The 349,728-nt window shown below is 42.5% G+C and carries 271 protein-coding genes and 1 tRNA gene (1 of these 272 running past the window's edge); 166 read left to right on the forward strand and 106 right to left on the reverse strand.

The window, feature by feature from the left end; all coding sequences use genetic code 11:
- The 4 genes from AC1XUD_RS05650 to AC1XUD_RS05665 all read left to right on the forward strand — a co-directional run.
- On the forward strand, positions 1 to 1,200 hold the 3' portion of the coding sequence (locus tag AC1XUD_RS05650) for a T9SS type B sorting domain-containing protein (protein ID WP_483359991.1). It extends 1,005 nt beyond the left edge of the window; 1,200 of the gene's 2,205 nt are visible here — the last part of the coding sequence; its start codon lies off the left edge, out of view; its stop codon occupies positions 1,198 to 1,200.
- Between the two features lie 318 nt (positions 1,201 to 1,518).
- Positions 1,519 to 1,944, forward strand: coding sequence for an RrF2 family transcriptional regulator (locus AC1XUD_RS05655; RefSeq protein ID WP_483359992.1), 426 nt, complete (start codon positions 1,519 to 1,521; stop codon positions 1,942 to 1,944).
- 46 nt (positions 1,945 to 1,990) lie between these two features.
- Entirely contained in the window at positions 1,991 to 2,644 is a 654-nt protein-coding gene (locus AC1XUD_RS05660; RefSeq protein ID WP_483359993.1) for an NAD(P)-dependent oxidoreductase, read from the forward strand.
- A gap of 789 nt (positions 2,645 to 3,433) precedes the next feature.
- Positions 3,434 to 4,756, forward strand: coding sequence for a porin (locus AC1XUD_RS05665; RefSeq protein ID WP_483359994.1), 1,323 nt, complete (start codon positions 3,434 to 3,436; stop codon positions 4,754 to 4,756).
- Positions 4,757 to 4,948: 192 nt separating this feature from the next.
- On the opposite strand, the gene AC1XUD_RS05670 is transcribed toward AC1XUD_RS05665, so the two are convergent.
- The 5 genes from AC1XUD_RS05670 to AC1XUD_RS05690 form a co-directional block, all read right to left on the reverse strand.
- Positions 4,949 to 7,069, reverse strand: a complete 2,121-nt coding sequence (locus tag AC1XUD_RS05670) for a Tex family protein (protein WP_483359995.1) — start codon at positions 7,067 to 7,069, stop codon at positions 4,949 to 4,951.
- Between the two features lie 87 nt (positions 7,070 to 7,156).
- The gene (locus AC1XUD_RS05675) at positions 7,157 to 8,383 is read right to left on the reverse strand and encodes an RsmB/NOP family class I SAM-dependent RNA methyltransferase (RefSeq protein ID WP_483359996.1); all 1,227 of its coding nucleotides are present in this window, start codon (positions 8,381 to 8,383) and stop codon (positions 7,157 to 7,159) included.
- A 206-nt stretch (positions 8,384 to 8,589) separates the two neighbouring features.
- Positions 8,590 to 10,107: a DUF1501 domain-containing protein gene (locus tag AC1XUD_RS05680; protein WP_483359997.1), complete on the reverse strand. Its 1,518-nt coding sequence runs from the start codon at positions 10,105 to 10,107 to the stop codon at positions 8,590 to 8,592.
- Positions 10,108 to 10,117: 10 nt separating this feature from the next.
- Positions 10,118 to 11,746, reverse strand: coding sequence for a DUF1800 domain-containing protein (locus AC1XUD_RS05685; RefSeq protein WP_483359998.1), 1,629 nt, complete (start codon positions 11,744 to 11,746; stop codon positions 10,118 to 10,120).
- A 45-nt stretch (positions 11,747 to 11,791) separates the two neighbouring features.
- A complete protein-coding gene (locus tag AC1XUD_RS05690; protein ID WP_483359999.1) occupies positions 11,792 to 12,838 on the reverse strand; it encodes a T9SS type A sorting domain-containing protein in 1,047 nt (348 codons plus the stop codon).
- Between the two features lie 473 nt (positions 12,839 to 13,311).
- On the opposite strand from AC1XUD_RS05690, the gene AC1XUD_RS05695 reads away from it, so the two are divergent.
- From AC1XUD_RS05695 to AC1XUD_RS05710, 4 genes are all read left to right on the forward strand, one after another.
- Positions 13,312 to 13,752, forward strand: coding sequence for a DUF2147 domain-containing protein (locus AC1XUD_RS05695; RefSeq protein ID WP_483360000.1), 441 nt, complete (start codon positions 13,312 to 13,314; stop codon positions 13,750 to 13,752).
- A 258-nt stretch (positions 13,753 to 14,010) separates the two neighbouring features.
- Positions 14,011 to 15,006 carry an LLM class flavin-dependent oxidoreductase gene (locus AC1XUD_RS05700; RefSeq protein ID WP_483360001.1) on the forward strand — a complete coding sequence of 332 codons (996 nt, stop codon included), beginning with the start codon at positions 14,011 to 14,013 and terminating at the stop codon, positions 15,004 to 15,006.
- 67 nt (positions 15,007 to 15,073) lie between these two features.
- Positions 15,074 to 15,400 carry a DMT family transporter gene (locus AC1XUD_RS05705; protein WP_483360002.1) on the forward strand — a complete coding sequence of 109 codons (327 nt, stop codon included), beginning with the start codon at positions 15,074 to 15,076 and terminating at the stop codon, positions 15,398 to 15,400.
- Between the two features lie 154 nt (positions 15,401 to 15,554).
- Positions 15,555 to 16,499 carry a helix-turn-helix transcriptional regulator gene (locus tag AC1XUD_RS05710; RefSeq protein ID WP_483360003.1) on the forward strand — a complete coding sequence of 315 codons (945 nt, stop codon included), beginning with the start codon at positions 15,555 to 15,557 and terminating at the stop codon, positions 16,497 to 16,499.
- 32 nt (positions 16,500 to 16,531) lie between these two features.
- Here AC1XUD_RS05710 and AC1XUD_RS05715 read toward each other — a convergent pair whose 3' ends face one another.
- A complete protein-coding gene (locus tag AC1XUD_RS05715; RefSeq protein WP_483360004.1) occupies positions 16,532 to 16,696 on the reverse strand; it encodes a hypothetical protein in 165 nt (54 codons plus the stop codon).
- A gap of 8 nt (positions 16,697 to 16,704) precedes the next feature.
- Between AC1XUD_RS05715 and AC1XUD_RS05720 the strand changes: the two genes are divergently transcribed.
- The 3 genes from AC1XUD_RS05720 (at position 16,705) to AC1XUD_RS05730 (ending at position 19,352) form a co-directional block, all read left to right on the forward strand.
- Positions 16,705 to 17,232 carry a DinB family protein gene (locus tag AC1XUD_RS05720; protein ID WP_483360005.1) on the forward strand — a complete coding sequence of 176 codons (528 nt, stop codon included), beginning with the start codon at positions 16,705 to 16,707 and terminating at the stop codon, positions 17,230 to 17,232.
- Between the two features lie 187 nt (positions 17,233 to 17,419).
- A complete protein-coding gene (locus tag AC1XUD_RS05725; RefSeq protein ID WP_483360006.1) occupies positions 17,420 to 17,962 on the forward strand; it encodes an NADPH-dependent FMN reductase in 543 nt (180 codons plus the stop codon).
- Positions 17,963 to 18,065: 103 nt separating this feature from the next.
- Positions 18,066 to 19,352: an O-acetylhomoserine aminocarboxypropyltransferase/cysteine synthase family protein gene (locus tag AC1XUD_RS05730; protein WP_483360007.1), complete on the forward strand. Its 1,287-nt coding sequence runs from the start codon at positions 18,066 to 18,068 to the stop codon at positions 19,350 to 19,352.
- 242 nt (positions 19,353 to 19,594) lie between these two features.
- Here AC1XUD_RS05730 and AC1XUD_RS05735 read toward each other — a convergent pair whose 3' ends face one another.
- A complete protein-coding gene (locus AC1XUD_RS05735) occupies positions 19,595 to 21,739 on the reverse strand; it encodes a S9 family peptidase (RefSeq protein ID WP_483360008.1) in 2,145 nt (714 codons plus the stop codon).
- A gap of 768 nt (positions 21,740 to 22,507) precedes the next feature.
- On the opposite strand from AC1XUD_RS05735, the gene polA reads away from it, so the two are divergent.
- From polA to AC1XUD_RS05775, 8 genes are all read left to right on the forward strand, one after another.
- Entirely contained in the window at positions 22,508 to 25,360 is a 2,853-nt protein-coding gene (gene polA, locus AC1XUD_RS05740; RefSeq protein WP_483360009.1) for a DNA polymerase I, read from the forward strand.
- Between the two features lie 472 nt (positions 25,361 to 25,832).
- Complete coding sequence (locus AC1XUD_RS05745) at positions 25,833 to 29,162, forward strand: SusC/RagA family TonB-linked outer membrane protein (protein WP_483360010.1); 3,330 nt, start codon at positions 25,833 to 25,835, stop codon at positions 29,160 to 29,162.
- Between the two features lie 18 nt (positions 29,163 to 29,180).
- On the forward strand, positions 29,181 to 30,647 hold the full coding sequence (locus AC1XUD_RS05750) for a SusD/RagB family nutrient-binding outer membrane lipoprotein (protein ID WP_483360011.1): 1,467 nt from the start codon (positions 29,181 to 29,183) through the stop codon (positions 30,645 to 30,647).
- Between the two features lie 513 nt (positions 30,648 to 31,160).
- Positions 31,161 to 34,511: a SusC/RagA family TonB-linked outer membrane protein gene (locus AC1XUD_RS05755; RefSeq protein WP_483360012.1), complete on the forward strand. Its 3,351-nt coding sequence runs from the start codon at positions 31,161 to 31,163 to the stop codon at positions 34,509 to 34,511.
- Positions 34,512 to 34,529: 18 nt separating this feature from the next.
- Entirely contained in the window at positions 34,530 to 36,113 is a 1,584-nt protein-coding gene (locus AC1XUD_RS05760; RefSeq protein WP_483360013.1) for a SusD/RagB family nutrient-binding outer membrane lipoprotein, read from the forward strand.
- Between the two features lie 279 nt (positions 36,114 to 36,392).
- Positions 36,393 to 38,120: a family 16 glycoside hydrolase gene (locus AC1XUD_RS05765; RefSeq protein ID WP_483360014.1), complete on the forward strand. Its 1,728-nt coding sequence runs from the start codon at positions 36,393 to 36,395 to the stop codon at positions 38,118 to 38,120.
- Positions 38,121 to 38,165: 45 nt separating this feature from the next.
- The gene (locus AC1XUD_RS05770; RefSeq protein ID WP_483360015.1) at positions 38,166 to 40,163 is read left to right on the forward strand and encodes a plastocyanin/azurin family copper-binding protein; all 1,998 of its coding nucleotides are present in this window, start codon (positions 38,166 to 38,168) and stop codon (positions 40,161 to 40,163) included.
- 153 nt (positions 40,164 to 40,316) lie between these two features.
- Positions 40,317 to 40,928 carry an RNA polymerase sigma factor gene (locus tag AC1XUD_RS05775; protein ID WP_483360016.1) on the forward strand — a complete coding sequence of 204 codons (612 nt, stop codon included), beginning with the start codon at positions 40,317 to 40,319 and terminating at the stop codon, positions 40,926 to 40,928.
- A gap of 422 nt (positions 40,929 to 41,350) precedes the next feature.
- On the opposite strand, the gene AC1XUD_RS05780 is transcribed toward AC1XUD_RS05775, so the two are convergent.
- The gene (locus AC1XUD_RS05780; RefSeq protein ID WP_483360017.1) at positions 41,351 to 43,945 is read right to left on the reverse strand and encodes a T9SS type A sorting domain-containing protein; all 2,595 of its coding nucleotides are present in this window, start codon (positions 43,943 to 43,945) and stop codon (positions 41,351 to 41,353) included.
- Between the two features lie 543 nt (positions 43,946 to 44,488).
- Here AC1XUD_RS05780 and AC1XUD_RS05785 point away from each other — a divergent pair.
- From AC1XUD_RS05785 to AC1XUD_RS05820, 8 genes are all read left to right on the forward strand, one after another.
- Positions 44,489 to 45,601, forward strand: coding sequence for a FecR family protein (locus tag AC1XUD_RS05785; protein ID WP_483360018.1), 1,113 nt, complete (start codon positions 44,489 to 44,491; stop codon positions 45,599 to 45,601).
- 170 nt (positions 45,602 to 45,771) lie between these two features.
- Complete coding sequence (locus AC1XUD_RS05790) at positions 45,772 to 49,230, forward strand: SusC/RagA family TonB-linked outer membrane protein (RefSeq protein ID WP_483360019.1); 3,459 nt, start codon at positions 45,772 to 45,774, stop codon at positions 49,228 to 49,230.
- A gap of 18 nt (positions 49,231 to 49,248) precedes the next feature.
- Positions 49,249 to 50,799: a SusD/RagB family nutrient-binding outer membrane lipoprotein gene (locus AC1XUD_RS05795; protein ID WP_483360020.1), complete on the forward strand. Its 1,551-nt coding sequence runs from the start codon at positions 49,249 to 49,251 to the stop codon at positions 50,797 to 50,799.
- Between the two features lie 42 nt (positions 50,800 to 50,841).
- Positions 50,842 to 51,771, forward strand: a complete 930-nt coding sequence (locus tag AC1XUD_RS05800) for an RraA family protein (protein ID WP_483360021.1) — start codon at positions 50,842 to 50,844, stop codon at positions 51,769 to 51,771.
- A 209-nt stretch (positions 51,772 to 51,980) separates the two neighbouring features.
- Positions 51,981 to 53,465, forward strand: a complete 1,485-nt coding sequence (locus AC1XUD_RS05805; RefSeq protein ID WP_483360022.1) for a mandelate racemase/muconate lactonizing enzyme family protein — start codon at positions 51,981 to 51,983, stop codon at positions 53,463 to 53,465.
- A 181-nt stretch (positions 53,466 to 53,646) separates the two neighbouring features.
- Positions 53,647 to 54,204 carry a fasciclin domain-containing protein gene (locus AC1XUD_RS05810; RefSeq protein ID WP_483360023.1) on the forward strand — a complete coding sequence of 186 codons (558 nt, stop codon included), beginning with the start codon at positions 53,647 to 53,649 and terminating at the stop codon, positions 54,202 to 54,204.
- Positions 54,205 to 54,483: 279 nt separating this feature from the next.
- Positions 54,484 to 55,038, forward strand: coding sequence for a dihydrofolate reductase family protein (locus tag AC1XUD_RS05815; RefSeq protein ID WP_483360024.1), 555 nt, complete (start codon positions 54,484 to 54,486; stop codon positions 55,036 to 55,038).
- Positions 55,039 to 55,278: 240 nt separating this feature from the next.
- Positions 55,279 to 58,497 carry a cyclic nucleotide-binding domain-containing protein gene (locus AC1XUD_RS05820; protein WP_483360025.1) on the forward strand — a complete coding sequence of 1,073 codons (3,219 nt, stop codon included), beginning with the start codon at positions 55,279 to 55,281 and terminating at the stop codon, positions 58,495 to 58,497.
- A gap of 384 nt (positions 58,498 to 58,881) precedes the next feature.
- On the opposite strand, the gene AC1XUD_RS05825 is transcribed toward AC1XUD_RS05820, so the two are convergent.
- From AC1XUD_RS05825 to AC1XUD_RS05840, 4 genes are all read right to left on the reverse strand, one after another.
- On the reverse strand, positions 58,882 to 59,463 hold the full coding sequence (locus tag AC1XUD_RS05825; RefSeq protein WP_483360026.1) for an HD domain-containing protein: 582 nt from the start codon (positions 59,461 to 59,463) through the stop codon (positions 58,882 to 58,884).
- Entirely contained in the window at positions 59,460 to 60,506 is a 1,047-nt protein-coding gene (locus AC1XUD_RS05830) for a response regulator (protein WP_483360027.1), read from the reverse strand. The genes AC1XUD_RS05825 and AC1XUD_RS05830 overlap by 4 nt, the downstream gene beginning before the upstream one ends.
- Positions 60,507 to 60,750: 244 nt before the next feature.
- Complete coding sequence (locus AC1XUD_RS05835; protein ID WP_483360028.1) at positions 60,751 to 61,128, reverse strand: response regulator; 378 nt, start codon at positions 61,126 to 61,128, stop codon at positions 60,751 to 60,753.
- 191 nt (positions 61,129 to 61,319) lie between these two features.
- On the reverse strand, positions 61,320 to 62,687 hold the full coding sequence (locus AC1XUD_RS05840) for a sensor histidine kinase (protein WP_483360029.1): 1,368 nt from the start codon (positions 62,685 to 62,687) through the stop codon (positions 61,320 to 61,322).
- A gap of 233 nt (positions 62,688 to 62,920) precedes the next feature.
- Between AC1XUD_RS05840 and AC1XUD_RS05845 the strand changes: the two genes are divergently transcribed.
- The 7 genes from AC1XUD_RS05845 (at position 62,921) to AC1XUD_RS05875 (ending at position 71,482) form a co-directional block, all read left to right on the forward strand.
- On the forward strand, positions 62,921 to 64,186 hold the full coding sequence (locus tag AC1XUD_RS05845) for a TolC family protein (RefSeq protein ID WP_483360030.1): 1,266 nt from the start codon (positions 62,921 to 62,923) through the stop codon (positions 64,184 to 64,186).
- 3 nt (positions 64,187 to 64,189) lie between these two features.
- Positions 64,190 to 65,200, forward strand: coding sequence for an efflux RND transporter periplasmic adaptor subunit (locus AC1XUD_RS05850; RefSeq protein WP_483360031.1), 1,011 nt, complete (start codon positions 64,190 to 64,192; stop codon positions 65,198 to 65,200).
- 42 nt (positions 65,201 to 65,242) lie between these two features.
- Complete coding sequence (locus AC1XUD_RS05855; RefSeq protein ID WP_483360032.1) at positions 65,243 to 65,542, forward strand: DUF190 domain-containing protein; 300 nt, start codon at positions 65,243 to 65,245, stop codon at positions 65,540 to 65,542.
- Positions 65,543 to 68,686: an efflux RND transporter permease subunit gene (locus AC1XUD_RS05860; RefSeq protein ID WP_483360033.1), complete on the forward strand. Its 3,144-nt coding sequence runs from the start codon at positions 65,543 to 65,545 to the stop codon at positions 68,684 to 68,686.
- A gap of 258 nt (positions 68,687 to 68,944) precedes the next feature.
- The gene (locus AC1XUD_RS05865) at positions 68,945 to 70,360 is read left to right on the forward strand and encodes an alpha-L-fucosidase (RefSeq protein WP_483360034.1); all 1,416 of its coding nucleotides are present in this window, start codon (positions 68,945 to 68,947) and stop codon (positions 70,358 to 70,360) included.
- Between the two features lie 111 nt (positions 70,361 to 70,471).
- Entirely contained in the window at positions 70,472 to 70,681 is a 210-nt protein-coding gene (locus tag AC1XUD_RS05870) for a zinc ribbon domain-containing protein YjdM (protein WP_483360035.1), read from the forward strand.
- Between the two features lie 345 nt (positions 70,682 to 71,026).
- On the forward strand, positions 71,027 to 71,482 hold the full coding sequence (locus tag AC1XUD_RS05875; RefSeq protein WP_483360036.1) for an SRPBCC family protein: 456 nt from the start codon (positions 71,027 to 71,029) through the stop codon (positions 71,480 to 71,482).
- Positions 71,483 to 72,078: 596 nt separating this feature from the next.
- On the opposite strand, the gene AC1XUD_RS05880 is transcribed toward AC1XUD_RS05875, so the two are convergent.
- From AC1XUD_RS05880 to hisS, 12 genes are all read right to left on the reverse strand, one after another.
- Complete coding sequence (locus AC1XUD_RS05880) at positions 72,079 to 72,513, reverse strand: MarR family winged helix-turn-helix transcriptional regulator (protein WP_483360037.1); 435 nt, start codon at positions 72,511 to 72,513, stop codon at positions 72,079 to 72,081.
- A 587-nt stretch (positions 72,514 to 73,100) separates the two neighbouring features.
- Positions 73,101 to 74,951: a chloride channel protein gene (locus AC1XUD_RS05885; RefSeq protein WP_483360038.1), complete on the reverse strand. Its 1,851-nt coding sequence runs from the start codon at positions 74,949 to 74,951 to the stop codon at positions 73,101 to 73,103.
- A gap of 489 nt (positions 74,952 to 75,440) precedes the next feature.
- The gene (locus AC1XUD_RS05890) at positions 75,441 to 76,205 is read right to left on the reverse strand and encodes a hypothetical protein (RefSeq protein WP_483360039.1); all 765 of its coding nucleotides are present in this window, start codon (positions 76,203 to 76,205) and stop codon (positions 75,441 to 75,443) included.
- Positions 76,206 to 76,300: 95 nt separating this feature from the next.
- Positions 76,301 to 78,214, reverse strand: a complete 1,914-nt coding sequence (locus AC1XUD_RS05895; RefSeq protein WP_483360040.1) for a response regulator — start codon at positions 78,212 to 78,214, stop codon at positions 76,301 to 76,303.
- Between the two features lie 94 nt (positions 78,215 to 78,308).
- A complete protein-coding gene (locus tag AC1XUD_RS05900) occupies positions 78,309 to 79,130 on the reverse strand; it encodes a CheR family methyltransferase (RefSeq protein WP_483360041.1) in 822 nt (273 codons plus the stop codon).
- 3 nt (positions 79,131 to 79,133) lie between these two features.
- Positions 79,134 to 82,568 carry a response regulator gene (locus tag AC1XUD_RS05905; protein ID WP_483360042.1) on the reverse strand — a complete coding sequence of 1,145 codons (3,435 nt, stop codon included), beginning with the start codon at positions 82,566 to 82,568 and terminating at the stop codon, positions 79,134 to 79,136.
- 315 nt (positions 82,569 to 82,883) lie between these two features.
- Positions 82,884 to 86,195, reverse strand: coding sequence for a UvrD-helicase domain-containing protein (locus tag AC1XUD_RS05910; RefSeq protein ID WP_483360043.1), 3,312 nt, complete (start codon positions 86,193 to 86,195; stop codon positions 82,884 to 82,886).
- A 96-nt stretch (positions 86,196 to 86,291) separates the two neighbouring features.
- On the reverse strand, positions 86,292 to 86,813 hold the full coding sequence (locus AC1XUD_RS05915) for a hypothetical protein (protein ID WP_483360044.1): 522 nt from the start codon (positions 86,811 to 86,813) through the stop codon (positions 86,292 to 86,294).
- Between the two features lie 52 nt (positions 86,814 to 86,865).
- Positions 86,866 to 87,975: a histidinol-phosphate transaminase gene (gene hisC, locus AC1XUD_RS05920; RefSeq protein ID WP_483360045.1), complete on the reverse strand. Its 1,110-nt coding sequence runs from the start codon at positions 87,973 to 87,975 to the stop codon at positions 86,866 to 86,868.
- 34 nt (positions 87,976 to 88,009) lie between these two features.
- The gene (gene hisD, locus AC1XUD_RS05925; RefSeq protein ID WP_483360046.1) at positions 88,010 to 89,272 is read right to left on the reverse strand and encodes a histidinol dehydrogenase; all 1,263 of its coding nucleotides are present in this window, start codon (positions 89,270 to 89,272) and stop codon (positions 88,010 to 88,012) included.
- A 274-nt stretch (positions 89,273 to 89,546) separates the two neighbouring features.
- Positions 89,547 to 90,407 (reverse strand): ATP phosphoribosyltransferase, encoded by an 861-nt coding sequence (gene hisG, locus AC1XUD_RS05930; protein ID WP_483360047.1) that lies wholly within the window; start codon positions 90,405 to 90,407, stop codon positions 89,547 to 89,549.
- 160 nt (positions 90,408 to 90,567) lie between these two features.
- Positions 90,568 to 91,932, reverse strand: a complete 1,365-nt coding sequence (hisS, locus tag AC1XUD_RS05935) for a histidine--tRNA ligase (protein WP_483360048.1) — start codon at positions 91,930 to 91,932, stop codon at positions 90,568 to 90,570.
- Positions 91,933 to 92,172: 240 nt separating this feature from the next.
- Here hisS and AC1XUD_RS05940 point away from each other — a divergent pair, with 240 nt between their 5' ends.
- Positions 92,173 to 92,325 carry a hypothetical protein gene (locus AC1XUD_RS05940; protein ID WP_166444435.1) on the forward strand — a complete coding sequence of 51 codons (153 nt, stop codon included), beginning with the start codon at positions 92,173 to 92,175 and terminating at the stop codon, positions 92,323 to 92,325.
- A gap of 37 nt (positions 92,326 to 92,362) precedes the next feature.
- On the opposite strand, the gene AC1XUD_RS05945 is transcribed toward AC1XUD_RS05940, so the two are convergent.
- Positions 92,363 to 92,686: a hypothetical protein gene (locus AC1XUD_RS05945; protein WP_483360049.1), complete on the reverse strand. Its 324-nt coding sequence runs from the start codon at positions 92,684 to 92,686 to the stop codon at positions 92,363 to 92,365.
- A 112-nt stretch (positions 92,687 to 92,798) separates the two neighbouring features.
- Here AC1XUD_RS05945 and AC1XUD_RS05950 point away from each other — a divergent pair, with 112 nt between their 5' ends.
- The gene (locus AC1XUD_RS05950) at positions 92,799 to 93,572 is read left to right on the forward strand and encodes a methyltransferase domain-containing protein (protein WP_483360050.1); all 774 of its coding nucleotides are present in this window, start codon (positions 92,799 to 92,801) and stop codon (positions 93,570 to 93,572) included.
- Between the two features lie 271 nt (positions 93,573 to 93,843).
- On the opposite strand, the gene AC1XUD_RS05955 is transcribed toward AC1XUD_RS05950, so the two are convergent.
- From AC1XUD_RS05955 to AC1XUD_RS05975, 5 genes are all read right to left on the reverse strand, one after another.
- Positions 93,844 to 94,854: a glycosyltransferase family 2 protein gene (locus AC1XUD_RS05955; RefSeq protein ID WP_483360051.1), complete on the reverse strand. Its 1,011-nt coding sequence runs from the start codon at positions 94,852 to 94,854 to the stop codon at positions 93,844 to 93,846.
- A gap of 120 nt (positions 94,855 to 94,974) precedes the next feature.
- On the reverse strand, positions 94,975 to 96,267 hold the full coding sequence (gene hemL / locus AC1XUD_RS05960; protein WP_483360052.1) for a glutamate-1-semialdehyde 2,1-aminomutase: 1,293 nt from the start codon (positions 96,265 to 96,267) through the stop codon (positions 94,975 to 94,977).
- 45 nt (positions 96,268 to 96,312) lie between these two features.
- The gene (locus AC1XUD_RS05965; protein ID WP_483360053.1) at positions 96,313 to 98,019 is read right to left on the reverse strand and encodes an ABC transporter substrate-binding protein; all 1,707 of its coding nucleotides are present in this window, start codon (positions 98,017 to 98,019) and stop codon (positions 96,313 to 96,315) included.
- A 109-nt stretch (positions 98,020 to 98,128) separates the two neighbouring features.
- Entirely contained in the window at positions 98,129 to 99,937 is a 1,809-nt protein-coding gene (gene yidC, locus AC1XUD_RS05970; protein WP_483360054.1) for a membrane protein insertase YidC, read from the reverse strand.
- A gap of 101 nt (positions 99,938 to 100,038) precedes the next feature.
- Positions 100,039 to 101,685: a CTP synthase gene (locus AC1XUD_RS05975; RefSeq protein WP_483360055.1), complete on the reverse strand. Its 1,647-nt coding sequence runs from the start codon at positions 101,683 to 101,685 to the stop codon at positions 100,039 to 100,041.
- Positions 101,686 to 101,992: 307 nt separating this feature from the next.
- Between AC1XUD_RS05975 and AC1XUD_RS05980 the strand changes: the two genes are divergently transcribed.
- A complete protein-coding gene (locus AC1XUD_RS05980) occupies positions 101,993 to 102,955 on the forward strand; it encodes a PIG-L deacetylase family protein (RefSeq protein ID WP_483360056.1) in 963 nt (320 codons plus the stop codon).
- 93 nt (positions 102,956 to 103,048) lie between these two features.
- Here the strand turns inward: AC1XUD_RS05980 and nspC are convergent, their stop codons facing one another.
- Positions 103,049 to 104,206 carry a carboxynorspermidine decarboxylase gene (nspC, locus tag AC1XUD_RS05985; RefSeq protein ID WP_483360057.1) on the reverse strand — a complete coding sequence of 386 codons (1,158 nt, stop codon included), beginning with the start codon at positions 104,204 to 104,206 and terminating at the stop codon, positions 103,049 to 103,051.
- A 124-nt stretch (positions 104,207 to 104,330) separates the two neighbouring features.
- Between nspC and AC1XUD_RS05990 the strand changes: the two genes are divergently transcribed.
- The 7 genes from AC1XUD_RS05990 to AC1XUD_RS06020 all read left to right on the forward strand — a co-directional run bounded on the left by AC1XUD_RS05990 (position 104,331) and on the right by AC1XUD_RS06020 (position 113,745).
- The gene (locus AC1XUD_RS05990) at positions 104,331 to 104,921 is read left to right on the forward strand and encodes a 3'-5' exonuclease (RefSeq protein ID WP_483360058.1); all 591 of its coding nucleotides are present in this window, start codon (positions 104,331 to 104,333) and stop codon (positions 104,919 to 104,921) included.
- Positions 104,914 to 105,804: a bestrophin family protein gene (locus AC1XUD_RS05995; RefSeq protein ID WP_483360059.1), complete on the forward strand. Its 891-nt coding sequence runs from the start codon at positions 104,914 to 104,916 to the stop codon at positions 105,802 to 105,804. Before AC1XUD_RS05990 ends, AC1XUD_RS05995 begins: the two co-directional genes overlap by 8 nt.
- Positions 105,805 to 106,087: 283 nt before the next feature.
- Complete coding sequence (locus AC1XUD_RS06000) at positions 106,088 to 106,504, forward strand: hypothetical protein (RefSeq protein ID WP_483360060.1); 417 nt, start codon at positions 106,088 to 106,090, stop codon at positions 106,502 to 106,504.
- A gap of 289 nt (positions 106,505 to 106,793) precedes the next feature.
- Positions 106,794 to 107,705: a helix-turn-helix domain-containing protein gene (locus AC1XUD_RS06005; protein ID WP_483360061.1), complete on the forward strand. Its 912-nt coding sequence runs from the start codon at positions 106,794 to 106,796 to the stop codon at positions 107,703 to 107,705.
- A 160-nt stretch (positions 107,706 to 107,865) separates the two neighbouring features.
- Positions 107,866 to 109,245, forward strand: coding sequence for a TolC family protein (locus AC1XUD_RS06010; protein WP_483360062.1), 1,380 nt, complete (start codon positions 107,866 to 107,868; stop codon positions 109,243 to 109,245).
- Between the two features lie 55 nt (positions 109,246 to 109,300).
- A complete protein-coding gene (locus AC1XUD_RS06015) occupies positions 109,301 to 112,567 on the forward strand; it encodes an efflux RND transporter permease subunit (RefSeq protein WP_483360063.1) in 3,267 nt (1,088 codons plus the stop codon).
- A gap of 62 nt (positions 112,568 to 112,629) precedes the next feature.
- Positions 112,630 to 113,745 (forward strand): efflux RND transporter periplasmic adaptor subunit, encoded by a 1,116-nt coding sequence (locus tag AC1XUD_RS06020; RefSeq protein ID WP_483360064.1) that lies wholly within the window; start codon positions 112,630 to 112,632, stop codon positions 113,743 to 113,745.
- Between the two features lie 69 nt (positions 113,746 to 113,814).
- Here the strand turns inward: AC1XUD_RS06020 and AC1XUD_RS06025 are convergent, their stop codons facing one another.
- Both AC1XUD_RS06025 and AC1XUD_RS06030 read right to left on the reverse strand, forming a co-directional pair.
- On the reverse strand, positions 113,815 to 114,453 hold the full coding sequence (locus AC1XUD_RS06025) for a DUF6134 family protein (RefSeq protein ID WP_483360065.1): 639 nt from the start codon (positions 114,451 to 114,453) through the stop codon (positions 113,815 to 113,817).
- Between the two features lie 313 nt (positions 114,454 to 114,766).
- A complete protein-coding gene (locus AC1XUD_RS06030) occupies positions 114,767 to 116,290 on the reverse strand; it encodes a serine hydrolase domain-containing protein (protein WP_483360066.1) in 1,524 nt (507 codons plus the stop codon).
- Between the two features lie 419 nt (positions 116,291 to 116,709).
- On the opposite strand from AC1XUD_RS06030, the gene AC1XUD_RS06035 reads away from it, so the two are divergent.
- The 3 genes from AC1XUD_RS06035 (at position 116,710) to AC1XUD_RS06045 (ending at position 121,533) form a co-directional block, all read left to right on the forward strand.
- A complete protein-coding gene (locus AC1XUD_RS06035) occupies positions 116,710 to 117,873 on the forward strand; it encodes an MFS transporter (protein WP_483360067.1) in 1,164 nt (387 codons plus the stop codon).
- A gap of 74 nt (positions 117,874 to 117,947) precedes the next feature.
- Positions 117,948 to 118,940, forward strand: a complete 993-nt coding sequence (locus AC1XUD_RS06040) for an alpha/beta fold hydrolase (protein WP_483360068.1) — start codon at positions 117,948 to 117,950, stop codon at positions 118,938 to 118,940.
- A gap of 244 nt (positions 118,941 to 119,184) precedes the next feature.
- On the forward strand, positions 119,185 to 121,533 hold the full coding sequence (locus AC1XUD_RS06045; RefSeq protein WP_483360069.1) for an ABC transporter permease: 2,349 nt from the start codon (positions 119,185 to 119,187) through the stop codon (positions 121,531 to 121,533).
- Between the two features lie 100 nt (positions 121,534 to 121,633).
- Here AC1XUD_RS06045 and AC1XUD_RS06050 read toward each other — a convergent pair whose 3' ends face one another.
- Positions 121,634 to 122,554: a sugar phosphate isomerase/epimerase family protein gene (locus AC1XUD_RS06050; RefSeq protein WP_483360070.1), complete on the reverse strand. Its 921-nt coding sequence runs from the start codon at positions 122,552 to 122,554 to the stop codon at positions 121,634 to 121,636.
- A 206-nt stretch (positions 122,555 to 122,760) separates the two neighbouring features.
- Between AC1XUD_RS06050 and AC1XUD_RS06055 the strand changes: the two genes are divergently transcribed.
- The 6 genes from AC1XUD_RS06055 (at position 122,761) to AC1XUD_RS06080 (ending at position 128,907) form a co-directional block, all read left to right on the forward strand.
- Positions 122,761 to 123,453, forward strand: coding sequence for a hypothetical protein (locus AC1XUD_RS06055; protein WP_483360071.1), 693 nt, complete (start codon positions 122,761 to 122,763; stop codon positions 123,451 to 123,453).
- A 5-nt stretch (positions 123,454 to 123,458) separates the two neighbouring features.
- The gene (locus tag AC1XUD_RS06060; RefSeq protein ID WP_483360072.1) at positions 123,459 to 124,475 is read left to right on the forward strand and encodes a hypothetical protein; all 1,017 of its coding nucleotides are present in this window, start codon (positions 123,459 to 123,461) and stop codon (positions 124,473 to 124,475) included.
- A gap of 54 nt (positions 124,476 to 124,529) precedes the next feature.
- Positions 124,530 to 125,534, forward strand: coding sequence for a Ppx/GppA phosphatase family protein (locus AC1XUD_RS06065; protein ID WP_483360073.1), 1,005 nt, complete (start codon positions 124,530 to 124,532; stop codon positions 125,532 to 125,534).
- A 763-nt stretch (positions 125,535 to 126,297) separates the two neighbouring features.
- A complete protein-coding gene (locus tag AC1XUD_RS06070) occupies positions 126,298 to 127,554 on the forward strand; it encodes an MFS transporter (RefSeq protein ID WP_483360074.1) in 1,257 nt (418 codons plus the stop codon).
- Between the two features lie 281 nt (positions 127,555 to 127,835).
- Entirely contained in the window at positions 127,836 to 128,600 is a 765-nt protein-coding gene (locus AC1XUD_RS06075; RefSeq protein WP_483360075.1) for a ParA family protein, read from the forward strand.
- 4 nt (positions 128,601 to 128,604) lie between these two features.
- Positions 128,605 to 128,907, forward strand: a complete 303-nt coding sequence (locus AC1XUD_RS06080) for a hypothetical protein (protein WP_483360076.1) — start codon at positions 128,605 to 128,607, stop codon at positions 128,905 to 128,907.
- Between the two features lie 53 nt (positions 128,908 to 128,960).
- Here AC1XUD_RS06080 and AC1XUD_RS06085 read toward each other — a convergent pair whose 3' ends face one another.
- From AC1XUD_RS06085 to AC1XUD_RS06105, 5 genes are all read right to left on the reverse strand, one after another.
- On the reverse strand, positions 128,961 to 130,766 hold the full coding sequence (locus AC1XUD_RS06085) for a M64 family metallopeptidase (RefSeq protein ID WP_483360077.1): 1,806 nt from the start codon (positions 130,764 to 130,766) through the stop codon (positions 128,961 to 128,963).
- A gap of 5 nt (positions 130,767 to 130,771) precedes the next feature.
- The gene (locus tag AC1XUD_RS06090) at positions 130,772 to 131,254 is read right to left on the reverse strand and encodes a hypothetical protein (RefSeq protein ID WP_483360078.1); all 483 of its coding nucleotides are present in this window, start codon (positions 131,252 to 131,254) and stop codon (positions 130,772 to 130,774) included.
- Positions 131,255 to 131,307: 53 nt separating this feature from the next.
- Positions 131,308 to 132,693, reverse strand: coding sequence for a pyridoxal phosphate-dependent decarboxylase family protein (locus tag AC1XUD_RS06095; protein ID WP_483360079.1), 1,386 nt, complete (start codon positions 132,691 to 132,693; stop codon positions 131,308 to 131,310).
- A gap of 67 nt (positions 132,694 to 132,760) precedes the next feature.
- Positions 132,761 to 133,228: a DUF1572 family protein gene (locus AC1XUD_RS06100; protein WP_483360080.1), complete on the reverse strand. Its 468-nt coding sequence runs from the start codon at positions 133,226 to 133,228 to the stop codon at positions 132,761 to 132,763.
- Positions 133,215 to 134,153 (reverse strand): DMT family transporter, encoded by a 939-nt coding sequence (locus tag AC1XUD_RS06105; protein ID WP_483360081.1) that lies wholly within the window; start codon positions 134,151 to 134,153, stop codon positions 133,215 to 133,217. Before AC1XUD_RS06105 ends, AC1XUD_RS06100 begins: the two co-directional genes overlap by 14 nt.
- Before the next feature lie 95 nt (positions 134,154 to 134,248).
- On the opposite strand from AC1XUD_RS06105, the gene AC1XUD_RS06110 reads away from it, so the two are divergent.
- The 3 genes from AC1XUD_RS06110 to AC1XUD_RS06120 all read left to right on the forward strand — a co-directional run bounded on the left by AC1XUD_RS06110 (position 134,249) and on the right by AC1XUD_RS06120 (position 138,899).
- A complete protein-coding gene (locus tag AC1XUD_RS06110; RefSeq protein WP_483360082.1) occupies positions 134,249 to 135,706 on the forward strand; it encodes an aminotransferase-like domain-containing protein in 1,458 nt (485 codons plus the stop codon).
- A gap of 215 nt (positions 135,707 to 135,921) precedes the next feature.
- Positions 135,922 to 137,910, forward strand: coding sequence for a heavy metal translocating P-type ATPase (locus AC1XUD_RS06115; RefSeq protein ID WP_483360083.1), 1,989 nt, complete (start codon positions 135,922 to 135,924; stop codon positions 137,908 to 137,910).
- Positions 137,911 to 138,131: 221 nt separating this feature from the next.
- Complete coding sequence (locus AC1XUD_RS06120) at positions 138,132 to 138,899, forward strand: 5'-methylthioadenosine/adenosylhomocysteine nucleosidase (RefSeq protein ID WP_483360084.1); 768 nt, start codon at positions 138,132 to 138,134, stop codon at positions 138,897 to 138,899.
- A 9-nt stretch (positions 138,900 to 138,908) separates the two neighbouring features.
- Here the strand turns inward: AC1XUD_RS06120 and AC1XUD_RS06125 are convergent, their stop codons facing one another.
- From AC1XUD_RS06125 to AC1XUD_RS06135, 3 genes are all read right to left on the reverse strand, one after another.
- A complete protein-coding gene (locus AC1XUD_RS06125) occupies positions 138,909 to 140,153 on the reverse strand; it encodes an RNA polymerase sigma factor (RefSeq protein ID WP_483360085.1) in 1,245 nt (414 codons plus the stop codon).
- On the reverse strand, positions 140,146 to 140,496 hold the full coding sequence (locus tag AC1XUD_RS06130; protein ID WP_483360086.1) for a YciI family protein: 351 nt from the start codon (positions 140,494 to 140,496) through the stop codon (positions 140,146 to 140,148). The genes AC1XUD_RS06125 and AC1XUD_RS06130 overlap by 8 nt, the downstream gene beginning before the upstream one ends.
- A gap of 63 nt (positions 140,497 to 140,559) precedes the next feature.
- Positions 140,560 to 141,012, reverse strand: a complete 453-nt coding sequence (locus tag AC1XUD_RS06135) for a hypothetical protein (protein WP_483360087.1) — start codon at positions 141,010 to 141,012, stop codon at positions 140,560 to 140,562.
- Between the two features lie 268 nt (positions 141,013 to 141,280).
- On the opposite strand from AC1XUD_RS06135, the gene AC1XUD_RS06140 reads away from it, so the two are divergent.
- A complete protein-coding gene (locus AC1XUD_RS06140) occupies positions 141,281 to 141,823 on the forward strand; it encodes a pyridoxamine 5'-phosphate oxidase family protein (protein WP_483360088.1) in 543 nt (180 codons plus the stop codon).
- Positions 141,824 to 141,894: 71 nt separating this feature from the next.
- Here the strand turns inward: AC1XUD_RS06140 and AC1XUD_RS06145 are convergent, their stop codons facing one another.
- Positions 141,895 to 142,869: a sugar phosphate isomerase/epimerase family protein gene (locus AC1XUD_RS06145; RefSeq protein WP_483360089.1), complete on the reverse strand. Its 975-nt coding sequence runs from the start codon at positions 142,867 to 142,869 to the stop codon at positions 141,895 to 141,897.
- A 240-nt stretch (positions 142,870 to 143,109) separates the two neighbouring features.
- Between AC1XUD_RS06145 and AC1XUD_RS06150 the strand changes: the two genes are divergently transcribed.
- A complete protein-coding gene (locus AC1XUD_RS06150; protein WP_483360090.1) occupies positions 143,110 to 143,808 on the forward strand; it encodes a 3-keto-disaccharide hydrolase in 699 nt (232 codons plus the stop codon).
- A 74-nt stretch (positions 143,809 to 143,882) separates the two neighbouring features.
- On the opposite strand, the gene AC1XUD_RS06155 is transcribed toward AC1XUD_RS06150, so the two are convergent.
- Together AC1XUD_RS06155 and AC1XUD_RS06160 are read right to left on the reverse strand one after the other, a co-directional pair.
- Positions 143,883 to 146,162 carry a cation:proton antiporter domain-containing protein gene (locus AC1XUD_RS06155; RefSeq protein ID WP_483360091.1) on the reverse strand — a complete coding sequence of 760 codons (2,280 nt, stop codon included), beginning with the start codon at positions 146,160 to 146,162 and terminating at the stop codon, positions 143,883 to 143,885.
- Positions 146,163 to 146,291: 129 nt separating this feature from the next.
- Positions 146,292 to 147,206: a sugar phosphate isomerase/epimerase family protein gene (locus AC1XUD_RS06160; protein WP_483360092.1), complete on the reverse strand. Its 915-nt coding sequence runs from the start codon at positions 147,204 to 147,206 to the stop codon at positions 146,292 to 146,294.
- A 186-nt stretch (positions 147,207 to 147,392) separates the two neighbouring features.
- Here AC1XUD_RS06160 and AC1XUD_RS06165 point away from each other — a divergent pair, with 186 nt between their 5' ends.
- Together AC1XUD_RS06165 and AC1XUD_RS06170 are read left to right on the forward strand one after the other, a co-directional pair.
- A complete protein-coding gene (locus AC1XUD_RS06165) occupies positions 147,393 to 148,118 on the forward strand; it encodes an alpha/beta hydrolase (RefSeq protein ID WP_483360093.1) in 726 nt (241 codons plus the stop codon).
- Between the two features lie 158 nt (positions 148,119 to 148,276).
- Positions 148,277 to 149,077, forward strand: a complete 801-nt coding sequence (locus AC1XUD_RS06170) for a GNAT family N-acetyltransferase (protein ID WP_483360094.1) — start codon at positions 148,277 to 148,279, stop codon at positions 149,075 to 149,077.
- 16 nt (positions 149,078 to 149,093) lie between these two features.
- On the opposite strand, the gene AC1XUD_RS06175 is transcribed toward AC1XUD_RS06170, so the two are convergent.
- Complete coding sequence (locus AC1XUD_RS06175) at positions 149,094 to 149,828, reverse strand: TlpA family protein disulfide reductase (protein WP_483360095.1); 735 nt, start codon at positions 149,826 to 149,828, stop codon at positions 149,094 to 149,096.
- 154 nt (positions 149,829 to 149,982) lie between these two features.
- Between AC1XUD_RS06175 and AC1XUD_RS06180 the strand changes: the two genes are divergently transcribed.
- On the forward strand, positions 149,983 to 150,480 hold the full coding sequence (locus tag AC1XUD_RS06180; protein ID WP_483360096.1) for a GNAT family N-acetyltransferase: 498 nt from the start codon (positions 149,983 to 149,985) through the stop codon (positions 150,478 to 150,480).
- Positions 150,477 to 150,968 carry a signal peptidase II gene (lspA, locus tag AC1XUD_RS06185; protein WP_483360097.1) on the forward strand — a complete coding sequence of 164 codons (492 nt, stop codon included), beginning with the start codon at positions 150,477 to 150,479 and terminating at the stop codon, positions 150,966 to 150,968. The genes AC1XUD_RS06180 and lspA overlap by 4 nt, the downstream gene beginning before the upstream one ends.
- 190 nt (positions 150,969 to 151,158) lie before the next feature.
- Here lspA and AC1XUD_RS06190 read toward each other — a convergent pair whose 3' ends face one another.
- Both AC1XUD_RS06190 and AC1XUD_RS06195 read right to left on the reverse strand, forming a co-directional pair.
- Entirely contained in the window at positions 151,159 to 153,426 is a 2,268-nt protein-coding gene (locus tag AC1XUD_RS06190) for an aconitate hydratase (RefSeq protein ID WP_483360098.1), read from the reverse strand.
- 59 nt (positions 153,427 to 153,485) lie between these two features.
- On the reverse strand, positions 153,486 to 156,254 hold the full coding sequence (locus tag AC1XUD_RS06195) for a bifunctional aconitate hydratase 2/2-methylisocitrate dehydratase (RefSeq protein WP_483360099.1): 2,769 nt from the start codon (positions 156,252 to 156,254) through the stop codon (positions 153,486 to 153,488).
- A 313-nt stretch (positions 156,255 to 156,567) separates the two neighbouring features.
- Between AC1XUD_RS06195 and topA the strand changes: the two genes are divergently transcribed.
- From topA to AC1XUD_RS06210, 3 genes are all read left to right on the forward strand, one after another.
- Positions 156,568 to 158,973 carry a type I DNA topoisomerase gene (topA, locus tag AC1XUD_RS06200; protein ID WP_483360100.1) on the forward strand — a complete coding sequence of 802 codons (2,406 nt, stop codon included), beginning with the start codon at positions 156,568 to 156,570 and terminating at the stop codon, positions 158,971 to 158,973.
- 153 nt (positions 158,974 to 159,126) lie between these two features.
- On the forward strand, positions 159,127 to 159,822 hold the full coding sequence (locus AC1XUD_RS06205; RefSeq protein ID WP_483360101.1) for an SIR2 family NAD-dependent protein deacylase: 696 nt from the start codon (positions 159,127 to 159,129) through the stop codon (positions 159,820 to 159,822).
- Between the two features lie 209 nt (positions 159,823 to 160,031).
- Positions 160,032 to 160,913, forward strand: coding sequence for a bifunctional 5,10-methylenetetrahydrofolate dehydrogenase/5,10-methenyltetrahydrofolate cyclohydrolase (locus tag AC1XUD_RS06210; protein WP_483360102.1), 882 nt, complete (start codon positions 160,032 to 160,034; stop codon positions 160,911 to 160,913).
- A 46-nt stretch (positions 160,914 to 160,959) separates the two neighbouring features.
- On the opposite strand, the gene AC1XUD_RS06215 is transcribed toward AC1XUD_RS06210, so the two are convergent.
- On the reverse strand, positions 160,960 to 162,372 hold the full coding sequence (locus tag AC1XUD_RS06215; RefSeq protein WP_483360103.1) for an aldehyde dehydrogenase family protein: 1,413 nt from the start codon (positions 162,370 to 162,372) through the stop codon (positions 160,960 to 160,962).
- Between the two features lie 136 nt (positions 162,373 to 162,508).
- Between AC1XUD_RS06215 and AC1XUD_RS06220 the strand changes: the two genes are divergently transcribed.
- The gene (locus tag AC1XUD_RS06220) at positions 162,509 to 163,567 is read left to right on the forward strand and encodes a helix-turn-helix domain-containing protein (RefSeq protein WP_483360104.1); all 1,059 of its coding nucleotides are present in this window, start codon (positions 162,509 to 162,511) and stop codon (positions 163,565 to 163,567) included.
- Between the two features lie 125 nt (positions 163,568 to 163,692).
- On the opposite strand, the gene bla is transcribed toward AC1XUD_RS06220, so the two are convergent.
- From bla to AC1XUD_RS06235, 3 genes are read right to left on the reverse strand one after another with little or no spacing between them, the layout of a single operon-like run.
- Positions 163,693 to 164,580 (reverse strand): subclass B3 metallo-beta-lactamase, encoded by an 888-nt coding sequence (gene bla, locus AC1XUD_RS06225; protein WP_483360105.1) that lies wholly within the window; start codon positions 164,578 to 164,580, stop codon positions 163,693 to 163,695.
- A 34-nt stretch (positions 164,581 to 164,614) separates the two neighbouring features.
- Positions 164,615 to 165,385: a hypothetical protein gene (locus AC1XUD_RS06230; protein ID WP_483360106.1), complete on the reverse strand. Its 771-nt coding sequence runs from the start codon at positions 165,383 to 165,385 to the stop codon at positions 164,615 to 164,617.
- The gene (locus tag AC1XUD_RS06235; RefSeq protein WP_483360107.1) at positions 165,378 to 166,445 is read right to left on the reverse strand and encodes an AMP-binding protein; all 1,068 of its coding nucleotides are present in this window, start codon (positions 166,443 to 166,445) and stop codon (positions 165,378 to 165,380) included. The genes AC1XUD_RS06230 and AC1XUD_RS06235 overlap by 8 nt, the downstream gene beginning before the upstream one ends.
- A 171-nt stretch (positions 166,446 to 166,616) precedes the next feature.
- Between AC1XUD_RS06235 and menB the strand changes: the two genes are divergently transcribed.
- The 15 genes from menB to AC1XUD_RS06310 all read left to right on the forward strand — a co-directional run bounded on the left by menB (position 166,617) and on the right by AC1XUD_RS06310 (position 183,321).
- Entirely contained in the window at positions 166,617 to 167,441 is an 825-nt protein-coding gene (gene menB, locus AC1XUD_RS06240; RefSeq protein ID WP_483360108.1) for a 1,4-dihydroxy-2-naphthoyl-CoA synthase, read from the forward strand.
- Between the two features lie 94 nt (positions 167,442 to 167,535).
- Entirely contained in the window at positions 167,536 to 167,943 is a 408-nt protein-coding gene (locus AC1XUD_RS06245) for an EVE domain-containing protein (RefSeq protein WP_483360109.1), read from the forward strand.
- On the forward strand, positions 167,936 to 169,504 hold the full coding sequence (locus AC1XUD_RS06250; protein WP_483360110.1) for a hypothetical protein: 1,569 nt from the start codon (positions 167,936 to 167,938) through the stop codon (positions 169,502 to 169,504). The genes AC1XUD_RS06245 and AC1XUD_RS06250 overlap by 8 nt, the downstream gene beginning before the upstream one ends.
- Positions 169,505 to 169,710: 206 nt before the next feature.
- Complete coding sequence (locus AC1XUD_RS06255; protein ID WP_483360111.1) at positions 169,711 to 170,592, forward strand: class I SAM-dependent methyltransferase; 882 nt, start codon at positions 169,711 to 169,713, stop codon at positions 170,590 to 170,592.
- A gap of 86 nt (positions 170,593 to 170,678) precedes the next feature.
- Positions 170,679 to 171,881 carry a tetratricopeptide repeat protein gene (locus AC1XUD_RS06260; RefSeq protein ID WP_483360112.1) on the forward strand — a complete coding sequence of 401 codons (1,203 nt, stop codon included), beginning with the start codon at positions 170,679 to 170,681 and terminating at the stop codon, positions 171,879 to 171,881.
- A 95-nt stretch (positions 171,882 to 171,976) separates the two neighbouring features.
- Complete coding sequence (gene thrS / locus AC1XUD_RS06265; RefSeq protein WP_483360113.1) at positions 171,977 to 173,917, forward strand: threonine--tRNA ligase; 1,941 nt, start codon at positions 171,977 to 171,979, stop codon at positions 173,915 to 173,917.
- A 100-nt stretch (positions 173,918 to 174,017) separates the two neighbouring features.
- Positions 174,018 to 174,569, forward strand: coding sequence for a translation initiation factor IF-3 (infC, locus tag AC1XUD_RS06270; protein ID WP_483360114.1), 552 nt, complete (start codon positions 174,018 to 174,020; stop codon positions 174,567 to 174,569).
- A 143-nt stretch (positions 174,570 to 174,712) separates the two neighbouring features.
- Entirely contained in the window at positions 174,713 to 174,907 is a 195-nt protein-coding gene (gene rpmI / locus AC1XUD_RS06275) for a 50S ribosomal protein L35 (RefSeq protein WP_483360115.1), read from the forward strand.
- A 110-nt stretch (positions 174,908 to 175,017) separates the two neighbouring features.
- On the forward strand, positions 175,018 to 175,362 hold the full coding sequence (gene rplT, locus AC1XUD_RS06280) for a 50S ribosomal protein L20 (protein WP_483360116.1): 345 nt from the start codon (positions 175,018 to 175,020) through the stop codon (positions 175,360 to 175,362).
- A 102-nt stretch (positions 175,363 to 175,464) separates the two neighbouring features.
- Complete coding sequence (locus AC1XUD_RS06285) at positions 175,465 to 176,073, forward strand: hypothetical protein (RefSeq protein WP_483360117.1); 609 nt, start codon at positions 175,465 to 175,467, stop codon at positions 176,071 to 176,073.
- Positions 176,074 to 176,276: 203 nt separating this feature from the next.
- Positions 176,277 to 178,805 carry a phosphocholine-specific phospholipase C gene (locus tag AC1XUD_RS06290; RefSeq protein ID WP_483360118.1) on the forward strand — a complete coding sequence of 843 codons (2,529 nt, stop codon included), beginning with the start codon at positions 176,277 to 176,279 and terminating at the stop codon, positions 178,803 to 178,805.
- Between the two features lie 229 nt (positions 178,806 to 179,034).
- Positions 179,035 to 180,939, forward strand: coding sequence for a molecular chaperone DnaK (gene dnaK / locus AC1XUD_RS06295; protein WP_483360119.1), 1,905 nt, complete (start codon positions 179,035 to 179,037; stop codon positions 180,937 to 180,939).
- 195 nt (positions 180,940 to 181,134) lie between these two features.
- Positions 181,135 to 181,350 (forward strand): hypothetical protein, encoded by a 216-nt coding sequence (locus AC1XUD_RS06300; protein WP_483360120.1) that lies wholly within the window; start codon positions 181,135 to 181,137, stop codon positions 181,348 to 181,350.
- Positions 181,347 to 182,171: a glucose 1-dehydrogenase gene (locus AC1XUD_RS06305; protein ID WP_483360121.1), complete on the forward strand. Its 825-nt coding sequence runs from the start codon at positions 181,347 to 181,349 to the stop codon at positions 182,169 to 182,171. The genes AC1XUD_RS06300 and AC1XUD_RS06305 overlap by 4 nt, the downstream gene beginning before the upstream one ends.
- Positions 182,172 to 182,487: 316 nt before the next feature.
- The gene (locus tag AC1XUD_RS06310) at positions 182,488 to 183,321 is read left to right on the forward strand and encodes a sensor histidine kinase (RefSeq protein ID WP_483360122.1); all 834 of its coding nucleotides are present in this window, start codon (positions 182,488 to 182,490) and stop codon (positions 183,319 to 183,321) included.
- Here the strand turns inward: AC1XUD_RS06310 and AC1XUD_RS06315 are convergent.
- A complete protein-coding gene (locus tag AC1XUD_RS06315) occupies positions 183,318 to 183,962 on the reverse strand; it encodes a response regulator (RefSeq protein ID WP_483360123.1) in 645 nt (214 codons plus the stop codon). The two genes, AC1XUD_RS06310 and AC1XUD_RS06315, sit on opposite strands and share 4 nt — an antisense overlap.
- A gap of 145 nt (positions 183,963 to 184,107) precedes the next feature.
- On the opposite strand from AC1XUD_RS06315, the gene AC1XUD_RS06320 reads away from it, so the two are divergent.
- The gene (locus tag AC1XUD_RS06320; RefSeq protein WP_483360124.1) at positions 184,108 to 184,494 is read left to right on the forward strand and encodes a VanZ family protein; all 387 of its coding nucleotides are present in this window, start codon (positions 184,108 to 184,110) and stop codon (positions 184,492 to 184,494) included.
- Here AC1XUD_RS06320 and pgi read toward each other — a convergent pair.
- The 6 genes from pgi to AC1XUD_RS06350 all read right to left on the reverse strand — a co-directional run bounded on the left by pgi (position 184,469) and on the right by AC1XUD_RS06350 (position 190,608).
- Positions 184,469 to 186,118: a glucose-6-phosphate isomerase gene (gene pgi / locus AC1XUD_RS06325; protein WP_483360125.1), complete on the reverse strand. Its 1,650-nt coding sequence runs from the start codon at positions 186,116 to 186,118 to the stop codon at positions 184,469 to 184,471. The genes AC1XUD_RS06320 and pgi overlap by 26 nt on opposite strands.
- Positions 186,119 to 186,226: 108 nt before the next feature.
- Positions 186,227 to 187,063, reverse strand: coding sequence for a sugar phosphate isomerase/epimerase family protein (locus AC1XUD_RS06330; RefSeq protein WP_483360126.1), 837 nt, complete (start codon positions 187,061 to 187,063; stop codon positions 186,227 to 186,229).
- Between the two features lie 148 nt (positions 187,064 to 187,211).
- Entirely contained in the window at positions 187,212 to 188,411 is a 1,200-nt protein-coding gene (locus tag AC1XUD_RS06335; protein ID WP_483360127.1) for a DUF5009 domain-containing protein, read from the reverse strand.
- 98 nt (positions 188,412 to 188,509) lie between these two features.
- The gene (locus tag AC1XUD_RS06340) at positions 188,510 to 189,337 is read right to left on the reverse strand and encodes an alpha/beta hydrolase (RefSeq protein WP_483360128.1); all 828 of its coding nucleotides are present in this window, start codon (positions 189,335 to 189,337) and stop codon (positions 188,510 to 188,512) included.
- A gap of 109 nt (positions 189,338 to 189,446) precedes the next feature.
- Positions 189,447 to 190,061: a LysE family translocator gene (locus tag AC1XUD_RS06345; protein WP_483360129.1), complete on the reverse strand. Its 615-nt coding sequence runs from the start codon at positions 190,059 to 190,061 to the stop codon at positions 189,447 to 189,449.
- A gap of 1 nt (position 190,062) precedes the next feature.
- The gene (locus tag AC1XUD_RS06350) at positions 190,063 to 190,608 is read right to left on the reverse strand and encodes an NUDIX domain-containing protein (protein WP_483360130.1); all 546 of its coding nucleotides are present in this window, start codon (positions 190,606 to 190,608) and stop codon (positions 190,063 to 190,065) included.
- A 46-nt stretch (positions 190,609 to 190,654) separates the two neighbouring features.
- Here AC1XUD_RS06350 and AC1XUD_RS06355 point away from each other — a divergent pair, with 46 nt between their 5' ends.
- The gene (locus tag AC1XUD_RS06355) at positions 190,655 to 191,671 is read left to right on the forward strand and encodes a cation diffusion facilitator family transporter (protein WP_483360131.1); all 1,017 of its coding nucleotides are present in this window, start codon (positions 190,655 to 190,657) and stop codon (positions 191,669 to 191,671) included.
- Between the two features lie 40 nt (positions 191,672 to 191,711).
- Positions 191,712 to 192,635, forward strand: coding sequence for a sugar phosphate isomerase/epimerase family protein (locus AC1XUD_RS06360; protein ID WP_483360132.1), 924 nt, complete (start codon positions 191,712 to 191,714; stop codon positions 192,633 to 192,635).
- Positions 192,636 to 192,715: 80 nt separating this feature from the next.
- On the opposite strand, the gene folE is transcribed toward AC1XUD_RS06360, so the two are convergent.
- Complete coding sequence (gene folE / locus AC1XUD_RS06365) at positions 192,716 to 193,405, reverse strand: GTP cyclohydrolase I FolE (protein ID WP_483360133.1); 690 nt, start codon at positions 193,403 to 193,405, stop codon at positions 192,716 to 192,718.
- On the reverse strand, positions 193,365 to 193,781 hold the full coding sequence (locus AC1XUD_RS06370; protein ID WP_483360134.1) for a 6-pyruvoyl trahydropterin synthase family protein: 417 nt from the start codon (positions 193,779 to 193,781) through the stop codon (positions 193,365 to 193,367). The genes folE and AC1XUD_RS06370 overlap by 41 nt, the downstream gene beginning before the upstream one ends.
- Positions 193,782 to 194,065: 284 nt before the next feature.
- Here AC1XUD_RS06370 and AC1XUD_RS06375 point away from each other — a divergent pair, with 284 nt between their 5' ends.
- The 6 genes from AC1XUD_RS06375 (at position 194,066) to AC1XUD_RS06400 (ending at position 200,832) form a co-directional block, all read left to right on the forward strand.
- Positions 194,066 to 195,415 (forward strand): Gfo/Idh/MocA family protein, encoded by a 1,350-nt coding sequence (locus AC1XUD_RS06375; protein WP_483360135.1) that lies wholly within the window; start codon positions 194,066 to 194,068, stop codon positions 195,413 to 195,415.
- Between the two features lie 45 nt (positions 195,416 to 195,460).
- Positions 195,461 to 196,681 carry a sugar MFS transporter gene (locus AC1XUD_RS06380; protein WP_483360136.1) on the forward strand — a complete coding sequence of 407 codons (1,221 nt, stop codon included), beginning with the start codon at positions 195,461 to 195,463 and terminating at the stop codon, positions 196,679 to 196,681.
- Between the two features lie 3 nt (positions 196,682 to 196,684).
- Complete coding sequence (locus AC1XUD_RS06385; protein WP_483360137.1) at positions 196,685 to 197,779, forward strand: GHMP family kinase ATP-binding protein; 1,095 nt, start codon at positions 196,685 to 196,687, stop codon at positions 197,777 to 197,779.
- A gap of 351 nt (positions 197,780 to 198,130) precedes the next feature.
- The gene (ispG, locus tag AC1XUD_RS06390) at positions 198,131 to 200,134 is read left to right on the forward strand and encodes a (E)-4-hydroxy-3-methylbut-2-enyl-diphosphate synthase (protein ID WP_483360138.1); all 2,004 of its coding nucleotides are present in this window, start codon (positions 198,131 to 198,133) and stop codon (positions 200,132 to 200,134) included.
- Positions 200,135 to 200,296: 162 nt separating this feature from the next.
- Positions 200,297 to 200,476, forward strand: coding sequence for a DUF6728 family protein (locus tag AC1XUD_RS06395; protein ID WP_483360139.1), 180 nt, complete (start codon positions 200,297 to 200,299; stop codon positions 200,474 to 200,476).
- Entirely contained in the window at positions 200,473 to 200,832 is a 360-nt protein-coding gene (locus tag AC1XUD_RS06400; protein WP_483360140.1) for an MmcQ/YjbR family DNA-binding protein, read from the forward strand. The genes AC1XUD_RS06395 and AC1XUD_RS06400 overlap by 4 nt, the downstream gene beginning before the upstream one ends.
- An 11-nt stretch (positions 200,833 to 200,843) precedes the next feature.
- On the opposite strand, the gene tnpA is transcribed toward AC1XUD_RS06400, so the two are convergent.
- The gene (gene tnpA / locus AC1XUD_RS06405; protein WP_483360141.1) at positions 200,844 to 201,308 is read right to left on the reverse strand and encodes an IS200/IS605 family transposase; all 465 of its coding nucleotides are present in this window, start codon (positions 201,306 to 201,308) and stop codon (positions 200,844 to 200,846) included.
- 750 nt (positions 201,309 to 202,058) lie between these two features.
- Here tnpA and AC1XUD_RS06410 point away from each other — a divergent pair.
- On the forward strand, positions 202,059 to 202,247 hold the full coding sequence (locus tag AC1XUD_RS06410) for a hypothetical protein (RefSeq protein ID WP_483360142.1): 189 nt from the start codon (positions 202,059 to 202,061) through the stop codon (positions 202,245 to 202,247).
- A gap of 323 nt (positions 202,248 to 202,570) precedes the next feature.
- Here AC1XUD_RS06410 and gldC read toward each other — a convergent pair whose 3' ends face one another.
- Both gldC and AC1XUD_RS06420 read right to left on the reverse strand, forming a co-directional pair.
- A complete protein-coding gene (gldC, locus tag AC1XUD_RS06415) occupies positions 202,571 to 202,915 on the reverse strand; it encodes a gliding motility protein GldC (RefSeq protein WP_483360143.1) in 345 nt (114 codons plus the stop codon).
- Positions 202,916 to 202,978: 63 nt separating this feature from the next.
- Positions 202,979 to 203,710 carry a DUF4197 domain-containing protein gene (locus AC1XUD_RS06420; protein WP_483360261.1) on the reverse strand — a complete coding sequence of 244 codons (732 nt, stop codon included), beginning with the start codon at positions 203,708 to 203,710 and terminating at the stop codon, positions 202,979 to 202,981.
- 110 nt (positions 203,711 to 203,820) lie between these two features.
- On the opposite strand from AC1XUD_RS06420, the gene AC1XUD_RS06425 reads away from it, so the two are divergent.
- The 5 genes from AC1XUD_RS06425 to AC1XUD_RS06445 are packed head-to-tail and all read left to right on the forward strand — an operon-like array spanning position 203,821 to position 209,087.
- Positions 203,821 to 205,095 (forward strand): competence/damage-inducible protein A, encoded by a 1,275-nt coding sequence (locus AC1XUD_RS06425; RefSeq protein ID WP_483360144.1) that lies wholly within the window; start codon positions 203,821 to 203,823, stop codon positions 205,093 to 205,095.
- 33 nt (positions 205,096 to 205,128) lie between these two features.
- Entirely contained in the window at positions 205,129 to 206,505 is a 1,377-nt protein-coding gene (locus AC1XUD_RS06430) for a dihydrolipoamide acetyltransferase family protein (protein WP_483360145.1), read from the forward strand.
- The gene (locus AC1XUD_RS06435; RefSeq protein WP_483360146.1) at positions 206,505 to 207,038 is read left to right on the forward strand and encodes a 5' nucleotidase, NT5C type; all 534 of its coding nucleotides are present in this window, start codon (positions 206,505 to 206,507) and stop codon (positions 207,036 to 207,038) included. The genes AC1XUD_RS06430 and AC1XUD_RS06435 overlap by 1 nt, the downstream gene beginning before the upstream one ends.
- A complete protein-coding gene (locus AC1XUD_RS06440; RefSeq protein ID WP_483360147.1) occupies positions 207,035 to 207,712 on the forward strand; it encodes a response regulator in 678 nt (225 codons plus the stop codon). Before AC1XUD_RS06435 ends, AC1XUD_RS06440 begins: the two co-directional genes overlap by 4 nt.
- 1 nt (position 207,713) lies before the next feature.
- Positions 207,714 to 209,087: a sensor histidine kinase gene (locus AC1XUD_RS06445; RefSeq protein WP_483360148.1), complete on the forward strand. Its 1,374-nt coding sequence runs from the start codon at positions 207,714 to 207,716 to the stop codon at positions 209,085 to 209,087.
- A 267-nt stretch (positions 209,088 to 209,354) separates the two neighbouring features.
- Here AC1XUD_RS06445 and AC1XUD_RS06450 read toward each other — a convergent pair whose 3' ends face one another.
- The 3 genes from AC1XUD_RS06450 to AC1XUD_RS06460 all read right to left on the reverse strand — a co-directional run bounded on the left by AC1XUD_RS06450 (position 209,355) and on the right by AC1XUD_RS06460 (position 211,655).
- Entirely contained in the window at positions 209,355 to 210,101 is a 747-nt protein-coding gene (locus AC1XUD_RS06450) for an acyl-CoA desaturase (protein ID WP_483360149.1), read from the reverse strand.
- 138 nt (positions 210,102 to 210,239) lie between these two features.
- A complete protein-coding gene (locus tag AC1XUD_RS06455) occupies positions 210,240 to 210,845 on the reverse strand; it encodes a DUF4159 domain-containing protein (RefSeq protein ID WP_483360150.1) in 606 nt (201 codons plus the stop codon).
- A 99-nt stretch (positions 210,846 to 210,944) separates the two neighbouring features.
- Entirely contained in the window at positions 210,945 to 211,655 is a 711-nt protein-coding gene (locus AC1XUD_RS06460; protein ID WP_483360151.1) for an RsmE family RNA methyltransferase, read from the reverse strand.
- Between the two features lie 385 nt (positions 211,656 to 212,040).
- On the opposite strand from AC1XUD_RS06460, the gene AC1XUD_RS06465 reads away from it, so the two are divergent.
- A complete protein-coding gene (locus tag AC1XUD_RS06465) occupies positions 212,041 to 213,051 on the forward strand; it encodes a glutamine synthetase beta-grasp domain-containing protein (protein WP_483360152.1) in 1,011 nt (336 codons plus the stop codon).
- A gap of 229 nt (positions 213,052 to 213,280) precedes the next feature.
- Here the strand turns inward: AC1XUD_RS06465 and AC1XUD_RS06470 are convergent, their stop codons facing one another.
- Together AC1XUD_RS06470 and AC1XUD_RS06475 are read right to left on the reverse strand one after the other, a co-directional pair.
- Positions 213,281 to 213,832, reverse strand: a complete 552-nt coding sequence (locus AC1XUD_RS06470) for a hypothetical protein (RefSeq protein ID WP_483360153.1) — start codon at positions 213,830 to 213,832, stop codon at positions 213,281 to 213,283.
- Between the two features lie 37 nt (positions 213,833 to 213,869).
- Complete coding sequence (locus tag AC1XUD_RS06475; protein ID WP_483360154.1) at positions 213,870 to 216,056, reverse strand: glutamine synthetase III family protein; 2,187 nt, start codon at positions 216,054 to 216,056, stop codon at positions 213,870 to 213,872.
- Positions 216,057 to 216,196: 140 nt separating this feature from the next.
- Between AC1XUD_RS06475 and AC1XUD_RS06480 the strand changes: the two genes are divergently transcribed.
- Both AC1XUD_RS06480 and mtaB read left to right on the forward strand, forming a co-directional pair.
- Positions 216,197 to 218,032, forward strand: a complete 1,836-nt coding sequence (locus AC1XUD_RS06480) for an LTA synthase family protein (protein WP_483360155.1) — start codon at positions 216,197 to 216,199, stop codon at positions 218,030 to 218,032.
- Positions 218,033 to 218,069: 37 nt separating this feature from the next.
- Entirely contained in the window at positions 218,070 to 219,389 is a 1,320-nt protein-coding gene (gene mtaB, locus AC1XUD_RS06485; protein WP_483360156.1) for a tRNA (N(6)-L-threonylcarbamoyladenosine(37)-C(2))-methylthiotransferase MtaB, read from the forward strand.
- A 180-nt stretch (positions 219,390 to 219,569) separates the two neighbouring features.
- Here the strand turns inward: mtaB and AC1XUD_RS06490 are convergent, their stop codons facing one another.
- From AC1XUD_RS06490 to AC1XUD_RS06500, 3 genes are all read right to left on the reverse strand, one after another.
- Positions 219,570 to 220,895, reverse strand: coding sequence for an ammonium transporter (locus AC1XUD_RS06490; RefSeq protein ID WP_483360157.1), 1,326 nt, complete (start codon positions 220,893 to 220,895; stop codon positions 219,570 to 219,572).
- Between the two features lie 48 nt (positions 220,896 to 220,943).
- Positions 220,944 to 222,155, reverse strand: coding sequence for a porin (locus tag AC1XUD_RS06495; RefSeq protein ID WP_483360158.1), 1,212 nt, complete (start codon positions 222,153 to 222,155; stop codon positions 220,944 to 220,946).
- Positions 222,156 to 222,504: 349 nt separating this feature from the next.
- Entirely contained in the window at positions 222,505 to 222,852 is a 348-nt protein-coding gene (locus AC1XUD_RS06500) for a 4Fe-4S dicluster domain-containing protein (protein ID WP_483360159.1), read from the reverse strand.
- A 131-nt stretch (positions 222,853 to 222,983) separates the two neighbouring features.
- Here AC1XUD_RS06500 and AC1XUD_RS06505 point away from each other — a divergent pair, with 131 nt between their 5' ends.
- On the forward strand, positions 222,984 to 224,006 hold the full coding sequence (locus AC1XUD_RS06505) for an acyl-CoA reductase (RefSeq protein ID WP_483360160.1): 1,023 nt from the start codon (positions 222,984 to 222,986) through the stop codon (positions 224,004 to 224,006).
- 178 nt (positions 224,007 to 224,184) lie between these two features.
- Here the strand turns inward: AC1XUD_RS06505 and AC1XUD_RS06510 are convergent, their stop codons facing one another.
- Positions 224,185 to 224,946 (reverse strand): alpha/beta hydrolase, encoded by a 762-nt coding sequence (locus AC1XUD_RS06510; RefSeq protein WP_483360161.1) that lies wholly within the window; start codon positions 224,944 to 224,946, stop codon positions 224,185 to 224,187.
- A gap of 227 nt (positions 224,947 to 225,173) precedes the next feature.
- On the opposite strand from AC1XUD_RS06510, the gene AC1XUD_RS06515 reads away from it, so the two are divergent.
- From AC1XUD_RS06515 to AC1XUD_RS06550, 8 genes are all read left to right on the forward strand, one after another.
- Positions 225,174 to 225,881, forward strand: coding sequence for an esterase family protein (locus AC1XUD_RS06515; RefSeq protein ID WP_483360162.1), 708 nt, complete (start codon positions 225,174 to 225,176; stop codon positions 225,879 to 225,881).
- Positions 225,882 to 225,921: 40 nt separating this feature from the next.
- The gene (locus AC1XUD_RS06520; protein ID WP_483360163.1) at positions 225,922 to 227,085 is read left to right on the forward strand and encodes an ATP-grasp domain-containing protein; all 1,164 of its coding nucleotides are present in this window, start codon (positions 225,922 to 225,924) and stop codon (positions 227,083 to 227,085) included.
- A gap of 31 nt (positions 227,086 to 227,116) precedes the next feature.
- Positions 227,117 to 228,217, forward strand: coding sequence for a carboxylate-amine ligase (locus tag AC1XUD_RS06525; RefSeq protein WP_483360164.1), 1,101 nt, complete (start codon positions 227,117 to 227,119; stop codon positions 228,215 to 228,217).
- A 130-nt stretch (positions 228,218 to 228,347) separates the two neighbouring features.
- Positions 228,348 to 229,199 carry a type 1 glutamine amidotransferase gene (locus AC1XUD_RS06530; RefSeq protein WP_483360165.1) on the forward strand — a complete coding sequence of 284 codons (852 nt, stop codon included), beginning with the start codon at positions 228,348 to 228,350 and terminating at the stop codon, positions 229,197 to 229,199.
- A 94-nt stretch (positions 229,200 to 229,293) separates the two neighbouring features.
- Positions 229,294 to 230,427: a hypothetical protein gene (locus AC1XUD_RS06535; protein WP_483360166.1), complete on the forward strand. Its 1,134-nt coding sequence runs from the start codon at positions 229,294 to 229,296 to the stop codon at positions 230,425 to 230,427.
- Positions 230,428 to 230,523: 96 nt separating this feature from the next.
- The gene (locus tag AC1XUD_RS06540) at positions 230,524 to 231,735 is read left to right on the forward strand and encodes an aspartate aminotransferase family protein (protein ID WP_483360167.1); all 1,212 of its coding nucleotides are present in this window, start codon (positions 230,524 to 230,526) and stop codon (positions 231,733 to 231,735) included.
- 5 nt (positions 231,736 to 231,740) lie between these two features.
- Positions 231,741 to 232,619: an aldose 1-epimerase family protein gene (locus AC1XUD_RS06545; RefSeq protein WP_483360168.1), complete on the forward strand. Its 879-nt coding sequence runs from the start codon at positions 231,741 to 231,743 to the stop codon at positions 232,617 to 232,619.
- Between the two features lie 3 nt (positions 232,620 to 232,622).
- Positions 232,623 to 233,510 carry a serine hydrolase gene (locus tag AC1XUD_RS06550; RefSeq protein WP_483360169.1) on the forward strand — a complete coding sequence of 296 codons (888 nt, stop codon included), beginning with the start codon at positions 232,623 to 232,625 and terminating at the stop codon, positions 233,508 to 233,510.
- 79 nt (positions 233,511 to 233,589) lie between these two features.
- On the opposite strand, the gene trxA is transcribed toward AC1XUD_RS06550, so the two are convergent.
- The 4 genes from trxA to AC1XUD_RS06570 form a co-directional block, all read right to left on the reverse strand.
- On the reverse strand, positions 233,590 to 233,922 hold the full coding sequence (gene trxA / locus AC1XUD_RS06555; RefSeq protein ID WP_483360170.1) for a thioredoxin: 333 nt from the start codon (positions 233,920 to 233,922) through the stop codon (positions 233,590 to 233,592).
- A gap of 309 nt (positions 233,923 to 234,231) precedes the next feature.
- Positions 234,232 to 234,627 (reverse strand): hypothetical protein, encoded by a 396-nt coding sequence (locus AC1XUD_RS06560; RefSeq protein ID WP_483360171.1) that lies wholly within the window; start codon positions 234,625 to 234,627, stop codon positions 234,232 to 234,234.
- Between the two features lie 344 nt (positions 234,628 to 234,971).
- Complete coding sequence (gene dnaE / locus AC1XUD_RS06565; protein ID WP_483360172.1) at positions 234,972 to 238,622, reverse strand: DNA polymerase III subunit alpha; 3,651 nt, start codon at positions 238,620 to 238,622, stop codon at positions 234,972 to 234,974.
- A 229-nt stretch (positions 238,623 to 238,851) separates the two neighbouring features.
- Complete coding sequence (locus AC1XUD_RS06570; protein ID WP_483360173.1) at positions 238,852 to 239,523, reverse strand: DUF2461 domain-containing protein; 672 nt, start codon at positions 239,521 to 239,523, stop codon at positions 238,852 to 238,854.
- A gap of 176 nt (positions 239,524 to 239,699) precedes the next feature.
- Here AC1XUD_RS06570 and AC1XUD_RS06575 point away from each other — a divergent pair, with 176 nt between their 5' ends.
- The 6 genes from AC1XUD_RS06575 (at position 239,700) to AC1XUD_RS06600 (ending at position 243,998) form a co-directional block, all read left to right on the forward strand.
- Entirely contained in the window at positions 239,700 to 239,927 is a 228-nt protein-coding gene (locus AC1XUD_RS06575) for a hypothetical protein (RefSeq protein ID WP_483360174.1), read from the forward strand.
- 347 nt (positions 239,928 to 240,274) lie between these two features.
- Positions 240,275 to 241,252 carry a tryptophan--tRNA ligase gene (gene trpS / locus AC1XUD_RS06580; protein WP_483360175.1) on the forward strand — a complete coding sequence of 326 codons (978 nt, stop codon included), beginning with the start codon at positions 240,275 to 240,277 and terminating at the stop codon, positions 241,250 to 241,252.
- Positions 241,249 to 241,815, forward strand: coding sequence for a phosphatase PAP2 family protein (locus tag AC1XUD_RS06585; protein ID WP_483360176.1), 567 nt, complete (start codon positions 241,249 to 241,251; stop codon positions 241,813 to 241,815). The genes trpS and AC1XUD_RS06585 overlap by 4 nt, the downstream gene beginning before the upstream one ends.
- A 47-nt stretch (positions 241,816 to 241,862) precedes the next feature.
- Positions 241,863 to 242,807 carry a ribose-phosphate pyrophosphokinase gene (locus tag AC1XUD_RS06590; protein ID WP_483360177.1) on the forward strand — a complete coding sequence of 315 codons (945 nt, stop codon included), beginning with the start codon at positions 241,863 to 241,865 and terminating at the stop codon, positions 242,805 to 242,807.
- A gap of 40 nt (positions 242,808 to 242,847) precedes the next feature.
- Entirely contained in the window at positions 242,848 to 243,414 is a 567-nt protein-coding gene (locus AC1XUD_RS06595; protein ID WP_483360178.1) for a 50S ribosomal protein L25/general stress protein Ctc, read from the forward strand.
- Between the two features lie 92 nt (positions 243,415 to 243,506).
- Positions 243,507 to 243,998, forward strand: a complete 492-nt coding sequence (locus AC1XUD_RS06600; RefSeq protein WP_483360179.1) for a DUF421 domain-containing protein — start codon at positions 243,507 to 243,509, stop codon at positions 243,996 to 243,998.
- Between the two features lie 4 nt (positions 243,999 to 244,002).
- Here AC1XUD_RS06600 and AC1XUD_RS06605 read toward each other — a convergent pair whose 3' ends face one another.
- On the reverse strand, positions 244,003 to 244,950 hold the full coding sequence (locus tag AC1XUD_RS06605) for a 2-hydroxyacid dehydrogenase (RefSeq protein WP_483360180.1): 948 nt from the start codon (positions 244,948 to 244,950) through the stop codon (positions 244,003 to 244,005).
- 96 nt (positions 244,951 to 245,046) lie between these two features.
- Between AC1XUD_RS06605 and pdxA the strand changes: the two genes are divergently transcribed.
- The 8 genes from pdxA to AC1XUD_RS06645 all read left to right on the forward strand — a co-directional run bounded on the left by pdxA (position 245,047) and on the right by AC1XUD_RS06645 (position 255,546).
- On the forward strand, positions 245,047 to 246,156 hold the full coding sequence (gene pdxA, locus AC1XUD_RS06610; RefSeq protein ID WP_483360181.1) for a 4-hydroxythreonine-4-phosphate dehydrogenase PdxA: 1,110 nt from the start codon (positions 245,047 to 245,049) through the stop codon (positions 246,154 to 246,156).
- A 46-nt stretch (positions 246,157 to 246,202) separates the two neighbouring features.
- A complete protein-coding gene (locus tag AC1XUD_RS06615; protein WP_483360182.1) occupies positions 246,203 to 247,090 on the forward strand; it encodes a YicC/YloC family endoribonuclease in 888 nt (295 codons plus the stop codon).
- Positions 247,091 to 247,126: 36 nt separating this feature from the next.
- Positions 247,127 to 247,756, forward strand: coding sequence for a DNA-3-methyladenine glycosylase (locus tag AC1XUD_RS06620; protein WP_483360183.1), 630 nt, complete (start codon positions 247,127 to 247,129; stop codon positions 247,754 to 247,756).
- A 200-nt stretch (positions 247,757 to 247,956) separates the two neighbouring features.
- On the forward strand, positions 247,957 to 249,705 hold the full coding sequence (locus tag AC1XUD_RS06625; RefSeq protein WP_483360184.1) for a tetratricopeptide repeat-containing sensor histidine kinase: 1,749 nt from the start codon (positions 247,957 to 247,959) through the stop codon (positions 249,703 to 249,705).
- Between the two features lie 192 nt (positions 249,706 to 249,897).
- The gene (locus tag AC1XUD_RS06630) at positions 249,898 to 251,082 is read left to right on the forward strand and encodes a class I SAM-dependent methyltransferase (protein WP_483360185.1); all 1,185 of its coding nucleotides are present in this window, start codon (positions 249,898 to 249,900) and stop codon (positions 251,080 to 251,082) included.
- 154 nt (positions 251,083 to 251,236) lie between these two features.
- On the forward strand, positions 251,237 to 253,480 hold the full coding sequence (locus AC1XUD_RS06635) for an efflux RND transporter permease subunit (RefSeq protein WP_483360186.1): 2,244 nt from the start codon (positions 251,237 to 251,239) through the stop codon (positions 253,478 to 253,480).
- A 154-nt stretch (positions 253,481 to 253,634) separates the two neighbouring features.
- On the forward strand, positions 253,635 to 255,020 hold the full coding sequence (locus AC1XUD_RS06640) for a M28 family peptidase (RefSeq protein WP_483360187.1): 1,386 nt from the start codon (positions 253,635 to 253,637) through the stop codon (positions 255,018 to 255,020).
- An 85-nt stretch (positions 255,021 to 255,105) separates the two neighbouring features.
- A complete protein-coding gene (locus AC1XUD_RS06645) occupies positions 255,106 to 255,546 on the forward strand; it encodes a VOC family protein (protein WP_483360188.1) in 441 nt (146 codons plus the stop codon).
- Positions 255,547 to 255,605: 59 nt separating this feature from the next.
- On the opposite strand, the gene AC1XUD_RS06650 is transcribed toward AC1XUD_RS06645, so the two are convergent.
- The 4 genes from AC1XUD_RS06650 to AC1XUD_RS06665 all read right to left on the reverse strand — a co-directional run bounded on the left by AC1XUD_RS06650 (position 255,606) and on the right by AC1XUD_RS06665 (position 258,634).
- Positions 255,606 to 256,304 (reverse strand): DUF3575 domain-containing protein, encoded by a 699-nt coding sequence (locus AC1XUD_RS06650; RefSeq protein WP_483360189.1) that lies wholly within the window; start codon positions 256,302 to 256,304, stop codon positions 255,606 to 255,608.
- A complete protein-coding gene (locus AC1XUD_RS06655; RefSeq protein WP_483360190.1) occupies positions 256,301 to 257,047 on the reverse strand; it encodes an LVIVD repeat-containing protein in 747 nt (248 codons plus the stop codon). The genes AC1XUD_RS06650 and AC1XUD_RS06655 overlap by 4 nt, the downstream gene beginning before the upstream one ends.
- 40 nt (positions 257,048 to 257,087) lie before the next feature.
- Positions 257,088 to 257,624 (reverse strand): LVIVD repeat-containing protein, encoded by a 537-nt coding sequence (locus tag AC1XUD_RS06660; RefSeq protein WP_483360191.1) that lies wholly within the window; start codon positions 257,622 to 257,624, stop codon positions 257,088 to 257,090.
- 281 nt (positions 257,625 to 257,905) lie between these two features.
- Positions 257,906 to 258,634 (reverse strand): proteasome-type protease, encoded by a 729-nt coding sequence (locus AC1XUD_RS06665; RefSeq protein WP_483360192.1) that lies wholly within the window; start codon positions 258,632 to 258,634, stop codon positions 257,906 to 257,908.
- Positions 258,635 to 258,825: 191 nt separating this feature from the next.
- Between AC1XUD_RS06665 and AC1XUD_RS06670 the strand changes: the two genes are divergently transcribed.
- Complete coding sequence (locus AC1XUD_RS06670) at positions 258,826 to 259,293, forward strand: nuclear transport factor 2 family protein (RefSeq protein ID WP_483360193.1); 468 nt, start codon at positions 258,826 to 258,828, stop codon at positions 259,291 to 259,293.
- Between the two features lie 4 nt (positions 259,294 to 259,297).
- Here AC1XUD_RS06670 and AC1XUD_RS06675 read toward each other — a convergent pair whose 3' ends face one another.
- A complete protein-coding gene (locus AC1XUD_RS06675; RefSeq protein WP_483360194.1) occupies positions 259,298 to 260,191 on the reverse strand; it encodes a diacylglycerol/lipid kinase family protein in 894 nt (297 codons plus the stop codon).
- A 92-nt stretch (positions 260,192 to 260,283) separates the two neighbouring features.
- Here AC1XUD_RS06675 and surE point away from each other — a divergent pair, with 92 nt between their 5' ends.
- The 3 genes from surE to AC1XUD_RS06690 all read left to right on the forward strand — a co-directional run bounded on the left by surE (position 260,284) and on the right by AC1XUD_RS06690 (position 264,880).
- Positions 260,284 to 261,021, forward strand: coding sequence for a 5'/3'-nucleotidase SurE (gene surE, locus AC1XUD_RS06680; protein WP_483360195.1), 738 nt, complete (start codon positions 260,284 to 260,286; stop codon positions 261,019 to 261,021).
- Positions 261,022 to 261,249: 228 nt separating this feature from the next.
- Positions 261,250 to 262,542 carry an MFS transporter gene (locus AC1XUD_RS06685; RefSeq protein ID WP_483360196.1) on the forward strand — a complete coding sequence of 431 codons (1,293 nt, stop codon included), beginning with the start codon at positions 261,250 to 261,252 and terminating at the stop codon, positions 262,540 to 262,542.
- Positions 262,543 to 262,567: 25 nt separating this feature from the next.
- The gene (locus AC1XUD_RS06690) at positions 262,568 to 264,880 is read left to right on the forward strand and encodes a DUF7133 domain-containing protein (RefSeq protein ID WP_483360197.1); all 2,313 of its coding nucleotides are present in this window, start codon (positions 262,568 to 262,570) and stop codon (positions 264,878 to 264,880) included.
- A gap of 54 nt (positions 264,881 to 264,934) precedes the next feature.
- On the opposite strand, the gene AC1XUD_RS06695 is transcribed toward AC1XUD_RS06690, so the two are convergent.
- Complete coding sequence (locus AC1XUD_RS06695) at positions 264,935 to 266,731, reverse strand: DUF1420 family protein (protein ID WP_483360198.1); 1,797 nt, start codon at positions 266,729 to 266,731, stop codon at positions 264,935 to 264,937.
- Between the two features lie 36 nt (positions 266,732 to 266,767).
- Here AC1XUD_RS06695 and AC1XUD_RS06700 point away from each other — a divergent pair, with 36 nt between their 5' ends.
- The 8 genes from AC1XUD_RS06700 to AC1XUD_RS06735 all read left to right on the forward strand — a co-directional run bounded on the left by AC1XUD_RS06700 (position 266,768) and on the right by AC1XUD_RS06735 (position 277,611).
- Positions 266,768 to 268,252, forward strand: coding sequence for a hypothetical protein (locus tag AC1XUD_RS06700; protein WP_483360199.1), 1,485 nt, complete (start codon positions 266,768 to 266,770; stop codon positions 268,250 to 268,252).
- Positions 268,253 to 268,469: 217 nt separating this feature from the next.
- Complete coding sequence (locus AC1XUD_RS06705; RefSeq protein ID WP_483360200.1) at positions 268,470 to 269,648, forward strand: THUMP domain-containing class I SAM-dependent RNA methyltransferase; 1,179 nt, start codon at positions 268,470 to 268,472, stop codon at positions 269,646 to 269,648.
- A gap of 39 nt (positions 269,649 to 269,687) precedes the next feature.
- Positions 269,688 to 270,299, forward strand: a complete 612-nt coding sequence (locus AC1XUD_RS06710) for a hypothetical protein (RefSeq protein ID WP_483360201.1) — start codon at positions 269,688 to 269,690, stop codon at positions 270,297 to 270,299.
- Positions 270,300 to 270,625: 326 nt separating this feature from the next.
- Positions 270,626 to 272,194 (forward strand): sensor histidine kinase, encoded by a 1,569-nt coding sequence (locus tag AC1XUD_RS06715; RefSeq protein WP_483360202.1) that lies wholly within the window; start codon positions 270,626 to 270,628, stop codon positions 272,192 to 272,194.
- Positions 272,195 to 272,218: 24 nt separating this feature from the next.
- Positions 272,219 to 275,809: a response regulator gene (locus tag AC1XUD_RS06720; RefSeq protein WP_483360203.1), complete on the forward strand. Its 3,591-nt coding sequence runs from the start codon at positions 272,219 to 272,221 to the stop codon at positions 275,807 to 275,809.
- A gap of 58 nt (positions 275,810 to 275,867) precedes the next feature.
- Positions 275,868 to 276,233: a response regulator gene (locus AC1XUD_RS06725; protein WP_483360204.1), complete on the forward strand. Its 366-nt coding sequence runs from the start codon at positions 275,868 to 275,870 to the stop codon at positions 276,231 to 276,233.
- Positions 276,234 to 276,241: 8 nt separating this feature from the next.
- Positions 276,242 to 277,051 carry a CheR family methyltransferase gene (locus tag AC1XUD_RS06730; RefSeq protein WP_483360205.1) on the forward strand — a complete coding sequence of 270 codons (810 nt, stop codon included), beginning with the start codon at positions 276,242 to 276,244 and terminating at the stop codon, positions 277,049 to 277,051.
- The gene (locus tag AC1XUD_RS06735) at positions 277,033 to 277,611 is read left to right on the forward strand and encodes a chemotaxis protein CheB (protein WP_483360206.1); all 579 of its coding nucleotides are present in this window, start codon (positions 277,033 to 277,035) and stop codon (positions 277,609 to 277,611) included. Before AC1XUD_RS06730 ends, AC1XUD_RS06735 begins: the two co-directional genes overlap by 19 nt.
- A 1-nt stretch (position 277,612) precedes the next feature.
- On the opposite strand, the gene AC1XUD_RS06740 is transcribed toward AC1XUD_RS06735, so the two are convergent.
- The 3 genes from AC1XUD_RS06740 to AC1XUD_RS06750 all read right to left on the reverse strand — a co-directional run bounded on the left by AC1XUD_RS06740 (position 277,613) and on the right by AC1XUD_RS06750 (position 281,082).
- On the reverse strand, positions 277,613 to 278,887 hold the full coding sequence (locus tag AC1XUD_RS06740) for an NAD(P)/FAD-dependent oxidoreductase (RefSeq protein WP_483360207.1): 1,275 nt from the start codon (positions 278,885 to 278,887) through the stop codon (positions 277,613 to 277,615).
- Positions 278,888 to 279,046: 159 nt separating this feature from the next.
- A complete protein-coding gene (locus tag AC1XUD_RS06745) occupies positions 279,047 to 280,579 on the reverse strand; it encodes an ArnT family glycosyltransferase (protein ID WP_483360208.1) in 1,533 nt (510 codons plus the stop codon).
- 125 nt (positions 280,580 to 280,704) lie between these two features.
- The gene (locus AC1XUD_RS06750; protein ID WP_483360209.1) at positions 280,705 to 281,082 is read right to left on the reverse strand and encodes a hypothetical protein; all 378 of its coding nucleotides are present in this window, start codon (positions 281,080 to 281,082) and stop codon (positions 280,705 to 280,707) included.
- A 205-nt stretch (positions 281,083 to 281,287) separates the two neighbouring features.
- Here AC1XUD_RS06750 and AC1XUD_RS06755 point away from each other — a divergent pair, with 205 nt between their 5' ends.
- The 3 genes from AC1XUD_RS06755 (at position 281,288) to AC1XUD_RS06765 (ending at position 283,409) form a co-directional block, all read left to right on the forward strand.
- Positions 281,288 to 281,773 (forward strand): TlpA family protein disulfide reductase, encoded by a 486-nt coding sequence (locus AC1XUD_RS06755; RefSeq protein ID WP_483360210.1) that lies wholly within the window; start codon positions 281,288 to 281,290, stop codon positions 281,771 to 281,773.
- Positions 281,774 to 281,801: 28 nt separating this feature from the next.
- Positions 281,802 to 282,233 carry an SRPBCC family protein gene (locus tag AC1XUD_RS06760; protein WP_483360211.1) on the forward strand — a complete coding sequence of 144 codons (432 nt, stop codon included), beginning with the start codon at positions 281,802 to 281,804 and terminating at the stop codon, positions 282,231 to 282,233.
- A 252-nt stretch (positions 282,234 to 282,485) separates the two neighbouring features.
- Positions 282,486 to 283,409, forward strand: coding sequence for a S1C family serine protease (locus AC1XUD_RS06765; protein WP_483360212.1), 924 nt, complete (start codon positions 282,486 to 282,488; stop codon positions 283,407 to 283,409).
- 98 nt (positions 283,410 to 283,507) lie between these two features.
- Here AC1XUD_RS06765 and AC1XUD_RS06770 read toward each other — a convergent pair whose 3' ends face one another.
- Complete coding sequence (locus AC1XUD_RS06770) at positions 283,508 to 283,903, reverse strand: DUF2958 domain-containing protein (protein ID WP_483360213.1); 396 nt, start codon at positions 283,901 to 283,903, stop codon at positions 283,508 to 283,510.
- Between the two features lie 190 nt (positions 283,904 to 284,093).
- On the opposite strand from AC1XUD_RS06770, the gene AC1XUD_RS06775 reads away from it, so the two are divergent.
- A complete protein-coding gene (locus tag AC1XUD_RS06775) occupies positions 284,094 to 284,378 on the forward strand; it encodes a hypothetical protein (RefSeq protein WP_483360214.1) in 285 nt (94 codons plus the stop codon).
- A 57-nt stretch (positions 284,379 to 284,435) separates the two neighbouring features.
- On the opposite strand, the gene AC1XUD_RS06780 is transcribed toward AC1XUD_RS06775, so the two are convergent.
- Positions 284,436 to 285,101 carry a class I SAM-dependent methyltransferase gene (locus AC1XUD_RS06780; protein WP_483360215.1) on the reverse strand — a complete coding sequence of 222 codons (666 nt, stop codon included), beginning with the start codon at positions 285,099 to 285,101 and terminating at the stop codon, positions 284,436 to 284,438.
- Between the two features lie 171 nt (positions 285,102 to 285,272).
- Between AC1XUD_RS06780 and AC1XUD_RS06785 the strand changes: the two genes are divergently transcribed.
- Positions 285,273 to 286,898, forward strand: a complete 1,626-nt coding sequence (locus tag AC1XUD_RS06785; protein WP_483360216.1) for a carboxylesterase/lipase family protein — start codon at positions 285,273 to 285,275, stop codon at positions 286,896 to 286,898.
- Positions 286,899 to 287,011: 113 nt separating this feature from the next.
- Here the strand turns inward: AC1XUD_RS06785 and AC1XUD_RS06790 are convergent, their stop codons facing one another.
- Positions 287,012 to 287,848 carry a GNAT family N-acetyltransferase gene (locus tag AC1XUD_RS06790; RefSeq protein ID WP_483360217.1) on the reverse strand — a complete coding sequence of 279 codons (837 nt, stop codon included), beginning with the start codon at positions 287,846 to 287,848 and terminating at the stop codon, positions 287,012 to 287,014.
- Between the two features lie 253 nt (positions 287,849 to 288,101).
- Between AC1XUD_RS06790 and AC1XUD_RS06795 the strand changes: the two genes are divergently transcribed.
- The 3 genes from AC1XUD_RS06795 (at position 288,102) to AC1XUD_RS06805 (ending at position 291,066) form a co-directional block, all read left to right on the forward strand.
- The gene (locus AC1XUD_RS06795; protein WP_483360218.1) at positions 288,102 to 289,121 is read left to right on the forward strand and encodes an SDR family NAD(P)-dependent oxidoreductase; all 1,020 of its coding nucleotides are present in this window, start codon (positions 288,102 to 288,104) and stop codon (positions 289,119 to 289,121) included.
- A gap of 242 nt (positions 289,122 to 289,363) precedes the next feature.
- Positions 289,364 to 290,185: an AraC family transcriptional regulator gene (locus tag AC1XUD_RS06800; protein ID WP_483360219.1), complete on the forward strand. Its 822-nt coding sequence runs from the start codon at positions 289,364 to 289,366 to the stop codon at positions 290,183 to 290,185.
- A 317-nt stretch (positions 290,186 to 290,502) separates the two neighbouring features.
- Positions 290,503 to 291,066: a cupin domain-containing protein gene (locus AC1XUD_RS06805; protein ID WP_483360220.1), complete on the forward strand. Its 564-nt coding sequence runs from the start codon at positions 290,503 to 290,505 to the stop codon at positions 291,064 to 291,066.
- Between the two features lie 54 nt (positions 291,067 to 291,120).
- On the opposite strand, the gene AC1XUD_RS06810 is transcribed toward AC1XUD_RS06805, so the two are convergent.
- The 4 genes from AC1XUD_RS06810 to AC1XUD_RS06825 all read right to left on the reverse strand — a co-directional run bounded on the left by AC1XUD_RS06810 (position 291,121) and on the right by AC1XUD_RS06825 (position 295,369).
- Entirely contained in the window at positions 291,121 to 291,426 is a 306-nt protein-coding gene (locus AC1XUD_RS06810; RefSeq protein ID WP_483360221.1) for a hypothetical protein, read from the reverse strand.
- A 122-nt stretch (positions 291,427 to 291,548) separates the two neighbouring features.
- Entirely contained in the window at positions 291,549 to 293,537 is a 1,989-nt protein-coding gene (locus tag AC1XUD_RS06815; protein ID WP_483360222.1) for a CocE/NonD family hydrolase, read from the reverse strand.
- 142 nt (positions 293,538 to 293,679) lie between these two features.
- Positions 293,680 to 294,633 (reverse strand): bifunctional metallophosphatase/5'-nucleotidase, encoded by a 954-nt coding sequence (locus AC1XUD_RS06820; protein WP_483360223.1) that lies wholly within the window; start codon positions 294,631 to 294,633, stop codon positions 293,680 to 293,682.
- The gene (locus AC1XUD_RS06825) at positions 294,605 to 295,369 is read right to left on the reverse strand and encodes a 5'-nucleotidase C-terminal domain-containing protein (RefSeq protein ID WP_483360224.1); all 765 of its coding nucleotides are present in this window, start codon (positions 295,367 to 295,369) and stop codon (positions 294,605 to 294,607) included. The genes AC1XUD_RS06820 and AC1XUD_RS06825 overlap by 29 nt, the downstream gene beginning before the upstream one ends.
- Before the next feature lie 179 nt (positions 295,370 to 295,548).
- Between AC1XUD_RS06825 and AC1XUD_RS06830 the strand changes: the two genes are divergently transcribed.
- Positions 295,549 to 296,421: a sugar phosphate isomerase/epimerase family protein gene (locus AC1XUD_RS06830; RefSeq protein WP_483360225.1), complete on the forward strand. Its 873-nt coding sequence runs from the start codon at positions 295,549 to 295,551 to the stop codon at positions 296,419 to 296,421.
- Between the two features lie 51 nt (positions 296,422 to 296,472).
- On the opposite strand, the gene AC1XUD_RS06835 is transcribed toward AC1XUD_RS06830, so the two are convergent.
- Both AC1XUD_RS06835 and AC1XUD_RS06840 read right to left on the reverse strand, forming a co-directional pair.
- Entirely contained in the window at positions 296,473 to 297,717 is a 1,245-nt protein-coding gene (locus AC1XUD_RS06835; RefSeq protein WP_483360226.1) for a hypothetical protein, read from the reverse strand.
- Positions 297,718 to 297,950: 233 nt separating this feature from the next.
- Positions 297,951 to 298,196 carry a hypothetical protein gene (locus AC1XUD_RS06840; protein WP_483360227.1) on the reverse strand — a complete coding sequence of 82 codons (246 nt, stop codon included), beginning with the start codon at positions 298,194 to 298,196 and terminating at the stop codon, positions 297,951 to 297,953.
- Positions 298,197 to 298,692: 496 nt separating this feature from the next.
- Between AC1XUD_RS06840 and AC1XUD_RS06845 the strand changes: the two genes are divergently transcribed.
- Positions 298,693 to 299,085: a hypothetical protein gene (locus tag AC1XUD_RS06845; protein WP_483360228.1), complete on the forward strand. Its 393-nt coding sequence runs from the start codon at positions 298,693 to 298,695 to the stop codon at positions 299,083 to 299,085.
- Between the two features lie 40 nt (positions 299,086 to 299,125).
- On the opposite strand, the gene AC1XUD_RS06850 is transcribed toward AC1XUD_RS06845, so the two are convergent.
- Positions 299,126 to 301,312, reverse strand: a complete 2,187-nt coding sequence (locus tag AC1XUD_RS06850) for a M43 family zinc metalloprotease (RefSeq protein ID WP_483360229.1) — start codon at positions 301,310 to 301,312, stop codon at positions 299,126 to 299,128.
- A gap of 235 nt (positions 301,313 to 301,547) precedes the next feature.
- On the opposite strand from AC1XUD_RS06850, the gene dinB reads away from it, so the two are divergent.
- The gene (gene dinB / locus AC1XUD_RS06855) at positions 301,548 to 302,645 is read left to right on the forward strand and encodes a DNA polymerase IV (protein ID WP_483360230.1); all 1,098 of its coding nucleotides are present in this window, start codon (positions 301,548 to 301,550) and stop codon (positions 302,643 to 302,645) included.
- Between the two features lie 7 nt (positions 302,646 to 302,652).
- Here dinB and AC1XUD_RS06860 read toward each other — a convergent pair whose 3' ends face one another.
- Entirely contained in the window at positions 302,653 to 303,834 is a 1,182-nt protein-coding gene (locus tag AC1XUD_RS06860) for a putative sensor domain DACNV-containing protein (RefSeq protein ID WP_483360231.1), read from the reverse strand.
- Between the two features lie 862 nt (positions 303,835 to 304,696).
- On the opposite strand from AC1XUD_RS06860, the gene AC1XUD_RS06865 reads away from it, so the two are divergent.
- The 5 genes from AC1XUD_RS06865 to AC1XUD_RS06885 all read left to right on the forward strand — a co-directional run bounded on the left by AC1XUD_RS06865 (position 304,697) and on the right by AC1XUD_RS06885 (position 310,285).
- Entirely contained in the window at positions 304,697 to 305,680 is a 984-nt protein-coding gene (locus AC1XUD_RS06865; RefSeq protein ID WP_483360232.1) for a glycosyltransferase family 2 protein, read from the forward strand.
- Positions 305,681 to 305,787: 107 nt separating this feature from the next.
- Positions 305,788 to 307,611 (forward strand): ABC transporter ATP-binding protein, encoded by a 1,824-nt coding sequence (locus AC1XUD_RS06870; RefSeq protein ID WP_483360233.1) that lies wholly within the window; start codon positions 305,788 to 305,790, stop codon positions 307,609 to 307,611.
- Between the two features lies 1 nt (position 307,612).
- Complete coding sequence (locus AC1XUD_RS06875; protein ID WP_483360234.1) at positions 307,613 to 308,545, forward strand: glycosyltransferase family 2 protein; 933 nt, start codon at positions 307,613 to 307,615, stop codon at positions 308,543 to 308,545.
- 13 nt (positions 308,546 to 308,558) lie between these two features.
- Complete coding sequence (locus tag AC1XUD_RS06880; RefSeq protein ID WP_483360235.1) at positions 308,559 to 309,521, forward strand: glycosyltransferase family 2 protein; 963 nt, start codon at positions 308,559 to 308,561, stop codon at positions 309,519 to 309,521.
- On the forward strand, positions 309,521 to 310,285 hold the full coding sequence (locus AC1XUD_RS06885; RefSeq protein ID WP_483360236.1) for a glycosyltransferase family 2 protein: 765 nt from the start codon (positions 309,521 to 309,523) through the stop codon (positions 310,283 to 310,285). The genes AC1XUD_RS06880 and AC1XUD_RS06885 overlap by 1 nt, the downstream gene beginning before the upstream one ends.
- Positions 310,286 to 310,295: 10 nt before the next feature.
- On the opposite strand, the gene AC1XUD_RS06890 is transcribed toward AC1XUD_RS06885, so the two are convergent.
- Positions 310,296 to 311,174: a glycosyltransferase gene (locus AC1XUD_RS06890; protein WP_483360237.1), complete on the reverse strand. Its 879-nt coding sequence runs from the start codon at positions 311,172 to 311,174 to the stop codon at positions 310,296 to 310,298.
- Between the two features lie 117 nt (positions 311,175 to 311,291).
- On the opposite strand from AC1XUD_RS06890, the gene AC1XUD_RS06895 reads away from it, so the two are divergent.
- Together AC1XUD_RS06895 and AC1XUD_RS06900 are read left to right on the forward strand one after the other, a co-directional pair.
- A complete protein-coding gene (locus AC1XUD_RS06895) occupies positions 311,292 to 313,247 on the forward strand; it encodes a sialate O-acetylesterase (protein WP_483360238.1) in 1,956 nt (651 codons plus the stop codon).
- 6 nt (positions 313,248 to 313,253) lie between these two features.
- Complete coding sequence (locus AC1XUD_RS06900) at positions 313,254 to 315,374, forward strand: outer membrane protein assembly factor BamB family protein (protein ID WP_483360239.1); 2,121 nt, start codon at positions 313,254 to 313,256, stop codon at positions 315,372 to 315,374.
- A gap of 74 nt (positions 315,375 to 315,448) precedes the next feature.
- On the opposite strand, the gene AC1XUD_RS06905 is transcribed toward AC1XUD_RS06900, so the two are convergent.
- A complete protein-coding gene (locus tag AC1XUD_RS06905; RefSeq protein ID WP_483360240.1) occupies positions 315,449 to 317,125 on the reverse strand; it encodes a T9SS type A sorting domain-containing protein in 1,677 nt (558 codons plus the stop codon).
- Positions 317,126 to 317,412: 287 nt separating this feature from the next.
- On the opposite strand from AC1XUD_RS06905, the gene AC1XUD_RS06910 reads away from it, so the two are divergent.
- The 4 genes from AC1XUD_RS06910 to AC1XUD_RS06925 all read left to right on the forward strand — a co-directional run bounded on the left by AC1XUD_RS06910 (position 317,413) and on the right by AC1XUD_RS06925 (position 324,457).
- A complete protein-coding gene (locus tag AC1XUD_RS06910; RefSeq protein ID WP_483360241.1) occupies positions 317,413 to 318,318 on the forward strand; it encodes an AraC family transcriptional regulator in 906 nt (301 codons plus the stop codon).
- Between the two features lie 160 nt (positions 318,319 to 318,478).
- Entirely contained in the window at positions 318,479 to 319,822 is a 1,344-nt protein-coding gene (locus AC1XUD_RS06915) for a sugar porter family MFS transporter (protein WP_483360242.1), read from the forward strand.
- A gap of 211 nt (positions 319,823 to 320,033) precedes the next feature.
- Complete coding sequence (locus AC1XUD_RS06920; protein ID WP_483360243.1) at positions 320,034 to 323,375, forward strand: tetratricopeptide repeat protein; 3,342 nt, start codon at positions 320,034 to 320,036, stop codon at positions 323,373 to 323,375.
- A 29-nt stretch (positions 323,376 to 323,404) separates the two neighbouring features.
- On the forward strand, positions 323,405 to 324,457 hold the full coding sequence (locus AC1XUD_RS06925; protein WP_483360244.1) for an aldose epimerase family protein: 1,053 nt from the start codon (positions 323,405 to 323,407) through the stop codon (positions 324,455 to 324,457).
- A gap of 55 nt (positions 324,458 to 324,512) precedes the next feature.
- Here AC1XUD_RS06925 and AC1XUD_RS06930 read toward each other — a convergent pair whose 3' ends face one another.
- From AC1XUD_RS06930 to AC1XUD_RS06945, 4 genes are all read right to left on the reverse strand, one after another.
- Complete coding sequence (locus AC1XUD_RS06930; protein WP_483360245.1) at positions 324,513 to 327,827, reverse strand: VCBS repeat-containing protein; 3,315 nt, start codon at positions 327,825 to 327,827, stop codon at positions 324,513 to 324,515.
- Positions 327,828 to 327,867: 40 nt separating this feature from the next.
- Entirely contained in the window at positions 327,868 to 330,072 is a 2,205-nt protein-coding gene (locus tag AC1XUD_RS06935; protein ID WP_483360246.1) for an alpha-galactosidase, read from the reverse strand.
- Between the two features lie 229 nt (positions 330,073 to 330,301).
- Positions 330,302 to 331,882 carry a RagB/SusD family nutrient uptake outer membrane protein gene (locus AC1XUD_RS06940; protein WP_483360247.1) on the reverse strand — a complete coding sequence of 527 codons (1,581 nt, stop codon included), beginning with the start codon at positions 331,880 to 331,882 and terminating at the stop codon, positions 330,302 to 330,304.
- Positions 331,883 to 331,920: 38 nt separating this feature from the next.
- Positions 331,921 to 334,995, reverse strand: a complete 3,075-nt coding sequence (locus tag AC1XUD_RS06945; protein WP_483360248.1) for a SusC/RagA family TonB-linked outer membrane protein — start codon at positions 334,993 to 334,995, stop codon at positions 331,921 to 331,923.
- Positions 334,996 to 335,354: 359 nt separating this feature from the next.
- Here AC1XUD_RS06945 and AC1XUD_RS06950 point away from each other — a divergent pair, with 359 nt between their 5' ends.
- The 4 genes from AC1XUD_RS06950 to AC1XUD_RS06965 all read left to right on the forward strand — a co-directional run bounded on the left by AC1XUD_RS06950 (position 335,355) and on the right by AC1XUD_RS06965 (position 340,242).
- On the forward strand, positions 335,355 to 335,783 hold the full coding sequence (locus AC1XUD_RS06950; RefSeq protein ID WP_483360249.1) for a hypothetical protein: 429 nt from the start codon (positions 335,355 to 335,357) through the stop codon (positions 335,781 to 335,783).
- Between the two features lie 219 nt (positions 335,784 to 336,002).
- Complete coding sequence (locus AC1XUD_RS06955) at positions 336,003 to 336,857, forward strand: esterase-like activity of phytase family protein (protein WP_483360250.1); 855 nt, start codon at positions 336,003 to 336,005, stop codon at positions 336,855 to 336,857.
- 195 nt (positions 336,858 to 337,052) lie between these two features.
- Positions 337,053 to 338,156, forward strand: a complete 1,104-nt coding sequence (locus AC1XUD_RS06960; protein ID WP_483360251.1) for a mannonate dehydratase — start codon at positions 337,053 to 337,055, stop codon at positions 338,154 to 338,156.
- 37 nt (positions 338,157 to 338,193) lie between these two features.
- On the forward strand, positions 338,194 to 340,242 hold the full coding sequence (locus AC1XUD_RS06965) for a beta-L-arabinofuranosidase domain-containing protein (protein WP_483360252.1): 2,049 nt from the start codon (positions 338,194 to 338,196) through the stop codon (positions 340,240 to 340,242).
- A gap of 73 nt (positions 340,243 to 340,315) precedes the next feature.
- Here AC1XUD_RS06965 and AC1XUD_RS06970 read toward each other — a convergent pair whose 3' ends face one another.
- The gene (locus tag AC1XUD_RS06970) at positions 340,316 to 341,218 is read right to left on the reverse strand and encodes a CPBP family intramembrane glutamic endopeptidase (protein WP_483360253.1); all 903 of its coding nucleotides are present in this window, start codon (positions 341,216 to 341,218) and stop codon (positions 340,316 to 340,318) included.
- Positions 341,219 to 341,798: 580 nt separating this feature from the next.
- Here AC1XUD_RS06970 and AC1XUD_RS06975 point away from each other — a divergent pair.
- The 6 genes from AC1XUD_RS06975 (at position 341,799) to AC1XUD_RS07000 (ending at position 348,180) form a co-directional block, all read left to right on the forward strand.
- Complete coding sequence (locus AC1XUD_RS06975) at positions 341,799 to 343,013, forward strand: dipeptidase (protein ID WP_483360254.1); 1,215 nt, start codon at positions 341,799 to 341,801, stop codon at positions 343,011 to 343,013.
- Between the two features lie 130 nt (positions 343,014 to 343,143).
- Entirely contained in the window at positions 343,144 to 345,144 is a 2,001-nt protein-coding gene (glgB, locus tag AC1XUD_RS06980; RefSeq protein ID WP_483360255.1) for a 1,4-alpha-glucan branching protein GlgB, read from the forward strand.
- 118 nt (positions 345,145 to 345,262) lie between these two features.
- Positions 345,263 to 345,955 (forward strand): hypothetical protein, encoded by a 693-nt coding sequence (locus AC1XUD_RS06985; RefSeq protein ID WP_483360256.1) that lies wholly within the window; start codon positions 345,263 to 345,265, stop codon positions 345,953 to 345,955.
- Complete coding sequence (locus tag AC1XUD_RS06990; protein WP_483360257.1) at positions 345,912 to 346,652, forward strand: NUDIX hydrolase; 741 nt, start codon at positions 345,912 to 345,914, stop codon at positions 346,650 to 346,652. Before AC1XUD_RS06985 ends, AC1XUD_RS06990 begins: the two co-directional genes overlap by 44 nt.
- An 86-nt stretch (positions 346,653 to 346,738) precedes the next feature.
- Positions 346,739 to 346,810 (forward strand) — tRNA-Arg (locus AC1XUD_RS06995).
- Positions 346,811 to 347,022: 212 nt separating this feature from the next.
- Positions 347,023 to 348,180, forward strand: a complete 1,158-nt coding sequence (locus AC1XUD_RS07000) for a site-specific integrase (protein ID WP_483360258.1) — start codon at positions 347,023 to 347,025, stop codon at positions 348,178 to 348,180.
- A gap of 52 nt (positions 348,181 to 348,232) precedes the next feature.
- On the opposite strand, the gene AC1XUD_RS07005 is transcribed toward AC1XUD_RS07000, so the two are convergent.
- Positions 348,233 to 349,728, reverse strand: a 1,496-nt coding sequence (locus AC1XUD_RS07005) for a P-loop NTPase fold protein (protein ID WP_483360259.1), incomplete at its 5' end; no start/stop codon positions are given.

Below are 349,728 nucleotides of genomic sequence, written 5' to 3' on the forward strand. Positions count from 1 at the left end.
GATTCGTCGCCAAATCAAACGATCAAGATCAACGGAAAAACTATCAACAGCAGTACCAACTATTTTTCGATACTTCCGGCCGAGTTTACTACCACGACGGGGAATGATACCCTTAAATTTCAAATTTGCCTGGACGACTGTTTCGCAACATATGATAACCGCCCGTTAAGGATAGAATTAATCGCCGAGGACGAAAGTTGTCCGCTCCCACTGACAGATACCTTAACCATATATATCCGACGCCCCGGAGGTAATAATAAACCCCCAACCGTTACAACTTCACTCACGGAAGATTATGTTACCGTGCAGGCTGGCAGCACAATAAACTTTACTGTATACGGAAAAGACGCAGATAATGATCAGGTTGAATTGTCCGCAGAGGGTCAAAGTTTCACACTTTCCTCGAAATCAATGAGTTTCCCAACAATAAACGGAAACAGCGCCGTTCAGCAAAATTTTAAGTGGACTATCCCTTGCGATGCGCGCGTAGGCGATACGCTTGCAGTGGATTTTACTGCCAGTGATCTGAAATGCATAGCCAACGCGTCGTCGACCATAAAAACGGTGTATCTGGTTGTTGACAACTCCCTCAATTCGCGGCCGGACGTCACAACAACTCTGACCACCCAGCCTGTGCAGATTCAGATCGGTATTAATAGCACCATCAGTTTTGATGTGACCGGCACAGACATTGACACAAACGCGATTGTGCTAACTGGAAAAGGGAGAGATTTCGATATGGAAGCATTCGGAATGAACTTCGAAGATAAATCCGGCAAATCAAATGTTAAATCAAAATTCACCTGGGAAGCAGTGTGCAAATACTTGATTGCCAACCCGGAAAAAACATATATTATTGACTTTACTGTTGCTGATAAAAACTGCAAATCTCTCTCCGATGTAACTTCCGTTGAACTGATTCTTTCAGATTCTCCCACAACCGAATTACCCGAATTTCCAAACGTGATTACACCAAATGGAGATGGCAAAAACGACTGTTTCATTCTTGAAGAAATACAATCTGACAACTGCTCACAGCAGTTCCTAAGCTTTACAGTATATAACCGCTGGGGGAAGAAGGTATACCGCTCTAATGTTCGAAGCAACTGGTGCCCTCTTGACATATCCCAAGGGTATTACTACTATGTTATCGAGTTCTCGAACAGAAACTACAAAGGAGGTCTGACAGTATTAAAATAATAGTTAGTATCGTAAGGAATAAACTAATTATTCAATGTGTTAATACTGTACTTATAGTACTAATTATACATTAAATCCAAATCAATATATTAAACTAATAATACATTAATTACTTACTATAAGTATAATCTTATTAATAAATACATTAGTATACTACATATAATAATATCATCCTTATCGTATGTCTTCATTAAACTTCTTGATAATCAGCACATAATATCACCACCTATTCACGCAATACAAAATCTAAAAGAAAAAGTAAGGTAATTCCGAACCAATTTTGCTTGCACTATGTACTGTAATAAAAATTGTTACAGTATGAACACCAATCGGCTTTCTATAGCTATCCATATCCTAACATTACTCGCCCTAGGTAAAAAGGAAGGGAATGGATTTATCTCTTCCGAATACATAGCAGGCAGTATTAATATCAATCCTGCAATCGTGAGAAAGGAGTTGGCCAATCTCAAACTGCATGGTCTAGTTGTCAGCAAGGAAGGAAAATTTGGCGGTAGCATGCTTGCCAGGAATTCATCTACCATTTCGATGGCTGAAATATACAGCGTAGTATTACACAACGATCTCCTGGGAAAAAACATATCTAACCCAAATCCGGATTGCCCCGTGGGAAAACAAATAAACACCCATCTGGAAAACCTGTTCGATGAAACGGAAAAGTTTTTGCTGGCTAGCCTTTCGACAACCACGCTTGGGGAATTTTGCTCTCGTTTCGAGCAGACATAAAACAATAAAACTTAATAAATTCATATTAACCATTTACATCAAATTCATGAAAATTGCACTTATCCGAGCCTCCGGATTTGTCGGCAAGGCGGTACTAGCAGAATTACTGAATCGCGGTCACGAGGTGACTGCCGTTGTAAGAAATCCTGAAAACATCAAGACTACTAGTCCCTTATTAATAGTCAAAAAGGGCAATGTTCTGAACGCCTCGGAAGTATCCGACCTTGTTACAGGCGTAGACGCCGTTGTGAGTACCTATAACCCGGGCTGGACAAACCCTCATATATATTCGGAGTTCCTCGCGGGCTCACTCGCTATTCAGGTAGGTGTAAGGAATTCAGGGGTTAAGAGAGTGCTTTTCGTAGGTGGCGCGGGAAGCCTTGAGGTAGCTCCGGGAGTCCAGTTGATTGACACTCCGAAGTTTCCCGAAGAATATAAACCCGGTGCCGGCGCAGCCAGAGATTACCTGAATATTCTCAAAAAAGAAGACGAACTCGATTGGACATTTCTAAGCCCGGCGATAGAAATGCATCCAGGTACCTCGGGGACCAGAACCGGTGTATATAGTACCGCTTTGGACAACCCAGTGTTTGATGCCAGAGGAAGAAGCATTATCTCAGTTGAAGATCTGGCAGTCGCGATAGTGGACGAACTCGAGCATCCTCAGTTTGTCAAGCAACGATTTACCGTGGCGTATTAAGTACTGTATTATAACACAGTAAATATATTTAATACTAATAAACCTAATATTACATATAATACTTATTTATATAAGTAAATGTAATATTAGGTTTATATACATTAGTCAAATTTTACTTTTTATATTTACAATACTTTGCTAACTTATAATACTTATCAATTACATACATTTAAAAAGTATATACATATCCTATTATTTATCAATGACTTATAGACAGAAATACTTTTGAGAAAATAGTTCAGCCCACCTTAATAACATATTATACTTTCTATACATACTATATTTATATTTGACAAAATACATTTATTGCATACCATAAGAATAATACTTGTCTATAAATATAAAAGGTACTGATGGCTTAAAAGTAAGAACTTGAAAAAGTCGACCTGGCGCCAAGGCTGATTAAGGATAACTTCTCCGATCAGTAAAATACAATTGATGAAAACTGGAAATACCTGTCGATTCCTGTGACAATACCGGGTGACACTATCGCCGTAGACAGATTAACTTCTGAGGCGTCCCCCCAAACCCCGCGGCCATAATTTCAGGCGAAAATCAGTCTGTTAACTTTTGATAAAATATAACTTTTCAAATAAGGATCCCACCTCCCATATTGTAATCATATTATGGAAGATTGAATTTAGGTGCAGTCAGTTTTTAAAAATAAATTTCATCGAATCTTCGAAGTATTGAAATAGTCTTCGGTTCTTTGCACCCGATTTAGCACGCCACTGACACCACTATTGGTTGACAATCAAGCCAATAGACCTAAATAATGAATTAAGCTACATGTTCAGAAGGATACTTTTCTTACTTATTGCTTTTCCCCTATTTCTATCTACAAGTGCCCACGCTCAACGCTTCCTGATGGATCTTGTTGATACGACCAATCAAATGGGAAAAGGGATGCTCTCTATATATGAAAGATATAATAGGGTGAGAATCAGTGGATATATACAGCCGCAATTTCAATATATATCAAAAAAAGGCGCGGAAACTTTTGCAGGACCTAACTTTCCGGAGTTGTCAAACAACCGCTTTATGTTGCGTCGCGGTCGTCTCCGCGTTGACTATGCGCATTTAAATGATAAAGGTGAACCGACATCCTATTTCGTTTTTCAGTTTGACGGAACAGAGCGCGGTGTGGCCATACGCGATTTTTGGGGTCGTTTTTATGAAAATAAATTCAAAATTTTCGCCCTTACGACGGGTATGTTCGCCCGGCCATTCGGATATGAGGTCAACCTTTCGTCCGCCAATCGGGAATCACCAGAGAGAGGTCGGATGTCCCAAACTTTGATGAAGACGGAGCGCGATATCGGCGTGATGCTTACGGCCACGTCGAGAACGATAACAAATGGTCTTTCTCTCTTAAAATTCGATTTTGGGGTTTTTAACGGTCAGGGAATGTCAGGCCCGGCAGACTATGACAGCCACAAAGACGTCATCGGAAGATTGAGCCTCAAGCCGGTTCCTATTCAGGCTTTGGGCGGATCTGTGATTTCGGCTGGGGTTGCAGTCTACAGAGGCGGAATTACCAGCCAGTCGGACGTAATTTATAGGGCTTCGGAGACTTCAGATGGTTACGTCATGCAAAAGGACTCCGCAGCTCTAAATTACAAGAAGTTGATGCCACGAAACTACGCCGGGGCAGATTTTCAAATCCGCTTTCCCAGCGAGCGTTTCACCACAGAACTAAGAGCGGAGTATATTCAGGGAATGCAAACCGCCACGTTTGCTTCTAGCGAAACTCCCGGTACCTACCCCGTTACCAATAGTGGTAAGGCGCCGTTGTACGCCCGAAATTTCAATGGTGCATATTTTTATCTGGTGCAAAACCTGGGAAGTGCTGACAATCAGTTTATTGCCAAATATGACTGGTATGATCCTAACACAAAGGTTGCAGGAAGGGAAATGACTGCCCAAAAAGGATTCAGCCGGGCTGATGTAAAATATAATACCTTAGGACTTGGATTTATCCATCATGCTAACGAATCCCTTAAATTTACGCTCTTCTATGAATTTGTAAAAAATGAAGGCACGTCACTTCCAGATTTTCAGGAAGATGTGTCGGACAATGTACTGTCGTGCCGCGTTCAATATGATTTTTAAGAGGATTAATTATTGCCACTGTTGCGATATGTCGGGCAAGAGAAATTACTAACTTTCAACCGTCTCGATCATCGTTGCCGTGTAAAAGAGATTGTCGTGTTCCAGGGAATAACTATATCATAAAAACTAAAAATCCTGCCTCAATGTGAAGCAGGATTTTTAGTTTTATTAACGCTCTCTATAATTGGCGCCTCAAATACCCTTCATACTTAGCGCAATTCTCTTCCTTGACAGGTCAACCTCCGTGACCTTTACGGTCACGGCCTGCTGCAATTTTACCACCTCGTTCGGGTCTTTGATATAACGGTCCGCCATTTGAGATAAATGAACGAGCCCATCCTGTTTCACTCCCACATCAACAAACGCTCCAAATGCAGTAATGTTTGTAACAATCCCAGGCAATATCATCCCCACTCTCAAATCCTCAGGCTTCCTGACCGACTGATCAAACTCAAACTTTTTCATGGTCGGTCTGGGGTCTCTCGACGGCTTTTCTAATTCTTTCAGGATATCCTGCAAAGTTGGCAAACCTACCTCGCCCGAAACATATTGAGTGGCATTGATCTGTTTTCTTTTATCAGGTTTCTGCATCAGATCGGCAACACTTGCCCCTACATCCTTCGCCATTTTTTCAATAATCTCATATCGTTCAGGATGTACCGCACTGTTATCCAATGGGTTAACTCCATTTTCAATTCTCAAAAAACCTGCTGCCTGCTCGAAAGCTTTGGCCCCGAGTCTCGGAACTTTTAAAAGTTGCTGCCTCGATTTGAAATTTCCATTTTTAGCCCGAAAATCCACGATATTTTGCGCTAAAGCGGGTCCGAGACCTGAGATATACCGCAATAAGTGTTTACTGGCTGTGTTGAGATTTACGCCTACGGAATTAACGCAGCTTTCTACGACTACATCCAAAGCATTTCGCAATGAACTTTGGTCCACATCATGCTGATATTGACCTACTCCGATGGATTTCGGATCAATCTTCACCAGCTCGGCCAACGGATCCATCAACCGACGTCCGATAGAAATCGAACCACGTACGGTCACATCTTTGTCTGGAAACTCCTCGCGCGCCACTTCCGAAGCTGAGTAGATTGAAGCTCCTTGTTCGCTGACCATAAACAATCCGATCTGTTCGGTGAGCTCGAGACCGGTTAAAACCTTTTTTACAAAGTCTTCTGTTTCACGACCGGCTGTTCCATTGCCAACAGCGATCGCTTCAATATGCCATTTGCTGATCAGAGCAGAAAGCTTTTGACTCGCTTCAACGGATTTATCGAAAGGGTATATCACCGTGTCGGCCACCAAACCTCCCTGCATATCCAACACTACTACTTTGCATCCCGTTCTATATCCCGGATCGATCGCCAGCACATTCTTTTGTCCCAACGGTGAAGCAAGCAGAAGCTGTTTCAAGTTGTCACGGAAAATTTGAATCGCGGATAAATCCGCCTTTTCCTTCGACAAATTTGCAAATTCAGTTTCAATCGACGGCTTCAAAAGTCTTTTATAACTGTCTGATATCGCAGCGATTATTTCGTCCTTACACTCAGTCGATCCTCTCACAAAAAGGCCGTCTAATTTTTCAAAAGCCAAATCTTCATCGGGTGATATGTCGACAGACAAAAAGCCTTCCTCTTCGCCGCGGCGCAGTGCCAGCAAGCGGTGGGAAGGAATTTTCGCCAAAGGTTCTGAAAACTCAAAATAATCCTTGTATTTGGCTCCCTCTTCCTCCTTTTTCTTCTTGACTTTGGAAGTTATGATGGCACCTCTTCGAAACAAGTCTCTCACTTTTGTCCGGGCGTCCTGGTTTTCGTTGATCCATTCGGCCATAATATCACGCGCTCCCTGCAAAGCCTCGTCCACTGATGCTACATTTTCATTCAAATAAGATTTTGCCTTGATAGAAGGAACCGGTTCCTTACCGCTGAAAATCCACTGGGCCAGGGGCTCCAAACCTTTCTCAATGGCGATTATAGCCCGCGTCTTCCTTTTCTGTTTATATGGGAGGTATATATCCTCCAATTCGATCAGGCTAAATACGCTTTCAATACTCTTTTTCAGATCCGGTGTTAGTTTTCCTTGCTCTTCAATACTTTTCAGAATACTCTCCCTTCTTTTTTCTACTTCCTGCTGCTTCTGGTATGTTTCTTTGATGGCCCCAATCTGTACCTCGTCGAGGCCGCCTGTTGCCTCCTTTCGATATCGGGATATAAATGGAACCGTTCCCCCTTCATCGAAGAGCTGAATGGTGTTTCTCACAAACTTCTCAGAAACACCGGTTTGATTCGCTATTAAGCTATAATTCATAAATTACTTATAATCAATTACTTAAATATACTTTATTCCGGAAACCTTAAGCCCATAGCACCAATTTCCGGCGCTCTATCTGCCCGTTTATTCCGGAAGTTTTTCTAGGAGTGCCATATAAAATCCGTCGAAATCATCTGTTGCCGGGGAAGTTCTGTGTTCTTTTACCAGCTTCCATGCTTTGCCATTTTCGGCCACAAATCTCTCTACTTGTTTCTCGGACTCGGATGGTAATATACTGCAGGTAGCATATACCATTTTTCCTCCAGGCTTCACCATCAGCGAATACGTGTTTAGGATGTGCCGTTGGACCTCTTTGATCGAGTTCAAAAAGGCCGGTTTCAATTTCCATTTACTATCCGGATGCCTGCGTAAAACTCCCAATCCTGAACATGGAACGTCTAAAAGGAGCCTGTCAGCTGTGCCAACAAACGGAATAATATCTTCGTCGCTATGAATAATCTGGGTTTCAACGCAAGCAGCACCATTTCGTTTTGCTCTCCTTTGGAGCTCAATGAGCTTGACATGCTCAATATCCATAGCGACCACCTTGCCTTTATTTCCAAGCAGAGCGGCGATATGCAGGGTTTTACCACCAGCTCCCGCGCAGGCATCAATAACAGTTTGGCCTGGTTGAATATCCAAAAAAGGCGCAATAAGCTGAGAACCTGCATCCTGCACTTCGAAATACCCCATTTTAAAGCTGTCGCGGGCGAAAACGTTTTGCCTCTTTTTTAAGATAATCGCATCCGGTGCTGAGTCCACGAAAGAGCAGTCATCGCTTCCAAAAACCTCAACTACCTTTTCTTTTGTCGTTTTCAAAGAATTGACCCGCAAAACAAATGGAGCCTGCTTATTGAGTGCATAAAGCTCGTTATTCCAATTGTCTTTCAATTCGCCTTCACCGATTTTATCTAACCAGGCTGGAACAGATTGTGCGATATGTCTTTTGGTCAAACCTTCCTGGTACCGGGCAAGTATATCAGCTACGACCAGTTCTTCGAATTCAGCCCAATCAGGGAGCTCTGACTCTTCCAGATTCAAATGGGTAGGTTTAATGATCCACCAGGTTCCGAACAGATGCCAAAGATCTTTTTTGGTTGCCGTGTCTTGCAGACCATATGAGTATTTAACTAGCTCCCACCACCGGCATATTTCGTAAATATTTTCAGCAATGAAGGCTCTGTCCCGCTTTCCCCATTTTTTGTTGGATTTCAAAAGCTGCTCTACAACCTTGTCTGCCTGCTGATTGGAGATAAAGATGTCTTTAATACCATCTACAACAGCCTCTACAAGTACCTTATGAAGTTTCAATATTTCAAATTTAAAGTAAAATTTCTCATCAAATTTCACTCAAAATTGACACAATCCGAAACTTACGCGAATAAATTTCACGCACATTTCAGTCGCATTGCATATGGCGCAAAAAAAGAGATCCGGTTGGAAAAACGGCGTTAAACCTTTTTTTCCAACCGGATCATAATGAATAAGCTAGTATCTTTTAGCTCATATCTAACGAATTAGCCAGTTACGGTGAGCTTATAGTTACCTAAAAATTTAAGCTCCCCGCCGGCCTCAACCGTGATCTTTTTAACCGTAATATTTTGCCCCACGGTTACCACGTGACCAGCCTTAATAACAATAGTTTCTACTGTCGAAGGCACCCGGCCATTCGACCAGGTATCACGATCAATCCAGGCTCCACTTCCCAAAGAAATCACAGTATCCGAAAACAACGATACTGTACTGAAACCTTTGAGCATGATCGAGTTAGTCGTTGTCTGCGAAACACCAAACCAGCCGTTCAGAATATCATTATATACCCTCCTGAAATCGATTTGCATCTTAATATCTCTGGTCGTAACAGAAGAACTAGGGTTAACCGGAAGAAGATCTGCCACCAAATCAGGATTCGTTCCAATCTCTGACCTTTTTACCCCTGAGCCAAACACAAACATTGGTGAAGCAACTCCGTGGTCAGTTCCTTTGGAGGCGTTTGATGTAGCTCTTCGTCCAAAATCAGAGAATGTCATTCCAACTACTCTATTTGCAGTACCCTGCAACACTAAGTCAGCATGGAATGCAGAGATCGCGTCCGAAAGCTTTTTCAATAAGTTCGCGTGAACCCCTTCTGTTGTAGTCCCTTCCACCTGACCTGCATGAGTATCAAAACCGGGCATCTCCACATAATATACCTTTGATTTAAGCCCACCGTGGATCATTCTGGCTACAATTTTAAGGCTTTCAGAAAGATCGTTAGTGCTCGCTGGATATGTTGCCAAATTTCTACCTTTATCTGCGGCAGCTTTGATTTCTGAGGCATAACCAACAGCGATTGTCTGCTGTTTCCTAACATAGCTGATCATAGCACCAGCGTCGCCGGCAGGCAAATCTGTCCAGTTTGACGTTTGATCACCTATCAGTTGGTAAAACGTAGACGGATCTTTTAATGTGATACCCATCGGCTGTGGCCCAAGTAATGTCGTGGCTCCAATATATCCGATTTGTACAGCCAACGGATCTTCCATTGTTGTGTTTGGATAATTGGTAGGATATCCGGGATAGGTATTTGCCAAAAATCTTCCTGCCCAACCGGATGAAGATGTCTTGTCATAATCCACCGCAGTCATTAAAATATCAGTTGACCTTACGTGCGACTGACTTGGATTCGGATATGAGACAGAGTGAATAATGGACAAGTTTCCGTCATTATACATTTTCTGTAAGCCGGTCATCGAAGGATGTAAACCTGTCTTACTGTTCCCGCTCAATTTCAATACCTTAGCTTCTGGTATCGCAATGTTGGATCGTAGGTTATAATATTCAGAATAAAATTCGATCGGGATCACGGTGTTCAACCCGTCATTACCACCGCCCAGATAAATGATTACCATCACGCGGTCATCATTTAAGGCGGTTGAGTTCATTAACGACTGGACAAGGGCCGAATTTTTGGCCATCGACTTCACACCGAATCCATCTACCATTACCGGTAACATCATGGAAGATGCTGCTGTAAAAAAATCTCTCCTTTTCATAATGTCACCTTTAAAAAACCTGATATTCAGCCATTCTCAACATATACTTCATTACTGTCTGGCACCTTGCGGTAAGACCGTCTCTATACACCCCAATGTTGGTAGTACTTGAGCGCAAGCCCGTCAATTCGAACTCCCATGTCTTCCGGGGAGTGCCCCTCATCATGATCGTATCGATAAGGAAGTTCTTCTTGGTATCGTCAAGTTCAAACGCAAACAGTCCTTTGACCATCGCGTTAAACGCCGTCTCAGCGGTTATCGTGGGAGTAGTTGTGGGGCTATAAAAGTTAGGCTGAAGGACTTTCAGCCACGCAATCCAGTCCACACCAATCTTCGTGGTGTCCTTGATGGGCCAATAAGGAACGGCGAACGCATCCGTACATGCCCCCCTTACACCAAGAGTAGAGCCGTTGATCCAGTTGGTAGAAAAGCCAGTCTGATAATAAGGCACAGACCCAAAAACCGAAGGCTGGTCAAGAAGATTTAATTGCATCCTCTCCATAAATTGATATTGAAACAACATCATGCGCATAAAGGCATTGGAATCTGTTTTCATATCAGGAACTTTTTGATCGAAATGACGCATGGTTCCAATAACAAATTCTGCAGGCCCCTTAATGATGGCTCCGATATTACTTTCATCGTAGAATATATCACTTGACAAAAGTGATCTGATGATAGGCATGATATTGAAGTTCTCCTGCTTGGCAAATCGATCTGCCAAAGGAATAATAACGTTGGTCTCTATTTCGTCGGTGACATTAGGATTGACAAACCACCGATAGATCTTACGAACTATAAATTTGGGACACTCTGGATGCGCCAATAACATGTCAAAAAGCTCTTTGATCTCCTCATCACCGGCCGTATCTCCAGTTCGTCCTTTGATAATTTTGTTATTGTAAGCACTTGAGAAAACCTTGTCGGTGGTGTCGTGATTAGCTATATTAAAAACCGCTTTTGGCTCTCCGACTTTATAATAGTTGGGAACCGTCCATCCGGTCAATACGCGTGCAGCAGTCTTTACGTCAGATTCTACATAATTGTCAACACCTTTGAAATTTTTCTGACCAACAGTAAACAATTCCTGCATTTCTCGGCCATAGTTCTCGTTAGGTTGTTTTTTCGTATTTGTGTTACCATCCAGATACATCAGCATATTTGGATCTTTGGTAATTGCAATCGCAAAATTTTTAAAATTTCCCAATGCGTTCGACCGTATCAGCGTCAGATAATTATACGTCTGACGGTAATCTCCCACCATGTTGTGTGCTGTCACAAAGTGATTTTGCCAAAAAGCAGCCATTTTCTCTAAAATGGAAGGATTTCCCGTCTGCTCGGTCATCAAACCCATCCACCAATACCGGATGAATTCAAAATACTGGTCTTTTCTGGTAACACTCCAGGGTTTGTTAAGAAATTCCTGGCCTACGTCTGATCTTCTGCCATCCATTTCCACTGGTGGTGGTGGCGATTTCCTAAGAGCAGCGTTGTCAATGAGTTTTACAATTGCCGACCAAGCGGTCATTCCTGTAAAGTCGGCTATTTCCTTATTAGTGGGTCCAAACGTTGCGCGCCTTAGTAAGTGCGCAGCCGTTTTAGCCGTTAGCGGCTTCGTATAAGTTGAAAGATATGCCATTTCGTTTTTTTTGCGTGCCTGAAAAAATAGGTAAACTTCAGATTCTTAGTACCCTTTTACAATAATCTTACGATTGAACTCAATTCCACTTTCCAGCACTATCTTCACAATGTATATTCCTCCCTGCAAGTGCTTCAAATTCAATCCTTTTTCTGGGTCTACTTCCGAAGATTCTGAAATAACTGCCCTGCCAGCCAAATCAATAATCTCTAGCTTACTCATTTTCTGACTTACCGGAATTTTCCAGTAGAGACTTGAAACCACCGGATTTGGGTAAAGAATCAGTTCCGGCCCATCAAATTTCTCGCCATTGATAATAATCTTTTTGTTGACTTCCAATCCGTCTACCTCATTCTGAGCTACCACTTCAGCAACGGTTAAAACCGAATCTGACACTGCAGTCTGAGGTGTTGCAGCACCAGCACCGACGGATCCCAATGTGTAAATTTTGTAAGAATCCGGGATGATCTCCGAATTTGTAGTGATAGAACCTGCTGCCAACGATGACGTCACGTCCGTGATGGTTGTAACATCAACCGTAGCCGGCACTATATTCCATTCTCCTGTGCTGTCATTCCAGCCCATAATCCTGAGATTTGACAGGTCGCCTGATGTTAGCGCATCAACGCGGCTCTCCTTATCCCAAATCAGAGATATTTTCGTCGCATTCTTTCCGTCAATATTCCAAAATTCGTAAGAACTTACAGTTCCTACGTCAGCGGCTTTCGACGAAAATTTGAACGACATACTGAATTGAGAGGGAGCCTCCGGACTCTCCCTAAAATAAGTACCTACAACTGAACCATCCGCGTTGGCTGCAAAAGGATGGTATACCCCTTTGTGCCCGACCGGGTAAAGCATCATCCCAGCACCTTTCATACTAACGTATCCGTCGACATACTTACCACCTGTAAATCCAGATGCTTCTGTCAAACTTACCACGCCATATGGAAAAGGCCTTTCCGTAGTTATTAACGCGCTCACCTGTGCGCTACACATTATCGGAGAAATCAGTGATACCGACAATGTGCCTAGTGAAGACATCCCTAATACCTTCACTATAAAACTCTTTCCACACTCTTTTCGTAGCATATTCTCCCAATGTAACTTTTACAATAATATAAGTTTAGTTAGAACTTCTGCTACAAAGTAATATAAAAAACATTTAGCATGCAATCTAATATATTAGGCAATTTTAGATTCTATACGTAGTACAATAATTTATGACAAAAATCCACATAAGCACTTTTGGATAATTTTCCAACTAGTAATAGTATATTTTATAAACTTTTATTTAGCCATTCTACAAACTAATTTTATCTTTTCATCCAACATTCTTGATTTTTGGTCAGATTTATGCGTACCCAATCAGCGTGTAAAATCTAAGAATAATCATATTCTATCAATGATAGAATATTTACCGATGTAATATAACGTATGAAATAGCCTATATTTAAAGTTTTTCTAGATTGTCATATTTTTTAATACTATTTTTGAAAATTGCTACAAACAGAACCAGGCCGTTATCCCCCAATTGAAGTGCTCTACATTTCAAATTCAGTAAAATGACGAAGAAAATTTTTATTTTATTTTTTTGGTGGGCTTTTTCAGGACCAGAATTTTTTCAAAAAAATTTTCCCGATTCGGTGATTGGGAAGTGGGAAAACGAAAATCAGACCCAAAAAATTGAAATCTACAAGCAAGAGGAAAAGTACTTCGGCAAAATAATCTGGTCAAATGACGTGGTTGAAAAGGATGGAAAAGCGCTAAAGACGGACTCAAGAAATCCAAATTCTGCCTTGCGAAGCCAAACCATTTACGATATGATCATCCTTAGTGACTTTGTTTTTACCAATGAAATTTGGGAAAATGGCAAAATGTACGACCCACAAAGTGGCAAATACTACAGTTGCTTGCTCAGAATGAAAGAAGAAATGCTCGAAATAAGAAGTTTTGTGGGCATCCCACTGCTCGGCAGAAGCACCTATTGGAAAAAATCGAACTAAATATACTGCCAAACCTACAGGCATTACCACGCAACCTATTGAATAATCGGCAGTTATTTGCACGTTATTAGATCGTTAGCAACTCTGCAATCGCCTGGCAAATCCAGAGAAACACGCCTCCCTTCATTCATAAAACGTCTCCCAAAGACACGAATCTGACCCTTTACGACTAGCCACTATCCCGACGGTAAGTATCTATCTTTGTGCAAAAAGAATTGAAACCTTTGATCTGCTGTTCCTTTAGTAAATCAGCAATTTATGACAAAGATTAAAATAGGAATACTTGACCAGTCTGTAGTAAGAACAAATTCCACAGCAGCTCTGGCGATTGAAGAGACAATTGCAACGGTCCAATTAGCCGAAAAACTTGGATATAATCGTTTCTGGGTATCGGAGCACCATAATTCTACCTTTATAGCAGGTTCAGCTCCCGAAATACTGATGGTTAAGCTCGCTGGAGTGACGGAGTCGATACGTATTGGATCCGGAGGAATTATGCTCCCCAACCACAGCGCCTTAAAAGTGGCAGAAAATTTCAGGATGCTTGAGACACTATTCCCGAATCGTATCGATCTGGGAATGGGACGGGCTCCTGGGACAGACCGACTCACTTCCTCACTTCTTAATCCTTCGAATGACTTCTCTGAAAAGAGTTATTTACGCCAGCTAGACCATCTTCAACACTTTTTCGAGGATACTGCGGGTACCGATCGGGGATTCATATACGCAGTTCCCCAGAGCGTAACAGTACCTGAGCAATGGATTTTAAGCTCCAGCGGTGGCAGCGCCGGAATTGCAGCACAGTTCGGAATGGGCCTGGCGGTCGCGAAATTTATCAATGGATTTGCGAACTCTGGAATAACCGATCTATACCGACGTAATTTTAAGCCTTCGCCCTATTTACTTGAGCCAAAGGTACTTGTCGCTGCTTTTGTACTCTGTGCCGACACCGAAGAAGAAGCAGCCACGATGCGGAAAATCCAGGATTTTATCCTTCTACAATTCGAAAGAGGGAATTTTGGACCGTTCCCGCCATATGCCGATATCAAGAAGTACAACTTTTCGCCGGGTGAGATGGAACGACTTCAATATAACAGCGGCCGCATTGTTTCAGGAACAAAAGAGAGTGTGAAAGAGCAACTTACGGACATAGCAAACGAGTTTGGGGCTGACGAAATCATGGTGTCTACCATGGGGGAATCTCCGGAAATCCGCAAACGGTCATTTGAACTTGTTGCAGAAGCATTTATTTAAGATTGAGCGAGAGATTTGATTTGCTTCCAAGGTTATTAACTTTGGAAGCAAATCATTTTTATTTAACATGAATTGGATCATATTGGCCATTGCTGGTCTATTCGAGGTCGCTTTCGCATCTTGCCTCGCAAAAGCTAAGGAATCGACGGGATCAACCGCAACTTATTGGTATTTTGGATTTTTAATTTGTCTAACGGTTAGCATGGTTTTGCTCATTCGTGCTACACGAGAGCTACCAATTGGCACCGCATATGCAGTTTGGACAGGCATCGGAGCTGTAGGGACAGTCTTGGTTGGCATCTTCATATTTAAAGAACCTGCTGACTTCTGGAGGTTATTTTTCATTACAACATTAATAGTCTCGATCATTGGATTAAAATTGGTCTCTCATTAACACCTTTATTTGTTAGCCTGTAGCAGAATTGCCACAGATAGGATACACTCGAATTTGACAAACAAGTTTTGTCCTCCTAATGAAAACATAGAATGTTGCGACGCTTCTGTCCACACAATTATTAACTTTTATAAGAGCATATCAACGCTAATTGATGAATCGTTTCGATCGAATAACAGCTATACTTATTCAATTACAGTCACGGAAAATTGTCAAGGCTCAGGACTTGTCCGATCGTTTTGAGGTAAGTCTCCGGACAATCTATAGGGACATCAATTCTCTGGCTGAGGCCGGAGTGCCCATTATCGGCGAGGCGGGCGTAGGTTACTCGATTATGGACGGGTACCGTTTGCCACCGGTAATGTTTACACGTGAGGAAGCCCGCACATTTATGACCGCAGAAAAGCTGATGGAAAAGTTTACCGACCAGTCGGTTCGCTCTCACTACCAATCAGCGATGTTCAAAATCAAATCTGTTCTTAAAACGACGGAAAAATCGATGGTTGAAAACCTTGAAAACCATATCGAAGTTCGTCAGAGCTTTCCGGTTTTCTCCGATACCTCCGGGAACTCTTTGGATGTTCTTTTGAAAAGTATATCCGAAAAAAAGGCTGTTTCAATTCAGTATACAGCGATTAACTCCAATGGACCGACGCACAGAACTGTCGAACCGGTAGGTGTCTTTCATGAGAATAATTACTGGTATACCGTCGCATATTGTCACCTTAGAAACGGATACCGCAATTTTCGGCTCGATCGTATCAACCAAATCGAACTCACAGAAACCTCGTTTAACCTCCAGCATGCTCCATTAAAAGACTTTCTAAACCAAAAGGTGGAAGAGGCCCATAATATGCAGCTTATTGTAATTAAGGTGCAAAAACGGATGGCGAGCTATATCCAGAATCAGAAATACTATTATGGTTTTGTCTCTGAGATAACGGACGGCGATGAAATAGAAATGACGTTTCTTATGGAGTCGCTAGGTATTTTTGCCCGCTGGTACCTGATGCTCGCTCCAAATGCCGAAATAGTTTCTCCGCCGGAATTGAGATCAGAGGTAAGGACAATCATTGAACAAATTTCAAAAAAAATATAGGAGCGGGTTGGGCGATAATTCAACTGTAATTCCTATCCGACATCGATTTTCATTGAATGGTCAGTTCTTTTCAGGAGATGGTCGTCAATTGTGGCCCGGCGCTTCACAAACTGGTTTCTTTCAAGCCAATATTTTTTATTGACTACTGACAAACTGTTGTCATCGTCGTCACTTTCTTTTGTAAAGAACTTAAACACCTGACGCGATGATTTACGAACCAGTTGCTTCACGCAAGACGTCCAGTCTGCACTATCTGATTAATAATTACGCTCAATATAACCTTTGGGCAAACGCAACGATTGTCCACTGGCTAAAATCAAAACCGGTGGAATTGCTGGAAGCTAATCAACCCTCCAGTTTTTCGAGCATCCGTCTCACGTTGCAACATATTCTGGATACCCAGTTATATTGGTTTGCGGTGATCACCAACAGCGAGCCCGAGATGATCGATTGGGCAAATAAAACGATTGATGACGTATTTATGATCTTAATCGATCAGTCAGCGGAGGTCGCCGAAATGATTGAAATGATGTCCGTGGACAAGATACAGTCCGAAACTCAGGTAGTAGACCCATGGTTCGAATGTAATTTCCCTAATTTCGAATATATCATGCATATAGTCAACCACACCACTTATCACCGCGGACAGATCGTTACAATCGGTCGTCAGCTGGGTTTTACGGATGCTCCCATGACAGATTACAATTTTTACAATGTGCGCGGTAAAATTTAACAGTCAATTTAACTGCCTTTATTACAGATACTTACCATATAACTACGAAAAACAATCGCCCTGAGATTTGAATATTCGGTTGTCGACGAATATCTGTGTTAAATGAAGAAATGTCAGGCGGATAAAATGCATTAGAAACTTAACGCACCACTAACCTGTTAAATTTTCAAATCAGAGATTAACAAAAATGTCGACAAACAAAACCATTCAGATACTGGCTATATCAGGGAGCCTAAGAACTGACTCAACAAACCACCTCATACTTCAAACACTTCAGCAACTTGCGCCGCCCGACATAACAATCACGATTTTCGAAGGCCTTGATTGCTTTCCGCATTTCAATCCAGGCGGTGAGCCAAACGAGGTGGTAGCCTCATTTAGAAAAGATGTCGGTGCAAGTGCTGCCGTTATTATCAGCACGCCTGAGTACGCATTCGGCGTTCCGGGCACGTTGAAAAATGCGCTGGATTGGATGGTTTCTTCCGGAGAATTCAATGAAAAGCCGGTTGCCGCAATCAGTGCCTCTCCGCTCTGGTCAGGTGGAGAAAAGGCACTGACTTCCCTCCTGCTGACTCTCCAAGCGCTCGGAACTGTCAGCCCGGCAGCAGTGCATCTTTCAATTCCTCTCATCAAAACCAAGATTTCAAATGGGGTGCTCACAGACCCGGAAACATTATCAAGTCTTTCTGATCTTTTAAAAAATCTGGACGCTAGCATCCTGACGAAGTAGAAATATTCACCATATTTGTAACTATAATTGGCTAATGTATCAATTTAAAAAGCCTATATTTCCGATATACTTTATTGATTGTTTATCCTTAATTCAAGCAAAAATGAAATTCGAAACCTTGCAGCTGCACGCCGGACAGCAACCTGACCCAACCACTAATTCAAGGGCCGTTCCTCTTTACCAAACAACTTCCTATGTATTCAACAATGCAGAGCATGCCGCAAATTTGTTCGCATTAAAAGAATTTGGAAACATCTACACGCGGATCATGAACCCGACAACGGATGTTTTTGAAAAAAGAGTTGCCGCTTTAGAAGGCGGAGTTGCTGCTTTGGCCACCGCATCTGGCCATTCCGCCCAGTTTTTGGCGATCAACAATATTACGACGGTTGGCGACAATTTTGTGACCACTTCATTCCTATACGGTGGATCGTTCAACCAGTTCAAAAACTCATTCAAGAATATCGGCGTGGAAGCCAGATTTGCAGATGGCGATAAAGTCGAAAGTTTTGAAAAGCTGATTGACGACAAAACAAAAGCACTATATCTTGAGACCATAGGCAATCCTGGCTTCAATGTTCCTGATTTTGAAGCATTTGCAGCTTTGGCTAAAAAATACGACCTGCCGTTAATCGTTGACAATACATTCGGTGCTGGTGGCGCCCTCTGCCAGCCGATCAAACACGGAGCACATGTGGTGGTTGAATCGGCTACAAAATGGATCGGAGGTCATGGAACTTCTATCGGTGGTGTTATCGTCGACGCAGGTACTTTCAACTGGGGAAATGGCAAATATCCACAGTTTACATCCCCTTCTCCTTCGTACCACGGGCTCGTTTTCAATGATGTATTCGGAATCGGCGGACCGTTCGGAAATATCCAGTTTATCATCCGCGCCCGTGTCGAAGGTCTGCGCGATTGGGGTCCTTCCCTTTCACCATTTAATTCCTTTTTATTCATTCAAGGACTTGAAACACTTTCTTTAAGAATCGAAAGAACCTGTGAAAACGCGCAAAAACTGGCGGAATGGTTGCAAGCGCATCCTGAGGTTGAGTCGGTAAACTATCCAGGGTTACCAGGTAATCAATACCATGAGCTTGGTAAAAAATATTTGACCAGAGGTTTTGGAGGCGTTCTATCGTTCGTTTTGAAAGGAGACAAAAAACGTGCGGAAGAATTTGTAAACGGACTGGAACTGATCAGTAATCTTGCAAATGTTGGGGATGCAAAAACACTCATCATCCATCCGGCTTCGACGACCCACTCACAACTATCAGAGCAAGAGCAGGTTACAGCTGGGGTTCAACCAACCGGATTGCGTATTTCTGCTGGTTTGGAGCATATAGATGATATCATTGCCGATTTGGAAGGTGCATTTTCTAAAATATAAGGATTAACCGCAAAGGACGCAAGGACAAAAAGTACCTCAAATCCATTGCAGCTATTACCGACATATTTTTGTTTGCCAAGACACTTTAGTAAATATATTTCGATTCAAACATAAAGGACTTCCCAGTGATCAGGAAGTCCTTTATGTTTTATCGCGACTTGAGTACCGAAAAGTAACTCTTAGTGACTCTGGCAAACCCTACTTGTTTCTATTGCGGTTAATAGCCCTTCGCATTAAGTTTGTTATTTGTCTACACCTTCCAACGCAAACATAAAGGCATAGTTGAGGGCAACTTCTTTCAGATAATCAAACCTTCCCGATGCGCCGCCGTGGCCTGTTTCCATATTTGTTTTCAGAAGCAGAACGTGGTTGTCTGTTTTCAGATCCCTCAACCTCGCCACCCATTTCGCTGGTTCAAAATATTGCACCTGGCTATCATGCAAGCCAGTGGTTACAAGCATGTTAGGATATGCTTTAGCCTCCACGTTGTCATATGGAGAATAAGATTTCATATAAAAATACGAGTCCTTGTTTTTGGGATTTCCCCATTCATCAAACTCATTGGTTGTCAAGGGGATACTCTCGTCAAGCATAGTTGTTACGACGTCAACAAACGGAACGTGAGCGAGCACACCATTCCATAAATCAGGACGCAGGTTGGATATGGCCCCCATTAAAAGTCCACCCGCGCTGCCACCTTCTGCATATAAATGGGCGGGGCTCGTGAACTTCTCACTAATCAGATATTCTGCACAGGATATAAAATCGGTAAAAGTGTTCTTCTTTTTAAACAATTTCCCATCCTCATACCACTGACGACCCATTTCCTGGCCCCCGCGTATATGGGCGATCGCATATATAAAACCTCTGTCCAGCAAACTCAGACGGCCAGAGCTAAACGACGCATCCATGCTGTAACCATATGATCCATAAGCATATAATAACAGAGGAGCAGTCCCATCCTTTTTCGTTCCCTTCTTATATACGACCGAAATCGGCACCTTCACGCCATCTGCTGCTGTGGCATATAAGCGCTCTGTTACATATTCCTCTTTATTATATCCTCCCACAACCTCTTGCTGCTTTTTTAGCTCCTTTTTCTGCATCACCATATCATAATCGAAGACGGATGACGGCGTAGTAAGCGAGGTATAGATATAGCGAAGATTTTTGGTATCATATTCTGGATTTGAGCCAGAATGCGCGGAATAAGCCGCTTCGCCAAAATCAACATAGTGCTCGGAGTTATCACTCAAATGTTTGACCCGGAGGTTAATCAAGCCATTCTTTCGTTCAGTGACGACCAGAAAGTCCTTAAAAACGTCAATTCCCTCCAACAGTACATCGTTTCGGTGTGAAATCACTTCTTTCCAGTTCTCAACGCCGGTTTTTCCTAACGGTGTCTCCATTAACCGAAAATTCAGTGCGTCTTTATTCGTTACAATCAAAAATCTATCTCCTTGATGATCAACCTCGTACAACACATCTTTCATACGAGGCTGAAAGACTTCAAACTTGCCTTCCGGCTGATCGGCATCCAAAATCCGATATTCAGAAGACATTGTAGCGGATGAAGCGATCACAATGTACTTCTCCGACTTTGTCTTTCCTACCCCGATATAATTGCTTTGATCCTTTTCATGATATACTACCACATCACTTTTCGGGTCCGAACCAAGCGCATGCCGCTTGATCTTCTCGCTCAGAAGCGTTTTTTTATTCGTTGCAGTATAAAATAGGGTTTTGTTATCATTGCCCCACTCAGAATCGCCGCTGGTTGGAAATATCGCATCCTGATATATCTCGCCCGTAGTGAGGTTTTTTATATGGATCGTATATTGTCTTCGGGATACCGTGTCCAGCCCGAATGCAAGCAAATTGTTGTCAGGACTTATATTGAAACCATTTACTGAATAATATGGGTGGCCTTTCGCCATTTCATCCACATCAAGCAATATCTCTTCCGGAGCATCGAGGGTTCCTTTCTTCCGGCAATATTTGTAGTATTCTTTCCCCTCCTCACTTCTGGTATAATAGTAGTAGCCACCATGAAAAACCGGAACGGATTCGTCTTTCTCCTTAATACGGCCTTTCATTTCGTTGAACAAAGACTTCTGGAAATCGTCAGTGCCAGCCAGCATCTTAGCAGTGTACGCATTTTCTTCTTCCAGGTATTTTACAACTTTTGTACTGTCCGGTCCTTTTGAGAAAAAGTCGGCCATCCAGTAATATTCATCATTTCGTTTATCACCGTGCATCCCGGTTTCATGATCTTTTTTTTCAGCCACCGGCGGTTTCACATCCGGCCATTTGTATGGTTCGTTCACGTCTTTATTTTGCTTACAGGAAAAAATAACAACAACCAAAAGTATCAAAATGATTCTCATATTTCTTATTTGTTTGGATTGTGGTGTAAAGTCTAAAAATAAAATAGCAATATGCCTCCCCTATTTGCTAGCCGATTTCAATATAAAGCAATATACATAATATACATTTGATACTTAATCCCCTTACTTAAAGTATTCACATCTTTTCCTTAAAACACACGATATCAATGCATTACAATTTTGAAAAATATCGCACTTTATTATACTTATATTATGTACTATACATTATATACTATTTAAATGTATGATTCCTTTTAATAGTACTATATCTAATTTAAAGTGAAATATTTTTGAAATTTTATTTACTTTCTTATCTAAATTAATATATGATATGTATTCATGCATCTATATCAAATAGTACATACCATACTTTTTTAAAGCATTAAAAGTCCAATAAGTATAAAAGCAACTGTAACAATTTCCTTAGGTTATACGGGCTGGTTCGCACGTCATCTAGAGTTGACCATTCCCGAAATATTTACATTTCTTTCGTTACCTACCTTCAAATCATCCTTAGTAAAGTTCAGAATCTATTTCGTGGCTGCCATATCCCATAAGGAGTTCAGATGATGCTGGTACCACAATATCACTTTTCATAAGATTAATTCTTTTTAAACTTTCAGATAGTATTATACATATTAACCTATTTATTAATTTATTTTGGTTACGTACTTTTGATATGTATTAAACATTCATAAAAAGCACTCACCAATTCTTCAATCATCAGTACACAACCATTATATTTGGCTTTCGCTAAATTCACTTATAATGGACAAACCAGTTCACAAGCTTTTCCTTCTGGATGCGATGGCATTGATATACCGTGCGCACTTTGCGTTTATCAAGGCCCCACGAATTACATCCAAAGGACTTAATACCAGTGCGGTGTTTGGATTTACCAACGCCTTGCTGGAAGTTTTGCAAAAAGAAAAACCGACACATATCGGCGTTGCCTTCGATACGGCAGCTCCAACATTCAGACATATCCAATATGAAGCATATAAGGCCCAACGTGATGCTCAGCCTGAGGATATCACAGTTGCCATTCCCTATGTAAAAAAGTTGCTCGAAGCAATGTGTATTCCGATTCTTGTATTGGACGGCTACGAGGCCGATGATATTATCGGAACAATCGCAAAAGCCGCCTCACGCGAAAATTTTGAGGTTTACATGATGACGCCCGACAAAGATTATGGGCAATTGGTGGAGCAGCATGTGAAGATATATAAGCCTGCTTCTTTTGGGAAAGGGCCGGAGGTATTAGGTGTTCAGGAAATTCTGGATCGCTGGCAAATCAAACGGATTGACCAGGTGGTTGATATTCTGGGGCTGATGGGTGACGCAGTTGACAATATACCGGGAATACCGGGTGTCGGCGAAAAAACGGCACAAAAATTGATTGAAGAATATGATACTATTGAGAATATCCTCGACCATGCCGATGAAATAAAAGGTAAGCTGGGCGAGAAAGTCCGGGAAAATAAAGACAAAGCGATACTGAGCAAGCAACTGGCGAGAATCGAGCTAAATGTCCCCGTTACATTTGATGCCGAAGACCTGACCGTATGTTCTCCTGACACTGACAAGATCGTTGCACTTTTCGATGAATTAGAGTTTAAAACTTTAAAAGTCAGGATATTAGGAAGCGGAACAACTGCCCCAATAGCAACTCCCAAACAAAAAACTTCAGAAGCGCAGGGTCAGCTGGACTTGTTTGGAGGCGGTGCGAAAGCCAGTACTTCTACGGCGGAAGAAGTTGTGCTCTCAGAAGATGGCACTGAACTTGACATCAGCTACTCGGGACCAAAAAGATCAATTGATAATACTTTTCATAGATATCATACTGTTGACACGGAGGAAACAATGAAGAGTCTGGCTCGCTTCCTGAGTTTACAGACCGCATTTTGTTTTGATACAGAAACGACTTCACTGGATACGCTGGACGCAGAATTGGTAGGATTGTCCTTTGCCTATCTCCCGGGAGAAGCATTTTATATTCCTGTTCCCTCAGATCAGGGAGTGGCTCAGCAGATCGTCAATATTTTCAAAGAAGTTTTTGAAAATGAAGCAATTGAGAAGATTGGACAAAACATCAAATACGATATTCTAGTCCTGAAAAATTATGATATTGATGTAAGAGGTAAGCTTACGGACACGATGTTGGCCCATTATCTGATAGAACCGGATAAACGTCATGGAATGGATTTGCTTTCTGAGCACTATCTCAACTATACACCAGTTTCTATTACCGAATTGATTGGTAAAAAGGGTACTAAGCAGGGTAATATGCGCGACGTGGCGATCCCCGAAATCACACAATATGCAGGAGAAGACGCCGACGTAACGCTACAGTTAAGCCATATATTGATCAAGGAACTGAGCGCCAAAAATGGCACTAAATTGTTCGAGACTGTTGAAATGCCGCTGGTTCAGGTACTTTCGGCGATGGAATATACCGGCGTCAAAATTGATATTAACGCGCTGGCTGAAATGTCCAGGGAATTGGAAAACGATATGCGCTTGACGGAAACGCAGATTTTCGAAACTGCAGGCATGAGTTTCAATATTAGTTCGCCAAAACAACTCGGTGAGGTGCTTTTTGAAAAAATGAAGCTAATCGACAAGCCGAAGAAAACCAAAACCGGCCAGTATGCAACCGGCGAAGATATACTTTCCGAGTTGGAAAATGAGCACGTTATCGCCAGGAAAATATTGGATTTCAGAGAATTGCAAAAATTGAAGTCAACGTACGTTGATGCCTTGCCGACGATGGTCAGTAGCCGGACAGGGAGAATTCATACTTCATATAATCAGGCAGTTGCAGCGACTGGCCGTTTGAGCTCAACCAATCCCAATCTTCAGAATATTCCAATCAGAACGCCAAGAGGACGGGAAATACGGAAAGCATTTATCCCTTCCAATGACGAATTCAGCATCATGTCTGCGGATTACTCGCAGATTGAATTGCGGATCATGGCGGCTGTGAGCGAAGATAAGAGTATGATCGAGGCGTTTAACCAGGGACGTGATATTCATGCAACCACGGCAAGTAAAGTTTTCAAGGTGCCATTGGAAGAAGTCAGCTCGGACATGCGCCGGAAAGCTAAAATGGTCAATTTTGGTATTATTTATGGTATATCGCCGTTCGGCCTTGCGCAGCGTCTGGCCATTCCACGTGGTGAAGCCTCGGAAATTATAAACTCCTATTTTGCAGAATTCCCTTCTGTAAAAAGCTACATGGATCGCGTGATCAATGAGGCTCGGGAACATTTATATGTCGAGACGATTTTGGGACGGCGGCGATACCTCGCCGATATCAATTCCAGAAATCAGACCAACCGGGGATATGCGGAACGAAATGCTATAAATGCGCCAATTCAGGGTTCAGCGGCGGATATGATCAAAGTGGCGATGATCAACATTCACGATTTCATGCAAGCTGAAAAATTAAAATCACGCATGATTCTTCAGGTTCACGATGAATTGGTTTTTGAGGCTCACAAAGATGAAATCCCGCTATTAAAGGAAAAAGTGGACGACCTCATGCGCAACGCAATACCGCTGGCCGTCAAAATGGAAACCGGAATCGGCATTGGAACGAACTGGCTGGAAGCACATTAAGTTTAACCTCTTGCACGATATCAAAAACTCAGTCTTCCCGGGCTGAGTTTTTTTGCTTTATAATTTAACAATTACTTTACAGTAATTTCTAAGACGCCCACCCAACATGAGAGTAATTTGCAACTCTTTAAATCCAACCAGACATAATAACGTTGATTTTCGATTTGAAAAACAAAACAGAACTTAACGAATTCCAAACTGCATTTTTCCTCAAAATATTGACTAACAGAAAATTAGTAACTAATTTACTACACCGGCCTTCGTCAATAATGGCCTGTATGCAAAAATGTATGGTAATACGTTGGTAGCGCGATTCTGTGTCCCAATGTTAAGTTTTTCTTAACCATTTCTCACCTCAAAGACTTCTGCCTATGACGAAATTCAAGCCCTGATTGCCTTAAACGAAACAGCATTCGTAAACTGCTGACATGACTATCTAAAAAATAGTTTACTACTCACTAACCTAAATTTTATGCTAAACTCTATATTATCCAGAAACTCATTTCTGAGTTATCTGCTATGTCCCGGGGTCCTCGTCTGTTCCTCCCTGATTCCCGCGCAAGTCAACGCGTTTCCAACTACGATTTCTGCTCCGTTTGAAAAGGCCATCTCCGGCAAAATAACTGATGAAAACGGAATGGGACTGCCAGGAGTAAGTGTGGTCGTGAAGGGAAGCACCATTGGTACTATATCCGATTCCGAAGGACGATATATCCTGAATATTCCTGACAACGCCAATGCTTTGATTTACTCATATGTTGGGTATATGCCAAAGGAATTGCCGGTTGGCAATTCACTCGTTATTGACGTCCAAATGATTGTTGACGTTCGGAATCTGAATGAGGTGGTCGTTACTGCCCTTGGTATTAAGCAGGAAACCAAGCGATTAGGGTATGCCGTGCAGGAATTGAAAGGAGGCGACCTTGATAAAGCGCGGGAAACCAACTTTGTAAGCGGTCTTGCCGGTAAAGTGGCAGGTGTGCAGGTCATGAGCAGCCCGAGCGGTATCGGCGGTTCTGCAAGAATCACAATCAGAGGAGATAAGTCTCTGGATATCAATAAGAATCAACCATTGTTTGTCATCGACGGGGTTCCAATCACGAACGAACTGACCGGTTCTAGTGGAAATTCGTATCAGGAAATCGATTATGGAAATGGTGCTGCACAGATTAATCCGGATGATGTAGAATCAATGACGGTTTTGAAAGGTGCCAACGCCGCAGCCCTATATGGTTCCCGGGCAGCAAACGGGGTAATCGTTATCACTACCAAATCGGGTAAAAACAGCAAAGGACTGGGCGTGAGTGTAAACGCGGGCCTGACTTTTGAAAACCCTCTGGTATTACCGAAATTTCAAAGAACATATGGTCAGGGAAACAATGGTTTATTCAGTTTTGTGGATGGTAACGGCGGTGGTGTCAGCGACGGTGTGGATGAAAGCTGGGGTCCTAAAATGGACGGCAGCCTGATTGCGCAACACGACTCGCCTACGTCTAACGGGTACAGAGGAGGAGATATCTCACTGATCGACGATGGCGGGCTGGGAACTGCGGCAGATATGGCTGCTCGTGGTACGATCACCCCTACTCCTTTTGTTCCGGGCAATAATCTGAAAGACTTTTACGAAACCGGAATCACTTCCAATACAAATGTTTCGGTAACCGGCGCAAACGAAAAAGGTGATTTCAGACTTTCTTATACACTTTTGGACCAAAAAGGTATTATCCCAAATACGGATCTCAAACGGAATACTTTTTCTCTAAACTCCGGGTATAACCTTTCGCCGAAATTAACGGTAAGGATGTCAGCCAATTATGTGAATTCAGCCAGCGATAACCGGCCCAATTTGACTTACGGAACCGAAAGTATTATCTACTTGCTACATTGCTGGATGGGTCAGCACGTGGATTTGAATAGCCTGAAAGACTACTGGATTCCAGGTATGGAAAACCGTCAGCAGTTTAACTTTAACTATAATTACCACGACAACCCTTACTTCAATTTGTACGAAAACACGAACAGCCAAAGTGCCAATCGTGTATATGGAAATATCGCGGTTAAGTATGCCTTTACAGACTGGCTTAGCTTGCAGGTAAGGGCCGGTACTGACTTCAATAATGATCTGAGAAAGAGACGTCGCGCATTCAGCACGCAGCGCTTTCCATTCGGAAGTTATCGCGAAGAGCGTGTTAAAAACAGCGAGTCTAACTTCGACTTTTTGTTGAGTGCTAACAAAGAATTTAACGAAAAGTATTCGTTCGGATTTAACCTTGGAGGAAACCGTCAGATCAGCAAGATGAACAATCTTTCGGTAACAGCACCTCAGCTTTTGATTCCGGGTATATACAGCTTTAATAACACCAAGGTTGCGTTGGTTAGCTCTATATATGACGGTAATAAAGTGATTAACAGCTTATACGGTTCAGCGCAGTTTGGTTTTAACAACTACTTGTTCCTGGACGTAACAGCCAGAAATGACTGGTCGTCGGCATTGACTTTGCCTGCGGCAGTTGATACCCTCGGCAATACTGTTAATTCTTACTTCTACCCTTCTGTGTCGTTGAGCGGTATTGTCTCGGATATGATCAAATTCCCGGAATGGGTTTCGTTTGGAAAGGTTCGTACCAGTTTGGCGCAGGTTGGTAATGACACCGATCCATACCGCTTTACAGCAGGATATGGCCGCTCTGACCCTTGGGGCGACTATCCGGTTTATACCTCGTCCAACTCTCTGGTTAACTACAATTTGAAACCAGAAATCAGTACATCCTTTGAAATTGGTACGGAATGGCGTTTTTTCAAAAGCCGTGCAGGAGTTGACTTTACGTTTTACAATATCAATACCCGCAATCAGATCCTGCCTTCTGTGCCTGTTTCCATTACATCCGGATATTCCAACCGTATCGTGAATGCAGGAGAAATCAGGAACTATGGGTTTGAGGTGATGTTGAATGGAACACCAGTTCAGGTGGGAGATTTTAAATGGGATATTAATATCAACTGGTCAAGGAATCGCAGTAAAGTGATCGAGTTTGATGGTGATGTTCAAAATTACCAGATGGTGAGCCGTCATGGGGTTTCTATCCAGGCGCGTGTGGGAGAAAGAATGGGCGATATGTATGCGATCGGCTTGAAAAAAGTGGATGACGAAAGCAGCCAATACTACGGTAAGCAGATTTTCAATGACAACGGTCGTTTTGTCGGAACGAGCGATCTGATCAAGGTTGGGAATTACAACGCCGACTGGATGGCTGGAATTCGCAATACTTTCACTTACAAAAATATCAGTCTGAGCGGGTTACTTGACATTCGTCACGGTGGGCAGGTTTTCTCTGAAACATTTGTAGTTGGTTTGGAAGCTGGTCAGTTAATTGAGACAATGGAAGGCCGTGCTAACGGATATGACCTTAGTGTTCAGGGAAATGGTGTGATTGGCGACGGAGTTATTCAGAATGCCGACGGAAGCTATCGCGTGAACGATGTGAAATTGACTGCTCGAGAATATCACCAGTCGAGAACCGGAAACAGGGATATTCCTCAGGGCGGGATTTTCAATGCATCGTACGCAAAACTGCGCGAGGTTCGTCTTGGATATGCCGTTCCAGCCAAATTCCTGAACAAAGCGCGGATCAAAGGTCTGAACGTTTCAATAGTTGGCCGGAACCTTGCCGTTTGGAGCAAAGTGCCGCATATTGATCCCGAAACGTCTTCATTAAGTGGTGGGACCATCATTCCGGGTATTGAGTCTGTGGGGATGCCTACGACGCGTAGCTGGGGTTTCAATGTTGGTTTTAACTTCTAATCTCAAACCGAAAATTGTATGAAAAAGATAAAATTATATATCGCACTTTTAACGGCTGGTCTGTTCTTCCTGCCCGCCTGTACGGACGATTATGTTGAGAAAAATACGGATCCCAATGCGATCACAGATGTAACGGCAGACCTTTTGCTTCCGGGGATTATCCGGACGTCGGTCAATGAAATGGTGGGTCAAAGTTGGGGAATTGGCAATATCGTGATTCAGCATACAGCCAAAATCCAGTTTGTTTCGGAAGACAGATATACCTGGGGCGATCGCGATGGACTTTGGGAAAATATGTACGGCAATATGCGTAACGTGAGGCTGCTCCTGCAACTGAGCGAACAAAATAACGCCAATAATTACAAAGGTGTCACTTTGATTTTGCGCGCATGGATGTATTCGCTACTGACTGACGCATATGGCGATATCCCATATTCTGAGGCTACCGACGGGGTGACTGGTATTTTACAACCCAAATATGACACGCAGGAAACGGTATATAATGGCATTCTTGCCGACCTGAAAACTGCTAATGAAATATTAGGTTCAGGCGAAACCGTGGTTGGTGATTTGATCTATGGGGGTGATGTATCTAAATGGAAAAAACTGGCCAACTCTTTAAGAATCAGATACCTGATGCGTATATCGGACAGAAAAGACGTGAAGGCAGAGATTCAGGCCATCCTGGATAACCCGACAGCGACTCCGATTTTCACCGGGAATGCAGATAATGCTACGCTGACTTATCTGACTTCGGCGCCGAACCAGTTTCCGTTATACACCTCACGGTCAGGCTCTTTTGATGAGTTCCGACTGAGTAAAAATCTGGGTGACAAGCTCACTGCCTTCAACGACCCGAGAATCGCCACGTTCGCACAGCCCACCGACGCCTCCGCGGCTGCCGGAAAGCCGGCTTACATTGGTGTTCCCAATGGATTGAACGAAGTGGACGCCCTTGCTTATAACGGTGGGCCGAACAATGTCTCTCGCGTGGGTTCACTCTTTTTCAAAGGTTCGATCACGGAAAGAGGTTTGGATGTAGCAAAGGGCTATATCATGGGATATCCCGAACTTCAATTTATCCTTGCAGAAGCGACCAAAAAGAATCTGATCACCGGCGAAACCGCGAAAGATTATTACGAAAATGGAGTGAAAGGAGCATTTGAATATGTGGATGTTCCGATGCCAGCCGACTATCTTTCTCGCACTGATATCATGTACAACGAGGCCAATGCTTTGACATTGATCGGGACACAGAAATGGATATCCCTATTCTTCACGGGCCTTGAAGCGTGGTTTGACTGGAGACGAACCAATATCCCGTCGGTAGTTCCGGGTGCGGATAATGTAAACAACGATAAAGTTCCGGTTCGGTTTGCATATCCAAGAAGCGAGCAGACGCTCAATCCGGGCAGCTTAAATGAGGCTGTGACACGTCAGGGAGCTGATAACTACAATACAAAGGTTTGGTGGGATGTGAATTAAGGATAAAAACCTTAGAAATTGTAAATAAGAAGCACATCATTTTACCGAAAACGGCGGGGAGTCATCGATTCCCCGCCGTTTCTTTTTAAATGCTATTTTAATCTGTTCGGTCATATATATCAGCAGAGACCTACCGGAACGCGATATTGTACTATACTGGTATCCGCTAAATTAAAATACAATTAAAAACAAGAATTTGATTTGGCAATATCTAAAAGAAACAGTACTATTTGTAAAGTTATACTACACAATACAAAGTAGTATCCAATCGACTACTTTCAACAACTATATTTGGCCAAAGGAGTAACTAGTGAAATATCAGCTACATACATAGGAAATTCAAAGATTCATCACTACTCCTCCACTACACACCTATTTATTCATAATTGCTTAATATTTCAGTAATACTAAACAAATACTTTTACCATGTTCATTACCCACTATTGAACTTTTAGAAGAAGGCAATTTGATCAACCCGAGTTTAAAATTTAATCCAAACCTAGTCCAAAGTGTATGAAACGACGTTTACCCTGCAGGCAATCCCTGCGTCTTCACCACCTGCTCATGACCATTTCGCTAATGGTCGGTGCCCTTTGTTCCATTCCCGTCCTTGCACAGGAGCGAACAGTTGAAGGTACCATTACGTCCCAGGCTGACAATCAGCCTCTTCCCGGCATTTCGGTTGTTGTGAAAGGAACAACGAAAGGCACAAATTCAGATGCCAACGGAAAATTCAGCATTGGTATTCCCAACGACGGCGTGACATTGATCTTTTCTGCAATCGGTTTTACGACTCAGGAGGTACACACGGGCAACAAATCCCGGCTGGATATTAGTATGGTAACCGACACCCGCGAACTGAACGAGGTGGTCGTTACTGCCTTGGGTATCAAAAAAGAGGTTAAAAAAATTGGTTATGCCGTTCAGGAAATTAAAGGCGAAGACCTGACGATGGCAAGAGACCAAAATCCGGTTACTGGTTTGACTGGTAAAATCGCCGGTTTATCGGTGGGACCTTCTTCCGAAATGTTGAGAAAGCCAACCGTGATCCTTCGAGGTAATGAAATCAACCTATATGTAGTTGATGGTGTGCCTATTAGCTCCGACACATGGAACATCAGTCCCGATGATATCGAAACTTACACAGTATTGAAAGGACCAACCGCCGCAGCTCTCTACGGAAGCAGAGCGCAGTATGGCGCGATTCTGATCACGACCAAAAAAGGCGGAAAGAAAAAAGGCTGGACAGTAGAACTGAATTCAACCAACGCGATGGACAAAGGCTTCTTGGCATTTCCGAGAACGCAGGATGAATATGGTGGCGGTGAAAACCAGCTATATGCTTTTGGCGATGGTAAAGGTGGCGGTTTGAACGACAACGACTATGACGTATGGGGTCCAAAGTTCAGAGGGCAATTAATTCCTCAATATGATGGTAAATATGACCCGAACACAGAGTATTCGACCACTTTTCCCGGCGGATATGTTTACAAGGGGCATATCGAGCCCACGCCATATGTGGCACGCGGAAAGAACAACCTTAAAAGATTTTTGAAACCAGGTTTTCAAAGCACCAACAATATTTCGTTGAGCACCACTGGCGACAATTACAATTTGCGTTTCTCGGTTTCGCACTCGCATCAGGAAAGTATCATCCCGAACAATAAGCTGAATATTACCAATTTTAACTTATATGGATCTTTCAGCCCTACGACACGTTTGAAAATCGATGCGAATCTGAACTTCAACCGTCAATATTCGCCCAATTTCCCTGATGTAGATTATGGCCCGAACAGTTTGCTATATAACGTGGCGATCTGGACCGGTGCTGACTGGGACGTGGACGCGCCGGATATCAAAGGAATCTGGAAAGACGGTCAAGTAGGAACTCAATCCGTTTTTGCGGAATACCAGCGTTACCACAACCCATGGTTTCAGGTGAATGAGTGGAAACGTGGCCATTACAAAACGGATGTGTTTGGCTATGTGTCAGGAAATTACAAGATCAATGACAACCTGAATGTCAATGCGCGTACGCAAATCACTACTTACAACCTGCTTCGTACCGAGAAAATGCCCTACTCTGCTCACCCATATGGCCGCGAGCAAAACAAAGGTGATTACCGCGAAGACCGCCGCGATTTGTTTGAAAACAATAGTGACGTTCAGTTGAATTATAATTACAATGCAGGCTCGTTCATCAATTTGTCTGGTTTTGTAGGCGGAAATGCAAGGCTGTTTACTTATAACTCTTCCTTTACTTCTACTGATTACCTGAGTGTTCCGGGTGTATATGCTTTCAGTAACTCATTGAACCCGGTACAAGCCAGCAGTTTCAACTCCGCGATGCGGGTATATAGCGCGTATGCGTCTTTGGATGCCTCGTTTGGAAAGTACGCAACTTTGGCGCTGACTGGCCGTGTGGACAAATCGTCTGCTTTGCCGAATGACCACAACAAATATCTGTATCCAAGTGTATCCCTTGCTTCCGTATTAACGGATTATCTGAAAATCCCTGAGTTCATTTCCTTCATGAAAGTGCGTGGTTCATTCGCAGCAATTCACGGCGATGCGACTAACACGCAAGTTGGTGTAGCCCCTTTCAACTCGATCACGGCTTTTGGTGCCAACCCTTCCGGAACATCGCTATTCGATTACCCGCTTGACTATGGAAACAATTATTATTCTCCATATGGCGGTCCGGATTACTCTTTGTCTTCGGTGTATTCTACTGCGAAACCATACAACAACCAGACCGCAGCATATTACACGAGCAACGTCTACGACCCCGATATCAAGACTTTCAACCGTGTAAATTATGAAGCTGGTATTGATTTCAAATTCCTGCAAAACAGACTGGGGTTGAGCCTAAACGGATTTGAGTATATCGACGGTCCGAAAATTCTTCAAAACCCGATATCAACTGCAACTGGATACAGCTACTATTATCTGAATGCGTTGAAAACAAAGAAAACAGGATATGAGATATCTCTGAGCGGTACTCCGATTCAAAAAGGCGGATTTACCTGGGATATGCTGGTCAATGTAAGCTCATTTAAAGAAACATATCTGGAACTCCCTGAGGGACAAACAACTTACGCTACTTATTACCACAAAGGAGACCGTGTAGACAAGTTCTACGGCTCTGATTTTGCAAGAACGACTGACGGCGAAATCATTTACAGAAACAACGGTACTCCGACTGCCAATCCGGTTCCTCAGTTTTTGGGATATCTGAACGCGAAGTATGCCTGGAGTATATATAACAAAGTGAATTTCAAGGGAATCACGCTTGGTTTTCAGTTTGACGGACGTGTTGGCGGGGTAACCTCGGATTATATGCACAATAAAACCATGCGTGGTGGCCGTAACCTGGAAACTGCTACCGGCGACCTGGGTGTAGCCCGCGATCTGGATGATCAACACGCCGGTGATCCAAACTATAAGGGAAGCTATATTGGAAAAGGTGTGGTTTTGGGGCCAGGCCAGGCGATCAACTTTGATTCCAATACCGGCGCAATCCTGAATTACAGTGAGTTGAGCTTCTCTCCAAACACTTATGCCCAGAACGTTCAAACATGGGTGAGTAGCTACTATGACGTTGCAGAATCCAACCTTATGAGCAAAACTTACGCCAAGCTTCGCGAAGTAACATTAGGTTACACGATTCCGGCCAAAGTCCTTGCGAATACTTTTATCAAGAAAATAAGTGTTTCCGTTGTGGGTCGTAACCTGATCTATTTCTACAAGGAAAAACGATTCAAGGATGTAGATCTTGACCAATATAATTACTCGTTAACGGGCACCGGCCTTCAGTCCCCGACTACCCGCAGATATGGTGTAAACGTTAATCTGGTATTCTAATCCGATCAAAATTAAAAGATGAAAAAGCTAATATATCCACGCATTTTACTGCTAATGGCCACTTTGGTGATGGTCAGCTGCGAAGGTAATTTCGACGAACTGAATCAGAATTCAGTTAAACCAACATCTGTTCCGCCGTCGCTATTGTTCAACGGTATCCTCAACGATATCTATGATGCACCCGCTGGCGACAAAGAGAAATGGTCGCAGTACTTTCTTCAAAACTATAATTACTATGGCACGAACGAGTATAATTTCGGCTCTTTGGATGACTACTACAACACGTTGAAAAACGTAGTCAAAATGGAAGAGGAAGCCTCGAAAATATATACGGCCGACATCAACCCATATGAAGCACTCGGCAAGTTCTTCCGGGCATATTTATTTACAAAAATGAGTTTGCAAGCCGGTGATATTCCGATGACGGAGGCGCTGAAAGGCACGGATAACCTGAATCCGGTTTATGATTCCCAAAAAGCAGTATTTATACAGTCCCTTCGCTGGCTTGACGAGTCCAACACAGAGTTGGCACAGCTGATCGCGGCACTTGACAATTCACTTGGAGGTGATATCTACTTTGCAAACGATCTGAAAAAGTGGCAAAAAACGGTAAATACCTTTCGTTTGAGATTACTTATTCATTTGAGTAAAAAAGCGGATGATACCGATTTGAATGTGAAGAGCCAGTTTGCTGCGATCTTGAACAATCCGGCCCAATACCCTCTTATGGCCGGAAGCGAAGATAATTTGCAGTATACTTATCTTACCCCAAACAACTTCTATCCTGAGAACCCTGGCTCATTTGGTTTCGATGCCTTGCGCGAAAATTGTTCGGCAACCTATGTGGGACTGTTGACCAGGTTGAAAGACCCACGTGTTTTTGCAACCACCGAGCCAGCTACTGCGAGGGTTTCAGCAGGTATGAGTCCAACGAGCTTCGATGCATTTATTGGCGCAGATCCAGGTGAAGATCTGGGTAGTATGTATGTAAAAGCCAATGCAGGCGAGTACTCGTTGATCGGGCGTAAAAGATACTATTCGACTTATACCGGCGAGCCAAGTATTCAAATCGGATACCCTGAAATGTGTTTCAATATTGCCGAAGCCATCAACCGCGGCTGGGTGGCTTCCGGCCCCGCCGGATCCGCTGCCGATTACTATAAAGCGGGTATCCTGGCTTCATGGGCATCCTATTCCATCCCTGCATCAGGCACATATACAGCCAGTTTCCTGAAATCAGGTAGTCCCGGATCGACTGCTGTTTACAATACTTATCCCATCACGACCAACTTCGACAGCTACTATGCTCAAGCGAATGTTCAGTACCCGGGTAATACGGCAGCTGGTCTAAAGGTGATTCTGGAACAAAGGTATCTGGCCTTGTTCAGACATTCAGGTTTGGAATCGTATTACACTTATCGTCGTACCGGCGTCCCAACTTTCACTACTGGCCCAGGTACCGGAAACGGGGAAAGAATTGCGTTGAGATTCAAGTATAACGAAAACGAACGGAGCGCCAATACTGCAAATTATAACGCCGCGCTTTCTGCACAATACGCTGGCAATGACGACATAAACGGTGTGATGTGGATTATTAAATAGTCGAGCTGAAATATCGAAGAAAATAGATATCGTTCTCTTTCAGTTAATTACGGGAACTAAAGGTCAATAGCTAAACGCTAACAGCTCAAATCTTTCCCCTCAAAAGGTGGCTCGTTTATTCGGGTCACCTTTTGTTTTGTTACCAGTTGATCAAATATTTAAACGCCAGTCATTTAAATACCTTCATGTTTTAGATTAAATGATAATTAATCGCAATATTATCACAATTTTTTTTCCGTAATTAGCTTTTTAATTGTAAACAATACACTTATTATTAAGATGCATCCATTGTTCAACAGAATCTCCTTGCTCCTCTTGTCGTGTCCGCTGGCAGTCATGGCCCAGGAAGGGAGTAAAAACTATTCCCAACTCGAATTAAAAGACCTTTCCTCTTTCGAAAAAACAGCTGCCAACTGGTCCGTTCAAGGTGACGTGTCCATGACTCCGGTTGCAGGTTCGAAAGCAAAATTGACCTCAGGAAGCGGTGTGATCGTTGGAAACGCCGGCGACAAGCTTGTCACCAAACTGAAAGCAACTGATCTCCGGCTGGCACTGGAATTCATGGTATCGCCTGGTGCAGAAGGCAATATCATTCTGCCGGGCGGATCGAAGCTTCATATCTCCGACAGCTATAATCAGCCTCAGATCAATGCCAACACGTCTGGATATTTGGAGCTATTCCCGATCCAGAACGCCGCAAAAGCTCCGGGCCTTTGGCAAACTCTGGAATTGGCATATGATGGAAAAGTGGAAAACAAAGCCAATACAGGTCGTTTGAACTGGCTCTCCTTAAACAAAGTGATCGTGCTGGAAACAGTATATATTCCTTTAAAAAGTCAGCCTGCTGGCGGCGAGTCCATTGCTTTTGAAATCACAAAAGGATCAATTGCTTTCAAAAACATTGGATATCAGCTACTTGCAAGCGAAAAACCACTTCAGATCAGTGATTTGAAATACAAAGTTTACAGTGATCAGTGGGATGCAAAGGAATATTCAACACTTGATCACGAAGGCGTCTCCCCTGTTTTGACCCAGGAAGTAAACAAAGGCATGCGCCAGTTTCACCTTGTATATGAAGGCACGATGAACGTGGACGAAGCAGGTGACTATCTCTTTACAAGTATATACTCAGGACCGGTTTTAACCCTGGATATCGACGGTAAAGGCGTGTTGAATACCGGAGAAAGTAGTTCGCAGGAATCGCACTCGGCTATGGCCACTTTATCAAAAGGTAAACATACGTTCAAAATTCATTATTCCCGTTTTCCATGGAGACAACCGGCATTGGGGCTTCGTGTCGAAAAAGCCGGAATCAGAACGTACGACTTGCATACGCTTTCTTCATTGCCAACTCCCGAGCCGAAGCCTACCATTCTTGCCTCGCCCGACAAAAAGCCGGATATGATTCGTTCATTTATTTTGCTGGATGGAGAGAAATACAAAAGAACACATTGTATATCTGTTGGCAGTCCAAATGGCTGGAGTTATACGATGGATCTGAACCGTGGTGCATTGCTACAGGCTTGGAGAGGACAATTTGCAGACGTAACTGAAATGTGGTACGAGCGCGGCGAACCTCAATTGTTATTCCCCGCTGGTTTAACCATACCGGTTTCCGGGAAAAGCTCGATAGCTCAACTAAGTTCTCAGCAAACAGCATGGCCAGATTCTGCCAATGTCAATTATTTAGGTTATAAGATTGATAGCCAGGGATATCCGGGATACTCCTTCGGGATTGGTTCAGGAAAGGTAACGGATCATCTCGTTTCTGGCAACGATGGCATCACCAGAACTTTCAATACAGAAGGAAATGTAGGGTCAGATGTATATGCACTTGCAGCAAGCGGCAAGAATATCTCAGAGGTTTCCGCAGGATTGTACCGGGTCGACAATCGGTATTACGTTCAGGTCGACAAGAAGACGAAGATCATATTGAGAAATGGTGGCGAGGGTCAGGAGCTGATTCTGCCAGTTGCAAACAGCACAAGCTATAAGATGTTCTGGTAGAGCATTTTCTGTCTTATTTTTCTCTATGTCCAAATGAATAATTAAATGAAAAATATACTAGTTACCACTTTTTTTTCTCTTGTGTCAGTGGCCGTTATGGCACAGACCAAAACCAAGTCAGAAGACGACTATTACCGGATTATCACTATTCCGGTTCCCGAAAACGTAAAGCTTGAAATAGGCGGCTTGGCCGTTTTACCAGATGGTCGCGTGGCCGCATCAACGCGTCGTGGGGAAGTCTGGATGATTGGAAATCCCTATCTGAAAGGAGACGGAAAGCCATCCTTCTCGCGGTTTGCTTCAGGTTTGCACGAACCATTAGGGTTACTTTATCGAGGTAAAGACTTTTTGATTTCTCAACGTGGGGAAGTTACCCGTTTGGAAGATACTGATAATGATGGCGTTGCGGATGTATATGATTCTTTTGCCCGTTGGCCTCTTTCCGGAAATTACCACCAATATTCATATGGCCCGGTAAAAATGCCAAATGGTGAAATGCTGGTCACCCTCAATCTGGACTGGATCGGTAAAGGTGCCAGCCAGTCGAAATGGAGAGGCTGGATGTTGAAATTAGGCGAGGATGGCAAGCTCACCCCATATGCTACCGGTCTTCGATCTCCATCCGGATTCGGATCCTATCAAGGCGATATTTTCTACACGGAAAACCAGGGCGACTGGGTAGGTTCGGGAAGAATGACAAATCTTGAAAAAGGAGATTTTGCAGGAAACCCAGCGGGATTGCGCTGGAGCGGCGAAGAGGGCTCTCCGGTTAAACTAAAACCACAGGATATTCCAGATACAGGCGAGCCGATTTATGATGTCTCTAAAAGAGTTCCAGGTATCAAACCACCAGCCATATGGTTCCCGCATACGATTCTGGGTATTTCCACATCGGATTTTAAAGAAGATGTTACAAAAGGCTCATTCGGACCTTTTGAAGGACAAATGTTTGTTGGTGATCAAGGCCATAGTATCATCACCCGTGTTGATATGGAAAAGGTGAATGGCGTATGGCAGGGAGCCGTTTTTGCCTTCCGTGAGGGATTTATGTCAGGGATATTGAGACTGGAATGGGGATTAGACGGATCGTTATTCGTGGGACAAACGAGCCGCGGCTGGTCCGCAACGGGTAAGGAGGAATTCGGTCTTCAACGTCTTGTATGGACTGGAAAAACGCCATTTGAAATGAAGAATATCAGATCAACTCCGGATGGTTTTGATATTACTTTTACCAGCCCAATTGATAAGAAAACCGCTGCCGATGGTGCTTCTTACAAACTGAATAGCTTCACGTACAAGTACCACCATACATATGGAAGCCCAATCGTAAATACTGCCGAAGTTCCTTTAAAAGGTATTATCGTATCGGAAGACGGGTTAAAAGTCAGGCTGGTTGTAGATCCCGCAGCATTGAAAAAAGGATATATCCATGAAATCAAGGCAGAAGGTGTAAAGTCTGTTACCGGAGAGTCAATTGTTCACCCAACTGGCTACTATACCCTGAACGAGATTGCAAAAGGCGCATTATCTAACAGTGGTCAATTTACTACAACTGTTAAAAATGAGCCCGCAGATCATAGCGCGCATGCGTCCATGTCCGGATCGACGCCGGCGTCTACTGCCCCATCTGCGAAAAGAGTAACGGATATGCCTGCAAGCTGGACGAATGGCCCTGATCAGGTGATTACGATCGGAACGGTCCCAGGATTGAAATTTGACATTTCGGAAATACAGGTTAAAGCCGGGAGCAAAATCAAAGTTGTTTTCAATAACAATGATGATATGCTTCATAATCTGGTCATTACAAAACCAGGTCAGGCTAATGCTGTTGGTGAAGCAGGGTTGAATTTGGGTCTGAAAGGCTCAGAAATGAACTACGTTCCCAAGAATGATAATGTGCTGTTCCATACCAATATTGTTGAACCTGAGAAAAGCGAGTCAATATACTTCATTGCGCCTTCTCAGGCAGGTACATACCAGTTTGTATGTACTTTCCCCGGTCACTACACGCTTATGCAAGGTAAGCTGAAAGTTATTAAATGATAATCCCCAACAGGCTGCTGCGATTCACAGCAGCCTGTTTCTTCTCCTCCCGTTTCCGCTTAATAGTGCTGTTTAATTAAGGAGAATACGTTTGTACTCAACTTTCGATATGAAAATTAGAAGATAAAATTACACGCTAACAATACACACAAATTGAATCGCTCTTCCCATCATATTGAATCTACTGAAAACCAAGGTGATCTGTGGAAAAAATTCAAATCCGGCGACTCAGCCAGTTTGGGGCAACTCGCCCAGCTTCACTACAGGGCTCTGTATAACTACGGAACAAAATTCTCATCCGATCCTGATCTCATCCGCGACTGCCTTCAGGAAATGTATCTCGAACTTTGGGAACGGCGGGCTTTTCTCTCCGAAACTGCGTTTGTGAAGTCGTATCTTTTCAAGGCTCTGCGGCATAAGATTATAAAAGAAAGTGTTCGTTTAAAACGAATTACACATGTAACCGAAGCCGAATTCAACCATGAAGAGGCCGCTTTTCCGATTGAATCGGTCATCATTGAAGACGAAGAGCTTAATCACCAGAAAAGCAAAATCAAACATATTATCTCCAGCCTTTCCAAACGTCAACAGGAGATTGTCTACTTAAGATTTTACCAAAACCTCGAATATGACGATATAGCGCATATTATGGGCCTCGGCAGACAAAGTATCGCAAATCTGATTTATCGAGCGTTAAAGGAAATAAAAGACTGTTGGCACGCGGTGGAGTATATGGTTTTGTTGGTTATTTCTGGCTTGATATAGTTTCCAGGCAATACAAGTTCTATTACCCTCTAATTCGGGCCTGCTAATGGGAATATATAACTATCGGAATTCGGGATGAGACCATGCCACCACTTCGTGGTTAAGTTTTTTTGCTCAGCCTATTTTGCTGTAATAGTTTCAGTCCCTCAGACTTTCTAAGATTGCGTCGTAGCTTTTTTCATCTTTGAGCCATTTACCTCTAATAATGTGAGTTCTTGAGACTATCGATAACCACGGAGAGGTGATATTATTATAGAAAGATTATTTTCTGCACTACTATAACCCTGAGAGGGTTAGAAATGCTGGACAATTACTAGCAAGCAATCTCAAAAATTAATCGCTCATCTCGCATTCAGCTGGATATAAAGAAAAACGGCGCCTCTTTCGAAGCGCCGTTCATTCCAAAATATTGTTAGTTAAAACTATTTACTTTTCACAAATCTGAGGTTAACTTCCTCTCCATCAACCAATACCTTCACAAAATAGTGCCCATCTGCAAAGCTGGAAATATTCAGGTTGACTTTATTTCTGCCTGATTTCACTGCTGAATTGACAGACTGTAGTTTTTTGCCCGAAGTGTTGTAAGTTTCGATCGTGCATTTTCCAGCTGCTCTGGATGTAAATTCAATGTTCACAAAATCTCTTGCAGGATTGGGAGATACTAATGATGCCAAAATCTGATCATAACGAACGGCAACGATATTACTTTTTTCCGAAGAACCGTCTTTGTCAATCATTTTCAGTTGGTAGTAGTTAAAGCCAAGTGCCGGATTTTCATCCAGAATTGAATACTTGCCTATTCTGCTATCTGTTAAAGCCACTTTTCTGATAACCTGAGGTGTTTTGGCGTTACCATCATATCTGATCACCTCAAATCCTGCTCCGTCTTTTTCATCAACTACATTCCAGGAAAGTTCGATACCTTTCTCCATAGAAACGCCTTTAAAACCAGTGATATAGATCGGAAGCGCACTTCCAACGATTGTGAAAGCCATCGTGCTGGTTGTGGACTTACAAGCCCCACCCTGAATTTCAAGGTTATATTCCCCATCCGGAAGCTCATCGAAGGTAATCGCAGGGCGGTCATTTACCAGGCTTACCCGATTTTGACGTAATACATTCGCTCCGCTCTTCACCTTCCAATCAATTGACGGTACGTCCTGACCGAAGAAATTAAAGGTCAGGCCCTTTGAAGTCGGGTCATATATTCCCATCAAATTAGGCCCCACGGTGCAAGCTGGTCTTGTATCGGTTACCGCAATCGTAAATGCCTGAGAGCTAACAGACGAAGTACAGCTGCCACCTTCGATTTCCAATGTATAATTTCCGTTTGACAAGCTATTGAAGGTCAACGCCGCAGTATTTGAAGAAGTAGCGGCGGTTCCATTGGCGACTACGTTGCTTCCGCTCTTAATTCTCCATATAAGGCTGGTGATATTGGTACCGGCATAGGTAACCGACGCGCTGCTGGCAGTAATGCTTGTAATAGATGAAATCGTTGGCCCACCTGTGCAAGGTCCGGAAGTAATTGTGAATGCAGCGGAGGTAACAGTAGAAGTACAAGATCCGCCTTCAATTTCGAAAGTATAACTTCCAGCCGCTAGTGACGTAAAGGTAATGTTCACTAAAGCACTACTCAACTGACCTGTATTACCTGATCTGACAACATCCCCGCCTGATTTTACCCGCCAGTCAATCGTATTGACACCATCTCCATCAAACTGGAATCGCAATCCTGTCTGGCTCACGTTGCTAACCGTACCCAATGTCGGCCCTCTTCCACATGCACCGCCCGTTACCGTAAAGGTTGTTGATGAAACTGACGAAGTGCAATTTCCACCCTCGATTTCTAATGTGTAATTACCGTTTGTAAGAGCCGCATAAGTGATATCGACGTTCGTACCGCTCAAAGTACCGGTCGTTGCAGACCGCACCTCAGAACCATTTGATTTTATTCTCCATTTGATCGTTGTTACGCCGGTTCCGGTATATGCAAATCGCAGGCCAGTTGGAGTAACGCTGCTAACCGCGCCGACAGTTGGTCCTGCGGCACAACCATTGCCAGGTATTGTGAAAGAAGTGGAAGAGACCGAAGAGGTACAGTTTCCACCTTCGATTTCGAGCGTATAAGTCCCGCTGGCAAGGGATGCATAAGTTATATCCACCGGAGAACTGCTGATGGTGCCGGTTGTGGCAGATCTCACTTCGGTCCCAGCTGATTTTATTCTCCATTTGATCGTCGACACACCACTACCAGTAAATGCAAAACGAAGGCCTGTGGTGCTGACATTGCTTACGCTTCCAACGGTTGGTCCTGATGTACAGTTGTTGGAGCCGACTGGTGTCGCAACTTTGGGAGGATCTGCCCAAAAACAACTTTGAAATTCTAGCTGGTTCAGCGTAAAACCAAGGTTAGGGTTCAGATAGCTGCCATTTTCGTTGTTGAGGATACTTCCGATAAGCCCCATTGAAAGCTGGCTGTAATTCCTGTCGTTGCCCTCGCGATGGAAATTAACCCTCAGCAATCCATCCACAATCAGTGCATAATTGAAAGTTTTTACTCCATCTCCCCCAATATATGTCCCCAACAAAACATCATTTCCAATTAACTTATTGTTACAGGGAATGCCACCGTCTACCGCCGGCTGGAGATAATTGTTACCCATCGTAGTCGGATCTATCGTGTTTACGCAGCCATTTACAATTGCATTTCCTTCAGTATTATTCGGAAAACGATTGGTATCCAGGTGCACAAGAATGGCGATGTTATCAAAAGCCTTATTAATCCTCGTCGGATCGCTGTTCCCGTTCCACCTGATATAAATCCTGTTGTCCTGGATGATCGTATAAACCGCCTGCCCATTGAAATTCCCAAGAAACTCGTCATGAGTCCAGGTTACACCTCCACACGTTACTTGCGTTGCTACTGGTGCGTTGAGAGCGTCGTCAGCTTTAGCCGCCATCAATCCTACTACAACTGCACTACAATAAGCTAACTTTTGTAAAAATCTCAACATCTCGTTAGTCTGTTAGTTAATAATTAAATTTTGATTTCAGCAGCCAGAACAGCCTTTTAAACTCACAACAATTTTATCACGACCTGACGTAGCCGATAGTAAAAAAGAAAGGAAATGTCAGGAAGGAAGTTGTGGAGTGACATTAAAAAATACTATTTACTGGTTTGCTGATGATTGATGAAAAATTTCCTGGTAAATATAGACACAATTTTAATGCACCTATAACTTATTCTACATTTTTATCAAAGCACCGTTGATAATTAGTGTATTTCATAGTCTACAGTAAAATGGCGCTATGTACCGATCCATTGAGCAACAAACAGATAGCCAACTTAAAAAACGCTCATATAGCGCATATTGGGGATATTTTCATACAAAAAATATCAATATTCATATTATCAAATACTTCGGGAACACTAGAAACAGTAATATTTAAAAAAAATATTATATTTTTTGGTTATGTGAGCCATTGGAACCGACATACATATCAGAGTTATCAAAATCCCGATTTCTAAAAGGGATATCAAAATTGTAGAACTTTGTATGGCCCATAACGACCCGCATTCAGACGAATACCAGCATTTTGGCTTCCATGAATTTGCCGCAGACGCCTTTTTTCGCGATTGGGTTCTAAACCCGGACAGCAAAAATGCAATTTTCTGGGAAAACTGGATACGCGAAAATCCATCTAAAAGTGACCTGATAAAACAAGCAAAAGCGTTGGTCCTGGCCTTTGTAGCGGAACACGATCGTTTAGCTGTCGAACCGAACTATGACCAGGAAATCGAGAAAATTGTTCTATTGGCGGAGCAAAGTAAAGTGCGCAAAAGCGCCCGGCGGGGCTTCAAATATCTCCCATTCATCTACAAATTTGCTGCCGCTATTGTTCTCGTTTGCGGCATTTGCTGGACACTTGTCCTGAATGACGGACAACATAAGCATTCATCCAAAGAGGATGCGTCTTATTATTCAGAAATAGTCTCAAAAACCAATACTTCGGAGAAAGAGATGACGGTTCTGCTAAGTGACGGGACCATCGCCATCCTTAAAAAGGGCAGTACTATATCCTATCCACGGCGATTCAACGGGCATAATCGAGCCGTAAGCCTGTCAGGTGAAGCGTTTTTCGATGTGGCCAAAAATAAAGCAAAACCATTTTTGGTATATACCCCGGCTACGGTGGTGCGGGTATTAGGTACAAGTTTCAGGGTACGAGCCTTCGAAAAAGATGATAATAATACTGTGCTCGTAAAAACCGGAAAGGTGTCTGTCTATCCAAAAGAGGACTATGATGAAGAACGCGTTGATCAACGTGGTGGAGTGGTGCTTACTCCCAACCAGCAGGTCGTTTTCAAAACAAAAGAAAAACGACTGGAGAAAGGAAAAATCATTAACCCTCTGTTACTGAATGAATATCAGGAAAATCCGGAGGTTATATTCGATGATATGGCAGTTCCCGAAGTCTTTCGGTCGATGGAAAATCAGTATGGAATCCATATCTCTTTCGATGCAAAAATCTTACAAGGCTGTGCCATCAATGCGCAGTTTAAGGAGGAAAGTCTCAAACAGCGTTTGAATGTAATTTGCCAGGCTATAGGTGCCTCATTCGAAATGACTGACGGACAGATACTTATCCAGACCAAGGGCTGCAATTAATAACTCACCTTACATCCCCAAACTACTTTGCCTATGACATGATCAAAACATTGCCTATTGCCCGCAGAAACCAGTTACCAATAAACATATAAAACATTTCATCAATAAACACCGAAGTATATGGATTGCTTTTGCCTAAAAAAATTACATAGAACAAAACAACCAAGCATATGAAAATACGTAAACATTTACCAAAAAACCTGCCGGAGTGGATAAAGCGATCGATATACCCTTTCATTTTTTTGCTCGCATTTCACATTCAATCTAATGCGGGCATATCCAATAGCCAGGATTTGCTGAGCCAGAAAGTAACAATTCATGTTACCAACGAAGAAGTCAAGAACGTTCTCTCCCGACTCAATAAACAAACCCAGCTGAGATTTGTATACAATTCTGCGATTTTGCAGCCAGCGAACAAAGTAACACTTGATCTGGACGAAAAACCTTTGAGTGACGTGCTCAATTTGTTGTTGAAACCATCCAATATCAATTACAAAATAGAAGGAAAACAGGTAATCCTGACTAAATCACCGACTGAAACACCGGAAAAGGCCAAGGAAGAAAGTATCCTGATCTCTCCTCTTCTCGACAAAACTGTAACTGGAAAAGTTACGGATGAAAACGGTGCAGGACTCCCGGGCGTTAGTGTCGTGATCAAAAGCTCTAAAATGGGTACCGCCACAAATTCGGATGGTAATTTTGAACTATCGGTTCCGGACGACAACGCCGTTCTGATATTCTCCTACGTGGGTTATACCGCCCAAGAAGTTACAGTTGGAAATAAATCAGAACTAAGTGTGTCCTTAAAACCCGATGTCAGAAACCTTGAAATGGTAGTGGTTACTGCATTAGGTATCAAAAAAGATGCTAAGAAACTAGGATATTCCACCGCCACAGTCAATACGGAAGAACTGGCTACAAATAGAACGACCAACCTGGGAAATAGTCTTCAGGGAAAAGTTGCAGGCCTGAACGTCACTCCACCGGCCTCAGGACCAGGAGGTTCTACAAAAATCAGGATCAGGGGTCAGTCGTCATTCGGAGGAAATAACTCTCCATTGATCATTGTCAACGGTATCCCGATCAATAACTCCAGCATATCAGCAGGGAGTTCTTCTGGAAATGGAACCGGCAACCCAACGGGTGGATCTTCCGATCAGGGCGATGGTCTGCAGAGTATCAATCAGGATGATATTGAGACTATGACCGTGTTGAAAGGTGCGGCTGCAGCGGCACTCTATGGCTTTCGAGCGAAGGATGGTGCGATCATTATTACTACCAAAAGTGGATCAAAAACGTCCGGAATCGGGGTAGAAGTCAACTCCAATTTTCAGGCACAGGAAGCGTTGGACTACACTGATTTTCAGTATATATATGGCCAGGGAGAATTTGGAAAGCGTCAGACGACAGTTGCGGAAGCTCAAAGTTCGGGTGTATTCGCATTCGGCGAGAAAATGGATGGAGCCCCTACCCCACAGTTTGATGGTTCAATTCAGCCATATTCGCCACACAAAGACCGTATCAGGAAATTTTACAGAACCGGTACAAGCTTCACAAATTCCGTAGCACTGTCAGGTGGAAATGAAAAAGGAAATTTCAGGCTTTCTTTCGCCAATACCGACGCGAACGGCATTATTCCCAATTCAGATTACCACAAAAAAATCATTAATCTGGGATTGAATTATAAGTTTACCCCGAAACTTTCGGTTCAACTTAACGCCAATTATTCCAACGAGCACAACCATAATCCGCCTCAGATCGGTATCCAGGATATGAGCGCCAATTCGACAATATATACGCTCGCTACCAGTATTGATGTGGATTGGTTGAAAAACAGAAAAGATGCGAACGGGAATGAAATGCCGCTTTCACGTTTCACCAACCGTAACAACCCTTACTGGGTCGCGTACGACCGGTTTGAAAATGTAAGACGCGACCGGATTTTCGGGAATACTTCTGTTCGGTACGAATTCACCAAATGGCTTTACGTTCAAGGCCGGGTCGGTCAGGATTACTATACTCGCCCATATAATTACAACCGGCCAACAGGAACACGATCGATTGGAGCCGTGACGACTGGGTTTAATGGATACTATTATCAGGACGTATCAACTTTCCGGGAGCTGAATCTGGATGTACTGATCGGGGCAAACAAAACCTTTGGAGATTTTGGTATAGATGTCACGCTTGGAGGAAACCAAATGACACAAACAGCTGACGATCAGTTTGCTTCCGCCACCAATTTCTACGTAAGAGATCTCTACACGATCGCAAACGGACAGGTGAAAAATCCGGGATATAGCTACAGCCGCAAGAAGGTTAACTCAATTTACGGAGCGGCAGAATTGTCTTACAAAAACTTCCTGTTTCTGAATATCACGGGTCGGAACGACTGGTTCTCGACACTCAATCCGAATTCCAACAACTACCTCTACCCTTCTGTAAGCGGAAGTTTTGTGTTTAGCCAGGCGTTCAAAAGCACACCGGCCTGGCTGACTTACGGAAAGTTGCGCGCGGCATATGCTGAAGTTGGAGGCGATACAGATCCGTATTCAAACAACCTTTATTATGCGATCAACGCCAATCCGTTTAACGGAACAGCATTGGGGTATATCAACGGGTCCATCAGTCCGAATGCCAACCTGCGTCCGTTGAAAGTGAAGGAAGTGGAAATGGGTCTGGAAATGAAGATGTTCGACAGCCGATTCAATATTGATATGTCAGTTTACAAAAAGAACACCGTTGACGAAATCCTGAATGTTGATATTTCTAATACTTCCGGATTTAGCCAGACGAAGGTAAATGTTGGCAAACTTCAGAACAAAGGGATTGAAATGTTAGTATCGATAGTGCCGGTCCGCACCGACGGTTTTCAATGGGAAACCAGCTTCAACGGCAGTTATAATATCAGCAAGGTGATCGAGCTGGCTAATAATCAAGAGCGTTTTGATGTAGGAACCGGCGAATTTTTCGGAACCGTTTCTCACGAAAAAGGAAAACCACTCGCTTCACTACGAGGCTTCGATTACAAACGCGACGCCCAGGGCAGAATCCTAACGTCTGGTGGCCTTCCACAACAAGGTAACCTGACAACTTTCGGAAGTGCGATACCAACATGGGTTGGTGCCTGGCTCAACCATTTTAATTACAGAGGCTTACGGCTCTCTACTCAGATCGACTTCAAAGCTGGAAACAAAATCCTGTCCAACTCGAATCTGAACTTCCTCCGCGAGGGACTATCGCAACAGTCGCTGGTTGGACGCGAAGACGGTGTGTTGTTTCCGGGAGTCAACGCCGATGGCAGCGCCAATGATAAACGCGTGGAGGCGCAGCAATTTTATACAGCCTATCGCAGTACTGGTATCGCTACCCCGTTCGTCTACAACGGCGGTTTCGTTCGCTGGAGAACGATATCGTTGGGATATGACCTTTCACGATTTGTGAACAAATCATTTATCAAAGGCTTGAACATTTCTGCGATGGTGAACAATGTGTGGTTGATCAAAAAACATATTGACAACCTCGATCCTGAGGCTCAAATATCTGCTTCGGATAACCTTCAGGGTATTGAGGCACATACGCTGCCCACTACGAGAAGTTATGGGCTCAATGTCAATATCAAGCTTTAATTTTAACAGAATGTAACGATGAAAAAGATACTTATATACCTCAGCGCCATCTGTTTAGTCACTTGCGCCACATCTTGCGACAACGGCTTTGAAAACGTCAATAAAAATCCGGTTCTGGCCACTTCACTGGACCCAGTCTATCTGTTTTCCAATTCGCAGTTCAGTTCGGCCCTCGCAACGTTTAATTACCAGCAGGAAATTGTACAACAACTCAGCACCCCATATACCGGTGTGCTTGAGGGCGGGAATCACAATGTTGTATATGACCCGAACAGCAATGCCAATTTCAATGCGATGTATGTCGGCACCGTTGGTGGGCAGATCAACGGCCCCGTAAACCTGTTAGCAACAGTTTTGACTGCGACGAAAGATTTACCGGCAAGAGCCAATCTCTACCAAATGGCGCGAATATGGAAGGCATATGTCTTTATGGTATTGGTCGATACGTACGGAGATGTACCTTATTTCGACGCTGGAAAGGCCTATATCGACGGGATCAATCTTCCGAAATATGATGATCAGAAGCTTATTTACGATGACATATTGAAGGAACTGGACGAAGCGACGAAAGCTTTGGATGCCTCGAAAGCCATTGAAACCGGCGATTTGTTTTACAAAGGAAATATTGGTCAGTGGAAAAAACTGGGTAACTCACTGCTACTTAGAGCAGCCATGCGTTTTACAAAAATCGACGAAGCTAGGGCTAAACAATATGTTGCAAAAGCCACGGATCCGGCCAATGGGGGTGTTTTTACGGCGAATTCTGATAACGCTCTAATCGCCTTCAACAGCACTTTTAACAATCCGACGGCTAACTTCTTCCAGGGTACTGAACGCGCAAACATCTATCTGGGCGCACCTTTTGTTTCCTATTTGAAAAGCACTTCCGACCCCAGGCTTATGTCTATCTCGGTGAAATATGAGATTCCTGCAAACCCAGTTGCCACTGCCGGAGCCGAAGACAAAACACCTGCTAATCAGGAAGGTATGCCATTTGGATACAATGAATCCACGATTGCTAATGCACCCGGATTCCCTGGCAAAATTGGTGCAGCATTCAAATATTCGCAGATCAACCGCAAGACCCTGGGAAAAATCGACGCGCCGGAGTTCCTGATCACCTATTCGCAAACTGCTCTCCTTTTGGCCGAGGCTGTGGTTCGCGGGTATATCAGCGGCGATGCAAAGGCATATTACGAAGCGGGCGTGAAAGCGCATATGGACCAAATGGCGCAGGTGGATCCTGGGGCAGCCATATCAGCAGGAGATCAGTCGGCATATCTGACGCTTAATCCATACAAACCCGCATCGGCTCTCGAGCAGATCAATACCCAATATTGGATTTCATCCTTCCTGAATGGATCGGAAGCGTGGGCCAATTTTCGTCGCAGCGGATATCCTGCACTGGAAAAAAATCCTTACCCATCGCAAGACCCATCTGTGAAAGATTTCATCCGACGGTTAGTATATCCGGTTCGTGAAAAGTCGGTCAATGCGGCCAATTATTCTGAGGCAGTCGCCAGATCGGGAGCGGACGAGTTGGGGACGCATATATTTTGGGACAAGTAGTCTTATATCATAAAACCAAATTATCATCTAAATCCTAATCCTATGATCAAAAAGCTTTTGACCGGGTCGCTGCTATTTCTGGCCATCATGTCCAATGCCCAATCCATTTCTCCAAGCCCCGATCAGATAAAAGCCCTGACGGCTGCCTGGAAAGGTGAAAGATTTCCCGACGGACGACCCAAAGTTTCAGACGCGATTTTAGTGCGTTTGAAAAATATCTCAATGGAAGAAGCATGGGGTGTTCTGCGAAACAAAGGGTATCAGAATCAATATGAAGGGGATTGGCAGCTCATTCATAACGACAGCTCCATGACCGGCCGGGTAGTTACAGCGCAATACCTTCCATCGCGTCCTGATTATCAAGATTTTATTAAAGAAACTGGTAAAAAAGAAGGGCGCGTTCAAGCCGGCGGTACCAACTCCTGGCCTATTGACGTGTTGAAGGAGGGCGATATATATGTTGCGGACGGATATGGAAAAATCGCGGACGGTACGCTAATCGGTGACAACCTGGGCAATTCGATATATGCCAAATCCAAACGTGGCGTCATCTTTTACGGTTCAGTGCGCGATGTGGAAGGCCTCAGCCAGATCAAAGGTTTCAATGCGTGGATCAAAGGATCGGATCCTTCCTACATCCAGCAAATGATGCTCTCCACCATAAATTATCCGATCCGGATTGGTCGTGCGGTGGTTTTGCCGGGTGATGTGGTTCTTGCCAAAAAATACGGTACTATTTTCATTCCTGCTCATCTGGCGGAAGAACTTGTACTAACGTCTGAGGTAACCGCACTCCGCGATCAGTTTGGGCATCTGCGTTTGAAGGAAGGGAAATATACTCCAGGAGAGATCGACACCAAATGGTCAGAAGCTATCCAAAAGGATTTCCTGAACTGGGTGAATAACTACCCTGGCAAACTGCCAATGACCAAAAAGGAATTGGATGACTATTTGAAAGACAGAAATTATTAGCTATCAGCTGTCAGGAGTTAGCTTTTGGTTTAAAATTCACTTCTGATGCAGAGCCCGTAAGGTAAGTTTGTAGAATTGGAAGACTGCCAAATTTATCATATCCTTTCTTCACGTTCTTACCAATTTTTCTTCCCTGCTTTGCGTGACGTCGTCAATGATAGCAGCAATTAATATGAAGAAGTTTTTTTAGAACCTAAATCACTTTACATATGAAGAGTATTATCAGTCAAATAATTGCCTCAAATAAAAGGAACGAGCAGGCTGAGCAGGAAGCACGGCTGGCTGAAATAAAAAATCCGTCGACAAAAGATAGCCGCAGGAATTTCCTCAGGAAATCTGCTTTTGGAGGAGTAGTGCTCGGCACATTTATGGGCATGTCCACTGAGGACACCATCGCGCAGGCAACTTCAAAAGTGAGCCGTGCGTCGAAGCCGTCTGACTTGAAGATTACCGATTTACGGTATTGCATTGTTCAAAATGTTGGTCGTACGCCGATCATCAGAATTGATACTAATCAGGGAATTTATGGCCTTGGGGAAGTGCGTGATGGGGCTGACGAACGCTACGCGCTGTTTTTGAAGGCCCATTTGTTGGGTCAAAATCCGTGTAATGTCGAGCAGCTTTTCAAGTCCATCAAACAGTTTGGTCATCATGGCAGACAGGCCGGTGGAGTCTGTGGCGTTGAGATGGCACTTTGGGATTTGTGCGGCAAGGCCTATAATGTACCCTGCTGGCAATTACTCGGCGGCCGATATCGCGACAACGTGAGGCTATATGCTGATACCCCCGAATCAAATGACCTGAATGAATTTAAGGAAAAAATCAAATTCAGGACGGTGGATCAGGGATATACATGGTTGAAGATGGACGTGTCGATAGGCATGCTTCGCAACAACGAAGGTAGCGTAGTAAATAACAAGTTCTGGGGCGGCGGCTTTTCTCAGTGGCAAGGAGACTATATGTCTTATGCCAATACCAAGCACCCATTCACCGGCATTCAGATTACTCCAAAAGGCCTGGACGAAATGGCGAAAGTAGTGGAAGACGTGCGTAGCGTAGTCGGATATGAGATCCCGCTTTCAACAGACCATTATGGCCATTTTGACCTAAACAATGGTATCCGTCTCGGTAAAGCACTTGATAAGTATCGCCTGGCGTGGCTGGAAGACATCGTGCCCTGGGAATACACCGATCAATGGAAAACGTTGTCAGATGCATTAGAAACGCCGTGTCTGACCGGTGAAGATATTTATCTTAAAGAGGGCTTCAAGGATCTGATCGAAAAGAGAGCGGTAGATATCATTCACCCCGATCTGGCGTCATCAGGCGGATTGCTGGAAACCAAAAGAATAGGAGATTTCGCAGAAGACCATGGCATTGCGATGGCCATGCACTTTGCAGGAACGCCGGTTAGCTTTATGGCCAACGTCCATTGTGCCGCCGCAACCCAAAACTTCCTGGCATTGGAACACCATTCTGTAGATGTTCCCTGGTGGGAAAGTCTTGTAAAAACCACCGACGGTCGCAAGCTGATCAATAAAGGATATGCGCCGGTGCCTCTAGAGGCGCCTGGTTTGGGTATTGAACTGAATGAAGAAGAAGTAAAAAAGCATCTGAACGCAAAAGACAAAACTTTTTTCGCGCCTACGGATCAATGGAACGACAAGCGTTCGCACGACAGGCTATGGAGTTAATATCTATTTAATAATGAGCACTTTAAAGGGTCAGATTTAAGACGAATCTGGCCTTTTTTATGGGCAGGTATCTAATCAATAGCACCTGCTAAAAAGGTTTAGTTGAGAATTTTTATTCAGTCAATCGATCCAACTTCAAAATGAGGGCGTATATCTTCCAAAAACGTTCACACTTATACTTATGAAAACAATGCGTATCAAGCACACACTTACTGCAGTTGCAATGTTCCTGTCTGTTGCAGCTTTCGCTCAAAAAGAGCAAACTGTAATGGTTGGCGGCGCGGAAATGTACCCGTCTAAAAACATTATTGAAAATGCAGTGAATTCCAAAGATCATACCACACTCGTAGCAGCTGTTAAGGCGGCAGGGTTGGTTGAAACACTCTCAGGCAAAGGGCCTTTCACAGTTTTTGCTCCGGTAAACGCCGCTTTCGACGCCTTGCCAGCAGGAACGGTTGATAAATTGCTGATGCCTGAGAACAAAGCAATGCTTACCTCGGTGCTTACCTACCACGTGTTGCCAGGTAAAATCGATTCAGGTTCTTTGATGAAAATGATCAAGAAAGGAAACGGTAAGACTATGGCCAAAACAGTGCAAGGAGAGCAGTTGACTTTCATGTCAGACAACTCAGGAATTTGGGTAGTTGATACGAAGGGAAACAAAGCCAGGGTAACTATTAAAGATGTCAACCAGTCAAATGGTGTGATTCACGTAATAGATAAGGTGCTAATGCCTTAACCTCCTCAAAAATCAGGATTTCCGGAGCGGGTGACGTCATGTCATCCGCTCTTTTTTTTCATTTGAATTGGTTAAACCATTGAAAAGTTTAGAAAATTAAGTCGCTTATTAAGTGAAAAATAACTATTCCTAACCTCTTGATGGCTCAATTTATCAAATGGTTCCTACACTATAGGAGAATCGCAATCCAGCCTTTGATATAATCTCAAAAACTGTATTTTTGATATGCTCCTCAAGTTACTGATATGAATATTGCCATCTGATCAAAACAAGAAAAAAATGAGAAAGCTGATTGCAGGAATCAATATGACATTGGATGGGTTTTGCGACCACACGGCCGGGATCGCTGACGACGAACTACATGAACATTATAATGAGTTGCTCCTTAACGCGGGCCTCCTTTTGTATGGAAGAAGTACCTATCAACTGATGGAAAATTATTGGCCTGAGGTTGTTACAAATCCCACCGGGAATAAATCAACGGATGATTTTGCAGTAATAATAGACGAAATTCCAAAGATGGTTTTTTCCCGAACACTGGAAAAAGTTGAATGGCGAAATACAATGCTGAAAAATGAAATCATCAGAGACGAGATTCTGGAACTTAAACATCAAAAGGGTAAAAATATCCTGGCTGGCAGTCCAAGTCTGATTGTAGCCCTGGCAAACCTTGACGTAATTGATGAATACCAACTTTGCATTCATCCGGTAGTTTTAGGTAATGGGTTACCATTATTTAAGTCAATAACCAATAAAATTGATCTAAAACTCTTGAAAACAAAGACCTTTGACTCCGGCGCTATAGTTCTCTTCTATGAGCCAACAAAGAGATAAAGGCCTTCCTGCAGCGATGGAACCGATTTGCAATCGCAGTGCTGAAACCGATTTGAGATCCCATCGGCACACCGAGAGCTCCCCGTGGTTCAGCGTTCACAACGCGATAATAATCTCAAGGTTTGTAGTTACTCCCTCCTAAAAAATCCCACTAAATTGCCTTTGTCCAACTTTTCATTTTTCAATAGGGATAATAAATGTTTATTTTACATTAAGTGAAGCATGCCTATTATTCCTATTATGACATCAGAAGTAAAGCAGACAAAAACGCCGGGCAGAATTAATCAACAGACACTTCTATTTTTTCTTCATAATTTTTTCATCAACGCCGGGACAATATTGGTATATGTTTCCGCCAATGTACTCCTTCTTGAAAACCACCCGGAATACTCGCTTCCAATAGCATATATCGTCGCAGCCGTTGCCGTGATGATTGCAGGGAAGATATATGAGCATTTCGAACACCATCTTTTACTGAAAAAATTAAGTCTGGGTACAATGCTGGCCACATTATTTATGGTGGTCGTAGTGATGGGACTGCTGATGGTCGGCCATGGAGTTGCAACAGCAATCGCCATAATGGTGGGATACCGGATCATATATCTATTGATTAATCTCGAATTCTGGGGACTTTCCGCACTGGTATTCAACGTCAGACAGAGCAAAAGGCTTTTCAGTGTAATTGGTTCGGGAGATACTCCGGCAAAATCCTTAGGTGCAGTTTTAGCAGTTTTGATACACTCGCCGTCGATATTGATGATATTGCTGATTATCTCGCTGGTCTTTTTTGCTTTGTCCCTGTATACTCAGATCCTGACATTTAAGTATACCGACATTCCTAATCCTCATCACGCACGCGAACGCATCCAATCGGGCGTAGCACCAGCCTTTATCCAAAAATACTTTAGTGGCAATAAACTCCTCACGTCTCTTTGTTTGGGAATGATGGCCATATCTGCCACCGCCACGTGGATTGAGTATCATTTCTTTGTCAATGTCAAGTACAAATTCCATAGCCAGCACGAAGTCATATTATTCGTAGGATCTTTATTAACAGCCACTTACCTGATCGCAACCATTGTAAAAGTTTTGTTTTCGGGAAGAACAGTTGAAAAATTCGGGATTAAGGTTACTGCCAGATTACTACCCCTTGTAACGGTGATCACCTCGCTTGGCCTACTAATTTCCTCCCTCTTCCGGCATGACGATCCCTCGCTTCTGGTATATTATTGCATATCCTATTTCCTTTTTGAAATCGTCAGAAGAACCATTTTCGACCCGGTTTTTCTGGTTCTTTTCCAGCCACTTTCAACCAAAATGCGTCTGAAAGGCCATACCCTGGCGAAGGGATTATATGAGCCTTTGGGAATGATGATCGCAGGGATTTTGCTGTATATCATTTACACGATGAAATGGTCCAACGTGAGCATAACAATGGATCTTTCCCTGCTATTCGCGCTGAGTGCGCTATTCTTGCTGGGTAAGGCATATAAACATTATAAAGAGGAACTTAGGAACGCCATCGGGAAAAGGTTTATCCGCAGCATCGATATTGCCTCGACGGCCGAAGTTCTGCCTATCATCGAAGATAATATCAAAAGCGGGAAGAAGGAGGAGGTCATCAACGCAATCGACTGGATATCCAGATACAAACCGAGCTTATTTCTAAACTACGTCTACCAACTACTGAATCACGAATCCGTCGCAGTTCGATTCAAGACCTTGGACACCCTGCAGCGATCAGGACAAAAGAAATTCAAGCCTGAGTTTTACGAATATATTGAAAAGGAAACTGATAGCAAATGCCAGACCCTTGCCGTCAAAATTGCCAGCAGCACGGGCGAAATGACAGAAGCAAGAATTTCCAATTTCTTGTACAATTCCGATCCGGATATCGTTAAGGGAGCTCTGCTGGGTTTGCACCATTCAGGAAAAAATCAAACTCTTTTTAACAATCAAATCCTTAGACTGTTTAACACAAGCGGCCCATCGGAATTGACAGCTCTGGAAATCGTCGCCGATTTGAAACTGCCGGGCTATCAGGATCAGGTTCTGAAAAAGCTCAATAATCCCGATATCCACGTTCGAAAAAAAGCTATCGCAGCTATTAGCCGTTCCGGAAATTCAGACCTGTTGATGCATCTTAAACCGTTGCTAAAAAGTGATGTTTCCAGACAAGTTTTAGAATCTGTCGCCACTTCGGAAAATGATGTATCTACACTATTGACCGATTGGTTTTCGGAACAGGCTAATGAAAAAGATATCACCCATCTGGCAAGAGTAAATGAAAAATCCGGCAATACTTCAATACAGAATATACTTTACTCCCATTTAAAAAGTATATATCTAACAGATCATATAGAACGTAATATTAATATAGAAAGATATAGTATTTCGGTGCGTGACCATATTCTCAAATCACTCACAAACAGTCGTTTACAACATCATGAATCTGAGGAGCTTTTACAGTTCATCGGAATGGAACTAGTGCTTGCTGGCAGAATCATGAATGGAATGGATGAAAAAACGGAAAGTGACAGTTGGAATAACTCGCTTAGTTTCGAATTGGAGGCCATAAAACTGAGACTATATTATCTGTTCGCTTTGCTTTACGACAAGGAGGCATTGCAAAATGCCTGGAAGGGAATTCGCCATCACTCGTCCGAAAAACGTGCCAACTCACTGGAATTAATAGAGAGTCTGATCCCGCGGAATTTGTATCCAAGTCTGCACGCACTCTTCGAAGATATCACGATTCAACGGCGCAAAGAACTTCTGAAACTTTATCATGAAGAAGCTACGACTGATACCGAATTATACCCGTTTATATTAACTCAAAAAGAATACTTGTTCACCAACTGGACAATTGCCCTCGCGCTTCAAAAAGCTGGCCGTGACAACGTATTGGTTGGCCAACTTATAACTCACCCTACGACATTAATCAGCGAAACCGCAAAGTCCGTTTTGAATTTAAACCAGAAACATAATTCTCCTTCTACTCCAATGCATACCCAACACAACAACGCTCAGGTTTCCGAAATGGAAAGAATTATTGTTCTTAAGAACACGCAACTTTTCGCTGAAACGCCGGAAAATGTGCTGAGTTCGATTGCCCCAATTATGCGTGAAGTATCATTTCAGGAAGGAGAAGAAATCTTTGCGAAGGGGGATTTGGGAGACAGCATGTATATCATTTACGCAGGAAACGTCGGCATTTATGATCAGACCAAACAGCTTGCCCTTTTTGATAAAGGAGAAATATTTGGAGAACTTGCACTACTTGACACAGAGCCAAGGTCGGCCACTACTGTTGCTGAAACGGATATTATGCTATTCCGTATCGATCAGGAAGATTTCTTTGAACTAATGGAAGAAAGAGATGAAATACTAAGAAATGTGCTTAAAATCCTTTGCCAAAGAATTCGGGTGCAGAATGAGAAAATGAGGATGGGAGTTTGAAAGGAGGAAGGGTTAAAAGGGAGGAAATGGACGAAGGGAATGTCGCCCTTTTAAAAACACGGCGAAACTCAGAGAAAAACTCCCTGAACTCAGCGTTTAAATAATTGAGGCACTATAGGGAAATGGGTTTGATGGAAAAAAGGACGAAAGGGACGAAGGAAAAAGTGAATGCCGCATAGTGAAAAACGCTGCGAAACTCCGCGAAAAACTCCCTGAACTCCGCGTTTAAATAATTGAGGTACTATTGGGAAATGGGTTTGATGGAAAAAAGGACGAAAGGGACGAGGGGAATCTCGCCCTTTTAAAACGCTGCGAAACTCCGCGAAAAACTCCCTGAACTCCGCGTTTAAATAATTGAGGCACGAAACTCCCTAAACCCAGCGTTTAAATATTAATCAAACGCCCCAGATTTGACAATTTTTTCTCTCCTCGCAGAACCTCCGACGTATTCGTCCAGTACTGATGAGTTGTAAGAAATTTGATCTGAATTTGATTCCATACTGCCGGATCTGAAACTATATCCCGGACCTTCAATTCTGCATAAAGCGTCGATGCAATTTCTTCGAAATCATCTCTGCCCATATAGTCCAGATCGGCGTCACATAGTATTCTGGCCAGATGAGATTTTGGAGACTGAGGAATTTTGGTGGCCATGATCATCTCCGATATCGCGGCGATATCGACATCTTTATATCCAAATTGAGGTAGAACAGACAGGGCTATCCGGCAGCTTTCTTCCTCATGATTTTGATAGGTATTCAAGAATCCCGAATCGTGGTAATATGCGGCCGTTATCAGCAGTTGAGTCTCATAACCGTCGATAATACCTTCATTTTGAGCGATTATTTTTACTGCACTAACGACATCAAGAGTGTGATGAACGCCGTGATAGTACAGGTCTGCAGGTAACAAGTCGGTCAACTTCTGCACGATATAAATGCAAGCAGCTTCGGTATCCATTTTCATTCCAAAACTTCGTAAACCCTTACACTTTTCTCCTTATTTTTGAGATTAACCTCTCCTATCGGATTACACTGGAAAGCCTCTTTGATCAGTTCATATCCCTGTTCTGATATCACAATCTGCCCTGGCTTGGCGACTGCCTGAAGCCTTTGAGCTACATTGACAGCGTCTCCGATTACGGTATAATCCAGCCGCTTCAGCGCTGCAGAACCGATATTCCCCGAAACCATTTCACCGCTATTGATACCGATTGAAACCTTGGGATAATACTCCCCCTGGCTCGTCAATTCTTCCTTAAGTCCATTGATCTGATTTCTCACCAATAGCGAAGCTTCCACCGCCCGGTCCATATGGTATTCACCACGAAACACAGCCATCACCGCGTCGCCCATGAACTTGTCGACATAACCGCCCTGCGCAATAATCTCTTTTACCATGATATCGAAGTACTTGTTGATGAGCCTGACAACCACGTCAGCGGGTTCCTTTTCCGAAATACTAGTGAACCCACACAAGTCCATAAAGAGCACGGTAGCTTCAATATTTTCACTGGCAGTCAGGGAAGTTTCAAACTCCGTCCGGGTCATAAACTGAAGTACTGACGTATCCACATACATCCTGAGAATATCATTTTCTTTCACCGCCCTCAGCGTCTCTTTCAATTGATTTACATAGCGAAGCGTCTTTTCCATTGTCAGTTCCAAATCCTTGAAATCAATGGGCTTGGTGAGAAAATCAAAGGCGCCATTGTTCATTGCGGTTCGGATATTCGGCATATCGCCATAAGCCGAAACGATTACGGACTTCAAGATCGGACTTAGCTCACCGATTTTGACCAGTAATGTCAATCCATCCATTTCTGGCATATTGATGTCCGTCAAGACCATATCTACATCCGGCTCACTATCCAGCAATTCCATGGCCTTTTTGCCGTTTTCAGCAAAAACAAATTCATAACGCTGTTCGCGAATCTGTCTTCGGAATTTCTGCTTTATCAGCAATTCCAAATCAGCCTCGTCGTCAACGACTAGTATCTTGTGTTTCATAACTTATCATTTTGACTGAGAGAATGAGTGATTCCGTGAATAGGTGGACAATCGCTAAGTTTCCGGGGAAATAGATAAATAATGAACAATCATGTGCATATTAAACTCACCCTCAAGGTCGAGCCCATTTATTTCACTCCCGAAAAGCCCGAACCGAGCCAGCATTCACTCATTCACACATTCAATCATTCACTCACTGGACTATTCTTTCATTCATACATTCACTCACTAAACCATTTGCTCATTAAGCTCCTATCTGAAGTAGCTTTTCTTTTAACTGGATGAAATCGACCGGCTTGGTCAGAAAATCATCTGCACCGAGATTGATAGCTTGCTCATGCGTTTCAGAGTCCCCGTATGCCGTGATCATCATGACCTGCGGAGGTGCATGTGGATGATCCCTTCTGATCGTTTTAAGCAACTCAATTCCGCTCATGCCGGGCATATTGATATCCGACAAAATCATCACTACTTCCGATGAATGGCCTTCCAGATAATCCAGCGCTTCTTCGCCGGAAAACGAAAAAGAAAACTCGAAAAGCCCGCTTCTAATCTCACGTCGAAACTTTTGTTCAAATAAAAACTGGACATCCCTTTCGTCGTCGACCACTAATATTTTCATATATAATTTATTGAATTTCAGTGTCTTATATTTAAACTATGTTGATGATGAGCAAAAATACCATCTGGAACCGTAGGAAAAAGTGCCTATTGGAAAGTAGTAAGGAATTAGATGTAGACCGTCAAAGACGGTCTACTATCCTTAATCGTAGTTTTGAAAACTACGATTAACCTACCTTCCTCCTAATCAAGTTAATTGATAATCGGTATTGTAATCTTAAACACCGTCTTCTCCCCTGGCTCCGATTCTACTTCCAGCGATCCGTTATGCATATTAGTAATGATATCGTAACTCATTGAAAGGCCGAGTCCTGTTCCTTGTCCTGTTGGTTTGGTCGTAAAGAATGGCTGGAAAATCTTGGCTTTCACACTTTCCGGCATCCCCGTTCCATTATCTTCCACCCTTATATAGAGCTTATTATCAAATTTTCTGGTCACCACTTTTACTTCCGGTTCGTACGAGATCGCAGGGTTTTCTTCTAAAAGCTTTCTCTTCTTTTCAGCTACGGCATAAAACGCATTGGTGAAAAGGTTCAAGAAAACACGGCCCAAATCCTGAGGCATAACTTTCACCAGCCCGATGTTTTCATCAAAATCCATGGTGAGCTTGGCGTTGAATTCCTTGTTTTTGGCACGTAGACCATGATATGCAAGGCGCATGTACTCGTCCGCAAGCGCGTTAACTTCAATAGGTTCTTTCTCTCCGGTGGAAGCGCGTGAATGCTGGAGCATGCCTTTCACGATTGAATCTGCGCGCTTACCATGATGTGTAATTTTTTGCTGATTCTGGCTCAAATCGGCAATAATTCCTTTGATATAATCTTTGTCAGCCACATCCATTTCAACCTTATCCAACTCTTCCTCCAGTTCCTGGCAAAGCTCTACTGAGAGTTCGGAAAAGTTATTGACAAAGTTTAAAGGATTCTGGATTTCATGTGCTATTCCTGCCGTTAACTCGCCAAGGGAGGCCATTTTTTCACTCTGAATCAACTGGCTCTGAGTCGATTTCAATACTTCAATCGTCTTTTGGAGTTCTTCTTTTTGTTCAGTCAGCTCGGAAGTCCGTTCAGCCACCATAAATTCCAGCGACTCCCGTTTTGCTTTATTAATTTCCTCTTCTCTCTGCCTATCCTCCCTTTCTTTAAGCAAAGCCTTCTGCTGTTTTCTTCCGTAAAACCACACTCCAAAACATAAAATGATGGCGAATGACTCTGCCATTTCAAAGTAGGAGGCATTTTCTTTGTATATGCTTTTATAAAATACTGTAATAAAAAGCGTGTCCAAAAACCCAACCACCGCATAAAGTATTACCACCTGAGCAATAGTGCGGATAAAACTGAACTCATCGCGCGTATATATCAGCCATAACAGATAAAACATGAACGGTTGCCAAAACCACATTGCCCAGTCCTCATTAACCGAATATTGGAATGCGGTCAACCCAATGGCAACAAATCCCATGATATTCAGCTTCTTATCCCACTCTGGCAGCTGAACTTTGGTATTAAGTGTGATCCTGATGTGGCGAATTAGAAAGAAGGTAACCAGAAAATAATACATGCGGCTACGGGAAGTAGGAATAGTAAATTGAACAACATCGCTAAATTATGTTTTCAAGGTAATTATTTTCTTTAGAAAAATATAACTTTAAGATCGTATAACCTGCCTCGTTCACTCGTGACTTATCTGAATTTAATGTTTCTCTAATTCATTTCTAAGCTTTTTATAAATCGTTTTTAACGCCGTTTTAAGAGTAGCAACTGAATATTTGTGCACATTATTCAAAATCACTAATGAAGAGGCTCACCTTAACAATTCTCGCCGCGTCCTTACTGCTCCTAAGTCTGAATCCTAGTTCAGCACAGGTTCAAAGTACCCTTAGCCTTCAGCAAGCTCTCCAGCTTGCTCGCACGGGCAACCCACTATTGAAAAATGAAGGTTTCAACACCGCTATTTCGCAGTCGGATATCATCACGGCTAAACTTCGCCCCAACCCGGTGATCAACAATCAATCCTTACAATTGATCCAGCCGAAGTATTATCCTGAAAATACGAGCTGGTACAACGGCAATAACCGGCAGATATGGTGGCAGTTCACCAAGCCGTTCCAATTACCGGTTCAACGCCAGAATAAAATTGCATTTGCAGAACAAAGTGTTCGGGTTACGCAAAAGCAATATGCTGAAACAGAGCGCAATATATTTCTGACCGTTGCGCAAAAATGGCTGGATGTTTGGGCAGCCAGCAAACAATTGGACATCCTTTCAAATGCGAAGAGCAATGTTGACTCGCTGGCAAATATCAACCGTTTACGTTTAAAAAATCAGGTCATTACGACTACTGATCTAGCTCGTACTGAATTGCTTGCCAGTCAATATACGATTCAATTAAAATCTGCCAATCAGGTTTATCAGAATGAACTCAAAAACCTAAAATTTTTGCTCGGGACGGCTGATTCCATCCAGGTTGATACCAGTGATCAATTCATTTATGAATTTCACGCACAACTTGACGATTTACTCAAGGAGGCGCTTTCATCCCGATCTGATATTCAGACCATCCAGGCTAGCAGAGACCTGGCAGAAAGCAATATCAAGCTCCAAAAATCAACCGCGTTGCCTACTCCAGAATTGGGGGTCATATATAACCCGCAAAACAAAGTTCACTATATGGGAATTTACGGCACTCTTGAAATTCCTATATTTTCCAAGAATCAAGGAGAGATTAAAAAGTCACAAATAGTGAAGGAACAGGCCAATCAGCAGCTGGAAACCGCTCAAACCAAAATACAGACTGAAATTCTGACGTCCTATCAGAGTTTTCAAACCTACAAAGCTAACTTGCAGAATTTCAACGATCTACTGAGTCAATCACAATCAATACTTAACAGTGTTAAATATTCTTACTTGCGTGGAGGCACGACCATTATTGACTTATTGGAAGCGCAAAGGAGCTGGCTGGACACCCGTCAGCAGTATTACGATGTTCTTCAGCAATATCGTCAAAGTTATATTGAACTTCTTTATTCCTCCGGCCTCATTAACAAAATCGCACAATAGAAAATGAAGAATCTTATCATATCGTCGCTAGTAATAGCGATCTGTCTATCAGCTTGTACCAAAAAGGAAAACAATGCTCCACAGCAGGAGAACCTGACGCCTCAGATTACTAACAACGGAACGGAAATCGTCTTTCCTCGTAAGAAATCTGCGGACTTTTTTGAAACAGAAACCATACAATCGTCTTCACTAATTGCTGAAATAACTGCGCCGGCAAAGGTGTCGGCTACGATTGTGCCGTCCAATGAAGGTGCGTCAGGTAATATCGTACTCTTCGATAATCCGGAACTTTCAGGAAACTACACTCAACTTTTACAAGATCTGGCGATGATAAACCAGATTCAGAATATCAATATCAAGCAGCGGAAAATTGAACTGGCCAGGATGCAGGATCTGCAGGAGCATGGCGCTGCATCTGGCAAGGATTTGCTGGAATCGCAGACGGCTCTTGCAATGGAAGAAACCAACCTGCTAAATCAGCGCTCGGCCATTATCGAGCATGAAACCAAGTTGAAAGCTGGTGGTTTTGAGCCCTCAGTATTGCGCAAAGCCAGTGCCGGAACAGCTTATATCATTTGCGATATACCTGAAAATGAGATCAGTAAAGTAAAAGAAGGTAGTAAATGCGTAATTCGGTTTACAGCATTTCCTGAGAAAGACTTTCCTGGAAAAATAGACGATGTGGCAGATATGGTAGATCAGACTACGAGGATGATCAAGCTTCGTGTCAGCATCAACAATGCTGACGGCCAGCTAAAAGCAGGTATGTTCGGAACAGTAGCGTTCGGCTTAAGTGAAGGTAAAAATGCGAGTGTTTACAAAGATGCGCTGATTACCATTCAGGGTAAAAACTATGTGTTTGTCAAAACGAATCCAACCACTTTTGTCAGGAAAGACGTTACCGTCGGCGATCAAATTGGTGATAAGATTATCGTATACACCGGTTTGCAAGCTGGCGAAAATGTGGTGATTAAAGGTGCTATGCAATTAAAGGGCCTATCATTCGGATATTAACGCCTTGCTGTCCATCAGTTTACACTCATAACTCATCAATTTATGCTTCAGGCCCAAATATTCATAGGAACCGACCAATGGAAAGGAGACCAGCCATTATACGAATACATTCTTCAGTTTCTTGTCAAACAGCGTGTGCAGGGAGCAACGGTGGTCAGGGCATCGATGGGTTTCGATGGAAAACACCTGAACCGCCCCAACGATCTGTTCAGTTTTGATGAAACACCTATGATCATCACTTTCATAGACGAAGAAGAAAAAGTCAAATCAGCTCTCACGCTGCTACGCGGTGAAGTGAAAAGCGGATTTATCATTACAAATCATGTAGACAAGTGGAATTAAATGATTAAGAACCTGTTATTTTTCAGCCTGCGCAACAGATGGATTGTTATTTCGATCAGCGTGGTGCTTATGGGTATAGGATATTGGTGCTTTACCCAACTTAAAATTGAAGCTTATCCCGACATAGCCGACACCAACGTGATCGTCGTGGCTCAATATCCCGGCCGTGCCGCTGAAGAAGTGGAGCAACAAGTTACCGTTCCCATCGAACGCGCACTTCAGAATACGCCAAATGTACTTGACCGAAGAAGTCGGACTATATTCGGGCTTGCAGTAGTGCAACTTACGTTTAAGGACGGCACGGATGATTATTTTGCCCGACAGCAGGTTATTGAGAGGCTGTCAGCCGCTGAGCTACCGGATGGTGTAGAACCTGAACTGGCTCCGCTTTCAACAGCTGTAGGTGAAATTCTTCGCTACGTGGTGGAAGCGCCGCCTTCTTATAGTCCCACCCAATTAAGGGATCTGCAGGATTGGGTTATTAAGCCTGCTCTTTTGCAAGTGCCTGGTATTGCAGACGTTACGACTTTCGGAGGACCTCTGAAACAGTTCCATATTCTCACTTCGCCACAAAAACTGGTAAAATATGGGTTATCACTTCAGAATGTAATCGACGCGGTGAATGTCAATAACCAGAATACGGGTGGAAATGTGATATCCCGAGGTGGACAAGGTTTTGCCATTCGTGGGTTGGGAGCGATAAAAACCGAAAAGGATATCCAGAATATCGTTCTGAAATCTGAAAATGGCGTACCGATTTTCGTTCGGGACGTGGCATCCGTCGAAATTACTCCCCCACCTCCAAGCGGCGTGATGGGATATACTATCAACGCAGAAAAAGTTGACGTAAGCAGCGGCGTGGAAGGTATTATCCTTCTGCGGAGATATGAGAACCCGAGTGAAGTTCTAAAAGTTTTGAAAGAAAAAATGGCTGATCTCGAAAGCAGCGAACTTCCCGAAGGCGTTCATTTGCGTGCGCTTTACGACAGAAGTTTCCTGATTGACCACTCTCTTGAAACCGTAGCACATACGCTTTTTGAAGGTATATCCATCGTCGTTATCCTGCTGATCTTCTTTTTGGGAAGTTTCAGAAGCGCTTTGGTCGTTGCCCTTACGATTCCATTCTCTTTGCTGTTTGCGTTTATATTGATGCGCCTGACAGGTATTCCCGCCAACCTACTTTCGTTGGGAGCGATTGACTTCGGGATCATCGTCGACGGTGCGTGTGTGATGGCGGAACATCTGATCAGGAAGTACCGCACAGCCACGCCGGAAGAGAAAAAACAGGGAATTGTGAAAATAACGATGCTTTCTGCACAGGAAGTGGGTCGCGAAATCTTCTTCTCCGTCACCATCATCATCCTCGCCTATATGCCCATTCTGTTGATGACGCGGGTTGAAGGCAAGCTGTTTTCGCCCATGGCGTTGACATTAGGTTTTGCTGTAATCGGATCAATGATCGCTGCACTGACTTTCATACCCGTCCTGATCTCATTTGTCTACAAAAAGGCGTTGTCAGATCCCGAAAAACCGATGAAAGAACACAAAAACTTTCTTCTCGATTTTATGACCAAGACGTACACGAAAGTACTGGGTGCCTTACTCAAAAATTACAAAAAAACAGTAATTGGAGGTTTTGCGGTGGTTTTGGTGTTGGTCTTGATGGGTCTAAAGCTTGGTAGCGAGTTCTTACCCACACTTGATGAAGGATCTATATTCCTGCGCGGGAATTTCCCTTCGGGAATCACGATTCAGGAGAACGCAAGTTATGCGCCGAAAATCCGGGCTATTATATCTAAATACCCTCAGATATCATTTGTGATCACGCAAACCGGCCGGAATGACGACGGAACTGACCCCTTCCCTACCAACCGGAATGAAATCCTGATTGGTCTGAAGGATTATGACCTTTGGAGCAAAACGATCACGAAAAAAGAGCTTGTTCAGAAGATCAAAAGCGATCTGGAGGCCCAGTTGCCTGCCGTGAACTTTTCTTCCGGTCAGCCGATTATCGATCAGGTTATGGAAATTGTAACAGGTAGCGCGGCGGATCTGGCCATATCTATCGTCGGAGATGATTTGCATATGATGCGTCAAAAGGCAGAATCCATTGCAAAAATCGTGAAGGCAACCGCTGGTGCAGACAACGTGAATATAGAGCAGGAAGGTCCGCAGGAACAGCTTGCTATCAATATCAACCGGGAAGCTGCGGCTCGTTTCGGTATCAATGTAGCTGATATACAGAACATGGTCGAAGCGGCGATTGGAGGTAAAACGATCTCCAAGTTATATGATGGAACCAAGAAATACGATATAGTTGTGCGATTCCTTCCGGGATATAGGAGTTCAATTGATGATATCAAAACTGTGCAGGTTCCTTCTGCTTCCGGAGCGCTTATCCCGATGAGCCAATTAGCTGATATTCACTTCATTGAAGGCCAGACGAATATCTATCGATATGGCAGCAAAAGGATGGTGACGGTGAGAACTAACATCCGCGGAAGAGACCAGGGCGGTTTTGTAGCTGAACTTCAGAATAAAATCGGCAAAAGTGTAACCGTTCCAAAGGGATATAGTATCATTTATGGTGGCCAGTATGAAAACCTCAAACGGGCGGGAAAACAGCTGGCATTCACCATCCCGCTGACGGTCGTAGTTGTGTTTTTGTTCCTTTTTATGCTGTTCAAAAACCTATCAGATACGTTAGTGACCATGTCGTGTATTTTGTTCGCCTTGGGAGGTGGAATCGTTGCCCTTTTGATGAGAGGATATTATTTCAACGTTTCGGCCGGCGTCGGATTTGTGAGCATATTTGGGATTTCTGTGATGGCCGGAGTGTTGCTCGTCTCGGCGCTTAATCGGGCCGTCAAAGGAAACATCGAAAACTTACAGGAAAATATCCTGCAGATATCGAGCGACCAGCTACGCGCATTGCTTTCGATCCTGATCGTCGCCATTATTGGCCTCGTTCCTGCAGCAATATCAAGCGGTATTGGCTCCGACGTCCAGCGACCACTGGCGACGGTAATTATCGGCGGACTAACCAGTACACTTTTGTTCGCACCGATCTTACTTCCAACGCTTTATCTATGGACTGCAAAAAATCCTAAAGTCGAAAAAGACAATATTGAGGACCTTGATTGATTTAAAAGGGATCACATACTCAGAGTCCGGCGAAGTTCGTCGGACTTTTTTTTGAATGTTGCAAAAGCGTAAGCTCATCAAAATCTAGCCCTTAGATAATTATACTCCTCCGAAAATTTCCCAAAATCCCCAGCGCAGCCAACTAAGTATAATCAAACCCTTAACTACTGCCGCGGACTCAGACCATGATTCTTCAATGTGTAGAAAGTCCCCTTCCATTTTGTTTATATTTGGAGCCTTATTAAAAATTCTTTCCGCATGCTCCTAAACAACTCGCGATGCCTTTTATTGGTTGCGCTGCTAAATTTTTCGGTTTGTAACGGCCAACCTGAAGTAAAAACAAGCAAACCGCTTACCCACCTTCAACAGGACTTTGTGGATCTAAAGTTTGGCATGTTTATCCATTTCAATATTCCAACCTTTGCCGAAGCCGACTGGCCTGATCCCGACGCGTCGCCCGCGATTTTCAATCCGAAGAAACTCGACTGCAATCAGTGGGCTATTGCTGCCAAATCTGCCCACATGACTTACGGAGCATTGACAACCAAGCATCACAGCGGTTTCTGTATTTGGGACACGAAAACGACCGATTACAACGCCATGAACAGCCCGCTCAAACGCGATGTTGTGAAGGAATATACAGAAGCATTTAGGAAACAAGGGTTGAAAACGATGCTCTACTATTCCATTTTGGATACACATCATAAGTTACGTCCGGGCTATATTACTCCCAAACACGTTGAAATGGTGAAGCAGCAACTTACCGAACTTCTGACCAATTACGGAGAGATCAGCGCACTCATCATCGACGGCTGGGATGCTCCCTGGTCGCGCATATCTTATGATGACATACCTTTTGACGAGGTATATCGCCATATCAAGTCGCTGCAACCTAACTGCTTAGTGATGGATCTTAATGCAGCCAAGTACCCGGCGGAACAGCTTTTCTATACGGATATCAAGTCTTACGAGCAAGGGGCAGGACAGCATATCTCGAAGGAAACCAACAAGTTACCCGCCTTATCGTGCCTTCCCATCAACACTAGCTGGTTTTGGAAGAAAAATTTTCCCACTCAGCCTGTTAAGTCCGCCGCCGTGCTCTTGAATGATGATATAATTCCTTTTAACAAGGCATATTGTAATTTTATACTGAATATCGCGCCCAATCGTGACGGACTTATTGATGATAATGCACTGGAGGCGTTAAAGGAAATCGGCCAGCTTTGGAATAATGATCAAAAATCTGTGAAGTTACCTAGTTTCGAACAGCCGATTACGGCTCACAACCTGGCCAAGCACCAAAAAACAAATTCAAGCTGGAGCGAGGACATGTGGATCATGGACTTCGGAAACGATGACAATTTTAAAACATCCTGGATTTCGAATAAGGACGTTAGAATACCATGGTATGAGGTTGTATTCGAAAAGCCAACACATTTCAATACCATCAGCATTACCGAGGGGAAAACAGGGTTCACCAAGTATAAAATCGAATCCTTTTCAAAGGGCACCTGGACGAAAATCTATGAAGGAACCAGCACCGAACGAATCAAAGTGCATAGTTACGGCCCGGGCTTCACCGCGGAAAAAGTTCGTGTTTCAATCGACGAATTCAGCTCCGCGCCAAGCATTGCCGAATTGGGAATATATGATCAAAAGGCGATTGGAAAATGAGGTAGGTGTTATTGAAATGAAGTCAAAGAAACGCCCCAATATACCCGGATCGTCAGTCCAACAATCTTAATTTAATTCAATTTCTAATAGTAACATTAAACCAGTAAACAAATGGAAGTTAAAGACTCAAACGGAACAATTCTTCAAAATGGTGACTCCGTTACACTTGTAAAAGACTTAAAGGTCAAAGGTTCGTCCGTAACTCTGAAGCGGGGAAAAGTTGTTAAAAATATTAAATTGACAGAGGATGACGGCGAAGTTGACTGCCGTGTTGATGGAATGAGTATAGTTTTAAGAACCGAGTTTCTGAAAAAGGCATAACCATTCTAAAAGTAAGTATTTATAAAAACTTTTTATACTAATAATAAATACTTTACTTTTAAATAATATAGTTATTTCAATAATATTATAAATATTAACTCATAAATAACTTTAAAATAGGTAAATAATATTGAGAGAAGTGATACATATAAATAGTAAAAACCTTTTTAAACTTTTTATATATTTTATTAATATATAAAGTATATAACTTTTCAAAATAACTAACTGGTTAAGACGTATATGATATATTAAACGTGCTTAACAAATTATACTTCTTACCCATTACATATTACTATAAGTATCAAAATATTTAACTGATATTCAGCAGATTATAAAATAAAATCTATGTCAGAAGCATTAAATGTGCAAAATATAATTGAGATCCAGGCGAGTCGCGCAGTGGTATGGGATCTTTTAACAAATTCGGAGCAGACTAAGAAGTATATGTTTGGATGCGAAACCGTTTCCGATTGGGTCGTTGGAAGTTCCCTGGAATGGAAGGCGCTCTACGAAGGTAAGGAAACTGTTTTCGTAAAGGGAAACATCATACAACTCATCCCATACGAATTGCTGCATTATTCGACGATTGATCCAAACTCAGACATTGACGATATCAGCGAAAACTATTTACACGTCATATATCAGCTTCAAGACGCCGACGGGAAAACGATCTTGACGGTGACGCAAGGAGATTACAGCAAGGTTGCGGATGGAGAGCGGAGATATCAGGAAGCTTTCAATGGTGGAGAAGGCTGGAATCCAATTCTCGTTCAGATAAAGGAGCTAGCAGAGATCGTTTAAGAACCTCAAAGTGTCGATCCATCCGATATTAATAAAATACTATTTAGTTACGGAAACAGGTAGATAAACGAAAGCAATGAAAGTTTTTTCAACTAAGACCATGCCGATAGTTCAAGATCACGAATAATAAATCGTTTGTCGGGGAGCGCCGAGAGTTTAGCGTCTTGGCTTATTAAAGCGGTATCTTCAAATGGAAATGAAGATACCGCTCTTTGAATTCTACGATTGGTACGCACCAACTATTTCTTGTTTGATGGATCATCCCGACTTACCCCTTTGCAACCACAATTACCAACTCGTTTAAAACACATATACCAATGAAAAATCTCTTGTCCTTCTGTTCTAGAGGACTCATCACAAAGCAATAGTTAGGGCAAAATTTTGCCAAAACAATATCGCATCACTATTCAATTGCTCACCTTTCTTGATATCATCAATCAAGGTATTGCAAATCATTAACCTCAAACAATCTCTGAACACCTCCACGAATGAACAATTTGATCTCATTTCGTTACCCGAGTTATTCTAACTCTGAATAAAGAAAACACGGATTAACTAGATTAGCGCACAGAAAAATCCCTAAAAACTTTCTTTGATTATTCAAACGTCCCTCCCATCTCCCCAAGAATTAGATTTATTTTACTAAACTGAATCAAATTCACATTACTAAATTCTTTCAATAGTAGTTTCTCCGCCCCCTGAACTGCGTCATTTAAATTTCGTTTTCCAACATTTGTCAGCTTCACATAACTTACCCGAGCATCGCGTGCGTTAGCTTCTCTTCTCACCATTCCGAGCTTCTCTATGGGAGACAATACTCTTGTAATTCCGGATGCAGTGAGGCCCAATTTTTCAGCCAGATCTACCCTACGCATCTTCTCGTCCGGCGAAATACTTAGTTGATAGAGAACCATAAATTCGTTGAGATTCAGCCCGAGATCGATGAGCGCTGTGTCTAGTTTTTTGGTCCATAACGAATTGACAACTGTAAGATTCATCACAAACTTTAAGTGATCCGAAAGAGCCTCCATATAACATATTTAATTGATAAGTATTTGCTATATACTTGACATATCAAGTATATAGCAAATATAATGTATCGTTTTGAGTCCGCAAAGGCTTTTTTTGTATTCAAGAGATTTTCTACTTTGAGATCTATTAAATCATTTGGAAGATATATTGATCTCTCTATATTGAAGCCGGCAGATCGTTGTTACCTGCTTCTCTTCGAGAGGCTAAATGTAAAACTTCATTCAAACTTTACTAAGATGGGCGGATTTACTTAATTACAGGATAGGCAACTAAATCCAATCGCCGAGGGGAAACCTTGTACCAAAAGGCTGTTATTTTGCGCATGGCCTTGAAAGGGGAAAGGCTATGAAGAAGGTATTGAGAAGTATGGAGAATCAGTCAGCGAACAAATGTAAATGATATCTCCCCTCACGCTATTACTCCCGCATACGATGGCGGATATTGGCTCAGAAAAAATTAAGAACCAACTCGCAAATTGCCATTTACTATAATATATTATTGTAAATTATACAGAGAGATTATTGTTCAATTTAATATATTATAGTAATCATTCTCGAATATCATAAATTTATATTTGTAAATCGAACTAGTCCGAATACTCCTGCAACAGCTGACGGTAGCTATTGAGCACTGCTGACTTGGAAATAAAGCCAACAAACACGCCTCCATTGGCCGTGACAATTGGCAAATTCCATGCTCCTGTCTTATCAAATTTATCTGCGACAACCACGACGCTATCATTCTCCTCGATTACACCCAACGGTGGGTGCATCATTCCTCTGATACTCAGTAAGTTAAAATCTTCTTTATGGAACAAAATGGGACGTAAATCGTCCATGGTAATAATTCCAACGAGTTGGCTGTCATCGTTCAAAACTGCTATTGTGTTCTTTTTTCCGGTTCGTACAAGTCCGGTAAGCATTTCAAAGGAAGCGTTGACATGAATTGTTTGGTAATTCTTATCTATCAGGTCCAATGTGTGAAGGCGAGCGAGCAAATTCTGATCATGTTGATTTGTGAAAATCATTCCCTCTTTTGCAAGCGGTTCGAGATCCGGAGAAATCGGAGAAAACCATTTTGCCATTAGAAAGGAAGTCACGCTGACAATCATTAACGGAATAAAAAGGTCATAGCCGGAACTGGACTCCGCGATCAGGAATATTGCGGTAAGAGGAGCGTACATTACTCCGCTCATTACCCCGGCCATGCCAACGATGACTAGATTGATTGCGGGAACGTTATCTATTCCTATCAGCGTACTTATCCCCGCGACCAGAAAGCCGATGGCAGCCCCGGAAAAAAGAGACGGCGCAAAATTTCCACCATTTCCTCCACTGTATATGGTGATGGAAGTTGCAAAGGCTTTTAACAAACAAACTACTGCCACGAAAATGACTACTACCCATTCACTGTAACTGATAAGATCAAAGAAGCTATTTTCAACAAGACTTCTGACATCACCTCCTGCCAGTACCTTTACCATATCATATCCTTCGCCAAACAACGGTGGATAGAGGACGCAGAGCATGGACAGTACAGCGCCGCCCAACATTGCCTTTTCCAATTTTGTATACTTTAGCCCACGAAAGAAATGCTCGACGTTTTTGCTGATCACCAGAAAATATCTGGAATAAAGGCCGCACGCAACGCCCAAAATGAGATAAAATGGGATGTTATGATAGTCGAAAGGATTGCGCATCCGAAATTGAAAAAGAACCTCTTCATCCAATAAGATCCTGGATACCAAACTTCCACATACAGCGGCTACGACCAACGGAATGAAATCAGAGAAAACTACTCCCGTTAGTAGTATTTCCATCGCGAACATCACTCCTGCAATAGGTGCGTTGAACGCAGAGGCAATACCAGCAGTGGCACCTGCGGCGAGAAGTAAAGTTCGCTCCCGATATTGCAATTTATAAGTCTGTGCATAATTGGAACCCAGTGCCGCGCCCGTAACCGCGATGGGGCTTTCCAATCCGGCAGAGCCACCCAAACCGACCGTGATAGCGCTCTGAATGATCTGAGAGTACATTTTGACAGGACTTACGATACTGGAATTTTTTGCTATCTCACTCAAAATGACCGGAATTCCCTTCTTGTCTTTACCCTTAAAGAAGAATTGAACCACCAAAGTCGTGATCACTATCCCCAGAAATGGAAACACAGCATAAAAAAACACCTGCTCTTCAAAATGAACTTTGTGGGTTATGATATAATGAATGTAATGTACTAACGACTTGAGTATAACACCTGCTAAACCACATGTGCTTCCTACTAAAATGCCGGACAAAATCAAAAATTGATTTCTGCTAAGTATGCTTTTTAGCCAGAAGAGAACTACTTCGTAGCTTCTGACACGCCTAAGACTGTAGCGTGTGAAACTCCGTCTGAATTTGAGGAAGTTGTAGAATTTCTTGATACTTCTTGTTTTCACAACAGTGTTATTTAAATTCTCAGGAATGTTGATGGAGCTTACCTATTTTTAGTAAAAGTCGGCATGCATTTTCGAAGTACCAATTTTATTCAACATTATTCCATATCGTCGACCAGATACTTAAAATCGCGGATTATAGGGCTAATGTCTTCCGTCAAGGTGAAAGTGGGAAGTTTAAAACGGCCGTAAAATTTAAATGAAAAAAATCTTGAAAGAATCTTTTGAGTTACGCATCCAAACAGGAATACAAAACGTAGGTTATAGCAATAGACTGGCAAAATACAATTGAGTGTTTTACAGAACTTGGCACCTGGTTTACACTTTGACACACCATTTTGCGTAGAATGCTCCTCGTTCCACTTCAATATCTCTAACGTACCGGTAGAGATTTGCTAAGCCCCTTTTTCCAGCCCTGCATTCTCTGAGATTATCAGGCAGAAAAAAGGGGCTTTCCGATTCCGAAAAGCCCTCTATCTGAAGAATTTAATGCTACAGCGTGTTTTTCGCCAGCTGCACGTCTAAACGTATATCAACAGGTCGATCATTCCCATAGCCATTGTTATAACCACTTCCTGTACCTATTCCAACACCAACTCCACCGCCCATTCCGATGCCACCTCCAAGACCAATTCCGATACGAGGCGAAATACCACCACCGGAGGATTGCCCTTCAACACTGATATTGATCCCCAACATTGGAGAAGTATCAGGGTTGATTTTCATGAAGCTGAATGGGACAATGATCTGTTGTGAAAGCTCATTATTTTCATCCATCGATATCTTCATGCGAAAATTTTTATCTTCTACCAGGTTCAGATAGTGCGGTCCGTCCTGGTCTTTCCAAACGCCCTCTTTGTTATAAGAATCGAGCAGCATTGTAAGTCCCAGACTATTAGGGAGATCCGTATCAATTCTCTTCAATGCCTTTCTATCTTCCTTCATCACCACAGGGAACTGAACGTAATATCCTTCCTTCTTTTGATTTTCCGGCGTAAACGAAATACGAAGCCCACTACCCAGTATTTTCTGAATTGTGTTCGGATCTTTCGTCTTTAGAGTGATGTAAAGAAAGTTATCATCGTTAATTATCCCGTATCCAAGGCGCGATTGCTGATCCTGATGATCAATTTTAACTTCATCTACAAAGGAAAAGGGAGCATTCCATTTTGCATCGTAGGGTATCGTTTTGGAGGAACTGCAGGCAGCTGCCGAAGCCAGGAGGCCAAGGAACCATATCTTATTGAGGTTTTTCATTTCTTAATGTTAAATCACTGATAACTATGGATGAATAACGAACTTCATCTATAATTCATTACTAAGGAACGCCAAAAATCGTTGCAGCATAAACGCTACTTCATCAAAAGTGAGATTTTGTTATGCAGCTGCACCGGGTCAAATGGTTTCGACAATGCGTCGTTCATTCCCGACTGGATCGCTTCCTCCACTTCCTCAGGTAAAATGGTTGCAGAGAGCGAAAGAATTGGGGTGTCTATATGGAGGTTTTGACGAGCATAACGTGCGGCCTGAAACCCATCCATTTCTGGCATTTTAGTGTCCATCACGATCATATCATAAGTACTTTCAGACATAGCCTCAACCGCTTCCCTCCCATTGAGCACCCACTTGGTGCTGATATCCCATGCTCCGAGGTATTTTTCCAACAATAGTCCATTGATACGGTTATCTTCCGCAATCAAAATCTTTTTGCCCGGAAAAGGCGGCAATTGGTTGTATGGTGTTGGCGCAGAACTTTTCAAAACGCCGAGGTTGGCTTCAGACAGTTCGAGCACAAAGTAAAACTTGCTTCCTTTTCCTTCCTCACTTTCGACCCGAAGCTCGCCGCCCATGAGGCTTACAAGCTTCTGAGAGATGGTGAGGCCCAGCCCTGTCCCTCCGTATTTCGATGCCGTCTCATTTGTAGCTTGCCCGTATTCAGCAAATATATTAGCAAGGCTTTCTTCTGAAATACCGATACCTGTGTCTACAACTTCAAATCGAACCGTATGCTTTCCACCCCGAAATCCTTCATAGCGCATTTTAAGGCTCACAACTCCTTTATTGGTGAATTTCAGGGCATTACCCAGAAGATTTAACAGAATTTGCTTTAACCGCATCTCATCAATCAAAAGGCCTTCCGGAACGGATTGCTCTACATAGCAACTCATTTTCAGCCCTTTTTCTTCCGCCCGGAACTGCATCAGATTGCAAACATCATTAGCAGTGATGTGAAGATTGGTCGGAAACGGTACGATGGAAAACTTACCCTGGTCTATTTTTGAAATGTCCAGAATATCATTCACAATGTTCATCAACGACGAAGTGGAGTTCGTAAGCAGTTTCAGCAATGAACTTTGCGTCTCGTTCAACTGACTGTTTTCAAGCAGATTAGATATTCCGATAATACCGTTAAGAGGCGTCCGGATTTCGTGGCTCATATTCGCCAAAAACGTCTCTTTTGATCGCTGAGATCTCTCAGCTTCATTTTGGGCTCTTATCAGCTCCCTTTCTCGTGCCTTCCTTTTTTCAATATCGTGCAGGTTAACAAAGAGCACTTTGTCTTTGTACATAATACGTAGTTCCAGCCACACGGATTGATGCAAATGTCCTGAAAACCGGTCCTCGACCACTCGCGTTTCACCGTATGTATACTCTTTGTTCACCATCACTTGCTGCAGCGGCGAGCCAATCGGCTCCACAAGCAGGCTCAATATGGAGGTATGCAACAAATCGGAAGGTTTTTTTCCTAATATAACTTCAACCGAGGGGTTGATCGACAAAATCTTCCCTGTATCCGGCTCTACGGTGGCTATAATATCGGGCGAATTGGTAACAATCGTTTCGTAATTCTTGAGCAGTTTATTTTTTTCACGGATCTCCCGCTGGCTTCTGGACAACCTGATCAGAGAATCAATTTTGGCATTTGTTATATACGGATCAAGCGGTTTGTACAAGTAATCTATTGCTCCTGCTTTGAGTCCCTTGACCGCATAAGTCGTTTCCTTTGAAATTGCAGTAACAAAAAGTATCAGTATTTCCTTGGTTTTTGGGTTGGATGCGAGCATTTGCGCAAACTCAAATCCATCCATTCCAGGCATTTGAACGTCTACAATGGCAATACTTATTTCATTTTCCCAAACCAGCCGCAAAGCCTCGTTGGGAGATGTGGTTAACAATACCTGAATGTCATCACGGTCAAGAATTGCGTTAAGAGCGATCAAATTCTCTTCACGGTCATCTAACAGTAATATTTTTATGTTTTCCATTTTTGGGTAAAATTTTGAATCATTTCTGGTTCACTAACCGAAGTGCTGGCATTCACTATATGTTCGCAAATCGCTGATAGCAAATCACTTACAATTAGATTATTTTCTGATATATGTTCAGGCCTTTGTCGATAATTTTAAATTTATCTTCAAGACCCGTATGTTTCAACCCCTCCCTTTTTCCGAGACACAGAAAACCGAAAACGGCTAAACTATCGTACAAAAGTTTCAGGACGGTCGTTCGCTTGCTTGGCGTAAAATAGATCAGGACATTGCGGCAAAAAATGAGATTGAATTCATTAAAAACACCGTCTCTCGTCAAGTCATGGTTAGCGAAGGACATATTTTGACGCAGCTCAGGGATCATGACCGCTCGCCCATTTGAAACCCTGTAATAGTCAGATAGCGACGAAACCCCTCCTGCTTCGATATAATTTTCCGAGAACTGCCGCATTTTACCAACCGCAAAGCTACCTTCCTTGGCGCAGGTGACAATACGCTCACTCAAATCAGTCGCATATATCCGTGATTTATTGTACAATCCAGCTTCTTTCAAAAAGATCGCGATTGAGTATGCTTCTTCGCCTCCGGCACAACCCGCACTCCAAACTCTTAGAAAAGGGTATGATTCCAGGTAGGTCAATACTTCACGCCCAAAAGAAACATAAACGTCAGGATCGCGAAACATCTCTGAGTAATGAACCGTAAGCTCCTGAACGAAGTCGCGTACGACCTGGCTTCCTTCGCCAAGCCTGTGCAGCAGGTCTGCCTTTTCAACACCGAATTTGTCAAGATACCGAAATACACGTCGTTGCAGCGATGGTCTGGCATATCCGGAGAAATCAAATCCTGATATGCTCCGAAGTTGATCTATAAATTCTTCGAGGTCAAAACTCTCGCGATTTTCCGTGATCATATGCTAAGCGGAATGACTCCAAACTTTGATCAACGACATTAACTTTTCTATGTCAAGCGGTTTTGATATATAATCGCTCGCACCCGCGTCGATACAGAGTTGCCTGTCAGAAGACATTGCTTTCGCAGTAACAGCAATGATCGGCAACTCGGCCCATTTACTGTCCTGACGAATTCGCTTAGTCGCCTCAATGCCATCCATTTCGGGCATCATCACATCCATCAAAATAAGACCAATATTTTCAATAGTGTTCAGTTTTTCCAGTACTTCAAACCCGTTTCCGGCAATTTCAATATCATATCCCTCCTCTTGCAGGACGGCGCTCAGCGCGAATATATTCCGCATGTCGTCGTCTGCAAGCAATATTTTTTGACCAGAATAATTTTTTGTAATACTTTCTAACGGGCTCACTGTCATGATTTTAGCGGACTCGGATGCCTCGGCAGTCGATTTTTCGGGCGCGACATTTCTTAAAAACTGCTTGACCTCATCCAATAGTCTTTCGTTAGACTTACGCGTTTTCATCACGATGGGATGCGCGTAATGCATAATTTTTGCTAGGTCTTCGTGCGACAAATCCTCGGCCGTGTTAATTACCACGGGTAGTTTATGCCATTCGGAATGCTGTTTGATATCATCCAAAAGTTCAAGCCCGCTTCGGTCCGATAAATTAACGTCCAGGATTATACCGTCAACTTTTTCTGTTTTTAATAGTGAGAGTGCCTCCGCCGCGTTAAATGCATATAGCACAACGATATTATTCTCAGCGAGATAGTCACCCAGGAATTTGCTTTGCAGATGGTCGTCCTCAACTAATAACAAGCGCTGTTTGGTAAGATCACTGCCTTTAATTTTCAACAGCTCGAACAGTTTACCGGCCTGAATTTTATCAACAGGTTTTTGGATAATACCAACGGTTCGGTCGGCGGCGTCTTCCCGCAGCGAATCGCTGCCCGAAGAAACGATATGTACCGGAATATGTTTGGTTGCATGGTCATTTTTGAGACGATCCAACACTTCTTGTCCTGAAATGTCCGGCAGGAAAACATCAAGCGTAATCGCGGTCGGTTTGAATTTTTCTACCTTTTCAAGGCCCTCTTTGCCTGTGAGAGCGATCATGGTTTCAAAGCCAAACTTACGGGCTTTATCAGCCATATCATTCGCAAAAATTTCATCGTCCTCAATAATCAAAAGTCGGCCAGGCACTTCCTCTCCATTCGACGACTCCCTAGCTGCTTCCTGCGATCCATTGGAAAAATAAGTTGGTATCTCCGTCACAAGGCGTGACTCGTTCGTTTCCAAAGGTATGATCAAACAGAACTCTGAGCCCCGGCCCTGCTCGCTTTTTAGCGTAATACGACCTTTAAGTAGCGATGCCAACTCTTTACTGATTGAAAGCCCCAGGCCGGTGCCGCCATATTTTCTGCTCGTCGATCCGTCGGCTTGTTGAAAAGCTTCAAAAATGGCCTGCTGTTTTTCGAGGGGAATTCCGATTCCGGTATCTGTTACGGCAAAATTCAGATATTCTCCATCTCTGGATATTCTGAGGGACACTGATCCGGGAGCTGACGTAAATTTAACTGCGTTGGAAAGGAGATTTCTTACGACTTGCAAAATGCGTACAGGATCAATCCACAACAAATCAGGTGTGTCTACGGATTTTTCAAGAACCAACTTGATGCCTTTGTTATCGCACATTTTCTGGAACAAATCCCGCATATTCTGCAGAAGACTGTCAGTTGGCACGTATTCATAGTGAAGCTCGACTTTCCCGGCCTCCACTTTTGCCAGATCGAGAATATCGTTGATCAGGGTAAGTAAGTCGTTTCCTGAAGTATTGATTACAGACGCATATCGTTCCTCTTCTGCGCTTAGACGGGCTCCTTTGTTCTCTCGAAGTATTTGGGAAAGAATGAGAATACTGTTTAAGGGAGTTCGGAGCTCATGGCTCATGTTTGCCAGAAACTCACTTTTGAATTTACCGGCTTTTTCCAGTTCGTCAGCCTTAATTTGCATCTGATCCCTTGCTTCTTCGATCGTGCTATTCTGTTCTTCGAGCAGAAATGCTTTTTCTTCCAGCTCCGTGTTGATCTGCTTGAGCTCTTCCTGCTGTTCACGAAGTTCTTCATCAGACACTTGGAGCATGGACGTTTGCTTGCTCAACTCCTCATTGATCACTTTCATTTCCTCTTGCTGACTCAGTAGCTCCTCCGCCTGTAACTGCGTCTGACGCAATAGTTCCTGAGTTCGCTGGCGTTCCTTTGAGGCCATAATAGTTGCCGAAACACTTTCAGATATTGCCTCCATCAATTTCGCAACCCGTCTTCCCGGATCATGTAAAAACCCAAGCTCGACCACAGCAATTACCTGATTGTCAAACGTTAGGCTCTTGATATAGACTGCTCCTGCGCGTGCCTCGCCCAGTCCACTTGAGAGCCGGAAATATCCGGGAACAACGTCCATCTTTTTAACAACAGTACTGTCTGCCGCTACCTGTCCCAGCAATCCCTTCCCCAACTCAATCTTTTGGGGAACGGAGTCAAAGCCATCAATACCATACACATCCGTCAGTTCAAGCACCTCACCGGATCGATTGGCAATATAGACCACAGCCAGGTCTGCACCCGAGGTCACAGCCAATTTGCTTAAAAGCCTTTTAGTAAGCCTTTTTATGGAAAGGTCACCCCTTATAGCAGCGCCAATTTCCAGTGCACCATTCAATATCCAGTTCTTTTCGTGATCTTCCTGAGCAAGCTGCTCAAGACTTTCATTGACCTCGTTGGTCGCTTTTTCGGATTTTAGCTGAGATAAATAAGTTTTTCGTACGATCCAGGATAAAAGCAAAATTACTACCAGGAAGAGACCGTTTCCGATGATAATATAACTTTCTGCTTTACGGGAACTCTCCTCGGCAATATTTCGGCGGACCAATAGTAAAGTCTGCTCAGTATTTTCTATCGCCGCAAAAATTTTATTGATACGATCAGTCACTTGTTTACCCCGCATGACAAAGGGCTGAATTGCTGAAATATCGCCTTGACTTGCGTTGAGTTCAACAAGTTGACGATTCAGTAATGTTATTTTTTGGTATACATACAAATCCAGACTATCACTACGATTTTTTTGTACCGAATTGTCCCCAAAATGGTTTTTTAATTGTTCAAGCTGGCTTCTAAGGCGAAAACTGCTGCTCTCAAAATTGTTTTTAAAAACCTCCTGGCCTGTCAGGGCAAATCCCCTGACACTAGTTTCCATGGTTAATAAGATATTCTTTATTTCATAAGTCGTAGATAAAACCTCCCGGGTATGGTCAACCCATTGTGCACTTTCCTGCTGAACTTGTATGCTTTTGAACGAAAAAATACCAACAAATAAAACAAGAATGATAGCAGCAGCCACACCTAAAAAGGCCTTATTCAAAAAGGAAAGTCGATTCATAAACGTTAATATGCAAACAGAAGTGATCTCTCACCAAGGGAATTACCCCTTAGAAATGTCATACAATTTTAGCATATGTTTGTCAAATATTTACAAAACAAGTTCGATATAATTAATTGCCTTAGTTAAAGTTATTTCGCACGGCGAAATTTCTACTTAAATAACAGCCCCGAAAACAAATAATTTAAATTGGAAAATTTCCGTCTCAATACCACTTTGGTATCTGAAGGGTCTCAAGAAAATACAGCTCTCTAGCCACAATTCTTTGAGAAAAAGTGTGGGTCAAACACCATTAAGGTTTTACGAATAATCTACTTACAGCCACTCGACAACTTCATTGTCAAGCGTAATGATAACCCCTCTGGAGCTCTTTCCGACCTGGCTGAACGCTCTGATCAGTTTTCTCAAATGCCGACGTGGTTCGTCGGGATTCTTACCCGCGACAATTCGCATAAGGACGTTGGTACCATCGGGCATATCCACCATTCGGTCTACGTGCAGCATCCCACCTCCAGGCACGAGCACCTCGCGGTTCATACTCACATGGTTGGTATCCTCATAAAGTTGGCTGACCGATGCGTCTGACAATAATCTGGTTACGGTTGGAAGCAAATCGTCTGTGTCTTTTCTGCTGACAATTCCCTCATTGACAAGACGGGCAACAAGATGGGGCAAATCAGATACTGAGCGTAGCGAAGTCAATAAGTAGCATAATTTCTGCAACCTGTCGTTTTTCGGTTCAAATGTTTCAATATCAAAAATTCGATCCGCCATTCGTCTCAAACGTAACGACTGACTTCTTTCATTGCTAAGCACCGTGTTGACAAAAAATGGCTCGGCCGACAGCCGGTTATGGCTATGAATAGGCTCTCCAGCACCTTGATATAAAACATATTTTGTCTCTTCCTCCGACCATTGAGGTTCTCTCCCCTCCAAGTTCAAATAGTTGTGAAGCCAGTGATTAACCGACGCCCCAGAACTCCAGCTCTTGTCCCTTTTTGCTAGAATATATAAAGCCTGAACAGGCCTCGTAAACGCAACATATAGTAAATTCAGGTTTTCAACAACCGTCCGCATCCGGTGCTCATAATATTGCTCATCGACCACCGTACCTTCCAGGGCTTTGACATATGACACGATGGAAGTCAGCAATTTTTTGGATATGCCAGTCTCGTCATCCATTATAAGATCCTCGTAGTCAGCGTTATCCAGATCCACCCACAGCGGATCGTTAGCTCTCGGCATCACACTCCAATCGGCATATGGCAGTATAACAACGGGATATTCAAGGCCCTTGGATTTGTGAATGGTTGTGATTCTTAACGCATCCGTACCAGCTGGAACAGTGATGGATAATTTATGTTTTACGTTTTCCCAATGAATAAGGAAGTCGCCCAGATGATTGCTTTTTTTGTTTCCATAATCCAGAACTGAATCCAGAAACCGGAACAGATATTCTTTGTCAGTGTCTAGTTTGAAAAGCCCAAATTTGTCGATCAGAATTTCCGCCAGCTCAAAAACGGAGACCTGCCTCAATTTGAAAGCAACCAGTTCGATCTGCCATTTGATAAAATACGAAAGAAAAGAATCCATACCCGAGGATGCCGCGAGCTGACGGATTTCCTCATATTCTGCGGCGCTCGGATTTTGTTTTCGAATAACATGGTGAAACAAATAAGCGGCCTCGTATCTCGCCAGATTATGATCCGGGTTATGTAATACCTTCATAAAAGAGACTACAAAATGCACTACACGCGAATATGTGAGGGTAAGCGCATCATCAGAAATTAGCGGATACCCAAGTGCCCTAAATGAAGCTGCTATGGCTGCAGCGTCCCTTTTCCTGCGACAAAGTATGGCAATATCCTTCCACTGATAACCCTGCTCCAGTAGCTCCTCCACAATCGTAACGGTCCGGATAAGTATAGGGTCTGCAGCATATGGATTTTGATTGTCCACCGTTTCCGCGTCGCCACCCAAAAACTCCATCTGCACATGGCCGCCCTTTTTCACATCCTCTGGAATTTCCTGTTGAAAATATTCATTAAATACCTGCCCAACAACGGGATATTGATCTGACAGCGTTTCGGCAACGAACGAAAAAAAGCCGTTATTAAAGCTGGTAATTTCGTAAAAACTCCGCCTATTGGTTCTCAAATGATCCAGTACGAGGTTCTGATGAACAGCCATGAGCCTTTCAGAAACATAGTTGCCGTCGCCCAGTTTCTGGGATAATTCTAATACCTGATCGTTGGAAAGATGAAGAATCAAATCCATATCCCCTCCACGGAATCGATATATCGACTGCTTCGCATCACCCACCACGAGATTGAAATGGCCTTCACCTAAGGCGTTCTCTATTAAAGGAAGCAGGTTGGCAAATTGTAGTTTGGAAGTATCCTGAAATTCATCGAGCAAGATGTGGTTATATTTGTCCCCAAGTCGTTCAAATATAAATGGAATCGGTTCCTGTGAAACGATTTCAAGTATACGGCGATTAAAATCTGAGATATGAACTTGGTTGTTTTGCTTCAATAAAGCATCAAACTCTTTCCGAATTTCTCCCAACAGTGACAGGTTGTATAAATGCTTATCAAGCTCCTGATATAGTGTCACTTTCCGTATTTGGTTCTCCCGAATGATTTCAATATTCGCTAATATATCCGCCAGGTCCTGCTTGATATTATCTATTTGCTGTTTGACGAGTGTGGGAGTTTTGGCGGTATACCAGACATCCTCATTGATCGCTTTCCTTACGTAAGAGTTTGGGGATTCCCAAAGCTTCTTTCCATCCTTTCGTGCATTCAAATATCCAAAAACACCGCTTGCTGAATAGTAGAAATCGCCAACCTCGAGGCCTTCGTTCAATATAAGCTGAAAGCCCTGGGCCGCATATTGCGTCAACTGATCTTCCGTTTTACGGATAAATGCCCGAATTTGTTTTCTAATCACATTCCAGTCCTGCATCTGAAAACTGGATATCCGCTGCATTTTCAGATACCCTTCTTCATTGATCAGTGTCCCCGCGCTTCCGCGGATAATATTTGGTAATGAGCCCCAGCTTCCGCCAGCTTCGGTTTTTTCCCTATAGTAATTTTCAACTATTTCTGTTAAAACTTCTTCTCCCTCCTGCCCGATTCTGGCCAAAAGCCGGTCGACCGCATCATCCAAAAGTTCGCGGTCCAGTTGCGTTTCAAAAACGAATGGCAGCCCGAGTTCATCTGTAAAACTGCTGACCAGGCGTTGCGTAAACTTGTCAATCGTCATCACCGAGAAGTCGGAGTAGCGATGTAATATCTGAGTAAAAACTTCCTTCGCCCTTGCCGACAGCAGCAAAACGATATCAGAAAATATAGCGGGACTTCCGATTGCCTCAGGATATAGTTCGATCGCGACATCTTTTAACATCGAGGGCACTTGAGTTGTGCCTGGGGTATATGCAGAAAACTGTCGAAGCATCAGCAATATCCGCTCCTTCATCTCATTGGCAGCCGCGTTGGTAAACGTGACGGCCAAAATATTCTTAAAGTACAGATCCTCATTGGAATGCAGCGCGAGCTTCAGATACTCCTTGGTAAGCGTATATGTTTTGCCTGAACCTGCCGAAGAACTGTAAACTTTGAACACGGGATGAAATTTTGGATTTGAGCGAAAAACGAATTGCCAATATACACAAAAAACCAGGCTCAGGCCTGGTTTTAGCTACTTCGAAATATCTTTCAACTATAGGTTAAACCTGATCCCTCCAGATAAATTTGGACTAAAAAAGAACGGACGGGGAACAAGTTCCATGTAAGTTCCACCCTCTATAAAAACCGATATTCTATTATTAGGGATGTAATATTCAAAACCACCCAATGCGGACCCGCCTAAACTGATGCTTTTTTCGTAGTCCCCAGTCAATCGGTCAGGATAAGTTCTTCGGCTGTTTAACTGGCCACCTAGTCCGTAATATACATGAACAGATTCCGAATTGAAAAATGGAGTATGCCACAAATAATGAGCCTGTATTGCTAAACCAGTATTTTTGTACCGACCATTACTTCCTCTATATTCTCTGTCTTTCCCGAAAACACCGCCGAATGTACCCACCGAAATATCGATGGCGTGGATATTATTAAAATATTTTCTGACATTGATGCCGGTCGGTTCACCCAATTTAAAGCCTACAGCCCAGTTATCGTATTGAGCATGCGCAACGCTAAAAACCAAAATAGATAAAAATGTGAAAATTAACTTCTTCATAGTGAATTACTTGGTGCGAATTTAACGGGTTCTATAAATGCTGCCTGGGGTATTAAGCCTCCACGCTATTTGTTTGAAATTTCTTCAGTGACTCTATCAATATCAGGTTTTCCTCTCTAGTTCCTACCGTGATCCTAAGGCATCCATCGCAAAGGTGAACCTTCGAGCGGTCTCGCACTATAATTTTTTCGTTGATCAGATAAGACATTACCGCTTTGGCATCGTCAAATTTCACCAGAAGAAAATTAGAATCGGACGGATAAACCCTCAATACCAACGACAAATTACCCAACATCGTACGCAGGTGACTTCTTTCTTTTAAAATTTCCTCCACCATATCCTTTTTTTTCTGCTCCGATTCAAGCCCTTTTAAGAGTGCCTGCTGAGCCGGTAAACTGATATTATAAGGTGGTTTGATCTTGTTTAATATCTTCACAAGCGATTCCGAAGCGAAGCACATTCCCGCTCTTAATCCGGCTAGCCCCCATGCCTTCGAGAACGTTTGCAACACAACCAGATTCGGAAATTCAGCTAAACGCTCCGTCCATGACGGGATATCGGTGAAATCGATATATGCCTCATCAACAACAACTAGGCCGTTGAAAGCCTTTAAAATAGCCTCAATCGACTCAGATTCCATCACGTTGCCGGAAGGATTGTTAGGCGAACATATCCATATAATCTTGGTATCTGGTGTAATTGCTTTCAACACCGACTCAGTATCAATCTGAAAATCAGCAGTCAATGAAACCCGATCGATGATCACGTCATGAATGTTCGCGCTTACTTCGTACATCCCATAAGTTGGCGGCATAATCAGAACACGATTTTTTCCAGGAGTGCAGGTCGCCCGTACCAATAAATCTATCGGCTCGTCACTTCCATTTCCAAGGTATATCTGATTAACCGGAACATGTTTGATCGGTGAAATTTTCTCTTTGATCTCATGCTGATATGGATCTGGATATCTGTTGTAAAAATCCGAAGTCACCGAACCAATCGGGTTCTCGTTTGCGTCCAGAAATACGCCCAAACTGCCGGTGTATTCATCCCTCGCGGACGAATAAGGCGCCAGAGAAATAATATGGGGGCGAAGAATTTTATTTAAGTCAAAAGTATTCATGCTTCTTACAATACAGCGTTGCACAACGGCAACTTTCATAATATTAAAACAGGCAGATTAGATCCAGTTATCCCTAATCTTTCAACCGGATACTAACCGCGTTTTTATGGGCATCGAGCGACTCAGCCGCCGCCATCACCTCAACAGTACTTCCTATCCTGCCCAGTCCTTCCCGAGTGATATGCTGTAGAGTAATTTTCTTTACAAAACTATCCACCGACACGCCGCTATATGCTTTTGCGTATCCATTTGTTGGAAGGGTATGGTTAGTTCCTGACGCATAATCACCGCAGGATTCAGGCGTATAATTCCCTAAGAAAATCGAGCCAGCGTTAAAAATCTTCTCAGAAACCTCTTCCGCGTTTTCAATACTTAAAATAAGGTGCTCTGCCGCATATTCATTCAGCAATTCGATCGCTTCATGCTGGTCTTTTACTAAAAGTGCTGTACTGTTTTCAATGGCCTGTCTTGCGATTTCCTTTCTTGGTAAATCTTCCAACTGCAACTGTAACGCCTGATTGACATTATTGATCAGTGTTGGGCAGGCAGAAACCAGCAGGACCTGACTATCAACCCCGTGTTCTGCCTGGGAAAGCAAATCTGCCGCAACAAAAGAGGGTACTGCCGTTTCGTCTGCATAAACGGCGACCTCAGAAGGACCAGCAGGCATATCGATTGCCACACCTTCTTTGCTTATTAACATTTTCGCAGCGGTAACATATTGATTTCCAGGCCCGAAAATCTTATATACTCTCGGCACACTTTCGGTGCCATAGGCCATAGCCGCAATCGCCTGGGCTCCGCCGATACGGAATGCAACTGTTACTCCTACCAATTTGGCCGCGTACAAGATGGCGGGATGATCAGATGGCGTACAAAGCACAACCTCCTTACAACCAGCAATTTTCGCCGGAATTCCCAACATAAGTACAGTACTGAAGAGCGGTGCCGTCCCACCCGGAATATAAATTCCGACTTTTTGAATACCTACACTTTTGCGCCAGCAAGTCACGCCTTCCATAGTTTGCACTTTCTCCGAAGATTGCAATTGGCGTTCATGAAAGGCATAGATATTGGCATATGCCTGCTGAATAGCACTTTTCAATTCGTCGTCCAGCCTACTTTCAGCTTTTTCCAACGCTTCGGCGGAAAACAAAAGCGAGTCTAATGACACATGGTCAAACTGTAACGCCAGTCTCCGTATCGCGTCGTCTCCGTTTTGCCTTACATCAGCCAATATAGGAGCAACTCTTGCCTCTATTTCTTCGAAATTCTGAACGGGTCGCGCCAGAATACTCTGCCATTCACCGCGTTCAGGATAATTTATAACATTCATACTTTCTAATCGAGCAAGTTATCGTACAACTAATATGCTCCGGATATTTTCGGCTAAAGCTGTTACCAGCACAAATAAGCCGATTTGCCCCTCCGGCTTTGTGTTAACATCCTGATAAAACCTCTCACCCAGCATTAAAGCACAAGCGAATCATTATGGCCAGGGATTAGCTATATCTCTTAAAGTTCCGGTGATGACACCTACCACGGTTGACCAACTAAAAGCTAAAATATAACTCCTAATCGCTATTAACCAATAGCTAAACCCAAGCTCGTCACAATATCATCTTCTCAATCGGTATCACCAATATCCCCTCTGCACCTGCCTGTCTGATCTTTTCAATATTTTCCCAAAAATCATTCTCATTTATCACCGAATGAAGCGAGCACCAACCTTCCTGTGCAAGTGGAAGAATCGTCGGAGAACGCATACCAGGTAAGAATTGAATGATATTGTCAACCGCTGCTACCGGGCAATTCAAGAGAATATACTTGTTGTTTTTAGCAACCTGCACCGACTTAATCCTGAACAAAAGCTGATCCAACAAATCCTGCTGACCAGGAGTCAAGGTCTTGCTAGCGATCATAACCGCTTCCGATCTGAAAATCGTTTCGACCTCTTTCAAACCATTGCTCAATAAGGTGCTTCCAGAGCTCACTATATCACAAACTGCATCTGCCAAACCAATACTTGGAGCGATTTCAACTGACCCGCTGATTTCGTGAATATGTGCGTGAACATTATGAGATTTCAAATATTCACCCAACAAACGCGGATAAGTGGTGGCAATACTTTTACCATCCAGATCATGCACACCATTATAGTCATGCTCTCTTAAAACGCCAATCGAGAGGCGACATTTTGAAAAACCCAATTTGTGAACAGTTGCAACTGACCGATTGGCTTCTTCTGAAACGTTTTCGCCTACAATACCCAGATGCGCCACGCCGTCCTCAACGTAGCCAGGAATATCATCATCTCTTAAAAAGAGGATTTCGGCCGGAAAATTGGTTGCGGCAGTTTTTAGTTTTCCAGCTCCGTTATCAAAACGGATGCCACATTCTTTGATCAATTTAAGCGAGTCTTCGCTGAGTCTGCCCGACTTTTGAATTGCAATTCGTATTATGTCACTCATTTTGTAAAGCCTTCGTTGTCAGCAACTCAGGCGGTTTGGAATATTATTTTATAATTTCGATACTCAGGTAATTTGCCAGGAAGAAATCAAGCCCGGAAGGGATTTCACAAATCAATTCCAGCTGAGGGTCTTCGTGCCTTGGTGGCTAAATCACTATTGATTATTCAGAAAGGATTTTTTCTACCAGGCTGTCTGCGGAAAGTTTGACCTGCTCTCCCGACTTCATATTCTTCAAAGTTAACAGTCCGGACGCGATTTCTTCCGAACCAATGAGAATTACAAACGGTATTTTCTTCCTATCGGCATAGTCCAGCTGCTTTTTCAACTTAACAGAATCCGGATAAAGCTCTGAATTGATACCCACTTTTCTCAGTAATGGCAACAACGTCAGGCCGTAGTCAAATCCTTCTTTATCAAAATTCGATATCAAAACTTTTGTCGAAGTTTCGTGCTGATCCGGGAAAAGATTTAGCTCTTCCAACACATCATATATCCTGTCAACGCCAAGCGAAATACCGACACCTGAAATTCCCGGCACGCCAAAAGTTCCAGTCAAGTTATCATACCGACCACCGCCGGATATACTTCCAATCTGAACGCCGTTTGCCTTGACCTCAAAAATGGCACCTGTATAGTAGGAAAGTCCGCGAGCCAAAGTGATATCCAGCTGTATTTTAGGATTTTCAAGCCCTGATTTTTCAACCATTGCCCAAACTTCTTCCAATTCTGCAACGCCCTTCAGCCCTATCTCCGAGTCAGAAAGCCAGTTTTTCAGTGATTCGAACGGATTCACGGAAGATTGTAAACCAAACATGGGTTCGAGAAGCGCAATATTGTTTTCGGAGAAACCATTACTTAACAATTCTTCCTCCACTTTTTCTCGCCCGATCTTGTCCAGTTTATCAATGGCTACGCATAGCGGACCTTCCTTTCCCTGCGCACCTATGATATCTGCTATTCCAGTCAATATCTTCCTGTTATTAATCTTGACAGTAAAGTCCTTTATGCCCAACTCCGGAAGAATGTCATGCAGCAACATCACGATCTCCGCTTCGCAAAGCAAGGAATCAGTTCCTACCACATCCGCATCACACTGATAAAATTCACGATACCTTCCTTTTTGTGGCCTGTCTGCACGCCAAACTGGTTGGATTTGATATCGTTTGAAAGGCATTACCAGCGTCCCGCGGTTCATGACCACGTGGCGAGCGAAGGGCACTGTGAGGTCATATCGTAGCCCTTTTTCCGAAATCTTCTGCGTAACAGCCTTATATCCTTCTTCAAAAGACGAAGGTTCAGTTTTTGACAAAAAATCGCCGGAATTCAGTATTTTAAATAGTAGCTGATCACCCTCATCTCCATACTTCCCCATCAAGACACTCAAGTTTTCAAAAGCGGGCGTTTCCAGAGGCAAAAATCCGTAACGCTGAAAACTTTTCCTGATGGTATCGAAAATAAAATTACGCTTTGCCATTTGGTCGGGACCGAAGTCACGTGTTCCCCTGGCTAAAGATGGTTTACTCATTGTTATTACGAAATAAATAAGGCACTCCGACTCAACTTGCCACTTTCCTGAACTTGATGCACAACTTCTGGTTACAATGTAAATATGTACTGTTGTGGTGTTTCTGCGTTAAATAAGATGTGCGTAGGACTCTGAAAACCCCAAAGTTAGGGTAGCTTGTGTAATATTTATGACTATACGCTACATAATTTCTATAAAAATGATTAATTTTGCGGCTCTTTCACATAACAATATTAAAAAATGGGAGTTACGGAATTAAAACGTAAAGGTCGTAGAAATAAAGCAGTAGCAAATAACCGTACAGCTAAGATCAAAGATCTATTGCGTAAACCAGAGGTAAGAAACGTTGATGTTGAGGCAATTAAAGCACAATTTGAAGCCAACAAAAAATAATAGCTTTCTACCGATAAAGTTATCGAGCAAGTCCCTGTCAATCTGTTTTGGTAGGGCTTTTTGCTTTTTTAACTGATTTTGGTCGACGGTTTTGTTTGGGGTGTAATTTTTGTTGCAGCTGACGCATACTTCTCCTCGCTTCTTTGCGAACGTCGGTTAGAATACGGAATCGTAAGGCTTCACCAAAAAGAATCAGCCCTCCATTGACAAGAACGAGACTGTAAAGTCCGAGTAAACCCCATACCTGAGCAGGCTCTCCCACGCGGCGTTCATGGGCAGCTTCGCTGAGTACAACCAGTCCCAAACTGAAGATGACCAACCCGACGGGAGCCAGAATCATCCATTTTGTGCGGGCAGACATTCTCTTGATAAGCTTTTTTCCAGGGGGTTTGGGGTCGATACTTGGGATCATTTATTTACTTTGTTCTTGGTATGGTGAACATAAAATTATCAATTTTTAATCAAATGGCTTCATGAAGGCTATCATAAGTTTAGTATTACGTTATATTCCTCGTCCGTATCTCCAATTGGTTGGCCATTGGGCCGCCCGGTTTCTCAGCATTTTTTATATTGGTGATCAAGTGGAATGTCCGGTTTGCAGCAGCCATTACCGCAAGTTTTTGCCGTACGGACGTAATACTTCCAGCCGCGAAAATGCGCTTTGTCCTAGTTGCCTTTCTCTGGAACGCCATAGATTAATGGGGCTATATCTTCGTAAAAAGACAAATTTCTATACCGCGGATCTGAAAGTTTTGCACGTTGCTCCCGAATATTGCTTTATCGACAGATTCGAGAAAATGAAGAATCTGGATTACATCACGGCAGATATTGAGTCTCCTTTGGCCAAGATTAAAATGGATATTCATGAGATCCCCTTTGAGGCCAATACTTTTGACGTCGCATTCTGCAATCATGTGATGGAACACGTAGACGACTATATCAAAGCGATGAGCGAGCTATACCGTGTTCTGAAACCAGGCGGCTGGGCGCTTATCCAATCTCCTCAGGATATGAAATATGCAACTACATACGAAGATCCGACTATCACAGATCCAAAAGAAAGAGAAAAGCATTTTCTTCAAAATGACCATTTGAGACTTTTCGGAAGAAACTACGGTAGAGAACTTGAGAAAGGTGGATTTACCGTAACGGAAGATCGATTCGTAATGGACGAATTGACGAAACCAGAAGTATATCGATACTCATTACCCTCCGAGGAGATCGTCTATTTTTGTCAGAAAGTCTAACTTGGCCTTTAGGCTTTCGGCAGTAAGCATTAGAATAGCTGAATGAAGCCTAAAGGCGATTACTGAATATTATGCAGTTTTGCTCAAGCGGATATATGTACGCGTTCAAACATGACGCCATTGTCTGTTTTGATTGTTCACTCTAATTTGTTACCCATAAAATGAAGTTTCCAGCGGTTTTCGTCAAAAATTAAAATCGCAAGAAAATTTAACACTGTTAGTTAAAGGTGTTCTCCCTCCATTCACGCATTAATACAATGGTGCTCATCGCTCAGGAGGGATATTCAATAGCCGCGCCTGTTTCCCGATGAGACTTTTGCTCCCAAATCCGCTTCCAGCCTTCTTGTAAAAAGCCAACTCCATAGCCAAACAATTGGACAAATGCAGCGATAACGCTAAGGCCAGCTACCTTCAAATCACGGTTTCGTTTTAGTGAATCCAGAAAAAGAAGTGTGATATATATTGCCAAAAATATTAATCCCAGATAAAAAAGCGGCCGGTAGATCAGGAACCAAACGGGAATACTACTTACACTAAGCGTGAAAAGAACAGGAAAAGTGTGCACCAGCTTGAGTTCTGCCGGATAATATCTTGCAATATTAATTCTTGCCCGGCCAAAGAATTTCAGCTGGCGGTAAAACTGAGAGAATTTTGTTCTTCTTTTATGGTAGATGAATGCCTCCGGAATCAGTGCGGATTTAAAACCCAATTTCATTGCCGCAATACTAAAAAGGATATCCTCTCCCATCCGGCTCGTCAGAAATCCCCCAGTTTTTTCCCAAACTGCCCGCGACAGACCCATATTAAAACTCCTGGGATGAAACACACCGCCCATATTATTCTTCTTACCGCGAATGCCCCCAGTCGTGAATAAAGACGTCATGGAATAACTGATTGCCTTCTGAATAGGCGAAAATGATGGGTGGTCGGTATCTGGGCCTCCGTATAGATCGACGTATTGGGTATTTAGTTTGTTTTCAACTATTGACAGATAATCCGGTTCTATCAGCGCATCAGAATCAAAAAGGATGAAATAATCGCCCGAAGCTCTTTCGAATCCATGATTTCTGGCAAAACCTTGTCCACCATTTTCTTTATAAAAATATCTGATATCCAGTCGATTCTCAAAAGACTTCACTACATCTTCCGCACGTTCTTTCGACCCGTCCTCTACAATAACAACTTCAAAATGATTGTAAGTTTGAACACAAAGGCATTCCAGCAACTCCCGAAGTTCGTCCGGGCGGTTGTAAACGGGTATTATGATTGAGTATATCCGCATTAAAGTAAGATATATGGCAAAGATTTTGTTGCGGGTAGCTTGAGGTAAAAGGTTAAAGGGTAAGGATAGAACCGAAGTAACTCCTGTTGCAGCCCTTAGCCCATTTCCCCTTGCCCTTCATCACCCCAAAGCCACTTTTATAGATTCTTCATTGGCAGCAATTACCTGATCGATATGGGCGTCCGTTAGGGCGGTCGAAAGAAACATACTTTCAAATTGCGATGGTCCGAGATATATGCCTCTGTCTAACATTGCATGAAAATACCTGCCGAATAATGCCAAATCCGAGGTCTTTGCAGAAGGAAAATCCGTTACTGGCTGAGTTGTAAAAAACAGCGTATACATCGAGCCAATGCTGTTGATCGTATAGTTCAGGCCCAGTTTTTCAAGGGAATTTTTAAATCCGCCTACCAATCTGTTTCCTGATTTTTCCAAATGCGTATATACTTCCGGATGTTCATTCAAATAAGTTAACATCGCGTACCCTGCGGCCATTGCGATCGGATTACCCGACAATGTACCAGCCTGATATACCGGACCAGCTGGAGAGACATAGTTCATAATCTCTGCGCGACCGCCGTAAGCACCAACAGGCATACCGCCGCCAATGATTTTGCCCAGCGTCGTCAAATCAGGCGTGATGCCAAAACGTTCCTGCGCTCCGGCTTTTGCTAAGCGGAAGCCAGTCATTACTTCGTCAAAAATCAAAAGAATACCTTCTTCATCACAAATTCTGCGCAGTCTCTCATGGAAACCATCGGCAGGCAATACACAGCCCATATTTCCTACAACAGGTTCTAAAATTATGGCGGCTATTTGCCCTTTATTTGCATCTACCAACTGCTGAACAGCTTCCAGATCATTGTAAGGCGCCGTCAGCGTATCGTTGGCAACTCCCTTCGTTACGCCAGGGCTATCTGGTGTACCGAATGTTGCAGCCCCACTTCCCGCAGCGATCAGAAAACTATCGCCGTGACCGTGATAGCACCCTTCAAATTTGATTATCTTATCTCTTCCTGTAAATCCTCTCGCAACGCGAATCGCCGACATTGTAGCTTCCGTGCCGGAGTTCACCATCCGGACCTTCTCAACAGAAGGTATCATGGATACGATTAACTCTGCCATTTCGACCTCACGACGCGTGGGCGCGCCAAACGAGAATGAATTGGGAATCGCATCCATGACTGCTTTTTGAATCAGCTCATGCCCGTGACCCAATATCATCGGTCCCCACGAATTGATCAGTTCAATATATTGGTTTCCGTCTTCGTCAAATACATACGGCCCCTGCGCCGATTTAATAAATATAGGAGATCCCCCCACAGCGCGAAAAGCCCGAACCGGTGAGTTGACGCCACCGGGAATAAAATTTTGAGCCTTTTCAAAAAGGCTTTTGCTATTTGAAATGTTCATGATTGTTTGCAAAATGTAAATTCATTCTAAAAAATGAGAGATCGATCAATTGACCCTCACCCACTTTGTGCCGTCGTATTTCAGAACCGGAGATACCTGATTTTCATGGCCTTTTGTATAGTCAAACCCTCCAAGCAGGTAGCCTTCCGAATCATCGTAAAATCTGGAAGCAAGTCCTTGTTTGAAGTCGCCTTTATATTTGTTTAAAGCTCTTCCAAAAAATAAAAGCTGGTCATATCCCTGATAGGAGTATACCGAAGGGAAGCTGTTGTTTGCTTCGTAATATTTCTTTTGAAATTCACGGACTTTCTCCGGCTCCACGTATTCCGTTTCTATCAAAAACAGGCGACTTCCCCATTTTGATAATTGTCTTGGACTTACCTTAAAGCCTGCAGAATTAGCAACGACCGGTATCTCTGTCAACTTTCGCTCACGTAAGATCTGCATTAAATTGCTACCAGTCGAAGAAAACGAGGAGAATAATGCAACGTGATCAGGCTTTTGAGTGTCAAACGTTGGTATCGCTCCTTCTATCTGTTCCATTGAACTTCCTATCTTCTTGATTAACATGACTTTTCCACCCTTCGCTTTTAACTCAGCTGCATACAATGCAGCCATAGATGAGTCTTTTGAGCTGTTTCCGTAAAATATGGCGGCGTTCAAGCCAGAGACAACACGTTTCATTTGCTGTACGGCTTTCTTGGTTTGAAACTCGATCGACGGTCTGGCAAGATATACATTGGAACTTGATTTCAGCAATGTGCCATCTGTTGCCAACGGATTTACCAGCATCATTTCAGCGCCGGAAGCATATTCAGCGACGATACCAAAGGTAGAATTATATAACGGTCCCAGAACAAGATCAGACTCCTGAAATAACGGCGTATCGACAATTGTATTCATGAGTTTGTCGTCCGTGCCAACATCATATGTAACCAATTTTATATTTATACCTTCCGCCTGCAGGGTTTCTCTTGCCTGGATCAAACCAAGATAATAATCGTATGCGAATTGATTACTCCGCGTTTTATTAACATCAAATTCATTCAGTCTGAAAGGAAGCAAAACTGAAACATTGATATAACCTTTCGTCCATTGCGAATCACGCTTTGGCACACTCTTCTTGGGCTTTTGTTGAGCTACTTCCGACTTGCTGGCTTTTATTTTGTATTTCTTTTTGAGTTGCTCCGCGTAATATATATCCGTTGAAGATGATTTGGGAGAATTCTCAATATACTGAACCAATTCAACCGCGATATCCTGGTCATCGGGGAATTGCTTCTGAAGATTGATCATGGCAGCCAGATCCTGAATACCATAAAGATAGTTTTGCTTTAATGACTGAATATCAGATGCAAACGAGGTATCCTTGATCTTGTTAAAACTGTTGATCGCGTCCTTCCATTGCCCAACAGCCAGATAGTTGGCTCCTAGCAAATAATACACATCATTTTTCCTATTCCAATCCGGATATCGGCTCGCCAATTGTGAAAGCATTTGCCTGCTATCTTTGTACCGCTTCAATTGATAAGCAGAAAGCGCATAATAATAATGAGCATATTCAGCATATTTATTGGGAGTACTTTGGTTAGTTAGCGGTGCTAGTTTAATCAAGGCATCATTATAACGGGCTGATTTATAATCGCTTACTGCACCATTATATATACTGCTGTAATCCTTCACTTTTTGCCCCATCCCCTGAGTGATGTTCAGGAATAGGACGGCCAGAAGTGCTACAAAGGAAACTTTCATTAGAAAAAATATTGATTCAAGGTTCAAATTAAACAAGGCCGGTTAGAAAAACAATTGGGCAACGTTCCATTACGAAACATTGCCCAAAATCTGAATGCTATTTACTGATCTATTTCTTTTTAGAACGTTTTTCAAGCTCAGCCTGCTTTTTCTTCGCTTCGTCTGCAGCTTGAAGCGATTTCTCCAGATATTGCTGGAACTTAGTCTGCTTTTTGGGCGACTCTGCGTTTTTCTTTCTGTTGTCTTCCAAAATCGCCTTAATCTTATCCTCGTTGACAAAGCGCTTGATCGTCAACTGCTGCGCAATTGTAACAACGTTTGAAACGAAATAATAGAAAGTCAAACCGGCCGGGAAAGAGTTCAACACAAACATAAACATTACAGGCATCACGTAACCAAGGAACTTCATATTAACAGGTCCAGGCTGGTTTGGAGTCATCTGGTTGTTATAATATGCATATCCGATACTCGAAATCGTCATCATGATCGTGAACAAACTCACGTGATCTCCGTAGAAAGGAAGCGCCACAGGGAGTTTGATGAAGGTATCATAGGTTGACAAGTCGTTTGCCCACAGGAAATGTTGCTGCCTTAATTCAATCAGGTTCGGGAAAAGAAAGAACAATGAGAATAAAATCGGCATCGTCGCCAGCACCGGTACGCAGCCACTCAACGGACTCACACCCACTTGCTGATAAAGCTTCATTTGATCCTGTTGTTGCTTTGCCGCATCATCGCCGTTTTTCTGACGAATTTCTTCCAATTCAGGAGCAAGCAACTTCATTTTCGCCATGCTAATATATGACTTGTAAGTCAGCGGAGTCAAAAGCAACTTAACGATCAAAACAAGACAAATAATCAGGATACCATAATTGCTGACAAACCCTTCCAGGAAGTTAAACAGCGGCACAAGGAAGAACTTGTTGATCGGTTTCAGGAATGCATATCCAAGATAAACGTTCTGATCGAATCCTTCGGCACTGACTTGCTTAACCAAATGATAGTCGTTTGGTCCAAGGAAAAACTGGAAATTTGCCTCTCCTTTTTTCACTGAAGCCATCGAAATCGTCGCGTCAGCTTTCATCGTTTTCACGATCAGACTGTCGTTTGGATCTACATCGGCTTCAACAACAAGATTTTTGAAAGGAGCTTTCTGGGTGATAAGACCTGCCAGAAAATATTTATGCTTCATTGTAAACCACTTAACAGGTTCAGCAACTGTCGCCTCCTCTTTGGCTGTCGGGCTCGTTGCCAAACTTTGCAGTCCATCGGTGAAGTAGTTCATTGTAACTACCTCCCGATTTTTATTCATATCGTTTTCAAGCTGAAGAAGGTCGTTCGACCAGTTGAATTTAATATCTCTGCTGTCAACTCCTGCGACATTTGATTTAATATCATAGTCAATCAGATATCCTGCTCCACGAACCTTATAAATCTGCTCTACATACTGATTGTTAGGCAAATTGGCTCGGAAACTGATCGTAATGGAGTCTTTTGAGGACAAGGTTTTATCAGAAGCATCTGTCGTAAAAAACAGATTGGCAAGATTGACATCAACTGTAGCAGTTGGGAAATCAATTTTAAATTGATTGTGGTCTTTCGCTATAAGATAGAGCGGCTTTTGATCAAAGGTTTTGTACTTTTTCAACATCACCTCTTTCAACACCCCACCTTTATTTGACAATACGATTCGCGCATCCTCTGTTTCAATGACCAGGTCTTTTTCAACCTGAACAGGCTGCAACGAATCCAGTACAGTCGCTGCCGAGTCAGAAGGTGTTTTTATAGAACTTTTTACGGGGTTACTCTTTGCAACTTGCTCTATCTTAGCCGGCTCTTGCGGTTGAGGAACCAGGACTTGATAGCCTATCAGCATGGCCATAATTAATACCAAGCCGATTACAAAATTTTTATCCATTCTAAACTTTAATTATTGAAAATACAGGCCCTTCTTCGGGGAGGGCAAAGGTAGTAAGTTTTTCCCCGGTTAGGCTTTTAAACATGATGATTGGTCAAAAATCAGGAAATTACCGCTCTTTTTTCCAATGAATAGGTAAGTGCGGCTTTCACGAAGTTAACAAACAACGGATGTGGATTCATTACCGTACTTTTCAATTCAGGGTGAAATTGAACGCCCATGTAGAATGGATGTCCTGGTAATTCAACCATCTCAACCAATTGATTTTCAGGATTGATACCCGTTGCCTGCAAGCCCTTCTCCTCGAAATTCTTCAGATATTTGCTATTGAACTCATATCTGTGACGGTGACGCTCGCTGATATTCAGTTTGCCATACACTTTATGAGCAAGGGAGTCTTTTCTCAATTTGCATGGATATGCACCCAAACGCATCGTACCACCTTTATTTGATATATCCTTTTGATCGGCCATAAGGTGAATAACAGGATATTCCGTAGACTGATCCATCTCCACTGAATGCGCCCCTGACCAACCGATTACATTTCTTGCATATTCGATTACTGCCATCTGCATACCCAAACAAATCCCAAGGAATGGAATATTATTTTCTCTAACGTACTGAATAGCAGCTATTTTACCTTCCGTTCCTCTTTCTCCAAAACCCGGTGCAACCAGGACAGCATCCAATTCAGTCAGTTTTTCAATCGCGTTCTCAGCAGTGAGGCTCTCTGAATGAATCCATTCTATATTTACTTTGCATTCGTTGGCGGCTCCGGCGTGAATAAACGATTCCACGATCGATTTATAAGCGTCGTGTAACTCAACATACTTCCCAACCAGACCGATCGTGATTGAATCAATTGGATTTTTAAGTCTTGAAAGGAATGTCTTCCACGAATCAAGATCGACGTCCTTGTCATTATATATGTTGAGCATATACAACGCACGTTGATCCAAACGCTCTTTCAACATCATTAAAGGCACAGCATAAATCGTTTCTGCGTCCATTGATTCGATCACCGAATTAACCTGAACATTACAGAAAAGTGCAATTTTGCGACGAATTTCTGTTGGAAGTGGGTGTTCGGTACGGCAAACCAAGATATCTGGCTGAATACCAGACTCCTGAAGCATACGAACGGAATGTTGAGTTGGTTTGGTCTTAAGCTCGCCCGCTGAATTCAGATATGGAATCAGGGTAAGGTGGATGATCAATGTATCCTTTTCTTCCAGTTCAAACTTGATCTGCCTTACAGCCTCAAGAAAAGGAAGAGATTCAATATCACCTACGCAGCCTCCAATTTCAGTGATAACAATGTCATAATCGCCGCTTTGGCCCAAAAGAAGCATGTTCCTTTTAAGCTCATCGGTGATATGCGGAACAACCTGAACGGTCTTACCTAAAAAGTCTCCCCGACGCTCGGCCGTGATGACGTTGTGGTATATTCTTCCGGTAGTAACGTTATTGGCCTGAGAGGTTCTAACGTTCAGAAACCGTTCATAATGACCAAGATCCAAATCGGTTTCAGCTCCGTCGTCCGTCACATAGCATTCGCCATGTTCGTACGGATTCATTGTACCGGGGTCAATGTTCAGATATGGATCAAATTTCTGGATTGTAACTGAAAGGCCTCTGGCCTGTAACAATTTCGCAAGAGATGAGGCAATGATTCCTTTGCCGAGTGAAGATGTAACGCCGCCCGTAACAAATATGTACTTAGCGGTCCTGAGTGCCTTGGAAGCCATGAGACTATGCTTTTTTTCTTTGATTACGGGATACAAAGTTACAGATTAATCTCATGAAATAAATAATTGTCCGTCCAAATAATTTGAACGCCAGGATAAGACGTTGCTAATCTTGCTTATACGTCACAAAAAAATATTTAAATTGGAAAAGTACATTTTCGTACTTTCAATAATGGTAAACCAAATAAACTTTTGTCTTTTGATTTAACGTATACCCCTTTTATTGTCCGAATCGCTGTATTCACATTAATATATTCCAAAACATAGATTTAACATCCAATTAGTCCGAACCTTAAATTTTTGAACCATGCGCATTTTTTCCACCAAATCCGGTCGGCCCGACACTCGATTTTCTAAACGTAATTTCCCCTCTTCCACGACTCGATTGAGTGCAATTCTGGTTCTTTTTTCCCTTTTTTCGTCGACTTCTGTCATCGCGAAAAGTTATTTGAACGACGATCCTATCAAAGTCATCGTGTTTGGCGCCCATCCTGACGATTGCGACCTTGGTGCAGGCGGGATCGCATATATGTATGCGCAGATGGGTCATAAAGTTAAATTTGTATCTCTCACCAACGGCGATAAGGGGCATCAAACAATTGGAGGCGGAGAATTAGCGAGAAGGCGTTATCTCGAGGCCAAAGAAGCGGCCCGCCGCTGGGGTATTGAATATGAGATATTGGAAAACCACGACGGAGAATTGATCCCGACGCTTGAGAATAGATTGGAAGTAATCCGGCTGATCCGGCAATGGAACGCAGATATCGTGATTGCCCCTAGAACAAACGACTACCACCCCGATCACCGGAATACCGGTGTCGTTGTTCAGGATGCTGCATATCTGGTTATCGTGCCCAATATCCTTAGCAGTGTCCCTCCGTTGACCAAAAACCCCGTTTTTCTATATTTCAGAGATCGGTTTCAACGCCCTAACCCATTCCGTCCGGATATAGCTGTCGATATTACCGATATACTTGCTAAAAAAGTCGACGGTCTGGATGCACATGTTTCTCAGTTTTATGAGTGGTTGCCATGGACTAGCCAGGAATTGGAAAGTGTTCCGAAAGATAAAGTCGAGCGCAAAAAATGGCTCCTCGCTGCCACCGAGAAACGAAACTCAGTGAACCCTGAAATCAGAACTTCGTTGGAAAAATGGTACGGCAAAGAGCGTGCAGAAAAAGTGAAGCAAGTTGAAGTATTTGAAATTTGCGAATACGGCAAGCAACCCAATGAATCTGAAATCCGCAAACTCTTCCCCATTATACGTTAAGGAAATTGTTTAGCCGAATTAAACCGAAAGGAGCCATTTCAGACAGACTGAGATGGCCCTTTTAGGTTATTACTGATGATAAATATTGAATCGCTAGGATAATCTGTCCTTAAAAGATTCATACCCAAAACTCTTCACTAATTTGAAATCTCCATTTACTTTACGTATACCAATGGAAGGTAAATTAACACCGTTAAATGTTGTCGTTTTTACCATGGTATAGTGGATCATATCTTCAAAAACGATCTGATCCCCTACTTTCAACGGCTCATCAAAGGAATAATCACCCATAAAGTCGCCGGCAAGGCAGGTCATGCCTCCCATCCGATATGTAAATTTTCCAATATTGGCTTCCTGATGGGCATCGCGAATTACGGGCTTATATGGCATCTCAAGGGTGTCTGGCATATGCGCTGCGAACGAAGTATCCAACACCGCTACTTCTATTCCCTGACTATCCATCACATCCAAGACAGTCGTAACCAAGTCTCCGGTGCGCCACGCGATTGCTGAGCCCGGCTCCAAAATCACTTCCAGATCATACTTTTTTCTGATCGTGGTTACTAATTCAATTAGCTTTCCTGTATCATACCCAACGCGCGTCATGAGATGTCCTCCCCCCATATTAAGCCATTTTGCTTCATGCAGCAGATCCCCAAAACGGGACTCCAAAGCCTCTAAAGTGCGTTCCAGCGTGTAAGAATCGTTCTCACAAAGGGTATGAAAGTGAATTCCATCAATACCCTCCGGCAGGTGTGGGCCTAACTTATCTCTTGTAACTCCTAACCGAGAACCTGGTACACATGGGTTATACATTTCTGTGCTCACTTCCGAATACTGGGGATTAACCCGAATCCCGCACGATAACTCCTGCTCTGGATGAAGTGACTTATATTCAAGAACCCGCTCTTTAAATCGCTCCCACTGACTTAATGTATTGAAAGTCAGGTGACTGCTTCGTCGTAAAACTTCATCAAATTCATGATCCAGATATGCAGGTATATAGGTATGTGCCTGATAGTCCATAAAATCATTGATCAGCTTGATCTCGTTCAATGAACTTGCCGTAGCCCCATGCAAATACTCTTTTACAATCGGAAAGGCACTGAACATGGAGAACCCTTTAAGCGCAAGGATAATCTTGCAACCCGCAGCTTTTTGCACGCTATCTATCAGTTCGAGGTTATTTCTTAGCAACTTTTCGTCCAGTATATAACAAGGCGAAGGAATCTTCGAATATTCTAACGACATTTTGATGTTAATTCTGTTGATAATAAATGGTCAATAAAATCTATTTTCTATTTTATTTGCAAAAGTATGCTTTTGACTAGCCAAAGCCCACTGTTTTTAACAATTCCCTTTTACAACATATAGTATGGCCTTTTTGGTTTTAGATATTGAAATGTCCGGGCCTGAGCCAGGTTGGAATGAGATTATTCAGATAGGAGCTGAACTTTTTGATGACAACTGGCGCTCGCTGGGCACTTACCTTCAAAATGTATATCCTGAAAACGAAGAGGCTTTTTCCGTAAAATCCGAAGAAGTTCACGGGCTCTCGCTGGCCGATCTGGAAGATGCGCCTATGATATATGATGTCCTTCCCGAGTTGGAAAAATGGATCAAAAAGCTCAATGCAGGAAAGCCAAACCTGAGCAGCGTAATTCTCTGCGGACAAAGTGTTATTAATGATATAGACTTTTTGCGTAACGCATATCGCAGCGAGAAAATGAAATGGGGCTTTTCGAATAAAATGATCGATCTTCACACTGTCTCCTATCTTTTCTTCCAAATTCTTGAAAAAAGCGGTCAGGAAGTTCCGCGTTCGCTGAGTCTTTCTTCTGTTTCCAAATATTTCGGTTTTGAGCGGGAGACTGAAACTCATAATGCACTTGAAGATGCCCAACTTACGGCGCGTTGTTTTAAGGAATTCTTCAAACTTATAGATAAAGTAAAATACAATGGTTGACTATAATCCAAAAGAATGGATCCGGTACATCTTCTATTTTCAAAAAGGGGATTCCGCGCGGAAGCTGGCGCCTCACATCGCAACCTTCGCAGTGTATTCAGCAATTGTTGCTTATATTATTATTGTGTGGCTTCATTTGCCGGAGGATGCTGATATAAAAAATATATCACTGGTTCATTCCCTTTTGGGTTTCGTGATTTCAATGCTTTTGGTCTTTCGAACCAATACAGCCTACGAGCGTTGGTGGGAAGGAAGAAAACAATGGGGTGGATTGGTGAATTCCAGCCGAAATCTGTCTCTTAAAATAAGTGCACTACTTGGCCCTGAATGGACTGAGGAACGTATTTTCTTCCAAAAAGTCATCGGCAATTATGCATTTTCGCTCAAAAATCATTTGAGAGGCCGATATGTGCCAGAGGACTTCGAGGAGTGTGTCCTTTTCAATCAATCCCATATCGACCCGTCGCAGCACGTTCCTAATCAACTAGCACATGCTTTGTTCTCAAAAGCAGTAGAGTTGCAAAGGAAAGGAGCACTTCTACCCGAACACTTGATCGTACTCAATACCCAGTTGGAATCGTTAACGGATATTTGCGGAGCATGCGAAAGGATCAAAAACACACCAATACCACTTTCTTATAGTTCTTTTATTAAAAAGTTTATCTTCATATACTGCCTTACGCTACCATTTGGATATGTTTTTAGTCTTCATTTTCTGGTAGTGCCATTCGTGATGTTCGTGTTCTATATCCTTGCAAGTCTTGAGGTAATTGCAGAAGAAATCGAGGAACCATTTGGCGAAGACAGTAACGATTTGCCCTTGACGCGACTTTGCAACACAATTCGCGCCTCTTCGAGAGATCTTTTCAAGATATCGGCCTAAAATTGAACCGCTCATCAAAAAAATTATTTTTTTTCGTCGACCGCCGATTGAACGTAAATTCTGATAAAAATCATTTTTCATCGCAAATTGCCGCGTGGAAGACATTCACTTTTGCATTTTTTTTAAGCTTTTGATAAAAAACAGGCCCAAAAGCAACCATATTTTTCGAAAAACACGATTTTATTGGTAATTCGTCAATGTTGGACATCTCCCGAATTTTCTTCTTATTGTACTGTATCACGTATAACGTGACGAACAAACCAAAGTTTAATTGTACAATATCATGAAAAAGCTATCATATATCATTGCCACTTTCCTTGTTGCCGGTGCATTATTTCAGCCGGCTTTCGCTCAAAATGTTGACCCGGGAATCTCGACACATAACTACAAACATCCAAACAAGGCAGCAAAAGCAAAGGCTGCACAAAAGGATGGCATCACTATTCCGGTGGCGTCTATTGGCACTGTTGAGCGTTATAGTAAAAGACAGCAGCGTTCATACGTAAGTAATACGCCAAAATATGCTCCGAGAGCGAGTTCTCTTGTGGTATTTAAAACTTATACTCCGGAAAAGATAAATATTAATCCATTGAACGCGCCTGCAAATTATAAGGTAGCGCATACTACTCCGTCATATCGAAATACCGAATTGGCCAATAACCAGTACGCGCCTGACACCAGCACGTATCAGGTAGACTAGTAGGCTTCTAATTTGAAAATAGCCCGATGAGCAATTCATCGGGCTATTTTTTTGCCTTATTATGCCGGACCGTGCATATTACCCACCTAATAGAGTTCAAGCACGTTCCTTATCAAGTGCTTTTTACGCTTGGTACATCATAAGTCGATGTATTTTGAGACTTTATTGCAATAGTCCAATCAGGTGTTTATCAAAGAAATAATATCAGATTTGAAAGTCTCCGGGAAATTTAAGAAGATTTTAATGGACACATTACCAATCCAATATTTGAATTTCATAATTTTAAAACATGATACCAAATGAGACTATTGCTGATTTTTACCGCAGTCACCCGGCCGCGAAAGGATTAAACTATCCTTTAAACAATCACAACGATCAAGGTCACTTCAATGTCTTTTCCAGAGTTTTTTGCAACAAGTATACTTCTTACAGTAGTCGTGATTTCTACAAAATTTCCCTAATTATAGGTACGGGAAAACTTTTCTACGCCAATCAGATCGTCAATATCGACAGAAACGCATTGGTCTTTTTCAATAAAAATGTCCCCTATTCGTGGCAGTCTCTTTCGGCGGAGCAAGATGGTTATTTTTGTCTGTTTACCGATGAGTTTTTAAATGGAATCACGCGGTCGAAGCAAAATGTCGACTGTCCCATTATTCGTCCGGATACTATCCCTGTGTATTTTATTAATGAAGAACAGCAGAGTTATCTACACAATATCTTTGGTTTAATGAAAAGGGAACTGGAGTCAGGATATTTGCATAAATATGACCTGATCAGGAACTTAGTCAACATCGTTTCGCATGAAGCGATGAAAATGCAGCCGAGTTATTCTTATGAGAGCAATTTAAATGGTGCAGCCCGAATTTCTAATTTGTTTAAGGAGCTGTTGGAAAGACAATTCCCAATTGATTCACCGGAGCACAAATTGCAATTAAAAACACCAAAGGATTACGCTTCTCAACTTGGAATTCATGTGAACCATTTGAATAGGGCATTAAAGGAAGCGACCGGCAAAACTACAACAGAACATATTCTTGAGAGGATATTGTCGCAGGCAAAGTTGATGCTGCGCTTCTCTAACTGGAGTGTTTCTGAAATTGCATATTGCCTCGGATTCGAGTATTCGGCTTATTTTAATAACACTTTCAAAAAGCAGCTAGGTGTTACGCCCAAATATTATCGTCTTTCGAAGAAATGACAATTGTTTGAATTTTATACTAAAATATTTGAAATCGATAACGATTAGATTTCAAACCAAAATTACCTTTGCTTTCCTAACCGACCCTTAAAATTATCTCATTGGGCATATCTGTTTTGGTCAAAGCGATAATTCAAGATATATAGTTAAATAACCCGGTATGCTTATTAATAGTAAACTTCGTTTGCTTATGGCTCTGATGGCCTGCTTCGGCGGTGAAGTCAGCGCGCAGGTACTCCCACTTCGGGATGCGATAGAGACAGCCTTGTCCAACTACGGCACCATCAAAGCAAAATCAAACTTAATCTATTCTTCCAAATCTCTTGTCAGTCAAAGTCATAAGGATTATTTACCGAATCTCAATTTTCAGATACAACAGGATTATGGAACTGTAAACGGCCAGAATGGCCCTCTTTATGGTATGGGTTTATCTGTTGCGTCTTCCGGTTTGCCTCTTTCTCACCAAAATTGGAACTCTGGGTTTGGAGCACTATATCTGACAAACGTAAACTGGGATGTTTTTGCTTTTGGCAGAGCCAGAGAGAAAATCAAATCGGCAGAAAATGTTGTGAAAAGAGACGAGTCCGATTTGAATCAGGAATTGTTCCAACATAAAATAAAGGTAGCTGGGGCATATCTGAATTTACTTGCTGCTCAAAGACTTACAGCTTCATGGGCCAAGAATCTGGAGCGTGCGACAGCTTTAAAAAATGTGGTGGCGACCAAAGCCAAAAACGGACTGATTCCAGGCGTCGACTCTTCGCTTGCTGGCGCAGAGGTTTCCAACGCCCGGATCGCACTTACCAGAGCAAAAGATTTTGAACAGGAGCAAGAAACTAAATTGGCGACCTTGATGGGCATCCAAACGCAGAAATTTCAACTGGACACTACCTTTATCTCGAATATACCTGCCTTTGCATCTCCTCAAACTGATATAACACATCCGATACTCAATTACTACAAACAAAGAATTGAGGTCAGTAACGGACAGGCGAAGTATTTCCAGACCCTGGCCTACCCCACTGTTTCGCTTTTTGGCGTATTTCAGGGAAGAGGCTCCGGATTTAGTTACGGCTATACCCAGGATCAGACGGCATACAATCATTCCTATCTGAAGGGAATCAACCCTGTGAGAGCTAACTACTTACTCGGCGTTGGAATGGTTTGGAACATGACCTCTGTACTACGTGTGAGACAGCAAGTTGCAGCTCAGAAATTTATTTCAAATGCCCTTCAAAATGAATACGAAATGCTGAACCGCGAATTGGAAAACCAGTCAGCGATGGCAGATAACAAGATAAAAAATGCCCTTGTCAACTATGAAGAGGCTCCAACACAGTTAAAAGCAGCCTCCGACGCGTATCTGCAAAAGAACGTTCTTTACAAAAATGGCCTGAGCAACATTGTCGACATTACTCAGGCGATTTACGCATTAAACAGGGCGGAGACAGATCGGGATATCGCTTATAGCAATGTATGGCAGGCGCTATTGCTTAAGGCAGCAGCCGAAGGTGATTTTGGCCTGTTCCTTAATTTATAGCATTCAATTTGTGTCTTTGCCGGCATCATTGCCAGTACCTCAATATTCTAAAACAATGGATTTGATACGTTTTGCCCTACGAAAACCGATCAGCATCATGGTGATCGTAGCGGGGATGCTCTTTTTCGGTATAAACGCCGTCACAAAGATAAAAGTGGACATTTTTCCAACACTTGATCTGCCTGTGATGTATATCGCCCACCCTTTCGGCGGATATACTCCCAATCAGATGGAGACTTTTTTTGGAAAGCAATACAACAACATTCTGCTTTACGTAAACGGGATCAAAACGATTGAGACCAAGAACGTGCAAGGGCTTACCTTGATGAAAATCAGCTTCTACCCCGGAACCAATATGGCTCAGGCTGCGGCTGAACTTTCTGCGGTGGCAAACAGGATCCAAGCCGTTTTTCCGCCGGGCTCCAACCCTCCGTTTATAATCCGTTTTGATGCATCAACTTTGCCTGTCGGGCAATTGGTACTCTCAAGTGAGAAAAGGACCAACAATGAGCTTCTCGATATGGCCAACGTCTATGTGAGAGCAACATTTACGTCAGTGCCGGGGCTTGTTTCAGCACCTCCTTTTGGCGGAAACGTGCGAACTATCGTGATCAAGGCTGATCCGGAATTGTTGCGCTCACATAATATGACCGCCGACCAGCTGGTGGAAGCAATTCGGGTAAATAACCAGACAGCGCCTTCGGGAAACGTTAGGATCGGTGAGAAAAACTACATCACTCCGACCAACACGACCGTTCGTAATGTTAAGGATTTTGAGAATATACCTCTGTTTAAAGGAAGTGTTCAAAATGTTTATCTGCGCGACGTGGCGACTGTCGAAGATGGCGCAGACGTGACGGTAGGTTATGGTATTGTAAATGGGAAAAGATCTGTGTATCTGAGTATTGCGAAAAGTGCCGATGCTTCTACATGGGAAGTCGTTCAAAACCTAAAAAAAGCAATTCCAAAAATCCAGAGTACACTGCCGGAAGATGTGCATATCAGCTACGAGTTTGACCAGTCGACCTACGTAATGAATTCTGTAAAAAGCCTTTTAACTGAAGGTGCTATCGGGGCGATATTGACGGGGCTGATGGTGCTTTTATTCTTAGGTGATCCACGCGGCGCATTAATCGTAATTCTGACGATACCTACTTCGATTATATGCGGGGTGTTGTTCCTGAATCTTTTCGGGCAAACAATTAATATCATGACATTGAGCGGATTAGCACTTGCAATTGGTATTCTCGTCGATGAAAGTACGGTGACAATTGAAAATATTCACCAACACTTTGATATGGGAAAACCCAAAGCGCTGGCCATTTGGGATGCCTGTCAGGAGATCGCGTTTCCAAAGCTTTTGATTCTTTTCTGTATCCTGGCGGTGTTTGCTCCGGCTTTTACAATGTCGGGTATACCGGGTTCACTTTTCCTTCCACTCGCGCTATCTATTGGTTTTAGCATGGTGGTTTCATACTTCCTTGCCCAGACTTTCGTACCTGTAATGGCCAATTGGTTGATGAAAGTAAAGCATCATAAAAAGGCAGATGGAACTGAAATGACAGACGCAGAAGAGTTTGCGGCGTCTGGTTTGAGCAAAAACAGTGCACAGCAAAAAATTGCATTGGCTGAAAGAGCAGATCACGGATTGGAAGGTAAGAAAAGCATGTTCGAGCGAATCAGGGCAAGGTTTCTTCGTTTTATTGATCGTGCTTTGCCTTTCCGCAAGCCCATTGTAATTGTATATCTTTTAGCGACCTGCTTACTGTCGGGATTCTTATTGGATCGGATTGGAAAAGACGTTTTACCAAAAGTAAACGGCAGCCAGTTTCAAGTGCGTTTACGCGCCAGCGAAGGTACCCGGATTGAGATTACCGAAGTTAAAACGTTGAGGACGATTGATGTCATTAAAAAAATCGTCGGGCCTGAAAATGTGTTAGTTACTTCTGCTTACGTTGGTCAACACCCCGGTTTGTTTTCAACCAGCCCGATATACCTTTGGATGGCGGGGCCTCAGGAGGCCGTTGTTCAGGTGGCGTTGAAAGAAGGGTTTCACACGGATATGGACGCATTGAAGGAAAAACTCCGTCATGAGATATATTCGGATATGCCGGAACTAAAACTCTCTTTTGAACCTATTGAACTGACTGACAAGATATTAAGTCAGGGATCTCCTACCCCTATCGAGGTTCGGATGACGGGACGTAGCAAAAAGTTGAATGAGGAATATGCCCAAAAATTGATCTCCAAGCTGAAGGATATATCATATTTAAGAGATGTTCAATTGGGACAATCCAATAAATATCCGGCTATCAATATTGAAGTTGACAGAACTCGTGCGGCTCAATTGGGAGTTGACATGACGGATATTTCAAGATCACTGATTGCTTCCACATCTTCTTCCAGATATACCGATAAGAATATCTGGGTTGACGAAAAGGCGGGAAACAGTTACGCCGTTCAGGTGCAAGTTCCTGAAAATAAGATGAGTAGCATTGATGATATGGGCGAAATTTCTCTACTCAAAAATTCCGCTCGCCCAGTGTTACGCGATGTCGCCACGATCACCCCTGATACAACTTATGGAGAAAACGACAACCTTGGGCCCTTGCCGATCCTCACTGTTACTGCAAATCTGAATGATATGGATCTCGGGGTCGCGCAAAAAGACGTGAAAGCGGCTATAGCTTCCTTGGGTGAACTTCCCCGTGGATTAAGTGTGGATCTGATCGGTTTGAGTGAGACGCTGACTGATACGTTAGCCAGTCTTCAAAATGGTTTGATAGTAGCCATCGTAGTGATATTCCTGATGCTGGCGGCAAACTTCCAGTCGTTCAAAGTATCAGCAATTGTTTTGACAACAGTTCCTGCCGTAATATTGGGGTCCCTCGCCCTACTAATGATGACGGGTTCGACTCTTAACCTGCAGTCTTATATGGGTATCATTATGTCGGTCGGTGTATCGATATCGAATGCGGTATTGCTGATTACCAATGCTGAACAATTGCGGATGGTAAATGGAAACGCAACATTTTCAGCGAGAGAATCTGCTGCCTTGCGCCTTCGTCCAATCGTTATGACGGCTGTTGCGATGGTTGTGGGTATGATACCGATGGCAAGTGGTCTGGGAGAAGCGGGTGACCAGTCATCACCTTTGGGTAGAGCCGTTATTGGCGGATTGATTGCTTCCACTTTTGCGGCACTATTTATTCTTCCTCTCGTGTTTGCTTGGGGACAGGGCAAAGCCACAACGCAGAGCGTTTCACTGGATCCGGAAGATAAGGACAGCAAATTTTATGTTAATACTGGCGATCAAGCATAACAATAAGACTCTGATTACGAGACGATAAAAGATAAAAAAGAACATCTATCAAACATATTGAGATGAAAATCATAAAAAAAGTGGGATATGCGGGTTTAGCGTTCACGATGCTGGCATCCTTCCAAAGCTGCGATTCCACCAAAGCCGAAGAAGAAAGTCAGAAAACTGAAGCCAGGGCGCCTGAGTATGAAACAGTTGTTATCAAAAAAGGACAGTTGTCATCAGACTTGAAGATTCCGGGTGAACTCATTGCGTTTCAACAAGTTGACTTATATGCGAAGGTCAATAGTTTTGTCAAGAAATTATATGTTGAGATAGGAGACGAAGTATCAGAAGGCCAACTTCTGGCAAGTCTGGAAGCACCTGAGCTCAACGCCCAACTGTCTGGAACAGAATCAAGAGTGAAGTCGCAGGAAGCGGTATATCTTGCAAGTAAGGCTAATTATGATCGTTTGTTAGAGACCAGCAAGACGCCAGGAACGGTATCTCAAAATGATGTAGATATTGCCTTTGCCAAACAACAATCTGACCTCTCGCTTTTGGAAGCTGCCAAATCGGCGCGAAAGGAAATCGTTGATAACAGAAATTATCTGGAAGTTAGAGCTCCGTTCACCGGTACTATATCAACTCGTAATGTGAGTACTGGAGCATATGTCGGTCCCTCGGGCAAAGGTTCTGAATTCCCATTATTTACGTTGGTTATGCAGAAGAAGCTGCGTCTTGTAGTGAGTGTACCAGAAGCATATACCGGCTATCTTAAAAACCAAAGTCGCGTTCAATTTCAGGTTAAATCATACCCGGATCAAAAATTCGACGCTAAGATCACCCGCATGGCCGGTGCTTTGGATACAAGATTGCGCTCTCAGAGAACGGAAATGGATGTGATTAACGGTGACAAGAAACTGCTTCCAGGAATGGTTGCAGAAGTATCTGTGGCGCTTTCAAGTGGGAAAGAGTTAATCGCCGTGCCTAATTCCGCGATCCTTAACACTACCAGGGGCATTTATATCATCCGGGTAACGGATAAGAAAGCGGAGTGGGTACCAGTAACAATGGGTAGGTCAAACGGCGAGGTTACAGAGATTTACGGCGAGATGAAAGAAGGAGATATCATCGTAAAATCTGCAGCTGAGGAAATCCGTAACGGCTCCCCTATTCACGTAAAAGCAGAAAGTTGATCAAATAAAACTCAGCGCAACTCAGCGTCAAACTCTGATGACTCTGCGTTTAAACCAACAAAAATCAGCTTAATTCTTATCATTCAAAGTAATCCTGAGCTTTAGTCCTGCAAGTTCGGTTTCGACTTCAGTGCAACGACCGCTCGTATAAAAATAACTATTTCGCTTTCCGTCCGGCAAAGTAACCTGGTATTCCTTAGAGGTCATTTTCCGGACACTGCACATCTGGCCGAATCGTTCAGAATATACCTCTTTCACATCCACAGGTTCGCCATAAAAAAGACTTGTGAGCGTATTATTAATGGGAAATGATACTTTTTTTGTCTTTACCACACTGTTTTTTTCCTCAGAGAAAAATACCTCATAAATATGCCCTGGTTTAATCAGCGTCCTTGTTTGCTCTTTCAGATCTCCATTCACATGATGTGAGGAAAGGGAATTGACGAGGTGACCATTCTCAAAAAAGCTTTGGCTGCTGAATTTACCGGATCGGAAAAGAAACTTAAAATCAGACTCAACTTTTTGAACCCTTGAGTCACGATCGGCAGACGGGGAAAGATTCTTAAAAACGCGTAAAGATCCAACAGTTTTACCCGCAATACTAACCTTGTATACATCGGTCTGAGTTTGAGAATTGGCTGATCCTAAACACAAAACCATCGAGCACATTGCCGCAAATACCCATTTCTTACCGTGCATCAATTTCATAAACAACTGCTTTTGATAATACTTACACTATATTAACTACATGTTACAATTATTGTTCCACTAACCGACTTGATACTCTACAAAGACTCAATGGTTAATATTTTACCATCCGAGTCGTTGCCTCAACGTGAGAGCTTACCTATTCTTAACTACGTAGTTGCGGAACGACCTCACTTTAAACCATTAAGAAGTCTTTTCAACCCTTACAAGCCTTCTTAGCAAGTCGTTGGTAAATTCGGTTAACGTCTGGGTGACACTCAAATTCAAAGAAAGGTTGCCCCACGCAAAATTTACGCAATTTGGAAGATACATATTATTTAACGGAATCGAAATCAAGGTATTGAATCAAAGCAGGATTCTCGGGTGATAATGTAAAATACACTTGCAAGCTTCCATTTTTCCCATTGACATTAAAAACGCCACGAAGTTGATTCTCGGCCTTCATTTCACCCACACTTACTATTTCTCCAATTTTGGAAAAAAATACGTCCGATTCTTTTTTACGATGATCTACGGATTTATCAGGAAAGAAATTTTCAGCAAAGATTCCGCTGCGTTCCGCATTTGCCCAGGCGGGCAGAAGTTTAACGATCTCGTTTTTGCGTTTGTTTAGTATATCCGACACGACCACCGGTTTAGGTTCAAAACCGGCCATTGAAATCAAAGAATCCAAAACCATATTGTTGACTGCTGCCATCCCCGCGTAAGTCCGGTTAGCCAGGCCGACGATAGCAATCCCGTATTCGGGAAATATTTGCCACTGGCTTCCAAAACCGGGAAGGCCGCCGGTGTGCCCAATAGAAACACGGTTCTCACAATCCTTACTCCAACGCAATCCATATCCATATGCGGAAACCGTCGGACAAATCCTTCCGTCAGGATACTTGTAATTGAGGTTCATATTGTTAAAATTCCAGGGCTGTTGCATTTCACGAACATCAGAACGTTTAACGGGACCTGATTCGGGGAGAGAATTAGCCGGCCAAACCGACATATGAAACGCCATATACTTGCTGAAATCTTCAACTGAAGTAATCAGCCCGCCCATCGCACCGTAGGTTCCATCGTGCAAGAGCTCTTCTTCCTTCCATATATTATCCTCAAAGCGGTATCCATGAGCAAGCAAGTTTGCGGGGGCCTTTGTGTATTCCCATATCGTATTGTTCATGCCTAATGGCCTGAATATCTTTTCGTTGATATATTCCTGGTAGGGTTTACCTGAAAGCTGAGTAATGATCCGACCCAAAATTGCAAAACCGAGATTGCTATATTCGTAAGTCGTACCTGGCACATTCGAAAACGATATTCCATTTTTGATAAGCGCCAGCAACTCGTCGTCGTGGCTATCCAGCTGTCGATCGCCCCAGGGATTGTCTTCCGGAAATCCCGCCATATGGGTCATCAAATGGCGGATTGTGATCGGCGGCGCATCAGTTGTCAAACCCTTGATATTTTTTGCTTCTTTGATATAAAGATAAAGTGGATCGTCCAGTTTTAATTTCCCCTCATTTCTCAACGCCAATATCCCCATCGCCGTCACGCTTTTAGACATCGACGCTATCCTGAACAGACTTTGAGCTGAGGCTTCGGTTTTATTTCCAAGGTCGGAATACCCGTACCCTCCCGCAGCAACCAGTTCTCCATCTACAATGATTCCAAATGAAACTCCTGGAAAATGATTTTTCTCGGCGTAATCCTTGTACATCTTTTCAATAACGGGAAGTGCCAATTTCGCCTTTTCAACCCGGTCGGAAGTCGTGTTGGGTGTTGACTGTTTCCGCTGACCGAAAACGGCCAGTGGAATAAGCATTAAGAAAAGCGCTAAAGAATTCTTCATAGAGAGTGAGACTATTTATTTTGATTCATCAATATATACAAAAATTGGAAATAAGGAGCCTGAACTCCGACAAGCACTCTCCAAACAATAATACTTTTAATGTTTTTGGCCTCAAACTCCGCTTCCATTCGTCCATACCGCCGATATTCTTCAAAAAAACTCGTCTCTTTTTGATACTATTCAGAGAAAAATTCTAATTTCTTTGTTTTGTACAACAAGTACATTTTAATATTATTTAAAAAGTACAACAAAATGAAATTAATTGCGAGATAAATGCGTTAATTTTGCATTGAAGGGAGTTTAACAACAAAAGAGTACAAAACTCTCTATTTGGTTAGAAAAACAATTTATAAAAATATTCATATATACTACTTGGGGATGTACCCTCAGGAAATTTTGAAAAACTTAAATTCACTCCTATGAATTATTCAATTTTAGCTCCTTCGCAGTCCAGAAAATTCCTCCGAATCGCTGTTGCTGCATTTTTCTTCGTTCAGGGCTTAAGCTTTGCAGCATGGGCCAGTCGGATTCCGGATATTAAAAACATGCTTCATCTTACCGAAGGGGGTCTTGGAACTGTTTTATTGGCGCTTCCAATCGGTCTGATGGCAAGTTTGCCGATATCAGGATGGATGGTAACCAACTATGGAAGTCGCAAGATGGTTATGATCGGTGCCATACTATATGCTATTACGCTGACATGTATCGGATTTGTAACAAGAACCGAACAATTGGTAATTGTTCTTTTCGCCTTTGGTCTTTGGGGTAATCTTACCAATATTGCCGTTAATACTCAGGCAGTTGCGGTTGAGCAGGTATATGGCAAATCTATCATGGCATCGTTTCACGGTTTGTGGAGTTTGGCAGGGTTTGTAAGTGCAATGATCGGTTCGTTGTTTATATCGATTCATATCCCTCCGCACGTTCACTTCATCTTTATCGCAATAGCAGCATTGGCAGTAATTATCATGGCTAACCGTCACACGATGCCAGACAGCAATAAGAAAGAAGAGGAAGCGCAACCCATGTTTGTGAAACCTGACCGCGATCTGTTGATGCTGGGTTTGATCGGTTTCTGTTCAATGGTGTGCGAAGGTGCAATGTTTGACTGGAGCGGCGTTTATTTCCAGGAAGTGGTTCACGTAGCGTCCAATATGACGACACTTGGCTACGTAGCATTTATGGCCACCATGACCGGCGGACGTTTCACGGGTGACTGGCTGGCCAACCGAATTGGGAGAAGAAAAATGCTTCAGATCAGTGGTGTTGCCATGGCGACAGGTCTGGCGATCGCGGTTTTTTTCCCAAATGTCATCACAGCCACAATAGGTTTTATGTTGGTAGGTTTCGGAGTTTCTTCGGTCGTGCCATTAGTATATAGCGCAGCAGGACGCGCCACAAGCATGTCGGCAGGTATGGCACTGGCAGCCGTTTCCTCGATCAGCTTCATAGGGTTCCTGATAGGACCGCCTTTGATCGGTATCGTAGCCCAGTTTGCTAACCTGCAATGGTCTTTCGGAATAGTGGGAATCCTTGCTTCACTCACAGCAGTTCTTTCATCGAAAGCTCGCCTGATCCAATAAAGAGCTCTTAGGCATGAAATTTTTGAAAAGGATAGTCTGAATGGCTATCCTTTTTTTGTTATCCGATATCGTCAATGAAACATCTCGCATTATTTTTCGCAATCCTTTTCACCAGTTCTTTGGCGTACTCTCAAAAGGATTCGCTAAGGAATCTCGATATTAATCTTGAAAATTATCCATATCCATTTCCAGTTAAATTCCTTGACTTGAGTACCCAGGGACAAAAGCTACAAATGGCTTATATGGATATTGCTCCCGCGGTACCGAATGATAAGGTAATTATGTTACTGCATGGAAAGAATTTCAACGGTGCCTACTGGGATCAGACTGCTAAAGAGCTATCCAAACTGGGATATCGGATCATCATTCCAGATCAGATTGGTTTTGGAAAATCTTCTAAGCCAAGAAGCTACCAATATTCATTTCATCAGTTGGCGCAGAATACCAGGCTGATCCTCGACCATCTGAATATCAAATCAGTAATCGTGCTGGGACATTCGATGGGTGGTATGGTGGCAACTCGTTTCTCTTTAATGTACCCGCCATTGGTATCCAAGCTGATCCTTGAAAACCCGATTGGACTGGAGGATTACAAACTCAAAGTTCCGTTTCAAACTATTGACAAGTGGTATACTACCGAAGCGAAAGCCGACTATAATTCCATCAAGAACTATCAGTTAGCGAGCTACTATGACAATAAATGGAAGCCAGAATATGCCAAATGGGTTAACGTTCTCGCGGGATGGACGCTTAACAAAGATTATCCGATCATTGCCTGGAACTCTGCTCTGACATACGATATGATTTATACTCAACCAGTATGTTATGAATTTGAACACATCGCTGTGCCGACCCTGCTTATCATTGGCCAGCGTGACAGAAGTGCGGTCGGCAAAAGTCTTGCACCAGAAGACGTCCGAAAAACACTGGGTAACTATCCTGAACTAGGCAGAATAACGAAAAGCAAAATCAAAAACAGTCAACTCGTCGAACTCGACAATATAGGGCATCTACCTCATATAGAAGACTTTGATAGATTTTTTAAACCACTGAAGACTTTTCTCTAAAAATAGCGCCTGAGACTGATTTGATAAACAAATTCATATGCCTGGAAAGCTTATCAAACAAAAAATCCGACCTATTCCCTTTCGGTGTTCAATATCAATTTCATTTGTTCGGAATCGGACAGACTTATCGAGCTATATCGACATAAAAGACTGATATTCAATATCCTATATCGTAAAAGGTTGATGGCATAAAGTTTGTATTATTGGCCTGAGCTATTGGTCTCTCTTTTCAACCATCATCCCCATGCTGAAAAACTACTTCAAAATTGCCATACGCAGTTTGCTCAAAAACAAGCTCTTTTCCTTTATCAATATTTTCGGACTTGCCCTCGGCATGTCATGCAGTTTACTTATCGGAATGTGGGTGAAGGATGAAATTTCTTTCAACAGATTCTATCCTAAGGTCGAAAACATATATTATGTGCACTCCGCCTCGGATTGGCATGGTCAGAAAAATGTTGGAGCCCCTACACCAAGTCCCTGGGCGGACGCAATCGAAAAAGAAGTTCCAGAAGTAGACGCCATAACGAAGGTAACTTGGACCCGAAACCTGCTTGTCAAAGTCGGCGAAAAATCAATCAAAGAGGATGGAATTTACGCCTCATCGGATTTTTTCAAGGTTTTTCCTACCCCATTTTTAGAAGGAAATGCAACCAATGCGATTAAGGAACCAGGTTCAATCGCTATTTCCAAAAAGCTGGCTGACAAATATTTCGGAAATAACTCAGCGATCGGAAAGACGATCAAACTGGATAATGCAAAGGATTTCACGGTAAGCGCCGTTTTTCAGGACATTCCTTTGAACGCCTCTGAACGTTTTGACTGGATTGTAAACTTCAAAGTTCAGGAGCAGGATTGGATGAAATGGTGGGGGAATTCCAGCTTCAAAACATATGTGAGATTACAGCCGACCGCTAATGCAGCTCATGCAGAATCAATTATGAGGCAAGTGATCAAAAAGAATGCTCCGAAAGACCTGATCAGTTTTCCACTTTTGCAACCATTGACCGATTTATATCTCCACGGAGATTTTGAAAACCTGAAACCCTCGGGCGGAAGAATCGAATATGTACGAATTTTTTCTATCGTCGCCATTTTTATCCTACTGATTGCATGCGTCAATTTCATGAATCTTGCCACTGCCCGGTCGGTCAAAAGAGCGAAAGAAGTAGGCGTAAGAAAAGTGGTTGGAGCGGAACGTAAATACCTGGTGATCCAATTTCTGGGTGAGTCGCTTATCGTGAGCAGCTTGGCCGCAGTATTGGCACTCATTTTTGTAATGACATTGCTTCCGGCATTCAATGCAATTGTTGAAAAAGATATAACCCTAACGGGAGATCCAATCCAGTGGCTTTCGTTTCTTGGTCTGATCTGCGTAACAGGCATCATTGCAGGAAGCTATCCTGCTCTGTTTTTATCAGGTTTGCAACCGATCCGGATTCTGAAAGGAAAACTTACATTTAATAACTCCAGCGCCTATCTAAGAAAAGGGCTGGTGGTATTTCAGTTCGGGCTGTCCATTTTCCTGATCGTGGGGATGCTGGTTATAGGACGGCAAATGAATTACATTCAGAATACTAAATTGGGACTGGAACGCGAAAATGTTATTTACATTCCACTGGAGGGAAGTTTGAACGACAAACTGGAGGAATTTCGCCAGCAGATCATCAATTCTTCGACTGTTTTGTCTGCCACGACGGCTGGATCATTACCAACTAATATTAGCAGTACATCGGGCGATCTGGATTGGACTGGTCGCGACATGAACGCTGACAATTCGGTCGCAGTCAGCACTGTAGGATATGATTTCGCCAAAACCATGAATATTAAAATATTATCGGGCCGTGATTTCTCAAAGGATTTTGCAGCCGATACTGCCAACTATATCATCAACGAGGCAGCTGCCAAAATGATGAAGATGAAAGATCCGGTTGGTAAGCAGGTGAAATTTTGGACGGGAAAAGGCAACATTATAGGTTTGATGAAAGATTTTCACCTCAACAGCTTCCATGAGGCAATCAGACCGTTAATTTTAGTCAATTTCAAAGGCCTGAATACAGAATTCATGATGATCAGAACCCGACCTGGACAGACACAACGAGCTCTGAAACAGGTCGAAAAGATCGCGAAAGACTTTAACCCGAATTACCCTTTCACCTACCATTTTCTGGATGAAGATTATGAGCGTATGTACCGGTCAGAAATGATCGTAAACACATTGATACAATACTTTGGATTTCTTGCTATCATTATCTCCTGCCTCGGACTGCTTGGTTTGGCTGCTTTTACTGCCGAGCAGCGAACAAAGGAAATTGGCATCAGGAAAGTGTTGGGAGCCAATGTTGCGAGCGTAGTGGCTTTGCTATCGAAGGATTTCGTAAAACTTGTTATTATATCAATCGTTTTGGCGACGCCTCTGTCATGGTATATAATGGACAAATGGCTTGAAGATTTCATTTACCATATCGATATCACCTGGGAAATATTTGCCATCGCAGGTGTCTTGGCTTTGGCAATTGCACTCTTCACAGTTAGTTTTCAAAGCATCAAAGCGGCACTTCTGAATCCTGTAAAGAGTTTGCAAACGGAGTAACTACTTTATTTATAGGTATTTATATTTTCACCATTGAGGATTTTAGAACCATTGAGAAGAGTGATCTTAACCTTTCTAAAATCCCAAATGGTGAAAAAACCTATATCACGAACTGCCTAAGATAATTACGGCTCGCCAAAATTGCCGCTGTAACGTCGTTGATATGCCCCTCAAAAGCTTTGTCCTCTACTTCAATCACAACAGGTCCACGATAACGAACATCCGTCAATGCAGCAAAGAATCCACGCCAATTGACATCGCCCAATCCTGGTAATTTTGGAGAGTGATATTCGAGCGGATTTGCCATAATCCCTACCCTGTCGAGTTTGTCGCGGTACACTTTCACATCCTTCAAATGAATATGATGGATCCGGTCAGAGTAGTTGTAAATCGGCTTCACTTCGTCCATCATCTGCCATATCATATGCGACGGGTCGTAGTTTAGCCCAAAAATCGGACTAGGTATAATCTCAAACATACGATCCCAAACAGCAGGACTGATCGCCAGATTTTTGCCTCCCGGCCATTCGTCATCTGTAAAAAACATCGGACAGTTCTCAATCGCGAGCTTTACATTATTCTCTTCCGCCACTTTCACAACAGCCGGCCAAACATCAGCAAACGTTTTCAAATTATCCTTGATCGATTTTGCCGGATCGCGACCAATAAATGTATTGACGACCGGAATCCGAAGTTTGGCGGCAGCTCGGATAACCTGTTTGATATGTTCGAGGTAAAATTCGGTTCTTCCCGGCGCAGGGTCTAACGGATTTGGATAATAACCCAACGCGGAAATAAAAATTCCAGCCTCCGATAATGAATTCTTGATTTGTCTGCAACGTGCATCAGAAAGGTCATTCACATCGATGTGAGTCACTCCGGCATATCGTCGATTATCAGCATTGTCCTTGGGCCAGCACATTACCTCCACACAGGAGAAGCCATGGTTACCAGCAAATTCAACCATGTGTTCGAAGCTGAAATCAGCTAAAATAGCACTTACAAATCCAAGTTTAAGCATAAACAAAAATTAAAAAAAGGTAAATTGGAAGAGCGGAAAGTCACCACTAAGCTGTGAAAATAGTAAATACCTGACTGCCTTTAAAAATTTCATCAAGTTTTTGCCTTGGTTTATCAAACCGCGTTACCATCTGTCCTAAAATAGTATGCTTCATTCCCCATAAACCTGCTAATATTGACCCATAATCAACGAAAACAAACGATAACATGGAAGATCCAGAACCCGGTATTGGTAAAAAAATACTAAGTTTTTTTATCAATGAAGACACAGAAAACCAATCAGATAGCCAACCTAAATCGGCAAAACCCCAAACCGACTCGTCGGTGAATTTGCCTGCTAAGGTAGTTAATACTAATCCCGTTGTCACGCCTAAACCCGACAGTAAGTTTCTGGATCACTTTGCAGCTCTGCTGAACAAGTCGAATATTCCCGGCCCTGACTATTTTGAGTACAAACAAGTACTGAAAAATATGGAGAGCCTTCAATTATCGGAAGAAAAGCTGTATCTGGCGGCCTGGGCAAGTTTTATGGCCATGGGTGGGGTGAAAGAGACCGCGATTCTACAAAGCTCGGGAGAACAATATCTGAAGATTCTGGAAGGAGACCGTGATTCTTTTCTTAAAGATGTTGAAAAAGCGATTAACGAGCGAGTCGGATCTCTGAAAAAAGAACAGTTTAATCTGGAGGAAAATAATAGAAGATATGCTGACGAAATTGAAAAGCTCCAACAAAAAATCGAAGAAAATAAAAACCGGATGGGTCAGATCTCATCAGAAATAAACGAGCAAACCACAAAAATAAACCAGAACAAAGACGGCTACGAAACGACATTCTCGTCCTTTACGAACCAGATTCGACAGGATTTAGAAAAAATAAACAAGTACCTGACTAAACAATAATATATATGGCAACTCCTGATTTCACACAACTCGGCGGCGGTAACGATGACAATTCAAAACGCTCCTATTGGAGCAAACCAGAAGGTGTTACGTCGCTTCTCGTACTAGGCGGACTGGGTGCAGCGGCGCTTTATTATTGGAATAAAATCGCTGTTTTCCTGATCACAGTTACACAAAACACGCTATATCTGGCGTTTTTGGCGGGTTTACTTGCGATTCTCATCTTCCTTTTCACAAGCAAAGACGTTCGCACCGCAGTGTTCTTTTTGTTCAAGACAATGATGCGCAAAATAACCGGGCTGGTGATCAAACTGGACCCTATCGCTATCATGAAAATCTACATCGATGATTTGAAAGAGAAGCGCCAGAAAATGCAGGGGCAAATAGATACCCTTGCAGGGCAATTGGTAAAACTCAATAAGAAAATCAACGAGAACAACGAGCAGATAAAGCAGAAATTTGCCGAGGCAAATAAGGCTAATCAGCTGTCGGACAGACCCGGCATGAAGGAAACTGCTTCATTGGCCACCATAGAGGGGGCAGGTTTACAGGAAATGAATGAAAAGCTTTTCCCACTGCAACGTAATATGAAAACAGTGCTGGAGTTTATGGAAAAAGTAAACAAAAGTGCCGATTACATTATTAAAGAAACAGAGATAAAAGTTAAACTGAAAGAAGTTGAATATAGAATTGTAAAGGAGAGCTCTAGTGCCTTGCGTACAGCTGTTAGTATATTCAAAGGTAATCCGGATAAGAAGTTCTATTTCGATGAATCGATGGAATATATCCAGGATGATATGAGCCAAAAATTGGGAGAAATGAAACGTGCAATGGACTTATCCATGGACTTCATTAATGGAGTTGACGTCCAAAACGGTATACTTTCTGATAAAGGTCAGGCCATGATTGAGGCATATAACCATGGAGAATTCAAGTTGATTAACCTGGATGGCCCTAAAATTGAGTCAAATAAACCGTTGGCTGGTGGAAATGATTCTGGTTACAAAGGCCTTTTAGACTAACTAAACTTCATATTCATTTACATTTACCAACCTAAAAGTAAAAATATATAAACCATGAAAAGACTAACAGTTGCAGGAAGGTTACTAATTACCGCTATCATACTGGCTGCGATTTTTGCCGGATATAAATACCTTGGAGGCCAGCAGGCCATTGATAAAATGGCTGCTAGTCAGCAGAGTACCGAAAATTCGGAGATCGTTGCTGACACCGCTCAGCAAATGCCTGACACAGAATCATCTGCGGCAGACGGCACCACATCTTTCACATATAAAAGTCCCGCCCCAGTCGATGGAGCATTAAAAGGAGTTGTTGAACTGGGAGCTAGTGGGTTTAACTCGTTCATTATCAATGTAGATAAGGAGAAAAGATGGAGTCTTGAAAAATCCGAATTCGGAAACAGCCTGGTTACTGAAAACCTGGCAACGGAGGAAGATATACGTGCCGGTTTAAAAAAGTATATTGGAACCATGCTCGACTTCGGGGTCGGAAGCAAGAATATACATTTCGTAGTAAGCTCTGGCGCAGCTAAGGCGGATGTTACTCAAAAGATTACCAAAGTACTCAAATCCATGGGTTATGTGGTCAATCAGGTGACGCCGGAACAGGAAGGTCAACTAGCACTAAAATCGGTGTTACCCGCTGATTATCAAGACAAAGCATTTGTTGCTGACATCGGTTCAGGCAATACCAAGATATCCTGGATCGAAAATGGAAATGTAAAAGCAGTGGAATCTTTGGGTGCAAAATATTTCCAAAATGGTGTCAGCGACACACAAGTCTATGAACAAGTTAGCTCCCTTGTAAAACAAATACCTGCAAGTCTACGTAATACTTGCTTCATTATCGGAGGTGTACCTTACGAAATGGCCAAGGAAGTACGAAACGGAAAAGAGCGCTATACCGTTTTACGTGCGCCTCTCGCCTATTCCAAATTGACAAATGCAAAGTCGAAAGCGGGAATCAATATTTACAAAGGTATTGCCGACGGAACAGAGTGTAAGACTTTCGTCTTTGACTGGGACGCCAACTTTACGATCGGGTTCCTGCTAAGCTTATAATTGTTGAGTGTAAAAAGATGGGTTGGGCAATTTCAAGTTGTTCAACCCATTTTTTTTTGCGTTCAGGTCACTTAAGCGAAATCTTCCTTTCATAAGTCGGTTTTGGCAAAATCTGACGCAAAATTGAAATTTTCAACCGCAAATTTTCAAATGTGTTTCCCATTCTCTCAATTCTATTTAATTCATTGGTTTACAGATACTTACCAGTTTAAACCTTGTAGATTCCGGATCGCTCTGGATGAATTTTACGCGTTTACAATTTCCTAAGCCTGAAGAGCATCGACCTACGGAGGACGCTCTATAAAAATCTCAGAGGCTTTGATTTTGAGACATTTCATAATATTCGCGAAATTTTTAACTTCTGACACCTATCTATATCTCCGAATTCAAACAAGTCACTAATTTTGTTCTCCTCTTCATCATGCTTGAAAAAGCTCTTCGTCTATTGTTCTATAAGGCATGTTTAGATTTCAGCTATTTCAAAATTCGAACTGGAGTACGTCAGATTGAGTGACAGCATCACAATGCCTCTCCGACTGATTGGTGATTAGAATGCAGGTAGAAAACCTGAAGCTGGCTTTTTTACTCATTTCGCCACTATAATAGCGATACAAACCTGATTATCAATGAAATATGTGTAACCACATCATATTAATATTAAATTAAAAAGACATAAACCTGAACCAAACGGAAGGCCAAATCCTTTTAATCTTGGTATAACAACCAAATTCCACCACAAACTCCAAATACTAACAACTCATTTATGCCTGAAGCAACAGCTCCGACCTTTACCGGCTATCAAAAATTCATAATTGCCATATTGGCTTTCCTTCAATTCACAGTCGTTCTGGACTTTATGGTGCTCTCGCCACTGGGTGCCATTCTTCTGAAAGAACTTTCAATTTCAACCACCCAATTCGGACTAGTGGTTTCCGCCTACGCATTCAGCGCGGGTGCCTCCGGATTGCTAGCCGCTGGCTTTGCTGATAAATTTGACAGGAAAAAATTGCTGCTCTTTTTCTATTCAGGCTTTGTGCTCGGGACATTTTTTTGCGGGTTGGCTCCTGATTACAATTTCTTACTCATGGCCCGTGTATTCACTGGAATTTTTGGAGGAGTCATCAGCTCCATCAGTTTTGCGATCGTAACAGACCTTTTCCCGATTGAAAAAAGGGGGCGTGTGATGGGCTTCGTTCAAATGGCATTTGCGCTTAGTCAGGTAATAGGGATACCGGTTGGTCTATATTTAGCCACTCATTGGGGTTGGCACTTCCCTTTTATAATGATAGCATCGATCAGTGCGCTTATTGGAATAATTATATTTCTAAAAATGAATCCAATTTCGGAACATCTCAAAATTCAGAAAGAAACTACCGCCTTTCAACACTTAAGTAACATCGTTTCGAAGCCTGAATATCTTCGTGCTTTTGCAGCCACCACATTACTTGCTACGGGAGGTTTTATGCTGATGCCTTTTGGTAGTGCATATGGCGTTCATAATTTGGGGATATCGCTTGATCAACTTCCCTTACTTTATATGATCACGGGAATTTGCATGCTTATCTTCAGTCCGCTCATGGGGACATTGAGCGACAAAATTGGTAAATATAAGATGTTCATCATTGGCTCGACGATCACTTGTATCATGACTCTGATCTATTGTAACCTAGGTATAACGCCATTTTGGCTGATCAATATCTTCAATATTTTGTTGTTTGTCGGTATCACCGGGCGGATGATTTCCGCATCCTCGCTTATGACTGGTGTTCCGGAACCCCAGGATCGCGGGGCTTTTATGGGGGTCAACTCATCCGTGCAGCAAATATCCGGCGGTGTTGCATCCATGATTGCCGGGCTAATTGTTTATGAAACGCCAACAGGCACCATTGCGAACTATCCTACCTTGGGAAATGTGGTAGTAGCTGCTGTGATTCTTACGATAGTATTGATGTATCAAATTCATAAATACGTCACAAAAAGGGCAGCTGCTCAACAAGCACCAATGACTACTGCCTCGTAACAGTTACTCAATTTTAAAAATATCCAAAAAAGGCGTGATCAGTCTGATTACGCCTTTTTTCTTTTACGAATACAACTTATTGCAAATCAATATATTACAATTATTATCAAAATTTTACCAGCAAATACTTTTATTTATTATAATATGTTTATTACTTTTATGACTAACAAAAACTTTTAACACTTTTCATTTAATTAGATTAGCTATATAAATATTTTACGTTTATTTACATATCCAACATGAGATAAACTATTAACTATTTATACATATAATACTTTTAAATGAAGATCTTAAGTATTGTGAACAACAAAGGAGGTGTAGGTAAAACTACCTCAGCTCAAAGTATTGCCGCTGGTCTTTCCAAATTTGCCAATGCACGCGTGCTGGTTATTGACTTGGATGCGCAGGCTAGTTTAACCAAAAGTTTCGGCATTACTCATGCGGGCTTAAAAAAAGACAGCGGTTCTTTTATCACCGGCGAGTATGAATTTGATGAAATAGTAAAGCGTGTTGGAGATATAGATATTTTACCAGGCTCTGCGGAAATGATACACCGCGAAGACACGATTAAATCGGCGCCTATATTTCCGTTCAATCTTAAGATTGCGTTGGAGAAAGTAAAAGATCGTTACGATTTTGTGGTGATCGATTGCCCACCGGCACTATATGGAAATACGAGACTTGCGCTTGTATCTTGTCATCAATATTATGTGCCTTTGCAGGCGGAGTTTTTGAGTTATGAAGGTTTGAGAAACTTTTTGGTATACTCGGCAGAAATTAAGAAAATCAGTCCGAGCACAAATTTGGGTGGTGTATTCGCAACACGGTATAATCCAAAAATCAGAAAGAAGATCAGTCATGAATTGATCAGCGCTACACGTGAACAATTGGGTGACGTCTTCATGGAATCTTATATCCGCGACAACATCGCCCTTTCAGAAGCGCAGGCAAGTGGAATGACAATTTTCGACTATGCACCGAACAGCAACGGTGCGGAAGACTATTATAAACTTACAAAAGAAATTTTAGAACGAATTAACAACTGACACAATGGCTAAAGAAAGGAAATTTGATTTTGCACCCCTTCCATTGGTAGCGGATATCAGAGACGAGGAGGAAATTCAAGTACCTGCTGAAGAGGTAGACGGACCTCCCACCAAAGTTACTTTCGACTGCGACTACCGGTTGATGGAAAACATGAAGGACTACGGCTACTGGGAGGGTCTGACTCAAAAAGACATTATTCTGGAATCATTGAGGTTATATTTTGAAGACAAGGAAATCCGGCCACGGCCTGATAAAATCAGACAACGGCCAAAAGTTGGCAGAAAGCCTAAAAGTGCATCATATTAAAAAAAGCCAAGTCTATACATACGAGACTTGGCTTTTTTGATTTTGGTGACCAGCTACTGAACAATTACTTTCCCTGTGGTCTCTCCCTTTTGATTATTGAAACGATAAATATATACTCCAGCAGAGGTGTTCATTTTTATTTCGGTTTTTCCATAAAATGAAATGCTTTGCAATTTTCGACCGCTCAAGTCGTATATCGAAATTTCTGATTGGCCACTAAGCTTTGTTTCTACACTGATTATATCTTTTGTCGGATTGGGAGAAATCTTTACAATCTCACTTGGTTCCGTTCCAATTCCAAGAATTGGATCAACTTTCACAACCGTTTGTGCTTCAGCTTGGCATCCGTTGCTATCTGTTATACTCACTACATAAGTCCCAGCCTCGCTGACTTTCGCATTTCCTAAAACAGGGTTTTGTTCCGAGGATGCGAAATTAAGCGGACCGGTCCATTGATATTTCGTTCCGCCGGATGAACTCAGGCTAATTTCAGACCCCTCAAAATATGGTCCGGTATTCGACGCAGTTGCGATGGGCGCAGCATACACAAAGACCTCCATTGAAACTGTATCCGTTTGCTGATTCGGGACCGCACAAAATGCTGAATATTGGCCGGAAGCAGCTGGCATTATATCTATCGAATTCCCACTTTCACCAGTAGACCATGTGACTGTTCCCCGACATCCTAAAGCCGACAAATTAACCGGGCTACCTGGACAGACGCTGTCAGCGCTGGCGATAACGCGAAAGATATCAGACGCTGTCGATATCAAGTCCCACTGGACAGACCATGTTCGCACGTCTTTCGCATCGTCGCGCCGGCTCAATGTTGTAGCGTCGAAAACGGTCGCACTTAGAATTGAATGATCCGGTGCATCGCCGGGCGATAAAATTAGCTCCTCTCCTATTGTCGGTAAGAGCTTTCCATTCACCCGCCATTCTACGACAAGTGTGTTGGGCTGGGGTTTCAAAAGGCCTAATTTAAAAACCTGCGGCGAATTAAGCGTGAGAACATCAGCAGTATCAGGTTCAACCTTATCAAGCGGACTTACAGCCGACAAAATCCTCTCCGCAGTCCCCTCCTTACATACAGCGCACATAGGCTCACTCAAATACTCCATCAAACAACGACCGTTTACCGGTTTAAACCACTTGGATGCATATTCGTCTATCCCATGAGGATATATCTGAACATTATATTCGTTCAGCCAATTCTTCCAACGAATAATCCGGGGATCGTTGATTTGCGTCATATTGGGGCTCTCCCAACCGTAGCCCGCCCAGTATTCATCGCTGAGCCCAGTGAGTGTGTGTCCAATTTCATGAACACCAATTGTGTTTGCCGCAATATTCAGGGTATGCACCGCTATACCGCCACCCGAACCACCGTAAAAAGGTGTATTAACCAACACAACGATAAGATCATATGCAGGAAAATTATAGCTGAGCACATCAAAAAGCACATATACCTTGCTAATCGTGACGAGCCTGTGAATCGATGTCCCAAATGTCGCGCCGTAATATGTATCCTTCACCCCGACAGGCTGATCGGGATATGCGTCGGGAGCCGTTCCGGGGTTGGTCACGCCACTTTCGTTGGAAGGTGTTGGTATCGCAACAAAGTTAAAATAGTCGCGGTAATGGCTATACGGTTCGTAATTCAGAAAAAAGTCGGCAAACTTTTTTGCTTCATCGCTAAATTTCGGGAGTTCATCTTCTGTAAATCCATCGCCCAAGATTACAACATTGAGTCGCCTGTCGATCGGACCAGATTTATATAGCGTGTCCACCTTAAAAATTTGGGAAAAGCCGCTGGAACACAGGAATAAAAACAACAAAGAGGTAATGATTTTCTTCATCTTTCTTAAAATGAGAGGGTGTATATTTTCCTGCTTCCTTTACGACGGGTTACGCTATACAAATCAATTTTCTCAAGCGACTTATCTTCCTGAAAACGCATAGTCAAAACCCCTTCATCCGAAGTCAGCAATTCACTCTTGATTTTCCCTCCCGGAGACGAAACTTCAACTTGTTTATGTAGTGGATGCTGATAAATAGATTCCTGATTCCGGCCATCGGCGTAAGTACGAACGGCCTTGATATAGCTGGGGTATTCAACGTGGTTCTCATTGGTTTTCATCTTACCGGTACCCGAAACCGCGTGAACCAGCTCCACCTTCTCCCGTCGGCCTTTATTGCTTTCACTGATTTTGAAATTCAGAAAAACGATGTGGTCAGATGCATTCTTATTATAATTGGGAAGACTGGTAACATCTATAACAGAATGAGCACTGTTACAGCCAAAAAGCAACAAGCCAAAAATCAAGGAAAGACGGCTAAATTTCATTACATATTTATCAAAATACATTTGAATAAATATACCATTTCAAACATAAAAAATCACAACAATTTAATGGTTTTTTCTAATTCTAAAAGAGCGATCCGAATGTCCTCATCCGACGTCCGATAGTTGACAAAAGCTGCACGAATACCAGCCTTTCCAAAAATCATAGTCGGAGTCATAAAGACCTTACCAGCTTTATTTAGCTTTTCCAAAAACAGGCTATTGTCTCCATTCTTTAAAGCAAAACAAACAACATTCAGTCGCAGCGGTGCGAGCAATTCAAAATTATCACTTTTCGATATCCCGTCCGCAAACTGTCGGGCGCTGGCAATACTGTTTTCAAAAATTGAGTTAAGTCCGGCGCGGCCATATGCCACCAGACTAAACCATACTGGTAGCGCCCGAAGCCTCCGGGAGTTTTCGGGAACGAAATTCAAAAATGAAAAACTCTCATTCGCATCTCCCAAATAAGCTGCGTTCGAATTTTGAAAGGTCTGGATCTGTAAATGAGCATGTTCTTTCCTCGTAAATATTACCGCGCTGTCATAGGGAACATTGAGCCATTTGTGGCAATCGATGGTGATGCTATCGGCCTGTTCCCACCCTTTCAGCAAGTGCTTAAATTCGTCAGTACAAGCCGCAAAACCTCCGAAAGCAGCATCAATGTGGAGCCAGAAATTATACTTTGTTTTCAACTCAACGATCTTTTCAATATCATCAAAATCGACGGTATTGACCGTCCCTGCACTACATGTAAATATTACGGGAGCAGATTGGTGCACTTTAAGATGCTTTTCCAAGTGATCAAGATCGACAGCTTCCCTACCTTCAATCACCTTGATTTTTACCAAATTGTCACTACCCAAACCTAGCATTGACAAAGACTTAATAACTGATGAGTGAGGGACAGCACCCATCACAACCAACTCATTTCCAACTCCTCTCCTGGCAATATCTCTCCCAAACTGTTGCCCTGCCCATTGCCGGGCCGCCGCCAAACCTGTGAAATTGGACATCGTCGCTCCACTCACAAAAGCGCCGTTGAACGTATCCGGCAGTCTCAAAAGAGACCGAAGCAGGGTCAATGCGTCCATTTCAATTTTAGCAGAAATATCACCCATCCCGGCGACGGACTGCGGATTTTGATCAAAAACGGAGGTAAGCCAGTCCGCTGCCAGAGCCGCCGGAGTCACTCCTCCCGTAACAAAACCCCAATATCTCGGCCCTGAACTGGATACTAAAGTATCTCTATAATTTTCATCAAAGACTCCCAGCGTTTCCAAACTACCGAACCCGATTTCAGGCAATTCTGTCTCCGTAACCGCCGGTAAGCCTGAGGTAGGTCTTTCTGTTATGGTGCTTAAATACTGATCGCTGTATCTTTTTATTTCCTCCAGAATCTGAGGCAACTGAGTGAGTTCTTCGTTGAAATTTGAAAACATGGTCAATAGAATTTCTGTCCTGCTTGTTAAAGCAGGTTGGTTATTAATATATGAAGAGATTATCTAATTATAGAAGTAGTGAGGAAGCCGCCGAAATTCTCCGATGGTAATTCAGTTGTCCATTATGGTAGGCAAGATGCATAAGCAAATGCGTTAAAATAGTGGCAATATCCTGATCGGGATATAGAGAAAATACTTCGTGCGGATATGGTTCAGCGAGGCGATCGTCGTGCATATCATTAATTACTTGAGGAATAATCCGCATCAGGTCCTTGATTTCGAATAACAATCCTTCTTGATCAAATCGTTTTTCAGAAAACTCTGCGTCACGGTTGCGTATATACGGGATATTCCCCAAAGTGAGTCCGATATAGGTTCTCAAATTCCCGATCAGGTGTTGCGCAAGGACTCCACCGGTGTTTATAGTTTCAGGAATTACCTTCCAAAGCTGCTCTTCGGAGGTGTATAGTCCCACCTCGTCGTGCAGTTTTTGAAGACCCCTTTCGAACAAGATCGCTGTTTTAGATTGATGCATTTTCTTTTTCAGTTGGGAATGGAGTTGTTTTAAGATTTTTGATTCTATATCCCAAGTTAACCAGATAAACGCCAACCATTGTGATCACAAATGCAAGGATTGTAAAAATAGTGATGGTTTCATCTAAAATTAAATACCCTAACACAATGGCTACCAAAGGATTGATATAAGCATATATCGAAACAAGCCCCGCCTGTAGTTTTGACATGGCATATAAATACGAGCAAAAAGCCAGTATTGATCCTATAAAAACCAGATATAGCAACGCCAACATAGAAGTGGTTTCAGGAAAAGTCAGCCCATTCCAATCTTCAGCAAAGGCACTCAGGATTGTGAGCCCAATTCCGCCTGTAAACAATTGCACCCCAGCGTTGAAAAATGGACTGGATGTTGACTTATTGAATTTCGTATATAGTCCGCCAAACGCCCAAAAAACACATGAAATTGCCGTCAGCACAATTCCTATGAAGGAGTTGGTATCATGGACCAAAGCCAGATTGTCGCCAAAAACAATTGCTAAACCGCACATGCCTAACAGCACACCCATCGCTATCTGTTTGTTAATCTGTTCGTTGTGATCGAAAATAAGATTGACAATAATGGTAAAAATCGGAATCATGGCGCATATTAGTGCAGCAAGCCCACTAGGAATATATCTCACCGCCCAGCCGACCATACCAATTCCAAAAGTGATCATGCATAAACCCGGAATAATCTGCAATTTGATATTAGCCCAGGTTGCTTTTTCCTCTTTCCTGAAAATCCAAAGGCCACCTAAAAGCAACGCTCCTGCAAGTATATTCCGAATTGCCATAAATAGCAGACCGGGAAAATGCGCAACGCCGATACGCACTGCCAGATAAGTGGTGCCCCATATGAAACAAACCAGCACCAGAGCGATGTACGCCTTTGTTTTCGACTCCATATTAAAATTCAATTTGTGGATGTGGATGCAAAATTGCTACCTTTCGAAACAGAAAAACAGATTCACTTTCTTATTTTTCAAGCATAACAGATGCCATGGATACGCTAGAGTTAAAAGAGATCGCGCCGGAGGAAGATTTTTTGTACTCTCAAATCTCTGATCGATTGGGCAGACAGATTCAGAAAGGAACTTTGAAATCCGGAGACAAACTTCCTTCCCTCCGGGCGTTAAGCAAAGAGCAGGGAATTAGTCTCAGTACCGCTTTTAAGGCATATATCGACCTTGAAAATAAGGGATTTATTGAGGCGAGACCCAAATCGGGGTATTATGTCCGATTCAGTAAAACAGCGAATCTTTCTGAGCATGCTCCTATCCAATCTGTGCAAGACCCTGGGAAAAAAGATGTTAACGAGATGATCATGGCAGTCAACAAGTCACTGACCTCACATGGTGTTATTCGACTTTCCATAGCCTCTCCTTCTGCCGACCTGCTCCCCCGCGCGAAGCTTAACAAGTCGATGATGGAAGTGTTGCGCAAAGATCCGGCAAATTGTACGCAATATGACGAGATTCAGGGAAATCAAAAACTGCGGCAACAGGTTGCTAAATATGCTTTTAACTGGAACGGAAATATTTCTGAAGATGATGTGGTCACGACGCAGGGATGCATGGAAGCGCTGGTTTTCTGCCTTAAAGCGGTCACTAAGCCGGGAGATACCGTTGCGATCGAAAGTCCGGGATATTTTGGAATATTTTCTGTAATTAAAAGTCTCGGTTTGAATGTGAGAGAAATACCGGTTCACCCGCTGCATGGCATTGACCTCAATTTTCTCGAATCTGTCTTAGACAACGAACCGATCAAAGCTTGCCTCTTCGTCCCTAATTTCTGTAATCCCACGGCGTGCTTTATGTCTGACGAAAATAAGAGCAGACTTGTCAATATACTCTATTTGAGAAATATACCACTTATTGAGGACGATATATATGGCGAAATGTATTTTGGTAAGCAGCGTCCACGCACCTGTAAAAGCTTTGACAAAAACGGGATGGTAATGCTTTGCTCGTCGGTTTCCAAAACCCTGGCACCCGGATATCGCGTTGGTTGGTGCATCCCCGGCCAATTTATCAATGAAGTTACGACAATCAAACTACAGCATTCGGTATCGTCGGCCACTCCTACGCAGGCAGCAATTGCCAACTTTTTTGAAACGGGTCGGTACGATTTGCACATGCGCAAACTTCGAAAAACATTGCATACACAGTCGCTGCGTTATATTCAGGCAGTGGCCGAACATTTCCCTAAAGATACCAAAATCAGCAGACCTCAGGGAGGTTACGTTTTATGGATTGAGCTGAATCCTACTGTTAATGCATATGAATTGTTCGAAAAAGCAGTTTTGCAAAAGATCACCTTTGCACCCGGACAAATCTTCAGTATTGACGGCCGATTTACGAATTTTGCCCGAATCAGTTTTGGAACTCCATTTAGTGAGGAAATTAATAGGGGATTGAAAAAATTGGGAGAATTGATAAAATCTATGATTCATTCATAAATATTCGATTGAAACCGTGCGAATACCAATCCGTTGATTTTCAGGTGAGAAAGCAAATCTCAACGTCAACGATTGCTGCAACCATATTGCAACTACTTGATTTTCAGTACTTGAAACCCTGTTGCACGCTATTCTGGTTTACCTTTGTATAACAAAATCAGGATATACAGACATATTTCATCTCACTCTAATAAAGTCGGTGAATCTCAAACAATATGAAAGATACGAAATTCGAACCTCACGCACAAAAACACACCGATGAATGCTGTAGCCATGAGCATGATATAAAAACTGTCGCTTCACACTCCCATGACGAGCACGACCATGAGCATAATCATGACCACGAAGGGGAGTCAAGCCTGTTAAAGGATCGTTGGCCACTTTGGTTAAGTCTGTCTATATTATTCATTTTTCTTATTGCTCGATATGCCCTCAATTTGCCAATTCCGAAAGTTTTGGAAATAGGTGCGATGTTGGTTGCATATATTTTGGCAGGTTATAAAACCATCGGAGTTGCGTTCAGACGCGTAAAACGGGCGGATTTTTTCAATGAGTTTACGCTGATGACCATAGCCACTCTGGGCGCTTTTTATATAGGCGAATTCAGCGAAGGCGTTGCGGTGATGATATTTTATGAAATCGGGGAATTGATTCAGGATATAGCAGTTGGACGCTCAAAGCGATCCATTAAGGCTCTCCTCGATATTCGCCCCGATAATGTGACAGTTATTCAAGGAGGCGAACATATTTCTAAGCTTCCGTCTGAGATTGCAATAGGAGATTTGATCTATGTGAAAGCTGGAGAAAGAGTTGCGCTGGATGGGTTACTAACCTCTGAATCAGGCACTTTTAATACAGCTGCTTTAACAGGAGAGTCCAAGCCTGATACTAAAACGAAAGGTGAGGCGGTTTTTGCCGGAATGATTAATACAGACCGCGCCGTTGAGGTGAAAGTGGACGCACTATTTAAAGATTCCAAACTTTCCAGAATCCTTGAAATGGTGCAGGAAGCGACGGCCCGGAAAGCTCCTACCCAGTTGATGATCACGAGATTAGCAAAAATATATACGCCCATTGTTTTTGCGCTGGCAGTGCTGATCATTGTCCTACCAGCCTTATTTACAAGCCCTTACCACTTCAACGAATGGTTATATCGCGGAATGGTATTTCTTGTAATTGCCTGTCCCTGTGCATTGACCATCAGTATTCCGCTAGGATATTTCGGAGGAATTGGGCTTGCTTCAAGAAATGGCATATTGATTAAAGGTTCCAATTTTCTGGATGTTATCACAAAAATTGACACCGTGGTAACTGATAAAACCGGTACACTGACCAAAGGAACTTTTCGGGTTCAAGAAGTGGAATGCTACATGGAAACGCATGAATTTGTGCAGATCGTCGCATCACTTGAACGTGCTTCCACGCACCCCATCGCGAAGGCGATTGTCGATTATGCAAAAGATATCGAACTTGTCAATCCGTCAAATGTGGAAGAAATTTCGGGTCACGGTTTGATGGGTTCAGTTCACGGACAACTGGTTATGACCGGAAATCAGAAACTGATGCATAAATATGGAGTGAATTTCCCTTCCGAAATTTCGCAAATTGCAGAAACGACCGTGCTGGTGGCGATTGATGGAAACTACCAGGGATATATCACCATAGCTGATGAAGTAAAAAAAGACGCCAAAGCAATGGTGTCTGGTTTAGACAAAATGGATCTGGATGTCATTATGCTTTCAGGTGATAAACATATGGTTACGGAAGCGATAGCAAAAAAACTGGGCATCAGAACCAGCTATGGCGACCTGCTTCCTGAGGATAAAGTTAAGGTGGTGGAGCGCCTTAAGAACACCGGTCATACGATTGCATTCGTTGGGGATGGTATTAATGACGCACCGGTTATTGCCCTCGCTGATGTTGGTATTGCCATGGGAGGATTAGGTTCAGACGCTGCAATTGAGACAGCCGATATCGTCATTCAAAATGACCAACCCTCCAAAATTGTATCAGCAATTCGCGCTGGAAAAATCACCAGGAACATTGTATATCAAAACATTACACTCGCCATAGGTGTCAAAATAGCCGTAATGGTTTTGGGAGCCGGAGGGATTGCCACACTATGGGAGGCCGTGTTTGCCGACGTCGGCGTTGCGCTTTTAGCGATATTGAACGCATATCGAATTCAAGGGAAGAAGATTTAACGAATGCTCCAACCGATTTGGCGCTCGAACCGATTTGCAATCGGTTCGCTATGGTTTAGCGTTTTTAACGCGTTCTTCCAATAACTATTATAGTAAAATTTAAAATGCGATACAATCGCAAAACCAAAACACACCGATTTCAAATCGGCGTGAGCGGTGCTCTTATTGCATATCCATTCAAGCCAACTATTTTTGCGACCTGAATAAACAACCTACCACATATGCCAGAAAGGATAATCGGGATTATGAGTGCGATGCCCGAGGAAATAGCAGGACTTGAATTATTGATCGACGAACCCAAGGCGGTAACTTACGGAATGCGAACGTATTACACTGGATGTATCAATGATATCAAAGTTGTTTTGGTATTTTCCAGGTGGGGGAAAGTGGCTGCGGCGACGACTGTTTCGACTTTAATATTGAAATTTGGAATTACCGAGCTGATATTCACAGGAGTAGCGGGAGGAATGCATCCGGATCTTAAAATTGGTGATATCGTCTTAGGTACAAAATTCATTCAGCACGATATGGATGCAAGGCCCATCATCGCACAATATGAGCTTCCCTTACATGGGATCGTTTATTTAGAAAGCGATAAAGCACAGTTCCAATTTGTGCAGGATTCGATTGCAGCGCTGCTGAAAAGCAATAGCCTAAGCGAGGTTATCAGCGACGAAGAATTTGAACGATTTGGGATTTCCGAACCGGCTCTTTTCGCCGGAGAAATTGCCAGCGGAGATAAGTTCTTTTCAACGGAATATGATAAAAAACATTTATCGGATTCACTTCCGGAAGTGCTCTGCGTAGAAATGGAAGGAGCTGCGGTGGCGCAGGTTTGCTATGAACATCATGTTCCGTACAGTATTATTCGAACAATCTCGGATACAGCAGACGAAAAATCGCCCGATGATTTCCCTGCCTTCATTCAGAATATCTCTTCTAAATATTCTATCGAAATCATACGTGCAATTTTCAGCAGATTGGCTTAGTAGTGATGACTAAGCTGGCTCCATTCTGGCCATTAGCTTTTTGACATAGTCTTTCTCAACCTGAAAATCGGTTTGAGTTATTGTCTTTTTGAAATATTCACGTGCAGCTTTTAGATCGCCTTCCATAAGACTGATTTTGCCCAACGCGGCGTTCAAAAGATAATATTGATTTAAAAATGGCTTGTGTTTCAGTGTATTTAGAATATGCAAAGCCTTTCCCTTATGACCCGCATAATAAAGTGATATCCCGTAACTGAGCTCCACGAATGGGTTACCGTTTAGCGAATGTAATTGTCGATATATATCACTGATGGTCTTCCAGTCTGTCGACAAAAAATCTTTTGCAACACAGTGCAGATATGCGATCGTCGCTTCATAAAAATACGAGGAGACAGTGCCGCCCCGCGACATAGCCATGAACTTTGAGCCATATATGATCAAATCCTGATTCCATAGCTTTCGATCTTGTTCCTCCAAATCCAGCAACTCACCGTTTACGCCAAACCTGGACTTGAACCTCGCCGCATTGAACAACATCAACGAATTTAACGCCATCGTCTCTTTGTTTCCTATACCACTATCAATTAACGACTTACAAAGCAACAACGCTTCCTCACACAATTCCTCCCTCAATATCTCCTTGCCCCATGACGACTTATATCCTTCATTAAAAAGTAGATATATGATCTTGTGCACGATCGGAAGCCGATCTTTCAGTAAGCTAAAATCCGGAGCCGTTAAAAGTATCTTTTCATTCCGAATCTTTTGTCGAGCCCTCAGAAGCATTTTATCTACCCCATCCAGGCTCATTCCCAGCACTTTGGATATCGCTTCTACTTTTAGATTGACAACATATTTAAGCGTAATCACCACCTGCACTTTCGGCGCGAGTTCTGAGTTGGCACAGGCAAAAAGCATTTTCAGCTCCTGATCCTCCAAAACGGACTCTACCGGAATTTTAGTACCGGAATCGAAATCTTCATTTTCATAAAAACCCCTGACTTTCTTATCCGCCTTAATTTTGTTGATCGCCTTGTTTTTGCAAACGGTATAAATCCAGCCGCCAGGGTTGGACGGCACACCGTCGTTTTTCCAGGAATAAAACGCCGTCGCGAATGAATCCTGCACAATATCTTCTGCCGTTTCAAGATCCAGATCCTTGCTGAAATACATCAAAGAAGCAACCATCTTACCGAAAGACTTCCGGTAAAGCTGGCTCACTTCCTCTTCAATATGGTCAGGAATCTCACTCATCCCCTATTTCCATGATTGGTCTTACTTCTATAACACTCGAATTGTTGATTACCTGCGGACAGCTCTGCGCAATCGAAGCGGCCTGGTCGAGATTGTCTGCTTTGATTATAAAATATCCGCTGATAGCTTCCTTGGCTTCGATGAAAGGGCCGTCGGACATGATATTGTCCCTCGAAACATACCGACCGGCAGTTGTAAGTGGCTCAGCAGCAACAAAATTGTCGGTTTGAGCAAGCTCCTGAACCCAGTCGGTCATCACGCGTATACATTCGTCAAATTCTTCCTGGGGCATCTTTTTTAGATTTTCCATATCCTCGCGGATGAGTAACAAAAACTTTTCCATATGTCTAATTTTGAATGAGTTAATGTGAGAATGAGTGAGTGGTGGGATCAATAAGCAGTGCGATTAAGCGCTTCTTTTTACTAACATGAGCATTTCGTTATCGGCTTTGTAATATTCCAGGCATATGCTTGATGGCTCGGTTTCAGGCTGCGCCAGCATTTCTCCAAAAATGTTTGAGATTTCAGGCATTTTTTCCATCCAGTTTTCGAATACAAGGCTGTTATATGCCCCGGCCTCAATGATATCTGTCGGCAAACCGACCACCTTTGCTTCTCCTTCGAAATTTTCTTTTGCACAGGCTCGGTATACTATACTACCTTCCTCTATGGCTGTTTTCCCATACACTTCATAGCCGTCCAGAAACGAGCGCCAGGCTTGTCCTTCCCCAGTGGAATTTCCTGATAGCTTAATCTCAAGTTGGTAATATGCTTCCTGAAAGGCCTCTGGTTCCAATGCGCTGGCTTGCACGAACATCACTCGTATGTCATTTTCAATATTATAAACCTCTGTTTTCATGGCTGTTGTGGTTTATTTTAAAGGGTATATAGCTAAAATACCGGTTTTCTTACATTTTACTCTCAATTCAAAGACAAGCTAATTCAATAAATCCGGACAGCAGTTTCCCCTTTTTTCTAAAACCAAACCTACCGGGACAAACTTTGGCAATTTCACAATTAACTGACCATATCCTGACAAAACCTGACTTCCCAACCCATTCCAATCCAAAACATTAAAACAACTTTGAATAATGCTTTATCTTCGCAGTATTCAAATCAAAGCAATTATGGGAAAGCGAATTGACAGTCTTACAGACCAATTGATATCGTTTATCGAAGATCAAAAGATATACTTTGTTGCCACGGCGATGAGCGAGGGAGCCGTCAACCTCTCACCGAAAGGTATGGACAGTTTCAGGATTTTGGACCCAAATCGGGCTATGTGGCTGAATGTGACCGGGAGCGGAAACGAAACTGCTGCACATCTGTTGGAAAACGACAGGATCACGATTATGTTTTGCGCATTTGAGGGAAAGCCACTCATTTTAAGGCTCTATGGAACCGCAAAAGTTTACCATCATTACGATGCAGAATGGGATCAGTATTTTCATCTTTTTCCTCCGCTGCCTGGCAGCCGACAAATCATTGACATTCATATAGATACCGTCCAAACCTCATGCGGTATGGCAGTTCCATTTATGGATTATAAAGAAGAAAGAAATGAGCTTAACAAGTGGGCAGAGAAACAAGGCGAGGAAGGAATTCAAGATTATTGGGAGCGCAAGAATACGGTTAGTTTCAATGGCCATCCTACAGGAATATTCAACTGAAATATTTTGAATTCATAGCAAAAAAAGAAGTCCCGGTTTATTGCTGAACCGGGACTTCTTGAAATAAATACCTATGCGTTTAAAGATTTTCGTGCATATTCAACACATTTCGCTACTTCCTTCACCGCGTCCGAGCCAGCCGGTATTTCATATTCCAGCTCTATCGTCGCTGGGAATTTATATTTGTTTTTACGCATGAGTTCAAGAGCTGCTGTAATAGGTGTATCTCCCTCACCCCACACCACATTTGCACCGCCATTTGCTTTTGATTTCCTGTCTTTAACGTGCATACTTACAATATGGTCGTGCTTGGCCGTGATCAATTCCAATGGCTCAAAACCTGCTGCAACGTAATGCCCCATATCGAAATTCATGGCATTATATGGCGATTGCGCAATTGCTTCATCCCACCAAGTTGGAGTTTCCTGAGTATGACCGTGATATCCGACAAATACCTTATTTCGTGCGGCAATTTCACCTAAACGTTTTGTCTGCGCGGCATCATTCGGTTTTTCAATATTTGCCTGATTCGCTCCTAACGCTTTTGCAGCGCGAAAAGCATAGTCTATCTCCGCGTCTGAATTTTTGGTATCCATTGCCGAAGGCTTGAACCCATATATACTCACCCCGGCTTTATTATACATCTTGCGAAGTTGCACAAACTTATCCATCGATACTTTAAGACGCCACTCGGTCATTTTTTTTGAAAATTCCTGAACTTGTGCTTTGCGATCTTCCGCACTTTGTCCCGCTACTGCCTTGGGCATCTCAGGGGCCCCCGCAAAAGATTCTCCCGTAGGACCCATCAATTCAATGGCGCTGATATTACAATCAATACAATATTTTAGAATATCTTCTGCACTTCCCGGCATACTTCTCCACGAATATGTAATCGCTCCTACTTGTACTCCATTAAAAAGGGAATTTGGTTTACCCAGATTACGAATATATGCAGGCGCCCCAAACAATTGGCCCGAAACAAGTGTCGCTGCTGCCAAAGAGGCCGCACCCATAAACTGTCTTCTTGAAATATCCTGATCTTTCATTTTAGTTGTTAGCTCTTAGCTTTTAGTTATTAGTTCAAACCGTTTATATTCCATGTTTTATCTTGTAAACTTCTAAAATCAGAGGACTTATAAGATGAGTTTCATTTTCACTTTCTGGTTCCTGTTTATTTAAAGCGATGTGATGCGGGAAAATAATGCTACAACACAATAATTTTCTCGGAAGAGTAGGTTCAGAGGGAATAATCTTTTAACCTAAACTACCAAACGAATCTCTTAAACATGTCTTTCACGCGCTTGATATCCCTTTTTTGTATATTATTGTTCCTTTCAGCTAGCTGTTTTTCTCAAAAAAAGCCGGTTTCACTTTTTAATGGGAAGGACCTGGCGGGATGGCACGCCGACGTTCCGGAAATGGATAAAAATCCAAAATTAAAAACACCATTTATCGTCCGTGACGGATTACTTGTCAGTTTGGGAGAGCCGGGCGGACACCTCATTACCGACAAACAGTACAACAATTTCCGACTTACATTTCAATACAGGTTTGCCGGAAAACCAGGCAACTGCGGTGTTTTGGTTTTTGTATCGACACCGAGAGCACTATATGATATGTTCCCAAAGTCAATTGAAGTTCAAATGATGCATCAAAATGCGGGCGATTTTTGGTGTATTCAGGAGGATATCACGACGCCTGATATGGAAAAAAGACGCGGTCCGAAAGAAAAATGGGGTGTAAATGGTGATAAACTCCGTCGAATTCCAAACCTGACTGACGGAACTGAAAAACCGCTTGGAGAATGGAATACTTACAGAATCGAATGCGTTGGAAACACAATCAAGGTTTGGTTGAACGACGTATTGGTTAATTATGGCTATAACGCAACGGCTTCCAACGGGCAAATTGCATTACAGGCAGAAGGCGCGGAAGTAGAGTTCAAGGATTTGAAGGTGCAGGGAATTACTAAACTCACTGAATAATACGCTGCGGATCAGTGCACGGAAAAATGTGCTCAGCATACTCAAAGAAATCTTTGATAGAAAATAGTATCAATTTAATCTCTGATAATCAACACAGAAGGAGAATTTGATAACCAGGCACTATGAGCCTCAACTTCCTTTTTCCAACTATCTAATCCGATAAGCATCAAATCCTGCTGCTCCAGAAAATTCTTTTCAAATTGACCGTTCAAAACAGATATTCTATTTGGATAAGAATTGGTCATCTGTTGAATTACATCAGTTATGTCCAAAGATCTTGAAATTACTGATGACGAATCACCCACGATAATTGAAGTATCTGACCCTGAAAGAATTCTGTCGGCAAATCTTAGAAGAAAATGATCCGTATTTGAAAAAATAGGAATAAAAACCCTTCCGATTTTTTGAAGATCTTTTTCAATCAAAATGGCCACAGGAGATTTTACCGACTTGATAATGTGCGTAGTCTTTTCATCAAAGATATCTGCATGGAACAGGCTTTCTTTACCCGTAATTGAATCTAAAAGCCGTACAGGGCTAATTATTTTGGTGGTTATTCCCAGCAACTTACCCAATAATGTCCCTTCAAACACAGAATGACCGATTCCTAGGAGCAACAAATCAAACGCTCCGGAATTTGCCGTCTCGATGATGTCATGTTCAATATTTTGTGAAGGTTTAAATAATTTATGAACGCTTACTCCTAAATCCCTCGCTTCCTCGCCAATCGGTCTGAAAGTTTCTTCCTGATATTCGGTAGTATTAACCTGACTGAGATAGCTACTCGGAGATAAATGAAGCGTAGTGACATCAGTCTCGAATCGATTTGGTCCAGTTAAATGGTCTGCAATCCGCAGCATTTTCCTCCCTCCCTGTGGACTGGCGAAGGCAATGAGGATTGCAAAGCGTGATCTTTCGACTGCAATTGTCGGTGCTGAATCCTGCTTTTTTTCAGGCAAAAGTTTATCAATCAAATCAAGTGCTGGTCCCGTCATGCACGTAGTAACCAAAGCCATAATGACCATCATGGCAAAAATCTGAGGCGACAATACGCCAATATCGTATCCAATATTCAGAACCACCAACTCCATAAGCCCTCGGGTATTCATAAGAGAGCCGATGATTAGACTATCCCGCCAGCTTTGACGGACAAAGCGCGCAGCAACTGCACTTCCGACAAACTTTCCTAACACAGCGGCACCGATGATCCACCCTGTGATCGTCCATGCATGGGCGTCGTTCAAGAGTCCTATCTGCGTCCTCAAACCTGTAAAAACAAAGAAGAGCGGAAGAAGCAGTACCATCGAAACATCCTCCACTTTTTCGATAAACAGATTCCTAAAGCTCTGATTGGCAGGCATAATAACTCCAGCCATAAACGCACCAAAGAGTGCATGAATTCCTATTATCTCGGTACAATATGAGGAGATTAGGAGAATCAAAAAGAAAAAAGCGACTACTGTCTTTGTTAGACCTTCCTTGTACGCATAATAGTCTCCAATCCGTTTCAAAAAAGGCTTGACAACCAGTAACATAACGGTGACATATCCAGCCGCCAGTAATATTGTGTATATGGAGCTTGCAAAATTCCCGGCCTTTACGATTGCAACGACAGCAGCCAGGATACACCAGGCCGTGATATCATCTGTCGCTGCGCAAGTGATTACCATTGTCCCGAGTTTGGTTTTGGATAGTCCCCGTTCCTGCACTATCCTCGCCAAAACAGGAAAAGCGGTGATACTCAGCGCAATTCCGATGAACAATGAAAATGAAAGAAAACTGATACCGGCAGGTGCAAACTGCTGATACATATATAGAGATAGTCCAATTCCTAATGCAAATGGCAGAACGATACTGGCATGGCTGATCACGATTGCTTCTTGGGCCTTGGTCTTCAATACTTTCAGATCCAACTCCATTCCGATAATAAACATGAACAAAATCAACCCAATCTGACTGAGAAACTGCAGATTGCTCAGAGACTGAGCAGGAAACAAAAAGGCCGAAAACCCGGGCCAATGCATACCCGCGAAAGAAGGCCCCAACAGGATACCAGCAGCAATTTCACCGATAACAGTTGGTTGTCCGATTTTCTTACAAAACATCCCCAGGACTCTTGCAACGACTATTATTGTTACCATTTGCAGTAACAACAAGGCTAACGGATGGCTCAGGTTATGCGTAAAAGTCTCAATGAACTCATGCCAGGAGCTCGATGCAGAAACTTGTGAAATTTGGGTGTCAGCTGACGTTTTTACCTCTAGTCCTCTTCCTGCCTTAATGAAAAAGTAGAGCAATAACGAGAAGGCAGCGAGGGTGATCGTATAGAATAGTACGTTGCGTAGGTTCTTCATGCGGACAAACGGAGTGAAGAGCGCAAAATACAAAAAATATGGATTAGGATGGTTTCCAGCCGGTTTACGGAATTGTGAAATGTGTTCGACTTACCAGGTTTTCAAAACCTGGCAAGTCGAACGCCAGTATTAAATTCCAGCAGCAACTTTCTTCATTTTCTCTAAGCCTGTTTTGGCTACAACCAGCGGATCTTGCGCGTAGTAATCCTTATTAAATACCTCAAAAGATAGTATAACAGGCTTTTCCGGATTCTTTAAAGATTTAAGTAATGCGGGCAATGGAGCAACTCCGTCTCCTGCATATATTCGATCTGCATCTGTGATGGTTTCCCTTGGCGGGGTGGTCGGATAATCGTTCATATGAAAAATTTCGATCAACGGTTTTCCCACATTTTTCACACTATCCATACCCGAACCACCTTTGTGTAGGTGATATACATCCATTAATACCCTTGCAGAGGGGTGAGATGCCTCGGTCGCTACATATAATATTTCCCCAACCCGGCTTAAGTTTTTTGAAAAACCCCACAATTCCAGATGGGGAACCACGCTGGTCTTGTCTCCTAATTCGAGTATGGCACGATATCGTTCTGATACTTTTTTCAAATCAAGATACTCTCCGGTTGTTGCACCCATCGGTGGCGCTGCGATACGGGGGCAACCGATTCCGGCAAGCTGATCCATCTCCATTTTCAGCTGTTCTAGTGCTTTGTTGCGCGCGGCGTTGTCCTCAACAATCCAGGTTGCAAAACCGATTGCATCTTCTACTTTTATTCCAAGATCGTCGATCATCCGTTTAGTTTCGGCCAGAGAATGGCCTTCTTTTAAATAATCCTGGAATGAACTAATCCATATTTCAACCGATTTGTAGCCTGCCTTTGACGCCACTTCCAGCTCCTTTCTGAACCCAAGCTTATGCCCTCTGAGCGTACTCATGTTTAAGGAATATATAAATGATTGTTCCTTTTTAACTTCATAATCCGGCTTTACCATCAATGTTCCGGACAGGGCAAGTAGAGAAGATGCTGCTTGACGACGATTCATTTTTTGAGACTTGTTTATGTTTGACTAAAGTAAAAGTAGATGAATGGCATTTTTTACCAGCTACTGAAACGCATTTAAAATTCCTCCTTTTCAAATAATACTCATAGTTTTTAAAAATATCGATTTAAATTGGCGATGGATAGACACGGATTATGCGCTATTCATCCCCTCCTATAAAGAAGCATCATGAAAGGCAAGATCATCAAGTACATACGAAACACCTGGGCCGCAGCGGGCTTTTTATTTACCTGCTGGCTGATATATAGCTATCAAGCCCACAATGTGGAGAATCAGTTATATCGCTCTGATAAGGATATACGTGTTGAGCAAACGAGCGATTTCATTGCCTTTCTTCCCACCACAAATTATAAAAAAGTGGTGATTTTCTATCCCGGAGCCCTTGTCGATCCTGATGCATATATCCCTTTATGCCGCAATATTGCGAAAAATGGAATGCGGACGGTGATTATCAAAATGCCATTCCGGCTTGCCACACGAGGCTATAAGATCCCGAAGGAATTGCATATCATTGATGACTCTACGAAAGAATATATTCTGGCAGGACATTCTCAGGGAGCGAAAATGGCAGCACGGTTTGTGTATGAGAATCCTGGCGTAATTGATAAATTGATACTTTTAGGCTCTACCAATCCCAAGGATTTTGATTTGTCGACCCTTAAAATTCCTGTGCTAAAAATTTATGGTTTGAATGATGGAATTGCTAAACCGGAAGATGTTGAAGCCAATATGAAATTTTTACCTAGGCATACCCGATATATAGCTATTCCGGGGGCAAATCATATGCAGTTTGGCTATTATGGTTACCAATTGGGGGATAGGGAAGCAACTATCAGTCGCAATCAACAACAAAGTATTGTCTTGAAATATATGCTCGATTTTATAAACAATTAAATTGTGTTCTCCACGAAGGCACAGGTACTAGTATAAAATGTCCTTTTTATTTGACCATAGCTTTTAATTATTTGACAATTGAACGACCTGGCGCCCCCGAACCTTTCCTGACTACCCCTGACCGCCATGTATCTATATTTCAATATTCATTTTTTTCCATGCAAATTCTACCGTTCGTTACAGCTGATTTACCATTTTTAACAGCACTCCAACCATCTGATTGGGGTGATCTTGTTCCGAGATTTCAGTATTTCATTCAGTCTGCGTTTTGCGAACCGCTGAAAATCTCCGTTGATAATCAAATCGTCGGAATAGGTACAACGATGCTTCATGCTGATACTGCCTGGCTTGCGTGCATTGTTGTTCACCCGGAATATCGAGGTATGGGTTTGGGGCGAATCATAACTAATGCGCTCATTGACAGTATTGATCGTGAGACCTACAAGACTATCTACCTGGACGCGACCGTATATGGTTTCCCCCTTTATCAAAAATTGGGATTTGAATTGGAAGCCGAGTATACTCACCTCAAAGTAGAAGCTCCGTTCCCTGTTTCAGACGTGCCCAGCGAAATTGTTCCATATAAGCCCGAACACCTTGCAAGGATATGTCAACTTGATTTTGACGCGTATGGCGAAGATCGAAGGGGCATATTGGCCGACTTTATCGTAAAGTCCTTCGTTTACGTAAAAGATGAAAAGATCTCAGGTTACTATATACCCGGCTGGGGAGACTTTCCCATTGTGGCTGAAAATGCCGAAGCTGGTAATGCGTTATTGGTGTTTAGAACTCAGCAAATCGAGAGAGCCATATTACCTTCTGCCAATATCTTCGCAATAGACCAGCTTAATAGCCTTGGGTTTGAAAAATACAAAGTTTCCAGACGAATGCGCCTGGGACCTGAAAGACCATGGAATCCACTTTGCATATACAATAGAGTGAGCGGCCAGCTTGGTTGATAGTTAGGATCTGTTGTCAACGCAAAGTCAAGTCCCCTATTTTGGAGAATTCCGTGTGGGGCGCCATAGCCTTCACTTTTCCTTGTTTATCAAGCAATATGAAGAACGGGGTTTCGCCCACATGATAGCGATGATTGAAGCCGTAGCTTTCCGGAACAGGCACGAAGCCACAATTTCTCTTCGGAATTTTTTGCAGGCATTCCTCACGGTTGTCTAAAGTGGTACCCAACGACACAACATCAACTCCCCGACTTTTCTGATCGTTGATGAAATCGGTGATTACCTTCGTCGCCGCCTGGGAGTATAGTGGCTTTTCGTATCTGATCCAGAAGCCGAGTAACACAAATTTACCTCTTAATCTCTCTGAGTCATAAGTAACTCCATCCAGTCCTTTCATTATAAAATGAGGCAACTCCTCTCCTATTTCCGGCATCAGGTCTTCGTCGAACGAAATAACATGATCATTTTGGCGTGAAGATATTCTGGTCAGCCAGAAGGAGGATGCTATACCATATTCGTCGAAGACCGGCTCCAATTTATAAGACCCGGGGTTTGCCCTTTCCAGTTGCTCATATTCTTTATAACTGAGCTTCTTTCTCGTCGATTTATTAATGATAACCGACTGGCTGTTAATCACAATTTGCTGACTAACTTTACCGCTATACCGTTTCACATTTTCCTGAGACAATCCTTCCTCATATATCAGGAAAATAATTGCCACCATCAATCCCCAACCCTTGAACGATACCATTATTCTATATTAAAATATTCCAACCCTATCTGTAATTTTATATCTTCCGATCCTTGCTATAACTAAAACACGGCACATAATATTTTACTGACTCGACAGAATTGGTTAGAGAATAAGATCCGGAATAATATAACAGCCACAATTTTAGCCATTTATGCATTTAAGGAAATTTACGAACGATGATATCAAACTCCTGATTAGCTGGGTAACCTCTTCCGAATTGCTGTTCCAGTTTGCCGGCCATTCCTGGCATTTCCCGCTGGACGATGAAGAGCTTTCTGTCTATTTTTCATTCAATAAAGATCGCCAGGCTTATATTATGGAGGATCAAAATTTGCAGGCAATTGGTTTTGGAGAGATTATCTATGATGACAATCCTTCGCCTCGATTGGGTAGATTGGTCATCGGATCATCAGAAAAACGAGGACAAGGATACGGTTCAGAAATGGTTCACCTGATGGTAGAGGAATGTGTAAGACGCTACAATCCGGAAATTGTGCATTTATTTGTACTCGAAAATAACGAACCTGCTATTCACTGCTATTTAAAGTGTGGTTTTGTGATGCAGCCAAATACTTTCATACACTTTGGGGACGATCTCCACCAAAAAGCCGTTTTAATGACACTGACTTTAAAAAACCAAGCGGAGTGAATAGAATAACAAGAAATATTGTCATTGCTTTTGTGCTGTTAACAAACATCGGGTGCGACCAGATTTCCAAGGATTACGTGAGAAGCAAAGTCGGGGACTTTCAAACAATCCATCTGATTAAAGACTATTTAATTCTTACCAAAGTCGAAAACACTGGTGCTTTTTTAAGCTTCGGAAGTTCCCTTCCTTATAGTGTCAAATTCTTTATTCTCGCTATTCTGCCATTACTTGTACTGAGTTATGGCCTGGTATTTCTGTTCACGAGACGACATCTAACCACAATAAGTGCGCTGGCTTTGGCTTTTGGGATCGGCGGTGGAATTGGAAATATTTATGACCGTATCATCCACGGCTCCGTCACAGACTTCCTTCATATTGACCTGGGATTCGTTCAGACCGGCATTTTCAACATGGCCGACGTGTCGATAACGTTTGGATTGCTGTTATACTTTGCCCAGACTTATTTGAAAAGAAGCAAATTGATTTAAGTATTCCCGGCAAACTGGATTTCTAAACGCAGAGTTAGGGGAGTTTTGCGCTGAGATTCTCAGAGTTTTTTCTTTCAGATTACACTTCGTCGTGAATTTGTGTCTTCGAATCTTTGTGACAATTGCTAAGCATTAAAAAAGCCTCCCGTTGGAGGAGGCTCTCATTTTATAATTTATTCGACTTTAACACTTAGACGCCAACAGATTTGCGAATGATATTCAATGCTGAACCAGCCTTAAACCATTCTATTTGTTGTGCATTGTAAGTATGATTTACAGGAAACGATTCACTTGTGCCGTCAGCATGATGCAAAACGATAGTCAATTGCTGACCTTCTGCAAACGTCTGAAGTCCAACTATATCAATCGTATCGTCTTCCTGAACCTTCTCATAATCAGCAGGATTGGCAAAGGTTAGAGCTAACATACCTTGTTTCTTAAGGTTTGTTTCGTGGATACGGGCGAACGATTTTACCAAGATTGCCCGAACTCCAAGGAAGCGGGGCTCCATAGCCGCATGCTCGCGAGACGATCCTTCGCCGTAGTTTTCATCACCCACAACAATCGTTCCGATCCCGTCAGCCTTGTAATAACGCTGCACAGCCGGTACCTCGCCATATTCACCAGTTACCTGGTTTTTAACGGTGTTGGTTTTCTCGTTGAAGAAGTTAACAGCACCTATCAACATGTTGTTTGAAATGTTGTCAAGGTGTCCACGGAATTTCAACCATGGACCAGCCATTGAGATATGGTCAGTCGTACATTTTCCTTTGGCTTTAATCAAAAGTTTAAGGCCTGTCAGATCGGTACCTTCCCACTCTTTGAATGGATCTAAAAGCTGAAGACGATCAGAAGTTGGGCTAACCAAAACCTGAACCTGGCTTCCATCTTCTGCCGGTGCTTGATATCCCGCATCTTCAACAGCAAAACCTTTTGTCGGAAGCTCCAAACCGCTTGGTTCATCGAGCATCACTTCAACGCCCTCAGTATTAACCAGTTTATCAGTACGTGGGTCGAAAGTAAGACGACCTGCAATAGCTAGAGCCGTTACGATTTCCGGAGACGCCACGAAAGAGTGCGTATTTGGGTTACCATCCGCCCGTTTCGAAAAGTTACGGTTGAAAGAGGTAATAATCGAGTTTTTCTCTCCCTTCTCAGCACCATGACGGGCCCACTGACCGATACAAGGCCCGCAAGCATTCGCCAATACAACGCCACCAATTTTAGCGAAAGTGTCAAGGAAGCCGTCGCGCTCAACCGTATATCTTACCTGTTCCGAACCCGGAGTGATGGTATATTCAGAAGTAACTTTTAGTTTTTTATCAACCGCTTGTTGCGCCAGGGAAGCCGCACGGCTCACGTCTTCATAAGAAGAGTTTGTACACGAGCCGATCAAACCAACCGACAATTCTTCAGGCCATCCGTTTTCTCTCACTGCAGTCGCAAATTTAGACAGTGGCCATGCCAGATCCGGAGTGAAAGGTCCGTTAACATGCGGTTCAAGTGTTGAAAGATCCAGCTCGATCAATTGATCATAATATGCTGCCGGATCTGCTAAAACGTCATCGTCTGCACGAAGGTACTCTGCAACTGCATCTGCAGCATCAGCAACGTCAGCACGTTCAGTGGCGCGAAGATATGCAGCGCTTTTTGAGTCATATGCAAAAATGGAAGTCGTTGCGCCGATCTCAGCACCCATATTACATATAGTACCTTTTCCAGTTGCCGAAAGACTTTCCGCTCCTTCGCCGAAATATTCAACTACATATCCTGTTCCACCTTTTACGGTAAGCTGACCCGCCACCCAAAGAATTACATCTTTTGCTGCTGTCCATCCGCTCAGTTTACCAGTCAGTTTAACACCGATCAGTTTGGGCATTTTCAATTCCCAGGCTAATCCTGACATTACATCACTGGCATCAGCACCTCCAACTCCGATCGCGATCATACCCAAACCACCCGCGTTCGGCGTGTGTGAGTCTGTTCCGATCATCATGCCACCTGGAAAAGCATAGTTTTCAAGTACAACCTGGTGGATTATACCAGCGCCAGCCTTCCAGAAACCTAGACCATATTTATCGGAAACCGATGATAGAAAATCGTATACTTCCTTATTCTTGTTCACCGCATTTGCCAAATCCTTAACCGCTCCAACTTCCGCCTGAATAAGATGGTCACAGTGAACAGTTGACGGGACAGCTACTTTAGGCCTGCCCGCCTGCATAAATTGCAACAACGCCATTTGAGCCGTTGCATCTTGCATGGCAACCCTGTCCGGCGCAAAATCTACGTAAGACTTACCCCGTTCATACATCTGCGAAGGAGTACCCTCCCACAAGTGAGAGTAAAGTATTTTTTCTGATAGAGTCAAAGGTTTGCCTACAACTTTACGTGCAGCTTCCACCCTTTCCTGCATGCGGGCATAAACGCCCTTAATCATATCTAAGTCAAATGCCATAGTAATTAAATTAAAGCTTATACATTCACACTTATCTACAAGAACTGAGCCACCAATGACTATCTGCTCAATTGTTTGACAGGAGGTGCAAACTTGGTCAGGTCGATGCCGACAACAGCAGCCTTGTATTCGTCCATATTTGGGATTCGTCCAAGGATTGCAGAAAGTACAACAACTGGTGTGGATGCAAGCAAAGATTCTCCCTTTTTACGCTCTGAATCTTCAACGACTCTTCCCTGGAAAAGACGAGTTGAGGTCGCTAATACTGTATCGCCTTTAGCAGCCTTTTCCTGATTACCCATGCAAAGGTTGCATCCAGGTCGTTCAAGATACATCATATTTTCATATTCAGTGCGTGCCGCGCCTTTCGGAGCATTATCGTTGAATTCGAAACCAGAGTACTTTTGTAAAACATCCCAATCACCTTCATTTTTGAGCTCGTCGATGATGTTATACGTTGGCGCTGCCACCACAAGCGGCGCATGAAACTCAACCTTACCTTGTTGCTCTTCGATATTCTTGAGCATCTGAGAAACAATTTTCAGATCGCCTTTGTGAACCATACACGAACCGACAAAACCAAGATCTACTTTCTTATCTCCGCCATAGAATGACAGCGTCCGAATAGTATCATGCGTGTAGCGCTTGGAAACATCTTTATTATTAACATCAGGATCTGCAATCATTGGCTCTACGATCACGTCAAGGTCAATAACGACCTCAGCATAATACTTTGCATTCGCATCCGGAACAAGAGCAGGTAACTCACCCGATTTAATTTCTGTAATTCTTTTATCAGCCTTGTTGATCAATCCCTGAAGAACCTGTCTGTGATTGTCCATGCCCTTGTCGATCATGATCTGGATTCTGCCTTTCGCAATTTCCAGCGATTCGATCAAGGTATCATCCTCAGAAATACAAATCGAAGCTTTTGCCTTCATTTCGGCAGTCCAGTCCGTAAAAGTAAATGCCTGGTCGGCAGGAAGCGTTCCGATATGAACCTCGATAATTCTCCCCTGGAATACATTCTCCCCACCGAATTTCTGGAGCATCTGCGCCTGTGTAGCATGAACCACATCGCGGAAATCCATATGCTCCTTCATATCTCCTTTGAATGTCACCTTCACTGATTCAGGAATTGGCATAGACGCTTCACCTGTAGCAAGTGCAAGTGCAACCGTTCCTGAGTCAGCACCAAAAGCAACACCTTTGGACATTCTTGTGTGAGAGTCACCACCGATAATGATCGCCCATTCGTCTACAGTGATATCGTTAAGAACCTTGTGAATCACGTCCGTCATGGAGTGGTATTCACCTTTTGGATCCCGAGCTGTGATCAGCCCGAAATCGTTCATAAACCTCATCAGTTTCGGAATGTTTGCCTGCGCTTTCTTATCCCACACTGAAGCAGTGTGACAGCCTGACTGATATGCTCCGTCGACGATTGGCGAGATAACTGTTGCAGCCATAGACTCAAGTTCCTGCGCAGTCATAAGACCCGTGGTATCTTGTGACCCTACGATGTTAACTTCCACACGAACATCCGATCCGGCATGTAAAACCTTACCCGGTGATATCCCAACAGCGTTTCTGTTAAAGATTTTTTCAACTGCAGTCAGGCCTTGCCCCTCATGAGAAATCTCTTTCGATGGAGCATATACAAGAGGAATTTCAATTCCCAAAATCTTCGCTGCAACTGTCTGGATTTTCTTACCGAATACGATTGCGTATGATCCTCCGGCTTTTATAAACTCCATTTTTTGCGGAGTCAATGCCTTGGAAATGTCAATCAATTCCTGATCTCCATTGTAAAGCTTCTTTTTCTTTGTATTGATCGTTAGTACGGTGCCTGTAGCGACAGAATATACTTCCTCAAGAATAGGATCCCCATTTTCATTGCGGACAATGTTACCATCGGCATCCACTTTTTTCACCCAGTTTTTGAGATCGATACCAATACCACCAGTAACGTCGACCGTTGTGAGGAAAATTGGAGATATACCGTTTGTACCGCCAACAATCGGCGCAATATTCACAAATGGAACATATGGACTTGCTTGTTTACCGGTCCAAAGTGCCACGTTGTTTACCCCTGACATTCTTGATGAACCCACACCCATCGTACCTTTTTCGGCAATCAACATCACACTTACGCCAGGATGTTTTTCCTGCATAGCCTTAATTTCCTCCTGAGCCTGAGGAGTGATCATACATTTACCGTGAAGTTCCCGGTCCGAACGAGAGTGGGCCTGATTTCCGGGTGAGAGTAAATCCGTAGATATGTCGCCTTCGCCAGCTATAAACGTAACAATCTTAATTTCCTCCGGGACGTCTGGTAGTTTAGTGAAAAACTCAGCCTGAGCGTAGCTTTCAATAATTTCCTTCGCAATCGCGTTGTCATTCTTAAAGGCCTCTTTCAGGCGATCTACATCCGCATCGTAAAGGAAAACCTGGGTCTTCAGTACGTCTGCAGCTTCTTTCGCAATAGCCGGATCATTACCCAAAGCCAGATCAAGAAGCACTCCGATCGAAGGGCCTCCCTTCATATGTGACAGTAGCTCGAAGGCAAAACCAGGAGTGATCTCACTTACCAACGATTCACCGAGAATGATCTCCTTCAAAAACTTGGCTTTTACACCAGCGGCACTTGTGGTTCCCGGTAAGGTATTGTAAATGAAAAATTTGAGAGAATCTTCGCGATACTCGTTATCTGTATCTTTAATCTGTGCAATTATTTCGCTTAACAATTCTGCACCATCAATTGGCTTCGGATTAAGCCCTTGGGTTTTTCTTTCTTCAATCTCTTTGATGTAATCCTGATAAGCCATAGTAAAAATTTCAGTATTGGAATAATCTGTTGTTAATTAAACGCGCAAAATACAAATTTCGCGAATATCTATCGGGCTTCTATACGTTTTTCAACATTATTTAGCATCATTATATACTAAGCCCTTTATTTTACAACTGTAATAGTTAAGGATTTGTTCTTATAAATGCCGCATTGTCACAAAAAAACCGCTGCTTTCGGCCAGTTTCTGATTTTAATTTTGAGGGCTATTTGCCAAGTACTTTGAATTTTTGAAGGTTTCTCTCCTATATTTGAGCCTCTAAACAGCCACTTATTATATTAAGCCAACAGTTATGTCAAAAAATCTGGTGATCGTTGAGTCACCGGCGAAGGCCAAAACCATTGAGAATTATTTAGGACAAGACTTCACGGTAAAGTCAAGTTTCGGGCACGTTCGTGACCTTCCGGAGCATGATATGGGTGTCGATGTTGAGAATGGTTTTCAGCCATCGTATGAAATTTCATCTGACAAAGTTAAGGTGATCAGCGAGCTCAAAAAGCTGGCTAAAGGGGCGGAAGTATGGCTGGCAACGGATGATGACCGTGAGGGAGAGGCAATATCATGGCACTTGAAAGAGGCACTGGGACTACCGGATTCTACCAAACGAATTGTTTTTAGAGAGATTACGAAAACGGCGCTTCAAAACGCAATATTAAAACCTCGCACCATTGATTTTGATCTCGTTGATGCCCAACAGGCAAGAAGGATATTAGATCGTTTGGTTGGATATGAATTATCGCCCGTTCTTTGGAAAAAAATAAGAATCGGAAAAAATAATCTTTCTGCCGGCCGTGTGCAGTCGGTGGCGGTAAGAATAGTAGTGGAACGCGAGAGAGAAATCGAAGCATTTCAAACCAAGGGTAGTTTTAAAGTTACCGCACATTTTGATCTGGGAAATGGTAAAGTTTTAACCGCAGAACTTCCAAAGAATTTCCCGGCAGAAGGTGAAGCGATGAATTTCGTCCAAAAATGTGTTGGAGCCAGCTTTTCGATAAAAAGCCTCGAAACCAAACCTGCGAAAAAGTCTCCCGCACCGCCGTTTACCACTTCTACGTTACAGCAGGAAGCGTCAAGAAAACTCAGTTTCTCAGTTGCGCAAACCATGCAGGTTGCCCAAAGACTGTACGAGGCGGGAAAGATATCCTATATGCGTACTGACTCGACGAATTTATCAGAGGAAGCGCTTGCCAAGTCCCGTCAGCAGATTACTACGGAATATGGCCCTGAATATTTTTTCCAGCGAATTTTCAAGACAAAATCGGAGTCGGCACAGGAAGCTCACGAAGCCATCCGTCCAACGGATTTTTCGACCACTCAGGCCAGCTCAGATCGTAATGAACAACGGCTGTACGATCTGATATGGAAACGCGCCATTGCATCACAAATGTCTGACGCTCAACTGGAAAGAACAACCGCAACAATTGCAATATCGTCAACCAGCGAAGAGTTGGTAGCTCAGGGCGAAGTTATCAAATTTGAAGGTTTTCTAAAGGTATATCTTGAGTCAAGCGACGAAGAAGATGAAGAGCAAAAAGGGATGTTGCCGCCATTGAATATCAATCAGATATTGAATCTTAGCGACTTAAAAGCAACAGAAAGATTTACCAGAAATCCACCAAGATATACAGAAGCCAGTTTGGTGAAAAAACTGGAAGAAATGGGCATTGGCCGTCCGTCTACATACGCACCGACTATTTCGACCATTATCCGAAGAGAATATGTAGTCAAGGAAGATCGGGACGGAATGGAACGCGATTTCAGAGAAATTACTTTGAAAAATAACTCAATTACCTCGAGAGTCGCAAAGGAGAATTATGGTGCTGAAAAGTCAAAATTATTCCCGACCAGCGCGGGTATGATTGTGAACGATTACCTGGTTAACCATTTTGAGGATATCGTCGACTATTCGTTCACCGCCAATGTCGAAAAAGACTTTGACCATATCGCAGAGGGGAAACTTCCATGGCAGCAAATGATCAAAAACTTTTACCAGCCGTTTCACAAAAAATTGAATGAGGTAAAAGAAGAAGCAATAGATAGAAGCCTGACTTCCAGAGATATCGGGGAGGATCCTGTTTCCGGAAAAAAGGTGTCGGTTCGTATCGGAAAATACGGCCCCTATATTCAGATTGGTGATGCAGAAGACGAGGAAAAACCAAAATTCGCGAGTTTGCTAAAAGGCCAGTTGATGGAAACCATCAAGTTGGAAGAAGCTTTGGAGCTTTTCAAACTGCCACGGACTGTCGGAACCTTTGAAGACAGTGAGTTGACTGTAAATATTGGCCGCTTTGGGCCATATGTAAAACATACATCCAAGTACTATTCGCTTGCGAAAACCGACGATCCGATGACGGTTAGCGAGGAACGTTTGATAGAAATTATTCAGGAGAAAAGGTTGCAGGAAAGTAATCGTACCATTAAAGAATTTGCTGAAGATGCTGAGGCAAAAGTTTTGAACGGTAAGTATGGTCCATATATCGCTTTTGGAAAGAAAAATGTCAAAATTCCGAAAGGCACCGAGCCATCGGCTTTAACATATGAGGAAGTTGTAAAGCTCGCAGCTGAAACACCTGATAAGCCAGCAGGAAGGTTTGCAAAAAAAGCGGCGGCACCAAAGGAGACTGTTGCAAAAAAACCAGCAGCTAAAAAAACTGCTGCCAAAACGACGACAGCAAAGAAGGCGACAAAAAAGAGCTAGATTTAAATTTTAGCTACAATCTCTTAAAGGTTCAAAGATTATAACAAAGGTTATGTCCTTCTTTGTCTTTTCGAGTCGTTGTGGCAATCACACCCAAAGAATGAAAAGCTTCAACTGATCCTCATTTTAGAACAGCCCTTTTCAGTCCGTTTTATGAAGAAAAAACTCGTTGTACTGTCTGGTGCTGGAATCAGTGCCGAAAGCGGAGTGAGCACGTTCAGAGATAACGGCGGACTTTGGGACAACTATAGAATTGAGGATGTCGCCACACCTCAGGCATGGCGGGTCAATCAGGATCTGGTGCTTGATTTTTATAATCAAAGGAGAAAACAAGCGTTATCGGTTGAGCCTAATGCCGCTCATTTGAAGCTTGTGGAACTGGAAAAGAATTATGAAGTAACGATCATTACTCAGAACGTCGACAACCTTCATGAGCGGGCAGGATCTTCCAATATCGTTCATTTGCATGGAGAACTTTTCAAAGTCAGGAGTACCAAAAATCCGAAACTGGTATACGATTTGAAAGGCTGGGAATTGAAAAAAGGAGATCTGTGCGAGCTTGGGAGCCAATTGCGACCCCATATCGTTTGGTTCGGAGAAGAAGTCCCAATGATGGATACTGCGATTGATATCACAACTCAAGCAGACATATTTCTTGTTATAGGCACATCGCTGGCGGTTTATCCCGCTGCGGGTCTAGTGCATTATGTTCAGGCGGGAAAACCGATCTATCTCATTGATCCTGCAAAACCGGATATCGTTTTGAAGCCTAATATGCATTTCATCAAGGAAAAAGCCACGGTTGGAATGGCAAAATTGATGGAGGAATTGAAGAAAACGCAGGAATAAAGTGGTAAAGCTTGGTCAGTAAACAGTCAGGTAATTGTCAAGTATCGTCGGAAAAATGGTCAAGTGTAGTCAGGAATTCGTGAATACACCTGACAATAAATGACAATTTCAAACTGCCCATTACAATAGCTGAATACCCTGAAAAAAACTGACAACCTCCTGACCACCATTGACAAAATTTAATAACGTAACTTATAAAGAAGAAAAAAATGCAGCTACTTGACGGGAAGGCGATTTCCTCCCAGATAAAATCTGAAATAAAAATTGAAGTCGATCAATGGGTTGCCTCTGGTGGCAAAAAGCCACACTTGGCCGCAATATTGGTAGGGCAAGATGGGGCGAGCCAGACATACGTTGCTTCCAAAATAAAGAGTTGTGAAGAAATAGGCTTCACTTCTACCCTGCTTAAATTCGAAAGCGATATTACGGAAGAGGCTCTTCTAGAAGCTGTTGAGTCGCTAAACAATGATCCTGAAATAGACGGATTTATCGTTCAGCTGCCGTTGCCAAAACACATTTCCGAAAATACAATTATGGAAGCTGTCGATCCTAAAAAGGACGTCGATGGATTTCATCCGATCAACGTCGGTAGAATGTGCAAAGGGCTTCCGGCATATATATCCGCAACACCATTCGGAATTCTCGAAATGCTGACTCGCGCGAAAATCGAAACGGCAGGAAAGCATTGCGTGGTAATAGGTCGCAGCCAGATCGTCGGACTACCGATGAGCATATTGATGCAGCGTAATGAATACCCGGGAAACTGTACAGTTACGATTACCCATAGCAAAACACAAAACCTAAAAGAAATTTGCCAAACTGCCGATATACTGATCGTTGCATTGGGCCGTCCTGAATTTGTTACTGCGGATTACGTAAAAGAAGGCGCCGTAGTAATAGATGTAGGTATTTCAAGAATTGAAGATGCTACTAAAAAAAGCGGTTTTTCAATCAAAGGAGATGTTAACTTCGCTGACGTAGCTCCAAAGTCAAGCTTTATCACCCCGGTTCCGGGAGGAGTTGGTTTAATGACCATATGCGGGTTGCTGACGAACACGCTCAAGGCTGCGAGAAAAGAGATATATGCCTGATAATCAGCAAAGCGAAGTATCTGAATGATGATGCTTCGCTTTGATTTTATAACCAGGTAAGGACTTTCTTTAACAAGTTCACCATTTTCGGGCCATATGGCGGATATATAAACTTGATCGTTCCAAATCTTCTTTTAGTCACTCCTTTCGGATTAGTAAATTCCTGAAACCCGTAATATCCATTCGACTTTCCGATACCACTGTGATTAACGCCTCCGAACGGCACCTCCGCATTTCCAAACTGCGTCAACACTTCGTTGACCAAGGCATTTCCGGAACTGGTATTTTCCAAAACATAGTCGATATTTTTTGATTTGGATGAATGAATATATAATGCCAACGGCTTTTCCATTGCATTGATATACTTAACTGCCTCTGACAATTCCGAAAACTCAATAATTGGCAAAAGCGGTCCGAATATCTCCTCCTGCATAACCCGCATGGAGGTGCTTACATTAGTCAATAATGTGGGCTCAATAAACCGTTGATTAACAGTTGAATTTCCTCCAAATGCAAGATTTGCGCCATTTTGAAGCGCTTCGTCCCGTAAAGAAACCAGGCGGTTAAAATGCTTATCATTGATTATCCGACCATAGCTAGCTGATTTGTCTACTCCCTCATTCCCAACGTTATACATCTTTACAATGGCTGCCTTTAAAGCCTCTATCAATTTTTCTTTAACATCCTTTTGAACCAGAATATAGTCTGGAGCAATGCAGGTCTGTCCGTTGTTATAAAATTTGCCCCATACAATCAGTTCGGCCGTGCTTTTTATATCAGCTGTCTCATCCACGATACTTGGCGACTTACCTCCCAACTCCAGGGTTACAGATGTAAGGTTCGCCGCGGCAGCCTTCATTACTTCCTTTCCAACAGCAGTACTACCAGTAAAAAATATATGATCAAATGGCAATTGAAGCAATTCTTGTGACACGGAAGGCCCGCCTTCGATCACCGCCACTTCATCTCGCGGAAACAAATCACCCACCAACTTGGCTACAAAAGCAGAAGAAAATGGCGAATATTCAGAAGGCTTGATAATGCTGACACATCCCGCTGCAATAGCATATATCAATGGTTTCAGAGGCAAACTGATCGGATAATTCCAGGGCGACATGATCAGTGCATTTCCCTTTGCCTCATAATGGATATATGATGACGTTCCGATCGAAATCAGCGTGTTGGGCATTCTTCGGGGTTTTAACCACCTTTTCAAATGCTTTCTCACATAACTGATTTCAGTAATTAAAACCGACAGCTCCCCGATGATCGCTTCAGAAGCAGGCTTGCCCATATCCGCACTTGCTGCCTGGCAAATCTCATCGGTATGCGCTAGGAGATACGTTCGAAGCCTTTCTAACTTTTCCAGTCTCGTTGCAGTGGACGTCAGACTGGTAGCTCGCCTGTTCCTTTTTTGCAGTTCAAATATTTCAGCCAGATCAAGCGTTGGTGTCTTCATAGGCGTGTTCGTTATAGCAATTTAAACGCAGTAGGTTCAAGCGTTAGATATAGCCAAATTAGAGAAAAATGTGTCTCATATATTTAGTTTGCTAAATAATTTGCTATTTAGCAAATATTTTCAGGAAAATGGTTTTATGAGTATTGTTAGCAACAACATCAAATATCTTCGTCGGTTGAATGGCCTCACTCAGGAGCAATTCGCGAGAAAAATAGCCATTAAGCGGTCTCTTTTGGGAGCATATGAAGAAGCACGCGCTAACCCGAATCTTACTAATCTGAAAAATATGGCGGCCGCCTTTGGGATTAGTGTCGATCAATTGCTAAAAAATGACCTTCGAAAATTAAGAGAAACGCCCGATATGTCGCTGCCGCTCAGTTCGCGTCCTATGACGGTTTCGCATTCGGGACAAGGTCCGGTATCTCGAGTTGCCGCGATGAACGAGCCCCAGCCTCTTTCAAAAATTGTGGAGAAATTCCAGCCAGTTGCCCCGGAAATCAGGACAGTGTCGAGACAGGTAAATTTGAAACCTGTGAATGGTGAGGCATTTCAAACCAATCTTTATGAACCGACGCCGTTAACACCAAACCAGATAAATTTTCAAAAAACTGAGACTTTTAGCGGACTTTCTGCCGAATCTAACACTGTTAGAAATCAAATTCCTGTTTTTAACAACCAATATTCCCCATCCGTTAAAACCGAAACTGTTGCTCAAAGTGAATATCCGGTCATTCAATGGGTATCCTCTTACCGGCAAAATGAATATTTGGCTAACCATCAAAATCCATTCTATCTCAACCAATTGCCCTCTTTCCAACTGCCCAATTTGCCATCGGGCTATTATCGCGGTTTTGAAAGCGGTCCAGACTTCCCCCTGGCGAACTCTTTATTGATTGGAACGTTCGTCAGAAATTGGTTTGATATCCAGACAGGAAAACAATATCTATTTGTTCTTCACAATCAGGGGATTGTTTTTCGAAAGGCAATCAATCAAGTGAAAGAACGAGGCATCCTTACCTTGATTTCCGATATTTCAACAATTGCGAATACCGAAATCAGTCTGAATGAGGTGCTTGAAGTTTGGGAAATCAAGGCATTCGTCTCAACCCAATTACCATCAACCCAGCCTAATTTGAACAGAATTAATGATTTACTGGACGAGGCAAAGCGCGAGATTGATAAGATTGGACATTAGCTTTTAGCTTTTAGCTTTTAGCTTTTAGCTTTTAGCTTTTAGCTTTTAGCTTTTAGGAAAAATGGCCAGGTAGAATGCTATCTACTTGGCCATTTAATTTATATTTCTCCGTATCCGAGCCTCATTTATTTCGAGGAATTCTCTCTCCGCTTATCATCATAAGCTTTTTGTAATTTATCTAAAGATTCCAGATAAGCTTTCTTGTCTGCAAATACTTTCGGGTTGTATGCGTCGCCGGGCTTATGCTTTTCGTGCAGATTAATCTGGCTTGCATGCGATGCCAGCCAAAGGTCAAAGTCCAACGTCTTCATTTTCTTAATGGTACTACCAAAATCCTTGTCAATAGTTGGATAGTCAGTAATGGCCTCAAACGGTCGATCATTAATAATGGTCGGCATATTGGCGATTAATACTTTATACGACGCACTGCCATCTTTCACAGTAAACATATAGCTGCAAGAACCTTTTGTGTGGCCAGGGTGATGTAAAATCACCAGTTGCATATCGCCCAACTTAATGATATCTCCGTCGTTCAACAATCGGTCAGCTTTTATTGGCTTGAAAGTCACACCATACTTTCCCATTTCATAATCTGCTTTACCACCAGTTTCCGATGCCGGAGCGTCTTCCTTATCAACATAAAACTTGGCTCCTGTCTCCTTTTTAATGGCTGCCATGGCGCCCATATGATCATAGTGCGCTTGCGTAGTCAATAAAATTTTAATGTCCTTATACTTGAACCCCAAGCTTTCAATATTCTTTTTTATGTCATTTTCAGAAGACGCAAGACCAGTATTAATTAAAATATTCCCCTGCGGAGTTGTAATCAGGTAGCTGGCCAAGTCGTAAGTGCCTATATAATATAAATTACCTGCAATTCTAAAAGCCGGATAACTTTTTGCCCAGTCGGCGCTGAACGGCTTAGGTTCTTCTACTTTCTGCGCTTTTAAATTCAATGAACAAATCAGCAGCGTTGCAATCACCAAAAAAACATGGCTTTTCAAAATTTTCATAGGAGCTAATTAGAAATGAAGTTAATGTTATGTTTTAGGATGCGAGGCTGTTAAATAACTCTTCGATTTTTACGAGTGCTTTGCCTTTTCCAGAGCTTTCTACAACTGCCACTCCCAGCTCGTACCACAAGCCGTCGCCCGCAGAGATATATTTGCCTTTTTTGGAAGGCGTTTTGGTTAAAGCCTCATCAGCGATAAATTCGGCGTTATATATGATATCCAGCATGGATTGTAATTTCTTCCATTCCATATTCTTAACGCCAGAAGCCGCGTTTTTCACTGAGAACGATTTGTCGGCAAAAGAAGCTTTCAAATCAACGGTAGTTGTCTTATCTGCCACGTCCATGAATGTCAGTTCGAACGGCATTTCCCGGCCTGCAATTTCAAGAATTCCCTGCATAAACTCCTGAATAAAATAAGCCCAGCGCTCGGTATCTACCGGATATGCAGTTACAAATTTCCCGTCTTCCTCAAACTCGATTTCGACAAAATCTTCAAACTCTTTTTCCTCTCTTTTTCTGATAATTTTCGAAGAAGCCAGAATGTCCTGAAATTCTTTTGTCCAAACGGGAGAAACCGGACCTTTCCATTTGAAATTATCATCCATCGTAAACCCTTCATCCAATATTTCGTCCTCCGTCAGCTCATCGCGATCCAGATACGTGATGGCAAAGTCCACGTTCAGCTTGTCGGCGGAAAGTATATTCAATTCCAGACTATCATAGTGGGAAAATGGTGCAGGGATAGCTCCTGCGGTCTGAAAACGAATGATATATCGTCCGGGTATACTTATTTCCTTATTCATAAGATCGATTTATATTTATATCAGCAGTCCGTCGTTTATCTATTTTGTCGGTAGCTGTTTTTTCAAATTGTGTTACAAAGTAAACATGTTTTGGTATTTCATACGCGCTAACACGCTTTCTAATTTCTTCGCGAACCGTCTCAAACAACGCATTCTCATGGCTTCCCTCTATAAATAGTACCAATTTCTGACCTAACAACTCGTCGGCTTCATACCAGCAGAAAAACGAATTATCAACTTCCAATTCAAAGAATATCTTAGACAAGATATCATCGATTTTGTCCAGCACAATTTTGACTCCACCTGAATTGATCACATTATCCGCCCGACCTATCCATTTAAAAGTCTTAGGGGAGATTATTTCAATGATATCGTTCGTCTGAATTTTTTCGAAATTGGTCACCGGACCGGAAACATGTAAGCATCCTCTGTCATCCACTCCCAAAATTGTCTCACCCAAAATCGTGTATTCTCCCTCCAAAACCGGTGAAAGCTGGCGAATTGCCACATGAGACACCGTTTCCGTCATCCCATAACTTTGATATACCTCCAATTCCTGGTGTTGAATCTCGTGTTGAAGTGCCGACGAAACAGGTGCGCCACCCAGCAAAATCTTTCCATATCGCCTTGCCTCATCGGTTGTTTTGGAATCACGAAGGGAATTAGCCAGTTGCATAGGCGCTAAAGCAGTAAAATCGAATTCAGCCTCTTTGGGAATATCAAGCAGTGGATTTGATGATGGTTTTATAATTGTCAGATCCCAACCGAGCTCCAATCCTCTCACCAACATCATCGTTCCAGCAATGAAATCTATATTCAAACAAACCAAAGCTTTTGTACCCTCGCCTAAATTAAAAACTGAGCCCGTCATCCTGGCACTGGCGACCATTTGCGATCTGTAAATCTCAATGGGTTTTGGAGTTCCGGTAGAGCCAGATGTATGCAAGATCAGTTTTTCAGCCCCGCTTTTCCAGAACTGAACAAATTCAAATGCTCTTTTGAAGTAAGGCTCCGGGTCAGTTGGAGCAGTTATTTTTTCTAAATGGGTTACTTTCCACATATTAAAAGACACTTTGTTGTCAGCTTATAGCATCACAATATCGTTTCTGGCTGGCTTGGAAATCTGATCTGCAAATTTTGTTTTTTGATGGTCACCAAACAATCTTTAATTTCGCAGATCATAACTGACGGGATGAATATTCTTCCCTTTCTTTCATTTACCAATAATTTTATGTCTGCTTCAGTTCAGTGGGAAACCATCAAAGAATATCAGGATATACTTTTTCTTTTTCATGAAGGTATCGCCAAAATTAGCATAAACCGTCCTCACAAGCATAACGCATTTACGCCTCAGACCATCGACGAGATGATCAATGCGATGCATATCTGTCGGGAAGATCCTAAGATTGAGGTAATTGTCATTTCAGGTGAAGGTGGAAAAGCATTCTGCTCCGGCGGCGATCAATCGGTTCGCGGGCACGGAGGTTATATCGGTGACGACCATATTCCACGTCTGAATGTTCTGGATTTGCAGAAAATGATCCGTTCCATTCCAAAAGTAGTGATTGCAATGGTAGCTGGCTGGGCTATCGGTGGCGGACACGTACTTCACGTAATTTGTGATATGTCGATTGCGGCTGAAAATGCCCGTTTTGGACAGACAGGACCAAAAGTCGGAAGTTTTGACGGTGGTTTTGGTGCTTCCTATCTCGCTCGTGTGGTTGGACAGAAAAAAGCAAGAGAGATATGGTTCCTTTGCGATCAATATGATGCGTCAGAGGCTCTCAATATGGGATTGGTAAATAAAGTAGTTCCTCTGGAAGACTTGGAAGCCACTACCATTGAATGGTGTAAAAAAATTCAGGTGAAAAGTCCGCTATCGATCCGGATGCTAAAAAGCGCGTTCAATGCCGAACTGGACGGTCAGGCAGGTATTCAGGAATTGGCGGGTAACGCAACTTTGCTATATTACCTGAGCGATGAAGCGAAAGAAGGTTTCAATTCATTCCTTGAAAAGAGAACGCCCGATTTCAGCAAATTCCCAAAATTTCCCTGACCTACAAGGATTTCGCGAATTTCACCGTTTTATAAATATTAAACTTATACTAAACGACAGTGCTTTATGCGGTCGTTTTTAAGCAAAAAAGTAAATGAATTACTGGCTGATTAAATCGGAACCTTTTAAATATTCCTGGGATCATTTTGTAGAGGAAGGCAAATCTATGTGGGACGGCGTACGCAATTATGCGGCTCGTAACAATATGATGGAAATGAAAGTTGGTGACCTCGTTTTGTTTTATCACAGCAACGAAGGCAAGGAAGTTGTAGGTATGGCAAAAGTTTCAAAAGAACATTATCCTGACCCGACAACAGACGATCCTCGGTGGGTTGTTGTAGAATTCGTCCCAGTCGAAAAATTTCCCAAGACAGTCACGCTGGCTCAGATAAAAGCCGATAAACGCCTCCAGGATATGGCGATTATAAAGCTTTCCCGTTTGTCTGTATCGCCGGTAAGACCGGAAGAATTTGACCTAATTGTTGCTTTGGCACATGAATAAAAGAAAGCTGTTCTGTCTTTTTTCGGTATTAAGTATTCTGATTTTCCAAATTGCGCAGGCTCAATCTTCCAGAAGAATTGAACTGCCGCTCAACGGAAGTGAGATACCATATCAAACTATTGCGCTGGGCGATAAGGGGGTTCTCGTTATTTCAAAACCAGATAAGGGTCAGTTTAACGTTCAGAAATTCGATACCAATCTCGACAGAATTTGGTCTATCGACGGACCCGTTGAAAATAATCTGGACTATATGGCCTCCTCTTATGACGGCCGTTCGGTGTTTCTTCTCTTTGCCAAATACAGGAGCTCTTTATATCAGATTGTGAAGGTGAATATCGGCCCCGGTTTTGTAGAAAGCTTCACAATTAATACCGTTGACCGGTTTGAAATCACAGACTTTAAAACTTTGGGCTACTCAGTTTATATGGCCGGAATGGTCAGAAATGAGCCTGTATTGATATATACTGACCTTACGAACTCGCAAACCAAGATTTTGCCGACTGCTATAAAGGGTTCAAATGCTATTCAAACTGTTGAAGTCGATACTTTGCATCAATTGGTCAATGTTTGTTTTGCTGTAAAAAAAGGACGTCAAACCAAGATCGTGGCGCGTTCTTATCAGGAAAACGGAGAATTGTATACCCAGGTTAGCGTAGATCCGGATGAGGATTACTCCCTTCTGAACGGACGTTTGCAAATATTGAATGATTCTGTCCGCGTCGTAATTGGAACATATGGCTACCGGAACATGCAGAGTAGTACAAACGCCGCGTCTCAGGGATTATATGTTAGCAAGATTATCAACGATCAGACCATCTTTACCCAATACCATAGTTTCACTGATTTTAAGAATTTTTTCGACTATATGAGCGAAAGGCAGCAGGAAAAGATGGAGAAGAAGATCAAAAAAAAGAAGGAAACCGGCGACGAGGTTAAGCTGAATTATCGACTGTTAGTACATGATCTGATACCGAAAGGCAACGACTTCATTTTGGTCGCCGAAGTATTCTACCCAGAATATCGATACCAAAATTCAGGTATGATGGGTGGTTTGGGCTATGGCTACATGATGGGCTACCCAATGGGTGTCGGATTGTACAATCCATATCTTTGGAATCCAATGTACGGCGGCAGAGGCTATGGTCAGCAAATATTTGATGGCTTCACCTACACCCATGCCGTAGTGGCAGAATTAGGAGCGGATGGAAAGTTACTTTGGGACAACAGCATTAGCTTTGATAATGTAAAAACGATGGATCTCCGTGAAAAAATAAAGATACAGATGGAACCAAATGGCAATACCAAATTATTATACAGCCACAACGGAGCCATAAAAAGTAAGATCATCAAAAATGATCAGGTTGTCAACGCCGACCAGTCTATTCCAAACCAAACGAATGTGGAAGGTGACAAAGTCAAAAGAACGAGCACCGACGGACTGGATTATTGGTATGACAATTTTTTCCTTGCCTGGGGAGAACAACGTATCGTCAACGCAGCTGGTGACGCCCAAACACGTGGACGCAGGAATGTTTATTATCTAAATAAAATAGCCTTTTGAGTTGTAAGGAATGAAGGGTTAGCCAAGAGCAGATGTAGCTCGTTTTCGTTTTTTGAGAATCAACTTATTTGCGTTGCTACAACCCTGGTCTCATAATTTGGCTGGGAAATCCAGTTCATTTTTCACGGACTTAAAATCAATAATTAAAACTAACCGCTACTAGCCAAAAACTAATAGCTAATCACTAACCGCTAATAGCTCCCCTCGTGCTACTTTTAACACCAGAACAAAATACTGATTACCAACTTATTGACTCTGGATCTTTTGAGAAATTGGAAAGATTTGGACCTTATATCGTTTCACGTCCTGAGCCTCAGGCTATATGGGACAAGTCCCTTTCAGAAGCTGAATGGGACCGCCAAACTAATGCTGTTTTTAAGCGAGATAAAAATTCACAGGAAAAAGGCCAATGGGTTACAAAGGGTGAAATGCCGGAGCGCTGGGTAGTTCAATATCGATCAGGAAAACTCCATTTGCGTGCCAAATTGGCATTATCTTCATTTAAGCACGTTGGTATATTCCCGGAACAGGCAACTAATTGGGATTACATTTCTCAAAAGCTTTCGGGCATAAAAGAAGATAAACCAAGCGTTTTGAATCTGTTTGCATATACCGGAATAGCTTCTTTGGCCGCCAAAGCATCTGGTGCGGATGTTACCCACGTGGATTCTGTAAAACAGGTGATCAGCTGGTCTCGGGAAAATATGGAGTTGAGCGGATTGACAAATATCCGTTGGGTAGTAGAAGACGCGCTGAAATTTGTGCAACGTGAGGTGCGCCGGGGAAATCAATATAATGGCATTATCCTGGATCCACCTGCATATGGTCGTGGGCCTGATGGAGAAAAATGGCTTTTAGAAGAGAATTTAAACGAAATTCTCCGCCTTTGCGCCCAGTTGTTGAAGAAAGAAAATTACTTTTTCATCATCAATTTGTATTCGTTAGGCTTTTCTGCCTTGATCGTCGACAACCTGATCAAAGCCCATTTTGGCAAGGATATCAATCACGAGTATGGCGAACTATATATACCTGACTCCTTCGGCAAACGCCTCCCTTTAGGTGTTTTTTCAAGATTTTCAGATTTGTAGACCGCATATTGAAAAAAGTTTGTCCAAATTTGTCCTTTGCTTTTCGGAGAAGAGTTTCGCTTTTTTCTTTCCCGCTGCAAGACACTATGTATAAGTCAAAAGTCCTGAAAACTGCCGTCTATATCTTCGCCATCATTTTGCTGGCCCTGAACCTATCGTGCCAAAGCGATGCAAGAAATAGCACAAAGATTCCGCCACTTGTCAAAAAATCGAAAGCGGATTGGCAAAAGGATGCGCTTAGCTCTCTGTCTGACCTTATCAGCCGAGGGATTGACATTGATATCAATTACTTTAAAAGGGCAAGGATTTTTCTGGATCAGGAGAAATATCAGGAGGCTCTAAGTGATATAAATGAGTCTGTTTATGAGCAACCCAACGCTGGTGAATATTACCTTTTGCGCGGAAAGATTAATATGGAGCTTGGCCGCGTCAATAATGCTTTGGAAGATGCTGAACGCGCGGAGGCCCTGCAACAGTCTTCTTCTGATTTGTACATTTTGCTTGCAGATATATATCAAACCAGAAAAAGCTTCAATCGCGCCACTGCTTATCTGAATCAGGCGATGAAGATGGCTCCATATGACGGATCCGTTTATTACATCCGCGGAATGCTGCAGGCGAATCAGGGCGACACTCTCGCGAGTTTATCCAGCCTCAATGAGGCTATTGATATGAATCCACGTCTGCTTAGGGCTTATCTGCAAGCAACAATATTATATAGAACACAACACAACTATGCCGAAGCCCTTTCATATAACAATCGAGCAATCCGATTTTTCCCTGAGCGTGCCGAGCTGTTTTTTGAACGAGGAGAAATATTCAACGTGTTGGCAAAACCTGACACTGCAATTATATTTTATAAGAAGTCGCTCGCGCTGAATCCTTCTAACAAGGTTACCATGCAGACTCTTGCCGAAACAAGTATCAGGATAGGAGCCTATAATGAGGCTATTCCGCCTCTTTTAAAACTACTTAGCCTTAAACCCGAAGATCAGCTGATCATCACACAGCTCGGCTTTTGCAACGAAAAGTTAGGCGATTATGAAAAGGCGAAAGAATATTACGGAAAGATTTTAGCTAAAATTCCGACAGACAAAGACGCCCGATATGGTATGTGGAGGATCAGGCAGCGAGAAAATGCGTACCTTACAGATTCTTATCTGTCCGAATCCGAAGAAAAGGAATTTCGAAAATCGCTCGACACAACACGCATAAAACTGCAAATGATACAGCCGCGCGGTGTGACAAATATAAATGTAGATTCTTCTCGAAAAGCTAAAATTCAATAGATTTGTACCGCATAGACCTGAAATGGGCATTTTTCAATAGCCCATTATCTAATATCAGCCGCAAGCATTAACGATTATATATAGAATTCTTTTTAATGAAAGACGATTCCCTAGTAAAAATTACCCTTCCCGACGGAAGTCAGCGTGACTATCCAAAAGGAGTAACTGCCCTGGAAATTGCACTGAGTATCAGTGAAGGTTTGGCAAGAAATGTTTTAGCCGCCAAAGTTAATGACGAAGTTTGGGACCCAACCCGTGCCATTCATGAAGATTCTCGCGTCAAACTTTTGACGTGGAATGACGACGATGGCAAAGCGACGTTTTGGCACTCTTCGGCTCACTTACTGGCTGAGGCACTTGAGGCATTATATCCGGGTATTAAATTTGGTACGGGTCCTTCATTGGAAAGAGGCTTTTACTATGACGTTGATTTGGGGGAAAATACATTGTCACAAGACGATTTTCCTAAAATCGAGGCGAAAATGCTGGAACTGGCACGCCAGAAAAGCGAGTATATCCGCAAACCGATCAGTAAAGCAGATGCAATTGACTTTTTTACAAAAAAGGGAGATCAATATAAGCTTGAGCTAATTGACGGTCTTGAAGACGGTTCAATTACGCTCTATGAGCAGGGAAACTTTACAGACTTATGTCGCGGACCACATATTCCTAACACCGGTTTTGTAAAAGCGATCAAGCTGACAAACATTGCGGGTGCATACTGGCGCAACAAGCAGGAAAATAAAATGCTTACCCGTATTTACGGTATCACTTTTCCAAAACAAAAAGAGTTGGAAGAGTATGTTACTTTAATGGAGGAAGCGAAAAAACGTGACCACAGGAGACTGGGAAAAGAACTTGAACTCTTTGCTTTTTCTGAAAAAGTTGGCCAAGGACTTCCGTTGTGGTTACCGAAGGGCGCGATGCTTCGCGATCGTCTGGAGAGCTTTTTGAAAAAAGCGCAGACAAGAGCGGGATATTTGCCGGTTGTTACGCCGCATATCGGTAGCAAAGAACTTTATGTAACCTCAGGTCACTGGGATAAATATGGCAAGGATTCATTTCAGCCTATCAAAACTCCGAACGTTGGCGAGGAGTATATGCTTAAGCCGATGAATTGTCCGCATCATTGTGAAATTTACAAAACCTCCCCCCGATCGTATAAAGATCTTCCGTTGCGTTTTGCTGAGTTTGGTACCGTATATCGTTATGAGCAAAGTGGTGAGCTTCATGGTTTGACACGTGTTCGGGGATTCACTCAGGATGATGCGCATATTTTCTGCAGGCCGGACCAGGTTAAGGAAGAGTTTATCCGCGTGATCGACCTGGTGCTTTATGTATTCAAATCGCTTGGATTTGATGATTATAGCGCACAGATATCACTTCGTGATCCTGAAAACAAGCAGAAATATATCGGTAACGATGCTGACTGGGAAAAAGCGGAATCCGCCATCATCGAAGCCGCTGCCGAAAAAGGTTTGAACACTGTTACGGAATTAGGTGAAGCGGCATTCTATGGCCCGAAGCTCGATTTCATGGTGAGAGATGCATTGGGTCGCAAGTGGCAGCTTGGCACTATTCAGGTAGATTATCAGCTTCCACAAAGATTCAGCCTTGAGTATACCGGTTCGGATAATCAGAAACACCAGCCTGTAATGCTTCACCGTGCACCTTTTGGATCTATGGAGCGTTTCATTGCTATCCTGATCGAAAACTCGGGAGGACAATTCCCACTTTGGCTTTCACCTGATCAGATCGCGATACTTCCAATCTCCGAAAAGTATGCTGATTACGCAGAAGAAGTATTTTTCCAGCTTCAGGACAGTGATATCAGAGGATTTGTAGACCATCGTGACGAGAAAATTGGTCGTAAGATTCGTGATGCGGAAGTTACCAAGGTTCCTTTCATGCTGATCGTCGGTGAGAAGGAAATGGAAGAAGGCAAATTGTCTGTACGGCGGAAGGGAGAAGGCGATTTGGGAAGTATGACGGTAGCAGAGTTTGCTGCATTCTTCAAAAAAGAAGCCAAAATTTAAAAATAATACTGAATATCAACCAATAACGCACTATTTTTGTAGCAGGGATGTTAGAATTGTAAATTTCACCTAAACAAAAAAGTCACCAATCCAATAATATATGGCATTAAGACCCACTAGAGGCCGGTTGAGAGTTCCCGAAGAACCCTACAAAATAAATGAACTAATTACATCGAAAGAAGTCCGCCTGGTTGGAGAAAATATTGAGCCTGGTGTTGTTGATATCGCCACTGCAAGGGCTTTAGCAAAAGAGCAAGGCCTTGATCTGGTTGAAATTGCACCCACAGCAGTTCCTCCGGTTTGCAAAGTAGTTGACTACTCCAAATTCAAATACGAGCAGAAGAAGAAACAAAAGGAAATAAAAGCAAAGGCTCAGAAAGTTGTTATTAAAGAAATCAGATTCGGTCCTAATACTGATGATCACGATTTTGATTTCAAATTAAAACATGCGATCAACTTTTTGAAAGAAGGTTCTAAAGTTAAAGCTTATGTACACTTTGTAGGTCGTACGATCGTGTTCAAGGAAAGAGGTACAAACCTGCTTAACAAATTTTCCGAAGCTTTGACCGAATACGGCAAGCTGGAAATGGAGCCGAAATTGGAAGGAAAAAGAATGACTATTATTCTTACTCCTGCACAGCCTAAGAAGTAATTTCGCCGGTTCGGAATCAGATATATATATTTGACAAAATCGTATGGACAGCCACTTGTTGTTCATACGATTTTTTGTTTACGGACAAATTGTTTAATTTTGCGCGCTGTTTTATATTTAATCAACTATTATTTAAGTGTATCATGCCTAAAATGAAAACCAACTCCGGTGCGAAAAAAAGATTCGCATTAACCGGAACAGGTAAAATCAAACGTAAACATGCGTTTCACAGCCACATCCTTACCAAAAAATCAAACAAGCGCAAGCGCAATTTGGTTAAAACTGGTTTGATCGATGTTAGCAACGAGAAGCAAGTATTGGCAATGCTTCGGAAATAATTTCCGCTGCGGCCAGAAAAATTAAAAATACCATTTCGGTTTTTTGTTCAACCCGATTGCCGGCTTAAAGTCTCCTAAATGGGCGCCGACTTTCAAAAACAGTTAAAATTATGCCACGTTCAGTGAACCACGTTGCGTCGCGTGCAAGACGTAAAAAAGTATTAAAATTAGCGAAAGGCTATTATGGCCGTCGTAAAAATGTTTGGACCGTAGCCAAAAATGCCGTTGAAAAAGGTTTGGGCTATGCGTACGAAGGTCGTAAACAAAAGAAACGTAACTTCCGTGCACTTTGGATCCAGCGTATTAACGCAGGAGCACGTCTTCACGGACTTTCATATTCTGCCCTTATAGGTAAGCTGACTTCCGGTGGAATTAAGCTAAACAGAAAAGTACTTGCCGATTTGGCAATGAATCATCCGGATGCATTTAAGGCAGTCGTTGATCAAGTAAAATAAAACAGCAATCCCGCCTGATGGCGGGATTTTTTTTGTCACCCCTCCCGTTACACTTCTTCACTCCTAGCGTCTTAAATTTTCAAATTTAAAAACTTAACTGACATGCTAGAACAACTTCTCGGACTTATTAAGGACAACTCGCAAGAAGCCATTATACAAAATCCGGCCGTGCCTAATGAACATAATGACGATGTAATGCAGACCATTCTGGGTTCCATCACCGGTGGGTTGCAGCAACATGCGCAAAGCGGCAACGTTCAGGATATTATGGGATTGCTTTCAGGCAGAGCATCTCAAGGTGGCACATCAGGGTTAATGTCAAATCCCGTTGCTTCTACTATATCGAATAATGCGATTGGCAGTATCATGGAAAAATTCGGACTAGATAGCTCCGCAGCAAGTGGTATCGTGGCCTCGGTATTGCCAAGCGTGCTCGGCGCACTTGCCGGAAAAGTGAGCAACCCAAATGATTCAAGTATGGATTTTAACGGTCTGCTCGGTGGGTTGCTGGGTGCAGGCAATGCTCAGACATCTCAAAACTCGGGATTCGATTTTAACCAGATCGGATATGCACTCGCTGATGGAAAGCTGGACATGAATGATCTGATGCGTGTTGGGGGAAGCATGTTTGGTGGCGGAAGTAATAACCAATCTCAGCAAGGAGGAGGCCTGGATCTCGGCGGTATGCTGGGAGGGCTTTTTGGAAAATAAGTAAATTGTTACCTTTTTTAGGGCCCGCATTCTGTTTTGAATGGCGGGCCTTTTTCAGTATTTGTTAACCTGTGAAGCATCTAATATGGAGATTTTTTAAAATTTCTTAATGAATGATATGCATCGCGGCGTTCATTTGATGGTACATTTGAAAAAAACTACGTAATTCAATAGTTAAGACTAAACCACCAAGAACTTGCCTAATGGAATCAAGGAGAGAATTTATTAAAAAAGCGACGATGCTCACCGGAGCCGCCGGACTATTCAGTGCCCTTCCCGACTCTATACAAAAAGCCCTTGCCATAAATCCAGCACCCGGAACTACATATCTCGACGCCGAACATGTGGTGATACTAATGCAGGAAAACCGTTCCTTCGACCACGCGTATGGAACGCTTCGAGGTGTCCGCGGATTTAACGATCCTCGAGCGATAACTCTACCGAATAAAAATTTGGTCTGGTTACAGACGAACGCCTTTGGCGAAACATATGTGCCTTTCCGCCTCAATATGAAAGAGTCAAAAGCTACGTGGATGGGTTCTCTCCCTCATTCATGGCCAAACCAGGTTGACGCGAGAAACAAGGGCCAATATGACAAATGGCTGATTGCCAAACAGCCCGGAAACAAAGACTACCAAAAAATGCCTTTAACTCAAGGTTACTATAATCGTGAGGATATCCCTTTTTACTATGCCCTTGCTGACGCATTTACTGTTTGTGATCAGAATTTTTGTTCTTCCCTGACCGGAACAACTCCCAATAGGCTATATCTCTGGACAGGAACTGTAAGAGAAGAACCTAAGCCTGAGTCTTATGCCAATGTCAGAAACGAAAATGTCACGGACGATCGCGAGGCTTCCTGGAAAACCTTTCCGGAACGATTGGAGGAAAACAACGTTTCATGGCGTATTTATCAAAATGAATTGAGTATCCGTACCGGATTTACGGGAGAAGAAGACTCATGGCTTGCCAATTTTACAGACAGTCCGATTGAATGGTTTAAGCAATATCATGTAAGATTCCATACCGGATATCAAAATTATTTAAACCAAAAACTCAAGGAACTTCCTGAAGAGGTGCGCGAATTGAGGAGTCGATTAAAAGACCTGAAAGCTGGTTCAGAAGAGGCAACCAAAATCAACCACTTAATGGAAGAAAAGGGTCTTCTCTATGAGTTCCTGAAGGCTGAACTCAACGAATGGAGCCCGGAAAATTTTGACAAACTCACTGACTATCAAAAGAATATCCATCGAAAAGCTTTTACCACCAATAGAAATGATCCGGATTACCGATCCATCACAACGGTGAAGTATATGGACGGTGATATTGAAAATGAGGCAAAAGCTCCATTAGGCGATACTTTATTTCAGTTCAGAAATGATGTCAACAGCGGAAAATTACCGACCGTTTCATGGCTGGTCGCACCCGAAAACTTTTCCGATCACCCGGGTGCTCCCTGGTTTGGCGCGTGGTATGTGTCAGAGGTGATGGATATCCTGACCAAAAATCCTGAGGTCTGGAAGAAAACGATTTTCATTCTTTGTTACGACGAAAACGACGGCTACTTCGATCACGTCCCTCCTTTCGTCGTTCCCCATCCATATAAAGAAAATACCGGGAAGGTGTCAGCCGGTATTGACACAAAGGTAGAATTCGTGACGCTGGAGCACGATATGACCAAAAAGGAAAAACCTGAAAGTAGAGAAAGTCCGATTGGATTGGGATTCCGCGTTCCACTGGTTTTGGCCTCTCCATGGAATCGAGGCGGGAATGTGTGTTCAGAGGTTTTTGACCATACTTCAATTCTTCAGTTTCTGGAAAAATTTGTGAGCCACAAGACCGGGAAAAATATCAAGGAGGAAAACATTTCGGAATGGAGGAGGACGGTCTGCGGAGATTTAACTTCCACGTTCAAGCCATATGACGGCACACCGGTGGCACTCCCCCCATTTTTGAATAGGGAAGACTTTATGGAAACAATTCATAATGCCCAATACCGAAAACTCCCGTCCGGGTATAAGGCATTGAATAGCGAAGAAATTGACCGTGTGAATAAAAGTTCTAGCACCTCTTTAATGCCTAAACAGGAAAAAGGTACCCGGCCGTCGTGTGCATTGCCGTATGAGCTTTATGCGGATGGCAAGCTTTCTACTGACAAAAAAGCATTCGAAATAAAATTCAAAGCAGGAAATGTCATATTTGACAGTCAGTCGGCAGGCGCGCCGTTTGTCGTTTATACGAACGGAAATTATAATGACGCTGATGTTGCAATCAGAAACTATGCCGTAAAAGCAGGTGATGAATTATCTGATTCGTGGGCTCTGGCTGACTTTGATAATGGTCAATATGATATCAAAGTTTATGGACCGAACGGCTTTCTGAGAGAATTTGCAGGCAGCCATGGTCAGGCACTTCCAGATATTCAGTTTTTGTATCATACCATCAAGGGCAACAAGGCTAGCGGAAAAGTAAACTTAAAAATTAATGTCCCTGCTGGCTCAGAATCGAAGACTATTCTGATCTGGGATAACGCATATAAATCTAAGAATCAGCACAAAGTGATTCGCGCAGGTGAATCGGAGAACCTCTTACTCTCATTTGAAAAAAGCCATAACTGGTATGATTTCACCGTTTCGGTAGAAGGCATTCCAGGCTTTCATCAGCGTTATGCAGGTCATATCGAAACAGGAAATGAAAGCGTCAGCGACCCGTTTATGGGCAGAATGATATAATAGGGCTTTTCCAAATTTCAGGAGGTTTGAAAAACAGAGGGTTTTCTGTTTTTCAACCTCCTTTCTTTTTTGAATATTCACTCAGGTTGTACTGACACTTTGTCACCACGCTCTTTGAAAGCCAACTCTGGTACGGGCTTTTTATAAAAGAGTTTATTCTCTCGGGAATTTGACCCACCAAAAGGGTTGTCATAAACTAAAATCAATACATAACTTATAATCAGGAAAAATGGGAAAAATAATTGGCATAGACTTAGGAACTACTAACTCCTGTGTGGCTGTCATGGAAGGTAACGAGCCAGTGGTGATTGCAAATAGCGAAGGCGCTCGTACTACTCCTTCGGTGGTTGCATTCATGGATAGCGGTGAGCGTAAGATAGGTGCGCCTGCCAAGCGTCAGGCGATAACCAATCCCAAACATACAGTAAGCTCTATCAAGCGTTTCATGGGTAAGAAATACGACGATGTGACTAGTGAAATGAAAACTGTCGCATATTCGGTTGAAAAAGGCCCTAACAATACACCACGAGTTCCGATTGGAGACAGACTATATACTCCACAGGAAATTTCTGCTTTCATTCTTGTTAAAATGAAGCAGACTGCAGAAGACTATCTTGGCCAAGAAGTAACCGAGGCGGTGATTACCGTGCCGGCTTATTTCAATGATGCTGAACGTCAGGCTACAAAAGAAGCAGGACAAATTGCCGGTCTTGATGTAAAAAGGATTATCAACGAGCCTACTGCTGCTGCTTTGGCATATGGTCTTGATAAGCAACACCACGATATGAAAATTGCGGTTTTCGATTTGGGTGGTGGTACTTTCGACGTTTCGATCCTTGAATTGGGAGACGGCGTTTTTGAAGTAAAATCAACAGATGGTGATACGCACCTGGGTGGTGATGACTTTGACCAGGTGATTATCAACTGGCTTGCTGACGAATTCCAGAAAGACGAAAATGTAGACCTTAGAAGAGATCCTATGGCGCTGCAACGTTTGAAAGAAGCAGCTGAAAAAGCTAAGGTCGAATTGTCTAGCTCTACTCAGACTGAAATCAACCTTCCATATATATTCCCGGTAGACGGTATTCCTAAGCACCTTGTTCGCACGCTTACTAAAGCGAAATTCGAACAATTGGCAGACAGTTTGTTCCAGCGTATGATGGAACCTTGCAAAAGAGCCATGAAAAATGCAGGATATTCGAACAGTGATATCAGCGAAGTAATCCTTGTTGGTGGATCAACTCGTATTCCTCGTGTTCAGGAAGAAGTTGAGAAATTCTTCGGAAGAAAGCCGTCAAAAAACGTTAACCCTGATGAAGCGGTTGCAGTTGGTGCAGCTATTCAAGGTGGTGTATTGACGGGTGAAGTGAAAGACGTACTTCTTCTTGATGTGATACCTCTTTCATTGGGTATCGAGACTTTGGGTGGTGTATCTACCAAATTGATCGAAGCAAACACAACAATCCCAACGAAGAAAACTGAGACTTTCTCAACAGCTGCTGACAATCAGCCATCCGTAGAAATCCACGTTCTTCAGGGAGAGCGTCCTTTGGCTGCTCAAAACAGAACTTTGGGTCGTTTCCACTTGTCGGATATTCCACCGGCTCAACGTGGTACTCCTCAAATTGAAGTGACCTTTGACGTAGATGCAAACGGTATCCTTAATGTTTCCGCGAAAGACAAGGGAACTGGTAAAGAACAAAAAATCCGTATCGAAGCTTCAAGTGGCTTAACAGATGCTGAAATCGAACGTATGCGTCAGGAAGCGAAAGCTAACGAAGCTGCGGACAAAGCGGAACGTGAAAAAATTGATAAAATCAACGCGGCAGACAGCTTGATATTCTCAACTGAGAAGCAACTGACTGAATATGGCGACAAACTTTCGGATTCAAATAAAACTGCAATCCAAGGTGCACTTACGGAATTGAAGGGTGCTCATTCAAGCCAAAATGTTGAAGGTATTGATGCTGCTATGGAGAAATTAAATGCTGCATGGCAAGCCGCTTCACAAGAAATGTATGCTCAGGGAGCTCCCGGCCAACCAGACGGTAATGCCGCACAAGGTAATCCTGAACCAGGAAACGGTGCAGGAACAGAAGATGTGACTGACGTAAATTTCGAAGAAGTAAAATAATACCTACGGTTGCTCAAAAATCCCCATTTTGACCGATGGGGATTTTTTTTACACTTTATTTCTCCGGTCATCCCTGCTAAGCCATTGAAGTTCCGGGTATAGTGGGGAAACATAATCTCAATTCACTAACTGGCATCGAATTTTTATAAGGCAACAAAAACGAATTTCAATCAACTTAACTTAGCTTAAAGCCATATGTACACAACCATAGCACTTCCCGAATTAATGTACCTTTCTCCAACCACACGTGAAAGAGCCATAGTTATTACGCAGGAACTTCTGAGAGCTGGTGATATATCGCCGAAGGAAGCAGTTGCGAAGGCTATTCTTATTGCCAAAAATTGGGCGGTGAAAAATGTGAACAGGAAAGTTTGGAAAAAACTTAAGTTGAATGACAAGGAAGCACTATGAACACACCAGGAACCAGATTTCAGAATCAAGTAGCAATAGTAACAGGTTCCAGTTCAGGGATCGGAAAAGCATGTGCCGTGCATTTGGCTGAGCATGGAGCCAAAGTAGTTGTAAATTACAATAGCAACCAGGCCGAGGGCCAGGCTACTTATGATGAAATAATAGGTAGAGGTGGCGAAGCCATTTTGGTAAAAGCTGACGTAAGTAAAGCGGCTGATGTAAATTTTTTGTTCGACGAAACAATCAAAGCATATGGCCGGTTGGATATTATGATAAGCAATGCAGGCCTCCAAAAAGATTCATCTTTTTTGGAAATGACGCTGGATCAATGGCAAAAAGTAATTGATGTTAATCTGACAGGGCAATTTCTTGTTTGTCAGAAAGCTGCGCAACAATTTGTTTCCCAGCAAGACAAAACCAAAGAAGTCACGGATCAGTCAACCTCAATTGGTAAAATTGTGATGATGAGTTCTGTTCATGATATCATTCCATGGGCTGGACATGTAAATTACGCCGCGTCAAAAGGCGGGATATCCATGCTAATGAAATCCATATCCCAGGAACTTGCTCCTTACAAAATTCGGGTGAATGCAGTGAGCCCTGGGGCGATCAAGACGACTATTAACCAGGAAGTCTGGTCTAATCCCGAGAAATATGAACAGCTTTTGAACCTTATTCCCTATAAACGAATCGGTACCGCTGAAGATGTCGCAAAGGCAGTGGCCTGGTTGGCATCTGATGACTCTGACTATGTTAATGGCGAAACCATGTATATCGACGGCGGAATGACCTTATACCCGGAATTTGCAGATAATGGTTGATCGACAGTTAAAAAACATATGACGATTTCTTCAGAAGCAAAAACTCCCTTGCATTTCAATGCGAGGGAGTTTTTAATTTTATAGGGGAGGGTAAACTGGATTCGTCTCGAAGTACGCGTGTATAATGTTTTCAGTTACTTTTTCACTTCTACAAAATTGATAAATTGTTGCATACGTTACATCATGGTAAACCATGATAAATGAAACTGGGAAACCATGATTTTGTATTTCGCTATTGTTTTGCTTAAATAATTGGTGAAATTTTAATAAATAATTACAGCTTTCAACTAGTATGTATCCATAATGGTTTTAAGACATGCGCTACACACTCTCAGCATTTTTAATTCCAGACCACACACCCCACGTCATTCCAATCCTTGATGTTAAAAGTTTTTTGTTGGTGAATTTTGATCTCTCGGCTATAATTAGCCATAATATTACACTGTTGATCGCAATCGGAAGTGAGTGGTGGTTTGTAGCTTTGTGCCTTTTAATTTCTTCCTTTTTATTCTTTGTGAGCAGCAAAATATTTTTACTGAACAGGACGTCGTTGGCAAATCAGGATGTTCAGAAAAAATTTTCAACCGAAAGAGAACGTGGTAAAATTGCTCGTGATATGAACGACAATCTCGGTTCTGAACTATTTGGGTTGAAACTGATGGGCCAGGTTGCGTTGTCAAAAAGCTCGATCACAGATAAGGATAAATATCTGCAAAAGATTATCGAAACGTCACATCACCTGATCGAGAACGTCAGCGAGGTAATTTGGATTTCGGATTTTGAGCAGGATAATGTCACGAGTTTGTGGAATTATTTGCAGAAAAGCGCTCTATATTACTTAAAGCCAAGTGGTATATCATACGCTTTTGATGCAACTAACAAATGCCTTGATGAGGCACTAAGCGGAGAAAAGCGACATAATCTTCTGCACTTCCATAGAAATTTTTTTCAGCTGATAACACTGCAGCCATCCACGGAAAATTTGGACATCTTTTTCACGATTCAGGGAAACCGATTGATGATTATCATCGGAAATTTTAGATCGGACGCATTTGAAATTGAAATTAAACGTCAGCTCTTGAAATTACATGGTAATATCTACCACCAAAAAAGCCTCAAAACAATTATTGAGATCCCCCTTGAATGTTAGTCCAGTAAATCATTTCTTGCCGCAAAAAGAACAAGCCCAACCACACTTTTCGCACCAATTTTTTGCATCATATTTCGTCGGTGAGTTTCAACTGTTGGTACACTAATAAACAATTTATCAGCAATTTCGCTGGTAGACATTTCCTTACCTACCAGTTTCAGAATTTCCACTTCGCGAATAGTTAGCCGAGTTGTATTTTTGAAATTACTAGATTCCTCCTTGTTTAACGCAAGCTCAATGATAACCTCATCACTAAAATATTTTTTACCGTCCAATACCGTAGTAATCGCATGCAAAAGTTCGTCGGCGTCCGTCATTTTTAATAGATAACCATCCACTCCAAGTTTTACGGCAGCACGTACATTTTTGGCGTCTTCAATCATTGTCAACACCAGGAGCTTGATTTTCGGATTAATTTTACGCGCCAGTTCACATAATTCGATACCCGACATGATCGGCATCCGCAAATCCGATATTAAAAGATCCACGGAATTGGTCTCGAGAAATTCTATAGCCTGGTTCCCGTTGGTAAAAGTTGCTGCGACTTCAATTTGAGGAAAGGAAGAAAGTAAGAGAGAAAGACTGTCAAGTACAATCTGGTGATCGTCGACTAGTAAAATTTTTGCTTTGGGGATGACCATAACGTTGATAACTAGAAACTGATTCTAAGTAGAAATATTGAATTTTGAGGATAATGTATAAAGTTTCAGCAATTAGGATTAAAAATTGAATATCGTTTCTATTTTAGACACCCGTTGAATTATTGGACTAACATTAAAAACTCAGATGAATCAAATCATCAAAGGAATATTCAAATTTTTATCAACCTCCCAGGTGAGCGCAATTTTTTGGACCGTATTAATTCTTTTGGCCTGTAACTGGCCGGGAGATGATATCCCCAAAGACCCAATTCCTGGATTTGACAAGATTGTTCATATTGGACTATTCGCGGTCTGGGCCATATTGTGGCGCCTCAGATTCCCCGATAAAATCCTCAATATAATTATAATAGGAATCGCCTACGGATTCCTTCTCGAAGTACTCCAGCATATCCTGCCTTTCAATCGAACCTTTGACTTGACCGACCTTCTGGCGGATACTGCTGGAATATTTTTAGGTTTTATTTTGAATCGCTATATAGTGACGACTATCTCCAACGCTTATACTGATTGATCAATCCGTTGGTTGAGCTATCGTGATTATTTACCGGCCAGTCGCTTTGCAATTCAGGATATATCTTGTTGGCAAGCTGCTTTCCAAGTTCAACTCCCCATTGATCGAAGCTGAAGATGTTCCAGATAACGCCTTGAACGAAAATCTTGTGCTCGTACATCGCCAGCAAGCTACCTAATACTTTTGGAGTAATTTTCTTAACAAGGAATGAGTTCGTTGGTCTGTTTCCAGTAAAAACCTTAAACGGGGTAAGGGCTTCTATCTCAGCCTCACTTTTGCCTGCCGCAACCAATTCAGCTTTGGCTTCCTCATATGTTTTGCCATTCATAAGAGCCTCAGTTTGAGCGAAAAAGTTAGACAACAACATTTTGTGGTGCTCCCCTAGCGGATTGTGGCTCACTGCCGGAGCAATAAAATCGCATGGAATCAGCTTTGTTCCCTGATGAATCAGTTGGTAAAAAGCATGTTGGCCGTTGGTTCCGGGCTCTCCCCAAATCACAGGACCGGTTTGATATCCCACAGGTTTGCCGTCTCTTCCTACATATTTTCCGTTGCTCTCCATATCTCCTTGTTGGAAATAGGCAGCAAAACGGTGCATATATTGGTCATATGGAAGGATTGCATGAGACTGCGCATCGAAAAAATTATTATACCAGATACCAAGCAAAGCAAGTATTACCGGTATATTCTTATCCAGCTTGGTATTTCTGAAATGGTTATCCATATCATGAGCACCGGCAAGAAGTTGCTCAAAGTTTTGAAAACCTACAAAGCAGGCGATGGAAAGACCAATAGCGGACCAAAGCGAATAACGGCCGCCTACCCAGTCCCAAAATCCAAACATATTTTCAGGATCGATGCCAAATTTTTCAACTTCGCCACGATTCGTCGATATCGCCACGAAATGTTTTTTCACATGCTCCGGATCGCTGGCAGTTTCCAAAAACCAGTTGCGGGCGCTATGCGCGTTTGCCATCGTTTCCTGAGTTGTAAACGTTTTGGAAGCAATCATGAATAAGGTAGTCTCCGGATTCAATGCCTTCAACGTTTCTGCAATGTGCGTGCCGTCGACGTTAGAGACAAAATGGACATTGAGACCCTTTTTTCCATACGCTTTAAGTGCTTCGGTAACCATGACAGGACCCAAGTCGCTTCCGCCAATGCCTATATTAACTATATCAGTTATTTCTTTATTGGAGTATCCCTTCCAGGCACCAGAGCGTACACGACCCGAAAATTCTTTCATCTTCGACAATACTTCATTTACGTCTGGCATCACATCCTTCCCATCCACCAAAACAGGCGTGTTGGACCGATTCCGTAACGCAGTATGAAGCACGGCACGATCTTCGGTCACGTTGATCTTGTCGCCGTTGAACATTTTTTCGATCGCATCTTTCACACCCACCTCCTCAGCCAGCTGAATTAAATAAGAGCGCGTTCGGGTTGTAATTCTGTTTTTAGAATAATCCAGAATAATGTCTCCAAAGCGAATCGAAAACTTACGAAACCGCTCCGGATCTTCCTGAAATAAATCCTTTATGTGTTTTTGCGAAATCGCTTTTTGGTGAGTTTTAAGCTTCTTATAGGCGGCTGTTTGATCGAAAGGTGTAGAGGCTAGCATATTCAAATGGTGTTAAGCAAGATGACTTCAATCGACAATTATAAGCATTTCGTCACAATTTTTGATGAACAAACCCAAAACTTTGATCTGCTTAACACCACTTTCATTTCAACGTGACGCATCGCACACCCCCCGGAAGTAACCTACGGACTCAGCGATACCCGCCAACGGGTCTTTCATATCCTTCTCGTATTCAAGTGCGCACACTCCCGGATATTTAATCTTACGCAGCATTTTAACATAGGCAGGAATATCAATTACACCTCGTCCAAGCTCGCACGTGGATCCTGACTTTTCTGCTTTTGTAACGTTTTTCAAATGCATATCAAAAATCCGTTTTCCGTATTTCCCCAAATCAGCGACAGAGTCATGGTTGTCTCTTTTATTGTGACCCATATCAAAACAAAGGCCTATTCTCGGGTCAAGATCTTTTACTTTTTCATATACCGAAGCGGCACTAGGATACAGCTTGTCTTCCGGACCATGATTATGTATGGCAAATTTGATATCATACTCTTTCACCTTCGTCTCCAGATATGGCAGGTCCTCATGATTTGGAATACCGATAATCAGCTTCACCCCCACCCTTTTTGCATAATCAAATGCATTGTCTATGTCGGCGTGAGTCTTTGTATAAATGGGGCCAACAGCATATCCGGTTACGTCCGACTCCTTTAATTTGGCATGAAAAGCCGCAATTTCCTCTGCCGTGCTTTTATAAGGCAGGTGAAAATCCTTTATACATAAATAATGCACGTCGACCTTTTTCATCATAGCCAGTGCTTCATCCAATTTAAAATTGACAAAGCTAAAACCTGCGATACCCAGTTTGAAAGTATCTTCCGCCGTATTCTTCGAAACGGAAGTTGTTATATCATTGATTGGTAAAGTGGTGACAGCAAGACCAGCGATACTCTTTTTTAAAAAATCTCTTCTTGAACTCATGTTTGATATATAGGTTTTTAGGTTCCGACAATTAAAAGACGAATTGTACAGAGTTTACCATTAAGATTTGGGCCTTCGGCTTTCGGGAACCAATATTGGCGAGCAACAGTTGATCGTCGACTTTTTCCATTACCGCTGTCAAAGTCTGTTAAATCTTCAACTTGATCCCACGTCTGTTCAGGAAACCTGTTAGAACTATTACAGCGAACGAAAATATAAGCGATTTAACTAGACCGATTATTCCCGTTCTCAGAAACACAGGTAATGCCAGGCCGAATAATGCGTTCAACGCATACCATATATATGGGACTAAATAACAGGTAAGCGTTGCAGTTCCTGCTGGTTTGATCAATTTCGCCCAATCCTTTTTGCCAAGATAGTCGACGACATAGTAGAATATGGCAAAGGATATGAAACTGATCCCGCTGCATATACCCACCCATGCTGGCGTCGCGCGGATTTTGGAAATCCCCCAAAATGGGCGCGAGGCAAAACCATAACCAAGGCATATAATACCAAGTGCTACTAAAACTGAAAGCAGAATATTTGGCGTCCAGGCTGACATCTTCTTCCTGTATATAACCGACAGCGTGACGCCTGCCATGGTAAAAGCCGGCATTGAACCGCTTCCTACAATCCAGACATATTTATGAACGGGATCCATAAAATCGAGTATCCCGGCAAAATCGGCGAGATTGAAGGCTACAAAAAACAACCAGGCCAGAATAATTCCGACAATATTATCACCCACCCACAAATATGCGAGCGCACATAAAAGATATGACCAGCCTATCAAACCTAATATTCCATACCAATGGGTTTCCATACCAGAAGGATTCGCAGGGTCACCGCCTTTGTACATGATTCCAAGAAATACCAATAATATCCAGCCCGCCGCTTTAAGCGAATTGGTTTGCGTGGATATGCGGTCGGGATATACATTCCAAATCAAGAGAAACGCAATGACCATCAGGATCTCCCAAACATATTTACTGATCATCATCCCTTCTTCGACCGCATTTTCCAGATTGACGATGTAGATCCCCATCAATAAAAGAGCGAACGAACGGAGCAGGATGTGCCCCAAGATCTCCAGATTGCCATCACCGTGTTTTCTGCGATTGGAGATTGCGAATGGAATAGAAAGGCCGACTATAAAAAGAAAGGCAGGGAAAACCACATCCGACAACCCCATCGCATCTTCTTTTGCGGCGCTGTGCTCCAGCCATTTGGGTACCCCTACCAGCGTCCACAAATCGTTTACGAAAATCATGAGCATCATCGTGAATGCTCTGAAGACGTCAATTGAATCCAGTCTGCCGGTGGACGGCGATACTATTGTTTTCATGGAACGTTGAGTAAGTGAGCTTGTTAAAACTGCATCCGGTTAAGGACAATAAATATAGACCTTCCTCCTACCTGTGAGTTATCAATAAGATTTCCCTCCTATTTAACCTGACTGCTACTGATTTTGTCAACGAAGTTTTTCAATAAAGGGTATGCAGGAAGTCGCATATCATGACCGTATCCATCCATCTCATATAATGTCGTCTGCTTATGACCGGCGAGCTTCATCATACGCATCAAATAGGCGTTTTCTTCATACCTGCCCAACATTTCCAGTTCCCTGTCGCCCGTGATTAGCAGTGTAGGCGGAGCATCCGCCCGAACATGGAAAAGTGGCGCATATTCGTCTACAACCGGCTGAGTATCTGGAATACCTTTTTCTTTTCTGATGGTCATATGCGTAATAGCGTGCCCGCTAAAAGGAGCTAATCCTGCCACACGGTTGGCGTCGATATCATATTTGGAGAGCCATTTTTTATCCAGTACGATCATACTTGCCAAATAACCACCCGCAGAGTGTCCGCTGATAAATATACGAGTTGGATCTCCCCCATACTTTTGAATATTACCAAAAACCCAGGCAGTTGCAGCCGCCGCATCTTCAATATAAGCCGGACATTTAGCTTTAGGATATAAGCGGTAATTAACGCCGACCAGGACATACTTACCTGTTTTGAGCTCCTCGGGCAATTCCTTGTTGCCACCTGTCAAACTGCCACCATGAAACCAGACAATGACAGGCAAATTCGTTGCATTTTGAGGTTGATAGATATCTAACAAGCCCCGCTCCTTCTTGTATGGATCTCCAGCCGCCTCTTTTTCCGAATAATAAGGAATATTAGCCTTGACGCGTGGATCATTATTTTGTGCGAGTATCTTGAGCGAAATAAGCACAAAAAGCAGTAACAGCTGAGTCTGTTTTTTCATTATGATCATTTCCGTGGATTTGATAGCAAAGACCTTTGAATGGAATTTTTACTATAAAAGGCGTTTTTTACACTTACCAAGTTTGAAAACTTGTTAAGTGTAAGCTCAGTCATTTGATAAAATTAGTATAGAATATCTGGCAGGCGATAAGAATAAAAAATATACCCGTCACTTTATTGAACACTGTTAAAACCCGTGTAGTAAAAATCCTTTTAAGCCTATGCGCAAAAATGGCAATCGCACTTTCTACGATCAGAATCGCTATTACGCTGGTCCCGAAGAATATGAGCACTTGCGTAAAATTGTAATGCAAGTTGCTCCTGATGAATGATGCGATCGTTACCCAACTAAAAAAATTGACCGGATTCAAACCGTTCAATAAAAAGCCTGTCGAAAAGTAGAAAAGGAAATTTCCGAATCTGGTATTGGGATAAGAAACAACCGGCTGGCCTTTGACGATGTTCCCTAATCCCATAGCCAACAAAAATACGACCCCTACGCCCGCCATCCATTGTTGAAAATGGGGAATATTTGGCAAAAATGCAGTTCCGAATATGGCAAAAAAAACAAAAATGGTATCGCAGACAAAAACGCCCAAAGCAATTTTGATCCCTGTCTGATATCCGTTATCTACGCTATTTTGAACGAGTGAAAAGAAAACGGTTCCAAACGTGAGGCAAAGGCCAACACCCGTGAAGAACCCGTAAATTAAAGATTCTATCATATCAAACTCCCTTATTCCTTGCCAGCATCAGTATCGCACATACTGACAATGAATCGGTTATCGCAGAACTCATCACCATATCCACCGCGTGTTCTAGCGAAACTTTTCTTATTTCCAGCTTTTCAGTTTCTTCCGGTTCTGCTTCTTGTTGTGACAGCCCCTCGGCCAAATATAGAAATCCCTCTTCGTTGGTGGCCGAATTGGAGGTATGAATTCGCGCCAACTGCGACCATTTATCGGCAACCAAACCAGTTTCTTCCTTTAACTCTCTTTTGGCTGCGTCCAAAGGATCAGTTCCCACTAAACCTCCGCCTTCCGGAATTTCCCATGAATATTCGTCGATCGCGTAGCGATACTGCCCTACCAAGTAGATATTTCCTTCGTCGTCCAAAGGTATTACACCAATTGCCTTATTCTTGAATTTAACCAATCCATATATCCCATCATTCCCGGAAGGGTTAATTACCTCACGGTGACTTAACTCCAGCCATGGATTCTGGTAAACAATAGTTTCCGACAGTGTTTTCCAATTATTTTCTGTGGACATAACCCGTATTTTATTAGTAAATTTGGCACTCAATACTCCATGAGAAATGCAAATAAACCAAAATAAGCTCAAACAACGGCTCATATTGTTGTCTTTTCTGGCCAGCATCGTCCTCACAGGTTTGAAATTCTTCGCATATTATCTTACTTCTTCCAACGCAATATTAAGCGATGCGCTGGAGTCGATTATCAACGTAATAGCCAGCGGTTTTGCGTTTTACAGCATCTATCTTTCTGCCCAGCCCAAAGATAAAAACCATCCTTACGGTCATGGAAAAATAGAGTTCTTCTCGGCAGGTTTTGAAGGTGCGCTGATCGTAATCGCTTCCATTTTTATTATATATGAGGCCATTCAGCGGTTAATTCTCCCGACGCCGATCGATAATCTTGCTACCGGAACGATTTTCATCGTTTTTACTATAGCCGTCAACATGGCGATAGGGTATAAGCTCGTGTCAGAAGGAAAAAAGGCAAATTCACTAGCGCTCACAGCTGATGGCAATCATTTGATTTCAGACGGTATCAGCAGTATTGTGCTGGTTTTCAGTATCGGACTGATTTTGCTGACCGGTTATACCTGGATTGACAGCATAGCTTCTTTACTTTTTGGTGCGTTCCTCGCATATAGCGGCAGCAAGCTGGTTTCCAAATCAGTTGCAGGGCTTATGGACGCAGTGGAGCCGGCTCTTTTAGATAAAATTGTGGAAACCTTACAGGATCACAAGAAAAAACATTGGATTGATATTCATAACTTGCGCGTTCAGCAATATGGCTCCGACCTGCATATCGACTGCCATTTGACGCTTCCCTATTATTGGGAGCTTGTGAGAGTCCATGAGGCAATTCATTCTTTCGAAAATATTTTGAAGGCTGGCCATAATGGAGAAACTGAAATATTTGTTCATCCAGATCCATGTATTCCAGAATGTTGTTCGTTTTGCAGAATGGAGAATTGCCCGGTGCGTCAGCATGTTTTCGTAGAAGATATCGAGTGGGATGCTGAAAAACTGGCCAAAAATGAGAAGTTGTACACCCAGGCTATCACCCACATCAAAGAACAATAACCATAACATCTATATAATCAGCTCTAAATCTTTATCCTAAATGACTTTTTCAAGACGTGACTTTTTAAAGCAGGCAAGTGCCGCGGCATTAGCAACTGCTACATTCTCTGACCTTTTTGCAGCTGCACCGGAAAAACTCTGGTTCCAGATCTCTCTTGCTGAATGGTCCCTGCATAAAGAACTTTTCGCCAAAAAAATCACCAACCTGGACTTCCCAGCGATTGCAAAAAAGGAATTTGATATAAGTATCGTTGAATACGTAAATCAATTTTTCAAGGACAAGGCGCAGGATTCGGCCTATTTGGCTGAATTGAATATGCGTGCGAAGGACAATGGTGTTAAAAACAACCTGATCATGATCGACGGTGAGGGTGGCTTGGGCGAGCTGGACGACGCAGTGAGAAATAAAGCAGTTGAAAATCACTACAAATGGGTAGAAGCTGCCAAAACTTTGGGTTGCAAAACGATCCGTGTGAATGCTTTCGGTAAAGGAACTGACGAAGAAATCGCAAAAGCAGCTGTCGACGGCCTTGGGAAATTGGGTGAATTTGCTGCAAAAACGGGTATTAACATAATCGTCGAAAACCACGGTGGCTCTTCTTCGAATGGCAAATGGTTGTCGGGAGTAATGAAGCAGGTTAATTTGAAAAACGTAGGTACACTGCCTGATTTTGGAAATTTCTGTATCAAGAGAGGCAGCAAAGGTTGTGAAGAGTCCTATGATCGCTATTTGGGTACTCAGGAGTTAATGCCTTTCGCAAAAGGTGTTAGTGCCAAAACATATGATTTCGACGAAAAAGGAGATTGTATCGAAACGGACTATACCAAGATCCTCAAAGTTGTGAAAGACAGCGGTTTCCGTGGAATAGCGGGTATCGAATACGAAGGAAGCAAACTTTCTGAAAGAGAAGGTATTAAGGCAACCAAAGCACTTTTGGAGCGCATCGGACCAACCATCAAATAAGGGTTTTATTCCTTTTACAGAAAGAGGCCAGATTTTGTCAACAAAATCTGGCCTCTTTAATATATGAATATTTGAAAGAACTACATCCCCAAATATCCCAAAAATTCCTTACGAGTTGCTTCTTCTTCAAATTTACCACTGTATGATGTAGTTACCGTCGAGCTGTTAGTATCCTTTATCCCCCGGGAATGCACGCACATATGCTTCGCGTCAATCATAACGGCCACATCATCAGTTGCCAGTACCTTCTTCAATTCATTTGCAATTTGCATTGTCAGCCTTTCCTGCACCTGAGGTCTTTTAGAGAAATAATGGACAATGCGATTTAATTTTGACAAACCGATCACCTTTCCACTCGATATATAGGCCACGTGCGCTTTGCCATATATCGGGACGAAATGATGCTCGCAGTTTGAAAACACAGAGATATCCCTTTCAACAAGCATCTGGTTGTAGTTGTATTTGTTGTCAAACAACGTCGCCGATGGCTTGTTTTTTGGATCAAGACCGCTGAAAATCTCTTTGATATACATCTTAGCGACTCTCTTGGGTGTTCCTCTCAGGCTGTCGTCGGTGAGGTCCAGTCCCATGATCTCCATGATACTTTTGAAATGCTTTTCAATGAGCTCGATCTTCTCTCTATCTTCCATAGCAAAAGCATCTGTTCGAAGAGGCGTTTCGATTGCAGAAGATTCATGATCATCACCGATCTCTTCAATATCAATATTTTCAATCAACGGGGTATTCAACAAAGTTCCGTTCTGTTTCATATAAACGTATTTTCAGAGCAAGCTCAGGGTCAATTAAGTTTCTTAAAATATTGTAAGTCACAATGGCGATATTTTCAGCCGATGGATTCAGTTCTTTGAATTCAAGGACATCGAGATTCAGATTCCGATGGTCGAACCTGTTAAGAATATGCTCTTTAACAATGTCGCTCAGCACCTTCATATCTATTACGTACCCTGTTTCAGGATGCACAACGCCGGTAACCTGCACCACAAGTTCATAATTATGGCCGTGAAAATTCGGATTATTACATTTACCAAAAACAGCGGCATTTTTTTCCTCGGACCACTCCGGGTTATTCAAACGATGAGCTGCATTAAAGTATTCGCGACGGAATACAGACACTTTATAGGTCATAGATTTAGGCTAAAATTCGATAAAGGTTTAATGTCGTTACAAAGTTTGTGCACAACACATTAAAACCACCGAGCAGGTCCTGATATGCTCTTTGGGATTTGCTTGTCCTCTTCAACGAATTGTAAATCAAAATTGTTCAATGAAATCTTTAATAAAATTCATGGCCGGTTTTGAGCAGACCAATATTATTAATTAAAATAATTTAAAATATATAAGTTTTGAATGTAAATTGCGCCCTTTGGCAAATAAACGACTGTGTTTTCTATATTTTACCTAACCCTTATATGGATCGACGAAATTTTCTTCAAAAATCTACACTAGCAGCCTCAGCCACCGGAATCTTCCCAACAATCCTATTAAATAAGCCAAAACCCGCCGAAAGAGTCCGTTTGGGTTTCATTGGTGTTGGTCTTCGGGGAAGAAATCACCTGGAACAAGCGCTTTTCAGGAGTGACGTTGATGTAAACGCAATATGCGATATCGACCCGGATTCAGTTGGCAAAGCACTCGACAAAATAAAAAAGGCCGGTAAAAAAGAACCAGCAGTCTATTCAAAAGGCAAGGAAGATTTCCTGAACATGGTCAAAAGAGACGATCTGGACGGTATCCTGATTGCGACGCCCTGGGAATGGCACGTACCCATGACACTCGCAGCGATGAATGCAGGTAAATATGCTGCCGTGGAAGTTTCCGCAACTGTTACTTTACAGGAATCATGGGACTTGGTGAATACATTCGAAAAAACGGGATCTCACTGCATGATCCTTGAAAACGTATGCTACCGCCGTGATGTGATGGCTATCCTGAAAATGGTACGTGAAGGCATGTTTGGTGAAATGACATATGCGCATTGCGGATATCAGCACGATTTGCGTGGTATTAAGCTTAATGACGGTAAAAGCAACAAGCTGGGTGTAGAGTTTGGAGAAAAGGGATATTCGGAGGCCAAATGGCGCACGCAACATTCGGTTGACCGAAATGGCGATATATATCCGACCCATGGACTCGGTCCTGTGGCGCACTGGCTGGATATCAACAGAGGGAATGCATTTGCCTACCTGACGTCAACTTCAACGAAATCGCTCGGTCTGCATAAGTATATTGTTGATCATGGCGGAAAAGAGCATCCTAACGCGAAAGTAAATTTCAAACTAGGCGATATCGTTACGACAGTCATTCAATGTCATAATGGAGAGAACATCGTGATCATCCACGATACCAACTCACCCCGCCCCTATTCACTGGGTTTTCGAGCACAGGGCACAAATGGGATTTGGATGAATGACGGAAATTCTATTTATATTGAGGGCGTTTCTCCGAAAGAACATACATCTGAACCTGACAAGCGGTATCTTGAAAAGTACGATCACCCGCTTTGGAAGAAAAATGAAGAAGCTGCCAAAAATGCAGGACACGGCGGAATCGACTATTTCGTTTTCCGAGGTTTTATTGAATCGATTAAAAGGAAAGTAGCACCGCCGATTGATGTATATGACGCAGCAGCCTGGAGCGCGATCAGTCCTTTGTCAGAACTTTCGATAGCGAGGGGCAGCTCTCCGGTAGAAATCCCTGATTTTACAAGAGGAAAATGGAAGACCAACAAACGCATCTTTGGCTTGAACGATGAATTTTAACTTAACCTAAATGACAACCATATCTAACCTATAATTACTCTCTAAATGACCAAAAAAGATAACTATCTCGGCCCACTCATTATTATTGGTGTTTTATTCTTTGTGATGGGCTTCATCACCTGGGTTAATGGAACCCTTATAACCTTCTTCAAAAAAGCATTTTCACTGGATAATACCAGTTCTTACTTTGTTACCTTCGCGTTCTTCATTTCTTACACGATCATGGCCATCCCGTGTTCGATGGTTCTTAAAAAGACAGGTTTCAAAAATGGTATGTCGCTGGCCCTGATGGTGATGGCTGTTGGAACGCTTATTTTTATTCCAGCCGCAGAAATGGCTTCTTATCCTTTGTTTCTGGTAGGCCTCTTCACAATCGGTATTGGCCTCACAGTTTTACAAACAGCTTCTAACCCATATGCTACAATTCTAGGGCCCCGCGAAAGTGCTGCCCAAAGGATCTCGGTTATGGGTATTGCTAATAAAGGTGCGGGTATTATCAGCCAGCTTGTCATTGGCAAATTGCTTTTGGCGGGAGTAGCATCCGTAGATCCAAAAGACGAGCTTGACAAAGTGGTCGTTCCTTATCTTATTCTGACGGGGATTTTGGTTGCACTTGCACTTATTATCCGTATGACAAAAGGTCTGGTTGAGGTGAGTGAGGAAGAAGATGAGCCAGTCGCAGGCGCTCCTGTTGCCGTTCAGAAGACCAGTGTATTTCAGTATCCAAACCTTGTATTAGGTGTGATAGCGTTGTTCTGCTATGTTGGAGTGGAAGTAATTGCGGCTGACACAATCATCAGTTATGGCGTTTCTCTCGGTATCCCGGAATCCGAGGCAAGAGATTTTGGAGCATATACTTTGGGCGGGATGATGTTCGGGTATCTTCTAGGTATCGTGCTTATTCCGAAATTTGTCTCCCAGCAGGCATATATGATTTTCTCAGCAACTTTGGGCGTAGTTGTCACTATTGCTTCATTCCTGACCACTGGGTTTACGTCTGTTATGTGCATAGCTGTTTTAGGTTTTGCAAACGCAGTAATCTGGCCTGCGTTATGGCCTTTGGCATTAAGTGGTTTGGGTAAATTTACCAAAATTGCTTCTGCACTATTAGTAATGGGTATCTCTGGAGGAGCAATTATGCCATTGATTTACGGAGGTATTGCTGATTCGATTGGCAGTACTCAAAAAGCATATCTTTTGGTGCTTCCACTGTATGCATTCATCCTTTATTTCGGTATAATAGGTCACAAAAAGAAAAGCTGGTAGTTCATGAAGGTTTCAACCCCTGGTAGAATTTGTTTTTTTGGAGAACATCAGGATTATCTTGGACTACCCGTTATTGCTGCTGCAATTTCAAGAAGAATAAGTATTGATGGCGACTATCGCTCTGATGACAAGGTAATATTACACCTGCCTGATCTGGGCCTGAGCGAAGCATTTTCGCTTTCTGAAACTTTCCCTTATGTCAAACAACGGGATTATTTCAGAAGTACTATCAATGTATTAAAAAGAAAAGGGCTTACATTTTCGAAGGGATTCGAGTGCGTTATTCATGGAAACATCCCGATTAACTCGGGAACTTCCAGCTCATCGGCTCTGATTGTTTCATGGGCCCATTTTCTGGATAAAATGAGTGACACGCCCCGTAATTTTTCAAAAAAAGAAATCGGTGAGATCGCATATCTCGCCGAGGTGCCCGAATTTGGTGAGCCAGGTGGGATGATGGATCACTATTCCACAGCAATTGGAAATGTAATTTATCTGGAATCAACGCCCGAAATAAAAGTGGAAGCTTTGACGCCAACGCTCGGGACTTTTGTGTTGGGAGATTCACTTGAACCCAAAGACACGATCGGTATCTTGTCCCGATGCAGATATGGTATGGAAGATGTGATCAGGAAAGTCACCAATTATGATCCGAACTTTTCCATCTTTCATTCGCCACTTGAAGGCAGTTCTCAATATGGCGTTATACTATCCTCCGACGAATTGAGTCTTCTGCAAGCCAATCTGGACGATCGGGATATATTGATTCAGGGTAAAATATTGCTGACCCAAAATCCTTCTCCGGAAACCGCTGCAGAATTTGACAGCGCTTTTGGAGCACTTTTATATAAGCACTACAAAAACCTTAGAGATCACAAGCGCACTTCTACTCCGAAAATAGAACGCATGATGACCGCCGCGCTTCATGCTGGTGCGCTCGGCGGGAAAATCAATGGATCCGGAGGAGGAGGCTGTATGTTTGCATATGCTCCAAAGAACGCAGAGGATGTGGCGGAAGCGATTGAGAGAGAAGGAGGCAAAAGCTATATCATTCGGGTGGATGAAGGAACGAGTGAGCTTTTAGACGTTAGCAATTAGCCTTTGAGCTTATATTGTGATTGGTTAAGCGTTTACGCAAACCAGATAAGAAAAGAGGTAAGATCACAAAGAGGCTGAATCAGGCATTTTTGCGATCTTACCTTTTTTCACTTTTGCGCTTTGCGGGCAAAAACAAAGTCTCAATCCTCCCCAGGGTGACTTAAAAACACCGAAACCAACCTAATAGGTAAAACATAACAGCCGACGGCTCAAAAAAGCACCAAATCAATTCGGATTGTGTTTTTGTTTCGTGAACTTTGTAGAGGTATTACAACAAAGCCCGGATTCGCATATCCGCGGCGTAATAAATTTAAAAGCTAAAAACTAATAGCTAATCGCTAATAGCCAAATATGACTGTAGTTACTGCTGCTGAAAATTCAAAATTGATTTATTGCCCGTCTTTAACAGAATATAAAAGAAGGGAAACAATAACCATCAACATTGGAGATATTCCGATGGGCTCCGCCTACCCTATCCGTGTTCAGTCGATGACAACCGTTGATACGATGGACACGCAGGGGTCGATTGATGAAGTAGTCCGAATGGTGGAGTCAGGTTGTGAATATGTGAGAATTACAGCGCCAAGCGTCAAAGAGGCACAAAATCTTGAAAACATCCGAAATGGATTGCACAAAATTGGTATCAAAGTTCCTCTGATAGCTGATATTCATTTTACGCCAAATGCCGCCGAATTGGCAGCTCGCATTGTTGAAAAAGTACGCGTAAATCCCGGCAATTACGCTGACAGGAAACGATTTGAAGTCATTGATTATACCGATGCGTCATATGCAGCCGAGCTTGAAAGGATTCGCGAGAAGTTCATTCCATTGGTTACTATTTGCAAGGAATACGGAACGGCGATGCGGATTGGCACGAATCATGGTTCGCTGTCTGACCGGATTTTAAGTCGATATGGCGACACACCTCTCGGCATGGTGGAATCGGCATTGGAGTTTCTTCGGATATGCGAAGAATTCAATTATTACAACATTGCGCTTTCGATGAAATCCAGCAACACGCAGGTAATGGTCGAAGCATATCGTTTGTTGGTTCAAAGACTTGATGAGGAAGGTTTGAAACCATATCCACTGCATTTGGGCGTGACAGAAGCTGGCGAAGCGGAAGATGGCAGGATCAAATCGGCAGTTGGAATAGGAACACTTCTGGAAGACGGATTGGGAGATACGGTTCGTGTCTCGTTGACGGAAGCTCCTGAGAAAGAGGCTCCTGTTGCACGCGCGCTGATTGAACGATATACCCTCCGTTCAAATCATGCTCCTATCGAACCGGTACTTGAAATTCCAATTAATCCTTTCCACTATTCAAGAAGAGAAACGAAAGAGGTATATAATTTGGGTGGCGCGAACGTTCCAAGGGTCATTGCCGACTTTTCCAATATAGCCGTTCGGGAATTCGATGATCTGAAAAGTATCGGTCATTTCTTTTTGCCGGTTCCGGACAAGTGGGCGATGAATGACCAGGGTGCTGATTTTATATATACCGGCGATACTCCAACTCCATTTATGTTGCCGAATGGTTTGAAGGAGATCCAAAACTTTGATATCTGGCAAAATCATCAGGACCAGATCAATAAATTTCCGCTTTTAACAATATCAGACTGGCATAACACCGATTCAGAATCTTTGTCAAAAACGCTGAATTTTCTGAAAATAAAGATTAGCGATCTGACTGATTCTCTTCTTGCTGATATATCCAGGGCTGCAAATCTTGTTTTGCTGATATATACATCTAATGAGCACGCTATGCCGGAACTCCGCCGCTTGTTTTTCAAATTGATCGATCATCAGGTAAAACTTCCTGTCGTGATTCAAAGAGCATATCAATCTACTTTGGGCGACGCGCTGACGTTATATTCAGCAACGGATATCGGTGGCTTATTGATCGACGGACTAGGCGACGGTGTTCTTTTGAGTCCTGTGTTTGAAGAAAATGCGAATGATCACAAGGCAACAGCATCGACGTTCAACAGTATCGCGTTCGGGATATTACAGGCCGCAAGAACCCGTATGTCCAAAACGGAGTATATATCCTGCCCTTCCTGCGGACGTACTTTATTCGATCTCCAGGAAACAACTGCCTTAATCCGGAAACACACCGAGCACTTGAAAGGGGTAAAAATTGGCATCATGGGCTGCATCGTAAACGGTCCCGGCGAAATGGCCGATGCCGATTATGGTTATGTAGGTATGGGTAAAGATAAAATTGCGTTATATAGGGGTCAAGAAGTAATAAAGCGTTCAGTACATGCGTCAAAGGCCGTTGAAGAACTCATCAGCCTGATCCGTGAAGACGGCCGCTGGATCGAACAAGCCGACGTGGAGGTGCTAGTTTAGTTTTGAATAAGCGAATGAGCGAATGGTTGCTCGTTCAAAAGCTTTGGAAATGAACAAAGCTTATCATTTAGTGATTCCAAGAAAATTCGATTAGTTAATTCAAAATTCAATAAGTCAAACACGCCAACATTCTCTCATTCGCTCATTCAACATTAATTTTCCATGAAGAAGTATTTTCAATTGGGTGAAGTTTTCCATTACTTCATTCGCGTATTCAAAAAACCAGACCCGAATGCTCCGAATTCATTCAACCTCAGGATGATGCATGGAATCAACAGGATATCTATTGTCATGTTTCTGATTTGTGTTGTAATTATGATCTTTCGCGCGCTGACACGATGAATTTAGAGACACTCCGCGATTTTTGCCTCGCTTTGCCCGGAGTAACAGAAGAACTCCCCTTTGGCCCTGAAACTTTAGTATTCAAGGTAAGTGGTAAAGTGTTTTTGCTCACCCCATTGGATGAGCCCAAAATGCAGTTCAACGTCAAATGTGATCCCGAAAAGGCAGTCGAGCTGAGAGAAAAACATGATTTCGTGGTGCCCGGATACCATATGAACAAAAAGCATTGGAATACGGTCTACGTAAACGGCTCTGCCAGTTCAGATACGTTTTTTGGTTGGGTGAAAGATTCTTATGATCTCGTTGTTCACAGTCTTCCGAAGAAAGATAAGGAGGTACTCCTAAAAATTACCTAAGAGCATCAGACCTACAAATCCACCCAGTCAAACAGATATTTCGGGTTGTATTCAACACCGAATTTCCCAAGGAATTCTAAATATTCCGCCTGAAATGTTTTGGTTTTGTGATGCTCTTGCTGATTGAGAATATATTGATATACTTGTTCAATTTGCGAGTGCGCATATGAGAATGCCCCATATCCTTCCTGCCATTGAAAGTTCCCTTTTATCAAACCCATTTCGTTGATAAGTTTGGAGGAATTGTTCTTTAAATCCCTTACTAGATCGGATATTGCCATAGAAGGCTTTAAACCTACGAAGCAGTGTATATGGTCCGCAACCCCATTGACAATGATTGGTTTCTGTTCTTTTCCTTTAATGATCCCACTAATATATCTGTTCAGATCGTCCTGCCATTCCTTTTGAATCAAATTTGCCCTCCCCTTTACGGCAAATATTATTTGAATGTATATTTGAGAATATGTTCCCGCCATTAGCTTTTAACTTTTCGTGCGCAAGTTAGACTCATAGGTTGGCTTTAGGATACAACATTTCTATCAAATAATGATGTCATCCCTCCGGGATTTATAATACTGCTGATGTATTCATTCTATAATAATATCATCCCTTCGGGATTTCGTGCATTTGCTTCCAAGTCAGTATTATTCGAGACTTCAATCGTAAAAGCCTGAAAGGCTGACACTATTATAGCAAAACACATAATCCTATACATTCACAAAACCCCGAAGGGGTGATAACGTTCATTCGCCATTTCCGCGAAAAACAAAATCGACATTTATTCCGATTTCGATATTCATGCCATCCCTTCGGGATTGAAAATACAATGGCTGTATTAATTCTATAGTAATCACATCCCTTAGGGATTAGAGTCAACGGCTAAATTCTTTCCATAAAACTATATTTGAATAGAAAAAGCCTGAAAGGCTGACACTATTATAGATTATCATAGATCGGGAACTTCCGCGAAACCCCGAAGGGGTGATAACGTTCATCTGCCATTCCGCGAAAAACAAAATCGACATTTATCCCGATTTCGATATTCACGCCATCCCTTCGGGATTGAAAATACAATGGCTGAATTCATTCTATAATAATCGCATCCCTTCGGGATTTCATGCATCTGCTTCCAAATCAATATTACTCGGGACTTCAATCGTAAAAGCCTGAAAGAATGACATGATTATAGAAAAGACAATCACGGATATTCACAAAACCCCGAAGGGGTGATAACGTTCATCTGCCATTCCGCGAAAAACAAAATCGACATTTATCCCGATTTCGATATTCATGCCATCCCTTCGGGATTGGAAATACAGTGGCTGTATTCATTCTATAATAATATCATCCCTTCGGGATTTCATGCATCTGCTTCCAAATCAATATTATTCGGGACTTCAATTGTAAAAGCCTGAAAGGCTGACATGATTATAGAAAAACACTATCAAATAATGATGTCATCCCTTCGGGATTTATAATACTGCGGATGTATTCATTCTATAATAATATCATCCCTTCGGGATTTCATGCATCTGCTTCCAAATCAGTATTATTCGGGACTTCAATCGTAAAAGCCTGAAAGGCTGACATGATTATAGAAAAGACAATCACGGATATTCACAAAACCCCGAAGGGGTAACATTCCCGAAATACAGTCATTGAGGCTTGTGACCCGAAAATAAAAAGAAGCAGGAATCAAATCCCTGCTTCTCTAATATAAACATATATCAAAACCAAGCTACTTAGCCGCCGCCTTCATCTCCTCATCCAACTTCTTGCTAAGCGATTCGCAGGTGGACTCGATCAAATCTGCCATACCTTTATCGTTGGTAGCTGTCAGCAAAGTGTCTGCGATTCCGCTCATAATTTCGATATAGAATCTCTTCATTTCAAAAACTTCCATATCCTTTGTCCAGAGATCAATTTTCAATGTTCCTCTGTGGTAATGATCCCAAACCGCTATTGCAATCGCTCTCGTATCGTTGATTCCTTCGTTTGGATTGTCGGTGGCTTCCCAGTAAATTTTCTCAGGTATATTCTGGTTATCCAGCTCGACGTTAAAATGTATTTCAGAATTCTTCATTAGTGAATTTTAATATTTTCACAAAAGTAAAGCAAATGCTTGTGAAACAAGTTCCCGCAGACATTACTTTCCTGATTGACTAAAAACTTTCTTCAGCAAATCGCTCACTCTTGCGACCGGATCCTCACGAATTTTCTTCTCTTCCTGGGCAATTAAAACATATAACCCATCAATAGTTTTCTGTGTGGCATACTTCTTCAAATCAGGATTTACCTTCCTTACCAATGGTATCTGATTATAGGTTTTGACCAGGTCAGCATAATATTTCGTCGCTTTTGTTTTATTCAAAGTGCTATCAACGACTGGGTAAAATGTATCGTAAAGCTGCTGATTAGTTGTCTTTTTTAGATAGGAGGTAGCTGCGTCATCGCTTCCCTTCAGGATATCCAGAGCATCTGGTATCGTCATCGACGTTACCGCTTTCACAAATATCGGTTTTGATTTTTTCGCCGCTCCTTCTGCTGCCCTGTTGAGTGCCAACGTGAATTTGTCTACTTCCGCGCCCATTCCCATTTTTGTCAAAGTCTCTCCTACTTTTTTTGCCTCAGGCGGCAATACGATCTTTATCAGCTCATTTTTGAAATAGCCATCCACTTTGGACGCTTCCGCCGATCCGTTTCCAACCCCCACAATTAAGGCTTCCTTTAATCCGTTTACAATTTCATCATTGCCCAGTACACCACCCGATTTTTGTATTCCTCCCAATAAATCACCTAGTCCTGAACTCACCTGCGCGTGTGCGGCCCATCCTGATATCACCATTATCACTAATGGAAATAACGCTTTTCGTTTCATCATTCTCTTAGTTTGTTAAATTCCTTACAGACCTCAAACGTAACCAATAACGATTAATTTTACTTATTTTTGAGAAAATAATAGGTTCCTAATAATGTGCACGAGCGGGCATGAATGAGATCATAAAGGCAGAGATAATAACCATAGGTGACGAAATTCTTTTTGGACAAATCACAGATACAAATACGCAATGGATTGGTTCTCAACTGACTGACATAGGTATTAGACCGGTTCGGAAAACCTCGGTCGGCGATGTTAAAAAAGATATACTTGACTCATTTGCAGAGGCCAGTGCTCGGGCTGATGTGATCATCGTTACCGGAGGACTCGGGCCAACGAAAGATGATATCACAAAAACTGCCTTTTGCGAATATTTTGATTGCGATTTAAAAATTAATGACGAAGCTTTGGCTTTGATTACTACCTTTTTTGCGAAGAGAGGTCGAACTATGTCCGAGCTTAACACGCAACAAGCAGCATTGCCAACCGCAGCAACCTATGTCCCCAATTTATGGGGCACTGCGCCCGGGATGTGGTTTGAAAAAAATGGCGTCATATATGTTTCATTGCCTGGTGTCCCCTATGAGATGAAAAGTCTGATGGAATTCGAGATTCTGCCAAGACTTAAAGCCAGGTTTAACGATTTTGTGATCAAACACAGATCAGTCAAAACGATTGGGATCGGGGAATCCTTTCTGGCGGAAAAAATCGAAAAGTGGGAAGACGCGCTCCCATCGCATATTAGGCTGGCTTATTTGCCCAAATTTGGTCAGGTAAAACTAAGATTGACCGGAACAGGTTCTGATGAAGCGATTCTTGATAAAGAACTTCAAGAACACTTCGACACATTGATGCCTTATATCGAAGAGTATGTTTATGGCTTCGAAAACGATGAACTACAGACAGTCATTGGTACGTTACTCACTAAAAACAATGCCACACTTGCAACGGCAGAAAGTTGCACCGGAGGTATGGTAGCGCATGAGATCACGAGTATCTCGGGTTCATCGCAATACTTTCTGGGTTCGGTTGTGAGTTATGCTAATGATGTCAAAACAAACATATTAGGAGTGTCGGAGGAGACGATACGCCAATATGGTGCAGTGAGTGAGCAAACGGCAATAGAAATGGCAGAAGGAGTCCGGAAATTGCTGGGATCAGATTTTGCGATCTCAACGACAGGTATCGCCGGTCCGGATGGAGGAACGCCTGACAAACCAGTAGGAACTGTCTGGATCGCATGTGCGAGCGCAGGCGAGACACAAACGCAGTTGTTGAAGTTGATGAATGTCAGGGCAATTAACATCGAATTAGCGTCATCTTATGCCTTAAACTTGCTCAGAAAAACGATATTAAAATCTACGGAAATAGAGAAATTAGGTTGAAATTCTGAATTTCAGCTACTTGAAAAATAAAATATGGCAATAGTAGAAATGTTGATGCCCCCGATGGGTGAGAGTATTCTGGAATGTACAGTACTCAGTATACTAAAAAAGGAAGGAGATAAAGTTTCCATCGATGATTCAATTCTGGAGGTTGCGACCGACAAAGTTGATACGGAGGTGCCTTGCCCATATAGTGGAGTTATATCGGAATGGCTGGTGAAAGTGGATGATGTGGTTGCTATTGGAAGTCCTATTGCAAAAATCGAAGTAAGCGAAGAGGTGAAAGTCGCCATTCAGGGGCTGGTCACTGCGGGCGATTTAGAATATGCGGAAGTGTCGGAAGAAGAAATTGCGGAACAACTGGAAAATGAAATTCATGGCAATATCCTTTCTGTTAGCTCACAAAAGAAAGCGGTCGCTCAATATCAAAACGAAAATACATTTTACTCGCCTTTAGTGCTAAGCATTGCACGTGAAGAGCATATCAGTAACGAAGAGCTGGCCACAATTCAGGGAACTGGTGCAGAAGAGCGGATCACGAAAAATGATATCCTCGCCTACTTAAAACGAAGACACAGCATATCGATTCCTGAGACACATTTTTCAACGCAGCCCGGAACGCACAAACCCAGTGCGACCCAGTCTAGTGCGACCCAGTCTAATGCGACCCAGTCAGTATCCACCCAATCTCTGAATGGAGAAAATGAGGTGATTGAGATGGATCGAATGCGTAAAATGATTGCGCAGCGGATGGTGGAGTCCAGGAGGATTTCAGCTCACGTTACGTCATTCATCGAGACTGATATGACTCCCGTTGTGAGCTGGCGGGAACATGTGAAAAATGAATATCGAAAAAAATCCGGCGATAGTATCACTTTTACACCCATTCTGATTGAGGCGGTTGTGAAGGCGATCAAAGATTATCCCCTGATCAATATCTCGGTAGAAGGGGACAAAATCATAAAAAAGAAGGATATCAATATCGGCATGGCCGTGGCGCTTCCAGATGGTAATCTAATTGTACCGGTCATTCATCGTGCCGACCAATATGACTTGGCAGGACTTGCGAGAAAAGTGAACGACCTTGCGCGAAGAGCGAGAGAGAATAAGTTGAAGGCTGATGACCTGGCGGGCGGAACTTATACAATTTCCAATATCGGAGCTTTCGGAAATGTGATGGGTACCCCCATAATCGTTCAGCCCCAGGTTGCAATCATGGCCTTTGGAGCGATCAAAAAGAAACCAGCGGTGGTAGAAACACCTCAGGGCGATTTGATCGGTATCCGTAACATGATGTTTATCAGCCACTCATACGACCACCGTGTTGTGGATGGCTCGCTTGGTGGGTTGTTTTTGAAAAAGGTACACGACTATCTCGAAAATTTTGACCTAACCCGAACATTGATTTAATGTTAAGATTAACACTGGATATGGACGATGTGCTGGCCAACACACACGAAAAACTGGTCGACATTATCCTGAATGATTTTTCAACAACACTGACAGAAAAGAACCTGCAGGAGGGCGCAATCAAAGATCTATTGCATCCTAAACAGTATACCAAACTCTTTAAAATCATTAATTCACCGGGCTTTTTCGCTGATATTGAAGTTAAAAAGGATGCGGTTGATACAGTGGCGCAGCTTTCAAAATATTACGAAATATTCATTGCCACAGCTTGTATGGAATTTCCAAATTCGTTTTCCGACAAGTTTAACTGGCTCGCTAAACATTTTAAATTTATCCCTTGGACTCATATCGTTTTTTGCGGATATAAAACGATCATCAATTCCGACTACCTTATTGATGATCATGTCAGAAACCTCGTGGGGTTTGAGGGTAAAGGAATATTATTTAACGCCCCGCACAATTTAAAAGACACTACCTTTCAGAGGGTTTCAAGTTGGAAGGAAGTGTCAGAGCTATTTTTACACCGTTTATGAAATTACTACTCATTGAAGATGAACCGAAAACGGTTCAATCTATCAAGCAAGGATTGGAAGAGAATGGATATGAAGTAGATATCGCATATGACGGTCTGATTGGCCGGCAGCTGGCCAAAAATAACGCTTATCAACTTATTATCAGCGATATTATCATTCCGGGAATCAATGGAATTGAGCTTTGCAGGGAAATCAGGAAAACAGGTGATAATACACCGATTTTGATGCTAACGGCACTGAGCACCACCGATGATAAGGTAACCGGGTTAGATGCCGGCGCAGATGATTATCTCGTTAAACCATTCGAATTCAAGGAATTATTAGCTAGGATTCGGGCTCTCACAAAGAGAGGAAGCAACGTTCAGCAGACCTCTCAGCTCCTCAAATTTGCTGATCTGGAGGTTTCACTTGATGCCAAAACAGTATATAGGTCTGACAATAAGATAAACCTGACCGCTCGGGAGTTCAATCTTTTAGTATACCTGATCAGAAATCAGGGACGGGTTATATCAAAAGTCGAGATCGCCGAGCAGGTTTGGGATATCGGCTTTGACACAGGCACCAATGTGATCGAAGTATATGTTAACTATCTTCGTAAAAAAATTGATAAAGACTATCCCGTGAAATTGATTCACACACAGTTTGGAATGGGATATGTACTCAAAATAGAATGACATGCAGATTCGTACCAGGCTTACGGTCCAGTTCTCCTTATTGGTAAGCGGAATCCTCCTGGTTACTTTTGTGGCTGTTTATTTCTTTACTTTCTACAATGTTAATCAGGATTTCTACGACCGACTCAGGTCAAAGGCGAAATCTCAGGCAGAGCTTTTATTGAAACCCCAGGTCAATATAGAAGTACTCCGAGCCCTTGATGAAACCAATCGTGACCTCATATACAACGAGAATATTCTCATCTTCGACGAAAAAAACCGTCTGATTTACAGCAACCTGGCATCTCCGCAAAATAAAGCTATACACGTTTCAAACTACTGGCTTGATGAGATTCGAAAGCAGGGGCAGATTCGGTATGACGACGGTGACTACAAGGTTGTCGGGCTGTTTTACAAATACCCCTTTAATCAGGCTGTGGTTCTGTTGGGGGCCCAGGATTTGTACGGGCAAGCCAACTTGTCTAACCTAAGTACCTTACTGACATTACTATTCGTTATAGTAACGGTCGTAGTTGCGCTGGTGGGCTGGGAGTTTTCAAAACGTGCGCTCCGACCTATATCCAAAGTAATGAACTCAGTAGAAGGTATTTTACCTCAGAAGCTGGATACACGGCTCGAAGTCCCAAATCAAAACGATGAAATCGGAAGGTTGACCTCTACTTTCAACAAACTGCTGGACCGCATTGAAGCGGCTTTTCAAATGCAGAAGATATTTGTAGGCAATGTTAGCCACGAATTAAAAAACCCGCTGACCAAAATTCGTTCTCAATTGGAAGTTAGCCTTTTGAAAGAAAGGTCTCCTCATGATTATCAGGTCACCATTGGCTCGGTCCTGGAGGATATTCAGGAACTGGCTCAGTTGTCCAACGCGCTTTTGGAGCTGGCCAAAGTAAGTGAGGATCGAAAGGATTTATTAACTGAAATTATCCGGATAGACGACCTGCTGCTTGACAGCCGACTTAGTATGATGCAGGCAAACGTCAATTACAATGTCACCATAGACTTCGACGATCTGCCTGACGATGACGCTTGGCTGGAACTTGCAGGCAATTCCACACTACTTAAAATCGCGTTTCTAAATTTGATGGATAACGCCTGCAAGTTCTCGGAAGACCACAACGTTTTCGTCACTTTAAAGTGCACGGAGAAACTGCTATCCGTTTGTTTTATTGATTCAGGGAAGGGAATTCCCGAAAAAGACCGGAATCTGGTTTTCCAGCCGTTTTACAGAAGTGACAACACGGCAAGTATAAAAGGATATGGAATTGGACTATCACTTATAGACCGAATAGTCAAACTTCACAATGGGAATATTCAAATTATTCCGAATTCCGTCAAGGGCACGACATTTAAAGTGGATTTTTCGCGTCTCTAAGCAAATTCTAATTTTGTATTAAGTTCATTTTAATTATTACTTATTTTATTTGTAGTGTAGAGTCTGGAACAATCCAATACGGCTCAAAAGATTTTACTAGATTTCATTTTTTGTGGTGTTAATAAGCAAATAAGGCAAGCGTCTCTTACGCTTGCCTTATTTATTTTGCCCGAACCTGTGATTTCCAAAATCGATTAGCCAATTGTACATAACAAAAAACAGCAACACCCATTGGATATTGCTGCCTCTTAAATCTTAAATCTCTCTTCAGACCTTCTTTCGAATCTCAATTACCTTGAGTCTGCTCAGAAGCTTAATAATCGGATAAGTTGGGTCTACCTCAAACCATTTTGAACCGAAGTTAATCGAGTTCGGACGTTTATGGTGATTGTTCTGAAACAACTCTCCCATCATAAGAAAATCGAATATCAATGAGTTTTTCGATTTGTCATGATTGTCAAAATTTTGATATCCGTATTTATGCCCGCTCCAGTTAACAATAGCACCGTGAATCGGCCCCATCAAAAAGTGAATTGGCAAAAGGAAAAAGAAAATCCAGTGCATATCGAGGTACACATATGCAAGAATATAAAATGCCAAATAAACTAAGGCCCATCCTACACGTGAAAGCCAGCTGTCTCCGAGTTTCTCAATAAAGTTCCATTCCGGATAGTTCCTTTCGAATTGTGCTTCGATCACTCTCTTCCGGCTCAAAACCGCATTGTATATTGACTTTGTTTCCCACATCATGGTGAACACATTCTTAGTATGGTGTGGAGAATGCGGGTCTCTTTCAGTATCACTAAACGCATGGTGCATCCTATGCAAAATAGCATATGCTCTTGGACTTAAATAAGAAGAACCCTGAGAAACGTATGTCAACAAATAGAAGAAGCGTTCCCATGGTTTGCTCATAATGAACATCTTATGAGCCGAATATCTATGAAGGAAGAATGTTTGGCAGAAAAGTGACAGGTACCAGTGTATGGCGAAAACGGCAAGAACAATATACATGAAGCAACAAATAATTAATCAGTACTATAACAAAGTTAATTCTAACCTGCCATATAACCATAGCTTTAACTGATCAATTTATAATTAATCCAATCAATTACTTAATATTCAACGATTAATCTAAACTATATCGGAATATTACAAAATTGTGAATGCGTAGCTTAAAAGATTGGCGCCCATTTGCAGAGCCTTAATACGAAGTTCCTGAGGATCGTTATATACTGTTTGATCTTCCCAGCCATTACCTAAATCTGTTTCATAAGAATAATAGCATACTAACCGTCCTTCCCAGATCAGGCCAAAGCCTTGTGGATTTTTGCCGTCATGCTCATGAACCTTCGGCAGGCCATCCGGAAAAATATATTTTACTTTATATATCGGGTGATCAAATGGAAGCTCGACAAAAGATAGTTCTGGGAATACCTTTTTCATTTCCCGACGGATAAATTGATCCAAACCATAATTGTCGTCAACATGCAGAAAACCGCCGGAAAGAAGATATTGACGCAAATTTCTGGCTTCCGCATCTGTAAAGACCACATTTCCATGGCCTGTCAGGTGCACAAAAGGATAAGAGAAGATGTCGGGACTACCAACTTCGACGATATCTTCGGAAGGAGCAATATTCATATTCAGCTCCGAATTACAAAACTTGATCAGATTGGGTAAGGAGGTTTTATTAGCGTACCAGTCACCGCCTCCCCCATATTTCAGCTTGGCTATCTTCAGTGAAGGCTGAGCCATCGTTGACGATAAAGAACAGAAAATGAACCCTAGCCCAATTAGTATCTTCTGGAATGAACGCATAGCTCTGAATATGTTTTACCTAATATAAACAAAATCCTACAAATTCCGGGCCAAATTTATCGCATGACACCCGGCAACTGCGGCCGTTTCCGTGCGCAGCCTGGTTGGACCTAACGAAACGGTTTTAAATCCATTGTCAACGGCAAGTGAAACCTCGTCGGGCGTGAAGTCACCCTCCGGACCTATCAGCAGTAATGTATCTTTATTTTTATCGACAGCAGTAAAAACATGTGGCGAGGTTTCATGTTCCGGAACATAGGCCAATAACTTGTTATTGAGCAAATTATGCTCAGCAAGATAATGGCCAAACTTTTCACCTACACTGATCACCGGTAGATAAAACTGCTGGGACTGCTTCATCGCCGCAACTGCAATGCGATTCAGCCGGGTTAAGTTAACTACCCTATTAATACCCTCCGTATGAGTGTGTTCGGTAATAACAAAATCTATATGATCAACGCCCAGTTCGGTCATTTTTTCCACCATCCACTCATTCCGCTCAGCTTTCCTGGTGGGGGCGACGCCCAGTATGATTTTGGGCCCTTTTTTAGGTACGTATATACTTTCTGTGACGACGTATGCGACCGTCCGGTTCATCTCTGTTATCCGGCAGGTTTGCAGAAGACCTTGCCCGTCGGTTACATGAATTGAGTCCCCCACTCTAAGCCTTAAAACTTTAGAAATATGTCTTGTCTCCTCTTCGTCAAGTACAAATACGGCAGGGAGGGGTTGATAAAACAAATGCATTTTAATATAGTAAATATCTCCTATTTCTCGCTTGACCAAATGTATGCAAATAAAACGGAGTTAAAATAAAGAAAAACTTAATTATTCCAAGAATAAGCTACTGATACGATAATCGCGTTTTTGCAACTTTAGCATTTTTTACATGGGAATAGAACCACAAACAACTCAAAATAATACTACTTTGCATTTTTTGCGTAAAAAGAGTTCAAAAATGTCAGCGAGTACCATTTATTAAAATAATGCAGTTTTTGCTGTCAATACTTCTATAATCGTAATATTATTCGGCAACTATTTAATTTTTCTTAGGTTTTATTTTTTGGAAATACATATTTACATTAATATTGTGCTGTTATAAATATTCGTCACCACTTTATCTAGTACTATTATGTCTAAATCCAAGCTGGAATACATCTGGTTGGATGGCTACAAGCCAACCCAAAGTTTGCGCAGCAAAACGAAAATTGAAGACAATTTCAGTGGAAAGCTAGAAGATTGCAGCAACTGGTCATTTGATGGTTCATCTACCGAACAAGCACTTGGCGGATCTTCTGACTGTCTGCTTAAACCTGTTTACATTATCCCTGACCCACAGCGTAAAAACGGTTATTTGGTAATGTGCGAAGTATTGAACGCTGACGGAACCGCTCACGTTTCAAACGGTCGTGCTACAATCGAAGACGATGACAACGATTTCTGGTTCGGATTCGAACAGGAATATTTCCTTTGGGACAACGAAACTAACAAACCGCTTGGATTCCCTGCAAACGGATATCCAGCACCTCAGGGACCATACTACTGCTCAGTAGGTGCAAAAAATGCATTTGGTCGCGAGATTATAGAAGAACACCTTGACGTATGTCTTGACGCTGGTCTTAACGTTGAAGGTATTAATGCAGAGGTTGCTGCGGGACAGTGGGAATTCCAAATCTTTGCAAAAGGCGCTAAAGAGGCTGGAGACCAAATCTGGCTTGGACGTTACCTATTGGAGCGTATCGGTGAGAAATATGGTGTTTCTATCAACTGGCATTGCAAGCCTCTTGGCGACCTTGACTGGAACGGTAGCGGTATGCACGCCAACTTCTCAAACACTGCGTTGAGAACTGCTGGAAGCAAAGAAGTTTTCGATAAAGTTTGCGAATCTTTCCGTCCTGTTGTTAAAGAACATATCGAAGTTTACGGTGCAGATAACCACCTGCGTTTGACTGGAAAACATGAAACTGCAAGTATTCATGATTTCAGCTACGGAGTTTCTGACCGCGGTGCGTCGATCCGTATCCCTGTTCTTGTTCCTCAAAAAGGATGGAGCGGATATTTGGAAGATCGTCGCCCTAACTCAGCTGCTGATCCTTACAAAGTTGCTGCTCGTATCATCAAAACTGTTAAAGGAGCTCTTTAATATTCAGATACTTATATTGCAAAAGGCCATCTTCGGATGGCTTTTTGTGTTTCAGTATACATTTAAATTGTTCACGGAAATTAACATAAGGAATAGAAAAGCCCGCAAGAAGCCATATTGTGAGCTAACTTTTGTTTAGCGCGCTTTGCTTGCCACCTTAAGGCCAGAAAACACGAACGACCAGGAAATAAATTGCCCCGGTCGCTCGTAAAAATATTCTTAGTAGAAATTATTCTTCGTCCTCGCTCGTGAATGACATCACATTTGGATCAAGCTGAAGACGATCCGCGTTAAACAACGCCACGAATTCGCTGATTACCTTATCATCGATTTCTTCTCTGTTCAACCCAACTTCCAGACCAATACCATATTCAAAATCGGTATCGGTTTCAACATGCTCTTTTACCTTGATTTCCTCGCTTTCTTCTATTTCTTCGATGAACTCCTGAAGCAAAAGCTCGGCTTCCTCGTCGGCCGCTTCGTCAACTGGCTCATGAGCAAGTCTTTCGTCTGGCGTTACATAGTCCGGCATTTGGTTTTTCAATCTTTCGAGTGCCTTGTCGTAAACCAACGTAGAGTGGTGAAGACGTAAAGTGTAGATCAATGCATCGTAAATTACCTCTGCATTTTTATACATGCCAACAAACTGAATATGAGCATGCTCGTTGTTCTCTTCCTCCTCTTCGTCAAATTCGTCCTCAACATAAATAAAGGTAGATCTTTCCGCCTTACATTCACGTTTTAGCTGAGCAATTTCGTCTGGGTCAAATCCCGGATTCATAGTTTTAAAAATTTCTTGTGTTGATACTAATCTAAATTTACTCCAAAAATAACATTTCGCGATACTTTGGCAAAGGCCAATCTTCATCATCGATCAATAATTCCAATTTATCAACGTGATATCGGATCTCATCAAAGTGTCCTTTTACGTCCGTACCGTACAATTTGGCCTTATCAAACAGGTTTTCTACGTTATTTGCATTTTTGCGCGCCTCTGTCATCGCATGCACAGCTTTTTTAATAATAACCACATGAGATGAGATATCTTTTATAATCTCCTTGATCGGTTCGGCTTCCTCCAGCATATCAAGGTCAGTAAGAGACCTTGCCGTCTGGGCTAATTTGAACTGATATTTTACGACAGTTGACACTACGTGATTGAGTGCCAAATCACCTATGACACGAGATTCAATCTGCAGCTTTTTCACATAATTCTCGAGTTCAATCTCATATCTGGCGTGCAACTCCCTCGAAGTCAAAACTCCGATCTTCTCAAAAACCTGAATCGTGCTCTCCGAAGTATATGCATGCAACGCATCGTAAGTTTCACTAATATTGCTCAACCCTCTCGCCGCGGCCTCCTTTACCCATTCTTCTGAATATCCATTGCCTTCAAAAAGAATATCTTTGGACTGCGTATAATACTTTTTCAAAATCGCTACCGTCGCTACTTTCTTTTCTTCTCCCGTTGCCAAACGCTCATCCATTTCACGCTTGAACTCCATCAATTGATGCGCCACGATCGTATTCAGGACAATCATCGCAGAAGCACTGTTTTGGGAACTCCCAACGGCACGGTATTCAAATTTGTTTCCGGTGAAGCAAAAAGGAGATGTACGGTTCCGATCGGTATTATCTCGAAGCAAATTAGGTATCCTGCTGATTCCCAACTTGTAATAAAAATTATCCCCTTTTTCCAATGTTATCTCTCCTTTATTTACAAGCTCTTCCAGCATATTAGTCAGCTCGCCGCCAAGGAATACAGAAACAATAGATGGAGGGGCTTCATTTGCCCCAAGACGATGCTCATTCCCAGCCGACGACACTGATGCTCTCAGCAAATCTGCATGATCGTGTACGGCCTTTACGACGTTAATCAGGAAGGTGAGAAAGCGTAGGTTTTCTTTTGGTTTACTGGTGGGTGCAAGCAAATTAATACCTGTGTCGGTCGAAAGCGACCAGTTGTTATGTTTCCCACTTCCGTTTATACCGGCAAATGGTTTTTCATGAAACAATACCTGGAAATTATGCCTGTCTCCAACTTTTTGCATCAAATCCATCAGCAATGCATTATGGTCGATGGCCAGGTTTACCTCTTCAAAAGTCGGCGCGCACTCGAATTGACCGGGCGCTACTTCATTGTGTCTGGTTCTGACGGGGATTCCTAATTTCAAAGCCTCAAATTCGAAATCCGCCATGAACGCATTTACCCTTGGAGATATCGATCCAAAATAATGATCGTCAAGCTGTTGACCACGAGCCGGCGGGTGACCGAATACGGTTCTCCCAGCCATCAGCAAATCCGGACGCGCGTAATATAAAGCCTTGTCAACCAGAAAATATTCCTGTTCAATACCCAACGTCGGTGTTACTTTGCCCACATCACGATTAAAAAACTGGCAAACCGAGGTGGAGGCTTTATCCAGCATGACAAGTGAGCGAAGCAACGGTGCCTTATAATCCAGCGCTTCGCCGGTATATGATATGAAAACAGATGGTATACAAAGTGTCTTCCCTCCTGCCCCATTGTCCATTAAAAATGCAGGAGAACTGGGATCCCAGCCGGTGTATCCACGGGCTTCAAACGTAGCTCGCAATCCTCCACTTGGAAATGAAGAAGCATCAGGTTCCTGCTGAACCAAAGCACTTCCTTTAAATTTCTCGACAGCTTTGCCATCGGGTGTTAAATCGAAAAATGAATCGTGCTTTTCAGCAGTGCTGCCGGTTAAAGGTTGAAACCAGTGTGTATAATGAGATGCACCTTTTGATATGGCCCATGATTTCATCGCGGCAGATACTTCATCGGCCACCTCTCTGTCAATCGTAGATCCGGACTTGATGGCGTTCGAAATTTTGGTATATGCCTCGGGAGAAAGCAGGGTTCGCATTACTTCATCGCTGAATGTATTAGAACCAAACAAATCAGCAACCTTTTCTGCTGGAGGGGCTAAAACAGGAACTACCCGGCTAAGAGCAGTTTCAAAAGCTTTAGAACGAAATGTCATAAATTCTCAATTAAGTATTATTGAATCCCAAAATTATTTATTTCAAGTTCTTAACCACTATTATTTGCTAGACATATTTTATTTCACTTCCGGTCTGATATCACAATTTTTTAGGAATTTTGCAATTTAGACCTGACGCCATGCGAATAAGACTTTCATTTCTTGCACTATACAGTTTTTGCTGGATTCTCCTTTTTCAATTTTTCCGAGTTATATTTTTTGCATATCACTACAAGAAAGCGTTGGAAATTCCCAGCTCCTATTGGGTGCAAAGTGCACTTCACGGTCTGAAAATGGATATCTCCTTTACGGGATATCTGCTAGTGATTCCTACGCTTCTGTTGGCTTTTACGTTTTCCAGCTGGAGATGGTATAACGGCTTTATCAAAGTATATTCCATCATAACGTCCTGTATAATAGCAACTTTGGTCACGTTCGATCTTGAGTTATTCCGCGCATGGGGCTTCCGGATAGATGCGTCTTCATTGCATTATCTCAATACCCCCCGCGAAGCTTTTGCGTCCATGGGGGCAGCTCCGGTTGGCTTTTTGCTAACGCTCTTATTTATACTGTGTTTGCTGTCTATATGGCTGTTTGGTACATTAAGGAATAGATTTGTGCCTCATTTCCGCGGAGTCAATGTACTGACAGTTATTTCTGTTTTTATATTTCTGGCAGCCCTTCTGATCATTCCGATACGAGGTGGACTGCAGTTGGCTCCTATGAATCAAGCCTCTGTTTATTTTTCCAACAAGAGCTTTGCTAATTATGCGGCGGTCAATGTTCCCTGGAATTATGCGCGCTCGATTATCAACAGAAATAGCTACAGCAAAACCAATCCATTCGAATATTTCCCTCAAAACGAAGTTGACGCGAAAGTCAGACAGCTTTACACAGCTTCAACGCCCGATCAATATCTATTGAGAATAACCAACCCAAATGTGATTGTCATCATATGGGAAAGCTTTACTGCGAAAGTGGTCCGTTCGCTCGGAGGTTTGCCTAATATTACCCCTCGGTTTGATGAATTGACTAAAGAAGGCATACTTTTTACAAATCTTTATGCGAGTGGCAACAGAAGTGACAAAGGTATGGTTGCAATACTAAGTGGATATCCAGCTCAGCCAACCGAATCGATTATCAAGATTCCGACGAAAACCCGAAGCCTTCCTTCCTTACCACATGTTTTCCGGGAGAAAGGATATCATACCTCGTTTTATTATGGAGGAGAAACGGAGTTTGCAAATATGAAGACCTATTTTCTCCAGCAAGATTTCAATAAAATCACCGATATCAATTCGTTTGATAAAAAGGATATGAACTCCAAATGGGGTGCTCATGACCATGTGGTGCTTAAACGCCTTATCGATGATCTGGATCAGGCAAAGGCTCCTTTTTTTGCAACGCTCTTCACATTGAGCAGTCACGAACCTTTTGAGGTTCCCGTGCCGACGGTGATCAATGGAAATTCCCAGGAAAACCTGTTCCTGAATGCTCTGCACTATTCCGATGAATCTATCGGAAATTTCATAAAAGATGCAAAGACCAAACCCTGGTGGAACAACACAATCATCGTTATTCTGGCAGACCACGGCCATCCTCTTCCCGAAACGTCAAAAGACAAACCCTCTGAATTTCATATCCCCATGCTCTGGCTTGGCGGTGCTTTGCAGCAAAAGAATATCAGGATCAACACTCTCGCTTCCCAAACAGATTTGGCGTCGACTTTGCTGAATCAGCTTTATATACCTGCCAGTCAGTTTTCATGGAGTAATGACATTGTTGGAACTAAACGTCAGGCCTTTGCGTACTTTGCTTTCAGCAATGGCTTCGGCTGGATGCGACCTGAAGGTTACATCGTCAGAGATAATATTGGTGGGAACATTGTCGAAAAGAAGGGGACGATTAATCCCGCCGAAGTTGAAATTGGAAAAACATATCTGCAAGCTTCTTTCAATGATTATTTAAATCGTTGATAATAAAGATGTAATTTTGCGGCAGAAATAGAATTATATGAAAAAAGTTGCTTTTTATACACTGGGCTGTAAACTGAATTATTCAGAGACTTCGTCTATCGGGCGGATGTTTGAGCAGAAGGGTTATTCGAAAGTTGAGTTCAATGAAAACCCGGATATATTTATCATCAACACCTGCTCCGTTACTGATAATGCTGACAAAAAGTGTCGTAAGATTGTTAGAGAGGCACAAAAAATAAATCCTGATGGGTATGTGGCCATTATAGGCTGCTATGCTCAACTAAAACCAAAAGAAATTTCGGAGATACCCGGTGTTGATGCTGTGTTGGGCGCGGCCGAAAAATTCAGATTAGTGGATTTGCTCGATACTTTCGAGAAAGAACCAGTTGGAGCGCCCGCCAAAGTAATGGCTTCTTCCATTGATGATGCCATCGATTATCATACTTCCTATTCGTTAAATGATCGTACGCGTACTTTTTTGAAAGTACAGGACGGCTGCGACTACCCTTGCTCCTATTGCACGATACCACTTGCCAGAGGAAAAAGCAGATCAGATTCAATAGAGAATATTGTGAAGGCTGCAGAAGATATTGCTTCCCGTGGCGTGAAGGAAATCGTTTTGACGGGTGTTAATATCGGTGATTTTGGAATTCAGCAAGGTCAGCGAAAGGAAACTTTCTTTGATTTGATCAAAGAACTAGACAAGGTTGAAGGTATAGAACGGTTCCGGATTTCATCCATTGAGCCTAATTTACTGACGGACGATATTATTGAATTTGTTGCCAATTCTAAACGATTTGTTCCTCATTTCCATATTCCCCTTCAATCCGGATCGAATACTGTTCTGGGTTTGATGAAAAGACGGTACCGCCGGGAGCTATATATAGAAAGAGTTGCGAAGATCAAATCTCTCATGCCGGATTGCTGTATTGGGGTTGATGTGATCGTTGGACATCCTGGCGAAACCCATGAGCTGTTTCTGGAGACATATAATTTCCTGAACGACCTCGACATATCATATCTCCATGTATTTACGTATTCCGAAAGAGATAATACTATTGCACTCAATATCAAACCCGTAGTACCAAAGCACGAACGCGCGGACCGATCTAAAATGCTCCATATTCTTTCAGAAAAGAAAAAGAGATTCTTCTATGAAAATCAGATCAGCAAATCGGGCATCGTTCTTTTTGAAGATGAAATTCAAAATGGTCAAATGCTTGGGTTTACAGGAAACTACGTTCGTGTAGCTGTGAAGTATGATCCGTTATTAATCAACGAGACCAAGGAGGTCATTTACAACCATATCAATGAAGCAGGATTTATGGAAGTGAATGAGCCGGAAATGGCTTATTAACGTTAGCCGTTAGGTGTTAGCTGTTAGGGGATAGGTATTGATGAGAATTCGTTAGCGATCTCTCTTTAGATCAATGAGCCAAAAAATTAATTGATAAAACTAACCCCTAAAAGCTCCTACAAACAAAGAAAGCCCCGGAAGTTCCGGGGCTTTTCTATCGTTAACAAATATCCAATCAAACTATGCTTCTACAAGAAACTCGTCGTGTTGGCTGATGTCAAGACCAGATTTCTCATCTTGTTCAGACACACGAAGCGGCATGATCATATCAGTAATTTTAAGCAATAGAAGTGACCCACCAAATGCGAATGCAGAGACACCAACTAATGCGATTACGTGATTGATGAAAAGTTTAGTTTCGCCGAATGCAAGACCTTGGTCAGTTACCAGAGAGTTAACACCGCTTGTTGCGAAAATACCAGTCATTAACATACCAACCATACCACCTACACCGTGGCAAGGGAAAACGTCCAATGTATCGTCCAAAGTAGAACGTGTACGAAGGTGAGCTACGTAGTTACTGATGATTGCGGCAACAGTACCAATGAATATCGAAGAAGGAACGGTTACGAAACCAGCAGCAGGAGTAATTGCGACAAGTCCTACAACCGCACCGATACAGAATCCAAGAGCAGATACTTTCTTACCTTTTGCAGCATCAAATAGTACCCATGATAAACCAGCGGCACCAGCGGCAGTGTTTGTAGTTGCGAAAGCCGAAACAGCCAACGGACCAGCAGCAAGAGCAGAACCAGCGTTAAATCCAAACCATCCGAACCAAAGCAAACCTGTTCCCAAAAGAACGAAAGGAATATTAGCAGGAGGCAAAACGTGATCTTCAAGTAACGCTTTACGTCTTTTCAGATAAAGAGCACCTGCCAAAGCAGCCCAGCCAGCAGACATGTGAACAACAGTTCCACCCGCAAAATCAAGAACACCCATTTTGAAAAGAAGACCGTCTGAATGCCATGTCATGTGGCATAATGGCGAGTAAATGAACACACCAAAAAGGATCATAAAAAGTACATATGAACGGAAGTTCACACGCTCAGCCATGGAACCCGTTACCAACGCAGGTGTAATTACCGCAAACTTCATCTGGAACATTGCGAAAAGCGCGAAAGGAATAGTTCCCCAAACCGGAGCGTCAAATACTCCTCTGAACATAAAGTAAGTCAACGGATTTCCTACAAAACCCAGACCGCCCAGGTCGTCTCCGAATGCAAGACTGAATCCAACTACAACCCAAAGTACGCTAATTACGCCCATTGCGATAAAGCTTTGAAGCATAGTTGAAATTACGTTCTTGTTGTTCACCATTCCACCATAGAAATACGCAAGACCTGGAGTCATGAGTAGTACAAGTGCTGATGAAACAAGCATCCAGGCGGTGTCACCCGAGTTCACGCCTTCGGTGATAATTTGCGTTGGCACGTTTGGAGAAAAAGCGCCCAAAACACTGAAGGCCAGCAAAATGATCAATGGTAAGTAACTACGTTTTTCCATTTTTTAAAATTGGGATTATTGTTATGATTAAGAAGGTATTATTCGGTATTAGAACTTGTAAATGAACGCTAGTCCGAAAGTGGTTTGACTATTTTTAGTAAACTCACCGTTTTTGTCTTCAAACTGTTGTTCTTCCCCTGAACCGCTAAGCTTTGGATAGGCGTCCAATCTGAACTCAGGTTTCAACAGAATATGACCGTCAGCAAGGTTAATGTTACCAGTAAGAGTTACTGAATTAACTTTTGTACCCATTCCTTGCTTGTCAAGTAAACCTCTAACACCATTGTCGTTATTGAAATACTCATAACGAGCACCGATTGCAAAGTTGTCCGTCACAGCAACATTTGAATATAAGGCAAATCCACCCCATGTTTCAGATTCTGTAGGACCACCAAAACCTTGGTAATCTCCTTTTTGAGCTCCATATGCAGCATTAAGTCCTAAAAGGAATTTTGGAGTGATCTGATAGCTGGTCGTAAGGTCAATTACACGATAGAAAGCGTCTGGTTCTTCATGAGTAGTCTCGTCAATGTTAGCCTCGTTGCTTGTGATACCGTTGATATACACATTCCAGTTGGCTACCGGCGAGAAGAAAAACTGACCGATGATACCCTTTTTGCGGTTGTTATCGCCAAGTCCGTCAACATTGTTCACAACACCCAACATCAATGAAGCTCTGTCAGAAAACGCGTAGGTTGCTTTCAAACCCGCGTGATAAAAAGGTCCGTTATTAAAGAGGTTGGATAGTGAGTAGTTAAAGTTAGCAGGAGCATCGATTACTTCATATCCGATGTGCGTTCCAAATTGTCCCGCCGTCATCGAAAACTTGTCGGTAAACTTGTAGGTAAAGTAGGCTTGCTTAATAGCGAGTGCGGTGCTGAATAAAGCATTACCATAGTTTCCCATATTCGCGTTAGGACCAAATGTCAGATCCACAACAGCTTCCGACTTGGCGTTTGTGTAAACAACTTTTGTTTGAACCAAACCAAGAGAAAATTGCCCTGACTTCTGATCGAAAACCCGGGCATTAGTTGCTCCCATGTTCGAGCGCGACTGAGGTTTGTTAAAGTTAGCCATGTAGTACGAATCCAGATAGCCTGAAAAAGCAAAAGCACCTTTTGTTTCTTCATCATCCTTCACCTCTGCGACGGTTGTGCTGGTTGTAGCACTCTCAACCTTGTTTTTCTTTTCTTCCTCTGACTTCGCAAAACCCAAAAACGGAACCATCAAAGATAATACTGTACAATAGACTTTTTTCATAATTATATTCTGTTATAGTTAATATTACTCTCCGGGAATATTTATGAATCAAATATTGTATTAAAATTATATTTATCAAATAATCCTCGTGATTTTTATCACAAAAAATGCAATTTTCATGTTTTTGTGAACTTTTTTCAGTAAAATGTAACATAAAATGCCATTTTTTACAAAAATATATAACTAACAGATTATTCTGCATACCTAGAATATTACAAAATTTTATAAATACAAATACTTCACCACACCGTAGTATCATTATTACTAAATTACCATTTATCCAAGTAGTTAAAACGCAAAAAGCCCGCCAAAAGGCGGGCTTTCAAATCTTTATATAAATAGTACTTAACTATTCACCATGTAACCATGCTTTTTTAGCCAGCAAGGTATCTTCTTCTTCTTCATTATCAGGATCAGGCACGCAACAGTCTACCGGACAAACAGCCGCACACTGTGGTTCCTCATGGAAACCTACGCACTCGGTACATTTGTCCGTTACTATATAGTAAAACTCATCGGAAACGGGGGATTGCTTTTCTTTGCCACTTACTACCGTGCCATCGCCGAAATCAACCTCGTCCAAACTTGTTCCATCGCTCCACGTCCATTCTACTCCTCCTTCATAAATTGCAGTATTCGGGCATTCTGGCTCGCACGCCCCACAATTTATGCATTCATCGGTTATCATTATAGCCATCGTCGCCGGATTGTTTATATTTGTTGCTACTTTCTCCTCTTTAAGACAACAAATATAACTATTTAAAGTTTCACAACAATCAGAAAATTAAAAACCGTAATTACAATTAAATTTTTCACATTACCCATATAATGATTTCAAGAAATCAAAGGATTGAAGCTTTTGCCAAATTAGGAAATTTCATCTCGTCTCCGGATAATAAAGATATTGTTGAAGAGTGGGTTAGCCGCGCTTATTCTAAAAATAACTGGTTTACGCCGGTTAATTGTCAAAATGCACTAAAAGCAATTTCCTCAGAATTTTTAGATACCGAACGGCTCGCTCATTGGGCATCGCAATATCCCGAACCGTCCGTTTCTGAGTCGATCGGTGTGGTTATGGCTGGAAATATCCCTGCCGTAGGTTTTCATGACGCACTCTGTATATTAATCAGCGGCCATGCCCTGATGGCGAAGCTCAGTTCGGAAGACGGTATACTGATCCGTTCAATTTTAGAAAAGCTGATAGAAATCGAGCCTGGTTTTGCGTCCAAGATTGTTTTCGTAGATCGGCTTAATGAAGCGAGTGCCTTTATCGCTACCGGAAGTGACAATACTGCAAGATACTTTCACTATTATTTTGCCAAAAAACCTAATATTATAAGAAAAAACAGGACTTCAGTCGCTGTTCTTACCGGAAGAGAAAGTAAAGAAGAACTTGCGTTGCTGGGCAGCGATATCCTTAAATACTATGGACTGGGTTGCCGCAATGTTTCAAAGTTGTACGTTCCTGAGGGCTATGATTTCACGCAATTATATGAGGCGATCGAAGATCTGAGCCCTTTATATATGAATCATCACAAATATTTCAATAACTACGAATACAACAAGTCGATTGTTTTGATCAACCGTGTTCCCCATTTTGATAATGGTTTTCTGATCATCACGGAAAATCCAGGCTTGGTCTCTCCTATTAGTGTCTTGCATTATGAAACATATCTTTCTATAGAAGACGTCGCGATTAAAATTGAAGAAAACGTTGAAAAAATCCAATGTGTTGTAGGTGCACCCGCACCGGGGCTTATGAACGCAGTCAAATTTGGAGACAGCCAAAATCCCGGGTTAAACGACTATGCAGACAATGTGGATACCATGAAATTCCTCTCATCCTTCTGATATCTAACTGTTAATTATTTGCCACGAAGGCTTCGAGACTTTTAATCAGAGCATTGTACGTCTTGCTGTCTTCGTGGCAAACCTTGAAAATTGCCTGTCAGAACCTCACCACTTCATGACAATCTCATGACCACCCCCTGACAATTTCCTGACTAATCCTGACAACCGAACAACTCGCCTACTTCCCAGGAAACGCCCATTCCAAAAACGCCGGCATAATCTCCCCCCATGTTCCCGGATTGTGCTCTCCTCCTTCCACTTCTACATATTCAATTTCCTTGCCCCACCGATATCCTTTTCTCTCCAGTTCCGATATACAATCCAGCGTATCCTGAATTGAATCTATCACGCCATCGTTGTCACGATCGTCAGTTTCGTCGGCAGTGCCACATTCAAACCAAAATTTTAGATTCGGAGAAGATATGACTGATTTAATTTGATTGTGCATAATCCTGTCCTGGTCAATATATCCCCGATCCAAAGATCGTTGCCGCCACCAAAGTGAACCGGAAAAAACACCAGCTATTGAAAAAACGTCCGGATGGTTCCAAACCATATCCAACGCCATTAATCCACCTAATGAAAATCCGGCATATGCAACTCCCGTGTCCCTGATATGATATGTCGATTTTAAAAAGGGCAATAATTCCGTCAAAACGAAGGAGGTAGTCTCCCCCGCCCTGCTCCCACGATTCGCATAGTCCGACTGACTTGCGATGCCATATTCATAAAGTCGATCATGTCCGGCATGTATCCCGACGACGGCTATCGGCTCAATTCCTTGAGAGCTCCATAATTTTTCGAGTGTATTAAACAAATTAAGTGCATCAAAATCCTGACCGTCGTTGACCAGCAAGAGCCCTAAAGGAGCCTCGCTTACAACTTCAGGCGGAGTAATAATGGTAAGCTTTACATCGCGCTTTAAAGCTTTGGAAAACATTAAATGAGTACTAACTTGTGAACTTGACTTAGGCAAAATAGGATAGGTTTTGATGATTCTGGCAACATTCGGAAATTGATATTTAGCATTACTAATTGGTTAATGCACAGTCGGAGATCGATATCTCCGTTTGAACATATTATGTGACAGCCTGAGTCGGATATACGCTTGCATCTATTTATTTGTTTTGTATATTTCATTTCTTTACATCACTTAACCCCAAAATCTTGGAAGAGCGTCACCTTAAATACTACTCCCATCATCTCGACCGTGATGTGGATATGCTTGTATACGGCAACTGGGGGTATCCCATTCTCATTTTTCCAACCACACGCGGACGCTACTATCAAGCCAAAGATATGGGACTAATCGAGTCACTCAGGGGCCTTGTTGAATCTGGCAAATATAAGATATACTGCATTGATTCCATAGACGCCGAGTCCTGGTATGCCAAACATCTTAATCCGGAGTATCGTGTCTTGAACTACATTCAATACGACAAATTCCTGACCAACGAGGTGGTTCCTTATATCCGGAACGAGTGCCAGGTAGATAAAATTGGAGTAGCAGGATGTAGTTTTGGCGGCTATCACGCCGCAAATTTCGCATTCCGCCATCCGTCACAAGTTGCTTATATGATAAGCCTGAGTGGTGCATTTGATATACGCTCTTTTACGGACGGATATTATGATGATAATGTATACTTTAACAACCCTATCGACTATATGGTTAATGAACAGGGATGGCGATATGGACATATGAAAATCGTCCTTGGGACGTCGGAGTGGGATATTTGTCTGGACAGCAATTTGAAACTATCCAAAATATTAAACAATATCGGTGTAGAGCATTGGCTGGATATCAAGGGCTGGGAAAAGCACGACTGGCCACTCTGGAATGCGGCCCTACCTGACTATTTGTCGAGAATTATGTAAAATTGAATCATATAACTAATCAACAAAAAAAGAAAAACAAATGAAGAAAATTGGAATACTTTATGGCATGGAAAACACTTTTCCTAACGCCTTCGTGGAAAGAGTGAACAGCAAAGGTATTGATGGAATAGTTGCCGAAGCTGTAAAAATTGAGCAGGTAGCGCAGGCGTCTCCCACCGAATATGCAGTAATTATTGATCGAATATCCCAGGATGTACCGTTTTATCGGGCATATCTAAAAAACGCTGCACTGTGTGGTACAGCCGTTATAAATAATCCTTTCTGGTGGAGTGCAGATGAGAAGTTTTTCAACAATTGCCTCGCAGAACAATTGGGAATTCCGGTCCCGAAAACGGTCTTGCTTCCTTCAAAAGAACGCCCGACAGACACCGGGGAAACCTCATTCAGAAATCTCGCTTTTCCTATGGCATGGGAAGAAATGTTCCATTATGTAGGTTTTCCGGCATATATGAAGCCTCATGATGGTGGTGGCTGGAAAAGCGTTTATAAGGTAGAAAACGCACAGGACTTGTGGAACAAACATCAGGAAACAGGACAATTGGTGATGATGTTGCAGGAAGAAATTGTCTTCGACGATTATGTAAGATGTTATTGTATCGGCCAAAAAGACGTGTTGGTAATGCCATACGAGCCTAGAAATCCACATCATTTACGGTATGCTGCTGAGCTGCATGCAAAAGGTGAAGAGGGAGAAAAGTTGCTCGCGACCATCAAAGATTACGTTTTAAAACTGAATATCGCATTGGGTTACGACTTCAATACCGTCGAGTTTGCCGTGCGCGATGGAATTCCTTATGCCATCGATTTTTGTAATCCGGCTCCGGATGCAGATATATATTCTGTGGGTCCCGACAACTTCGAATGGGTTGTGGAAGCCGCGGCTAATATGGCTATTGAGCGTGCTCAAGCTCACAAACCGGGGCAAACGAACCTGACTTGGGGTACTTTTATTCAAAATTCAGTGGGGAGCAAGGAATCAAATCCTGTTGCGGTGCAAGAAATCGTCACAGTTCCTACTTATTCGCCGGTTGTCGACGAGCCAGCTAAAATTGTTGAGGTTCCGCAAATTGAAAAGCCCGCTCCGAAACCAAAAACAAAAAAAGTTGCAGAACCGAAGGCTGAAGTGAAGAAAACCACCGAGCCAAAAACAGACGCTAAGAAGCCGGCAAAAAAGAACGCATAAACTACCTCCTATTATATAAAAAGAGTACTTCATGACAACCTTCACACTTGGAATTGAAGAAGAATTTCAGACGATTGACCCCGTAACGCGCAACCTACGCTCACACATGTCCAAGTTGGTGGAGGATGGAAAAATAACGTTACAAGAACGCGTAAAAGCCGAAATGCACCAGGCGGTGGTGGAGGTTGGTACCAATATCTGTCATAATATTCAGGAAGCCCGCGAAGAAGTTACCTTCCTTAGAAAGATGATTCTTGACCTGGCAGACAAACAAAATCTGCAGGTCGCGGCTGCGGGAACGCATCCATTTGCAGACTGGGTTGAACAATTGATCACGCCTGATCCGAGATATGATGAAATCATTGACGAAATGCGGGATGTCGCCAGAGGAAATCTTATTTTCGGCTTGCACGTCCATGTCGGAATCGAAACCCGGAATGAAGGGATCGCTATAATGAACGCAGTTCGGTATTTTTTACCGCACATATATGCGCTTTCAACTAATTCGCCATTCTGGTGTGGTAGAAATACGGGTTTCAAATCATACAGATCCAAGGTTTTTGATAAATTTCCGAGAACCGGTATTCCCGATTATTTCTCGTCGGCGGCAGAATATGATGAATATGTAGAACTGCTTGTGAAGACCAAATGCATCGACAACGGTAAAAAGATCTGGTGGGATATCCGCGTTCATCCATTTTTCAACACCATTGAATTCAGGATGTGCGACGTGCCTATGCGAACAGACGAAACCATATGCCTCGCTGCTATTATGCAGGCTCTGGTTGCGAAAATCCATAAGCTTCATCGCATGAACCTTAGTTTCAGGCCATATCACCGTATGCTCATTAATGAAAATAAATGGCGGGCTGCCAGATATGGTATTCAGGGAAAACTGATTGACTTTGGGAAACAGGAGGAAGTTGAATACAAGCTGCTCGTAATCGAATTACTTGAGTTTATTGACGACGTTGTGGACGAATTGGGCAGCAGAAAAGAAATCGAATATATCCATCAAATCATGAAAATGGGCACTGGCGCCGATCGTCAGCTGGCTGTCTTTGAGCAGACAAATGATATGAAAGCGGTGGTGGATTTTATCGTTTCAGAAACTAAAATCGGTTTAGTCTGACGGCTTTTCAAATCCTCTCTCGCGGAAAATCAGTAATTTTGCGTCGCTGTTCTGAAACAGTCAAAAGCTAAAAGTGTATGATTATTCTATTGTGAAAGGATGGAATGAGATGAATGCAACACAATAAATCATGCAAGATCAAAACAAAACATTCCGAATTGCTATTTTGGATATGTACAACGGCGTCGCCAACGAAGGCATGCGCTGTATTAAAAAAATCGTGACCAATTTTGGTGAAACGGAGAAAATCAACCTCGAATATCAAGTATTTGACGTCAGGCAAAAGCTGGAAATCCCTGGTTTTGACTTTGACGCATATATCTCCACCGGCGGGCCGGGAAATCCCAAGCCCGCCGGAGAACCTTGGGAACGGAAATTTTTCTTTTTTCTCGACCAATTGTTGAAACATAATCAACTTAGAAGTCAGAAAAACAAGAAACACCTCTTTCTTATTTGCCACTCTTTTCAGATGGCATGTATACACTGGCAATTGGGTGCAGTTAGTAAAAGGCGTAAAACTTCGTTTGGTACTTTTCCGGTACACAAGTCCTCCGCTGGCCGGAAAGATTCGCTGCTTGAAGGATTGCAAGACCCGTTTTGGATCGTTGATTCCCGTGATTTTCAGGTGACACTTCCCAATCAGCATGCCTTCGATCATTTGGGTGCAAAGCTGTTGTGTCTTGAGAAAATCCGCCCGCATGTTAATTTGGAAAGGGCTATTATGGCCATTCGTTTTTCAAACGAAATCGTCGGTACTCAATTCCATCCTGAAGCAGATGCTGACGGGATGTTGCGATATTTCCTGCTGGATGAAAAGAAGAATAGTATAATATCAAATCATGGTGAGCAGAAATATAACGATATGATATCGCATCTTAACGACCCGGACAAAATCATGATGACGGAGTCTGTCATGATTCCCACTTTCCTGAAAAACTGCCTCAATAAGAAGCAGTTGGCACAAGAAACTATTCCGTCTTAATACCATCCCACCCTATCATCAGCAAAATAACCCAATGCAGCCGGACGCAAGAAAAAAATATAACCAATCATTTTCCGAGAAAAAGTACAAGGAAATGATTTCTTCGATTGACTCTGAATTTCCAGGACAACTGGATTTTCGGATTGCCGAAAGCCCTGTATTTATATCCAAAGATTTCAAAAATAAATTATTCGAAAGCAGCGACGCGATTATAGACACGCTGGTCTCTGCCAGTTTTGTTGACAATACTAAACGAGCAGTTCCAACCTACCAGAACGTCCCGAATGAAAATGGGCATACATCTTTTTTGGCGATTGATTATGCCATTACGAAAGACAAAAACGGGGATATCGTTCCGAAACTAATTGAACTTCAAGGCTTTCCATCGATATTCGGGTATCAGCCTTATTTGTCCGGAAAATACGCTGAGTTTTTTCACGTGGATGAAAAATTTTCATGTTTTCCCACATACGAATCAGAAGACGCGTACAACAGTAACCTGAAAAGCTTAATCTTGGGAAGTCATCAACCTGAAAATGTGATACTTCTGGAAATATTTCCCGAAAAACAAAAAACCAGAATAGACTTTGCTGTTACTGAAAAATTGCTGGGAATTGAAGCAGTCTGTTTGACAAAAGTGATCAAAGAGGGTCGGAAAATATTTTATCTCAAAAACGGTCAGAAAACACCCATATATCGGATTTACAACCGACTCATATTTGACGAACTGGACACCTATCCGGATCTCGAAACAGATTTTAAATTGACGGATGATATTGACGTTGAATGGGTTGGACATCCCAACTGGTTTTTCAGGATCAGTAAATTTGCCATGCCGTTTTTAAAAGACCAGTATATTCCGGACACTCGTTTTCTGAGTGAATATCAGGGTTTGTATCCCGCCGATTTGGAAAATTATGTACTGAAACCTTTGTTTTCTTTCGCTGGAAGTGGTGTTCAACTACATGTAAATCGTGAAATTCTGGATAAGATTAACGATCAGGAAAATTATATTTTACAAAGAAAGGTAAACTACGAACCGATCATCGAGTCACCGGATGGCGGCGTAAAATGCGAAGTCAGATTGATGTACGGTTGGCCGGATGGTGCAGAAAGGCCGCAATTAATGATCAGTTTAAGCCGCTTGAGTAGAGGTGAAATGATCGGCGTGAGATATAATAAAGATTTTACCTGGGTAGGCAGCAGTGCGGTATTTTTCGAAAAATAGAACCTATCGTCCAAAAACTTGATCAATACCGATCTCACGAAACGATAAATGTTCAAATGCCGCCACCTCTAACCCCTAATAGCTAATACCCAAAAAATGTACATTTCCCAAAGACAGCTGTTCTTCCAACATGTAGCACAAACATCAGACTTTCCGCTTGCACTTGAGATTGAGAAAGCCGAAGGAGTATATATGTATGGTTCCGACGGCAAGCAATATCTTGATTTAATTTCCGGAATTGGCGTCAGCAATGTCGGTCATCGACATCCCAAAGTATTAGAAGCGATTCATAATCAATTGGATAAGCATATGCACCTGCTCGTTTATGGCGAGTTTGTGCAGGGGACTCAGGTTAGACTGGCAGAGGCATTGTCGAAAACCTTGGCAATAAATCCCGCTTTGCCATCTCCATATGGATTGATTGATAATGTGTATTTCACAAATTCCGGAACAGAGGCCGTAGAAGGAGCGATGAAGCTGGCGAAACGCTTTACCGGAAGATCGGAATTCATATCATGTTACAATGCATATCACGGGGCCACACAGGGAGCGTTAAGCCTTGCGGGTGCAGAGTTTTTCAAAAATAGTTTTCGTCCTTTATTGCCTGGTAATCAACAGATTCGCCATGGTGTAGTTCAGGATCTTGATAAAATTTCGACCAAAACAGCGGCAGTTGTAATTGAAATAATCGGAGGTGAATCGGGCATAAGAATTCCCGATACTTCGTATTTTGAAGCATTAAGACAAAAATGTACGGAAAAAGGGGCCTTATTGATTTTAGATGAAGTCCAGACAGGCTTCGGAAGAACCGGCTCATTTTGGGCTTTCGAGCAAACGGGAATATATCCGGATATCCTTCTAAGTGCCAAAGGAATGGGCGGTGGTATGCCAATTGGTGCGTTTATGGCTTCCTCGGAGGTAATGAAAGTGCTCAAAAGCAATCCTATCCTTGGCCATATCACTACTTTTGGAGGACACCCAGTCAGTTGTGCATCGTCTTTGGCTGCTTTGGAAGTGACTTTGACTGAGCAACTTTCAGAAAAAGCGCAGGCGAAGGGCGATTTGTTTAAGTCATTGTTGCGACATCCGGATATCAAGGAAGTAAGAGGAAAAGGACTTATGCTGGCGGCAGAGATGGAATCTTTTGAAAAACTGAAGGATACCATTGACAAGTGTATTGAAAAAGGTGTGATTACCGACTGGTTCCTTTTTTGCGACAATTCCATGCGAATTGCACCTCCGTTGATCATTACTGATGACCAAATAAAAGAAGGTTGCGAAATCATTCTCGAAGTACTCAACAATTAACTGATATGCTGTATAGTATTGAAAATGAACATCTTAAAATTAGCGTAAACAATGTGGGTGCTGAACTGACTTCGATAGAGTCAGTGAAATCCGGCAAACAGTTTATGTGGAGTGGAGATCCGGCGTTTTGGGCCAATCATTCGCCTGTTTTATTTCCGATTGTAGGTGGTCTCAAAAATAACACGTATTATGTTGACGACCAGGCATATTCCCTACCCCGCCATGGTTTCATACGAAATAATGCAAAAATCAGCCTCATTCATCAAACGGATAGCAGCCTGACTTTTGGACTAAAATCAGATGCAGATTCTCTGAAAGTATACCCATTCGCTTTTGAATTTGAGCTTACTTATACTCTTTTTGCGCATAGAATTGTTGTAAGTCACAAAGTGAAAAATCCCGGAAATACCGAAATACTTTTCTCGCTGGGAGCCCACCCCGCCTTTCGTTGTCCATTGAATGAGAGTGAAAGTTATGAAGACTATTATCTTGAATTTGAACAAAACGAAACGGACTCAACGTGGCTATTGACAGCCGATGGACTCGTCAGCGACAAATCTACTCCAGTGTTGAAGAGCACAAATGTCCTGCATCTCACTTCACATTTATTTGATAATGATGCACTTATATTTAAAAATCTAAAATCAAAAAGAGTAAGTCTAAGGAGCACCAAGTCTCAGCAGGTCATCAGTCTTTATTATGAAGGTTTCCCATATCTTGGGCTTTGGGCCAAGCCCGGTGCACCATTTGTTTGTATCGAACCATGGTTGGGAATAGCCGATCAAGAGCATACCGATCAAAAGTTTGAAACAAAGGAAGGTATCATCAACCTGAAACCTCATCATATTTTTGAGGCAGCATATTCAATCGAAATCAGCGAATAATTGATGAGAAAGTTGCTGATACTAATCCTGACATTGAATGCCCCAATTGTATTCGCTCAAGATGACGCTGTATTCATTCAACTGGAAAATACACTCAAATCAGAAATAGCAGCGACCTCTGGCAAATATGGCATAGCCTTTAAAGACCTCAAAACCGGAAAAGAAATTCTGATTAATCCGCATCAATCCTTTCATGCGGCAAGTACGATGAAAACTGCTGTTATGATTGAGGTTTTCAAGCAGGCTGCCGCTGGAAAATTTGCCTTAACAGATTCTATCGTTGTCAAAAACGAATTCAAAAGTATTGTGGATGGTAGTATTTATCAGCTCGATTCAATCAATGACAGTGAGCATGAACTTTACAAGAAAATTGGTCAGAAAAAAGCGGTAAAAGATCTTGTGTATGAGATGATTATCGTAAGTAGCAATTTTGCGACGAATTTGATTATCGATCTGGTGGGAGCAAAAAATGCCACGCAAACCATGCGCGATATGAATGCAAAAGACATACAGATTCTACGTGGAGTTGAAGATTCGAAGGCTTTTGAGAAAGGATTGAATAACACGACTACGGCATATGATTTGATGCTCATTTTTAGTCAAATGGCATCGGGTAAAATAGTTAGCCAAAGTGCTTGCGATCAAATGATTGCAATCTTGCTGGATCAAAAATTCAATTCAGGTATTCCTGCTCTACTACCCAAAGATGTCAAAGTCGCCCACAAAACCGGCTCGATCTTAAAGGCGCAGCATGACTCGGGAATTGTGTTTATGTCAGATGGGAGAAAATATGTGCTTATAATATTAACCAGCGATTGGACAAGTCAGGAGGAAAATCTTAAATTCATGGCTGGAATTTCAAAGAGGATTTATGAATCCATTTATAAATAAATCTCTGAAAACCATCATCATATACAACAGAAACGGGCTCAAATGAGCCCGTTTCTGTTGTATAATCACAAAATATATATTAAACCGTTGCTTCGATATGAGCGTTGAGTTTGTCTTCGAGAGTAGTTTTTGGAACAACACCAACAACTTTATCAACTAATTGACCTCCTTTAAAGATCATCAAAGTTGGAATGCTGCGGATTCCGAATTTCGCTGGTACAGACGAGTTCATATCTACGTCCATTTTACCAATTACTGCCTTGCCTTCATACTCACCGGCTAGTTCTTCAACAACTGGTCCGATCATTTTACAAGGCCCACACCACTCAGCCCAAAAATCTACAAGTACCGGCTTTTCGCTTTGTATTAGTTCTTCAAAGGTGCTATCCGTAATTTCGAGTGCTTTTCCCATGTCTAGATTATTTCTTGTTTGTTTATATTATGACTGTTTAAGGAATATTTAATTCTAAAAGTTCCCCACCATTTCAATCCTTTAAAGATTGCGCCACATTAATTCCGGTCGCCGTATCTCAAAAGCATCGTACTCTATAAACAAAATTGAGTTCCCGAATTTGCATGAAAATTAATCTTGTTATATCATCTTAGTAACTGATTGATAATAAGCAACTAACATCAACAATTTTCATTTAGAATTGCACCAAAATAGAAAACTCCTCCCATTCATAATAGAACCGGAGGAGCCTGGATGCTAAACAAAAACTTAGCTAACGGATACCGTACGAACAGTTTCTTTGCTCTGTGTATTCAGGATTATGTCTTTCACAATCTTATTGTTGCCTTCCAGCAAAATTACCTGATATGCACCGTCAGGGAGCGCGTTTAGGTCAAATCTTGTTCGGGTTGCGGTGGTTTTCCGGGCTATTGACTTAATGGCCAATGTATTGCCGTGTTGATCAAGAAGAGCGACGGTGGCATTTTTGGGCTCTGACTTGAATACAAGTACATCAATTTTTCCGGTGTTAACATTTTCAACTAACAATTTGGCAGCTTCAACCTGGCTCGCCGCGGCTGTGACGCCGGCTGTTGACTGAGCGAAACTTACAGACGAAATGGCAATAGAGGCTGTTAATAATACGGAGGCGATAAGCGTTTTCATGGTATGTATTGTTTTAAAAGTGATTGTTTTCCTTCTGCGGCAGCGATGTTGCTCCCGACTTCCGATACAAGGATACGGCGACATTTTCACTCAAAAAAACAGAATCGACGGAAAGGCATAAGAAGACGACGGAATGCCCAAACGAGTAGTTAACTTACTTAATATGAAATATTTATATCAAAAACATTTCACTTATAGATTGTTTTCAGCATTTTATAGACTGGAATGGGCAGCCCATAGAGGATTCAGAGATGATCCGTATGAATAAACCGCAGAATTTAGTGAAATTGAGTGGAATTGATATAAGATGGTGATTCCATTTTTTTCCCGGAACCACCATTTTTTTAGTTCAAAGAAAACTTGACGCCTTCTAACAAGCCCAGTGTTTTGAACAGCTCATTCGAAGGAGCAACCCGATATCCCCGGGAAAGCATTTCAACTTCCAACCTTGTTTCAGGATCGGTAATTGTCATATTCACAGTACAATGACCCGGATTGTTATCAAAAGCTTCGTGCAGTAAATGGATCATCCGCTCGTCTATATGCTCCAGCGGAAGATTGATTTTGATTTTCCTGCACAGTTTGTCACGGATTTCAGTTAGGAGTTGGATATGTAGTATTTTGAATTCAAACTGATCTTCCTGCTTCCAGCGATTTTGTACTTTGCCTTTCAAGTGCAGAAAATGTCCGATTTGGAGATAATTTCTAAACTTTACATAGTCTTCGCCTCCTAGCAATATCTCGATCGAACCCTTATAATCTTCAATACGGAAAATCATAAACGGATTTCCGTTTTTGGACATTCTTTCCTGTGCAACTGTAACAATACCGCCAATCGTAATTTCCTTTTCAAAATGCTTTGGCCGGCGATCACCTTCCGGGATTAGCATTACTTCGTCAGCAGTGCAGGTACAAAAATTATCAAGCTCGATTCTGAACGTATCCAAAGGGTGACCCGAAATATAGAAACCAACCACATCCTGCTCATATCTAAGCCGTTCCAAATCTCCCCAAGGCTCAACATCCGTCGTTTTCGGCTTTACCATCAAAGTATCATTTCCGCCGAATGCACCAAATAGAGAAGCCTGATTCGATGATTTTTCTGCATGGTAGTTGTTTGCATATCGGATCAGGCGCTCAATAAAAGTCCCGCTTTCACCCGATTCAGTAGCGAAAAAGTTAGCTCGGTGGTAGTCGGTAAAGCAATCAAAAGCACCCGCATATGCCAAACTTTCAATCGTCTTTTTATTAACCGTGCGCAGGTTGACACGGATAATAAAGTCGAATATGTCTTTGAAAGGGCCATTCAGATTACGCTCCTCGATAATTGATTCGACCGCCGCGTCACCACTTCCTTTCACACCCGCCAAACCAAAACGAATTTCCGCCTTTTTGTTGGCATTAAACTGGCGATCGGACTCGTTGATATCCGGACCTAAAACCGTAAGCCCCTGATTCTTACACTCTTCCATAAAGAATGTAATCTTTTCAATATTACCCAGGGAACTCGTTAATACCGCAGACATATATTCAGCGGTGTAATGCGCTTTCAGGTATGCAGTTTGATATGCCACAAAAGCATAACAAGTTGAGTGGGATTTATTAAAGGCGTAAGACGCAAATGCCTCCCAGTCAGTCCATATTTTTTCGAGTTTTTTCAGATCAAGTCCTTTTTCTCCGCCACCCTTCATGAAGTCGCCCTTCATTTTGTTCAGCGTCTCAATCTGCTTTTTACCCATCGCTTTACGGAGGGTATCGGCCTGGCCCTTGGTGAAGCCTCCCAGTTTTTGAGAGAGCAACATAACCTGCTCCTGGTATACCGTAATACCATAAGTATCAGCAAGATATTCTTCCAGTTCGGGTAAATCGTAGGTTATCTCTTCCAACCCGTTCTTACGACGGATAAAGTTAGGGATATAAGCCAGTGGCCCCGGACGATAAAGCGCGTTCATAGCGATCAAGTGCTCAAAACGATCCGGAATCAGATCTTTCAGGTACTTTTTCATACCATCGGATTCAAACTGGAAGATGGCGTTGGTTTCGCCTTTTTGGAAAAGCTCGAATACCTTTTTGTCGTCCAGCGGAATGTAATCGATCTCTATTTCAATACCATGGTTCTGTTTGATCAGTCTAAGAGCCTCCTTAATGATGGTAAGGTTTCGAAGACCCAAAAAGTCCATTTTAATAACACCCGCGTCCTCAATAATCTTCCCCTGATACTGGGTAATCAAGAAATCAGAGTCCTTGGAAGTGCTGACAGGAATAATTTCTGTCAAATCGCTTGGCGCAATAATAATCCCTGCTGCGTGAATACCGGTATTACGGACTGTACCTTCGAGTCGTTGCGCTTCCTGTAACACGCTCGCCATCAATTCCTTACCATTTGATATCAGCCGCATTTTCTTGACATTGTCAAGCTCTTCCGGCGAGATCCCCTCTTTCTTTGTTAAGCTTCCCTCCCCTTCCAGCGGCGCTGTAAAAATCCGGTTCAGGGTCATATTATAGGTTGGCTTATCCGGAACCAGCTTCGCCAACATGTTGGCATCCGGAAGCGGAAGATCCATTACACGTGCTACGTCCTTAATTGCTGATTTGGCGGCCATTGTACCATATGTGACGATTTGCGCCACCTGGTTGTAACCATACTTCTTAACCACATAATCGATCACCTTTTGACGACCTTCATCATCAAAGTCGGTATCAATGTCGGGAAGTGATATACGGTCCGGATTCAGAAAACGCTCAAAAAGGAGATCATATTTAATAGGGTCAATATTCGTTATTCCCGTGCAATATGCCACTACCGAACCAGCGGCAGATCCACGACCGGGGCCTATAAACACTCCCATATTCCTGCCAGCTTCAATAAAATCCGCCACAATAAGGAAATATCCGGGAAAACCCATATTCCGAATGGTGTCTAGCTCAAAGTTTAACCTATCCTCGACCTCGGGAGTTATAGTTTCATATTTCCGTTTCGCTCCTTCAAAAGTAAGGTGCTTTAGATATTCCCATTGGTTCAAAACATCGGCCGTCAATTCCTTTTTCCCTGCCATCTCCGACAGCGTGTGCGTCTTGAACTCTTCCGGGATCGGGAAATTGGGCAGCAGTATATCTTTTCTTAAATCAAGATTCTTAATCTTGTCGACGATCTCATTCGTATTGTCCAGCGACTCGGGCAAGTCGTTGAACAGCTGGAGCATTTCGTTCGTATTTTTAAAATAAAACTGGTCGTTATAAAAAGCGAAGCGTGAGCCTTTGGGAATACCGTTCTCATCATCAAAATCCTTCGACTTCGGCGTGCTTTGCTTATCTCCGGTGTTGATACAAAGGAGGATATCATGGGCATTCCAGTCATCACGATCTACATAATGGGAGTCGTTGGAAGCAATAATTTTCACGTTATACTTTCTCGCAAACCTGATCAGAACTTCATTTACAATCTGCTGATCCCGAATTTCGTGACGTTGTAATTCGACGTAAAAATCTTCACCAAACAGATCCAGCCACCATTTGAACTCCTTTTCCGCCTCTGCTTCGCCCTTTCTTAATATTGTTCTCGGAATGATCGCTCCTAAACAACAGGTTGTTGCAATCAGACCTTTGTGATATCTGAGCACCAGCTCCTTATCAATCCGCGGATATTTTCCATACATGCCCTCTATGAAACCAAGAGAGCACATTTTTATTAAATTTTTGTACCCGATTTCGTCCTTTGCCAAGAGCAACTGGTGAAACCGGACATCCTTTTTTTCCTTTGTAAACTGCCTGATATGCCTGTCTTCCACCACATAAAATTCGCAACCCACAATAGGTTTGATACCTTGCTTGTTACCTTCCGCCACAAATTCAAACACACCGAACATGTTTCCGTGGTCGGTAATAGCCACAGCAGGCATATTATCCGCCTTCGCCTTCTTGAAAAGCTTCTTAATATCAGCAGCCCCATCCAGAAGAGAGAATTGTGTATGGCAGTGTAAGTGAGAAAATTGCATTATTTTTTATTTGATTTTAGAAATGAAGCTGTTACTTGGGCAATACGAGGGGATACAGGAGAAATTCAAGTTAACCCTTCGATATCGGTAGAGAATTATATAGGAGGTACAAACAATATTCATAAGCAAAGTTTACCAAAGCCAAGAAATAAGGGCAACTGAAACCCATTAACCCTTGACCATTCAACCCTTGACCCTTTTCCGTCGCCCCTTTCCTCCCTCCTCCATTCTACCCTTCCTCCACATGATTCAATATATAATTCATATAGTCGCAATATGGTTTCAGGATTCTGATACCAGAAAGAATTTTTTCCTGAAAATCTGGCGAGGTTACGTCCTTATCAGTATAATTCTGGACAAAAAACATTTCTTTTCTTTTCAATAACTCTATTTCCGGGTGATCCTTGGGATATCCCTTCGGCATTGTTTTCAATACAGAACCGTGAATTTCTGGGAACGCACTTTGGAATTCGGGCGCATGGATGATATCCTTTAACTCCTGAGCGTTATAGTCTATTTCCTGACGATATCGGGCCAATTGTTCCGTCGACGGATCCCACATCCCGCCGCCGAGAAACGATTTGTTGCCCGGTTGAATATGGAGATAGTAATCAATTTTACCTGCACTTCGGCCGCCTAGCCCAATTCCTGCACTCAGATTCAATTTGTATGGCGACTTGTCTTTTGAAAAACGGATATCCCTGTTAATTCGAAACACACAATCCTTAACGGCCAGATTGCCAAGATCCTGAAAAGTGGCAACTTCTGTGATTATCCCACCTACCAGTTTCTCAAAATCTGCCTTCGCGGTATCGTATCTGCTTCGATTCTCATGAAACCATTCTCTGTAATTATTTTCAGCTAAATCTTTAAGAAATTGTAGTGTCTGACTCTGAAGCATAAGTATTGTTCATTAAGCTTGATAGCAATCATCCATTGTGTCAGTGCAGGACGTGAATTTTGACACAATGGAGATGATTAATTTCAAATTTACTACGTTTTTTCGGTTCAATTTGTCGAATTTTGGAATTTAGAAAGAGGGGATAGTCCTTTGAAACTGATAATCAACTGAAAGCGATGAGTATTCAATTTTTGTCAAACGAAAAAGGCAAGACGACTGCTGTCCTGGTGCCGATCAAGGAATGGGAAGAAATTCAAAATAGGTTGAATCAGGCCGAACCAGATTTCATGACCGATTTGCCAGACCATGTTCTTGAGGGTATTAAAAAGGCTCAGAAGCAATCCGAACTGGGTCAAACCAAGGATCATGATGAGGTCATTAAAAAATACAGTAAGTACCTATGAGGTATAAAATCCGATGGACCACTGAGGCAGAACAAACTTTCAGCCTGATAATCGAGTATTTGGAGCGGCAGTGGTCGGAGCGGGAAGTCAGAAATTTCATCAGAGTTGTAAACGCAACATTAAAAAAGATAGCTTCTTTCCTTATTTATTCAAGGCATCCGCAGTTAACCCAACAGTGCGGAAAGGTTTTTTAACAAAACAATGTTCTCTTTTTTATGAGGTTGGAAATGAGAATGTTACACTACTCTATTTTTGGGACAACCGTCAGAACCAATAATTCTTATTACATAACTTGTAAGTGCTATGACACTTTTAAGTTGTTTCAATTTTTAAGTAAATAATTCATAATGGCCAGAATCCTTACCGGAATTCAAAGCAGTGGACGCCCACATCTGGGCAATATCCTTGGAGCGATCCTTCCGGGAATTGAACTTTCCAAAGACCCTGCGAACGAATCCTTTTTTTTCATTGCAGATCTTCATTCACTTACAAGTATAAAAGACGGGCGCCTTCGAGAAGAGTACGTTCGGGCTGTGGCAGCAACCTGGCTTGCCTTTGGTTTTGATACCAATAAAAACGTTTTCTGGAGACAGTCGCGGGTTGCCGAACATACCGAACTGGCTTGGTATCTCAACTGCCTGACTCCTTATCCGATGCTCGCCAACGCTACATCTTTTAAGGAAAAATCCGACAAACTTGCCGATGTGAACGCCGGGCTCTTTACATATCCTGTACTTCAGGCAGCCGATATTTTACTTTATCATGCGAACATCATACCAGTTGGTAAGGATCAAAAGCAGCATCTGGAGATATCAAAGGACATTGCAAACCGATTCAATCAGCTTGCAGGAGAAGATATATTAGTTCTGCCTGAGCCTAAAATTGATGAAAGACTAATGACGATTCCGGGCATCGATGGCCAGAAGATGAGTAAGTCTTATCATAATTATATTGATATCTTCCTTCCTGAAAACGAGCTTAAAAAGGTTGTAAAGAAAATAGTATCAGACTCAACACCGCTTGAGTCTCCAAAAGATCCGGACAGCGACATCACGTTTCAATTGTATTCGTTGGTGGCGTCAGATGAAGAAATTGCGACCATGCGCAATAATTATTTAAATGGCGGTTACGGATATGGTCATGCAAAACAGGCATTGTTAGAATGTCTTCTTACCAAATATGCAGAGCCTCGCCGGATTTTCAACTACTATATGGAAAACACGACTGAGTTGGAACAAATCCTTATCGAAGGCGAGGAAAAAGCACGGACGATCGCCCGCAGGACAATTTCGAAAGTAAGGCAGGTATTGGGTTACGGTTCATGACACAGCTCGTTCAGGATCTGATATCGGCAGACCAACAACTTTTCCTGTGGTTAAACGGAAAATATTCTGCTTGGGCGGATGTCGTAATGTATTGGGTCACATACAAGTATACCTGGATTCCGCTCTATCTCGTGTTAATCTTCCTGACAGCAAAAACAGATCGAAGGAACAGCTTGTTTATCATACTGACGGTTATCGTAGCGGTGGCTCTCGCAGATCAGATCACGTCCACATTGATGAAACCATATTTCCATAGATTCCGTCCTTGTCATGAACCATTGCTAAGTGGATTAGTGCATGAAATTGGAGGTTGTGGGGGTATATATGGCTTCGCCTCATCTCACGCGTCCACAAGTTTTGCAGTCGCCACAGTGTGGGTTTTACTCCTGATTAGGAAGGTACCATATATCTGGATACTGCTCGTCTGGGCTGGCGTATATTCCTATAGTCGGGTGTATGTAGGCGTCCATTATCCAGGCGATATTTTAGTCGGCGCGTTAGTTGGAGTACTTTGTGGATTACTTTGCGTTAAAGTTTACAACACTTATTTGAAGAAAAGTTGATGCTTTCTCCTTATTTATATTTAATTTTGCGGAAATTTCAGTAAAGAATGGGCTCTTTCAATACGGTAAAAATATTTTCAGGAAGTCAGTCTGAATACCTGGCAAAGGACATCGCCAGATATTATGGAAAAGAACTGGGCGGCTATAATCTACGTAAATTTAGTGACGGAGAGTTATCTCCAAGTTTTGAAGAGTCTATTCGCGGATGTGACGTATTTCTGATACAATCCACTTTCCCGCCGGCAGACAATCTGATGGAGTTGCTTTTAATGGTAGATGCCGCGCGTCGTGCTTCTGCTCATTACGTAACAGTTGTTATTCCTTATTTTGGGTATGCACGTCAGGACAGAAAAGACAAGCCACGTGTTGCCATAGCAGCCAAAGTAGTTGCGAACCTGTTAACTGCAGTTGGGGTAGATCGTGTCATGACGATTGATTTGCACGCGGGACAGATTCAGGGCTTTTTGGATTTGCCAGTTGATCACCTCGAAGGAACCTCGATTTTTGTTCCTTATATCAAATCACTCAATCTGAAAAACCTTCTGATAGCATCACCTGATGTAGGTGGGGCTGCAAGAGCCAGAAATTTCGCGAAGTTTCTGAGCGTTGATATGATCCTTTGCGACAAGCACAGGAAACGTGCCAATGAGATTGCAAGCATGCAGGTAATCGGTGATGTAGAAGGAAGGGATGTTGTTTTGGTGGATGACTTGATCGATACCGGGGGAACACTTTGCAAAGCAGCGGAGATTATCAGAGACAAGGGTGCCACGTCTGTAAGAGCCATTAGCACCCACCCTATTATGTCAGGGAGAGCACATGAAAACATAAGAAATTCAGTTCTTGAGGAATTGATCGTAACGGATACCATTCCTCTTAAAGAGCATAACGATAAAATCCGGGTGCTTTCCGTGGCAGAGATTTTTGCCAAAGCCATCGGTCGAATCCGTGATCACGAGTCTATTAGTTCATTATTTATAAATCAACAGTAAATTTTATTTTTTTCAATCTTTTTATTTTAAATTAATTCTTATGAAAACGCATGAGATTGTAGGGTTTAAAAGAGCGAATCTCGGAAAGACAGAGGCTACTGAGCTGCGTGCTCAAGGTTACGTGCCATCTGTACTTTACGGAGGAGCTGAGCAAGTTCATTTCTATGCTCCAGCAATGTTATTCCGTGAGTTGCTTTTCACACCGGATATTTATAATGTGACCTTGAATATCGAGGGAACTCTTTTTAATGCCATTTTGCAGGACAAGCAATTCCATCCTGTGAATGACTCTTTGATCCACGCTGACTTCCTTCAAATTATTCCTGGAAAGGAAATTAAAGTTGATGTGCCTGTTAAATTGACTGGTACCTCTCCTGGAGTTATGAAAGGTGGTAAAATGAACCAAAAATTGCGTAAATTGCGTTTACAAGGTTTGTCAGAAAACATTCCTGATTATGTGAATGTTGACGTTACCGATCTTGATCTGGGTAAATCTGTCAAAGTTGGTGCTGTTAAGGCTGAAAATTTTGTTATATTGACAGCGAGTAGCAATCCGATTGCCTCAGTAGAAATCCCACGTGCACTTCGCGGTACTTTGGGTAAATAATTTGTATTTTATTTTTCATGGCTAATAGATGCAAACGTGCCGACCTTTGGTCGGCATTTTTGTTTATATTCACCCAGGAAAATTAGTTGTAAATGGAGAAAATTATTGGCTTGAATTGGCACGATATGTTTGTGCCGACTGTGTCGTTGCTGGAAGTATTTTTTAGAGGTACCGTAACTTACTGGGCTATTTATTTGCTGATGCGATTTTTCAGACGCGGAACCGGCCAACTCGGTATCAGCGATCTTCTCCTGATCACAATGGTTTCGGATGCGGCGCAAAACTCCATGGCCGGAGAATACAACTCAATCACGGAGGGGATATTGCTGGTGGTTACGCTCTTCAGTTGGGACTATGTAATCGATTATCTGGGATACAAAAAAATCATGTTCACAAAATTTGTACATCCCGATCCGATCCTGTTAATCAGAAACGGAAAGCTTCATCATGCCAATATGAAAAAACAATTGATCAGCGAAGAAGAACTCATGGGGCTGCTCCGTGAAAATGATGTTGATGATTTTAAGAAAGTAAAAACCTGTTATTTAGAATCGACAGGAAATATCAGCGTTGTGTTGTTGTGAACTTTTAGCGCTTCATTTCACAGTGATTTTCCCACTCCCCTATTTGATCCACTAATACCTGGTTGATCCTGACATAACTTTCATGCGTCCATCCGCCGATATGGGGTGTAAGAATAACATGGTCGGATGTTCTTAAATAATCAAATGCTTCCTGTTGTTCAGGAGTTAGTTTATCTAACTTCTCGTTTTCCAAAACATCCAGACAAGCACCCAGAATTTTTCCTGATTTAAATCCTTTTACAATAGCCGTTAAACTCGCAACTTCCCCTCTGGATATATTCATCAGATAAAAAGGTTTTGAGAAAGAATTAATCAACTCATCGTTAATCATATTTTTCGTTTCGGACGTCAAAGGCACGTGAAGACTTAATATATCCGCCTCCTTGATAATGTCTTCGAAGCTCGTTTCGGTGGCATATGCGTCGCCGTAATTGTCACGATATTTATCATAGGCCAACACTTTACATCCGAAACCGCTCAATCTCCTGGCCGTCGCGCTGCCGTTGTTGCCATATCCAATGATACCGACCGTTTTGTTCATTAATTCGACTCCCCTATTTCCCTCACGATCCCAAACTTTATTTCTTACTTCTCTATCCGCCTTCAATATATTGTTGAACAAGGATAATAGCATCCCCAAAGCATGTTCAGCCACTGCATCGCGATTTCCAGTTCCCGCATGGAAAACTTCAATGCCCATTTCCTGAGCCGTACCGAGGTCAATCAGGTCCAAGCCTGCCCCTGCTCTTGCTATAAATCGAAGTTTGTCTGCGTTTTGAAGTAACTCTCTGTCTACAAAAGTCTTACTTCTGATAATGAGTCCGTCAAAGCCCGCCATTTCCTCTATTATTTCAGATCTACTGTATTTTGGTTGATAAACATACTCCCATCCGCAGGCTTCAAACATAGTAAAGATGGAAGGGTGCATTGTATCTACAATCAGTATTTTCATAGTAGGACAGGATTTTTTGGTAACTTGCCATTAAAATTAGGAACACAAAAGTAATAGAAATCAGAATTCTGAAAGGATATAATTCTTTTAACATTAATGAGCGAACTTAACTCTGACAAACCTGTAATAGGCATTTCACTTGGCGACTATAATGGTATAGGACCAGAAGTAATACTTAAGGCACTGGAAGGCAACCAATTGGCCAAATTATGCACCCCCATAGTATACGGGTCATTAAGAGTACTGAATCAATATAGAAACATTATCGGCATCAAAGACTGGACTCTTCACGGCATCCAAAAAGCGGAACAAGCTAACGTTAAACTGACCAACGTTATCACCTGCTGGCATGACCACCAAACCGAAATAGCCCCCGGAACGATCACTCCAGAGGCTGGTCAGGGATCGCTTGCTGCACTTAAACGAGCGGTTGAAGATTTAAAAGCAGGAAAAATTCAGGCATTGGTAACGGGACCGATCAACAAAGACAATATTCAGAGCGAGGAATTTAAGTTCCCCGGTCATACTGAGTTTTTGGCCGAATCTTTCGGTGCTCAGGATGCGCTGATGTTGATGGTAGCGGGAAGTCTGCGAGTTGGTGTTCTGACGGGTCATATTCCGCTAGGTCGGGTAAGATCTCAGGTCAATGCAGAAAATCTGTCTCGGAAAATTGAGCAAATGTTGCAATCGCTGAGAGACGACTTCGGTATTCAGAAGCCTCGTCTTGCGGTTCTTGGTTTAAATCCTCATGCAGGCGAAAATGGATTGTTGGGCAGCGAAGAAAACGATGTGATCAAGCCAGTTCTTCAACAATTTTTGGAAAAAGGTAATCTCGTTTTTGGGCCCTTTCCGGCCGACGGTTTTTTTGCCGCCGGGACCTACAAACAATATGATGGTGTTTTGGCCATGTACCACGACCAGGGACTGATTCCATTCAAAACGCTTGCTTTTAACGAAGGAGTGAATTTTACCGCCGGATTGTCGGCAGTGAGAACTTCCCCGGATCACGGTACTGCATATAACATTGCAGGAAAAAATGAAGCCGAACCAGGTTCTTTGCTTCAGGCCATTTACCTGGCCTGCGATATTTCAAGAACAAGAACTGAAAATCAGGAAATAAAGCAGAATGCGTTAGTTTCTAAACCTCAGCAATCAGAAAGTCAGCATCCTGCAAAATCAGGTGGAAAACAGAAATTTAATTCATGATTTCATTTTAGGTTAATATTTCCCTAAATCTATAAAAACACACAAAATGCTTAAATCAATGACCGGTTATGGTACATCCACAATCGAAACCGAATCACTCAGCGTTACAGTAGAAATTAAAACTCTTAATTCCAAATTCCTCGATATATATTGCCGGATTCCCCGCAGCTATTCGGAGCGGGAAATTGAAATAAGAAATCTTCTGACCCAATCCCTCGAACGGGGAAAAGTGGAACTGACGCTATCCAGCCAGCCTGTCGGCAAAACCCTCGCTTCTACCAGCGTAAACAAGCCACTTGTAAAAGCATATTTTACAGACCTCCTCGATACTGCAAGAGACTTAGGATTTGAGGCCAACCGGACCGAATTACTTCGCCTGGCTCTTCAACTACCTAATGCATATCACGCTGAGACCGTCGATGAGCAAACTAAGGGCCAGGACTGGGATCTAATCAAGGAAGCTGTTTCGGATGCTATCGAAAAATGTAATGTTTTTAGAGAGCAGGAAGGCAAGATGACCGGAGATAAGCTTTCAGAGTATATCCAAACGATATCTTCACTTTTAGTTGAAGTATTGGAGCAAGACAAACTGCGTATTCCGGCAGTAAGAGAACGACTTGAAAAGCAGGTTCGTGATCTATTGTCGGACGACAATTTCGATCCAAACCGTTTCGAACAGGAATTAATATATTATATCGAAAAATTTGATATCTCTGAAGAGAAAATAAGGCTTCAGAACCATTTGGATTATTTTATCGAAACGCTGAACACACCGGACAGCAATGGTAAAAAGCTTAATTTTATTTCTCAGGAAATCGGAAGAGAAATTAATACGATCGGTTCAAAAGCAAATGACGCATCTATTCAACGACTTGTCGTGAGAATGAAAGATGAGCTTGAAAAGATAAAAGAACAGACTTTGAACATTATTTAAATACGCGGTCCGAATTCAGGTCAATATTAAATTACAATGAATTCAAGTCGGCTCGAGGCATCATTTTACGAATCGCAATCCACATTACAACTTGCCCAAAGTTTGCTGGGTTGCGAACTTGTACATGTGACACCCGACGGCCTGACAAGCGGGATCATCGTGGAGACAGAAGCATATCTGCGCGATGATCCCGCTTCCCACACTTACAACCGCCGTACTCCGCGTGTAGAACCGATGTACGGTCCGCCAGGTCACGCCTATGTATATCATATATATGGTATGTATCAATGTTTTAACGTAGTGAGTAACAAATCTGGAATTGGCGAGGCGGTATTAATCAGAGCTCTTCAGCCACAATCCGGAATAGATTTGATGAACGATCGGCTGCACCTTTCCAGACAAAAAGGCATCTCGAAACCTGCCACGGATATTCCCATCACCAAATTGTGCAACGGCCCTGGAAAACTGGTTATCGCTTTAGACATTTCAAAGGCAGAAAACAATGGTCAATCTTTGATGTCTGAATCCTTATATATCCAGCGTAACCCTGAATTTGTGCACGGAGAAATTCAAACGGATAAACGGATCGGCATCACCAAGGCTGCAGACTTACCTTACCGATTTTATTTAAAGAATAATCTATTTGTTAGCAAAATTTCCCGCTAAAGAATGTAGTGACAGAAAAATAATATTGGGATTTCCCGATTAATTCCCCAATTAATATCTTTGGAGCAATATAATGCGTAATGTTGCTTTTGGAATGAAAACAATCCTGTGATATCAACAAATTGAATTCCATGAATTCCCCGTTGAAAATATACCCCACAAGAATAGGAATTACTTTTTGCGTCATAATATTATATGGAATGCTCCATATCTGTTATGCCTATACGCTCAAAGGAAAGCCGGGGATAAATTCATTGACGGAGAGGTCGGAATTTAAAAGATCGACTTTCGCGCGCGATACCATACTCATCAACAGATATAACGCGCTTGCCCGGCGGTTTTTATTTTCCGATGGTGAAAAAACCATTTCATACGCGAGGAAGGCCCTTCTTCTCAGTCACAAAAACGATTGGGATCTGGGCAAACTTCAGACATACAACTGGCTCAGCAGCTGCTATTTATTAAACGGAAGTTTTGACATCTTTCATGAACTATCTGCTGAAAGTATTAAACTTTCCCAAAAATTACATTTGCCAGTTTACACAGCCTACTCCCAGAGATTTCTCGCGGAATCCTATACGGAATATAAGGATTGGAAGAAAGCCTTGCCACTGTATGAAAGTGCCATAAAGACTTTTGAACAATATGGCGAAGACAGTGCCCGGGCGTTATGTCTTGAAAATCTGGGCAATTTTTATCGTGAACAAAATATGCTGAAAGAGGCAGTCGACTATTATCAAAAGGCGATTGCACTCAATGAAAAATTGGGAATGCCGAACGGAAAGGCATCCGTTTTGCTCAGCCAGGGATATATGCACGTACGTCATGGCGAATATAGAACAGCGGAAAAGTTCTTACTTGAATCTTTGAGACTCTATACCGAAACCGGCAATATCTTCGGTCAAACTGCCGTTTGGAATGATCTCGCCAATTGTTATCACCTGGATAAGCAATATTTAAAAGCCATTGATTGCGGACAGAAGGCGTTTGAGTTGGGGAATGTCTACCATTCGTCTCAGCAAATCAACTGGGCCTTACTGGTTTTGGCGAAAGCGAACAAGGCGCTTAATAACCTACCCAAAGCGATTGAGTATATGGAAAAGGTCAATTTTAATAAACGCCTTTTGCACGAAGAACTCATCCAACGGGAATTTACGATGTCGCAGCTAATATTCGACAACAAAAGAATGGACGTCGAAATTCAGGAGCAGGTGATTGAGGAACAGCGTCGAATTCAGATATTTCTTGTTGGTTTTTTATTGATGATAGTCGGTTTTGCGGTTTTTCTCTGGCGGACGAACCGCCGTTTGAGACGTAAAAACAAAGAGATAAAAGAGGCTTTGATTCAGGGACAAACCATTGAAAGAAAGAGGGTGGCAGCAGAATTGCACGACCACCTCGGTGGGACATTGGCCGCTTTGAACTGGTACTTATATGGTATTAATAAAAAAGTGTTATCGGAAGAAGAGCGCAGGATTTATGAAAGTGTCCACGGTCAGGTAGTGAAAGCTTACCGCGAGCTGAGAAGCATATCACACAATTTGATGCCCGAAGAGCTAGAGGAGTTTGGCCTGATTTTAACGATTACAAAGTTGATCGAGCGATTGAATCAAAACGAGGGGATCAAATTTGAATTCGAACACAACGGTCTGACGTCCAGGCTTAACAACAAAGTTGAGTTCGAACTTTATAGTATCATTCTTGAGTTAACGAATAACATTCTAAAGCATTCGAACGCTACTCAGGCCAAAATTACTTTACTGGAAACCAACTCCACGTTAAAACTGAGCATATCCGACAATGGGAAGGGAATAAAATGGCAAGCAGGGACCGGGATGGGCCTCGGCAACGTTAGAAACCGTGTTCAAAGCCTATCCGCAACCCTCGAAATCAAAGCTGAAAAAGGAACACAAATTGATGTAGAAGTTTCACGGGAGATAATGTATTGACGTAATTGCTACCTGCATTAATCATGCTTGTCTAAATCTTCCCAAACGCCCCGCTCTTAAAGCCTATTTTCCAGCATCATACCTTCTAGTGACGAGTATAACCCATCGATTTGTGCTCGCACCATTTCCATAACCAAACTAAATTTTGCAGCTTCGTGTTACCGATACCTTATCCGTTTATCCCGATTGCAAATGACCAATCCATCCGTTCAGGACCAATTTATTTCCTATTTTGAAGAAAGCCTGTTAAAAAAGACCTTTGTCAACATCACCCTGGGTCATTATAAAGGGCAGGAAAACGATTTGAAGAATATCAATATCAAGAAGATTCAACTCAAAGGCGTAGATAGGCTAAACTTCACTTTCAGATATAAAACCAGGGATATCACAAAAAACTACACTCTGGAAGAAGCATTTGATCTCGTTTCGAATTACTTGAAAGACGGATTTCTAAGCTCAACGCTTTTTACCATTGAAAACGACTTTATTTACGATGTCCTGCCAAATGGCAAAGGTCGTATCAGAAAAAATTCTCCTACCAAAGCGGAAATTCCCGAAGAGAGAAATGACAAGGTCAAGAAACGTTTGATTTCTCCTGAAAACAAGGATTATCTTGTCGATCTTAACATCACCGATGTAAACGGACAGGTCTTTAAAAATGCTCAGGACAAGTACCGTCAGATTAATCGCTATATCGAGCTTCTAAGTCCACTCATCAAAGAACTCCCCGTTCGTGAGCACATCAACGTGGTGGATATGGGTTCGGGAAAGGGATATCTGACCTTCGCACTCTATGATTATCTGAACAATGTCGTAAAACAACCAGCATCCGTAAGGGGCGTAGAGTATAGGGAGGATATGGTTGACCTGTGTAACAAAATCGCGACTAAGGCACATTTTGACAAGCTCTCTTTTGTTCAGGACACGATTCAGGACTACGAAGCGCCGGATATCAACGTGCTCATTGCGCTTCATGCATGCGATACCGCCACGGATGACGCGATTGCCAAAGGTATTACCGCAGGTGCTGACCTTATCGTCGTTGCACCATGCTGCCATAAACAAATAAGGCGGGAAATTGAGAAGTCTAAAACGAGTAATGATGTAAATTTTCTTACCCGTTATGGTGTTTTCATGGAACGCCAGGCCGAGATGGTAACAGACGGGATCAGGGCATTGGTACTGGAATATTTTGGATATAAAACAAAAGTATTCGAGTTCATATCTGACACGCATACGCCTAAGAATGTGATGATTACGGCCGTTAAATCCAAAAACCAGGACCGCTCTCACGAAAAAATCAAAGAGAAAATCGTCCAGGCCAAATCTTATTTTGGCATTACCTATCACCATCTGGAGAGGATTTTGCATATCTAAGGTTTTAGTCAATTTATCGGACAAATCCCGTCTAGGTAACTATCTTTGTGGCCTTTGCGAATATTAAAGTCAAATTATGTGGAATAAAATTGCCACCTGTATAATTCGTTTCAGGCTTATATGGGTTGCGTTAGTGTTACTTTCAACGGTGTTCATGGCTTACGAAGCCAGCAAAATTGAACTCTCCTATCAGTTTGCAAGGATTCTCCCTTCCTCTGATCCTATTGAAAAAGAATATCAATCCTTTCGAAAATTATTTGGAGAGGATGGTAGCGTAATGGTTATCGGTTGGCAGGATCCGAATCTGTTCGAACTCGACAAATTTCGTGACTGGTATAACCTATCTAAAGAGATCAAGAATACACAAGGGATTAAAAATGTTCTTTCCGTAGCTAATCTCCAAAAGGTCGTTCGTAATGATAGTTTAAGTCGTTTCGAATTCAAACCGCTCCTAACCGAAGTTCCTCGGACTCAGGCTGAAGTCGATACGCTAAAAAAGGAAGTGTATAATCTCCCTTTTTACGATGGATTGGTTATTAACCGTGAAACGAATGCAACGCTGCTTGTCATTACATTTAACGACAAAGATCTTAACTCCAAACGCCGGCTGACGATCGTAGACGATCTCCAGAAAATGGCTGATAAATTTGCCGTTAAGCATCATACGGATCTCCACTATTCCGGGATGCCATATATCCGAACAGTGAATATGAAAAAGATCTCCGGTGAAATGGAGCTTTTTATGGGCTTGGCGGTTTTCGTGACCTTGGTTATTCTGTGGGCTTTTTTCCGGTCATTCCGCCTTACAGTGCTTTCAATTGTTGTGGTGCTGATCGGGGTAATTTTTTCCGTTGGGACTTTACATCTTTTTGGATATAAGATTACAGCACTTACTGGATTAATACCTCCCCTATTGATTGTTATCGGAGTACCAAACTGCGTATTTCTAATCAATAAATATCAGGGCGAACTAGTCGCCGGACAACCAAAAGACACCGCCATTCTTGAGATGATCAAGAAAATCGGGCTTTCTACTTTCCTTGCCAATATGACTACGGCGATTGGTTTTGGAGTGTTCTACTTCACTAATAGCTCCCTGTTGGTTGAATTTGGAGTCGTCGCTGCAATCAGCGTAATGGTGACATACCTGCTTTGCCTTGCTCTGTTGCCGATAACCCTTCACTACATGAGCGTCCCGAAACCTCGTCATTTGAAGCATTTGGATGGAAAGTGGGCCGCCGGATTTCTTAAACAAATCAACTTCCTGGTGCATAACAGAAGGAGGGAGATTTATATAAGTATGGTTATTCTTATCATCGTTTCTGCCGTCGGGATGACTAAAATCAAAACGATCGGATATGTGGTAGATGACCTTCCCAAGAAAGATGTAGTATATACCGATCTGCGATTTTTTGAGAAAAACTTTCATGGCGTTCTTCCGTTTGAGGTGATGATCGATACCAAAAAACCGAATGGAGTATTTGGAGATAATGCAGTGGCTCTCTATAAAATCAAGGCGCTACAGACGGAAATGGCCAAACACCCGGAATTCTCAAAACCCATCTCGATAGTAGAGGCGTCCAGATTCCTGTATCAGGCATATCGTGGTGGAGATGACAAATACTATGTGTTGCCGGGGGCGTTAGAACTTGCAAAATTGACCAACTATATTCAGGATAAAGAAGGTGCCTCCAGCCAGTTGAATTCGTTTTTGAGTAAAGACAAAAGCACGACGAGAGTGAGCTTTCAAATGGCAGACGTCGGTTCTGAGAAAATTAAAGAGCTGATGGCTAGCATTAAGCCAAAAGTTGATTCTATTTTTAGTCCGAAGGATTATAAGGTTAGCTTAACGGGTCACAGCCTTGTCTTCCTTAAAAGCAACGACTACCTTCTAAGCAATTTATATGAGAGCCTATTGATCGCCATCGTTCTGATCGCTATTGTGGGTATGGTTCTATTCAGGTCTATCCCAATCATTTTACTTTCAAAATTGCCGTGTTTAATTCCGCTTGCTCTTACCGCAGGTATTATGGGGTATTTTGGTATTTATTTCAAACCGACCACCATTCTCATATTCAGCATCACATTCGGTATTGCATCAGATGGTACAGTTTACTTCCTGACAAGGTACCGCCAGGAGCTTTATGACAAGGGCTTATCTCCTTCGCAGGCGGTAACACAATCTATTTTTGGAACGGGGTTAAGTATGATATATACCGCTGTAATCTTGTTCTGCGGATTCATTATTTTCGCGGCGTCCAGCTTCGGTGGAACGGCAGCGATGGGTATTATGGTATCGATTACGCTACTCGTTGCGATGTGCACCAACCTGATATTACTTCCAGCGCTTCTGCTTACGATTGCCAAATGGCAGGGAAAGAATATCAAGCCGTCCTAGATTTTCCCGTTATCACATATTGATACGTATAAAATTGTCTGATTCATTCTCGAATCGGACAATTTTCATTTAAGGGAAAGTTGATGAATTTTTAACTTCTGCGCGGTTCTGCGTATATTAATGCCTTTCACCATTTAGATTAAACTTCACTCCCATGTTAAAAAAACTATTGCTGGCGGGCATTGCAACTGCTGGTTTTACAATCAATTCCAATGCCCAGACAGCATACTCCGAAGACTCAATTTTCATCCGGAAGATTTTTAACCTTGCCCTTTCAGAAGGTAAGTCGTATGAATATCTAAGACATTTGACGCAACAGGTCGGACCAAGACTAAGCGGCTCCGAGGGTGCATCAAAGGCGGTTTCTTATACCGAAAGTGTGATGAAGGCCGAAGGTTTTGACAATGTGATATTGCAGAATGTGATGGTTCCGCATTGGATACGTGGTGCAAAAGAGAAAGCGTTCATCATTGCGGGAAAACAGAGAACTTCGGTTCCTGTAGCTGCCTTGGGAGGCTCCATTGCAACACCTAAAGGCGGAATCCGTGCTAAAGTCATTGAGGTAAAAACATTTGCCGAGCTTCGTCAATTGGGTGCTGAAAGAGTCAAAGGAAAAATCGTTTTTTTCAACCGGCCGATGGATGCTACCAAAATCGGAACATTTGAAGCATACGGAGGAGCTGTTGAACAACGCGGTGCCGGAGCCAGCGAAGCTGCCAAATTAGGTGCTGTTGGGGCTATCGTAAGATCGATGACAACCCGGTTGGACGATTTCCCGCATACCGGAAGTATGCGTTACGCAAGTGGTGCACCCATGATCCCGGCCGCAGCTATATCCACAAATGCGGCAGAATTACTTAGTAAAACACTAGTGTCGAATCCCGAAGTCGAATTCAGTTTCGAGCAATCTTCAGAGACACTACCTGATGCTCCTTCTCATAACGTGATTGGTGAGTTGAAAGGGAGCGTAAATCCGGATCAATATATTGCGGTAGGCGGCCACCTTGATTCCTGGGATTTTGCCCAGGGCGCTCACGATGACGGATCGGGCTGTGTACAAAGTATCGAGGCCGTGAGACTTTTGAAAGTTTTGGGATACAAGCCCAAAAACACACTGCGTGCAGTGATGTTCATGAACGAAGAAAACGGTTTGAAAGGTGGTGTAGCCTATGCAGATTCTGCTCGTTCTAAAAAGGAGACGCATATTGCTGCTATTGAATCAGATCGCGGCGGTTTTACTCCACTTGGTTTTGGTATCGTTGGAAAGCCTGCTCAGAAAAGCAAGATTATGGCTTGGAAACACCTTTTCACGCCATATGGTCTTCATGAAATCGGGCCTGGCGGTGGCGGTGCGGATATCGGGCCGCTTGCTCAACAAGGAACGGTTCTTTTGGGACTGATACCTGATTCACAACGATATTTTGATTATCACCATGCAGCAAGCGACACTTTTGAGACAGTCAGCAAGAGAGAACTGGAATTGGGTGGAGCAGCTATGGCTGCTATGATTTATTTGATAGATAAATACGGCCTCAATTAGAATCGAGGATTAAGTCTCGATTAAAATACCTTTCATATGAGCTGCGAATGAGTATATTGCATGCTATCATGAATTTTTATAAAAAATGAAACAACTCATTTTCGTCTTACTGTCATTCATTTGCTCCTCGGTTTTCGCGCAGGAAGCACCGAAAACTCTCGGATTTGCCGGCTTCAATCACCTGGCTCTTCAGGTAAAAGATATGCCTGCAAGCAAAGATTTTTATCAGAACATTATTGGATTAAAGTCTGTGCCGGTTCCGGATAACCTGAAAGAAATAAGAGGTTGGTTTGATACTGGAAACGGCCAGATGATACACTTGCTGGCGGGAAGAACTACTCCAATCGTTAACGACAAAGATGGCAGCCATTTTGCGATTTTTGTTAGTTCAATTGCGGACGCAGAGAAATTTCTGGTTGCAAAAAATATTAAATTCCACAAGCAGGTGCGGTTTGATGGAGCAACGCAAATTTATTTCGCGGATCCTGATGGTTATCTGATTGAGATGAACGAACGTAAAAAATAAATCTGAAATGAGGCGGACGTCAAAATCCGCCTTATTTGTTTTTGTATTGAAGCTTTGGTTTACTCCTTTTTAAATTTTCCCAACGCAATTCCGATCTGAAAACCGATCTGAAAACTTGGCACCGTTTCTACCGGACCGCCTGGATAATTGCTTTCCCAAAAAAACCAATCCTCTCCTAGCCCGACATTTCCGACATCCTGAGTGATCATTTTGCTTTTAATATAGCGAAGCCCGACGCCCGTGAAAACATCTATTGTCGTCCGGTTGCTGAAGTAGAACTGCCAGCCGATTTTGCTATGCAAAGCTGAAACAAAACGCCCCTGTTTTATATTCTTGTTGGCATAATAATCGCAGTTTCCGTTCTCACATCTGACTCCAACCCATTGATTATCTTCATATATGACCTTTTTGTAGATATACTCGCCGGCAATGTATGATCGCCATCGGGGTTTCTGCACGAAATAATATTTAAACTGTGTCCTTGACTTATAAGTATTCTTGTCAGGTCGAGTATCCCATTCATAATACCATATATTAAATTTTGAAGATCCCCACCCGATATCTTGCTGAATTGAAAAATGCTCACCTAACGGTACTTCCAATCCAAACATAATTGTATTGTCGACATCCCACATACTTAACGGAGACCATTTGACCAACACATGACTCTGCGATTCCTCGGGGTCGATTTGCGCAAACGCGGGAAACCAAAATCCAATGGCCACGAAAAATGTCAGAAAAAATGTGCACTTTTTCATAACACAGGTATTTTACTTAAAAACTCCATTTCATCGCTATCATCATACCGATATTGAAACAGACCGTTTTTCCCGGTGATAATCAGGTTATTATCACGCGCTATCACATCATACGAAGGTATAGCACTGTAATAATGAATTTGCTGAGGATTTCTTGGATCTGTCAGATCCATCACCCTAAAACCGCTGTCACCATCACATACAAACAATTTATTGCCAGAAACGCCGAGGCCGTATGGAGATCGCAGAAACTGGGTATTGACCATACTTGGTAAAAATGGATCGCTTATATCTACAACATCCAATGAGCTGGGTGCCTGCCCGGTACGGCACGCGGAACCGCCCCTAAGGGTCACATATGCATAATTACCCTGCACAACCACAGGATCGCACGACTGAATATGCGTGTATTTCGTGAGAAGCTCCGGATTTAAGGGGGTTCGGTTGTCATAGATATACATGCCGTCGGTAGCTCCAATAAACAAACGATCATTATATGGAAAAATCGTTTCGATGCCCACGTTCATGTCTTTGCTTGCACTTTTAACAGGGTTACCTCCTGCTGTTATGTTATAAACTTCCAAGCTTTGGTGCGATACTATATATAATGTATTCCCGGTAATGGCAAATCGCGCCATCGAGCCTCCAACGCCGGACTGCGGACCCAAACTTTCTGAATTATTATCGCAACTCAACAGTGCTATTGCAAAAAACAGGCAGGATATTGTAATGCATCTAGTCATTTCGAGGATTGTTAGTTGATTGATATACTGATCATTACCGTCATCTAAAACACTCCGGCTTGTTAGCCATAGGCACTTTCTCCCAGCCCATTACAGTACCTTTTTTGCCGTCCGCACACTCAAAGTAAACGTTTTGCATCAAAGGGAAATCGTTGGCTGGCAATGCGGAGGCAATTCGCTTAGTCAGTTTTACATCTTTTGGATTACTGATGTCAAAAACAAGCAAATCAGGACCATTATCTGCATAAAGCCAGTCTCCTTTGGCAGCTATATCGTAGTTACCCCGGATGTTTACGAAGGCAATATTCTCAGGTTTTTTCGGATCACTATTGTCAATAACATGAATACCTTTACCGCGCTCATTGACAAATAGATAGCTACCCAGTAAGTAGATTTTGCCCGGATCGGACAGGGCCTGAGGTGAAGAAATTGAGATATCCTCCATTTCATCCTGGGAAACATAAATCGGTCGGTAACCCGTTCCATCAAACTGGAGACTTGGCTCCATCGATTCCTGGGGGCTGTAACAGGAAACGCATACCACCCAAATGAGCAATTGCAATAAAACCTTCTTCATAGTGCTGAGAGTTAGTTTATTGGTAATTACGTGAAAGACTCCTTTTGCAGCGGAATCGTTGTAACCGGGGCGGGATTAATTTTAACTTTGAACGGGCGATTGAGTGAAAGAGGGAATATTGTCGCTGAATCCAGCACGTTGGAGATCTTTTGATTGGGTGCATAAATGGGAAACAGCAACTGCTCCGGCTAATATTCTGCTATTCTCCCGAAAATTGAATGGGAGTTCTGAATTGGCAACTCACTCAATCACTCCCTCACACATTCAAAACTCCCATTATTCTATTCGTTTTCAAGCAGATCAAACGTATTATCCATCCACTCTTCCGGTATATCATCCAAGGCTTCTTTCAATTTGTCTGCCCATTTTTCGGCTACTTTTTGAAGGTCTTTTTGTTCGTACCGATGTTCGACAACGTGAAAACTATTCTTTTTATAGAGTACAACATCGATTGGAAAATCCACATCATTGTTGCTCACCCGAGTTGAGTCGAATGATAAAAACCCGGCTTTCAGTGCCTGCTTCATCGACGATTTTTCGTTAAGAACGCGATTTAATATAGCTTTCCCCTGTCCCGAGTTTCCGATAATTACATATGGCGAACCCTCGTCGAGCTCCACCCAATTTCCTTCAGAATACAGCAAAAACAGCTTATGCTCTGCATCGTCCTGGAGCTGGCCGCCCACGATCGCGTTAAGGTTAAATTTTAGTCCAGAGCGCTCCAGGGCCTCTTTATCCTCCATGGCCACGCGCTTGATCTGCTCTCCAAAAGCATTTACCGCCTTATATAACTTATTATATACAATCCCTTCTTCAATGAGTTCCTCAAAATAATTAACAGCTTTGTCACGAACAGAGCGGAGGCCGCTGGTCATAATAAAAAGTGAGTAATTCCCTTTTTTAGCTATATAAACTTTTTTCTTTGTGGTGGTGTTTGTGCCCGCTGTGATGCGTGTGTCAGAAATCGCAACCAAACCATCCTTAACTTTAACCCCAAGGCAATATGTCATACTTAATTAATTTAAAATCAGCAATTTAAATGCTAATATCTGTTATTTTTATTCTCAAAATTACCAACATCGCTATACCAAAACTAATAAATGGCCAACGCGTTCGCCTGCAAGAACCAATAATTAATATAATATCCTGATAATCTGACGAATAAAAATCAAATTTTATCTTTTAATTTGACAACCTGGCCATGATCTCAAATCAAGAACTGTTATTACGTTTCTACACCTGCTTTCAGAACAAAAACTATAAGGGTATGCAGGAATGCTATCATTCCAATGCAGTATTCAATGATGAAGTCTTCCAAAATCTAACTGGCATAGAAGCCGGACTTATGTGGGAAATGCTGATTAAAAGCGGCAAAGATATGAAGGTAACTTTTTCAGATATTGAGGGTAATCCTGAGGGTGGATCAGCTAATTGGGTGGCGGTATATACCTTTTCAAAAACCGGGAAGAAGGTAACCAATATTATTTCCGCTGAGTTTGAAATTACTGATGGAAAAATCATGAGGCATACAGACTTTTTCGATTTCAATCGATGGGCGCGGCAGGCATTCGGTTTTTCCGGCTTGATATTGAGCCGAACATCGTTTTTTCGAAATAAAATACGACAAACTGCGATGGGAAATCTTCGGAGATTTATGAATCAGCGTTGACATTTTATTCCGTAAGAAATTCGAGCATGCCCGGCATAACCTCAATTTTAATCGCCGTTTGGGGTTCGATTTTCAGTCGTTCGTCATCAATGTGCAAATCTTTACCGCCCCATATTATCTCCACATTTTTTGCCTTTACAATCGTAAAAGCAGGTTTAGCTTCTTCCCCATTAATAAGCTGTAAAATATAGTCCTGCATTTTGACCCTGTGGTTGTCCGGCACCAGCACGATTTCGAGCTCGCCGTCCAGCGGATTTCCATGCGTCAAATGCAAATTGGGGCCGACGGAAGGTGTATTCATTACTTCAATCAACAAATATTTGCCACTGTATTCTACCCCGTCAGCGATAATTTGACATTCCGTTGCATCGTAAGAAAGTACAATGTCGTAAAGCACTGCCCGAGCGACTTTTATTTTCTGTGCAACATCATTCGAGAGCTCCTTATTAAATTTCTCCATGACTTTGATTAGGCGAGGGAAAATCCCAAAGCCCAGCCCTTCCAGAAAAAACATATCTCCGTTGATTCCTGACACTTTCCCAATATCAAATTTCTTTTTGTTCCCGGTAGTCCATGATTTCGCAATCGATTTCAAAGAACCCTGTATATCAAGGGATTTCGCGATATTGTTGGCCGTTCCATGTGGCAACAGACCGATTGGAAATTGTTTTTGAATCAATTTCCTTCGTAACAGCGCCTTACCAGCTCTTCTGACCGTACCATCACCTCCGGCGACCACCAGATAATCGCAGTCGTCGTCAAACAATTCCCAGCCTTCATCTTTAACCGAGGAATAGCGGCAATCGAAACCGGTATTTTGAATCAAACGGGTCAGCTCTTTCTCGCTAAAATCTTCCTCCCCAGCGTTGGGATTATGCAACAGATTTATCTTCAACATATGCTGTGATCAAATAGAATGATATGTTGATCTCATATTAAAAAACATACCAGGCATAATTTTGGTGATTGTGCTTAAAAACTTAGAACATTATGAAAATTCTCGTAACGAACGACGACGGTATATACAGCCCGGGCATAGCGGCTCTCGCCAGGATTGCTTCCCGCTTCGGGGAGGTAAAAATTGTTGCTCCCGATGTAGAACAGTCTTCGATGGGACATGCAATAACTGCCTCACGACCACTATCTTACAAGCCATCACCTATTTCATTTGACGGTATTGATGCATACCGGGTTAATGGTACTCCGGCCGACTGCGTTGCATTGGGTCAGCATCTTTGGGACAAGCCTGATGTAGTTCTTTCCGGTATCAATATGGGGCCAAATCTGGGCAATGCGATGTGGCATTCAGGGACACTTGCTGCCGCTAAGCAAGCTGTTTTGTTTGGCATAAAGGGAATCGCTCTGAGTACGCCCACAGCTCCTGAAGAGCCAGATTTCGAGCTTCTCGATCCTTTTATTCACAAAACTTTGGAAGTTATTTTCAAAAATAAGGAGCTGAATCTGATCAATGTCAATTTTCCGCATGCTCCAAAAGGAGTGAGATGGACGCGGCAATCGGTAAGGCTATATGACAACAAGATCGTCCCCGCTCTGGACCCAATGGGAAGGAAACACTATTGGTTTACCGTCATTCCTTTGGAGCCTGCGGAAGAGGGAACTGATCGCTGGGCTATAGAAAACGAATATGTGTCTATTACGCCTTTACGTCTTGATTTAACCGATGAATCGCAACTTGCAAAGATTGCCCACGAGCATCTGGTGAGTTGATTAATAGCATGTGGTAATAACATAAAGGGTTACTGCGCACAAACAACTCTGTCATAAATATTTGACTATCAATAACTTATTGATAATCAAACCCAGTGGTATTTTCAAAAAACGTTTGGTAAATGATTCTTCAAAAATTTTTAAGGGGTAGATATCCAAAAATGTAGTCTTACTTCATATCGAAGTCACCTTTTAGAATTACATCGCGGAATCCACTAAACCTTTATCATGAAACAAACCACGAACGGGAACTATCGCTGGGTCATTTGTGCGCTACTTTTTTTTGCAACTACAATAAACTATATCGACAGGCAAATTCTGGGTTTACTCAAACCTACCCTGGAGGTTGAATTCAATTGGACAGAGAGCGATTATGCGAACATCGTGATGGTTTTTGCCGGATGTTATGCCCTTGGTTATATCATATTCGGTAACATTATTGACAAGTTAGGTTCCAAGCTTGGTTATACTATATCCATTATTGTGTGGAGTATAGCTGCAGTTCTGCACGCTATTGTTAAAACAACCATGGGCTTCGGGGCCGTGAGAGCTTTGCTCGGTTTGGGAGAAGCGGGTAATTTCCCGGCTGCTGTCAAGGCCACCGCAGAGTGGTTTCCTAAAAAAGAAAGAGCACTCGCAACAGGTATATTCAACTCAGGAACCAGCATTGGAGCGGTTGCGGCCCCTATTCTTGTTCCTTGGCTATTGGGTTCCTATGGATGGCAGGAAGCATTTATCATTACAGGAGCACTCGGTTTTATATGGTTAATCTTCTGGTGGTTTCTTTACGAAATACCGACTCGTCACAAAAAGGTTTCGCAAGACGAACTGGAATATATCAACGCCGACAGCGAAAATGAGACGACCGGTAACACCAAACCGATCAAGTGGGTTACTTTGTTAGGTTTAAAACAAACCTGGGTATTTATCGTCGGGAAGTTTCTTACCGACCCGGTTTGGTGGTTTTTCCTGTTTTGGCTGCCTTCTTATTTCGCTAACACTTTCGCGCTGGATCTGAAAAAACCAAGCCTTCACCTGGCAATCGTATATACTGCTACAACTTTTGGTAGTATCGGCGGCGGGTATCTTTCTTCAATGTTAATAAAGCGCGGATGGGCTCCTTTGAAAGCGAGAAAAACTACATTGCTCATCGTTGCTTTTGTGGTAATGCCTATTATTTTGGCCAAATTTGCAACGAACATTTGGGTAGCTGTGGGTATCATTAGTATTGCAACAGCTGCGCACCAAGCCTGGAGCGCCAACATTTTCACGATTGTTTCAGACTTATTTCCTAAAAGAGCCGTTAGTTCTGTGGTCGGAATAGGTGGAATGGCAGGCTCGTTAGGATCGACATTTTTCCCGTTTCTTGTAGGCTGGTTGCTGGATTACTACAAAGCTTTGGGGAACATTGTCGCAGGATACAATATATTGTTCATAATCTGCGGGGTAGTATATCTGATTGCCTGGGCAATTATTCAGCTCCTCACCCGCAATATGAGAACAATCGACGACTCACTGTAAAGGACTATTTATTTTAAAAATTATAATGAAAAGTTACCGTTTACCAGCTCTGATAGTTGCAATGTCGCTTACGATGTTGTATTGCAAGACCAACAAGAAACCTGCTGGTTCCAACATTACCGAAACTTCAAAAGCGGATCAGAATATACCGTTTGACCCGGCAAAATCTCCCTTTCTGACCCCGGCACAATCGATGAGCAGGATGCAGATTGAAGACGGGTTTGAGGTGAAACTGGTGGCTTCAGAACCGCTTGTTAGTACGCCCGTTGCAATGCAGTTTGACGATAAAGCCAGAATTTGGGTAGTCGAAATGACAGGCTATATGCCTGATACCGTGGGAACTGGCGAGGATATCCCGAATGGAAACATTGTTATTCTGGAAGATAAAAACAAAGATGGCGTTTATGATGATCGCAAAGTTATTATTGATTCACTGATCCTTCCGCGGGCGATTTGTCTGATCGAGAATGGTGTCTTGATTGCGGAGCCTACAAATCTTTGGTTTTATGAATTGAGTAATGATAGGGTCGTAAAAAAGACTTTGGTGGATGACAAATATACCGAAGGTGGAAATGTGGAGCACCAGCCTAACGGACTTTTACGCGCCATGGATAACTGGATTTACAATGCCAAGTCCGACAAAAGATATCGTAAAGTGGGCGACAAATGGCTGATTGAACACACACATTTCCGGGGTCAGTGGGGAATTTGCCAGGACAACTTCGGCCGACTTTACTATAATAATAACTCGCAAAATCTGCTGGGCGACTATTTCCTTCCGGGGTTCGGTGCCTGGAACAAGTATCAACGAGGCGTGGCCGGGTTTAACGAGAAATCGGTGGCAAACAATAAAGTATATCCCATCCGCCCTACTCCGGGTGTCAATCGTGGATATATGAAAAATATATTGGACGACAGCCTTCGTCTGAACGACTTTACCGCAGCTGCTGGCCCCGTTATATATCGGGGCGATCTGTTCGGCAATGCATATTCGATGAACGCTTTTGTTCCTGAACCTTCAGCAAATTTGATTAAAAGAAATATTCTGGATGAAAAAGGGTATGTAGTAAAAGGCGAGCAAGCTTATAAAAACAAGGAATTTTTGGCAAGCACAGACGAGCGGTTTCGCCCTGTTAACCTGTATAATTCGCCGGAAGGATCACTGTTTATTCTGGATATGTACCGCGGTATTATTCAACATAAAACATATCTGACGCCATATTTGAAAGGCCAGATCGGGACGCGGGCACTTACACAGCCGCTTTCCGCAGGACGTATTTACAAAGTTGTTCCGAAAGGCAAAGCCCCCGCATCGATCATCATTCCTGACGACGCTCAACAACTTGTGAAGCTTCTCTCCCATCCAAACGGATGGGTACGCGACCGCGCTCAACAAAATCTGATTGACAGAAGATACAAGCAGGTTGTACCTCAATTGAAAGCTGCTGCTATTCAAAAAGAAAATGAGCTCCTGGCAATTCACGCACTTTGGACTTTGGAAGGCCTTGGTGAACTGACCACCGCAGATGTAATGACAGCTTTGAAAAACAGTACCTGGCATATCAAAATGGAAGGATTAGGCTTAATTCCCTCAATTCTGAACAAGCAAAATTCTGCCGAGCTGGCGACTGCGCTGGACGGATTCATTCAATCGAAAGACACACTATCAGCTCCTTATATCGGATATCTTGCAAACTATATATCCGAATATGACAGAAAGGATGCGAACAATTTATTGGTAAAACTGGCGACAAACTATCCTAACAACAGATATGTAGCGGATGCAATCGTTAGTGTTTTGCAAGATCGGGAAGATTATTTCCAGAATGAGATTGCTTCCGCATCCGGAGATCCGAACCTTTTGATTAACAAACAATTGCAAAAGGCTATTGCGAGTGCCACCAATGCTCGTGCAAGTCGAAATCCTGATGTTTTGAAAAAACAATTTCCTAAAGGAGAAGCTTTATTCACTTCCGTTTGCCAAACCTGCCACGGCGTGGATGGGAACGGCGTCAACGCTTTGGGACCTCCTTTGAATCAATCGGAATGGGTGACTGGTGACAAAAACAAACTGATTCCCATCGTTTTATTCGGGCTGACCGGCCCTGTTAAAGTGAATGGACACGTTTATCAAACCCCGGAGGTGAGTGGTGATATGCCGGGAATTGGATATGATAAGGATATGCCAAATGAAGATATAGCGCAGCTATTGAGCTTTATCAGAAAATCCTGGAGAAATAATGCTGATCCGATATCAACGGACGAGGTAGCTCAAAGACGCACGAAACTTGCCGGACGAGAAAAGGCCTATACCGAAGCTGAGCTGAAGGGAATGTAATCTTGAAACTTTAATATCAACACGAAATGCCCGAGGTTCTCACTTCGGGTATTTTTATTTTTTTACCTTATATACCGCAATTTCATATTCTGCTTTGCTAAAATTGTTTCTCCGCGCGACCGCCAGTTTCTTGGGCCCGAATGCAACTCCTGACGTATATCGGGCCTTAAGCTCCTCCTTTCCGTGATAAGGCAGCACCAGATAATTGATACCATATTGGGCCAGCATTTCATCTAATCGTAAAGCTTGGTTCTCATCATTGACTGAGGTTAAAATCAGATATTCCCATGGCAGATAAGGTCGCGGTAAAAAAGCTCTGGATCTGTTCGCTACTCCTATTTTTGCGTCTTTGGGCAGAACCTCATTCAACCATTTTGCTTCACTATATCCATTTGCTGAAGCGGTCAGCACTTCATCTCGTTGGATATCAGATAATATAGACGGCCCTAGATTATAAATACCAAAAAGCACGAATGGAATCACCAATAATAACTGCAGCTTGGCCATTAAAGCTGCATATTTGAACCACCTCGAATTATGAAACGCAGCAATCACTATTGGGACGGACCAAAGAACTGGTTCCATCAAAAACCTTGCAGTCGACTGTCCTCCGATGAATATGAATATAACCAAACATAAAATCGATACCACTTCTAGTTTATAGTCACGAAACAGGAACGGCAGGCAAACAAGAATCAATGCTGGAACACCCAAAATAGTCGAGATCCTACCGAGAGATGTTGTAATTAAAAGGTTGAGCGGAAATGGAAGTGTCGAGTCATAGTAGTTCTTGATATATCTGTGAAGCTTGAGAATCACCGGATCCGGCGTAGCCTTAAACTGCTCCAAAAGAGGCGAAAGCGGGTCCCCGAAGTAATACCAACGAAACAGTAATTCCGGTCCTAGAATGAGGGTGCCCATCACAGAAATTAAAAGGATTCGATGCCACAGCTCTTCCTTATTCCTGGCACATTTCAATAAAAGAAACAAGATCAATGCACTACCACTCAGGAAAAATGAATATTTGATTCCAATCGCAAACAGCAGAACAATCATCCATAGTATCAATTCCGGTTTTGTAAAAGACGCGGATCTATGCAGAGCAATGAAGCATAAAGTCGTGGCCAACATGCCTGTAAGCTGATGTTTCTGGCCGGGAATCAAGAATAACAATGTCGGCATGCAAAGCATTAGAGATACTGTCAACAATTTTAACCGGGGTGTTGCTACACATCCTAGGGCATTTAAGACATGGAAAAAAGCAATAATTTGAACAAATGCACCCAACTGAGGACAACCATTGGCAACACCTATCAGATTGAGCATTTCTCCGAATCCTGCCATCCTGAAATGCAGATTATCTTTATTGAACCAGAGACTTCCATTCTGCAAGATTTCTACCGGAAGAGCCAAATGATAATTCAAAGAGTCCGCATCAGTTGGCACTGTTAGACTCAGTAATAGATACCCCACCAGCACGCATCCAGCCGCAATCCCAAAATAACTTTGCTTGGAAATGGAAGGGTTTATATAACCTTGAATACCGTGCTGGATAATTTCTGGGAAATTATATTTTCTGGTAACCAGCAAATATCCAGCAGAAACGAATGTAAATATGAGTATCAAGTGGAATATCAACGCCGTTGCCAGGCACATCAGACAAATTAACCATGTAGTCCAGGCCAGAGCCAGCAACCCAGCAAAAAAATACATTGTCCGGTAGACCGGATCTTCGCTGCGGAAAATCCTTTTTCCTAAATAGTCAAAAACGATGGCAAAACTGATCCCTGATAGAAAAGTAAGTAACGCAGAAAGTGGTGCAAAAATGAAATGATCGTTTAATGATTCCATTCACTATTTTTGAATTGGGCTGATAAATCTCCAGTTATGACTGCAGGCTTGTTGCGTAAATTTAGTGCTACCTATTTATTTCTACCTAATTTATTATTCGCCCTTGGCTGGTTCACTCCGGTTGTTGGTTACCCAGTCGCCATAGGACTCAGCTTTTTGCTCATACTGGAATGGAAGATGCCTTCCGACTCCAACCAATTTGAATTGAAGGACATCTGTTTGATTATTCTTTCCGCTTGCGTTTGCCTGTTTCTCTCCGGTATTGACGGTTTGACGGCACAGACAGGCGATTGGCTCGCTCATAATCAGAAATATTTTGACCTATACCAAAAGAGCTGGCCAATATACTTTCCGGAGGTCGGCCAATATGCCTGTTATTATTTCGGATACTTTTTAGTGCCTGCCTTTTTTAGCAAAATTTACGGAGAATTGCTCCCTTCATTACTGATCGTTTGGGCTCTTTCGGGTTATATATTAGGGCTTTCATGGGTATACCTACTGCTTCATAAGAATATGATCGCCATGATCGCCCTTCTCTTCCTGAGAGGATCCGGGCATGCCGTCTTCGTTGGGCTACATGCGCTTAAACTGGTCAACTGGTTGCCTGCGAGTATTATTCCATCTGTTCGTTCCCTTCTTGATCAGAACCGATTTTCTCCCAATCAACTCATTCCGACGCTAATCGTAACGGGAATTATGCTTTTCGATTTTTTTCAGAAAAAGAGATTTGAGAATTCTTTTTATTTGATCACCTTGCTATTCGTATGGGCAGTTTTTCCTGCAACTTCATTGGTCATTATATATCTCAGCCTGGTAATTCTCCAATATCTAAACCAAAAACCCACGCCGAAATTTGAAATTAGATATGTAATGATTTCCTGGATATTACCCTCATTTATACTGATACCCACACTTTTATATTTCGTCTCTTCACAAAGTATTTCCTCCGATTTTCTGCTGTGGCAAACTTCCGATAAACAAAAGCTCATATTGAGTTATATCACCAGCACCGCCGTAGACCTGGCCCTACTCTACATCATCCTTATCCGGTTACACAAAGCATATCCGGAATTTCCTCAGTATGTGATGAATATATTGATTGCGGGACTGTTCGTGATCTCCCTGTTCAGAATAGGCAAATACAGCGATCTGTTCTTCCGAAGTTCGATGGCATTCAGCATTATGATTTTCATTTTGATCCTTCGGGCGCTGGTTTCCATAAGGAGCATTAAAAGATTATCAGCACAAAAGTCGCTATTGCCTCTCCTGGCCGTTCTGGTGCTTTTTTCTGGTATGGGTATTTATGCAAACAGACGACTTTTGAGAGACAACAAAATCGCAAACCAGTTCCTAGGGATTAGACGGACTTATCATCAATATTCCTACGGGGAATACGCGAATATGTACCAGGCCATCAGATATGGGTCAGATGAGGATATTGCGGTTAAACAATATCTGGTCAGCAGAGGCTCGTGGTTTGAAAAGTATTTGCGTGAAAAGGAGACAAACTCTGATGACTAAATTAAAATTTACTAAGCAACGCTAAATACATCCTATCGCTGAAAAGTTGACGAATTGGATATAAAAAGCAAACCGAACCTGCCAAGGCTGACTTACTGGCCGGGAAATAGTACCTTTGCAACCCAAAATCGACTTTTGAAACTTATCCAAGGCCTAACAACCGCCGATAACACCCTGATATTTTAAACACTAATAGCTAAAAGCTAACACCTGCGAAATGCTGAATTTTAATGAAATCGCCCCCGTTACGATCACCTGCCACAAATGGCATGCGCCTTCTCTTGAAAAAGAAATTCGGGAATTAGGGTTTGAACCGACGGAAGTTTTTATGACGGGAGTAAAAGTCAAGGCCAGCTTAAACGAGTGTATCAGGCTGAATTTGAACCTCAACTGTGCCAGTCAGGTATTATATAGCCTTAAATCTTTTCGAGCTATTAATCCGGCAGGTTTATATCAAAATCTGAAGCTTCTTTCCTGGGAGGATATCATCGCTCCGGAAGGATATTTTTCGATTACGAGCAATGTCCGTAACGAAACGATAAACAACGGCATGTTTGCCAATGTGAAAGTGAAAGATGCCGTGGTCGATCGGATGAGAGAAAAAACCGGGGCACGACCGTCGAGCGGCTCCGAGCTTCGGGGTGCAGTTTTTCATTTATATTGGAATGATGATGCAGCCGAAATTTTCCTGGATACTTCCGGAGAATCTTTAGCTCGCCATGGTTACCGTAAAATTCCGGGAGCGGCTCCAATGTTGGAAGCGCTGGCTTCCGCAACGATACTGGCCAGTAAATGGGATCGTAAATCAACATTCATTAATCCAATGTGCGGGTCGGGAACACTTGCCATTGAGGCAGCCCTACTGGCGACCAATTCTAAACCGGGGCTGCACCGTTCAAATTATGCATTTATGCATCTTCTGGGGTATGACGAAGAGGTATATCTGGCTGAAATGGAAAAGCTGGAAGCCCAGATTATTGAGGATATCGATATTAAAATTATAGCTTCCGACCATGACAACTATGCCATCGAAAACGCAAAGAAAAATGCGATCGCGGCCGGCGTGGCGAATTTGATCACCTTCGAGGTCTGTGATTTCAGAGACTCAACCATTCCAGCAGATCCTAACGGGGTATTGTTTATGAACCCGGAATATGGCGAGCGATTGGGAGATGACGCCGAGTTGGAAATCACTTACAAAGAAATTGGTGACTTTATGAAGCAGAAATGCGGCGGATATTATGGCTATATCTTTACCGGAAATCTCGATCTGGCAAAGAAAATCGGTTTGAAAGCGAAGCGACGAACGGAGTTTTATAATGGTAAAATCGACTGCCGTTTGTTGGAATATGAGCTGTATCAGGGAACTAAAACTTTGCCAAAAACTGACGAATAAAAGGTTCAATTCCGTTATGGTGAAAAGGGCAGAATAAATATGTTCGATAAAAACGTTAGGAAAAACACGGAAAGTGCTATTAAACTCAGTATTGCGTTACTGATATTCGCATCCCTTACCTCATGTGAATGGTTTGGAAACTCGCCAAGTTTTGGTGACGACTTTGTCACCTACAACATCCGACAAGGTCAACATGAGCCGGAAAATAACAGTCAGGCAATCTTCGCTTCCAGCGCGCTCAGGTTTCAAACTATTTTTGACAGCACGTGCATTTATAGCACCGTATCACCTGAAAATCAGTTCGATATCAATAAGCTTGCAGGATTTTCGGATTGTAGTTCAGCCCATCATGAGAATAGTGCCCGATTCGGATGGAACTGGATGGAAAATGCGCTGCATATCTACGCATATGTTTATGTAGACGGGACTCGGATTGATCAACATTTAGGGACAGTCGACCTGGGAAAGAGTAATAGTTATAAAATCGCGATCGTGGGTAATACTTATGTCTTTACGCTGAACGGGGTTGAGTCGGTTTTACCACGTCACTGTAGTGGTGGGGTTGGAGTTGCCTACAAGCTTTTCCCGTATTTTGGCGGTGATGAGGTATCGCCACATGATATGCGTATCAAGATCCGATATTTAGACTAGTAAAATGTGGATTTACTCTTAATCACGCTTTTTAATAAGGGAAAAAATTTCCCCAGGTGTTCCACTCCCACTTACATTTAAGCTGATTATTGTATACTTATCCCTTCAAACGCGAAATAGGACCGCTCAGTGTGTTAAAGAACTCCCGTTGATTTTCAATTCATTAGTAATTTTAACACAACTACTAACTTTTAAGGAATAGTTTTTGCAGGTATTTTAGATTTTCATATACACACATACGTATCGTTTAGAGGTGGTTAACTGATAAAAAAGATCAATTTTCTAAACCTTTTCATTTATTCCATTGGTGATGGTAACTCATATGTATGATTCTTTTAGTTGACGACAGGCCGGAAAATATAATACCTCTACGTAAAATTCTTGAACTTCATAATTTTAGGACAGATAGTGCTGAATCGGGTGAGGAAGCACTCAGAAAAATTCTGCAGAATAGTTACTCTGTAATTATTCTGGATGTTCAGATGCCTGATATGGATGGTTTTGAGGTGGCCGAGGCCATGTCTGGCTACAGCAAAGCTAGAGATATACCAATCATTTTTTTGTCGGCTGTCAACACTGAGAAAAAGTTCATTACGAAAGGATATGAAACCGGCGGCATCGACTACCTGACTAAGCCGGTTGATACAGATATACTTCTCCTGAAAGTGAAGACGTTTTCCAAGCTTTTTGAGCAAAAACAAGCCCTGAAAGAATCTCAGGAAAAGCTTGAGCAAGAAATCGAAATCAGAAAAAGAGCGCAGATCGATCTCCAGGAGCGCATTTTGGATCTGCAATCTGTTATGGAGTCACTTCCTCAGATATCCTTTACAATCAACCCCGACGGTCATGTTGAATACGTTAATCAACACTGGTTCAACTATTCAAAGGACATATTGACATTCCCCAGCTCTCATCCGGAAGACAAAATCTGTGAGAGATGGAAAGAAAAATTCGATCAGGGCAGCGAATTTACCTCCGAAGTAAGGCTTTGGGATATGACGGAATTTCAATACCGGCATTTTCTTCTCAAAATCCTGCCCATTCGCCAGAATGATAAAATTGTTCGTTGGGTGGGCACCTATTCGGATATTCATCAGCAAAAAATGGTAAATGAACTTTTGGAAAACAAAGTGGCTGTCCGTACCCGCGAGCTAATCCGAAAAAATATGGAGCTGGAGAGCACCAATCATGAACTTCAGCAGTTTACCTGGGTAGTTTCTCACGATCTCAAAGAGCCGTTAAGGAAGGTTCAGACATTTAACAATATGATCAAGGACAAGTTTCTGGCCGACAACCCGGAGGCTTTATCCTATCTGGACAGGTCAATAAGCGCGTCGGCCAGAATGACAAATCTAATCAGCGACCTGTTGGAATATTCACGACTTTCGGTTTCTGCAGATTTTATGGAAACCGATTTAAATGATATACTAAACGATATCTTGAGCGATTTTCAGGAAGTAATAGCCGAGAAAAGGGCGCTGGTGACCATTGAGAAAATTCCTCTTTTGGATACGATTCCATCTCAGATCAGACAGCTATTTCAAAATCTGATCAGCAACGCTTTGAAATTCACCCAGGAGGGCGTTATACCGCAGATTCACGTCAGTGCGGAGTGCATTGGCGATAAAGACTTCAACAGTCCGAAGGATCCGGAAGGGCATTATGTCAGGCTAACGGTCTCCGATAATGGAATTGGCTTCGACGAAAAATTTCTTGACCGGATATTCATCATTTTCCAACGGCTCAACAACCGGACCTCCTACGAAGGCACAGGCATAGGGCTGGCCATCGCGAAAAAAATAATCGACAAACATAATGGCCTGATCTCGGCGCGTAGCAGTGAGAATAATGGAGCAAGTTTTGTACTGGTGCTTCCTTTAAAACAAACTACTTAAATCAACGTTAAGAAGTCTTTCGTAATGAAAAAAACATCGCAGAATATAGTCAGCCAGCTCAAAATCGTTTTCTCGCTGTCCACTGCCTTACTGCTCGTCAGCCTTGTTGGCTCGATATACAGCACGCGCCAGCTTATTAAAAATTCGGAACTGGTCAATCATACCAATGAAGTACTCATTCAAGCCGAAAATATTATATCCGCACTCAAGGACGCCGAAACCGGCCAACGTGGCTATCTCCTGACACAGGATCCTGTATTTCTTGAACCATACGGCAATGCCTATTCCAGAACAACTGAGATTTATAACAGACTTCTCTCACTGACCATTGATAATCCCATCCAGCAAAAGAACCTCATACCCATGAAGGAGCGGTATGAGGCTCGCTTTGCCCAGATGCAACGGATAATTGATCTTCTGAAAAGACACCCCGAAAAGAAACTCGATTCAGAGACGATGGTTCGGGAAATGAGACGGGGTAAAAAAATAATGGATGATCTCCGCATGATGGTAAACGAGATAAAATCTGAAGAGGCAAAAATATTCGAGATGAGGTCTGCAGAACAGCAAACCTATATTACATACACGCCCTTCTTTCTCGTTTTCGCAGCCTTAGTGTCCATCATCATCACCGTTTTCGCATTTTTCAGGATCAAAGGCGACATCGAGAGCAGACTCAAAAAGGAGCACGAGGCGGAACTACTGTACGAACAGACCAAAAGGCGTATTAACCATATTGAGGGGGTTACGCGGCAAATCGCCGCAGGAAAATATGATATCCGAAGCAGCGATACGCTGGACGATGAACTGGGCAGAATATCCAGCGCGCTCAATCTGATGACGGCAGCGCTGGAAAAGAACTTCAACGACCTGGACCGAAAAAACTGGTTGCAAACCGGAAGCATCCGGATTGCAGATGCTATGCGGGGAGAACGTATCATGGAAAAGCTTACCAGCAATATCCTCGCAAGCCTTACATCCTATCTGCACGCGCCTATCGGCACGTTTTATATCATCGACAACTCCTACGACTACAAACTGTGCTCCACTTTTGCAACAGAAAACGCACCTGCACACATCCGGCGAGGAGAAGGGCTGATAGGCCAGGCCGTTGCGCAAAAGGATGTGATGGTAGTTGATAATCTTCCCAATGGGTACCTTCCCCTGATGTCCAGCCTCGGCACTTCCCAGCCGCAGACTGTTGTGATCATCCCGTTGGTGTATGCATTTGAATGTATTGGTGTTTTGGAAATAGGATTTTTGAAACAGCCCGGTGAACGAGAATTGGATTATCTGAAAGATAACCGTGAGTCAATCGCGATTGCGATTAACGCGGCTCTGGATTACTCCAAACTTCAAAACTTCCTCGAAGAAACGCAGGCGCAAGCCGAAGAACTTCAGGCACAACACAATGAGCTCGAAAACCTGAATGAAGAGCTGGAAATACAATCACAAAAACTACAGGCATCGGAGGAAGAACTGAGGGTACAGCAGGAAGAATTGCAACAAACCAATGAGGAGCTGGAAGAACGCAGCTCGTTGCTTGAGGAGCGTAATGTTGAGATTCTTAATAAAGCAAAAGAACTTGAAATATCGACCCGATACAAATCGGAGTTTTTGGCTAATATGTCGCATGAATTGCGGACTCCACTTAATTCCATTTTGCTTCTAAGCCGTCTTTTAAAGGAAAACAACGAAGAGAATCTGAGTACGGATCAGGTTGAATATGCGGCTGTAATCAACTCGTCAGGAAATGGCCTTCTGGCTTTGATTGACGAAATTTTAGACCTTTCTAAAATCGAGGCTGGTAAAATGGATTTAGATTATTCCAACGTTCATATCAAAGAACTGACCGCGGATCTGAGTTCCCTTTTCAAGCCTTTGGCGAAAGAAAAAGGTATTGATTTTGTGATAGATATCGCCAAAAATGTACCTGACTCAATCGAAACCGACAGGATGCGCTTGGAACAGATTCTCAAAAATCTCATTTCTAACGCCGTTAAATTTACTTCAAAAGGTTCTGTGAGTCTGATCATCACGAGAAATGCGAAGGACTCCAAATTGCTGGACATCTTGGTACGAGACACGGGTATCGGAATTGCCCCAGAAAAGAAGAGCCTGATTTTTGAAGCATTTCAGCAGGCAGATGGATCGACAAAGAGAAAATACGGTGGCACTGGTTTAGGGCTTTCGATAAGCCGCGAACTTGTCAAATTACTGGGCGGTGAGATCGAACTGCATAGTGATTTGAATATTGGCAGTGAGTTCACAGTTTTCCTTCCAATCGGAAAACCGACTGAGACATACCAGCCATATGAAGTGGTGGCTTCGCCAAACAGCCCGATTGAAGTAGCAGATCCGGCGCAAAAAAGCAAGTATATCAGCACAACGATTCCCGAAAACATTCCGGATGACAGAAACAATATCCTCCATGATGACAAGACGATTCTGATAGTGGAGGACGACACGCTTTTTGCAAAATCACTTTTAGAATATACTCGCAAGAAAGGATATAAAGGTATTGTTGCCGTGCGGGGCGACGAAGGTTTACAACTTGCCCAGGAATACACTCCAACGGGTATCCTTCTGGACCTTCAGCTTCCCATACTAAGTGGCTGGGATGTTATGGACAGGCTAAAAAATAATGTTCGCACCCGCCATATCCCCGTCCATGTGATGTCTTCGTATAAAATGAAGACGGAGAGTTTACTGAAAGGCGCGGTCGATTTCATTGACAAACCGATGGCGCTTGACAGGCTGACCGACATTTTCAAAAAAATCGAATATGTTGTCAGCCGGAAATCCAAGAAGGTTTTGATTGTGGAAGATAATCCGAAACATGCACAAGCATTAGCTTCGTTTCTGGAAACCTTCAATATTAATTCGGATTTGAAAAACAATATAGCTGAAGGTCTGGATGCCCTGCAAGGGAACGAAGTAGACTGCGTAATCCTCGATATGGGCATCCCGGATCAAAAGGCATATGAAACTTTGGAGGAAGTGAAGAAAAATCCTGACTTTGAGCATATTCCAATCATTATATTCACAGGAAAAAGTCTTTCAATAAACGAGGAATACAGGATCAAACAATATGCGGATTCGATTATCCTCAAAACGGCTCACTCATACCAGCGAATGCTGGACGAGGTCTCGTTATTTTTGCATTTAGTCGAAGAAAATAAGAAGTCTGAAAATATTCGTCCAAAATATCAGTCTTTAATCGGCTTTGCGGAAATATTGAATAATAAAACGGTGCTGATCGCTGACGACGACGTCCGCAACATATTCTCGCTGACGAAGTCTTTGGAAAACTATAAGATGAACGTCATCACCGCACTGGATGGTAAAGAGGCGATGCAAAAGCTGGAAGAAAACCCTGGTATCGATGTAGTGCTGCTTGATATGATGATGCCACAAATGGACGGCTACGAAACGGCAAGGCAGATTCGGGCGAACATAAAATGGAGAGAGCTGCCTGTGATTGCAGTTACTGCGAAGGCCATGACGGGCGATAGGGAGAAATGCATCAACGCAGGGGCTTCAGACTATATTACGAAGCCTGTAGACGTGGATCAGCTGGTGTCCTTGTTGCGAGTTTGGCTTTATGAAAGATAGAAAAACAATTCATTATTAAAACTTGGTTCTCCCCCTCTAAAAAAAGCAGATATTACCAATGTTGAAGAAGAAAATACTTATAGTGGATGACGACGCCAGGAATATATTCGCGCTCAAGGCTACACTTAAAGCTAGATCTTATAATTGTGTGTCAAAGTCGGGGGCGTTGGAAGCATTGGCGTTATTGCAAACAGAAGAAGATATTGATGCTATCCTGATCGACATGATGATGCCGGAGATGGATGGTTACGAGGCAATTCCAAAAATAAAAGAAATTGCCGGAAGAGAAACGACGCCAATTTTTGCGGTCACGGCCCAGGCAATGGTCGGCGACCGGGAAAAATGCCTGGAAGCTGGTGCTGATTTTTACGTATCAAAACCAATTGACGTAGACCAATTACTGGATCTTCTGTCAAAAATATAAACCACTCCATGATTGAGGAAGAAGAAATTGACATGATTTTGGATGATGTGTTTAGACTATTTGGCTATGATTTCTTAAGTTATTCCAGGGCTTCTATCCGCAGGCGGATCGTTCGGCTGATGACAATCGACAAGTTTCCCAGCTTTGCCGAACTACGGCATATGGTCTGCAACGACCCTGTATATTATCGCCGGTTTGTGGAAGAACTTACGGTGAACGTGACTGAGATGTTTCGCGATCCGCATTTTTATTTGAGTTTGCGAAAGCATATACTTCCGGTTTTGGGCCCAAAGCCATTCATTAGAATATGGCACGGCGGGTGTTCAACCGGTGAGGAAGTTTTTTCCATGGCTATATTGTTGAAAGAGGCCGGCTTGTTGAAAAAATCACTGATTTACGCCACGGATATCAATCCGCGAGTTTTGGAAAAAGTCAGAAAGGGAATTATCCCGCTGAATCTGATGAAGCAAAATTCAGAGGGATATATTGCCGCCGGCGGGCGTCACGACTTTTCTTCCTATTATACTGCCAATTACGGACAAGCTAAATTCAACGAGGATATTCTTGAAAAGATCATCATATCCACTCATAATCTGGTTTCAGACAGCTCATTTAATGAATTTGACTTGATTCTTTGTCGTAATGTAATGATCTACTTCAACAAAGATCTGCAGGATCGGGTACTAACTTTATTCGATGAAAGCCTTTCTTCATTAGGTTACCTTGCCTTAGGCACTAAGGAAACGCTCAAATTCTCAGCGATTCAGAAGAATTACAAACAGGTAGAACGGGAAAAAATATGGAGAAAAATGGTGTAACAAAATACTCGCGGGTGGTTGTTATGGGAGGATCGGCCGGCAGTCTGGCTGTTTTGTTTGAACTGTTGCCCCAGCTACAGCCCGACCTTCACTATACCATTATCATCGTGCTCCACAGAATGAACAACATAGACTCTACCCTGGCAGAATTGCTGGCATCAAAATCAGCAGTAAGCCTGATCGAAGTGGAAGATAAAGAGCCCATTATGACCAACACCATTTATCTGGCACCTGCCGGATATCACTTATTAGTTGAAAAGGAGTTTGTGTTTTCGCTCGATTATTCTGAAAAAATCAATTTCAGCAGGCCAAGTCTTGATGTCACTTTTGAGTCTACTGCACTCATTTTCGGCAAAAATCTGACAGGAATTCTTTTGTCTGGTGCCAATGAAGATGGTACTGAGGGATTGCATGCCATCAAAAAACATGGGGGCCTCGCTGTTGTGCAAGACCCCCGGAGTGCCCAAATGCCGATGATGCCAAATCACGCTCTGGCCACCGAAGATATTGACCATATGCTTGACGTTGGGCAACTCGTCAGATTCCTTAACAATCTCTAAATCAAGTCACTTTCTCTACCGTCTTCGCTGTAGGTTTGATGATCATCCGTAACGACTGGTCATTTGTAAAGTATGCAACCATCCAGTTGTAAAGCGTTCTCATCCTGTTCCTATAGGTGATCAGAGAAACAAGATGTATAAAAAGCCAGGCCAGCCAAGCGATCAATCCATTGAAATGAATCTTTGGCTTAGGTAAATCTACAACCGCTTTCTTTTTACCAATGATGGCCATCGAACCTCGGTCATCATATTTGAAAGCTTTTTGGGCACGGCCTTCATACCATTCTTTCAGGTTGTGCGCCAACGTCTTACCTTGCTGAATCGCGACCTGCGCCACTTGCGGATGCCCAAAAGGAAAGTCCACATCAGAAAGCATCAGGCAGGTATCACCAATGGCATATATATTGTCCGTCCCTACAACCTTGTTGAATTCATTCACCACCATCCGATTGGCCCGCCCATAACTTTCGTCAGGTAAACCTGGGAATTTGATAGCAGTTACTCCGGCGGCCCATATCAATGTTTTAGTTTCGATGGTCCTGCCGTCTGACAACACCACTTTATCGTCCACATAATCAGCTACGCGACTTTTTAGCCATATATTAACTCCCAGCTTTTTCAAATCTTCATAAGTATCCGTCTGCGATTGCAGGCTCATGGGCGAAAGCAATGCATCTCCCCCATCGACAATATATATTTCGCTTCCCTTGCCGATCAGTTCCGGATATTCTTTACGCAAAATGCCATTTCGCATCTCAGCAAAAATTCCTGAAAGCTCCACTCCCGTCGGTCCGCCGCCAGCGATGACGACTGTAAGACGTTTCCGGATTTCATCAGGATCAGTCGAGACACTCGCCTTTTCCATCTGTAACAGCAATTTATTCCGCATCTCAATCGCATCGTCCAGCGTCTTCATCGCTATTGAGTTACGCTTCACATTTTCCATTCCGAAATAACTGGTCTGCGCACCTGTAGCCATAATGAGGACATCGTACGGTACCTCTCCGTTTGAAAGAACAACCTTATTTTCGGCAGGAACTATTTCCAGCAACTCACCCATCCTGTACTGGACGTTGGGTCTTTTGTTGAAAAGTTTACGGAAAGGATAGCTTATACTCGCTGGCTCCAGAAAGCCGGTTGCAACCTGATATATAAGCGGCGGAAAAAAGTTATAGTTGTTCTTATCGATGAGCTCTATTTCAAAATGACGATTTTTGGAAAGCTTCAGGGCCAGATTAACCCCAGCGAACCCTCCTCCTATAATTACTATTTTCATTTAACCAACTTAAGTGTGAGAACTTAAAAATTTGAAACGGTAAGATACTCATTTCCTTCTCACAAAAATCATGCTCAAAATGGTTCTCATAGAGTATATTCTCTTTCAATGACACCAAGTCCCGGTATCACAGACGCTTCTTTGATGAATTTCTCAAAACTACAAACGCCACCTGCTCATCTCCTCAGCCCGCTCTTCGCGTATACGCTTTCTGATATCCACCTTTGCTCCTCTCAAAACATATATCGAAATTTCCTGCTCCCGTGCATATGGATTTATTCTTTTATCCGCTAAATATACTTTATCAAACAATGGAATTTCCTCGTTTCTATTTTTATCCTCATCACCCATTTCTTTTACCAAAATCACATCGCGAATATCATTATCCAGCAAAATCCAGTTGATGTAGTCCGCATTAAATGAACTGGCGATTACTTTTGTATTTTTTGTATAGTAATTAATAGCTCCTGCCTGCCCGTAGTTGTCACATAATATGAGCGTGTGTTCCAAATCCGGCAAAGTCTCGCAAACTTTATCCACTTTTTCAGCTAATTCTCTCCAACCCAGCATATCCGCGAAATCCTGAGGAAGCGCATGTTCTTTCCCATCCTCCCAACGTAATAAGCCTAATTTTTTGTAAGCTTCCGGATGTTGAATAATGTATTGCGGACTTTTATTTGGAAACACAACCTGATACATTGGAATAAAAAACAAAATAGGAATTGTGATAATGGCCAGCCTTAATTTTCTTTTCCATCCGTGCTTTAAAATATATTCCAGATAAACAGAACCAAACGCAATATAGATCGGATAAAGTCCGATGGCGTAATAGTCTTTAGCCCTGAAATAACAAAAAACAGCCAGCGTAAATATCATAGCCCAAAATAGAAAACGGAATTTTCTGAATAGCCGATAAAACAATAACGCATACATACCTGCTCCGATCACGACCAATGACCCACTGAAGAACAATAACTGACCTTTGAAAAAGTCCAGCCTATCTACATTAACAAGCTGTGTATCTGCCAGTAATTTCATGTGATGAACGACGGGAAAATGGTTGTTATACTGCCATATCAAATTTGGAAGCACAATAAAAAGGGCTAACAAGATGGCGAGATATAGCTTTTTTTTCAGAAATATTTCTCTTTGATCGGTAAGTAAAATAGCCGGAAACAGCCCAATCAATAAGAATAGAATATTATATTTATTAAGAAAACCGAAAGCAAAAACAACCGCGGATATAAAGATCCATTTGTTATTTTTTGTATTAAAATATTTAACCAGGAAAAAATAAAAAGCCGTCCAGCACAAGACATCGAGTGAATTTGGTTGATAAAGAATATTCAGCCTGAGAATAACAGAAAGCAAAATACAGGTTGCTCCCAAAATAAGAGCCCACAAATTCCCGCCTAATTCTTCGATGGTTTTCCATACAACCACCAATGTCAAAACTCCAAATAGCGCCGGAAAAAACTTTATCCAGAAAACGGACTTTCCTAATAGATATATCACATACGATATCCAGGATGTAACGGGCGGAACCGACAAATACCCCCACGCCAAATGCTTTGCCTGGTCGAGATGCAGAAATTCATCGCGTTGCAAATCATATTCAGAACTGATTAATACATACTGTAAAATGAATTTCACGACGATAAAAGAAATGAGAATAATACTTCTTTTTGCCATCGATTCAGAATGTTAAATTGATTTTGTTTAGTTTGATGTTCGCCACGAAGGCACTAAGATTCAGAGAATTTGAACCTTTGTGTTCTTGACTCTTTCGACATTTGGTGGCTATGCTGTTATTGTGACTAATCCGCCATTAGCTCCTTTAGATCCTCATATATGGTTTTCATATGGTGATATGACGCAGGCGAATTTTTATCCTTATCCATCGAAATTTCTAAACGCCCCCGATCCGCCTCCAGTTCAATCTGGGTGCGATCGGCCAACGTAACCGCTGCTTCGATGTGACCATGAGAACCATCGAATAGCTTTTGCGGGGCAAGCGCTTTGTTCAGATATTGATACACGTCCGCAGTTTTCTTCGCATCATAATCCGCGTAGAAACTGTAGGTTTCGTCGGTGTCTTTAACTTCTATTCTAATATCGTGATTAGAACAGGACGAAAAAATGACCGCAATAACGATTATGTAAATTGCCGCCTGAAAGATTTTAAATTTTATCATGACCATAATAGATTGTGTTACCAAGTACTATGCAATGTACAGTAGCAAGGTGGCGTACTACCTGTTTTATACATAAGCGGTGATATTTCAGGATTAACTGACTTGCGTTATATCATAGCGCGTGCAGGAAAAGGTTATAAATGCTTTTGTCTGACAAAAATTGAAAAGATTCTTAAATTGCGAACATACTATAACTCAACCCAAAATGAATATCCGAATAGCATTTGTGGCCTTTTTTCTTCTCTTTTCTCGATTAACATTTGCCCAAACTACCACAAAAACGTCAACGATTGCCCCTTTCAAGATATTTCTGACCAACGGCCAGCCATATTCATACACACAACTGGCAAAAGGGCCCGTGGTGCTGATCTACTTTTCTCCTGAATGTGAACATTGCCAAAAGCTTACCGAAGATTTGGTAAAAAACTATTCAGTGATTGCCAACAAACAAGTGGTTATGATTTCTTTTCTGGAAGAAAATGTATTGAAACAATTTGTCCAGAGATACAGATTACAACAATTTGCCAATATAAAGGTAGGAACCGAGCGCAAGCCTTATATCGTGCCGCCGTTTTACAAGATTGCGTCTTTTCCATATATCGCTATTTATGACAAAAACGGAAATCTGAATAAGACTTTCGAAGGCGAAGAGAATCATAAAATCATTTTTGACGCTTTGAAAAAGATCTGACAGCTTATCAAAACCCCTGTCGACTGCCGTGGAAAATTCACCCATCATTATCGAGCAATCATACAACGCTTCTGTCCAGCATGTTTGGAAAGCGATCACTGACAACAGGGATATGAAGCAATGGTATTTTGATATCGAGTCGTTTGAGCCTATGGTGGGTTTTAAATTTTCGTTCAATGGTGGAAATGAGAGTATTGTGTTCAAACACCTCTGTGAAGTAACGGAGGTTGTCCCATATGAAAAACTTGCATATACCTGGAAATATGACGGTTATCCGGGCGAATCGAAAGTCACATTTCAACTTTCTCCAAAAGAAGACAACCAGACAAAACTTCTGTTGACGCACGAAGGGCTGGAAACATTTCCCGCAGACAATCCCAATTTTGCAAAAGCGAATTTTGTAAAAGGATGGACTATGATAACGGGGAAGATGTTGAGAGAATTTGTGGAAAAGCCTTAATAGTTTTCAGTCTGCGCTCACCGTAAATTTCATGCAATGCAATATATGTCAAAGAACAAAACGCAAAGGTCGTACGGTCCACCTTTGGGTGTTGCTGTTTTTTACTTTTTTGTACTTCGCATGACACTTTCTAGTAGTGAGGAATCGAACTGAGCTTGACTTTTCGTCATTGATCTTCATTTTAATTCTGCCATTTTGACAAGATATACCATTTGGTATATTTTTGATCACACTGCTGGAAACGAAATACTTATGGATACCTTTTCAACAATGATCGTGACCGCAGTGGAGAAAATCAAAAATGCGGTGGTCAAAATAGATGTATATAAAACCGTAAATAATAAGCTGAAACCTGCGGGCGCAGGCTCTGGTTTTATATTTTCGTCCGACGGATTCATATTCACCAACGCTCATGTGGTGGAAGGGGCCGAGAAAATCATGGTAAGTCTTTTGAACGAAAATGAGATAGAAGCAACTCTGATCGGAAAAGACGCGGACACCGATATTGCCGTGCTTAAAATATATACGCAGGGATATTCTGTAGCTACCTTGGGTGATGCCAGCCAGCTGCAAATCGGGCAGTTCGTGGTGGCGATCGGAAACCCATATGGATACCAGCATACGGTTACGACAGGCGTTGTAAGTGCGCTCGGAAGAACCTTGGAAACGCAGTCGGGACGATTGGTCGATAATGTAATTCAAACAGATGCAGCGCTAAATCCGGGAAATTCTGGTGGACCGATGATCAATACGGACGGAGAGGTAATTGGCGTAAATACCGCGGTGATTCAGGGCGCTCAGGGACTAAGTTTTTCAGTAGACATTAATACTGCGAAGGAAATCGCTCGACAGCTCATTCAAAACGGGAAAGTTTTCAGAGCATATCTGGGGATTCAGCTGCAGGATATTGCGCTGAATGAGAGGATTCGTCAACACCATCAGCTCAAAAATCACAAGGGCATATTCATTACCCGTATTGAACCCAATTCACCTGCATCCCGGTCACAATTACTGGAAGGAGATATCATCGTTTCCTTTAACAAAAAGGCTGTCAGCAATTCCAATGAGTTATTTAAAGCACTGGCCAACAAGGATATCCTGACAGTCACTGATATATCCGTTATTCGCCATACCGAACTGTTGAATTTTATCGTGGTGCCCGCCGGGAAAAAATAAAACGCAGATATAAAAGAGTCTTGCGCAGAGTTAAGTGAACAAAAGTTCAGCGAACTTTGCGCAAAAACTCCTGAAAACGCTGCGTTTAAACACGAAACTTATGCCAATCCAAGCCGAATTTCGGCAGCAACCAGGTGGTTACTATCCTCTGTAACACGGCCGGATATTCTTGCAGCTTCGAGATACACACTCATTGGAAAATTTCCAATAAAATCGCGGTCCATCTCCACCATAGGCACCTTTAATTTGGCATGTTTAATACTTTCCAAGTCTGGAAGAGACACATAGCTTAGCTCGGGTTTACCTTGTCCCAAATCACAGAGTCCAAAAGCGATGCCATTGGCCGGATCCAGTTCCGACAGCAACCAGATCGCTTTTCCGTACTTCGAATGCAATTTTACAACAGGCTCATGGTCCTTTCCGAGGCCATTCTGTACCTCCAGAGCGTTGTGAACCATGATTTCTTTAAGATTTTCAGGAATCAACTTTGACATAATACAAAGGTAATTGATCATATAGAATTACCTATCAAAACCCAACATGCTTCGATGGCATGATTGTTTCAAATAACGTGATTGTAATATAAGCCTCTATAATACAACCTGATACCGTTAAATCAGATACGTACTTTTACTCTTTTCCACACGCATTGGCACTAGTATTTTTGGTAAAAAACAAATAGCTATGAAAACTCAAATCAAATCCGTCAGCCTGTTAAGCATCTGTACCGCACTATTTCTGTTCACCAATTGCAGCGATAATTCAGCGACTCCAAACGCTGTTAACTGTGGAAATAACGCTGAGAAAGTATCCACAGCAGCGCAAACTTACGGAACCAACCCAACCAAAGTCAATTGTGAAGCATATAAAAGTGCAGTCAATGATTTTTACAAAAGTTGCGCAACATACTATACAGGAGCGGCCAAGCAAGCTCTTGATGACTTTTTGGCTGAGCCTTGTCCAAACTAAACACCCGCTAATTGTACAGGACTGATAGCCATTTGGTTAAAATTGTCCTGTACCACTTTATTCCTTTCTCACGGCTATCAATACGACAAAATCCCGATCAACAAATTCTCCCATATTGCCTTTGATCGTTTCATTAAATGGCAATATCGAATCAATTTCAAACCCGGCTTTCATCAAAAGGTTTGCTGCTGACTCCTGGTCGTAAAGTGTAAAGCCGAATTTGGTAAACGGAAGCTTTTCCATAAATGACTTTTCCGCAAAAGTAAGTGCGAAACTCCCTCCAGCCTTAAGACAGCGGTATATTTCCTTAGCGTATGCTATTGGATTCTCCCAAAAATAGACTGTATTAACAGTCAGAATTTTATCAAACGATTGGTCTTGAAACGCAAACGTGCGTCCGTCGGTCAAATTGAAAGTTGCCTTTCCTGACTTTATATATGCTTCATTGATCGCCGTCGCCTCGTTTATCATCAACTCCGAGATATCGACTCCGGTATATTTCACACCGACCCGACCCGCCAATATGGATTGCACCTGCTGCCCATTACCAGGGCCGATCTCCAGAACTTGTTCATGATCAGTAATTTGCAAAGCTAAGATCGCCTGAGCAGTCATATTTGCGTTACTGATTTCCATATTCTGGCCTACCTTAACACCCATCTCGCCCTGAGGTTTGCTTAATTGGGAGGCCAGATTTTTTAAATCTTCTTCTGATAAATTCATGACTAATTTTCAGTTTATGACAGAAAGCATATTAAAGCTATTTCAGAGGAATTGATGTTTGCCACAAAGGCTCAAAGAGATGAAGTTGAGTAGTAGTTTCGCAAAATTTACTACTTTGACAAACGATCTGGATACGAATATTCCGATTTCACAAATCTACAAACTATGCTAATGAAAAGACTACTTGCATTTTGCGCGTTATCAATGGTTGCTTTCACTGCTTCTTCGCAAACAAACTCCCCTGGCCCGCAAGTTAAAACCATGAACGGTACCGTAGAGGGTATCAAAGAAAAAAGTGGAATTCACGCATTTAAGGGCCTTCCATTTGGTCAACCTCCTGTCGGTGATCTACGTTGGAAAGAACCTCAACCGGTTAAGAACTGGGAAGGAGTCCGGCAGGCCAAAAAATTCGGCCCGCGTGCTATGCAACGACCTATTTTCGGCGATATGAATTTCCGATCGGATGGCGTGAGTGAAGATTGTTTATATCTGAATGTATGGACTCCGGCAAAATCATCCAATGCAAAGTTGCCGGTTCTGGTCTATTTCTACGGAGGCGGGTTTATGGCAGGCGATGGATCTGAACCCCGGTATGATGGTGAGAATATGGCCACAAAAGGCATTGTGACTGTTACGGTCAACTATCGTTTGGGTGTGTTCGGCTTTTTAGCACATCCCGAATTGTCAAAGGAAACTGCTTATAAAGGTTCAGGCAATTACGGATATCTGGACCAAAGTGCTGCTCTGAAATGGGTTCAGCAAAACATTGCTGCATTTGGCGGAGATCCCAAGAAAGTGACTATTGCCGGAGAATCGGCGGGATCTGTTTCGGTGAGTGCACAAATGGTATCACCGTTATCGAAAAATCTGATCGCTGGTGCTATTGGTGAAAGCGGCTCATTGCTTGGAACTTTGCCAACAGCACCACTGGCTCAGGTTGAAAAGCATGGAGTTGAATTTGCAGCCTTTTTGGGAAAAAACTCTCTTACCGAACTCCGCGCACTTTCCGCTGAGCAAGTACTCGAAGCGACGGCTAACCCAAAATTCGCCCGCTTCTCTCCCACTGTTGACGGGTATTTCTTCCCGAAATCACCGCTGGAACTTTATGTGGCTGGCGAGCAGGCACATGTGCCGTTGTTAGTAGGCTGGAACTCGGAAGAATCAGGAGCCGCCGGAACGCTGGGTAAAGAAAGCCCGACAAAAGAAAGCTATAGCAAAGCGATCCAACGGCTATATGGCGAGAATGCTGGGAAAATTGAAAAGGTATATGCGGCTAACACAGAAAGTGAAATAGTTCAGGCCGCAACGGATCTGGCGAGCGATCGGTTTATTGGATATAGCACGTGGAAATGGTCTGACATACAAGCACATACTGGTGGTGGACATCCCGTTTACAGATATATGTACAGCCACCCGCGCCCGCCAATGACGGCGGAAATGGCTGGTTCTGAATCTGGTTTAGCTGGCGGGATTGTCAAAAAAGATGCATCAGCAGCACCAAAACCAATTCCAAAAGGAGCAGTTCACTCTGCGGAAATCGAATATGCGATGGGAAACCTTTCTAGCAATAAGGCCTTTGCCTGGACCCCGGAAGATTATAAGGTTTCAGTGGTGATGCAAGATTTCTTCGCAAACTTTATTAAAACAGGTAATCCTAACGGAAAAGGGCTGCCTGCCTGGTCGCCCATTAAAAAAGGTGAGCCAGCCACCGTTATGCATATCGACGTGAAAACTGAGCAGATAACCGAAAAGCATCGCGACCGGTATTTACTTTTGGATGAGCTTGCAGGAAATTAGTAATTAGAAACTTTGATCCAGAGCGGTTTCCTATCCCAAGGAGACCGCTTTTTGTTTGATAAGGCTCTTTATTTATTTTAATTGTCGAGAATTAGCGCGCATCTTTTCAAAATTTATTCGTTATTTCTTCGGACAATCTGCCGATACATGCCATTCGCCTGAATAAAACCAAACTGGGCGTAAAACGGCGCAAGATGATCACCAGTGAAAAGTCCTACCGTTGAATAGTCCCGCGCGTTGACCTCTAACCAACTCATCAGCCTCTGCATCAATTGCGTACCGATGCGTCTGCCCTGCCAGATGGGCTTCACTATTACATCTTTCACATAATAAAAACCTACATGATCGCCCAGCAAAAATGCGCATCCAATGATCTCGCCGCTTACCGAATCTTCGGCGACTAGTGCATAAACTGCGGTCAGGAAATGTAGCTGAAGAATTTCATCAGGAACGTGAGCATCCCACCCTACTGAATTCATCAAGCTTTTATAATCTTCGATTGTCGGAATACGTTCCCGAATTCGAATAGTGTCAGAAAATTGTTCACCCTGGTTTTCGCGATCTGATATCTGAGCGGCAAAATGGATATAGTAGCCATTGTTATCCAGGATGGTATATTGGGCCATACCATAATCCTGATTTTCAAGAGGATATATAATTTTTACCTGCTTCTCAATATGCTGTTGATATAACACATCCACATTCCGCACTCGTATAAAAACGGCATTACCTTTTGATAAAGCAGCTAATTCAGGTTTATACGTAAATTGAAGAGAGGCCCCATGCCAGCTGACTCCCCCGTGAACAACAGGCTCTCCCCATGACCAGCTGTCCGGAAAACCCAATGTATCAGTCCAAAAAGCAATAGTCTCCGATACATCTCTAACGGCTAACACTGGAATTGCGGTTGAAAACATGGGGACGAGAGCTGCATTTTTGTTTCCGGTCATAACGGTCACTAGTGTCTTTTAGGTATATACCATTTATAATTAAGCGCGTCTGCTATCTTTCATTAGCTCGACAAGAGTTACGAAAAGGCCATTCGGATAGAAATTTAAATGTAAAGGTTTGATTTTAGCCATTGTTCCATAACTATTTTCATTCAGAACGTATCGGCCTTTTAAACAAAGCATATTTGGTCGTTTAAACAAAGTCCATGGAATAGGCATGATATAATTTTGTCTTAACGAAAACAACAAAAAAATGGGACAAAACAATTATCAAGGCGCTTTACAAAGACCATTAGGTTCTGGATTTAACGCCTCGTCAACCGCAAATGAAGTAATTAAGGGCATCGACCTAACGGGAAAAGTCGCAATAGTCACAGGAGGCAATACGGGAATAGGTCTCGAAACATCCAAGGTATTGGCTGCTGCCGGAGCGACAGTCATTGTGCCGGCACGGGATATTAACAAAGCAAACCAAAATTTGCAGGGTGTTCCAAATATTGAAGTGGAAACATTAGACCTAATCGATCCGATATCAATTGACACATTTACAGAAAAGTTTTTGGCGTCAGGCAGACCGCTGCATTTACTTATCAATAATGCGGGTATCATGTGGGTCCCATTGCGGCGCGACCATCGCGGTTTCGAGTCACAGCTCGCGACCAATCACCTGGGTCAGTTTCAACTTGTAGCAAGATTATGGCCAGCGCTTAAAAAAGCTAACGGTGCCAGGGTGATCAACGTTTCTTCCTTTGGGCATCAAATGGCGCCATTCAATTTCGAAGACCCTAATTTTCTTCACCGAGAATACCATACTCTCAAAGGTTATGGTCAATCAAAAACCGCCTGCAATTTATTTGCTGTCGAATTAGACAATCGTGCCAAACCATTCAATGTAAGAGCTTTTTCTCTGCATCCGGGAAACGTGTATGGCACCGATCTGGCGAGAGAGGAACCCATCGAATTATTTAAACAGATGGGCACCCATGATGCGGACGGGAACCTCAAACCCGAAGTGGCGGCTTTACTAAAAACCATCCCAGAAGGTGCTGCCACAACTGTTTGGTGCGCGACCAGTCCACTTTTAAACAACCTGGGCGGCGTATATTGCGAAAACGGAGATATCGCGGAATTGGATCTGGGAAATATAGAACACCGATTTGAAGAACCTTCTACCATTCGCGGCGTTCAACAATATTCTCTTGATGAAGAAAGTGCAAAGCGATTATGGGCTTTAAGTGAGGAAATGACTGGTATTGAATTTCTTTTGAATTAGTCATCCATTTGAGTTCGAAGGAATTCATCTCTAACTAATCGCATTGACTTCCAAATAGTTGCCGTCTTCAAACACGGCAACTCCGAGAGTATTGATGTACTTATCAGAAGAAAGGAACAGAACCGTTTATTTGTCAAAAATTAAATAATCAAAAACGAACATCATGATCACACTTTCTATTTTTACCTTCATAGTCTCCCGCTTGAAAAAAGCCAGAGCAGGTTCGAAAAAATCATCTGGACATGATGGAATATAAGGCAAAATATATAACTGAGGATATTAAACTCTCCTCCTATGAGGATAAGTTTTTCAAATCGGATATCATGTTCGATCACCATATGTTGATATGGTTTATTTCGGGCGAGACGAAAATTGTACAAGCCGAGGCCACTTATGTGTTTGGGAAAGGTGACATTTTTTTGATCCCCAGAAATCAACTAGCCACTATTATCAATTATCCAAAAAACGGACAGCCTCACAAAACAGTGGTAATGCATTTGTCGACGGAGAGGTTAAGAGATTTCTACGCGGATCTGAATATTAAGGCTCAACTTCCTCCATCCCACAAGATTCAGATCTTTGGTAGTCATCCTTTGCTTGAAAGCTGTCTTTCTTCGCTAATCCCTTATTTCGAAATCAACGAACTTCCGGAGCAAATTGCCAATTTGAAAATCACTGAAGCAATCACCATTCTCCGTACCATTGATAAACAAATAGATGCGATTTTGGCAAACTTTGAAGAACCAGGAAAAATCGATTTGGTAACCTATATGGAAAAGAACTTTATGTTCAACATGCCCTTGGAAAAGTTTGGATACCTGACCGGAAGAAGTTTGACCACTTTTAAAAGAGATTTTAATAAGGCATTCAATACCACACCGCAAAGGTGGCTAACGCGGAAACGACTGGAATTAGCTCACTATCATTTTATTGAAAAGAATAGAAAACCAATCCATGTCTGCTATGAGGTGGGTTTTGAGAATCTGTCTCATTTCTCGTATGCTTTTAAAAAACACTTTGGGTACTCGCCAACTGCTTTAATAGGACAACACGACGGCCGCTAATTAATGTCGAAAGTATAATACAACGACTCGAATCTAAAATAGAGAAGAACGGCCTCGTTTTGAAACAATGCTGGCGCTCTTTTTATATAATTAAACCAAAGTTAATGTACCTTAACGACTTATGCCGTAGTAGATTACCGTATAATAACTACTTGCATCATTCTGGTTATCAATACCTTACATATACTGCAATTCTTCCTAACTTAGAGATAGTCAGAAAGTGTCCACTCCCTGGCCTTCATTAAATTTTTACGGATAAAAGCCACAGATCCAAAAATATGTATTTGAATATCCAGTTAACATTTAACTAAAAACACATGAGACGGAGCAATTTTATATTGGCCATATTGGCAGTGGTCCCGATATCTGCTTTTGCCAAAATCAAATCGATACTGAACTTCAAAAAGGACAACGGCTTTAGAGTTGCTTCCGGGGAAGCACGGTTTGGTGTGCATTATAAAATGAAAGGTGTTACTTCTAATATATTGGATATCAAAATATCCGGTAAGGATATTGAAAATAAGGTCGCCGTTTTTGAGCAAACGGGTTTAACACCAAACGGTGGGCCGCCTTTACATATTCATTTATATCAGGATGAATGGTTTTATGTGGTTGAGGGGGAGTACCTATTTCAGGTAGGAGAAGAAAAATATTCAATGAAACCCGGCGATACCATTTTTCTTCCGAGAAACGTTCAGCATGCCTTCGTTCAACTCACTGAAAAAGGAAAAATGACGGTTTCATATCTCCCTGCCGGCAAAATGGAGGATTTTTTCGCGGTTACAGACAAATGGACTTCGCCTCCTTCAAAGGAAGAAATAGCTAAGGCTTTTGCTGATCATGAAATGAAGGTAGTCGGACCGCCGTTGAAAGCGGGTTGACAATGCATATTCGATATGGGGCTAGCACGACTAAAACATCCTTGTAAGTTACCACTAGCTAAACCTCAACTTCTCCAGCATTTTCGTCGAAAAGCTGTCTGCTGAAATACCATATCCTGTTACCAAAATTCCCTTTTTGCCGCTAATAGCTTCGATCGCATATACAACAGCCTCGTCCGATGGATCGGTGTTCCCTTCGTAACGATAAGTGTCGACTATTGTAAAATCATTGCAATTAATCTGATCTTCTCCACTATTGATAAAATCGCCATCTAGTTTGAAATCGATGGTAAAGCCTTGGCTGCGCAATTTGTTGATTGCGTTTGAAACTGTGTCGTAGTGAGCCTGATGTTGGTCCATTTTATGAGTTAGTTAAGGATAATATCGCATTCGGCAATCGGCTTTTTTAAAAATGCTTTAAGAAGGATCTCGGATGTTGGAAACGCTCAACCGCCGAATGCCGAATGCTGACGGCCGAAGTATCAATCCAAATTTCCTTCCAATACCTGAACTCCAATATAAGAAGAACTTTGCCCGGATGTATAGACGCGATGCGTTGCTTTTTGAAAATCTTCCTGTTCAGCCTGATATATATTTACAAATTTCTGAGGATTCCGATCCACCAGCGGGAACCATGAGCTCTGAATCTGAACCATAATTTTGTGGCCCTTTTTGAATCGGTGCGATGCATCCTGCATGTCAAATTTTACAAGTTCGATTTTATTGGGAACCATCGCTTCTGGTTTTGAAAAGTTTTTTCTAAACTTAGCCCGCATCACCTCTCCGCGAACCAGTAATTGAAAGCCACCCATTTTCATCGCCGGATTGGTCGGGCTGTCGTTCGGAGCATCGCCGGGGTATACATCAATCAGCTTTGCTACAAAATCTGCGTCAGTTCCGGAAGTTGAAACGAAGAGGTTAGCCAACACATTCCCGGCGATTACTACATCTTCCTTCAAGACCTCCGATTCATATACCAAAACGTCTGGCCGGCGAGCTGCAAAACGCTGGTCTTCATACATAAAATCGCTTCCACGGATAATCCTGACTTCGGCACTGAACGGAACCGGCTTTGCCGGGTCGCTTATGTATTCATTGAACGCAGGCTTCACGCCTACCTGCATGATTGTCATGGTTGGCGAAAATGAAAGTGAGCCATCGTCGTGCAGATATAGCTTTTTCTCAACAGCCGTTTTAGGAGGCCATTGATCATATTTCCGCCATTCGTTGGCTCCCGTTTCAAAGATAAAAGCCTTAGGCAGAGCCGGATCTTGCTTGTCTTTGAGAAAATGATTGAACAACGGTAACTCGATTTCTTTTTGATAATATGCACTTGTTTTCGACCCAAACCTGATGTTACCCAGATATTCACCCGTTCCTCTCGCCCATCCGCCATGAATCCATGGACCCATTACCAGATAATTAGGCGATTTCGGCGCATTCTTTTCAATACCCTGCCATGCTTTCAAAGGCCCATATAAGTCTTCCTGATCAAACCAGCCACCAACTACCATCACAGCGGGTTTTATATTTCTAAGATATGGCACAGGTGTACGGCTTTTCCAGAATTCGTCATAATTACCATGCTCCATTAGCTGGTTCCATATCCGGTTTTGACCCTTGAAAATGTTTTTGTCGATATTCTTGATCGGGCCGATATTCATGTAAAACTCATAAGAATCCGGAGTTCCGTAATCGGAAAACCCTTTATAACCACTCGGTACCTGAACAGGTCTTGGCGCGCCGTAGGACGATATAAAAGAAAAGGTACCCATCAGAAAAAAGGCTCCATTGTGGTGACGGTCATCGCCCATAAACCAGTCTGTTACTGGCGCTTGCGGAGACGCGACTTTCAAAGCAGGATGCGCATCAATAGTGGTCATCGTGGCATAATACCCCGGAGCGGAAATACCCCAGCTGCCTACTTTTCCGGAATTGCCTTTCACATTTTTGACAAGCCAATCAATCGTATCGAACGTGTCTGAAGTTTCGTCAATATCACTTTTTGATTTTTTTACGGGGATATATGGTCGATATGCTTCAAAGTCGCCTTCCGACATATACCTACCTCTTACATCCTGATATACAACGATATAACCTTCTTTGGCAAACAACATCGAAGGCCCGATTGAGACTTTGTACTTGTCAACGCCGTAAGGACCAATACTATACGGCGTTCTGTTGATGACTATCGGGTACTGTTTTCCGTCTGCAATATCTTTCGGAGCATAGATCGCAGTGAATAATTTAACTCCATCCCGCATCGGAATCTGCACTTCTGTTTTGATATAGTTCTCTCTCACAAAAACAGAATCAGGCTTTTCCTGCGCAGCTGGAGCTTGGGCATTTGCATTAACGTAGAAAAAACTGATTAAAAAGAGAAAAAATAAACCGGCGATATAGGGGCCAGGTTTAAGTCGGAAGTGCAAATGTGATATCAATGGAGTGAAGATTAAGTTTCTATTTGTCACAATTTAAAAATAAAAAATCACTTCTGTGATTGAAGTGATTTAAATGCAATTGACTCGATAAGTTTCATCCCGGATATCAAGATGACTCCCAGTGCTCTCGGATGGCAGGTTAATCTAAAAACTAATAGCTAACAACTAAAAGCTAACAACTCGGATACCCATGAACCGGATATACACTCGCCGCTACGCGCTGCTTACTCCTGCCTTTTCTGTCGAAGAAGTAATCCAGCCGTCCCAGATTGATTCCTGCAAAACCGACTTGGTTAACAGTGGTAATTTTTCCATCAAGATTAGATATGTCTTCGGGAGCCTTCATGAAGGTATGTGTATGTCCCCCAATAATCAGGTCAATATTACGCGTCGATTTCGCCAAAACCTGATCAGAAACCTTGTTTTCTTTATAACTATACCCCAAATGTGACAGGCAGATAACCATATCACAGTTCTTATCGTTTCTCAAAAACGAAGCCACTTCGTTTGCCTTTTGGATTGGATCAAGGTAAATGGTGTCGCCGTAATTTTCCTTGCTTACCAGTCCGTGCAGTTCGATTCCCAAACCGAAAATTCCGATAGATATTCCCTGCTTTTTGAAAATATGATATGGTTTGGTCAATCCCGCTAATGCTGTGTTCTTAAAATCGTAATTGCTTACCAAAAATGGAAATCTGGCGTGAGGCAACTGCTTTACAAAACCGGCGATTCCTTTGTCAAAATCATGGTTTCCCATCGTTGCGGCGTCATATCCCATATCCGTCATTAGCTTCATTTCCAGTTCTCCACCAAACAAATTGAAATACGGAGTTCCCTGAAAAACATCACCAGCATCCAGTAAAAGTACATTTTTACTTTCATTCCTGATCTTTTTGATCAAAGCCGCTCTTCTCGCCACACCGCCCATTCCCTGATTTCGGGAGCCATCCATAGGAAAAGGTTCGATACGGCTGTGAACATCGTTGGTACGCAAGATAGTCAATTGAACCTGATCCTCTTTTGCCCAGGCAGAAAGCGGATACAATCCTAGCCCTGTCACCGCCATAGCCCCTGCAGACTTTATCAGAAAGCCTCTTCTATTTATTTTCGACGATAATTCTTCCATCCAATTTCGCGGTTATAATTTCACCTTTTGCCGTTGTTTCCTTAATCTGATCAAGAAGGCTGTCTCTCAGTCTTTTGCCCAAAGTCTTCTTTTCTATCGCATTTCCCAAGAACGAAAGTTCTCCGTCGCTATTAGCCAGATAATCATAGGTTAACAAGTTGTATGTTAAAGCAGGATCAAATGGTTTACCTTCAATTTTTACATCAAATGCCTTATTATTCCGTATTCTCATAGTCAGACCCGACACCGGCTGACCATCAGATTGCGCAATGAAATCTATTAACTTTTGCACTTCAGCCCCTCTCAGCCTTAGCGACATAAGTTCATTTTCAAAAGGCATCAACTCAAATACATCGTTAATTGTGATATCTCCTTTTGGAAGACCACCGCGAAGGCCACCTTTCGTCGCAAACGTAAATTGTATCGTCGGATCAAGCTTTAACCCTTGAGCCAGGACAGCGTCAGAAAAGAAATTGCCCAATAACGTTTCGGGGTTTCTGCCACCGCTGATAATCACATCCGACTTGCCAATGACAGTGCTCATCTCCGCCTGCATTTTTTGTTTATACGGCAGATAATATTTAACAATCGACGAATCCTCTCCTATTTCAGAACTGATCCCATATTCTTTATAATCGCCCTTTCTCACCTGATAACGGTGAGTGCAAGCCAGCATTCCTGCTAATAAAAACACGGAAACGCCGGTTCTAAGGAATGAATTTTTGGTCTGAGACATATACTTAACCTTATTTACTTCAAATGTACGACCGACCTACACAACTGCCTGCCGGAACTTGAAATATTCATATAAAAAACATATTGGAAAACATATGGGCATGCTCAAAAATCTTCATCTTATCAGTAGCTCTATATGTGCCCAGTTCTTTCACTCTAAACTGATCAGGATATTCTATTATGCAAAACATAACCAGACTCGAATTTCTCAACTATCTGGCATCTTTAACCGCTGCCTCCGCTCTCCCAATTGATTCGTTTGGCAACAGTACTCCAGCCAAAAGCAGAATGAAACTTGGCCTTGTCACGTACCAGTGGGGCAAGGATTGGGACGTTCCCACGCTTATTAAAAATTGCGAACTATCAGGTATTCATGGAGTTGAACTCAGGGTCGATCATGCTCACAAAGTAATGCCCGATCTGACTCCTCAACAAAGGTCTGAGGTAAAGAAAATGTTTAAAGACAGTCCGATCGAAATTGTAGGACTGGGCACGAACGAACAATATGATTTTGTAGATCCGGAGCGGTTGAAAAAGTCGATCGAAAGAACAAAAGAATTTATCCGGTTGAGTGCGGACGTGGGTGGAACAGGAGTCAAGGTAAAACCAAATGCCCTCCATAAGGAAGTCCCCACAGCTAAAACCCTTGAACAGATCGGACGCTCTTTAAGCGAACTGGCCACTTATGCCCGTGACTTCGGTCAACAAATCAGATTGGAAGTGCACGGCGAAGAGACACAGGAACTCCCTAATATAAAGGCTATTATGGATGCAGCCACCGACAAAAATGCAACTGTCTGCTGGAATTGTAATCCTCAGGATCTGATCGGAGGAGGATTGGAATATAATTTCAATCTCGTAAAAAACCGTTTTGGCGACACTTGCCATGTCCGTGAGCTAAACGACCCGCAATATCCCTATCAACAATTGATGAATCTCTTCAAAAAAGCGGGATATAAGGGTTGGATATTGCTTGAATGCAGGACTGATCCTGCTGATAAAGTTAAAGCTCTAATCGAGCAGCGGGAGCTATTTGAGAGGATGGTGAAGTGATGCGAAATCACCTCACCAATTCGGGCATACGAGTTTAAAAAAATCCATCAATTAATTAAACCCGAATATTAAAGGGAATATAAACGTCACGACGATCGTCCATAAGATGTATATGGGCAGATATGTAGCTATCGCTTTCCCTACGCCGGATATATCCTTTTTCTTCGAAACAACTCCATAAAGTTGCAGGGCAACGAGAAGTAAATTAATCAATATCAACAGATTGCTGCCTAAAACTGCCGTTCTGTTGGGCGTAAAACCCCATTCCGATATCCGGAACAAAATGGCCGACAGCGCAATTCCATTCACGAGGATCGTCAGAACAGACAAAATGAAAAGTATCCAAATCTCAGCCTGATTTTTAGCTTTTGAGGTTGTTTCAGTAACAGAAAAGAAAATAATCGCCATCACTCCAACAAGTAAAACATTCAAAATCAGCAGAAAGTCACGGTCATTGTATGGGTCTTTTCCAGAATAAACAATAGCAGCGAGGTATATCACGAGCATAACTAATACCAGCGGGCTGAATATTTTTGCAATGACCGGCGATACCTTGCCAACCAGGTGGGGATTGGTTTGCGTAAGATATGTCGCCACTATCGGCACCGCAGGCAATCCAAAAACGATCACATATTGGCGGTAAAACTCCTTAATATCTAAACCAATAAGCTCGAAAAGTCCAAGGGTCACTCCAGTCATAATTCCTCCGGCAATGACAAATAGTGCTGTCATTACCACCAGATCACCGTTATACTTCAGATAGCCAAGACGCTTCGCTACCGGATCAGCTTTTTCGCCCTCAAACGCAAAGCCCAATATGCCCCACAATAACAACGCCAAATGAAGGCATGACAGATTGAGGGTGTTACTCAATTTCACATCAGGGAGTGAATTGATGAAGATCACACTGGCAATCATTATCGCGGCTATCAAAATCACCTTACCCGTCGATAATCTATTCTTCCAAGCGAAATATGCGGATAGAGCCGGAAAAATGATGAATCCAATATTGCGGGTATAGAAGAATTCTTCGTCTATGGAAAAAATCGCAGGGATCGTCGCAATCATACCTGCAATCAGAGCGAGGCTAAATACAAATAGCAGCTCCTTATTGTTTCCCCAGTATATTTCTTCATTCGCGAAATTCAGCCTTTCATACCAGAACCCGGCAAGAGGATTGCCTTTCAATTCCGGATATACCGTTTTGAACTCCCTTTTAAAGGCTGCTTTGTCTGCACGATACAACCTTTCAAGTTGCCCGGGATCGTCCAGATTAGATAGGATTTCATTTTTCATTTATCGGCGTGATAGATTGGTAAAACAAAAAGTACTTTGCATTACAAAGTAAATAACTTTAAAAGGTAATATCCAAGAGGTTGATAAAATTTTTATCAAGTTCTTTTATCTGGCACGACCGCTCTTAAAAAAAATCGAACTACAACCCAACCTTTCGCCAAAGACCGGTAGTTTATGAGGGTACAATCATCCCGGCCGGTTTTTGTATTCAATCATTTTCAATCAAAAACTTATTAAATGGGGTTATAAATATCGTCCCGAAGTGCCTCGACTTTCATTTTAATCCATTTTCCAGCCACTTTGATCACGACAATATTCCGATCTTTGTCATAAAACAAGGTGCCATCTCCACTCCCTTTCAACTCCTTAAAATTCACCATTTTAGCATCTTCGTCAAAATTTCTCTCTGCATCCAGCTCGGGCTCCTTTTCAATGATATTCTCTTTACCGATACTTCCCAATGTAAACGCATTGGTCATTTTAAGCGAGCTATAAAAATAGCTTTATCTCTGCCAAAACATGAAAGAATGCTGGCAAACATCCGAAACCAGTTGTACGCCTTTTCGGAGTGATTGTATTCAGTTCCATAGTAATATTGTTCCGCCACATACCCCTTCTATATACTTGTTAACCAGCATCTTAATGCGCGACTTGTCATCCCACGCATATCCTTCAAACACATGATATCCCCAGCGCTTCTTATTCCGTTCCTGCAGATTTCACAGAATGCCCTGGATTTCGCTTTATTATTCGCGCACTTTTCAAACAACATGTAACATAGATCTCGGTTACATACTCCTCGAAAATAAACTCATCTCACAACTTCAAGATTTCGCTGCAGATAAGGATTTTCAAGAATAATTCAAATACCCGAATAATATTTTTTGGAAAAATCAGGTTTGCGATTACATTTGTTGAAACACCTAAGTCTCCGGGCACCCAAATAAAAAAAGGAGTATCAGAAAACACAACACCATGAGCAAAGAGCAGTTGCTGACCGTCGACTATATAGATTCTCAAATTGGAACCATCATTGATTTTTATACGAGATGGGAGTTTGAGGAAGAACCGTTTTACGGAAAAGCAAGAATCAAAGGGCTGGAAGAAGATTTTGGGACACTGAAGATAATATGTGACGTGATAGAAGGAAGTAATCTCGAGGTCGCTTACGAAGTCGAAGATGTTTTTATGTATTCCGATAGCAAACCAATCTATTCCGGGCAGCTTCCTGAGATATATTCTGCCAATTGGGTACATACGGATGGCAAAAAGAAAAAGCAGATATTCATACCACCACCGGAGGAAAATGCTCGGGATTATGCCATAGCCCAAACTAACAGTAAGGTAGTAGTTAAGAGAATTTTATAAACAAAAGAGGTGCAATTTTCTAAGTTGCACCTCTTTTGTTTTATCTGATCTTGACAAATTTCTTATTCAAAACCTTGTCCTTAAATACTGCTTTCACGATATAGAGCCCCGCCGGACTATTCACGAGATCAAAGTCGTAGACATTCGTTGACACCGCCGCGGTGATGACTTGTTCCGCTATTTTCTGACCAGCCGAATTGTATATATAAACCCCTTCCAATCCAGCAGGATGGGGATAGAATTGAACTGAAATAGCTTTATCAGTCGGATTTGGTGTTACCATAAACCCGGCCTCTTTCAGGTTGGCGTTCACGGTAACTGTTCGGATATTGATATCGTCCAGATAAATGTCGTTTTCATTCGCCGTTGTGTTCACAAAAGCGACCAGAACATCTCCTGAACTAATAAACTTACTGATATCAATTTCCTCTTTTCGCCACTCTGAAGCGAGAGGCGTGAAAGCACTCCGGGTCGCTGCAGTACGAGTGATCAGATTCGAGCCCCATTTTTTATAAACACTGGTGTAAGTTTTGCCGCAGTCGGTACTAACCATCACCTGCAATGTATCCCACTGACTGTTGGCCGTCGCAGCATTCGAATATGTTGCCGCAGCAACCTGAAATGAAACAAACGCTGAATCAACACTCGCTATATTGACGGTTGGGCTTCGGAGATAATCCTTCTGACCAATTGAGCTATATTCATAATTATGGATTCTTGCAGACGCAGCTCCTGTCTTGGACGCAACAGTTGTCCTTTCCCATGTCGTCAACCCGTCTTCGTTCACAACATCCCATCCCTTCGGTGCGAAATCCCCTTCGAAACTTTCCGTTACCGGGGCCGCGAAAGGCTCATAATATATGAAATTAAACTGCAGCCTATCATTCGAAGGATCTTCATCAGCCACACCATTTGGGTTGGAAACGACTGCTGTCAAAATATGATTCCCTACGGAAGTTGTAAGTTCCGGCAAAGTGATCTCCTGCTGAACGTAAGTAGCGAGCGATCCCGTCCATTGGTATACAATAGACTGCCCTCCGTCAATATCAACTGTTATTGTCGCTGAGGTAAGTGTTTTCGAACCGTCGTTTCTGAGTACTATTTTTGGAACAAACGTGTCTTGACAAAGTCGTTGGTCAGGGGAAGTGACTGAACGTAACGAGGCTCCGTTGACTTTAAGATCGATGGGAGTAGCGCCATTAGAATTCCCCAGATATGACCGCAAATTTACATATGCTGCCTCCATCCTCGCCACCTGCATTTTCGTAAACATCAACAAACACACATCCGGTGTATAATCCATGAAATTTTGATACATAATTCCCGGAGAAGCGGTATTACAAGCGTCCGTAACAATACCCGACTTTACGGAATTTGTGCTATTTGCCTGATTGGGAGTGTCGTCAATATAGTCCGTTCCGGAACATGCACCATTGTCGTCTCCCCAAATATGATACAAATTGAAATAGTGCCCTATCTCGTGTGTCAACGTTTTTCCTCCGTCAAACGACTTGTTGCTGGAACCTGGTAAGCCTAGATATGAAATTGCAATACCCTGCTCGTCAGGATCGCCATCATCTGGAAATGTTGCATATCCTAAAATATCATTAGATAACGCACATACCCATACATTGAGATATCTGGTGGGATCCCATGCATCAGCTCCACCCCGAGATGCATGCTTTATATCGTCAGATAAATAGTTGAAGGAAGTGACCGAAGTACTATATCTCACAATACCAGTAGTTGGCTGATCGTCTGGTGTTCGCTGTGCGAGCTTGAACTGAATACCCGATTGACCAAACAGACTTTTAAAATAATCTGGGATCAGATTTGCTCTCGCATTTAACCCGGCATAATCTTTATTGATCGTATCAATCTGAGCCATTAGCTGAGCATCCGTGGCCAAAGATTGCTGCCGCATCACAACATGGATAACAATGGGTATAGTCACCAGTCCGCCGGTTTTAAGGGTTTTGGTGCTTTGGAGCTGTTGTGCAACGCGGCTTTGAAATTGCAATTCTCTCTGATCGAACAAAATTTTCCGACTCGGCTGTTCCTTAAATCTTTCTTGAAGAATCGTCATCGTACCACATTTATCCTGACCCATAGCAGGGTAATAAAGTACAGAAACCAGCAAAGCGAATGCACAAACCCTTTTCAGGGTCTCATTCCAAAAATCTTTCATTATCCGTGTATGCGTCGATTGTAAAAATAAGTCATCCATTATTCTATCTTTTCACCTTCAAATACGTAAAAACAGTTGGATTTGATGCGCTGCATTTATTTTTTAATAATGGTTTAATGATTCGGCCGACGGTCTTCGGCTGTCGGCTGACAACTTTGAGTCCTAACTAGTCACCTGATTAAATTTGTTTTTGTTGAAAAAGTGAGAAACTTTATTGCCAGCAACTCAGGTTAAAGTTAGCATGTCATCTATGCCCGAACCAGATGTTTCAAATATGAAGGCCAACCATTTGCGCAAAATCATCCATATCGATATGGACGCATTCTACGCATCAGTGGAACAACGCGACAATCCGGCATATCGCGGTAAGCCAATTGCTGTTGGCGGGTCCCCGGAAGGTCGTGGAGGCGTTGTGGCGACCGCCAGTTATGAGGCCAGAAAGTTCGGGGTGCGGTCGGCTATGACGTCCAAAAGAGCCTTGCAGCTTTGTCCCCATATCATATTTGTTTATCCAAGATTTGACGCGTACAAGCAGGTGTCCCGCCACATTCGTCAAATATTCGAGCGATATACGGACTTAATTGAGCCGCTGTCGCTTGACGAAGCATATCTGGATGTTACGGAAGACAAGTTGGGCGTAAGTTCTGCGATAGAAATTGCGGTGCAAATCAAAAGTGCGATCCGCGACGAACTGAATCTGACGGCATCAGCCGGAGTTTCCATCAATAAATTTGTCGCTAAAATAGCTTCCGGCCTGAACAAGCCCGACGGGCTTACGTTTATTGGCCCATCTAAAATCGAGCATTTTATGGAAAACCTGCCAGTGGAAGATTTTTTTGGTGTTGGGAGAGTGACAGCATCAAAAATGAATTCATTAGGTTATTTCAAAGGGGCAGATTTAAAGGCTGTCACCGAAAACGAACTGGTTAAATCCTTTGGAAAACTGGGCGGGTTCTTATACAGAGTGGTAAGAGGAATTGACCACCGCCCCGTTCTCGCCGACCGTGAAACAAAGTCAGTTGGCGCCGAAGATACCTTTTCACATGATCTGACTGAATTGGAAGAAATGGCAAAAGAACTCTACGCCATTAGCCAAACGGTTCATAAAAGACTACAAAAGAATAGTCTCGCAGGTCGCACCGTCACCTTGAAGATCAAGTTCGGCGACTTCACTTTGATGACCAGAAATCAATCCTTTCCGCATCCCGTTTCGGATCTGGATACAATATATGAAACAGCGAAAACGCTTCTGGAAAAACTGGATCTTCAGGATCGGCCTATTCGACTTCTAGGGATTTCAATTTCCAATTTTGGTGAAACAAAGTCGGCCTTTAAGTCAAAAGGCGATCCGAACCAACTGGAAATCTTTTGACCGTAACTTAAAGTAACAGAACATCTACTCGATGGGCCTGAACCTTCTGTTCGCATTTTGACCAGGAAAAAATAGTAAACCGACCATCTTGAGATGCTACCAACGCGATCGCGTCCCGCTGATCGTGCACAAACTGGGCAGCCGATAAATGTCTGGTTCCACCATTCTGAACGGGCGGTATAACCCGACCGACATTTCCCACAACAGGCTCTGTTAGCAATATCTCGTCAATTGGAGCTTTCCCTTGCCCTCTGGCTATTTTAGCGCCGAAAGCCAGCAGCTCATATTGATCATTTATAATGGTCGCTCCATCCACTGCGGTGAGGCCAGCCATACTGTTAATGGACTGAGTCAATCTGCTTTGCCATTCTGCAAAGTGCTCCTTTCCTGGCTTTAACTTGCTCAGTTCAGAAAGTTCTGTGAAAGTCGGCGATACACTGTAAGATATCGGGTGCACGATCGACTCACGCCAGTTTTCATTTCCGGTCGGGACAACAAGCAATATGCCTCCTCGGCCATGAGCGCGCATCGAAGCGGCCAGAAGCACTTGAATATTGGATGAATTGTTCCATAAACTGGTTTCGTGAAACCCTATCATATTATTGACAACTGAAGGACAGTCAGGAACCCTGGCAGCTGCATCGTCCACGATCTTCACCTGGTCTCCTTTCAGCACAGCAACGTTCACGAACTTGCCATATCCATCTCTGCGACGATGCTTGATGACCAGCACGCCCGGCTCAACCACCTCTATAACGAAACACAAAGCTGGGATTACGCGGGTTGTTCCCCATATGTACAGGCCGTTATCATCATACCAAACACCCAAGTGTATCCCTGAACGCTCAACAGCAGGTGCCAGCTTTATCAACACATCTGATTTAAACTCAAGGTTGTGGCCAAAAATGAGTGGATCGCCCGACATTTCTGGCGGTAAAAATGCGATGGAAATCTTGGGCGCCCGGCCCTCCTCCTTTCTCAGACTGGTCCAGAATGTCGTATCGACCAACCGTTCCACAGCTCTCGCATCGGGTCTTGGGGCAAGATCTGGTCCGGGAATAAGGTCGGTAATGCTATGATGATGAAGAAAATGATCCTCAACCGTGCGCGATATCGCCCGAGCGGCCTGATATGTCGAAAATGGAACAAAGTCACTCACTGGGTTATCTATATTATAATCACTCACCATACTTACTGAGATAAAAAATTGTTGAAAGTTCTAGGTCCGGACGATTCGAGATTCTTAAGCCCTCATGACTGGAAACGCGAACTGCTAATGAAAAGTTGGGCACCACTAATATAATAAATAACAAATGTATATAACGACACCCCAAATAATCGTTATCAGTCGCGGTAAGTCACCTAAAAATTCATTTAGTCACCAAGAATTGTCGCGATGTGAGCCGCACATGGGAAAAATTGCAACAATTTTTTAAAATTTTCACCCCCATTTTTCAATTCGTTAGTTCTTCACAATCAACCTATTTACAGATTTTGAACTATATATGCGTGAGAATTTTTTCGTTAAATATCCGCAATGATTCCAACCTTTGTACGTCTTAAATACTCCTTAAAGATGATTGCCCCATAATACAGGACATCCGAAAGATTATAAAGAGAAGCATCTGTTAGCCATAAAAAATCTATTAGCTATGAAAATAATATCTTTAACACAATTAAATCAGCCAAACGGAATATTTCCGTTTGGCTTTCTCCCCCTAACAAGATCGGAAAAGCTCAAATTCTAAAAGTTTAATTTCCGGAGATATCAAATTCATGGCCAACTTTTTCGCAATTCCAGAAGTCACGTATTGACAAAATACGGGATGAAAGGATTCAGCTATTGCCACTTTGCTGCGCCAAATCTTGTACCGGATATTAAATCCACTTAGCTGGCTTGATTGTTTTCTATTAAATCAAAACAATTGGAGCATTCAATCAGCCACGCTTTCAATGGACAGATCAGACAAGTAACTGCCTGATTAACAATAAACTACATAAATAAATAAGATTTGGGTATAAAATCTACCTAACTTAACCGGGCAAATTTGATGAAAACTATTTCAGTAGTTATTCCAAACTACAATGGAAAGCACCTGTTCGAAAAATATTTTGATCATAATTACCAAATTTTCAAATCCTTAAATACAGAGGTAGAGATAATTGTGGTGGATGACGCATCAAAAGATGATTCAGTAGCATATTTAAAAGAACATTACGGGAACAAAATATTGTTGATTGAGAAGAAAATTAATACCGGATTTTCAGAATCATGTAATATTGGAATCCAAAAAGCTTCGAAAGATTTGACATTTTTATTAAATACAGATGTAAAACTGGAAAGCGATTATTTCAATAAATTGTTTAAATATTTTGAACCCAAAGATACATTTGGTGTAATGGGGCGCATTATCGGGATGAACGATGATGATATTCAGGATGCCGCGCGGTCTCCCAAGCTTTTTGGGCGGAAAGTGAAACCAAGCCACTTTTTTTACCTTCGAGATGGGAAAGTATTGACGCCAACGTTCTATCTTTCCGGAGCGATTGCTTTGATGGATACCAAAAAACTTAAGTCAATTAACGGATTCAACGAACTTTTTGGGCCATATTATGGTGAAGATCAGGAGCTTTCGATCCGCGCCTGGCGACTGGGATGGAAATGTTATTATGAGCATGAGGCAATATGCCGTCATGAGTTAAAGGCCAGTACGAAGTTTCATGCAGACCGAAATCATATCAAAAGAATTCACTTCAGAAACCGTTATTACCTTCATCACCTACATTTGTCAGGCAAGGATCTGGCGCTTTACCATGCGCAGATTTTCTTGACAGATTTCGTTTTCAGCCTACTTTCATTTCAAACCTACAAGGTTGAAGCGTACGTAGATTTTATTCGGAACCGCCACAAATTGACTGAACGAAAGGACAATTTCTCGACGTTGATGAAAAATATGAAGTCGGATATAAGTATTCATGACATAATCAGCAATATCAAAACCTCTATCCAAAATGAACGGGTAGTTTGGCTGTGACGTTTCTCACAGTATCATATTAAAAAGCATCGGCAAACGTAACCAGTCGACTGACAAGAACATTCCTCTTGCCAGTCGTGTTACTTTAAAAGCCATAGTAAACTCAAATGAAAATATATTTCAGATTATTATCTTTTGCACAACCCATTTCGCGTTTTGCGGTTCCGTATCTAATCTGTACCGTTCTGGGTGTGATTTTCAATACCCTCAATCTTGCCCTGTTAGCACCACTTTTGCTAACGCTTTTCAATAGTAAGGAAGGAACTGCGGCACTCGCCAAACCGGGAAGTTGGTTTGACGTTCTTGGCAATTTCAACTATTACGCTCAGCAGGTAAGCATCGAATATGGCCCTCATGGCGCGCTCAAAATTGTTTGCGGTGTCATAGTTGCCTCGGTTATGTTGTCCAACGTATTTCGATATTTTTCTCAAAGAGTGATGGAAAATCTCAGGATCCATACACTTCTCAACTTAAGGAAAACTGTCTTTGACAACGTAATGAATTTACATATCGGATATTTCAGCAACCAGCGGAAGGGAGATATTATTTCCAAAATCGCTTCTGATGTGCAGGTGGTGCAGTTTTCAGTAACAGGTACATTGCAAGTTGTTTTTAAAGAACCACTTCAGTTACTGGCATACGTCTTCATGCTTTTTGCGACTTCCGCCAAACTCACCTTTTTTGCTATTCTCGTTATACCCGTTTCTGCCTTTCTAATATCGAAAATTGTAAAAAGATTGAAACAACAGGCCTCGCAAGCCCAGCAGTTATTTGGCTTAATGATTAGCTATCTGGATGAAGCGCTGTCGGGAATTAAGATCATCAAGGCTTTTAATGCCACAGATGGTATCAAGGAAAAATTTCACCAGGAAAACATTAAATATTCTGACCTGGGCCGAAAAATGGCACGACGTCAGCAGCTTAGTTCGCCTGTCTCTGAATTCCTGGGCGTGACCATGGTGGCGATTATTGTTCTTTACGGAGGGTCGTTAATACTTGATAATCAATCAGATCTGAGCGTATCCAAGTTTGTTGCTTATATCGCGCTCTTCTCGCAAGTAATGCGCCCAGCCAAGGCTTTGACGGACTCGTTCAGCACTATCCACGCGGGAATTGCGGCCGGAGAACGTGTTTTGGAACTGATCGACGAAAAGCCTGCGATCACAGACAAACCCGGCGCAAAGGATATTACCGATTTCAAACATTCGATTCACCTGAATCATCTTTCGTTCTCATATCCCGGCCGGAAAGTATTGGATGATATAAATGTCGCCATTAAAAAGGGCCAGACAGTAGCCCTTGTCGGACCATCTGGAGGAGGTAAATCCACCTTGATGGATTTAATTCCCAGGTTCATCGAGCCGCAAGAAGGGTCGGTCACAATTGACGGTATTGATGTGCAGGATATCAAACAAGAATCCCTGTGGGCGATGTTTGGAATAGTGAATCAGGAATCCATGCTTTTCAACGAAAGTATATTTAATAATATCGCTTTTGGAGCGCCTCATGCAACTCAGGAACAAGTGGAAGCAGCCGCAAGGGTAGCAAACGCGCATGAATTTATCTTGCAAACCGAGCATGGCTATCAAAGCAATATCGGGGACCGTGGCATGAAGTTATCCGGAGGACAAAAACAGCGGATATGTATTGCCCGGGCGGTACTAAAAAATCCACCTATCATGTTGCTCGACGAGGCGACTTCAGCCCTGGATACGGAATCAGAAAAAATGGTGCAGGAAGCGCTTAACAATCTGATGAAAAACAGAACCTCTTTAGTCATTGCCCACCGCCTGAGCACGATCCAGAATGCTGATCTGATATTGGTCCTTGAAGAAGGGAAAATTGTAGAACGCGGCTCGCATATGGATCTGATTTCGGGCAATGGTTTGTACAAGCGATTGATTGATATGCAGACGTTTAGCGAGGGATGATATGGAAAGTTGGCCTTTGATTTCAGTTGCGCTCTGCACCTACAATGGGGAGGAATTTTTAGAAGAACAACTAGATTCTATTGTCAATCAAACCTATCCGCGTCTGGAAATTGTGGTGGTTGACGATTGCTCAACTGATGCGACGCGGGATATCCTGAACGCATACGCTACAAAGCATAACAACATCCGCCTGTTTCAAAACACTCAAAATCTTGGATATAACCAAAATTTCGAAAAGGCTCTCATGTTATGTAATGGTGAAAAAATCGCGATCAGCGATCAGGATGATATCTGGGATCCTGAGAAAATAAGCTTGCAGTATGCGGCCTTTCGTGACAATGAACTGATATACCACGACTCAGAGTTGGTTGACAGACATGGTTCTTCGATGAATACGAAAATTTCGGACAAATTCAGTTTCTACAGGGGTGATAATCCTGAACCGTTTTTATTTATGAATTGTGTTTCAGGGCATAGTATGATGATTAAAAAATCGCTGATAAACAGTGCATTACCTTTTCCTGATGGGTTGCATTATGATCATTGGCTCGCCTTTGTTGCCACCAGTAATGGCAAGATCGACTTTGTAAGTAGATCCTTAGTTAAATACCGCCAACATTCGAAAAACAGCACTGACCTTTTAGGAATTTCCAAAACCGTTGCCTCAAAAAGCAAAAGGATTGAGAAATTGGAAAAAGAGACGGAATGGTTAAAGCGCTGCGCCGAATATTCAAGCGACAAAAGCCAACTGCTTATCAACCAGTTATATCAGCTTAGTAAAAAAAGGAATGCCTCATTTTTTGAAGTCGGATATGGGCGCTTGATATGGAAGAACCGAAAAACATTGCTAGCGCTTCTGAGAAAATCCGATATCAGTTTATTTTTCTTTTCGCTTAGGAAGATATGGGGTGCAAACGCTAAAATGCTAACTTAGAATACACGCCGGGATGAGCAAAAAAGTAAGTATCATAATACCCTCGCACAACTACGGTTTCATTATTAACGAAACCCTTGAAAATTTGCAGACTCAGGCATATCAGGATTGGGAAGCGTTGATAATCGACGACGGTTCCACTGACAATACGCGTGAAATAGTAAATAATTTTGCAAAAAATGATGTTCGAATTCAATACCATTTTCAAGAAAATAGGGGCGTTTCTGTAGCCCGAAATCACGGCTTCAAAAAGTCTGTGGGGGCATATATTCAGTTTTTAGATGCTGATGACTTATTGAGTAAAGAGAAGTTGAGTAAACAGGTTGAGTTCATGCAAACGCATCCGGAAGTCGACATTTCCTATACAGATCATATTTATTTCGAAAACGAGAATCCGGAAAAGGAATACCCTGATTACGAGATGAATAACCATCACTGGCTGCAAAAAATTGATGCAAAAGGATTTGCTGCGCTTTCTCTCCTCACTTATTCCAATATTGCTGTCGTGAGTAGTCCGCTTCTAAAAAGAGAAATTGTCGAAAAAGTGAACGGCTTCCCTGAGGATAGCAAGTATACCGAAGACTGGGAGTTTTGGTATCTCTGCGCGATTCACGGGGCGCATTATTCATTTCTTCACCAGCCTTCAGCTAATACCAGAATTCGTATCCATCACCGCAATACGAGTAAGAATATTCAGACCATGCAGGCTGGCGAGTTGACGTTCCGTAAACGAATTGTGAATTATATAAACGACTCGAAAGGCCTTTCAGAAGAAGAAAAAATAAAGCTTCTGGATCGCAACGAAGCAAGTACTCAGAAACTCTACAAATATATGATGTACCATATAGATCTGACTAGTCTTCAACAACTGAGGGTGATGTATGGACTGACCAATCCGTTAAAATTTGTCTCCTTTTGCTTTAAGTCCCTCAATTACAAGCGAAAAGAATTGTTTAAAACAAGAAAGCATCGATAATGAATAAGGCCGCTCCAATTGAAATAGACATCATTATACTTAGTTATGCTAAAACCGATGCATTGAAGGCAATCACCGAAGACGCCCTAAAATCGCTTGCGAGTTCGGAAAATCCTTTTCATATCAAATTCAATGTGGTCGTCGTTGAATCAAACAAAAAACTAAAACCATACCAGTATGCAGGTACCAAAACGATATACCCATGGCAACGGTTTGGATATCACCGGTATATGAATATTGGCATTCGCAAAACGAATAGCAACTATATCTGTATTTGTAACAATGACCTACTGTTTCATAAGGGATGGGCATCAGAAATTCTTACAGCTTTTAATCTGGATTCAGAACTGGCAAGTGCGAGCCCGGCCTGCAGCATCCATCATCCAGAACATGGAATTGCACTTCACAATGGGGTGCATTACGGTTATGAAGTCCGTAAAGAATTAGTGGGATGGTGCATTTTCTTCAAAAGGGAAAATTTGAAAATAACAGGCCCGCTAGATCCAGCATTTAAATTCTGGTTTGCAGATAATGATTACAGCAACACACTCAAAAAACATCATTTAAAACACGCATTGGTCACATCTTCAATTGTCGACCATTTGGAAAGCAAAACTTTAAAGACAAAAAGTACGATAGAGCAAGAGCATCTTACCAGCCGCGAAAGATTTTACTATGAATATAAATGGCAAGGACGAAGCTTTTTCTCTTACCTGAATCGGGTGAGAAAATTCAATAAGGAGTTACGGAAAATGAGAAAATAAAAGCGGTGCTTCAGTACTTAACAATTCGCAAGAACAATTTGTAAATGAAACTGAAAGTCGTCACTCTCGACTTTCGTGTACTCCATATCAATTTCATAAGTTCGGTTTTAGTGAACTGTTTTTTTGATAAAGAATCGTCCACAAAAACCTCAAACGCATATCTCTCAATACCTTTCAATTGATTTTCAGGTAATTGATCCACATTTACAGGTAAAACACTGGCCCATTTTTTGTGAACCTTTAAAATCTCGGTTAGCCATTTTTGGTTGAAATTTCCATCTGACAAGTGTTTCAAAAGTATCTCAAACGTAACGGCAACGTCAAATTCCTGTCCGACAGCTATTGAAAAATCCAGGTCATATCCATGAAATTCTGGCAACAGTTTTTCGTCAAAAGAATACTTTGATAAAACTGACTTTGTAGTACAAAACCAACAGCCATCTAGGCAAGCGACTTTCGAAAGACTTTCATTTTTGGGATTGCGGTAATCCAGCGCATCAGGCTTTCCGGTATGCTTAAAACCTTGAATAAGATTACAATAAAAGCCACCATTTTGCTGAAGATGATAATTGTACCAGCTTGACGGAGATAGCGATTTATATCCGCCGCCGGCAATTCCCAGAAGTCCGAGAAGAGGATTATTCCTGAAAATTGCAAGCACTGTGCCTCCCCAATGCGGCGTCATCATTACGATATCTTCGTGCATAAAACAAACAACATCATACTTCGAACTTTTTACAGCCAAATTATATACCTCACCTATTCCTCTTTTCTTACCTATATTATTGATCACAATTACCTCGTGCTCAACACCAATCGTTCGCGCTACACTTTCCTTCGCTCCCGAAAGTTCCAGCTCGTTAACCGAACATATAATAATAGAAATCATGCATCAATTACTTTAAAACATTCCTGATTTAATACTCCAATATCCGGCAAACTGATATTATTCAAGTAGATTATCTTTTTACCTGAATTTTATAACAGAATTCTATCAGAAAAACTCATGAAAAAAATTTTAGCGGTTTTAGCTCTTCTTCTTTACCTCCCGGCTCAGGCCCAAGTCCACCTCGCTCGCCTTTTTTCCGATCATGTGGTTTTGCAAAGGCAGAAGCCTATCCCTGTTTGGGGTTGGGCCAAACCGGACGAGAAAATAAAGGTAGTACTTGCCGGACAAACCCAATCCACAAAAACCGATAAATCAGGAAAATGGACCGTTACTTTTAATCCAATAGAAGCTGGTGGACCATATGTGATGACTGTCTCGGGGAAATCCGAAAATCTTTCAGTTCAGGATATTCTTATTGGGGAGGTTTGGCTCTGCTCCGGTCAATCGAATATGGAGTGGAGGGTTGCACAGGCCAATAATTTTTCCGAAGAAAAGAAAAACGCTGATTTCCCCCAAATCAGACACTTTAAAGTAGAGCATAAGGTAACTCTCGAGCCTGAAAAGGATTTGGAAACCGGAGATTGGAAAGTCGCTTCCGCTGAAACCGTGGGCGATTTCTCTGCTGTCGGCTTCTTCTTCGCTCGTGAATTATATCAAAAATTGAAGGTGCCAATCGGCCTGGTGCATTCATCTTGGGGTGGCAGCCAGGTGGAAGGCTGGATTAGTAAAGAAGCGATGTTGTCAGATCCTGAACTTCGGAATTATGCTCAGAACCTTCCAACGACCTGGGAAAAAGCCGACGTGATTATGGATAACAAATTGCGCAAACAGTTGTTCAAAAACACTACGGTAAATCCGACAGCAGAAGACGAGAAAACATATGTAAGTGGAAATGCCTCTTTCACAAATTGGCAAAAAACAGATAATCCAATCGGACAATGGGATTGGAAGGGCTTGATGGGTTTCAGAGGCCAGGGATATATGGCAAAGGAAATCGAAATATCAGCCGATCTGTCCGGGAAAACAAGCGTGCTCACCCTTCCGGAGAACGACAGTCCAAATCAGATTTATATCAATGGAAAACTGGTTGCAAGCGAAACTGTGAAGGGCCCCAAGAAAATTAAGCTACCTGAAAATACCTGGAAAGCAGGTAAAAATCAGCTGGTTATCAAGTTAGGCGGGATGGTTGAAATGTCGTGGTTTGGGCCGGGTTTTTCTGGCTCGCTAAATGATCTGTATTTAGAAGGCAACGGACAAAAAACAATGATAACAGGCGACTGGTATCTGATGCCTTCTTTCGCGGAACCCCACGTATATGCGCATTTGATGAACAATGTGGGAACGACAATATACAACGCCATGATCGTTCCTTTGATCCCCTTCGCGATGCGTGGTGTCCTTTGGTATCAGGGTGAATCAAATGCCGGAAGAGCATACCAATATCGCCAGTCTTTCCCGTTGATGATCAACGACTGGCGGAAATTATGGAACGATAACTTCTCATTTTATTGGGTTCAGCTCTCAACATTCGGTCCGGAAAATAATAGCAATACCGGAAGCAACTGGGGCGAATTGCGGGAGGCGCAGAATATGACCTTGAAACTACCGAACACCGGAATGGCCGTTTCGACAGATATTGGCAATCCAAAAGATATCCACCCAACTAACAAACAGGACGTGGGGCACAGGTTGGCGACGAACGCCTTGAAACTGAACTACGGCATGGATATCCCATATGCTTCCCCTTTATATGATGCAGTTTCTTTCGACGGGAATTCAGCAACCATTTCGTTTAAATATGCCGACAATGGATTGATAATCAAGGACAAATATGGATATCTGAAAGGTTTTGAAATTGCAGGAGACGACAAAATTTTCCATTTTGCAAAAGCTGAAATTAAAGGTAATAAAGTAGTCGTGTATAGTGACAAAGTTTCCAAACCCGTTTCGGTAAGATATGCATGGTCGGATTCACCCGTGGACGCAAACCTTTTCAGCGTCGACGGCTTTCCAGTAAGTGGCTTCCGTACTGATACCTGGCCGGGAATTACCATCAACAACAAGTTTGAATAAAATTTTATGCTTAATTCAAAAACCAAATGGTCAGCTGCGTTCAGTTTAGGGCTGCTGATTACTGCCGCTTTGATCACCTCCTTTGACGGTCCGGCAGAGGATACCGACTGGCCAGAATATCTGGGAGGGCCAGACCGAAATCACTATTCGCCATTGACGCAAATAAACCCGTCGAATGTTGCCAACCTGAAAGTCGCATGGACTTATTCGATGCCCGATTCTGGTCAAACACAGGCCAGCCCGATCATTGTAGATGGAGTATTATATGGCGTAACTCCGGCAGTGCAGGCCTTTGCGCTGGATGCGGCGACAGGAAAACAACTCTGGATATTTGGAGATAAATCAAAAAACGGGTCAAATACCAGTCGTGGAGTAACCTATTGGCAAGATGGAAATGACAAGCGCATTATGCATTCAATGGGTTCGTCACTATTTGCCCTGGATGCTAAAACTGGACTTCCCATACCAACATTTGGCGACGGCGGACATATCGATTTGCACACGGGCTTGCCTGATATTGCAAAGGACAAATACATGGTTTCCAATACACCGGGCACCATTTTCGAAGATTTGATCATTATGCCACTAAGGCTTTCGGAGGAATCTGACGCCGCTCCTGGCGACGTTAGGGCATTCAACGTTAAAACCGGCAAGCTGGAGTGGACTTTCCACACAATCCCATATCCGGGTGAGTTTGGGTATGAAACATTCCCGCCTGACGCATATAAAAACACATATACCGGTGCTGCCAACAACTGGGCAGGAATGGCTGTAGATCGTAAAAGAGGCATATTGTTCGTGCCAACCGGTTCGGCAGGATATGATTTTTACGGAGGTAAGAGAAAAGGACAAAACCTCTTTGCCAACTGCCTGCTCGCGCTCGACGCACGCACCGGCAAAAGATTATGGCATTACCAAACGATGCACCATGATATCTGGGATCGCGATCTTCCCGCCCCTCCTAACCTGGTGACCATCAAGAAAAATGGAAAAAGCATCGATGCGGTGGTTCAGGTGAGCAAGCAAGGATATGTATTTGTCTTTGACCGGGTTACGGGAAAACCATTGTATCCGATAAATGAAAAGCCTGCGCCGCAGAATGCACTTCCCGGTGAATATCCGTGGCCAACACAACCGGTTCCATCCAAACCAGCACCATATGCCCGTCAGGCATATCAACTTACGGAAAAAGATATCAGTCCATATGCTGAGGACCGGGATTCTTTGGTTGCGAAATTTAAAACATACAAAAAAGGGCATTTTGCAGCCCCTAGCCGAGAGGGCACTGTAATATTACCTGGATTCGACGGAGGTGCGGAATGGGGAGGCTCAGCTGCAGATCCTGAGGGGACTTTGTATGTTAACAGTAACGAAATGGCGTGGATATTAACCATGAAAGACACGCCAAAGGCAAGCGAAATGTCTAATCTGAGTCCGGGAGAAAAGGTATATACTACCTACTGCCCTACATGCCATGGCCCGCAACGCAAAGGAAATGCCAAAAGCGGTTATCCTTCCCTGATTGATATCGGAACCCGCCGCGACCGCGCGTTTGTCAATCAATTGATAACAAGTGGAAAAGGTATGATGCCCGGGTTTACAATGCTCACCTCTGACGAAAAACAAGCCTTGGTTTCATTCCTTTTCGGAGACGAAAAAGTAGAAGCGGTATCCAATATTCCTGCGTCTCAAAAAACTTATTTACCATATCAAAGCACTGGGTATAACAAGTTTCTGGACAGCAAGGGTTTACCAGCTATATCTCCTCCGTGGGGTACATTGAACGCCATTAATTTAAATACCGGCGAATATCTCTGGAAAATCCCATTCGGTGAAACGGAATCACTTAAAGCAAAAGGCTTCCCGACCACAGGCAGCGAAAATTACGGCGGACCGGTTGTAACAGCCAGCGGACTACTTTTCATAGCCGCCACCAAAGACGGAAAATTTAGAGCATATGACAAGAAGACAGGAAAACTGCTTTGGGAAACGCAACTCCCCGCCGCCGGCTTTGCAACTCCTGCAACTTATATGGTGAATGGAAAGCAATATATCGTGATTGCCTGCGGAGGAACGAAATTGGGGACCAAGAAGGGGAATAGTTGGGTAGCTTTTGGGTTGGAGTAGAGTAGAAATTTGAGTCTTATATGAAAAGAGGGCTGGATAGTGATTTTATCCGCGCCTCTTTTCGTATTGGAAGCTTACCTTCTCACTACCAACTTCTTAGTCACTTCTCCAATGGTCAACAGATAAATACCATTATGCAAACTCCGAATATCAATTGTTTTGCCACCAGGAATTTTGGTATCCATTAACACCTTTCCATTTAGGTCTTTCAGTACAATTTCATTTCGGGAAGCAAGATTTTTGACCAGAATATAATCGGATGCGGGATTCGGATAAACCACTGGATCGGCAGCTGAGTTTTCAACAGCAATCGTTCTTGAGTATTCGAATTTGCCATTGTGATCAATTTGTTTCAACCGATAATAACTTTTGGCAAGTGGATTTTCGTCTATGAACGAATATTGATTTTGCTCTTTCGAGTCACCATTTCCATCTATAAAGCCTATCATCTCAAAGTTAAGACCATCGCTACTTCTTTCAATTTGAAATCCGGCATTATCAGTTTCGGCGGTGGTTTTCCAGGCAAGCATGTTTTTATAATATTCTTTTTTTCCAGTGAACGAGACAAGTTTCACAGGCATACTTCTAACATTTTCGTCAAAGCTAATAAGCGTGAGGCCAGAAACATATGTGTTGGTTACATCGACACGATAGATACCCTCTTCATCAATATCGATATACTCATTACCCGTGACTGTTCGAAACAAAACAGTGTTCTTATACCATTTATAGGTATTATCTGCGACATTCCCGCCAGCATGCACATATAGTGTACCGAACAATGAGCCACCACTAAGGGGTATCATTGCCAGAATTCGTATTTTCTCCTGTGGAGCATAATAATCAAGACGACTCATATTTTCCCCCATCCCATCAAAGGTAAAGGATTGGTTATTGAGATGAACCTCTGCAGACGCGGGCAGGCCTGAAAGATCCGGAATAGGGCCGCTTAGTTTGCCAAACATAACGTATGTGTCGCCAGTGAAAAATGGGTCTGCAAGCTCAGGATTGTGACGAAAATAAAAACCCAAATTTAAATACACCAAATGTGGAAGGGCACCCAAACTACCGGGAATAGAACCACTCAAATCATTGTTTTCAAGATCCAAATGCTGTAATTTCGCCAAATTTCCCAGTTGTGCTGGAATTGAACCGCTAAGACTTTGTCTCGCTAAATCGAGATATTCTAAATTCATCAAATTACCTAACTCGACAGGAATGGCCCCGTTTAAAGCCCCGTTTGGGTCAAAAGTAACATCCATCGGTTCATAACTCAGATCGAGATATTTGAGCGAAGTAAGACTGCCCAAACTTATTGGTATCGTTCCTGACAACATATTGCCCGACAAATCGAAATGTTCAAGCTTTGTAAGATTTCCTACCTCAGCTGGAATTATACTTGCGATTTGATCTACCGAAGTCGTTCGAGCGATGGGTGCGGAGCTCGTTCCCTTAAAATCTAACCATTTCAATTCAGATAAATTGCCGATTTCTGCCGGTAAATGACCCGAAAGGTTGTTGCTTGGCAATTTCAACTCGTCCACTCTGCCCGCTGCATTACAAGTAACTCCGTACCAGCCACAAGGATTATCCCCGGCAGTGCCTGGCACGACCCAACCCGTCTTATTTATCCAATTGGAGCCTTCGGTGGCGTCATACAGAGCCACCAGCGCTAACCGATCAGTCTCCAACGTTTGCGCCGAGACTTGTAGACTAGATAGAAAAATTAAAAAAAGTACAAAATGTTTCATGGTTAATTTGTTGATAAACAGTGATACAATAATTAATATAGGCTCAAAAGAAAAGGTTGAGCCAAACTGGATAATTGGAAGAATTTCGGAGCGCTGAGAGTAAAATTCGGAGTAAATCGCCTTGAACGATTGTCGCGTTGTTACGAATGCAATGTAATAGAAAGGGCAAAGTAAATGAAAAAAGTCCATTCGAATTACGCGACGAGCTACTTTTGAAACCGCAATCAACAAACTTTTCATAGTCTAAACGCTTCTGGTTTTTTCAAGTTATGTCAAAACCAACTATTATGATCGAACCCGATGTTTCCCGTAAAAAAGATGGCTTTGCTGGACAGCTTGCCATTGTATTACCCAAAAGTATCATCGAAATCTGCGCAAAAACAGCCCCTATCCAAACCATGTATATTACGGATTTGGGCTTTTATCCAAAAGCGAAATTCCACTACCGTGAGCGGCCTGAGGGCGTCTCCCAAAATATCCTTATTTATTGTGTGGATGGAAAAGGCTGGGCTCAAATTGGAAATGACAAGCGCGTTTCCGTGCAAGCGGGGGAATTCCTGATCATTCCCGACTCGACGCCACATGCATACGGAGCAGACGAAACTCAACCATGGAGTATATTCTGGATGCATTTTAATGGTGAAATGGCCAGCAGCGTGTCCCACATGGCTCGTGCCCACGACGGTTCCCACGTTAACTCTATTGCCTACGACGAAGAACGAATCAGCCTTTTTAACGAAATGTACTATACGCTTGACAAAGGATACAGTCAGGACAACCTCATTTATGCGAATATGACGCTTTGGCGTTTCATGGTTTCTTTCGTTCACGGCGACAAATTTCTGTCCGCTCCCGAACTCGAAGAGAAAAATCCAGTTAAACAGTCAATTGATTTTATGAATGAAAACCTGCATAGAACACTCAAACTGTCAGATTTTGCCGACTTCCTGAATATGTCGACCTCTCACTATTCAGCCATTTTCAAAAAGAAAACCGGATATTCTCCCATCGACTATTTCAATCACCTGAAAATTCAGCAGGCCTGCCGTTACCTCCAATTTACGGACCTCAGAATAGGCGAAATCAGCCTAAAACTCGGCTTCGAGGATCAATACTACTTTTCAAGACTTTTCAGCAATATCATGGATTGTCCTCCGGTGCAATACAGAAAGAAGCGACAGAGGGTTAGTTAAGTCTTCATCCCAACCTGCCCCCACTTTCCCTTCCTCCTTTTCTCCGTCGTCCCTTTTTCCCTATCTCCCTCTCCACAAAATAATCTATCTTTTCTCGTCAATTGTCCATTGGTAGCATTATTAAAATGTTTCAATTTTACAGTGTAATAATTCTAGTCAAATGGAGAGTGTCCACACCACTTATAATAATGCCTTTGTTCTGCGTACTTCGCTCATCTCAGCTCTGGGAGGATATCTTTTCGGCTTTGATTTTGCTGTCATCGCCGGCGCGCTTCCATTTCTACGTAACGAGTTTGCTCTGGATTCCTGGTGGGAAGGATTTCTAACCGGTTCCCTGGCTCTGGGATGCATCATTGGCTGCATTATTGCCGGCAAGTTGGCAGACAATTACGGCCGAAAGAGAGGCCTTATTGTCTCAGCTGCAATTTTTGCAATATCCTCACTCGGAATGGCCTATTCTCCAACGCTGACCACATTTATATCAATGCGTTTTGCGGCGGGAATTGGTGTTGGAATGGCTTCGATGTTGAGTCCGATGTATATCGCCGAAGTTTCTCCTGCAGCAGTTCGCGGGCGCAACGTTTCAATCAATCAGCTGACGGTAGTTTTTGGCATACTAATTACAAACCTGATCAATTTCCTGCTTGCAGACAGTGGTCCGGATGCCTGGAGATATATGTTCGGTTTTGGAGCGATTCCCTCCGGGTTGTTTTTGATCGGTGTAATATGGCTGCCCGAAAGTCCGCGGTGGCTATTAAAGGCTGGGCGAAAGATGGAAGCAGAAGCTATTCTTTCCAAAATCGGGAGCGCTTCATTTGTTGAAAATTCGATATCGGAAATTGAATCAACTTTGACACACACCCATGTCTCTCTTGCCGACGTGTTTCATAAAAGCGTGCGGCCTGCGGTTATAGTTGGTATAACCCTAGCAGTTTTTCAGCAACTATGTGGTATAAACGTCGTGTTCAATTATACTTCAACACTTTTCGAATCCATCGGTGCTGATCTTGATCGACAGCTTTTTGAAATGGTAACCATCGGTATCGTTAATCTGGTTTTTACGCTGGTCGCAATGTGGCAGGTCGACAAACTAGGTCGCCGTCCTCTGATGCTGATTGGCTCCTTGGGTTTGTCAGTTATCTATATTGTTCTGGCGTATTTGTTGCAAAATGGTGCCTCGGCAGGTTTAATTTCACTTTTTGTTCTCATGGCAATTGCTATGTATGCTACCTCGCTGGCACCCGTTACCTGGGTTTTGATATCTGAGATATTTCCTAATAATATCCGTGGAATGGGTACTTCGGTTGCGACCGTTTCGCTTTGGCTGGCCTATTTTATCTTGGTTTTTACATTCCCTATTCTTTCCGAAAAAATTGGAGTATATGGGCCATTTTATATGTATGCGATGATTTGTGTATTGGGATTCTTATTTATTAAGAAGAACGTCAAAGAAACTAAAGGACAGACGTTGGAGAGTTTGGAGAAGAATTACACAATGCATTGAGCTTTTAGCTTTTAGCTTTTAGCTTTTAGCTTTTAGACAAAAAACGCTGATCATAAATCACTTACTTGTAAAATCGAATATGATTTTTGCCACTAAGTCACGAAGGTGCTTAGGTTAAATAATTGAATATTAATCGTCCTTCAGTCTTCGAGCCCTTCTGGCAAATCATGAAGACCCAACAAATCATGACAAACCTAAACGTATTTGAGTAATGAGCCAATCTGAAGATATCGTCAGGATTTGGGAGGAAACAGTAACAATTCCAACTTATGAGATTGGTGCGCCTGATAAAAATCCTATGTTTTTCGAAAAGCGCGTTTATCAGGGCAGCAGTGGTGCGGTATATCCGAATCCGGTTATTGAAAAGATATATGACAAAAAAATTGACAAGGAATACGTCGCCGTTTTTCTAGAGAATAATTACCTGAAAATCATGATTTTGCCTGAAATTGGCGGACGGGTACAGATGGCTTACGACAAAATAAAGCAACGTCATTTTGTATATTATAATCAAGTCATCAAACCAGCTCTCGTGGGACTCACCGGTCCGTGGATTTCGGGTGGAATTGAGTTCAACTGGCCGCAGCATCACCGTCCGAGTACATTTGAAAAAGTGGATCATCGAATTGAAGAAAATTCAGATGGGAGCAAAACTATTTGGGTTAATGAAGTAGAAAAAATGTTTGGGACAAAGGGGATGGCCGGTTTTACGCTGTATCCCGGCAAGGCTTATTTGGAGATCAAGGCGCAGATATATAACCGGAGCAGTTTGCCGCAGACTTTTTTATGGTGGGCCAATCCGGCGGTAAAGGTCAACGATCACTACCAGTCAGTTTTCCCTTCCGACGTAAATGCCGTTTTCGACCATGGGAAGCGGGATGTTTCCACTTTCCCGATCGCAACGGGCACTTATTACAAAGTTGATTATTCGCCGGGAACAGACATATCCAGATATAAAAATATTCCCGTGCCGACTTCGTATATGGCGGTCAATTCAGAATATGATTTTGTCGGGGGATATGAGCACGACACGCAGGGAGGTTTGCTTCACGTGGCCGATCATCATGTTTCGCCAGGCAAAAAACAATGGACTTGGGGACACGGCGATTTTGGGCAAGCCTGGGATCGCAACCTGACGGACGAAGACGGGCCGTATATCGAACTCATGACTGGTATGTTTACTGATAATCAGCCAGATTTCACCTGGTTGATGCCTTACGAGGAAAAGTCTTTTAAACAATACTTCCTGCCCTACCGAGAATTGGGCGTTGTCAAGAATGCCACAAAGGATATCCTACTGGGATTGGAAATTGTCGACGCTGTGGTTTCTGTTAAGGTGTTCGCTACTTCGGCTCAAAAAGATATAAAAATCGTTCTTTCTAAAAACGACAAGATTGTATTTGAAACCATAACCAGTATTTCTCCGGAAGAGATTTTCAGTCGTGAAGCTTCTTTTGACAACGATATGGAAATCACTGATTTTAAGTTCATTGTATATTCAAAAGCGGGTAAAGAATTAGTAAAATTTGAACCTTCTCAAAACAAAACGAAGGATATTCCTGAACCTGCCAAAGCTGCATTATTGCCAGCGGAGGTTGAAAATTGTGAGCAGCTATTTTTGACGGGACAGCATTTGGAGCAATATCGTCATGCTACATACAGCCCGGTACTGTATTACAAAGAAGCATTAAATCGTGATCCGGGAGACATCCGAAATAATAATGCGCTTGGATTGTGGTATTTGCGACGAGGGCAGTTTGCAAAAAGTAAGGAATATTTCAAGAATGCGATTGAAACCCTAACTCTCAGAAATCCAAACCCTTATGAAGGTGAGCCTTACTATAACCTTGGTCTTTGTCAGTATTATCAAAACCGATACGACGAAGCATATGAGGCATTTTATAAAGCAGCATGGTCTGCTCAGTGGCAGGATGTCGCATATTTTTCGCTGTGTAGAATTGACCTGATGCGCGGTAACTATGATGTGGCACTCGAGCATATCAATTTTTCACTAGACCGAAACGCAAAAAACAGTAAAGCTTATGTTCTTAAATCTGCTACTATGCGCAAGCTTGGTCGGACGGAAGAGGCAATGGATACTTGCAACGCTGCACTTATCCGGGACGGGTTTAACCTCGGAATTTTATTCGAAAAACACCTGATCCTGAAATCATTTAATAATATTCCGGAGTCTGAATCAGTGTTAGAAACTTTGATCCAGCTGGCGCGAGGAGAAGGAAATAATTATATTGAGTATGCCCGAGATTATGCTGCCGCTGGCCTATATACAGAAGCGATCGAATTTCTGAAGATTGGAAAAGAATGCGCCGATAACCCAATTTATTGGTACCATATGGCAGAAATATCGTTTCGATCCAATGAAATCGAAAACGTCAAAGCATACCTTGAAAGAGCAGCTAGCTTAACCCCGGGCACATATTTCGCCAATAAACCGGAAGATATTGCCGCACTCCAACTAGCGATTGAATTGAATCCAAAGGATGGATATGCTCCGTATTATTTGGGTAATCTCTGGTACGACAAACGGCAATATGAACAGGCGATCAAGATGTGGGAAGTTTCAGTGGAGAAAAATCCTGATTTCCCTACCTCGTATCGTAATTTGGGAATTGCCTATTTTAATAAAAACAATCAACCCGAAAAGGCATTGTCATGTTATGAAAAGGCTTTTTCGCTGGACAAAGCAGACGCACGCGTTTTAATGGAGCTGGATCAGCTTTATAAAAGATTGAATTATGATCCGCAAAACAGAGTGCAATTCCTGGCGAATCACTACGAAACCGTTCTGAAAAGGGACGATCTATATCTGGAATTTCTAACACTCAAAAATTTCTTAAACCAATATCAGACAGGACTCAGTTTGATAAATGACCGCCAATTTCATCCGTGGGAAGGTGGGGAAGGAAAAGTTTCAGGACAATATATTTATAGCTTGACCGAGCTAGCGAAAGAGAATATGGCCAATGGTGATTATCAAATAGCAATTGAAAAACTTACAGCTGCCAGAACCTATCCCTATAATTTGGGGGAAGGAAAGCTACCTGATGCTCAGGAAAATGACATACTGTATTGGTTGGGTTGTGCATATGAAGGTTTGGGCGAACCGAAGTTGGCTGCCGACTTTTTCCAACGGGCAACAAGAGGTACCAGCCAACCCGCCGCTGCGATATTTTACAATGACCAGCAGCCAGATAAGATTTTTTATCAGGGACTTGCTTTTCGAAAACTGGGAAATGAGCAAAAAGCGACAGAGATATTCAACGGCTTGGTGTCCTATGGCGAGGACCACATCAATGACCAGGTGACTATTGATTATTTCGCGGTATCACTTCCTGATTTATTAATATTCGACTCTGATTTAAACCAAAAAAATAAACTGCACTGCCTATACCTGATCGGCTTGGGATTATTTGGGTCTGAGGATTTTGAAGGCAGTCGCGAAGCTTTCGAGAAAGTGTTAATGGAAGATTCCGTACATTCTGGTGCGAAAACCCATTTGGAATTGCTGAATAGCAAGGTGGGACAGAGTTAATGTGCAAGGAATATACCCCTTTCGATATTATGCAATTAACAAACTTCGGACAACTCCCATCGGGCGAAGTAATTCAAAAGATTTTACTGGGCGCTGACGAAGGCCTTAAAGTCGGAATCATTACATATGGTGCAATTATCACTAATCTCTGGGCTAATAATGCTCAAAATCAACCAGTTGATGTTGCGTTAGGATTTGATAATTTAGCGGAATATGTGGAAGACCCGGCATATATTGGCGCTATTGTTGGAAGATACTGTAACCGGATCGCCGGAGGAAAATTTGAACTCGACGGGAAAGTAAATCACCTTTCAATCAACAACGGAGCCAATTGCCTGCACGGAGGGTTTTCTGGCTTTCACAAAAAGGTATGGAAACTCGAAGACGTCCAAAAGGATTTTGTAACAATGAGTTGTTTCAGTCCTGATGATGAAGACGGTTTTCCCGGAAATCTTTCTGTAACAGTGACTTATCGACTGGTCAATAACAACACTTTAAGGGTGGAGTATTCGGCAAAAACTGACGCTCCTACTCATGTCAATTTGACCCAGCATACTTACTTCAACCTTTCCGGAAATTCAGAAAATGCAATTTTGGATCATGAAATCAAGGTAAATAGCGCGCATTTTTTACCGCAAAACGAATTTTCGACCCCAACGGGGATTATTAAGGAAGTGGAAAACAGTCCGTTTGACTTACAAGAAAAAGTCAAGTTAAATAAGCCACTGTTCTCGCAAGATCCTCAAATGCAACTCGATATGGGACTGAACCATACTTTTGCCCTGACTGTAAATCAATCGGGAAAAGATACCAACGCTGCTGAATTATATTGTTTGAATTCGGGTATTCAGCTCAATATCAAGACCTCTGAACCTGGATTACATTTATATTGTGCGAATTATTTTGATGGAACCACAATGGGAAAAAATGGTCAAAAATTATTGAAATACTCTGGAATATGTCTGGAAACCCAGCATTTTCCCGATTCTCCCAATCAGCCTCATTTCCCATCTACACGACTTGATCCGGGTCAGAAATTTGAGAGTTTTACTGAATTTGAATTTCTCCCAATCAACGATTGATGGTTCAACCAAGGTCGTTTATTGTAACAAAAATGTTGGTTATCTATTACCTCTTTTAACGTCGGGTTCCCCATTCATTGCCCTTGCCAAACACAAGTAACGGTAAGTTATTCCGGCCCACCACGATTAATTTCTCTTTTTTAGTGCCTATAACTGACAATACACTTCGGCAGTCGCCACCGGCCCATATTCCCGATCTGGTATTTTCCGATATATTAAATTTGCCCCTGCCATTGCCCGCCAGCAAAACCCCATAAGAAGCATCATACTGCCCGGCGACAGGTTCTACTCCATAGTCATTCCCAACCAGAAGAATATCCAAATTGGAATCGCCGTTCAAATCGTCAATTAATATATCCTGAACCGTTGACCATTGGGCTATATCAGGCAATGGCGATAATTCGAATTTTCCATTTCCTTTACTTTCTATATAGACACTACTACAATCATAAACTTTAAAGACAGCCGACTTCTCCATCTGGTTTTTGTCCAAAATTCCTTCGATTCCGGCGGATGCATATAGTTGATAAGTCTGGAATTTCTTTTTCATCATGGGAACATGCCTTGTCAGCTCATCTCTTGAAACGACAGGATATTCTCTATCATTTAAAAAGTATGAAGCGATAGCATCCCATTTACCATTTTGGTCGAAATCACTTCCATAGATCGTTAATGGCTGGTTTTTGGCAGGTTTGTAACGGCTATTTTGTCCACGATTACCAATCACAAAATCCATATCTCCGTCACGGTCAAAATCGCCAGCCCTGATACAATTCCAGAAGCCATTTGAGTCAGGAAAAGTATTGGAATTATGCAATTTACCTTTTTCGTTTTTAAATAGTAAAATCGGCATCCACTCTCCGCCCAGCACCAACTCAGGCCACTGGTCATTGTCGATATCCACCCAAATCGCGTCCTTCACAATGCCTTGTTCAGGTCCACCCGGCATGAACTGAGATGTAACATCGAGAAATTTTCCTTTTACGTTTTTTAAAAGATGGCTCGAAGCTGCCAGTGGATATTGTAAAGCAAGTACCCCGCCCCCTCTGAAAACGTCCTGGTATCCGTCCCGGTCAAAATCTCCCACGGCTATACAGGTGCCACTGTGTTGTATTTTAGGTAACGCCGTGAGATCCAGTGTAAAATTTCCTTTCCCATCGTTTCTATAAAGGCGATCCTGATAATATGGTGAATTATCGAAGTATTCATTTGAACCGCTGACAATATACAAATCCAGATCTTTGTCATTGTCAGCATCAAAAAGAGCAACTCCTACGTCTTCTTCATCTTTTTCCAATCCATTTATAATCAATGGTTTAGAAACAAATTTCCCTTCCTTGGTTTGAATAAAAAATTCACCGGAATTATGATATGCACCTCCCACAAAAAAATCTTCGATCCCGTCTCCATTTATGTCTCCCTTCGCCATCTTGGGCCCCTGAGCTGACATTTTATGAAGTAAAAACGGCTCCTGATTAAAATCCATATATGGAACTTCCTTGTGAACAAAATCAATCCCAACTCGACTTGCGATTTCTTCAAATTCGGGTTTAGGTTGACTATTGCTAAATTTCCCGGAGGCGTTTATGTATGAAACCGTCAGTTGCTGATTGGCTGTTATATTTTTCAAAATCTGAAACCTTCCATCTGGCCATATTATCTTCACAGAATCCGCATTTTTCGATTCACCCAAGCCGAAATGAAGCGAACCTATACTTGCTGATTGAAAACCTCTCGTACTTTGCTGAACGCGTTCCTGAATTTTATCGTCAGAATAGACAATGACTTTTGTACCGTATCCGAAAGCATTTCCAGCATATCCTTTCAGCGCAATCTTGATATAATTAAAGTTCTTGGAATTGTTAAGCCATATCGAAGCCGGTTCATTCATGTTATTAACTACCAAATCAAGATCTCCATCGTTGTCCAAATCGGCATAGGCCGACCCGTTGGAAAGTGACGGTTTTTCAGCTATCCAACCGGCACCAATATCGTCAAATTTGAACCCATCCTTATTTTTGAATAATCGGTTTGCCTTTTTAAGTGTTGCCATTTTTTTCGCACCGTCTTTCATGTGCCGGTCGATTTCATGAGCAGGAACGCCCTTTTCAGCAAGTGATACATTGTATGCGACAAAATCCAGATCAGTCACGTCGCGCAGGTATCCATTGGTAATGTACAAATCCTGCAAACCGTCGTTATCAAAATCTGCAAATAATGGAGACCAGCTCCAGTCAGTACTTGAAACTCCGGCAAACTGACCAATTTCCGAAAATTGCGGTACCGGTTTGCCGTTTTTCGACACGTTTCCCTGATTGGAAAACAGCATATTGCGCATAAATTGCGGATGATATCCCAATCCCAAACTTTGCTGGAATTGCAGAAAATTAGCCGGGCCAGCCATTTTTTTTCTCTGCTCATTATCAGCAGGAAGCATATCCACAGACATTAGGTCCGTTTGGCCGTCGTTATTAATATCTGCCGCATCGCTCCCCATCGAAAATTGACTATGGTGGGCAAAACTCTCTTTTGAAATTTCAGAAAATGTGCCATTTTGATTATTCAGATAAAGCAAATCATTGGCCAGAAAATCATTTCCCACAAAGATATCCTCCCAGCCATCTCCATTGAAATCAGCTATTGAGAGCCCCAAACTCATTCCATCATGCAATATGCCAGCCTTTGAAGAAATATCTTTAAACTTTCCGTTCCCGGTATTTTCGTAAAGTTTATCCACCGAAAATCCTGATCCGTCGGATTTGGGTAGAACAAGTTTGTTGGGGTTCCTTTCCAGATTGGTGCTAGTAATCATGAAAAGATCCAGGTCGCCATCTTTGTCAAAATCAAAAAAAGCTGATTGATTCGTATATGAAGTATCAGCGATCCCAAACTCCGCAGCCGCTTCCCGGAATTTCGAATTTCCGAGATTCAGGTATAGCTGATTGGCTCTTTGAACACTCGGAAAATTCCCTGATTTGCAGACATATATATCCAACAGACCGTCCGCATTTACGTCTGCCATAGTAACTCCTGTACTCCATCCGAACTTTTTTATTCCCGCCGATTCGGTAACATCCTCAAAGTGAACCGGCTCCCCTTTTTTCGTTTTGTTCAGATAAATACGATCCCCAACCTGATTACCTGTGAAGTACAAATCAGGCAGCCCATCATTGTTAATATCCCCGACCGCAACCCCTCCACCGTTATATACATAGGTATAGTCGATCAAATTTTCGTGGTCATTTTCTGTTACTTTGTTATTAAAAGTCACACCTGAAACTTCTGGTGAGAGCAACGTAAAAAGCCTGTCAGGTTCTTTCTGACAGGCTATTAACAAGATGAATGAAATTAATATAGTTAGCTTTTTCATCTGATTCAAAAAGCGGGACGGAAACTGAAACAAGTTCTGATCACTTCACCTCCACAATTTCAATCACAACACTCGTTCTGCCACGGGTTACCATTGGATTGACACCGACGTTCATCAGGAAATCGCCGGAATATACCTTTTGATTATCGATTGGCGTTCTGGCTCCGTCGGATATGTTTACCTCTTTCAATTTGTATTTTTTCTTGCTATCCAAACCTTGCATTTTGATCGGCGACTTGGTGAACTCGGAATCATATCGATTGCTGATCAGATAGTTAAATTGAATCGCATGGTCCCTTTGAGGATTAGAAAACATCAGCGAGGCATATGGATGTGCATATGGGTCAGCCAGGCGATACAAGTCTCCGTGCCAAATTACATCTTTGGTGCGGTTGTATGTCTCCAACGCAGTCTGAGCGGTTTTCAGGTCCTTTTCATTCAAATGGCTGACCACAATGTCAAAACCCAATTTTCCCATCATCGCAACATCAGTCCTGAATTTCATCGAAGCCTTGCTCCAGTCCGTCACGTGATTGCAATGTGCTATGGCTGGAAAAAACTTTGAATTTTCCCATTGGATAAACACGCGCTCAATCGGGTCGGTATTGTCGCTGAGCCAATATTCCGAGAAATACTTTAACGCACCATAATCAACCCGGCCACCGCCGCCGGAGCAAAGCATCATTGGCACTGTCGGGTATTTCGCCCGGATTCTTTCCAAAACTTTATACAGCCCCTTTACATAATCGACATAAACTTGGGTCTGCTTTTTACCTGACTTCTTAAGGTACTCAGAATGAGCATTATATATCACTGCATTACAATCCCATTTTATGAAAGCCAAATTTGGATTTTTTGTAAAAAGATCGTCCAGGACGCCAAAAACAAAGTCCTGAACCTGCGGATTCGCCAAATCGAGCACCAATTGATTTCGAAAATAATGCTCAGGCCGTTCTGGCTGTTTGATCACCCAATCCGGGTGTTTTTCATATAATTCGCTTTTAGGATTCACCATTTCCGGCTCTACCCATATCCCAAATTTTACACCTGCTTTGGTAGCCTCCTTGACAAGATACCCCAAACCGTTAGGCAACTTTTTTGCATTTTCTTTCCAATCTCCCAAACCCGCATGGTCGTCGTTTCTTGGATATTTATTTCCAAACCAGCCATCGTCCAATAAGAACATATCTACCCCAAGCTTTTTCGCATCAGCGAAAAGAGCCGTCAATTTGTTTTCGTCAAAATCAAAATAGGTAGCCTCCCAGTTGTTCAACAATGTTAAACGCGAACCCTCACCATCTAATATCCGATATTTTCTGGCCCATTTGTGCAGATTTCGGCTGGCTTCGCCCGTACCTTTTTCGGAGTAAGTTGAAATAAATGCAGGCGTTTCAAAGGATTTTCCAGCTGGTAATTCATATTGAGAAGCATGCGGATTAATACCTGCTATCAACCTCAGATTATGCAAGGGATCAAGCTCAAAATCGAGTTTAAAATTCCCTGACCAGGCCAGTTGACCCAGCAAAACTTTACCGTTTTCCTCGTTCGCCGGCTTATTAAAAGAAACCAAAAAAGTGGGCGGCTCGAATAGATTTGTTCGGGTTCCCAACTTTGAATCGATTGATTTAATACCGGCAGTTAACAGGGTTTCTTCCGGCTTCATTTCACTAGCCCAGCTTCCGCTGTAATGCGTCAGATAATAGTCATCAGCGCTGAAATACAAGTTCGCCGAAGCATATTTATCCAATAAGATCGACTTGGTTTCACGATTGGTGATCACAGCCCACTGCTCCACCACATTTTCTGCGGCGTAAGTTTTAAACATCAAAACCACTTCAACGGGATATACGTCGTCCTTTAGGGTAATGCTTGTAATACTGACATTCCCATCAATTTTGTTGACTGAATGGGAAACATATTTTAACTCGGTAGAAGTATTTCCATCAGCATGAATGACTGTTAAAGCTGGTTCAAAAAGGTTTGTTGACCCGCTGGAAGTGTAAACTACATCTGATATACCTTCCTGATCATCCTGACGTGCAGAATGACCCTGAATATCATCATAATCGGCCCTGTTTGTTAATTTCTGACCAAAATAGTTGACACGCAGCTTGTTGGTTTTGTCTGTCGACAGCACTATTGCGTTATCAGCCGTTTCAATCGGAATCACAACTTTTTGCTGTGCATTTGTCAACAATGGAGATAAAAATAAGAGAAGAAAGAGCTTAGGAATGGAAAACTTCATTTTAAAAGATAGATTTTGATCGATGAGTAATGTCTGGCTGCAGTCGTTTCATGCAAAGAGAAGAAAGGTAAAAAAATAAGAGCGCAAAGAGACATTTCCTGACAAGTCCGTTTACAAATTTTATCAATTCGAATCTTCTCTTTTTCCCTGCATACTCTTTGTGAAACTATTTAATACTCTATAAAAAGAGAAACTACGGCGTCAACCATAGTTTCTCTCAATACTCGATTTATTTCCAAACGTCGTTCTGCTTGACATTTGGATTGCCCTGCAATTCTATCAGTGGGATCGGCAGCACGTAATCTTTTGCTTTCGGGACCCGCCCGACATTGTACTTTTGAGAATAGTTTTTAATGTAATCTCCCAGATAATCCGGTGAACCTCCGAACTTGCTTTTTCGACGCAATTCAGGATACCCAACCTGTTCAAAAGCAAATTCATGCATGATCTCGTCCACAATCGCGTCTCGCAAAGCTTCTTTTGAAAGCCCTGTTAACGGAGCCAAACCCGCTCTGGCACGTACCATATTGATTCCCATATAGGCGTCACCTTGCCCACTTTCGTTGGCGGCTTCTGAATGTCCCAGCAATACGTCGGCATATCGCATATAGATGATATTCTTTTCAGTTGCTGAGTAATTGCTGATATTTAATTCCACCAATTTGTTAGACCAAGCTTTGCTGAATATCAATTGCTCTGGCTTGTTCGGATCTGCATTCGGATCCACAAGACCACCGAAACGTGATAAATTGTAATCCGCTTTTGCACTCCATTTCACCTTCGCATATTCCCCTGTTGAAGTTTTCGGCACCCGTCCACTCGGATAACTTTCGATAAACGTCCCGTCAATCCGTTTGTCGTTATCGGCATATGACATCCGAAAATCCTTCGTTGCGCTCAACCAGCTCCAACCAGCTCCCCCTAAATCACTCGGGAAGTCCTCCGGATTAAAGTGAGCGGAGTTATTGGTATATTCGTTGGCATTTGCTTTCGCTGATGACTGCCCTTCGAATATCCGTTCGCCCATATTTTTGTGATCTACGTCAAAATTATCGCTAAAGTTGGTGAACAGAGATAATCCGCCGGTATTCATGATAATCTCGGCAGTTGCCCTTGCTTCGGCCCATTTTTCATCCCAAAGTTGCGCTTTCATCAGTAATGTCAGGTTTGCCCACTTCGTCGCACGACCAAGATTAGGACCCGTATAACTTCCTGGTAACAAGGGAGTTGCTTCATTGCAATCCTTGTATATCTGATCAATTACTGCACGCATTCCCCCATCGTTGGAAGGAAGATCCTTATAGGTTTGGGTAGATGCTGTTTTCAAAGGAGGATTATCAAAATAGCGAACCAACTCGTAATAGTAAAACGCTCTCAGGAAAAGCGCCTCTCCTTTTATTCTCGCTATTTGTTCTTTGTTGGCCGGATCATCTATTTTGTCGGCAACTTCGATGATATTGTTGGCCCTGTTGATCGACCGGTAACATTGCTGCCAGTATGCATTGATATAGTCGTCAGCTGCACTGATATTGCCCAGGTTATATTGCAAAGGCCCTTTCTCCCAACCTACCTGATATCCGGTCAAACATTCAAAAACGTAGCGATTGTAAAAATGATTAAACCAATCATTGTTACCCATCGTGAGGTCGTCATATACCGCATTCACTCCAAGTTCCAGTTCCTTGGCAGATTGATAAAACGAATCGGGATTGATAAAATCGGGCGTTTCTTTCAAATCCGAACAGGCCATGACAGACATGGTTCCGGCGATGAGCGAGATGCTTAATTTATTGAAAATATACTTTTTCATGATCCTGTTTTTAACTAGTTAAAACTCCGTTCAGGTGCTTAAAATCCAAGATTTACACCAAACGTAAACGTTCTCGCACGGGGATATGCGTCATAATCATCCCCCCGGTTCAGGTTGCTCTGACCACCGTTATTTACCTCTGGATCAAAACCTTTGTATTTGGTAATGATAAACAGGTTCTGACCACTTACAGAGACTCTGGCGTTCTGGATAAATTTCGTCTTGAAAGGAATATTGTATCCTAGCGAAACATTCTGAAGGCGAACGAAAGAGCCATCCTGAATAAAGAACGAGGATTTTCTATAAGAGATAAAATCGCGACGTCCGTCGATAACCGGCCGTGAAGCATCTGTATGCGTCGGAGTCCACGAGTCCGAAAGGATATTCGAAATCTGATTGATCTTCTGCACGCCGTCCCCAATTTCCGATTGCTGCAGGTTTCTTACCTGATTGCCCTGCACGCCTCTGAAGAATATACCCAAATCGAAATTTGCGTATTTAAGTGAAGTGTTTAGACCAAACATATACTTCGGATTGGGATTGCCAATAATCTTGTAGTCGTCCGAAGTATATTTCCCATCATTGTTTACGTCAGTATACTTAGGATATCCCGCTTTTGCCGAGAAACTCGCGGCCTCCGAGTCATTCTGGAACAAACCTGTATACTCATATCCTCTCCAGACACCGATCGGATTACCCGCCTGAACCCAGCTTCCATCGATTCCAAGGTGACCACTCGGACTGTCTGCAAAATATGGGGTGCTTTGTGCCAGATCGGTGATTTTGTTTCTAACGAAAGAGATATTACCTCCAATATCCCATTTGAATTTGTTGTTATTAATGACTTTGTAGCTGACTTCGAAATCCATCCCCTTGTTTGTAAGGGATCCTGAATTCAGCAATACGCTACTAAATCCTGTACTTTGGGCGATGGATACATATAGGAGCAAATCGGTAGTGTTGGTATTGTACCAGTCAATTGAAAGGTCCAGTTTACCTTTTAGCAACGTTGTGTTTAACCCCAGATTCAGCATTTTTGTCGACTCCCATCTAAGATCCGGATTTGCAATATTGTTCGGTCCATAACCCGCCGTGAACTGTCCGCCAAATATGTAATTATATGGCACCAGGCCGGATACTGATCTGTATGGTGGAATATTCGAATTACCTGTAATCCCGTAACTCGCGCGGAATTTCAAGTCCGTAAAAGTATTGGCGAGAGCCGAATTTTTGAAAAATGGTTCGTTAATAATTTTCCAGCCGAAAGCAGCCGAAGGAAAAGTGGCCCATTTGTTATTGGGTCCAAATTTCGAGGAACCATCGCGACGAACTGTTAAAGTCAATAAATACCGGTCAAGAGCGGAATAGTTTATTCTTCCAATGACCGACTGCAATTCCCATTCCGACCGCCCTGAATACGGCGTTAGCAAAGTTGCCCCATTCTGCAGGTTCATCGACGTAACATCGTCCGAAGGTAAGCCCCTCACAGATGCTGAGTTGTATTGATTTTTTTCGTGCTGATAGGTATATCCCAGCGTTACATCCAGATTATGTCCCGATGCTATTTCTTTGTTGTAAAACAAGAGGTTTTCATTCAGAATATTGACAACCGACCGGTTGAATTTGTCGAGCTCCCGGTTGTACTGGCGACCCACACGGGTGTAACTATTGTAAAAAGAAGTACGGTCTGCACCAAGAATATCTGCACCAAGACTCGTTTTAAACTTCAGTCCTTCCACCAGATCAAATGTGAAACCGGTGGTTCCGAACAAACGGTTTGTTGCATCACGATCATATCCGTACAACGCTTCAGTAACCGGGTTGATGCTAAATCGACCATCATAACTTGGATAGTTATATGTCCCGTTTTGATCCTTCACAGGAACCGTAGGATCCAATCCAAGCGCAGTAATAACGATGCCACCAGGCCCACCGCGATCCGTTGGGACATTGCTTGAAGTCATACGGCTGAAAGACCAGCTGTTGCTCATTTTTGCCTTCCCGTTCAGAAAATCGTTGTCCAAATTCATCCTGAAGCCATATCGTTTGAAATTCGTATTAAGGATAATCCCTTCGTTGTCCAGGTAATTGCCACTAAATGCGTAGCGCATATTGGCAGTTCCTCCTGTAAACGTCAGCTGGTGGCTCTGGATTTTTCCCTGGCGCAGGATTTCGTTCAGCCAGTTGGTGCCCGCTCCTGCCGAAGAAATCTGGGCATCGGTATATCGGCCAGCACCTCCCTGGCTCACTTCCAGCATGTTAATGTACTTCATATAGTCGTCAGCCCGGAGCATCTTAATCTTTCTCGCGGCCGACTGAATGGAATAGGAACCGTCGTATGAAAGCCGCCCTGTTCCTGTCTTCCCTCTTTTCGTTGTGATCATCACAACCCCGTTGGCACCGCGAGATCCATAAATCGAAGTACCCGACGCGTCCTTCAAAACTTCTATTGATTCAATATCATTCGGGTTTAACATCGCCAATGCGTTGGACGGCTGACGGTCGCCGCCTGTTCCAACAGCGTTGTTATCCGGATAAATCGGCAATCCATCGATTACATACAACGGTTCCGAACCGCTCAAAATCGAATTGGGGCCGCGTACACGTACAGAAAGCCCGCCTCCAGGTGCAGCAGATGCCTGCGAAATCTGAACGCCGGCCACCCGACCCTGTAATGCCTGATCAAGCGAAGTGACCGGAAATTCTTTGATTACAGAACCTTTCACACTCGAAACGGATGCCGTCAAATCACTTTTCTTAACAACCCCGTATCCTACTACCACAACTTCTTCCAGTGCCTTTGTGTCTGGCATAAGGTTCACGTTAATTTTGGACATGGTTCCGATAGGTATTTCTTTCGAAAGATATCCCACGTAACTGAACACCAAAGTCTGGGTATTATCAGCAGAAATTTGATACCCGCCTGTCCCATCCGTTGTTGTTCCGCGGTTGGTACCTTTGATCATCACGCTAACTCCTACCAGAACCTCTCCCGCGCTGTCCGTCACCTTTCCTGACACAGTATCCTGAGCATATACTGTTATATTATAACAAGTCAGCATGAGAACTGCAATGAAGGTGTGCCATCGCCATTTCATAAAATTTTGCATCATGTAGTAAATGTTTAATTGGCTAGAATTAGGATTTAAAAACAAAAACCGATCCTTTTATATCGAAATTATCACAGTTTATAATGACAAAATTCAAGAAACAAACCCCTTGAAACAATGGATAATTTCGAAATAAAGATGGATAAAAATATGAAGTACTCAGAAGACCAGAAACGACCAGAACCCACCACTCAAGTCGTAATACTCAGAAAAACAGCATCTTATACACTTTAAATCAAGGACTCGTTGCCCCAAAACCATGGAGAATACGCCATTTAACCATTTCAATTGACCGTTCGAATTACGGGTCAATTTCCAACCATTGCGAAGCCAAAAGCATCTAACAAAAAATCAACCTCAAAATGAAGCATATACTACTGCTTTTTCTGATAAGTATTCTGCATCTTCAATGCAAAAAAGACAAGGTGGAGAAGCCCGATCCGCAGATTGCGACCATTGTTGGAAAATGGCGGTATGCTGGATATGAGGTTGAGGAAAATGGTAAAAAAGTATGGCGACTGAATCCAGATGATGCACCAAGCTACATCACCATTCGGTTCGACGGCGTGATGTTAGATTCAAAGGGGTTGCCAATGTGTTGTCCGCCAAGTGCCTACAACTTGAACGGCACGGTTTTCAAAATTATTCCAAAAGCCGACCTCCCCAACAATGCTCAATGTGCCGTAGTTGACTGCATTAGCTGTGAAACACTTCAAATGGATCAGAACGGCGACGAGTTGATCATCACATATTGCTTCGCGGGCGGTCGAAGTAGGTATGTGAGGGAGTGAAACAACACCTTCATTTTTTGGGATTCATTTTCCTTAACATATAGGGATATTTTCTCTGGCCAGTTTCTGTTAAATTGCCGCAGAATTCGCCCGAAAGCCCTCATGCTCCGAACTACTATTTTGCTTTTTACGCTGTTAGTCTGTTATTACGCGACAGGCCAAAGTATTCATTTTAAATTCGCCGATTCCTCTTTATTGCCTAAAAAACCAGAGGGTTTTATGCATGGAATATCGGGAATCGAATATGATACAAGAGAAAAGCTATGGCATATGGCCAATGATCGCGGCGGCTATTTTGTTTTTCATAATATACAGAATATCAGTGACTTCCAGCAGCCAGAAAATCTGTTAAAAGAAAAATACACCCGCTACTGGTTCGAGTCCATTAGGATTGATCCGTCTTCTGGCAGGTTTATCTTCGCGGTCGAGAATGAATATGAGCCTGTTTGGGACAACCCTGATACTACCACCTATGTGGCCTGGTATGAACACTACCTTCCCAAGATATATGCACCGAACTTCCTAGTTGCGCCGATACATTTGCCGGTTGACAACAAAGGCATTGAGTCGGTGGCAGTAACTGAAAATGGTAACGTGTGGGTGACGTCCGAAGTCGGCTGGCTCCCGGAAGAGAAAATCACCTCGGATACTATTCAGTTTTTTCGTTTTCTGAAAGACAGGAATTATGAGCAAGAAGTTTTCAACTATCGTATAGATCGAACCGGCTGCCCCAACTCCCCCACTGCCGAGCGGTTTGGCGGCATTTCAGAAATTTTGTCGATCAATGAAAATGAATTACTCGTTTTAGAGCGCTGCTGGGATAACGGACCAGAAGGTTCGAAGAAAACCATTGCCAAACTTTGGCAAGCAAAAATCAAGGGAAAACAACTGGAAAAATCAGAAAATCCTTCGTTTGATTTCAACAAACAACTTCCCTTCGAACCTGATAATCTGGAAGGTATGGCATGGTGGCCAACTACATCGGGCAAGAAAAAATTAATTCTGGTAAGCGATGACAATCCCGGCCTCGACAATAAGCAACGCACACAATTGATACTGCTCGAAGAGTTTTGATAGCGGTCGGCTTTCGACGATCAAACCTGGCTTTGAAGTTGACCAGTAGTTCAAGTCCAATTTGGTCTCAAAAATAAAAAAATCAGATTTCAATCATCTTCACGCCTTAGTGCTTTCGTGGCAAACCACTTTCAACGATAAAAGTATGAATCGCGTCGAAATGGCTTTGTAAAACAGACCATAGTCTGAACGTAAATGCGTCAAAGTCGAAGAGAATTCATTCAAAAAAGCTCGCTGCTGACAGCTGCTGGCATATCGTCTGTCTCAGCCTCGCGCCAATCTTTTGACCATCATTCCTTTGAGAAAGATGGTGGTATTCAGTTTTGCCTGGCCCACTTTTTCGGAATGAGCAAGCAACGTATTGAGCTTTCGAAACAGATGAATGTTTTAGGAGCCGTGGGCGGAATTAATCCGGGAAGCGTAGGTTTGCCCAACGTCAAAAACTGGGAATATGAGGCCATATTAGCCGTCAAAAATGCCTGGGCAAGAGAGGGGCTAACTTTTAAAGTGATCGAAGGACCGCCGTCGCTTTATGAAAAAACAAAACTAGGGCTGCCCGGTCGCGACGAGGAGATCGCCAATTTTATCCGCCTGATGCAAAACATGCAGAAAGCGGGAATAGAGACTATTTGTTATAACTGGATGCCGGTCATCAGTTGGGCGCGAACTTCTATGGATCGGAAAAGTCGTGGTGGTGCATTGGTGAGTGCATTTGATATTGAAGATATTAAAAACCTTCCTCTTACAGAATATGGCACTTTCACAAAGGACGAGATGTGGAAAAACCTGGAATATTTTCTAAAAGCGGTGGTTCCGGAGGCAGAAAAATACGGGATCAAACTCGCTCTTCATCCCGACGATCCACCGATTGACAGCATCCGTGGTATACCCCGAATCATGACCTCCGCAGATGCTTTTAAAAGACTTATCGAGATCGTTCCGAGCCCGAGTAACGGCATCACGCTTTGCCAGGGAACATTTGCTACTATGGGCGAAAATATTCCGGAAGTAATTAAATATTTCGGCAAAAAAGGAAAGATCCATTTCGTTCATTTCCGCGATATCCGTGGTAATGCAAACAACTTTGAAGAAACCTTTCACGACGACGGTAAAACGGATATGCATGAAGCCATGAAGTGCTATTACGATATAGGGTTTAAAGGCCCCATGCGTCCGGACCACGTTCCGACAGTCTCGGGAGACAGTAATGTTCACCCCGGATATAGCGATTATGGTGCGCTTTTCGCCATCGGCTACATGCGAGGCCTGATTGAATCCATCGCCAAAAACAGAGCCTGAACAATAGTATAATATAAACCAACCCCATCATTTGAATATGAAATTCAAAAGCTACCTAATTAGTATTCATTTTATTACACTTCTTCTTTACATCTCATATTGTGGGCCATATGCGCGATCCCAGTCAACAAAACCGAATACGCTTCACCAAAAATATACTTCCGTTCCCTTGGGATCCATCAAACCAAATGGCTGGCTGGAATCTCAATTGAAAATCATGCTGAAAGGCACAACCGGACACTTGGACGAAGTGCATAATAAGATCAAAAATGATAACGGATGGCTTGGAGGCAAGGGCGACAGCTGGGAAGAAACGCCATACTGGCTCGACGGAGCCGTTCCGCTGGCATATCTGGTTGATGATCCGGCATTGAAAGCCAAAGTTCAAAAGTATATCGACTGGACGATTGATCACCAGAGACCTTCAGGATACTTTGGGGCTATCACAAAAGATGAACGCGAAAAAAAAGTTGAAATCACGGCTATCAATTGTGCTTCCGGCGACGACTGGTGGCCCAAAATGGTAATGCTTAAAGTTTTCAGACAATATTATGAAGCAACTCAGGATAAGCGAGTGATTCCATTTATGTCCAAATATTTTAAGTACCAACTGGCCGCTTTGAAAAATTGTCCTGTTGGAAATTGGACCGAATGGGCAACCTCCCGCGGTGCCGACAACGTAATGATGGCGCAATGGTTATATGCGCAAACCAAAGAATCCTATCTGCTCGAACTAGCCTCACTGATCGAGAAACAATCTTTTCAATGGAGCAACTTACTGGGTAACCGCGACTGGGTGATTAACGCAGCAACATACCAGAATAATTACAAATGGATGGAACGTCATGCTGTAAACGTGGGTATGGCTCTCAAGTCGCCAGCGATCAATTATCAGCGAACTGGTGATCCCCAATATCTTAAAAGCTTAAAAACCGGTTTCCATGATCTGATGACGCTGCATGGTCTGCCGATGGGTATTTTTTCGGGCGACGAAGATATTCACGGAAATGCGCCAACCCAGGGCGTTGAGCTGTGCGCCATTGCAGAAGCGATGTACTCCCTTGAAGAGATCATCGGTATAACAGGTGATATTCAATATATGGACGCGCTGGAGCGCATGACGTTCAACGCTTTGCCAACCCAGACAACGGACAGCTACAACGAAAAGCAGTACTTCCAGATCGCCAATCAGGTTCAGATCAGTCGAGGAGTATTCGATTTTTCACTGCCTTTTGATCGTGAAATGAATAACGTGCTAGGTATGCGTAGCGGATATACTTGTTGTCTGGCGAATATGCACCAAAGCTGGACCAAATTTGCCACACATCTCTGGTATAAAACCAGCTCCAACGGGATCGCGGCATTGGCTTATGCTCCAAATGAATTTACAACCAACGTCGGTAAAAACAATACTCCCATAAAAATCACCGAGGCTACGAATTATCCTTTCGAAGATCAGATTCGTTTCAGAGTGAGCACGGCGACAAATGTCACTTTCCCGATGGAATTGCGCATTCCATCCTGGTGTGCAGAAGCAACGATATTATTGAATGGAAAAGAATTTAGGAAAGAAAAAGGCGGGCAAGTTGTGACGGTCAATAGAAACTGGGCGAATGGCGACGAGGTCACGCTCTCGCTTCCTATGCAAGTTTCTACTTCGAATTGGGGCAAGAATTCCAGAGCAATTGAACGTGGGCCATTGGTATATGCTTTGAAAATTAAGGAACGCTGGGAAAAGGCAAATCAGGAAGAGGAAGGCGAATACTATAGCGTCTATCCCGAATCTGACTGGAATTATGGAATATTGAAATCAATCATCGACAATCCAAAAGAATCCCTGACAGTAAAGAATGTTAAACCGATTTCCAGCGACTTCGTCTGGAATCTGGATCACAGCCCCATCGAGATCACAGCAACGGCAAAGAAAATTCCGAACTGGAAAGTTGTTGATGGCCTGGCTCATCAGCCAGTCACAGATCGCGAGGGGATATACAAGGGCGAGGTTGCACCAAAAGTTGAAACGATTACGCTGGTTCCCTATGGTTTTACAAAGTTGAGGATTGTCGCGTTTCCAGTGGTGAAGTAGATATCGAATTTGGTGGTGCCAGGTCTGATATCTGGCACCACCAAGCTTGCCAGCTATAACTGTTCTATGCACATTATTGAATGGGAGTTTCCGCTTTCGGATTGTAATTTTTGGAGCGAAAGAAGAATAGCATTCCAGCAGATAGAATGAGAGAAACAATGGACGATATCCAATTAAAATTTTCGAAATATCTGTCCAGAGAAGGCCGGTTTTGATGAGCAAACGCGGTTAATACAAAAAGCGAGTTGTTTACTATATGCGCCAAAATAGGTACCCATATGTTACCAGACCACAGAAACAAATATCCAAAAAGAGCTCCCAGAAGCAATCGGGGGAAGAATCCGTAGAATTGAAAATGAATCAGGCTAAAAATCATTGCGGCGGCCCAGATACTGCTAATAGAGCTCAAACCCCAATCCTTTAATTTAGTCTGCAATACACCGCGAAAAAAAATTTCCTCTCCAATTGGGCCGATAAGGCCAAAAACAGTAAGTACCACAAGCAATTCCGAAAACAAGTGAATCTTTAAAAGTCTTTGCGTCAGCAATCCCTTCTCCTGTTCCTTAAAACGCATCCAGCTTTCAAATTCTTTAAGAATTTCAGGGAGGCGAATGTTTTGATTCCAATGTATAATTATTTGATTTACAGGTATTAAGATAATAACAATAGCTATTACCATCCACACCGACGAAACCCGTGACACCGATGCTATTGAAAACTGCCCCCAAGTCTTATTTTCATAAACGTACCAGAAAAAAATTGCAGGTACCAAAAACGTGAAAGCATGTTCAACTCCGATCACAACCATTCTGAGATACCAATGATCCGTAGTTTTAGGCGTTATTTCAGGGTTTACGCCAGTTACCAATGGCTGGAGTCCAAAAAAATGACTGATGAGCAAGCTAATACCAATACCTAATGCGATACTTAGTAGCACACACCCACAAAGAAGCAATACGGAACTACCTTTCTGCATATATTACGAACTTGGCGAATTACAAGATTGACGTTAGGGATTGCAAAAATCTGAAATTTATTGCCAAAGTCAGTTTACAAAATTTCAGGGTTGTAATAATACTTGCTAATACAATCTTGCATTCTATTGCCTCCTCCTAAATCATTAATATCATTTTACCGCTCTCGTATGATCATGTTGATTTTTAATGAGTTTCAAATGATTTAATTCTGGAATCACCAGAAGGCGATCGGCAGGAATGTGGCAATTCTTGTCCTCAAGATAGTATTTGTGTAGCAACTACAAATCCAGCCTGGGATTATTGGTACAAAACATTTTTATTAATCGCAACCATGAGAGCTCATTTAGCACTCCATATATCCAGGCAAGGAGAACTAAACTAGCAAAACTGGATTGAATCGAGCGGAAGTATTAGCTATTCAGGAAATTATATTTTACCATTTATAATTATCACCAAATAATGTATTTTCATGAAAACCATCATTAAATCGCATTTCCACATTTGCGAGCATTGGAATTCTGGCTTTAAAACTCCAACTTATTCGTTCATTCCTATTATTGATATAATTAAATTACGTTTATGAAAAAGTTTCTATTCCTGCTCACCTGCTCTGCCCCGCTCCTTTCTTTCGGCCAGGCGCCAACCGATCCGATTGCTGAAAAAGCTAAAAAAATTCACGAAAAAGTATTGACCATCGATACGCACGCCGATGTCCCTATCAATATGATGAGAGAAGATTTTGATGTGTCGGTTGAGCATGATTATGAAAAGGATGGCACACAGATTGACTTTCCAAGAATGAAAAAAGGCGGAATGGATGGTATGTTTTTCGCCGTATACCTCGGACAAGGCAAACGGACACCCGAGGCTAACGCAGAAGCTAAAAAGAAAGCACTTGCCATTTTTGATAAGATACATGAAGCAGTAAAACTTCACCCTGATATGGCTGGCCTGGCCACCACTTCGAAAGACGCTTACAGGCTGCAGAAAGAAGGCAAAAGAGCTGTTTTTATTGGTATGGAAAACGGATGGCCAGTTGACAACGATATCAAAAACCTGAAACTGTATTATGATTTGGGTCTCCGGTATATCACATTGTCTCATTCGCAAAATAACGATATCTGTGATTCTTCCACCGATCCTGATGGCCCGGAATTCAACGGTCTCAGCAAATTCGGAGAGGAAATGGTAAAAGAAATGAACCGATTGGGTATCATGGTAGATATCTCACACGTGTCAGATTCCACTTTTTACGATGTCATCAAGTTGACGACTGTTCCGGTTATCGCTTCGCATTCCTCTTGCCGGGCGCTTTGTGATGTTCCTCGTAATATGACAGACGATATGATCAAGGTACTGGCTAAAAATGGCGGCGTTATCCAAATCAATTTTGTTCCAAGCTTTGTCAAAAAACCTTCTGAGCAACAAGAGCTTTCGATGAAGGCGTTGATGATGAAAATCAGACAGACCGACCTGACGCCTGATCAGAAAAAGGAGCTTCGAATGGAGATGAAAGCGATCAGCAAGAAATATGAAAAGGATATGCCGACTGTAAAAGATGCTGTTGACCATATCGAACACGTTATAAAACTGACCAGCGTAGAGCATGTCGGAATTGGCATGGATCTGGATGGTGGCGGCCGCGTTATCGGAATGAATGACGTGAGTCAGATCGGTGCAATTACCGAAGAATTGGTGCGACGGGGCTATTCAGAAAAGGATATTGCCAAAATATGGGGAGGAAATATCATGCGTGTTTTGGACAAAGTAGAAAAAGGCGCAAAAACTTTGTAAATCGCTAAGGATTGAAAGACAAGGGTTTCGGTAAATCGACAAAAAAATATATACATTTTGAGAAATAGTTTAATAAAATTGTAAATATTACACCATAATTGCCGCGTAACGTCAACTACATTATTTCTCAATGGCTAAGTCACCGAAGAAAAAACCAGATCCTGCAATTTCTGATTCTTTAGAAAATACAAGCACACCCGGGCATCATTACCTAGGACCAGTGGAGACATTAAGTCGCTTCACTGAGTTTGATATACACCTTTTTCGTCAAGGCAAACATTTCAAACTTTACGATAAGCTGGGTTCTCACGTAATGGAGAATCAAGGCGTAGTCGGAACTTACTTTGCCGTCTGGGCACCAAATGCCTCTTCTATCGCTGTGATAGGTAATTTCAACGGATGGAATTTATCCTCACATATGCTCGCAGCCCGCTGGGATAGTAGTGGTATATGGGAAGGCTGGATTCCCGATGTTGGCGTTCGAGAGGTATATAAGTACTTTATCACAACCAATGATGGTCAGCAACTTGAAAAGGCGGATCCCTTTGCACTCTGGTGCGAGGTAGGCCCCCGTACCGCCTCCATTGTTTGGGATACCTGGTATGAATGGACAGATGAGCAATGGCTTGTAGATAGAAAAGAAAAAAATAAACTCAACGCTCCAATATCGGTATATGAGGTGCATCTCGGATCCTGGAACCGCGATCCTTCCGATCCGGAGCGGGTCCTGACATTTCATGAGATTGCCGAGACCCTCGTTCCATATGTGAAAGAAATGGGCTTTACGCACGTTGAATTCATGCCGATTATGGAACACCCATATACTCCTTCCTGGGGATACCAGATTACCGGGTACTTTTCGGTCGCCTCCCGGATGGGTACGCCGCAAGAGCTCATGTACCTGATCAACCAGTTTCACCAAGAAGGTATTGGTGTATATATGGACTGGGTTCCCTCCCACTTTCCGGGCGATGCTCATGGACTTTTCCGTTTTGACGGCACGGCACTTTACGAGCACGAAGATCCAAGAAAAGGCTATCACCCCGACTGGAAAAGCTATATCTTCAATTACGGAAGAAACGAGGTTCGCTCTTTCCTGATCAGTAATGCGTTGTTCTGGCTCGATAGATACCATGCAGACGGACTTCGTGTGGACGCCGTTGCTTCTATGCTATATCTTGATTATTCGAGAAAGCATGGCGAATGGATTCCAAACGAATTTGGTGGACGAGAAAACCTGGAAGCCATTTCACTTTTACGCGAAATGAATATCGCAGCGTATACAGAATACCCTGATATTCAAACCATAGCAGAGGAATCAACCGCATTCCCGGGTGTTTCGAGGCCAGTATTTGTGGGTGGCCTGGGCTTCGGTATGAAATGGATGATGGGCTGGATGAACGACACGCTGAAATATTTCGAGAAAGACCCCGCATTCAGAAAATGGCATCAGGATATGCTAACGTTCAGTACGGTATATGCTTTTTCAGAAAACTTTATGCTGCCATTTTCCCACGACGAGGTCGTATATGGCAAGAAATCGCTATTGACTAAAATGCCGGGGGACGAATGGCAACGCTTCGCTAATTTGAGGCTGCTTTTCACCTATATGTATACGCACCCGGGCACCAAGCTAATGTTTATGGGCAGCGAATTTGGCCAGACTTCGGAATGGAATTTCCAACAGAGTCTGGACTGGCATTTGCTGGAATTTGCGCCGCACAAGGGTATGAAAGAGTGCGTTAAGGCACTTAATCACTTGTACAAAAGCGAGCAGGCCATGTACGAATTTTCATTCAGCCATGAAGGATTTGAATGGATAGATACCCAGGACCGCCAAAATTCGGTGTTGATTTATTCCCGGAAAGCGAGCGACGCATCCAAAAACATAGTGGTGATCCTGAACCTGACGCCTGTCACTCGTCCCGGATATCGGGTGGGTGTTCCGAGTAAAGGCAAATGGGCCGAAATCTTCAATTCTGATAATAGTGAATTCTACGGCAGCGGCGTTATAAATGCCAATCCGGTAAAAGCGGAGGAAGAAAACTGGCACGGCAGACCATATTCATTAAAAATTGACCTGCCACCATTGGGAGCCGTAGTTCTGAAACTGAAGGGCACTGGTAAGTAAACCGGCGGTTTCGTTAAGAATAGAATGCAAATTTTTGCTTTACTTTGAGGCGGGATTTATTTCCCGCCTTTATTTTTACCCGTTTGTCTATCTTATTAAATCAATTTCTTCAACAATAATGACAAATAAAGTACTTACCACACTTCTCTTAATACTGATTTCTGTCTCAATTAAGGCCCAAAGTCTCTCACGTGTTACATCCGGTGTTGATATAGGTCTTGGCTACGGCTACGACAATAAACAATGGGCACCGTCGGGAGTGTATCATCAGGAATTAAGCCTGAAACATTTTCCGTGGTTTAATGTTGGATGGGGAGTACGCGCATGGGGCTTGTACACCGGGCGAACCGACCTTTTTCCTAAATCCTCAGTGGCGGCCGCGGCAGGCGATACCATGAAATATGGAAACATCGCAACAACAGGAGTAAGCTTCCTTTTTGGCTTGAACGTAAAGCTTGGGGATATTGAAATTGGCGCAAATACTGACCTGATCGGAGTTGTTTTTGGCCCCCAACGGAAGGGACTATACGATCCCGCTTCGATCAGTGGAGACGGTGCAGAGTATGTACAAAACCATGTAAATAGCTCGCCAAATTTGCTCAATACTGTCCCGTTACTTGTTGCCAATCAAAACGGCCAATCGGAAATTTATGTGAGATATTGGCTCTCAAACAGAATCGGCGTTAAGGCCGCATATGCGTATGGTAGCGTTGCCTATAAAACCGACGTTAAGCTGAACGGAGGGCAAAACCTCTACTCTACTACTTATGGCATACCCTATCTGGCCGTTTCATTTCCTCTTTACAACTAACACACCTGAAATACAGCAATTTCTCATGACCGAAAATCTGATCGATTCGCATAAGTACAAATTATGGACTTCCAGAATGATCAAAAATGGCCTGGAGATCAACCGGATAGATGAGCTCTACTCCAGAAGAAACCATGAAGGCCAAATATTATTCTCGCTCGTATATACTGACGCGACCACACCGGAAGGAAACAAAATACCACCGATCTGTTTCATCAAAGGTGAAGTCGTGTGCGTACTGACGTGCCTGATCGATCAGCAGACAAAAGAGAAATATCTATTATTGGTTCAGCAACGCCGCATATGCGACGGCTCTATGACTTACGAACATCCGGCCGGGATGCTCGACAGCGAAAGCGACGCAGCAGCCGTTGCAGCGCGCGAAGTGTGGGAGGAAACCGGAATAGAAGTAAGTGCAGACTCGCTTGTCCAGCTATATAAAGATCCCTGCTTCCCGTCCACAGGCACCAGCGACGAAGCGATGTACTTTTTCTACTGCGAACTCGAAATGACCGGCGGGCAAATAAAAAGCTACCACGACAAAGAAATGGGGCTACTTTCGGATCACGAGTACATCAAAACTTTTGTAGTTCCCTTTGTGGAAGGCCATAAGCTGATCAACAACGTAAACGGCATTCTCCTTGATTATCTGTACCTTAAAGATGTTCAGGATTGGGAGCTGATGAAGCAACTGTAACCCGAGGAATATTTCCGGCAAACAATTCCATAATAAATTGTCGAAAAAATAAATTTGGGTCTATATTTGCACCCCAATACCCCCAAGCACCCGTAGTTCAATGGATAGAATTGTGGTTTCCGGTACCACCGATAGGGGTTCGAATCCCTTCGGGTGCACAAAGTAGCGAAATTAGTCAAAGTCTTGACAGCTCTAACAATTTGAACAATAGCCCAAACCGGGCTATTGTTTCCAATTCCTTCTTTTAAGGTTACACGTAATTTTCATTACGTAAGTATTTCTACCCTAGTGAAAAACTACCATAGGTATAATCCAGGGTACTATTGATTTTCCCCATTTTCATAGTACCCCAATAACCCCCTATCGTTAAATGAAAAACTTAAAAATTTATTACCGCCCCCGACATCAAAAATCCTCTGGAACCTCTTACCTGTACTGCCGTATTAAACTAAATGGTGTGGCAGCTACCGATTTCTCAACATTCATTCCAGTTTCACCCGATTGGAACCAGGAAAGCCAAATCTTTACAGCCAAACAAAACAAAAAGCACAATACCAGTATTCTGCAAATTGCCAGTGAAATAGAAGTACTCCTGAATGAGTTACGACGGTTTGGAACGCCTACCGTTCACGATCTGAGAAACACTTTTTTAAAACGTGGAACAAAAAAGACGTTGATGGATTTGTATGCTGAAAGTCTGAAAATTCACAAAATACGAATTGGTGAACCTGGCTATTCCCTGGGAACCTTCAAAGCACATCGAAGTTTACACAACATCATGGTTTCGTTTTTAGCCTTCCAGAAAAGGACTGATATAGGTCTGATCGAAATTCGCAAACCCTTCGTTATTGACTTTGTTAATTGGCTCCGCTTTAAACGCAAGTACGGGCAAAACTACATTCACCGAAACGTGAACCACTTTAAAGCCTTTATGCGTATAGCCGTAGCCGACGAACACATAAAAACAAATCCGGTCGAATCCGTTTTTGAAGCTAAAACCCCGCCTGGGGAAATTGTTTACTTAACTGAGAAAGAAATAGAACTACTTTACAATAGCGATAATTTATTAACCCCTGGCCTGGAACGTGTGGCAGACGCTTTTCTATTCCAATGCTTTACCGGGCTTTGTTACATTGACCTGAAAAAGTTTTCAGCAAAGAAACACATCACAATGTTGCACGGTAGAAAAGTCATACACTATGCCCGGACAAAAACCCAAACCCCGTTTACAATCCCGGTGCTTTCGCAAACTGAGGAATTGCTTCAAAAGTATAATGGTTACATTCCAGTTTTGAGCAATCAGAAAATGAACCAACTGATAAAGGTGATTGCTAAAACGGTGGGTATTGATAAATATCTAACTACGCACATAGGACGCAAAACCGCCGGGACTTTCCTTTTAAACAATGATGTGCCCTTAGAAGTGGTTTCTAAAATCCTGGGGCACAAATCCATTAAAACGACGGAAAAGGTTTATGCCCATTTATTGCAGGAAACAATTTTACGTCACACAAAGCATCTTTGTTAAAAAAAATCCCACCAATTAATTATGGTGGGATTTTCTATTTTGTTCAACAAATTCATAAACCCATTCGAATAACGGCGCTCATGCCATCGATCATTAAAATAAAAGGATTTACCCAATTTTCATCGATTCGTTTTACCTTAATAGAACTGAAATATGGATAGTTGCCGACAACATCAAATTCATATTTCTTATCAAATGAACTAAATTTTCCTTTTTCTCCATCCAAGGTATTCTGATATTTATTATTGGTTAGAAATGGAAAGCAAATTTGAGCAGTCGCTTCAACAAATCCAGCGTATGCAATATTCATCTGATTGAATTCCTCCGGCATACTATTAAACGAGCCCGAAAGTGTTGTCAACCTACTTTCCAATTCATTCCAATCCAAATAAAATTTAAGCAAAATGAGCAAAAAGGTTGATAGAATATCATTGAGTACATAGTCTTCCTGTAGATAATATGGAATGAATATCTTTTTGTCGAAAAAAACTTGATTAGACGCATTAACAATCGATCGCAAATTCAAGAGTTTTTTTTCGACAAGCAATTTACACGTGACATTCAGCATGTGACTCAGAGTCTGGGAAGTATGCGAAGACACGGGGAACTCTCCTCCATTTTGACTGAGCACAAACTTACCTACTATTTCACGGATACTGTCCGCGACAAACCTAGCGTTGTCAAATTTGAAAGGCTCTTTTGAATAAAACTTATCTATGTAACCGTTAAAATCAACACCAATACCATATCTATGATGATATATTTTCCTAATATTCTCAATATCACAAACAAAAACTACTCGATCAAATCCAAATTTATTAGAGTTATCTCGCAGATCATACTGAGCAGAGAAAATATTAAACAATCTAAAAATATGTTCAGGGTCGAGCCTATCCATATCATCAACAACTAAAATCGTCTTAAAGTCAGGACTGCTTCTCTTTTCCTTTATTTTTGAAATAAGCTCAAAAATGCCATTAGACATTTCATCCATAAGCAAATGACGGTTGCTGCCTCCTTGAAACTTCATGAAATCATCTATCAATGTGCCAAGTTTATTTTCCTCAATCTCGTTTTTGAAATCTTTAAATGCCTTAAATAGACCGATCATTGATTTATTGATCTTTGTCCCAATTTTAAAAACTGAGGCAAAAATGCCTGCATAGTCTAAATAATCTTCAATTTCATTGTTAATATTCTCAGCAGTGCCTAGAATTTTCAAATAGGAAAATTTGTCTTTAATGAAGAAAGGGAGAAGTAAAATAAGCGGAAACTTGAACGATGCTAAATCAATAGAGCCATCCATTTTCTCAAGTAATTCCACAAGAATGTCATATTTCAGTAGGTCATATATATCATCATTTGAGGCAACGGAATAATTAACTGGGCTAATTTTTATAAAAAATAAGCTCTCGTTGTGAGACTCTACCGAACTAATAAAAGTTGACTTTCCCGTTCCAAACTGTCCCGTAAGCAGTACTCGCTTATTCTCTTCATAGTTTAAATGAAAAGTAAATTCACTAATTAACGATAATTGTTCAATTGTCT

It is taken from the genome of Dyadobacter sp. HNCC25DJ184 (assembly GCF_056895215.1).

What these genes read in the sequence shown, in the direction of transcription:
- AC1XUD_RS05655 (WP_483359992.1), top strand. Translation starts at nt 1,519, where the DNA reads ATGAACACCAATCGGCTTTCTATAGCTATCCATATCCTAACATTACTC.
- AC1XUD_RS05660 (WP_483359993.1), top strand. Translation starts at nt 1,991, where the DNA reads ATGAAAATTGCACTTATCCGAGCCTCCGGATTTGTCGGCAAGGCGGTA.
- AC1XUD_RS05665 (WP_483359994.1), top strand. Translation starts at nt 3,434, where the DNA reads ATGTTCAGAAGGATACTTTTCTTACTTATTGCTTTTCCCCTATTTCTA.
- AC1XUD_RS05670 (WP_483359995.1), bottom strand. Translation starts at nt 7,069, where the DNA reads ATGAATTATAGCTTAATAGCGAATCAAACCGGTGTTTCTGAGAAGTTT.
- AC1XUD_RS05680 (WP_483359997.1), bottom strand. Translation starts at nt 10,107, where the DNA reads ATGAAAAGGAGAGATTTTTTTACAGCAGCATCTTCCATGATGTTACCG.
- AC1XUD_RS05685 (WP_483359998.1), bottom strand. Translation starts at nt 11,746, where the DNA reads ATGGCATATCTTTCAACTTATACGAAGCCGCTAACGGCTAAAACGGCT.
- AC1XUD_RS05690 (WP_483359999.1), bottom strand. Translation starts at nt 12,838, where the DNA reads ATGCTACGAAAAGAGTGTGGAAAGAGTTTTATAGTGAAGGTATTAGGG.
- AC1XUD_RS05695 (WP_483360000.1), top strand. Translation starts at nt 13,312, where the DNA reads ATGACGAAGAAAATTTTTATTTTATTTTTTTGGTGGGCTTTTTCAGGA.
- AC1XUD_RS05700 (WP_483360001.1), top strand. Translation starts at nt 14,011, where the DNA reads ATGACAAAGATTAAAATAGGAATACTTGACCAGTCTGTAGTAAGAACA.
- AC1XUD_RS05705 (WP_483360002.1), top strand. Translation starts at nt 15,074, where the DNA reads ATGAATTGGATCATATTGGCCATTGCTGGTCTATTCGAGGTCGCTTTC.
- AC1XUD_RS05710 (WP_483360003.1), top strand. Translation starts at nt 15,555, where the DNA reads ATGAATCGTTTCGATCGAATAACAGCTATACTTATTCAATTACAGTCA.
- AC1XUD_RS05720 (WP_483360005.1), top strand. Translation starts at nt 16,705, where the DNA reads ATGATTTACGAACCAGTTGCTTCACGCAAGACGTCCAGTCTGCACTAT.
- AC1XUD_RS05725 (WP_483360006.1), top strand. Translation starts at nt 17,420, where the DNA reads ATGTCGACAAACAAAACCATTCAGATACTGGCTATATCAGGGAGCCTA.
- AC1XUD_RS05730 (WP_483360007.1), top strand. Translation starts at nt 18,066, where the DNA reads ATGAAATTCGAAACCTTGCAGCTGCACGCCGGACAGCAACCTGACCCA.
- AC1XUD_RS05735 (WP_483360008.1), bottom strand. Translation starts at nt 21,739, where the DNA reads ATGAGAATCATTTTGATACTTTTGGTTGTTGTTATTTTTTCCTGTAAG.
- polA (WP_483360009.1), top strand. Translation starts at nt 22,508, where the DNA reads ATGGACAAACCAGTTCACAAGCTTTTCCTTCTGGATGCGATGGCATTG.
- AC1XUD_RS05745 (WP_483360010.1), top strand. Translation starts at nt 25,833, where the DNA reads ATGCTAAACTCTATATTATCCAGAAACTCATTTCTGAGTTATCTGCTA.
- AC1XUD_RS05750 (WP_483360011.1), top strand. Translation starts at nt 29,181, where the DNA reads ATGAAAAAGATAAAATTATATATCGCACTTTTAACGGCTGGTCTGTTC.
- AC1XUD_RS05755 (WP_483360012.1), top strand. Translation starts at nt 31,161, where the DNA reads ATGAAACGACGTTTACCCTGCAGGCAATCCCTGCGTCTTCACCACCTG.
- AC1XUD_RS05760 (WP_483360013.1), top strand. Translation starts at nt 34,530, where the DNA reads ATGAAAAAGCTAATATATCCACGCATTTTACTGCTAATGGCCACTTTG.
- AC1XUD_RS05765 (WP_483360014.1), top strand. Translation starts at nt 36,393, where the DNA reads ATGCATCCATTGTTCAACAGAATCTCCTTGCTCCTCTTGTCGTGTCCG.
- AC1XUD_RS05770 (WP_483360015.1), top strand. Translation starts at nt 38,166, where the DNA reads ATGAAAAATATACTAGTTACCACTTTTTTTTCTCTTGTGTCAGTGGCC.
- AC1XUD_RS05780 (WP_483360017.1), bottom strand. Translation starts at nt 43,945, where the DNA reads ATGTTGAGATTTTTACAAAAGTTAGCTTATTGTAGTGCAGTTGTAGTA.
- AC1XUD_RS05785 (WP_483360018.1), top strand. Translation starts at nt 44,489, where the DNA reads ATGGCCCATAACGACCCGCATTCAGACGAATACCAGCATTTTGGCTTC.
- AC1XUD_RS05790 (WP_483360019.1), top strand. Translation starts at nt 45,772, where the DNA reads ATGAAAATACGTAAACATTTACCAAAAAACCTGCCGGAGTGGATAAAG.
- AC1XUD_RS05795 (WP_483360020.1), top strand. Translation starts at nt 49,249, where the DNA reads ATGAAAAAGATACTTATATACCTCAGCGCCATCTGTTTAGTCACTTGC.
- AC1XUD_RS05800 (WP_483360021.1), top strand. Translation starts at nt 50,842, where the DNA reads ATGATCAAAAAGCTTTTGACCGGGTCGCTGCTATTTCTGGCCATCATG.
- AC1XUD_RS05805 (WP_483360022.1), top strand. Translation starts at nt 51,981, where the DNA reads ATGAAGAGTATTATCAGTCAAATAATTGCCTCAAATAAAAGGAACGAG.
- AC1XUD_RS05810 (WP_483360023.1), top strand. Translation starts at nt 53,647, where the DNA reads ATGAAAACAATGCGTATCAAGCACACACTTACTGCAGTTGCAATGTTC.
- AC1XUD_RS05815 (WP_483360024.1), top strand. Translation starts at nt 54,484, where the DNA reads ATGAGAAAGCTGATTGCAGGAATCAATATGACATTGGATGGGTTTTGC.
- AC1XUD_RS05820 (WP_483360025.1), top strand. Translation starts at nt 55,279, where the DNA reads ATGACATCAGAAGTAAAGCAGACAAAAACGCCGGGCAGAATTAATCAA.
- AC1XUD_RS05825 (WP_483360026.1), bottom strand. Translation starts at nt 59,463, where the DNA reads ATGAAAATGGATACCGAAGCTGCTTGCATTTATATCGTGCAGAAGTTG.
- AC1XUD_RS05830 (WP_483360027.1), bottom strand. Translation starts at nt 60,506, where the DNA reads ATGAAACACAAGATACTAGTCGTTGACGACGAGGCTGATTTGGAATTG.
- AC1XUD_RS05835 (WP_483360028.1), bottom strand. Translation starts at nt 61,128, where the DNA reads ATGAAAATATTAGTGGTCGACGACGAAAGGGATGTCCAGTTTTTATTT.
- AC1XUD_RS05840 (WP_483360029.1), bottom strand. Translation starts at nt 62,687, where the DNA reads ATGTATTATTTTCTGGTTACCTTCTTTCTAATTCGCCACATCAGGATC.
- AC1XUD_RS05845 (WP_483360030.1), top strand. Translation starts at nt 62,921, where the DNA reads ATGAAGAGGCTCACCTTAACAATTCTCGCCGCGTCCTTACTGCTCCTA.
- AC1XUD_RS05850 (WP_483360031.1), top strand. Translation starts at nt 64,190, where the DNA reads ATGAAGAATCTTATCATATCGTCGCTAGTAATAGCGATCTGTCTATCA.
- AC1XUD_RS05855 (WP_483360032.1), top strand. Translation starts at nt 65,243, where the DNA reads ATGCTTCAGGCCCAAATATTCATAGGAACCGACCAATGGAAAGGAGAC.
- AC1XUD_RS05860 (WP_483360033.1), top strand. Translation starts at nt 65,543, where the DNA reads ATGATTAAGAACCTGTTATTTTTCAGCCTGCGCAACAGATGGATTGTT.
- AC1XUD_RS05865 (WP_483360034.1), top strand. Translation starts at nt 68,945, where the DNA reads ATGCTCCTAAACAACTCGCGATGCCTTTTATTGGTTGCGCTGCTAAAT.
- AC1XUD_RS05870 (WP_483360035.1), top strand. Translation starts at nt 70,472, where the DNA reads ATGGAAGTTAAAGACTCAAACGGAACAATTCTTCAAAATGGTGACTCC.
- AC1XUD_RS05875 (WP_483360036.1), top strand. Translation starts at nt 71,027, where the DNA reads ATGTCAGAAGCATTAAATGTGCAAAATATAATTGAGATCCAGGCGAGT.
- AC1XUD_RS05880 (WP_483360037.1), bottom strand. Translation starts at nt 72,513, where the DNA reads ATGGAGGCTCTTTCGGATCACTTAAAGTTTGTGATGAATCTTACAGTT.
- AC1XUD_RS05890 (WP_483360039.1), bottom strand. Translation starts at nt 76,205, where the DNA reads ATGAAAAACCTCAATAAGATATGGTTCCTTGGCCTCCTGGCTTCGGCA.
- AC1XUD_RS05895 (WP_483360040.1), bottom strand. Translation starts at nt 78,214, where the DNA reads ATGGAAAACATAAAAATATTACTGTTAGATGACCGTGAAGAGAATTTG.
- AC1XUD_RS05900 (WP_483360041.1), bottom strand. Translation starts at nt 79,130, where the DNA reads ATGATCACGGAAAATCGCGAGAGTTTTGACCTCGAAGAATTTATAGAT.
- AC1XUD_RS05905 (WP_483360042.1), bottom strand. Translation starts at nt 82,568, where the DNA reads ATGAATCGACTTTCCTTTTTGAATAAGGCCTTTTTAGGTGTGGCTGCT.
- AC1XUD_RS05915 (WP_483360044.1), bottom strand. Translation starts at nt 86,813, where the DNA reads ATGAAGAAGTTAATTTTCACATTTTTATCTATTTTGGTTTTTAGCGTT.
- hisC (WP_483360045.1), bottom strand. Translation starts at nt 87,975, where the DNA reads ATGAAAGTTGCCGTTGTGCAACGCTGTATTGTAAGAAGCATGAATACT.
- hisD (WP_483360046.1), bottom strand. Translation starts at nt 89,272, where the DNA reads ATGAATGTTATAAATTATCCTGAACGCGGTGAATGGCAGAGTATTCTG.
- hisG (WP_483360047.1), bottom strand. Translation starts at nt 90,407, where the DNA reads ATGAGTGACATAATACGAATTGCAATTCAAAAGTCGGGCAGACTCAGC.
- hisS (WP_483360048.1), bottom strand. Translation starts at nt 91,932, where the DNA reads ATGAGTAAACCATCTTTAGCCAGGGGAACACGTGACTTCGGTCCCGAC.
- AC1XUD_RS05940 (WP_166444435.1), top strand. Translation starts at nt 92,173, where the DNA reads ATGGGAGTTACGGAATTAAAACGTAAAGGTCGTAGAAATAAAGCAGTA.
- AC1XUD_RS05945 (WP_483360049.1), bottom strand. Translation starts at nt 92,686, where the DNA reads ATGTCTGCCCGCACAAAATGGATGATTCTGGCTCCCGTCGGGTTGGTC.
- AC1XUD_RS05950 (WP_483360050.1), top strand. Translation starts at nt 92,799, where the DNA reads ATGAAGGCTATCATAAGTTTAGTATTACGTTATATTCCTCGTCCGTAT.
- AC1XUD_RS05955 (WP_483360051.1), bottom strand. Translation starts at nt 94,854, where the DNA reads ATGCGGATATACTCAATCATAATACCCGTTTACAACCGCCCGGACGAA.
- hemL (WP_483360052.1), bottom strand. Translation starts at nt 96,267, where the DNA reads ATGAACATTTCAAATAGCAAAAGCCTTTTTGAAAAGGCTCAAAATTTT.
- AC1XUD_RS05965 (WP_483360053.1), bottom strand. Translation starts at nt 98,019, where the DNA reads ATGAAAGTTTCCTTTGTAGCACTTCTGGCCGTCCTATTCCTGAACATC.
- yidC (WP_483360054.1), bottom strand. Translation starts at nt 99,937, where the DNA reads ATGGATAAAAATTTTGTAATCGGCTTGGTATTAATTATGGCCATGCTG.
- AC1XUD_RS05975 (WP_483360055.1), bottom strand. Translation starts at nt 101,685, where the DNA reads ATGGCTTCCAAGGCACTCAGGACCGCTAAGTACATATTTGTTACGGGC.
- AC1XUD_RS05980 (WP_483360056.1), top strand. Translation starts at nt 101,993, where the DNA reads ATGCGCATTTTTTCCACCAAATCCGGTCGGCCCGACACTCGATTTTCT.
- nspC (WP_483360057.1), bottom strand. Translation starts at nt 104,206, where the DNA reads ATGTCGTTAGAATATTCGAAGATTCCTTCGCCTTGTTATATACTGGAC.
- AC1XUD_RS05990 (WP_483360058.1), top strand. Translation starts at nt 104,331, where the DNA reads ATGGCCTTTTTGGTTTTAGATATTGAAATGTCCGGGCCTGAGCCAGGT.
- AC1XUD_RS05995 (WP_483360059.1), top strand. Translation starts at nt 104,914, where the DNA reads ATGGTTGACTATAATCCAAAAGAATGGATCCGGTACATCTTCTATTTT.
- AC1XUD_RS06000 (WP_483360060.1), top strand. Translation starts at nt 106,088, where the DNA reads ATGAAAAAGCTATCATATATCATTGCCACTTTCCTTGTTGCCGGTGCA.
- AC1XUD_RS06005 (WP_483360061.1), top strand. Translation starts at nt 106,794, where the DNA reads ATGATACCAAATGAGACTATTGCTGATTTTTACCGCAGTCACCCGGCC.
- AC1XUD_RS06010 (WP_483360062.1), top strand. Translation starts at nt 107,866, where the DNA reads ATGCTTATTAATAGTAAACTTCGTTTGCTTATGGCTCTGATGGCCTGC.
- AC1XUD_RS06015 (WP_483360063.1), top strand. Translation starts at nt 109,301, where the DNA reads ATGGATTTGATACGTTTTGCCCTACGAAAACCGATCAGCATCATGGTG.
- AC1XUD_RS06020 (WP_483360064.1), top strand. Translation starts at nt 112,630, where the DNA reads ATGAAAATCATAAAAAAAGTGGGATATGCGGGTTTAGCGTTCACGATG.
- AC1XUD_RS06025 (WP_483360065.1), bottom strand. Translation starts at nt 114,453, where the DNA reads ATGAAATTGATGCACGGTAAGAAATGGGTATTTGCGGCAATGTGCTCG.
- AC1XUD_RS06030 (WP_483360066.1), bottom strand. Translation starts at nt 116,290, where the DNA reads ATGAAGAATTCTTTAGCGCTTTTCTTAATGCTTATTCCACTGGCCGTT.
- AC1XUD_RS06035 (WP_483360067.1), top strand. Translation starts at nt 116,710, where the DNA reads ATGAATTATTCAATTTTAGCTCCTTCGCAGTCCAGAAAATTCCTCCGA.
- AC1XUD_RS06040 (WP_483360068.1), top strand. Translation starts at nt 117,948, where the DNA reads ATGAAACATCTCGCATTATTTTTCGCAATCCTTTTCACCAGTTCTTTG.
- AC1XUD_RS06045 (WP_483360069.1), top strand. Translation starts at nt 119,185, where the DNA reads ATGCTGAAAAACTACTTCAAAATTGCCATACGCAGTTTGCTCAAAAAC.
- AC1XUD_RS06050 (WP_483360070.1), bottom strand. Translation starts at nt 122,554, where the DNA reads ATGCTTAAACTTGGATTTGTAAGTGCTATTTTAGCTGATTTCAGCTTC.
- AC1XUD_RS06055 (WP_483360071.1), top strand. Translation starts at nt 122,761, where the DNA reads ATGGAAGATCCAGAACCCGGTATTGGTAAAAAAATACTAAGTTTTTTT.
- AC1XUD_RS06060 (WP_483360072.1), top strand. Translation starts at nt 123,459, where the DNA reads ATGGCAACTCCTGATTTCACACAACTCGGCGGCGGTAACGATGACAAT.
- AC1XUD_RS06065 (WP_483360073.1), top strand. Translation starts at nt 124,530, where the DNA reads ATGAAAAGACTAACAGTTGCAGGAAGGTTACTAATTACCGCTATCATA.
- AC1XUD_RS06070 (WP_483360074.1), top strand. Translation starts at nt 126,298, where the DNA reads ATGCCTGAAGCAACAGCTCCGACCTTTACCGGCTATCAAAAATTCATA.
- AC1XUD_RS06075 (WP_483360075.1), top strand. Translation starts at nt 127,836, where the DNA reads ATGAAGATCTTAAGTATTGTGAACAACAAAGGAGGTGTAGGTAAAACT.
- AC1XUD_RS06080 (WP_483360076.1), top strand. Translation starts at nt 128,605, where the DNA reads ATGGCTAAAGAAAGGAAATTTGATTTTGCACCCCTTCCATTGGTAGCG.
- AC1XUD_RS06085 (WP_483360077.1), bottom strand. Translation starts at nt 130,766, where the DNA reads ATGAAGAAAATCATTACCTCTTTGTTGTTTTTATTCCTGTGTTCCAGC.
- AC1XUD_RS06090 (WP_483360078.1), bottom strand. Translation starts at nt 131,254, where the DNA reads ATGAAATTTAGCCGTCTTTCCTTGATTTTTGGCTTGTTGCTTTTTGGC.
- AC1XUD_RS06095 (WP_483360079.1), bottom strand. Translation starts at nt 132,693, where the DNA reads ATGTTTTCAAATTTCAACGAAGAACTCACTCAGTTGCCTCAGATTCTG.
- AC1XUD_RS06100 (WP_483360080.1), bottom strand. Translation starts at nt 133,228, where the DNA reads ATGCATCAATCTAAAACAGCGATCTTGTTCGAAAGGGGTCTTCAAAAA.
- AC1XUD_RS06105 (WP_483360081.1), bottom strand. Translation starts at nt 134,153, where the DNA reads ATGGAGTCGAAAACAAAGGCGTACATCGCTCTGGTGCTGGTTTGTTTC.
- AC1XUD_RS06110 (WP_483360082.1), top strand. Translation starts at nt 134,249, where the DNA reads ATGGATACGCTAGAGTTAAAAGAGATCGCGCCGGAGGAAGATTTTTTG.
- AC1XUD_RS06115 (WP_483360083.1), top strand. Translation starts at nt 135,922, where the DNA reads ATGAAAGATACGAAATTCGAACCTCACGCACAAAAACACACCGATGAA.
- AC1XUD_RS06120 (WP_483360084.1), top strand. Translation starts at nt 138,132, where the DNA reads ATGCCAGAAAGGATAATCGGGATTATGAGTGCGATGCCCGAGGAAATA.
- AC1XUD_RS06125 (WP_483360085.1), bottom strand. Translation starts at nt 140,153, where the DNA reads ATGAGTGAGATTCCTGACCATATTGAAGAGGAAGTGAGCCAGCTTTAC.
- AC1XUD_RS06130 (WP_483360086.1), bottom strand. Translation starts at nt 140,496, where the DNA reads ATGGAAAAGTTTTTGTTACTCATCCGCGAGGATATGGAAAATCTAAAA.
- AC1XUD_RS06135 (WP_483360087.1), bottom strand. Translation starts at nt 141,012, where the DNA reads ATGAAAACAGAGGTTTATAATATTGAAAATGACATACGAGTGATGTTC.
- AC1XUD_RS06140 (WP_483360088.1), top strand. Translation starts at nt 141,281, where the DNA reads ATGGGAAAGCGAATTGACAGTCTTACAGACCAATTGATATCGTTTATC.
- AC1XUD_RS06145 (WP_483360089.1), bottom strand. Translation starts at nt 142,869, where the DNA reads ATGAAAGATCAGGATATTTCAAGAAGACAGTTTATGGGTGCGGCCTCT.
- AC1XUD_RS06150 (WP_483360090.1), top strand. Translation starts at nt 143,110, where the DNA reads ATGTCTTTCACGCGCTTGATATCCCTTTTTTGTATATTATTGTTCCTT.
- AC1XUD_RS06155 (WP_483360091.1), bottom strand. Translation starts at nt 146,162, where the DNA reads ATGAAGAACCTACGCAACGTACTATTCTATACGATCACCCTCGCTGCC.
- AC1XUD_RS06160 (WP_483360092.1), bottom strand. Translation starts at nt 147,206, where the DNA reads ATGAATCGTCGTCAAGCAGCATCTTCTCTACTTGCCCTGTCCGGAACA.
- AC1XUD_RS06165 (WP_483360093.1), top strand. Translation starts at nt 147,393, where the DNA reads ATGAAAGGCAAGATCATCAAGTACATACGAAACACCTGGGCCGCAGCG.
- AC1XUD_RS06170 (WP_483360094.1), top strand. Translation starts at nt 148,277, where the DNA reads ATGCAAATTCTACCGTTCGTTACAGCTGATTTACCATTTTTAACAGCA.
- AC1XUD_RS06175 (WP_483360095.1), bottom strand. Translation starts at nt 149,828, where the DNA reads ATGGTATCGTTCAAGGGTTGGGGATTGATGGTGGCAATTATTTTCCTG.
- AC1XUD_RS06180 (WP_483360096.1), top strand. Translation starts at nt 149,983, where the DNA reads ATGCATTTAAGGAAATTTACGAACGATGATATCAAACTCCTGATTAGC.
- AC1XUD_RS06190 (WP_483360098.1), bottom strand. Translation starts at nt 153,426, where the DNA reads ATGGCATTTGACTTAGATATGATTAAGGGCGTTTATGCCCGCATGCAG.
- AC1XUD_RS06195 (WP_483360099.1), bottom strand. Translation starts at nt 156,254, where the DNA reads ATGGCTTATCAGGATTACATCAAAGAGATTGAAGAAAGAAAAACCCAA.
- topA (WP_483360100.1), top strand. Translation starts at nt 156,568, where the DNA reads ATGTCAAAAAATCTGGTGATCGTTGAGTCACCGGCGAAGGCCAAAACC.
- AC1XUD_RS06205 (WP_483360101.1), top strand. Translation starts at nt 159,127, where the DNA reads ATGAAGAAAAAACTCGTTGTACTGTCTGGTGCTGGAATCAGTGCCGAA.
- AC1XUD_RS06210 (WP_483360102.1), top strand. Translation starts at nt 160,032, where the DNA reads ATGCAGCTACTTGACGGGAAGGCGATTTCCTCCCAGATAAAATCTGAA.
- AC1XUD_RS06215 (WP_483360103.1), bottom strand. Translation starts at nt 162,372, where the DNA reads ATGAAGACACCAACGCTTGATCTGGCTGAAATATTTGAACTGCAAAAA.
- AC1XUD_RS06220 (WP_483360104.1), top strand. Translation starts at nt 162,509, where the DNA reads ATGAGTATTGTTAGCAACAACATCAAATATCTTCGTCGGTTGAATGGC.
- bla (WP_483360105.1), bottom strand. Translation starts at nt 164,580, where the DNA reads ATGAAAATTTTGAAAAGCCATGTTTTTTTGGTGATTGCAACGCTGCTG.
- AC1XUD_RS06230 (WP_483360106.1), bottom strand. Translation starts at nt 165,385, where the DNA reads ATGAATAAGGAAATAAGTATACCCGGACGATATATCATTCGTTTTCAG.
- AC1XUD_RS06235 (WP_483360107.1), bottom strand. Translation starts at nt 166,445, where the DNA reads ATGTGGAAAGTAACCCATTTAGAAAAAATAACTGCTCCAACTGACCCG.
- menB (WP_483360108.1), top strand. Translation starts at nt 166,617, where the DNA reads ATGTCTGCTTCAGTTCAGTGGGAAACCATCAAAGAATATCAGGATATA.
- AC1XUD_RS06245 (WP_483360109.1), top strand. Translation starts at nt 167,536, where the DNA reads ATGAATTACTGGCTGATTAAATCGGAACCTTTTAAATATTCCTGGGAT.
- AC1XUD_RS06250 (WP_483360110.1), top strand. Translation starts at nt 167,936, where the DNA reads ATGAATAAAAGAAAGCTGTTCTGTCTTTTTTCGGTATTAAGTATTCTG.
- AC1XUD_RS06260 (WP_483360112.1), top strand. Translation starts at nt 170,679, where the DNA reads ATGTATAAGTCAAAAGTCCTGAAAACTGCCGTCTATATCTTCGCCATC.
- thrS (WP_483360113.1), top strand. Translation starts at nt 171,977, where the DNA reads ATGAAAGACGATTCCCTAGTAAAAATTACCCTTCCCGACGGAAGTCAG.
- infC (WP_483360114.1), top strand. Translation starts at nt 174,018, where the DNA reads ATGGCATTAAGACCCACTAGAGGCCGGTTGAGAGTTCCCGAAGAACCC.
- rpmI (WP_483360115.1), top strand. Translation starts at nt 174,713, where the DNA reads ATGCCTAAAATGAAAACCAACTCCGGTGCGAAAAAAAGATTCGCATTA.
- rplT (WP_483360116.1), top strand. Translation starts at nt 175,018, where the DNA reads ATGCCACGTTCAGTGAACCACGTTGCGTCGCGTGCAAGACGTAAAAAA.
- AC1XUD_RS06285 (WP_483360117.1), top strand. Translation starts at nt 175,465, where the DNA reads ATGCTAGAACAACTTCTCGGACTTATTAAGGACAACTCGCAAGAAGCC.
- AC1XUD_RS06290 (WP_483360118.1), top strand. Translation starts at nt 176,277, where the DNA reads ATGGAATCAAGGAGAGAATTTATTAAAAAAGCGACGATGCTCACCGGA.
- dnaK (WP_483360119.1), top strand. Translation starts at nt 179,035, where the DNA reads ATGGGAAAAATAATTGGCATAGACTTAGGAACTACTAACTCCTGTGTG.
- AC1XUD_RS06300 (WP_483360120.1), top strand. Translation starts at nt 181,135, where the DNA reads ATGTACACAACCATAGCACTTCCCGAATTAATGTACCTTTCTCCAACC.
- AC1XUD_RS06305 (WP_483360121.1), top strand. Translation starts at nt 181,347, where the DNA reads ATGAACACACCAGGAACCAGATTTCAGAATCAAGTAGCAATAGTAACA.
- AC1XUD_RS06310 (WP_483360122.1), top strand. Translation starts at nt 182,488, where the DNA reads ATGCGCTACACACTCTCAGCATTTTTAATTCCAGACCACACACCCCAC.
- AC1XUD_RS06315 (WP_483360123.1), bottom strand. Translation starts at nt 183,962, where the DNA reads ATGGTCATCCCCAAAGCAAAAATTTTACTAGTCGACGATCACCAGATT.
- AC1XUD_RS06320 (WP_483360124.1), top strand. Translation starts at nt 184,108, where the DNA reads ATGAATCAAATCATCAAAGGAATATTCAAATTTTTATCAACCTCCCAG.
- pgi (WP_483360125.1), bottom strand. Translation starts at nt 186,118, where the DNA reads ATGCTAGCCTCTACACCTTTCGATCAAACAGCCGCCTATAAGAAGCTT.
- AC1XUD_RS06330 (WP_483360126.1), bottom strand. Translation starts at nt 187,063, where the DNA reads ATGAGTTCAAGAAGAGATTTTTTAAAAAAGAGTATCGCTGGTCTTGCT.
- AC1XUD_RS06335 (WP_483360127.1), bottom strand. Translation starts at nt 188,411, where the DNA reads ATGAAAACAATAGTATCGCCGTCCACCGGCAGACTGGATTCAATTGAC.
- AC1XUD_RS06340 (WP_483360128.1), bottom strand. Translation starts at nt 189,337, where the DNA reads ATGAAAAAACAGACTCAGCTGTTACTGCTTTTTGTGCTTATTTCGCTC.
- AC1XUD_RS06345 (WP_483360129.1), bottom strand. Translation starts at nt 190,061, where the DNA reads ATGATAGAATCTTTAATTTACGGGTTCTTCACGGGTGTTGGCCTTTGC.
- AC1XUD_RS06350 (WP_483360130.1), bottom strand. Translation starts at nt 190,608, where the DNA reads ATGTCCACAGAAAATAATTGGAAAACACTGTCGGAAACTATTGTTTAC.
- AC1XUD_RS06355 (WP_483360131.1), top strand. Translation starts at nt 190,655, where the DNA reads ATGCAAATAAACCAAAATAAGCTCAAACAACGGCTCATATTGTTGTCT.
- AC1XUD_RS06360 (WP_483360132.1), top strand. Translation starts at nt 191,712, where the DNA reads ATGACTTTTTCAAGACGTGACTTTTTAAAGCAGGCAAGTGCCGCGGCA.
- folE (WP_483360133.1), bottom strand. Translation starts at nt 193,405, where the DNA reads ATGAAACAGAACGGAACTTTGTTGAATACCCCGTTGATTGAAAATATT.
- AC1XUD_RS06370 (WP_483360134.1), bottom strand. Translation starts at nt 193,781, where the DNA reads ATGACCTATAAAGTGTCTGTATTCCGTCGCGAATACTTTAATGCAGCT.
- AC1XUD_RS06375 (WP_483360135.1), top strand. Translation starts at nt 194,066, where the DNA reads ATGGATCGACGAAATTTTCTTCAAAAATCTACACTAGCAGCCTCAGCC.
- AC1XUD_RS06380 (WP_483360136.1), top strand. Translation starts at nt 195,461, where the DNA reads ATGACCAAAAAAGATAACTATCTCGGCCCACTCATTATTATTGGTGTT.
- AC1XUD_RS06385 (WP_483360137.1), top strand. Translation starts at nt 196,685, where the DNA reads ATGAAGGTTTCAACCCCTGGTAGAATTTGTTTTTTTGGAGAACATCAG.
- ispG (WP_483360138.1), top strand. Translation starts at nt 198,131, where the DNA reads ATGACTGTAGTTACTGCTGCTGAAAATTCAAAATTGATTTATTGCCCG.
- AC1XUD_RS06395 (WP_483360139.1), top strand. Translation starts at nt 200,297, where the DNA reads ATGAAGAAGTATTTTCAATTGGGTGAAGTTTTCCATTACTTCATTCGC.
- AC1XUD_RS06400 (WP_483360140.1), top strand. Translation starts at nt 200,473, where the DNA reads ATGAATTTAGAGACACTCCGCGATTTTTGCCTCGCTTTGCCCGGAGTA.
- tnpA (WP_483360141.1), bottom strand. Translation starts at nt 201,308, where the DNA reads ATGGCGGGAACATATTCTCAAATATACATTCAAATAATATTTGCCGTA.
- gldC (WP_483360143.1), bottom strand. Translation starts at nt 202,915, where the DNA reads ATGAAGAATTCTGAAATACATTTTAACGTCGAGCTGGATAACCAGAAT.
- AC1XUD_RS06420 (WP_483360261.1), bottom strand. Translation starts at nt 203,710, where the DNA reads ATGAAACGAAAAGCGTTATTTCCATTAGTGATAATGGTGATATCAGGA.
- AC1XUD_RS06425 (WP_483360144.1), top strand. Translation starts at nt 203,821, where the DNA reads ATGAATGAGATCATAAAGGCAGAGATAATAACCATAGGTGACGAAATT.
- AC1XUD_RS06430 (WP_483360145.1), top strand. Translation starts at nt 205,129, where the DNA reads ATGGCAATAGTAGAAATGTTGATGCCCCCGATGGGTGAGAGTATTCTG.
- AC1XUD_RS06435 (WP_483360146.1), top strand. Translation starts at nt 206,505, where the DNA reads ATGTTAAGATTAACACTGGATATGGACGATGTGCTGGCCAACACACAC.
- AC1XUD_RS06440 (WP_483360147.1), top strand. Translation starts at nt 207,035, where the DNA reads ATGAAATTACTACTCATTGAAGATGAACCGAAAACGGTTCAATCTATC.
- AC1XUD_RS06445 (WP_483360148.1), top strand. Translation starts at nt 207,714, where the DNA reads ATGCAGATTCGTACCAGGCTTACGGTCCAGTTCTCCTTATTGGTAAGC.
- AC1XUD_RS06450 (WP_483360149.1), bottom strand. Translation starts at nt 210,101, where the DNA reads ATGTATATTGTTCTTGCCGTTTTCGCCATACACTGGTACCTGTCACTT.
- AC1XUD_RS06455 (WP_483360150.1), bottom strand. Translation starts at nt 210,845, where the DNA reads ATGGCTCAGCCTTCACTGAAGATAGCCAAGCTGAAATATGGGGGAGGC.
- AC1XUD_RS06460 (WP_483360151.1), bottom strand. Translation starts at nt 211,655, where the DNA reads ATGCATTTGTTTTATCAACCCCTCCCTGCCGTATTTGTACTTGACGAA.
- AC1XUD_RS06465 (WP_483360152.1), top strand. Translation starts at nt 212,041, where the DNA reads ATGTCTAAATCCAAGCTGGAATACATCTGGTTGGATGGCTACAAGCCA.
- AC1XUD_RS06470 (WP_483360153.1), bottom strand. Translation starts at nt 213,832, where the DNA reads ATGAATCCGGGATTTGACCCAGACGAAATTGCTCAGCTAAAACGTGAA.
- AC1XUD_RS06475 (WP_483360154.1), bottom strand. Translation starts at nt 216,056, where the DNA reads ATGACATTTCGTTCTAAAGCTTTTGAAACTGCTCTTAGCCGGGTAGTT.
- AC1XUD_RS06480 (WP_483360155.1), top strand. Translation starts at nt 216,197, where the DNA reads ATGCGAATAAGACTTTCATTTCTTGCACTATACAGTTTTTGCTGGATT.
- mtaB (WP_483360156.1), top strand. Translation starts at nt 218,070, where the DNA reads ATGAAAAAAGTTGCTTTTTATACACTGGGCTGTAAACTGAATTATTCA.
- AC1XUD_RS06490 (WP_483360157.1), bottom strand. Translation starts at nt 220,895, where the DNA reads ATGGAAAAACGTAGTTACTTACCATTGATCATTTTGCTGGCCTTCAGT.
- AC1XUD_RS06495 (WP_483360158.1), bottom strand. Translation starts at nt 222,155, where the DNA reads ATGAAAAAAGTCTATTGTACAGTATTATCTTTGATGGTTCCGTTTTTG.
- AC1XUD_RS06500 (WP_483360159.1), bottom strand. Translation starts at nt 222,852, where the DNA reads ATGGCTATAATGATAACCGATGAATGCATAAATTGTGGGGCGTGCGAG.
- AC1XUD_RS06505 (WP_483360160.1), top strand. Translation starts at nt 222,984, where the DNA reads ATGATTTCAAGAAATCAAAGGATTGAAGCTTTTGCCAAATTAGGAAAT.
- AC1XUD_RS06510 (WP_483360161.1), bottom strand. Translation starts at nt 224,946, where the DNA reads ATGTTTTCCAAAGCTTTAAAGCGCGATGTAAAGCTTACCATTATTACT.
- AC1XUD_RS06520 (WP_483360163.1), top strand. Translation starts at nt 225,922, where the DNA reads ATGAAGAAAATTGGAATACTTTATGGCATGGAAAACACTTTTCCTAAC.
- AC1XUD_RS06525 (WP_483360164.1), top strand. Translation starts at nt 227,117, where the DNA reads ATGACAACCTTCACACTTGGAATTGAAGAAGAATTTCAGACGATTGAC.
- AC1XUD_RS06530 (WP_483360165.1), top strand. Translation starts at nt 228,348, where the DNA reads ATGCAAGATCAAAACAAAACATTCCGAATTGCTATTTTGGATATGTAC.
- AC1XUD_RS06535 (WP_483360166.1), top strand. Translation starts at nt 229,294, where the DNA reads ATGATTTCTTCGATTGACTCTGAATTTCCAGGACAACTGGATTTTCGG.
- AC1XUD_RS06540 (WP_483360167.1), top strand. Translation starts at nt 230,524, where the DNA reads ATGTACATTTCCCAAAGACAGCTGTTCTTCCAACATGTAGCACAAACA.
- AC1XUD_RS06545 (WP_483360168.1), top strand. Translation starts at nt 231,741, where the DNA reads ATGCTGTATAGTATTGAAAATGAACATCTTAAAATTAGCGTAAACAAT.
- AC1XUD_RS06550 (WP_483360169.1), top strand. Translation starts at nt 232,623, where the DNA reads ATGAGAAAGTTGCTGATACTAATCCTGACATTGAATGCCCCAATTGTA.
- trxA (WP_483360170.1), bottom strand. Translation starts at nt 233,922, where the DNA reads ATGGGAAAAGCACTCGAAATTACGGATAGCACCTTTGAAGAACTAATA.
- AC1XUD_RS06560 (WP_483360171.1), bottom strand. Translation starts at nt 234,627, where the DNA reads ATGAAAACGCTTATCGCCTCCGTATTATTAACAGCCTCTATTGCCATT.
- dnaE (WP_483360172.1), bottom strand. Translation starts at nt 238,622, where the DNA reads ATGCAATTTTCTCACTTACACTGCCATACACAATTCTCTCTTCTGGAT.
- AC1XUD_RS06570 (WP_483360173.1), bottom strand. Translation starts at nt 239,523, where the DNA reads ATGCTTCAGAGTCAGACACTACAATTTCTTAAAGATTTAGCTGAAAAT.
- AC1XUD_RS06575 (WP_483360174.1), top strand. Translation starts at nt 239,700, where the DNA reads ATGAGTATTCAATTTTTGTCAAACGAAAAAGGCAAGACGACTGCTGTC.
- trpS (WP_483360175.1), top strand. Translation starts at nt 240,275, where the DNA reads ATGGCCAGAATCCTTACCGGAATTCAAAGCAGTGGACGCCCACATCTG.
- AC1XUD_RS06585 (WP_483360176.1), top strand. Translation starts at nt 241,249, where the DNA reads ATGACACAGCTCGTTCAGGATCTGATATCGGCAGACCAACAACTTTTC.
- AC1XUD_RS06590 (WP_483360177.1), top strand. Translation starts at nt 241,863, where the DNA reads ATGGGCTCTTTCAATACGGTAAAAATATTTTCAGGAAGTCAGTCTGAA.
- AC1XUD_RS06595 (WP_483360178.1), top strand. Translation starts at nt 242,848, where the DNA reads ATGAAAACGCATGAGATTGTAGGGTTTAAAAGAGCGAATCTCGGAAAG.
- AC1XUD_RS06600 (WP_483360179.1), top strand. Translation starts at nt 243,507, where the DNA reads ATGGAGAAAATTATTGGCTTGAATTGGCACGATATGTTTGTGCCGACT.
- AC1XUD_RS06605 (WP_483360180.1), bottom strand. Translation starts at nt 244,950, where the DNA reads ATGAAAATACTGATTGTAGATACAATGCACCCTTCCATCTTTACTATG.
- pdxA (WP_483360181.1), top strand. Translation starts at nt 245,047, where the DNA reads ATGAGCGAACTTAACTCTGACAAACCTGTAATAGGCATTTCACTTGGC.
- AC1XUD_RS06615 (WP_483360182.1), top strand. Translation starts at nt 246,203, where the DNA reads ATGCTTAAATCAATGACCGGTTATGGTACATCCACAATCGAAACCGAA.
- AC1XUD_RS06620 (WP_483360183.1), top strand. Translation starts at nt 247,127, where the DNA reads ATGAATTCAAGTCGGCTCGAGGCATCATTTTACGAATCGCAATCCACA.
- AC1XUD_RS06625 (WP_483360184.1), top strand. Translation starts at nt 247,957, where the DNA reads ATGCTCCATATCTGTTATGCCTATACGCTCAAAGGAAAGCCGGGGATA.
- AC1XUD_RS06630 (WP_483360185.1), top strand. Translation starts at nt 249,898, where the DNA reads ATGACCAATCCATCCGTTCAGGACCAATTTATTTCCTATTTTGAAGAA.
- AC1XUD_RS06635 (WP_483360186.1), top strand. Translation starts at nt 251,237, where the DNA reads ATGGCTTACGAAGCCAGCAAAATTGAACTCTCCTATCAGTTTGCAAGG.
- AC1XUD_RS06640 (WP_483360187.1), top strand. Translation starts at nt 253,635, where the DNA reads ATGTTAAAAAAACTATTGCTGGCGGGCATTGCAACTGCTGGTTTTACA.
- AC1XUD_RS06645 (WP_483360188.1), top strand. Translation starts at nt 255,106, where the DNA reads ATGAAACAACTCATTTTCGTCTTACTGTCATTCATTTGCTCCTCGGTT.
- AC1XUD_RS06650 (WP_483360189.1), bottom strand. Translation starts at nt 256,304, where the DNA reads ATGAAAAAGTGCACATTTTTTCTGACATTTTTCGTGGCCATTGGATTT.
- AC1XUD_RS06655 (WP_483360190.1), bottom strand. Translation starts at nt 257,047, where the DNA reads ATGACTAGATGCATTACAATATCCTGCCTGTTTTTTGCAATAGCACTG.
- AC1XUD_RS06660 (WP_483360191.1), bottom strand. Translation starts at nt 257,624, where the DNA reads ATGAAGAAGGTTTTATTGCAATTGCTCATTTGGGTGGTATGCGTTTCC.
- AC1XUD_RS06665 (WP_483360192.1), bottom strand. Translation starts at nt 258,634, where the DNA reads ATGACATATTGCCTTGGGGTTAAAGTTAAGGATGGTTTGGTTGCGATT.
- AC1XUD_RS06670 (WP_483360193.1), top strand. Translation starts at nt 258,826, where the DNA reads ATGATCTCAAATCAAGAACTGTTATTACGTTTCTACACCTGCTTTCAG.
- AC1XUD_RS06675 (WP_483360194.1), bottom strand. Translation starts at nt 260,191, where the DNA reads ATGTTGAAGATAAATCTGTTGCATAATCCCAACGCTGGGGAGGAAGAT.
- surE (WP_483360195.1), top strand. Translation starts at nt 260,284, where the DNA reads ATGAAAATTCTCGTAACGAACGACGACGGTATATACAGCCCGGGCATA.
- AC1XUD_RS06685 (WP_483360196.1), top strand. Translation starts at nt 261,250, where the DNA reads ATGAAACAAACCACGAACGGGAACTATCGCTGGGTCATTTGTGCGCTA.
- AC1XUD_RS06690 (WP_483360197.1), top strand. Translation starts at nt 262,568, where the DNA reads ATGAAAAGTTACCGTTTACCAGCTCTGATAGTTGCAATGTCGCTTACG.
- AC1XUD_RS06695 (WP_483360198.1), bottom strand. Translation starts at nt 266,731, where the DNA reads ATGGAATCATTAAACGATCATTTCATTTTTGCACCACTTTCTGCGTTA.
- AC1XUD_RS06700 (WP_483360199.1), top strand. Translation starts at nt 266,768, where the DNA reads ATGACTGCAGGCTTGTTGCGTAAATTTAGTGCTACCTATTTATTTCTA.
- AC1XUD_RS06705 (WP_483360200.1), top strand. Translation starts at nt 268,470, where the DNA reads ATGCTGAATTTTAATGAAATCGCCCCCGTTACGATCACCTGCCACAAA.
- AC1XUD_RS06710 (WP_483360201.1), top strand. Translation starts at nt 269,688, where the DNA reads ATGTTCGATAAAAACGTTAGGAAAAACACGGAAAGTGCTATTAAACTC.
- AC1XUD_RS06715 (WP_483360202.1), top strand. Translation starts at nt 270,626, where the DNA reads ATGATTCTTTTAGTTGACGACAGGCCGGAAAATATAATACCTCTACGT.
- AC1XUD_RS06720 (WP_483360203.1), top strand. Translation starts at nt 272,219, where the DNA reads ATGAAAAAAACATCGCAGAATATAGTCAGCCAGCTCAAAATCGTTTTC.
- AC1XUD_RS06725 (WP_483360204.1), top strand. Translation starts at nt 275,868, where the DNA reads ATGTTGAAGAAGAAAATACTTATAGTGGATGACGACGCCAGGAATATA.
- AC1XUD_RS06730 (WP_483360205.1), top strand. Translation starts at nt 276,242, where the DNA reads ATGATTGAGGAAGAAGAAATTGACATGATTTTGGATGATGTGTTTAGA.
- AC1XUD_RS06735 (WP_483360206.1), top strand. Translation starts at nt 277,033, where the DNA reads ATGGAGAAAAATGGTGTAACAAAATACTCGCGGGTGGTTGTTATGGGA.
- AC1XUD_RS06740 (WP_483360207.1), bottom strand. Translation starts at nt 278,887, where the DNA reads ATGAAAATAGTAATTATAGGAGGAGGGTTCGCTGGGGTTAATCTGGCC.
- AC1XUD_RS06745 (WP_483360208.1), bottom strand. Translation starts at nt 280,579, where the DNA reads ATGGCAAAAAGAAGTATTATTCTCATTTCTTTTATCGTCGTGAAATTC.
- AC1XUD_RS06750 (WP_483360209.1), bottom strand. Translation starts at nt 281,082, where the DNA reads ATGATAAAATTTAAAATCTTTCAGGCGGCAATTTACATAATCGTTATT.
- AC1XUD_RS06755 (WP_483360210.1), top strand. Translation starts at nt 281,288, where the DNA reads ATGAATATCCGAATAGCATTTGTGGCCTTTTTTCTTCTCTTTTCTCGA.
- AC1XUD_RS06765 (WP_483360212.1), top strand. Translation starts at nt 282,486, where the DNA reads ATGGATACCTTTTCAACAATGATCGTGACCGCAGTGGAGAAAATCAAA.
- AC1XUD_RS06770 (WP_483360213.1), bottom strand. Translation starts at nt 283,903, where the DNA reads ATGTCAAAGTTGATTCCTGAAAATCTTAAAGAAATCATGGTTCACAAC.
- AC1XUD_RS06775 (WP_483360214.1), top strand. Translation starts at nt 284,094, where the DNA reads ATGAAAACTCAAATCAAATCCGTCAGCCTGTTAAGCATCTGTACCGCA.
- AC1XUD_RS06780 (WP_483360215.1), bottom strand. Translation starts at nt 285,101, where the DNA reads ATGAATTTATCAGAAGAAGATTTAAAAAATCTGGCCTCCCAATTAAGC.
- AC1XUD_RS06785 (WP_483360216.1), top strand. Translation starts at nt 285,273, where the DNA reads ATGAAAAGACTACTTGCATTTTGCGCGTTATCAATGGTTGCTTTCACT.
- AC1XUD_RS06790 (WP_483360217.1), bottom strand. Translation starts at nt 287,848, where the DNA reads ATGACCGGAAACAAAAATGCAGCTCTCGTCCCCATGTTTTCAACCGCA.
- AC1XUD_RS06795 (WP_483360218.1), top strand. Translation starts at nt 288,102, where the DNA reads ATGGGACAAAACAATTATCAAGGCGCTTTACAAAGACCATTAGGTTCT.
- AC1XUD_RS06800 (WP_483360219.1), top strand. Translation starts at nt 289,364, where the DNA reads ATGATGGAATATAAGGCAAAATATATAACTGAGGATATTAAACTCTCC.
- AC1XUD_RS06805 (WP_483360220.1), top strand. Translation starts at nt 290,503, where the DNA reads ATGAGACGGAGCAATTTTATATTGGCCATATTGGCAGTGGTCCCGATA.
- AC1XUD_RS06810 (WP_483360221.1), bottom strand. Translation starts at nt 291,426, where the DNA reads ATGGACCAACATCAGGCTCACTACGACACAGTTTCAAACGCAATCAAC.
- AC1XUD_RS06820 (WP_483360223.1), bottom strand. Translation starts at nt 294,633, where the DNA reads ATGGAAGAATTATCGTCGAAAATAAATAGAAGAGGCTTTCTGATAAAG.
- AC1XUD_RS06825 (WP_483360224.1), bottom strand. Translation starts at nt 295,369, where the DNA reads ATGTCTCAGACCAAAAATTCATTCCTTAGAACCGGCGTTTCCGTGTTT.
- AC1XUD_RS06830 (WP_483360225.1), top strand. Translation starts at nt 295,549, where the DNA reads ATGCAAAACATAACCAGACTCGAATTTCTCAACTATCTGGCATCTTTA.
- AC1XUD_RS06835 (WP_483360226.1), bottom strand. Translation starts at nt 297,717, where the DNA reads ATGAAAAATGAAATCCTATCTAATCTGGACGATCCCGGGCAACTTGAA.
- AC1XUD_RS06840 (WP_483360227.1), bottom strand. Translation starts at nt 298,196, where the DNA reads ATGACCAATGCGTTTACATTGGGAAGTATCGGTAAAGAGAATATCATT.
- AC1XUD_RS06845 (WP_483360228.1), top strand. Translation starts at nt 298,693, where the DNA reads ATGAGCAAAGAGCAGTTGCTGACCGTCGACTATATAGATTCTCAAATT.
- AC1XUD_RS06850 (WP_483360229.1), bottom strand. Translation starts at nt 301,312, where the DNA reads ATGGATGACTTATTTTTACAATCGACGCATACACGGATAATGAAAGAT.
- dinB (WP_483360230.1), top strand. Translation starts at nt 301,548, where the DNA reads ATGAAGGCCAACCATTTGCGCAAAATCATCCATATCGATATGGACGCA.
- AC1XUD_RS06860 (WP_483360231.1), bottom strand. Translation starts at nt 303,834, where the DNA reads ATGGTGAGTGATTATAATATAGATAACCCAGTGAGTGACTTTGTTCCA.
- AC1XUD_RS06865 (WP_483360232.1), top strand. Translation starts at nt 304,697, where the DNA reads ATGAAAACTATTTCAGTAGTTATTCCAAACTACAATGGAAAGCACCTG.
- AC1XUD_RS06870 (WP_483360233.1), top strand. Translation starts at nt 305,788, where the DNA reads ATGAAAATATATTTCAGATTATTATCTTTTGCACAACCCATTTCGCGT.
- AC1XUD_RS06875 (WP_483360234.1), top strand. Translation starts at nt 307,613, where the DNA reads ATGGAAAGTTGGCCTTTGATTTCAGTTGCGCTCTGCACCTACAATGGG.
- AC1XUD_RS06880 (WP_483360235.1), top strand. Translation starts at nt 308,559, where the DNA reads ATGAGCAAAAAAGTAAGTATCATAATACCCTCGCACAACTACGGTTTC.
- AC1XUD_RS06885 (WP_483360236.1), top strand. Translation starts at nt 309,521, where the DNA reads ATGAATAAGGCCGCTCCAATTGAAATAGACATCATTATACTTAGTTAT.
- AC1XUD_RS06890 (WP_483360237.1), bottom strand. Translation starts at nt 311,174, where the DNA reads ATGATTTCTATTATTATATGTTCGGTTAACGAGCTGGAACTTTCGGGA.
- AC1XUD_RS06895 (WP_483360238.1), top strand. Translation starts at nt 311,292, where the DNA reads ATGAAAAAAATTTTAGCGGTTTTAGCTCTTCTTCTTTACCTCCCGGCT.
- AC1XUD_RS06900 (WP_483360239.1), top strand. Translation starts at nt 313,254, where the DNA reads ATGCTTAATTCAAAAACCAAATGGTCAGCTGCGTTCAGTTTAGGGCTG.
- AC1XUD_RS06905 (WP_483360240.1), bottom strand. Translation starts at nt 317,125, where the DNA reads ATGAAACATTTTGTACTTTTTTTAATTTTTCTATCTAGTCTACAAGTC.
- AC1XUD_RS06910 (WP_483360241.1), top strand. Translation starts at nt 317,413, where the DNA reads ATGATCGAACCCGATGTTTCCCGTAAAAAAGATGGCTTTGCTGGACAG.
- AC1XUD_RS06915 (WP_483360242.1), top strand. Translation starts at nt 318,479, where the DNA reads ATGGAGAGTGTCCACACCACTTATAATAATGCCTTTGTTCTGCGTACT.
- AC1XUD_RS06920 (WP_483360243.1), top strand. Translation starts at nt 320,034, where the DNA reads ATGAGCCAATCTGAAGATATCGTCAGGATTTGGGAGGAAACAGTAACA.
- AC1XUD_RS06925 (WP_483360244.1), top strand. Translation starts at nt 323,405, where the DNA reads ATGCAATTAACAAACTTCGGACAACTCCCATCGGGCGAAGTAATTCAA.
- AC1XUD_RS06930 (WP_483360245.1), bottom strand. Translation starts at nt 327,827, where the DNA reads ATGAAAAAGCTAACTATATTAATTTCATTCATCTTGTTAATAGCCTGT.
- AC1XUD_RS06935 (WP_483360246.1), bottom strand. Translation starts at nt 330,072, where the DNA reads ATGAAGTTTTCCATTCCTAAGCTCTTTCTTCTCTTATTTTTATCTCCA.
- AC1XUD_RS06940 (WP_483360247.1), bottom strand. Translation starts at nt 331,882, where the DNA reads ATGAAAAAGTATATTTTCAATAAATTAAGCATCTCGCTCATCGCCGGA.
- AC1XUD_RS06945 (WP_483360248.1), bottom strand. Translation starts at nt 334,995, where the DNA reads ATGATGCAAAATTTTATGAAATGGCGATGGCACACCTTCATTGCAGTT.
- AC1XUD_RS06950 (WP_483360249.1), top strand. Translation starts at nt 335,355, where the DNA reads ATGAAGCATATACTACTGCTTTTTCTGATAAGTATTCTGCATCTTCAA.
- AC1XUD_RS06955 (WP_483360250.1), top strand. Translation starts at nt 336,003, where the DNA reads ATGCATGGAATATCGGGAATCGAATATGATACAAGAGAAAAGCTATGG.
- AC1XUD_RS06960 (WP_483360251.1), top strand. Translation starts at nt 337,053, where the DNA reads ATGCGTCAAAGTCGAAGAGAATTCATTCAAAAAAGCTCGCTGCTGACA.
- AC1XUD_RS06965 (WP_483360252.1), top strand. Translation starts at nt 338,194, where the DNA reads ATGAAATTCAAAAGCTACCTAATTAGTATTCATTTTATTACACTTCTT.
- AC1XUD_RS06970 (WP_483360253.1), bottom strand. Translation starts at nt 341,218, where the DNA reads ATGCAGAAAGGTAGTTCCGTATTGCTTCTTTGTGGGTGTGTGCTACTA.
- AC1XUD_RS06975 (WP_483360254.1), top strand. Translation starts at nt 341,799, where the DNA reads ATGAAAAAGTTTCTATTCCTGCTCACCTGCTCTGCCCCGCTCCTTTCT.
- glgB (WP_483360255.1), top strand. Translation starts at nt 343,144, where the DNA reads ATGGCTAAGTCACCGAAGAAAAAACCAGATCCTGCAATTTCTGATTCT.
- AC1XUD_RS06985 (WP_483360256.1), top strand. Translation starts at nt 345,263, where the DNA reads ATGACAAATAAAGTACTTACCACACTTCTCTTAATACTGATTTCTGTC.
- AC1XUD_RS06990 (WP_483360257.1), top strand. Translation starts at nt 345,912, where the DNA reads ATGGCATACCCTATCTGGCCGTTTCATTTCCTCTTTACAACTAACACA.
- AC1XUD_RS07000 (WP_483360258.1), top strand. Translation starts at nt 347,023, where the DNA reads ATGAAAAACTTAAAAATTTATTACCGCCCCCGACATCAAAAATCCTCT.